Source organism: Cupriavidus sp. HY129 (assembly GCF_059492215.1).
The window spans coordinates 168,862-627,120 of the sequence record NZ_CP083254.1 but is presented as its reverse complement, the minus strand read 5'-3'; the positions used below and the strand labels follow the sequence as shown (position 1 = coordinate 627,120).

Annotated in this window: 419 protein-coding genes, 3 tRNA genes, 1 other RNA gene, 1 pseudogene and 1 riboswitch (1 of these 425 only partly in view); of the genes and pseudogenes, 190 read left to right on the top strand and 234 right to left on the bottom strand. The window is 64.9% G+C overall.

Going from position 1 to position 458,259, the window contains the following annotated elements; all coding sequences use genetic code 11:
- The 4 genes from K6G35_RS02935 to K6G35_RS02920 all read right to left on the bottom strand — a co-directional run.
- On the bottom strand, nt 1–2,206 hold the 5' portion of the coding sequence (locus K6G35_RS02935) for a xanthine dehydrogenase family protein molybdopterin-binding subunit (protein WP_008643559.1). It extends 47 nt beyond the left edge of the window; 2,206 of the gene's 2,253 nt are visible here — the first part of the coding sequence; it begins with the start codon at nt 2,204–2,206; the stop codon falls past the left edge of the window.
- 9 nt (nt 2,207–2,215) lie between these two features.
- A complete protein-coding gene (locus K6G35_RS02930) occupies nt 2,216–2,674 on the bottom strand; it encodes a (2Fe-2S)-binding protein (protein ID WP_008643561.1) in 459 nt (152 codons plus the stop codon).
- Nucleotides 2,675–2,836: 162 nt separating this feature from the next.
- Nucleotides 2,837–3,715 carry a c-type cytochrome gene (locus tag K6G35_RS02925; protein ID WP_008643562.1) on the bottom strand — a complete coding sequence of 293 codons (879 nt, stop codon included), beginning with the start codon at nt 3,713–3,715 and terminating at the stop codon, nt 2,837–2,839.
- Between the two features lie 207 nt (nt 3,716–3,922).
- Nucleotides 3,923–4,324, bottom strand: a complete 402-nt coding sequence (locus tag K6G35_RS02920) for a nuclear transport factor 2 family protein (RefSeq protein ID WP_035881446.1) — start codon at nt 4,322–4,324, stop codon at nt 3,923–3,925.
- A 277-nt stretch (nt 4,325–4,601) separates the two neighbouring features.
- Between K6G35_RS02920 and K6G35_RS02915 the strand changes: the two genes are divergently transcribed.
- The 5 genes from K6G35_RS02915 to K6G35_RS02895 all read left to right on the top strand — a co-directional run bounded on the left by K6G35_RS02915 (nt 4,602) and on the right by K6G35_RS02895 (nt 14,130).
- Nucleotides 4,602–7,967: a diguanylate cyclase gene (locus K6G35_RS02915; protein ID WP_035881445.1), complete on the top strand. Its 3,366-nt coding sequence runs from the start codon at nt 4,602–4,604 to the stop codon at nt 7,965–7,967.
- A 295-nt stretch (nt 7,968–8,262) separates the two neighbouring features.
- Nucleotides 8,263–9,570 (top strand): dicarboxylate/amino acid:cation symporter, encoded by a 1,308-nt coding sequence (locus tag K6G35_RS02910; protein WP_008643565.1) that lies wholly within the window; start codon nt 8,263–8,265, stop codon nt 9,568–9,570.
- A gap of 242 nt (nt 9,571–9,812) precedes the next feature.
- Complete coding sequence (locus K6G35_RS02905) at nt 9,813–11,681, top strand: sensor histidine kinase (RefSeq protein WP_495676330.1); 1,869 nt, start codon at nt 9,813–9,815, stop codon at nt 11,679–11,681.
- Nucleotides 11,671–13,047 carry a sigma-54-dependent transcriptional regulator gene (locus tag K6G35_RS02900; protein ID WP_008643567.1) on the top strand — a complete coding sequence of 459 codons (1,377 nt, stop codon included), beginning with the start codon at nt 11,671–11,673 and terminating at the stop codon, nt 13,045–13,047. The genes K6G35_RS02905 and K6G35_RS02900 overlap by 11 nt, the downstream gene beginning before the upstream one ends.
- 483 nt (nt 13,048–13,530) lie before the next feature.
- Nucleotides 13,531–14,130, top strand: a complete 600-nt coding sequence (locus K6G35_RS02895) for a helix-turn-helix domain-containing protein (RefSeq protein ID WP_035881507.1) — start codon at nt 13,531–13,533, stop codon at nt 14,128–14,130.
- 102 nt (nt 14,131–14,232) lie between these two features.
- Here K6G35_RS02895 and ocd read toward each other — a convergent pair whose 3' ends face one another.
- From ocd to K6G35_RS02880, 3 genes are all read right to left on the bottom strand, one after another.
- Nucleotides 14,233–15,306, bottom strand: coding sequence for an ornithine cyclodeaminase (ocd, locus tag K6G35_RS02890; RefSeq protein ID WP_234706938.1), 1,074 nt, complete (start codon nt 15,304–15,306; stop codon nt 14,233–14,235).
- Nucleotides 15,307–15,345: 39 nt separating this feature from the next.
- Nucleotides 15,346–16,224: a dimethylarginine dimethylaminohydrolase family protein gene (locus tag K6G35_RS02885; protein WP_008643573.1), complete on the bottom strand. Its 879-nt coding sequence runs from the start codon at nt 16,222–16,224 to the stop codon at nt 15,346–15,348.
- A gap of 156 nt (nt 16,225–16,380) precedes the next feature.
- Nucleotides 16,381–18,174, bottom strand: coding sequence for a chloride channel protein (locus K6G35_RS02880; protein WP_495676067.1), 1,794 nt, complete (start codon nt 18,172–18,174; stop codon nt 16,381–16,383).
- Between the two features lie 166 nt (nt 18,175–18,340).
- On the opposite strand from K6G35_RS02880, the gene K6G35_RS02875 reads away from it, so the two are divergent.
- The 6 genes from K6G35_RS02875 to K6G35_RS02850 all read left to right on the top strand — a co-directional run bounded on the left by K6G35_RS02875 (nt 18,341) and on the right by K6G35_RS02850 (nt 24,339).
- The gene (locus K6G35_RS02875) at nt 18,341–19,471 is read left to right on the top strand and encodes an HPP family protein (protein WP_035881444.1); all 1,131 of its coding nucleotides are present in this window, start codon (nt 18,341–18,343) and stop codon (nt 19,469–19,471) included.
- 86 nt (nt 19,472–19,557) lie between these two features.
- Complete coding sequence (locus tag K6G35_RS02870) at nt 19,558–20,661, top strand: AI-2E family transporter (protein WP_008643578.1); 1,104 nt, start codon at nt 19,558–19,560, stop codon at nt 20,659–20,661.
- The gene (locus tag K6G35_RS02865) at nt 20,654–21,343 is read left to right on the top strand and encodes a paraquat-inducible protein A (protein ID WP_286879648.1); all 690 of its coding nucleotides are present in this window, start codon (nt 20,654–20,656) and stop codon (nt 21,341–21,343) included. Before K6G35_RS02870 ends, K6G35_RS02865 begins: the two co-directional genes overlap by 8 nt.
- Complete coding sequence (locus K6G35_RS02860; protein ID WP_008640879.1) at nt 21,340–22,131, top strand: paraquat-inducible protein A; 792 nt, start codon at nt 21,340–21,342, stop codon at nt 22,129–22,131. The genes K6G35_RS02865 and K6G35_RS02860 overlap by 4 nt, the downstream gene beginning before the upstream one ends.
- Nucleotides 22,115–23,755: a PqiB family protein gene (locus K6G35_RS02855; RefSeq protein WP_495676066.1), complete on the top strand. Its 1,641-nt coding sequence runs from the start codon at nt 22,115–22,117 to the stop codon at nt 23,753–23,755. Before K6G35_RS02860 ends, K6G35_RS02855 begins: the two co-directional genes overlap by 17 nt.
- On the top strand, nt 23,752–24,339 hold the full coding sequence (locus tag K6G35_RS02850) for a PqiC family protein (RefSeq protein WP_495676065.1): 588 nt from the start codon (nt 23,752–23,754) through the stop codon (nt 24,337–24,339). The genes K6G35_RS02855 and K6G35_RS02850 overlap by 4 nt, the downstream gene beginning before the upstream one ends.
- Before the next feature lie 4 nt (nt 24,340–24,343).
- On the opposite strand, the gene K6G35_RS02845 is transcribed toward K6G35_RS02850, so the two are convergent.
- Nucleotides 24,344–24,865: a nucleoside 2-deoxyribosyltransferase gene (locus K6G35_RS02845; RefSeq protein ID WP_495676064.1), complete on the bottom strand. Its 522-nt coding sequence runs from the start codon at nt 24,863–24,865 to the stop codon at nt 24,344–24,346.
- A gap of 442 nt (nt 24,866–25,307) precedes the next feature.
- On the opposite strand from K6G35_RS02845, the gene K6G35_RS02840 reads away from it, so the two are divergent.
- From K6G35_RS02840 to K6G35_RS02830, 3 genes are read left to right on the top strand one after another with little or no spacing between them, the layout of a single operon-like run.
- Nucleotides 25,308–25,886 (top strand): fimbrial protein, encoded by a 579-nt coding sequence (locus K6G35_RS02840; protein WP_008640883.1) that lies wholly within the window; start codon nt 25,308–25,310, stop codon nt 25,884–25,886.
- Between the two features lie 31 nt (nt 25,887–25,917).
- Complete coding sequence (locus tag K6G35_RS02835; protein ID WP_495676063.1) at nt 25,918–26,748, top strand: fimbrial biogenesis chaperone; 831 nt, start codon at nt 25,918–25,920, stop codon at nt 26,746–26,748.
- On the top strand, nt 26,745–29,315 hold the full coding sequence (locus K6G35_RS02830) for a fimbria/pilus outer membrane usher protein (RefSeq protein ID WP_495676062.1): 2,571 nt from the start codon (nt 26,745–26,747) through the stop codon (nt 29,313–29,315). The genes K6G35_RS02835 and K6G35_RS02830 overlap by 4 nt, the downstream gene beginning before the upstream one ends.
- Before the next feature lie 203 nt (nt 29,316–29,518).
- Here K6G35_RS02830 and K6G35_RS02825 read toward each other — a convergent pair whose 3' ends face one another.
- Entirely contained in the window at nt 29,519–30,313 is a 795-nt protein-coding gene (locus K6G35_RS02825) for a tetratricopeptide repeat protein (RefSeq protein WP_234819054.1), read from the bottom strand.
- A 19-nt stretch (nt 30,314–30,332) separates the two neighbouring features.
- Nucleotides 30,333–32,441: a bifunctional 2',3'-cyclic-nucleotide 2'-phosphodiesterase/3'-nucleotidase gene (locus K6G35_RS02820; protein WP_035881435.1), complete on the bottom strand. Its 2,109-nt coding sequence runs from the start codon at nt 32,439–32,441 to the stop codon at nt 30,333–30,335.
- A gap of 269 nt (nt 32,442–32,710) precedes the next feature.
- Here K6G35_RS02820 and modA point away from each other — a divergent pair, with 269 nt between their 5' ends.
- From modA to K6G35_RS02805, 3 genes are read left to right on the top strand one after another with little or no spacing between them, the layout of a single operon-like run.
- Nucleotides 32,711–33,487, top strand: a complete 777-nt coding sequence (modA, locus tag K6G35_RS02815; protein ID WP_035881434.1) for a molybdate ABC transporter substrate-binding protein — start codon at nt 32,711–32,713, stop codon at nt 33,485–33,487.
- Between the two features lie 18 nt (nt 33,488–33,505).
- Nucleotides 33,506–34,222: a molybdate ABC transporter permease subunit gene (gene modB / locus K6G35_RS02810; protein ID WP_495676061.1), complete on the top strand. Its 717-nt coding sequence runs from the start codon at nt 33,506–33,508 to the stop codon at nt 34,220–34,222.
- Nucleotides 34,223–34,230: 8 nt separating this feature from the next.
- On the top strand, nt 34,231–34,953 hold the full coding sequence (locus tag K6G35_RS02805; RefSeq protein ID WP_495676060.1) for an ATP-binding cassette domain-containing protein: 723 nt from the start codon (nt 34,231–34,233) through the stop codon (nt 34,951–34,953).
- Here K6G35_RS02805 and K6G35_RS02800 read toward each other — a convergent pair.
- The 5 genes from K6G35_RS02800 to K6G35_RS02780 all read right to left on the bottom strand — a co-directional run bounded on the left by K6G35_RS02800 (nt 34,923) and on the right by K6G35_RS02780 (nt 39,868).
- Entirely contained in the window at nt 34,923–35,462 is a 540-nt protein-coding gene (locus tag K6G35_RS02800) for a class IV adenylate cyclase (protein ID WP_495676059.1), read from the bottom strand. The two genes, K6G35_RS02805 and K6G35_RS02800, sit on opposite strands and share 31 nt — an antisense overlap.
- 6 nt (nt 35,463–35,468) lie before the next feature.
- A complete protein-coding gene (locus K6G35_RS02795) occupies nt 35,469–36,275 on the bottom strand; it encodes a TOBE domain-containing protein (RefSeq protein ID WP_495676058.1) in 807 nt (268 codons plus the stop codon).
- A gap of 110 nt (nt 36,276–36,385) precedes the next feature.
- Nucleotides 36,386–36,628, bottom strand: a complete 243-nt coding sequence (locus K6G35_RS02790) for an RNA recognition motif domain-containing protein (protein WP_008640901.1) — start codon at nt 36,626–36,628, stop codon at nt 36,386–36,388.
- A gap of 105 nt (nt 36,629–36,733) precedes the next feature.
- Nucleotides 36,734–37,513: an enoyl-ACP reductase FabI gene (fabI, locus tag K6G35_RS02785; RefSeq protein WP_008640903.1), complete on the bottom strand. Its 780-nt coding sequence runs from the start codon at nt 37,511–37,513 to the stop codon at nt 36,734–36,736.
- A gap of 90 nt (nt 37,514–37,603) precedes the next feature.
- Nucleotides 37,604–39,868 (bottom strand): DUF3141 domain-containing protein, encoded by a 2,265-nt coding sequence (locus K6G35_RS02780; protein ID WP_008640921.1) that lies wholly within the window; start codon nt 39,866–39,868, stop codon nt 37,604–37,606.
- 306 nt (nt 39,869–40,174) lie between these two features.
- Between K6G35_RS02780 and K6G35_RS02775 the strand changes: the two genes are divergently transcribed.
- Together K6G35_RS02775 and K6G35_RS02770 are read left to right on the top strand one after the other, a co-directional pair.
- Nucleotides 40,175–41,125 (top strand): phosphate acetyltransferase, encoded by a 951-nt coding sequence (locus tag K6G35_RS02775; protein ID WP_008640930.1) that lies wholly within the window; start codon nt 40,175–40,177, stop codon nt 41,123–41,125.
- Nucleotides 41,126–41,148: 23 nt separating this feature from the next.
- Nucleotides 41,149–42,366 (top strand): acetate/propionate family kinase, encoded by a 1,218-nt coding sequence (locus K6G35_RS02770; RefSeq protein ID WP_495676057.1) that lies wholly within the window; start codon nt 41,149–41,151, stop codon nt 42,364–42,366.
- Here the strand turns inward: K6G35_RS02770 and K6G35_RS02765 are convergent.
- Nucleotides 42,363–43,127 (bottom strand): tyrosine-protein phosphatase, encoded by a 765-nt coding sequence (locus tag K6G35_RS02765; protein ID WP_495676056.1) that lies wholly within the window; start codon nt 43,125–43,127, stop codon nt 42,363–42,365. The genes K6G35_RS02770 and K6G35_RS02765 overlap by 4 nt on opposite strands.
- A gap of 335 nt (nt 43,128–43,462) precedes the next feature.
- Here K6G35_RS02765 and K6G35_RS02760 point away from each other — a divergent pair, with 335 nt between their 5' ends.
- From K6G35_RS02760 to K6G35_RS02750, 3 genes are all read left to right on the top strand, one after another.
- Nucleotides 43,463–44,986, top strand: a complete 1,524-nt coding sequence (locus tag K6G35_RS02760) for a DASS family sodium-coupled anion symporter (protein WP_035881506.1) — start codon at nt 43,463–43,465, stop codon at nt 44,984–44,986.
- 61 nt (nt 44,987–45,047) lie between these two features.
- The gene (locus K6G35_RS02755) at nt 45,048–46,097 is read left to right on the top strand and encodes an Ldh family oxidoreductase (RefSeq protein ID WP_186426000.1); all 1,050 of its coding nucleotides are present in this window, start codon (nt 45,048–45,050) and stop codon (nt 46,095–46,097) included.
- A gap of 89 nt (nt 46,098–46,186) precedes the next feature.
- Entirely contained in the window at nt 46,187–46,882 is a 696-nt protein-coding gene (locus K6G35_RS02750) for a transglycosylase domain-containing protein (RefSeq protein WP_017511621.1), read from the top strand.
- Nucleotides 46,883–46,891: 9 nt separating this feature from the next.
- Here the strand turns inward: K6G35_RS02750 and K6G35_RS02745 are convergent, their stop codons facing one another.
- The 5 genes from K6G35_RS02745 to K6G35_RS02725 form a co-directional block, all read right to left on the bottom strand.
- Entirely contained in the window at nt 46,892–47,134 is a 243-nt protein-coding gene (locus tag K6G35_RS02745) for a formate dehydrogenase subunit delta (RefSeq protein ID WP_008640936.1), read from the bottom strand.
- An 8-nt stretch (nt 47,135–47,142) separates the two neighbouring features.
- Complete coding sequence (gene fdhD / locus K6G35_RS02740) at nt 47,143–47,988, bottom strand: formate dehydrogenase accessory sulfurtransferase FdhD (protein ID WP_495676055.1); 846 nt, start codon at nt 47,986–47,988, stop codon at nt 47,143–47,145.
- Nucleotides 47,989–48,004: 16 nt separating this feature from the next.
- Nucleotides 48,005–50,878: a formate dehydrogenase subunit alpha gene (gene fdhF / locus K6G35_RS02735; RefSeq protein ID WP_035881429.1), complete on the bottom strand. Its 2,874-nt coding sequence runs from the start codon at nt 50,876–50,878 to the stop codon at nt 48,005–48,007.
- Nucleotides 50,879–50,966: 88 nt separating this feature from the next.
- Nucleotides 50,967–52,523, bottom strand: a complete 1,557-nt coding sequence (locus K6G35_RS02730; RefSeq protein WP_495676054.1) for a formate dehydrogenase beta subunit — start codon at nt 52,521–52,523, stop codon at nt 50,967–50,969.
- On the bottom strand, nt 52,520–53,029 hold the full coding sequence (locus K6G35_RS02725; protein ID WP_008640940.1) for a formate dehydrogenase subunit gamma: 510 nt from the start codon (nt 53,027–53,029) through the stop codon (nt 52,520–52,522). Before K6G35_RS02725 ends, K6G35_RS02730 begins: the two co-directional genes overlap by 4 nt.
- Before the next feature lie 143 nt (nt 53,030–53,172).
- On the opposite strand from K6G35_RS02725, the gene K6G35_RS02720 reads away from it, so the two are divergent.
- Nucleotides 53,173–54,264, top strand: coding sequence for a substrate-binding domain-containing protein (locus K6G35_RS02720; RefSeq protein ID WP_029308395.1), 1,092 nt, complete (start codon nt 53,173–53,175; stop codon nt 54,262–54,264).
- 51 nt (nt 54,265–54,315) lie between these two features.
- Here K6G35_RS02720 and K6G35_RS02715 read toward each other — a convergent pair whose 3' ends face one another.
- From K6G35_RS02715 to K6G35_RS02700, 4 genes are all read right to left on the bottom strand, one after another.
- Nucleotides 54,316–56,052: a M30 family zinc metallopeptidase gene (locus K6G35_RS02715; protein ID WP_495676053.1), complete on the bottom strand. Its 1,737-nt coding sequence runs from the start codon at nt 56,050–56,052 to the stop codon at nt 54,316–54,318.
- Nucleotides 56,053–56,259: 207 nt separating this feature from the next.
- Nucleotides 56,260–57,210: a polyphosphate kinase 2 gene (gene ppk2 / locus K6G35_RS02710; RefSeq protein WP_008640944.1), complete on the bottom strand. Its 951-nt coding sequence runs from the start codon at nt 57,208–57,210 to the stop codon at nt 56,260–56,262.
- Between the two features lie 94 nt (nt 57,211–57,304).
- Nucleotides 57,305–58,345 (bottom strand): transporter, encoded by a 1,041-nt coding sequence (locus tag K6G35_RS02705; RefSeq protein ID WP_495676052.1) that lies wholly within the window; start codon nt 58,343–58,345, stop codon nt 57,305–57,307.
- A gap of 68 nt (nt 58,346–58,413) precedes the next feature.
- Complete coding sequence (locus tag K6G35_RS02700) at nt 58,414–59,958, bottom strand: sigma-54 interaction domain-containing protein (RefSeq protein WP_186425993.1); 1,545 nt, start codon at nt 59,956–59,958, stop codon at nt 58,414–58,416.
- 234 nt (nt 59,959–60,192) lie between these two features.
- On the opposite strand from K6G35_RS02700, the gene K6G35_RS02695 reads away from it, so the two are divergent.
- Both K6G35_RS02695 and K6G35_RS02690 read left to right on the top strand, forming a co-directional pair.
- Nucleotides 60,193–61,584 (top strand): GntP family permease, encoded by a 1,392-nt coding sequence (locus K6G35_RS02695; protein ID WP_008640947.1) that lies wholly within the window; start codon nt 60,193–60,195, stop codon nt 61,582–61,584.
- 9 nt (nt 61,585–61,593) lie between these two features.
- Nucleotides 61,594–62,370: a 3-hydroxybutyrate dehydrogenase gene (locus tag K6G35_RS02690; protein WP_008640948.1), complete on the top strand. Its 777-nt coding sequence runs from the start codon at nt 61,594–61,596 to the stop codon at nt 62,368–62,370.
- A gap of 66 nt (nt 62,371–62,436) precedes the next feature.
- Here the strand turns inward: K6G35_RS02690 and K6G35_RS02685 are convergent, their stop codons facing one another.
- The 3 genes from K6G35_RS02685 to K6G35_RS02675 are packed head-to-tail and all read right to left on the bottom strand — an operon-like array spanning nt 62,437 to nt 65,251.
- The gene (locus tag K6G35_RS02685) at nt 62,437–63,534 is read right to left on the bottom strand and encodes a Zn-dependent alcohol dehydrogenase (protein WP_008640950.1); all 1,098 of its coding nucleotides are present in this window, start codon (nt 63,532–63,534) and stop codon (nt 62,437–62,439) included.
- 32 nt (nt 63,535–63,566) lie between these two features.
- On the bottom strand, nt 63,567–64,235 hold the full coding sequence (locus tag K6G35_RS02680) for a TetR/AcrR family transcriptional regulator (RefSeq protein WP_008640951.1): 669 nt from the start codon (nt 64,233–64,235) through the stop codon (nt 63,567–63,569).
- Nucleotides 64,232–65,251 (bottom strand): 2Fe-2S iron-sulfur cluster-binding protein, encoded by a 1,020-nt coding sequence (locus K6G35_RS02675; RefSeq protein ID WP_495676051.1) that lies wholly within the window; start codon nt 65,249–65,251, stop codon nt 64,232–64,234. Before K6G35_RS02675 ends, K6G35_RS02680 begins: the two co-directional genes overlap by 4 nt.
- 172 nt (nt 65,252–65,423) lie before the next feature.
- Here K6G35_RS02675 and K6G35_RS02670 point away from each other — a divergent pair, with 172 nt between their 5' ends.
- Nucleotides 65,424–66,506, top strand: a complete 1,083-nt coding sequence (locus K6G35_RS02670) for a ferritin-like domain-containing protein (protein WP_495676050.1) — start codon at nt 65,424–65,426, stop codon at nt 66,504–66,506.
- An 84-nt stretch (nt 66,507–66,590) separates the two neighbouring features.
- On the opposite strand, the gene K6G35_RS02665 is transcribed toward K6G35_RS02670, so the two are convergent.
- Nucleotides 66,591–67,925: an MFS transporter gene (locus K6G35_RS02665; protein ID WP_008640955.1), complete on the bottom strand. Its 1,335-nt coding sequence runs from the start codon at nt 67,923–67,925 to the stop codon at nt 66,591–66,593.
- Nucleotides 67,926–68,097: 172 nt separating this feature from the next.
- Entirely contained in the window at nt 68,098–68,841 is a 744-nt protein-coding gene (locus K6G35_RS02660) for a TetR/AcrR family transcriptional regulator (protein ID WP_495676049.1), read from the bottom strand.
- Between the two features lie 170 nt (nt 68,842–69,011).
- On the opposite strand from K6G35_RS02660, the gene K6G35_RS02655 reads away from it, so the two are divergent.
- Nucleotides 69,012–70,378 (top strand): IS3 family transposase gene (locus K6G35_RS02655; RefSeq protein WP_495676048.1). Its coding sequence is split into 2 segments (ribosomal slippage): nt 69,012–69,489 and nt 69,489–70,378, totalling 1,368 coding nucleotides; the frame shifts between segments, so codons are not numbered across the junction.
- 79 nt (nt 70,379–70,457) lie between these two features.
- Here K6G35_RS02655 and sodB read toward each other — a convergent pair.
- Both sodB and xseA read right to left on the bottom strand, forming a co-directional pair.
- Nucleotides 70,458–71,036 carry a superoxide dismutase [Fe] gene (gene sodB, locus K6G35_RS02650; protein WP_008640957.1) on the bottom strand — a complete coding sequence of 193 codons (579 nt, stop codon included), beginning with the start codon at nt 71,034–71,036 and terminating at the stop codon, nt 70,458–70,460.
- Nucleotides 71,037–71,165: 129 nt separating this feature from the next.
- A complete protein-coding gene (gene xseA / locus K6G35_RS02645) occupies nt 71,166–72,551 on the bottom strand; it encodes an exodeoxyribonuclease VII large subunit (protein WP_186425992.1) in 1,386 nt (461 codons plus the stop codon).
- A gap of 1,018 nt (nt 72,552–73,569) precedes the next feature.
- Here xseA and K6G35_RS02640 point away from each other — a divergent pair.
- The 7 genes from K6G35_RS02640 (at nt 73,570) to K6G35_RS02610 (ending at nt 78,820) form a co-directional block, all read left to right on the top strand.
- Nucleotides 73,570–74,190, top strand: a complete 621-nt coding sequence (locus tag K6G35_RS02640) for a MotA/TolQ/ExbB proton channel family protein (protein WP_008644986.1) — start codon at nt 73,570–73,572, stop codon at nt 74,188–74,190.
- Between the two features lie 17 nt (nt 74,191–74,207).
- Entirely contained in the window at nt 74,208–74,639 is a 432-nt protein-coding gene (locus K6G35_RS02635) for an ExbD/TolR family protein (RefSeq protein WP_008644996.1), read from the top strand.
- A 143-nt stretch (nt 74,640–74,782) separates the two neighbouring features.
- The gene (gene lpxK, locus K6G35_RS02630; protein ID WP_186425991.1) at nt 74,783–75,901 is read left to right on the top strand and encodes a tetraacyldisaccharide 4'-kinase; all 1,119 of its coding nucleotides are present in this window, start codon (nt 74,783–74,785) and stop codon (nt 75,899–75,901) included.
- The gene (locus K6G35_RS02625) at nt 75,882–76,091 is read left to right on the top strand and encodes a Trm112 family protein (RefSeq protein ID WP_286879626.1); all 210 of its coding nucleotides are present in this window, start codon (nt 75,882–75,884) and stop codon (nt 76,089–76,091) included. The genes lpxK and K6G35_RS02625 overlap by 20 nt, the downstream gene beginning before the upstream one ends.
- A 17-nt stretch (nt 76,092–76,108) precedes the next feature.
- Nucleotides 76,109–76,918, top strand: a complete 810-nt coding sequence (gene kdsB, locus K6G35_RS02620) for a 3-deoxy-manno-octulosonate cytidylyltransferase (RefSeq protein ID WP_008644999.1) — start codon at nt 76,109–76,111, stop codon at nt 76,916–76,918.
- Between the two features lie 334 nt (nt 76,919–77,252).
- Nucleotides 77,253–77,918 carry an adenylate kinase gene (gene adk / locus K6G35_RS02615; RefSeq protein WP_008645000.1) on the top strand — a complete coding sequence of 222 codons (666 nt, stop codon included), beginning with the start codon at nt 77,253–77,255 and terminating at the stop codon, nt 77,916–77,918.
- Between the two features lie 143 nt (nt 77,919–78,061).
- Entirely contained in the window at nt 78,062–78,820 is a 759-nt protein-coding gene (locus tag K6G35_RS02610; protein WP_011515393.1) for a 3-hydroxyacyl-CoA dehydrogenase, read from the top strand.
- Nucleotides 78,821–78,868: 48 nt separating this feature from the next.
- Here K6G35_RS02610 and K6G35_RS02605 read toward each other — a convergent pair whose 3' ends face one another.
- On the bottom strand, nt 78,869–79,663 hold the full coding sequence (locus tag K6G35_RS02605; RefSeq protein WP_051705302.1) for a helix-turn-helix transcriptional regulator: 795 nt from the start codon (nt 79,661–79,663) through the stop codon (nt 78,869–78,871).
- A gap of 124 nt (nt 79,664–79,787) precedes the next feature.
- Between K6G35_RS02605 and K6G35_RS02600 the strand changes: the two genes are divergently transcribed.
- On the top strand, nt 79,788–80,558 hold the full coding sequence (locus K6G35_RS02600; protein ID WP_008645007.1) for a class I SAM-dependent methyltransferase: 771 nt from the start codon (nt 79,788–79,790) through the stop codon (nt 80,556–80,558).
- Between the two features lie 36 nt (nt 80,559–80,594).
- Here the strand turns inward: K6G35_RS02600 and K6G35_RS02595 are convergent, their stop codons facing one another.
- Nucleotides 80,595–81,500, bottom strand: coding sequence for a LysR family transcriptional regulator (locus K6G35_RS02595; protein WP_008645008.1), 906 nt, complete (start codon nt 81,498–81,500; stop codon nt 80,595–80,597).
- A 97-nt stretch (nt 81,501–81,597) separates the two neighbouring features.
- Here K6G35_RS02595 and K6G35_RS02590 point away from each other — a divergent pair, with 97 nt between their 5' ends.
- Nucleotides 81,598–82,620: a bile acid:sodium symporter family protein gene (locus K6G35_RS02590; protein WP_008645010.1), complete on the top strand. Its 1,023-nt coding sequence runs from the start codon at nt 81,598–81,600 to the stop codon at nt 82,618–82,620.
- A gap of 96 nt (nt 82,621–82,716) precedes the next feature.
- On the opposite strand, the gene K6G35_RS02585 is transcribed toward K6G35_RS02590, so the two are convergent.
- Entirely contained in the window at nt 82,717–84,210 is a 1,494-nt protein-coding gene (locus K6G35_RS02585; RefSeq protein ID WP_008645014.1) for an N-acetylmuramoyl-L-alanine amidase, read from the bottom strand.
- A complete protein-coding gene (gene tsaE, locus K6G35_RS02580) occupies nt 84,204–84,737 on the bottom strand; it encodes a tRNA (adenosine(37)-N6)-threonylcarbamoyltransferase complex ATPase subunit type 1 TsaE (protein ID WP_008645015.1) in 534 nt (177 codons plus the stop codon). Before tsaE ends, K6G35_RS02585 begins: the two co-directional genes overlap by 7 nt.
- A gap of 16 nt (nt 84,738–84,753) precedes the next feature.
- On the opposite strand from tsaE, the gene queG reads away from it, so the two are divergent.
- Nucleotides 84,754–85,938 (top strand): tRNA epoxyqueuosine(34) reductase QueG, encoded by a 1,185-nt coding sequence (gene queG / locus K6G35_RS02575; RefSeq protein ID WP_495676047.1) that lies wholly within the window; start codon nt 84,754–84,756, stop codon nt 85,936–85,938.
- Nucleotides 85,939–85,956: 18 nt separating this feature from the next.
- Here queG and K6G35_RS02570 read toward each other — a convergent pair whose 3' ends face one another.
- Nucleotides 85,957–86,850 carry an AEC family transporter gene (locus K6G35_RS02570; protein ID WP_008645019.1) on the bottom strand — a complete coding sequence of 298 codons (894 nt, stop codon included), beginning with the start codon at nt 86,848–86,850 and terminating at the stop codon, nt 85,957–85,959.
- Nucleotides 86,851–87,010: 160 nt separating this feature from the next.
- Here K6G35_RS02570 and K6G35_RS02565 point away from each other — a divergent pair, with 160 nt between their 5' ends.
- The 6 genes from K6G35_RS02565 to plsY all read left to right on the top strand — a co-directional run bounded on the left by K6G35_RS02565 (nt 87,011) and on the right by plsY (nt 91,498).
- Entirely contained in the window at nt 87,011–87,628 is a 618-nt protein-coding gene (locus K6G35_RS02565; protein WP_152414966.1) for a chalcone isomerase family protein, read from the top strand.
- A gap of 104 nt (nt 87,629–87,732) precedes the next feature.
- Nucleotides 87,733–88,713 carry a tripartite tricarboxylate transporter substrate binding protein BugE gene (locus K6G35_RS02560; RefSeq protein WP_008645024.1) on the top strand — a complete coding sequence of 327 codons (981 nt, stop codon included), beginning with the start codon at nt 87,733–87,735 and terminating at the stop codon, nt 88,711–88,713.
- Nucleotides 88,714–88,898: 185 nt separating this feature from the next.
- Nucleotides 88,899–89,378 (top strand): methylated-DNA--[protein]-cysteine S-methyltransferase, encoded by a 480-nt coding sequence (locus tag K6G35_RS02555; protein ID WP_008645026.1) that lies wholly within the window; start codon nt 88,899–88,901, stop codon nt 89,376–89,378.
- Entirely contained in the window at nt 89,375–90,283 is a 909-nt protein-coding gene (xerD, locus tag K6G35_RS02550) for a site-specific tyrosine recombinase XerD (RefSeq protein ID WP_495676046.1), read from the top strand. The genes K6G35_RS02555 and xerD overlap by 4 nt, the downstream gene beginning before the upstream one ends.
- Nucleotides 90,284–90,305: 22 nt before the next feature.
- Nucleotides 90,306–90,797: a Cys-tRNA(Pro) deacylase gene (gene ybaK / locus K6G35_RS02545; protein ID WP_008645031.1), complete on the top strand. Its 492-nt coding sequence runs from the start codon at nt 90,306–90,308 to the stop codon at nt 90,795–90,797.
- A gap of 92 nt (nt 90,798–90,889) precedes the next feature.
- Nucleotides 90,890–91,498, top strand: coding sequence for a glycerol-3-phosphate 1-O-acyltransferase PlsY (plsY, locus tag K6G35_RS02540; protein WP_008645034.1), 609 nt, complete (start codon nt 90,890–90,892; stop codon nt 91,496–91,498).
- 75 nt (nt 91,499–91,573) lie between these two features.
- Here plsY and K6G35_RS02535 read toward each other — a convergent pair whose 3' ends face one another.
- Nucleotides 91,574–92,857: an ATP-binding protein gene (locus K6G35_RS02535; protein WP_008645036.1), complete on the bottom strand. Its 1,284-nt coding sequence runs from the start codon at nt 92,855–92,857 to the stop codon at nt 91,574–91,576.
- On the bottom strand, nt 92,854–93,588 hold the full coding sequence (locus K6G35_RS02530) for a response regulator (RefSeq protein ID WP_008645039.1): 735 nt from the start codon (nt 93,586–93,588) through the stop codon (nt 92,854–92,856). Before K6G35_RS02530 ends, K6G35_RS02535 begins: the two co-directional genes overlap by 4 nt.
- Nucleotides 93,589–93,871: 283 nt before the next feature.
- On the opposite strand from K6G35_RS02530, the gene K6G35_RS02525 reads away from it, so the two are divergent.
- Genes K6G35_RS02525 through K6G35_RS02510 form a run of 4 tightly spaced genes read left to right on the top strand, consistent with a single transcriptional unit; the run spans nt 93,872 to nt 103,274 of the window.
- Nucleotides 93,872–95,302, top strand: coding sequence for an MdtA/MuxA family multidrug efflux RND transporter periplasmic adaptor subunit (locus K6G35_RS02525; protein WP_286879622.1), 1,431 nt, complete (start codon nt 93,872–93,874; stop codon nt 95,300–95,302).
- 21 nt (nt 95,303–95,323) lie between these two features.
- The gene (locus K6G35_RS02520) at nt 95,324–98,479 is read left to right on the top strand and encodes an MdtB/MuxB family multidrug efflux RND transporter permease subunit (protein WP_186425986.1); all 3,156 of its coding nucleotides are present in this window, start codon (nt 95,324–95,326) and stop codon (nt 98,477–98,479) included.
- Nucleotides 98,479–101,781 (top strand): efflux RND transporter permease subunit, encoded by a 3,303-nt coding sequence (locus K6G35_RS02515; RefSeq protein ID WP_495676045.1) that lies wholly within the window; start codon nt 98,479–98,481, stop codon nt 101,779–101,781. Before K6G35_RS02520 ends, K6G35_RS02515 begins: the two co-directional genes overlap by 1 nt.
- Nucleotides 101,781–103,274: an efflux transporter outer membrane subunit gene (locus K6G35_RS02510; RefSeq protein WP_495676044.1), complete on the top strand. Its 1,494-nt coding sequence runs from the start codon at nt 101,781–101,783 to the stop codon at nt 103,272–103,274. Before K6G35_RS02515 ends, K6G35_RS02510 begins: the two co-directional genes overlap by 1 nt.
- A gap of 63 nt (nt 103,275–103,337) precedes the next feature.
- Here K6G35_RS02510 and K6G35_RS02505 read toward each other — a convergent pair whose 3' ends face one another.
- Nucleotides 103,338–104,237, bottom strand: a complete 900-nt coding sequence (locus K6G35_RS02505) for a LysR family transcriptional regulator (protein ID WP_017513146.1) — start codon at nt 104,235–104,237, stop codon at nt 103,338–103,340.
- 182 nt (nt 104,238–104,419) lie between these two features.
- Between K6G35_RS02505 and K6G35_RS02500 the strand changes: the two genes are divergently transcribed.
- Both K6G35_RS02500 and dacB read left to right on the top strand, forming a co-directional pair.
- The gene (locus K6G35_RS02500) at nt 104,420–104,881 is read left to right on the top strand and encodes a PACE efflux transporter (RefSeq protein WP_495676043.1); all 462 of its coding nucleotides are present in this window, start codon (nt 104,420–104,422) and stop codon (nt 104,879–104,881) included.
- Between the two features lie 116 nt (nt 104,882–104,997).
- Nucleotides 104,998–106,554, top strand: a complete 1,557-nt coding sequence (dacB, locus tag K6G35_RS02495; protein ID WP_495676042.1) for a D-alanyl-D-alanine carboxypeptidase/D-alanyl-D-alanine endopeptidase — start codon at nt 104,998–105,000, stop codon at nt 106,552–106,554.
- Between the two features lie 79 nt (nt 106,555–106,633).
- On the opposite strand, the gene K6G35_RS02490 is transcribed toward dacB, so the two are convergent.
- The 7 genes from K6G35_RS02490 to K6G35_RS02460 form a co-directional block, all read right to left on the bottom strand.
- Nucleotides 106,634–107,626 carry an L-threonylcarbamoyladenylate synthase gene (locus K6G35_RS02490; protein WP_495676041.1) on the bottom strand — a complete coding sequence of 331 codons (993 nt, stop codon included), beginning with the start codon at nt 107,624–107,626 and terminating at the stop codon, nt 106,634–106,636.
- A gap of 15 nt (nt 107,627–107,641) precedes the next feature.
- Nucleotides 107,642–108,886, bottom strand: coding sequence for a 5-(carboxyamino)imidazole ribonucleotide synthase (locus K6G35_RS02485; protein ID WP_008652145.1), 1,245 nt, complete (start codon nt 108,884–108,886; stop codon nt 107,642–107,644).
- Nucleotides 108,887–108,915: 29 nt separating this feature from the next.
- Nucleotides 108,916–109,413 (bottom strand): 5-(carboxyamino)imidazole ribonucleotide mutase, encoded by a 498-nt coding sequence (purE, locus tag K6G35_RS02480; RefSeq protein WP_035881410.1) that lies wholly within the window; start codon nt 109,411–109,413, stop codon nt 108,916–108,918.
- A gap of 21 nt (nt 109,414–109,434) precedes the next feature.
- Nucleotides 109,435–110,343: a phosphoribosylaminoimidazolesuccinocarboxamide synthase gene (locus K6G35_RS02475; RefSeq protein ID WP_008652147.1), complete on the bottom strand. Its 909-nt coding sequence runs from the start codon at nt 110,341–110,343 to the stop codon at nt 109,435–109,437.
- Between the two features lie 102 nt (nt 110,344–110,445).
- Nucleotides 110,446–111,510, bottom strand: coding sequence for a class II fructose-bisphosphate aldolase (gene fba, locus K6G35_RS02470; protein WP_008652148.1), 1,065 nt, complete (start codon nt 111,508–111,510; stop codon nt 110,446–110,448).
- A 119-nt stretch (nt 111,511–111,629) separates the two neighbouring features.
- A complete protein-coding gene (gene pyk / locus K6G35_RS02465) occupies nt 111,630–113,069 on the bottom strand; it encodes a pyruvate kinase (RefSeq protein ID WP_008652150.1) in 1,440 nt (479 codons plus the stop codon).
- A gap of 83 nt (nt 113,070–113,152) precedes the next feature.
- Entirely contained in the window at nt 113,153–114,349 is a 1,197-nt protein-coding gene (locus K6G35_RS02460; RefSeq protein ID WP_008652151.1) for a phosphoglycerate kinase, read from the bottom strand.
- Nucleotides 114,350–114,727: 378 nt separating this feature from the next.
- Between K6G35_RS02460 and K6G35_RS02455 the strand changes: the two genes are divergently transcribed.
- Nucleotides 114,728–115,834 (top strand): helix-turn-helix transcriptional regulator, encoded by a 1,107-nt coding sequence (locus K6G35_RS02455; RefSeq protein WP_495676040.1) that lies wholly within the window; start codon nt 114,728–114,730, stop codon nt 115,832–115,834.
- Nucleotides 115,835–115,856: 22 nt separating this feature from the next.
- Entirely contained in the window at nt 115,857–116,975 is a 1,119-nt protein-coding gene (locus tag K6G35_RS02450) for a helix-turn-helix transcriptional regulator (RefSeq protein ID WP_495676039.1), read from the top strand.
- 61 nt (nt 116,976–117,036) lie between these two features.
- Here the strand turns inward: K6G35_RS02450 and K6G35_RS02445 are convergent, their stop codons facing one another.
- The 5 genes from K6G35_RS02445 to K6G35_RS02425 form a co-directional block, all read right to left on the bottom strand.
- Entirely contained in the window at nt 117,037–117,360 is a 324-nt protein-coding gene (locus K6G35_RS02445; protein WP_008652154.1) for an AzlD domain-containing protein, read from the bottom strand.
- Entirely contained in the window at nt 117,357–118,157 is an 801-nt protein-coding gene (locus K6G35_RS02440) for an AzlC family ABC transporter permease (RefSeq protein WP_495676038.1), read from the bottom strand. The genes K6G35_RS02445 and K6G35_RS02440 overlap by 4 nt, the downstream gene beginning before the upstream one ends.
- 187 nt (nt 118,158–118,344) lie before the next feature.
- The gene (locus K6G35_RS02435) at nt 118,345–119,670 is read right to left on the bottom strand and encodes an MFS transporter (protein ID WP_017515450.1); all 1,326 of its coding nucleotides are present in this window, start codon (nt 119,668–119,670) and stop codon (nt 118,345–118,347) included.
- A gap of 36 nt (nt 119,671–119,706) precedes the next feature.
- Entirely contained in the window at nt 119,707–121,224 is a 1,518-nt protein-coding gene (locus tag K6G35_RS02430; RefSeq protein ID WP_495676037.1) for an amidase, read from the bottom strand.
- Between the two features lie 224 nt (nt 121,225–121,448).
- Nucleotides 121,449–124,388, bottom strand: a complete 2,940-nt coding sequence (locus K6G35_RS02425) for a DEAD/DEAH box helicase (protein ID WP_495676036.1) — start codon at nt 124,386–124,388, stop codon at nt 121,449–121,451.
- 136 nt (nt 124,389–124,524) lie between these two features.
- Here K6G35_RS02425 and K6G35_RS02420 point away from each other — a divergent pair, with 136 nt between their 5' ends.
- The 6 genes from K6G35_RS02420 to K6G35_RS02395 all read left to right on the top strand — a co-directional run bounded on the left by K6G35_RS02420 (nt 124,525) and on the right by K6G35_RS02395 (nt 128,979).
- Nucleotides 124,525–125,445: a branched-chain amino acid transaminase gene (locus K6G35_RS02420; RefSeq protein ID WP_008652626.1), complete on the top strand. Its 921-nt coding sequence runs from the start codon at nt 124,525–124,527 to the stop codon at nt 125,443–125,445.
- Nucleotides 125,446–125,504: 59 nt separating this feature from the next.
- Nucleotides 125,505–125,699: a zinc-finger domain-containing protein gene (locus tag K6G35_RS02415; RefSeq protein WP_008652632.1), complete on the top strand. Its 195-nt coding sequence runs from the start codon at nt 125,505–125,507 to the stop codon at nt 125,697–125,699.
- A 115-nt stretch (nt 125,700–125,814) separates the two neighbouring features.
- Nucleotides 125,815–126,837: a lipopolysaccharide heptosyltransferase II gene (gene waaF / locus K6G35_RS02410; RefSeq protein WP_008652635.1), complete on the top strand. Its 1,023-nt coding sequence runs from the start codon at nt 125,815–125,817 to the stop codon at nt 126,835–126,837.
- A gap of 10 nt (nt 126,838–126,847) precedes the next feature.
- Nucleotides 126,848–127,288 carry a YybH family protein gene (locus K6G35_RS02405; protein ID WP_008652636.1) on the top strand — a complete coding sequence of 147 codons (441 nt, stop codon included), beginning with the start codon at nt 126,848–126,850 and terminating at the stop codon, nt 127,286–127,288.
- Nucleotides 127,289–127,305: 17 nt separating this feature from the next.
- Nucleotides 127,306–128,343: a YheT family hydrolase gene (locus K6G35_RS02400; protein ID WP_035881403.1), complete on the top strand. Its 1,038-nt coding sequence runs from the start codon at nt 127,306–127,308 to the stop codon at nt 128,341–128,343.
- Between the two features lie 63 nt (nt 128,344–128,406).
- Nucleotides 128,407–128,979: a DUF2946 family protein gene (locus K6G35_RS02395; RefSeq protein WP_008652638.1), complete on the top strand. Its 573-nt coding sequence runs from the start codon at nt 128,407–128,409 to the stop codon at nt 128,977–128,979.
- Nucleotides 128,980–129,216: 237 nt separating this feature from the next.
- Here K6G35_RS02395 and K6G35_RS02390 read toward each other — a convergent pair whose 3' ends face one another.
- The gene (locus K6G35_RS02390) at nt 129,217–130,908 is read right to left on the bottom strand and encodes a beta-barrel assembly-enhancing protease (protein ID WP_035881401.1); all 1,692 of its coding nucleotides are present in this window, start codon (nt 130,906–130,908) and stop codon (nt 129,217–129,219) included.
- Nucleotides 130,909–131,071: 163 nt separating this feature from the next.
- Between K6G35_RS02390 and moaC the strand changes: the two genes are divergently transcribed.
- From moaC to K6G35_RS02370, 4 genes are all read left to right on the top strand, one after another.
- The gene (gene moaC, locus K6G35_RS02385; protein ID WP_008645047.1) at nt 131,072–131,554 is read left to right on the top strand and encodes a cyclic pyranopterin monophosphate synthase MoaC; all 483 of its coding nucleotides are present in this window, start codon (nt 131,072–131,074) and stop codon (nt 131,552–131,554) included.
- A gap of 178 nt (nt 131,555–131,732) precedes the next feature.
- Nucleotides 131,733–131,978: a hypothetical protein gene (locus K6G35_RS02380; RefSeq protein WP_317915001.1), complete on the top strand. Its 246-nt coding sequence runs from the start codon at nt 131,733–131,735 to the stop codon at nt 131,976–131,978.
- Nucleotides 131,979–132,337: 359 nt separating this feature from the next.
- Nucleotides 132,338–132,802, top strand: coding sequence for a hypothetical protein (locus K6G35_RS02375; RefSeq protein WP_080709653.1), 465 nt, complete (start codon nt 132,338–132,340; stop codon nt 132,800–132,802).
- A complete protein-coding gene (locus K6G35_RS02370; RefSeq protein ID WP_035881400.1) occupies nt 132,799–133,338 on the top strand; it encodes a glycine zipper family protein in 540 nt (179 codons plus the stop codon). Before K6G35_RS02375 ends, K6G35_RS02370 begins: the two co-directional genes overlap by 4 nt.
- 22 nt (nt 133,339–133,360) lie before the next feature.
- Here the strand turns inward: K6G35_RS02370 and K6G35_RS02365 are convergent, their stop codons facing one another.
- The 9 genes from K6G35_RS02365 to recA form a co-directional block, all read right to left on the bottom strand.
- A complete protein-coding gene (locus K6G35_RS02365) occupies nt 133,361–135,148 on the bottom strand; it encodes a PglL family O-oligosaccharyltransferase (RefSeq protein ID WP_040011071.1) in 1,788 nt (595 codons plus the stop codon).
- Between the two features lie 210 nt (nt 135,149–135,358).
- Entirely contained in the window at nt 135,359–135,943 is a 585-nt protein-coding gene (locus K6G35_RS02360; protein WP_272938070.1) for a pilin, read from the bottom strand.
- 174 nt (nt 135,944–136,117) lie between these two features.
- The gene (locus K6G35_RS02355; protein ID WP_080709651.1) at nt 136,118–136,672 is read right to left on the bottom strand and encodes a pilin; all 555 of its coding nucleotides are present in this window, start codon (nt 136,670–136,672) and stop codon (nt 136,118–136,120) included.
- Nucleotides 136,673–137,039: 367 nt separating this feature from the next.
- Nucleotides 137,040–137,735 (bottom strand): TerC family protein, encoded by a 696-nt coding sequence (locus tag K6G35_RS02350; RefSeq protein ID WP_008646504.1) that lies wholly within the window; start codon nt 137,733–137,735, stop codon nt 137,040–137,042.
- A gap of 313 nt (nt 137,736–138,048) precedes the next feature.
- A complete protein-coding gene (gene sucD, locus K6G35_RS02345) occupies nt 138,049–138,930 on the bottom strand; it encodes a succinate--CoA ligase subunit alpha (RefSeq protein WP_008646503.1) in 882 nt (293 codons plus the stop codon).
- 58 nt (nt 138,931–138,988) lie between these two features.
- Nucleotides 138,989–140,155 (bottom strand): ADP-forming succinate--CoA ligase subunit beta, encoded by a 1,167-nt coding sequence (gene sucC / locus K6G35_RS02340; RefSeq protein ID WP_008646502.1) that lies wholly within the window; start codon nt 140,153–140,155, stop codon nt 138,989–138,991.
- Nucleotides 140,156–140,244: 89 nt separating this feature from the next.
- Nucleotides 140,245–140,916, bottom strand: coding sequence for a DUF2889 domain-containing protein (locus K6G35_RS02335; RefSeq protein ID WP_008646501.1), 672 nt, complete (start codon nt 140,914–140,916; stop codon nt 140,245–140,247).
- Nucleotides 140,917–141,255: 339 nt separating this feature from the next.
- The gene (gene recX / locus K6G35_RS02330; protein WP_008646500.1) at nt 141,256–141,726 is read right to left on the bottom strand and encodes a recombination regulator RecX; all 471 of its coding nucleotides are present in this window, start codon (nt 141,724–141,726) and stop codon (nt 141,256–141,258) included.
- A gap of 139 nt (nt 141,727–141,865) precedes the next feature.
- Complete coding sequence (gene recA / locus K6G35_RS02325; protein WP_008646499.1) at nt 141,866–142,927, bottom strand: recombinase RecA; 1,062 nt, start codon at nt 142,925–142,927, stop codon at nt 141,866–141,868.
- Between the two features lie 239 nt (nt 142,928–143,166).
- On the opposite strand from recA, the gene K6G35_RS02320 reads away from it, so the two are divergent.
- The 5 genes from K6G35_RS02320 (at nt 143,167) to K6G35_RS02300 (ending at nt 148,069) form a co-directional block, all read left to right on the top strand.
- On the top strand, nt 143,167–143,856 hold the full coding sequence (locus K6G35_RS02320; protein ID WP_008646497.1) for a response regulator: 690 nt from the start codon (nt 143,167–143,169) through the stop codon (nt 143,854–143,856).
- Between the two features lie 21 nt (nt 143,857–143,877).
- Nucleotides 143,878–145,452: a sensor histidine kinase gene (locus K6G35_RS02315; RefSeq protein ID WP_035881398.1), complete on the top strand. Its 1,575-nt coding sequence runs from the start codon at nt 143,878–143,880 to the stop codon at nt 145,450–145,452.
- On the top strand, nt 145,449–145,769 hold the full coding sequence (locus tag K6G35_RS02310; protein WP_035881397.1) for a DUF4212 domain-containing protein: 321 nt from the start codon (nt 145,449–145,451) through the stop codon (nt 145,767–145,769). Before K6G35_RS02315 ends, K6G35_RS02310 begins: the two co-directional genes overlap by 4 nt.
- A 357-nt stretch (nt 145,770–146,126) precedes the next feature.
- Nucleotides 146,127–147,824, top strand: a complete 1,698-nt coding sequence (locus tag K6G35_RS02305; RefSeq protein WP_035881396.1) for an MFS transporter — start codon at nt 146,127–146,129, stop codon at nt 147,822–147,824.
- A 168-nt stretch (nt 147,825–147,992) separates the two neighbouring features.
- Nucleotides 147,993–148,069: transfer RNA gene (locus K6G35_RS02300), tRNA-Met, on the top strand.
- A 107-nt stretch (nt 148,070–148,176) separates the two neighbouring features.
- Here the strand turns inward: K6G35_RS02300 and K6G35_RS02295 are convergent.
- The 3 genes and pseudogenes from K6G35_RS02295 to K6G35_RS02285 all read right to left on the bottom strand — a co-directional run.
- Nucleotides 148,177–148,432: pseudogene (locus tag K6G35_RS02295) on the bottom strand (copper-transporting ATPase); the annotation flags it as partial.
- Between the two features lie 189 nt (nt 148,433–148,621).
- Nucleotides 148,622–150,280, bottom strand: coding sequence for a pyridoxal-dependent aspartate 1-decarboxylase PanP (panP, locus tag K6G35_RS02290; protein ID WP_035881395.1), 1,659 nt, complete (start codon nt 150,278–150,280; stop codon nt 148,622–148,624).
- Nucleotides 150,281–150,402: 122 nt separating this feature from the next.
- Nucleotides 150,403–151,026, bottom strand: a complete 624-nt coding sequence (locus K6G35_RS02285) for a response regulator transcription factor (RefSeq protein ID WP_008647919.1) — start codon at nt 151,024–151,026, stop codon at nt 150,403–150,405.
- Between the two features lie 326 nt (nt 151,027–151,352).
- Between K6G35_RS02285 and K6G35_RS02280 the strand changes: the two genes are divergently transcribed.
- Nucleotides 151,353–151,787, top strand: coding sequence for a universal stress protein (locus tag K6G35_RS02280; protein ID WP_035881393.1), 435 nt, complete (start codon nt 151,353–151,355; stop codon nt 151,785–151,787).
- 54 nt (nt 151,788–151,841) lie between these two features.
- Here K6G35_RS02280 and K6G35_RS02275 read toward each other — a convergent pair whose 3' ends face one another.
- Together K6G35_RS02275 and K6G35_RS02270 are read right to left on the bottom strand one after the other, a co-directional pair.
- Nucleotides 151,842–152,888 carry a serine/threonine protein kinase gene (locus K6G35_RS02275; protein ID WP_495676035.1) on the bottom strand — a complete coding sequence of 349 codons (1,047 nt, stop codon included), beginning with the start codon at nt 152,886–152,888 and terminating at the stop codon, nt 151,842–151,844.
- 11 nt (nt 152,889–152,899) lie between these two features.
- Nucleotides 152,900–154,486: a DEAD/DEAH box helicase gene (locus K6G35_RS02270; RefSeq protein ID WP_495676034.1), complete on the bottom strand. Its 1,587-nt coding sequence runs from the start codon at nt 154,484–154,486 to the stop codon at nt 152,900–152,902.
- Between the two features lie 240 nt (nt 154,487–154,726).
- Here K6G35_RS02270 and K6G35_RS02265 point away from each other — a divergent pair, with 240 nt between their 5' ends.
- The 15 genes from K6G35_RS02265 (at nt 154,727) to K6G35_RS02195 (ending at nt 170,850) form a co-directional block, all read left to right on the top strand.
- Complete coding sequence (locus K6G35_RS02265) at nt 154,727–156,409, top strand: ClcB-like voltage-gated chloride channel protein (RefSeq protein ID WP_495676033.1); 1,683 nt, start codon at nt 154,727–154,729, stop codon at nt 156,407–156,409.
- A gap of 166 nt (nt 156,410–156,575) precedes the next feature.
- Complete coding sequence (locus K6G35_RS02260; protein WP_011515328.1) at nt 156,576–156,953, top strand: hypothetical protein; 378 nt, start codon at nt 156,576–156,578, stop codon at nt 156,951–156,953.
- A 63-nt stretch (nt 156,954–157,016) separates the two neighbouring features.
- Complete coding sequence (gene miaB, locus K6G35_RS02255) at nt 157,017–158,369, top strand: tRNA (N6-isopentenyl adenosine(37)-C2)-methylthiotransferase MiaB (protein WP_035881389.1); 1,353 nt, start codon at nt 157,017–157,019, stop codon at nt 158,367–158,369.
- 20 nt (nt 158,370–158,389) lie between these two features.
- Nucleotides 158,390–159,385, top strand: a complete 996-nt coding sequence (locus K6G35_RS02250; protein WP_008648613.1) for a PhoH family protein — start codon at nt 158,390–158,392, stop codon at nt 159,383–159,385.
- Between the two features lie 2 nt (nt 159,386–159,387).
- Nucleotides 159,388–160,125 (top strand): rRNA maturation RNase YbeY, encoded by a 738-nt coding sequence (ybeY, locus tag K6G35_RS02245; RefSeq protein ID WP_035881388.1) that lies wholly within the window; start codon nt 159,388–159,390, stop codon nt 160,123–160,125.
- A 144-nt stretch (nt 160,126–160,269) separates the two neighbouring features.
- Entirely contained in the window at nt 160,270–161,157 is an 888-nt protein-coding gene (locus tag K6G35_RS02240) for a CorC family transporter (protein ID WP_011515324.1), read from the top strand.
- Nucleotides 161,158–161,249: 92 nt separating this feature from the next.
- Nucleotides 161,250–162,782, top strand: a complete 1,533-nt coding sequence (lnt, locus tag K6G35_RS02235) for an apolipoprotein N-acyltransferase (protein ID WP_152415039.1) — start codon at nt 161,250–161,252, stop codon at nt 162,780–162,782.
- A 483-nt stretch (nt 162,783–163,265) separates the two neighbouring features.
- The gene (glyQ, locus tag K6G35_RS02230; RefSeq protein ID WP_008648968.1) at nt 163,266–164,219 is read left to right on the top strand and encodes a glycine--tRNA ligase subunit alpha; all 954 of its coding nucleotides are present in this window, start codon (nt 163,266–163,268) and stop codon (nt 164,217–164,219) included.
- Nucleotides 164,216–164,836, top strand: a complete 621-nt coding sequence (locus tag K6G35_RS02225) for a hypothetical protein (RefSeq protein ID WP_008648966.1) — start codon at nt 164,216–164,218, stop codon at nt 164,834–164,836. The genes glyQ and K6G35_RS02225 overlap by 4 nt, the downstream gene beginning before the upstream one ends.
- A gap of 30 nt (nt 164,837–164,866) precedes the next feature.
- Nucleotides 164,867–166,990 (top strand): glycine--tRNA ligase subunit beta, encoded by a 2,124-nt coding sequence (gene glyS, locus K6G35_RS02220; RefSeq protein ID WP_035881387.1) that lies wholly within the window; start codon nt 164,867–164,869, stop codon nt 166,988–166,990.
- Between the two features lie 33 nt (nt 166,991–167,023).
- A complete protein-coding gene (gene gmhB, locus K6G35_RS02215) occupies nt 167,024–167,605 on the top strand; it encodes a D-glycero-beta-D-manno-heptose 1,7-bisphosphate 7-phosphatase (protein WP_008644041.1) in 582 nt (193 codons plus the stop codon).
- A gap of 29 nt (nt 167,606–167,634) precedes the next feature.
- Nucleotides 167,635–168,396, top strand: a complete 762-nt coding sequence (locus K6G35_RS02210; protein ID WP_008644043.1) for a lysophospholipid acyltransferase family protein — start codon at nt 167,635–167,637, stop codon at nt 168,394–168,396.
- On the top strand, nt 168,393–169,271 hold the full coding sequence (locus K6G35_RS02205; protein ID WP_008644044.1) for a M48 family metallopeptidase: 879 nt from the start codon (nt 168,393–168,395) through the stop codon (nt 169,269–169,271). The genes K6G35_RS02210 and K6G35_RS02205 overlap by 4 nt, the downstream gene beginning before the upstream one ends.
- 259 nt (nt 169,272–169,530) lie before the next feature.
- Nucleotides 169,531–169,938 (top strand): lactoylglutathione lyase, encoded by a 408-nt coding sequence (gloA, locus tag K6G35_RS02200; protein ID WP_008644047.1) that lies wholly within the window; start codon nt 169,531–169,533, stop codon nt 169,936–169,938.
- Between the two features lie 6 nt (nt 169,939–169,944).
- On the top strand, nt 169,945–170,850 hold the full coding sequence (locus K6G35_RS02195; protein ID WP_011515315.1) for a DMT family transporter: 906 nt from the start codon (nt 169,945–169,947) through the stop codon (nt 170,848–170,850).
- Between the two features lie 65 nt (nt 170,851–170,915).
- Here the strand turns inward: K6G35_RS02195 and trpS are convergent, their stop codons facing one another.
- The 5 genes from trpS to K6G35_RS02170 are packed head-to-tail and all read right to left on the bottom strand — an operon-like array spanning nt 170,916 to nt 177,901.
- Entirely contained in the window at nt 170,916–171,944 is a 1,029-nt protein-coding gene (trpS, locus tag K6G35_RS02190) for a tryptophan--tRNA ligase (protein ID WP_008644050.1), read from the bottom strand.
- 43 nt (nt 171,945–171,987) lie between these two features.
- Nucleotides 171,988–172,824, bottom strand: coding sequence for a 16S rRNA (adenine(1518)-N(6)/adenine(1519)-N(6))-dimethyltransferase RsmA (gene rsmA, locus K6G35_RS02185; protein ID WP_008644052.1), 837 nt, complete (start codon nt 172,822–172,824; stop codon nt 171,988–171,990).
- Between the two features lie 3 nt (nt 172,825–172,827).
- On the bottom strand, nt 172,828–173,913 hold the full coding sequence (gene pdxA, locus K6G35_RS02180; protein ID WP_495676329.1) for a 4-hydroxythreonine-4-phosphate dehydrogenase PdxA: 1,086 nt from the start codon (nt 173,911–173,913) through the stop codon (nt 172,828–172,830).
- 16 nt (nt 173,914–173,929) lie between these two features.
- Entirely contained in the window at nt 173,930–175,417 is a 1,488-nt protein-coding gene (locus K6G35_RS02175) for a peptidylprolyl isomerase (RefSeq protein WP_008644054.1), read from the bottom strand.
- Between the two features lie 9 nt (nt 175,418–175,426).
- Entirely contained in the window at nt 175,427–177,901 is a 2,475-nt protein-coding gene (locus tag K6G35_RS02170; protein ID WP_035881383.1) for an LPS-assembly protein LptD, read from the bottom strand.
- A 182-nt stretch (nt 177,902–178,083) separates the two neighbouring features.
- On the opposite strand from K6G35_RS02170, the gene K6G35_RS02165 reads away from it, so the two are divergent.
- From K6G35_RS02165 to K6G35_RS02090, 16 genes are all read left to right on the top strand, one after another.
- A complete protein-coding gene (locus tag K6G35_RS02165; protein WP_008648711.1) occupies nt 178,084–179,130 on the top strand; it encodes an aminoglycoside phosphotransferase family protein in 1,047 nt (348 codons plus the stop codon).
- A gap of 11 nt (nt 179,131–179,141) precedes the next feature.
- Nucleotides 179,142–179,939 (top strand): AzlC family ABC transporter permease, encoded by a 798-nt coding sequence (locus K6G35_RS02160; protein WP_008648709.1) that lies wholly within the window; start codon nt 179,142–179,144, stop codon nt 179,937–179,939.
- The gene (locus K6G35_RS02155) at nt 179,936–180,259 is read left to right on the top strand and encodes an AzlD domain-containing protein (protein WP_008648707.1); all 324 of its coding nucleotides are present in this window, start codon (nt 179,936–179,938) and stop codon (nt 180,257–180,259) included. The genes K6G35_RS02160 and K6G35_RS02155 overlap by 4 nt, the downstream gene beginning before the upstream one ends.
- Nucleotides 180,256–180,963, top strand: coding sequence for an N-acetylmuramate alpha-1-phosphate uridylyltransferase MurU (gene murU / locus K6G35_RS02150; protein WP_286882478.1), 708 nt, complete (start codon nt 180,256–180,258; stop codon nt 180,961–180,963). Before K6G35_RS02155 ends, murU begins: the two co-directional genes overlap by 4 nt.
- Nucleotides 180,964–181,091: 128 nt before the next feature.
- A complete protein-coding gene (locus tag K6G35_RS02145; protein ID WP_008648703.1) occupies nt 181,092–182,489 on the top strand; it encodes an aminopeptidase P N-terminal domain-containing protein in 1,398 nt (465 codons plus the stop codon).
- A complete protein-coding gene (locus K6G35_RS02140; protein ID WP_008648702.1) occupies nt 182,486–182,950 on the top strand; it encodes a hypothetical protein in 465 nt (154 codons plus the stop codon). Before K6G35_RS02145 ends, K6G35_RS02140 begins: the two co-directional genes overlap by 4 nt.
- On the top strand, nt 182,928–184,190 hold the full coding sequence (locus tag K6G35_RS02135) for a UbiH/UbiF/VisC/COQ6 family ubiquinone biosynthesis hydroxylase (RefSeq protein WP_286882479.1): 1,263 nt from the start codon (nt 182,928–182,930) through the stop codon (nt 184,188–184,190). Before K6G35_RS02140 ends, K6G35_RS02135 begins: the two co-directional genes overlap by 23 nt.
- A gap of 203 nt (nt 184,191–184,393) precedes the next feature.
- Nucleotides 184,394–185,458 (top strand): tRNA dihydrouridine synthase DusB, encoded by a 1,065-nt coding sequence (gene dusB / locus K6G35_RS02130; RefSeq protein ID WP_008646033.1) that lies wholly within the window; start codon nt 184,394–184,396, stop codon nt 185,456–185,458.
- The gene (locus K6G35_RS02125; RefSeq protein ID WP_008646031.1) at nt 185,455–185,688 is read left to right on the top strand and encodes a Fis family transcriptional regulator; all 234 of its coding nucleotides are present in this window, start codon (nt 185,455–185,457) and stop codon (nt 185,686–185,688) included. Before dusB ends, K6G35_RS02125 begins: the two co-directional genes overlap by 4 nt.
- Before the next feature lie 22 nt (nt 185,689–185,710).
- Nucleotides 185,711–187,285 (top strand): bifunctional phosphoribosylaminoimidazolecarboxamide formyltransferase/IMP cyclohydrolase, encoded by a 1,575-nt coding sequence (purH, locus tag K6G35_RS02120; protein ID WP_495676032.1) that lies wholly within the window; start codon nt 185,711–185,713, stop codon nt 187,283–187,285.
- Between the two features lie 125 nt (nt 187,286–187,410).
- Nucleotides 187,411–187,956: a crossover junction endodeoxyribonuclease RuvC gene (gene ruvC / locus K6G35_RS02115; RefSeq protein WP_017514768.1), complete on the top strand. Its 546-nt coding sequence runs from the start codon at nt 187,411–187,413 to the stop codon at nt 187,954–187,956.
- Nucleotides 187,957–188,070: 114 nt separating this feature from the next.
- Nucleotides 188,071–189,249, top strand: coding sequence for a glycerophosphodiester phosphodiesterase (locus K6G35_RS02110; protein ID WP_035881379.1), 1,179 nt, complete (start codon nt 188,071–188,073; stop codon nt 189,247–189,249).
- A gap of 54 nt (nt 189,250–189,303) precedes the next feature.
- Complete coding sequence (ruvA, locus tag K6G35_RS02105) at nt 189,304–189,885, top strand: Holliday junction branch migration protein RuvA (protein ID WP_008646023.1); 582 nt, start codon at nt 189,304–189,306, stop codon at nt 189,883–189,885.
- Nucleotides 189,886–189,952: 67 nt separating this feature from the next.
- Nucleotides 189,953–191,020 carry a Holliday junction branch migration DNA helicase RuvB gene (gene ruvB / locus K6G35_RS02100; protein ID WP_008646022.1) on the top strand — a complete coding sequence of 356 codons (1,068 nt, stop codon included), beginning with the start codon at nt 189,953–189,955 and terminating at the stop codon, nt 191,018–191,020.
- A gap of 202 nt (nt 191,021–191,222) precedes the next feature.
- Nucleotides 191,223–191,834, top strand: coding sequence for a hypothetical protein (locus K6G35_RS02095; RefSeq protein WP_008646021.1), 612 nt, complete (start codon nt 191,223–191,225; stop codon nt 191,832–191,834).
- A 46-nt stretch (nt 191,835–191,880) separates the two neighbouring features.
- Nucleotides 191,881–192,465 (top strand): BPSL1445 family SYLF domain-containing lipoprotein, encoded by a 585-nt coding sequence (locus K6G35_RS02090; protein WP_008646020.1) that lies wholly within the window; start codon nt 191,881–191,883, stop codon nt 192,463–192,465.
- A 125-nt stretch (nt 192,466–192,590) separates the two neighbouring features.
- On the opposite strand, the gene K6G35_RS02085 is transcribed toward K6G35_RS02090, so the two are convergent.
- The 4 genes from K6G35_RS02085 to tyrS form a co-directional block, all read right to left on the bottom strand.
- Nucleotides 192,591–193,265, bottom strand: a complete 675-nt coding sequence (locus K6G35_RS02085; RefSeq protein ID WP_008646019.1) for a histidine phosphatase family protein — start codon at nt 193,263–193,265, stop codon at nt 192,591–192,593.
- 61 nt (nt 193,266–193,326) lie between these two features.
- The gene (locus tag K6G35_RS02080; RefSeq protein ID WP_008646018.1) at nt 193,327–193,974 is read right to left on the bottom strand and encodes a YbhB/YbcL family Raf kinase inhibitor-like protein; all 648 of its coding nucleotides are present in this window, start codon (nt 193,972–193,974) and stop codon (nt 193,327–193,329) included.
- 33 nt (nt 193,975–194,007) lie between these two features.
- Complete coding sequence (dtd, locus tag K6G35_RS02075) at nt 194,008–194,478, bottom strand: D-aminoacyl-tRNA deacylase (protein ID WP_008646017.1); 471 nt, start codon at nt 194,476–194,478, stop codon at nt 194,008–194,010.
- Nucleotides 194,479–194,491: 13 nt separating this feature from the next.
- Complete coding sequence (gene tyrS / locus K6G35_RS02070; protein ID WP_008646015.1) at nt 194,492–195,733, bottom strand: tyrosine--tRNA ligase; 1,242 nt, start codon at nt 195,731–195,733, stop codon at nt 194,492–194,494.
- 218 nt (nt 195,734–195,951) lie between these two features.
- On the opposite strand from tyrS, the gene K6G35_RS02065 reads away from it, so the two are divergent.
- Nucleotides 195,952–197,346: a M23 family metallopeptidase gene (locus tag K6G35_RS02065; protein WP_008646013.1), complete on the top strand. Its 1,395-nt coding sequence runs from the start codon at nt 195,952–195,954 to the stop codon at nt 197,344–197,346.
- A gap of 2 nt (nt 197,347–197,348) precedes the next feature.
- Nucleotides 197,349–198,494, top strand: coding sequence for an anhydro-N-acetylmuramic acid kinase (locus K6G35_RS02060; protein WP_495676031.1), 1,146 nt, complete (start codon nt 197,349–197,351; stop codon nt 198,492–198,494).
- A gap of 89 nt (nt 198,495–198,583) precedes the next feature.
- On the opposite strand, the gene erpA is transcribed toward K6G35_RS02060, so the two are convergent.
- The 5 genes from erpA to rplM form a co-directional block, all read right to left on the bottom strand.
- On the bottom strand, nt 198,584–198,952 hold the full coding sequence (erpA, locus tag K6G35_RS02055; RefSeq protein ID WP_008646009.1) for an iron-sulfur cluster insertion protein ErpA: 369 nt from the start codon (nt 198,950–198,952) through the stop codon (nt 198,584–198,586).
- A 108-nt stretch (nt 198,953–199,060) separates the two neighbouring features.
- Nucleotides 199,061–199,555 (bottom strand): bactofilin family protein, encoded by a 495-nt coding sequence (locus K6G35_RS02050; RefSeq protein WP_008646006.1) that lies wholly within the window; start codon nt 199,553–199,555, stop codon nt 199,061–199,063.
- A gap of 23 nt (nt 199,556–199,578) precedes the next feature.
- Entirely contained in the window at nt 199,579–200,277 is a 699-nt protein-coding gene (locus K6G35_RS02045; protein WP_234706931.1) for a DUF6776 family protein, read from the bottom strand.
- 275 nt (nt 200,278–200,552) lie between these two features.
- Nucleotides 200,553–200,945, bottom strand: a complete 393-nt coding sequence (rpsI, locus tag K6G35_RS02040) for a 30S ribosomal protein S9 (RefSeq protein ID WP_008646004.1) — start codon at nt 200,943–200,945, stop codon at nt 200,553–200,555.
- A 14-nt stretch (nt 200,946–200,959) separates the two neighbouring features.
- Nucleotides 200,960–201,388, bottom strand: a complete 429-nt coding sequence (gene rplM / locus K6G35_RS02035) for a 50S ribosomal protein L13 (protein WP_008646003.1) — start codon at nt 201,386–201,388, stop codon at nt 200,960–200,962.
- Nucleotides 201,389–202,147: 759 nt separating this feature from the next.
- Here rplM and K6G35_RS02030 point away from each other — a divergent pair.
- A complete protein-coding gene (locus K6G35_RS02030) occupies nt 202,148–202,570 on the top strand; it encodes an OsmC family protein (RefSeq protein ID WP_008646002.1) in 423 nt (140 codons plus the stop codon).
- An 82-nt stretch (nt 202,571–202,652) separates the two neighbouring features.
- Here the strand turns inward: K6G35_RS02030 and rnpB are convergent.
- The 5 genes from rnpB to K6G35_RS02005 form a co-directional block, all read right to left on the bottom strand.
- An RNA gene (rnpB, locus tag K6G35_RS02025) (RNase P RNA component class A) lies at nt 202,653–202,993 on the bottom strand.
- Between the two features lie 36 nt (nt 202,994–203,029).
- Nucleotides 203,030–203,818: a DUF3025 domain-containing protein gene (locus K6G35_RS02020; RefSeq protein WP_495676030.1), complete on the bottom strand. Its 789-nt coding sequence runs from the start codon at nt 203,816–203,818 to the stop codon at nt 203,030–203,032.
- A gap of 5 nt (nt 203,819–203,823) precedes the next feature.
- Nucleotides 203,824–204,858: a dihydroorotase gene (gene pyrC / locus K6G35_RS02015; protein WP_008646000.1), complete on the bottom strand. Its 1,035-nt coding sequence runs from the start codon at nt 204,856–204,858 to the stop codon at nt 203,824–203,826.
- Nucleotides 204,859–204,890: 32 nt separating this feature from the next.
- Nucleotides 204,891–206,189, bottom strand: a complete 1,299-nt coding sequence (locus K6G35_RS02010; protein ID WP_008645998.1) for a glycerate kinase type-2 family protein — start codon at nt 206,187–206,189, stop codon at nt 204,891–204,893.
- A complete protein-coding gene (locus tag K6G35_RS02005; RefSeq protein WP_008645997.1) occupies nt 206,186–207,259 on the bottom strand; it encodes a tartrate dehydrogenase in 1,074 nt (357 codons plus the stop codon). The genes K6G35_RS02010 and K6G35_RS02005 overlap by 4 nt, the downstream gene beginning before the upstream one ends.
- A 131-nt stretch (nt 207,260–207,390) precedes the next feature.
- On the opposite strand from K6G35_RS02005, the gene K6G35_RS02000 reads away from it, so the two are divergent.
- The gene (locus K6G35_RS02000) at nt 207,391–208,221 is read left to right on the top strand and encodes a class II glutamine amidotransferase (protein WP_008645996.1); all 831 of its coding nucleotides are present in this window, start codon (nt 207,391–207,393) and stop codon (nt 208,219–208,221) included.
- 96 nt (nt 208,222–208,317) lie between these two features.
- On the opposite strand, the gene K6G35_RS01995 is transcribed toward K6G35_RS02000, so the two are convergent.
- The 6 genes from K6G35_RS01995 to K6G35_RS01970 form a co-directional block, all read right to left on the bottom strand.
- A complete protein-coding gene (locus K6G35_RS01995) occupies nt 208,318–209,052 on the bottom strand; it encodes an amino acid ABC transporter ATP-binding protein (protein WP_008645995.1) in 735 nt (244 codons plus the stop codon).
- The gene (gene gltK, locus K6G35_RS01990) at nt 209,049–209,732 is read right to left on the bottom strand and encodes a glutamate/aspartate ABC transporter permease GltK (RefSeq protein ID WP_008645994.1); all 684 of its coding nucleotides are present in this window, start codon (nt 209,730–209,732) and stop codon (nt 209,049–209,051) included. The genes K6G35_RS01995 and gltK overlap by 4 nt, the downstream gene beginning before the upstream one ends.
- A gap of 11 nt (nt 209,733–209,743) precedes the next feature.
- Nucleotides 209,744–210,472: an amino acid ABC transporter permease gene (locus K6G35_RS01985; RefSeq protein WP_008645993.1), complete on the bottom strand. Its 729-nt coding sequence runs from the start codon at nt 210,470–210,472 to the stop codon at nt 209,744–209,746.
- 65 nt (nt 210,473–210,537) lie between these two features.
- The gene (locus K6G35_RS01980; RefSeq protein ID WP_008645991.1) at nt 210,538–211,437 is read right to left on the bottom strand and encodes a glutamate/aspartate ABC transporter substrate-binding protein; all 900 of its coding nucleotides are present in this window, start codon (nt 211,435–211,437) and stop codon (nt 210,538–210,540) included.
- 303 nt (nt 211,438–211,740) lie between these two features.
- Nucleotides 211,741–213,048 carry a Glu/Leu/Phe/Val family dehydrogenase gene (locus tag K6G35_RS01975; protein ID WP_186425955.1) on the bottom strand — a complete coding sequence of 436 codons (1,308 nt, stop codon included), beginning with the start codon at nt 213,046–213,048 and terminating at the stop codon, nt 211,741–211,743.
- A 133-nt stretch (nt 213,049–213,181) separates the two neighbouring features.
- A complete protein-coding gene (locus tag K6G35_RS01970; protein ID WP_024569482.1) occupies nt 213,182–214,126 on the bottom strand; it encodes a LysR family transcriptional regulator in 945 nt (314 codons plus the stop codon).
- A gap of 177 nt (nt 214,127–214,303) precedes the next feature.
- On the opposite strand from K6G35_RS01970, the gene K6G35_RS01965 reads away from it, so the two are divergent.
- Entirely contained in the window at nt 214,304–214,858 is a 555-nt protein-coding gene (locus K6G35_RS01965) for a cysteine dioxygenase family protein (protein WP_008645985.1), read from the top strand.
- Nucleotides 214,859–214,920: 62 nt separating this feature from the next.
- The gene (locus K6G35_RS01960; protein ID WP_008645983.1) at nt 214,921–215,379 is read left to right on the top strand and encodes an Lrp/AsnC family transcriptional regulator; all 459 of its coding nucleotides are present in this window, start codon (nt 214,921–214,923) and stop codon (nt 215,377–215,379) included.
- Nucleotides 215,380–215,446: 67 nt separating this feature from the next.
- On the opposite strand, the gene K6G35_RS01955 is transcribed toward K6G35_RS01960, so the two are convergent.
- The 4 genes from K6G35_RS01955 to K6G35_RS01940 form a co-directional block, all read right to left on the bottom strand.
- Nucleotides 215,447–216,226: an ABC transporter permease gene (locus K6G35_RS01955; RefSeq protein WP_035881372.1), complete on the bottom strand. Its 780-nt coding sequence runs from the start codon at nt 216,224–216,226 to the stop codon at nt 215,447–215,449.
- The gene (locus K6G35_RS01950; RefSeq protein WP_035881371.1) at nt 216,223–217,068 is read right to left on the bottom strand and encodes an ABC transporter ATP-binding protein; all 846 of its coding nucleotides are present in this window, start codon (nt 217,066–217,068) and stop codon (nt 216,223–216,225) included. The genes K6G35_RS01955 and K6G35_RS01950 overlap by 4 nt, the downstream gene beginning before the upstream one ends.
- Nucleotides 217,065–218,123 carry an ABC transporter substrate-binding protein gene (locus K6G35_RS01945; protein ID WP_024569484.1) on the bottom strand — a complete coding sequence of 353 codons (1,059 nt, stop codon included), beginning with the start codon at nt 218,121–218,123 and terminating at the stop codon, nt 217,065–217,067. The genes K6G35_RS01950 and K6G35_RS01945 overlap by 4 nt, the downstream gene beginning before the upstream one ends.
- Before the next feature lie 182 nt (nt 218,124–218,305).
- Nucleotides 218,306–220,195 carry an ABCB family ABC transporter ATP-binding protein/permease gene (locus K6G35_RS01940; protein WP_495676029.1) on the bottom strand — a complete coding sequence of 630 codons (1,890 nt, stop codon included), beginning with the start codon at nt 220,193–220,195 and terminating at the stop codon, nt 218,306–218,308.
- Between the two features lie 87 nt (nt 220,196–220,282).
- Between K6G35_RS01940 and K6G35_RS01935 the strand changes: the two genes are divergently transcribed.
- Nucleotides 220,283–220,687: an acyl-CoA thioesterase gene (locus K6G35_RS01935; protein ID WP_008645967.1), complete on the top strand. Its 405-nt coding sequence runs from the start codon at nt 220,283–220,285 to the stop codon at nt 220,685–220,687.
- Nucleotides 220,688–220,768: 81 nt separating this feature from the next.
- Here K6G35_RS01935 and K6G35_RS01930 read toward each other — a convergent pair whose 3' ends face one another.
- The 7 genes from K6G35_RS01930 to clsB form a co-directional block, all read right to left on the bottom strand.
- Nucleotides 220,769–221,545, bottom strand: a complete 777-nt coding sequence (locus tag K6G35_RS01930; RefSeq protein ID WP_008645965.1) for an enoyl-CoA hydratase — start codon at nt 221,543–221,545, stop codon at nt 220,769–220,771.
- Between the two features lie 34 nt (nt 221,546–221,579).
- A complete protein-coding gene (locus K6G35_RS01925; RefSeq protein WP_017515246.1) occupies nt 221,580–222,536 on the bottom strand; it encodes a DegV family protein in 957 nt (318 codons plus the stop codon).
- Between the two features lie 113 nt (nt 222,537–222,649).
- The gene (locus K6G35_RS01920) at nt 222,650–223,849 is read right to left on the bottom strand and encodes an acetyl-CoA C-acyltransferase (RefSeq protein ID WP_040011042.1); all 1,200 of its coding nucleotides are present in this window, start codon (nt 223,847–223,849) and stop codon (nt 222,650–222,652) included.
- 21 nt (nt 223,850–223,870) lie between these two features.
- Nucleotides 223,871–226,297, bottom strand: coding sequence for a 3-hydroxyacyl-CoA dehydrogenase NAD-binding domain-containing protein (locus tag K6G35_RS01915; protein ID WP_495676028.1), 2,427 nt, complete (start codon nt 226,295–226,297; stop codon nt 223,871–223,873).
- A gap of 112 nt (nt 226,298–226,409) precedes the next feature.
- Nucleotides 226,410–228,197 carry an acyl-CoA dehydrogenase C-terminal domain-containing protein gene (locus K6G35_RS01910; protein WP_008645959.1) on the bottom strand — a complete coding sequence of 596 codons (1,788 nt, stop codon included), beginning with the start codon at nt 228,195–228,197 and terminating at the stop codon, nt 226,410–226,412.
- Nucleotides 228,198–228,287: 90 nt separating this feature from the next.
- Complete coding sequence (locus tag K6G35_RS01905) at nt 228,288–228,878, bottom strand: TetR/AcrR family transcriptional regulator (protein ID WP_008645958.1); 591 nt, start codon at nt 228,876–228,878, stop codon at nt 228,288–228,290.
- Between the two features lie 383 nt (nt 228,879–229,261).
- Nucleotides 229,262–230,611 (bottom strand): cardiolipin synthase ClsB, encoded by a 1,350-nt coding sequence (gene clsB / locus K6G35_RS01900; protein ID WP_035881365.1) that lies wholly within the window; start codon nt 230,609–230,611, stop codon nt 229,262–229,264.
- Nucleotides 230,612–230,705: 94 nt separating this feature from the next.
- Here clsB and mobB point away from each other — a divergent pair, with 94 nt between their 5' ends.
- Nucleotides 230,706–231,215, top strand: a complete 510-nt coding sequence (mobB, locus tag K6G35_RS01895; protein WP_495676027.1) for a molybdopterin-guanine dinucleotide biosynthesis protein B — start codon at nt 230,706–230,708, stop codon at nt 231,213–231,215.
- Between the two features lie 16 nt (nt 231,216–231,231).
- On the opposite strand, the gene K6G35_RS01890 is transcribed toward mobB, so the two are convergent.
- The 16 genes from K6G35_RS01890 to K6G35_RS01815 form a co-directional block, all read right to left on the bottom strand.
- Nucleotides 231,232–231,987: an endonuclease/exonuclease/phosphatase family protein gene (locus K6G35_RS01890; protein ID WP_008645955.1), complete on the bottom strand. Its 756-nt coding sequence runs from the start codon at nt 231,985–231,987 to the stop codon at nt 231,232–231,234.
- Complete coding sequence (gene nudB / locus K6G35_RS01885) at nt 231,984–232,475, bottom strand: dihydroneopterin triphosphate diphosphatase (protein ID WP_008645954.1); 492 nt, start codon at nt 232,473–232,475, stop codon at nt 231,984–231,986. Before nudB ends, K6G35_RS01890 begins: the two co-directional genes overlap by 4 nt.
- 79 nt (nt 232,476–232,554) lie before the next feature.
- Entirely contained in the window at nt 232,555–233,490 is a 936-nt protein-coding gene (locus K6G35_RS01880; protein WP_008645953.1) for a hypothetical protein, read from the bottom strand.
- A 178-nt stretch (nt 233,491–233,668) separates the two neighbouring features.
- Nucleotides 233,669–235,477, bottom strand: a complete 1,809-nt coding sequence (gene aspS / locus K6G35_RS01875) for an aspartate--tRNA ligase (protein ID WP_017512028.1) — start codon at nt 235,475–235,477, stop codon at nt 233,669–233,671.
- A 48-nt stretch (nt 235,478–235,525) separates the two neighbouring features.
- On the bottom strand, nt 235,526–236,233 hold the full coding sequence (locus tag K6G35_RS01870; protein ID WP_035881496.1) for a DUF502 domain-containing protein: 708 nt from the start codon (nt 236,231–236,233) through the stop codon (nt 235,526–235,528).
- Nucleotides 236,234–236,247: 14 nt separating this feature from the next.
- Nucleotides 236,248–236,577, bottom strand: a complete 330-nt coding sequence (locus K6G35_RS01865; protein ID WP_035881495.1) for an FmdB family zinc ribbon protein — start codon at nt 236,575–236,577, stop codon at nt 236,248–236,250.
- Nucleotides 236,578–236,800: 223 nt separating this feature from the next.
- On the bottom strand, nt 236,801–238,237 hold the full coding sequence (locus K6G35_RS01860) for a high affinity choline transporter 1 (protein WP_008645949.1): 1,437 nt from the start codon (nt 238,235–238,237) through the stop codon (nt 236,801–236,803).
- Nucleotides 238,238–238,570: 333 nt separating this feature from the next.
- The gene (gene ubiB, locus K6G35_RS01855; protein WP_008645948.1) at nt 238,571–240,148 is read right to left on the bottom strand and encodes a ubiquinone biosynthesis regulatory protein kinase UbiB; all 1,578 of its coding nucleotides are present in this window, start codon (nt 240,146–240,148) and stop codon (nt 238,571–238,573) included.
- Between the two features lie 41 nt (nt 240,149–240,189).
- A complete protein-coding gene (locus tag K6G35_RS01850) occupies nt 240,190–240,861 on the bottom strand; it encodes a ubiquinone biosynthesis accessory factor UbiJ (RefSeq protein WP_008645947.1) in 672 nt (223 codons plus the stop codon).
- 120 nt (nt 240,862–240,981) lie between these two features.
- A complete protein-coding gene (locus K6G35_RS01845; RefSeq protein ID WP_035881362.1) occupies nt 240,982–241,962 on the bottom strand; it encodes a Tim44 domain-containing protein in 981 nt (326 codons plus the stop codon).
- Between the two features lie 62 nt (nt 241,963–242,024).
- On the bottom strand, nt 242,025–242,756 hold the full coding sequence (gene ubiE / locus K6G35_RS01840; RefSeq protein ID WP_008644379.1) for a bifunctional demethylmenaquinone methyltransferase/2-methoxy-6-polyprenyl-1,4-benzoquinol methylase UbiE: 732 nt from the start codon (nt 242,754–242,756) through the stop codon (nt 242,025–242,027).
- Nucleotides 242,757–242,791: 35 nt separating this feature from the next.
- A complete protein-coding gene (locus K6G35_RS01835; protein ID WP_008644381.1) occupies nt 242,792–243,208 on the bottom strand; it encodes a gamma-butyrobetaine hydroxylase family protein in 417 nt (138 codons plus the stop codon).
- A gap of 70 nt (nt 243,209–243,278) precedes the next feature.
- Nucleotides 243,279–245,189 (bottom strand): ABC transporter ATP-binding protein/permease, encoded by a 1,911-nt coding sequence (locus K6G35_RS01830; RefSeq protein ID WP_035881360.1) that lies wholly within the window; start codon nt 245,187–245,189, stop codon nt 243,279–243,281.
- A 150-nt stretch (nt 245,190–245,339) separates the two neighbouring features.
- Entirely contained in the window at nt 245,340–245,774 is a 435-nt protein-coding gene (locus tag K6G35_RS01825; RefSeq protein ID WP_495676026.1) for an HIT family protein, read from the bottom strand.
- Between the two features lie 77 nt (nt 245,775–245,851).
- Nucleotides 245,852–249,826: a DUF3683 domain-containing protein gene (locus K6G35_RS01820; RefSeq protein ID WP_035881358.1), complete on the bottom strand. Its 3,975-nt coding sequence runs from the start codon at nt 249,824–249,826 to the stop codon at nt 245,852–245,854.
- 169 nt (nt 249,827–249,995) lie between these two features.
- Complete coding sequence (locus K6G35_RS01815; RefSeq protein WP_008644387.1) at nt 249,996–250,574, bottom strand: YqaA family protein; 579 nt, start codon at nt 250,572–250,574, stop codon at nt 249,996–249,998.
- 249 nt (nt 250,575–250,823) lie between these two features.
- On the opposite strand from K6G35_RS01815, the gene K6G35_RS01810 reads away from it, so the two are divergent.
- From K6G35_RS01810 to K6G35_RS01775, 8 genes are all read left to right on the top strand, one after another.
- Nucleotides 250,824–251,318, top strand: a complete 495-nt coding sequence (locus K6G35_RS01810; RefSeq protein ID WP_008644388.1) for a (2Fe-2S)-binding protein — start codon at nt 250,824–250,826, stop codon at nt 251,316–251,318.
- Between the two features lie 11 nt (nt 251,319–251,329).
- Nucleotides 251,330–253,708: a xanthine dehydrogenase family protein molybdopterin-binding subunit gene (locus tag K6G35_RS01805; RefSeq protein ID WP_008644389.1), complete on the top strand. Its 2,379-nt coding sequence runs from the start codon at nt 251,330–251,332 to the stop codon at nt 253,706–253,708.
- A 16-nt stretch (nt 253,709–253,724) separates the two neighbouring features.
- On the top strand, nt 253,725–254,525 hold the full coding sequence (locus tag K6G35_RS01800) for an FAD binding domain-containing protein (protein WP_495676025.1): 801 nt from the start codon (nt 253,725–253,727) through the stop codon (nt 254,523–254,525).
- 76 nt (nt 254,526–254,601) lie between these two features.
- On the top strand, nt 254,602–255,498 hold the full coding sequence (locus K6G35_RS01795) for an AAA family ATPase (protein ID WP_008644391.1): 897 nt from the start codon (nt 254,602–254,604) through the stop codon (nt 255,496–255,498).
- An 89-nt stretch (nt 255,499–255,587) separates the two neighbouring features.
- Nucleotides 255,588–256,787 carry a vWA domain-containing protein gene (locus K6G35_RS01790; RefSeq protein WP_495676328.1) on the top strand — a complete coding sequence of 400 codons (1,200 nt, stop codon included), beginning with the start codon at nt 255,588–255,590 and terminating at the stop codon, nt 256,785–256,787.
- Complete coding sequence (locus tag K6G35_RS01785; RefSeq protein ID WP_008644394.1) at nt 256,778–257,347, top strand: SRPBCC family protein; 570 nt, start codon at nt 256,778–256,780, stop codon at nt 257,345–257,347. Before K6G35_RS01790 ends, K6G35_RS01785 begins: the two co-directional genes overlap by 10 nt.
- Complete coding sequence (locus K6G35_RS01780; RefSeq protein WP_035881353.1) at nt 257,320–258,366, top strand: XdhC family protein; 1,047 nt, start codon at nt 257,320–257,322, stop codon at nt 258,364–258,366. Before K6G35_RS01785 ends, K6G35_RS01780 begins: the two co-directional genes overlap by 28 nt.
- A complete protein-coding gene (locus K6G35_RS01775) occupies nt 258,363–258,965 on the top strand; it encodes a nucleotidyltransferase family protein (protein WP_008644398.1) in 603 nt (200 codons plus the stop codon). The genes K6G35_RS01780 and K6G35_RS01775 overlap by 4 nt, the downstream gene beginning before the upstream one ends.
- Nucleotides 258,966–259,005: 40 nt before the next feature.
- On the opposite strand, the gene otsA is transcribed toward K6G35_RS01775, so the two are convergent.
- From otsA to otsB, 3 genes are all read right to left on the bottom strand, one after another.
- The gene (gene otsA, locus K6G35_RS01770) at nt 259,006–260,400 is read right to left on the bottom strand and encodes an alpha,alpha-trehalose-phosphate synthase (UDP-forming) (protein WP_008644400.1); all 1,395 of its coding nucleotides are present in this window, start codon (nt 260,398–260,400) and stop codon (nt 259,006–259,008) included.
- 31 nt (nt 260,401–260,431) lie between these two features.
- A complete protein-coding gene (locus K6G35_RS01765; RefSeq protein WP_495676327.1) occupies nt 260,432–262,189 on the bottom strand; it encodes a glycoside hydrolase family 15 protein in 1,758 nt (585 codons plus the stop codon).
- 101 nt (nt 262,190–262,290) lie between these two features.
- A complete protein-coding gene (gene otsB / locus K6G35_RS01760; protein ID WP_008644402.1) occupies nt 262,291–263,091 on the bottom strand; it encodes a trehalose-phosphatase in 801 nt (266 codons plus the stop codon).
- Between the two features lie 192 nt (nt 263,092–263,283).
- Between otsB and ilvA the strand changes: the two genes are divergently transcribed.
- Both ilvA and queF read left to right on the top strand, forming a co-directional pair.
- Nucleotides 263,284–264,819 carry a threonine ammonia-lyase, biosynthetic gene (gene ilvA / locus K6G35_RS01755; RefSeq protein WP_008644404.1) on the top strand — a complete coding sequence of 512 codons (1,536 nt, stop codon included), beginning with the start codon at nt 263,284–263,286 and terminating at the stop codon, nt 264,817–264,819.
- Between the two features lie 11 nt (nt 264,820–264,830).
- Nucleotides 264,831–265,664, top strand: coding sequence for an NADPH-dependent 7-cyano-7-deazaguanine reductase QueF (gene queF, locus K6G35_RS01750; protein WP_495676024.1), 834 nt, complete (start codon nt 264,831–264,833; stop codon nt 265,662–265,664).
- Between the two features lie 12 nt (nt 265,665–265,676).
- Here the strand turns inward: queF and K6G35_RS01745 are convergent, their stop codons facing one another.
- Nucleotides 265,677–267,083, bottom strand: coding sequence for a carbohydrate porin (locus K6G35_RS01745; RefSeq protein ID WP_495676023.1), 1,407 nt, complete (start codon nt 267,081–267,083; stop codon nt 265,677–265,679).
- Nucleotides 267,084–267,284: 201 nt separating this feature from the next.
- On the opposite strand from K6G35_RS01745, the gene K6G35_RS01740 reads away from it, so the two are divergent.
- Genes K6G35_RS01740 through K6G35_RS01720 form a run of 5 tightly spaced genes read left to right on the top strand, consistent with a single transcriptional unit; the run spans nt 267,285 to nt 272,582 of the window.
- The gene (locus K6G35_RS01740) at nt 267,285–267,977 is read left to right on the top strand and encodes a TetR/AcrR family transcriptional regulator (protein ID WP_008644410.1); all 693 of its coding nucleotides are present in this window, start codon (nt 267,285–267,287) and stop codon (nt 267,975–267,977) included.
- A gap of 17 nt (nt 267,978–267,994) precedes the next feature.
- Nucleotides 267,995–268,957 carry an HlyD family secretion protein gene (locus K6G35_RS01735; RefSeq protein WP_186425941.1) on the top strand — a complete coding sequence of 321 codons (963 nt, stop codon included), beginning with the start codon at nt 267,995–267,997 and terminating at the stop codon, nt 268,955–268,957.
- A complete protein-coding gene (locus tag K6G35_RS01730) occupies nt 268,954–269,952 on the top strand; it encodes an ABC transporter ATP-binding protein (RefSeq protein WP_495676022.1) in 999 nt (332 codons plus the stop codon). Before K6G35_RS01735 ends, K6G35_RS01730 begins: the two co-directional genes overlap by 4 nt.
- Nucleotides 269,949–271,103: an ABC transporter permease gene (locus K6G35_RS01725; RefSeq protein ID WP_186425939.1), complete on the top strand. Its 1,155-nt coding sequence runs from the start codon at nt 269,949–269,951 to the stop codon at nt 271,101–271,103. Before K6G35_RS01730 ends, K6G35_RS01725 begins: the two co-directional genes overlap by 4 nt.
- A 12-nt stretch (nt 271,104–271,115) precedes the next feature.
- Nucleotides 271,116–272,582 (top strand): efflux transporter outer membrane subunit, encoded by a 1,467-nt coding sequence (locus K6G35_RS01720; RefSeq protein WP_495676021.1) that lies wholly within the window; start codon nt 271,116–271,118, stop codon nt 272,580–272,582.
- Between the two features lie 60 nt (nt 272,583–272,642).
- On the opposite strand, the gene K6G35_RS01715 is transcribed toward K6G35_RS01720, so the two are convergent.
- From K6G35_RS01715 to K6G35_RS01705, 3 genes are all read right to left on the bottom strand, one after another.
- A complete protein-coding gene (locus K6G35_RS01715) occupies nt 272,643–273,842 on the bottom strand; it encodes a pyridoxal phosphate-dependent aminotransferase (protein ID WP_008644429.1) in 1,200 nt (399 codons plus the stop codon).
- Between the two features lie 80 nt (nt 273,843–273,922).
- Nucleotides 273,923–274,792 carry a beta-keto acid cleavage family enzyme gene (locus tag K6G35_RS01710; protein WP_008644430.1) on the bottom strand — a complete coding sequence of 290 codons (870 nt, stop codon included), beginning with the start codon at nt 274,790–274,792 and terminating at the stop codon, nt 273,923–273,925.
- 11 nt (nt 274,793–274,803) lie between these two features.
- Nucleotides 274,804–276,129 carry an aspartate aminotransferase family protein gene (locus tag K6G35_RS01705; protein WP_035881348.1) on the bottom strand — a complete coding sequence of 442 codons (1,326 nt, stop codon included), beginning with the start codon at nt 276,127–276,129 and terminating at the stop codon, nt 274,804–274,806.
- A gap of 203 nt (nt 276,130–276,332) precedes the next feature.
- Between K6G35_RS01705 and K6G35_RS01700 the strand changes: the two genes are divergently transcribed.
- Nucleotides 276,333–277,229: a MurR/RpiR family transcriptional regulator gene (locus K6G35_RS01700; protein WP_008644433.1), complete on the top strand. Its 897-nt coding sequence runs from the start codon at nt 276,333–276,335 to the stop codon at nt 277,227–277,229.
- Between the two features lie 12 nt (nt 277,230–277,241).
- Here the strand turns inward: K6G35_RS01700 and K6G35_RS01695 are convergent, their stop codons facing one another.
- The 5 genes from K6G35_RS01695 to K6G35_RS01675 form a co-directional block, all read right to left on the bottom strand.
- Nucleotides 277,242–278,150 (bottom strand): glutamate/aspartate ABC transporter substrate-binding protein, encoded by a 909-nt coding sequence (locus K6G35_RS01695; RefSeq protein ID WP_008644434.1) that lies wholly within the window; start codon nt 278,148–278,150, stop codon nt 277,242–277,244.
- A gap of 146 nt (nt 278,151–278,296) precedes the next feature.
- Nucleotides 278,297–279,658, bottom strand: a complete 1,362-nt coding sequence (locus K6G35_RS01690) for an MFS transporter (RefSeq protein ID WP_008644436.1) — start codon at nt 279,656–279,658, stop codon at nt 278,297–278,299.
- A gap of 83 nt (nt 279,659–279,741) precedes the next feature.
- Nucleotides 279,742–279,951, bottom strand: a complete 210-nt coding sequence (locus K6G35_RS01685; RefSeq protein ID WP_008644438.1) for a DUF2783 domain-containing protein — start codon at nt 279,949–279,951, stop codon at nt 279,742–279,744.
- Between the two features lie 25 nt (nt 279,952–279,976).
- Nucleotides 279,977–281,731 carry an FAD-dependent oxidoreductase gene (locus K6G35_RS01680; protein ID WP_035881347.1) on the bottom strand — a complete coding sequence of 585 codons (1,755 nt, stop codon included), beginning with the start codon at nt 281,729–281,731 and terminating at the stop codon, nt 279,977–279,979.
- A gap of 102 nt (nt 281,732–281,833) precedes the next feature.
- Nucleotides 281,834–282,793 carry an MBL fold metallo-hydrolase gene (locus tag K6G35_RS01675; RefSeq protein WP_495676020.1) on the bottom strand — a complete coding sequence of 320 codons (960 nt, stop codon included), beginning with the start codon at nt 282,791–282,793 and terminating at the stop codon, nt 281,834–281,836.
- Nucleotides 282,794–283,010: 217 nt separating this feature from the next.
- Here K6G35_RS01675 and K6G35_RS01670 point away from each other — a divergent pair, with 217 nt between their 5' ends.
- The 10 genes from K6G35_RS01670 (at nt 283,011) to K6G35_RS01625 (ending at nt 291,888) form a co-directional block, all read left to right on the top strand.
- Nucleotides 283,011–283,796 carry an IclR family transcriptional regulator gene (locus tag K6G35_RS01670; protein WP_008645260.1) on the top strand — a complete coding sequence of 262 codons (786 nt, stop codon included), beginning with the start codon at nt 283,011–283,013 and terminating at the stop codon, nt 283,794–283,796.
- Nucleotides 283,793–284,599, top strand: coding sequence for an IclR family transcriptional regulator (locus K6G35_RS01665; RefSeq protein WP_035881346.1), 807 nt, complete (start codon nt 283,793–283,795; stop codon nt 284,597–284,599). The genes K6G35_RS01670 and K6G35_RS01665 overlap by 4 nt, the downstream gene beginning before the upstream one ends.
- A gap of 182 nt (nt 284,600–284,781) precedes the next feature.
- Nucleotides 284,782–286,281 (top strand): MltF family protein, encoded by a 1,500-nt coding sequence (locus K6G35_RS01660; protein WP_008645258.1) that lies wholly within the window; start codon nt 284,782–284,784, stop codon nt 286,279–286,281.
- Nucleotides 286,282–286,510: 229 nt separating this feature from the next.
- Nucleotides 286,511–287,329 (top strand): class I SAM-dependent methyltransferase, encoded by an 819-nt coding sequence (locus K6G35_RS01655; protein WP_008645250.1) that lies wholly within the window; start codon nt 286,511–286,513, stop codon nt 287,327–287,329.
- A 193-nt stretch (nt 287,330–287,522) separates the two neighbouring features.
- Nucleotides 287,523–287,852 (top strand): ArsR/SmtB family transcription factor, encoded by a 330-nt coding sequence (locus K6G35_RS01650; RefSeq protein WP_008645248.1) that lies wholly within the window; start codon nt 287,523–287,525, stop codon nt 287,850–287,852.
- 3 nt (nt 287,853–287,855) lie between these two features.
- A complete protein-coding gene (locus K6G35_RS01645) occupies nt 287,856–288,344 on the top strand; it encodes an ArsI/CadI family heavy metal resistance metalloenzyme (RefSeq protein WP_008645246.1) in 489 nt (162 codons plus the stop codon).
- 68 nt (nt 288,345–288,412) lie between these two features.
- Nucleotides 288,413–289,483: an ACR3 family arsenite efflux transporter gene (arsB, locus tag K6G35_RS01640; protein WP_008645243.1), complete on the top strand. Its 1,071-nt coding sequence runs from the start codon at nt 288,413–288,415 to the stop codon at nt 289,481–289,483.
- Between the two features lie 9 nt (nt 289,484–289,492).
- Complete coding sequence (gene arsC / locus K6G35_RS01635; protein WP_035881343.1) at nt 289,493–289,915, top strand: arsenate reductase (glutaredoxin); 423 nt, start codon at nt 289,493–289,495, stop codon at nt 289,913–289,915.
- Nucleotides 289,912–290,676 carry an arsenical resistance protein ArsH gene (gene arsH / locus K6G35_RS01630; RefSeq protein WP_035881342.1) on the top strand — a complete coding sequence of 255 codons (765 nt, stop codon included), beginning with the start codon at nt 289,912–289,914 and terminating at the stop codon, nt 290,674–290,676. The genes arsC and arsH overlap by 4 nt, the downstream gene beginning before the upstream one ends.
- A gap of 18 nt (nt 290,677–290,694) precedes the next feature.
- Nucleotides 290,695–291,888: an MFS transporter gene (locus K6G35_RS01625; RefSeq protein WP_008648103.1), complete on the top strand. Its 1,194-nt coding sequence runs from the start codon at nt 290,695–290,697 to the stop codon at nt 291,886–291,888.
- A 232-nt stretch (nt 291,889–292,120) separates the two neighbouring features.
- On the opposite strand, the gene K6G35_RS01620 is transcribed toward K6G35_RS01625, so the two are convergent.
- Complete coding sequence (locus K6G35_RS01620; protein ID WP_008648114.1) at nt 292,121–292,669, bottom strand: single-stranded DNA-binding protein; 549 nt, start codon at nt 292,667–292,669, stop codon at nt 292,121–292,123.
- 297 nt (nt 292,670–292,966) lie between these two features.
- The gene (locus tag K6G35_RS01615) at nt 292,967–294,223 is read right to left on the bottom strand and encodes an MFS transporter (protein WP_040011123.1); all 1,257 of its coding nucleotides are present in this window, start codon (nt 294,221–294,223) and stop codon (nt 292,967–292,969) included.
- A gap of 274 nt (nt 294,224–294,497) precedes the next feature.
- Between K6G35_RS01615 and uvrA the strand changes: the two genes are divergently transcribed.
- Entirely contained in the window at nt 294,498–297,365 is a 2,868-nt protein-coding gene (uvrA, locus tag K6G35_RS01610; protein ID WP_495676019.1) for an excinuclease ABC subunit UvrA, read from the top strand.
- 53 nt (nt 297,366–297,418) lie between these two features.
- Here uvrA and K6G35_RS01605 read toward each other — a convergent pair whose 3' ends face one another.
- Together K6G35_RS01605 and K6G35_RS01600 are read right to left on the bottom strand one after the other, a co-directional pair.
- On the bottom strand, nt 297,419–299,095 hold the full coding sequence (locus tag K6G35_RS01605; protein ID WP_008648120.1) for a Na/Pi cotransporter family protein: 1,677 nt from the start codon (nt 299,093–299,095) through the stop codon (nt 297,419–297,421).
- A gap of 211 nt (nt 299,096–299,306) precedes the next feature.
- Nucleotides 299,307–299,879: an adenine phosphoribosyltransferase gene (locus K6G35_RS01600; protein WP_011515197.1), complete on the bottom strand. Its 573-nt coding sequence runs from the start codon at nt 299,877–299,879 to the stop codon at nt 299,307–299,309.
- Nucleotides 299,880–300,005: 126 nt separating this feature from the next.
- On the opposite strand from K6G35_RS01600, the gene K6G35_RS01595 reads away from it, so the two are divergent.
- Complete coding sequence (locus K6G35_RS01595) at nt 300,006–300,584, top strand: DJ-1/PfpI family protein (protein ID WP_008648124.1); 579 nt, start codon at nt 300,006–300,008, stop codon at nt 300,582–300,584.
- Nucleotides 300,585–300,642: 58 nt separating this feature from the next.
- Nucleotides 300,643–301,071 carry a ribbon-helix-helix domain-containing protein gene (locus K6G35_RS01590; protein WP_035881338.1) on the top strand — a complete coding sequence of 143 codons (429 nt, stop codon included), beginning with the start codon at nt 300,643–300,645 and terminating at the stop codon, nt 301,069–301,071.
- Here the strand turns inward: K6G35_RS01590 and K6G35_RS01585 are convergent.
- Complete coding sequence (locus K6G35_RS01585; RefSeq protein ID WP_035881337.1) at nt 301,061–303,040, bottom strand: monovalent cation:proton antiporter family protein; 1,980 nt, start codon at nt 303,038–303,040, stop codon at nt 301,061–301,063. The genes K6G35_RS01590 and K6G35_RS01585 overlap by 11 nt on opposite strands.
- Nucleotides 303,041–303,190: 150 nt before the next feature.
- Here K6G35_RS01585 and K6G35_RS01580 point away from each other — a divergent pair, with 150 nt between their 5' ends.
- The 11 genes from K6G35_RS01580 to K6G35_RS01530 all read left to right on the top strand — a co-directional run bounded on the left by K6G35_RS01580 (nt 303,191) and on the right by K6G35_RS01530 (nt 312,558).
- Nucleotides 303,191–304,174 (top strand): KpsF/GutQ family sugar-phosphate isomerase, encoded by a 984-nt coding sequence (locus K6G35_RS01580; protein ID WP_024569509.1) that lies wholly within the window; start codon nt 303,191–303,193, stop codon nt 304,172–304,174.
- A 3-nt stretch (nt 304,175–304,177) separates the two neighbouring features.
- On the top strand, nt 304,178–304,804 hold the full coding sequence (gene lptC, locus K6G35_RS01575) for an LPS export ABC transporter periplasmic protein LptC (protein WP_008640716.1): 627 nt from the start codon (nt 304,178–304,180) through the stop codon (nt 304,802–304,804).
- Between the two features lie 62 nt (nt 304,805–304,866).
- On the top strand, nt 304,867–305,511 hold the full coding sequence (gene lptA / locus K6G35_RS01570; protein WP_286881818.1) for a lipopolysaccharide transport periplasmic protein LptA: 645 nt from the start codon (nt 304,867–304,869) through the stop codon (nt 305,509–305,511).
- 25 nt (nt 305,512–305,536) lie between these two features.
- Nucleotides 305,537–306,328, top strand: coding sequence for an LPS export ABC transporter ATP-binding protein (lptB, locus tag K6G35_RS01565; protein WP_008650963.1), 792 nt, complete (start codon nt 305,537–305,539; stop codon nt 306,326–306,328).
- A 123-nt stretch (nt 306,329–306,451) separates the two neighbouring features.
- Nucleotides 306,452–307,930, top strand: coding sequence for an RNA polymerase factor sigma-54 (locus K6G35_RS01560; RefSeq protein WP_008650961.1), 1,479 nt, complete (start codon nt 306,452–306,454; stop codon nt 307,928–307,930).
- 50 nt (nt 307,931–307,980) lie between these two features.
- Nucleotides 307,981–308,334, top strand: a complete 354-nt coding sequence (gene hpf / locus K6G35_RS01555; protein WP_008650960.1) for a ribosome hibernation-promoting factor, HPF/YfiA family — start codon at nt 307,981–307,983, stop codon at nt 308,332–308,334.
- 475 nt (nt 308,335–308,809) lie between these two features.
- Complete coding sequence (locus K6G35_RS01550) at nt 308,810–309,265, top strand: PTS sugar transporter subunit IIA (RefSeq protein WP_008650957.1); 456 nt, start codon at nt 308,810–308,812, stop codon at nt 309,263–309,265.
- A gap of 68 nt (nt 309,266–309,333) precedes the next feature.
- Nucleotides 309,334–310,305, top strand: coding sequence for an HPr(Ser) kinase/phosphatase (gene hprK / locus K6G35_RS01545; protein WP_008650955.1), 972 nt, complete (start codon nt 309,334–309,336; stop codon nt 310,303–310,305).
- A 205-nt stretch (nt 310,306–310,510) separates the two neighbouring features.
- Complete coding sequence (locus tag K6G35_RS01540; protein WP_008650953.1) at nt 310,511–310,852, top strand: PsiF family protein; 342 nt, start codon at nt 310,511–310,513, stop codon at nt 310,850–310,852.
- A 115-nt stretch (nt 310,853–310,967) separates the two neighbouring features.
- A complete protein-coding gene (gene rapZ, locus K6G35_RS01535) occupies nt 310,968–311,858 on the top strand; it encodes an RNase adapter RapZ (protein WP_008650951.1) in 891 nt (296 codons plus the stop codon).
- 46 nt (nt 311,859–311,904) lie between these two features.
- Nucleotides 311,905–312,558 carry an LON peptidase substrate-binding domain-containing protein gene (locus K6G35_RS01530; protein ID WP_008650949.1) on the top strand — a complete coding sequence of 218 codons (654 nt, stop codon included), beginning with the start codon at nt 311,905–311,907 and terminating at the stop codon, nt 312,556–312,558.
- 33 nt (nt 312,559–312,591) lie between these two features.
- On the opposite strand, the gene mutY is transcribed toward K6G35_RS01530, so the two are convergent.
- The 3 genes from mutY to mutM all read right to left on the bottom strand — a co-directional run bounded on the left by mutY (nt 312,592) and on the right by mutM (nt 317,043).
- Nucleotides 312,592–313,743 carry an A/G-specific adenine glycosylase gene (mutY, locus tag K6G35_RS01525; protein WP_008650947.1) on the bottom strand — a complete coding sequence of 384 codons (1,152 nt, stop codon included), beginning with the start codon at nt 313,741–313,743 and terminating at the stop codon, nt 312,592–312,594.
- A 130-nt stretch (nt 313,744–313,873) separates the two neighbouring features.
- Nucleotides 313,874–315,817 (bottom strand): dynamin family protein, encoded by a 1,944-nt coding sequence (locus tag K6G35_RS01520; protein WP_495676018.1) that lies wholly within the window; start codon nt 315,815–315,817, stop codon nt 313,874–313,876.
- A gap of 332 nt (nt 315,818–316,149) precedes the next feature.
- Nucleotides 316,150–317,043, bottom strand: coding sequence for a bifunctional DNA-formamidopyrimidine glycosylase/DNA-(apurinic or apyrimidinic site) lyase (mutM, locus tag K6G35_RS01515; protein ID WP_495676017.1), 894 nt, complete (start codon nt 317,041–317,043; stop codon nt 316,150–316,152).
- Nucleotides 317,044–317,312: 269 nt separating this feature from the next.
- On the opposite strand from mutM, the gene K6G35_RS01510 reads away from it, so the two are divergent.
- The 7 genes from K6G35_RS01510 to pth all read left to right on the top strand — a co-directional run bounded on the left by K6G35_RS01510 (nt 317,313) and on the right by pth (nt 323,541).
- Entirely contained in the window at nt 317,313–319,220 is a 1,908-nt protein-coding gene (locus K6G35_RS01510; protein ID WP_008650941.1) for a tetratricopeptide repeat protein, read from the top strand.
- An 85-nt stretch (nt 319,221–319,305) separates the two neighbouring features.
- A complete protein-coding gene (locus K6G35_RS01505) occupies nt 319,306–319,920 on the top strand; it encodes an outer membrane lipoprotein LolB (RefSeq protein WP_035881335.1) in 615 nt (204 codons plus the stop codon).
- A complete protein-coding gene (gene ispE / locus K6G35_RS01500; protein ID WP_286881820.1) occupies nt 319,917–320,795 on the top strand; it encodes a 4-(cytidine 5'-diphospho)-2-C-methyl-D-erythritol kinase in 879 nt (292 codons plus the stop codon). Before K6G35_RS01505 ends, ispE begins: the two co-directional genes overlap by 4 nt.
- A gap of 67 nt (nt 320,796–320,862) precedes the next feature.
- Nucleotides 320,863–320,939, top strand: a tRNA-Gln gene (locus K6G35_RS01495).
- Nucleotides 320,940–321,034: 95 nt separating this feature from the next.
- Nucleotides 321,035–321,988: a ribose-phosphate pyrophosphokinase gene (locus tag K6G35_RS01490; RefSeq protein WP_008650936.1), complete on the top strand. Its 954-nt coding sequence runs from the start codon at nt 321,035–321,037 to the stop codon at nt 321,986–321,988.
- Between the two features lie 170 nt (nt 321,989–322,158).
- The gene (locus K6G35_RS01485) at nt 322,159–322,770 is read left to right on the top strand and encodes a 50S ribosomal protein L25/general stress protein Ctc (RefSeq protein WP_008650935.1); all 612 of its coding nucleotides are present in this window, start codon (nt 322,159–322,161) and stop codon (nt 322,768–322,770) included.
- A gap of 174 nt (nt 322,771–322,944) precedes the next feature.
- Nucleotides 322,945–323,541, top strand: coding sequence for an aminoacyl-tRNA hydrolase (pth, locus tag K6G35_RS01480; protein WP_008650934.1), 597 nt, complete (start codon nt 322,945–322,947; stop codon nt 323,539–323,541).
- Between the two features lie 121 nt (nt 323,542–323,662).
- On the opposite strand, the gene K6G35_RS01475 is transcribed toward pth, so the two are convergent.
- From K6G35_RS01475 to K6G35_RS01455, 5 genes are all read right to left on the bottom strand, one after another.
- On the bottom strand, nt 323,663–323,923 hold the full coding sequence (locus K6G35_RS01475) for a YfhL family 4Fe-4S dicluster ferredoxin (protein ID WP_008650933.1): 261 nt from the start codon (nt 323,921–323,923) through the stop codon (nt 323,663–323,665).
- Between the two features lie 66 nt (nt 323,924–323,989).
- The gene (coaD, locus tag K6G35_RS01470; RefSeq protein ID WP_008650930.1) at nt 323,990–324,475 is read right to left on the bottom strand and encodes a pantetheine-phosphate adenylyltransferase; all 486 of its coding nucleotides are present in this window, start codon (nt 324,473–324,475) and stop codon (nt 323,990–323,992) included.
- 211 nt (nt 324,476–324,686) lie between these two features.
- Nucleotides 324,687–325,319, bottom strand: coding sequence for a 16S rRNA (guanine(966)-N(2))-methyltransferase RsmD (gene rsmD, locus K6G35_RS01465; protein WP_187192295.1), 633 nt, complete (start codon nt 325,317–325,319; stop codon nt 324,687–324,689).
- Nucleotides 325,320–325,427: 108 nt separating this feature from the next.
- A complete protein-coding gene (locus tag K6G35_RS01460) occupies nt 325,428–326,792 on the bottom strand; it encodes a M16 family metallopeptidase (protein ID WP_495676016.1) in 1,365 nt (454 codons plus the stop codon).
- Nucleotides 326,793–326,800: 8 nt separating this feature from the next.
- Complete coding sequence (locus K6G35_RS01455; RefSeq protein WP_008650925.1) at nt 326,801–328,315, bottom strand: M16 family metallopeptidase; 1,515 nt, start codon at nt 328,313–328,315, stop codon at nt 326,801–326,803.
- A 60-nt stretch (nt 328,316–328,375) separates the two neighbouring features.
- Here K6G35_RS01455 and ftsY point away from each other — a divergent pair, with 60 nt between their 5' ends.
- A complete protein-coding gene (gene ftsY, locus K6G35_RS01450) occupies nt 328,376–329,638 on the top strand; it encodes a signal recognition particle-docking protein FtsY (protein WP_035881333.1) in 1,263 nt (420 codons plus the stop codon).
- 71 nt (nt 329,639–329,709) lie between these two features.
- Here ftsY and maiA read toward each other — a convergent pair whose 3' ends face one another.
- Both maiA and K6G35_RS01440 read right to left on the bottom strand, forming a co-directional pair.
- Entirely contained in the window at nt 329,710–330,357 is a 648-nt protein-coding gene (gene maiA / locus K6G35_RS01445; protein WP_008648898.1) for a maleylacetoacetate isomerase, read from the bottom strand.
- Between the two features lie 4 nt (nt 330,358–330,361).
- Complete coding sequence (locus K6G35_RS01440) at nt 330,362–331,063, bottom strand: fumarylacetoacetate hydrolase family protein (RefSeq protein ID WP_008648900.1); 702 nt, start codon at nt 331,061–331,063, stop codon at nt 330,362–330,364.
- Between the two features lie 173 nt (nt 331,064–331,236).
- Between K6G35_RS01440 and K6G35_RS01435 the strand changes: the two genes are divergently transcribed.
- The 5 genes from K6G35_RS01435 to ybiB all read left to right on the top strand — a co-directional run bounded on the left by K6G35_RS01435 (nt 331,237) and on the right by ybiB (nt 336,430).
- The gene (locus tag K6G35_RS01435; protein ID WP_008648901.1) at nt 331,237–331,872 is read left to right on the top strand and encodes an ANTAR domain-containing response regulator; all 636 of its coding nucleotides are present in this window, start codon (nt 331,237–331,239) and stop codon (nt 331,870–331,872) included.
- Between the two features lie 364 nt (nt 331,873–332,236).
- Nucleotides 332,237–333,541 carry a CmpA/NrtA family ABC transporter substrate-binding protein gene (locus K6G35_RS01430; RefSeq protein WP_060784249.1) on the top strand — a complete coding sequence of 435 codons (1,305 nt, stop codon included), beginning with the start codon at nt 332,237–332,239 and terminating at the stop codon, nt 333,539–333,541.
- Between the two features lie 111 nt (nt 333,542–333,652).
- Nucleotides 333,653–334,522: a nitrate ABC transporter permease gene (ntrB, locus tag K6G35_RS01425; protein ID WP_008642695.1), complete on the top strand. Its 870-nt coding sequence runs from the start codon at nt 333,653–333,655 to the stop codon at nt 334,520–334,522.
- A gap of 16 nt (nt 334,523–334,538) precedes the next feature.
- Entirely contained in the window at nt 334,539–335,342 is an 804-nt protein-coding gene (locus K6G35_RS01420; protein ID WP_008642694.1) for an ABC transporter ATP-binding protein, read from the top strand.
- Between the two features lie 98 nt (nt 335,343–335,440).
- A complete protein-coding gene (gene ybiB / locus K6G35_RS01415) occupies nt 335,441–336,430 on the top strand; it encodes a DNA-binding protein YbiB (RefSeq protein WP_035881329.1) in 990 nt (329 codons plus the stop codon).
- Nucleotides 336,431–336,470: 40 nt separating this feature from the next.
- Here the strand turns inward: ybiB and K6G35_RS01410 are convergent, their stop codons facing one another.
- Entirely contained in the window at nt 336,471–337,346 is an 876-nt protein-coding gene (locus K6G35_RS01410; protein ID WP_008642692.1) for a pirin family protein, read from the bottom strand.
- A gap of 330 nt (nt 337,347–337,676) precedes the next feature.
- Between K6G35_RS01410 and rpoH the strand changes: the two genes are divergently transcribed.
- Entirely contained in the window at nt 337,677–338,612 is a 936-nt protein-coding gene (gene rpoH, locus K6G35_RS01405; protein WP_495676015.1) for an RNA polymerase sigma factor RpoH, read from the top strand.
- A 53-nt stretch (nt 338,613–338,665) separates the two neighbouring features.
- On the opposite strand, the gene K6G35_RS01400 is transcribed toward rpoH, so the two are convergent.
- From K6G35_RS01400 to K6G35_RS01380, 5 genes are all read right to left on the bottom strand, one after another.
- Entirely contained in the window at nt 338,666–339,280 is a 615-nt protein-coding gene (locus tag K6G35_RS01400) for an SCO family protein (RefSeq protein ID WP_017511741.1), read from the bottom strand.
- Nucleotides 339,281–339,364: 84 nt separating this feature from the next.
- Nucleotides 339,365–340,291 (bottom strand): heme o synthase, encoded by a 927-nt coding sequence (cyoE, locus tag K6G35_RS01395; protein WP_080709663.1) that lies wholly within the window; start codon nt 340,289–340,291, stop codon nt 339,365–339,367.
- Between the two features lie 8 nt (nt 340,292–340,299).
- Nucleotides 340,300–341,403, bottom strand: a complete 1,104-nt coding sequence (locus K6G35_RS01390) for a COX15/CtaA family protein (RefSeq protein WP_035881327.1) — start codon at nt 341,401–341,403, stop codon at nt 340,300–340,302.
- A 6-nt stretch (nt 341,404–341,409) separates the two neighbouring features.
- Nucleotides 341,410–342,066, bottom strand: coding sequence for an SCO family protein (locus tag K6G35_RS01385; RefSeq protein ID WP_035881326.1), 657 nt, complete (start codon nt 342,064–342,066; stop codon nt 341,410–341,412).
- Nucleotides 342,067–342,073: 7 nt separating this feature from the next.
- Nucleotides 342,074–342,835 carry an SURF1 family protein gene (locus K6G35_RS01380; protein ID WP_495676014.1) on the bottom strand — a complete coding sequence of 254 codons (762 nt, stop codon included), beginning with the start codon at nt 342,833–342,835 and terminating at the stop codon, nt 342,074–342,076.
- A 57-nt stretch (nt 342,836–342,892) separates the two neighbouring features.
- Here K6G35_RS01380 and K6G35_RS01375 point away from each other — a divergent pair, with 57 nt between their 5' ends.
- Nucleotides 342,893–343,102, top strand: a complete 210-nt coding sequence (locus tag K6G35_RS01375) for a twin transmembrane helix small protein (RefSeq protein WP_008642681.1) — start codon at nt 342,893–342,895, stop codon at nt 343,100–343,102.
- Between the two features lie 100 nt (nt 343,103–343,202).
- Here K6G35_RS01375 and K6G35_RS01370 read toward each other — a convergent pair whose 3' ends face one another.
- The 8 genes from K6G35_RS01370 to K6G35_RS01335 all read right to left on the bottom strand — a co-directional run bounded on the left by K6G35_RS01370 (nt 343,203) and on the right by K6G35_RS01335 (nt 350,014).
- Nucleotides 343,203–344,063, bottom strand: coding sequence for a cytochrome c oxidase subunit 3 (locus K6G35_RS01370; RefSeq protein ID WP_008642679.1), 861 nt, complete (start codon nt 344,061–344,063; stop codon nt 343,203–343,205).
- A gap of 97 nt (nt 344,064–344,160) precedes the next feature.
- Nucleotides 344,161–344,388: a DUF2970 domain-containing protein gene (locus tag K6G35_RS01365; protein ID WP_008642678.1), complete on the bottom strand. Its 228-nt coding sequence runs from the start codon at nt 344,386–344,388 to the stop codon at nt 344,161–344,163.
- 2 nt (nt 344,389–344,390) lie between these two features.
- Entirely contained in the window at nt 344,391–344,942 is a 552-nt protein-coding gene (locus K6G35_RS01360; protein WP_234706935.1) for a cytochrome c oxidase assembly protein, read from the bottom strand.
- Between the two features lie 81 nt (nt 344,943–345,023).
- Entirely contained in the window at nt 345,024–345,170 is a 147-nt protein-coding gene (locus K6G35_RS01355; RefSeq protein ID WP_017511745.1) for a cytochrome oxidase small assembly protein, read from the bottom strand.
- A gap of 80 nt (nt 345,171–345,250) precedes the next feature.
- Complete coding sequence (gene ctaD / locus K6G35_RS01350; RefSeq protein ID WP_008642672.1) at nt 345,251–346,861, bottom strand: cytochrome c oxidase subunit I; 1,611 nt, start codon at nt 346,859–346,861, stop codon at nt 345,251–345,253.
- 42 nt (nt 346,862–346,903) lie between these two features.
- Nucleotides 346,904–348,172, bottom strand: a complete 1,269-nt coding sequence (gene coxB, locus K6G35_RS01345; protein ID WP_008642668.1) for a cytochrome c oxidase subunit II — start codon at nt 348,170–348,172, stop codon at nt 346,904–346,906.
- Nucleotides 348,173–348,233: 61 nt separating this feature from the next.
- Nucleotides 348,234–348,749 (bottom strand): DUF2244 domain-containing protein, encoded by a 516-nt coding sequence (locus K6G35_RS01340; protein ID WP_008642665.1) that lies wholly within the window; start codon nt 348,747–348,749, stop codon nt 348,234–348,236.
- A gap of 263 nt (nt 348,750–349,012) precedes the next feature.
- Nucleotides 349,013–350,014, bottom strand: a complete 1,002-nt coding sequence (locus tag K6G35_RS01335; protein ID WP_008642663.1) for a methyltransferase domain-containing protein — start codon at nt 350,012–350,014, stop codon at nt 349,013–349,015.
- Nucleotides 350,015–350,221: 207 nt separating this feature from the next.
- Between K6G35_RS01335 and K6G35_RS01330 the strand changes: the two genes are divergently transcribed.
- Both K6G35_RS01330 and trmL read left to right on the top strand, forming a co-directional pair.
- A complete protein-coding gene (locus tag K6G35_RS01330; protein ID WP_324608878.1) occupies nt 350,222–350,779 on the top strand; it encodes a ComF family protein in 558 nt (185 codons plus the stop codon).
- A 52-nt stretch (nt 350,780–350,831) separates the two neighbouring features.
- The gene (gene trmL / locus K6G35_RS01325; RefSeq protein WP_035881324.1) at nt 350,832–351,302 is read left to right on the top strand and encodes a tRNA (uridine(34)/cytosine(34)/5-carboxymethylaminomethyluridine(34)-2'-O)-methyltransferase TrmL; all 471 of its coding nucleotides are present in this window, start codon (nt 350,832–350,834) and stop codon (nt 351,300–351,302) included.
- Nucleotides 351,303–351,315: 13 nt separating this feature from the next.
- Here the strand turns inward: trmL and K6G35_RS01320 are convergent, their stop codons facing one another.
- From K6G35_RS01320 to K6G35_RS01300, 5 genes are all read right to left on the bottom strand, one after another.
- Nucleotides 351,316–352,299, bottom strand: coding sequence for a Bug family tripartite tricarboxylate transporter substrate binding protein (locus K6G35_RS01320; RefSeq protein ID WP_035881323.1), 984 nt, complete (start codon nt 352,297–352,299; stop codon nt 351,316–351,318).
- Nucleotides 352,300–352,305: 6 nt separating this feature from the next.
- Nucleotides 352,306–353,334: an NAD(P)H-dependent glycerol-3-phosphate dehydrogenase gene (locus tag K6G35_RS01315; RefSeq protein ID WP_035881322.1), complete on the bottom strand. Its 1,029-nt coding sequence runs from the start codon at nt 353,332–353,334 to the stop codon at nt 352,306–352,308.
- Nucleotides 353,335–353,452: 118 nt separating this feature from the next.
- Nucleotides 353,453–353,971 carry a protein-export chaperone SecB gene (secB, locus tag K6G35_RS01310; RefSeq protein ID WP_008642655.1) on the bottom strand — a complete coding sequence of 173 codons (519 nt, stop codon included), beginning with the start codon at nt 353,969–353,971 and terminating at the stop codon, nt 353,453–353,455.
- Nucleotides 353,972–354,148: 177 nt separating this feature from the next.
- Nucleotides 354,149–354,406: a glutaredoxin 3 gene (gene grxC / locus K6G35_RS01305; protein WP_008642652.1), complete on the bottom strand. Its 258-nt coding sequence runs from the start codon at nt 354,404–354,406 to the stop codon at nt 354,149–354,151.
- 78 nt (nt 354,407–354,484) lie between these two features.
- Nucleotides 354,485–354,898: a rhodanese-like domain-containing protein gene (locus K6G35_RS01300; protein WP_008642649.1), complete on the bottom strand. Its 414-nt coding sequence runs from the start codon at nt 354,896–354,898 to the stop codon at nt 354,485–354,487.
- A 144-nt stretch (nt 354,899–355,042) separates the two neighbouring features.
- Between K6G35_RS01300 and gpmA the strand changes: the two genes are divergently transcribed.
- The 3 genes from gpmA to K6G35_RS01285 all read left to right on the top strand — a co-directional run bounded on the left by gpmA (nt 355,043) and on the right by K6G35_RS01285 (nt 358,470).
- Entirely contained in the window at nt 355,043–355,789 is a 747-nt protein-coding gene (gpmA, locus tag K6G35_RS01295) for a 2,3-diphosphoglycerate-dependent phosphoglycerate mutase (RefSeq protein WP_008642647.1), read from the top strand.
- A gap of 197 nt (nt 355,790–355,986) precedes the next feature.
- Nucleotides 355,987–357,594 (top strand): S41 family peptidase, encoded by a 1,608-nt coding sequence (locus tag K6G35_RS01290; protein ID WP_008645852.1) that lies wholly within the window; start codon nt 355,987–355,989, stop codon nt 357,592–357,594.
- A gap of 123 nt (nt 357,595–357,717) precedes the next feature.
- Nucleotides 357,718–358,470 carry a HesA/MoeB/ThiF family protein gene (locus K6G35_RS01285; RefSeq protein WP_495676013.1) on the top strand — a complete coding sequence of 251 codons (753 nt, stop codon included), beginning with the start codon at nt 357,718–357,720 and terminating at the stop codon, nt 358,468–358,470.
- Nucleotides 358,471–358,686: 216 nt separating this feature from the next.
- Here K6G35_RS01285 and bfr (K6G35_RS01280) read toward each other — a convergent pair whose 3' ends face one another.
- The 10 genes from bfr (K6G35_RS01280) to K6G35_RS01235 all read right to left on the bottom strand — a co-directional run bounded on the left by bfr (K6G35_RS01280) (nt 358,687) and on the right by K6G35_RS01235 (nt 367,983).
- Nucleotides 358,687–359,166 (bottom strand): bacterioferritin, encoded by a 480-nt coding sequence (gene bfr, locus K6G35_RS01280; protein WP_008645854.1) that lies wholly within the window; start codon nt 359,164–359,166, stop codon nt 358,687–358,689.
- Between the two features lie 145 nt (nt 359,167–359,311).
- Nucleotides 359,312–359,554: a bacterioferritin-associated ferredoxin gene (locus tag K6G35_RS01275; protein WP_234706934.1), complete on the bottom strand. Its 243-nt coding sequence runs from the start codon at nt 359,552–359,554 to the stop codon at nt 359,312–359,314.
- Between the two features lie 299 nt (nt 359,555–359,853).
- Complete coding sequence (gene ptsP, locus K6G35_RS01270) at nt 359,854–361,611, bottom strand: phosphoenolpyruvate--protein phosphotransferase (RefSeq protein ID WP_186425567.1); 1,758 nt, start codon at nt 361,609–361,611, stop codon at nt 359,854–359,856.
- 50 nt (nt 361,612–361,661) lie between these two features.
- Complete coding sequence (locus K6G35_RS01265; protein WP_008645869.1) at nt 361,662–361,931, bottom strand: HPr family phosphocarrier protein; 270 nt, start codon at nt 361,929–361,931, stop codon at nt 361,662–361,664.
- Complete coding sequence (locus tag K6G35_RS01260) at nt 361,900–362,355, bottom strand: PTS sugar transporter subunit IIA (RefSeq protein WP_008645870.1); 456 nt, start codon at nt 362,353–362,355, stop codon at nt 361,900–361,902. Before K6G35_RS01260 ends, K6G35_RS01265 begins: the two co-directional genes overlap by 32 nt.
- 124 nt (nt 362,356–362,479) lie before the next feature.
- Nucleotides 362,480–363,433 (bottom strand): glutathione synthase, encoded by a 954-nt coding sequence (gene gshB, locus K6G35_RS01255; protein WP_008645871.1) that lies wholly within the window; start codon nt 363,431–363,433, stop codon nt 362,480–362,482.
- 24 nt (nt 363,434–363,457) lie between these two features.
- The gene (gene gshA / locus K6G35_RS01250) at nt 363,458–364,753 is read right to left on the bottom strand and encodes a glutamate--cysteine ligase (RefSeq protein WP_008645878.1); all 1,296 of its coding nucleotides are present in this window, start codon (nt 364,751–364,753) and stop codon (nt 363,458–363,460) included.
- Between the two features lie 462 nt (nt 364,754–365,215).
- A complete protein-coding gene (locus K6G35_RS01245) occupies nt 365,216–366,760 on the bottom strand; it encodes an ammonium transporter (RefSeq protein WP_186425565.1) in 1,545 nt (514 codons plus the stop codon).
- 31 nt (nt 366,761–366,791) lie between these two features.
- Nucleotides 366,792–367,130, bottom strand: a complete 339-nt coding sequence (locus tag K6G35_RS01240; protein WP_008652254.1) for a P-II family nitrogen regulator — start codon at nt 367,128–367,130, stop codon at nt 366,792–366,794.
- A gap of 52 nt (nt 367,131–367,182) precedes the next feature.
- Entirely contained in the window at nt 367,183–367,983 is an 801-nt protein-coding gene (locus K6G35_RS01235; protein WP_008652255.1) for a TorF family putative porin, read from the bottom strand.
- Nucleotides 367,984–368,535: 552 nt separating this feature from the next.
- Here K6G35_RS01235 and K6G35_RS01230 point away from each other — a divergent pair.
- Together K6G35_RS01230 and K6G35_RS01225 are read left to right on the top strand one after the other, a co-directional pair.
- Entirely contained in the window at nt 368,536–368,793 is a 258-nt protein-coding gene (locus tag K6G35_RS01230; RefSeq protein ID WP_008652257.1) for an accessory factor UbiK family protein, read from the top strand.
- A gap of 82 nt (nt 368,794–368,875) precedes the next feature.
- Complete coding sequence (locus tag K6G35_RS01225; RefSeq protein WP_495676012.1) at nt 368,876–370,414, top strand: YifB family Mg chelatase-like AAA ATPase; 1,539 nt, start codon at nt 368,876–368,878, stop codon at nt 370,412–370,414.
- 226 nt (nt 370,415–370,640) lie between these two features.
- Here K6G35_RS01225 and K6G35_RS01220 read toward each other — a convergent pair whose 3' ends face one another.
- From K6G35_RS01220 to K6G35_RS01210, 3 genes are all read right to left on the bottom strand, one after another.
- The gene (locus K6G35_RS01220; RefSeq protein ID WP_187192294.1) at nt 370,641–370,781 is read right to left on the bottom strand and encodes a hypothetical protein; all 141 of its coding nucleotides are present in this window, start codon (nt 370,779–370,781) and stop codon (nt 370,641–370,643) included.
- Nucleotides 370,782–370,862: 81 nt separating this feature from the next.
- Nucleotides 370,863–371,507: a LysE family transporter gene (locus K6G35_RS01215; protein WP_008652617.1), complete on the bottom strand. Its 645-nt coding sequence runs from the start codon at nt 371,505–371,507 to the stop codon at nt 370,863–370,865.
- Between the two features lie 42 nt (nt 371,508–371,549).
- Nucleotides 371,550–372,137, bottom strand: a complete 588-nt coding sequence (locus K6G35_RS01210; RefSeq protein WP_234819008.1) for a hypothetical protein — start codon at nt 372,135–372,137, stop codon at nt 371,550–371,552.
- 133 nt (nt 372,138–372,270) lie between these two features.
- Between K6G35_RS01210 and K6G35_RS01205 the strand changes: the two genes are divergently transcribed.
- The 3 genes from K6G35_RS01205 to K6G35_RS01195 all read left to right on the top strand — a co-directional run bounded on the left by K6G35_RS01205 (nt 372,271) and on the right by K6G35_RS01195 (nt 375,719).
- Nucleotides 372,271–372,768 carry a SoxW family protein gene (locus K6G35_RS01205; RefSeq protein WP_008652615.1) on the top strand — a complete coding sequence of 166 codons (498 nt, stop codon included), beginning with the start codon at nt 372,271–372,273 and terminating at the stop codon, nt 372,766–372,768.
- 152 nt (nt 372,769–372,920) lie between these two features.
- The gene (locus K6G35_RS01200; protein ID WP_008652614.1) at nt 372,921–373,460 is read left to right on the top strand and encodes a TlpA disulfide reductase family protein; all 540 of its coding nucleotides are present in this window, start codon (nt 372,921–372,923) and stop codon (nt 373,458–373,460) included.
- A gap of 153 nt (nt 373,461–373,613) precedes the next feature.
- Nucleotides 373,614–375,719 (top strand): ATP-dependent helicase, encoded by a 2,106-nt coding sequence (locus K6G35_RS01195; protein ID WP_186425561.1) that lies wholly within the window; start codon nt 373,614–373,616, stop codon nt 375,717–375,719.
- A gap of 37 nt (nt 375,720–375,756) precedes the next feature.
- Here the strand turns inward: K6G35_RS01195 and cmdF are convergent, their stop codons facing one another.
- The 4 genes from cmdF to K6G35_RS01175 form a co-directional block, all read right to left on the bottom strand.
- The gene (cmdF, locus tag K6G35_RS01190; RefSeq protein WP_008652610.1) at nt 375,757–377,358 is read right to left on the bottom strand and encodes a tyrosine 2,3-aminomutase; all 1,602 of its coding nucleotides are present in this window, start codon (nt 377,356–377,358) and stop codon (nt 375,757–375,759) included.
- 146 nt (nt 377,359–377,504) lie between these two features.
- A complete protein-coding gene (locus K6G35_RS01185; protein ID WP_008652608.1) occupies nt 377,505–378,830 on the bottom strand; it encodes a sigma-54-dependent transcriptional regulator in 1,326 nt (441 codons plus the stop codon).
- Between the two features lie 45 nt (nt 378,831–378,875).
- Nucleotides 378,876–380,882 carry a sensor histidine kinase gene (locus K6G35_RS01180; RefSeq protein WP_035881297.1) on the bottom strand — a complete coding sequence of 669 codons (2,007 nt, stop codon included), beginning with the start codon at nt 380,880–380,882 and terminating at the stop codon, nt 378,876–378,878.
- Between the two features lie 118 nt (nt 380,883–381,000).
- Nucleotides 381,001–382,290, bottom strand: a complete 1,290-nt coding sequence (locus tag K6G35_RS01175; protein ID WP_024569297.1) for a dicarboxylate/amino acid:cation symporter — start codon at nt 382,288–382,290, stop codon at nt 381,001–381,003.
- Nucleotides 382,291–382,739: 449 nt separating this feature from the next.
- On the opposite strand from K6G35_RS01175, the gene K6G35_RS01170 reads away from it, so the two are divergent.
- The 7 genes from K6G35_RS01170 (at nt 382,740) to K6G35_RS01140 (ending at nt 388,463) form a co-directional block, all read left to right on the top strand.
- Complete coding sequence (locus tag K6G35_RS01170) at nt 382,740–383,060, top strand: (2Fe-2S) ferredoxin domain-containing protein (protein ID WP_008641760.1); 321 nt, start codon at nt 382,740–382,742, stop codon at nt 383,058–383,060.
- Between the two features lie 123 nt (nt 383,061–383,183).
- Complete coding sequence (locus K6G35_RS01165) at nt 383,184–383,828, top strand: alpha/beta hydrolase (RefSeq protein WP_008641761.1); 645 nt, start codon at nt 383,184–383,186, stop codon at nt 383,826–383,828.
- A 43-nt stretch (nt 383,829–383,871) separates the two neighbouring features.
- Nucleotides 383,872–385,065, top strand: a complete 1,194-nt coding sequence (locus K6G35_RS01160) for a D-alanyl-D-alanine carboxypeptidase family protein (protein WP_008641765.1) — start codon at nt 383,872–383,874, stop codon at nt 385,063–385,065.
- 17 nt (nt 385,066–385,082) lie between these two features.
- Nucleotides 385,083–385,391, top strand: a complete 309-nt coding sequence (locus K6G35_RS01155) for a YbeD family protein (protein ID WP_008641766.1) — start codon at nt 385,083–385,085, stop codon at nt 385,389–385,391.
- Nucleotides 385,392–385,395: 4 nt separating this feature from the next.
- The gene (locus tag K6G35_RS01150; RefSeq protein ID WP_008641768.1) at nt 385,396–386,589 is read left to right on the top strand and encodes a class I SAM-dependent rRNA methyltransferase; all 1,194 of its coding nucleotides are present in this window, start codon (nt 385,396–385,398) and stop codon (nt 386,587–386,589) included.
- 403 nt (nt 386,590–386,992) lie between these two features.
- Nucleotides 386,993–387,970 carry an NAD(P)H-dependent flavin oxidoreductase gene (locus tag K6G35_RS01145; RefSeq protein ID WP_008641770.1) on the top strand — a complete coding sequence of 326 codons (978 nt, stop codon included), beginning with the start codon at nt 386,993–386,995 and terminating at the stop codon, nt 387,968–387,970.
- A 40-nt stretch (nt 387,971–388,010) separates the two neighbouring features.
- Nucleotides 388,011–388,463, top strand: a complete 453-nt coding sequence (locus K6G35_RS01140; RefSeq protein WP_008641772.1) for a YbaN family protein — start codon at nt 388,011–388,013, stop codon at nt 388,461–388,463.
- 50 nt (nt 388,464–388,513) lie between these two features.
- On the opposite strand, the gene K6G35_RS01135 is transcribed toward K6G35_RS01140, so the two are convergent.
- The 7 genes from K6G35_RS01135 to K6G35_RS01105 all read right to left on the bottom strand — a co-directional run bounded on the left by K6G35_RS01135 (nt 388,514) and on the right by K6G35_RS01105 (nt 397,038).
- Entirely contained in the window at nt 388,514–389,776 is a 1,263-nt protein-coding gene (locus K6G35_RS01135; protein WP_495676011.1) for a phenylacetate--CoA ligase family protein, read from the bottom strand.
- Nucleotides 389,777–389,790: 14 nt separating this feature from the next.
- Complete coding sequence (locus K6G35_RS01130) at nt 389,791–390,606, bottom strand: ABC transporter ATP-binding protein (RefSeq protein WP_017513968.1); 816 nt, start codon at nt 390,604–390,606, stop codon at nt 389,791–389,793.
- A 63-nt stretch (nt 390,607–390,669) separates the two neighbouring features.
- Nucleotides 390,670–392,007, bottom strand: a complete 1,338-nt coding sequence (locus tag K6G35_RS01125) for an ABC transporter substrate-binding protein (protein WP_495676010.1) — start codon at nt 392,005–392,007, stop codon at nt 390,670–390,672.
- Between the two features lie 64 nt (nt 392,008–392,071).
- Nucleotides 392,072–393,148 (bottom strand): branched-chain amino acid ABC transporter permease, encoded by a 1,077-nt coding sequence (locus tag K6G35_RS01120; RefSeq protein ID WP_495676009.1) that lies wholly within the window; start codon nt 393,146–393,148, stop codon nt 392,072–392,074.
- A gap of 12 nt (nt 393,149–393,160) precedes the next feature.
- Nucleotides 393,161–394,075 (bottom strand): branched-chain amino acid ABC transporter permease, encoded by a 915-nt coding sequence (locus tag K6G35_RS01115; RefSeq protein WP_008641781.1) that lies wholly within the window; start codon nt 394,073–394,075, stop codon nt 393,161–393,163.
- A gap of 40 nt (nt 394,076–394,115) precedes the next feature.
- Nucleotides 394,116–395,057: an ABC transporter ATP-binding protein gene (locus K6G35_RS01110; protein ID WP_008641783.1), complete on the bottom strand. Its 942-nt coding sequence runs from the start codon at nt 395,055–395,057 to the stop codon at nt 394,116–394,118.
- A 16-nt stretch (nt 395,058–395,073) separates the two neighbouring features.
- Nucleotides 395,074–397,038 (bottom strand): AMP-binding protein, encoded by a 1,965-nt coding sequence (locus tag K6G35_RS01105; RefSeq protein WP_495676008.1) that lies wholly within the window; start codon nt 397,036–397,038, stop codon nt 395,074–395,076.
- A 256-nt stretch (nt 397,039–397,294) separates the two neighbouring features.
- On the opposite strand from K6G35_RS01105, the gene K6G35_RS01100 reads away from it, so the two are divergent.
- Nucleotides 397,295–397,972, top strand: coding sequence for a Crp/Fnr family transcriptional regulator (locus tag K6G35_RS01100; RefSeq protein ID WP_008641787.1), 678 nt, complete (start codon nt 397,295–397,297; stop codon nt 397,970–397,972).
- A gap of 3 nt (nt 397,973–397,975) precedes the next feature.
- On the opposite strand, the gene K6G35_RS01095 is transcribed toward K6G35_RS01100, so the two are convergent.
- From K6G35_RS01095 to K6G35_RS01075, 5 genes are all read right to left on the bottom strand, one after another.
- The gene (locus K6G35_RS01095; protein WP_495676007.1) at nt 397,976–399,439 is read right to left on the bottom strand and encodes an insecticidal delta-endotoxin domain-containing protein; all 1,464 of its coding nucleotides are present in this window, start codon (nt 399,437–399,439) and stop codon (nt 397,976–397,978) included.
- A 183-nt stretch (nt 399,440–399,622) separates the two neighbouring features.
- Entirely contained in the window at nt 399,623–400,477 is an 855-nt protein-coding gene (locus K6G35_RS01090; protein ID WP_008641790.1) for a 3-hydroxybutyryl-CoA dehydrogenase, read from the bottom strand.
- A gap of 57 nt (nt 400,478–400,534) precedes the next feature.
- A complete protein-coding gene (locus K6G35_RS01085) occupies nt 400,535–400,972 on the bottom strand; it encodes an HIT family protein (RefSeq protein WP_008641792.1) in 438 nt (145 codons plus the stop codon).
- Between the two features lie 89 nt (nt 400,973–401,061).
- Nucleotides 401,062–404,343, bottom strand: a complete 3,282-nt coding sequence (gene icmF / locus K6G35_RS01080) for a fused isobutyryl-CoA mutase/GTPase IcmF (RefSeq protein ID WP_495676006.1) — start codon at nt 404,341–404,343, stop codon at nt 401,062–401,064.
- 248 nt (nt 404,344–404,591) lie between these two features.
- On the bottom strand, nt 404,592–404,930 hold the full coding sequence (locus K6G35_RS01075; protein WP_035881290.1) for a DUF2917 domain-containing protein: 339 nt from the start codon (nt 404,928–404,930) through the stop codon (nt 404,592–404,594).
- Between the two features lie 160 nt (nt 404,931–405,090).
- On the opposite strand from K6G35_RS01075, the gene K6G35_RS01070 reads away from it, so the two are divergent.
- On the top strand, nt 405,091–406,491 hold the full coding sequence (locus K6G35_RS01070; RefSeq protein WP_008641798.1) for an aminotransferase-like domain-containing protein: 1,401 nt from the start codon (nt 405,091–405,093) through the stop codon (nt 406,489–406,491).
- Here the strand turns inward: K6G35_RS01070 and bcaP are convergent, their stop codons facing one another.
- The 3 genes from bcaP to aptA all read right to left on the bottom strand — a co-directional run bounded on the left by bcaP (nt 406,492) and on the right by aptA (nt 410,988).
- Nucleotides 406,492–407,901: a branched-chain amino acid transporter BcaP gene (gene bcaP, locus K6G35_RS01065; protein ID WP_024569293.1), complete on the bottom strand. Its 1,410-nt coding sequence runs from the start codon at nt 407,899–407,901 to the stop codon at nt 406,492–406,494.
- Nucleotides 407,902–408,098: 197 nt separating this feature from the next.
- On the bottom strand, nt 408,099–409,616 hold the full coding sequence (locus tag K6G35_RS01060; protein ID WP_008641802.1) for a CoA-acylating methylmalonate-semialdehyde dehydrogenase: 1,518 nt from the start codon (nt 409,614–409,616) through the stop codon (nt 408,099–408,101).
- Between the two features lie 40 nt (nt 409,617–409,656).
- Nucleotides 409,657–410,988, bottom strand: a complete 1,332-nt coding sequence (gene aptA, locus K6G35_RS01055) for an omega-aminotransferase AptA (RefSeq protein WP_495676005.1) — start codon at nt 410,986–410,988, stop codon at nt 409,657–409,659.
- A 300-nt stretch (nt 410,989–411,288) separates the two neighbouring features.
- Here aptA and K6G35_RS01050 point away from each other — a divergent pair, with 300 nt between their 5' ends.
- Nucleotides 411,289–412,734 carry an aminotransferase-like domain-containing protein gene (locus K6G35_RS01050; protein ID WP_008641807.1) on the top strand — a complete coding sequence of 482 codons (1,446 nt, stop codon included), beginning with the start codon at nt 411,289–411,291 and terminating at the stop codon, nt 412,732–412,734.
- A gap of 17 nt (nt 412,735–412,751) precedes the next feature.
- Here K6G35_RS01050 and K6G35_RS01045 read toward each other — a convergent pair whose 3' ends face one another.
- From K6G35_RS01045 to leuC, 4 genes are all read right to left on the bottom strand, one after another.
- On the bottom strand, nt 412,752–413,339 hold the full coding sequence (locus tag K6G35_RS01045) for an acyloxyacyl hydrolase (protein WP_040010832.1): 588 nt from the start codon (nt 413,337–413,339) through the stop codon (nt 412,752–412,754).
- A gap of 554 nt (nt 413,340–413,893) precedes the next feature.
- Nucleotides 413,894–414,772 (bottom strand): alpha/beta fold hydrolase, encoded by an 879-nt coding sequence (locus tag K6G35_RS01040; RefSeq protein ID WP_495676004.1) that lies wholly within the window; start codon nt 414,770–414,772, stop codon nt 413,894–413,896.
- 13 nt (nt 414,773–414,785) lie between these two features.
- A complete protein-coding gene (gene leuD / locus K6G35_RS01035) occupies nt 414,786–415,439 on the bottom strand; it encodes a 3-isopropylmalate dehydratase small subunit (protein WP_008641813.1) in 654 nt (217 codons plus the stop codon).
- Nucleotides 415,432–416,850 (bottom strand): 3-isopropylmalate dehydratase large subunit, encoded by a 1,419-nt coding sequence (gene leuC / locus K6G35_RS01030; protein ID WP_495676003.1) that lies wholly within the window; start codon nt 416,848–416,850, stop codon nt 415,432–415,434. Before leuC ends, leuD begins: the two co-directional genes overlap by 8 nt.
- Nucleotides 416,851–416,984: 134 nt before the next feature.
- Here leuC and K6G35_RS01025 point away from each other — a divergent pair, with 134 nt between their 5' ends.
- Nucleotides 416,985–417,911, top strand: coding sequence for a LysR family transcriptional regulator (locus tag K6G35_RS01025; protein WP_286881836.1), 927 nt, complete (start codon nt 416,985–416,987; stop codon nt 417,909–417,911).
- A 131-nt stretch (nt 417,912–418,042) separates the two neighbouring features.
- On the top strand, nt 418,043–419,083 hold the full coding sequence (dmeF, locus tag K6G35_RS01020; protein ID WP_186425552.1) for a CDF family Co(II)/Ni(II) efflux transporter DmeF: 1,041 nt from the start codon (nt 418,043–418,045) through the stop codon (nt 419,081–419,083).
- A gap of 22 nt (nt 419,084–419,105) precedes the next feature.
- Here the strand turns inward: dmeF and K6G35_RS01015 are convergent, their stop codons facing one another.
- From K6G35_RS01015 to ribA, 6 genes are all read right to left on the bottom strand, one after another.
- Nucleotides 419,106–420,089 carry a quinone oxidoreductase family protein gene (locus tag K6G35_RS01015; RefSeq protein WP_008641820.1) on the bottom strand — a complete coding sequence of 328 codons (984 nt, stop codon included), beginning with the start codon at nt 420,087–420,089 and terminating at the stop codon, nt 419,106–419,108.
- Between the two features lie 80 nt (nt 420,090–420,169).
- Nucleotides 420,170–420,613: a GNAT family N-acetyltransferase gene (locus tag K6G35_RS01010; protein ID WP_008641821.1), complete on the bottom strand. Its 444-nt coding sequence runs from the start codon at nt 420,611–420,613 to the stop codon at nt 420,170–420,172.
- Between the two features lie 361 nt (nt 420,614–420,974).
- A tRNA-Cys gene (locus K6G35_RS01005) sits at nt 420,975–421,049 on the bottom strand.
- An 84-nt stretch (nt 421,050–421,133) separates the two neighbouring features.
- Nucleotides 421,134–421,610 (bottom strand): bacterioferritin, encoded by a 477-nt coding sequence (gene bfr / locus K6G35_RS01000; protein WP_008641822.1) that lies wholly within the window; start codon nt 421,608–421,610, stop codon nt 421,134–421,136.
- 60 nt (nt 421,611–421,670) lie between these two features.
- Nucleotides 421,671–421,799, bottom strand: coding sequence for a hypothetical protein (locus K6G35_RS00995; protein ID WP_267880398.1), 129 nt, complete (start codon nt 421,797–421,799; stop codon nt 421,671–421,673).
- A gap of 25 nt (nt 421,800–421,824) precedes the next feature.
- A complete protein-coding gene (gene ribA / locus K6G35_RS00990; RefSeq protein ID WP_008641823.1) occupies nt 421,825–422,421 on the bottom strand; it encodes a GTP cyclohydrolase II in 597 nt (198 codons plus the stop codon).
- Between the two features lie 319 nt (nt 422,422–422,740).
- Between ribA and K6G35_RS00985 the strand changes: the two genes are divergently transcribed.
- Nucleotides 422,741–423,973 (top strand): GGDEF domain-containing protein, encoded by a 1,233-nt coding sequence (locus K6G35_RS00985; protein WP_495676002.1) that lies wholly within the window; start codon nt 422,741–422,743, stop codon nt 423,971–423,973.
- A 37-nt stretch (nt 423,974–424,010) separates the two neighbouring features.
- Here K6G35_RS00985 and K6G35_RS00980 read toward each other — a convergent pair whose 3' ends face one another.
- The 9 genes from K6G35_RS00980 to glmU all read right to left on the bottom strand — a co-directional run bounded on the left by K6G35_RS00980 (nt 424,011) and on the right by glmU (nt 435,757).
- On the bottom strand, nt 424,011–424,403 hold the full coding sequence (locus K6G35_RS00980; protein WP_495676001.1) for a hypothetical protein: 393 nt from the start codon (nt 424,401–424,403) through the stop codon (nt 424,011–424,013).
- Between the two features lie 310 nt (nt 424,404–424,713).
- Nucleotides 424,714–428,562, bottom strand: a complete 3,849-nt coding sequence (locus K6G35_RS00975) for a pilus assembly protein (protein WP_008641826.1) — start codon at nt 428,560–428,562, stop codon at nt 424,714–424,716.
- Between the two features lie 15 nt (nt 428,563–428,577).
- On the bottom strand, nt 428,578–429,192 hold the full coding sequence (locus K6G35_RS00970; RefSeq protein WP_008641827.1) for a pilus assembly PilX family protein: 615 nt from the start codon (nt 429,190–429,192) through the stop codon (nt 428,578–428,580).
- 2 nt (nt 429,193–429,194) lie between these two features.
- Nucleotides 429,195–430,442, bottom strand: coding sequence for a PilW family protein (locus K6G35_RS00965; RefSeq protein ID WP_080709642.1), 1,248 nt, complete (start codon nt 430,440–430,442; stop codon nt 429,195–429,197).
- Nucleotides 430,439–430,864, bottom strand: coding sequence for a type IV pilus modification PilV family protein (locus K6G35_RS00960; protein WP_008641829.1), 426 nt, complete (start codon nt 430,862–430,864; stop codon nt 430,439–430,441). Before K6G35_RS00960 ends, K6G35_RS00965 begins: the two co-directional genes overlap by 4 nt.
- A 46-nt stretch (nt 430,865–430,910) precedes the next feature.
- Entirely contained in the window at nt 430,911–431,510 is a 600-nt protein-coding gene (locus K6G35_RS00955; protein ID WP_008641830.1) for a GspH/FimT family pseudopilin, read from the bottom strand.
- Entirely contained in the window at nt 431,510–432,031 is a 522-nt protein-coding gene (locus K6G35_RS00950) for a type IV pilin protein (RefSeq protein ID WP_081596762.1), read from the bottom strand. Before K6G35_RS00950 ends, K6G35_RS00955 begins: the two co-directional genes overlap by 1 nt.
- A gap of 508 nt (nt 432,032–432,539) precedes the next feature.
- Entirely contained in the window at nt 432,540–434,378 is a 1,839-nt protein-coding gene (gene glmS / locus K6G35_RS00945; RefSeq protein WP_035881281.1) for a glutamine--fructose-6-phosphate transaminase (isomerizing), read from the bottom strand.
- 14 nt (nt 434,379–434,392) lie between these two features.
- Nucleotides 434,393–435,757 carry a bifunctional UDP-N-acetylglucosamine diphosphorylase/glucosamine-1-phosphate N-acetyltransferase GlmU gene (gene glmU, locus K6G35_RS00940; RefSeq protein WP_035881280.1) on the bottom strand — a complete coding sequence of 455 codons (1,365 nt, stop codon included), beginning with the start codon at nt 435,755–435,757 and terminating at the stop codon, nt 434,393–434,395.
- A 236-nt stretch (nt 435,758–435,993) separates the two neighbouring features.
- Here glmU and K6G35_RS00935 point away from each other — a divergent pair, with 236 nt between their 5' ends.
- The gene (locus K6G35_RS00935; protein WP_286881839.1) at nt 435,994–436,851 is read left to right on the top strand and encodes a DUF6279 family lipoprotein; all 858 of its coding nucleotides are present in this window, start codon (nt 435,994–435,996) and stop codon (nt 436,849–436,851) included.
- Nucleotides 436,852–436,900: 49 nt separating this feature from the next.
- Here K6G35_RS00935 and ttcA read toward each other — a convergent pair whose 3' ends face one another.
- The 3 genes from ttcA to K6G35_RS00920 all read right to left on the bottom strand — a co-directional run bounded on the left by ttcA (nt 436,901) and on the right by K6G35_RS00920 (nt 439,199).
- Complete coding sequence (gene ttcA / locus K6G35_RS00930; RefSeq protein WP_008641835.1) at nt 436,901–437,845, bottom strand: tRNA 2-thiocytidine(32) synthetase TtcA; 945 nt, start codon at nt 437,843–437,845, stop codon at nt 436,901–436,903.
- 115 nt (nt 437,846–437,960) lie between these two features.
- Nucleotides 437,961–438,359, bottom strand: coding sequence for a dihydroneopterin aldolase (locus K6G35_RS00925; RefSeq protein ID WP_035881279.1), 399 nt, complete (start codon nt 438,357–438,359; stop codon nt 437,961–437,963).
- Nucleotides 438,360–438,380: 21 nt separating this feature from the next.
- Nucleotides 438,381–439,199, bottom strand: a complete 819-nt coding sequence (locus tag K6G35_RS00920) for an SDR family oxidoreductase (RefSeq protein WP_495676000.1) — start codon at nt 439,197–439,199, stop codon at nt 438,381–438,383.
- A gap of 16 nt (nt 439,200–439,215) precedes the next feature.
- Between K6G35_RS00920 and K6G35_RS00915 the strand changes: the two genes are divergently transcribed.
- Both K6G35_RS00915 and K6G35_RS00910 read left to right on the top strand, forming a co-directional pair.
- Complete coding sequence (locus K6G35_RS00915; RefSeq protein ID WP_008641840.1) at nt 439,216–440,412, top strand: class I SAM-dependent methyltransferase; 1,197 nt, start codon at nt 439,216–439,218, stop codon at nt 440,410–440,412.
- Between the two features lie 25 nt (nt 440,413–440,437).
- Nucleotides 440,438–440,632, top strand: coding sequence for a DUF2905 domain-containing protein (locus tag K6G35_RS00910; protein WP_008641842.1), 195 nt, complete (start codon nt 440,438–440,440; stop codon nt 440,630–440,632).
- Nucleotides 440,633–440,644: 12 nt separating this feature from the next.
- Here K6G35_RS00910 and K6G35_RS00905 read toward each other — a convergent pair whose 3' ends face one another.
- The 4 genes from K6G35_RS00905 to K6G35_RS00890 all read right to left on the bottom strand — a co-directional run bounded on the left by K6G35_RS00905 (nt 440,645) and on the right by K6G35_RS00890 (nt 445,840).
- Entirely contained in the window at nt 440,645–441,889 is a 1,245-nt protein-coding gene (locus K6G35_RS00905; protein WP_008641844.1) for a multifunctional CCA addition/repair protein, read from the bottom strand.
- A gap of 3 nt (nt 441,890–441,892) precedes the next feature.
- On the bottom strand, nt 441,893–442,582 hold the full coding sequence (locus K6G35_RS00900) for a glutathione S-transferase family protein (protein WP_008641846.1): 690 nt from the start codon (nt 442,580–442,582) through the stop codon (nt 441,893–441,895).
- 167 nt (nt 442,583–442,749) lie between these two features.
- Complete coding sequence (locus tag K6G35_RS00895) at nt 442,750–443,772, bottom strand: complex I NDUFA9 subunit family protein (protein ID WP_008641848.1); 1,023 nt, start codon at nt 443,770–443,772, stop codon at nt 442,750–442,752.
- 100 nt (nt 443,773–443,872) lie between these two features.
- Nucleotides 443,873–445,840, bottom strand: coding sequence for a lytic transglycosylase domain-containing protein (locus K6G35_RS00890; protein WP_008641850.1), 1,968 nt, complete (start codon nt 445,838–445,840; stop codon nt 443,873–443,875).
- Nucleotides 445,841–445,978: 138 nt separating this feature from the next.
- Between K6G35_RS00890 and K6G35_RS00885 the strand changes: the two genes are divergently transcribed.
- Nucleotides 445,979–446,587 carry a 5-formyltetrahydrofolate cyclo-ligase gene (locus tag K6G35_RS00885; RefSeq protein ID WP_495675999.1) on the top strand — a complete coding sequence of 203 codons (609 nt, stop codon included), beginning with the start codon at nt 445,979–445,981 and terminating at the stop codon, nt 446,585–446,587.
- Here K6G35_RS00885 and K6G35_RS00880 read toward each other — a convergent pair.
- From K6G35_RS00880 to ahcY, 5 genes are all read right to left on the bottom strand, one after another.
- Complete coding sequence (locus K6G35_RS00880; protein WP_495676326.1) at nt 446,584–447,375, bottom strand: Mut7-C RNAse domain-containing protein; 792 nt, start codon at nt 447,373–447,375, stop codon at nt 446,584–446,586. The genes K6G35_RS00885 and K6G35_RS00880 overlap by 4 nt on opposite strands.
- Before the next feature lie 59 nt (nt 447,376–447,434).
- A complete protein-coding gene (locus K6G35_RS00875; RefSeq protein WP_495675998.1) occupies nt 447,435–447,797 on the bottom strand; it encodes a TfoX/Sxy family protein in 363 nt (120 codons plus the stop codon).
- A gap of 6 nt (nt 447,798–447,803) precedes the next feature.
- A complete protein-coding gene (gene metF, locus K6G35_RS00870; RefSeq protein ID WP_008641858.1) occupies nt 447,804–448,634 on the bottom strand; it encodes a methylenetetrahydrofolate reductase [NAD(P)H] in 831 nt (276 codons plus the stop codon).
- A gap of 47 nt (nt 448,635–448,681) precedes the next feature.
- The gene (locus tag K6G35_RS00865) at nt 448,682–449,029 is read right to left on the bottom strand and encodes a phage holin family protein (protein WP_008641859.1); all 348 of its coding nucleotides are present in this window, start codon (nt 449,027–449,029) and stop codon (nt 448,682–448,684) included.
- A gap of 132 nt (nt 449,030–449,161) precedes the next feature.
- Nucleotides 449,162–450,580 (bottom strand): adenosylhomocysteinase, encoded by a 1,419-nt coding sequence (gene ahcY, locus K6G35_RS00860; protein WP_008641860.1) that lies wholly within the window; start codon nt 450,578–450,580, stop codon nt 449,162–449,164.
- Between the two features lie 138 nt (nt 450,581–450,718).
- Nucleotides 450,719–450,792: riboswitch (S-adenosyl-L-homocysteine riboswitch) on the bottom strand.
- Between the two features lie 85 nt (nt 450,793–450,877).
- Here ahcY and thiD point away from each other — a divergent pair.
- Together thiD and K6G35_RS00850 are read left to right on the top strand one after the other, a co-directional pair.
- Nucleotides 450,878–451,708 carry a bifunctional hydroxymethylpyrimidine kinase/phosphomethylpyrimidine kinase gene (thiD, locus tag K6G35_RS00855; RefSeq protein WP_186425541.1) on the top strand — a complete coding sequence of 277 codons (831 nt, stop codon included), beginning with the start codon at nt 450,878–450,880 and terminating at the stop codon, nt 451,706–451,708.
- A gap of 20 nt (nt 451,709–451,728) precedes the next feature.
- The gene (locus tag K6G35_RS00850) at nt 451,729–452,172 is read left to right on the top strand and encodes a PGDYG domain-containing protein (RefSeq protein ID WP_186425540.1); all 444 of its coding nucleotides are present in this window, start codon (nt 451,729–451,731) and stop codon (nt 452,170–452,172) included.
- Here K6G35_RS00850 and K6G35_RS00845 read toward each other — a convergent pair.
- From K6G35_RS00845 to thiC, 6 genes are all read right to left on the bottom strand, one after another.
- On the bottom strand, nt 452,169–452,603 hold the full coding sequence (locus tag K6G35_RS00845; RefSeq protein ID WP_008648494.1) for a PaaI family thioesterase: 435 nt from the start codon (nt 452,601–452,603) through the stop codon (nt 452,169–452,171). The two genes, K6G35_RS00850 and K6G35_RS00845, sit on opposite strands and share 4 nt — an antisense overlap.
- A 136-nt stretch (nt 452,604–452,739) precedes the next feature.
- On the bottom strand, nt 452,740–453,870 hold the full coding sequence (locus K6G35_RS00840) for a thiamine phosphate synthase (RefSeq protein ID WP_495675997.1): 1,131 nt from the start codon (nt 453,868–453,870) through the stop codon (nt 452,740–452,742).
- Nucleotides 453,867–454,715 carry a thiazole synthase gene (locus K6G35_RS00835; RefSeq protein ID WP_008648498.1) on the bottom strand — a complete coding sequence of 283 codons (849 nt, stop codon included), beginning with the start codon at nt 454,713–454,715 and terminating at the stop codon, nt 453,867–453,869. The genes K6G35_RS00840 and K6G35_RS00835 overlap by 4 nt, the downstream gene beginning before the upstream one ends.
- Nucleotides 454,716–454,722: 7 nt before the next feature.
- On the bottom strand, nt 454,723–454,920 hold the full coding sequence (gene thiS, locus K6G35_RS00830) for a sulfur carrier protein ThiS (protein ID WP_008648499.1): 198 nt from the start codon (nt 454,918–454,920) through the stop codon (nt 454,723–454,725).
- A gap of 13 nt (nt 454,921–454,933) precedes the next feature.
- A complete protein-coding gene (locus K6G35_RS00825; RefSeq protein WP_495675996.1) occupies nt 454,934–456,139 on the bottom strand; it encodes an FAD-dependent oxidoreductase in 1,206 nt (401 codons plus the stop codon).
- A 176-nt stretch (nt 456,140–456,315) separates the two neighbouring features.
- On the bottom strand, nt 456,316–458,199 hold the full coding sequence (thiC, locus tag K6G35_RS00820; RefSeq protein WP_175582377.1) for a phosphomethylpyrimidine synthase ThiC: 1,884 nt from the start codon (nt 458,197–458,199) through the stop codon (nt 456,316–456,318).
- Nucleotides 458,200–458,259 lie beyond the last annotated feature (60 nt).

Below are 458,259 nucleotides of genomic sequence, written 5' to 3'. Positions count from 1 at the left end.
GGAACAGCGCGTTGGCGATCGCCGGCGAGATCGCCGGAACGCCCGGCTCGCCGAGCCCGGTCGGGTTGTCGTTCGACGGCACGAAGAACACGTCCACCACCGGCGCATCGGTAATGCGGGGAGGCGGATAGTCGGGGAAGTTGCTGTTCTTCACCACGCCGTTCTCGATCTCGATCGCAAACCCGGGCTTGGTCATCGAAATGCCGAACACGCAGCCGCCCTGGACCTGGGCTTCCGCGGTCAGCGGGTTGACCACGCGGTTGGCATGCACACCCGCCGTGACGCGGTGCACCTTCGGCTGGCCCTTCTCGATCGACACGTCAACCACGTACGCCACCACCGAGCCGAACGATTCATGCACGGCCACGCCCCAGGCGTGTCCCTTGGGCAACTTCTTCTTGCCGTAGCCCGACTTGTCCACGGCAAGCTGGAGCGCCGCGCGATGACGAGCGTGCGCCTTCTCGTCGAGCCGCGCCATGCGCCATGCCACGGGGTCCTGCTTGGCGGCAGTGGCCATTTCGTCAGCCAGCGTTTCCTTGACGAACGCCGTGTGCGTGTTGCCCACGGAGCGCCACCAGAGTACGGGCACGTCGGTCTTCGGGTGATGCACGTTCAGCTGCAGCGGCAGGCCGTAGTCGTTCTCGATGATGCCCTCGACCATGGTCGCATCGACGCCGTTCTTGACCATCATCGGCTCGAACGGCGTGCCGGTGATGATCGACTGGCCGACGATCGTATGCTGCCAGCCCACCACCTTGCCTTGCGCGTCCACGCCAACGCGTGCGCGGTGCACGTGCAGCGGACGGTAGTAGCCACCCTTGATGTCGTCCTCACGGCTCCACATCACCTTGAGCGGTTCGGTGTGGCCAGCGGCGATCCAGCTACGCATCACGTTGGCCGACTCCACCAGATAGTCGGAAGTCGGTACGGCACGGCGTCCGAAGCCGCCACCTGCCATCATCGTATTGAGCGTGACCTTGTCCGGCGTGAGCCCCAGCGTGCGCGCGATCGCGGCCTGGTCGATGGTCTGGAACTGCGAGCCCACCCACACCTTGACGGCCGTGGCCTTGTTCGCGGCGATCTCGGCCTGCATCGTGCAGTTCAACGGTTCCATCGGCGCATGGGCCAGGTACGGCACACGGTACTCGGCCTCGATCACCTTCGCGGCACCGGACAGCGCCGTATCGATGTTGCCGCCTTCCAGCGCCCTGGCCACGGTGCCCGGCTGCGCGGCCAGCTTGCTGTACTCGTCGAACAGCGCCGCCGAACTGACCTTCGAGCCTGCGTCTTCCCAGACGATTTCCAGTGCCTCCCGCGCGGTCTTGGCGGGCCAGTAGCCGTCGGCTACCACCGCTACGCCGGTGCCACCACGATCGACGGGCACCAGGAAGACATCGGCCACGCCCTTGATCTTGCGCGCCTTGTCCGCATTGAACGACTTGACCTTGCCACCGAAGCGCGGCGGATGGGCCACCACGGCCACCTTCATATCCTTGAGCTTCACGTCCAGACCGAACACGCCATCGCCATGCAGCTTGGAAGCAGCATCCAGGCGCGGCGTCGGCTTGCCGACGATGCGGAACTGCGCCGGGTCCTTGAGCTTGACCTGCGCCGGCACCGGCTGCGCCATGGCGGCCTGCGCCAGTTCGCCATACGTGGCGCGGTTGGCGCCCGAAGTCACCACGCCGAGCGACGTGGCGCAGCTTGCCGGGTCCACCTTCCACTGCTGGGCCGCCGCGGCGATCAGCATCGCGCGCGCCCGCGCGCCCAGCTCGCGGTACTGTTCGAACGAATGATTGACCGCCGTGGAGCCGCCGGTCATCTGGATGCCGAACATCGGGTCCTTGTAAGGATCGCCTGCCGGCGCCAGCATGGCGCGCACGTTCTTCCAGTCGACGTCGAGTTCCTCGGCCAGCGCCATCGGCAGCGCGGTATGCACGCCCTGGCCAAATTCGAGCCGGTTCACGGCGACCGTCACCGTGTTGTCCGGCGCGATCTGCAGAAAGGCCTGCGGCGAGGAAGCCGGCTTGGCCGCACCCTGCGCATGGGCCGATTCCACGACGCTACCGATGCCGAGCGCCAGCCCGCCACCGGCCATGCCGGTCAGTTTGAGGAAGCCACGGCGCGTCAGCGGCGCCACGGCATCGCCAGTTTTCACTGCTTCGCCGCTGCCGCCGGCCAGTGCTTCAATCCCACGAATTCGCATGTTGGCTCCTCAGGCGATGGCGTGCGCTGCGTCCTTGATGGCCGCGCGAATCCGTTGATAGGTGCCACAGCGGCAGACGTTGCCGGCCATGGCCTGGTCGATGTCGGCGTCAGTCGGCCGTGGCTTGCTGCGCAGCAGACCCACCGCGCTCATGACCTGGCCGTTCTGGCAGTAGCCGCATTGCGCGACGTCGTGCTTGAGCCAGGCGGCCAGCACGGCGCGGCCGACTTTGTCGTCGCCCATCGCCTCGATCGTCGTGATCTTGCTGCCGGCGGTGCCGGAAATCGGCATCACACAGCTACGCGTGGCCGTGCCGTTGATATGGACCGTGCAGGCACCGCACGAGGCCATGCCGCAGCCGAACTTGGTGCCGGTCATGCCGAGGTTATCGCGCAGGGCCCACAGCAGCGGCGTGGACGGATCGGCGTCCACCTCCACGGTCTTGCCGTTGATGGTGAGGGAAGTCATCGGGGGAAACTCCTTGGGTGCATTGCCCAGTCGGTTGTTCGATCTACCGCCGGGCCTGGCGACGCGGGGGCTGGCCAGGCCGGCAGACCCGAGGAGCATAGTGCAAACGGAAAAAACTTGCGCAGCGCCGCTCACATCGGGCAGCGCGCACCGAAAGCGGGATTATTTCCCGGCGAGGAACAGATACAGCGCATTGAGATCGGTATCGTTCATCTTCGCGAACGCGCCGAACGGCATCACGCGGCTCACCTCGCTGCCATCGGGCCGTTTGCCGCTGCGCATCATGGCGACGAACTGTTCCGCCTGCGGATACGTCTTCATCGCGCCGGACGGGCGCAGGTCGGCGGCGGCCGGCCAGTCGGGCGGCGCCCCGGGAATGTTGCCGCCACGCAGCGTGGCGCCGTGGCATCCCTTGCAGGAATTGGCGACGTAGGCGCCGTACTGCGCATTCAAGGCAGCCGCGATCGGTGGCGACGGCGGCAGGCTGTGGTCGATCTTCTCGGCCGCATCCTTGACCACCCCTGCGCCGTACAGGCCCTGGATGAACCACGGCAGATGGATCTCGGCCGGCTGGCCGCCCCCGGCAGGAAGGCTGCGGACGTAGGCAACGAGCGCCCCGAAGTCGTTATCGGAAAGCCGGTTGTAGTCCTCGCTCGGCATGATCAGCAGCGGACGCCCGGAAGGCGCCACGCCATGACGGATCGCCAGATCCCAGTCACGTGGCTGATACTTCTCGATGTCGGGGTTGCCTCGCGTGATGTCGGGGGCACGCACGCGCAGGCCATTGGCTTCGTCAAACACCTGTTTGCCCGCGCCGTTGGCACCGTGGCAATCCATGCATCCGCGCGATTCGTAGAGATACTTGCCGTGGTCGACCGCCCCGGTATCCGTCGGGAAGGCCACCGGCTGCACGGACACGTCGATCTTGCGCACGAGCTTGCGCCCGCCCCACCAGTACGTGCTGCCCACCGCGATCACCACGAACACGATAAATGCGACCGCCGCTGAACTGGCAATCCGGTAGAAACGTTTGACGTCCATCGGTACCCCCCCTCTGAAGCCGCCGGGCTGATTGGAGCGGCTGCGTGCCGGATGTTCCGTGCGGGATGGTACAGACGAACCGGGATGGTGGCGAGTGGGGGGAAGTTGCTCCCCTCTTCCAATGATGGAAAAGATGGGAAAGGGGAGCGCGTCAGCGGGAAGGTCTGCTCACCCCGCCCGCTTACCCGGCCCGCTTACCCCGCCCGCTCACCCGGCCAGCCCGGCCGGCGCCCGGTCGATGAAGCCGGTCATGCCATTTAGCCGCCCATCGGCCGAAACCGTCGCGAAGTCGGTGCCGACCACCAGCGCGGCTTCGCCGGCTGGGCCCAGCTCCCAGGTGAAGCGCATGTGCTCGCCATGCGCATCCACGGGCGTGACGCGGCGGAACTGGAAGCCGGGGAAACGGGCTTGCACACCGGCGATCATCGCGTCGATGCCCGCGTGGCCCTCGCCACGCATCAGCGGGTCGACGTAGACCGCCGACTCGGTCCAGGCGCGGCCAATCAGGTCGCGGCGACGGGCTGCGTCGGTTTCGTTCCAGGCGGCGAGATAGCGGTCGGCCAGATCGGTCAGGGCGACGTTGGCGATGTTGGCGGCGATTTCGGTCATGTTGCGCTCCTTGATGTCTGCGGGTTGTGATGCGGTATGTCTGCATGATCGTCGCCCGCCCGAAGCGGCGCGATTACGCATGAGGTAATCGCCGCAATTCGCGCCCATACCAAACTTCTGCCGCGAACGCCACCCCTAACAAAGCCTCGGCAATCCCTCTTTATTGCCGCTTGGATTCCACCCGGCGGGAATAAAGTGCGCCATACGCTGGGCAGGGTCCGACCATCGCACCCACACCGGCAACGCCCGGCGCCTGCGCCCCCGGATAGCGAGAAAGATGACGCCTGAGACGGTCGCGACCCGTTCCACCCTCCCGATACCTGTGCCGGCTGCCCGCTGGGGCCTGCTGCTGGCCGCCGTGGGCTACTTCGCGCTGGCGACAGCGGGGATCTGGCTGGGCCGGCAGCCCGGCACCGGCGCCATGCTGTGGATGGGCAACGCCTTCGGGCTGGGCCTTCTGCTGCACCGCCCCCGACAGGAGGCGCCGGCACTGCTCGCGTCGATGCTGGCAGCAGACGTCGTCGCCAACCTGCTGGCCCACCACACTGCTGGCGTGGCGCTGCTGCTGGCCGGGGCGAACCTGCTCGAGATTGGCGGGATGGCCATGCTGCTGCGGCTGATGTCCAGCAGTGGCACCCTCGCACGCACCGGACCGCTGGCCACCTTCGCGCTCAAGCTCGGCGTGGCGGCCACGCTCGGGCCGGCCATCAGCGGCGTGCCCGGCGCCGCCGTGCTGGCCACCGCATACGGCACCCAGTTTCCGCGCGTGTGGTGGGCGTGGTGGAACGCCGGCGCCATCGGCATGGTGATGCTGCTGCCACTCATGGTGTCGATCTCGCGCGAGCGCGTGCAGGCCGCGCTGCGCCGCCCGATGCTGCTGCGCCTGATTGCACTGTTCGTGCTGTGCATGGCGATCGGCACGGGCGCGATCCTGGCCGGCCACGAGCCGTTCGTCGTGATGTCCCTGCCGTTGGTCATCGTGGCACTGGCCAGCAATCCGTTCGCCACGGCGCTGCTGACGCTGGTCTCGGCGCTGGCTCTGGAGAGCATCGCGCATCTGGGTGGCATGCAGTTCCTGGTCTCGCGTACCACGCCGCTTTCAGGCGCGCTGATCCTGGTCTTCCCGATCTGCATCGCGTTCATGACCGAGCAGAACCGCAATGGCCGGGCCGAGCTGCGCAGTAGCGAACGCCGCTTCCGGCAGGCGCTCGAACATTCGGCCATCGGCATGGCATTGGTCGGCCTCGATGGCAAGTGGCAACTGGTCAATCGGGCGATGGTGGATCTGCTCGGCTACAGCGCCGAGGAACTGCGCGACCTGCCGTTCCAGGTCATGACCCACCCCGAGGATCTCGCCGCCGACCTGAGCCAGCTCGACCGGCTGCTGGCGGGCGAGATCGACGCATACCGGCTCGAGAAACGTTACCGGCATAAGCAGGGCCACTACCTGTGGGCGCTGCTGGCGGTCTCCCTGGTGCGCGACGAGCACTCGGGCGAGCCCCGGCATTTCATCGCCCAGATCGAGGACATTCACACGCGCAAGCTGGCCCAGGAACAGCTCGAGGCACAGACCCGCCGCACACAGCTCGCCGTCGAGGCCGGTGGCGTAGGCATCTGGGAATGGGACTTCAACACGGCGGCCATCACGTGGGACGCACGCATGTATGCGCTGCACGGCACGGATATGGAACTCGGGCCGCCTTCGCTGGCCGAGTGGATCGCGAAGATCCATCCCGAGGATGTCAGCCGCGTCAGTTCGGAGATGCGCCAGGCCATCCGCGGCGCGCGCCGGTTCGATACCGAATACCGCATCGTTCGCCCTGCCGGCGAGACCCGGCATGTGCGCGCCATGGCCATGATCTCGCGCCACGAGGACGGCACCGCCCACTCGCTGGTCGGCACGAACTGGGACATCACTGAGCAACGCACGCTGACACGCGCGCTGTTCGAGGAAAAGGAACGGCTGCAGATCACGCTGCGCTCGATCGGCGACGCCGTGATCTGCACGGACCGCGTGATGCGCGTCACGTTCATGAACCCGATCGCCGAACAGCTTACGGGCTGGAGTCTGGATGCCGCGATGGGCCAGCCGCTCGATCAGGTGTTCCGCATCGTCGACGAGATCACCGGACTCACGATCCCGAGCCCGGTCGAGCAATGTCTGGAAACGCTGCGCCCAGCCTACCTGCAGGAAGGCGCGGTGCTGCAGAGCCTGACCGGCGAGCGGCACGACGTGCAGGACTCCGCCGCGCCGGTGCTGACCAACGATGGCGGCGTGCTTGGCGCGGTGCTCGTGTTCCAGGACATCACCTCGTCACGGGCGATGCAGCGCGAACTGGCCCACTCGGCCACCCACGACGCCCTGACCGGGCTGCCCAACCGGGCCTGGTTCGAAAAGCGCCTGCGCGAGGCGTGCGAGCAGGCGCGCTTGCATGGACACCGCACCGCGCTCTGCTTCATCGATCTGGACCGCTTCAAGATCGTCAACGACACAGCCGGCCACGGGGCCGGCGACGTGCTGCTGCGCGAGCTTGGCTACGTGATCCGCCACCATGTGCGCCCCGACGACCTGCTGGCGCGCCTGGGGGGCGACGAGTTCGCGTTGCTGCTCAAGGATTGCAGCATCGACCACGCCGAGCAGGTCTGCCAGAAGGTCATCAACGCGATCCGCGAGCGCCGCTTTCCGTGGGAAGGGCGCGTCTATGACGTGGGCGCCAGCATCGGCATTGCCGCGATCGACGCCGACGCGCCACCGGTCAGCGAACTGATGAGCCGTGCCGACGTGGCCTGCTACGCCGCCAAGGCAGCCGGCCGCAACCGCGTGTCGGTCTACCGCCGCGACGAAAGCGATGCCAGACGCCACCATCGCGAACTCGAGGTGGCGGCGGGCATTCACTCGGCGCTGGAGGCTAACCGCTTCCGCCTGTACGTGCAGGAAATCCAACCGCTGCAGCCCGAGATCGAGCACGCGCGCCACGTGGAGGTGCTGGTACGGATGGTCGACGAACAGGGCACCCTGATCATGCCCGGCGCGTTCATCCCCGCGGCAGAACGCTACGACCTGATGGGCCATGTCGACCGCTGGGTGATCCGCAACGTGCTCCACCAGTTCGGCGAACGGCTGGCGCGGGTGCCGGATCTGGTGGTGTCGATCAACCTGTCCGCCAACTCGCTCGGGGAACCCTTCCTGCTGCCATTCCTGCACAGCACGCTGGAAGATTCGATGCTGCCCGCAGCGCGCCTGGTGCTGGAGATCACCGAAACCGCGCTGATCCACAACATGACCGCCGCCAGCCGCCTGCTGAAGGAGATGCGCCACGCGGGCTGCACCGTGGCGCTGGACGACTTCGGCTCGGGGCTGTCGTCGTTCGCGTACCTGAAGCAGTTCCCGGTGGACTACCTGAAGATCGACGGCAGCTTCATCCGCAACCTGGCCGACAACGTGGTGGATCGCGAGATCGTCAGCTCGATCAACGACATCGGCCACCGGCTCGGCGTGCGCACGGTGGCCGAATGGGTCGAGGACGAAACCACGCTGCGCGTGCTGCGCGCGATTGGCGTCGACTACGCACAGGGCTACGCTATCGGTCGCCCCATGCCGATAGAGATTTTCCTGGAGATCTGCGAGAACGCGGACATCTGACGAGCCTGCGTCTCGCCCGGGTGCCCTCCACGGCACTCTCGGCACCTCCCCTCCCCTTACGCCGTTCGGAAATCCGAACGGCGTTTTTGCTTCCGCATCCGGATTTCCGAACGGCGCGTACGCATCACTCAGAAAATCCCTTTGTATTCATCCACTTACATCTGTATCCAGATGCAACCGGGCTGGCACGGCTCGTGCGATTTAGGCGCCGCCGTAGGGCACACAAGCGCGGCCGCGCCATCCCCAAGAGGAAACACGCGGGGGCCGCCACAGTACAAAGGAGGATGTACCCACGATGACAAAACGACTGCCAACCCTGATCTTCGTCGCGATGCTGCTAGGCGTGCTCGTCGGCGCTGCCGTGCACAACATGTCGCCGGACGCCGCAACCGCGAAGTCGATCGCCGATCACCTGTCGATCCTGACCGACGTGTTCCTGCGGATGATCAAGATGATCATCGGCCCGCTGGTGTTCGCCACACTGGTTTCCGGCATTGCCAGCATGGGCGACGGCAAGACCGTCGGCCGCATCGGCCTGAAGGCGATGGCCTGGTTCATGGCCGCGTCGATCACGTCGCTGCTGCTGGGCCTGCTGATGGCCAACCTGCTGGCCCCGGGCCACGGCATGAACCTGCCGCTGCCGGCCGCCGACGCCGCGTCGAACCTGAAGACCGGCGCGCTGAACCTGCGCGACTTCATCGCCCACATGTTCCCGAAGAGCTTCGTGGAAGCGATGGCCACCAACGAAGTGCTGCAGATCGTGGTGTTCTCGCTGTTCTTCGGCTTCGCGCTGGGTACCCTCAAGGACGGCGTGGGCAAGCCCGTGCTGGCCGGTATCGATGGCCTGGGCCACATCATGCTCAAGGTCACCAACTACGTGATGGCCTTCGCGCCACTGGGCGTGTTCGGCGCCGTCTCCGCCGTGATCTCGGCACAGGGCCTGGGCGTGCTGGTGGTCTACGCCAAGCTGCTGGGCAGCGTGTACGCGGCGCTGGCGCTGCTGTGGCTGGCACTGATCGCGGGTGGCTACTTCTTCCTGGGTCGTGACGTCTTCCGCCTGATGCGCACGCTGCGCGCGCCGCTGATGATCGGCTTCGCCACGGCCAGCAGCGAATCGGCCTACCCGAAGGTGATCGACCAGCTCACGCGCTTCGGCGTCAAGCCGCGCATCACGAACTTCGTGCTGCCGCTGGGCTACTCGTTCAACCTTGACGGCTCGATCATGTACACCTCCTTTGCCGCCCTGTTCGTGGCGCAGGTGTATGGGATCCAGCTTTCGCTGACCCAGCAGATCACCATGCTGCTGGTGCTGCTGGTCACCAGCAAGGGCATCGCCGGCGTGCCGCGCGCCTCGCTGGTGGTGGTAGCCGCCGTTCTGCCGATGTTCGGCCTGCCCGAAGCCGGCATCCTGCTCGTCCTCGGTATCGACCATATCCTCGATATGGGCCGGACCGTGACCAATGTGCTTGGCAATGCCATTGCCACGACCGTCGTCGCCAAAAGCGAAGGCGCGATCGGCGCGCCGGAACTCTCCGAGGAGGCAGACACCTCCGAGGACAGCAATGCCGGCCTGACACCCGCTCAGGTCCTGGCGAGCAAGTAGGTTATTGCTCCCAGGCGTGCCAGGGCCCGGTTGCCGATCAGGTAACCGGGCCTTTTTGCTTTTTGGCGGCTGTAACGCCGGGTGTGGTAAAACGTCGCCTTGCCGATGGCTCGCATCACCCGAATGCGTGAAAGCATTCGATAAATGCCTCATAGAGCACTCATTGGCGCCCGTATCACCGATTCCGCATGATTGCCCCCCTTGAATCCATCCCCGTTCCCGGCCAGTCCGAGGGCGGCGGTATGCCCTCGCCATGGCGTCGCGTCGCGCCGTTCGTCGCCCTGCTCGCGCTGGCCGCCCTGGTCACGCTGGCCGGGTGGCTCGGCTATCGCTATACGTACGACACCGCGCTGGCCCGCCAGGCCGAGCGCGGCCAGGTGCAGCTGCGGCTCTACGCCCAGGCGCTGGAAAGCGAACTGGCGCGCTACGACTACGTGCCGAGCCTGCTGTCGCTGGACGCGCGGATCGACGGGCTGCTGCGCGAGCCGGGCGATCCCGCGCGCGTGGCGCAGGCCAATGCCTATCTGGCATCGCTGAACATCCGCGCCGGCACGCGCGTGGTCTATGTGCTCGACGCCCGCGGCAAGGTGCTGGCAACGAGCAACTACCAGCGCCCCGACAGCTACCTGGGCGAAGACCTGAGCTTCCGCCCCTATTTCCGCACGGCCATCGACGGCCAGCTCGGGCGCTTCTACGGCGTGGGCACCACGCGCAGCGAATCCGGCTACTACCTGTCCGCGCCGCTCGGCGACCGTGACCGGCCTCAGGGCGTGGCCGTGGTCAAGATCGGCCTCGAACCGCTGGAGAACCGCTGGCAGGGCAACGACAGCCAGATGCTGCTGGCCGACGAGAATGGCGTGGTGATCCTGGCCTCCGACCCGTCATGGAAGCTGGCCGCCTTGCGGCCGCTCTCCGCCGACCAACGCGCGACGCTGGACCGCAGCCTGCAGTACAACCGCGCGCCGTTGCCGCAACTGGAACTGTCCAAAGTCCGCGCGCTCGGCAGCGGCCCGGCCGAGGGCGGCGACGCGCTGATGCGTCTGCGCCAGGGCCCGCCAATGCTGGCCCAGCATCTGGCGCTGGCGGGCACGGACTGGAATCTCACCCTGCTCACCAACACCTCCCAGGCACGCGTGGCCGCGCTCAACAGTGCCGCGCTGGCCGGCGTGCTGGCGGCCTTCGTGCTGCTGCTTGCCGCTGCATGGAACGTGCGGCGGCGCATCATCAGCGAGCGACTGGCCGCGCGCGCCGCGCTGGAAGCGGCCAACAGCGAACTCGAGCGCAAGGTGGCCGAGCGCACCGCCGATCTGTCCGCCAGCAACCAGCAGCTTCACGCCGAAGTGGCCGAACGGATCCGCACCGAGACGGTGTTGCGACAGGCCCAGGACGGCCTGATGCAGGCGGGCAAGCTCGCCGCTGTAGGCCAGATGTCGGCCGGCATCGCGCACGAACTGAACCAGCCTTTGACCGCGCTGCGCACACTGTCCGGCAACACGGGCAAGTTCCTGGAGCGCGGCGACTACGAGACAGTGCAGCACAACCTGGACAAGATCGTCGGACTGGTGGAGCGGATGGGTCGCATCACGGGCGCGCTCAAGTCGTTCGCCCGCAATCCGTCGGCAAGCCAGCGCAGCGTGGCGCATCTGGGCGACGCGGTCGAAAACGCGCTGTTCCTGCTGGAAACGCGTGTGACGGCCGTGGCGCCGCGCATCGAGCGCCAGATCGACCCGCACCTGGCCGTGGCCTGCGATCCGAACCGCCTCGAACAGGTGCTGGTCAACCTGATCGGCAATGCGCTCGACGCGCTGCGCGATCGCCCCGATCCCCTGCTGTCGTTGCACGCCTACGAGACCGGCGAAAACGGTGGCATGGTGCATCTGACGGTGCGGGACAACGGCCCGGGCCTCTCCGAAGCCGCGTTCGCGAAGCTGTTCGAACCGTTCTTCACCACCAAACCCGCGGGCGAAGGGCTCGGCCTTGGACTCACCCTGTCCGCCGGCATCCTCAACGAGAACGGCGGCAACCTGAGCGCGATCAATCACCCCGATGGCGGCGCCTGCTTCACGCTGGCACTGCCGCAGGCGCGCGAGACACTTCGCCATGTCCGCTAACCCGATCGAAGCGCCCCTGAACGCCGAGGCAACGAGCCCCGTGCTGACCGTGCTCATTGTCGAGGACGACGCCGACGTGCGGCTCGGCTGCGAACAGGCGCTGCGCCTCGAAGGCATTGCCACACGCGCGGTAGGCAGCGCCGAAGCCGCGCTGCGTGAGGTCGATACCGGCTACGCGGGCATTGTCGTCAGCGATATCAACCTGCCGGGATCGGACGGCATGGCGCTGCTGCGCGAACTCGCGTCGCGCGATGCCGCGCTGCCCGTCATCATGATCACCGGCCATGGCGATATCACGCTGGCCGTGCAGGCCATGAAACAGGGCGCCTACGATTTCATCGAGAAGCCGTTCTCGCCCGAACGGCTCGTGGCCACTTGCCGGCGCGCGCTGGAGAAGCGTCGCCTGGCACTCGAGGTGGCAGACCTGCGAGCCCGGCTGGCGGGGCAGGAATCGCTCTCCGCGCGCCTGATCGGTCATTCGCCCGCCATCGAGCGCCTGCGCCAGATGATCACCGGCCTCGGCAACACGACCGCGAGCGTGCTGATTCATGGTGAGACCGGCACCGGCAAGGAACTGGTGGCACGCTGCCTGCACGAAGCCAGCGCGCGGCGGGCGCGGCATTTCGTGCCGATCAATTGCGGCGGGCTGCCCGAGCAACTGTTCGAATCCGAGATCTTCGGCCATGAGGCCGGCGCGTTCACGGGTGCGGCCAAACGCCGCATCGGCAAGATCGAACACGCTGAAGGCGGCACGCTGTTTCTCGACGAAATCGAGAGCATGCCGATGCAGATGCAGATCAAGCTGCTGCGCGTGTTGCAGGAGCGTGTGGTGGAGCGGCTGGGCTCGAATCAGGCGGTGCAGGTCAACACGCGCGTGGTGGCGGCCACCAAGGCCGATCTACGCGCGGCGGCCGAATTGGGCCAGTTCCGCGCCGATCTCTATTACCGTCTCAATGTCGTCACGCTTGAGCTTCCGCCGTTGCGAGAGCGCCGGGAAGACATCCCGCTGCTGTTCGAGCACTTCGTCGCGCAGGCCGCGCTGCGATTCGAACGCGAGGCGATACCGCCCACGCCAGCCGAGATGGCCGGATTGATGGCCTACCCGTGGCCCGGCAACGTGCGCGAGTTGCGCAACCTGGCCGAGCGCCACGTGCTGGGGCTGGGATGCCGGCCAGGAGAAGGCGGACACGATATGGCGCCACCCGCGGCCTTGCCGCTGGCGCAGGCGGTAGAACAGTTCGAACGTGCACTGATAGCAGACGCGCTGCGCCGCCATGATGGAAATCTGACACGCGCCGGCGAGTCGCTCGGCATTGCCAAGACCACTCTTTTCGACAAGGTCCGCAAGTACGGACTTTCGTCATGAGAATGTGGCAACTTACAAAATGCCGTTTTGATGGGAACTGGCGACCACGCGGGGAGTCTCTGCAATCGTCATGTGAAGAACGTCTGATACATATCGCAACATGATCTTTGCACTCACCTGTCCACGCGATCCGCGCAGCGTACGTTAAACGACAAAAGTGTGACGTCAGTCATGACTCTGGCTGTGACGAGTGCGTATCAAGGGGCCATACTAGTGACGTTTTCGCAGAGATGCGATTTGATGGTGTAGACAGGTACCAGGCAGCACAAGACTGCAGGCACCGAAAACGTGCACGGCATCCTGTAGCCGTTGTCATGTCACGTAGCAAATGCAAAAGCAACAAAGACCAGCCGGGGAGCGGGTCGCACGCATCAGGGTCAGTAAAAATTCGACAGCCCGGTATTTAACCGGCGTGGCGTGTCCGAAGGCGCCACGGCGTGCGCGTTGCGCGCCGAGCTGCTGATCGATACTACGGGTGATTGGATGAAACTGGATCCAGAACTGGCTGAAAAGCCATACTACAGCACGCGCACCGCAGCAAAACTCCTGAACGTCTCGTTGGGCACCGTCCAGAAGATGGTCGAACGGGGTGAGCTTGGCGCCTGGAAAACCAACGGCGGCCACCGCCGTATCCACAAGGAAACGGTGCACCGCTTGCTCGCCAGCCGGTCCGTGCCCGACGCGGCAATGGAGCACGACCTCGATCTGCTGGTCTTCCATCCGAACCATGTGGAAGCGCAACGCATCAGCGCGCAGCTTGGCAAATGGTCGTTGCCGCTCAAAAGCCAGGTGCTCGAGGACGTGGTGGACACGGTGATCACATCGGTCGATTCACGTCCGCGCGTGGTGCTTTACTACGTTGAAGAACTCAATGACGCGCAATCGGCGACGATCGAGAAGCTGCAGAATTTCTTCTCGCGCCAGCACGTGGTCTTCGCGGTAATCACGAACCGCCAGGCCTACGACGGCGTGGCTGACGCGCTCCAGCAATGGGGCATCATGGTGTTCCTCAAGACACCGTCGCTGGAAGAGATCAAGGGATTTCTGCGCGCCCAACTGATGATGGGGCGCGTGGGCGCCTGACCCGCCTGATTCCCGATACGACAACGGCCCGGACGCAAGTCCGGGCCGTTGTGCCATTGGGCGCGCCAATTGTCACGGCATGCGCCTGGCGTTGGCGATGCCTCACGCCAGGGCGACGGCCTTCCCGGGAACATCGCTCATCGCACCGGGTATGGCAATATCCGGCTTCATCATCCATCCGTAGAGATCGCGCGGATCTGGCGGCAAGGCCACAAGCTCGATGAACTGGCCCGCGTGATGCGCGATGGCCGCCGCATGGAGCCAGCGAAGCGCCGAGTAGTCTTCCAGCGCGAAACCGACAGAATCGAAGATCGTCACGTCATCCGCACTGGCACGCCCCGGCACCGCGCCCGACAACACTTGCCACAGCTCACTGACCGGTGCCTCCGGCCACTGCTGGATCTCTCCTTCGATGCGCGACTGCGGCGCGTACTCCACCATGATCCGCGCGCGATGCAGGATGTCGACGTGCAGCTCGGTTTTGCCCGGGCAATCCCCCCCCACGGCGTTGAGATGCATCCCCGGCCGGATCATGTCCGGTGTCAGGATCGTTGCGCGGGTCTTGTCCGCCGTTACCGTGGTGACGATATCGGCACCGTCGAGCGCCTCTCGCACCGAACGTGTCGGCACGATGCTCAGCCCCGGCACAGCCGCGAGGTTGCGCATCAGCCGTGCGGTGGCATGCGAGTCGATGTCGAAGGCGCGTACCGTCTCGATACCGAGGCCTGCATGGAAGGCCAGCGACTGGAATTCGGCCTGGGCGCCGTTGCCGATCAACGCCATGGTCCGCACGCCGGGCCGCGCCATGGCGCGCGCGGCGAGCACCGATGTCGCCGCGGTGCGCAAGGCCGTGGCCAGCGTGAGATCGGCCAGCAGCAACGGGAATCCGGTCTCCACTTCGGCCAGCATGCCGCACGCCATCACCGTTGGCAGCGCGTGTCGCGCGTTGCGCGGATGTCCGTTGACGTACTTGAACGCGAACTGGACGCCATCGCTGACAGGCATCAGCTCTATCACGCCCACCGATGAATGGCTGGCCAGCCGTGCCGACTTCTCGAACGCATCCCAGCGCAGGAAATCCTGCCGCACACAGTCCGCCATCTGCATGATGGCCACCGGGACACCGATGCGCCGCACCAGCGCCGCAACGTCACCGGCATCCAGGAATCGCGTCATCCCGGTTTCTTTCAGTGCGTGCTTCATGCTCGACTCCTTTCATGCCGCGACCGCACGCCGCACGGACGTGCTGACGCGGTCCAGACGCAACGTCATGCAATACGCACCACCGCCCGACATCATGTACGGCGACAGATCCACCTCGAGCACCCGATAGCCGCGACTGCCCAGCTCGGTACGCAGATGCGGCGTGGTGCGCGTCATCACGACGGTGTCGCCGCGATTGACCGCGTTCACGCTGAAATGCCGCAGGTCGTCCTCGGTGGCCTCGATGCGCTGCGCGGCCGGAACGCGCGCGCGAATCTCGCGCAGCGCGGCAGGACTGAATGCGGGTGGGTAGTACAGGACTTCGCCACCGGCCAGGGGGCAGAAGCAGACGTCGAGGTGATAGCTCTGTTCGGTGGCAAGCTCCAGGGCCACGACTTCCTGACCGAAGTGACGCGCCATCGCATCGGCGGCTTCACGGGAGGAACGCGGTCCGAAGCCGGCCCAGAAGTGGCCACGCGACGCATCCCAGATGCAGTCGCCCGCGCCTTCCTGATAGCAACCCTCGGGCAGCGTCTCGACGCTGTCGATCAGGCCGCGCGCGCGCAGGTCTTCGAATATCGCGGCGAACGGCGCCTCCTCGCCACGCCGCTGCGGATAGCGAAAGCGCGCCAGCACGGCCTTGCCATCGAGCACGACAGCCGCGTTGGCCGGGAACACCATGTCGGGTTGACCCGGCGCGCCTTCCATGACTTCAACCTGAAATCCGGCCGTGCCGAGCGCTTCCCGCAGGGCGTCGAACGACGCCATCGCGTGCCGATGCATGCCACGCGGGTCGCGTGCCCACGCCCCGGGGTCCATCCAGGGATTGATGCTGTAGGAAACGTCGTAGAAGGTGGGGGCTACCAGGAGGATGGTCGGGCAGTCTGTCACGGTGGGGGCTCCTTGATTTCACTCTCGTGTTCGGTGAGTGAATTCTGGTGCCCTCGCACGTCAAAAAACAGCTAACAAACTGACCAGATTGCTATCCTTCGTAGCCGATATGCGAAGCAACTGTGCACAAAATGCCAGCGGAACAGCCGACCCCTGCTACACGGTGCGGCCAAGCGCCTTTATCGCCATCCCGCGCAACCGCTCACGCTGGGTTTCTTCGTGCAGCACGTGGCTGCTGGGCGCCATCAGGTCGCGCAGCGACACAATGCCCACCAGCCGCATCGTGGTCTCGTCCTCGACCACTGGCAGCCTGGCCACGCTGAGTTCGGCCATACGTCCGGCGGCGGCGCGACCGGTCTGTGCGGGCAACAGCACGGCCGGGCCGGCGTTCGGATTTGCGGCATCGGCAAGCAGATCGCCACAGGTCAGTCCGGCATCGTCGCCGGCATGTGCCGCGACAATTGCCGCGCGCTGGAGCATACCGATCACCCTGCCGTCCCGGAGCACCGGATAGGCGCGATGCGCAGCATGATCACCGAAGTATCGCGGCAGTGCCTCGGTGACCGGCAGGCTGGCGTCGATCGACACCACGTCCCGCGTCATCAGTTCGCCCACATGCGCGCGCTCCAGCGGATCGACGCCGTACTCGCGATAGATATGCAGCCCACGGCGCGCGATCTTCTCGGTCATGATCGAGCGCTTCATCGTCAGCACCGAGAAGCCGTAGGCCACGGCCGTCGTCAGCAGCAGCGGCAACAGCGCCTCGCTATCGTGCGTCAGGCCGAAGGCGAACACGATGGCCGTCAGCGGCGCGCCGAGCACGCTGCCAAGCACACCGGCCATGCAGACCAGTGCCCACAGGCCCGGCGATCCGCCCGGCAGCATCGGCGCCAGCACCACGCCAAGCCCCGCGCCAAGCATCAGCAACGGGGCCAGTACCCCGCCCGAGGTGCCCGAGCCGAGCGCGGCGATCCAGATCACCGCCTTGACGGCCAGCAGCGCCACCGCCGCTTCCACGAGCAGGCGGTTGTTGAGCAGGTCGCCGATCACGTCGTAGCCCACGCCGAGCGCGCGCGGCTCGAAATAGCCGCCGATCCCGACCACCAGGCCACCGATGGCCGGCCACCACATCCAGTGCAGGCGCAGATGGTCGAATGCATCCTCGGTGCGATACAGCGCGAGCGTGAGCCCAGCGCCAAGCACGCCGCACAGCAGCCCCGCCAGCACGCATGACCCGAGCGCCAGCGTGCTGGCCGGCGCGGTCTGCAGCGGAAACAGCGGCCCCGCTTCGAACACGAACGGCCGCAGGAACCCGGCCACGGCGCAGGCCAGCGCCACGGGCAGCAGGCTGCGCGGGCGCAGTTCGAACAGCAGCAGTTCGATGGCCAGCAGGACGGCCGCCACGGGCGTGCCGAAGATCGCCGTCATGCCTGCGCAGGCACCGGATACGAGCAGCGTCTTGCGCTCGGCCGCCGTCAGATGCAGGTATTGCGCCAGCAGCGAGGCGATCGAGCCGCCGGTCATGATGATCGGCCCTTCCGCCCCGAACGGGCCACCGCTGCCGATCACGATGCCCGACGACAGCGGCTTGAGCACCGCCACCTTCGGGGACATCTTGCTCTTGCCGAACAGCACCGCCTCGATCGCCTCTGGAATGCCGTGGCCGCGGATCTTGTCGCTGCCATAGCGCGCCATCAGGCCGACGATCAACCCGCCGATCGCAGGCACCACGATCACCCAGGGGCCCAGCATGTGTCCAGCCGGCGAGCGATCGGCAAACGACAGCGTCTGGAAGAAGAACAGGTTGGTGAAGAAGTGGATCAGATTGACCAGCACATAGGCGGCGCCGGTGCTGATGGCACCGATGCCTAGCGCGATGGCAGCCAGCATGGGCAGGCGGCCATTGACGGCGTAGTCGCGTTTTTCGACGGTGTGAACTTCCGTATGCATGAGCGGGGGCGGCTTCTTTTCCGGCAGGATTGCCGGCCGGCGGAATATATCACGCCATGATATATTGGCGGGCCTCGCTCCTGTAGCGTGGTACGCTGCGACGCGCCCCGCGCACAGCAAAAACGCCCCCGTTGCGCCCCCAACGCCCCAACCGCCCCCGCTTTCGATGCCAGCAGCATTCGACTTATCCACTTCCGTTGCCGGAACACGTGCGTGGTTACGCACTTTCGTCCCCATGCCCATCGCGGCGAGCCGCCGCGAGCGCATCAAGAGCTGCATCGGCGCGCTGATCGGCCTGTTCCTCACGGAATGGATCTGCCGCCACTTCCTGCAGGGCTTCAACCCGTGGTTCGTGGCGCCGATGGGCGCGTCGGCAGTGCTGCTGTTCGCCGTGCCGGCCAGTCCGCTGGCACAGCCGTGGTCGATCATCGGCGGCAACCTCGTGGCCGCCACGGTCGGCGTGGCCTGCGCGCGCTGGATTCCGGAGCCGGGGCTGGCCGCCGGCGTGGCCGTCGCGGTGGCCATCGCACTGATGTTCCAGCTTCGCTGCGTGCACCCGCCCAGCGGCGCAGTGGCGATCACCGCCGTGTTTGGCGGACCTGCCGTGCAGGCGCTCGGTTTCGGCTTCGTGGTGGCGCCGGTCGCGATCAACTCGGCGCTGCTGCTCCTGACGGCGCTGGCGTTCAATAACCTCATGCAGCGGCGCTATCCGCACCGGCCGCCCGAGCCGCCCTCGCAGCACCTGACCAAGGATGTGCCGCCCAGCCGGCGCGTGGGCTTCACACGCGCGGACCTGGATGCAGTGCTGGCTGCACGCGGTGAATTCCTGGACATCGAGGAAGACGATCTCGAGGCGATCCTGGTGGCCGCCGAACTGCGTGCCTACTCGCGCCGCTTCGGCGACGTGCGCTGCAGCGACATCATGTCGCGCGACGTGGTGGCCGTGCGCCCCGGCCAGCGCGCGGCCGATGCCGCCGCGCTGCTGGCGCGCCACCACATCAAGGCGCTACCTGTGGTGGACGGCAATCGCCGCCTGCTCGGTATCGTGACGCAGAGCGATTTCTTCCGCGCGCATCGTTCGAACTCGCGCCGTGCCAACGGCACCGTGCGCGATCTGATGACGCGCGTGGTGGTGACCGCGCATGTCGACCAGCCGATGGTGGAACTGGCGCACGCGTTCTCCGATGGCGGGCTGCACCATGTGCCCGTGGTCGATGGAGACCGGCACGTCGTGGGCATGGTGACCCAGTCGGATCTGGTAGCCGCCCTGCTGCGCCGGGACACCACCGCAAACTGAGTGATCGAGGGGAAACCCGGACGGCTCATCGAATTCCGCTATGCTATCGGCGTTCTTATAAAGTGGACGCCCCTGGCCCGCCAAAGATGAGTTCCGGACAACTGATTGAGAAGCTGGCTGCCGTATTCGCGCTGATCGTCCTGATCGGCGGCTCGCTGCTCGTACTCGCGCCATTCGCCACGGCCCTGCTGTGGGGCGCGATCCTCGCCTACAGCTCCTGGCACCCCTATACCGTGCTGACGCGCTGGCTCGGCAACCGCCGCGGCCTGGCCGCGCTGATTTGCGTGCTGATCGCCACCGTGATCGTGCTCGGGCCGTTCGTCTACGCTGGCGCCAGCTTCTCGGCGCACATCGACGAACTGACCGCGCTGGTCAATCGCTATACCGAACACGGTATCCCGCAACTGCCGGACTGGCTCAGCAGCCTACCGTTCGTTGGCCCGCAGATCGAATCGGCCTGGAACAAGGTCATCACTGCCGACTCCGAAACCGTGGCCAGCCTGCGCAAGCTGATTGCGCCGGTGGGACACGCGCTGCTCGGCGCTGGCCTGTCGATCGGAGCCGGTCTCGGCCAGCTCGCGCTGTCGATCGTACTGGCGTTTTTCTTCTATACCGGCGGCGAATTGGCCGTGGACTGGGTACGCGGCGGCATGCGCCGTGTGTCCGGCGACCGGGCCGACCACTTGCTGTCACTGGCCGGCAGTACGGTCAAGGGCGTGGTCTACGGCGTGCTCGGCACCGCTTTTGTGCAGGCCGTGCTGGCCGGCATCGGGTTCTGGATCGCTGGCGTGCCCGGCGCGGCGATTCTCGGCTTCATCACGTTCTTCCTTTCCGTCGTGCCGATGGGCCCGCCGCTGGCCTGGATTCCCGCCGCGTTGTGGCTCTATCACACCGGCGAGACGGGCTGGGCGATCTTCATGGTGGTCTGGGGCGCCGCAGTGGTCGGCATGGCCGACAACGTCATCAAGCCGCTGCTCATCAGCAAGGGCACCGGCCTGCCGCTCATCTGGATCATGATGGGCGTGCTGGGCGGCGCGCTGGCCTTCGGCTTCCTGGGCGTCTTCATCGGGCCAACCGTGCTGGCAGTGGCGTACGCGCTGCTGCGCGACTGGACCATCGGCAACCAGGAACGCGCGAGCGTGACCGCCGTCACGGCGCCGCCGCCGTCCCAACTGACCCCGGATGCCTGAGCACCACGGCCCTGCGGCGTCGGCGTCCGCGCCGGCGCCGGACCTGCGCCACCTTGTGGCCTGCGAGTACTGCGACGCGCTCTATGAGCGTGCGTCGCTCGCGCCCGGCGAACGCGCCAACTGCCTGCGTTGCGGCAGCGAGCTCTATCGCGAAAGCACCCGCGCCTATCGCCGCCTGCTGCCGCTCGTGTTCACCGCCCTGATCCTGTTCGTGATCTCGAACACGTATCCGATCGTCGAAATGGACCTGAAGGGCGTACGCACCGAGACCACGCTCTGGGGCGCGGTGCAGGCGCTCTACTCGGACCAGATGACGCTGGTGGCCATGCTGGTGTTCGCCACGACGATCCTGTTCCCTCTCTCCGAGATGCTGATGATGTGCTACCTGCTGGTGCCGATGGCGCAGCGGAAGATGCCGCGCGGGTTCGACGCCATCGTGCGTGGCATCCGCCAGACCCGGCCCTGGGGCATGATCGAGGTCTTCATGATCGGCGTGCTGGTCACGCTGGTGAAGCTGTCGACCATGGCGGAAGTGCTGCCCGGCGTGGCGCTGTGGTCGTTCGGCGCGCTGGTGGTGGTGCTGGCCGCGATGCTGTCGTTCGATCCCCGCGACCTGTGGCATTACCTGGAAACGCCGGATGGGGATGACACCCCGCCCGGCGCGCAGGAGCCCACGCCATGAGCCAGCCATCACGCCCATCGCGCCCATCACGCACAGCCATGGCACGCGACCAGATCGCGCGGTCACGGCGCGTGGCCGCCGATGTGATGGCGGAGCTGACCGACGACGACGAACGTACCCCGCTGGCGGAGGTACCCACCGCGTCCTCGCGCGGGTTGCTGTCGTGCCATGCATGCGACCTGGTGAGCCCCATCACGCTCGAAGGCGAACCGTGCCCACGCTGCGGCGCCACGCTGCACCGCCGCAAGCCTGCCAGCCTGGCGCGCACCTGGGCCTTCCTGCTGGCCGCGTACATCCTCTACATCCCGGCCAACCTGCTACCGGTGATGGTCACCGAGTCGATCCTGGGCGTGCAGCGCGACACCATCCTGTCCGGTGTGCTCTATCTGTGGCTATCCGGATCGCACATGCTGGCTGGCGTGGTGCTGATCGCGAGTATCGTCGTGCCGCTGCTGAAGATGATGATCCTGACGCTGCTGCTGATCTCGGTGCACATGAAATCGACATGGCGCATCCGCCAGCAGACCAAGCTGTACGGGCTGGTCGAAGTCATCGGCCGCTGGTCGATGCTTGATATCTTCGTGGTGGCGCTGCTGGCCTCGCTGGTGCGCGCGGGCGCGCTGGCCACGATCATCCCCGGCGCTGGCGCGCTGGCATTTGCCTCGGTGGTCGTGATGACCATGCTGGCATCGCTAAGCTTCGACCCGCGCCTGCTTTGGGACTCGCTCGAGACCCCGAACCCCTCTTCCATCGAATTGCCGGAATCCGACAATGCCCGATCACGATAGTCCCTCCCCGCCGCCGACCTCCGGTGGCGTGCCCCAGCCCGCGCGCAAGCGTCGCGCCCGCTGGCTGCCATCGCTGGTGTGGCTGATCCCGATTGTCGCCGCCGTGGTCGGCGTCTCGCTGCTGATCAACACGCTCGCCTCACGCGGGCCGGAGATCAACGTCACCTTCCGCTCCGCCGATGGGCTGACACCGGGCAAGACCGCCGTGCGCTACAAGGACGTCGACATCGGTCTGGTCAAGTCGGTGCGGCTCGCGTCCGATCGCTCGCACGTGATCGCATCGATCGAGCTGACAAAGGACGCCGAGAGCTTCGCCGTCAAGGACACGCGTTTCTGGGTGGTGCGCCCGCGCTTTGCGATCAGTGGCGTATCCGGCCTGGAAACGCTGCTCTCGGGCGCCTACATCGGCGTGGATGCCGGCAAGTCACGGGAAAGCACGCGCAACTTCATCGGTCTCGAAGTGCCACCCGTGGTCACCGCCGACGCGTCCGGTCGCCAGTTCGTGCTGCGCGCCCAGGACTTGGGCTCGCTCGATATCGGCTCGCCGGTCTACTATCGCCGCGTGCAGGTAGGCCAGGTGGTGGCGTACCAGCTCGACCCGAACGGGCGTGACATCTCGCTGCGCGTGTTCGTCAACAAGCCGTACGACAAGCTCGTCAATGGCGACACCCGCTTCTGGCACGCCAGCGGCGTCGACCTCAAGCTCGATGCGAACGGCCTGAAGCTCTCCACGCAATCGCTGGTCACGGTGCTACTGGGCGGCGTGGCCTTCCAGGCACCGGACAACTCCACCGCAACGCAGCCGGCGTCCGAGAATACGCAATTCCTGCTGGCATCGGACCAGTCGGAGGCGATGAAGGAGCCTGAAGAACTGGCGCCAGCGCTGGCGGTGCTGAACTTCGACCAGTCGGTGCGCGGCCTGTCGCCGGGCGCGCCGGTCGACTTCCGCGGTGTGATCGTGGGCCAGGTGCGCTCGATCGGCATCGAATACCAGCGCGACAAGAAGGCATTCCGTATGCCCGTGGTGGTGGAGTTCTATCCGTCGCGCATGGGATTCCGGGAGCGCGATGTGTCCGACGAGGCCAAGAAGCGCAGCATCGTGCAAGGCCTGGTCAAGCGCGGCATGCGCGCGCAACTTCGCACCGGCAACCTGCTGACCGGTCAGCTCTACGTGGCGCTCGACTTCTTCCCGAAGGCGCCACCGCCGAAGGACCTCGACCTCAACGCAGCAATGCCGGAACTGCCGACCACACCGGGCGCCTTCGATGAGTTGCAGGCCAAGCTTGGCGATATCGTCAACAAGATCGACAAGGTGCCGTTCGATCAGATCGGCCAGGATCTGCGTACCAGCGTGGTGTCGATGAACAAGATGCTCGACAACGCCGACAAGCTCGTGACGCAACTGCACGGCGATGTGGCGCCCCAGGTGCTCGCGGCGCTGCAGGATGCCCGACGCACGCTGAACGCCGCCAATGGCACGCTGGCATCGGACGCGCCGCTGCAGCAGGATACGCGCCGCATGATGCAGGAACTGACGCGCACGGCCGTGTCGCTGCGCGCGCTGACCGACTATCTCGAGCGCCATCCCGAGGCGCTGTTGCGTGGGAAGACGGAGAAGGAATGATGAAACGCTCGCTGATGCTTCTGGCGCTGACCGCCGCGCTGCTCAACGGCTGCGCATCGCCGGAGCCCCGCTACTACACGCTCGCATCCACAGCCGCCCCGGCCACCACGTCCCCGACACCCGGCACGCAGCCCATCTGGATCGAGGTGTCGCCGGTCCGGGTGCCGGAGCGCCTGAACCGCGCCCAGCTCGTGGTGGCCGACGGCAACGCTGGCGGCGTGAAGATGCTGGACCTGTCGCGCTGGTCCGCGCCGTTGCCGGACGAGTTGCGCGATGCGCTGTCACAGCAGCTTCAGGCGAAACTCGGTGCCGTGGATACTTATCAGCAAGGCCTGTCCGAAGTGGAGCCGGTCTATCGCGTGACCACGGAAGTGGTGCGGCTGGATGCGGACCCTGGCCAGCGCGCCAGCGCTTCGATCGCCTGGACCGTACGCCGCCTGCCCGATGGCAAGGTCCTGGGCGGCCGCACGGAAGCCGAGTTGCCCGCGCCCGGTCAGGTGGATGGCGTGGTGAACGCCTATCGCCAGATCGTCGCGACAACCGCCGCCGACATCGCCGCCGGCGTGCAATCGCTGCGCCGCTAAGGCGTCAATCCCTCCGGGCCGCCAGTTGGCGGTCCGCTTCGGCCATCGCGGCCAGGCACACTTCGGCATCCCCCGTCACCAGCCGCACGCTGCAAGCCAGTATCAGGTTCATCGACAAGCCGAAGTCCTCCACCACATAGCCGCGCGCATCGCGCGCGTTCCCGTCGGCATCGGTCCTGACACGCACGCGATCCAGCAACGTGCCAGCATCGGCCGCATAGCCCCAGACGGGCTTCTCCAGCGCCACGGCAAACCCAACCTCGAACGCAGTACCGCTGTCAGGCTCCCCCGGCCCGCGGAAATCGTCGAGATTCGCCATCACGACATCTGCGCGACGAATCAACGCGATGTTGGCCTCGTAGATCCATTGTGCCGTGGCTGACCCCGACAGCCCGGACGGCGCCGCCTTGTCCAGCGGGTACAAGCCTTCATAGCCATACCGCAGGCACAGCGCCTTCAGGTGTTCACCCCAGTCGCGCGCGTCCTCGCGGAACACATCAAAGCCAGCGAGATAGACCATCTTCATGGCACTTCCTCCATTTGGAACGAACGAAAGAATAGCGCAGAGGTGTGCGTCTTTCATTTTTGATCCGCGCGCGGAACAGATTTAGTGAAATTGCGGTTGACTTGTAATTCCCATATCGGCCGATCTTGAAGGCACAAGGAAGTTTCCTACCTTCCATTCATCGCATTTAGTCTGCACAGCAGCCATCGCCGACACAGTCAATCGGAACATTCCCAAGAAAATCGTAAATTCAAGATAAATACGATTAAAAGAATTCCTAAAAATCAATAGTCTTTGACCCTGTCAGGAAGACGCGACGTATAGCGATTTCACTCGCGAAATTCCGGGGATATCCGCGTGGAATGTGCGGCTTCTTATCCCGGATACAGCTGCCATCGCTCGCTATGCGGATCTCCGCGATTCGCCTTGACAGTCACTAATCACATCAATACATGAGGTCAAAGTGAAACATATTCGAACAAAGATCCTTGCCACATCCCTGCTGCTTGCCACGATGAGTCCGGCCGCGTTTGCCGTGGATGGCACGATCACCTTTACTGGCCGAGTCACAGGGCAGACCTGCACCATCTCTGGCAACGGTAGACCGGCTGGCGATTTCACCATTGTGCTGCCCACCGTTACTGCCTCGACGCTGAACACCGCCGGCAACATCGCGGGTCGCACGCCTTTCAATATTCGGCTCACAAACTGCAACCCAAACACCGGTAACGTGGCAGTTCACTTCGAACCCGGTGCGGCAGTGGATCTCGGCACCGGTCGCCTGAAAAACACGGTTGTCAACAGTCCCGCTTCTGGCAGCACCCCAGCAATTACTGGTGCATCGAACGTCCAGATCGGTCTGCTGAACAGCGATATGACCAACATCAACGTAGGGGCCGCGTTCGCCTCGCAGAACTCGCAACGTGTGGCCATTACAAGTGGTGCCGCAACACTGCAGTACTACGCCCAGTACGTGGCAACCGGCGCCGCCACACTCGGCACACTCCAGACTTCGGCGACGTATTCCATCGTGTACCCGTAAGTCAGGCCTATACCTGCCGGCATGCGCACACATGCCGGCACCTCCAGCCAGCCGGCTTCGAGCCGGCACCTCCTTCCCGTCGCCGTTCATCATGTTCAAGACTTCAAGTTGTCGCGCAGCCATTGCTGCCGTCCTCCTGGCAATGGTCACGCCGGAAACCCTTGCGTCCGTGGTTTTGACCGGGACCCGCGTCATCTATTCCGAGTCGGAGCGGGAAGTCAGCCTCAAACTCACAAATGAAGGAGATGCGCCCGCTCTAGTGCAGGCATGGATCGACGACGGCGACCCCAATGCGACGCCGGAGAACGCGAAGTCGCCATTCACGCTCACGCCGCCGCTGTTCAGACTGGATGCGAAGAAGGGCCAGACGCTACGCATCATTCAGATCCAGCAAGCGCTGCCCCGCGATCAGGAATCGCTGTTCTGGCTCAACGTTCTCGAAGTGCCACCCGTCGCATCCAGCAGCAAGGATCAGCAGAACTCGCTTCAGTTCGCCTTTCGGTCACGCATCAAGCTGTTCTTCCGTCCAACGGGATTACCCGGCGACGCGGACAGCGCGCCCACCAAGGTCACTTGGCGCTTCGCACGCAAGGATGACGGCCATCATGTACTGAGGGCAACGAATCCAACGCCGTACCACATCACCTACACAAAGGTCGAGGCAGCCGCTGGCGGGCATGTGTACAGCAATGATGCCGGAGCAATGGTGAATCCCGGCGGCACAGTCGAATTTGCCATGGATGACACGTCGCCAGTGTCCGGTGAACCAGCCCAGGTCAGTTACACGTTTATCTCGGACTATGGCGCCGGTGTATCTGGCATCCGCAATGCGAAGCCAATGCAGAAAGCGAAGGGACAATGACGATGCGGAGGCGGAAGCCACGCGCCTCGCGCGTTCTCGCTGTGCATTGGGTCCTGGCCGCCGCGCTGCCTACTGCGGTATTTGCTGATGAGCCGGGCAAGACAGCCACCGCCGCAGCCATCAAGTTCAATTCACAATTTCTGAAACGTTCCGATGGCACCAGCGTCGACGTCGACCGGTTTGCATTTGGCAACCCCATCTCACCTGGCGACTATCCGGTCGACATATACCTGAACGGATCTTGGGTTGGTCGAGAGACAGTGCGATTCCGGTCCCGGGACGAGGTCGTCGGCCCATGCATGGACCGATCGCTCATTACCCGGTTGAATCTCGACGAGCAGGCGCTGCCGCCCGCCAACCGCAATGCGATAGCGCATGCCGTCAGCGGGGAATGCACGCGTTCATCTGACATCTCGGAGGATCTCACCTGGTCGTTCCACCTCAATGACCTGCGTCTCGACATCGGCGTGGCGCAGGCTTTGCTGCGCCGCACGCCGCGTGGCAGTGTCAGCCCAGAACTCCTGGATGATGGCGTCCCGTCCGGGACGGTCGCCTACAATTTCAATACGTTCCACACCACTGGTAGTTCGCCTGGCACCTCTACCTACCTTGGCGTCGATTCCGGATTGAATATCGGTGCCTGGCACGTGCGGCAGCGCTCCTCGATGAGCTGGCAGCAGTCCATTGGCCAAAGCACCTACGACTACCAGAACATCGCGACCTACGTGCAACGGGACATATCACGTCTGCGTAGTCAACTTACCCTTGGCGATGCCTACACGGATGGGGCCGTCTTCGACAGTTTTTCCGTGCGCGGCGTGAATCTGGCCAGCGATGACCGGATGCTTCCCGACTCCGCGCGCGGCTATGCGCCACTGGTCCGAGGCGTCGCCCGCTCCAATGCGCGTGTCACGGTCACGCAGAATGGCAACAAGCTCTATGAAACGACCGTGGCCCCGGGACCGTTCGAGATCAAGGATCTCTACGCCACCGGTTATGGCGGCAATCTGCTCGTCACGGTGACAGAAGCCGACGGCAGCCAGAGCAGCTTTACCGTGCCCTATGCATCCGTGGCTCAGCTTCTGCGGCCCGGTATCACGCGGTACTCGGCCACGGTTGGGGAGTACCGCGGTGGCTCGCGCACGTCTTCCCGCCGCGAGAAACTGGTCCAGGGCACGGTGCAGCACGGGTTCAACAACTTCGTAACAGGCTATGCCGGGCTAGTCCTCTCGGAGGGTTATCAGGCGGGCATGGTCGGCGCGGCCTTGAATCTTCCCATTGGGGCATTCGCGCTGGATGCGACTCATGCCCGCGCCTCGATCGACCAGGTTGACAACACCAGCGGACAAAGCGTCCGCCTCAGCTACAGCAAGTTCGTGCCGTCAACAAGCACGAGTATGTCACTCGCCGCCTATCGCTATGCGACCCGCGGCTTCTGGACGATGAGCGACGCATTCACCGCCCGCGCCAGCGGTGGCAATGCCCGCGCCGTGGACCGCCAGCGCAGCCAGATCCAGCTCACGCTGAATCAGAGCCTCGGCGATCGCTGGGGCAACTTCTATCTCACGGGCACTTCCGCGGAGTACTGGAATCGGGGCGGTACAGCACTGATGTTTCAGGTGGGCTACAGCAACTCGCTGCGTGTGCTGGGGCTGCCGATGACCTACAACATCGCGGCCTCGCGCCAACGCGAAGCGATGACTGGCCGGTTCACCACCCAAGTCTTCGCCAGCCTCACCGTCCCGCTGGGCAAGAGCATCCACGCCCCAATGCTGTCCTTCGGCGCCACGCATAACAGTGACAGCCAATCCTCGCAACAGATGCGGCTGAGCGGCACCGCACTCGAGGACAACGCCATCACCTATGGCTTGAACGTCGACCGTTCGCCGAACACGACCACCGGCGGCGGCAACGTACAGTACCGGACGCCTTACACCACGGTTTCCGCTTCTGTCAGCGGTGGCGGCAGTTACACGCAATATTCGGGCGGCCTGCAAGGCGCCCTGGTCGCCCACTCAGGAGGCATCACACTCGCCAACTACCTTGGCGACACCATCGGCATCGTCGAAGCAAAGGGCGCCACCGGCGCGCGCGTCGCCAATGCGACGGGCGTCAGGATCGACGCATTCGGCTACGCCATCGTGCCGTACCTCCAGCCCTACAACATGAACACGATCGAGATAGATCCACGCGGGATGCCGCTGGATGTATCGCTGGACGCGACCAGCACCCAGGTAGCGCCACGCGCGAACGCAGCGGTGAAAATCAAGTTCGCCGCGCTCAGCGGACGCTCCGTCATCATCTCAGCCAGCCAGCCCGATGGGGCGCCATTGCCCTTCGGCGCATCAGTGCTGGATAAGGACAATGCCGAAATCGGCGTGGTTGGCCAAAGCGGCATCATCTTCGTGCGTGGCATCGAAGACACCGGACGCTTGCAGGTTTCCTGGGGCACACACTCCGCACAACGTTGCGCGATCGAATATCAGCTGCCGGAGAAGGTCCGCAACGCGACGTCGTTCACGCAGATCCGATCGGTATGCCAGCCCAACACGAAGGCGGAATCGTGAATGTCGATACTGCGATCAGGTCGTACCAAATGTTGCCAACCATCGCGGCGACTCTGCTTGGTCCGATCACTATCGGCACGCTGCAATCGTTTCGCACTCGAACTATCGCGCGCGGCAACCTCTCCGGCCCATTGTCATTACCACGCTGACGGACACCACCACGCCGGGCAATCGTTCACCCCGAGCTAACGATCGCGGCAGGCTTACGGATTGATCGCCGGATGCTTCAGCGCATGCGCAGCCTCGGCCAGATGCTGGCGGTAGTTGCCCTCGTCTCGCGAGAGGCCAAGTTCTCCGCTGCGATAGGCCATCGCCAGCGCCTGAATCGAGGCCGGATGCTCGCGCTCGGCGGCGGCCTCGTACCAGGACACCGCAGTCGCATCATCACGCGGCACGCCATCGCCCTCACGGTAGGCGTTGGCCAGCAAGAACATGGCCTGCGCAACACCGCCGTCAGCAGCCACTCTGAACCAGTGCGCAGCGGCAGCCGGATCCGCTGTATGGCCGTAGCCACCGCGATAGAGCAGCCCCAGGTAATACGCTGCACCAACATCGCCCACCCTTGCCGCCGCGCCGAGTTCGCGCCATGCGACAGGCAAGTCCGTACGACCGGATGCCAACTCTCCAAGCATCGCGGCCTTGCCGAGCAGGAACTGCGCGCGGGTGTGTCCGCTCGCTGCCGCCAGGCCAAGCCAGTGCTCCGCCTGCGCGCGGCTCTCGGTGTCTGTCCGGGACAGTAGTGTTTCACCGAGAGCCGCGCATGCCGCTACCTCGCCCGCCGCGGCCGCGCGCTGTAGTCGTGACAGTGCGGCGGCATCATTCGCCGAGGTCGCCATCAACTGCCATCGCGCGATCTCGCTTTGACGCACATCGGATTGCTGTCGCCACACGGCGGCGCCAGCTACCCCAGCCGCCGCAACGGTTACAGCCAGCGTGGCCGCCACAAACAGCGGGTGAATGCGAGGAAAGCGCCGCGGTACGGCCATAGTCGTTGGCATGGCGTGCATGGTCAGTCAATCACAAGCTGAGATCGAGCTTGTACTGCGACAGATTCTTGCCGGACCCATCGTCAGCCTTGTCGAGCGAGATATTGGTCAACCCAGCGTCGGTTGCCTGCTGCAGCATCCCGATACCCGAGCTGAACACCACCTTGCCCGTCGTGGTCACCTTGGTGAACTTCCAGCTACGCGCGCTGCCGTTGGCCACGCGTGTGACATTGGTCACCTTCTTGATGTAGCTGATCAGCACGTCGCGGTTGGCATCGGGCGAGGCATAGATCGTCTTGGTGCCATCGAGGCCCGGGAAGTTGCCGCCCCCGCTGGCACGATAGTTGTTGGTCGCCACGATGAAGTTCATCGCCGCGGTCACCGGCGTGCCCTTGTACGTCAGGTTCTTGATACGGCTGCCAACCGGCTGCGTCACGTCGATCTCATATTGCATGTCAGGATCGGTGAACATGTCGAAGTTGTAGCCCGGGAAGGTGCTGATCAACTGCTGGTCCGTCGTCTTGGCCGGGTCGATCTGGTTGAAGCGCTTGGCGGCGGTTTCCAACCACGCCTTCACCTCGTCGCCGTTGACCTTCACCGCATACACCGTGTTCGGGTACAGGTAGAGATCGGCCGCATTGTTGATGGCCAGGTTGCCGGACGCCACGTCGGTGTAGTCGCTGCCGCCGCCAAAGCCGCTCTTGAACGGGGCCGAAACCGACAGCACGGGCAGCGAGGCCAGCGCCGGCAGGTTCGCGGTCACGTAGTCCTTCACGTACGCAGCCTGCGCCATGTTGACGATCTGAATCGCGCCCGGATCACCCACGTCGGCGAAGTAGCTCGACATGCGGTAGTTGGTGCTGCCGATCGGCGTCTTCACGTACTGGATAGTTGCCTGGTGCTCGGTGTCGATCATCGGCGCCACGCTGGCGTCGGCCGTCACATAGGTCTTGTCGGCGTTCTGGGTCGAGCGCGCCTCCACGGTGGTCTTGGTGCGATCGACGCTCCAGCTCTTGCCGTCGTGGTTCAGCGACAGGTTGATCACACCCAGATGCTTGCCCCAGTAGTTGGCCATCACGGTCGGCACGCCGTTGACCGTGCCCTTGACCTTGTCCACGCCCGGCAGGTTGAACTGGCCGACCGTGCTGTTGGCATCCGGGAAGATCTGGTGCGAGTGGCCGATCAGCATCGCGTCCACGCCAGCCACCTTCGACAGGTGATAGCTGCCGTTCTCCATCGTCGGCGAGTAGGTCGAGTTATCGAGGCCACCATGCGAGATCACGACGACGAGGTCGGCGCCCTTGGCGCGCATCTCGGGAATGTACTTCTGGGCCGTTTCTACCAGACCTTCGGTGTAGACCTTGCCGTCGAGCCAGCGCTTGTCCCAGCTCAGGATGGCCGGCGGCGCGAAACCGATGATGCCAACCTTGATCGGCGCGGTGACCGTCTTGCCGTCCGGGCCGGTAGCCGTCAGCGTCTTGCTCAGAATCGCGTACGGCTGGAACAACGGCGCGCGCGTCTTGACGCTGTAGACGTTGGCCAGCACCTGCGGAAACTTCGGACCCGCGCATGTGGTCTGGGCGGTCGGATCGGGCAGACCGTCAACGTTGAACTTGCTGCCGGTGACCTGGCTCAGGTACTGCAGCCCGTAATTGAATTCGTGATTGCCGATGCCACCGCCGTCAAAGCCAGCGGCGTTCATCACCTTGTACATCGCCAGGGTCTCGGTGCACGAGACCGGCTTCACCAGTGCCTGATAGTCCGAGAGCGCGGTGCCCTGGATCGTGTCGCCGTTGTCGAGCAACAGGCTGTTCGGAAACTCCTGCCGCGCGGACTTGATCAGCGTCGAGACGCGCTCGAAGCCCAGCGACTTGTCTTCGGCCAGCTTGAAGTAGTCATAGCTCAGGACGTTGGTGTGGAGGTCGGTGGTCTCGAGCAGCGCCAGCGTGGACTTGGTACCCGCGACGATCGCCGCCGGGGTGTTGCCACCGTTGTTGCCGCCGTTGCCACTGTTTCCGCTATTGCCGCCGTTGTTGCCGGAGGTGGAGGACGAGGTGTCGTCTGAGCCGCAGGCGGCCAGCGCGGTCACCCCCACCAGCAAGGCCGCGAGCGTCGCGGCCTGGATGCGATGGAGTTGCATGTTTCGGGTTCCCTGATTGGATTTGTTTTGATTTTGGTTTTGGTGCAGCCACGGAATTGTCGGCAGCCGCGATGGCAGGAAAGTGGCGAAATCGCGTCATTCGTGTGACAGGCACCACGGATGTCAGCGTCATCAGGGAATGCACAAATCGCGCGCCGGACTATTCCAAATGGCTGAAGACCCTTATCCATCCGGGCAATTGACGGTGCGCTATATACCCGCTTATATTGCGCAAGGTAACAATCGCGCACACCGCACCCCTTCACGCCATGACCTTCCGCACCCTGCCCTTCCTGCGCCGCACCGCCTGCGTCGGCGCCGCCCTGGCCCTGACCGTCGCCGCACCGTCGGCCTTTGCCGCCGATCTCGTGGTCTCCGCCGCCGCCAGCCTGACCAACGCGTTCAAGACGCTGGCCGAGCAGTACGAGCACGCCCACCCGGATACCAAGGTGGTGCTGAATTTCGGCGCTTCGGACGTGCTGATGCAGCAGATCGTCAAGGGCGCGCCGGCCGATGTGTTCGCCTCCGCCGACCAGACCGCCATGGACAAGGCCGAGGCCGAGAAGGTCGTGCAACCGGCCAGCCGCAAGGACTTTGCCGCCAACCAGGTAGTGCTGATCGTGCCGCAGGACAGCAAGCTCGGCATCGGGTCGCTCAAGGACCTGACCCGCGCCGACGTCAAGCGCGTGGCGTACGGTAATCCGTCGTCGGTGCCGGTGGGCCGCTATACCAAGGGCGCGCTCGAAGCCGAGGGCCTTTGGGATGCCGTGGCGGCCAAGGGCGTGCCGGCCCAGAACGTTCGCCAGAGTCTCGACTACGTGGCACGCGGCGAGGTCGACGCCGGCTTCGTGTTCGCCACCGATGCCGCGATCATGCCGGAGAAGGTCAAGGTGGCGGTGCGCGTGCCGAATCGCACGCCGGTCACCTACCCCATCGCCGTCACCACGCAGACGAAGCAGGCCCAGCAGGCCAACAGCTTCGTCCAGTACGTGCTGTCGGCCGAAGGCCAGGCCGTGCTGGCCAAATTTGGATTCCAGAAACCGTAACAAGGTCTGATTGCTGTCATGGATGCCGTCTGGGTACCGCTGCTGCTGTCGCTCAAGGTAGCGGGCTGGGCCACGCTGCTGAACGCCATTCTTGGCGTGGCGGCCGCCTATGCGATATCGCGCTGGCGCTCGTCCGTGCGTGATGTGGTGGATGCCATCCTGACCCTGCCGCTGGTTCTCCCACCCACCGTGCTCGGCTACTACCTGCTTGTGCTGGTGGGCCGGCGCGGCGTGTTTGGCGCTTGGCTGGACCGGATCGGGATCGAACTTGTGTTCACATGGCAGGGCGCGGTGCTGGCGTCTACCGTGGTCGCATTCCCGCTCGTGCTGAAATCCGCGCGCGCTGCGTTCGAAGGCGTCGATCACCAGCTCGAGAATGCCGCCCGCGTGCTGGGTGTATCGGAGACCGGCATCTTCTTTCGCGTCACGCTGCCGATGGCGCTGCGCGGCATCTCCGCCGGCGTGGTGCTGGCGTTTGCGCGGGCACTGGGCGAATTCGGCGCCACGCTGATGGTGGCCGGCAACCTGCCGGGCCGCACCCAGACGCTCTCTGTGGCCATTTATGAAGCCGTGCAGGCTGGCGACGACAACACCGCCAACCTGCTGGTGCTGGTGACGTCGGTCACATGCATCGTGCTGTTGGTGGTGGCTGGCCGACTGGTGCCGCCCGCCGCGCGTGGCGTTGGCGAGGTCTACGAGCGACGCGCTTTCCGGCGCGAAGCCGTGGGCAAGTGAGGCCCGCCATGAGCATGCAGATCACCATCCGCAAGCGCCTGGTGTCGCGAGATCGCCAGTTCGCGCTCGACATCGGATTTGAGTCGGACAGTCACCGTATTGCGATGTTCGGACCCTCCGGCTCTGGCAAGACCCTGACACTGCGGGCCATCGCCGGGTTGCTGGTGCCGGACAGCGGGCGCATCGTACTCAACGGACGCACGCTGTTCGACAGCGAATCCGGCATCGACCTGCCCCCCCAGGAGCGCCGCGTGGCGTACCTGTTCCAGGACTACGCGCTATTTCCGCATCTGACCGTGGCGCAGAACATCGCGTTCGGCCTGAACCACGGCTGGCGTAATCCCCGGCGGCGCGAGTTGCCGCCAGAGGCCGCGCACTGGGTCGATGCCTTCGGCTTGCGCGAGATCGTGAATCAGTATCCGTCCGAGATCTCGGGCGGTCAGAAGCAGCGCGTGGCGCTGGCCCGCGCGCTGGCGCCCAAGCCGGATATTGTTTTGCTCGACGAACCGTTCTCGGCGCTGGACCCAGCGCTACGGACGCGTATGCGCGAAGAACTGCTGTCGCTGCAGGCGAACCTCGATGTGCCAATGGTGGTGATCTCGCACGATCCGCAAGACGTCGAGATCCTGGGCGACCACGTGCTCGAGATTCGCGAGGGCCGCATCTTCGGCAGCGGCACCGGCAAGCGGCATCCGCCGGTCTACGCGCCCCTGCCCGCGCACGTGGCCTGATCCGCTATCAGCAAATCGACATAGGCGCCTTCGATCAGGGCGTCATGGTTCACGCCCAGCCGCGCCATCAGTCCATGCGCCTCGGCCACGCCAGCTTCCGCTGGCTCGCCTTCGTGCAGCACCACTTCCAGTTCCAGAAAGTCGCCCAACCCTTCCACGCGATCGAGATGCACGCGCGTGCGACCGACGAGGAACAGTGTCCGCACCTTGCGCACGCGTCCACGCTCGCCGTGGGCCGAGACCAATGCGGCACGCAACGTGTCGGGCGAGGCCGTCGGGGACAGGATGTAGAAGCTCTCCTTCGGCCCCGTCTGGTCAGGTCGGGAATAGAAGATCAGTTGCCCTTGATCGGCACTGAACGCGCGCAGCTTGAGCCTGCCGTTCGGGCACGGGAAGAACGTGTCGTCCTGCTCGATCAGTTCCGGGCCATGATCCGCGACGGCGGCGGCGCGCGGTATCAACGCCTCGACGCTGGCGATGCGTGCCTTGATTTCGATATTGCGTGCCATGCTGCTTTAGCCCACTGTCCCGAGGATCACGCTCGAAGCCTTGAAAATGGCCACCGCACGCGTGCCCACCTTCAGATCGAGTTCGGTCACCGCTGTATTGGTGATGATGGCCGCGACCGTGCCGCCGCCATCGAGATCGAGCACCACCTCGGCATTGACCGCGCCCGGCTGCACGCGCGAGACCACGCCCGGCAACTGGTTACGCGCCGACAGCCGCACGTTGGGGTCGGGCAGACCGATCATCACCGACGATGCCTTGACGAGCGCGAACGCCTCGGCGCCGGCCGTCAGGCCCAGGGTCTCCACGCTCTCGTGCGTGATGGTGGAAACGACGCGCTGGCCACCCGGCAGCGCCAGCGTGACTTCATCGTTGACGGCCCCGCCGCGAATTGCTTCCACGCGGCCGAACAGCTTGTTGCGCGCACTGGTCTGGACCATGAATTTCCTCATCAGGTGAAGGTCGTCGGCATCCGCGTCGCTCAATGCGCTCCCGACCTTGTCAAGGTAGGCGACGAAGCGGGCGTGCTCGGCCTCCATCGCATGGTAGGTACGAATCAGGCGCTCGGCGCGTTCGGTCAGTCGGGTACCGCCCCCGCCCTTGCCGCCAGCCGCGCGCGAGACGAGCGGCTCGCCGGCGCTGTTGTTCATGGCGTCGATGGCATCCCAGGCGGCCTTGTAGCTGATGCCGACGGCGCGCGCCGCGGCCGTGATCGAACCATGTTCGCCAATGGCAGCCAGCAGCGCGATGCGGTCCTTGCCGCCCCAATCATGCGTGCCGGCGCGAAACCAGATCGCTCCCTGGAGTTCGAGCATGTGCTAACGGTGTGGGAAGTGAAAGATAGCGTATGGTACCGCCAGCCGACACCGCGCCGATACCGCACTGGTGTCAGTGCGGTATCGGCGCGGCATTCACGCGGCATCCACTAGTTCTGGTGCGCCGGGATATACCAGCGCATGATGCTGCCGGCGAAGTACTGTTTGTCGAGCTGCCGCAGCAGCCGCCAGGCCGTGAAGGCGTCGACGTCCAGATCCACCCATGCCCATGGATGATCGGCGTCACCCTCGCGCATGATGTCGATCGAGATGACGCGGGCGTAGATCTTGAGCTTTTCGCGCAGCATATCCGCCGTCACATCTCGATGCAGCCCGCGGATCAGTACCTGCATGGCGGCCTCTCCCTCGGTGCGTTGGCATTGTGTGTATTGTAGGCCGCGCTCCGCGTCACGTCGTGTGCCTCATGCGCTGATCGCACACGACGTTGCCCCATCCTGTCAGGCCATCACGTGCACGCCGCCATCGACGTACACGGTGTTGCCAGACAGCCGTCGCGCGTACGGCGTAGCCAGGTAGGCGGTGGCGAAGCCCACATCCATGATGTCGACCAGTTCGCCCAACGGCGCGCGCCCCGCCGCCTCGGCCAGCAGAGCGTCGAAGTCCTTGAGCCCCGACGCCGCGCGCGTCTTCAGCGGCCCGGGCGAGATCGCGTGCACGCGGATGCAGCGCGGACCGAGTTCATAGGCCAGATAGCGGCAACTGGCCTCCAGCGCAGCCTTTACCGGCCCCATCAGGTCATAGTTCGGCACCACGCGGTTGGCGCCGTCATAGCTCATCGCGAACATCGTGCCGCCGTGCGGCATCAGCGGCACCGCGCGGCGCGCCATGCGTATGAAGGAATGGCAGGAGACATCCATCGCCCGCGCGAACCCGGTGGCCGATGAATTGAGCAGTCCGCCCTGCAGGTCGGCCTTCGGCGCGAAAGCCACGGAATGGATCAGGGAATCCAGTTGCCCCCACTCCGCCGCGATGCGCGCGAACAGCGCGTCCATCTGCGCATCGTCCTCGACATCGAGCGGCATCAGGATCGGCGCCTCCACCTGGCGCGCCAGTGGTTCCACGTACGGCAGTGCCTTGTCGTTGAGATAGGTCAGCGCGATCTCGGCGCCCATTTCCCGGAACGCCCGGGCGCAGCCCCAGGCAATCGAGTCCTCGTTCGCCACGCCCACGACGAGCACGCGCGCCCCTGCAAGGGGTGGATTCGGTACTTGCACCATCGGATTCTCCGGCGAAGCTACGTGATGAGCGATGCGCGACGACCGCCCCGCCTCCGGCACGCGGTGGCGGGGCGAAATGGTTATCGGGAGTCAGGTCTGGGCGTCGGCGCCCGCCTCGCGCGTGGCCTTGCCGTGATCGGTACCCATCACGTCGGCGACCTTGCGGTAACGCTCCATCCACTCACCCTCGAGCGGGCCACCAACGGTCAGCACGCGATGTGCCAGCACCATCACCCGGCGACGCTCCTTCATGTCCGGCACGAGTTGCGGCAGCGTGCGCAGCGCGCCGTCGGGGTCAAGACTGACGACATAGCTCTGACGCCGTACCGCGTCCTTGAATTCGGCCAGTGTGAAACGCTCGTCGGGCGGGTTTTCCACCGCCAGCTTGCGTAGCAGGTTGAATGGACGTTCCTCGATGGCGGACTTGCCCCCGGTCACGTAGGCCAGGATGCGCAGGAACCCATCGACCAGCGTGCCCTCGTCGATCCGGGACAGCGCCTCGCGACGGCGGAGTTCCGCCACCTCCGTACGCAGCGCGGTAACGGCGGGCGACTCGGCGCGCTCGGTATCCACCTTCATGCCGAATAGGGCCGGCAGCCACGGCGTGGCGTAGATCGACCAGAACGCCTGTTCCTGCCAGGCATCGCGCATATCGCGGTACAGGTCGAGCGAGCGCACGATCTGATCGGAGATCGCGGTCTGCATGGCCAGGAACGGATTGTCGGGAGATACGGGCTGGCGCGCTTCGCGCACGGCCGGCGCCATCGCGCTCACCCATTGCATCCACGGATTGGTGTCGCCTTCCAGCGATCGTTCAAGCCGCGTCGGATGCACCGCCCGAATCACCTCCGCCATCGACTCGTTCGACATCGCGCGCAGGAACGGCGAGGCAAACGTATCGTAGAGATGCTGGTTGACCTCGGCCACGCGGCGCACCACCTGGAACGGCAGTTCGTCGTCCCGGCCGTCGTCGAGCGACAGGATGTCGTCGATCGTGCGTCGTTCGAAGCGCACCATGTAGCGGCCTTCGATCAGATCCTTGTGCGACGTGCCCGGCGCGATGTCCTCGATCTTCGCTTCGTACAGGCCCGGCGGCAGCACGTCGATCAGGTCCAGCGCGCAGAAGAGTTCCGAGTGTTCCTTGTTGGCCACGCTACCCGACACGAAGATGCCGAGGTGGCCGATCGAAGGATGCAGGCAATAGACGATGGTCTGGTCGTTGGCGACGATCTCGTCAACGTTCGCGTAGAGATCGGGAATCCAGTTCAGCGCCTGCTGCGGCGGCGTGATGTTGTCACCCCAGGAGGCGAACACAATCACCGGCGAGCGCACGTTCCGCAGGTCGATGACCGTCTTGCCGTCGTTGCTGCGCACTTCGCCCGCTGTGAGGTGGTTGCCGACGAACAGGTTCTGCACGATCCAGTCGATCTCTTCCCGGTTCATCAGGAAGTGGCCGCCCCACCAGCGCTCGAACTCCAGGAAACGCGGACCCTCGGTGTCGGCCTTGGCATAAACGTTGTAGAGCTTCGACCAGAACGTGTTCGCGGGATCGAGCTTCTCGAAGTTCTGTACGAGCCAGGCGCCGTCGAAGCGGCCATTGCCCAGATCCGCCGCCAGCGATGCCAGCCAGGTGCCACCAAGCAGGCCACCCGAGTACCGCATCGGATTCTTGCCACGCACCCCAGACCAGTACGCCACGGGCGCGCCAGCCAGCAGGATCGGGCCGGTGACTTCCGGCGCTGCAGCCGCCAGCATCAGCAGGGCCCAGCCTGCCTGACAGTTGCCGACGACGAATGGCTTCCCGGGTGCATCGGGGTGACGCTCGGCGACCGCCTGCAGAAACAGGCCTTCGGTACGCGCGACGTCCTCGATCGTCTGCCCCGGGCAAGGATCGCGAAAGAACGTGATGAAGTAACACGGATGCCCACCACGCAGCGCATTGCCAATTTCGCTGTCGGACTTGAACCCGCCGATGCCAGGACCATGCCCCGCGCGGGGGTCCATCACCACGAACGGCCGCTTGGCCGGGTCCGTCGGTTGTCCTTCAGGTGGCACGATGCGAACCAGCGCGTAGTTGACCGGCGTCGGCAAATCGCGGCCGTCGATCAGTACCTCGTAGTCGAACACCAGCACTGGCGGCATGCCACCGCGCTCGTGCTCCGCGGTTTCATTGCCGCGCTGCCGAAGGATGTCGAGGAACAGGATCGAGCGTTGCCAGGCATCGATGCCGTACTCCCATGCGGCATGCGCAATGGCGGTAGGCGGAACTGGTGGAAGAAACCCGGCGAGCGCGGTCGCGGCCGGTGAGGGTGCCTCCGCTGTCGATGTGACAGCGGTCGGTTGACGTGCGGTCATTCCGTTTCTCCCAGTCTGGATAGGCGGAGTCAGGGTGTCGCGGCAAGACGTGTCGTCCGGATGATCGATAGATCAGCGCCGGTGTGCTTGCTGCGATGCAACAGCGAAAATCTACCAGTGTCGCGGCGCCATGGCAATTGGCCGAAGCGCCACTCCGAACATATCGGCCACCCATGACATATGCGTGTCATCGTGGCGGTTGGAACATTGGCATATACTTTGCCGCAAGACGTTTGCGCAATGCAGCATCCGTGGCCCCCAGGATGCCTGCCCTCCAAAACCGTTTGGTTCCAGGGAACGCTGCCTATGCCGATTACATCGTCCACCGACAAGTACGCCCAGCTGCTCGCGCGTTGCGAGGGGCTGCCCCCCATCCCCACCGCCGTAGCGCATCCGTGCGACCAGTCATCGCTCGATGGCGCACTGGAAGCGGCAAGGCTTGGCCTGATTACTCCACTGCTGGTTGGCCCGGAGTGGCGCATCCGGCAAGTGGCGGAAGAGCACGGCCTGCCCCTCGGCGATACGCCGATCATCGATACAGCTCACAGCCATGCTTCGGCCGAAGCCGCCGTGGAAGCCGTGCGCTCGGGCCGCGCCGAACTGCTAATGAAGGGCAGCCTTCATACCGATGAGTTGCTGCACGCCGTGACGCGCAGCACCAGCGGTTTGCGCACGGAACGGCGCCTTTCGCATGTCTTCGCAATGGACGTGCCGACCTATCACAAGCCGCTGTTCATCACGGACGCCGCGGTCAACATCTTCCCCACGCTGAATGAGAAGGCCGACATCGTGCGCAACGCGATCGACCTCGTGCGCATTCTCGGCGTCGAGCGCCCCAAGGTGGCGATTCTCTCGGCCGTGGAAACGGTGACGGACAAGATCCCGTCGACGATCGACGCCGCCGCGCTGTGCATGATGAGCCTGCGCGGGCAGATCGAAGGCGGCCTGCTCGATGGCCCGCTGGCGTTCGACAACGCCATCAGCAAGGCCGCGGCCGAAACCAAGGGCATCCACTCCGAAGTGGCCGGCGACCCCGATATCCTGCTCGTGCCGGATCTCGAAGCCGGCAACATGCTCGCCAAGCAGCTCACGTTCCTGGCCGGTGCGGAAGCGGCTGGCATCGTACTTGGCGCGCGCGTGCCGATCATCCTGACCAGCCGCGCCGACAGCGTGCGCGCGCGCATTGGTAGTTGCGCGATCGCCGTGCTCATCGCCCATGCACGCCGTGTTGCCACCGAGGCAGCCGTCAAGGTCTGAAGCCACTTAAGGAGATTCGCCGCGTGGCCACTGCTCACCCTGTCATCCTCGTCGTCAACGCCGGCTCATCGAGCGTCAAGATTTCCATCTTCTCCGTGCCGGAGGCTGCCCACGAGGACGTCGAAGTCCTGCCCGCGCAGCTTGCGCACGGCCAGATCGAAGGGATCGGCGTGGCGCCGCATATCGAGGGGCGCCTGGCCGATGGAACCGTCGTCGCCGACGAGCGCTTTCCCGTGGAGCAGGTGCCCGATCACGATGCGGCGTTCCGCCTGATCCAGGCCAGGCTGCAGGAAGGCCTGCGCGACACGCCGCCGGTAGCGATCGGCCATCGCGTGGTGCATGGCGGGATGGACTTTGCCGACGCCGTGCGCATCGACGACAACGTGATCGCCAGGCTCGATGCGCTGGTACCACTTGCGCCGCTGCACCAGCCGCACAACCTGACGGCGATCCGCGCGGTGCGGGCCGCCGCGCCCGGCCTGTTGCAGGTAGCGTGCTTCGACACCGCGTTCCACGCCGGGCACGATCCGATGGCCCAGTTGATGGCGCTACCCTACGAGTACTACGAGCAGGGCATCCGGCGTTTCGGCTTTCATGGGCTGTCCTACGCGTATATCGCGCGCCGGCTCAAGCAGGTGGCGCCCGACCTGGCCGAGGGCCGCGTGATCGTTGCCCACTTCGGTAACGGCGCGAGCCTGTGCGCGATGCGCGGCGGCAAGAGCGTGGAATCGACCATGGGCCTCACGGCGCTGGACGGCATGCCGATGGGCACGCGCTGCGGCACGATCGACCCCGGTGCGGTGCTGTGGCTGGCGGCGCAAGGGATGACGCCCGACGCAATCCAGACGATGCTCTATGGGCAATCGGGCCTGAAGGGTATCTCCGGCGTCAGCAGCGACATGCGCGCGCTGCTGGCCAGCGATACGCCGCGCGCGAAGCTGGCCGTGGACTTCTACGCCTATCGCGCCGCACAGGAAATCGGCAAGCTCGCCGTCACGCTGGGTGGCCTGGATGGACTGGTCTTCACGGCTGGTATCGGCGCCAACTCGCCGGACGTGCGCGCACGCGTCTGCGCGCACCTCACCGATCTCTTCGGCATCTCGCTGGATGCCGCGGCCAATGGCGACAACTGCCAACGCATCAGCAGCGACACAAGCCGCGTGCCGGTGCTGGCGCTGCAGACGGACGAGGAAGGCATGATCGCTCTCTCGACCGCGAAGATCCTGCTAAACGGCGGCTAATCTTCGAGGTAGTGCCCGCGTAGTTGCCCCACATCGATGCCCAGGTCATCGGCAAGAAATTGCTCCACACTGCCGTAGGCCTGCGCAATCGCATCCATCGATGCTTCCAGGTACTCGGGCCGCACTTCGAGCAACGGCGTGATGACGTCCGCGTCGACCCCGATCGGGGCCACGCGCGCCAGCACATCTTCGTTGAGGCGACGATTCCAGTGATTGGATTCGAGGTAATTGGCGACGATCTCGTCCTGCGACACGCCAAGCGCCGATAGCAACAGCAACGACGCAAAGCCTGTGCGGTCCTTGCCTGCGGTGCAGTGATAGAACAGCGTGCGGCCGGCCTCGGCATGGCGCAGGAACGCGCCGAACGCCTCGCGGTAGCGCACCGGAAAATCGCGGTACACATCGAGCATGAAGTCGCGCATCTGCGTGGGCGTGCTTGCACGCAGGCGCGGCACCAGCACATCCATCGCCATGCTACCCTCCAGCACCGGCACCGCGAGCCAGTGAAAGCGCTCGCCGAAAGCGGCCTCGGCAGGCGACTTCTCGCCCGGAGACCGGAAATCGACGACGATATCCAGATCGAGCGAATGCAGGCGATCGAGATCGGCGGCCGAGGCCAGCGCGGGATTCGCGCTGCGATAGAGCTTGCCCGACCTGACGCGACGGCCGGACAAACCGGCCAGTCCGCCAAGGTCACGCGCATTGGGGATCGTTTCCAGCCCCAAGGAGGGACGTGCGTCGTGATTCATATTGTTGGTCATTTCACATCCGCGTGCCGTCATGCACGCCTTCCAAAAACGTTCAACATCGACTTCAATTATTTCAGATCGCCGCATCGAAGGACAGGTGCCACGTACGGCTTCATGCTTCCGTGCCGCTCATACGCCCATCCACGCGCAATCACACTCACTCGATCCGCACAAGGCCCCATTGCCGGCATCGAAGCCTGACATCGCAGTGAGTTGATATCCAGCAATTGCGCCGTCATCGGCACCTTGGCACATCGGCCTTGGCTTCACATAATGAGCCCATGTCGGCCGCGGCGATCCTGCGATACGACGCGACCGACAGGCTGATCCAACATGGGGATTCCACGATGCCTGAATCACAAGTACCTCCTGCCGCCCCCGGCGCCCCCACCGCCGCGACGGCCATCCCGGCCGCGCCCAAGCTCAACATCCACTGGGGTCTATATGCCGCCGTGATCGTGCTGATCGCGGTGCTCCTGATTCCGATGCCGGCCGACCTGCCTGTGGCCGGTCAGCGCATGCTGGCCATCCTGGCATTCGCGGTCGTGGTGTGGATTACCGAAGCGGTGACCTACGAGACCAGCGCCATCATGATCACGTCGCTGATGGCAGGCCTGATCGGCTTCTCGCCGATGGTCAATGACCCCAACACGCTATACGGCACGTCGCGCGCACTCGGCATGGCCCTGGCGGGCTTCTCGAACACCGCGCTGGCCCTCGTCGCCGCCGCGCTGTTCATCTCGGCGGCCATGACCGTGACCGGACTGGACCGGCGCATCGCGCTGGTCACCTTGTCGGCCATCGGCACCAGTACCCGGCGCATCCTGATCGGCACGATCGCCGTCACGATCCTGCTCAGCCTGGTGGTGCCGAGCGCCACCGCGCGCAGCGCATGTACCGTGCCGATCATGATGGGCGTGATCGCCGCATTCGGCGTCGACAAGAAGTCGAACATCGCAGCCGGCATCATGATCATGGTCGCCCAGGCCACCAGCGTCTGGAACGTCGGTATCCAGACCGCCGCCGCACAGAACCTGCTGACCGCGGGCTTCATGGACAAGCTGCTCGGCGAACGCGTGACCTGGCTGCAATGGCTGATTGCCGGCGCCCCCTGGGCCATCGCGATGTCGATCGTGCTGTACTTCCTCGTGCGCTGGCTGCTACCGCCTGAAACCGACGCGATTGCGGGCGGCAAGGAAGCCGTGCAGCGTGAGCTGGCCGCGCTGGGTCCGATGACCGGCCCACAGAAGCGCCTGGCTGCCGTCGCCATCGGCCTGCTGCTGTTCTGGGCCACCGAGGGCAAGCTGCACAAGTTCGATACGGCGTCGATCACGTTCGTCGGCCTGGTAATCCTGATGTTGCCGCGCATCGGCGTGATGGACTGGAAGACGATGCAGCAACGTACGCCCTGGGGCACGCTGATCGTGTTCGGCGTCGGTATCAGTCTGGGCACCGCGCTGTTGACAACGCAGGCCGGTCAATGGCTCGGCAAGTTCGTCGTCACGCATTCCGGCCTGGCCAATCACGGCACGCTGCTGGTCTTTGCCGTGCTGGCGGCATTCCTGATCCTGATCCACCTCGGCTTTGCCAGCGCCACGGCGCTGACCTCCGCGATGCTGCCGATCCTGATCTCGGTACTGCAAACCATACCCGGTGACATGAACAAGGTCGGCATGACGATGCTGCTCGGCTTCACGGTCAGCTTCGGCTTCATCCTTCCCATCAACGCGCCGCAGAACATGGTCTGCCTGGGGACCGATACCTTCAACGGGCGACAGTTCGCACGCATCGGCATCCCGACCACGATCATTGGGTATCTGCTAATGCTGCTGTTCGCGTCGACGTACTGGCGCTGGCTTGGCTGGATCTGACCGGAAAACATGCAATCTCGCCGCTGACATAAGCGCCCCCAAACCTTCGCCCCCAACGATGATGAAAATTACCCTAGACAGCGCGCGGCAGTTCGCGCGCAGTATCCTGGCGGCGCAGGGTGTGCCCGCCGATATCGCCGATGACGTGGCCGAGCACCTGGTGGAAGCCGACCGCAGCGGCTACGTCAGCCACGGCCTGTCGATCCTGCCGAACTACCGCCGAGCCATCGAGAGCGGCAACGTGAACCCCACCGGCCGCGCCGCGTGCGTGCTCGACCGCGACATGCTGATGGTGTTCGACGGTAACGGCGGCTTTGGCCAGCACGTCGGCAAGACCGTGATGGCGCGTGCCATCGAACGTGTGCGCCAGCACGGTCATTGCATCGTGACACTGCGCAAATCGCACCACCTTGGCCGTATGGGCCACTATGGCGAGATGGTGGCCAGCGCGGGCTTCGTGCTGTTGAGCTTCACCAACGTGATCAACCGGCCGCCCGTGGTCGCGCCCTTCGGCGGCCGCGTGCCACGGCTCACCACCAATCCGCTTTGCTTTGCCGGGCCGATGCCGAACGGGCGACCGCCGCTGGTCGTCGATATCGCCACCAGCGCCATCGCCATCAACAAGGCACGCGTGCTGGCGGAGAAAGGCGAGCCCGCGCCGGAGAACAGCATCATCGACGCCGAAGGCAACCCGACTACCGATGCGGGGGTCATGTTCGACGATCAACCGGGATCGCTGCTGCCGTTTGGCGCGCACAAGGGCTACGGCCTCGGCGTGGTGGCGGAACTGCTGGCCGGGGTGTTGTCCGGCGGCGGCACGATCCAGCCGGACAACCCGCGCGGTGGCGTGGCCACGAACAACCTGTTCGCGGTGCTGCTGAATCCCGAACTCGATCTCGGCATCAACTGGGAACGGGACGAGGTAGAGGCCTTCGTGCGCTACCTGCACGACACGCCGCCTGCACCGGGTTTCGACCAGGTGCAGTATCCGGGCGAGTACGAGGCCATGCATCGCGCCGCTGCGGCAACGCATCTGGAGATCAATCCGAAGATCTGGAGCCATCTGGCAGCGTTGGCGGGGGATCTCGGGGTGGATATGCCGGCGGCGTAGGCCGTTGAAGCACGCTTCGCACGGACCGGAGACAGGAGAGCATCAGAGATTTCCCAGACGCGATAGCCGCCAATGGCACAATACGCGCCATGCAACGTCTCTGGTCCGCCCTCGTCAAATTCGTTCTGCTCGCCACCATCGGTGGCGCCCTGCTGCTGGCCTTCGTCATCGTGATGGCGAATCGGCAATTGCCGTCCCTCGACGCGCTGACGGCATTTCGCGATTCGCCCGGCTACGTGAAGATCGCGGATTTCCCGCACAACTTGCCCGAGGCCGTGGTCGCCATCGAAGACGACCGCTTCTACCTGCATGACGGCGTGGACTATGTGGGCGCGATGCGCGCCGGCATCGCCAATCTCTCCGACGACCTCTCGCAAGGCGCGTCGACGATCACGATGCAGGTGGCGCGTAACTTCTATCTGTCGCGCCAGAAGACCTACACGCGCAAGCTCTACGAAATCCTGCTGGCGTACCGGATCGAAAACGCACTGAGCAAGGATGAAATCCTGGAGATCTACCTGAACAAGATCTACCTTGGCCAGGGCGCGTATGGCTTCGGTGAGGCTGCCGAGACCTACTTCGGCAAACCGGTCGACCGTCTCACGCTGGCCGAATGCGCGATGCTGGCCGGGCTGCCCAAGGCGCCGTCCGCCAACAACCCGGTGGTCAACCCGCGCCGCGCTCGCCAGCGCCAGGCCTACATCCTGCTGCGGATGCTGGAACTGGGCCGCATCACGCGCGCCCAGTACGATGCCGCACTGCTAGAACCACTGCGGCTGAAATAGGCTCGCGCGTCACGCGGCCGCCTGCGCCACCGCCACCTTGTCGCGATGACGCGCCACGGCGGCCTGCACGATTGGATCGAGCCCTTCCCCGCCCGTCGTGTCGATATGGGCCAGCAGCGCGCGCCGCATGCGTGGCTCCCAGAACCGCTTCAGATGGCTGGCGATATCACCCAGCGCTTCATCTCGATCTGGCATCGCTTCGAAGAACGTGCCGATCTGATTGGCCATCTTGACCAGATTGTCGATATGCATGAAAGACCCTACGCAAGCTTGAGTCGTTGGGGGTGAGAGTAGGCGACCAGGCTGCCGCCGCGCACGAAACCGGCCAGCGTGACACCCGCCGATTCGGCCAGACGCGCAGCCAGCCCCGTTGATCCGGACACCGCCGCCAGGATGCCCGCGCCAATCGAGGCCGTCTTGAGCACCATCTCGTAGCTGGCGCGGCTGGTGACGATCACGGCGCCACGACTCACGTCCTCGCCGCCCTGCGCCAGCGCGCCGGCGAGTTTGTCGAGCGCGTTGTGGCGGCCCACGTCCTCGCGCACCAGCGATACGTCGCCATCTGCCCGCAACCACGCTGCCGCGTGTGTGGCCCCGGTATCGCGCAGCAGCGCCTGCCGCTTGTGCAGCGCGGCGAAGGCATCATCGAACACCACGGGATCGAACACCGCGGCGCTTTGCACCTTCCGCGGCGCGCGCATGACCTCCTCGAGCGATTCCGTGCCGCAGAGACCGCAACCGGTACGTCCCGCCAGCGCCCTGCGCCGGCTCTTGAGCGCGACGAACGCGGCGCTGGCGATCTCCAGCTTCACCGTCACGCCATTCTCGGCGGCTTCCACCTCGATGCCGTAGATGTCGCGCGCGCTGTCGACCACGCCCTCGGTCAGGCTGAAGCCGATCGCGAAATCCTCCAGGTCCGCCGGCGTGGCCAGCATCACCGCGTGGGAGATGCCGTTGTACTCGAACGCCACCGGCACTTCCTCGGCCAGATGATCGATCTCGGCGGAGGCGGCGCCCTGCCGCCAGCGCGTGACCACACGCGTGTGCTGCACTGGCAATACTCCAGCTTCACCCAGGCCGTTCTCGTCAGGCATGTCTCGCTTCATCGCCGTGCTCCCTGGTTCATCGCGTCGGTGCGGGCTCGCCGGCCGCGCGCAGGTGTGCCAGCTGTTCCTCGTTGAAGGCATGGTAGTTGCGCTGCCACGTGGAGGGCTGCGCCACCGGCATCACCTGCACGGCCGTCACCTTGTACTCCGGGCAATTGGTGGCCCAGTCCGAGTTGTCGGTCGTGATCACGTTGGCGCCGGACTCGGGGAAGTGGAACGTCGTGTAGACCACGCCGGGCTGCATCCGCTCGCTGACGATCGCTCGCAGCACGGTTTCACCGGCACGGCTCTGAATCCCGACCCAGTCGCCATCCTTGATCCCGCGTTCCTCCGCATCGTGCGGATGGATCTCAAGCCGGTCCTCGTCGTGCCAATGCACGTTGTGCGTGCGCCGTGTCTGCGCGCCAACGTTGTATTGGGACAGGATGCGCCCCGTAGTCAGAATCAGCGGGTACTTCCGGTTGACCTTTTCGCTGGTCGGCACGTACTTTGTGATGATGAACTTGCCCTTGCCGCGCACGAAGGTGTCCACGTGCATGGTCGGTGTGCCCTCCGGGGCCTCGGCATTGCACGGCCACTGGATACTGCCAAGTTCCTCGAGCTTCTTGTAGCTGACACCCGCGAACGTGGGCGTGAGGCGCGCAATCTCGTCCATGATCTCGGACGGATGGTTGTAGTGCATCGGATAGCCGAGCGCGTTCGACAGCAGGATCGTTGCCTCCCAGTCCGAGTAACCGGCCTTCGGCGGCATCACCTTGCGCACGCGCGAGATCCGGCGCTCCGCGTTGGTGAACGTACCGTCCTTCTCCAGGAACGACGAACCCGGCAGGAACACGTGCGCGTACTTGGCGGTTTCGTTCAGGAAGATATCCTGCACGACGATGCACTCCATCGACGACAGCGCTTCGGCCACGTGCTGCGTATTCGGGTCGGACTGGACAATGTCCTCGCCCTGGCAGTACAGACCCCGGAACGATCCGGTGATTGCCGCTTCGAACATGTTCGGAATACGCAGACCGGGCTCGGGGTTGATCTCGACATTCCACGCGGCCTCGAAGCTGCCGCGCACCGTCGAGTCCGACACATGACGATAGCCCGGCAGTTCATGCGGGAACGAGCCGATATCGCACGACCCCTGCACGTTGTTCTGGCCGCGCAGCGGATTGACGCCCACGCCTTCGCGACCGATGTTGCCGGTGGCCATGGCCAGATTGGCGATGCCCATCACCGTGGTCGAGCCCTGCGCATGTTCGGTCACACCCAGGCCGTAATAGATCGCGGCGTTGCCGCCAGTGGCGTAGAGGCGGGCCGCGCCGCGCAGTTGTTCGGCCGGCACGCCGGTCTCCGCTTCGAGTGCCTCAGGCGAGTTCTCGGACAATGCGACGAAATCGCGCCATTGCTGGAACGCGCGGTCCTCGCAACGCTCGGCGATGAATTGCTCGGCCAGCAGCCCCTCCGTGACGATCACGTGCGCGATCGACGTCACCACCGCCACATTGGTACCGGGACGCAACTGCAGGTGATAGTCGGCGCGGATATGCGGCGATTCCACCAGGTCGATGCGGCGCGGGTCCACCACGATCAGCCTGGCCCCGGCGCGCAGGCGACGCTTCATGCGCGAGGCGAACACCGGGTGCCCATCGGTCGGATTGGCGCCGATAACCATGATCACGTCGGCCTTGGCCACCGAGCGAAACGTCTGCGTGCCAGCCGATTCGCCGATGGTCGTCTTCAGGCCGTAGCCGGTGGGCGAATGGCAGACGCGTGCGCAGGTGTCGACGTTGTTGTTGCCGAACGCGGCTCGCACGAGCTTCTGCACCAGATAGCCTTCCTCGTTGGTGCAGCGCGACGAAACGATACCGCCGATCGAATCCTTGCCGTGCTCCGCCTGGATGCGCCGGAACTGCGAGGCCGCGTATCCGATCGCCTCTTCCCACGACACTTCCCTCCACGGGTCGGTGATCCTGGCGCGAATCATCGGCTTCAGGATGCGGTCCTTGTGCGTGGCATAGCCCCACGCGAAACGGCCCTTCACGCAGGCATGGCCCTCGTTGGCGGCGCCGTCCTTGTAAGGCACCATCCGCACGACCTCGTTGCCCTTCATCTCGGCCTTGAACGAGCAGCCCACGCCGCAGTACGCGCACGTGGTGATCTTGCTGTGGGATGCCTGGCCCAGCTGGATCACCGACGTTTCCGTCAGGGTGGCGGTGGGGCACGCCTGAACGCAGGCGCCACACGACACGCAGTCCGACTCCATGAACGGCTGGCTGGTGCCGGCCGCCACACGCGAATCAAAGCCCCGGCCGCTGATCGTCAGCGCGAACGTGCCTTGCGTCTCCTCGCAGGCACGCACGCAGCGATTGCAGACGATGCACTTGGACGGGTCATACGTGAAGTACGGATTCGATTCGTCCTTGGCCAGATGCGTGTGCGTGGCGATCGGCGGGGCAGTGCCGGCGCCATCGTTGTATCGCACTTCGCGCAGGCCCACCACGCCGGCCATGTCCTGCAACTCGCAGTTGCCGTTGGTCGGGCAGGTCAGGCAGTCGAGCGGGTGATCGGAGATATAGAGTTCCATCACGCCCCGGCGCAGATCGCCGAGCTTCTCGCTTTGTGTGCGCACCTTCATTCCTGCTTCGACGGGCGTGGTGCACGAAGCCGGATAGCCGCGCCGGCCTTCGATCTCCACCAGGCACAGGCGGCACGATCCAAATGCCTTCAGCGAATCGGTGGCGCAGAGCTTCGGCACGCCCACGCCCGCCTCGGCGGCGGCGCGCATCACGGAGGTGCCAGCTGGCACGGTGACGGATACCCCGTCGATTTCCAGCGTAACCTGCGTTTCGGCGTCGCTGGCCGGGGTACCGTAGTCGAAATCGTCTCGAGCGTTCAAGGGATGTCTCCCGTCTTTCACTGCTGTGAGGTCGCGCGCTCCTGAGGAGCGCGTCGTGCTTTTTCTGATTGCCGCGCTCAGGCCGCGTTCAGGCTGCCTTCGCAGCCTTGCCCGACAGGCCGAAGTCTTCCGGAAACTCGTCCAATGCGGACAGTACCGGGTACGGCGTCATGCTGCCCATCGCGCAAAGCGATCCGTTGACCATCGTGTCGCAAAGATCGCGCACCAGCGCCACGTGCTTCACGGGCTGGTCGCCGGCGATGATGCGGTCCATCACCTCGACGCCGCGCGTGGACCCGATCCGGCATGGCGTGCACTTGCCGCACGACTCGATCGCGCAGAACTCCATTGCGTAGCGCGCCATCTTCGCCATGTCCACAGTCTCGTCGAACACCACGATGCCGCCGTGCCCCACTACCGCGCCGAACGCCGCGTACGCCTCGTAGTCGATCGGTGTATCGAAGCGTGAGTCGGGCAGGTAGGCGCCGAGCGGCCCGCCCACCTGCACCGCGCGGATTGCACGTCCGCTGCGCGTGCCGCCGCCATAGTCGAGCATCAGCTCGCGCAGCGTCACGCCGAACGCCTTCTCGACCAGACCACCCTGGCGGATGTTGCCGGCCAGCTGGAACGGCAGCGTGCCGCGCGACCGGCCCATGCCGAAGTCCTGATAGAACTTCGCGCCGCGCGCGAGAATCACCGGCACGGTGGCCAGGGAGATCACATTGTTGATGACGGTAGGCTTGCCGAACAGCCCCTCCAGCGCAGGCAGTGGAGGCTTGGCGCGCACCACGCCGCGCTTGCCTTCCAGGCTTTCGAGCAGCGCGGTTTCCTCCCCGCAGACGTAGGCGCCGGCACCCTTGCGCACTTCCAGCTGGAAGCGGCGGCCGCTGCCGCGAATGTCGTCGCCAAGCCAGCCGGCACGCGTGGCGATCTCGATCGCTGCCGCCGTCGCGGCAATCGCGTGCGGATACTCGGATCGCGTGTAGATGTAGCCCTGCTCTGCCCCGACGGCCAGACCCGCGATCACCATGCCCTCGATCAGCATGAACGGATCGTCCTCCATCACCATGCGGTCGGAGAATGTGCCCGAGTCGCCCTCGTCGGCATTGCACACCACGTACTTGACGTCGGACCTGGCGCCGAGCACGGTCTTCCATTTGATGCCGGTCGGGAACGCTGCGCCGCCACGGCCGCGCAGGCCAGAATCGATGACCTCCTGCACGATCTCCGCGGGCGTCATCGACAGCGCGCGGGTCAGCCCAACGAAGCCCTCGTGCGCGATGTAGTCGTCAAGCGACAAGGGGTCGGTAATGCCGACGCGCATGAACGTCAGCCGCTCCTGCTTCTTCAGGAACGGAATCTCGGCAGTCGCGCCGTGGCTCAGCGCATGGCTGCCGCCGTGGAGGAATCCCGCGTCGAACAGCACGGACACATCGTCCTCGGTGACCGGGCCATACGCCACCCGGCCCGCATCGGTCTGCACCTCGACGAGCGGTTCCAGCCAGAACAGCCCGCGCGAGCCGTTGCGCACGATGCGCACATCCACGCCGCGCTTTTCCGCCTCGCGCGCGATGGCCTGCGCCACTTCATCTGCGCCCAGCGCCAATGCGGTGGAGTCGCGGGGTACGAAGATCGTCGTGCTCATGCCTGGGCCTCCTCGCGCTCGCGGACTGCGTCGATCAGCTTGTCGAATCGCTGCGTGTCGACGCGCCCATGCAAACGATCGCCGATTGTCATCGCCGGGCCGCAGGCGCACTGGCCGAGGCAATAGACCGGCTCGAGCGTGAACTGGCCATCCGCGGTGGTCTCGTGGAAGTCGCACCCGAGTGCCTTGCGCGCATGGGCGGCAAGCGCATCGGCGCCGACGGACTGGCAAGCCTCGGCGCGGCAGATCTGCACCACGGTACGGCCGGCCGGCCGCTCGCGGAAGTGGTGATAGAACGTGATCACGCCATGGACCTCTGCGCGCGACAGGTTGAGCGCGCGCGCGATGACCGGTACCGCATCGGCCGGAATGAAACCCTGGCTGACCTGGATGTCGTGCAGGATCGGCAGCAGCGCGCCTGGCATGTCGCGCCGGGCGGCCACGATGCGTGCGACGGCGTCGGCAACGCCCGCGGCGTCACCGCCGGTGGGGATGGTATCTGGCATGAACTGTGTCTCCGTACCGTTTTGCGGCGCCCACCGATATCGGCTTTTTTCTACATATTTGGTGGCACCGAAGCTGGCTTTTTTGCCGCTTTGTGCGACTATAGGATCGTGGTTTGCCCCGTTCAATATGCTATTTTCCGCATATGCTCCGCATTTCGATCCACCCCCATCTGCAGATTCGCGACGACACGGCCCGGACACCGGCGCCAGCGCTCGACGTATCGCGGCTCGTGGCGTTGCTCGGCCATATCGAGGCCACCGGCAATATCGCCCAGTCGGCGGAAGCGGTGTCGTTGTCATATCGCTACGCCTGGGGAATCCTGCGCGATGCGGAAACCCTGTTCGGCGGCGCGCTGATCGCCAAGACACGCGGGCGCGGATCGGTGCTGACGCCGCTGGCGCAGCAACTCGTCTGGGCCAGCAAGCGCATTGCCGCGCGGCTGTCGCCCACGCTGGAAAGCCTGGCCTCGGAACTCGAGATCGAACTCAAGAAGCTGATGGCCGAGTCCGACCCGGCCGTGCGCATCCATGCCAGCCACGGATTCGCGGTGGCCGCGCTGCGCGATTTTCTCGATGAACAGAAGGTGCGGCACGACCTGAAGTACTGCGGCAGCCTGGAAGCCGCCGCCGCGCTGGCCGAAGGCGCCTGCGACATCGCCGGCTTCCACGTGCCGATCGGCGAGTTCGAGGAAGAGACACTGCGGCGATTCACGCGCCTGCTGCATCCGCAAACCCACTGCCTGATTCACCTGGCCACGCGCGCGCAGGGGTTGTTCGTGCGGCCGGGCAACCCGCTCAATGTGTTGACGCTGGAAGACCTGGTGCGACCCGACGTGCGGTTCGTCAATCGCCAGATGGGCTCCGGCACCCGGTTGCTGCTGGACCTGATGCTCGCAAGGCGCGGCATCGACAGCAGCCGCATCGAAGGCTTCAACAACGGCGAGTTCACCCACGCCGCGGTGGCCGCGTATATCGGCAGCGGCATGGCCGACGTGGGCTTCGGCGTGGAGACGGCCGCGCGCCGCTTCGGGCTGGAGTTCGTGCCGGTGCTCAAGGAGCGCTACTTCTTCGCCATCGAGACGAAGGCGCTGCAGAACCCGGCGCTGACGGGAGCGGTGAACGCGATGAAGAGCGGGAGTTTCCGGGAGCGCGTCAATGCGTTGCCCGGCTACGATGGCGAGATGACCGGACTGGTGCAGTCATTCGAGGAAGCGTTTCCGGGAATGCTGCCGTAGGCGCGTGGCGGGGAAATCCCATCCACGCGCCTGACGCGCCTGACTCCCGAATCAATACACCACGACCGACAGCGCCGCACCCGCCGGCACGCGCACCTTGTCGCTGTACACGCCGTTGCTGTCGCTACGCGCAGCCGCGTAAGTGCCATAGCCCTGCAGGAAAATTGGGGCGATGGCCGGCAGTTTTCGCAGCGCCGCATACGCCGGCAGCGACGGATCGATCTGTGGCAGCACATACGTGCCATCCGTCCGGCCCGGGTAGCCAAATCCGGTGGGCGCCGACGCTGCCGGCAACGCGGCGGTCGTGGTCACTTTCCAGTTCAGCAGGGCCTGCTCGAACGTCCAGCCCGGTCGTGCCGCGCGAATCGCCTGATCGAGCACGGTCTTCGAATCCGCCGTGGCGCGCGTCAGCAGATCCTTGTAGAACGCCAGGCCAAGCTGGCGATCGAGGAAGCCGCCAAGACTGCCGGACACCGAATAGCTTTCGCACGACGCGCCAAATCCCGTGAACTGCAGCACGTTGCAGTTATAGGCGCCATAGCGATAGAAGTCCGGCAGGCGCAGATCGCGGATGGGGTTGTACGTCGGGTCGATATCGTGACTCTGGAAGTCCTCCATCTGCATCGCCGTCATTTCCTCCAGCCACGTGTCGTAGGCATACGCAGCCCCCATGCTGACCTGACGGCGATAGAAGTTCTGCATGTGCGTGCCTTCGTGCGCCATGACCGTCTTGACCGATTGCAAGCCCGATGCACCGCCGAGAGACAGGGTCTCGCTGTCCAGGTAAAGCGAGATCGCCTCGTTGCTGTTCTGTGCGCTGCTCTTCAGGAAGTTGTGCATGCTCCAGAAGTAGCCGACCGTACCGAACGGCTGACCGTCGCGGTTGAAATTGAGAATGACGATGTCCAGCGGCTGGCCATCGGGCAACATCGTGCCGCCGTAGCTGTTTGGTCCCCAGACCGGGCCGCCGATATTGACGAGCTTGTCGTAGATGCCACCGCTGTTCGCAAATGCAGCGGCCAGACCGTCGACCATCGCCTGCGTGATGTTCCCCGCGGTGAACTCGGCGTCCTCGACCCAGAAGTTGACTCGCACATTGCCCGGGGCCGTCACCTGCGTGCGCAACGTGGCCGGACGCGTGGTCTTGTCGGTGTGATACCAGCTCTTCTGCGCACCCACTGCCAGACCGACCGTCGCGGACAGCGGCGCGGACACGCCCATCGTGCTCAGCCGTGGCGCCGGCCCGTTCTGGAGGGTGTCCACCCAGCCCGCGCGGTTGTACTCGCCGATGGCGCGCTGCGTGGCTTCGGCGTCCGAGACCACGCTCAATGCCTGGGGCGACAGCATATCCGCCGCCACACTCGACGAGACCGAGGCCGGCATGGCGACCAACATGCTTGACAGGTTGGTCAGCATCAGCGAGATCGACCGTCCGGCCACGCCGGAGATGGCGTACTGGACGTCCATGTCGCTGCTACCCGGAGCGCGACCCCAGATACCGGCACCGGCGCCCGCATAGCTGCTGGCGGAGGCCGCGCCGCAGCCGCTGCACGACTGGTCAAGGCCGGTGACCAGCAGCGGCGCAGGCGTAGCGGGGGGCGTCGTCGTGGTGGTAGTGGTAGTGGTGGTCGCGGTGGCAGAGGGCGTGGCGGTGGGGCCAGACCCACCATCGCCACCGCCGCCACAGGCTGCCAGTGCCAGCACACCCATCGCTGCCAGCCCCGCCCAGCCAGAAACACGCGGAAAGGGTCGTACGCACGCGGACGCGCGTGCCAGGTTTTGACGCATCAAGGGGACTCCCGAGGAAAAGTAGACGGTCCCCAGTGATGCCGACGCGCGCTTGCGCGTCGTCCCCGGGGTCACCCTTGGATATCGACGCGCCCATGGCTGCGCTTGAGACCCGAATCACCCCGGTGCAGCGCAAGATTTGCGTTAACGCAGGGTATCGATCATCTCGGGAGCGCCGCGACCGGGGTCCGGCCGCGGCGTCCGGTGTCAGTAGATTTCCGGCACGATCATGTTGCCCGGCACGGGATGCCGCACGTAATCGGCATGGCGCTCCCGCTCGGGCAGGAGGACGCTCTGCTGTTGCGGCTCCACGTACGGCATCTGCTGCAGCAAGTGATGGATGCAGTTCAGGCGCGCGCGCTTCTTGTCGACCGCCTGCACCACCCACCACGGCGCCTCGTCGATGTGCGTGCGCTCGAGCATCACTTCCTTGGCGCGCGTGTACTCTTCCCAGCGACGGCGTGACTCCAGATCCATCGGGCTCAGCTTCCACTGCTTGAGCGGATCGTGGATGCGGCTCAGGAAGCGCAGATGCTGCTCGTCGTCCGTGATCGAGAACCAGTACTTGATGACCTGGATACCAGAGCGCACGAGCATGCGTTCGAACTCAGGCACCGAGCGGAAGAACTCCTCATACTGCTCGTCGGTGCAGAAACCCATGACGCGCTCGACGCCCGCGCGGTTGTACCAGCTACGGTCGAACAGCACCATTTCGCCGGCAGCCGGCAGATGCGACACGTAACGCTGGAAGTACCACTGCGTGCGCTCGCGATCGTTCGGCGCCGGCAGCGCGGCCACGCGGCAGACACGCGGATTGAGGCGTTGCGTGATCCGCTTGATCACACCACCCTTGCCCGCTGCATCGCGCCCCTCGAAGAGGATAACGACCTTGTGGCCGGTTTCCACCACCCAGCTCTGCAGCTTGACCAGTTCGCCCTGCAGGCGGAACAGTTCACGGAAATAGCGATGGCGTTCGGCGCGCTCGATATCGTCGCCGTTGAGGTTGCTGTTGTCCCCCGGGCCACCAATATCGCCATCCAGCACACGCTGGACCAGTCCCGGGTCACGATCTTCGAGTTCGAGTTCGAGCTCTTCGTCATAGTAATCCGCCACTTCCTGGTGGATGCGGCGGATCAGCGCCTCGTCGTTGTAATCCATGGCTTTCCTCCATCACGTACGCCGGACTGACGTACGGCTGTGCGCCGGAAATCGTACGCTTTCAGTGTGGCACTTGCATGAATCGACTGCCAGCCTACTCGGCCTGCTTGCGGAACGCCCAGCGCCCGGCCAGCACCGTGAAGCTGGCCACCAGCACCACAAGCACCCAGAAGCCGTGCGGATGATCCGCTAGCGGAATGCCGCCCACGTTCATGCCGAAGAAGCCAGCCACGATGTTGATCGGCAGCGCCAGTACGGTGACCAGCGTCAGCGTGAACAGCGTGCGGTTGGTCTGTTCGTTGAGCTTGGCGGCGATCTCTTCCTGCAGCAGCTTGATCCGCTCCACCAGCGCGGCAAGGTCGTTCAGCACCAGCGAGAACTCTTCGGTCGACTCGCGCAGCTCGCGCAAGTCACCTTCGAGCAGCCACGCCGGCGGACGGTTCAGCAGGCGGAACAACGCGCCGGGCTCCGGCGCCAGCAGGCGCTGCAGTCGCACCAGACCACGACGCATCGCGCCCAGGTCCGCGCGGTTCGAGTGCAGCCGCTGGGACAACAACTGGTCCTCGATCTGGTCGACATTGATACCGGTCTCGCGCACGATCTGCACGAGCACGTCGGCCTGATCGCGCAGCAGGTGCACCACCAGATCCAGCGGCGAGCGGAATGGCTCGCCCCTGCGCACCGCGGCGCGCAGGCGGTCCACCGACCGCAGTGGCCGTGCGCGGGCCGTCACCAGCAGCCGGTGATCGGCATGGGCCCACAGCGTGGAAATGTCAGTGGAGACCACGCCGAAGTTGTAGATCACATCGTTGACCACGGCCAGCAGCGCATCGTCCTGGCGCTCGATACGTGTCGAATGCGAGCCCTGCCGCAGCGCTTCGAAGAAGTCTTCTGGCAGGCCGAGCTGGCCTTTCATCCAGCGCTCGCAGGCGCTGTGGGACAGGTTGAAGTGAAGCCAGAGAAACGACTGGTCGTGGCGTGCCGTGGTCGGCGCGGCATTGCCGTTCTGACGCAGCCAGGCCGCCGCGCCTGTCGAGTCGATCTCCCGCAAGGGCTGCCCCGGTTCGAACAAGAAACCGCTGACCAGACCGACCGGATCTGACCCGTAGCCCGACTCGACAATGCCCGATTGCATGAAGACTCCCGTGGATCGAAATAACTGTGTGACGCGCGACGTTAGCATGGCGCCGTGACGCCCCGGAACTACCTGGCCTTTCCGGCCGCCAGCTTCTTGTAGAACGCCGCGCGGCTGAGCCCGATGCGGGCGGCGGCCTCGGCTACGCGGCCTCCGCAGGCGTCCAGCGCCTGATGCAGGAAGGCCGCTTCGAACTGCGCCATGGCGTCGGCATAGGATTGCGCGGGCACCGCGGTCTGAACGCCGGGGACGTGGGCGATGGCCACGTCTGCTGCCACCTCCGGCGGCACGGGTGTCTCCGGAATCACTGTCGTCGGACGGCGTGCGGATTCCGGTGCCGATTGAGGGCCCGCATGGACGGCGGACGGCACGCGCCCCAGCCCAAGCAGCGGCGCCAGTGTCGCGGCGTCGATCGCATCCTCGTCGCACAGCATCACCACACGCTCCAGCACATTGCGCAGTTCGCGCACGTTGCCCGGCCAGTCGTACTCGCCGAGCAGCTTCAATGCGTCCGCGCCCAGCCCCATCGGCTGCCGGGCCGCCTTGATGCAGAGTTCCTCGATCATTGCGTAGGCCATCGGCACCAGATCGCCCAGTCGCTCCCGCAGCGGCGGCAGGTCGATGGTCAGCACGTTGAGCCGGTAGTAGAGGTCCGGGCGGAACCTGCCTGCCGCCACCAGCCCCGGCAGGTCGGCGGACGTGGCAGCGATGATGCGCACATCGGATCGCACGATCCGGTTGGAGCCAAGTGGTTCGAACTCTCGATCCTGGAGCGCGCGCAGCAACTTGCTCTGCAGCGCGAGCGGCATGTCGCCGATTTCATCGAGAAACAGCGTCCCGCCATCGGCCAGTTCGAACTTGCCGACGCGGCCTTTGCGGTCGACGCCGGTATAGGCACCCGGCGCGGCGCCAAAGAACTCCACTTCGAGCAACGTGTCGGGAATCGCCGAGACATTGACGGTCACGAGCGGCTTTTCGGCACGCGCCGAACCCGCGTGAATGCCGTGCGCCAGCAGCTCCTTACCGGTGCCGGTCTCGCCGAGCAGCAGCACTGGCGATTCCACCTGGGCCGCCCGGCGCGCCTGACGCTTGACCTCCTGCGCCGCCCGGCTGGTACCGACGAAGCTCGCGAAGGTGTACTTGGCGCGACGCGCCTGATCCAGCGATCGCCGCGCGGCAGCCAGTTCGGCCTGCACCCGCGCGTAATGGGCATAGATCGGCGTGAGGGCCTTGAGTTCGTCGAACAGTGCGAAGCCCACGCCGCCGATGGTCCGACCCTCGTCGTCCTTGATCGGCAGGCGGGTGACGATCATCGGCTCGCGCCCTGTCTCCAGGATGTCCAGCAGGATCGGCTTGCCGGTTGTTACGACCTCGCGCATCAGGCTGTGCGGGATCACCTGCTCGCAATCAAGCCCGATCGCGTCCTGCGGATTACTGAAGCCAAAACGCGCCGCGTAGCGCTTGTTGATCCACACCACGCGTGCCTGGTCGTCCACGACGAAAGTCCCCTCGCTGAAATTCTCGAAGGTGCGGAAAAGCGACTCCATGGCCCGCCGCGCGACATCGTCGTAGTCGAGCAGCAGCGCGCCGCCCGGTTCGGCGATCTTGTGCATGTTCTCGTTTTCGATTCTCGATTTGGAGACGCGCAGTGTCTCATATTGGAGACTTATAGGTCTCCCGGGAGAACCCGACATCTCCATCGGGAGACATTCTCCATCAAACCGTCATGAATATGCCGTATAGATAACTTATAGCGTGGGCATGGAACGTGCTGAACAAGCGGCCCCCAAAAGTTGCCCCTTGCGCCACATCCAGGGGGTATCCAATAACAAGTCTTCGGAGACCTCATGTCTTTCGTCATCGTGCTCGCCGCCCTGGCGTTCCTGATGTTCGCCGCCTATCGCGGCTACAGCGTCATCCTGTTCGCACCGATCGCCGCGCTAGGCGCAGTGCTGCTGACCGACCCGTCGGCCGTCGCGCCTGTGTTTTCCGGCATCTTCATGGAGAAGATGGTCGGCTTCGTGAAGCTCTACTTCCCGGTGTTCATGCTGGGTGCCGTGTTCGGCAAGGTCATCGAGCTTTCGGGCTTCTCCGAGTCGATCGTCGCCGCGGCGATCCGCTATATCGGCCGCTCGCGCGCCAATGCCGTGATCGTGGCGGTCTGCGCACTGCTGACCTACGGCGGCGTGTCGCTGTTCGTGGTGGTGTTCGCGGTCTACCCGTTCGCCGCCGAGCTCTATCGCCAGAGCAATATCCCGAAGCGCCTGATGCCGGGCGCCATCGCACTGGGCGCGTTCTCGTTCACGATGGATTCGCTGCCGGGCACGCCGCAGATCCAGAACATCATCCCGACCACGTTCTTCAAGACCACCTCGTGGGCCGCGCCCGTGCTGGGCGTGGCGGGCTCGCTGTTCATCATCATCGTTGGCCTGTCGTACCTGGAGTGGCGCCGCCGCGTGGCCGCCGCCAATGGCGAGGGCTACGGCACCAACCTGCTGAACGAACCGCAACGTGTGGAAGGCGGCAAGCTGCCGCCGCCGCTGCTGGCCATCCTGCCGCTGATCGTGGTGGGGGTGTCCAACTTCTGGCTCACGCGCATGATTCCGCTCTGGTATGGCGAGGCCAACAGCGTGTCGCTGCCCGGTCTGGCCAAGCCGGTGGAAACCAAGATCGCCAGCGTGACCGCGATCTGGGCCGTGGAAGCCGCGCTGCTGCTCGGCATCGTAGTGGTGCTCGTGACGGCATTCGGCGCGGTGCGCTCGCGCTTTGCCGAAGGTACCAGGAGCGCCGTGTCCGGTGCGCTGCTGGCCTCGATGAACACCGCATCGGAATACGGCTTCGGCGGCGTGATCGCCGCGCTGCCGGGCTTCCTGGTGGTGAGCGATGGGCTGCGCAGCATTCCCAATCCGCTGGTCAATGCGGCGGTGTCGGTCAGCACGCTGGCGGGTATCACGGGGTCGGCGTCGGGCGGCATGAGCATCGCGCTGGCCGCCATGTCGGACGTCTTCATCCAGGGCGCGCACGCCGCCCAGATTCCGCTGGAAGTCCTGCACCGCGTGGTGTCGATGGCCAGCGGCGGCATGGACACGCTGCCGCATAACGGCGCGGTAATCACGCTGCTGGCGGTCACCGGCCTGACGCATCGCCAGTCGTATCGCGACATCTTCGCAATCACGATGATCAAGACGATGGCGGTGTTCTTCGTCATCTTCGTGTTCTACGCTACCGGTCTGGTCTAAGGAGCGGCAATGGTCAATCTGCAAGGCAAGACCGCGCTGGTCACCGGCTCCACCAGCGGCATCGGACTGGGCATCGCCGAAGCGCTGGGCCGCGCTGGCGCGAACATCGTGCTGAACGGCTTCGGCGATGTCGACGCGGCGCACGCCACAATTGCGGCGACTGGCGCGCAATTGGCCCATCATCCGGCGGACATGCGCAAGCCCGATGAGATCGAAGCGATGATCGCCATGGCACGGGATCGCTTTGGCGCCGTGGACGTGCTGGTCAACAACGCCGGCATCCAGCATGTGGCGCAGGTAGAGGACTTCCCCGCGCAGAAGTGGGACGACATCCTTGCCATCAACCTGACGTCGAGCTTCCACACAACCCGGCACGTGGTTCCCGCGATGCGAGCCCGTAACTGGGGTCGTATCGTCAATATCGCGTCGGTGCACGGGCTCGTCGGCTCAGCCGGCAAGTCCGCCTACGTGGCGGCCAAGCATGGTCTCGTCGGGCTGACCAAGGTCACCGCGCTGGAAACGGCCGGTACCGGCATCACCTGCAACGCGATCTGTCCCGGCTTTGTGCTGACGCCGCTGGTAGCGGCGCAAATCGATGCGATCGCGAAGCGAGACGGCATTTCGTTGGAAGCGGCTCAGGCACGGCTGCTGTCGGACAAGCAACCCTCGGGGCAGTTCGTCACGCCGGAGCAGTTGGGCAATCTGGTGCTGATGCTCTGTTCGCCGTTCGGCGATCAGGTGCGCGGCGCAGCCTGGGCCATGGACGGCGGCTGGACCGCGCAATAGCTGTAGCAGTTAGGACACCGCGCGCCACGCCGCATCCGGCATGGCGCGCGGCAGATGGGCGGCCTCTTACAGCCCGCCTACGCCAGGGAACGTGATCACGCTTCGCGCCACACTTCCCGACTGCATCGCGATGAACCCCTCATTGATGTCCTCCAGCGAGATCCGCTGCGAAATCAGATCGTCGAGCAGCAGCTTGCCCTGCATGTACAACTCGACCAGTCGAGGGATATCCAGACTCAGGCGGTTCGAACCCATGAACGAGCCCTGGATGCGCTTCTCTTTCAGGAAGTCGAGTGCGGGCAGTTCGATCCTCGCATCAGGACGGAACAGGCCGATCACCGTCGCCGTGCCACCGGGGGCCAGCATCGCGTAGCACTGCTCGGCGGTCTGCTTCAGGCCGATGCATTCGAAGGCGAATTCGGCACCGCCGCCGGTCAGTTGCATCACCTGCGCTACCGGGTCTCCATCGCCCGCATTGACGACGTCGGTCGCCCCGAACTTGCGAGCCAGTTCCAGCTTGGCAGGCAGCATGTCCACGGCGATCACACGCGACGCGCCGGCAATCGCCGCGCCGTTGATCACGGAGAGCCCGACGCCGCCGCAACCGACCACCACCACGGTGCTGCCCGGCGGCACCTTCGCGCTGTGGAAAACCGCACCCGTGCCAGTAATGACCGCGCAGCCGAGCAACGCCGCGCGATCGAGCGGCATATCGTCACGAATCTTCACCAGCGCGTTCTCGTGCACGAGGATCTCTTCGGCGAAACCGGAAAGATTGAATACCTGGCTGAGCGGATTTCCCGCCAGGCGCAGACGGTTGGCCTTGCCCGGCGGAAGCTTCACCTCCGGGTTCTGGCACAGCACCTGGCGGCCCGCCGCGCATACCGAGCAGTGGCCGCAATAGACCGACAGGCAGCCCACCACATGATCGCCCGCCTTCAGTCCGGATACCTGCGAGCCAACGGCCTCCACCACACCCGACACCTCGTGCCCAAGCACGGCAGGCAGCGGTAGCGGATAGGTGCCCTGCATCATGTGAAGATCGCTATGGCACAACCCCACGGCCGCCGTTCGCACCCGCACCTCGCGCGGACCCGGTTCGGCAATGGCAACGTCATGGATCACGAGCGGCGCGCCTGCTTTTTCCATCACTGCGGCTTTCATCTTCTGTGTCTCCTTGGTTGAATCAACTTGCTTCACGGAGCCGGGACGTGCGGCGGCCCGGCCAGATAGCGTTGCAGCATCGCGGCAAGGCGAGGCTCGAGCGCCGCGTCCTCCATGCCGATGCCATGCGGCACTTCCAGCGCGATGCTCGTGAGGGTACTGACCACCAGCCGGATCGCCATCCGGATCTCGTCCTCGGCCCAGTCGCGCCCTTCCGCGCGCAGATGGCCGGACAGGCAGGGCACCATCACATCGAGAATGCGCTGGTTGGCATCGCGAATGGGCCCCCATAACGGTCCACCGCTGGCGGCATGTCGCAGGTAGGCCGCGAACACACCAGCATATGAGCGGAAGGTGGCAACGTAGAACGCGATGATGCGTGCGCAGATGGCATCAGCCGGTCCGTCATGCCAGACCGGGTCTTGCGCCATCTGCGCATCGAGCCCGGCCCGGAGTTCGGTCAGCATATCCTCGAGCACCAGCGCGCAAAAGGTCTCCTTGTCGCGAAAGCGTGTGTAGAACGCGCCAACCGACGTGGAGGCCGCCTGGGTCAGCTCGGCCAGCGAGAAGCCGGTCAGGCTGCCGGATGCGTTGATCAACCCTCGCCCCGCCGTAAGCATGGCCCGCAGGGAGGCCTCGCTGCGCTCCTGGCGCGGCGTGCGCAAACCTTCCACGGTCTGCATCGGAATGATCGGATTCATACGTCGTAGGTGATGATCAATGATCGATCGTGACGCGGACGCGCCTGGCACGCCAGTATCCAGCCGGCGGCAAGTTCGTCGGGACTGAACACGTCGTTGTGCGCGTGGGCGACTTCGCCATCGAGGCATTTTGCCGCGCACGATCCGCAGTAGCCTTCCTCGCACGCGTACGGCACATCGAGCCCGGCCTCCAGCATGGCCTGCAGGAGCGACTGGCCGCCCTCCACCCGCACCGTATGCTGTTCGCCCTTGATCGTCACGCGCGCATCGCATGAGGCCATCGCTGCCGTGGCGGTAACCGCGGCGCTGGCGACCACGGGCGCCGCATCGAAACGCTCCAGGTGCACACGCCCACCCGCCACGCCGGCTTCGCCCGCGGCCTGCTGAATCATGGCCATGAACGGCGCGGGACCGCAAAGATAAAGGTGGAAGTCCGCATTGCGCCGCAGCATTTGTCCGAGGGTCTGCGCGTCGGGGGTGCCGTGTTCGTCATCGTAGTGCCACCGGACCGCGAGCCGTTCCGGATGGTCCGCCACCAGCCTGGCGATGGCCTGCCCGAAGATAACGCTCGCGGCATCACGATTTGCATAGAAGAGTGTGATGTGGCGCGTGGTGGTGGCTAGCGCGGAGCGAATCATCGACAGGACGGGCGTGATGCCACTACCCGCCGCGCAGAACACCAGCGGCGCCGCGCCATCGTCACACACGAAGCGCCCGGTGGGCTCGCTCACTTCCAGCACGCTGCCGGGGCCGACGTGCGCGTGGAACCAGTTCGACACTCTGCCTCGCGCGACCCGCTTTACCGTCACTACCGGTAGCCCAAGGGACTCCGGAGCACTGGACAGCGAGTAGCTACGCATCAGGGTTTCCCCGCCGACGTCCACCCGGAAGGTCAAATGCTGCCCCGCACGATAACGAAACGCGCCGCGCAGCGGCTCGGGTATCGCAAGCGCGAACGAACGTGCGTCTTCGGTCTCCGCAACCACATCGGCAACGGTCAGGCGATGGAACTGCATCCGCGTCTCCTCGTTCTGCGGAACCTGTATCGGCTCCTTGCATTAATCAGAAACAGAATTATTCTTCTGTTTATAGTCGGAAGCCCCCGCAAGAACAAGGCCGATCTTCCCGGCTCCGGCGCAGCAGGTCACGATGATCGGCCAAACCCCAAGGCAAGCCAAAGGAGACGTCATGACATCGATGCACCGTTACACCCTGCCTGTGGACCAGACCGGCTGGTCCGTCGGCAGCCAGGTAGCGACAGAGTTCAACTGGGAATACGACAATGGGTCGTCCAAGCTGCTGCAGCTCTACGAGACGAGCAAGAAGCAGCAGTGGAATGCGAGCGACCGGATCGACTGGTCCCGGGAGCTGGACCCGGAGAACCCGCAGGAACTCGATGACCGCATGATCCCGATCTACGGCACCAAGCTGTGGGACAAGCTGGGCCACAACGACCGCATCGAGGTACGCCGCCACCAGCAGGCGCATTCGCTGTCGCAGTTCCTGCATGGTGAACAGGGCGCATTGATGGTCTCCGCGCGCATCGTGCAGATGGTGCCTGGCATGGATGCCAAGTTCTACGCAGCCACGCAGACGATGGACGAGGCCCGCCACGTCGAAGCCTATTCGCGTCTGCTGCATGAGAAGGTCGGCCTGCTCTATCCCATCACGCCCGGTCTGAAGTCGCTGCTGGAAACCACGCTGACCGATTCGCGCTGGGACTTCTGCTACCTCGGGATGCAGGTGCTGGTGGAAGGGCTGGCGCTCGCCGCCTTCCAGCGCATTCGCGACTTCGCGAAGAACCCGCTGGCTGCTTCGATCAATGCCTACGTGATGCAGGACGAGTCGCGCCATGTCGCCTTCGGCCGCACCGCGCTGCGCGGCTACTATCCGCAACTGACGGAGGCCGAACAACGCGAACGCGAGGACTTCGTGATCGAAGCCTGCCAGTTGATGCGCGAGCGCTTCGACCAGAAGGAAGTCTGGGGCCGGCTGGGCCTGCCCGAGGACGAATGCGCGCAGGCGGTACGCGATTCGGAAACCATGCGACTGTTCCGCCAGCGCCTGTTCAGCCGGATCGTGCCGACGGTCAAGGACATCGGTCTGTGGAGCCAGCGCGTGCAGGACGCGTTTGCCGCCATGGGCGCGATCGAGTTCGCCAACGTTGACGTCGAAGCCCAGTTCGCCAACGATCACAAGGTAGCCGAGGAATTCGACGCGCGCCGCCATGTGATGGACACCATCAAGCAGGCCACCGACAGCGCGCACTGAATCCGCGCAAGTGAAAAAACCCGGCAAATACTTGCCGGGTTTTTTTTCGTGCCAGAGATTCGCCGGCAAGCCGGCCTCTGTTCGTTAGCCTTGCAGCCGTCGCAGCGAACGCTCGGGATGCTGACCCAGCCAGCTCATTACGAATCCCGTCAGCATCACCGCGCCGCCCAGTGCAAAGCCAAGTTCGTATCCATGGGCAAGGTCGCCCGGATGCGCCTGCACGAACCATCCCATCGTGATCGGCGCGATGGCGCCCGCACAGGTGGATATCGCGACATTGAGCGCGACGATGGCGCTGCGTTGTGCGTCGGGCGTAATCTCGGCCAGGATCGCCGGGCCGAACGAGAACACCATGTTCGGCAGCGTGGCCGCAGCGGTGAGCAATACCAGCCGATAAGGCGTCGGCATCGGCACGAATGCAGGCACCAGCAGGCCCAGCCCGCCCACGCCGACGCAAACGGCGCCGAACAGCACGCGGGCCACACGCGTGGATGCGCCACGCTGCAACATGCGCTGCGAGAGCCAGCTCAGCGTCATGCTGATGGGGATACCCGCGGCAACCTGCACGGCGAACACCTTGCCCGCGCTGATGCGATCGAAGCCGAGCGCCTGCTCCAGATAGGAAGGAATCCAGGTCAGCACCAGCGCAAGACTCCAGTACGCCGTGAAGCCGACGAAACAGGCCGACAGAATCGTGGGGTCGGTCAGCAGCTTGCGGTAAGGCACACGTCGCGGCAAGGTATCAGCGCGCGCGGGCCCGTCATCGGCGGCGGCCGAACTCAGCGTGCCCTCGCGGCCGAAACAAAGCCAGCCCAGCCCCCACACCGCCGACGCAATCGCCAGCATGATGAAGTTGGTGCGCCATCCCCAGTTGTGCGAGACATAGGGCACGAGTAGGCCCGCCAGCAGCAGCCCGATGACCGCGCCCTGGTTGATCAGCGTCACCGGCAGATTGCGCTTGTCATGCGGGAACCACTTGAACAGGGCATGTGCCGAGACCGGAAAGCTCGGTCCCTCGCCCGCGCCCAGCGCTACCCGCGAGGCCAGCAGCACCCATGACTTCGACGCGAAGGCGACCGGAAGCTGGACCACCGACCAGATGAACGCCATGCACAGCAGGATCCATCGCGAGGCCACCCGATTACCGATGAAGCCGACCACGACCGCCGACAGCGAGAACAGCCAGAAGAAGCTGCCGGCGATCACGCCGAAGCTCGTGGGCGTCAGATGAAAATCCTCCATGATCGGCACGGCCAGCATGCCCAGCACGACCTTGTCGAGGAAGTTGATGGCGGAGAAGGCAGTCAGCCAGATGGCGATGGTCCATGCCTTGCGTGGCTGATAGACATTGGCCGGGCCGCTTTCCTCAGCCTCTTGCGGCAACACACTGCCTCGTGACGATGTCAACGCTTCTGCCATATTCGTAGTCTCCTTGCGTGCTCGCGCGCGCACCGGGGGCGTGCCGGAAGGCATGTGCCATCCGACCGGATTACGAACGGTAGTGCTATTTTTCGGTTCAGACAGCAGAGGGCAAATACTGATAGGGTTTCGCTCGGGAAACGCCTAACGCGAGACGCGCGATAACTGGAGGCTAGCGCTTGCTGCGGCGAGGCGCCGCGGATGCTACAGGCGCGACTGCCTCAGGCAATCCGAGGTAGCGGACCATCATGCGATTCAGGTGCAGCGCCAGAGCATCGTCATCGAGATGCAGCGGCCCCGGATCGTTGAGCAGGATGTTGGCGAGCGTGCCCACCATGAACTGCAGCGCGGCGCGGACTTCAAATTCCGCTGTGTCCTGGGGCCGATCGCCCAGCTGCGCTGCGAGCGACGGCACGACCAGCCCGTAGATCCGCCGGTTGGCATCGCGCATCGGGTTGTCGCGCGCGTCACGCGCCGAGTAGTGCCGCAGGAATCCCCTGAACAAGCCACGATTCAGCCGAAACTGGCCGACGTAGCCGCTGATGATGCGCTCGACGATCGCCTGCGCGGGACCCGCCTGCCAGACAGGCTCCTCGTCGATCGAGCGTTGCATGACGTCCTCCGCCTCGCGCAACGCCACTTCGAGCACATAGCCGAGAAAGGCCTCTTTGTCCTTGAAACGCCCATAGAACGCGCCAATCGACGTGCCCGCCCTGGCAACGGTCTCGTTCAGCGAAATGTCGTCGAGATTGCCGCGCTCCTCGGCCAGCGCGCGGCAGGCCGCCACCATCTTCTCCAGACTCTTTTCGCTACGCGACTGCAACGGCGGACGCACCACCTCTTCGGCGCCTCGCCTGGCCGACCGGGCGCGGGATGCGGTAACGGACCGGGTCGAGGGCTTGGTAGACGTGGGCATGACAGTGGGTGAAAGCCGTTCGGGAACAGTGTGGATTATGCGGCAATTCACCCTGTACTCAGCACGATGAATTGGCCTCTGTTCATCACCCGCGCCCCAAAAAAACAAGGCCCTCGCTATGAACTGCACCCCAAGAGTTGGACACCGATCCAACCCTTGGGGTGTTTTTCATGGTGAGACACGACGAGCAACTGAAGCTCAAGGTAGTGAAGCGATATTTAGCCGGAGGTATCGGTTATAGGGCGCTGGCGCAGGAGTATGGAGTGGCGCGTACGCTAGCCCGGCAGTGGGTTGCTCAGTATGAACTCCACGGTCAACGCGGCTTACGGCGCAAGGGGCACAGTAAGTACAGCGCAGAATTCAAGCTCGCGGCGCTTGAGCGCATGCGGCGAGACAACCTGTCGCAATCTCAGGTGGGAGCGATATTGGGGATTCGTGATCCGGGGGCCATCGGCCGCTGGGAACGCCAGTATCATGAGGGTGGTCTGTCTGCACTATTGCCCCGTCCCAAGGGACGCCCCCGGAAGATGCCGAAAACTCTGCCACCCGAACCCCTCCCACCGGAATCCGAGCCGGATCAGCGCACCCGTGAGCAGTTGCTCAAGGAGAACGAATACCTGCGCGCGGAGGTGGCGTACCTAAAAAAACTCGATGCCTTGATTCGAGTGGAGCAGCGTCAGGCACCGCGCGCAAAGCGCAAGTAGTACTCGAATTGAGGCAGCATCATCCATTGGCCATCCTGCTTAATGTGGCAGGACTGGCGCGCAGCACCTTTTACTACCAGCAGAAAGTCCTGCTGGCCGGGGATCGTTACGCTGAACTCAAGCAGCGCATCCGCTCGATCTACGAGCACCACCGGGGCCGATATGGCTATCGGCGCATTACCGCGGTGATCCGGCAGGCTGGCGAGATAGTCAATCACAAGTTGATCCGGCGCCTGATGCTGCAGTTGGGCTTGAAGTCGCTGGTACGACCGAAGAAATACCGCTCTTACCGGGGAATGCTGGGACGGGTGGCGCCGAACTTGCTCAACCGGCAGTTCGCTGCGCAACGGCCCAACGAGAAATGGGTGACGGACGTGACCGAGTTCAACGTGAAGGGGCAGAAGCTGTACCTATCGCCGGTCATGGATCTGTACAACGGCGAGATCATCGCCTGGCAAAGCTCCACACTGCCCACCTTCGATCTGGTCAGCGGCATGCTGAAGAAAGCGATCTCACACCTTAAACGTAGTGAGCGGCCCTTGCTGCATTCGGATCAGGGCTGGCAGTATCAGATGCCAGCCTATCGACGCCTGCTGGGCAAGAAGGTCCGACAGAGCATGTCACGCAAGGGCAATTGCCTTGATAATGCCGCGATGGAAAGCTTCTTTGGAACGCTCAAGTCGGAGTTTTTCTACCTGAACGAATTCGACAGCGTGCAGCAGTTGCAGGCTGGCATCCGGCAATACATCCACTACTACAACCACGAGCGTATCCGACTGAAACTAAAGGGGCTGAGTCCCGTGCAATACAGGACTCAGCCCTTGCAAGCCTAGTCTTCTTGAACCGTCCAACTTATGGGGTTCAGTTCACTAAGGAGGGCCTTGTTACTCAGCTTCGACTTGCCGAATTCGCTCAGGCGAAGTTCTTCGACGCGAAGTCCCAGCTCACGACGTTCCAGAATGCCTCGACGTACTTCGGACGGGCATTGCGGTAGTCGATGTAGTAGGCGTGTTCCCACACGTCGCAGGTCAGCAGCGGCTTGGCGTCGGTGGTCAGCGGGGTGGCGGCGTTGGAGGTCGACACCAGGTCCAGCGAGCCGTCGGCCTTCTTGACCAGCCAGGCCCAGCCCGAACCGAACGTGCCCACGGCCACCTTCGTGAATTCTTCCTTGAACTTGTCGAACGAACCCCACTTGGCGTTGATCGCGTCAGCCAGGGCGCCGGTCGGCTGGCCACCGCCGTTCGGCTTCATCGATTCCCAGTAGAACGTGTGGTTCCACACTTGGGCAGCGTTGTTGAAGATGCCGCCCGACGACTTCTTGACGATCTCTTCCAGCGATGCGCTCTCGAACTCGGTGCCCTTGATCAGGTTGTTCAGGTTCGTGACGTAGGTCTGGTGATGCTTGTCATGATGGAACTCCAGGGTCTCCTTGGAGATATGCGGAGCGAGGGCATCATGCGCGTACGGGAGAGAAGGGAGCTTGTGTTCCATTGTTCTGTCTCTGCGGTTTGTGGTGGGGAGAACTGCCGATTGTAGGTGACTTGCCAGACCCGCGCAAACGACGCCGGAAAGCCCCCTGCCCTCATGTTAGTTTCCCCGACACAGGGCCGGGGGCAGTTGTCAGAAGCTTGCCAGCTTGGCCTGCACACCGGCGATTTCGATGTCGGCAACCCCGTCCGCCAAATGGGCCTCCACAATGCTGCCCGCACGCAACTCGACCGGCGACCGCAGGGCTCGGCCACGATTGTCAAGCAACACCGCATAGCCGCGCTCGAGCGTGCGTTGGGGCGCCAGCAGCTCCAGCGCACCCGACGCACGCGCCAGGCGTGCCGTCTCGCGCTCATGCCGCCGCGCGGCGGCAGCTTCCATACGTGCCGCCAGGCGGCCCAACTCAGCCTGCGCCGCGCTAATGTCGGGCTTGCAGGCACGCCAGCGCATCGCCAGCACGTCCACGCGGTGGCGCTGTACGGCCACCGTATCGCGCAGTGCCGAGCGCATGTGCCGGGCCAGATTGTCGACCTGGGCGCGACGCTCCTGCAACTGCGCCTGCGGGCTGCGCAACCTGCGTCCGAGCCATTCCAGATGCTGCGCGCGGCGCTCGAGTTGCCGGTCCATTGCCTGCGCCAGCGCATCGCGTGCGCGGCGCGTGGCCTGGAGCAGATGCGCGCGGTCGGGGCTCACCAGTTCCGCCGCGCCGGTAGGCGTCGGCGCGCGCACGTCGGCCACGAAATCGGCGATCGTGAAATCGGTTTCGTGACCGACACCGGAGACCACGGGCACGGCACACCGCGCGATCGCATGGGCCACCACCTCTTCGTTGAACGACCAGAGGTCTTCGATACTGCCGCCGCCCCGACAGAGGATCAGCACGTCGCACTCGCGCCTCGCGCTGGCTGCGTCGAGCATCGCGGCGATTTTTTCCGCAGCGCCCGCCCCCTGGACTGGCACCGGATAGACGATCACCGGCACATGCGGGGCGCGGCGCTGCAACGTGGTCAGCACGTCGCGCATCGCGGCGGCCTGCAGCGAGGTCACCACGCCGATCACACGCGGATGATCCGGAATGGGGCGTTTCCGCTCAGTATCGAACAGACCTGCCTGCGCCAGTTTTTCCTTGAGCCGCAGGAACGCCTCGTAGAGATTCCCGAGCCCGGCACGACGCATGGCTTCGACGCCGAGCTGCAGCTCGCCACGCGCCTCATACATCGACACCAGCGCGCGCACCTCGACAGCCTCCCCTTCGCGTGGCGAGAAGTCGACATGCTGATTGCGTCCGCGAAACATCACGCAACGAATCTGCGCGCGTGCGTCCTTGAGCGAGAAATACCAATGCCCGCTGGCCGCCCGCGTGAAATTCGAGATCTCTCCCCGGACCCAGGCGAGTGGAAAGCTGCGTTCGAGCACTCCGGCGATGGCGTGATTCAGTTCACTGACCTGGATCACATCACGGGTGCGCGTGGGCGGCTGAGACGGCATCGCGCGCGGAAAGTTCTCGTTGTCTGGCATGGTTCGCAACCGCGCACGCGGCCTGGGATGGACATGTCCACAGCATACCGGCAATGTCAAGGGGCACCTCCCCCTTCACGCGCGCCTGGCCGCAATCCGCATGTTCTGGTGCAAGCCTTTGATTCTTATGATTTTTTGGACGGCGCAAAAAACAGGCAATGTAAGAGAAAACCTTACGCGTCAACGACTTACCGAAAGGCCACTTGGCTTGTTCACAAAGTTATCCACAGAAGCTTTGGATAAATGATTTGTCAAGCGTCAATGCTGTGGATAATCGCGGCGATGGCATCGCGACTCAAGCTGCAGCAATGTCGGTCCGGCGAAATGTCCTCACCACGTCACGAGGGGTTGTGGCACCGCAAATGCTCATTTTTTAGGCAGCCAGTTACAGGGCCAATCGAATCAACGGTTTACGTTGCTTCTCCCGTGCTTATCCACAATGCGTCCACAGTACTGTCCTGAACAGATGTGGAAAGTGACGGGCTTACCGGATTGACTGCCGGACCGGCGCCACACCCGAACTGCACGTTTTTTAGGCAGACCTCGCTTCCCCCTTGTCGATCAAGGACTTAGCACGCTTTTCCGATAACTTTCCACAACCGATCCACAATCCTGTCCCGCGTATGTGTGGAAAGTCGCCGCCACGCCCATCTAAAGCGGTCGGAAGCGGTCGGAACAGGTGCCGGCAGCCGTTGCGCCGAAGCCTGCCCAAAAAACAGGCAGGCCACGCGCCTTCCTTTGCGATCAATGGGTTAGCGTGCTTTTCCGCATGCTTTCCACAATCGGTCCACAGTCCTGTCCCGCACAAATGTGGAAAGCTGCCGGCGTGCGGCGATGCGCACGGCAGACACCGCGTATTTGCGCGGCTTGCCCCGCGCCAAGTCGCGGGGTAGAGTGGCGCCTGCAATTTTTCGAGCATTGCCGCTGCGCGGGGCGCGTCCCGGCGCATCAAAGGCTGCCACGCATCAATCGTTCTGATTTCGGGTCTGTCGTTCGTTTGTAGAATTCGGGGGTCCACGTGTTTTCCATCATTCAAGCGGCCGGCTGGCCGATCTGGCCGTTGCTGCTCGCGTCGGTCATCGCACTGGCGCTAATCGTCGAGCGGTTCATTTCCCTGAAGCGCAGCAAGATCCTGCCGCCCAAGCTGTACGAGGAGGCGCTCTCCGCCGCCCAGCAGCGCAGGGCGACGCCCGAGGTCGTGAACACCCTTGAGCAGAATTCGCCGCTTGGCCGCGTGCTGGCCGCCGGCCTGCGCCACGTGGTGCTGCAACCGCAGACGTCGCGCGACGCCGCCAAGGACGTGGTCGAGGAAGCCGGCCGCGTGGTCGCGCACGAACTCGAGCGCTACCTGAACGCATTGGGCACGATCGCCTCGGTGGCCCCGCTGATGGGCCTGCTCGGCACAGTCATCGGCATGATCGAAATCTTCGGCAACCAGGGCGGCACCGGTGCCAATCCGGAGCAACTCGCGCACGGGATCTCGGTGGCGCTCTACAACACCGCGTTCGGCCTGATCGTCGCCATCCCAGCGCTGATTTTCTGGCGCTATTTCCGCCGCCGCGTGGACGACTACGTGGCCGAGCTGGAATTCCGCGCGACCTCGTTCCTCGACGCCATCCTGCCCCAGCGGCGGGTGTAACGCCGCGGGAGCGCGCCATGCATTTCCGTTCCCGTCAGCGACGCGAGGAGCCGGAGATCAACCTGATCCCGCTCATCGACGTGTTGCTCGTGATCCTCATCTTCCTGATGATCACGACCACGTATTCGCGCTTCACCGAACTTCAGATTCAGTTGCCGACGGCCGATGCCGAGCGGGCGCAGCAGCGCCCGACCGAGATCGTTGTGTCCGTTTCGGCGCGCGGGGTCTATTCCGTCAACAAGCAGGTGCTGGAGCAGACGGATGTCACCAGCCTCGCCGACCAGTTGCGTAGCGCAGCCGGTCCGGCCAGCAACGGGCAACCGCCAGTGGTCATCGTCAACGCCGATGCCCAGGCCACGCACCAGGCCGTGATCAATGTGATGGAGGCCGCGCGCCTTGCAGGTCTGTCGCGGCTGACGTTCGCCACCCAGAGCAGTCAGAAGCGATAAGACGCTGGACGCCCCGCAGTCCCGGCGCGGCGAACGGCAGGCTTGCGGCAAGCGTCGGGCAATGCCCATAATGTCTGCATTCTGTCTGCATCCGCCCGGCGCCACCCTAGCGGTGGCGCCGCCCGTTCCCGTCCCCGATCTTCATGGCCGCTCCCCAACACACCCTCGCCGACTTCGTCACCGACCAGTGGCAGCGCCGTAGCTGGTTTGCCTGGCTGATGTGGCCGCTGTCGCTGCTGTTTGGCCTGATCGCGCGCATTCGCCGGTACGGCTATCAGCAGGGATGGTTCAAGTCGACCCGTCTGCCGATGCCTGTCATCGTGGTCGGCAACGTGACCGTGGGCGGCACCGGCAAGACCCCGGCCGTGATCGCGCTGGCCCATGCGCTGACGGAAGCCGGCCTGCGCCCGGGCGTGGTTTCGCGTGGCTACGGCGTGAAGCTGAACCACCCGCGCCGCGTCAAGCCGACCTCGAAGGCTGCCGACGTCGGCGACGAGCCGCTGCTGATCGCACGCGCCGCGGACGTCCCGGTGTGGGTCTTCCCGGACCGCGCCCTGTGCGCGCAGGCCATGCTCGTCTCGCATCCCGGCGTCAACGTACTACTGCTCGATGATGGCCTGCAGCACTACAAGCTCCAGCGGGACTTCGAGATCGTGATGTTCGACACGCGCATGGGCGGCAACGGCATGATGCTGCCGGCCGGCCCGCTACGCGAACCGCTGACCCGGCCACGCGACGCCACGCTGATCAACGATCCGAATTTCCGCGCCACGCCAGACAAACCCGACGTCTACGGCATGCGCCTGGAGCTCGACGAGGCCTGGCAGCTCAACGATCCGACGATGTCGCGCGACGTGTCCAAGTTCGCGGACAAGCGAGTGCTGGCGGCAGCCGGCATCGGCCACCCGGAACGCTTCTTCGCCAGTCTGCGTCAGGCGGGGCTCTCCCCCGCCACGATGCCGCTGCCGGACCATTACGATTTCGTGCAGGACCCGTTCGCGGACAATCCTGCCGCGCTCGAAGCCGACGTGATCCTGATCACCGAGAAGGATGCCGTAAAATGCGAGCGCTTCGACGACCCGCGTATCTGGGTCGTCCCCACCACGCCCGTGATCGACGCGGGCCTGATCGATAAAATCCGCCGCGTCGTGCAGGCGCGCAACCCGGCCATCGCCACACCCGTCACCGTGGGGCAATCCACCGCCACCGGGATGGCCGACGGTCTCGACAAGGAACACCAAGATGGACAACCGGCTGCTTGAAATCCTCGTTTGCCCGCTGTGCAAGGGCAAACTGGAATACGATCGCGCCGCCCAGGAACTGATCTGCCACGCCGACAAGCTGGCCTACCCGATCCGTGACGGCATTCCGGTCATGCTGGCGGACGAAGCGCGCCAGACCGTGCCGGGCCGTGTGGTACCGGTGGAACCCTCGGCGCCGACCGGCAATTGATGGGCAATGGTCGCACGATGAGCATCCCGACCTTTACCGTTGTCATCCCCGCCCGCCTCGCCTCCACGCGGCTGCCTAACAAGCCGCTGGCCGATATCGGCGGCCATCCGATGATCGTGCGCGTGGCTGAACGCGCCCACGCATCGTCGGCCCAGCGCACCGTGGTGGCAACAGACTCGCAGGAAGTTGCGCAGGCCTGCGCCGCGCATGGCGTCGAAGCCGTGCTCACGCGTGCCGACCATCAGTCCGGCACCGACCGGCTGTCGGAAGTAGCGGCACAGCTCGGGCTGGCCGATGACGCGATCGTCGTCAACGTACAGGGCGACGAGCCGCTGATCGAGCCGACGCTGATCGACGAAGTCGCGCTGCATCTGGCGGCGCACCCTGACTGCGCGATCGCCACGGCAGCGCATCCGCTGGACGACGTGGCCGAAGTATTCAACCCGAACGTGGTGAAAGTGGTCTGCGACAACGCGGGCCGCGCGCTCTATTTCTCGCGCGCGCCGATTCCGTGGGCACGCGACGCCTGGTCTGCCGTGCCGGCCCAGCCCGCTGCCACCGCGCAAGTCCCGCTGCCGGCCATGCCGGTGCTGCGTCACATCGGCATCTATGCCTATCGCGCGGGCTTCCTGCGCCGCTTCCCGACGCTGGCGGTCGCGCCGGTCGAACAGACCGAAGCGCTCGAGCAACTGCGCGCCATGTGGCATGGCGAGCGGATCGGCGTCATGGTGACGGCGGCTGCACCGGCGCCGGGCGTGGACACGCCGGCGGACCTGGAACGCGTGCGCGCGCTATGGGCGCAGGGCATGGCTCAGGAAGGGCCGTGACAACATTCGCCCGCTGAAGTTCACACTGCTGCAACTTCGGCGGGGGCCGAATCCATACGGCCCATGGCATAATGCTTGCCGAAACAGAGTCCGTGAGGCGCGTTCGCCGCACTTCGCAAAGACTCGGTGGGGAGATAGAGATCGAGCCCGACCGGATGCGCGCGTGCCCGCTGGCACCTGCTGCGCGCCCGGCGCGTCGAGCATGACCTGACTCCGGCACATGGCTCGACTCGTACAGTCTGGCCTGACCGCGTAAGTCCTGCGTCAAGTTGCGGCGGTACCCTCCTTCCATCCCTCCCGCCAGACCGAATTCAAATACCTTGAGGACCCGTAAATGCGTTTGATCCTGTTGGGCGCACCTGGCGCCGGCAAAGGCACGCAAGCCAAGTTCATCTGCGAGAAGTTCGGCATTCCGCAAATCTCCACGGGCGACATGCTGCGCGCCGCGGTGAAGGCGGGCACGCCGCTGGGCATCGAAGCCAAGAAGGTGATGGACGCGGGCGGACTGGTGTCGGATGACATCATTATCGGCCTGGTGAAAGACCGTCTTAAGCAGCCTGATTGCGAAAAGGGCTACCTGTTCGATGGTTTCCCGCGCACGATTCCGCAGGCCGAGGCAATGAAGGAAGCCGGCGTGGCGATCGACTACGTGCTGGAAATCGACGTGCCGTTCGACGCCATCATCGAGCGCATGAGCGGCCGCCGCGTGCACGTGGCGTCGGGCCGGACCTACCACGTCAAGTTCAACCCGCCGAAGGCCGACATGGTCGACGACGAAACGGGCGAAGCACTGATCCAGCGCGACGACGACAAGGAAGAGACGGTGCGCAAGCGCCTGGACGTGTACTCGCAGCAAACCCGTCCGCTGGTCGATTACTACTCGAACTGGGCCGCCAACGGCGATGCCTCGGCGAAGGTATCGCCGCCGAAGTACCGCAAGATCGCGGGTCTTGGAGAAGTCGACAAGATCACGACAAGCGTGTTCGACGCGTTGAAGTAAGTCGCGAAGCGCTTCCAGCATCAAGAAGAAGCGGCCCTGGGCAACCGGGCCGCTTTTTTATTTGCCGATCGGTTCGCGCGGTTCGTACAATAGCCTCCAATTGACGTTAACGTAAACGGCATCTACAACGAGGAGACAGACGCATGGACATTCAGGGCAACGTATTCATCGTCACGGGCGGCGCATCGGGGCTCGGCGCGGGCACGGCGCGCATGCTGGCGGCTGCCGGCGGCAAGGTCGTGATTGCCGACCTCAACGAAGCCGCGGGCACGGCGCTGGCCACGGAGCTTGGCGGGCAGTTCGTCAAATGCGACGTGGCGTCGGAAGCCGACGGTCAGGCGGCCGTGGATGCCGCGCGGAAGCTAGGCCGGCTCTCCGGGCTGGTCAACTGCGCGGGTATCGCCGTGGCCGCCAAGACGGTCGGCAAGAACGGACCGCATCCGCTCGATGCGTTCGAGAAGACCATCCGCGTCAACCTGATCGGCACTTTCAACATGATTCGCCTCGCCGCCGCGGAGATGGTGCAGAACACTCCCGATGCCGAAGGCGAACGCGGCGTGATCATCAATACGGCCTCGGTCGCTGCATTCGATGGCCAGATCGGCCAGGCTGCGTATGCGGCATCGAAGGGCGGCGTGGTAGGCATGACGCTGGCCATCGCGCGCGATCTTTCCCGCGACGGCGTGCGCTGCCTGACCATCGCCCCAGGGTTATTCGAAACACCGATGCTGCTTGGGATGCCGCCGGAGGTGCAGGAGGCGCTCGGCAAGATGGTGCCGTTCCCGCCGCGCCTGGGCCGCCCCGCGGAGTACGCGAAGCTGGTCCAGTCGATCATCGGCAATACGATGTTGAATGGCGAAGTGATCCGCCTGGATGGCGCGATCCGTATGCAGCCGAAGTAAGCCCGCGCGTCGCCCGATGCAGGACGACTCGCGGCGAATCGCGCCGAATCAGGCTGTTTCCGGCAGCAGCATCACCAGCATCATCCCCGGTGCAGCCGGGGGTACCAGCGTGAGCTGTTCGAAATAGACCAGGCCGCGCGTCGGGTGATGAAACCCGCGCCGGCCGCCTTGCCGCTCGTCGACGTCCTGCGAACGCCAGGCCGCCGCGAACGCGGGGCTGTCTTCCATGAGCCGCTCGATCAGTGCGCGTGTCGGCGGATCTTCGGCATGACGCAAGCTGTGAACGCGAAACTCGGCCACGAGCCGTGCGGCGCGGTGCGGCCAGTCTTCCACCAACGCCTGCAACGCCGTCGGCAGGAACATCGCTCGCAGCAGGTTCCGCTCCCCGGACGCCGCATCGAGCCAGCCGACGAACAGGTCGGCGGCCGCGTCATTCCATGCCCGGGCGGTCCATTGGCGATCCAGCAGATAGGCAGGCCCCGAGATCGCCTGCACGCTCGCAAGCAGTGCGGCGGGCACGGCGGGCTCGGCATCCTGGCGCGGTTCGGGCTTGCCGGCCAGCGCGAACAGATAGGCGCGTTCGGCGCGAGACAGTCGCAGGGCCTCGGCCAGACTGCCCAGCGCGCGCACGGACATCGCCACCGGTCTCCCCTGCTCCAACCACGTGATCCATGTAGCACTCAAACCCGAAAGTTGCGCGACTTCCTCGCGCCGCAATCCCGGCGTGCGCCGCCTGCGGCCAGGCGGCAGGCCGACGTCGCTTGGCGTCAGCCGCTCTCGGTGGGTGCGCAGAAATGCGCCGAGTTCAGCTTCGCGACTGACTTGAGTGGGTTCGATGGACATGACTGGTGGTGCTTATACCAGGATAAATCTGTGACTTGTACCGGGAAAAGAGCACATCTACAGTACGTGAACCCCCGGGCCCGGGCAATCCCCATCGCCAATCCGACAAGAATCGAGGCACCCCATGCAACAACAGGAACTCGTCGCCGCCCAGTTCGGCGCCACCGCCAATGCCTACCTGACCAGCGCCGTCCATGCCCAAGGCGCCGATCTCGAACAACTCAAGCAAGCGCTGGCTCACCTGAAGCCGGTGGCGCGTAGCCGTGTGCTTGACCTGGGCTGCGGCGCAGGCCACGCAAGCTTTGCTGCTGCAACGGTTGCCAACGAAGTGGTGGCTTACGACCTGTCGGCGGAAATGCTCGACGTCGTGGCAGGCGCGGCACGCGATCGCGGCCTTGGCAACGTCAAGACACAGCAGGGTGCTGCCGAGCAACTGCCGTTCGACGACGCCAGCTTTTGCGCCGTGGTCTCGCGCATGAGTGCCCACCACTGGCGCGACGTTCCCGCCGCGCTGCGTGAAATCCGCCGCGTGCTGAAGCCGAACGGCAAGGTAGCGCTGATCGACATCGTCGGCGCCGAAGACCCGCTTTGCGATACTTGGCTGCAATCCGTGGAATTGCTCCGCGACCCATCGCACATCCGCGACTACACGCCGACCGTGTGGACGCAGATGTTCGAGGCTGCCGGATTCCAGGTAGAGGTGTCGCCGGTCTGGCGCATCGACATCGAGTTCAGCAGCTGGGTGGCCCGGATGCGCACGCCAGAAGTTGCGGCGGCCGCGATCCGCCACCTGTGGGAAAAGGCGCCAGCCGAAGTTCGTGATCGCTATCGCGTGCAGCCCGACGGCAGCTTTGCGCTGGAAGCGGCAATGGTGACCGCCTCTCCCCGCGCGTAACAGCCCTCCCCTCAGTCCTCCCCTCGCCGGTCGCAGTCAGCCCGTCGCAGTTTCGGCCGGGATCGCCATGGTCTGGACCATGTTCCAGACCGCGGCCGCCGCCGGTGACAGCGACCGGTCCTCGCGACGGACCATGACGATGCTGCGTTCCTCGCGCGGCGTCAGCGGCTTCGAGACCAGCGGGGACGCCTCGGGCAACGGCAACGAGAAGGACGGCAGGACCGAGGCCCCGATCCCTGCCTCCACCATGCCGAATACGCTGGCGGAGTGCCCGAGTTCCTGCACCACCTGCGGCACCGCGCCATGACGGGCGAAGATCCGGTCGATCAACGGCCGGCTGCCGGAGGCAAAATCGAGCAGCACCAGGCGCTCGCCGTGCAACGCGGTCCAGGGCACCGAATCCGCCTCGGCCAGTGGATGGTCGCGCCGGCATACGAAACAGAACGGATCGGTGGCGAGCGGCGCGATGGTCAGCCCCTCACGTGCCATCGGATCGATCAACACCCCGAAATCGACCGCGCCGGCGCGGATCTGCTCGAGGCCGTCGGCCTGGACGTTGTCGCGCACGAACAACCGGATGTCGGGATACTGGCTCGCGCAGGCCGCCACATACATCGGCATCAGTCGTGCCGAGATCGTCGGGGCACTGGCTATCACAACCCGACCGCGATAGCGTTCACCGGACTGCCGCGTCTCTTCCAGGGTGTCGTCTAGCTGGCCCAGCAACCGCTCCAGCGCTGGTACCAGCGCCGTTCCAGCCTCGGTCAGCACGACTTCCCGCGTCGTGCGATCCAGCAGGCGTACGCCAAGTGCCTCTTCAAGCTCAGCAACACCCCGACTGACCGCCGGCTGCGTCAGCCCGACGGCATCCGCTGCCCGGCTGAAACTGCCATGCCCCGCCACCGCCAGAAAGACCCGCAACTGCCGCAGTGTGTAATTCATGCAACGTTGAAATGAATGGATGAAATAAATGAATTTGCATTCTAGACAGGACGAGGGTCCAATACCAAGCAGAAACCCTTACGCACTATCCCTATCAATGTCCGCCATTCTCGCCCCCTTCAAAAAGATCTACGACCTGATCGACGGGTTCGTGCTGATCATGTTGACCGCCATCGGCATCGCGCTGATTGCCCCTGAAATCGGAACCGGTGACGGCCCGCTGCGCCTTGGCGTGGTCACCAATCTCGGTGTCGCCCTGGTGTTTTTCCTGCACGGCGCCGCATTGTCGCGTGACAAGCTCGTGGCGGGTGCCAAGCATTGGCGTCTGCATGTGTTCGTGCAGTCTTTCACGTATATCGTGTTCCCGATCGTCGGCGTGCTGCTGATGCTGTCGCTGCGCAACACGCTGCCGCCCGAGTTGCTGCTGGGCGTGTTCTATCTGTGCGCACTGCCGTCCACGGTGTCGTCGTCGGTGGCGATGACGTCGATGGCACGTGGCAACGTGCCCGGCGCCATCTTCAACGCCACGATCTCGGGCCTGATCGGCATGGCGCTGACCCCGCTGCTGATGGGCCTGGTGATCAGCGCCAGCGGCGCGTCGATGCCGCTGGGTCGCGCGCTGATGGGCGTGGCGCTGCAACTGCTGCTGCCGTTCGCGCTGGGTCAGGCCGCGCGTCCGTTGATCGGCAACTGGCTGGCCAAGAAGAAGCAGATCACCAACAAGATCGACCGTGGCGTGATCGTGCTGATCGTCTACTCGTCGTTCTGCGACGCCACCGCCGCCGGCCTCTGGCATCAGTACCACTGGCAGACCATCGGCGCAGTGATGGGTATCGCAGCCGTCCTGCTGTTCGTGATTCTGGGCACCACCACGTTCACGGCACGTCGCCTGGGCTTTTCGGTGGAAGATGAAATCACGGCCGTGTTCTGCGGCTCGAAGAAGAGCCTTGCCAACGGTATCCCGATGGCCAAGATCCTGTTCGCCGGTCATCCGGCCCTGGGCCTGCTGGTGCTGCCGCTGATGGTCTATCACCAGCTCCAACTGATTGTCTGCTCGGTCATCGCCGCGCGGTACGCAAACCGCGATGACGTGGAAACGCGTGAGGCGGTGCGTGCCTGAGACAGGCTTGTCGATCAAAAGAAAACGGCGCCCCAGGCGCCGTTTTCTTTTGCATGGTGAAGGGTGGCCCGCTGTCGCATTGGCCACCGTCGACCATCACACCGATGGATTCTTCGACAGCGGCGGATTGCGCGCGAAGTACGCCTTGATGCCTCGCAGGATGGCGTTGGCCAGTTGCTCCTGATGGCTGTCGTCGTTGAGCTTGCGCTCTTCCTCGGGATTGCTGATGAACGCGGTCTCGATCAGGATCGACGGAATATCGGGCGCCTTGAGCACCGCGAATCCCGCCTGCTCCACGCTGCCCTTGTGCAGCTTGTTGATCCCACCGATCTCCTGCAGCACGGACCTGCCTACCTGCATGCTGTCGTTGATCTGCGCCGTTGTGGACAAGTCCAGCAGCACACGCGCCACCTGGGCATCCTTGTTGCCCATATTGGCACCACCGATCAGATCGGCATTGTTTTCCTTGTTGGCCAGCCAGCGCGCGGCGGAGCTTGACGCGCCGCGTTCAGACAACGCGAACACCGATGCCCCACGCGCCTCGGGCGACAGGAAAGCGTCGGCGTGGATCGACACGAACAGGTCTGCCTGCACGCGGCGGGCCTTTTGCACGCGCACGTTGAGTGGCACGAAGAAGTCCGAATCGCGCGTCATCATCGCGCGCATATTGGGCTGCGCGTCGATCTTCGCGCGCAGGCGCGTGGCGATCTGCAGCACCACATCCTTCTCGCGCGATCCCGCGGCACCGATCGCCCCCGGGTCTTCACCACCATGTCCGGGATCGATGGCCACGGTCAGCAGGCGGCGCATCTTGAATTCGCTTGGTGGCGGCAGATTGGTCCGCGCCGTCGGCGGCGGCGCCACGGGCGCGGGGGACGGCAGGGGGGGCCTGGGCTTCACGCCGGCCAACGCGGGAGGCGGAGCGGTAGTCGGCGACGGAAGCTGGTCCCGATCCTCGAACTTGCGCACGATCGCACCGATTGCATCTTCTTCCGCGCCAGCGGGCGCACCGGACACACCATCGGTACCGGCAGGCGGCGGCGCGGCGGCGAATCGCCGCTGCTTGTCCTCGGTATCACGCACGAGCTTCCAGAGCGGGTCGGGCGGATTGACCGGATACAGGTCGAATACGAGTCGATTGCGGTAGTCGCTGATCGGCGCAAGCGTGAACACCTGCGGCGAGACGTCTTCCTTGAGGTCGAACACCATCCGCACCACGCGCGGGCGGTTCTGTCCCACGCGCACGGACTGGATATACGGATCGTTCGGCGTGATCTTCGCCACGAGTTCGCGCAGCGTCGGCGACAGGTCGAGCCCGTCGATGTCGACCACGAGACGGTCCGGGTTGCGGATCATCTGGTGCACGGCCACCAGGCGCTCGTCGGACTCGATGGTCACCCGCGTGTAGTCCTCGGCCGGCCACACCCGCACCGCGACGATGCCGGCGCCAAAGGCAATCTGCGGCCCGGCAATGGTCAATACGACCGTACCGGCACTGGCTTTCAGCGCCTGCGCCATCCATTTGCGGCGGGCCTTCAGCAGTCCGTCGGGTCCATCGGGTCGGTCGGTAGCGAGTCGCTTGATCAGCATGCGTTCAGCAGGGTAAGTCCAGTGGGAGTATAGGCGCGCAGCGTTGCCATGCGGCGATCCGCGCCCGCATCGGCCCCGTTATCGGCCCAATGTGAGACACGATTGTCCGATTGGAGCAACACATGGAGGTCTGGTTCCCCCAGCAGGCGGCCCGCCTTTTCCGGCCACTCCACAAGATTGAGCGCCGGTTCGGCAAAACAGTCGCGAAATCCTGCGTCGATCCACTCCTCGGGGTCGGCGAAGCGATAGAGATCGAAGTGGTAGACCGTCAGCGGCGATCCATCGGCACGCAGCACTTCATAGGGTTCGCACAGCGTGTAGGTGGGACTACGCACCTTGCCGGCGTGTCCGAGCGCGCGCAGCACGGCGCGCGTCAGCGTGGTCTTGCCCGCGCCAAGGTCTCCGGACAGCTGCAGATGGATCGTGCGCGGCGGCATCGCGCGCGCAGCGGCGGCCAGCGCCGCGCCAAACCGTTCGGTGGCGGCTTCGTCCGGTAGCGGCAGAATGCGTTCTTCGAGCAGGGGCATTGCGTACAATTCAGGAATGATCGACCGAGTAGTTCCCGCCTCCTCCCCCGCGAAAGACCCCGTTCCGGTGCCGTCCACGTCGTCCCCGCAAGCTGCCAGGGACTCTCTGGCGTCGCTGGTGGCACAAATTCGTGCCTGGGGGGGTGAGCTCGGATTCGATGCGATCCGCATCGCCGATGTCGATCTTCGGCACGCCGAAGCGGGCCTGTTGGCGTGGTTGCAGGCGGGCTACCACGGCGACATGGATTATATGGCCAACCACGGCACAAAGCGCGCCCGCCCGGCCGAACTGGTGCCCGGCACCGTGCGCGCCATCGTCGCGCGCATGCCCTATCTGCCCATGCAGCGTGACGACGACTGGCGCCGGCACGAACTCGCCCGCCTCGACGACCCCGCGACCGCCGTGATCTCGCTCTATGCGCGTGGCCGCGACTATCACAAGGTACTCCGCAACCGGCTGCAGCAGCTGGCGGCCCGTATCGAGACCGCGATCGGCGCGTTCGGCTACCGCGTCTTCACCGATTCGGCCCCGGTCATGGAGGTGGCGCTGGCCAGCCAGGGTGGCCTGGGCTGGCGCGGCAAGCACACCCTGCTGCTCGACCGCGATGGCGGCTCGATGTTCTTTCTCGGCGAGATCCTCGTCGATATCCCGTTGCCCGCCGATTCGGCCGAGGCACCGCACTGTGGCAACTGCCGCCGCTGCATCGACATCTGTCCGACCCAGGCCATCGTGGAGCCCTATCTGGTGGATGCGCGGCGTTGCATTTCTTATCTGACGATCGAACACAAGGGCGCGATCCCCGAAGACCTGCGCGCGCCGATGGGCAATCGCGTCTACGGTTGCGACGATTGCCAACTGGCGTGCCCGTGGAACAAGTTCGCCCATCGCGCCACGTTACCGGACTTCGACGTGCGCAATGGCTTCGACGCGCCCGACATGGCAGCACTGTTCAGTTGGAGCGAAGCAGAGTTCAACCAGCGGCTCGAAGGCAGCCCGATCCGGCGGATCGGTCATGAACGCTGGCTGCGCAACCTGGCCGTAGGCCTCGGCAACAGCCTGCGCGCCGCGGCAGTGAACGATCCGGCGCTGGCCGACCGCATCCGCGCGTCACTCCACACACGGCTCGATGCGGCCACGCCACTGGTGCGCGAGCATATCGAATGGGCGCTCGCGCAGGACCGGGCCCCTGAGCGCGGCTAGGCGGCTACGCGTAGGCCGCTAGCTCACCAGCGACAGCCACACCGGCGTGGTCACGATCGCCACGACGGTCATCGCGGAAATCGTCGCAGCCACCATTGGGCCATTGCCGCCCATGCGCACGGCCAGGATGTACGAACTCGATGCTGTGGGCAGCGACGCGTAGACCACCACGATCTGGTACTGCAACGGAGTCAGCGGCAGATACTTCCCCACCAGCCACGCAAAACAGGGCATGGCCAGCAGCTTTACGCCGCTCCACCAAGCCATCGGGCCGGCCGTGCCGGTGGCCCCGCTCATCTGCAGCCCGGCGCCGACGGTCATCAGCCCGAGCGCGGTGGAAGCCGAACCCAGCCGATTCAGCGTCATCGCCACCACCTCGGGCGGATGCAGGCCCAGCAGGTTCGTGACCAGCCCAGTGGCCGTGGCCAGGATCAGCGGATTCCGGACCAGTTCGCGCAGCACACGCGCCTCGCCATGCTTCGCCAGCGCCCACACCGCCACGACGTTGCACAGCGGCACCGTCACCCCGACGACCAGCGCCATCAGCGCCAGGCCCTCGCCATTGCCAAGCCGCGCGGCCAGGGCCAGGCCAATGTAGGAATTGAAACGGAAGGCTGTCTGCAGGCCCGAGGCGAAATCCGCCGGTGCCGGCCGCAACACCCACTTGACCAGATATCCGGTGGCCATGCCGAAGACCATCGTGAGCAGGGCCAGGCCGAGCATGGCGGACGTCGACGAGAAGTCGAACTTGGCGCTGTTCGTCGATTGCAGCAGCAGTGCAGGGAACAGGACGAAGTAGACCAGGCGCTCCACTCCGGCCCAGAAACCGCGGTCGAATGGGGTGTATCGAACCAGCAGCCAGCCAATCAGAATCAGGCTGAAATCCGGGACCAGCAGGAGTGCGGAAGACATTGTCTCGTTTGTTTTGTCGTTTTCATCACATCTGCTCGTTTGCCTTGCATCATGAAATGTGCAGCCTAGGGCAGATACGGATGGGTATTTTTTCAGAATTCCGGCAGCATGGCACGCTGTATTTCGTCTCGCCCGCGGTTTACCCGCCGCCCGTCGCACCATGAAGTCCCTGAAGTCTCCCTCCCGTACGACCGCCCTTCCCCGCCGTTTCGCCGCCACGCTGTGCGCGACGCTGGCGCTTTGGATGCTGACGCCACCTGCATCGGCGATGGTCATCGAGGGGGTTCGCTTCGACGACGCGACGCGGCTCGGCGGCAAGGAACTGGCACTCAACGGCGCCGGCTTGCGCTCGGTATTCGTGATCAAGGGCTATGTAGCGGGCCTGTACCTGCCCGAACGCGCCCGCAATGCAACGGTGGCGCTGGCCACGCGCGGGCCCAAGCGGCTGCAACTGCGCGTGCTGCGGGAAGTGGAGGCGGAATCGTTCATCAAGGCGCTCAACGAAGGCTTGCGCGAGAACCATTCCGAGCTGCAGATGAAGATGCTGGCCGATCGCCTGGCGCAGCTCCAACAGACCATGACCGAGATGGGCGCCGCGCACCGTGGCGACATCATCAATTTCGACTTCACGCCCGAAGGCGGCACCGTAGTGGCGCTCAACGGCATCCCACGCGGCCAGGCCATTGCCGGCGAAGACTTCTACCAGGCCGTACTGCGCATTTTCCTGGGCGACCATCCGGTAGACCGCAACCTCAAGCGCGGCCTGCTGGGCGGCTGACCCATGCACGCCGCCGTGCCGCGCAAATCCGCGCAAAGGCACGCCGGCGATTCCAACCCCGGGTGTGATCCGCCCGGCTTTCACGTACGGGAGATCCTTTCCTCATGCAAGCTCGCAAAACCGCATTGATCGCTGCCGTCGCGGCGGCTGCCTCCGTGGCGTCGGTGGCTCACGCGCAGAGCAACTATCCGACCAAGCCGATCCGCCTGATCATTCCGTTCGCGCCGGGCGGCACCACCGACATCGTCGGCCGTGGCGTGGCGGATCAGATGAGCCGCATCCTGGGCCAGACGGTCGTGGTGGAAAACCGCGCGGGCGGGGGTGGCTCGATCGGCGCCGATTCGATCGCCAAGGCGGCGCCGGACGGCTACACGATCGGCATCTCCACCGTGTCGACGATGGCGGTGAACCCGGCCTGCAACCCGAAGCTCTCCTACGACCCGATCAAGGACTTCAAGCCCATCGCGAACGTGGCCAACGTGGCCAATGTGATCGCCGTGAACCCGAACTTCCCGGCCAAGGATTACAAGGAGTTCCTGGCGGTGCTGAAGGCCAACCCGGGCAAGTACTCGTACGCGTCGTCGGGCACCTGCGGCTTCGGCCACATGCTCGGCGAGCAGTTCAAGGTCTCGACCAAGACGTTCATGGTGCACATTCCGTACCGTGGCGCGGGCCCTGCCCTGAACGACGTACTGGCTGGCCAGGTGCCGATCATGGTGGACAACCTGCCGTCGTCGATGCCGTACATCAAGGCCGGCAAGCTGCGCCCGATCGTGGTGGCCTGGAACAAGCGCGTCGAGGGACTGCCTGACGTGCCGACCTTCGGCGAAATGGGCCTGAAGGAGCCGAACGACCCGGCCTGGTACGGTCTGGTGGCCCCGGCCGGCACGCCTGACGACGTCATCAACAAGCTCAACGCCGCGGTGGTGAAGGCGCTGCAGGACAAGGCCTTCGTCCAGCGCCTGCAGGCGGCTGGCGCCGAACCGTCGGGCAATACGCCGGCGCAGCACGCCGCCGAAATCAAGAAGGAATTCGACAAGATGAAGAACCTGGTGAAGGTTCAGAACATCAAGCTCGAGCAATAAGCGGGTATCCGCAGGTAGCGAGAAAGGACCTCCACGGAGGTCCTTTTTTGTTGCGCCTGACAGACGCGGCGCCAGCATTCTTCCCCTGTCCGCCCCCGCCGAGCGGGCGGGTCGTCCCATTGCATTCGATATGCATCTGGAATCGGCATAAAATCGCTCATCGCCACGTTATCCCGCCATCCACCATGCAACATCACTTCGATGCCGTCCTGCCCGCGCCATTTGGCAAGGTCGGCGTACGTGTCGATGGCACGCAGGTTCACGAAATCGTCTATCTGCCCGACAGCTTTGCCGAAGTCCCGCCAACCAGCGCGTTGACAAAGCGCGTGGCGGAGCAGCTCGACGCCTACTACGCCAATGCGGACACCGTGTTTGACCTGCCGCTGGCGCGGCGTGGCACGGACTTCCAGCGCAAAGTCTGGGCAGCCATCAGCGCCGTGCCGCGAGGCGGCCTGACGACCTACGGCACCATTGCGAAATCGCTGCAGAGCATGCCGCGCGCCGTGGGCCAGGCCTGCGGACAGAACTGGTTTCCGATCGTGGTGCCATGTCATCGCGTGGTGGCGGCCAACGGACTCGGCGGCTTCGCGCATCATGGCGAGGAAGGATTCCATCTGGGCGTGAAGCGCTGGCTGCTGCGCCATGAAGGCGCGATGCTGCTATGACGGCCGCACTCGATGGCGACCTGTCGCTGGTCGACCGGTTCTGCGATGCGTTGTGGCTCGAAGATGGCCTGGCACGCAACACGATCGACGCCTACCGGCGCGACCTGGCCATGCTGGCGCGCTGGCTGCACGAGTCTGGCGCCACGGCGCTGCTGGGCGTCGACGACACCGCGCTATCCGGATACTTCGCCGCGCGTCACCTGGAGACACGCGCTTCCTCGGCCAATCGCCGCCTGACTGTGTTCCGCCGCTTCTATCAGTGGGCCCTGCGCGAGCACATGATCGAGGCGGACCCCTGCCTGCTGCTGCGCCCCGCCAAGCAGCCGCCCCGGTTCCCGAAGACGCTGTCCGAGGCACAGGTGGTGGCGCTGCTGGAAGCCCCCGATATCGAAACGCCGCTGGGCCTGCGGGACCGCACCATGCTCGAGCTGATGTATGCGAGCGGGTTGCGCGTGTCCGAGCTCACGAACATGAAGACCATCGAAGTCGGCCTGAATGAAGGCGTGGCGCGCGTGGTTGGCGGCAAGGGCAACAAGGAGCGGCTGGTGCCATTCGGCGCGCAGGCCGGCGACTGGCTGCATCGCTACCTGTCCGATGCGCGCCCCACGTTGCTGGCGGGCCGCGCGTGCGACGAACTCTTCGTCACGCAGCGCGGCGAGGGCATGACACGCCAGACGTTCTGGCACCTGATCAAGAAACACGCGCGTGACGCGGGCATTCACGCCCCGCTTTCCCCGCATACGCTCCGGCACGCCTTTGCCACGCACCTGCTCAATCACGGCGCCGACCTGCGCGTGGTGCAGTTGCTGCTGGGGCACGCCGATATCTCCACCACGCAGATCTATACGCACGTCGCGCGCGAGCGCCTGCGCGAACTGCACCTGCATCACCATCCGCGCGGCTGACCCGCGCGACCGACCACCCGATATGAGCAAGAGCAAGCACGTCTCCGAAACCCCCGCCACGCAAATGCTGCGCAAGCACGGCGTCACGTTCGGCGAGCACACCTATGACTACGTCGACCACGGCGGCACGGGCGAATCGTCACGTCAGCTCGGCGTGCCCGAGCACGACGTGGTCAAGACACTGGTGATGGAAGACGAAGCGGCCAAGCCGCTGATCGTGCTGATGCATGGCGACTGCTCGGTCTCGACTAAGAATCTCGCACGGCAGATCGGCGCCAAGAGCGTGCAGGCATGCAAGCCCGAAGTGGCGCAGCGCCACAGCGGCTATATGGTTGGCGGCACGTCGCCCTTCGGCACGAAGAAGAAAATGCCGGTCTATGTCGAGGCGTCGATATTGACGCTGGACAAGATCTACATCAATGGCGGCCGCCGTGGATACCTGGTCAGCGTCGCGCCGTCGGTACTGGAAGCGCTGGTTGGCGCCAAGCCGGTGGAATGCGCGCTGCCGGACTGACACCGCGTATAGGGGAAAGTCACGGAGTTGGATGACCCGGCGCCGCGCTACAATCGCGCCAGCCTGAAATTCCTAGCCCTATTCCCACAGAAATGATCAACCTGCTCTTCGCCGTCATCGCTTACCTGATCGGATCGGTGTCATTCGCCGTCGTGGTCAGCAAAGTCATGGGCCTGCCCGATCCGCACAGCTATGGCTCCGGCAACCCCGGCGCCACGAACGTGCTGCGCACCGGCAACAAGAAGGCGGCCATTTTCACGCTGATCGGCGACGCACTGAAAGGCCTGGCAGCGGTGCTGCTGGCCAAACACTTCGGCCCGGCATACGGCGTGGACGAGACCGGCATCGCGCTGGTGGCGCTGGCCGTGTTCCTCGGCCATCTGTTCCCGCTCTACCATCGCTTCGCGGGCGGCAAGGGCGTGGCTACGGCCGCCGGCATCCTGTTCGCGATCGATCCGATCCTCGGCGCCGGCACGCTGGCCACGTGGCTGATCATCGCGTTCTTCTTCCGCTATTCGTCGCTGGCCGCGCTGATCTCGGCGATCTTCGCGCCGTTCTTCTATGTACTGATGAATGGCGTGGACATCATGGCCGGCGCGATTCTGGTGATCAGCGTGCTGCTGATCGCGCGCCACCGCGCCAACATCGCAAAGCTGCTGGCGGGCAAGGAAAGCCGGATCGGGGAGAAGAAGAAGGTTTGAACGTCTGAAGCACAAGCTGTGTGCTCCCCTCTCCCATTCATGGACGAGGGGGAAGCCTTCGGCAAAGTTACCGCATCAAGCCGCCTGCGCCATGGCTGCGAACGGAAACACCATTTCCACGCGCAGGCCGCCTTCCTCGCGGTTGGCAATGGACAGGCGTCCGCCTGCCTGCCGCACCAGGCGATCGACGATCGCCAGGCCCAATCCCGAATGCGCATTGCCGCCACGTGCCGGATCGAGCCGCACGAACGGCATCGTCACGCGTTCGATCGCGTCATCCGGAATCCCCGGCCCCTCATCCTCGACGATCAGCTTCCAGCCTTCCTGCGTGCGGCTCGTGGCCACGCACACCGGCGGCTGGCCGTAGGCGTAGGCGTTGTCGACAAGATTGCCGATGATCCGGTCAAGCTGAGTGGCGATCATGCGGAAGCCATCGCCCGCGTTCAGTTCCAGCACCACCTTCCTGTCCTGTTCCTGCAAGGACGCCGCCAGTTCGCCGATACGCTTGTCCACCGGCACGGGCCGCGCGGTAGGCTCGCTGCTTTGCGCGAAGGTCAGGAACTGCTCGACGATGGCCGACATCGACTCCACATCGCGCGTCACGCCGGCAGCGGCCTTCGGATCCGACAGCATCTCCGCACGCAACCGCAGGCGTGCGAGCGGGGTCTTCAGGTCGTGCGCGATGCCGGCCAGCATTGTGTTGCGTTCCTGATCGATGCGCACAAGGTCTGCGACCATGCGATTGAAACGCACGATCAGTTGCCGCAGCTCATGCGGTCCGCGCTCGCGCAGCGGCGACACCAGTTGCTGGCGCGACAGCTTCTCCGCCGCCTCGGCCATGTCCCGCACAGGGCGCTGGATCTGCCATGCGATCAGCAATGCGAAGATGATCGCTATCCCTACCACCAGCACCACGCCCGGCAGCAATCGATTGTCCGGCGGCGGGTTGTGCACGAACAGGATCGGCATGGCGATCCATCGATTGCGCTTGGGAAGCTTGATCCACAGCCGCGGCGTGGACAGTTCGTCCTCGAGCCGCACCTCGGTACCCGGCGGCAGGCGCCGCGTGAACTGCTCCACCAGCCGGCGCGCCCGGCCGGCTTGCGGAACGGAGGCGTGCTCGTCGGCGGTAGAGGCATCCGCCACTTCCACCAGGCTCGGCAGGGGCAACGGCGGCGTCGCATCGAGCGCCCGCTGGATACTGTCGAGCTGGAAGATCATCTGCTCGACCGAATAGTCGATCTGCTGCTGGCGCCGGTCCATGCGAAGGATGGCCAGCCACGAAAAGTGGCTGATTACCAACACGGCCGCGATTAGCAGCGCGATGCGGCCAAACAGGGTATCGATGCGAAGCTTCATTGCGGAATGCTGTCCTCGGCCTCGTCGGGCACAAAGGTGTAGCCGCGGCCACGTACGGTCTGGATATAGCGCGGGCGCTGGGCGTCCTCGTCGAGCAGGCGGCGCAGGCGCCAGATCTGCACGTCGATGCCCCGGTCGCTGATGCCGTTGGCGGTGCCGTACATCAGTTCGACAATGCGCTCGCGAGAGAGCACTTCAAGCGGATGCGACAGCAGCAGCTTGAGCAGCGCGAATTCGGTGTCGCTGATGGAAACGGACTGGCCGCTGCGTTCGAGCGAGCGCTGACGGAAGTTCACCCGGAACGGCCCGAACACCACGGATTCCCGATCTTCGGGGGCGGCGGCCGGGCGGGCCAGCTTGCGGCGCAGCACGGCATTGATCCGCGCCAGCAACTCGCGTGGCGAAAACGGCTTGCCGAGGTAGTCGTCCGCGCCGATCTCCAGCCCGACGATGCGGTCGATCTCGTCGCTGCGCGCGGTCAGCAGGATCACCGGAATATCGTCGTTCTTGGCGCGCAGGTTGCGCAGGGCGGTCAGGCCGTCGACCTTCGGCATCATCAGGTCGAGCACGATCAGCGCCGGGCGCTCGCGCTCGAGCCGCGCCTGCAGGCCGTCGCCATCATGGAGCACGGAAACCGCGAATCCCTGGGATGTCAGGTACTCGCGCAGCAGGTCGCGCAGTTCGGGATCGTCATCGACGACGAGAATCTGGGTGGGCTGGTTTGTACGCATAGGCACATGATAGTCAGGCCGGACATGCGGCTTTGCAAATGTCCCGGACCGTTTTGTTTCCGGAGGTTACACCCACGTCGCTGGTAATCCGCTGTAATAAAAGCAGGGCGCGGCGAAACAGGTGGGATGGGAGCCGCACATTATGCTTCAGGCCATCCCCCTGACGGCGAGGCACCCTGCCCGTGCGATGCGGCATACTGCTGCAACTTCGCCGTCACAATGCTTGTGCGAATACCGTTGGCACGCCCCACTTTTTCGTCGTGCCGCTCCCAGGATTCCGGTCATGTCCAACCCAGAACAAGGTCAACCCACTCCTCCCAATCCGCCCACACCGGGCGGTAATACCCGGTCCCGACGCCGCACGTGGATTGCCGGCGCAGTCATCGTCGTGCTGGCCGGTGCCGGCTGGTACTGGCATGGCCATCGCAAGGCCGCGCAGGAAGCCGGCGCCACGAGTGCCGGCGCGGCCAGTGGCGCCGCCGGGATGGGCGCGGGCAGGCGGGGCCCCGGAGGCGCTAGCGGCGCCGGTGGCCCTGGCGGGCCGGGCGCGCAGCAGCGCTCGCCAGTGGTGGTCAACCGCGTGACGCGCCGCAACATGGACGTGGTCCTGAACGGCCTGGGCAACGTGACGCCGGTGGCCAACGTCACGGTGCGCGCGCAGGTTTCCGGCCCGCTGCTCAAGGTGCTGTTCAAGGAAGGCCAGATGGTCAAGGCCGGCGACGTGCTGGCCGAGATCGACCCGCGCCCGTTCCAGGCCACGCTCGACCAGGCTGTCGGCCAGCTCGCCCGCGACCAGGCATTGCTCCAGAACGCCCGCCTGGACCAGAAGCGCTACAAGACGCTGCTGGCGCAGGACTCGATCTCGAGCCAGCAGGTGGATACGCAGGACGCGCTGGTGCGCCAGTACGAGGGGACGGTCAAGACCGACCAGGGTAACGTCGACAACGCGCGCATCCAGCTTGGGTACACGCGCATCGTCGCGCCGACGTCGGGCCGCATTGGCCTGCGTCAGGTCGATCCGGGCAATATCGTCAACCCGAGCGACACCAACGGCATCGCCCTGATCACCCAGATCCAGCCGATCGCGGTGCTGTACACGATCCCCGAGGACAACCTGCCCTCGGTGCTGAAGAAGCTCAACGCCGGCGAGAAGCTGCCGGTGCAAGCCTGGGACCGCCAGATGCGCAACCAGCTCGGTGAGGGTACGCTGCTGACCACGGACAACCAGATCGACACCACCACGGGCACCGTCAAGCTCAAGGCGATCTTCGCGAACACGGACGGCATGTTGTTCCCGAACCAGTTCGTCAACGTGCGCACACGCATCGACACGCTGGAAGACGCCACCGTGATCCCGATCGCGGCGATCCAGCGCGGCCAGCAGGGCACGTTCGTGTATGTCGTGGATGACCAGAGCACGGTCAAGGTGCAGGTCGTCACGCTTGGGCCGGGCGACGGCAGCCACAGCGCCGTGCTCAAGGGCCTGGAGCCCGGGCAGCGTGTGGTTGTGGATGGCGCGGACCGCCTGAAGGAAGGCATGACCGTCGAGGCGGTAGACCCGGCGGCACGTGCCGCGGCGCTCACTCCGGCGAGTTCGCCACGCGCCCGCGGCCGTCGCGGCGGCGGCGCGAGCGGCGCCCACGGTGCCAGCGGCGCGCGGGCAGCCAGCGGCGCCCATGGCTCGGGCGCGAGCCCGCAGCAGGCACAGCCGTAAGGCGAGGAGTCGAGGAGCGGCATGAATCCCTCACGCATCTTTATCGAGCGGCCAGTCGCCACGGCGCTGCTGATGGTGGCCATCCTGCTGTCGGGGCTGGTCGCATTCCGGCTGCTGCCGCTCTCGGCCCTGCCCGAGGTGGACTACCCGACCATCCAGGTCACCACGCTCTACCCAGGCGCCAGCCCCGATGTGATGACCTCGTCGGTCACCGCGCCGCTGGAACGCCAGTTCGGCCAGATGCCTGGCCTCAAGCAGATGTCGTCCTCGTCCTCCGGCGGCGCATCGGTGATCACGCTGCAGTTCGAGCTGACACTGTCGCTCGACGTGGCCGAACAGGAGGTGCAGGCCGCCATCAACGCGGGCAGCAACCTGCTCCCGGCAGACCTGCCAATGCCGCCGATCTACAGCAAGGTCAACCCGGCCGACGCGCCGATCATGACGCTGGCGATGACGTCCGACACACTGCCGCTGCCCAAGCTGCAGGACATGGTCGACACGCGCGTGGCCGCCAAGATCTCGCAGATCCAGGGCGTGGGTCTGGTCACGATCAGCGGGGGCCAGCGCCCCGCCGTGCGCATCCAGGCCAACCCGACGGCCCTGGCCAACCTCGGCATGTCGATCGACGACCTGCGCACCGCCATCGGCAATGCGAACGTGAACGGCGCCAAGGGCAGTTTCGACGGCCCCGCGCGCGCGTCGACGATCGACGCCAACGACCAGCTCAGGTCGGCCGACGAGTACAAGCAGATCATCATCGGCTACCAGAACGGCGCGCCGATCCGCATCACCGACGTGGCCGACATCGTCGATGCGGCCGAAAACAGCCGCCTGGCCGCATGGGCCAACGCCAAGCCGGCCATCGTGCTGAACATCCAGCGCCAGCCCGGCGCCAATGTGATCGAGGTGGTCGACCGCATCAAGACGCTGATGCCGCAGTTGCGGGCGTCGCTGCCGGCCTCCGTGCAGGTGCAGCAGCTGACCGACCGCACCACCACGATCCGCGCCTCGGTCAAGGACGTCGAGTTCGAACTGCTGCTGGCCGTCGCGCTGGTGGTGATGGTGATCTTCATCTTCCTGCGCAACCTGTCCGCCACAATCATCCCGGGCGTGGCGGTGCCGCTGTCGCTGGTGGGCACGTTCGGCGTGATGTACATGGCCGGCTTCTCGATCAACAACCTCACGCTGATGGCGCTGACCATCGCCACCGGCTTCGTGGTGGACGACGCCATCGTGATGATCGAGAACATCATGCGCTACATCGAGGAAGGCGATCCGCCGATGGAAGCGGCGCTGAAGGGCTCGAAACAGATCGGCTTCACCATCATCTCGCTGACGTTCTCGCTGGTGGCCGTGCTGATTCCGCTGCTGTTCATGGGCGACGTGGTCGGCCGCCTGTTCCGCGAGTTCGCCATCACGCTCGCCGTGTCGATCCTGATCTCCGCAGTGGTTTCCCTGACGCTGACGCCGATGATGTGCGCGCGCCTGCTGCGTCACGTGCCGGAGAGCGAAATGTCCCGCTTCCACGTGGTCACGGGCCGCTTCTTCGACAGCGTGATCGAACAATATGGCCGCGCGCTGAACTGGGTGCTCGGACGCCAGACGGCCACGCTGCTCGTCGCCGTGGGCACGCTGGTGCTGACCGGCCTGCTCTACGTGGTGGTGCCCAAGGGCTTCTTCCCGGTGCAGGACACGGGCATGATCCAGGCGATCACCGAAGCCTCGCAGACCAGTTCGTTCCAGTCGATGGGCCGCAAGCAGGAGGCGGTGCAGAAGGTGATTCTTGAAGATCCCGCCGTCGAAAGCGTGTCGTCGTTCATTGGTGTCGACGGCACCAACACGACGATCAACGCGGGCCGCATGATCATCAACCTGAAGCCGAAGGACGAACGCGACTCGATGGCAGTCGTGACCGACCGGCTGCAGGCCTCGGTGCAGAAACTTGGCGGCGTGGCGCTGTACATGCAGCCGGTGCAGGACCTGACAATCGAGGACCGCGTGGCTCGCACGCAATACCAGTTCACCGTCGAGGACCCGGATCCGGCCGTGCTGGCCGAATGGGTACCGAAGCTGATCGAGCGACTGAAGCAGGAGCCGGAACTGCGCGACGTGGCCAGCGACCAGCAGAACAACGGCCTGCGCGCCTACGTGGAGATCGACCGCGACGCCGCCGCGCGTTTCGGCATCACCACCGCGGTCATCGACAGCGCGCTCTACAGCGCGTTCGGCCAGCGGCTGGTCTCGACGATCTTCACCCAGTCGAGCCAGTATCGCGTGGTGCTGGAAACGATGCCGCAGTTCCGGGTGAGCCCGGAGTCGCTGTCCGCGCTGCGCCTGCCGTCGTCGTCTGGCGGCCAGGTGCCGCTCGGGTCGATCGCGCACATCTCGGAGCGCACCGGCCCGCTCGTGATCAATCACCAGGGCCAGTTCCCGTCCGCGACGATCTCGTTCAACCTCGCGCCGGGCGAATCGCTTGGCGCGGCGGTGGACAAGATCACCAAGGTCGAGAGCGAGATTGGCCTGCCAATCTCGATGGCCACCGAGTTCCAGGGCGCCGCCCTCGCCTTCCGCGCGTCGCTCTCCAACACGCTGTGGCTGATCCTGGCCGCTGTGGTCACGATGTACATCGTGCTCGGTGTGCTGTATGAAAGCACGATCCATCCGGTAACCATCCTCTCGACGCTGCCGTCGGCCGCCGTCGGCGCCCTGCTGGCGCTGCTGGTGTCGGGGCAGGATATCGGCATCATCGCGATCATCGGCATCATCCTGCTGATCGGTATCGTGAAGAAGAACGCAATCATGATGATCGACTTCGCGCTCGAGGCCGAACGCGAAGGCGGCATGAAGCCGCGCGATGCGATCTTCCAGGCCTGCCTGCTGCGCTTCCGCCCGATCCTGATGACGACCATGGCCGCACTGCTGGCTGCGTTGCCGATGATGCTCGGCACGGGCATCGGCTCGGAACTGCGCCGTCCGCTGGGTATCACGATGGTGGGTGGCCTGCTCGTCAGCCAGGTGCTGACGCTGTTCACCACGCCGGTGATCTACCTGGCGTTCGACCGCGTCGCGATCCGCCTGAAGGCCTGGCGCCGCAACCGCTTTGGCGACCCCGATGAAGGCGGCACCGGAGAGGATGGCGGCCAGCCGTCGCACCGTCCGCAGGAGCCGAACGTCTGATGAATCTGTCGGCCACCTTCATCCATCGCCCGGTTGCCACTGCGCTGCTGACCATCGGCATTCTGCTGGCGGGCATCGCGGCGTTCCGGCTGCTGCCAGTCTCGCCGCTGCCACAGGTGGACTTCCCCACCATCTCGGTGTCTGCGTCACTGCCCGGCGCCAGCCCCGAGACGATGGCCGCCACGGTGGCCACGCCGCTCGAACGCGCGCTGGGGACGATTGCCGGTGTCACGGAAATCACGTCGACCAGCTCGCTCGGCTCCACACGCGTGACGCTGCAGTTCGACCTGTCGCGCAACATCGACGGCGCGGCCCGCGACGTGCAGGCGGCGATCAATGCATCGCGCGCCACGCTGCCCACGAGCCTGCCGAACAACCCGACCTATCGCAAGGTCAACCCGGCCGACGCGCCGATCATGATCATCGGCCTGACATCGCAGACGATGTCACGCGGCCAGCTCTACGATGCGGCGTCGACGATCCTCGCGCAGAAGCTCTCGCAGGTGGAAGGTGTCGGGCAGGTGACCATCGGCGGCTCCTCGCTGCCGGCCGTGCGGGTGGAGCTGAATCCCACGTCACTGAACAAGTACGGCATCTCGCTGGAAGACGTCCGCAACACCATCAGCGCCACCAACGCCAACCGGCCGCTCGGCGTGCTGGAGAACAGCAACAACGCGTGGCAGGTCTATGCCAACGATCAGGCGATGGCGGCCAAGGACTATATGCCGCTGATCATCCGCTACGCGACACCGGGCACGTACTCGTCCGCGTCGGCCGGCGCACTGATCGCCAGCACCGCCAACGCCGCCGCCGGCGGCAACGTCAGCACGAAGACCGTCAACGGCGTCACCACGACCACCATCACCACCAGCAGCGGCACCACGACGATCACCACGGGCGCCACCGGCGGCAGCAACGGCGCGAAGGGGCCAAACGGCTTCGCGGTGCCAATCCGCCTGCAGGACGTGGCCAATGTGGTCGACTCGGTACAGGACATCCGCAATGCCGGCTCTGCCAACGGCAAGCCATCGGTGCTACTGGTGCTGAACCGTTCGCCCGGCGCCAACATCATCGAGACCGTGGACCGCGTCAACGACATCCTGCCGCAGTTGGGCAAGATGATCCCGGCCGCGATCTCGATGGACGTGATGATGGACCGCACACCCACCATCCGCGCCTCGCTGCGCGAGGTGGAACAGACGCTGATCATCTCGGTGGCTCTGGTGGTCATGGTCGTGTTCCTGTTCCTGCGCAACGTGCGGGCCACGCTGATTCCGAGTGTGGCGGTGCCGGTATCGCTGGTCGGCACGTTCTCGGTGATGTACCTGGCCGGGTTCTCGCTGAACAATCTTTCGCTGATGGCGCTGACCATCGCCACGGGCTTTGTGGTCGACGATGCGATCGTGGTGCTGGAAAACATCTCGCGCCATATCGAGGAAGGCATGAAGCCGCTGGCCGCCGCCTTGCGCGGCGCGCGCGAGGTCGGCTTCACGGTGCTGTCGATGAGTCTCTCGCTGATCGCCGTGTTCATCCCGCTGCTGCTGATGGGTGGCATCGTCGGCCGGCTGTTCCAGGAGTTCGCGATCACGCTGTCGGTCGCCATCCTGGTGTCGCTGGTCGTGTCGCTGACCACCACGCCGATGATGTGCGCACGGCTGCTGCGCCCGGTGCGTGAAGAATCCCAGGGCCGTTTTCATCGCGCAACCGAGCACGTCTTCACATGGATGCAGCAGGCCTACGCACGCACGCTGGGCGCGGCGTTGCGCCATAGCACGTTGGTCTGGATCGTTCTGCTGGCCACGGTGGCACTGAACGTCTGGCTCTACGTGATCGTGCCAAAGGGCTTCTTCCCGCAGCAGGACACGGGCCGCCTGATCGGCTTCATCCGCGCGGACCAGGCCACATCGTTCCAGGCGATGCGCACCAAGCTCGACAACTTTATCCAGATCGTCCAGACCGACCCGGCCGTGGTCAACGTGGTCGGCTTCACGGGCGGCTCGCAGCGCAATACGGGACAGATGTTCGTCACGCTGAAGCCGCTGTCCGAGCGCAAGGAATCCGCCGATGCAATCATCGCGCGGCTGCGTGGCAAGCTGGCGAAGGAGCCAGGCGCCAGCCTGTTCCTGCAGTCGGTGCAGGATATCCGCGTCGGTGGGCGACAGAGCAGTTCGCAATACCAGTTCACGCTGCAGTCCGATGACCTGGACGTGCTGCGCGAGTGGGAGCCAAAGGTTCGCGCGGCAATTTCGAACATCAAGGGCATCGAGGACGTCGACACCGATACCAATGACAAAGGCCTGCAGACGTCAGTGATCATCGACCGCGACACCGCGTCGAAGCTCGGCGTCAGCGCGCAGCAGATCGACGCGATCCTCAACGATGCCTTTGGGCAGCGCCTGGTCTCGACGATCTACCACCCGCTCAACCAGTACCGCGTGGTGATGGAGCTCAGTTCCGAGTATCTGCAGGGGCCGCACGCGCTGCAGGATGTCTATGTCGTCACCGGCGGTGGCAAGCGCGTGCCGCTCGCGGCCTTCACGCGTGTGATGCCGACCAGCACGCCGCTCGGCGTGAACCACCAGGGCCAGTTCGCGGCGTCGACGATCTCGTTCAACCTGGCCGAAGGCTATTCGCTGTCGCAGGCTACCGACGCGATCAAGGATGCGCTCGCGCGGATCGGCGCGCCGGAGACGTTACAGGCCAATTTCGCGGGTGGCGCCAAGGCGTTCCAGGATTCGCTCAAGAGCCAGCCGATCCTGATTCTGGCGGCGATCATCACGATCTACATCGTGCTGGGCATCCTGTACGAGAGCTACGTTCATCCGCTGACGATCCTGTCGACGCTGCCGTCGGCGGGCGTGGGCGCGCTGCTGGCCCTGCTGCTGTTCAAGACCGAGTTCAGCATCATCGCGCTGATCGGCGTGATCCTGCTGATCGGCATCGTGAAGAAGAACGCGATCATGATGATCGACTTCGCGATCGACGCCGAGCGGCGTGACGGCCTGAGCCCGCGCGACGCGATCTACCGCGCCTGCCTGCTCCGTTTCCGCCCGATCATGATGACCACGATGGCAGCGATGCTGGGCGCGATTCCGCTGGCACTGGGCCGCGGCGATGGCGCCGAACTGCGCGCGCCGCTCGGTATCTCGATCGTCGGCGGCCTGCTCGTCAGCCAGTTGCTGACGCTGTACACCACGCCTGTGGTTTACCTCACGCTGGATCGCTGGCGCCTCAAGGTCAAGGCCTGGCGCGAGCGTCGTCGCACCCAGGCAAGCGGCACCACGCCGCGCCTCGAACACTGATGAAGGCAATTGCCATGTCTCGAAGCCAATTCTCGTTCACCGTCGTTGCGCTGGCTTGTGCCCTGCTGACCGGTTGTGCGGTCGGCCCTGATTACCAGCGGCCCGATGCGCCCGTGCCCAAGGCTTTCAAGGAAGCCAGCGAGGACATGCCCGCATGGACCGGCGACTGGAAAACCGCCGAGCCGCAGGACATCATGGCGCGCCCCGACTGGTGGCGCGTGTTCGACGATCCCGTGCTCGACGCGCTGATGTCTCAGGTCAAAATATCGAACCAGAACATCAAGGCGGCGGAAGCACAGTATCGCCAGGCCACGGCATCGCTATCCGCGGCACGCGCGGGCTACTTCCCGACGGTCGGCGCCAATGCCGGCGTCTCGCGCGGCGCGACAGGCGGCAATGGCCAGATCATCAACGGCCAGAACCTGACGCTGTCCGCCAACTGGGAAATCGACGTGTGGGGCCGTGTGCGCAGGCAGGTGGAAAGCGCCCAGGCCGGCGCGCAGGCCAGCGAGGCCGACCTGGCTTCGATCCTGCTCTCCACGCAGGCAACGCTGGCGCAGAGCTACTTCCTGCTGCGCGTGGCGGACGCCCAGCACGCGCTGCTGGACCGCACCGTGGCCGACTACGCGAAGTCGCTGCAGCTCGTGCAGAACCAGTACAAGGCGGGCACCGCGCAACGCTCGGACGTGCTGCAGTCGGAAACCCAGCTCAAGTCCGCGCAAGCACAGCAACTCGATATTCAGATCACTCGGCAGCAGCTCGAACATGCCATCGCGGTACTGGTCGGCAAACCCCCGGCGGACCTGACCGTGGCGACCGTCGACAACCGCGACACGATTCCGCGCGTACCGGTGGCCGTGCCATCGCAGTTGCTGGAACGCCGCCCCGATATCTCGGCGGCAGAACGGCGCATGGCATCTGCGAACGCCAATATTGGCGTGGCCGAGGCGGCCTACTACCCGACGCTCTCCCTATCCGCCACAGGCGGGTTGACGGCCAGTACCCTGGCGCGCTGGCTCTCCCTGCCCGACCGTGTCTGGTCAATCGGTGCCGGTCTGGCCGGCACCGTGTTCGACGGCGGCCTGCGCCGTGCCAATACAGCGATTGCGGTGGCTCAGTACGACCAGACCGTGGCGAACTATCGGCAAACTGTGCTGGGCGCGTTCCAGGAGGTCGAGGACAACCTCGCCTCGGCCCGCGTGCTCGAACAGGAGTCGATCGTCCAGAACGACGCGCTGCGCTCGGCACGCGAAGCGCTTTCGCTGGTCAACAACCGCTACAAGGCCGGCACTGCAGCGTTGCTGGATGTGCTGACGGCCCAGACCGCGGCCTATACGGCGGAGAACACCACATTGACGATCATGGGGCGGCAGTACACCGCGGCCGTCACGCTGATCAAGGCACTTGGCGGCGGATGGCATGGGCCGGATATGGAGGTGGGGAAGGCCGATAGCGCCCCGCCGGCTACCGCGCCCGCTTCGACAGCGCAATAACAGACTCGGTGGCGGACTCAATAGCGGACTCAATAGCGGACTCGGTAGCGGCGCTGCAGCGCGCTACCGCCCCTCCGGCATCGGCAACGGCTGCTGACTGACCCGCTCCCGCAACCATGTGGCCGCCTTGCCCAGCGGCCGCTGCTTGTGCCACACGATTTCCATCGCCACGGGCCAGTCCTGATCCTGGAAGGTCAGCTGCGGCGATACCAGCCCGGCAGCGGCGGGCGAGTTGGCCGCCACGTGCCAGGGCACAAACGCCCAGCCGAGCTTGCGCTTGACCAGTTCGACGATCACCCACTGGCTTTCCACCCACCAGACTTCGGCCGCCACACGCAGCCGTTTCTTTTCCTCGCTGTCGCTGCGCGTGGCCACCATCAACTGCCGGTAGCGTTTCAACTCTTCGAAGTCCACGCGCGGCTGGGCGGCAAGGGGATGGTCGGGCGCGCAGATGATCGGCATCGGCACCCAGCCCAGCGCATGGAAGCCGAGTTCGGGCGGCAGGATCTCCTGGCGCCACATGATGCCGAGGTCCGCGCACTGGCTCAGCACCAGCCGGCTCACGTCCTCCATCAGCGGGAACAGCAGTTCGAGTTCGACCGACGGGAAGCGTTGCGAGAACTCGTCGAGCAGCACGCCAAGGGTCTCTTCCGGATATAGCTCGTCGACGGCCAGCGTGAGGCGGGACTCGACACCTTCGCCCAGGCTCTTGGCAACGCCCCGAAAGTGCTCGCAACGCTCCAAAATCACACGCGCCTCGACCAGCAGCCGCTCGCCGGCCGGCGTCAGGACCGGGTAACGGGCGGTGCGGTCGAACAGCGCATTGCCGAGGTCGATCTCCAGATTGGCGACGGCGGCGCTGACGACGGACTGTGCCTTGCCAAGTTGGCGGGCCGCCGCGGAGAAGGATCCGGTCTCGGCTGCGGCGGCAAAGGCTTGCAACTGTTCGAGGGACAGGCTCATGGTGTGCGTTCTCGTTGGCTTTCTCCCCTCTCGCACAAGCAGGAGGGGGCGACGGGGGCAGACGGTGGCGAAAGCCGGTCGCAGGGGGAATCCCCTTCTATCGGAATAACCGATACTACCCAACTTGCGATTAGCTGTCCTGCCGATAGAATGCGCTCCATCGTTTCACAAAGGAGAGCTTCATGCGCACCACCGCAGACCGGATCCGTCACACCGTCGGTTTCGAGCTGATCGGGTTGCTGATCTTCGCCCCGCTTGCCAGCCTGGTATTTGGCTACGCGCTGCACAAGATGGGTCTGGTGGGCGCGGTCGCGTCACTGATCGCTGCCGTCTGGAATTACGTCTACAACATCCTCTTCGACCGCGGGATGCTGCGCTTCACCGGCCAACTCCGGAAGACGCCGGCGATTCGCGTGCTGCACGCAATCCTGTTCGAGGGTGGCCTGCTGCTCGTGTTCCTGCCATCGGTGGCGTGGTACCTCGACATGACCCTGCTCGACGCGTTCATCATGGACATCGCCGTGGCCGGCTTCTACATGGTCTACGCGCTGGTCTACAACTGGGTCTATGACGCGGTCTTCCCGATCCCTGGCCTCAAGGCGAAGGAGGATAGCCAGCCTGCCGATTGCCCGTCGGCCAACTAGGAACCGCGGAAATCCGACCGTGCGACGTGCGGTCGACCTCAGCAACAAAATGCGGCCGGAAGCGGTCGAAAATGGCCGCATTCACGTCATCCATCGGGCATGGGCCATGCGTTAACATGAGCGCCATGCCAATCCGCCCCTCCCTGCTCCGCCGCAGCCTGTCTCCCGTTATCGCAACGGTCGCGCTGCTCGCCTTCGGCCTGACTGGAGCCCAGGCCAAACCCGTCAAATCCGTCAAAGCCACCAAACCGTCGGTCCAGCGCGTCAGTGCAGAAGCCGCGGACCCGGCCGCCGCGCGCACCGGCCTGCCCGCCACTGTCACCACGGCGCTGCGCCGCGCGCATGTGCCACTGTCGGCAGCAAGCTTCTACGTGATCAAGGTCGGCGCGCCGCGCCCGCGTGTGAGCTGGAACGCCGAGGCGCCGATGAACCCGGCGTCGACGATGAAGCTGGTCACCACGTTCGCCGGACTGCAGTTGCTCGGGCCCGACTATCGCTGGCTCACTTCGCTCTACGCCGATGGCCAGCCGGGCCCGGACGGGGTGATCAACGGCAACGTCTATCTGCGCGGCCGGGGAGACCCGAAGCTGGTGCCCGAGGAAATGGCCAAGCTGGTCAACACGGCGCGATCGACTGGCGCGACGGCCATCAACGGCGATCTCGTGCTCGACCGCAGCTTCTTCGCGGATACCCAGGACAACAGCTACACGATCGATGGCGAGACGCAACGCGCCTACAACGTCAATCCTGATGCGCTGCTTTATGCCTTCAAGACGCTCACCTTCACGATCACGCCCGACGCCGCCGGCCGCGCCGTCGACGTGGCCGTCACGCCGGCGCTGGCGCAATTGCGTGTGGATAACCGCCTGACGCTGGTCAACGGCCGTTGCGGTGACTGGCGCGCACGTGCCAACCCAAGCATCACGCCGCAGTCAGACGGCACCATCGTCGCCGCGTTCGACGGCAACTACTCCGCCGATTGTGGCGAACACGTGGTCAACCTGGCCACACTCTCGCACAGCGATTTCATCTGGGGCGGCTTCGTGGCCGAATGGCAGGCGGCGGGTGGCCGCTTCGTGCGTCCGCCCGGACTGCGCGGCGGCACCGTGCCGCGCAGCGCGTTCCTGCTGGCGCGGCACTACGGCCAGCCGCTCGGCGAGATCGTGCGCGACATCAACAAGTTCTCGAACAACGTGATGGCACGTCAGCTCTTCCTGACGATTGGCGCGGAGATCGACCGGAGCGGCCCGGCCAGCACCGAGAAGTCGACACGCGTGATCAAGCGCTGGCTATCGCGCCAGGGGCTGGACATGCCGGATCTGGTACTGGAGAACGGCTCGGGATTGTCGCGCGAGGAACGGATCAGCGCTTATGACATGGCGCGCCTGCTGCAACAGGCACTGGCCAGCAATGTTGGGCCGGTGCTGATGGACTCCCTGCCGATCCTCGGCGTGGATGGCACGCTGCGCAATCGCCTGACCCGCGCCAATGCGGCCGGCAATGCCTACCTGAAGACGGGCACGCTACAGGATGTACGCGCGCTGGCGGGCTACGTCGACGCGCTCGACGGGCAGCGTTATGTGGTGGTGGCGTATATCAATCACCCGAACGCATCGGGAGCGCAGGAGGCGCACGATGCGTTGATGCAGTGGGTGTATAAGGGCACGCCTTGAGGTGAGGGTTTTGTGACAGGCATGGTGGGGGATGGAGCGCCTGGCCCTCTCCCCGCCTTCCTCCGCCTTCCCCCTAACCTCAGCAATCCTCGAACGCAGCCGCGGCGCGACCCAACCGGTCTCGCACCCCGTCCCACTCGGGACTCTCCGGCAAGGGTTCGAACACCAGCCGCTGGAATCCTTCCTTGTCGAGCCGGCGCAACAGCCGGTACAGCTCCTGCGCATAAGCGTCCGGCGTGGCCGGTGCTTCAACGAACGTGCAGCGCGGATCGCTGGTTGCCGGCGCGCGACCCACCCAGGCCAGCCTGCCATCGGCGGACAGCCCATGCAGGTACTGCGGCAAGGCATCGGCCTGGGCCAGCGTCAGCGTGGTGCGGGGCGCGTAGTGGGCCTTGAGCGTGCCCGATGCGCGCGGCGCGGCGGCATCCGGCGGTAGCGGCATGGTGCCGAGCACGTCGGCCATCATCGCCGCCGTGATCGCGCCCGGGCGCAGCAGCACCGGGCCAGCCGTATCCAGGCGGGACAGATCGACGATCGACGATTCGATGCCAACGTCCACGCCATCGCCTTCGAGCACATAGACCGATCCACCGAACTCGTCGCGCACATGCTCGGCCGTGGTCGGGCTGACCTGGCCGAACTTGTTGGCCGATGGCGCAGCAATGCCACCACGGCCACGGCGGAAGCGCGACAGCAGCGCCTGCGCCACCGGATGCGACGGGCAGCGCAAACCGATGCTGTCCTGCCCACCGGCAACCGCTGCCGGGATGTGGGCGGCGCGTGTCAGGATGATCGTCAGCGGACCGGGCCAGAACGCATCGATCAGCTTCTGCGCGGCGTCGGGTACGTCGTCGCTCCAGTAGCCGACATCGGCGCCATCGACCACGTGAACGATCACCGGATGGTTCGACGGACGACCCTTGGCGGCGAAGATACGCGCCACGGCTTCAGGATTCTCGGCATCGGCACCGAGACCGTAGACGGTCTCGGTCGGGAAGGCCACGAGCTCGCCGGCTTCGAGCAGGCGAACAGCTTCTTCCAGCTCCGCGGCGGTGGGCATGCGTGAAGACATCGCGAACTACCGGTTTCAGCTGGGGATGTGCAGCGCCTTGGCGGCGGCATCGAACGTGCGGTCAGCCGCTTCGGCGTGGTCGCCAACGCAGTTCACGTGTCCCATCTTGCGCGACGGGCGCGCATCGTTCTTGCCATAGAGGTGCAGCTTGGCGCCGGGCTGTGCCAGCACCTCATCCCACGCGGGCGTACGCTCCAGGCCGAACTCGAACCAGCAGTCGCCAAGCAGGTTCAGCATCTTGCCGGCCGAATGCTGGCGGGTGCTGCCCAGCGGCAGGCGAGCCATCGCGCGGACCTGCTGCTCGAACTGGCTGGTCTCGCAAGCATCCATCGTGATGTGCCCCGAGTTATGCGGGCGCGGCGCCATTTCATTGGCCACCAGCGTGCCATCGGTCAGCACGAAGAATTCAATGCAAAGCACGCCGACGTAGCCCATTTCCGAAGCAATCGTCGCCGCGGCGTTGCGGGCGCGTTGGGAAATATCGTCCGACACGCTTGTCGAAGGCATCGTCGTCGAAAACAGGATGCCATCGCGGTGCACGTTCTCGGCCAGCGGCCACGTGGCGGTGGAGCCATCGGCGGCACGCGCGGCCAGCACCGACACCTCGTACGCCAGCGGCAGCATCCGCTCGAGCACGCACGGCACATGCTGCATGGCCTTCCATGCGACGCGCACGTCCTCGCGCGACTTCACGCGCGCCTGGCCCTTGCCGTCGTAGCCCATCCGCGCGGTCTTCAGGATGCCCGGCAGCACTTCATCAGGCAGCCGGTCCACGTCGGCATCGTGCTGGATCACCCAGTGCGGGGCCGGCGGCACGCCGGTACGGTCTGCACAGGAGGCGAAGAACTTCTTTTCGCCGATGCGGTTCTGCGCGATCGACACGCAGTAGCCGCGCGGCGCGACGAACACGCCGGCTTCCTCCAGACGCTCAAGCGAGATCGACGGCACGTTCTCGAACTCGGTGCTCACCGCCTCGCACAGGCTGGACAGTTCAGCCAGCGCCGCATCGTCGGTGTATGCCGCGCAGATGTGCCGGTCAGCCACGGAGCCGGCCGGGCTGTCCTGGTCCGGATCGAGCACGCAAACGCGGTACCCCATCGACTGCGCCGCGTGCGTGAACATGCGGCCGAGCTGGCCGCCGCCGAGCATGCCGAGCCAGGCACCTGGCAGGATCGGCGAGTTCGGACTGTCCACGCCGAACTCGGCGCGCGACTCGGGGGTATGCGCTTCGGACAGGTGGGGATGGATATCGGTCGGCATGGCTCAGGCTACGGTGAGACTTCAGAAAGTTATACGGGCAGCGTCATCGCGCGCGCGGCTTCGGTCTGCTTGGCGCGGAACACTTCCAGCGCGCTGGCCAGCGCGTCGTCGGTGGTGGCCAGCGTGGCGATCGCGTGCAGCGCCGCGTTGGCGGCGCCGGCCTCGCCGATGGCGAAGGTGGCCACGGGCACACCCTTCGGCATCTGCACGATCGACAACAGCGAGTCCTCGCCGCGCAGGTACTTTGACGGCACCGGCACGCCGAACACCGGCACGATGGTCTTGGCGGCGATCATGCCCGGCAGGTGCGCGGCACCGCCGGCGCCGGCGATGATCGCGCGGATGCCGCGGCCACGCGCCGCTTCGGCATAGCGGAACATGTCATCGGCCATCCGGTGCGCCGATACCACCTGCGCTTCGAACGGCACGTTGAAATCCTTGAGCATGGCCACGGCGTGCTGCATCACGTCCCAATCGGAACTGCTGCCCATTACCACGCCAACCACAGGCTTCGATTCGTTGCTCATCTTCAATTACCCTTCCTGCCTTTACTGCAGCGCTTCGCCGGTCAGGCGGGTCAGCGCTTCCTTGTACTTGTCGGCGGTCTTCTGCACCACGTCTTCCGGCAGCTTCGGCGCCGGCGCGGTCTTCGGCCAAGGCTTGCCGTCGATGCGCACGGCTTCGAGCCAGTCACGCACGAACTGCTTGTCGAACGACGGCGGGTTGGTGCCCACCTGATACGAATCGGCCGGCCAGAAGCGCGACGAGTCGGCCGTCAGCACTTCGTCCATCAGCGTCAGCGTGCCGTTCTCGTCCAGACCGAACTCGAACTTCGTGTCGGCGATGATGATGCCGCGCGTGGCGGCGTAGTCGGCGGCTTCCTTGTACAGGCGGATCGAGATGTCACGCATCTTCGCGGCCAGTTCCTTGCCGATGCGGGCCTCGACTTCATCGAACGAGATGTTCTCGTCGTGCTCGCCCATCTCGGCCTTGGCCGCCGGCGTGAAGATCGGCTCGGGCAGCTTCTGCGCGTTCTGCAGGCCGGCCGGCAGGGCGATACCGCACACCTTGCCCGTGGCCTGGTAGTCCTTCCAGCCGCTGCCGGCCAGATAGCCGCGCACCACCGCTTCCACCAGGATCGGCTTCAGGCGCTTGACCACCACGGCGCGGCCCTTCACCTGCTCCACCTCGTTCGGCGCCACCACGGACTCAGCGGTCACGTCGGTCTCATGGTTCGGCACGATGTGCGCGAGCTTCTTGAACCAGAAGTTGGCCATCTGGTTCAGCACGCGGCCCTTGGCCGGAATCGGCTCGCCCAGGATCACGTCGAAGGCCGACAGACGGTCGGTGGTCACGATCAGCAGCTTGTCGTCGCCGACAGCGTAGTTATCGCGGACCTTGCCTTTGCCGAGCAGCGGCAGGGACTGGATGGAGGATTCGTAGAGGGCGTCGGACATGGTGTGAAAACGGCTGCGGCTGAAAAACAAGCGGGGCTTCGAGCGCGATGCGAAGCCCCATGAAGTAGCAAAGCCCCGCACCAGGCGGGGCAACGACACAATTTACTGCACGACCTGGGCGAGCTTGCCGGCCTTGTACTGCTGGGCAACGTCGGTCAGCGACACGGCCTTGATCTTGCTGGCCTGGCCTTCGCAACCGAAGGCGATGTAGCGGGCCTTGCACACGAGCTTGGCGGCTTCGCGGGCCGGCTTCAGGTACTCGCGCGGGTCGAACTTGCTCGGGTTCTCCACGAAGAAGCGGCGGATCGCGCCGGTCATCGCCAGACGGATGTCGGTGTCGATGTTGATCTTGCGCACGCCGTACTTGATCGCTTCCTGGATTTCCTCCACGGGCACGCCGTACGTTTCCTTCATGTCGCCACCGAACTGGCGGATTTCAGCCAGCAGTTCCTGCGGCACCGACGACGAACCGTGCATCACCAGGTGAGTGTTCGGAATGCGGGCGTGGATTTCCTTGATGCGCCCGATGGCCAGGATGTCGCCCGTGGGCTTGCGCGTGAACTTGTACGCGCCGTGCGAGGTGCCGATGGCGATGGCCAGCGCGTCGAGCTGGGTGGCCTTGACGAAGTCGGCGGCCTGCTCCGGATCGGTCAGCAGCATCGAGTGATCGAGCTTGCCTTCGGCGCCAATGCCGTCTTCCTCGCCGGCTTCACCGGTTTCCAGCGAGCCCAGGCAACCCAGTTCGCCTTCCACGGTCACGCCCAGCGCGTGGGCCATCTGCACAACCTTGCGGGTCACGTCGACGTTGTACTCGTAGTCCGACGGGGTCTTGCCGTCTTCCTTCAGCGAGCCGTCCATCATCACCGACGAGAAGTTCAGGTCGATGGCGGCCTTGCAGATCGCCGGCGACTGGCCGTGATCCTGGTGCATCACCACCGGGATGTGCGGGTAGGCTTCCACAGCGGCTTCGATCAGGTGGCGCAGGAAGTGCTCGCCAGCGTATTTGCGCGCGCCAGCCGATGCCTGCATGATCACCGGGGCGTTGACCTCGTCGGCGGCCTGCATGATGGCCTGAACCTGTTCGAGGTTGTTCACGTTGAAAGCCGGCAGACCGTAGTTGTTCTCGGCGGCATGGTCCAGCAACTGGCGCATGGATACGAGTGGCATGTCTAACTCCTGAATGTAAATAGCTTGGGGTATTTCTGAATTCTTGTCGTTGCTGCGCCAGACAGGCTCGCGCATCGGGCGCGGTCATGTCTGTCTGGCACGCCACATGGGCGCGCGTCCTACCGGGTGCCCACCCTCACGATCTTGAGCGTATTTGTGCCGCCGGGCTGGCCCATCGGCTCGCCGATCGTCAGCACGATGAAATCGCCGCGCTGCACCACGCCCTGGGACAGCAGCAGTTCCTCGGCCTGCTCAAGCGCCACGTCGCGGTCCGCGCTCGACTGCAGCGGCAGCGGCACCACATTGCGATAGAGCTGCATCTTGCGTTGCGACGCCAGGTTCGGCGTCATCGCATAGATCGGCACGTGGATGCGGTGACGGCTCATCCACAGCGCCGTGGCGCCGGAATCGGTCAGCGCCGCGATCGCCTTGACACCTAGATGATAGGCGGTGAACAGCGCACCCATCGCGATCGACTGGTCGATCCGCGCGAAGGTCTGGTTCAGGAAGTCGGTGTCGAGCTGCACCACCTCCGACTTCTCGGCTTCCAGACAGATCGCGGCCATGGCTTCGACCGTTTCCACCGGATAGCGGCCGGCAGCGGTCTCGGCCGACGTCATCACGGCGTCGGTGCCGTCGAGCACGGCGTTGGCCACGTCGGACACTTCGGCCCGCGTCGGCACCGGGTTGACGATCATGCTCTCCATCATCTGGGTGGCGGTGATCGTCAGCTTGTTGGCCTCGCGCGCCAGCTTGATCATGCGCTTTTGCAGCGCGGGCACGGCGGCGTTGCCAACTTCGACGGCCAGGTCGCCACGCGCCACCATGATGCCGTCTGACGCCAGCAGGATTTCCTCGAGCACGCCAGGACGAATCGCCTCGGCCCGCTCGATCTTCGCGATCATGCGCGCCTTGTGGTTGTGCGGCTGGCCTGCCACGTTGGTGAGCTGGCGGGCCATTTCCATGTCGGTGGCGTTCTTCGGGAAGCTCACGGCCACGTAGTCCGCGCCCAGCGCCATGGCGGTCTTGATGTCCTCCATGTCCTTGGCGGTCAGCGCCGGCGCCGACAGGCCGCCACCCTGACGATTGATGCCCTTGTTATTGGACAGCTCGCCACCGATACGCACCGTGGTGAAGATCTCGTTGCCGAGCACGCGGTCCACCACCAGCACGATCAGACCGTCGTTGAGCAGGAGCAGGTCGCCCGGGCCCACATCGCGCGGCAGATCCTTGTAGTCCAGGCCCACGCGCTCCTGATTGCCCATCTGGCAGGCCGAATCGAGGATGAACGCATCGCCCGGCTTGAGCGTGATCTTGCCGTTCTCGAACTTGCCCACGCGGATCTTGGGGCCCTGCAGGTCGGCCATGATGGCCACCTCGCGCCCGCAGGCCGCCGCTGCCTCACGCACCAGGGCGGCGCGATCGATATGGTCCTGCGCGGTGCCATGCGAGAAGTTCAGGCGCACCACATCGACCCCTGCTCCGATCATGCGGGTCAACACTTCCAGCGTGCTGGATGCGGGGCCAATCGTGGCGACGATCTTGGTGGAACGTGTCATGCGGGCAGCTTCCTTGGTGGGGGGCGCTTGGTTTTTCTGGAAACTGGCCGGACGGGGGTGTCCCGCGCCGGCCTGTCGGGTCATCAGCCTGCGGCGCGCTGCTCCAGCACTTCGAATGCGGGCAGCTTCTTGCCTTCCAGGAATTCCAGGAAGGCGCCGCCACCGGTCGAGATATACCCGACGCGATCGGCGATGCCGTACTTGGCGATGGCGGCCAGCGTGTCGCCGCCACCTGCGATCGAGAATGCCTTCGACGTGGCAATGGCTTCGGCCAGCACCTTGGTGCCATTGCCGAACTGATCGAATTCGAACACGCCGACCGGACCGTTCCAGACGATCGTGCCGGCAGCCTTGAGCTGGTCGGCCAGCATCGCGGCGGTCTTCGGGCCGATGTCGAGAATCATGTCGTCGTCGGTAACGTCCTTGACGTCCTTGACCGTCGCCGCAGCCGTGGCGCTGAACTCCTTGGCGCAGACCACGTCGACGGGAATCGGCACCGATGCGCCGCGCGCGGCCATGATGTCGATGATCGTCTTGGCGTCACCCACGAGGTCGGCCTCGGCCAGCGACTTGCCGATCTTCAGGCCAGCGGCCAGCATGAACGTGTTGGCGATGCCGCCGCCGACGATCAGGTTGTCCACCTTGTCGGCCAGGGCCTTCAGGATGGTGAGCTTGGTCGAAACCTTCGAGCCGGCCACGATGGCCACCAGCGGACGCGCCGGCTGGCCCAGCGCGCGGCCCAGCGCGTCGATCTCGGCGGCCAGCAGCGGGCCGGCGCAGGCGATCGGGGCGAACTTGGCGATACCGTGGGTGGTGGCCTCGGCGCGGTGGGCGGTGCCGAACGCGTCGTTCACGTAGACGTCACAGAGCTTGGCCATCTTCTGGGCCAGCTCGTCGCTGTTCTTCTTCTCGCCCTTGTTCACGCGGCAGTTTTCCAGCAGCACGATCTGGCCAGGCGCCACCTCGACACCGTCGACCCAGTTCTGGACCAGTTTCACCGGCTTGCCGAGCAGTTCGGACAGGCGCGTGGCAATCGGGGCCAGCGAATCCTCGGGCTTGAACTCGCCCTCGGTCGGACGGCCCAGGTGCGACGTCACCATGACGGCCGCGCCGGCGTCCAGGCAGGCCTGAATGGCCGGCACCGACGCGCGGATGCGGGTGTCTTCGGTGATATTGCCTGCGTCGTCTTGCGGCACGTTCAGGTCGGCACGGATGAACACACGTTTGCCGGAGATTTTGCCTTGGGAAATGAGATCGGTAAGACGCAGGACAGAGGTCATGGCGATAAGAGCGGGACGTGGGCGACATGCGCCGCCCGTGGAAATCGGGAAAACCGGCATTTTACCTGATCGTTACTACCGTACGACGCGATCTGCCCGTTTCGCGGCATATCCGTCACATGCCATGCCCAGCCCGGAACATCCCCTACCGAAGGGGGGGCACCCGATTGCACGCTCAACAACCGGGTTGGAGTAATGTACGCCTTAATGTACTAAACGTATGCATGGCCAGACACTCACGTCAATTCTGGTGGTTTTAGTACATCACTGCAGGTCCGGCGCGACCGGACCATAAGAAATATGACCCGCGGACCCGGGACACCCCCGGTTACCAAGAGGCCAAGAATAAGCGTGGCGAATGCAAGGGGGTAGTCTGAAATGGATCAAGCGACCATGCATGGCGCGATCCGGGGGCTTTACGAGGGCATCCTGGACCCGGCAGCCTGGCAGCAAAGTCTGCGTGCGTTAACGGCAATCGCCGGCACGACGCACGCCTCCATGATGGTATGGGACACGGTCCGCGACCAGGTGACCGTCAACGAGGTGGTCAACCCGGTCGAGGAATTGTTTCTCGCCTATGAAAACGATTTCCAGGCCATGGACCCGGCCAAGGCGTTCGCACCCAGGCTGGTGCCCGGCGCCTGGTATGTCGATGCGCGCGACCTGGGCCATCAGGCCATGGCGCGTCATCCGTTCTATGGCGAGTTCTTCCACAAGTTCGAATTGGGTTCGTACATGGCCTGCCTGGTAGAGCGCCAGCCGCACTACGAGGTTTACTTCTCGATGCAGCGCTCGCTGGCGCAGGGCAACTTCAGCGGCGATGACGCGCAGCGGCTTGACTGGGTGGTACCGCACATGCGCAGCGCGATCGCGATCCGCGACCGCACGCTGGCGCTGTCGACGATGACCACGCTGGCAACGCGGCTGATCGAACGACTGGCATTCGCCGTGGCCATCTATTCACCCGACCGACGGCTGCTGCTGGCCAATACGGCCGGTGAACGCTGGGCACGCCGGCTCGACCCGTTGGGCAAGACCACCGAGTGGCAGCTTTCGCGCAGCTTCATGGAGATGCTGCACTGCGCCTGCGATCCCGCAAAACCGCAGGCCGCCATGGCCGCCCGCGCCACCGGCCCGAATGGCAGCCAGGCCGAAGTGCTGGTGCTGCCCCTGCCAGCCAGCCACGCCTTTGCCTCGACATGGCAGACCCCCGCGGCGCTGGTCGTCGTGCATGAGGCGGGCGCCCCGTCGGTGCTGCTCGACTCGGTCATGCGCAACCTGTACGGCCTGACACCCGCCGAGACCCGGTTGGTCGCGCGGCTGGCCACGGGTGAAGGGTTGCCGGAAGCCAGCCGGCAGATGCGCATCCGGCACGAGACCGCGCGCACCCAGCTCAAGGCGATCTTCCTCAAGACCGGCTGCACCAGCCAGGCACAGCTGACGCACTTGCTGACGCGACTCGCCGCCACGCTCGACGGAGGTTGATCGAGTGATGGTGACAGAGGACATGCACGAGACCATTCGTGGTCTCTATCAAGGCGTTCTGGAACCGCAGGCCTGGCAGCGCAGTCTGTCCGCGCTATGCGACCTCAGCCAGAGCGAGCGCGCCTCGCTCCTGGTTTTCGACCCCGCGAGCGGCAGTGTGCGCGTGCGGCAGACGGCAGCGCTTGCTGCCCTTGCCTCGCAGGCAACGCCCCACGATTCGCCGCAAACGCTTTCCTTCAACGAACGGCTGAACGTGGGCGGTTGGTTCATTCATCGACGCGACACGGGATTCGCTGCAACCCTCGGCGCCTTTCCGCAGGAGGACATCGCCGGCGTCGCACCCGCTTCCATGATGACCTGCCTGATTGACCGGCAGCCCGGCCACGAGATCTACCTGTCGCTGCAGCGTCCGGCCGGCGCCGATAGTTTTCTGGAAGCCGATGCCCGCGCCCTGGACTGGATCATTCCGCACCTGCGCGAAGCAGTGGCCATGCGCGACCGCGCGCAGGCCGCCAGCACGCATGGCCGCGTGTCAGCCAATCTGCTGAACCAGTTGCCATTCGGCGTGATCGTCTTCACGGCTGCTGGCGAGCCACTGCTGGCCAATGCGGCAGGCGAGCCGTGGATAGGCCGGCTGATGCCGATACGCGCGGACGGCGCCGCCGACGGCACGCTGGCACCGGCTGGACAAGGCTGGCGGCTCTCGAAGCCGTTCCACGAAGTCATGCGCGGGCTCACCGATGCGGGCGCGCCGCTGGAGGCTGGCGCCATTCACGCCGTGAGCACGGACGGCCACGAGGCCCAGATCGTTGCGATGCGACTGACGCCGGGCACACCGCTGTCCTCGGCATGCCTCGGGCAGCCGCTGCTGGTGGCGATTCACGAAAGCCACGGCACGCCGCGGGCGGTGCCCACCGTGCTGCGCGACCTCTACGGCCTGACGCCAGCGGAAACGCGGCTCGCCGCGCTGCTGACCACCGGCATCGGCCTGCCGGAGGCGAGCATCCAGCTCGGCATCAAGCGCGAGACGGGCCGGTCCCAGCTCAAGTCGATCTTCACCAAGACCAACACGAGCACGCAGGCGCAGCTTGCTCATCTGCTCACGCGACTGGGCAGCGTGCTGGCCGAACCCGCCCGATAGCAGGCCAGTAGCAGGCCGGTGGCAGCCCAGTAGCCGTTCGGGGCCGGCGCTGCCGGCCTGGTCAGCCGAGCAGGCGCAGCGCGGTGTAGACCCCCATGCCGACGACGATCATGCCAACCATGCGCTTCGTGAGCAGATAGCAGGCGGTGGCCGCAATGCCGGCCATCAGCTTGTCGTTGGTCGGCGAGAACGAGAAATGCCCTTCGAAGCTCAGGAACTCGGGCAGGATGATCGCTGCCAGCGCGGCGGCTGGCGCGTAGCGCAGCGCGCGCTGGATACGATCAGGAACGGTCACGTGCTCGCCCGCCATCAGGAACAGCGCGCGCGTCACTATCGTGACCAGCGTCATGCCGATGATCGAGATCCAGATTTCGAGGTGGCTCATGTCTGGTCTCCGGCCTGGGGTTGCGCGGACTTGCGCGCGCGAATGCCACGCAGCGTGGCGCGAGCGGCCATCTCATCGCTGGCCATGCCCGCCGCGATTGCCCCGATAACCGCCACCACCAGCCCCAGCCGGTACGGCAGGTCGAAACACAGCAGCGCCAGGACCGAGGACACCGCCACGGCCAGCATCGTCGAACGCGAATTGATCGTGGAAACCATCACCGGGATCAGCGCCATCATGCCGGCCAGCGCCAGCCCCCAGCTATCGGGGAACAGGCTCGCCAGCAGGATGCCGATGATCGACGATACCTGCCACGTGACGCAGTTGAAGAGCGCCATGCCCCAGAAATACCCTTCCTTGCCCGGCGCGTAGCCCGGCTCGGTGTAGCGCTGCATGAAGTAGACGAAATGCAGGTCGCCATTGAAGAAGCCGAGCACGGTCCGGCGCCATAGCGGCAGGTAGCTGAAATGCGGCTGTAGCGCCGCGCTGAAGATCACGAAACGCAGGTTGACCACGGCGCTGGTCAGCAGCACGGTCCAGATCGGCATGCCGGCGGCGAACAGCGGCAGTACGGCCAGTTGCGCGGACCCCGCATAGACCAGCAGCGACATGCCGATCGCCTCCGGCACGGTCAGCGCCGACTTGCTCATCGCCACCCCTGTGACCAGCCCCCAGGAAAAAATCGCGGGCTGGAAACGGGCGAAGAAGCGCGCGCCTTCGAGAAAGGCATCGCGCTCCACCTCGGTAAAGCGGTGCCAAAGGCGCTGCCACACCGGGGACAATGGTCGGGGTGTCATGACTTGGATGTGAAGAGGAGACGCAACGGCAGCCCGTCTGTCGTGGCTTGGCCGTCTTGAAGGACCATCGGCCACGCAGTGCGTGGCCGACAGCGAAAGAGCCATTATAGGCGTGTGACAGCCGCTGGTAAGTGGCGGCTTAAAAGTGTTGTTTCGGGGTCAATCCGCGGGCGTCGGCATCCCGGTTTCAGGCGGGACGTCCGGCGGTCGGCGCCACCGTCACGGGCTCGGCCGCGGCCTGCTGTTTCGCCTCGCCGTCATCGCCGCCACCAGCCTGGCCCAGATCGATACCGGACGTTTCCGGCAACATCGCGGCGGACACCATCACCAGCGCATAGCCAACGCCCGCCACCATCGCGATCGCCAGCGCCAGCGTCGTGCGGCCGCTGTTGAGCCAACCTACCGCCAGCGGGAAGAACGAGCCGATCACGCGGCCGAGGTTGTACGACACACCATAGCCCGTGGCACGGATGCTGCTCGGATACGACTCGGAGATCGTCGCGCCGATGCCCGAGAACACGCCCTGCATCAGCACGCCGAGCGGGAAGCCGAGGAACAGCATCGACGTGTTCGACACCGGGATGACCATGTAGATCATCGCCATCACGAACGCGCCCGCCGCGAATGCCATGTAGGTCAGGCGTCGGCCCCAGCGGTCCGTTGCGTACGCGCCGGCCACGTAGCCCACCAGCGAGCCAAGGATCGTCACCGCCAGGTAGGAACTCGTGCCGAACACCGACAGGCCGCGCTCGGTCTTCAGGAACGTCGGCAGCCATGTTGCGATGGCGTAGTACGCGCCCAGCATCCCGCCAGAAAGCAGGCTGCACAGCACGGTCTTGCGCAGCAGCGGGCCCCGGAACACGCGCGCGAGATCGGCGGCCGCCGATACGTTGCCGCGTTCCGCGCGGCTCTTGAGAAAGACCTCAGGTTCCTGCAGGTTACGACGCAGGTACACCACCACCAGCGCCGGCAGGATGCCCAGGAAGAAACAGACGCGCCACGCCACTTCCGGCTCGAACAGGTTGAACGTGATCGCGTAGGCAATGGCCGCGCCACCCCAGCCGAACGAATAGCTGCTGGCCGTGAAGCCCGAGTACTTGCCGCGGTGCGCGGGATTCCGGATCAGCTCGGTCACCAGCACCATGCACAGCGACGACTCGCCGCCGAAACCCAGCCCCTGCAGCATACGGAACATCATGAGCTGTTCGGGCGAGGTGGAGATACCACACAGGAAGCACGACACCGCGAACACCAGAATCGTCCAGCGAAGCACACGCACGCGGCCGAAGCGGTCCGCCAGCAGTCCCGCGCCGATCGCGCCGATCAGTGATGACACCAGCGTCCACGTGACGATGGCGCCCGCCATCGACTTGCTCATGCCCCACTGGGCCAGCAGCGTGGAAATCAGGAACGAATAGATCATGAAGTCGAACACGTCGACCGCATGACCCAGGAAGGCGCCGTAGAACCCCTTGCGCTCGGCGCGCGACAACTCTCTGAACCAGTCCAGCATGGTCTTTCTCCCCTTTTACCGTTGTGAACTTGCGTGTCAGGCGCGCGGCTGGCGGAACACGTGGCCGGCTGCCTCAAGCTGCTGCGCGAACCGCAGCGATGTCAGGTCGCCAAACCGGCGCGCCACGATCTGCACGCCAACCGGCAACCCATCGCTGGCCGGACCGATCGGCGCCACCGTGGACGGCAATCCACATAGCCCCGAATGGCCGGCCCAGAACAACTGCGACGTCAGCGGCCACGCCGTGCCGTTCACGTCGATCCTCCGCTGCCACGGTTCGCCGGCCTCGTCGAGCGGGAACGCCGTAGTCGAGGCCGCCGGGCACAGCAGCACGTCGTAGTCGGCGAAGAATCGCTCCCACGCGTCCGCGAACCGGGCGCGCGCGTGTTGCAGCAATAGCCAGTCGCGATGACTCAGCGTGGCGCCAGAGAACTGCAGCGTGGCGTAGTCATCGTCGTTGCCGGCATCGCCTGCCTTGGCGAGCGCGTCGGCAAATGCCGCGTCGTCCATGTAGAGCGAAGTGGTGGCACGCAGTAGCAGCACATAGGTACGCCAAAGCGCCGCCGCATCGAAGTCCGGTCGTACGTTCCAGTCCACGCGCGCGCCCTGCCCGGCCAGCCAGCGACCAAGGCCCTCGATCGCGCCGCTCACCGTGGCATCGACCTCTGCCAACGGATGCGTGGGCAGCACGGCCACGCGGAAATCGGCCAGCCGGGCGTGATCGCACGCCGGCAGATCAAGTTTCCAGGCGGGAAATTCGGCCGCGTCGGGACCGGAGATGGCTCGCAGGATCAGTTCGAGGTCATACGCGCTTCGGGCCACGGGGCCGGCCACGTTGATGTCCTGCCCGGCAAACCCTGCCGCTGCGTTGCCGTGGCCGCGCAGCGGCACGATGCCGTGGCTGCTCTTGTGCGAGAACACCCCGCAGTAGTGCGCCGGATTCCGCAGCGACGAACCGATATCCGAGCCAATATCGAAATAGCTCATGCCCGCGCAGACCGCCGCCGCGCTGCCGCCGGAAGACCCGCCCGGCGTGCGCGACAGGTCGTGCGGATTGCGCGTGGTGCCATAGATCGCGTTGTAGCTCTGCCAGTCGCGCAGCCCGAGCGGCACATTGGTCTTGCCGAGCAACACGGCGCCCTGGGCACGCAACCGTTCGACCACCACCGCATCGCTGCCGGCCTGATGCGCGCGCCGCGCGGGGCTGCCGCAGGTAGTCGGCCAGCCAGCCACGTCGAAGGACTCCTTGATCGAGAACGGAATGCCGTCGAGCGGCCCGAGCGCCTGTCCGGCCCGACGGCGCGCATCACTCTGCCTGGCGGCGTGACGGGCGGCCTCGAAATCCGCCAGCACCATTGCATTGATTTCGCCATTGCGGGCGGCCCAGGCCGCGTGACAGGCATCGACCAGCGCCTGCGCGGAGGTCTCGCCGCGCGCGAGTTGCGCGGCCGCCTGGTGAACCGGATGAAAGCTCGCCTCGGGCTGAACGGCGTCAGCCGGAGACAGGTCTGGCAGGGTCACGGTAGCTCCGTTGTCATCTTGGACCGAGCCCATCAGGCTTGGGGCGGTGGGTCGGTCTGTGGGGGCGATTGGAGAAGCAATCGGTATACTATATTCACGACACCACAGACCACAAGGCAGTATTTGTGCCAGGGTGGATGCACCGCAACAAGGCAGAAAAAGGGAAATGAGGGGAAATCAGGTGGCGGATTGATGGTGCGATGCACCATGCATGGGAGCCGTTTTGTATACCGTTTGGTGCCTGAGCGGCGTATCGCTCATCGCCGCAGCAGCCCCACCAGTTCATCGACGTCGGGCAACGGCACATCGCGTCCGATCGCCTCGCCATCCATCGCGTCGAGCACGCCGTCCGCCAGCGCCCGCTTGCCCTGGTGGAGATCGACGATGCGCTCCTCGATCGTGCCGGCCGCGATCAGCCGGTAGACCGTGACCGGCCGCTGCTGGCCGATGCGGTGCGCGCGGCCCATCGCCTGATCCTCGGCAGCCGGGTTCCACCAGGGATCGGCAATCACGATGTAGTCGGCAGCAGTCAGGTTCAGGCCAAACCCGCCTGCCTTCAGGCTGATCAGGAAAACATCGCCCTCGCCCGCCTGGAATGCCGCCACGCGTCGCGTGCGCTCGCCGGCCGGTGTCGCGCCGTCGAGGTACTGCCACGCCAGACCCGCGTCAACGAGCGCCTGCCGCAGCATCTGCAGGAAATCGACGAACTGGCTGAAGACCAGCGTCTTGTGCCCGTTGGCGGCCAGCGTGGCCGCCAGTTCGGCGAATGCCCGCACCTTGGCGCCGGGCTGCCCGACATCGGGCGTGACCAGTCGCGGATCGCACGCGGCACGGCGCATCCGCATCAACTGGGCAAGCACATGGATGCGCGCCTCGGGCTCGGTCATGGCCGCGGGCGCCTTCTTGTCCTTGCGCGGACGCAGCAGCGCCCGTTCCGCCTCGGAAAGCGCCTGCCGGCGCAACGCCTCGTAGTGGGCGGCCTCCGTGGGCTCGGGCGTGACGCGAATCACCAGCTCCGTGCGCGGCGGCAATTCATCGAGGACCTGCGCCTTGGTCCGGCGCAACACGAACGGGGCAATCATGCGCCGGAGCCGCTGACGCGGATCGCGTGCGCCGCTGCGCTCGATCGGATTCGCGAAATGCTCGTTGAAGCGTGCCAGCGAGCCAAGCAATCCCGGCACACAGAAGCGCATCACGGCCCAGAGCTCGGCAAGACGGTTCTCCACCGGCGTGCCGGAAAGCGCGATGCGGCATTGGGCCGGCAGCGCGAACATCGCCTGTGCGCGGCGCGAGGACGGATTCTTGAACGACTGCGCCTCGTCAGCCACGACCGTATGCCAGTGACGGTCGCAGAAAGCCCTGCGGGCCTGTTGCAGCAGGTTGTACGAGACGATCACCAGATCGTGCGCGGCGGCCTGCCCGACGATCGCCTCGCGGTCGCCCTCGGCATAGACGTGAACCCGCAACGCCGGGGCGAAGCGACGCGCCTCTGCGGCCCAGTTGCCGCAGACCGAGGTTGGCGCGACAACCAGGGCGGGGCCACCCGCCGCCCGCGCCAGCAGCACGGCCAGCGACTGCAACGTCTTGCCCAGTCCCATGTCATCGGCCAGGCATGCGCCAAAGCCGGCTTCTGCCAGCGACATCATCCAGCGGAAGCCTTCGATCTGATACGGCCGCAACTCCGCCGCCAGCGTCGGCGGCACCGGCGCATCGTGACCGCGCGCGGCACGCAGTTGCTTCACGCGGGTGCGGAAGTGCGCGTCGGGGTCGATACCGGCGCCAGCCAGCACGTCGTCGAGCCAGGGCGCGGCCACCAGCGGCACACGGATGCCGTCGCGGACGCCATCACCCACGCCGGCCAGATCGCGCAGCCGGTCGCGCAACTGGCGGGTCAGCGCCACGTAGACGCCGTGCGCCATCGGCATGAAGCGGCCCGCATGACCATGCGCCCACGCGACCAGCTTTTCGAGCGAGATCACCAGCCCCTCGGCCACGCGCAGTTCGCCCACGAGCTTGAACCATTCGCTGCCGCTCTCCACGCTGACGGCAAGCTGCGCGATATCAGCCGGCAAGACGCGCAACTCGCGGCCACGCGGCCATTCGAGATCGATCACGCCGGCCAGTCCGGGCAACACCTCGATGGCGGTCAGCGCATCCTCGGGATCGTCCAGCGTCCAGGTGTGCTCGCCGCCTGCGGGGGCCTGCTGCACGAGGAACGGCAACGCCTCGAACACCTCGGCCACGTGTGCGTGCTCGACATCGAGATCGCGGTACGTCACGTGCGTCTCGCCGCCGATCGTCGCCATCAGTTGCGCGCGACCATGGCCCGGCGCGAGCCTGGGCCCGAGCACGCCGAGCGGCGTCACCACCAGCCGCAGGCTGATGCCGCGCCCGACCGGCGCCACCTCGGCACGCAGCCGCGACTCCGGATCGCGCTCGCGTGCCTCGCCCGAGCTGTCGGCGTGAATCTGGAAGTGGCCCGCCAGCGCGCGCAACGTGCTGTCGAGCCGCGCCTGGGCATCGGCCGGCACGGAGAGTCCGCCTGCGATGAGCTTGGCCGCGCCCTGCTGCGCCGGCGTGAAGCGGACCACGCGCAGCCGGCGCGGACCATCCTGCAGCACAGTGATCTGGCGCAGCGATTCGGCCTCCTGACGCGCGGCGGCGGGCAGGAAGTCCTCCATGGCCAGCGCCTCGCGCAGCGGCGGCACGATCCGCAGCACGTAGCGGTCGCCCTCGCGCACCGCCTCGAGCGAAGGCGCGGACTCGACCACTTCCATCGGCACCGTCGGCGCGTGGGACAGCACCACGGCCGGATGCCCCACCAGCGCCACCACGGCGGCGGCGCGGTCCAGCACGTGACGCCGGTTGCGCGATGCGTCGCGGCGAATGGCACGGGCAACGCGGACATCCCACGGTGGCAGGGTATCGTCCTCGGCCACACGGGCCAGCGGCACCGGCCTGGGCTTGCTCCAGCCACGCGCCCCGTGGGTCTGCTCCAGCGGCTCGATCGTCCCGACCACACCGTCGGCGTCGAGGGTCAGCGCCCAGAGCAGGCGGCGTCCGTCGCCGGTGCCGGCGGCCTCATCCACGCCCCCCGCCAACGCTTCAAGTGCACCAAGCGTGGCCTGCCAGCCGCTATCCGCGACGGAATCGGCATCATGATCGGCACGCTCGACGGGAAGTTCGGGTTGGGACACGCGGTTGCGGAACGATAGAAGGTCGGAAGGTGCGATTGTAGAACGCTCTATCCGCCGCCCTTCGTTGGCACGCAAGGACGCGCGGCTTACAATGGTGCCTTTGCGACATTTACCTGGGCTGCAGAGGGAGACGACCATGTCGATGGCAGATCGCGACGGCAAGATCTGGATGGATGGCAAGCTGATTGAGTGGCGTGACGCAAAGATTCACGTACTCACGCACACGCTGCATTACGGCATGGGCGTATTCGAAGGCGTGCGCGCCTACAAGACGCCGGAAGGCACCGCGATTTTCCGCCTCAAGGAGCACACGCGCCGCCTGTTCAACTCCGCCAAGATCTTCCAGATGGCCATGCCGTTCGACGAGGCCACGCTCGAAGCCGCCCAGCGCGAAGTCGTGCGCGCCAACAATCTGGAGTCGTGCTACATCCGTCCGCTGGTGTGGATCGGCTCCGAGAAGCTCGGCGTGTCGGCCAAGGGCAACACGATCCATGTGGCCATCGCCGCCTGGCCCTGGGGCGCGTATCTGGGCGAGGAAGGCATGGAGCGCGGCATCCGCGTGAAGACCTCGTCGTTCACGCGCCATCACGTGAATGTGTCGCTGGTGCGCGCCAAGGCATCGGGCTACTACATCAACTCGATCCTGGCCAACCAGGAAGCCACCGGCCTGGGCTACGACGAAGCCCTGCTGCTGGATACCGAAGGCTATGTGAGCGAAGGCTCCGGCGAGAACGTGTTCATCGTGCGCAACGGCGTGATCTACACGCCGGACCTAGCCTCGTGCCTGGACGGCATCACGCGCGACGCCACGCTGACGATCGCCCGTGACCTCGGCATCGAGGTGCGCGAGAAGCGCATCACGCGTGACGAGATGTACTGCGCTGACGAAGCGTTCTTCACCGGCACCGCCGCCGAAGTGACGCCGATCCGCGAGCTGGACGACCGCGTCATCGGCGAAGGCCGCCGCGGCCCCGTTACCAAGCGCATCCAGGACGCGTTCTTCGCGGCCGTGGGTGGCACCGACGAAAAGTACAAGAAGTGGCTGACGCTGGTCTGATCGACCGCGCCAACCCTGCATTTCCAATCGACATCCCTGCAAGACAGAAAAGCAACACCATGACTCAAACCGCATCCGTCGTAGAAATCGGCGCAGAAGACATGCCGCTGCATTGCCCCACGGCCAACACCCCGGCATGGAACTACCATCCCCGCGTCTTCCTGGACGTGGCAGACACTGGCGAGGTCAGGTGCCCGTACTGCGGCACCGTGTACAAGCTCAAGCCGGGCACCGTGCTGAAGGGTCATCACTGACCCGCCCGGCCCTCGCCAATTCCTGTCGTTTCGACCTGACGCCCCGGGCCGCCCAGCGCCCCGGGGCGTTGACATGCCCGGGCACCGCATCACAGGGCCACGCAATACCCACAATATGAGAAAAGCCCTCGTCATTGCCCCGAACTGGATCGGCGACGCGCTGATGGCGCAACCGCTGTTCGCGTTGCTCAAGGCCCGTCACCCGCAACTGGTGATCGACGCGCTCGCCCCCAAATGGGTCGCGCCCGTGCTGGCGCGCATGCCGGAGATCGGCAAGGTCTTCCCGACCGATCTGGCACACGGCAAGCTGCAATTGAGCGCGCGCCTGTTGTTCGCGCAACAGCTCAAGCACGAAGGCTACGACATGGCCTACGTGCTGCCGAATTCGCTGAAGTCAGCGCTGATTCCGTTTCTGGCCGGCATTCCGCTGCGCATCGGCTATCGCGGTGAAGCACGCTTCGGCATGCTCAACGTGCGCCACGCCAATCCGCCGCGTGACAAGCGGCCGCCGATGGTGGAGCACTACGCGCGTCTGGCGCTCAAACCCGGCGCCCGCCTGCCCGAGTCGATTCCCGACCCGAAGCTCAAGAGCGATCCCAGGCGCATGGCCGCCACGGCCGAGCGCTTCGGCATCGCGCCGGGCACGCGTCTGATCTCGTTCTGCCCGGGCGCGGAGTTCGGCCCGGCCAAGCGCTGGCCGGCCGCGCACTTCGCCGCGCTGGCGCAGATGCTGCGCCGCTCGTTCCCGTACGCGCAGATCATCGCGCTCGGCTCGGCCAAGGATGCCGAGATCGCCGACGAGATCGTCAAAGGCGCGCCGTTCGTCAGGAATCTGTGCGGTCAGACATCGCTCGACGATGCCGTGGACCTGTTGGCGCTCTCGGAGGCCGCGGTCTGCAACGACTCGGGCCTGATGCACGTCACCGCCGCCCTGAACCGGCCGCAGGTAGCCGTTTTCGGCTCCAGCGATCCGCGCCACACCCCCCCGCTGTCACAGGCAGCGAGTATCATGTGGCTTCAACTCGAGTGCAGTCCCTGCTTCAAGCGCGAGTGCCCGCTCGGCCACCTGCGCTGCCTGAAGGAGATCGAGCCCGAAATGGTATTTGTCGAGCTGCGCAAGCTCCTGCACCGCCCCTGACTCATCCAACATGCCTCGTTTCGCCCGCCTGTTCGATTCCGCCGAAGACATCGTCGATGCCTTCCGTGAAGCCATGAAATTGCGCGACGCCGATGGCGCGTTGCGACTGTGGCTGGATGAAGACTCTGTCACGTGCGTGATGCCCGATGGCCAGCGCCTGATCGGCCACGACCAACTGCGCCAGGCATTCGCGCATTTGCTCGAGGAGCAGCCCGTGCTGATCGATGCGATCGAGACCAGCAGCCATGCGTCGCTGGCCGTGTCGATCTTCGACGTGACGGAAGCGCTGCGATTCGGCACCGACCGCGTGGAGGCCGACCTCTACGTGCACACCACCTACGTGCTGATGCAGAACCACGAGGGCTGGCGCCTTGCCCACATCCACTGCAGCCCGGCGAATGCCGTGCAGATAGCGGCCGTGGCGGCGGCTCCGGGGCAGGCACTGCACTGATCCCCGCGCAAGACGCCATGCTGTTCGGCGAAGCCTTTCAAACGCCATGGTGGCTGCGCGGTGGCCACGCGCAGACGATCCTGCCGGCACGCTTCACGCGTCATCGGCGCATCGTGTTCCGGCGCGAACGCTGGGATACCCCCGACGGCGACTTCATCGACCTGGACTGGACCACCCACCCGACCACCCCGGGCGCGCCGCTGGTGGTGATGTTCCACGGTCTCGAGGGCGATTCGCGCAGCCACTATGCGCAAACGCTGATGGCCGCGCTGCGCGAACGTGGCTGGCAAGGCGTGATCCCGCATTTCCGGGGCTGCTCGGGTGAACTGAACATCGCGCCGCGCTTCTACCATTCGGGCGACTCGGCCGAGATCCGCTGGGTGCTGGAACGCGTGCGGAATCAGGTCCACACGGTGCAACCGGGACGACAGCTGCTCGCCGTGGGCATCTCGCTGGGCGGCAATGCGCTGCTGCGCTATCTGGGCGAGGAAGGCCGCGGAGCGAACTTCCTTTCCGCCGCCGCGGCCGTCTCGGCGCCGCTGGATCTGGCCGCTGGCGGCGCGGCGCTGTCCAGTGGCTTCAATATGCTCTACACGCGCATGTTCCTGCAGACGCTCAAGCGCAAGTCGCTGGCGAAGCTGGAACAGTTTCCGGGTCTGTACGATCGGGAAACGATGCTCGGCAGCCGCGATCTCTATGCGTTCGACAACGTCGTGACCGCGCCTCTGCACGGCTTTCGCGACACCGACGATTACTGGGCGCGCGCATCGAGCAAGCCGATCCTCGGCGAGATCCGCATCCCGACGCTGGTCCTCAACGCCCGCAACGATCCGTTCCTGCCCAGCCAGCATCTGCCGGGCCCACGCGAGGTCAGCGACGACGTGCTGCTGGAACAGCCCGAGCACGGCGGCCATGTCGGCTTCATGACGCCACGCGAGGGTCTGCTGGGCCAGTTGCCGCTGCTACCCTTCGCGGGCCATATCGAATGGCTGCCCACACGCATCCTTGATTATTTCGACAGCGTGCGCGCGGCCCGAGGAACACCAGCCACCTGAGGCGGCGCATCTCCGGCCCAACGCCGGAACCGCCACACTGGCAGAGACAAGAAGGAGACAGACATGGATGAGATGGTCAAGCAGGCCATGGCGCGCTGGCCCAATGTGCCGTACTGCTACGGCTGGCTAGCACTGGACCGGCGCGGACAATGGCGGATGCGCAACGAGTTCGCGCAGCAGCATGGACTCTCGGGCGATCCGATCCGGCACGAGGCGCTGATCGGTTTCATCGAGCGCAACTACACGCACGACGAACGCGGCGCGTGGTACTTCCAGAATGGTCCGCAGCGCGTGTTCGTCTCACTGATGTACACGCCGTGGGTGGCGAGGCTGCACAACGGCCGCCTGACCACGACGTCGGACCGTCCATTCACGCCAACCGCCTGCTTTACCGACGAGCAAGGCAACGTGGTATTCGCGGGCACAGTGCAGGGTGTCGACAATGCCGTGCAGGTCGCGCTGCTGCACGACCATGATCTCGAGGCATTCAGCGAGGCGTGCGACTGGCATGGCGAAGCGTGCGGCGCCACGTTGGGGGTGTTCCATCACGACGGGGTCGACATCGACATCGAACCGGTGACGGAAGCGGAGTTGCCCAAGCGCTATGGCTATGTGCGAACGCCGGTAGCCGAGTAAGAGCCGCTATCAAAATGATTCTGGCGTCGTTGCGCGGCCTTGCCGTACCACTTGTACTGTCTGCGGCCGCGCCCTTGCAGGGCGCGCATGTGCTCGCAGGCACATGCCGTTCCGCAGGCGGCTCGCATACGAGCCGAAACCCCTGCTTCACCCTAGCCAGAACCGCTTCGCTTCATTTTGATAGCGGCTCCTAGGCTTTTCTCCTCTCCCCACGCCTGGGCCAATCACCCAGGCCGATCAGTTCGGCATCCCCTTGTTGTCCTGCTTCTCTTCCTTGAACTGAAGCTGGAGCTGATGCAGACGCGCATCGACTTCGGACAGCGTGTAGAAGTCGCCATCACCAGCCTTGCGCGCGATCTGGAGTTGTTCGATAGCGGCCTGGTACGAGCCATCCATCGCATACTTCTCGGCCATCGCCTGATGCTGCTGCAGGCGCTTGCCTTGCGCCGCGTAGGCGCGCGCGAGCAGTTCCCACCATTCGGATCGGCTGGTTTCCTCGCGCGTGCGGGACCGCAGGAACGTTACGGCGTCGTCTAGCTTGTTCGCTGCGACAAGCGTGTCCGCATAGGCCAGCGCCGCCGCATGAGACAGCGGAAACGCGCGCATCGTGGCCAACGCCTGCGTCAGCGCATCCTGCGTCCTCCCCTCGGCACGCGCCAGCTCCACCGCCATCACATCCAGCATCGGACTGCCCGACGTCGCACCCGGGATATTGCCGTAGAGGCGACGCGCCTCCGCAAGCGCCTTCTCGGCATCGGCAAAACGGCCCAGCCGCTGATTGGCGAAGGCGATGCCGTAGTAGACCGCCGGCAGTCGCACCGCCGACGTGTTGCTGTTCACCTGGGCCTGGAAGACGGCCAGCACGTTGCGCACATCGTTCGGTGTGGGCTCCTGGATCACGCGTGCCCGCGCGCGCGCGAACTCGTACTCGGGCGTGTTCGGTACCTTGTGCGGCGGCACGTGACTTACGCGGTCCTGCATGTCGGCGATACGCTCGGACGTCAGCGGGTGGGTACGCACATAGGCCGGGACGGAATTGTCCGAGATGCCCATCACGCGTTGCAGGCGCTGGAAGAAATCGGGCATCCCCTGGGGATCGAATCCCGCCGCCGTCATGATCTGGAAGCCGACGCGGTCGGCCTCGCGCTCGGCGCCGCGAGAAAACGAAAGCTGGTTCGCGACGGCCGCGCCCTGCCCGCCCATCGCCAGCGCCGCCGCGGCATCGCCGCTCTTGGTGGCGGCCAGGCCGGCCAGCACCATCGAGGCCAGCGCGATCCACATCGACTGGTTCTGATTGGTGATGCCGCGCGCGATGTGCCGTTGCATCACGTGGCCGATTTCGTGTCCCAGCACCGACGCCAGTTCGGATTCGGTCTCCGACTGCACCAGCAGCCCGGTATGCACGCCGATGTAGCCACCCGGCATGGCAAAGGCATTGATCGAGCGATCCCGCACGCCAAACAGCTCGAAACCGGTGGCAAAGGTGCCCGAACCGTTCGAGCCCGAGATGTTTTGCCGACGGGCCGCCTGGACGAGCCTGTAACCAAGCGCATTCAGGTAGTCGTTCATTAGCGGGTCGGAGACATAGTCGGGATCCCGGCGGATGTCGCGCATGATCCGGTCGCCGAGGCGCTTCTCCATGTCCGGCGACAGCGAGGCCGTCGACGGATCACCAAGATCGGGCAACTGATTGCCTGAACTCTCCACCACCGTGTTGGCGCTGCGCAGCCCGAATTCGGATTTCTGGCCGGCCCGCACGCTCCGGTTAAGGTTGTCGTAGACCTGATCGCTGGCGTCGCTTGGAGGGGGGGGCGCGGCCGGGGCGCTGCTCGTCGTGCCCGGCGGCTTTGCGGACGTCCCCTGCACGCCCTGAGGCCACGCCGGAGCAGCCATTGTCAGCACCAGCGCGGCGGCAAGCGCACGCGTCATATGTGATGCGCGCGAGGCTGGCGCTGCGGCTGCGAGTGGGTGAGCACTCAGCCGGGCTGGCAGGCGGAAAGGCCGGAGGGTCTTGGGCATGTTGCTATGATAGCGGCCTGCGATTGACGTTCCCATCGGGCAAGCCCCAGCACACATTTCCTCCTGTTTCGCCATGAGCCAGCTCACACATTTCGACAACGCCGGACAAGCCCATATGGTCGACGTCGGCAACAAGGCCAACACCCATCGCGTCGCCGTGGCAACCGGCACGATCACGATGCTGCCCGCGACCTTCGCGCTGGTGCGCGACGGCAACGCCAAGAAAGGCGACGTGCTCGGCATCGCCCGCGTGGCGGCGATCATGGCCACCAAGCGAACCGCCGACCTGATCCCGCTCTGCCATCCAATTGGCCTGACCAAGGTGGCGGTCGACTTCGCACTCGACGAACCGAGTTCGACAATCGCCTGCATCGTCCGCACCGAGACCCACGGCCAGACCGGCGTGGAGATGGAAGCGCTGACCGGCGTGCAGGTCGCCCTGCTGACCATCTACGACATGTGCAAGGCGGTGGACCGGGGGATGGTGATGGGGAATGTGAAGCTGCTGGAAAAGCATGGCGGCAAGTCGGGCGACTGGGTGGCGGGCACCGCATAACGACACCGCTGCATAGCCGGGCTTTGCCTTCCCGATCACCGACGCCGCTTATGCCGCACTGAAATATCGCATATGACATTAATGTCGTAACTGCATTCGACCACCGCTACCGTCGCGCCTATATTGGAACGAACGTTTTTACGCCGGGGACAACAGCCACCTGAGGGGAGGTGGAAAAGTGAAGACATTCTTTATGCTAGCGGCCGCTTGTGCCGCGCTAAGCGCCGGCATGGCCCACGCCGGTAATGGTCCGAGAGATATGTACCTGGATGGCGCGAGGACGCCAGATCCGTACACCGATGGCGCCAAGGCCACCCGCTTCGACGTCTATACCGATGGGGCAAGTGTGCTTGGCAAACGTGACGTGTTCAGCGATGGCGCGAGCACCATTGACAAGCGAGACACATTCACCGACGGCGCCTGAAAGGCGTCTTCACGGGTGGCGAGATGGGCGCCGGAATACCAGGCCAGGGCAACGTCCCTGGCTTTTTCTTGTGCTCATCAGCCGGCACCCGTGACAGCGTGGGATGAACCCAGCCAGTCAATGTCACCCATGACGTACCGTGGACGTATCGTGATTCACGACACCGGACCGCCGCGTATCTGTCACCGCATATCCCGCCCGTAATAAAGGTAACGCCACATTTCGGAATGATCCAGGCTACCCCTGCCTGAGGCAAATTGCTATTCAATGTAATTGGATTGACGCGCGCCGCCGGCCTCGGTACGCGGGATCAGGACAAGACGCGTTAACAGCAAGATAGGCCAGGCAGGGGGTACATCATGAACGGGCGCAAGCTTTGCCAGATAGCGCTGGTGGCAGCGGCGGCATTGGCAATCGTCAGCACGTCCTCGCAGGCTCACGGCGGTGGACACGGTGGCGGAGGCGGACACGCGCATGTTGGTGTCGGCGTCGTCGTCGGACCGGGTTGGGGCTGGGGCTGGGGTCCCGGATGGGGCTGGGGCCCCGGCTGGTATGCGCCCTATGGTCCTTACTACTATCCCGGCTACTACCCGCCTTACTATCCGCCCGCCGCAGCGGTCGCCCCTTCCGAGCCTCCGCAATACGTCGAACAGGGCAACGTGAGCAACCACGGCGCGCCCGGCGACGCCAATGCGTGGTGGTACCACTGCAGCCGGCCGGAGGGCTATTACCCCTACGTCAAGGATTGCCCTGGAGGATGGCAACGCGTGCCGCCACAGCAGCCGTCGTCTTCAAATCCCTCTAACCCCGGAGTGTCTTCATGAATTTGCGTACCCTGAGCTTGCTGACCCTGGCCGCGACAGCCTCGCTGGGCCTGGGAGCCTGCGCGGTGATGCCATCCGGGCCTACGGTGATGGCGTTGCCAGGCTCCAACAAGACGTTCGACCAGTTCCGCGGTGACGACTACAACTGCCGCCAATTCGCCTTCCAACAGATCGGCGGAACCACCGCCCAGCAAAACGCCAACGCAGCAGCTGTGGGTAGCACGGTGGTCGGGACTGCGCTCGGCGCCGCGGCCGGCGCGGCATTCGGTGGCGGCAGCGGCGCAGCCGTGGGTGCGGGCGCCGGCATGTTGACGGGCGCGGCCGTTGGCACTGGTGCCGCCTATAACTCCGCCTACGGCACGCAGCGCCAGTACGACGCCGCATACGTCCAGTGCATGTACGCAACCGGCAATCGCGTACCGGTGTACGGGCAGATGGTGTCCGCACCGCCGCCCGGGCCCGCGCACGAGTCGATGCCTCCGGCCAACTACCAGCCTTACTATCCGCCGCCTCCGCCGCCTGGCTACGTTCGCTGAATACTGCCGGCGCGAACGTGCCTCAACCGCGCCGGGCGCGCAGACGCGCCCAGGCGCAGAACTCGCGCGGCCTGCGGTCGGCGCCTAACGCGTCGCAGTCGCGTGAGAGCATCTCGAAAACCGTCGCCTCGTCGCCCTGAAAGTAGTACTGCAAGCGCTCTACCCACTGGCGTGCTTTCGCTTGATCGCCAGTCAACGCGAGCAACCAGGCCGTGCGCCCGATGAGGTTCGGCGTTGGCAGCAGATGCAATGCGGCCATGTGCGCCGGCAGCAGGCTGGCAGCATTGTCCGGCGTGATCCTGGCGTGCTCGACGCTGTCCGAAGCCGCGTGCTGGCGGAACCAGAGCTTGGGCATCGGCAGGCTATCCCGCTTCTCTTCATGCGCGTACTCGCGTGCCTCGACACGCTTGTAGTCCTGCCAGAGCGTCACAAGCAGAAAGGCGGACACGACAATGAACACCACGCACGCCATCGCCGGAACGGCACGCGGCAAGCGCTTGCCAAAGCCGGATGGTTCGAGCCACGCCAGCAGGAAACAGAACGGCAGGAAGAAGTACAGGTAGTGCAGCGGATACTCGAGCATCGAGTGCGCCCCATACATCGCAAGCCAGAACAGCATCGGCACGGCCATGGCGCGCTCGCCCGACGACGCTGTCCAGATCCGATCGCGCACCACGCGCCAGAGCCACCCTACCAGCACCAGCGCCACGCCGACGGTGCCGACCAGACCTGTCTTTGCCAGCAGATCGAGTACTGCGTTATGCGCATGGAGCGACATCTCGGCCGTTTTGCCAACCTCGGCCATCTGCTGGAACTGGGCCCAGCCAAACTCGCCATAGCCAACCCCGAGCAGTGGATGCGTGCGGAACATCGCCCAGGCATGTGCCCACAAGGCGCCGCGGCCGGAAACCTGATCGCCGGACTGGAGTTGCGCGACGGTGTCAAACAGCCGCCAGTCGAACAACTGACCAGCGTGCTTGATGGCTGGCTGGAGCACCACGATGCCGACGACCATCAGCACTGCGGCGACAATCAGCCCCGGCGCGCGATGCATCGGATCCGTGCCACGAGGCGTGCCCCGTGCCAGATGCGCGGCGATCAGCGCGTACAGCGCGGCCAATCCGATATGCAGCACGCCCGTGCGCGACCCGCTCAACACGATGCCGCTTTCCAGCAGCAGCACCGCGACGAGCCAGCCCGGAAACCGCAGCCACCCACGCGTGGCGAGCCACACCGAAGCCACCAGCGCCAGGCCCTGAATCGTGGCCTGATGATTCGGCTGGTTCAGATTGCCCCAGAGGCGGCGGTTGTTGTCGTAGAAGTATTCAGATACGAGATTGAATGCCTGATCTTCCAGATGGAAGACCTGCACCCATTGCGCCAGCGTGCCGAGGAGCCCCGCAATCATGAAGGCGATCGCGAGCGAATCGACAATACTCGCGCGCTCGTCGGTCGACATCGACTGGCTGGCACGCCATGCGGCCAACATCAGCGCCGCGCCCAGCGCCAGCACGATTTGCGTGAGCTGACGGCTGCCGGTGACATCGACCATACCCATGGCGGCTTGCGCGACGGTCGTGACGATCAACCAGATCGGCAACAGCACGATCCACGGGAACGCTCCGGACGCTCGCGAGCCCGACTGGTTTGACCTCAGCGCCAGGGCGATGACCAGGAATACGCCAAGCAATCCGGCCGTCCACTCGCCATAGAACGTGGCAAGCGGCAGCGTGTGCTTCGAAACCAGCAGGGGCAAGGTAAATGCGACGACGATCGCCGTCGCGGGAAGCGTAGCTCGAGGTGCCGGCATTCGCGCGCAATCAGGGGCAAAGGCGACATGATAGCGCGGCACAGTGGGGGTGCCGAAAGATCGGTGACGTAGATCGGCGATGACTTGGAGGTATGAGCTCCCGCGCAGCGGTGGGACCAGGCGCCTGCACCAAGGTGTTCTTCGGCCCAGCGGATGGGCCACGCGCTCGCGTACTACAGGCCAACACTACGTTCGTCCCAGGCGGTCGCCCTAGACCGCCTCGGGACTATTCGTACAGGATCGAGGAATGTATCGAGCCTCGGCATTGGACGTACAGGTCCACGCGATGGAGCCGGTATTGGCGCCAAGCATCGTCAGTGTCAGCGTTTTTCCGTTGAGCCCCTGCGAGACGTCCTTAGTCCGGAAGGTTGCCGTAATCGTGCAACCACCCCCGCTCGCCGCAGATCCGCCTACAGTTACAGACTGAACATATGAGCCGGATATGTTCCCAGACACGGGAATACCGTCGTATTCCCCATAAGAATTGCTCGGGCAGGTACCACGCTGCGAAAACGATTCGACGACCGCCGTCTTCTGCGCCGAAGCTAGCGTGAGGCCCTCGGCAAACTGCGCCCTGGCCACGTAGTCCTGATACTGCGGAACCGCGATCACCGCAAGAATGCCGACGATCGCGACGACGATCATCAGTTCGATCAGTGTGAAGCCTGCCTGGCGCAGTGAACGCGCTTGCGAACGTTGGCATGAGACCCGGTATTGCATATGACCCCCTAGGAAGTTGTTGTTGGCATCTGGCCAGGACGGCTTGAGTGCCGCCCGGCCCGAGGCATCTTCCAAGGAGTCGGTTGCGTAGAAATTGACGTTGCACAAGTGGCGGAGGAACGTCGCAATCGCAGGTATGTGCGACGAAAATGCACAATCGCGCGATGCCCCAGCCCTTGCCGATACGCGGATCAGATGCCTCCGATCCATGCCATCGGCAGCCCAGCGCGCGAAGCAATGCTAGTTACCTCAGCCCGTCGTCGTGGTCGTCGTAGTCGTCTTGCCAGACTGGCTCGCTTTCGCGCAGGCCTGCGGCACGTATCGCTTGTCCGCCGAAGACTCGCACTGCCAGGTCACCGACCCGCCGTCTGCATTACCCATGGTCAACGTCACCTGCTTGCCGAGCAGGCCCCTGGTAATGCCTTCGTCCTTGAACTTGGCGATGATCGTGCAGCCGCCAGCATCGGAGGCCGTGCCACCCGTTGTGACGCTCTGCACATAGCTCCCCTTGATCGCCGAGGCCACGGGCACGCCGCCGACCGCCGCGCTCGCATTGTTTGGGCAGGTACCAGCCGCCGCGAACGAATCGATCACGCCGGCTTTCTGCCCGGAGGCCAGGCTCATGCCTTCGGCAAACTGGGACCGCGCGATGTAGTCCTGGTACTGCGGGATGGCGATGCCGGCAAGAATGCCGATGATCGCGACAACGATCATCAGCTCAATCAGCGTGAAGCCTCGACGATTCTTTCGCTCCAATGCGCGACGTTGTCCGCGCAGGAAAACGACTTTGGTTTGACGCGTCATGTTGACCCCTTTCATTAGTGTTGTGCGATTGGAAAAGTGCGGGTGCGCCCGCAATCCGCGATGCGCACGGGGCCATGATCGCGAGCGAAACCGCGAGGTCCCAATGACCTCGGACAAATCTGACAGCGCTGTGGGAATTGTTTGGAAAACCACAGGAGTGTGTGGTGTGGATGCTGCAAGACGGGTGTTGCGTCGAAACCACTGGGTACGCCTGCGTCGCCCCTTGTCCAACCGGCCCGACCGCTCCAACCGCTCTTTCACAGGCAAAAGCGCGAGACAGGCCTGCTGGAGGCAATTCGCTCCCTGCAAAACAAAACGGGCGACCCCGTGAGGGTCGCCCGTTTCAGGCTCGCGATATGACTTGCGATCAGGCCGTCTGTGCGGAACGGCGACGCAGCAACTTGCCGAGCATGACAACCAGCACCGCGCCCACGACGCCGAACACCAGATGCGCATGCGGCACGTGTACCTGGAACCACTCGGCATCCACCGGGTCGCTAACGAGCATTTCGCCAGCCAGATAGCCCAGCAGCGCGGCGCCCAGCACGATGATGATCGGGAAGCGCTCCATCACCTTGAGCAGGATCGTGCTGCCGAAGACGATCAGCGGAATCGACAGGCCCAGACCCAGCACCAGCAGCATCAGCTGGCTGCCTTCGGGACCCTTCTGCGCGGCTGCGGCCACGGCCACCACGTTGTCCAGCGACATCACCAGGTCGGCGATCAGGATGGTGCGGATGGCAGCCCAGATATTGTCCTTGGCGTCATGGCCATCTTCATCGTCGTCGCCGGTCAGCAGTTGCACGCCGATATAGACCAGCAGCAAGGCACCCACGATCTTCAGATACGGCAGGCTCAGCAGCTTGACTGCGGCCACGGTCAGAACCACCCGCATGATGATGGCGGCGGCACTACCCCAGAAAATGGCCTTCTTTTGCTGGGCAGGGGGCAGATTGCGGGATGCGAGCGCGATCACGACTGCGTTGTCGCCCGACAGGACGATGTTGGTCAGGATGATCGATCCCAGCGCAATCCAGAATGCGCTGCTGGACAACAATTCCACGGCAAGACTCCTTCCTCGATTTCTAAGTTATTCCAGGTCCGCAGGGGCTCCCACTGCGGACTTTTGGATGTCTGAGTTACCAGACATGGAGATTTATCGTACGAACCTTTCGATTCGGTTTCAATCCGCGCTGCAACAGCCTCGGGATATACCCTAGGATTTTGCGTCGCCAGAATGACATTGCCCCCGCTTCTGAGGCGGGGGCAACGAATGCGGCGAAGCGCTCCGGCAGGAGCCGGCATACGCCGCAGGTACGGCAATCGCGTTGCACGTGCTATTAAGAGCACACACAAGCGACATCGGTGGGAATGCCTTACAGCATTGCCTTCAGCAGGCGGCCCATTTCCGACGGGTTCTTGGTGACCTTGATACCGCAGGCTTCCATGATTTCCAGCTTGGCCTGGGCGGTGTCGGCACCGCCCGAGATCAGCGCGCCGGCGTGGCCCATGCGCTTGCCCGGAGGCGCGGTCACGCCAGCGATGAAGCCAACCACCGGCTTCTTCATGTTTTCCTTGATCCAGTAAGCCGCGTTGGCTTCGTCCGGACCACCGATCTCACCGATCATGACCACGGCGTCCGTTTCCGGATCGTCGTTGAACATCTTCATCACGTCGATGTGCTTCAGACCGTTGATCGGGTCGCCACCGATACCGACGGCCGACGACTGGCCCAGGCCCAGCGCGGTCAGTTGGCCCACGGCTTCATACGTCAGCGTGCCCGAGCGCGACACCACGCCGATGCGGCCCTTGCGGTGGATGTGACCCGGCATGATGCCGATCTTGATCTCGTCCGGCGTGATCAGGCCCGGGCAGTTCGGTCCGAGCAGCAGCGTCTTCTTGTTCTGGCGACGCATCTTGTCCTTGACTTCCATCATGTCGCGGACGGGGATGCCTTCGGTGATGCAGACCACCAGGTCCAGATCGGCGTCAACGGCTTCCCAGATGGCGGCTGCGGCGCCTGCGGGCGGCACATAGATCACCGACACGGTCGCGCCGGTTTGTTCCTTGGCATCCTTGACGCTTGCGTAGATGGGAATGCCTTCGAAATCTTCACCGGCCTTCTTCGGGTTCACGCCTGCCACGAAGCAGTTCTTGCCATTGGCATAGTCACGGCAGCCGCGGGTGTGGAACTGGCCCGTCTTGCCGGTGATGCCCTGGGTGATGACCTTGGTGTCCTTGTTGATCAGAATGCTCATTTGCTAGTCCTTTTAGTCGCCCCGCCCGGCTGCGGCCAGGCGGCAACGAAAGTTGTCCTTACTTGCCAGCGACGGCGGCCACGACCTTCTGGGCGGCTTCTTCCATCGTGTCGGCCGAGATGATCGGCAGACCGGAATCAGCCAGCATCTTGCGGCCCAGCTCTTCGTTCGTGCCCTTCATGCGGACGACCAGCGGCACGCCAAGCTGCACGGCCTTCGAAGCGGTGATCACGCCTTCGGCGATCACGTCGCAACGCATGATGCCGCCGAAGATGTTGACCAGGATGGCCTGCACGTTCGGGTTCTTCAGCATCAGCTTGAAGGCTTCGGTCACCTTCTCGGTGGTGGCGCCGCCACCCACGTCGAGGAAGTTGGCCGGCTCGCCACCGAACAGCTTGATGGTGTCCATCGTGGCCATGGCCAGGCCAGCGCCGTTCACCAGGCAGCCGATGTTGCCGTCCAGCGAGATGTAGGCCAGATCGAACTTCGAGGCCTCGATTTCGTTGGCGTCTTCTTCGTCCAGGTCACGGTACGCGACGATTTCCGGGTGACGGAACAGCGCGTTCGAGTCGAAGTTGAACTTGGCGTCCAGGGCAACGACCTTGCCGTCGCCGGTCAGGATCAGCGGGTTGATTTCGGCCAGCGAGGCGTCGGTGTCCCAGAATGCCTTGTACAGGCCTTGCAGGGCCTGGCGAGCCTGGGGAACGCTGGCGTCGGGCACGCCGATCTTGCGGGCGATGTCGTCAGCGTCCGAATCCTTCAGGCCTTCCGACGGCTCGATGATCAGCGTGTGGATCTTTTCCGGGGTGTGGGCAGCGACTTCCTCGATGTCCATACCGCCTTCGCTCGATGCCATCAGGGCCACCTTCTGCGACACGCGGTCCACCACCAGCGAAACGTACAGTTCCTTCTTGATGTCGGCGCCTTCTTCGATCAGCAGGCGATTGACCTTCTTGCCTTCCGGGCCGGTCTGGTGCGTCACCAGCGTCATGCCGAGAATGTTGGTGGCGTAGGTCTTGACCTCGTCGATGCTCTTGGCCACCTTCACGCCGCCGCCCTTGCCGCGGCCGCCTGCGTGGATCTGCGCCTTGACGACCCACACCGGGCCGCCGAGCTGTTCAGCCGCCTTCAGGGCTTCTTCAACCGAGAAAGCAGGGATGCCGCGCGGAACCGGCACATTGTATTTGCGCAGGATTTCCTTGCCTTGATACTCATGGATATTCATGCGTGTTTCCTTTCGGGTAGGCGTAAAGGGATGGGAAAAATGATAGGAGACGAAGGGCTCTCGCCTTTTCCTGGGGCCGACCGTGACAGTCAGCCTGACGTACCGTTGGGCCGGTGGGCCAGGGTGTCTTCGCCACCTGATGCGGGGGCATCGGCGCGTGACGCGGTCTGGGGGGACGACGCCGCAGCGCCGGCTTTCGGTTTCGGCTGGTGACCATACCAGCGCGGGTAAAACTGACGAACCACCTCGCCCTCGAAATGGAGCGCGTGGCATCCATGGAGCTGCATGGGGGGTTCGGGATCGATGTCTTGCGCGCCATCGCGGATATTGAACACATCGCCCGCGAAGGCTTGAATGGCCGCAGTCGGCAGCACGCCGGCCAGTTCGGTCAGATGGGTGCAACCGGCAACGCTGCCCAGGCGCTCACGAACTGCCTTGCGGAACCCCTTCGACAGGTTCAGACCGATCAGCTTGCGGTAGGCAGGGCCGATGAGGTCGCAATGCGTCGGATAAGGCACCCAATCAGAGCATGCCTCCGCATCGACGACGTTCATGCGCAGATCAATCGTGACGCGCAGCCACAGATCGTGCAGCGGCTGGCCTTCAGGGCGAATCCGGCCGCCCGCCAGTTCGATGTCGCGGGGCTTGGTGTCAGTCAGGCGCGCTTCGATGTCCCATAGGCCATCGTCCCGCAAATAGGCCTCGGCCGTGATGGCACGACGGTGACGCAGGACTCGATTGGCTGGCGGGGAAAGCGGCATGACACCAGGGGCTGACGCGGCAGGCTGAAAGTGGCGGATCGGGGGCAATTCATCACGGCAAATGGCTTGGTCCATGGGTAAGACCACCATGGACGGCCATTTGGGCCGCTGAACTCGTGGAGTTTAACATGCCGCGCTGGTTTGACCGGATACATCCTGCGCAACGAACTGTCCGCACGCAATTGTTGCAGCGACGATCCCGGCAAACCCAGCCTGCGCAACGGCTGGCCGGCGTCCACGTGACGCCTCGCTGCGATGCATCAGTGGTACGACGACTACGCCGACTTCACACGAATACCCCTCATGCGTACACAGGTATGCGGCTGCCCGCATAGCCCGTCATTTCCCCAAGTCGTCCAGGCCTTCGTCCTCGGCCCCGCGGATGATCTTGCCCACAACCGATCGGGAAAATCCGCGCGCCATCATGAACCGGACTTGCTTGGCGTGGGCCTCCGGCGAGTCCGGCGGAGCACCGAAACGCTTGCGCCAAACCTCGCGTGCGCGATCCAGCTCGGAATCGCGCAGGCGGTCCTGCAGATCACGTAGCTGCTCATTGCCGAGTTGGTGCGTCTTGGCTTCCTGCAATACACGCGCCGCGCCGTAGCGACTGGCCCGGCGGTGAACGAGGCTATCGACGAACCGCTCATTGGACAGCCAGTTGTCGCGTTCGAGCACATCGAGCAGAGCCTCCACCTCCTCTGCCGATTCGGCATGAGGCGCCAGCTTGCGCGCGAGTTCGGCCCGGCTGTGCTCCCGACGGGAAAGGTAGCCGACGGCACGGGCTTTCAGGGAGAGGGGGGGACGGGGCATTCGGCTGATATTCGGCTGATATTCGGCTGATAACGAGGAAGCCGGCAGTCGGCGCTGCGGGATACGGGAAAATCGGGGTGAAAACAAAAAAGCCGCCGCACAAGTATGCGACGGCTTTCGTCAGACAGCGACGTCAGGGTCAGCCTTCGACCTCTGCCGGCGCGCCCGCCACGGTATTCAGCGGCGCCACGCCCAGCGCCAGACGCACCTTGTTCTCGATCTCGTCGGCGATGTCCGGGTTCTCGCGCAGGTACTCGCGTGCGTTGTCCTTGCCCTGGCCGATCTTTTCGCCGTTGTAGCTGTACCAGGCACCGGCCTTCTCAACGATCTTGGCGTCCACGCCCAGGTCAATGATTTCACCCTGGCGCGAGATACCCTGGCCATAGAGGATGTCGAAGAACGCCTCGCGGAACGGAGGTGACACCTTGTTCTTGACCACCTTGACCTTGGTCTCGTTGCCGACGACTTCGTCGCCCTTCTTGATCGAGCCGATACGGCGGATGTCCAGGCGCACCGAAGCGTAGAACTTCAGCGCGTTACCGCCGGTGGTGGTTTCAGGCGAACCAAACATCACACCGATCTTCATACGGATCTGGTTGATGAAGATCACCAGGCAGTTCGTGCGCTTGATCGTGCCGGTCAGCTTGCGCAGCGCCTGGCTCATCAGACGAGCCTGCAGGCCGGGCAGCGAATCGCCCATCTCGCCCTCGATTTCCGCCTTCGGCACCAGAGCGGCCACCGAGTCGATCACGATCAGGTCGATCGAGCCCGAGCGCACCAGCGCGTCGGTGATTTCCAGGGCCTGCTCGCCGGTATCGGGCTGGGAGATCAGCAGGTTGCCGACGTCCACGCCAAGCTTGCCGGCATATTGGACGTCCAGGGCGTGCTCGGCGTCGATGAACGCGCAGGTGCCGCCCAGCTTCTGCATCTCGGCCACCACCTGCAGCGTCAGCGTGGTCTTGCCGGACGATTCCGGACCGTAGATCTCGACCACGCGGCCGCGCGGCAGGCCACCCACGCCCAGCGCAATGTCCAGCCCCAGCGAGCCGGTGGACACTACCTGGATGTCCTGTTCGATTTCGCCATCGCCCAGGCGCATGATCGAGCCCTTGCCGAACTGCTTCTCAATCTGGGAGAGCGCGGCGGCAAGCGCCTTCTGCTTCTCAGCGCTCACGCCGGCGCCGGCCTTCTTGTCGTCCATGGTCGTCCTTCAATCAATGGTGTATAAATAGGCCGCATACGGCGCGGCGCCCGGAACCCAAAGCCCTTTTTCGGGATGGAATTTCCAGGCCACGACGCCCAACCCGGCATGGTGCGATCACCTTTCATGGTAGCTCGCCCGGAATGTCGGGTACTGTATAAAAAAACAGTATGCTTGGCAAGCCCCACCGGCACCGCGGCCGGCGGCCGGCTGTGGCCGGCCACGAGGTGGAGACAATCATGCGGATTCTTATCGCCGAAGATGACGATGTGCTGGCAGACGGGCTGACGCGCTCGTTGCGCCAGTCCGGCTATGCCGTCGATCACGTTGCGAATGGCGTGGAAGCCGATTCGGCCCTTTCCACGCAGTCGTTCGACCTGCTGATCCTCGATCTCGGCCTGCCCCGCATGTCCGGGCTCGAGGTGCTCAAGCGGCTGCGCGCGCGCAGCGCCATGGTGCCCGTGCTGATTCTGACTGCGGCCGACAGCGTCGACGAACGCGTGAAGGGGCTGGACCTCGGCGCCGACGACTACATGGCCAAGCCGTTCGCGCTGTCCGAACTCGAGGCCCGGGTGCGCGCGCTGGTGCGCCGTGGCGCAGGCGGTGGCGCCACGCTGATGCGCCACGGGCCGCTCGCGTTCGATCAGGTCGGCCGCATCGCCTATCTCAATGAACAGATGCTGGATCTCTCCGCGCGAGAGGTCGGTCTGCTCGAAATCCTGCTCACGCGCAGCGGGCGGCTCGTATCGAAGGAGCAGCTCGTCGATCACCTGTGCGAATGGGGCGAGGAAGTCAGCAATAACGCGATCGAGGTGTATGTGCACCGCCTGCGCAAGAAGATCGAGGTTGGCGGCATCCGCATCGCCACGGTGCGCGGGCTGGGCTACTGCCTCGAGAAATTCCAGCCGGCCGTGGCCGCGCATGGCTGACACCACGGGGGCTGATCGCGCATGAGCCTGCTGCGACTGCCGTGGCGACGCCGTTCCGCCGCGGGCCCCGCACGCGCGACGGACCCCACCCGGCCCACGCTGGCCGATGCCGCGGCCGAAGACCAGGCGCTGGCCGACGCCCTGCCGCACCTCGAAGAAACCTCGGCGCACCCAGCGCCCCGCTCGCTGTTTGGCGAGATTCTCGACTGGATGCTGGCGCCGCTTCTGCTGCTCTGGCCGATGAGCATCGCCGTCACATACCTCGTCGCCAAGTCGATTGCCAACGGGCCGTTCGACCGCGCGCTAGAAGCAAGCGCCATCGTGCTGTCGCAGCAGGTGCGCGAGGTCAACGGCCGCGTCACGCTGCAGCTTCCACTGTCCGCGCGGGAGATCCTGCGCGCCGACGAGACCGACAACATCTACTACCTGGTGGTAGGCAAGCACGGCGAGTACGTGGCGGGTGATCACGACCTGCCGCTTCCGTCCGAGGACGAAGAGGGACATGCCGGGCTGGTATCGCTGCGCGACGATCGCGTGGCCGGCAACGATGTGCGCGTCGCCTATACCTACGTCGACCTGAAGAACGTCAACGGCGCCCAGCCCGTGCTGGTGCAGGTGGCCGAGACGCTGGACAAGCGCGCGCGGCTGGCCAATGAAATCATCAAGGGCGTCATCCTGCCGCAGTTCGTGATCCTGCCGCTCGCGGTGGTGCTGGTGTGGTTTGGCCTCACGCGCGGGCTGGCACCGCTGACCGCGATCCAGCAGCGCATCCGCGCGCGCAATCCCGGCGACACGAGCCCGATCGACGAGCGCGCCGCGCCGCAGGAAATCACGCCACTGGTAGCATCGTTCAACGACCTGTTGTCGCAACTCGAGCAGTCGGTGCAGACACAGAAGCGTTTCATCGCCGATGCCGCACACCAGATGAAGACACCGCTCGCGGGTCTGCGCATGCAGGCGGAACTGGCCCAGCGCGAGCAATCACCGGAGGAACTGCATCGATCGCTGGCGCAGATCGCCGGCAGCTCCAAACGCACCGCGCATCTGGTTACCCAGTTGCTGTCGCTGGCACGCATGGAAAATCTGGCAGGGGTAGGCGGCATGACGCCGGTAAACCTGACCGCGCTGGCGCGCGACGTGGTCAAGGACCTGTTGCCCCAGGCATGGGCGCGGCAGATCGACCTTGGCCTGGAAGGCGACGAGCACCCCGTGATGGTCACGGGCAATCGCGTGATGCTGACGGAGATGCTCAACAACCTCGTCGACAACGCCATTCGCTACACGCCACCCGGCGGACATGCCACGGTGCGCGTCATCGCCGATGCATTCGAGCCGTTCGCATATCTCGATGTGGAAGACACCGGGCCGGGCATCCCCCCGAGCGAGCGCGGACGCGTGATGGAGCGTTTCTATCGTGTGCTCGGCACCAACACCGAAGGCAGCGGCCTGGGGCTGGCCATCGTGCGCGAGATCGTGCAGCAGCACGGCGGCGAAGTATCCATCGACGACAACGTGTACCAGACCGAGCCTCGTCTGGCCGGTGCCCGGTTCCACGTGACGCTGCGCCGCGCGCCGCCGGAAGAGACCAACACATGAGGAAAGCCCCGCCCGACCGCATGACGCCGCGCGAGCGGCTTGCCTGGCGCCACAACCTGCGCTGGATCGCCGTGCTGCTGGTGATCTGGTTCGTCGTGACGTTCGTCGTCGCCTGGTTCGCACGCGAACTGCGTTTCGACTTCTTCGGCTGGCCCTTCTCGTTCTGGGCGGCCGCGCAGGGCGCGCTGATCGTATATGTAGCAATGGCCGCGCTCTACGCCTGGCACATGAATCGGGTGGATCGCGAACTCGACAGCGAGACGCCAGACGCCGAGACCCATCCCGCACCACCCACCAATCCCACCGGCCGATCCTGACGCAGCCGGCCGATCCTGACGCAAACACGCGGCACCCCTCGTAAGGGGCAATTCGATGACCATGCCGCGTCACGTGCGCCAATGCTGCAAAGCAAGATTCCCGCGCACCCTACAAGCCATGCGGTTTGCGGTTTCGGACCGACGCAACGCAGCAAATACTCCGCTGAAAGCAGCCTCGAAACGTCTAGCGTATACCCCGACGAATCCGGCACGTTTTGCGGGAACTCTGTCAGAACTCAGTAAGTTTCGCCTCCCACAATCCTTTGCAGCTTCGGTGCAGAGGCCGGCACGCGCGGATACCTCAAGCGCAAGACACGGCCAGACCGGGGACCCTTTCGACAGACGGAGGAGACAACAATGGCAAACGCGCAAAACGTGGCAATGCCTGGCGGCAAAGCCCACAATGCGCCGATGACGCGCGAGGAGAAGAAGGTCATTTTCGCCTCGTCGCTCGGCACGGTGTTCGAGTGGTACGACTTTTATCTGTATGGTTCGCTGGCGGCGGTGATCGCCAAGCAGTTCTTCGCGGGCCTCGACCCCACTTCCGCATTCATCTTCGCTCTGCTGGCGTTCGCAGCAGGCTTCATCGTGCGCCCGTTCGGCGCACTGGTGTTCGGCCGTCTCGGCGACATGATCGGCCGCAAGTACACCTTCCTGGTGACAATCCTGATCATGGGCTTGTCGACATTCATCGTCGGCCTGTTGCCCGGCTACGCCACGATCGGCTGGGCCGCACCGATCATCCTGATTGCACTGCGCATGTTGCAGGGCCTGGCGCTCGGCGGCGAGTACGGCGGCGCAGCCACCTACGTGGCTGAACACGCTCCGCACGGCAAGCGCGGCGCCTACACCGCCTGGATCCAGACCACCGCCACACTGGGCCTGTTCCTGTCCCTGATCGTCATTCTGCTGTGCCGTGAACTCACGGGCCCGCAGTTCGACACGTGGGGCTGGCGCATCCCGTTCCTGGTCTCGATCCTGCTGCTGGGCATGTCCGTGTATATCCGCCTGTCGATGAGCGAATCGCCGGCCTTCCAGAAGATGAAGGCCGAGGGCAAGACCTCGAAGGCCCCGCTGACCGAGGCATTCGGTCAATGGCGCAACCTGAAGATCGTGATCCTGGCGCTGGTAGGCCTGACCGCCGGCCAGGCCGTGGTCTGGTACACCGGCCAGTTCTACTCGCTGTTCTTCCTGACGCAGGTGCTGAAGGTGGACGCCAAGACGGCCAACCTGCTGATCGCCGGCGCACTGGTGATTGGCACGCCGTTCTTCATCTTCTTCGGCTCGCTGTCGGACAAGATCGGCCGCAAATGGATCATCATGCTGGGCTGCGCGCTGGCCGTGCTGACCTACTTCCCGCTGTTCAAGGCGATGACCCACTACGCCAACCCGGCGCTGGAACGTGCGCAGCAGACCGCGCAGATCGTGGTCACGGCCGATCCGAAGACCTGCTCGTTCCAGGGCAGCCCGATCGCTCGCGAAATCGACTTCCGCAGCTCGTGCGATATCGTCAAGCGCACGCTGGCCCAGGCATCGGCCAGCTATGAAGTGGTGCAGGCCCCGGCCGGCACGATGGCTTCGGTAAAGATCGGCGACAAGGAAATCAAGGCCTTCGACGCCACGGTGACCGGCGGCCACAGCTTCGACGACGCCAGCAAGAAGCAGATCGCGGCGTTCAAGAAGGAAGTGAGCGACTCCATGAGCGCGGCCGGCTATCCGACCAAGGCAGACCCGGCGCAGATGAACACGATCATGGTGCTGGTGGTCCTGGTTATCCTGGTGATCTACGTGACCATGGTCTACGGCCCGATCGCCGCGATGCTGGTGGAGATGTTCCCGACCCGCATCCGGTATTCGTCGATGTCGCTGCCGTATCACATCGGCAATGGCTGGTTCGGTGGCCTGCTGCCAACGATCTCCTTCGCCCTGGTGGCGCAGAACGGCAACATCTACTACGGCCTCTGGTACCCGATCATCATTGCGGCCATGACCTTCGTGCTGGGCGCGCTGTTCGTCCGCGAGACCAAGGACGTGGATATCTACGCGAACGACTGATCGCCAGTCGGTGAACCTTCGCTCAGGGTGGCCAGCCGGCAGGCTGGTCTCCGCTTCCCAGGCAGGCCTCGCGCCTGCCGTTTTTTTAGGCAGCCACCGAGGCTTGCAGAAAGTTGTCACAAAGGTGTTGACAGCCTAAAAGGCACAGGTATAATTGCGGTCTTCGTTGGCGAATTAGCTCAGTCGGTTAGAGCGACGGAATCATAATCCGCAGGTCCGGGGTTCGAGTCCCTGATTCGCCACCATCTATTTAAAAAGCCGCAGTCCTTCACGGGATTGCGGCTTTTTTCTTTGGGGCGCTGGAACACGCCGACGGTCTCTGCTACCACCAGCACCCTGGAACCCGCCCCTCCTACATCCTCGCCCTACCCAGCCGCAATGCGTTGGTCACTACCGGCGCAGAGTTGAGGCTCACTGCCAGCGCGGCGATCACCAGGAACGGCAGGCAGCAGTCCGGTCAATGCCTACAGGACGCCCGCAGCCAAGGGAATGCCCAGGGCGTTGTGGACGCAAGCGAAGCCGAGGTTCTGCTTCATGTTCCGGATCGTGGCCTCGGACAACTTGCGGGCACGGGCAGCGCCACGCAGGTCGCCCTTGAAGAGAGTCAGTCATGCCGAGCAGAAGGCCACGAGTTACCTGCAAGGAGGCTGTCCAGCCGCCATAGGTTGCAGCCGAACTCCCTTAGAGGCGTTATCAAAATGAAGCGAAGCGGTTCTGGCTAGGCGCGCGGCCGCAGACAGTACAAGTAGACTGGCCAAGGCCGCGCAACGACGCCAGAATCATTTTGATAGCGCCTCTTAGCCGCCAACCAACGCCATCAACTCCGGCAGTATCGGACTCTGCATCGCCAGCCCACGTTGCTCTTCCAGGAGGCTCTGCAGGATCTCGTGCGTCGTATCTGGATTCGCCAGCACCACACGGAACACCGCGATCGGACGCCCACCCCACTGGGACGACGTCAACTGCGTCCGCGACACGAACGAGCGGCCTGCGTCGCGCTGCATTTCCTGGATATTGATGGTCAGCGCGTCGAGCGCCCCGAGCAGTTGTTCGCGCTTTTCGGGCGAGGCCGAAAGCAACGCCGCCCGCACCGGCGCCGGCACATAGCGATAGGTGAGGATGCAAAGTTGCGGCCGGCTGTCCAGTTCGAAGTCGGGCTGCTGTTCGATCAGCGACGCGAAGTACTTTGCGTTGTCGATGCCCGTATCGATCAGCTTCGCCAGCCCCTTGCGGCCAAGCAGGTGCAGGTTCGCATAGAGCATGACGGCTGCCGACCCGCGGGACCCTTCGAGCGTATGGCGCCCCAGGTCCACCGAGCCCTTCCGCACGATGTAGTTTGCGTGCTGAATGATGTCCTGCGTCCACGCCGGATCGCGGAACAGCACCATGCCGGCGCCCATCGGCACATAGAACTGCTTGTGCGCGTCGATGACGACAGAATCCGCGCGCTCGATCCCGGCAAAGCGCGCGCGCTCGCGTTCGGAGAGCAGCGTGGCACCGCCCCACGCGGCGTCCACGTGGAAGTGGCAGCCGACCTCCTGCGCCACGTCGGCAATGGCATCGAGCGGGTCCACCGCGCCGGTCTCGGTGGTGCCGGCGATACCGACAATCGCCACCGTCCGGATGTTGCGTTGTTGAAGTTCGCGCAAGGTCTCGCGCAACAGGTCGACGCGCATCCGCCCGTCTTCATCGACGCCTACCGGCACCAGATTCTCGCGGCCAATGCCGAGGATATCCGCCGCCTTGCGCAGCGAATAATGGCCGCGCTCCGATACGATGATCGCCAGCCCGGCGTAACCGTAGTGCCGCAGCGCCGCTACCAGCCCCGCCTGGTTGATGCCCGCAAAGCCGTCGCGCGCGCGCAGCGTGTTGTTGCGGCTGGCCCAGAGCGCGGTGAGGTTGGCCGTGGTGCCGCCCGAGCAGAATGCTCCGAGAGAATGCTCGGCATTGTGCAGCCATTGCGCGTAGAACGCGTCGTCCCGCGCAAAGACCAGGTGATGCAGCATCCCGATCACCTGACGCTCCAGTCCCGTCAATGCACCCGACGTTTCAAGCTTGACCACGTTCTGGTTCAGCGCCGCCACGATCTTGGCCAGCGACGGCATGAACGATGGCAGCGACGACGTCATGTGACCGACGAACGTTGGCGACGCCACGGGCATCACATGCCGGAACACATCGTTGAGCAGATGATCCGCGTGTTGCTGCGGCGCGGTCGGATCTTCCGGTATCTGGACCGAGGCGAAGGACGCCTCGCGCGTCGCGCAGGCACCAACCGGATCGAAGTCCTGCCCGGCAAAGAAGTCCGCGGGATGCTCGGCAACGCGCCGTTCCAGGTCGTCGAACGCGCCGAGGTCCGCATCGAACCAGTGCAGCGGACAGCCTTCGCCCATTTCCGCGTCGTTGCCGGTTGCCTCGCGAGCGTTGTCTGACCTCCCCGCCTTGCGCGCCTTCATGTGCCTCTTCCAGTCCCAGTCCAGTGTGGTGCCGCCACTGCAGCGGCGGCGAATCGCTGGGATTATGCCGGATAAGCCGAGGCCGGCGCTGCACGCCCGATCGCACGATCGCCCAAGCCCTGTCAGCAGGCCAGATGATGCCGCCGCGCAAACTCGGCCAGATCGATCAGGGAACGGAACCCCAGCTTGGTCATGATGCTAGCCTTGTGCGAACTCACGGTCTTGTTGCTGATACCGAGCACCACGGAGATCGCCTTGTTGGAATGCCCGGCCGCAAGGAAACGCATGACGGTCAGCTCGCGTCGGCTCAAGACATAGATTGGATCGACCGGCGCGTTGGCCGCGCGGCGAATCGTCGTAAGCAGGGCCAGCGGAAATGCGGCATAGCCACTCATGACCGCGCGCACGGCATGCTCGATGCCGTCGATGCCGTTGCCCTTGTCGACATATCCGTGCGCGCCGCTGAGCAACGCACGTTCGGCAGCGCCGGCTGCGGCTGACAGCACCAGCACGCGCGTTGTCGGGTGATGGGACACCACCTCCTCCACCACGGCATCGCCCGGCAGGTCACCGAGATCGAGGTCTACCATGACCAGGTCGGGGCGCTGTCTTGTGCGCAGTTCCTCCAAGGCTTCAATGGCAGTTGTGGCCAGGCGGACCTCCTCGAAGCCCATGCCTTCCATCAACGCGGCGGAAGCCGCCGCGCGTACACCAGGATGATTGTCGATTACGAGCGCATTGGACATACGATTTCTCCGATGAAACGAATGTGCGGAGAGCATAGGTCGTCAGGTCATGGGCCGGATGTGGAAGGCGCCAGCGATGCGCTTCGAAATTTCCAGACCATCATGCGGACATTTCGGATGTTGCAGACTTGTTTCCGCTGGATTGCACCAGCTCCGAGCGACACCAGACACCGGAGATCTGTGGCCGCAGAGTCTCCCAGCACAGATGACAATCATGAAATCTTTAAAAAATTCAACGGGAATTGACCTAAGTTAGAGGTGTAGCATCAGGCACGTGCCATGATGGAAACTTGCAGTTGCAGACCTTTCTATTAGGAGATCCAAACATGCCCCAAATCGTACTTGCCACCGACGGCTCCGCTTTCAGCGACGAGGCAGCGCGCTTTCTTGCCGACGGCAAACTGCTGCAGACCGGCTTCACCGTTCACGTCATCCACGTCACGCCCGACGTAACCGGGCAGGTACGCGCATTTGTCAGCAAGGAAACCATCGACGCCTGGCACCAGGAAGAGAGCGGCAAGGCGATGGCATCGGTCTGCGAAATCCTGTCGGCAGCCAAGGTGCCGTTCGAGCAGCACGCGCTGCACGGCTTCCCGCCGGAGAAGATCGTGGCCTATGCGAAGTCGGTCGACGCGGGCGCCATCGTCATGGGTACCCACGGACGTGGCTCGTTCCTTGATGCGGTGATTGGTTCGGTCGCGGGCCGCGTGCTGGCGCACGCCGGATGCCCGGTAATCATGGTCAAGCCGGAAAAAAGCTGAAGACCGGCCCGTTCGGGCCAAGCCGTTCCATGACGGCGCGGCTTTGGGCTGATTTCAGGCCCAGAGCGGCGCCTCGTCCATGAGCGCGATCTGTTCGCGCAACTCCAGAATGCGATCCTGCCAGTAGCGCGCCGTGCCGAACCATGGAAACGCGGCCGGAAAGGCGGGATCGCGCCATCGGCTGGCCAGCCACGCGCTGTAGTGCAACAGGCGCAGCGTGCGAAGCGCCTCGACTAGCCAGAGCTCCCTCGCATCGAATTCCGCGAAGTCCTCGTAACCCGCCACGATGTCGGCCAACTGGTCCTGCATCGCCGCACGGTCTCCCTCCAGCAGCATCCACAGATCCTGCACGGCCGGTCCCATGCGGCTGTCATCGAAATCAACGAAGTGCGGCCCGGGCGTGCCCCGGCCGCGTGCATCCTCTTCGTCGATCCACAACACGTTGCCGCGATGGCAATCCCCATGCAGACGCAACAGGCGAACGTCTCCGGCACGCTCATAGCTGCGGCGCACACCGTCCAGCGCGAGGTCCGCCGCTGCACGCCAGGGCGCCAGCAGGTCGGCGGGAATGCAGTCGTGCGCGAGCAGATAGTCGCGCGATGCAATGCCGAAGGTGTCGATATCCAGCGCGGGCCGCGCCTGGTATGGCGCGGTGGCGCCGATGGCGTGAATACGGCCGATGAAGCGCCCGAGCCAGGTGCGGGTTTCGGCCTTGTCGAGCGCCGGTTCGCGGCCCCCGCAGCGTGGGAACACCGCGAAGCGGAAGCCCTCGTGCGTGAACAGCGTGGTGCCGGGCTGGTCGCCGCTGTTGGCCGCCAGGGCCGGCACAGCAGGCACTTCCGCACCGGCCAGCTGCTGCACGAATGCATGTTCCTCAAGGATCGCTGCATCGGTCCAGCGGCCCGGCCGATAGAACTTGGCGACGACCGGCGCGGCATCCTCGATGCCCACCTGCCAGACACGGTTCTCGTAGCTGTTGAGCGCCAGCAGGCGCCCATCCGGATAGAACCCCGCCGCCTCGAGCGCATCGAGGATGCACTCGGGTGTCAGTCCCGCGTAGGGGACGTCATCGGTCGACGAGGGACGATCCGGCTCGCTCATGATGGGTGCGATCAGTGGGCGGGCTTGCGGCCACCGCCAAGCAGGGCCGCCTGCGGGGCCGGCCGACGATTGCGAGCGGGCGGTGCGGCAGTGTTGTCCTGAGCCGGACGCGCTTGCTGCGGACGCGGGTTCGCACCCCTGGCGTTCGCATTGCCCTGCGCATTGCCCTTGGCGGAGCTATTGGCGTGACCGTTACCGCGCCCACCTCCCTGCCCGGTGCGCGGCGCATTGCCACTGCCTCCGGCGTTGCCGTTGCGGGCCTCGCCACGCGCCGGTTGCGCCGGACGCGGTTGGCGTGGCGCTTCCTGACGCTCACCTTGCGCGGCGCGCGGCTGGCGGCGCTCGCCACCGTTGCCGGCACTCCCCTGGCCGTTGCCGCGCGGCTGACCGCCACGCTGCTGTTGCCGGCCCTTCTGGATCGGCTCGGCCTTGATGCTCGGATCGACTTCGAAACCGGGCAGCAGCACCTGTTCGATCTGGCGCTTGATCAGGCGCTCGATATCGCGCAGCAGACCGTGCTCGTCCACGCAGACCAGCGAGATCGCCTCGCCTTCGGCGCCGGCACGACCAGTACGGCCGATACGGTGCACGTAGTCCTCGGGCACGTTAGGCAGATCGAAGTTGACCACGTGCGGGAGCTGGTCGATGTCGATGCCGCGTGCGGCGATGTCGGTGGCCACCAACAGGCGCAGCGTGCCGGCCTTGAACTCGGTCAGCGCGCGCGTACGGGCCGACTGGCTCTTGTTGCCGTGGATCGCCAGCGCGGAGAGGCCGTCCTTGGTCAGCTGTTCGGCCAGCCGGTTGGCGCCATGCTTGGTACGCGTGAACACCAGCACCTGATGCCAGTCGTGCTGACGCACCAGATGGGCCAGCAGTTCGCGCTTGCGCTCCCGGTCGACCGGGAACACGCGCTGCGCCACGGTTTCCGCCGTGGTATTGCGGCGTGCCACCTCGATCGACGCCGGGTTGTCCAGCAGGCGATCGGCCAGCGCGCGGATTTCGTCCGAGAACGTGGCCGAGAACAGCAGGTTCTGCCGCTTGGGCGGCAGAACGTTCAGGACCTTGCGGATATCGTGGATGAAGCCCATGTCGAGCATGCGGTCGGCTTCATCGAGCACCAGCAGTTCCACGTGCGAGAGGTCGATCGTGCGCTGCGCCACATGGTCCAGCAGACGGCCAGGCGTGGCCACCACGATGTCGACACCGCGCCTGAGCGCTTCGATCTGCGGATTGATGCCGACACCGCCGAACATCACCATCGAACGCAGCTTCAGATACTTGCCATAGTTGCGCACGCTCTCTTCGACCTGCGCGGCCAGTTCACGCGTGGGCGTCAGCACCAGCGCGCGCACGTTCGGGCGCGCGCCGCGGGGCGCATTGCCGCCATTGGCACGCGCGGCGGATTCGGAGAGCAACTGCAGCATCGGCAGCGTGAAACCTGCCGTCTTGCCGGTGCCGGTTTGCGCACCGGCAAGAAGATCGCCACCTTTGAGAATTGCGGGAATGGCTTGCGCCTGAATCGGGGTCGGCGTGGTGTAGCCCTGTTCGGCCACGGCACGCACCAGCTTGTCGGACAAGCCGAGTTCGGAAAAAGACATGAAATGACGCTTCGGCCGCCCGTCGCGCAAGAAAGTGCGCCAATCGTGGGGCAGCTCGGGTAGAAAACCGTTACCTGAGGGTCAGGTTCGGCGGGACAGGTCGATTGCCCCCGTCTCCGATCAGGAAAGGGCCGTAGTGTACCAGTCCGGCGAGAGACCCGGAGCGATACGATATCGAGGTGGCGCTGCGCTATCATTGCGGCCACCCGGCCCGCCCCCCCACCGTCACCGCTCATCGCCATGCGGCTCCGTTTTCTCGAAGATCAGGAAGTCACGCTTTTCGCGGCCATCCCCGTGGGGATCCTGGCCGGCATCGTCACGACGCTGTTCAAGGCCGCGCTCGAATCGAGCGGGCTGGTCATGTTCGGCACCGAGGCGGACATCGTCATGGTGTTCGCAGGGCTCGCCGTGGCCTGGCGCGTGGTGATCCCCGCACTTGGCGGCGCGCTGGCCGGCGCGTTGCTCGTGCTGGCCAATCGCCTGGCTGCCGCCGAGCCCGGCCCGGCCGACTACATGGACGCGGTATCTCGCGGCACGGGGCAGCTGCCGCTGAAGATCACGCTGCTGCGCTCGTTGTCGTCGTTCTGCTCGATCATCTCGGGCAGTTCGGTCGGCAAGGAAGGCGCGATGATCCAGCTTGCGGCGCTATGCGGCTCGCTGTTCCCGTCGGCGCGCGCCGACCACACCTCGGGCGACACCAATATGCGCCGGATGCTGACCGCCTGCGGCGCGGCAGCCGGCCTGGCCTCGGTCTATCACACGCCGCTTTCGGCCGCCGTCTTCGTCGCCGAAGTCGTGTTCGGCGCACTGGCCGTGCAGCGACTGATGCCGCTGTTCCTGGCTTCGGTGGCGGGCGCGATGGTCAGCCAGTGGCATGGCGGCCTGCAACCGCTCTATCCCGGCCTCCATATCGAACCCGACCTGCGCCCGCAGATGCTGATGGCAGCGGTCTTGCTCGGCGTGCTGGCCGGCGCGGCCGGTGCCCTGTTCATGCGCGCCACCACGATCGCACGCAACGGCTTCCGTCACGTGCCCGGTGGCCCGGTCGCCCGTCTGGCGCTCGGCGGCGCACTGGTCGGGCTGCTGGCAATCGTGGTGCCGGAGGTGGTCGGCAACGGCTACTTCACGATCCAGACGATCCTCCAGGGCCATCCGCTGTCGGTGCCGGTCTGGGGTGTGCTGGTGGCGAAGCTCGTGGCCACCGTGGCCAGCATCGGTTCGGGCGCGGTGGGCGGTGTCTTCACGCCGTCGCTGTTCGTCGGCGCGGCGCTTGGCCAGTTGCTGGCGATGCTGGTGCCCGGTGGCGGCATGACCCCGGTGCTGCCGCTGGTCGGCATGACCGCGTTCCTGGCGGCTACCAGCCAGGCGCCGCTGATGTCGGTGCTGATGGTGTTCGAGATGACGCTGGCCCCGGCGCTGCTGCTGCCGTCGATGATCGGCGCCGTGGCGGCCTACTACACGGCGTCACGCTGCCAGACCCTGTCGCTCTACAGCGTGGTGGTGGAGCGCGAGCAGGCCTCCGCGGCCGCCGAGCGCGCCCGCAGGCTCCAGCTGGCGGGCCTGTGCGACCCGACCGACACCGTCATCGACCCCGGCGCCAGCGTGGCCCAGGCCGCCGACAAGTTTGCCGAGACCGGCACGCGCTACCTCTATCTGGTCAATGCCGACGGCGCGCTGATCGGGGCAATCTCGATCCATGCCGTCCAGCGCGCCCAACGCGATGCACCCTCGGCAAATCTGCTGGACCTCGGCGACCTCGGCTTTCCGTCGCTGACGCCGGATTCGCGCCTGCGCGACGCGCTGGAGATTTTCTCGGTCCATGGCATCAACCGGATTCCGCTGGTCCGCGACACCACCGGCCGCGAACTGATGGGCACGGTGTCCAAGCAGCGGGTGCTGCAGGAAGCCTCCTCCTTGTTCTGAATACGCCACACCGGGCCCGGCCACCGTCCCCCGCTCCGGGGACAAAAGGGTAGAATCGCGGGTTATCCTGCCAGCGCGACGCCGGCCGTTTTCGGGACCGCGGTGACCGCGTCCGGCGCCCGTGGCGTTGTAGTTCCACTCACTCGCCACTTTTGCCGGAGCCTTCATGCCCATGCTGTTTTCGCGTCTGTCGCTGGTCGCGTGCGCCGCGACGCTGCTGATGTCCGTGGCCCCCGCCATGGCGCAGGAAACCCAGCCGATTCCCGGCGCGCCGGTGCGCGTGATCCCTGCGGATGCCATGATGGCTCGCATGGAAATCGTGCGATCGACCGATACGGATCCGATGCGCGCCAAGCTCGACGGCAAGGCCTTTGGCCTGGCGCCAGGCCTGCGCATCTTCAGCACGGAAACGCTGCTGATGAATCCGGTCACCGTGGCCGGCAAGAAATTCCCGGTGCGCTACAAGCTCGACCTGTACGGTCAGCTGCTGACCGCCTGGGTCATGACCGACGCCGAAGTGAAGGCCTGGAAGGCCGCGCACTGACGCATTTTCGATTCAACCTGTTGTGCCCTTGATGCCCCCAGGTAAACCACTGAGACCGGCACCATGAAGAAGGTATTTGTCAAAACGTACGGCTGCCAGATGAACGAGTACGACTCGGACAAGATGGTGGACGTGCTGAACGCCACGCAGGGCATGGAGCCCACGGACAACGTCGAAGACGCCGACGTGATCCTGTTCAACACCTGCTCGATCCGCGAAAAGGCCCAAGAGAAAGTCTTCTCCGAACTGGGTCGCATGAAGGCGCTGAAGGCCGCCAAACCCGATCTGGTGATCGGCGTGGGTGGCTGCGTGGCCAGCCAGGAAGGCGCCTCGATCGTATCGCGCGCGCCGTATGTCGACGTCGTGTTCGGCCCGCAGACACTGCACCGCCTGCCCGACCTGATCAACCGCCGCCAGCAGACCGGCCTGTCGCAGGTCGACATCTCGTTCCCGGAGATCGAGAAGTTCGACCACCTGCCGCCGGCGCGCGTGGACGGCCCGAGCGCGTTCGTGTCGATCATGGAAGGCTGCTCGAAGTACTGCAGCTATTGCGTGGTGCCGTACACCCGCGGCGAGGAAGTATCCCGCCCGTTCGAGGATGTGCTGGCCGAAGTGGCCGGGCTGGCCGAACAGGGCGTGCGTGAAGTGACGCTGCTGGGCCAGAACGTCAACGCCTATCGCGGCGCGATGGGCGGCACGAGCGAGATCGCCGACTTCGCGCTGCTGATCGAGTACGTGGCCGAAATCCCCGGCATCGAACGCATCCGCTACACCACCAGCCACCCGAAGGAATTCACGTCGCGCCTGATCGAACTCTACGGCCGTTGCGACAAGCTGGTGAACCATCTGCACCTGCCCGTGCAGCACGCGTCCGATCGCGTGCTGGCAGGCATGAAGCGCGGTTACAGCGTGCTGGAGTACAAGAGCATCATCCGCCGGCTGCGCGCGTTGCGTCCGGACATGTCGATGTCGTCGGACTTCATCGTCGGCTTCCCCGGCGAGACCGATGCCGACTTCGACAAGCTGATGGCCATGGTTCACGAGATCGGCTACGACACCTCGTTCTCGTTCATCTTCAGCCCGCGCCCCGGCACGCCAGCGGCGAACCTGCACGATGAGACGCCGCACGAGGTCAAGCTGCGCCGCCTGCAACTGCTGCAGGCCACGATCGAGGAGAACGTGCAGCGCATCAGCCAGGGTATGGTCGGCACGGTTCAACGCATCCTGGTGGAAGGCCCGGCACGCAAGGACCCGACCGAACTGCACGGCCGCACCGAAAACAACCGCGTGGTCAACTTCGCGCTGCCGGGCGTGCCGCAGGCCCAGCGCGACCGCATGATCGGCCAAATGGTCGACGTGAACGTCACGCAGGCATTCCCGCATTCGCTGCGCGGCGAGTTCGTCGTGCGCCAGTAAGCGCCGTTCAACAAGGCCCCATGAAGATTCCAACCGCCGAATTCGTCGCTCCCAGGGACGACAACACGCGCCTGCAGAACCTGTGCGGGCCGCTCGACGAGAACCTGCGCCAGATCGAACAGGCGCTCGACGTGACGATCCAGCGCCGCGGCCACCGCATGACGGTGCGCGGCGAACGCGCCCAGGACGCGACGCTGGCGCTGGAGCGCTTCTACAACAATGCCCGCGTGTCGCTATCGATCGACGACGTGCAGCTTGGGCTCGTGGAATCGCGTCAGGTGGCCGCGCATGGCGCCTACCTGCCGAGCACGGAAGGCGACGACGGTTCCAGCATCGAAGACGAATCGCCGGTGCTGCATACGCGCCGCACCGGGCTGCAGGGCCGCACGGCCATGCAGCGCGACTATCTGCGCAACATCCTGTCGCACGATCTGACGCTCGGCGTCGGCCCGGCGGGTACCGGCAAGACCTACCTCGCCGTGGCCTGCGCCGTCGACGCGCTCGAGCGTGACGTGGTCAAGCGCATCGTGCTGACGCGCCCGGCCGTGGAAGCAGGCGAACGGCTCGGCTTCCTGCCCGGCGACCTGGCGCAGAAGGTCGACCCGTACCTGCGCCCGCTCTACGACGCCCTCTACGACCTGCTCGGCTTTGACCGCACGCAGAAGATGTTCGAACGCCAGATGATCGAGATCGCGCCGCTCGCGTACATGCGCGGCCGCACGCTCAATCACGCGTTCATCATCCTAGACGAAGCACAGAACACCACGCCGGAACAGATGAAGATGTTCCTGACGCGGATCGGCTTCGGCTCCAAGGCCGTGATCACCGGCGACACCACCCAGATCGACCTGCCGCGCGGCCAGAAGAGCGGCCTCGTGGAGGCGCAGCACGTGCTGCGCGACGTGCGTGGGGTGTCGCTCACACGCTTTACCAGCGTCGACGTCGTTCGCCACCCGCTCGTGGCGCGCATCGTCGAGGCTTATGACGAATATCACGCCCAGCACAAGGACGCCTGATCTTGACCAAGAAGTCTCCCAATGCCACCAGCCTCGTGCTGTTCGATGCCGATGGCCGCGCCCGCAAGGCAAACGCGCACGCGCTGCGTATCCAGCTGGCCGACGGCCGCAGCCTGACGCTGGACCTGTCCCAGGCCGGCGACGGCGTGGTGGCGCTGCTTGCCGAGCACACCGATACCCGCCAGCAGGCTGGCCTGCTGGTGCGCCCGGACAACAGCGACGCGCTGTCCGTGGCCGTGACCGCCACGCCGATCGTCACCACCACGGGCACGCCGGCGACCCCGCCCGCGCTCGAGCTTGACGTCCAGCATGGCGATGGCGTGTCGAAGCGCAACGGCCTGCCGAGCCGCAAGCAAATCGAGAAATGGGTGAAATCCGCGCTCTATGCCGACGCCGCGCTGACAGTGCGTTTCGTCGACGAGGCGGAAGGCCGCACACTGAACCGCAGCTACCGCGGCAAGGACTACGCCACCAACGTGCTCACGTTCGCCTATGCCGAGAACGACGACGATCCGGTAGCCGGCGACATCGTGCTGTGCTGCCCGGTGGTGGAGTCCGAAGCCAAGGCGCAGAAGAAGTCGCTCGAAGCCCACTACGCCCATCTGATCGTGCACGGGGTGCTCCATGCCCAGGGCTACGAGCACGATGACGACACCGAGGCCGAGGAAATGGAAGCCATCGAGACCGAAACGCTGCAGGCCCTGGGTTACGAGGATCCGTACAAGCCGATCCGCGAGTAACAGCCAGTCTGGCTCCCCACTCCCGCAAGCGTGAGCGGGGAGCACGAAAAGCCACCTGATCAGCCGCCCCACCCGGCCCTGTCACGGGCCCGGAAGGCTTTTAGTGTATGCTTCAGACGATCTCCACCACGCGCTAGCCGCGACATGAACGACCCCTATCCCAGTTCGAAACCTGCCAATCATAAGCAGACGGATCGACCACGATCCCTACTCGAACGCCTTTCGGACTTCATCTCTCCCGAGCCCGATACCCGCGCCGAATTACTGGAAGTGCTGCAGGACGCGCACGAGCGTAACCTGATCGACGCCGACTCGCTGTCGATGATCGAAGGCGTGTTCCAGGTGTCTGAACTCACCGCGCGCGACATCATGGTGCCCCGGGCGCAGATGGACACGGTCAACATCGCGGACGCGCCGGAGACCTTCATCCCGTACATGCAGCAGACCGCGCACTCGCGCTTTCCCGTCTACGAAGGCAACCGTGACAACATCATCGGTATCCTGCTGGCCAAGGACCTGCTGCGCTATTACACGGACCCGAACTTCGACCTGCGCGAAACGCTGCGCCCGGCCGTGTTCATCCCCGAGTCGAAGCGGCTGAACATTCTGCTGCGCGAGTTCCGTATCAATCGAAATCACATCGCGATCGTCGTCGACGAATACGGCGGCGTGGCCGGTCTGGTCACGATCGAGGATGTGCTCGAGCAGATCGTCGGTGACATCGAGGACGAGTTCGACCTCGACGAGGACCATGACAACATCCTGCCTACCGCCGACGGCGCCTGGCGCGTGCATGGTCTGACCGAGATCGAGCAGTTCAACGAGACCTTCGGCACGGCATTTCCCGATGACGACGTCGATACGGTCGGCGGGCTGCTCACAAACCATGTGGGCCATGTACCGCATCGTGGCGAGATCATCACGCTGCCGCCGATGCAGTTCGAAGTCCTGCGCGCGGACGCCCGCCAGGTGCACCTGCTGCTGGTGCGCCGCGAGGCGCCCGCCGAACCGGCTCTCGTCGCCGAAGCATGACGCGTGTCGGCACGCCCGGCGCCGTGGGCACCCCTCGGGCCGGTTCGGCCGACTCACCAATGGGCGGCACGCCGCCCTCCCCTTTTCAGACCATGCAAGTCACGTCCCGCTCCGGCACCGTGTTCCGGCTGCTGATCGCGGCCGTCCTGGGCGTGGCCCATACCCAAGCCTTCGCACCGCACAACTGGTGGTGGCTGCAGATCCTGTCGCTGGCCGGACTCGTCGCGCTGATCGCCGGCGCCCCACGCCCGCGCGCCGCAGCGGCCACGGCCTATGCCTTCGGGCTGGGCTGGTTCCTGTCCGGCATCTGGTGGCTGTTCATCAGCATGCACGTCTACGGCGAGATGCCGTCGTGGATGGCTGGGCTGGCCGTAGTGCTGTTTGCCGGCTACCTGTCGATCTGGCCGGCCCTGGCCGGCGCGGCCTGGCACTGGTTGACACAACGCGGCCGTGATGGCGTGCTCCCCGCGCTGGCGTTCGGCGCCACGTGGGCGCTCTCCGAGTGGCTGCGCGGCGTGGTGTTCACGGGGTTTCCGTGGCTCGGCAGTGGCTATCCCCACACTGACGGCCCGCTGGCGGGCTTCGCGCCGCTGATCGGCGTCTATGGCATTTCCGCGCTGGCCGGGTTCATCGCGGCCTTGCTGGTGGCAGTCGTCGGCGCCATCGGTCGCCAGCGAAAAGCCCGAACCGCGGTGCTCGCCGGCGGACTCGCGGTAGGCGTGCTGGCCTGCGGCGCGGCGCTTGCGCCGATCCAGTACACCTCGCCCTTCGGACAACCGATCCATGTCCGGCTGCTGCAAGGCAATGTGGCCCAGGACATCAAGTTCGAACCCGAGGGCATCGAGCGATCGCTGGAGCTTTACCGCGACCTGATCACCGAGGCGCCGGCCGATCTGGTGGTCACGCCGGAGACCGCATTCCCGGTAATCCTGCAGGAACTGCCCGTCGAGATCGCCCGTGCGGTGCGTACCTTCATGGAAAAGACCGGCACCACGATCATCTTCGGCGCTGCCGGCGCCGATTCGCCGGTGGATTTCACCAACAGCGTGTTCGCGATCGGCCCGGAACAGGATCAGCTCTACCGCTACAACAAGCACCATCTGGTGCCATTCGGCGAGTTCATCCCGTTCGGCTTCCGCTGGTTCGTGGACATGATGAAAATGCCGCTAGGCGATTTCCGGCGCGGTACGCTGGACCAGCCAGCGGTTCCGGTGCGCGGCATTCATGTGGCACCGAATATCTGCTACGAGGATTTGTTCGGGGAGGAGATCGCGGCCACGCTGCGCCAGCAGGCAACACCGGCCAACGTGCTGGCCAATGTCACGAACCTGGCCTGGTTTGGCGACACGATCGCACTGGACCAGCACCTTCAAATCTCGCGGATGCGCGCGCTGGAAATGCGCAGGCCCATGCTGCGTGCCACGAATACGGGCATGACCGCCGTGGTGGCACCGGATGGCACGGTGCAGGCAAAGCTGCCGACGTTTCACGTGGGGACGCTGACCGCGACCGTGCAGGGCATGCAGGGCCTGACGCCTTACATCCGCTGGGGCAACGTGCCGGTGCTGATCGGCAGCCTGCTGGTGCTGTTGGTGGCCGCCCGCGCGCGACGCGCGCGCGGGTAGGCGAAACGACGGTGCGAAGCCTCGGGGCTTAGCCGATCACCGAAGTGGCGATCGAGACGGCCGCAGCGGCGGCCATCACAGCGATGGCGACGAGGTACGGTTTGCGAGACAGCAGCGACATGACCAATCCCAAGAAGTAAAGATGATGTTTCCCGGAGCGCCTTCCGGCCTGTGCATCGACCCACGCGGATAAGGGAGGCGGTTCCAGCCGCAGCCTGTTCGTTTTGTGTTCAGCCGCGTGCTTCAACTGTATACAAAAACGTTATCGGCACCTATAAGACGGTTCTGAAACCCCGGTCAGGATTTACCCGACCCGTTGCAAAAGCCCGACAGTGTCGCCAAGCATGATTCATGCCCCGCCCCCCCTGTTTCGACGTCGCTTGCGCGGGGGGCGACCCAAAAACCCGATAGAATTCAAGGTTTGGCAAACCCCGCGCGAGACGGCTCGCGCACTTGCCCGCCAGATTTCCTTTTCGTCTTCCTATGCTGACCTTCCAACAAATGATTCTGACCCTGCAGGCCTACTGGGACCGGCAGGGTTGCGCGCTGTTGCAACCGATCGATCTGGAGGTCGGCGCCGGGACGTCGCACGTGCACACCTTCCTGCGCGCCATCGGCCCGGAGCCGTGGCGTGCCGCATACGTGCAGCCGTCGCGCCGTCCCAAGGACGGCCGCTACGGCGAGAACCCCAACCGCCTGCAGCACTACTACCAGTACCAGGTGGTGCTCAAGCCGGCGCCCGAGAACATTCTCGAGCTGTACCTCGGCTCGCTCGAGGCGCTGGGCCTTGACCTGAAGCAGAACGACATCCGCTTCGTCGAGGACGACTGGGAAAATCCAACGCTCGGCGCATGGGGCCTGGGCTGGGAAGTCTGGCTCAACGGCATGGAAGTGACGCAGTTCACCTACTTCCAGCAGGTTGGCGGCATCGACTGCAAGCCGATCACCGGCGAAATCACCTACGGCATCGAGCGTCTGGCGATGTACCTGCAGAAGGTCGAGAACATCTACGACCTGGTCTGGACCGAATGGCAGGAGAACGGCGAGACGCGCCGCCTGACCTACGGTGACGTGTACCACCAGAACGAAGTGGAACAGTCCACCTATAACTTCGAGCACAGCAACACGGAAATCCTGTTCCGCCACTTTGCCGAGCACGAGAGCGAAGCCAAACGCCTGATGGGCGATACCGGCGAAAAGGCCGAAGGCGAGCAGGAGAAGGCCGCTGGCACACGCCTGGCGCTGCCGGCCTATGAGCAAGTGCTCAAGGCCGCCCACACCTTCAACCTGCTGGACGCGCGCGGCGCGATCTCCGTGACCGAGCGTGCCGCGTATATCGGGCGAATCCGCAATCTGTCGCGCCAGGTGGCGCAGGCCTACTACGACTCGCGGGAAGCGCTTGGCTTCCCGATGTGCAAGACCGAGGCCCGCGCATGACACCCCATCTGCGCGGCGTCTGTGCGATCGTCGCGTTGGCCGTGTCCGCCGTGGCGGTGTTCGGTGGCAGCGCCGACGCCCTGGCACGCACCGCATCGCCGCCAAGTCCGCAGGCGCTCTACCTGCCCGAGGACCTGAGCAATGTTTGCGAAGCCGACCAGCAGGCCCTGCAACTGGCCATCACGCGGCACTGGCGTCCGGCGCTCAAGTCAATCGACCAGTGGACGCAGCTCGTGCGGTCGTTCTCGTGCGACCTGTCGGGCTCGCGCGATCTCGGCTGGCACCGGGTGCCGCTGCGCGCCTATGAAAGCGCGATCCGCTACCCGCTGCAGTGGGCCGAGTGGGAAGACCACAACGGCCGGCCGCGCCGCACCGTGCGCACTTACTATTCGGCCGCGCAGCTTCCCGCCAAGATCGAGTTCTGGATCGGCGGACGCATCGACGAGATCCGTTATGACCGTCGTACGCAGCGGATCGACGCACGCTTTCCAGCCGCGGGTACCCGCGGCGCTTCCGGCGTGGCGGCGCAATGCGCCTACACCACGCTGCAATTCCGCCAGCAGAATGGCCTGTGGCTGCTGTCTGGCGTGGAACCCAATCTCTCGCCGCGCTGCTAAGCGCGCGCCCATACCTGTTGGATACGATTCATGTCGCAACCCATGACCGATTCGCTGCTGATCGAACTGTTCACTGAAGAACTGCCGCCGAAGGCGCTGGCACGCCTGGGCGAGGCCTTTGCCCAGGGCCTGTTCGACGGCCTCGGCGCGCGCGATCTGCTCGAAGCAGGCGCCACCGTTACGCCTTTCGCCACGCCGCGCCGCCTGGGCGCGCTGGTCTCCGGCGTGCGCCGCACCGCGCCGGACCGTGAGCAGCGCGAGAAGGTACTGCCGCTGACCGTGGCGCTCGATGCCAACGGCGCCCCGACGGCTCCGCTGGGCAAGAAGCTGGCGGCACTGGCCAAGTCGGTCGGCGTAGCCGAGATCGACTGGCAGACGCTCGAGCGCGCCTCCGATGGCAAGGCCGATGCGTTCTTCTACCGCTATACCGCGCGCGGCGCGACGCTGGCCGATGGCCTGCAGGCAACGCTCGACGAGACGCTGACCAAGCTGCCGATCCCGAAGGTGATGAGCTACCAGCGTCCGGACGGCACCACCGTGCATTTCGTGCGTCCGGCACACAGCCTGATCGCCCTGTATGGCGCGGAGATCGTGCCGGTTTCGGCACTCGGCCTGCAAGCCAGCAATCTCACGCAAGGTCACCGCTTCCTGTCGCAGGGCACGATCGAGATTCCCCACGCGGCCGAGTACGCCGGCCTGCTGGAATCGCGCGGCCGCGTCGTCGCCGGCTACGCCGACCGGCGCGAGCGCATCCGCACGGCGCTGCTCAAGGAAGCCGGCGCCGACAAGGTCATCATGCCGGACTCGCTGCTCGACGAGGTGAACTCGCTGGTCGAATGGCCGGTGATCTACCCGTGCCACTTCGAGGAAGCCTTCCTAGCCGTGCCGCAGGAGTGCCTGATCCTGACGATGCAGACCAACCAGAAGTACTTTGCGCTGACCGATGCCGAAGGGCACCTGCGCAACCGCTTCCTGATCGTCTCGAACCTGGCCACCGACACGCCGCAATCGATCATCACGGGCAACGAGCGTGTGGTGCGCCCACGCCTGGCCGATGCGAAGTTCTTCTTCGACCAGGACCGCAAGAAGACGCTGGCCTCGCGCGTGCCGCAACTCGCCAACGTGGTCTACCACAACAAGATCGGCAACCAGCTCGACCGCGTGCAGCGCCTGCAGCAGATCGCCGGCCATCTTGCCGACGCGATGAACGCCGCCGGCGCCCCGGTCGACAAGGCCGCCGCGATGCGCGGCGCCGAACTGGCCAAGGCCGATCTGCTGACCGACATGGTCGGCGAGTTCCCCGAGCTGCAAGGCACGATGGGCACGTACTACGCCCGCCACGACGACGAAGCCGAGGACGTCGCCCTGGCCTGCTCCGAGCACTATCGCCCGCGCTTTGCCGGCGACGCGCTGCCAGCAGGCAACGTGAGCACCGCCGTGGCGCTGGCCGACAAGCTTGAGACGCTGATTGGCATCTGGGGCATCGGCCTGCAGCCGACCGGCGAAAAGGACCCGTTCGCACTGCGCCGCCACGCGCTGGGCATCCTGCGGATGCTGATCGAAAAACCGCTGGCGCTGTCCCTGAACGACGTGCTGGGTCTGACCGAACAAGCCTTCGCCGGCATCGCGGCGGTCAAGCCTTCGCGCGAAGCGATCACCGACTTCCTCTTCGACCGCGTACGTGGCTACCTGAAGGACAAGGGCTACACGACCAACGAGGTGGAAGCCGTGGTCAGCCTGCGCCCGCAGCAACTGCACGACATCCTGGCGCGCATGGAAGCCGTCCGCACGTTCGCGGCGTTGCCTGAAGCCGAAGCCCTGGCCGCAGCGAACAAACGCATTACGAACATCCTGAAGAAGACGGACGAGGCAATCGGCAGCGTCGATGTATCGCTGTTCCAGGAGGCCGCCGAAGGCGCGCTGCACGAGGCGATCGAGCGCGTGCGCCCGGGCGTGGAAGCCGCGTTCGCGGGTGGTGATTTCACCGCCGCGCTGCGCGACCTGGCCCAGCTTCGCGATGCCGTGGACCGCTTCTTCAACGACGTGATGGTCATGGCCGAGGACGCAAAGCTGCGCGCCAACCGCCTGGCGCTGTTGGCCACGCTGCACAGCCTGGCGAATCGCGTCGCGGACATTTCGAAGCTGGCGGCCTAAGCTGTCTCATACGCTGCATCACCGGAGCGCGCCATGCCACAGTCCCAGTTGAAGTTCGTCATCCTGGATCGCGACGGGGTCATCAACCGCGACAGCGACCAGTTCATCAAGACACCCGACGAATGGATACCGATCGAGGGTAGCCTTGAAGCCATCGCCATGCTGAACCAGGCCGGCTACCGCGTGGTGGTGGCCAGCAACCAGTCGGGCATCGGCCGTGGCCTGTTCGAGATGAGCGCGCTCAACGCGATGCACGAGAAGATGTACAAGGCGCTGGCCAACCTCGGTGGCCGCGTCGAAGCCATCTTCTTCTGCCCGCACACGGCCGCCGACAACTGCGACTGCCGCAAACCCAAATCCGGCCTGTACGAGCAGATTGGGGAGCGGTTCGGCATCGAATTGCGCACCGCGCCCACGGTGGGAGATTCGCTGCGCGACCTTCAGGCGGGCGTGGCGGTTGGCTGCATCCCGCATCTGGTTCGCACGGGCAAGGGCATGAAAACGCTGGAAAAAGGCGGCCTGCCCGATGGCACGCGCGTGCATGACGACCTGGCAGCGTTTGCGCGCTGGCTGATCGACGATGCGGCGCCCAAGCCGCAACCAACCGCGCCCTGATATCCGTCCCCGATTACCGCCCCCGATCGATGACTTTCCTCCGTTCCCTGCTGTTCTCGCTGTACCTCCTGGCACTCACGCCCCCCTATGCGTGCCTTTGCTTCATCGTGTTTCCGTTCATGAACGCGGAGAACCGCTTCCGCTTCGTGCGCGGCTGGACAAGGCTCGTGATCTGGGCGGGCCGCCTGATCTGCGGCATCCACTATCGCATCGAGGGCATGGAGCAGGCGCAGTCGATGCTCGACAAGCACGTGGTACTGCTGTCCAAGCACCAGTCCGCCTGGGAAACCGTGGCCTATGTGGCCCTGATGCCCAAGCCGCTGTGTTTCGTCTTCAAGCGCGAGCTGCTGCTGGTACCGTTCTTCGGCTGGGCCCTGGGCATGCTGAAGATGGTCCATATCAATCGCAAAGATGGCCCGCGCGCGTTCGCGTCGGCCGCCCGCCAGGGCCGCGACCGCCTGGCAGAAGGCGCCTGGATCATCATGTTCCCGGAGGGCACGCGCACCGCCTCGGGCCTGGAGAAGCCGCGCTACAAGAGCGGCGGCGCCCGTCTGGCAGTGGAAACCGGTGCATGGGTGATCCCGATGGCTGTCAATTCGGGACGACTCTGGCCCCGCAACTCCTTCCTGAAATATCCGGGCATGATTACGATTTCAATCGGCGCCCCGATTGCGTCGGCCAACAAGACCGCAGACATGCTGAATCAGGAAGTCGAAACGTGGATTGAGGCAGAGATGCGCCGTATCGATCCGGACAGCTATCGCCGCGCAGGTAACCAGGCCACCGCATGAAGCTGCTGCGTCCTGCTCCCGAGACACCCGGCGCGCAGCTCGAGCTGCCGCTGGCGGAGGCATTGCCGCCCGTCACGCCGGAGCAGCAGGACCTGTCGCCGACATCCGCGCCGCACACACCCGAGACCGCGTCGCCCTGGCCCCCGGCCCTGCCTAACGGCCGGCGACTGCAGGTGGGCGAACGCACGGTGCACTACGCCCTCAAGCGCTCGTCGCGGCGCACCATTGGCTTCACCGTGGATGATCGCGGCCTGTCGATCACCGCGCCCCGCTGGGTCACCCTGGCCGACGTCGAGGCAGCCATCCTCGAGAAGCAACGCTGGATCTTCAACAAGCTGGGCGAATGGCGCCATCGCGAAGCACGCCGCATCCTGCCGACGGTGCAATGGCGCGACGGCGCGTCGTTACCGTTCCTGGGCCAGCCGATCACCCTGCAACTCGAATCGCCGGCCGGCGTGCTGATGTTCAATGCGGAATTGCGCATGCTGCATCTGGCCCTGCCCGCGCACGCCGATGAGCAGCAGATCAAGGACCGTGTGCAGGGCTGGATGCAGAACCAGGCGCGCCGCCTGCTGGCGGAGCGGCTGGACATCTATGCCGCGAAACTGGGCGTGCGTCATACCGGCTTCGCCCTGACCTCGGCAGCCACGCGCTGGGGAAGCTGCACGGCCGACGGCAAGATCCGGCTGAACTGGCGCCTCATGCATTTCCCGCTGTCGATGATCGACTACGTGGCCGCCCACGAGCTGGCGCATCTCAAGGAGATGAACCACGGACCGCGTTTCTGGGAAACAGTGGAATCGATCTTCCCCGAGTTCCGCGACGCCCGCGCCCAGCTTCGCGCGCATCCACCGGAACTGTTGCCGACGTTCTGACGTTCTGACGTTCCGGCGCTCCGGCGCCCTCGTCGCTCACCGTGCATACCGTGCGTCCAGGCGCCATCGACGGATATGTTCCACACCTGGCTGTAATCACCGGCCTCCGGCGACTGGTCGCCCCGCACGCTGTTGTCGAACCACGCATACCGAAACCGGGTATCGGCATAGGGACCGACATCGACGGCGGCCGGCGCGTTCCGCGGCATGGGAATAGAATGGCGGACTCTGTCTTTACAGTTTTGCCAAAGAGACCCCCATGCGACTTCTCCACACCATGCTGCGCGTTGGCGACTACCAGCGCTCGATCGATTTCTACACGCGCGTGCTCGGCATGACGCTGCTGCGCGAGAGCGACAATCCCGAATACAAGTACCGCCTCGCCTTCGTCGGATACGGCCCCGAGACCGAGACCGCCGTCATCGAACTGACCTACAACTACGGCGTCGACAAGTACGACCTCGGCACCGCCTATGGCCATATCGCCCTGGAAGTACCCAGCGCGGCCGAAGCCTGTGAGCGCATCCGGTCGGCCGGCGGCAAGGTCACCCGCGAAGCCGGTCCGGTCAAGGGCGGCACCACGGTGATCGCGTTCGTAGAGGACCCGGACGGCTACAAGATCGAACTGATCGAGCGTCACTCGACGCGCGACGCTGCCCGCCCGTAACGCGCAATGAGCGCGCAAGCAATGACGCGGCGCCCGCTGGACGGCACGGCCATCGGGTTGATGGTGCTGCTGTGCGCCGCCTGGGGGCTCCAGCAGGTGATCATCAAGGTCACCGCCCCGCTGATGGGCGCCGTGCTGCAGGCGGGTGTGCGCTCGGCCATCGCGGCGCTGCTGGTGTTCGGCTTCGCGGCCTGGCGCGGCACGCCGCTCTGGGAACGCGATGGCACATTGCGCGCGGGACTGGTAGCCGGACTACTGTTCGGGGCCGAGTTCTTCTGCATCTTCGTCGGACTCGGCCACACCACCGCATCCCGCATGGCGGTGTTTCTCTATACAGCCCCGATCTTCACCGCACTCGGCCTGCACCTGTTTGTGCCGGGCGAGCATCTGCACCGGGGCCAGTGGCTCGGCGTGGTTCTGGCGTTCTGCGGCATTGCGCTGGCCTTCGCCGACGGTATTGCCTCGCCTTCCACGCAAGGCAGCACGGTGATTGGCGATGTCCTGGGCATGGTGGCCGGCGCCCTGTGGGCGGCGACAACCGTCGTCGTGCGCGGCAGCAAGCTGTCTGGTGCCCCTGCCAGCAAGACGCTGCTCTACCAGCTGGGTGTGTCGGCGGTGATGCTGCTGTTGATGGCGCTGGCGGCAGGCCAGGCGCATACGGTGGAAATCACGGGCTTCGTCGTGGCCAGCCTGTTCTACCAGTCGGTGCTGATCGCGTTCGCGAGTTACCTGATCTGGTTCTGGCTCTTGCGCCAGTATCTGGCATCACGACTGTCAGTGTTCTCGTTCCTGACGCCGCTGTTCGGCGTGGCATTCGGCGTGCTGCTCATGCACGACCACGTCGGCGTGCGGTTCGCCCTGGCGGCGGTAATGGTGCTGGGGGGGATTGTGCTGGTGAATCGACGGGCGTAATGAACGCCGTCGGTTTGTCGCCCTCTCCCGCGTAGCGGGCAAGGGCGACAACGATCAGTGCCGAATCACTGCGGGAACGAGAACATCCCCAGCGCGCCGCGCACTTCGTCCAGCGTCTGCTGGGTGATTTCGCGGGCTTCGGCGGTGCCCTTCTTCAGGATGTCGAACACATAGCCCGGGTCCTGGGCAAGCTGCTCGCGGCGTTCGCGGATCGGGCGCAGCATTTCCTGCAGGACGCTTTCCACGCGGCGCTTCAGCACCATGTCGCCCAGGCCGCCGCGGCGGTAGTGCTCCTTGAGCGCTTCCACTTCGGCCGGATTCGGATCGAATGCGTCGAGGTACGTGAACACGACATTGCCTTCCACCTGGCCCGGATCGGACACCTTGAGGTGGTTCGGATCGGTGTACATCTTGTGCACGGCTTCGCGGATCTGGTCCGGCGACGCGCCGAGCGGAATCGCGTTGCCCTGCGACTTGCTCATCTTCGCCTTGCCATCCACGCCCGGCAGACGGCCATGCTTCGGGATCAGCGCAGCGGCTTCGGGCAGCACCTCGCGGCCGACCTGGTTGTTGACCCGGCGCACGATCTCGTTGGTCTGCTCGATCAGCGGTGCCTGGTCTTCACCCACGGGCACCAGCACGGCCTTGAAGCCGGTGATATCGGCGGCCTGCGAAGCCGGGTAGCAGAGGAAACCAGCCGGGATGTCGCGGCCGAAGCCACGCGCCTGGATTTCCTCCTTGATCGTCGGGTTGCGCTCCAGGCGCGATACCGTGACGAAGTTCAGGTACATCAGCGTCAGTTCCGCCAGCGCCGGCAGGTGCGACTGCACCGAGATCGTGGTCTTGGTCGGATCGATGCCCACGGCGAGGTAGTCGAGCGCGACTTCGAGCACGTTGCGGCGTACCTTGTCGGGGTCATGGGCGTTGTCGGTCATCGCCTGGGTATCGGCCAGCAGCACGTACTGCTTGTGCGTCTCCTGCAGGGCGACGCGGCTCTTCAGGGAGCCGACGAAATGGCCAAGGTGCAGCGGGCCGGTAGGACGGTCGCCAGTCAGGATGACGGGACGCTTATCAGGGTTGGTCTGGTCAGTCATGGGCGTCGCAAGGACTTCAGGGTATTCAGGATAAAAAGGGGGCTCAGGCCACGCGGGCGGGCGGCTCCGCGCCGCCGACGATGCGCGCGAGCTCGACATACTCGGCAACAGGCACTTCCTCGGCGCGGCGGGTCAGATCGAAGCCCAGCGCGTCGAAATCAACCTGGTCGCGCAGGAACGACAGCGTATTGCGCAGCACCTTGCGGCGCTGCGAGAACGCGGCGGTCACCACGTCGCCCAGCACGCCCGCATCGCACGCGGCGTACGGCGACCGCAGCGTGCCATCCTCGGCGCGTGGCCACGGAATCATGCGCACCACGGCGGAATCGACCTTCGGCGGCGGATTGAACGACGCGGGCGGCACATCGAGCACGTGCTCCATGTGATAGCGGACCTGCAGCATGATCGACAGGCGGCCATACGATTTGTTGCCGGGGTCGGCCACCATGCGCTCGACCACTTCCTTCTGCAGCATGAAATGCTGGTCGCGCACGTCATCGGCGAAATCCACCAGATGGAACAGCAGCGGGCTGGAAATGTTGTACGGCAGGTTGCCGACGATGCGCAGCGCGCGGCCGGGCTCGCGCAGCTTGCCAAAGTCGAACGCCAGCGCGTCGCCGGCGTGGACCACAAGGCGGTCGCCGTAGCGCCGGCGCAACCGCTCCACGAGATCTCGGTCGAGTTCGACCACCTGCATGCCTGGCAGCCGCTCCAGCAGCGGATCGGTCAGCGCGCCGAGGCCCGGACCGATCTCGACCACGATGTCGTTTGGCTGCGGGTCGATCGCGCTGACGATGCCATGAATAATGCCGTCATCGACGAGGAAGTTCTGTCCGAACCGTTTGCGGGCCACATGGCCCTGATGCACGTTTGAACGCATAAGTCAGTGCTGGCCGTTGGCGATGCCATTGTCCGCGCGCCCATTGCTGTGGCGCCCGCTGGCATGTCCGGCCATGGTAATGGCACAGCGGATGGCTTCGATCATGCTGCCGTGCTCGGCGCGGCCAGTGCCGGCCAGGTCGAGCGCGGTGCCATGGTCCACCGATGTGCGGATGAAGGGCAGCCCCAGCGTGATATTCACGCCGTGACCAAAGGTACCGTACTTGAGGGGCGCCAGGCCCTGGTCATGGTACATCGCCAGCACGCAGTCGGCATCACGCAGATGGCGCGGCTGGAACAGCGTGTCGGCGGGATACGGGCCGCGCGCGTCGATATCGGCATCGCGGGCCTGCTCGAGCGCGGGAGAAATCACGTCGATTTCCTCGCGCCCCATATGACCGGACTCCCCCGCGTGCGGGTTCAGCCCGGTTACCAGGATACGTGGGCGCGCGATGCCGAAATTCCGGCGCAGATCGGCATCGACAATCGTCAGCGTCTCGACCAGCATCGGAACGTTCAGCGCATCAGGCACCGCGCGCAGCGGCAGATGCGTGGTGGCCAGCGCCACGCGCAGCATGGCGTTGTCATGCGCCGGCTGCGGGCCGGCCAGCATCATTACCACACGCGGCACGCCGGCGCATTCGGCCAGATATTCGGTATGCCCTGAAAAAGGCACGCCAGCATCATTGATCGTGCTCTTCTGCACCGGCGCGGTAATCATGGCCGCATAGCGGCCCGTCCGCAGGCCATCGACGGCGGCATCCAGCAGCGCCAGCACGTAGTGGCCATTGCGGGCATCGAGCCGCCCCGGCTCGCAGTGCACGCCCAGCGCGATGTCTTCCACGATCACGTCGCCGTCGGCAATCCGACGTGCCCACGCATGGGCCACGCCAAGCGCCTCGGCACGCTGATCGAGCAGACGCGCATCTCCGATCACATGGAAGCGGACCGTCCCCCCATGGCCGACGTTGCCGCCGTTGGCGCCGTGATTGGCGGCGAACTGCAGCAGGGCACCGATCGTGATGTCGGGGCCGATGCCGGCCGGTTCTCCGGTCGTGATTGCTAGGTCGAGTGGCGCGGGGTCGGGCATGGTTCGGGCCAGCGCATCAGCGCTGGCGGTTGATCCGGTATTCGACATACGCCGCGCTGCGGAGCTGGCGCACCCAGTCATCATAGGCGGCGCGCAGCTTCTGCTCGCGAACTTCGGCTCGTGCGAAGTCACGCTGCTTCTCGGGCGACACTTCGGTCTCGCGGCGGTTTTCCACCTGGATCAGGTGCACACCGAACTGCGTGACGACCGGGTCGGAGATCTCGCCCGGGCGCAGGCGGTTCATGGCCTGCTCGAACTCGGGCACCAGTTCGCCCGGCGACACCCAGCCGAGTTCGCCACCTTGCGACGCCGAACCGTCCTGCGAGTAGCGACGGGCGGCATCGGCGAAATCGACACCGTGCGTGATCCGGTCGCGGATCGTCGCCATCTGACGCTTCGCTTCGGCCTCGGGCATGTTCGGGCCGGTGCGGATCAGGATATGGCGCACCTGCGTCTGCGCGATGCGGTCGCTCGCCGCCGGCTGCGCGGCGGCCGTGCGCTTGGACACGAGCTTGATCACGTGGAAACCGTTGGCCGATTCCAGAACCTCGGGCACCACCGCGCCCGGCTGCAGGTCGACCACGGCATTGGCAAACACGGCAGGCAACCGGCCAATCTCGCGGAAACCCAGCGAGCCGCCTTGCGAGGCTTCCGGCGCCTCGGAGTTGGCCTTGGCCAGTTCGGCAAAGTCCGCCCCGCCTTGCGCCTGCTTCAGCAGGCCTTCCGCCTTCGTCTTGAGCTGGGCCTTCTGTGCATCGGACGCATCTTCGGGCACGCGCACGAGGATCTGCGCCACATTGAACTCAGTCGGGCCCGAGGCGGCCGCCTGGCCACCGTTACGCGCGGCCAGATAGTTGTCGATCTCGCCGTCGTAGACCTGCACCTTCGAGTCCACCTCGCGTTCGCGCAGGCGGATCACCTGGACCTGCTTGCGCAGTTCGTCGCGGTACTTGGTCCACGACATGCCGCTGGCTTCCACGCGGCTGCGCAGCTCCGTCGCAGACATCTTGTTCTGTTGCGCCACCGATTCGATCGCCCGATCGACTTCCTGATCGGTCACCTTGATCCCGGCTTCCTGCGCGGCCTGCGTCTGCACGCGCTCCATCACGAGGCGTTCCAGCACTTCGCCGAGCAAGTCGGGCCGCGGCGGCACCTCGCGCTTGGCGGCGCGAAGCTGGTTTTCGATCTCGTCAGCGCGGTCAAGCAGTTCCCGGCGCGTGATCACGCTGTTGTTGACGACAGCCACCACCTCGTCCACCAACTGCGAGCGCGGCTGGGACGAAGGCTGCGGCACGCCCATCATCGGCTGGCTCGGCGCCACGGTGCTGCCGCTGCCCTGGCTGGCCGATTGGCTGCCCTGCTGCGTGAAGATACCCTGCGTACGCGTGCCGGGCGCGCGCAATTGCGCAGCCGCCGGCGCGGCCAGCGTCACGAGCACGGCCGACAGCAGCAGCTGCTGCCAGGGGTTCAGGCGGGACAACAGGGAGAAGGCTTGACGTTTCATCTTGGTCCGTCATTCATAGTGATCGTACGGGGTTGTCGGCACCGGCCGTGCCGTCACGGGCTCGTAGCCCGGCACGTTCAGGCGCAACATGTCCAGCGGGTTGGAGCCAATCTTCGACAGCCCACGGAACTCCACCTGGAAGAAAACCCGCCCGGTGTAACCGTTCGAGGTATTGCGGAAACGCTGGTACACGAATCGGCCGACCCAGCAGTCGGCGGCGTACTCGAAACCGGCCAGCGCATCCACGAGCTGGTTGGCCGACTTGTCGAATGCCACGCGGCCAATACCGTAAGTGCGTTGCGTGATCGGCCACTGCCCCGACACTTCGATCTGGTCGATCGCGGTATTGTCCGTCACCGAGGTCGGGCGACGGTAGCGATAGCCGAAATTGATGAGCTTGCGCGATTCCGGCCGGTACGCGAATGCCACGTTCGAGTAGTTGACCTTGTCCTGGTCCGGATTCCACTGGATGCCGGCATCAAGATAGTAGCCGCGGAACAGCTGGATCGTGGTGGCTGCCAGCAGGTCTGAGTAGCTCGGCTTGGCATCCGGCAGCGTGCCATTGAGCTGCACACGCTGGCCCGTAAAGTCGACACGCTGCGCAATCGTGCCACGGAAACGCTCGACACCAGTCTCAGATTCGATCAGGCGCGTGGTCAGGCCCAGCGTCAGCTTGTTATTGTCAGCGATGCGGTCGTTACCGGTAAACGGGTTCTCGGTAAAGATCTGACCGTAGCCAAAGTCCGACTGCACCGTATCGAACAGCGGGAACTGACTCTGGTCGTAGAACGGCGTATAGACGTAGAACAGGCGCGGCTCGAGTGTCTGCGTGTACTTCACGCCAAACAGCTTGCTGACGCCCGGCGCGTCACGCTCGAACGTCATGCCCGAATCCAGGCTTACGGTCGGAATAGTGCGATTGAGCGTATTCGACGCGCCAACCGTGTTGGTGCCGGTATCCATGTTGTACTGCGCCGCGTTGAAGATGAACTTCGGCGTCACGTACCAGCCCGGGCGGATGATCGGGTAGCTGATTGTCGGCTGGATGAATGCGCGATTGCCTTCGGGCTGCTGGATGCCGGTACTGGTCAGCGGGATACGGAATCGCGTGTAGTCCGTCTCGAGCGAAATATCGAAGCCGTGGAAGTCATAGCGGTTGTACTTCGCGTTCAACTGCGGCTCGCGCTCGTAGGACGGCTCGCTGGGCAACAACGTCTGGAACTTCTGCACCCGTGCCATGAACACCCAGTCCTGCCACGCATAAATCACGCCGCCTTCCTGCGTGTACTGACGCAGGGTCGACTGCGATACGGAACGCGTCAGGTCGTCGGGATACTTGTCATCCGAAACCTTGCTGACGTTCACGTACGCCGTCATGCCGGGGATGACGGTCTGATAATGCTGGATCGAGTAGGCCCAGCGATTGCGGCCCGCCTTCTTGTCGTCGGGCAGGAACTCGCCGCGGATGCGGCCGCTGTAGCCGTCCCCCATGTACCGGAAATCCTCGCCAAGCTGCACGCCGCGGGACGACAGAATTCGCGGGTAGAGCGTCAGATCACGGTTCGGTGCCAGGTTGAAATAGTACGGAACAGTGAGATCGAACCCGGAGTTCGAGCCGTATCCGAACAACGGCGGCAGCACGCCGCTACGACGCTCGCTATTGAGCGGAAAGCTGAACGCCGGCGCGCCCGCGATCGGCACGCCAAAGAAATTGAGCACACCGCCATAGGCCGTGCCCACCTGACGATCGCTATCCAGATCGAGCTTTCTGGCGCTGAAGTACCAGTCCGCGTTATCGGGCGAACAGGTCGTGTAGGTCGCCTTCTTCAGCGTGCTGCGGTCCGGATCCAGGAAATCTACGCGCTCGGCGCTGCCGGAGCCGCCGGTCTGCTGGAAGTAGTAGTCCGGGGACAGCATGTAGCCTTCATTGGCCTGCACGCGCATCCGCGCTTCCGGGCCTACGGCCAGCGTGCCGCTCTTCGAAAGTCGCACGTTGCCAGTGGCATGTGCTTCGTCGGTGTCCTGGTCGTAGGTGACCTTGTCGCCCTTGATCACACCACCGTCGCGGCGCAGTTCGGCGTGCCCTTCCATCTCCACGCCCTTCTCGCTGTAGCCCGTTACGCGGTCGCCGGACGCGTAGGCTGGGGCGTTCGGATTCGAGGGCGTAGATGACGGCGATAGGTTGAGCGTGTTGCCGCTGGGAGCGGTCCGCATGGCGGGCTCGGTCAGGCGCGGAACGAGATCGCCGCCTTCAGCCGGCGGCGGCGGTGCCTCCGGGGTCTGCGTGACCACTGGCTCGACGAGGTCGATGTTCGGAATGGCGGACGTCGCGCCGTACTGCGCATGGGCGCTCACCGTCAGCCCGGCCATGGCGAGCACGAGCGGCCGCAGCGCGCTGGCGGGCAGGCGGACGCGCCGGGACGTGCCCGGGGGCGCTGGCGGTCGGGTGGCCGGATGATGCGGTGATCGTCGTTGTTCGGTCATGCAAACGGTGGTCGGTCAGCTCGGCGGGCCGGCGCTTCGAAGGGGCTGCAAAGTTTGCCCCTGCTTCGACGCCAACCCATTGCCAGAGCGGGCTGCGGGGCGACAAAGGCCCCTCCCGGAGGCCACCCGGCGCCCGGGTCTGGTCGGGTATTATACGGGGCATCGTATTCTCCCTTTCAGGCATGTCTGCACTTCTTCACGCCACGGGCCAAGACCCGCGCATCGAACAACTCAAAACGTGGGTAGCCAGACTCGGTGCGGCATGGTCGATCGACCCGGATTCCTGCGCCCCCGCGTCGGCCGACGCAAGCTTTCGCCGCTACTTCCGCGTGCGGACCGGCCACCCTGCGCACCCCACCGCGATCGTGATGGACGCGCCACCCTCGCACGAGGATTGCCGACCGTTCATCCATGTGGCAAAGCTGTTCGGCGATGCCGGCGTGACGGTGCCGACGGTGCTGGCCCAGGATCTCGAGCAGGGTTTCCTGCTGCTGGCCGATCTGGGCAGCCAGACGTACCTGTCGCGCCTGGACGACACCTCGGCGCACAATCTCTATACCGATGCGGCCGCCGCGCTGGTCAAGATCCAGGCCGCCACCCGCCCGGGCGAACTGCCGGCGTACGACCGCGCGCTGCTGCAGCGCGAACTGGACCTGTTCCCGCAGTGGTACATCGCCAAGCACCTCGGCGTGACGCTCGACGACCGTCAGCAGGCCGACCTGCGTGAGGTGTTCGAGACCATCATGGCCAACAACCTGGCGCAGCCGCAGGTCTACGTGCATCGCGACTACCATTCGCGCAACCTGATGGTGCTGCCCGAAGCCAGCAACCCCGGTGTCCTGGACTTCCAGGATGCGGTGATCGGCCCGATCACCTACGACGCCGTGTCGCTCTGGCGCGACGCCTATATCGAATGGGAAGAAGAGCAACAGCTCGACTGGCTGATCCGCTACTGGGAACGCGCCCGCAAGACCGGGCTGCCCGTGGCGGCCGATTTCGGCGAGTTCTACCGCGACTTTGAATGGATGGGCCTGCAACGCCACCTCAAGGTGCTTGGTATCTTCGCGCGTCTGTATCACCGTGACGGCAAGGACGGCTATCTGGCCAACCTGCCGCTCGTGCTCCGATACACCCGCAACGTGGCAGGCCGGTATAGCGAGATGCGCAAGCTCGTGCGCCTGCTCGATGCGATCGAAGGCACCGAGCGGCCCACCGGCTTCACGTTCTAGGCGGGTGCAACGTGGAGGTCCCATCCGACACCCCTGACACCCCCGAGGCCGCCGAGGCTATCACCCGCAGCGGCGAATGGTGGGCCGGCGCCCGCGCGCTGGCGCCGATGCTGCTCGGCGTGATGCCGTTCGGCCTGATTTACGGCGTGCTGGCAGTCAATGCCGGAATGCCGGCCTGGCTGGCCTGCGCGATGAGCGCGATCGTCTTCGGCGGGGCATCGCAGATGATCCTGACGCAACTCTGGGCAGCCGGCACGCCGGCGCTGGTGGTCGCGTTCACGGTGGCGATGGTCAATCTGCGACACGCGCTCTATTCCGCGACGATTGCCGCATCCCTGGCACCGCTGCCACGCCGCTGGAAGGCGCTGATTGCCTATCTGCTGACCGACGAGGCGTTCGCGGCCATGACCCGCCGTCTGGGAGACACTGGCCCGCGCGCGCGCTACCGGCACTGGTTCTACTTTGGCGCGGGCTTTTCGCTCTGGGCGAGCTGGCAGGTCTCCACGCTGGCCGGTGTGCTGGTTGGCGCGCAGGTGCCGCGTGACTGGCCGCTCGATTTCTTCCTGCCGCTGACCTTCATCGGGATCATCGTGCCGAATTTGAAGCACCGCTCGCAGACCGCCGCCGCGCTGGTGGCCTCGGTACTGGCCGTGGCGTGCTTCGCCATGCCGCACAAGCTCGGCATCATGGTGGCGGCGCTGGGCGGCATTGCCGCAGGCATGTTGCTGCGCGGGCGGGACCGGGACGGTACCGGGCGGCGCTCGTCGGACGCATCGGGCCAAACCGATCGCAAGGAGCACGCAGCATGAGCCAGATGACCCTGCTGTGGGTATTCATCGGCGCGGGACTGGCCACTTTCCTGATCCGGCTGTCATTCATCGCCGTCGAGGGCCGCGTGCGCCTTCCGGCATGGTTTCGCACGGCGCTGCAGTTCGTGCCGGCGGCCATGCTGTCGGCCCTGATCGCGCCGGACCTGCTGATGCGCGACGGCGCCGTGTTCGTCAGCCTGCACAATGCACGCCTGATCGCCGGCGTGGTGGCCATCGTCATCGCCGCGCGCACGCGCAGCGTTGGCTGGACCATCGCCGGAGGCATGGCCGCCCTGGTTGCCCTGGAGGCTCTGATTTGAAAGCGATGATCTTCGCCGCCGGCCGCGGCGATCGTATGCGACCGTTGACAGATGCCTGCCCGAAGCCGTTGCTGGCCGTGGGAGGCAAGCCGCTGATCGTGTGGCAGGTCGAGGCGCTGGTGCGGGCCGGCCTCACCGATATCGTCATCAATCACGCCTGGCTCGGCGAGCAGCTCGAGTCGGCACTGGGCGATGGTTCGCAATTCGGCGCGCGCATCCATTGGTCGGCCGAAGGCACGGCGCTGGAAACGGCCGGCGGCATCGCCCACGCGCTGCCCCTGCTGACCGGCAAGGCCGACGCCGACGACGTGTTCCTGGCCGTATCGGGCGACATCTTCTGCGACTTCGACTACCGCACCCTGTTGCCGCGCGCCCGCGCCATGGCCACGGCCCCGCGCCCGCACATGCATCTGGTGATGGTGCCGAATCCGCCCTTCCATCCGCGCGGCGATTTCGTGCTGGATGCGGGCGGACTGCTGCGGATGCCCAGCGCCGACGGCCACGCGCTGACGTTCGGCAATATCGGCCTGTACGACACCCGCCTGTTCCGCGAAATCGAACGCGGGGCGAAGGTGGCGATGTCGCCCTACTATCGGGAAGCCATCGCGGCAAGCCTGGCCACGGGCGAGCGCTTCGACGGACGCTGGGAAAACGTTGGCACTCCTGCGCAACTGTCGGCGCTTGATCGCTCGCTGCGGGCATAGCGGCGCGCTCCCAAACGTTACCAAAGCCCCGTACGCGCCCGCTTTTGCGCCGCATCGTGCGCACGCGCGGCCCGCTTTACCCGCCGACGGGTTTAGAATCGGGGCATTCCCCTCACCGTCTTTCATCCATGTCCGCACCCGACTCCGCCCTCCTCGGCGCGTGCAGCGATCGCCGCGCCCGTGTGCTGAAACATCTGCGCGCCAACGGCGGCGGCGTGGCCATCGTGCCAACCGCGCCGGAAGCCATGCGCAATCGCGACAGCGACTATCCGTACCGGCACGACAGCTATTTCTATTACCTTACCGGATTCACCGAGCCAGACGCAGTGCTCGTGCTGGTGGCGGGCGGCCCGGGCGACGACACCAACAGCAGCATCCTGTTCTGCCGGCCCAAGCACGAAGAACGCGAGATCTGGGATGGCTTCCGCTATGGGCCAGAAGGCGCGCGCGCGATGTTCGGCTTCGACGAGGCGCACTCGGTCGAAGACATCGACAAGCTGCTGCCGCCGATGCTGGCCAACCGCGCCACGCTGGCCTATCCGCTGGCCGCCACCGCAGACTTCGACGCACGCGTGCGTGGCTGGCTGGATGCGGTACGGATGCAGGGCCGCGCCGGGGTGTCCTCCCCGTCGGCCGCGCTAGACGTCCGCACACTGCTCGACGAGATGCGCCTGTTCAAGGATGCGGGCGAACTGGTCACGATGCGCCGTGCCGCCGAGATCTCGGCCCAGGCGCATGTTCGTGCGATGCGCACGTCGCGCCAAGGCTTGCGCGAGTACCACCTCGAAGCCGAACTGCTCTACGAATTCCGCCGCCACGGCGCCCAGAGCGTGGCCTACAACTCGATCGTCGCCACGGGCCCCAACGCTTGCGTGCTGCACTACCGGGCGGGTCCGGCCGAACTGCGCGACGGCGACCTGTGCCTGATCGACGCGGGTTGCGAACTCGACGGCTACGCGTCGGACATCACGCGCACGTTCCCGGTCAACGGCCGATTCACGCCGGCGCAGCGCGAGCTCTATGACCTCGTGCAGGCCGCGCAGGACGCCGCCATCGCCGAGACACGCGCGGGCGTGCCATACAACGTCCCGCACGACGCGGCGGTGCGTGTGCTGGCGCAAGGCATGCTGGACACCGGCCTGCTCGACCGCAACAAGGAAGGCACGCTCGACGATGTGCTGGCCAGCGGCAGCTATCGCCGCTTCTACATGCACCGCACGGGCCACTGGCTCGGCATGGACGTGCACGACGTGGGTGAATACCGCGTGCCCGGCCCGCTGCCGGCAGGCCACGAGGGCGAACGACCATGGCGTCCGCTCGAGGCGGGCATGGTGGTAACCATCGAGCCGGGCATCTACGTGCGCCCGGCCGAAGACGTACCCGAACGCTACTGGCACATCGGCATCCGCATCGAGGACGACGCCGTGGTGACTTCGGGAGATTGCGAACTGATCACGCGCGGCGTGCCTGTGAAGGCCGACGAGATCGAGGCACTGATGCGCGACAACGGAGGCATGTCGCGATGAAGGCATTGTTGAGCAAACTGTTCGGAACCGGCGTCACGAAGACCCACACGACGCGAGCAGTCGATCCGAACGAACCATTCGTGATCAATATTTATGACGACCGCGTCGTGGTGCACCGCCCCGACGGCCAGCGCGAAGAGCTGGCCTGGGACGCGCTGGAGAAAGTCGTGGTGCGCGTGTCCGACCGCGCGCCGTGGGCAGGCACCGCATGGCTGATCCTGGCCGGCGACGCCGCAAGTCAGCAAGGCTGCGTGGTGCCGATGACCGCGGCCAACCACGAGGCGCTGGTGCGGCGCCTGCAGGAGCTGCCCGGCTTCCATCAGCAGAAACTCGATAACGCGATGCGCGACGCCACCTCTGGCAAGTCACGCACCGACGCGAATCTGTGGAAGCGATCCGAAGCCGAAGCCCAAGCGCGCAAGGACGAGGAAACCAGCCATGACGCTGCCAACCAGCACTGACGCACTCGCGGTTGAGCCGCGCGACATCGTCATTGTCGGCGGCGGGCCGGTCGGCTTGGCGCTGGCGGCGCAGTTGCTACGCACCACATCGTGGCGCATCACGCTGATCGACGCGGCCACGCCGGCGCGCGCCGCACGTGATCCGCGCGCCATTGCCTTGTCGCACGGCAGCCGCCAGTTGCTCGAGCAGATCGGCGCATGGCCGGTGCCGGCGCAGGCGATCGAGCATATCCATGTCTCGCAGCGCGGCCGCTTCGGTCATGTGAAGCTCCATGGCGACGACTACGGCGTGCCCGCGCTGGGCTATGTGGTCAGGTACGGCGACCTTTGCCAGACCCTCGAACGCGCGCTCGCCCGCGCCGCCGACGCCGCTCCGGGCCGGCTTGAACGCGCCTTCGAGACGCGTATCGACAACATCGATCAAGGCGACCGCAGCGACGGCAGCAACCGGAGCGACGCCGCCCTGGTCCGGCTGACCGGCACCTCGCACGCAGAGCAGGAAGGATTGCCGGTAGCGTTTGCGGCCCGCATCGCTGTGCAGGCCGAAGGCGGACTGTTCCACCAGCAAATCCAGCGGCTGTCGCGTGGCACCGAGGCCGCGCGGCGACGCGACTATCAACAGACCGCGATCATCGGCCATGTGACGTGTACGCAACCACAACCCGGCTGGGCGTGGGAACGTTTTACCGAGGAAGGGCCGCTGGCGCTGCTGCCACACGAGGAACATGGCGTGCAGGGCTACGCGCTGGTCTGGTGCTGCCCGCCCGAGCAGGCCATGCGCCGGCTCGCGCTCCCAGAGGACGAGTTCGCATATGAACTGGGCCAGGCGTTCGGTACGCGAATGGGCCGGTTCACGCTGGTTGGCAAGCGCCACGCGTTCCCGCTCGGGCTCAATGCCGCGCCGGTCACGGTCGACGGGCGCGTTGCCGCGGTCGGGAATGCCGCGCAGACGCTACATCCGGTGGCCGGACAGGGGCTGAACCTGGGCCTTCGCGATGCATTCGCGCTGGCCGATTCGCTGCGCGCCGGCTGCACACCACAGGCACTGGAGGCGTTCGCGAGCCGGCACCGGGTCGACCGCGCGATGACAATCGGCATCACCGACCTGCTGCCGCGCGTGTTCGCCGTGGGCGGCCCGATGGCGGCCCACGCCCGTGGCGCGTCGCTCGCAGCACTGGCCTGCGTGGCGCCGCTCAAGCACGCGCTGGCGCGGCAGATGATGTACGGCGCACGCGGCTAGTCGATATTTGCCAGGCGGCTCCCCGACGGCCCCTTTGCGGGGCCGTCTTCATGATATTTGCTCATTTCTTGAGCAACCGTACCGGATTGGCGGTAAAATCCCGCCCTCGCACATGACCCGACTTGCGCCGGCCCCAAGGCTTGGCAGGGGCATGTTTTTGCATATCGCCAGCTTCGCCTGAACGCACCCAACACCGTTCCATCGTGCAGATCGGTCCGCACCAACTTCGCAACAACCTGTTCGTCGCCCCCATGGCCGGGGTGACCGACCGGCCCTTCCGCCAGCTTTGCAAGCAGCTTGGCGCGGGCTACGCGGTGTCCGAGATGGTCGCGTCGAACGCCCAGCTCTGGAAAAGCGAAAAGACCATGCGCCGCGCCAACCATGCCGGCGAGGTGGAACCGATTTCGGTGCAGATCGCAGGCGCGGAGCCGTCGATGATGGCCGAGGCGGCCCGCTACAACGTGGACCGCGGCGCCCAGATCATCGACATCAACATGGGCTGCCCGGCCAAGAAGGTCTGCAACGTGGCCGCCGGTTCGGCGCTGCTGCAGAACGAGCCGCTGGTCGTGCGCATCGTCGAGGCCGTGGTGGCCGCCGTGGGCGACCGCGTGCCCGTCACGCTGAAGATCCGCACCGGCTGGGATCGCGAGCACAAGAATGCGCTGCGCGTGGCGCGCATGGTGGAAGACGCCGGCATCAGCATGCTGACGATCCACGGCCGCACGCGCGCCGATCTCTATCATGGCGAAGCCGAGTACGAGACGATCGCCGCCGTCAAGTCGTCGATCCGCATCCCCGTGGTCGCCAACGGCGACATCACCACGCCGCAGAAGGCGCGACATGTGCTGGCCGTGACCGGCGCCGACGCGATCATGATCGGCCGGGCCGCGCAGGGCCGCCCCTGGCTGTTCCGCGAGATCGAGCACTACCTGAAGACGGGCGAACTGCTGCCCTCGCCAGAAGTGGCCGAGATCCGCGCGATCATGAACCATCACCTTGCGGACCACTACGCGTTCTACGGCGAGTTCACCGGAGTGCGCACCGCCCGCAAGCATATTGCCTGGTACACGCGCGGCCTCAAGGGCGCGAACCTGTTCCGGCATCGCATGAACACACTGGAATCCACCGACGCGCAACTCGCGGCCGTCAACGCATTCTTCGACGAACAGGCTGCAATCTCCGACCGCCTGGTCTATGTCGACGAGAATGCCGCAGCGGACGACGACGCGCTCGACAACAACAAGAAACGGGAATTGCTTGCCGCATGAGCCGCAACGCCATCGACCAATGCATCCGGGATAGCCTGGATACCTACTTTCGCGATCTGGACGGCGAAGTGCCGTCCAACATGTACAACATGGTGCTGGAGGCCGTGGAGCGGCCCCTGCTGGAAGCCGTGATGACGCGCGCCGAGCGCAACCAGTCACTGGCAGCCGCGTATCTCGGCATCAACCGCAACACCCTTCGCAAGAAGCTGCAGCAACACGGTTTACTTTGAATTTGACGCGTTCCCCACAGCCATGATCAAGCAAGCTCTTCTCTCCGTTTCAGACAAAACCGGCATCGTCGACTTCGCGCGCGAACTCAATGCGCTTGGCGTCACGCTGCTTTCCACCGGCGGTACCGCCAAGTTGCTGGCCGAGGCCGGCCTGCCTGTCACGGAGGTGGCCGATTACACGGGCTTCCCCGAGATGCTCGACGGCCGCGTGAAGACGCTGCACCCGAAGGTTCACGGCGGCATCCTGGCCCGTCGCGATCTGCCGGAACACATGGCAGCCCTGGCCGAGCACAACATTCCGACGATCGACCTGCTGGTGGTGAACCTGTACCCGTTCCAGCAGACCGTGGCCAAGGATGACTGCACGCTGCCGGACGCCATCGAGAACATCGACATCGGCGGCCCGACCATGCTGCGCTCGGCGGCCAAGAATCACCGCGACGTGACCGTGATCGTCGATCCGGCCGATTACGCGGTGGTACTCGGCGAGATGCGCGCCAATGTCAACAGCGTCGGCTACGACACGAACTTCCGCCTGGCTACCAAGGTGTTCGCCCACACCGCCCAGTACGACGGCGCGATCACTAACTACCTGACCAGCCTCGGCGCCGACAAGTCGCACCAGGCCCGCAGCGCCTATCCGCAGACGCTGAACCTGGCCTTCGAGAAGGTCCAGGAAATGCGCTACGGCGAGAACCCGCACCAGTCAGCCGCGTTCTACCGCGACCTCAAGGCCTTCGACGGCGCGCTGGCCAACTACGTGCAGTTGCAGGGCAAGGAACTGTCCTACAACAACATCGCCGATGCCGACGCCGCGTGGGAATGCGTCAAGTCGTTCGACGCCGCCAACAACGCCGCATGCGTGATCGTCAAGCACGCCAATCCGTGCGGCGTGGCGGTTGGCGCGAACGCGCTAGAAGCCTACGACAAGGCCTTCAAGACCGACTCGACCTCGGCCTTCGGCGGCATCATCGCCTTCAACGTCGAACTGGACGAAGCTGCCGCACAAGCCGTGGCCAAACAGTTCGTGGAAGTGCTGATCGCCCCGTCGTTCAGCGCGGCCGCGCGCAACGTGTTTGCCGCCAAGCAGAACGTGCGTCTGCTGGAGATCCCGCTGGGCAAGGGCGTGAATCAGTACGACCTGAAGCGCGTGGGCGGCGGCCTGCTGGTGCAGGGCCCGGATGCGCGCAACGTGCAGCCGTCCGAACTGCGCGTGGTGACGCGCCGCCATCCGACGCCGAAGGAAATGGACGATCTGATGTTCGCCTGGCGCGTGGCCAAGTTCGTCAAGTCGAACGCCATCGTGTTCTGCGGCAACGGCATGACGCTGGGCGTGGGCGCGGGCCAGATGAGCCGCGTGGACTCGGCACGCATCGCCAGCATCAAGGCCCAGAACGCCGGCCTCACGCTGGCGGGTTCGGCCGTGGCATCGGACGCGTTCTTCCCGTTCCGCGACGGTCTGGACGTGGTGGTCGACGCTGGCGCGACTTGCGTGATCCAGCCGGGCGGCTCGATGCGCGACGATGAAGTGATCGCCGCCGCCGACGAGCGCGGCATCGCCATGGTGCTGACCGGCACGCGCCACTTCCGCCACTAAAACGGTAGCGAGGGCACACCGCTGCCCTCGCCCCGGCGCCTCTCCCGCGCTACGGGAGAGGCGCGCAACCCCTCCCCTGCGGCGTAATCCTCTACACTACGCCCATCTCCCCCTGCCCTTGCTTCATGCGTATTCTCGGCATTGACCCCGGTTTGCGAACCACTGGCTTTGGCGTGCTCGAAAAGCACGGCAACAAGCTCGCCTACGTCGCGTCGGGCACGATCCGCAGCAATGGCGAGACCAGCCTGCCCGAACGCCTGAAGACGCTTTACGACGGCATCTCCGAAGTCGCGCGGACCTACGCGCCAGACTGCGCGGCGATTGAAAAGGTCTTCGTCAACGTCAATCCTCAATCGACCCTGCTGCTCGGCCAGGCACGCGGCGCGGCGATCTGCGGGCTGGTCGTGCAAGGGCTGCCGGTGTTCGAATACACCGCGCTGCAGCTCAAGGTAGCCGTGGTCGGATACGGCCGGGCCAACAAGGAGCAGGTTCAGGAGATGGTGATGCGGCTGCTGTCGCTGTCCGGCCGTCCGAGCTCCGATGCGGCTGATGCGCTTGGCGTGGCGATCTGCCATGCCAATGGCGGCGACACGCTCGGCACGCTGGCCGGGCTGGCGCCTGAGCTGGCGCGCAAGGGAATGCGCGTGCGGCGCGGCCGGCTGGTCGGCTGATTTGTCGCCAGCGGATCGACGCCGATCGATTGCCATTTTCAGAGCAACGCCTAGGGATGACCGCTACGGCCGGCGCTTACAATCGTCGTTCGTGACACCGTCAGGAATGCTCCGATGCACCATCCGTTCATCACCCGATTCTCGCTTGCCGCGCTGACCGCTGGCCTCATTGCCGGCTGCGCGGCGCCGCCTCGTGCGCCCACGTCCACGGCTGCACCGGAGGTGCCATCCACGGCATCCGTTCCCACCAGCGCCGCGCGGAAGCCCGTGCTGATCATCGGCCATCGCGGCGCCAGCGCGCTGCGGCCGGAACACACGCTGGCGTCCTATCAGAAGGCGATCGACGACGGCGCCGACATCATCGAGCCCGATCTCGTGGCAACGAAGGATGGCGTGCTGGTGGCGCGGCACGAGAACGACATCACGGGCACCACCAATGTGGCCGAGGTGCCGGAGTTCGCAGACCGCAAGCGTGTGAAGGTCATCGACGGCGAGCGTCTGACCGGCTGGTTTACCGAGGACTTCACGCTGGCCGAACTGAAGACGCTGCGCGCCCGTGAGCGGATTCCGAAGCTGCGTCCCGCCAATGCGAAGCTCAATGACCAGTTCGAGATCCCGACATTCGACGAAATCCTGAAGCTCGCCGAGCTGGCCGCCATGAAGCGTGGACGGTCGGTTGGGATCTATCCCGAACTCAAGCATCCCACTTACTATCGCGGTATCGGCCTGCCGCTGGAGGAGCGACTCGTAACCGCGCTGCAGGGCAGCGCCTACGCGAAGACCGTGCCGGTCTATGTGCAGTCGTTCGAAGCCACGCCGCTGCGCACCGTCAAGCGATTGCTGGGTAATTCGATGCCCAACGTGATGATCGTCCAGCTTATCGGCAATCCGCGCAGCCGTCCCGCGGACTGGCGTCTGGCAGGTGATACGCGCACGTACGCCGACATGATGAAGCCGATCGGCCTGCGCGAAGTGGCCACCTACGCCAACGGCATCGGCCCCGAGAAGAACAGCGTGATCCCGCGCGATGCCAACGGCAATCTCGCCTCGCCGACCGCGCTGCTCGCCAACGCTCACGCGGCGGGCCTGGTAGTGCATCCTTACACATTCCGGCCCGAGAATGCGTTCCTGCCGAAATCGCTGCGCGCGCCCGGTGACGATGCCACGCGCAACCCGGCCGGCATGATCAGCGAGATCCAGACTTTCGCAGCCGCGGGTGTCGACGGCGTATTCACCGACGACCCGGCGCTGGGTCGTCGCGCCGTGGATCCACCCGCCAACGGCGGCCATTAAGCACGCTCGCCGCGCTACACTTGCGGCCAATTTCGCTTCTTCATCGCACCCACCATGATCGGACGTATCGCCGGCACCCTGCTCGAAAAGAATCCCCCGCATCTGCTGGTCGACTGCCACGGCGTCGGCTACGAGATCGATGTGCCGATGAGCACGTTCTACAACCTGCCGGCGATCGGCCATCCCGTAACGCTGCTGACCCAGCAGATCGTGCGGGAGGACGCGCACCTGCTCTTCGGCTTTGCCACGGCCACCGAACGCAATACATTCCGGGAACTCATCAAGATCACCGGCGTCGGCGCGCGCATGGCGCTGGCCGTGCTGTCTGGGCTTTCGGTACCGGAACTGGCACAGGCCGTGACGATGCAGGAAGCGGGCCGGCTGACCAAGATCCCGGGCATCGGCAAAAAGACAGCAGAGCGGCTGCTACTGGAGCTCAAGGGCAAGCTTGGCGCGGATCTGGGCCATGCTCCCGGCGCCACCCCGGTGGCCGATAGCGCCATCGACATCCTCAACGCGCTGCTCGCGCTCGGCTACTCGGAGAAGGAGGCCGCGCAGGCCATCAAGCAGGTGCCGGCCGGCACCGGCGTGTCCGACGGTATCAAGCTCGCGCTGAAGGCGCTGTCGAAAGGCTAAGGACGCACCGCGAACGGCTCGGGGCGGGGGCGCAGCGTAGAATGGCGGCAAATTGCTTCTGACTGCCATGATTGAAACCGACAAGCTGACCGGCGCCGACCGCCTGCCCGACCGCGTGATCTCGGCCACGCCCGCTTCCACGCAGGAAGAAGCGTTCGAGCGGGCGCTACGGCCCAAGCTGCTCGACGAATACGTCGGCCAGGAGAAGGTGCGCGGCCAGCTCGACATCTTCATGCACGCGGCCCGCAAGCGCCGCGAAGCACTGGACCACGTGCTGCTGTTCGGGCCTCCCGGCCTGGGCAAGACCACGCTGGCCCACATCATCGCGCGCGAGATGGGCGTCAATCTGCGCCAGACATCGGGGCCGGTGCTCGAACGCCCGGGCGATCTGGCCGCCCTGCTGACCAATCTCGAAGCCCACGACGTCCTCTTCATCGACGAAATTCACCGGTTGTCGCCGGTGGTCGAGGAAATCCTGTACCCGGCGCTGGAGGACTACCAGATCGACATCATGATCGGCGAAGGCCCGGCGGCCCGCTCGGTCAAGCTCGACCTGCAACCCTTCACGCTGGTGGGCGCCACCACGCGCGCCGGGATGCTGACCAATCCGCTGCGCGACCGTTTCGGCATCGTGGCGCGGCTCGAGTTCTATACCCCGGACGAGCTCGCGCGCATCGTCGCGCGCTCGGCACAATTGCTGAATGCCGCCATCGACCCGGCCGGCGCATTGGAAATTGCCCGCCGCGCGCGTGGCACGCCCCGGATCGCCAACCGGCTGCTACGTCGCGTGCGCGACTTTGCCGAGGTGAAAAGCGACGGAACAATCACTAGAGAGCTGGCCGACGCCGCACTGGAGATGCTCGACGTGGATAGCGTTGGCTTCGACCTGATGGACCGCAAGCTGCTGGAAGCCGTGTTGCATAAATTCGACGGTGGCCCGGTCGGCGTGGACAATCTGGCCGCAGCGATCGGCGAAGCCCGCGACACGATCGAGGACGTGCTGGAGCCCTACATGATCCAGCAGGGCTACCTGCAGCGGACGCCGCGAGGACGTATGGCGACAGCCGCCGCCTACCGCCATTTCGGGCTGGCATCGCCCCGCGACGGTGGTGCCGAGCCCGCCGAAGGGCTCTGATTTTCCGCATCCCGCCCAAGGCCGTTCCACGGCCTTTTTTTTGCGCCTCCAGATGCCCCGGCGACCGCCGGGCGCGCCATTTAAACGTTTTAGCACCCCGTCGCAAATTTTTTCGAAGTGGATTGCTGGCCTCTGGCCGCTTGTCCACAATGGCTGCATCCCCTTTAATTACAGGTGCGCGTTTGCGCCATAAGGATCAGAAATGAATTTGCGAGCCAAACCAACTTCCCTGATCTCCGTACTTGCCGCGGCGGCCGCCCTGGCGATCGGCGCGACGGGCGTGGCGCACGCGCAAAAGCCGCAGGCAAAGACACCTGCGCCGATCGGCGTGGCCGAGGAAGCCGTGGTCAGCGGCAAGGTGGTCGATGTCGATCCGCAGTCGAAGGCCGTACTCGTCCAGGGACCGCGCGGCAATCTGGTCGAGCTCGTGGCTGGCGATGAAGCCAAGAACATCGGCAACGTGCGCAAGGGCGATATCGTGACGCTCACGCGCGGCGCGGCGGTGGTGGCGGCGCTCCAGCCGGTGGACAGCAAGGACACCCCGCTGCTGGAGCAGGTGGAACGCGTTTCCCACGCCGCCGAGGGCGGCAAGCCTGGCGTCATGCGTGAAATCACGACCACGATCACCGCTCAGATCACCAAGGTGGACGTGGCAAAGCGTATGGTGACCTTCCGCGGCCCGCGTGAAACCCTGCGTACCGTGAAGGTGCAGGACCCGAATATCGACCTGGCGAGCATTAAGCAGGGCCAAATGGCCAAGATTGTTGTGCGCGAAGTGGTGGCCATCACCGTCAAGTCGCCGAATGCCGGCTGATTTTCAGCCGGAGAATCCACCTGCCATCCCAATCAGGAGAACAACAATGAATCGACGCAACTTTGTCACCCGTATGGCAGGTTCCGGCCTGCTCGTCGCTACCGCCATGGCTGCAGGTTGCACGACCACGGGCTCCAGCGATTCGAAAGACGCGGCTGCTCGGCGTCAGGAAATCGATGCTGGCGCCGAGGGCGCGCTGAACCGGCTGTTCACGTCGGTCGATGGTTCGCGCGAACTGGCCAATAAGGCGCAGGGCATTCTGGTGTTCCCGCGCGTGCTGGCCGGTGGCCTGGTGATCGGCGGCGAGTACGGCGACGGCGTGCTGCGCAGCAAGGGCGCGAATGTGGGTTACTACCGCACGATCGCCGCGTCGTTCGGCCTGACGGCTGGCGGCCAGTCGCGCTCGGTGATCATCATGTTCATGACGCCGGAAGCCTACAACAAGTTCTTGCAGGCCAAGGGCTGGACGGCTGGCGTCGATGCCAGCGTGGCACTGGCCAAGGTCGGCGCGAACGGCAAGGTGGATACGGTTACGGGCCAGCAGCCGGTGATCGGCTTCGTCCAGACCAATGCCGGCCTGATGTTCGACGTTTCACTGGACGGGTCCAAGATCAGCAAGCTGGACCTGTAATTCGCAGGGTCTCTCCTCCTCTGCGATTGGACAACTCCCGGCCGTGGCCGGGAGTTTTTTATTGCACCGACGCTCGCGGCTGGACGCCCGGGCGTAGTCCGGAGAATCGGATCAGGTAGATAGGATCAGGGGACGCGTCGATCGACTTCGTCCAGCGCCAGCGCCTCTAGGTGGCTGACGTCGGCCCATTGCAGCAGGGTAAGGTGGGCGGTGTCGCACCGCAGGCGGTTGACGCTGGCATTGAGCAGTTCGTGCTCGCGCGGCGCTTCGAGGGTCATGCCCGCCGCCTCGCGGTAGAGGCAGTCGAGCACGCCGCCGTGCGCCACCAGCGCGATGCGCTCGCCAGGATGGCGCCGCGACAGATACAGCGCCACCTCGACCGCCCGGTCGTGGAACTCGCGCAGCGATTCGCCCTCGGGCGGCGCGTAGTCGGGCACGCGCGCCTGCCAGCGCGCGAAATCCTCAGGGCGCTTCTCCGCCACTTCAGCGTAGGTCATCCCCTCCAGATCGCCATAGCAACGCTCCCGCAGTCGACGCTCGGGCCGCACCTGCAAACCCAGCGTCTCGGCCAGCGGCGCCGCCGTCTGCATGGCACGACCCAGGTCACTCGAATAGACCGCGTCGATCGGCTCGCCGGCCAGCGCCTCGGCCAGCGCGCTCGCCTGGGCGCGGCCAGTGTCGTTCAGTGGGATGTCGAGCTGGCCCTGCAGCCGCCGCTCGCGGTTCCAGGCCGTCTCGCCATGGCGAATCACGATCAGGTGGGTGTAGGCCAGCGATTGCGGGCCAGTGCTTTGCGACATTGCCGATTCCTCGGGAGGCGACGGTTCGGGCCGGGTCTGACGCCCGGCGGGGCGAACGAGGTTACTTCACGAGCCTCGGGTTAAGGGTGTATGTACCGGTCAGGCTGGCCTCGGCCAGGACATGGCCCTGGATCGCGCGGCGCACGTCGGCACCGGTGAACTTGCCTTCGACCGGAACGCGGTCGATATCGAGCGCGTACACGGTGAATACGTAGTGGTGAATGATCGAATCGTTCCACGGAGGGCACGGGCCGTCATAGCCGAAGTAGTCGCCCTTCATATCCGCGTCACCGGCGAACCAGCCCGTGTAGTCGTTCAGGCCGTGGCGCAGGCCGCCAGCCGTGGCGGTACCCACCAGCGCCTCGGGGCCCGGCTTGCCTCGCGCGATCACGCCGTCGCTGTGCGAGCCTGCCGAGATCGTGTGTAGACCGGGCGGAACGTCGATCAGCACCCAGTGGAAAAAGTCCACGCGCGGCAGCGATTCCGGAACCTCGCGGCCTTCCTGGTTGACGTCGTCGCCCTTGCTCGGCACATCGCGGTCATGGCAGATCAGCACGAACGAACGGGTGGCGGCGGGCACGTCATCCCAATGCAGATCCGGGTTGCGGTTGCTCGACAGCGCGACATGACTGGCCGCGTCGGGCACGCAAAACGCAAACTCGCCGGGAATCGGCGCATTGTCGGCAAAGGCCTTGCTCCAGAGTTTCATGGGGATCTCCTTGGGTGTCGATCTCGGGCGACGTCAGGCATTCGCTGCCGGTGGCACGCGCAGCCAGAACGTCACGGGACCATCGTTGGTCAGGCTGACCTGCATCATCGCGCCGAACTCGCCGGTCTGCACCGACGGATGCGCGGCGCGGGCGCGGGTCACGAAATGATCGTAAAGGCGGCGGCCGTCCTCGGGCGCGGCGGCCGGGGTGAAGCTCGGCCGGGTGCCGCTGTTGGTATCGGCAGCCAGCGTGAACTGGGACACCACGAGTAGCCCGCCTGCGGTGCCCTGGCCGTCCATGTTCTGCACCGGCAGGTTCATCCGCCCTTCCGCGTCGGAAAACACACGGTACGACAACAGCTTGGCCAGCAATCGCTCGGCCTGCGCCTCGGTGTCGCCGCGCTCGGCACAGACCAGCGCCAGCAGGCCCGCGCCGATCTCGCCGGTGGTGCGACCATCCACAGTCACGCGCGCCTGCGAAACGCGCTGGATCAGGGCGATCATCGAGGGCCCGGGCTCAGGAAAGCGTCACGCGCGCGAAGCGGCGCTTGCCCACCTGCACCACGTACGTGCCGGCGGCCACCTTGGTCGCCTTGTCGCTGACCACGGCACCATCGATCTTCACGCCGCCCTGCTCGATATTGCGGTTGGCCTCGGAGGTCGACGGCACGAGATTGGCCTGCTTGAGCAGTTGCGCGATGCCCAGCGGCGCGCCTTCGAGGCTCACGGCCGGGATGTCGTCGGGCACGCCGCCACGGGCGCGATGATTGAAGTCCTCGAGCGCCTTCTCGGCATCAGCCTGGCTGTGGAAACGCGTGACGATCTCCTGGGCCAGAGCCACCTTGCAGTCGCGCGGGTTGCGGCCCAGCGCCACTTCGTTCTTCATCAGGTCAATCTCGCTCATCGGGCGGGACGACAGCAGCGTGTAGTACTGCCACATCAGTTCGTCCGAGATGCTCATCAGCTTGCCGAACATGTCGTTCGGGGCCTCGGTCACGCCGATGTAGTTGTTCTTGGACTTCGACATCTTCTCAACGCCGTCCAGCCCCACCAGCAGCGGCATCGTCAGGATGCACTGCGATTCCTGGCCGTACTCCTTCTGCAGCTCGCGACCCACCAGCAGATTGAACTTCTGGTCGGTGCCGCCCAGCTCCAGATCCGACTTCAGCGCCACGGAATCGTAGCCCTGCATGAGCGGATAAAGGAACTCATGGACCGAAATCGGAATCCCAGACCGGAACCGTTTGGTGAAGTCGTCGCGCTCCATCATCCGGGCCACGGTGTACTTGGCCGCGAGCTGGATCATGCCGCGGGCGCCCAGTGGGTCGCACCACTCGCTGTTGTAGCGGATTTCGGTACGTGCCGGATCGAGCACCAGGCTGGCCTGGCGGTAGTAGGTCTGGGCGTTGGCCTCGATCTGCTCCCGGGTCAGCGGCGGGCGGGTGGAATTGCGGCCCGAGGGATCGCCGATCGTCGACGTGAAATCGCCGATCAGAAAGATCACCTGGTGGCCCAGATCCTGGAGCTGGCGCAGCTTGTTCAGGACCACGGTGTGGCCCAGATGGATGTCGGGCGCGGTCGGATCCAGGCCAAGCTTGATCCGCAGCGGCACGCCGGTGGCCTCGCTGCGGGCCAGCTTCTGCAACCATTCGGATTCAACAAGGAGCTCGTCGCAGCCGCGCTTGGTGATCTCCAGTGCGCGCATCACCGACGGCGTAAGTGGATAGTTGGCCGCGGCGGCCGGGGACACTTCACTCATGACGTAAGTCTTTGAAATCTATAAAGAATTTGCGACGGACAATCAGATTCGTTCTGGTATAATCCGCGCTTTGCGCCAGACGGGATAAACCGTCGGCCAACCGTCATTCTAGGCGGCATACAAACAACGCCCGCACCGCACCTCGGGGGAGGAAGGCAGACGACACATATCGTCGCGGCAGCGGCCCTAGGTAATACGGAAAGCTTGAATTCTACGTGATGTGGTCTAGTCTCCGCGAAGTTTTCGCGCGCGAGCTGGTGGTACTCGTCGACCCTACCAATCCCCAGCACACGCGTCGCCGCAAACAATTGACCGTCGCCGTTGGCACGGTATTCACCCTTGGCATGGCTGCAGCCATGGGCGTCGCCCCGCGCAATGCCTTCGATGATCCGCTGGCCCCGCGCGTCGAGCAGGCCCTGCGGATGCCGGATGTGCGCCAGCAACTCGAACTGCTCACCGAGACGGATGAGCAGAGTGTCTACGTGCGTCAGGAACGAATGCAGCGCGGCGACACCATCTCCACGCTGTTGCGCCGGCTCGGCGTCGACGATCCCGACGCGCAATCGTTCATCCTCAAGAACCCGACCGCCCGTGGCCTGTTCGGCCTGAATCCCGGCCAGACGGTGCAGGCCGAGATCGACGACAGCAATCTGCTGGTCGCGCTGCAGGCCAACCTGGGCGGCGACGCCGCGAGTTCCCGTGAACTCGTGGTCGAGCGCGTGGCCCCGCAGAAGGACGGCGGCGACTACACGTACAGGGCGCGTATCGCTTCAGTGGACAACGACGTGCACTACGAGATGGCCTCTGGCGCCATCGAGAACAACGGCTTCTTCAAGTCGATGGACGCGGCGAACGTGCCGGACGAGATCGTCAGCCAGATGATCTCGATCTTCTCGGGGGTCATCGACTTCCACCATGACATTGCCCGTGGCGACCGTTTCCGCATCGTCTATGAAGCCGGCTTCCGCGACGGCGCCTTCGTGCGCAACGGCCGCGTGGTGGCGATCGAACTGATCAACCGGAACACGCTGTACCAGGCGCTCTGGTATTCGCCCACGGACGGCGAACCCGGGGCCTATTACACGTTCGACGGCCGCAGCATGAAGCGCCCGTTCCTGCGTTCGCCGGTGGAGTTCTCGCGCGTCTCGTCGGGCTTCGGCGGCCGCGACCATCCGCTGCATCACAAGTGGGCGCAGCACAAGGGCGTCGACTTCGCCGCCCCCACGGGCACCAAGGTGTTCGCCTCGGGCGAAGGCACGGTAGAGTTCGTGGGCCAGCAGAACGGCTACGGCAACTTGATCATCCTGCGACATGCCGGCGGCTATTCGACTTACTACGCCCACCTGTCCGGCTTTGCCGGCCTGCGTGACGGCCAGCACGTCGGCCAGGGCGAGGTGATCGGCTACGTCGGGTCCACCGGCTGGGCTACCGGGCCGCACCTGCATTACGAATTCCGCTACAACGACGTGCCCCAGAATCCGCTGACGACAACACTGATGGAAGCGCCCACGCTGACCGGCAAGTCGCGCTCGGAATTCCTGAACTACACGAGCGCCATGCTGAGCCGGATCAACATGCTGCGCACCTACAACGTCCTGACGGCCAGCAACTGACCATGCCCGCCTCCCCGCAGTCCAGCGAGATGTTTATCGGCCTGATGTCCGGCACCTCCATGGACGGCGCGGACGGCGTGCTCGTCGACTTCTCCGGCGCGCAGCCGGCAGTGCTGGCTGCCGCCCATACACCGTTCCCCGCACCGCTGCGCGACGCGTTTGGCGCCCTGCAGCAGCCCGGCGACGACGAAATCCATCGCGAAGCACTGGCATCGAACGGCCTGGCCCGGGTCTACGCCGATTGCGTGGCAACGCTGCTCCGGATGGCCAATGTGACTGCCGGCAGCGTGGCGGCCATCGGCGCGCACGGCCAGACGATCCGTCACCGGCCGGGCCAGTACGATGGCATTGGATATACCCGACAGAGCCAGCACCCGGCGCTGCTGGCCGAGCTAACGGGCATCGACGTGGTGGCCGACTTCCGCAGCCGCGATGTCGCGGCCGGCGGGCAAGGCGCGCCGCTGGTGCCGGCGGTACACGCCGCGCTGTTCGGCGCTGTCGACGAAACGCGTGTGGTCTGCAACATCGGCGGGATCTCGAACATCAGCATCCTGCCTGCGGCTGGCACCGGGCGCCCGGTGACGGGGTTCGACTGCGGCCCGGGCAATGCGCTGCTCGACGACTGGGTTCATCGCCACCGTGGCACGCCCTACGACGATGGTGGCGTGTGGGCAGCCAGTGGCAAGGTCGACGAAGACCTGCTGGGCCAGATGCTCGCCGAACCCTACTTTCGCGCGTTGCCACCCAAGAGCACCGGGCGCGACCTGTTTCATCCGGGGTGGCTGCAGTCGCTGCTTGACGCATATGGCAATGCTGCCCAGCCGCAGCCGGTGGACATCCAGGCCACACTGGCCACGCTGACGGCCACGGCGATCGGCCAGGACGTGCAACGGTATGCGCCCGAGGCGCGGCGGTTGATCGTATGTGGAGGCGGTGCGCACAACGACTTCGTCATGACGACGATGGCGAGGCAGTTACCGGGTGTGCTGGTGCAGACAACGGCCGATTTCGGGGTGCCAGTGTCGCAAGTGGAAGCCATCGCGTTCGCATGGCTGGCACGGCAGTGCACGCGCCGCGCACCAGGCAACGTGGCCACCGTCACCGGTGCGATGGGGCCGCGCGTGCTTGGCGCCATCTATCCGCGATAGGCTGTGCGCTGATCCGGTCGGGTTGTCGACGGCCCGAAAACAAAAAAGCGCACCGACTGGTGCGCTTTTTTTGGGGGGACGAACCCGGCTCAGACCGAGAACGACGAACCGCAACCGCAGGTGGTCGACGCGTTCGGGTTCTTGATCACGAACTGCGCGCCGTTGATGTCTTCCTTGTAGTCGATCTCGGCGCCCACCAGATACTGGTAGCTCATCGAGTCAATCAACAGCGTGACGCCGTTCTTGACCATCGTGGTGTCGTCTTCGTTCACATCTTCATCGAAGGTGAAGCCGTACTGGAAGCCCGAGCAGCCGCCACCCTGCACAAACACGCGCAGCTTCAGTTCGGCATTGCCCTCTTCCTCGATCAACTGCTTGACCTTGTCGGCTGCGCTGTCGGTAAAGACGAACGGTGCCGGCACGTCCTCGGTTGCGGGTGCCTCTGCGACTGCGTTCATGGGAATCTCCTGGTTAGATACGCCCGTATTCTAAGCGTTACTGACAAATCGTGCCGAAACCCCTTGTTTTCAAGGGGCTCTGGGCCCTCTGGGTACCGCTTGCTTCACTCAGGCCGGCACGCCCGCGCCTTCCGGCGCCTTGTCGTTATCGGCTGCCTGATCCGACGCCGTCGCCTCGCCATTATTGGCCGGCGCATCAGTCTTGGCTTCCGCGGAGGGAACGAGGTTCGGCAGCGCCCTCACCTCGGTTTGCGTCAGTGGCACAAGTCGACCTTCGACGATTGCGCCCTGGTGCATTTCGAGCGCTGCATAGCGCACCTCTCCATACACCCTCGCGTGCGGCTGCAGTTCGAGCAACTCCACGGCATGCACCGGACCGGTCACGGTGCCGTTCAGGATCAGGTGGTCCACACGGATCTCGCCCTCGACAATCCCTTTCTCGCTGATCACGAGCATGCTCGACTTGCCTTCGGCAGCGATCACGTTGCCACGCACCCGACCATCGAGACGAAGCCCCCCGGAAAACGTCACATCGCCTTCGATCGTGGCACCCAGCCCGATCAGGGTGTCGATGGACAGGCCTTTCTTCTTCGAAAACAGCATGCTTTCTCTCCTTTTCGCGCAGACTAGGGCGTAGCCGACTGCGTTGCACGGACTTGGCCGTTCTGGACGATGCGGACCATGACGGCACGTACTTCGACGCCCTGCGGAACCATCAGATCGCCTTCAATACGCTGGTAATGTGTAAGCCTCACTTTTGGCAACGGCGGATCCCCCGGTTGTGGCAAGGTCAATGCCAACGGCTTGCCGTCGCGAACCGCCGAGATAGTGAACTGTAGCTCACCCATGAAATCCGGCTGCTCGACGAAGGCCTTGGACCCACCCTGCATCGCAAGCAGCCGGTAGTGCACGGCACGCGGCTGGGCCTCGTCCAACGCGACCCGGAAACTCCGCACGTGGATGCCCGAGGTGTCCCCGCTGGCCGGGAGCAGCGATTCGAAGAATCCAAGATCCTCCTTGAGCTGCCCGACATCGGCTTCGGCTGTCTTGAGCTGCTGGGCCAGCCGCTCCTGCGCCGCGCGCGCCATCTGCAACTCCGCGCCGGCGGTATTCGCGGTGGCCCGCAGTCGATCGCGCTCTCCAGTGATATCGACCAGTTGCTGCTGCAACCGCGCGATCTCTTCGGAGCGATTCGTGACCGATTTGGCAGCCGGCTTGCCGGCGCGGCGGCCCATTTCATACATCCCCGCCGCCAACGCACCCCCGACCAGAAGCAGCGCGACCACAAGTACCCAGACGCGCCAAGGCCGTTGCTGGCGGATCACCGCCGTATGCGAGCGCAAGCCGCGGCGCGGCCGTAGCGGCCGGTACGTCAAGCCCATCGTGCCATCCCTCGACCCATTGTTCGCCCCCTCATTCCGCAGGCCGGTGATTGTATCGCTGGCTGGTCAGCGCGCGGATGAAAATTGTAGCAATCGGCATACATGGGCCGTGCCAACGTTTGACCTAGGCTTGTTTTGGACGAAAAAAAACCGCACGCCAGGGCGTGCGGTTTTTCTGGATTTGCCGGCTCCGCTTGGCAGAACCTGGCAAATGCGCATTAGCGCTTCGAGAACTGCTTGCGGCGACGTGCCTTGTGCAGACCGACCTTCTTACGCTCGACTTCACGGGCGTCACGCGTAACGTAGCCTGCCTTCGACAGGGTCGGCTTCAGCGTGGCATCGTAGTCGATCAGGGCGCGGGTGATGCCGTGACGGACAGCACCGGCCTGGCCGGTTTCGCCACCACCGGTCACATTGACCTTGATGTCGAACGTTTCGGCGTGAGCGGTCAGCTCCAGCGGCTGGCGCACGATCATCAGCGAGGTTTCGCGAGCGAAGTACTCTTTGATGGGCTTGCCGTTGACGATGATATCGCCCTTGCCCGACTTGATGAAGACACGAGCCACGGCGCTCTTGCGGCGGCCAGTACCGTAATTCCAGTTACCGATCATGGATATTGGCCCCTTTAGATTTCCAGCACCTTGGGCTGCTGTGCGCTATGCGGATGTTCGGCTTCGGCATAAACCTTCAGCTTCTTGATCATCGCGTAGCCCAGCGGACCCTTAGGCAGCATGCCCTTAACAGCCTTTTCCAGGGCGCGACCCGGGAAACGCTGCTGCATCTTGCCGAACGTGGTTTCGTAGATACCGCCCGGGTAACCCGAGTGACGGTAGTACTTCTTGTCCTGTTCCTTGGTACCCGTCACGCGCAGCTTGGCCGCATTGACGATGATGATGAAATCACCAGTATCGACGTGAGGAGTGAATTCCGGCTTGTGCTTGCCGCGCAGTCGGCGTGCCACTTCGCTGGCAACACGGCCGAGGACTTTGTCCGTCGCGTCAATCACGTACCAGTCGCGCTTTACCTCTGCAGGCTTGGCGGAAAAGGTCTTCATGATTTTTCCTGAATTTTGAAAACTGCCCGAGGTGACGGTCGCCGTTTTAGCGTCCTGTCAATCGGCCGGTCCTTTGGACCTGACCTTCCTGCTTGTATCTGCAGGCTCTCCCTGACTTCTTTCCGGGGGCAATGACCGGAAAAGTCGGCCATTATACGGGCTGTCGAGTCGATCGCACAAGCAAAATTGTGGCTTTTCGTCAAGATGGCCAGTGGCCAGCAAAGGGCCATAGAACTGGATGGGCAGCCTGCGTCACGATTTCGCCGGGCCGCCCTTGCAAAAGACGAAAAAAAACCCAAGTCGGTTGGACTTGGGTTCGAATCCACCAAAGGAGGAGGGTGGAGGAGACACCGGGCGATCGACGGGGCCGGTCCTGGCGGGCGGTGCGACGAGCGATTTGGGTACGTTACCGACTTTCGCTTTCGCACTCTGGCGCGCTCTCATGCGCCGTCGTTCGATGGATTGAATTATACATATCGGCACAGCCGTTGCAAGAAAATTTGCAGTGCGAAATGCGATACCGCAATATGAAATTGCGGATAGATCATATCGAATGCCTCACATTCCTTATTAAACAAGGAGTTGAGTGTGAATCCACAAGGTCTCGCAGGCATCGCATTAGAGGAAACCCTCAGAATTTCGCGGGAAATGGCATGGTCGGAGGCCAATTCCCGCATGTCATATACTCACGAAATGCAAGATGCGTGATCGCGCGGTGATGCGCGAAAACACACAAACCAGAACCGAGGAACGAAAAAAATGGAATGCAAAGTGACATGGATGGGGCCGGAGGGCATGAGCTTCGTAGCCCAGACCGGCAGCGGTCACATCGTGGCGATGGATGGCGCACCTGACGGCGGCGGCAACAACCTGGCGCCCCGGCCCATGGAAATGGTGTTGCTGGGCACCGGCGGCTGCACGGCATATGACGTGGTGCTGATCCTCAAGCGTGGCCGCCAGGACGTGCGCGGTTGCAGCGTCAAGCTGGAAGCCGAGCGCGCCGAGACCGACCCGAAGGTGTTCACGAAGATCAACTTCCACTTCACCGTGACCGGCCGCAACCTGGATCCGGGCAAGGTCGAACGCGCGATCGAGCTGTCGCACGAGAAGTACTGCTCGGCCTCGATCATGCTGGCCAAGACGGCCGAGATCACGCACACGATGGAAATCGTCGAAGGCTGACCGTCTTCGTGCAAGCCGGGCGAAAGCATCCGTCCCGGCCAAATAAAAACGCCCGGCGCAATGCCGGGCGTTCGCGTATCTGAAGCAAAGCAGGCCGATAAGCCGGATTCTGTGCGCCCCGCACGCCTTGCGGCGCCCGGAACGTGACAACCATTCCTCTAGGCCGACCGTTACCGGCCGGCTCCAGCTCCCTACCCGCAGACTCGGCGGGCCGCTTCATCGTCTGCCTATTTGGGATTGCTCCAGGTGGAGGTTACCGCGTTTCACCCTTCCCGCCAGCCGAAGCCGGCGGCAAGACTCGTCTCTGTGGCCCTATTCCGCACGTTACCGTGGATGGCTGTTAGCCAACACCCTGCCCTGTGGAGTCCGGACTTTCCTCCCCTTGCACCTTGCGATGCAAGCAGCGATTGTCTGGCCTGCTTTGCGGCCCGCAGTCTAACACCGATGCGCGGTTGCCGGTCAGCCCGCCTCGGCATTGGTGGCCGCACCGCGGCGTCCGGGCCGGAACACGCTGAGATCGTCGTAGAAACCAGGGGCAGCGCTCTCGTCACACCAACCTGGAATGCCCATCACCGGTAGCGGCGCGAAACTGCGGCCACCCTTGAGACGCCCCTGCTCCGCAGCTTCGGCCAGTGACGCCGCCAGCAAGCCGTCGAGCCTGGCGATCGGCGTCATCGGCGACGCCGGAATCCACCATGCATGGGCGGTCACGGACTTGTAGGGCTGCACCAGTTTTTCCAGCAGCGCATGGCCGAACGGCACTACCGCGCAGGTATCGCGCCAGGCATCACGACGTGAGACAAACAGTTTGCGCCAGGCAAAACCGCGCAGCGCATCGGCAAGCGTTGCATCTTCACTGACCAGAATCACGGCGTTCTCGTCGAACAGCGTCGCCGCGTCACGCAGGCCCCCGCGCACGGCTTGCACGCCGTCCCGCTCGATGGCCTCGGCTTGCAGCCGGTTGAGCAGTCGCTTGGTCTCGGGGAAATGCAGCCAGATCAGCGCGTTGAATGCGTCGTGCAGGTTATCGCGCGTTGGCACCTGCCCGGTGGCGAAGATGTGGGACTCGTAGGCCACACCCTCGGGCAGGCTGTCCTGGCGCACGAAGCGCAGCCGCAAACCCTGGGCGTTGAGGCTGCCCGATGCCGCCGCGTTGAAAGCCTCGCGCAGGTCACTGCCACGGAGGCGGGATACGGACGCGGCGAACGGCAAGAACCACGGCCGCGTCCAGTCGATCTTCGACAGCAACCGACTTAGCTCGCCTTCCAGCGCAGCGTTTCGCCGGCGCGCAGCGGCACCAGCGTGGTATCACCGTACGGCAGCTCGGCCGGCAATTCCCAGTCTTCGCGCGTCAGCGTCAGCGTGCCGCTGTTGCGCGGCAGACCATAGAAGGCCGGGCCGTTGAAGCTGGAGAATGCCTCGAGCTTGTCCAGCGCGCCGGCAGCGTCGAACGCTTCGGCATAGAGCTCCATGGCATGGAGCGCCGTGTAGCAGCCGGCGCAGCCGCATGCGTGCTCCTTGAGGCCGCGTGCGTGGGGTGCGCTGTCGGTCCCAAGGAAGAAACGCGGGCTGCCCGACGTCGCGGCCTTGACCAGCGCCTCGCGGTGGATCTCGCGCTTGAGCACCGGCAGGCAGTAGTAGTGCGGACGAATCCCGCCCGTAAAGATTGCATTACGGTTGTACAGCAGGTGATGCGCGGTGATCGTCGCGCCGACCGGGCCTTCGGCCTCGGCCACGTACTGGGCCGCATCGCGGGTGGTGATGTGTTCGAACACCACCTTGAGCTCCGGGAAGTCGCGGCGCAGCGGCTTCATCACGCGGTCGATGAACACGGCCTCGCGATCGAAGATGTCGATGTCGCCATCAGTGACCTCGCCGTGGACGAGCAGCGGCACACCTTCACGCTGCATCGCCTCAAGCGTGGCGGCGCAGCGGCGGATATCGGTCACGCCGGCATCGCTGTTGGTGGTGGCGCCGGCCGGATACAGCTTGACGCCGTGGACGAAACCGCTCGCACGGGCCGCGACGATTTCCTCCGGCGGCGTGTTGTCGGTCAGGTACAGCGTCATCAGCGGTTCGAACGCCATGCCCGCCGGCAGCGCGGCCAGGATGCGCGCGCGGTAGGCACTGGCCTGCTCCACCGTGGTCACGGGCGGCTTCAGGTTCGGCATGATGATGGCACGTGCGAACTGGCGTGCCGTGTCGGGCAGTACGGCCGCCAGCGCCGCGCCATCGCGCAGGTGCAGGTGCCAGTCGTCCGGGCGGGTGATTGTGAGTTTCTGGGTCATGGGGACGAGCGAAACGAGTAAGACGGGGAAATCTAGAGAATCAGAATGGCGCGGTAGTCATTCACATTGGTACGCGTCGGGCCGGTCACGACCAGGTCGCCGATCGCATCGAAAAAGCCCCACGCGTCGTGTGCGTCGAGCTTCTGCCGGGCCGAAGTGCCGCTGCCTTCCGCCCGGGCCAGCGAATCGGGCGCCAGCAACGCGCCGGCATTGTCTTCGGACCCGTCGATACCGTCGGTATCGGCCGCGATCGCGTGGACATTCGGCGTGCCTGCCAATTCGATCGCCAGAGACAGCAGGAATTCGGAGCACCGCCCGCCGCGCGCCGATTCGGACGCGCCGCTTGGCAATGTGACCGTGCATTCACCGCCAGAAATCAGCGCAACCGGCGCGGCGAACGGCGCATTGTACGCCCGAATCTCGCGCACCAGCGCCGCGTAGACGCGGGCCACCTCCTGCGCCTCGCCAGTCACGGTATCGCCGAGCACCACCGCATTGACGCCCTGCCGACGGAACTCGGCCGCCGCGGCTTCCAGGCTGTCGTGTGCCGTGGCGATCATGCGATTGTCCACGTTCATGAACAGCGGATCGCCCGGCTTCGGCGTTTCCTCGATCTCGCCACGCGCGCCGCGCTCCAGATGCGCCTGCACGGTTGCCGGCACCGCCGCGCCATAGCGCTTGAGGATCGCCAGCGCATCGGCGTACGTGCTCGCGTCCGGCACGGTCGGGCCCGATGCAATCGCGCTCGGGTCGTCCCCGGCCACGTCCGAGACGATCAACGTGGTCACCGGCGCGCGGCTGGCCTGCGCCAGGCGGCCGCCCTGGATGCGCGAGGTGTGCTTGCGCACGATATTCATGTCCGTGATCGGCGCCCCGCAGCGCAGCAACTCGCGCGTGGTGGCCTTGAGGTCGGCCATGGGAATGCCCTCGGCCGGCAACGACAGCAGGCTCGACCCGCCGCCGGAGACCAGCACGATCAACCGGTCATCCGGGCCCAGCGCCTGCACACGGGCAAGGATGTCGGCGGCCGCCTGCTCGCCGGCCTCGTCCGGCACGGGATGGCCGGCTTCGATCACGCGGATATGTTCGGTCGGCAGGCCGTGCGCATAGCGCGTGACGACGATGCCTTCCAGGCTGGCCTTGCCCTGGTACGCGCGTTCGACGGCCAGCGCCATCGACGCCGCGGCCTTGCCTGCCCCCACGACCAGCGTGCGGCCGCCCGCGTGCGGTGGTGGCAGGTGCGCGGCCACGATTTCGAGCGGATCGGCTGCAGCCACGGCGGCGCGGAAGCTCTCCAGCAGCAATGTACGGGGATCGACCTGTGCGTTCACAGCGCCTCCGCGATGGCCTGGCCGAGATCGACCGTGGAGGCGGTACCGCCAATATCACGCGTCAGCGGCGCATGACCCGGTCCCGCGGCCAGCACCTGCTCGATGGCCGCCAGCACGGCCGCGCCAGCCTCGGCGTGGCCCAGGTGTTCGAGCATCATCGCACCGCACCAGATCTGGCCGATCGGATTGGCGATGCCCTGGCCAGCGATGTCGGGCGCCGAGCCGTGCACGGGCTCGAACAGGCTGGGATAAACCTTGTCAGGATTGATGTTGCCCGACGGCGCCACGCCGATCGTGCCGGTACAGGCCGGGCCGAGATCGGACAGGATGTCGCCAAACAGGTTGCTGGCCACCACTACGTCGAACCAGTCCGGGTGCTGTACGAAGTGGGCGGTCAGGATGTCGATGTGGTACTTGTCGACCTTCATGCCGGGATAGTTGGCGGCCATCGCCTCCACCCGTTCGTCCCAGTACGGCATCGTGATCGAGATCCCGTTGGACTTGGTGGCCGACGTCAGGTGCTTCTTCGGACGTTTCTGCGCCAGTTCGAACGCGAATTTCAGGATGCGGTCGACGCCGTGCCGGCTCATCACCGTCTCCTGCATCACGATCTCGCGCTCGGTGCCCGGGAACATGCGCCCACCGATACTCGAATACTCGCCCTCGGTGTTCTCGCGCACCACGTAGAAATCAATGTCGCCCGGCTTTCGGTCGGCTAGCGGGCTCTTGATGCCGGGCATCAGCCGGACCGGGCGCAGGTTCACGTACTGGTCGAACGAGCGCCGGAACTGCAGCAGGGAGCCCCACAGCGACACGTGATCGGCAATCTTCGCCGGCCAGCCAACCGCGCCAAAGTAGATGGCGTCGTACTTGACCAGGGTGTCAAACCAGTCGTCCGGCAGCATCTTGCCGTGGCGCTCGTAGTACGCGTAACTGGAAAAATCGAAGTGGTCCCACTGAAAATCGATGCCGAAACGGCGTGCGGCGGCATCCATGACGCGGATGCCTTCGGGCATCACTTCCGTTCCGATTCCGTCTCCGGGAATGACAGCGATCTTGTATTGACTCATGGCTGGGAAGGAGGGGGTGACTGCGGGGGGAGGCGCGTACCGCCGCCGTGCTTGGCAGCGCCGGGCACGCGCAGGATAATGCCTGCATTCTATTGCAAAGCGGCAGCCCCCTGCCGCACGGTGCCTTCGCCATGTGCCAGCTTCTAGGCATGAATTGCGCCACGCCCACGGACGTGACGTTCTCCTTTACCGGCTTCGCCGCCCGCGGCGGTGTGACCGACCATCATTCCGATGGATTCGGCGTCGCATTCTTCGAGGACAAGGCCTGCCGGCTGTTCATCGACAACCAGTCGGCGGGTACCTCGCCGGTGGCCGACCTGATCAAGCGCTACCCGATCAAGTCAAAGAACGTGATCTCGCATATCCGCAAGGCCACTCAGGGCACTGTCTTGCTCGAGAACTGCCATCCGTTCATGCGAGAACTCTGGGGACGGCACTGGATCTTTGCCCACAACGGTGACTTGCACGGCTTTGCGCCGTTCCTGTCCGGCGTCTACCAGCCGGTGGGAGACACCGACAGCGAGCTGGCGTTCTGCGCGCTGATGCAGGGCCTGCGCAAGCGCTTCCCCGGATCTCAGCCGCCGCTCAACGAACTCGGCCATGCGCTGGCCGACATCACGCGCGACATCACGCTGCACGGGGTGTTCAACTACCTGCTCTGCAACGGGCAGGCGCTGTTCGCGCACTGCTCCACGCGCCTGTACTACATCGTGCGCCAGTGGCCGTTCTCGAAGGCGCACCTGATTGATGCCGACCTGTCGATCGACTTCGCGCAGGTGACCACACCCGACGACCGCGTGGCCGTGATCGCCACCGCGCCGCTGACGGACAACGAGACCTGGACCCAGTTCGCGCCGGGAGACTTGATCATGTTCGAGGACGGTAGGCCCACCATGACGTGGAGCGTGCCCATCCCGCCGGAAGTCCAGGCGAAGAACGCGGCGAATACGGCCTGCACCTGAGTCCGACCCTGAGTCCGACCCTGACCAAATGAAAATGCCCCTCCCCGCGTGGCGGGAAGGGGCACTTGGCGCCTGCGTCCGTCTGGTTGCCTGCGCTCAGTGGTGCAGGATCTTCGACAGGAACTGCTTGGCTCGGTCCGAGCGGGCGTCAATGTTGCCGAAGAACTCTTCCTTCGCGCAGTCTTCCACGATCTTGCCGGCGTCCATGAAGATCACACGGTTGGCCACCTTGCGCGCGAAACCCATTTCGTGGGTCACGCACATCATGGTCATACCTTCCTGTGCGAGCTGCACCATCACGTCCAGCACCTCGTTGACCATTTCCGGGTCGAGCGCCGAGGTCGGTTCGTCGAACAGCATGCAGATCGGGTCCATCGACAGCGCGCGGGCAATCGCCACGCGCTGCTGCTGACCGCCGGAAAGCTGGCCCGGGTACTTTTCCGCCTGGCTCTTCAGGCCCACGCGCTCCAGATACTTCAGGCCCTTTGCCATCGCCTCGTCCTTCGAGCGGCCCAGCACCTTCATCTGTGCGATGGTCAGGTTCTCGGTGATCGACAGGTGCGGGAACAGTTCAAAGTTCTGGAACACCATGCCCACGCGCGAACGCAGTTTGGGCAGGTTGGTCTTCGGATTGCCCACCGACGTGCCGTCGACGAGGATGTCGCCCTTCTGGAACGGCTCCAGCGCATTGACGGTCTTGATCAGCGTGGACTTGCCCGAACCGGACGGACCGCACACCACCACCACTTCACCCTTGGCAACCTTGGTGGTGCAGTCGGTCAGCACCTGGAAGGCGCCGTACCACTTGGAAACGTTATTGATTTCGATCATACAGCCACCTTTTTCTGGTAACGCTTGACCAGCAGCGAAGCGGAGAAACAAATGATGAAGTAGATGAGGCCGGCGAAAAGCAGCATCTCGACGATGCGGCCATCACGTTCGCCAATGCCGTACGCCTGACCGAAGAAGTCCGCCAGCGCGCTCACGTAGACCAGCGACGTATCCTGGAACAGGATGATGCCCTGCGTCAGCAGCAGCGGCACCATGTTGCGGAACGCCTGCGGCAGGATCACCAGCCGCATGCTCTGGCCATAGGTCATGCCCATCGCCTGCGCGGCGAACATCTGTCCGCGCGACACGCTCTGGATACCGGCGCGGATGATCTCCGAGTAATACGCGGCCTCGAACAGCGAGAACGCGATCAGCGCCGAAGTCATGCGCAGGTCCGATGCCGCCGACAGGTTGAACGTCTTCTGCAGCAACTGCGGAATGATCAGGAAGAACCACAACAGCACCATCACCAGCGGGATGGAGCGGAAGAGGGTCACATACCCCTGCGCGAACCAGTTCAGCAGCTTGTTCGACGACAGGCGCATCATCGCCAGGATCGTGCCCCAGACGATGCCGACGATCACCGCGGTCACGGTGATCTTGGCCGACACGAGCATCCCTTCGCCCAGCACATGCAGCGTGGAGGGGTTGATCGAGCTGAAATCAAATTCGTATGCCATGTTCCAGCTCCTTACTTGCCACCGATGAAGCCGGGCACGCGGGTGCGACGTTCCACCCAGCGCATTAACAGCATCACGGTGAAGTTGATGAGCGCGTACAGCACCGTGACGGCGATGAACGACTCATACGGGCGCGCGGTGTAGTCCACCAGCTGGCGTCCCTGCGCAGCCAGTTCCAGCAGACCGATCGTCGACGCCACGGCCGAGTTCTTGAAGATGTTCAGGAACTCGGAAGTCAGCGGCGGCACGATAACGCGGAATGCCATCGGCAGCAGCACGTAGCGATACGTCTGCGGCAGCGTGAAACCCATCGCCAGACCCGCGTTCTTCTGGCCGCGCGGCAGCGAGTTGATACCCGAGCGCACCTGTTCGCAAACCCGGGCGGCCGTGAAGGTCCCCAGACAGAGCATGGCGGCCAGGAACTGCTGGGTGAACGGATTCATCTGCTTGATCGTCTCGCCGCCGGGCAGCAGTTCGGGGCCGACGAAGTACCAGATGAAAAGCTGCACCAGCAGCGGAATGTTCCGGAAGATCTCGACGTAGGTAGCGGCGATCCCCGACAGCCACTTGTTCGGCACGGTGCGCAGCACACCCAGCACCGACCCGATGGCGAGAGCGATGATCCACGAGGACAGGCCAAGCGCGATCGTCACCTTGAGACCGGAAATCATCCAGTCCAGGTAGGTCTCGTTCGCCGCCGCCTGCTCGAGGAAGACTCCCCAATGAAAAGCGTAATCCATGATGCGTCCTCAAAAAGAAACGGAAGGACTGCTCCTTCCGTTTCGCACTGCTCCAATCGTGGGGATCAGTCGAGTGCCTTGTCGTTCGGGTTCTTGAAGAGCGCCTTCATGTCATCGGACAGCGGGAAGTCCAGGTTCAGGCCCTTCGGCGGTACCGGTTGCATGAACCACTTGGTGTACATCGTGTTGATCGTGCCATCCTTCATCAGGCCGGCGATCACGTGATCAGACACCTTCTTGAACGGCGCATCATCCTTGCGGATCATGCAACCATAGGCTTCGCGCGATTGCGGCTTGCCCACCACGATCCAGTCGTTCGGGTTCTTGGCCTTGGCGCGCTCGCCGTAGAGCAGTGCGTCGTCCATCATGAATGCCACGGCACGGCCCGATTCCAGCGTCAGGAACGACTGGCCATGATCCTTGGTGCTGATGATGCTCATGCCCAGCTTCTGGTCATCGTTCATCTTGCGCAGCAGGCGCTCGGACGTCGTGCCGGCAGTGGTCACCACGTTCTTGCCCTTCAAGTCGGCCCAATCCTTGATGCCGCCGTCCTTCTTCACCATGATGCGCGTGCCGATGATGAAGATCGTGTCGGTGAAGGAGACCTGCTTCTGGCGTTCCAGATTATTGGTCGTGGAGCCGCACTCGATGTCGATCGTGCCGTTCTGCAACAGCGTGATGCGGTTCTGCGACGTGATCGGGATTTCCTTGACCTGCAGGTTCGGCAGCTTGAGCTGGTCCTTGATGGCTTCCACGATCTTCATATTGATATCGTAGGAATAGCCCACCTGACGCACGCCGCCCAGGTTGTAGTTGAAAGGAATCGACGAATCGCGCACGCCCAGCGTGATGACACCCGTATCCTTGATCTTCTGCAGCGTGCCCGTGAGCTGCTCTGCGGCCTGCGCGTTACCGCACAGGACGCCTGCGGCGATCATCAGGCCAGCCAGCTTGGCTACATTCATAACATCTCCTTGACCATGAAGAGAAAGGCGGGACTTTATCAAATGTCCCACCGACGAAACAGTATTGCTTAGCTCGCCACCCAGCACAACGGGTATTCCCCTAATTGGGGCAAGTTAGAGCACAGATTCGCGGCGATGCGCCAAATCGTGACACAACTGCCCACATGGCCTCGTTCCCCCGCAAGCCCCGGAAATAAAAAAGCGGCGACTGGAACCAACCAGTCGCCGCGTTTCGGTGTCATCCAGGCAATGGGCAACCTTGCTGCGTCGCAGCACCGGCCGCCCACCGGGAACCCTGCCTCATCAGGGATACAGGCCGCGCATTTCGCGCGCCTGCAGAATACGCGTACAGGCAACGATAAACGCAGCCGTCCGCAACGTGACCTTGTTGTCCTGGGCAACCTGCCAGATTGCCCGGAAGGCCTCTTGCATGATCCGTACCAGGCGCTCGTTGATCTCCTCTTCGGTCCAGAAGAAGCTCGAGAAATCCTGCACCCACTCAAAGTAGGACACGGTCACGCCGCCGGCGTTGGCGATCACGTCCGGGCAAACCAGGATATTGCGCTCGCGCAGGATATCGTCGGCCTCGGGCGTGGTCGGACCGTTGGCGCCCTCGATCACCAGCTTCGCCTTGATCTTCGGCGCATTGCTGGCGGTCAGTTGCCCTTCCAGCGCGGCCGGGATCAGGATGTCGCAATCAACTTCCCAGAACTGCTCGGTGGAGATGACCTCGGCGCGGTAGCCTTCGATCGTGCCGCTGTGCGACGCGTATTCCATCATCTTCGGCACGTCCAGGCCAGCCGGATCGAACAGCGTGGTGCGATGGTCCTGCACCGCCACCACCGTCGCGCCCGCCTCATGGAACAGCTTGGCTGCCACGGCACCAACGTTGCCGAAGCCCTGCACCGCCACGCGCGCGCCCTTGATGTCCATGCCCAGATTGCGGGCCGCCTCGGAACCAACGACGAACACGCCGCGGCCCGTGGCTTCGTGACGACCCAGCGAGCCGCCCAGCGAGATCGGCTTGCCGGTCACCACGCCGGTAGCCGTGCTGCCCGAGTTCATCGAGTAGGTATCCATCATCCAGGCCATGACCTGGGCGTTGGTGTTCACGTCCGGGGCGGGAATGTCCTTGCTCGGTCCGATGATGATGTTGATTTCGCTCGTGTACCGGCGGGTCAGGCGTTCCAGTTCGCCGTGCGACAGGCTGCGCGGATCAACGCGGATACCGCCCTTGGCGCCGCCGTACGGCACGTTCACGGCCGCGTTCTTGACCGACATCCAGGCCGACAGCGCCATTACCTCGGACAGCGTCACGTCCTGGTGGAAGCGGACGCCGCCCTTGCCCGGGCCGCGCGACAGGTTGTGCTGCACGCGATAGCCCTCGAAGTGGGCGATCGTGCCGTTGTCGAGTTCGATGGGTACGTCGACGATCAGCGCGCGCTTCGGGCGCTTCAGGGTTTCCACCCAGCGTGCCAGCGAGCCCAGGTAGGGCGTGACACGGTCGACTTGCTGCAGGTAGATCCCCCACGGGCCGAGGTTGTCGGCGTTCAGGTACGAAGGCAGGGTATGAGCATTGGAGACGTTTTGCGTCGGTGCTGCGGAAGACATCGTTGGGTCCCGAGTAAAGGTGACACGGAGCATATCGGCGGCCCCATCCCTGAATCCAATGCCGTTTGATCATCCCCATATGCATGGTTATGCAAGACTCGCATAACCATTACCCCACCCCAAATTGGGTTTTTTACGAGGTCAGCGCCGCCCAGATCTTGTCCACAAGCTGGCGCTTGCGGCGCTGCTGGCTGCCGCGCCGCTCGTTGGCGTGTTCCGGCGGCCGTTCGCGATAGAGCCGGATTTCCATGTCGATCGACTGGGGCAAGCCCTTCGCGGCATCGGCGCGTACCAGCCGGCCGGCGGCCACGTCCTCGCGTACCGCGCTCTCGGGCAGGAAGGCCATGCCATGCCCGGCCAGCGCCATGACCTTGAGCGCCTCGGCCATATCGGTCTCATAGCATTTGTCGAGCTTGAGCGTTTCCGGCGATTCGGCCAGCAGCATGTCCACCATGCGGCCAAGGAAGGCATTGGGCGTGTAGCTCAGGTACGGCACCGGCTTCTTGTCGGTGCCGGGCATCCGGAACAACGGGCGGCCGGACGCATCGGGGACGCTATAGGGCGACAGGCGCTCGGTGCCGAGCACCAGCATGTCGTAGTGCGCCGGGTCAAGCTGGATGGCCTGGCGCGAGTGGTGATAGACCATGACGAGATCGCACCCGCCTTCGACGAGCATCAGCACCGCGTCGTGCACGTTCAGCGCCCGCAGCCGGCATGGCAGCGTGCCGACCTTGCGCTCGACGCCCTTGAGCCACTCCGGGAAAAACGTCAGCGACAGCGTGTGCGGTACCGCGAATTCCAGCACTTGCGCGTTAGCCGAGCGCTGGCCGCGCATTAGCGCTCGCGTCTCGCTGACCTGCGCCAGCATCGCCAGCGCCTGTTCGTAGAACACCTTGCCGGCGGCAGTCAGGCTGGTGGGATAACTCGAACGGTCGATCAGTTCGGTGCCGACCCACGCCTCGAGCGACTGAATCCGGCGCGAGAATGCCGGCTGCGTGACATGCCGCAGCTCTGCCGAGCGCGAGAAGCTGTGCGTCTCTGCCAGGCTGACGAAGTCTTCAAGCCATTTGATTTCCATGGCGCGGATTATCACCCGGCGCCCGCCCGGACGCACGATGCGCAAGCTCATTCCCCAAAATGCGCATCCAGTAGAACAGGATTACAATTCCAATCGATTCCAGACTGAAATTTGCATCATTGTGCTCGGAGGGTCCTCCTATGATGGAAGCCATAACACCACCAAGACGAGCTCGCCATGCAAACCTCCGCCCCTTGCGCCCGCTCCGGCGCCCCGGAACCGTCGCCACTGACGCCGTTCACCAGCGGAATCGAAGCCACCCTGGCCAAGAACGCCCGCATGGTCGCCGAACAGGTCGCCGCGAGCCTGCCCGACGCCGAAACGCTGCTGGCCAGCCTGCCGCCGGGCGCGCTGGAAGGCAGCCCGGATACCTACACCCGCCATCTGGTCCACGCCGACCCGTTCGAACGCTTTTCCGTGATGCTGCTGGTCTGGCGTCCCGGCCAGTTCAGCCCGGTGCACGGCCATCGCACGTGGTGCGCGTATCGCGTGCTGCGCGGCACCATGTACGAGCGGCACTACCGCTGGGATCCGGAAAGCCGCACGGCGTCGCAGGTCGGCGCCGTGACGCGCGAAGCCGGCGACACGTTCAGTGTGCCGGCCGGCCTGCAACACATCCACGCCCTCGGCAATGCCAGCGACGACGTCACCGTCTCGCTGCACATCTACGGCGTGGAACAGAGCCGTATCTCCACCGGCGTCAACCTGCTGGTGGACACCGTCGTCAGCTGACACTCGCACCGCAAGGGCGGCGGGTGCCCGGCACCCCTTCCGCCCCTTGATTGCGAGACCCCATGGACCGTTATGACCGTCAGATCCTCGGCATTCTGCAGGAGGACGCCACCGTGCCCGTCGCCGAGATCGGCGAACAGGTCGGCCTGACATCGACGCCCTGCTGGCGCCGAGTACAAAAGCTGGAAGAGTCCGGCATCATCCGCAAGCGCGTGGCGCTGCTCGACCCCGCCAAGCTGAACGTCGGCGTGACCGTCTTCGTCTCGGTCCGCACCAACCAGCACAGCGAGAAATGGCTCAAGACCTTCCACGGGCTGGTGGCGTCGATCCCGGAAGTCACCGAGTTCTATCGCATGGCGGGCGATACCGACTACCTGCTGCGCGTGGTGGTGCCCGATATCGCCGCCTATGACGCCGTGTACAAGAAGCTGATCCAGGGCTCCGAGCTTGCTGACGTCAGCTCCAGCTTCGCGATGGAACAGATCAAGTACACGACGGCGCTGCCGCTGGACTACGCGTAGCGGGTCAGGCGTCCGAGAGGCTACTCCCCGCTCCCTCCGAGCGGGAGCGGGGAGAAACGCAGAAACCTCACCCCCGATGCGCCCAGCCCGTCATCCGTTTCTCCAGCACCGAGAACAGCTCATACATGCCCATCGCCATGATGGCGATGACGACGAGACCGGCGAACGCGAGTGGCATCTTCATGGCCGATCCTGCCGATACGAGCAGATAGCCGATGCCTTCGTTGGCGGCGCTCATCTCCGACACCGTGGTGCCGACGAACGCAAGCGTGATCGCCACCTTCAGCGAGGCGAAGAAGAACGGCATCGCGCGGGGCAGGCCCACCTTCAGCAGCACGTCGCGGCGCTTGGCGCCGAGCACGCGCAGTACGTCCTCGAGTTCGGGTTCGAGCGTCGCCAGCCCCGTCGCGATATTGACCATGATCGGGAAGAACGAGATCAGGAACGCGGTCAGGATCGCCGGCCCGGCGCCAAGCCCGAACCACACCACCAGGATCGGCACGAACGCCGCCTTCGGCAGCGCGTTGAAGGCCGTCATCAGCGGATAGGTTGCCGCGTACGCCAGCTTCGACGATCCCATCAGCATGCCGAGCACCACGCCCACCACAATGGCCAGGCCGAAGCCGACCATCGTGGTCCAGAAGGTGCGCCACGCGTGTGCGGCGATCACATCGCCATACTCGGTCATCGAGGAGACGATCGAAGATGGGCTCGGCAGGATGAAGTCCGACACGTTGAACGCGAGGCACGCCACCTGCCACAGCAACAGGAACGCACCGAGCAACAGCCACGGCGCCACACGCTGCACGCGCTTTGCCTGAATCGAAGACATCGTGTTCATGATCATTGCTGCCTGACATGGCCGATCTTCTCGCGCAACTCGTGCACGCGTTCGGCGAAGGGTTCGGAATAGGTGACATCGAGCGGACGCGGGCGCGGCAAGTCGATCTCCCGGCGCAGCAGGATGCGTCCCGGCCGCGCGCTCATGACGTACACGGTATCGGCCAGGAACACGGCCTCGCGCAGATCGTGCGTGACGAGGATCACGTTGAAGCGCTGCGCCTGCCAGAGGTCCCGCAGCACGCACCAGAGTTCCTCGCGCGTGAACGCATCGAGCGCGCCGAACGGCTCATCCAGCAGCAGCATTCGCGGCTGATGGATCAGCGCCCGGCAAATCGACGCCCGCTGCTGCATGCCGCCCGAAAGCTGCCACGGATACTTGTCCTCGTAGCCAGCAAGCCCGACCGTCTTCAGCAGATCGCGGGCGCGCGCCACATACTCGTCGCGCTTCGCGCGCATCGTCGAGCGGTACGGCTCGACGATCTCGAGCGGCAGCATCACGTTGTCGAGCGTGGTGCGCCATGGCAGCAGCGTCGGCGCCTGGAAAGCCATGCCCACCTGCTTGAGCGGCCCGCTGACCTTCTCGCCGTTGATGCTGACCGCACCACGCGTGGCTTGCCGCAGGCCGGTAGCCAGCTTCATGAACGTCGACTTGCCGCATCCGGATGGGCCGACGATGGCGATGAACTCGCCTTCGGCTGCCTGCAGCGAGATGTCCTCGACCGCGAACTCCCCGCGCCGCGCCAGCTCGTCGTCATAGGCCAGCCAGACGCGATTGAAATCGACGAACGGCCGGGTTGCGTTGGAGGCTCCGCCAGTGGCGGGGTGAAGCGCTTGCCGGGCCATCATCGCAGGACATCCAGTTCGGCTGCCGACGGCAGATAGGCATCGGTCCACAGCGCATCGGGATTGATACGCCCCTTGGTGGCGAAGGCGTCGGCCACCTGGGATGCCATCAGCGACAGGCGCGGCTTGTTGACGCGCCCGAAACCTTCCGCCTTGGCATCGGGCGACTTGACCACCGCGTCGAGCGCCATCTTCAGCCGGCGAACTTCGAGCTTCTCGTCGATGATCCCGTCGCGCGCCTTCACGGCCTTGATCCCCTCCTCCGGGTTCGCGATCACGTCCTTCGCCGATTTCGCGAACGCCCGCAGGAAGGCCTTGACCGCTTCAGGGTGGGCCTTCAGAAACTGCTCCGACGCAATGATCGCGTTGCCATACAGCTTCACGCCGTACTGCGGATACGGGAGCACGACGATGTCCTCATCCTTCACGCCGCGCGCATTGAGATTCAGGATCGACGTGAACGAGAAGCCGGTGATCGCATCGAGATCGCCACGCGTCAGCATGGTCTCGCGCAGCGTCGGATCCATCGCCTGCCAGTTGAACGACGCCGCCTGCAGGCCGTTGGCCTTGGCGAAGATCGGGAACGCGCGGCGGCCGGCATCGAATACCGGGGCGCCGAGCTTCTTGCCGGTCAGGTCCTTCGGCGCGCGAATGCCGGACTTCTTCAGCGCCAGCACCGCGGCTGGCGTGTTGTTGTAGACCATCATCACGGCCACCGGCTTGTTCTTCGCGTCCGGGTTGTTGCCGTAGAACTCCATCACCGATGCCAGATCGGCAAAACCCATGTCATACGTGCCGGAGGCCACGCGATTGACCACGTTGCCCGATCCGTTGCCGGCGTCGATCGACACGTCGAGCTTCTCGGCCTTGTAGTAGCCCTTCTGCTCGCCAAGCAGGAACAGCGCGGATGGCCCTTCAAAGCGCCAGTCGAGCTGAAAGCGGATCTTCGTCGCGGTCTGCGCCTGCGCGGTGCCCGCGCAGAGTGTCGACAGCACCATGGTGGTGCCCATGACGGTGCACAGCTTCAGCAGATGACGGCGCAGAGGGGATTGCGGCATGGACCTTCTCCAGTAGTTGATCTCTCTGGAGAGGGCTTTTCGCAAGTGGCGTGCCAGCTTTTCAGGCGTCGCTCATGCACCGGGGCAAGGCGTGCCGGTGGCGCAATGACGAACCAGGATTGTGCGCGGACAGTTTTCAGCCGCGGTTGCCGGCATCAATTGTCGACAATCGATGCCTTGCGTTATGCGTCCTGCGTGGCGTCGCCCACATCGATCGCCAGCGCGTCGGTATCGGGCGAGCCCTCCGCCGCGTTGCGCGCCTGGATCTGCCACATCTCGGCGTAGTGGCCATTGGCCCGCATCAGCTCGGCATGGGTGCCGCGTTCGATGATGCGTCCACGGTCCATCACAAGGATCTGGTCGGCGTGCACCACGGTCGATAGCCGGTGCGCGATCAGCAGCGTCGTGCGATTCTGCGCCAGCCGCATCAGCTCCGACTGGATCGCCTGTTCGGTGCGGGAGTCGAGCGCCGACGTGGCTTCGTCGAATACCAGAATCGGTGGGTTCTTCAGCAGCGTGCGCGCGATGGCCACCCGCTGCTTTTCACCGCCGGACAGCTTCAGGCCCCGCTCGCCCACCGGTGTGTCGTAGCCCTGCGGCAATTCGCTGATAAAGGTGTCGATCTGCGCGGCGCGCGCTGCCTCGATGACTTCCTCGCGCGTGGCCTCCGGGCGGCCATAGGCGATGTTGTAGTAGATGCTGTCATTAAACAGCACGGTGTCCTGGGGCACGATGCCGATCGACGCGCGCAGGCTGACCTGCCGCACCTTGCGGATGTCCTGCCCATCGACCTCGATGCTGCCCCGCGTGACGTCGTAGAAGCGGAACAGCAGCCGCGCGAGCGTGGACTTGCCCGAGCCGCTGTGGCCAACCACGGCCGTTGTCGTCCCCGCCGCGATCGTGAAATCGACGTCGTCGAGAATCACGCGGTTCTTCTCGTAGCCAAAGCCGACATGGCGGAAGCGCACCTCGGCGCCGTTGACGGCGAGCACCGGCGCGCCGGGCGTGTCGGCCACCTCCTGTTGCGTGCCGAGCAGCACGAACATGCGGTCCATATCGGTGGTGGCCTGCTTGATCTCGCGATAGATCACGCCCAGGAAGTTGAGCGGGATATAGAGCTGGATCATCAGCGTATTGACCAGCACGAGGTCACCAAGCGTGAGCTTGCCGGCGGCAACGCCCACCGTGGCACGCCACAGGATCAGGATCAGGCCCAGGGCGATGATCGCCTGCTGGCCGAAATTCAGGAACGACAGCGAGTTCTGCGAACGGATTGCCGCCGTGCGATAGGTACGCAGGTTCTCGTCGTAGCGGCGTGCCTCGTACTCCTCGTTCCCGAAATACTTCACGGTCTCGAAGTTCAGCAGCGAGTCGATCGCCTTCTGGTTGGCGCGCGAGTCGAGCTCGTTCATCTTGCGCCGGAAATGCGTGCGCCATTCGGTCACGACGATCGTGAACACGATATAGCCAGCCAGCGCGCAGATCGTGATCGCGGCGAACCAGATGTCGTAGCGCACAACGAAGAAGCCGATCACGAGCGACATCTCGACCAGCGTGGGCAGGATGCTGTACAGCGAGTACGAGATCAGGGACTGGATGCCCCGCGTCCCGCGCTCGATGTCCCGGCTCATCCCCCCGGTCTGCCGATCCAGATGGAAGCGCAGCGACAGCGCGTGCAAATGGCGGAACACCTGCAGCGCGATCTCTCGCACCGCGCTCTGCGTGACCTTCGAGAAGAGGATTTCACGCAACTCGGTGAACAGCGTGCTCGAGAGCCGCAACAGGCCGTAGCCAACAATCAATCCCACTGGCACGGCCAGCAACGCCGCCGGATCGCCAGGCGCGATGTTCATGCTGTCGACCAGCTTCTTCATCAGCACCGGCACGCCCAGGTTGGCCACCTTGGCGGCGACCAGGCAGGTCAGCGCCAGCATCACGCGCCACTTGTAGTGCCAGACGTAGGGGAGCAGGTTGCGAACGGTCTGCCAGTCACTGCGGCGCGCGCCGCCCTGGAACAGCGAATTTGCCGGCTCGGCGGGGGCGGGCTCGGCGGTCGTGGAATAGCGGCGCATACGTTAGAATTCGGGCCAATGCCGCGATTGTCGCAGAGATCCGACAACCCGGCTGGCCTCCGCTTCATCCGCCCCGAAAGACCCGCCATGACCACTTCCAGCTTTGTTCCCGAACTCCCTTCCGGCAAGAATCCCGCGCTGCGCGTGGTGCCGATGCCGGCCGACGCCAACGTTCACGGCGATGTGTTCGGCGGGTGGATCATGTCGCAGGTGGACATGGCCGGATCGATCCCCGCCGTGGAGCGCGCGCAAGGCCGCGTGGCCACCGTGGCGGTGAATTCGTTCCTGTTCAAGAATCCGGTGTTCGTCGGCGATCTGGTCAGCTTCTATGCCGACATCGTCAAGACGGGCCGCACGTCGATCACAGTCTCCGTGGAGGTCTACGCGCAACGAATGCGCCACGCCAACGAGATCGTGAAAGTGACGGAGGCCACGCTGACTTACGTGGCCACCGACGAGAGCCGGCAACCGAGGGTGTTGCCGGCGGCTTGATCGCAGAGCGTTCTCTCCTCTCCGCAGCCTCTCTCCCATCGCATGGGAGAGGGACGCAAACAAGCTACACCTTGCTTCGCCTTAGCTGAATTTCGAGAAATCCGGCTTGCGCTTCTCGAAGAATGCCGTAAAGGCCTCCTTCGCTTCCGGCGCCACCAGCATGCGGCGGAACACCTCGCCCTCCTCAAGCATCTTCTTTTCCACGGCAGCCGCGTCATCGCCCTTCATCAGGCGCTTGGTTTCGCGCAGCGACGACGCGGGCAACACCGCCAGCTTGGCCGCCTGCTGACGCACATAACCCTGCAGTTCCGCCACCGGCAGCACCTTCGTCACCAGACCGATCTCAAAGGCTTCCTGTGCGCTGAATGCCTCGCCAAGCAGCAGCTTTTCGGCGGCGCGCTGATAGCCGACCATGCGCGGCAACAGCAGGCTCGATGCCGCCTCCGGGCAGAGGCCGAGTTGGGCAAACGGCAACGCCAGCTTTGCCGTCTCGGATGCGTAGACGAGATCGCAATGCAGCAGCAGCGTGGTGCCGATGCCAACGGCTGCGCCGCTGACCGATGCCACGATGGGCTTGGTCGCCCGGCTGATCGCCTGGAGGAACTGGAACACCGGAGCCGGCGCGCCATCGGCGCCGTTGGTCGGCGGGCGCTTCAGGAAGTCTTCGATATCGTTGCCCGCCGTGAAGACCTCGGGCTTGCCTTCGATCACGATGACGCGTACCGCGGCGTCGGTCTCGGCGGCGCGCAGCGCGTCGGCCATGGTCTGGTACATCGCCGCGGTGATCGCGTTCTTCTTGTCGATGCGATCGAAGCCAATGGTCAGTACGCCCTGGTCGATGCTGGTTGCAATGCTCATTTCTACCTCGTCTCCGTTTTGAGAAGGAAGCCGATCACACGAACGGTGGCGGCGCTTCGGAAAGATAACTCAAGCCGAACGCGCCCGCTCCCACGTTCAGCGCGACGGTCAGGCTCATCGGCGCCAGCATCAGCTCCACGTTGCGCGATGCGGCGATGTGCTTCAAGGATTGCCAGGCCGGCAGCGCTTCCACCTCGTCGATATCGCCCGCATAGCACGCGGCCACGGCCGGCGTCAGCAGGCTGTCGGCGCGAATGCAGGCTTCGACGTGGGAGAGCAGCCGCCGAACGCCCTCTTCGTTGCCACGCGCCTTGGCAATGGCCTGGGTGACGCCCCGGTGCATATGGATCACGGGGCGGATGTTGAACGCGCTGCCAAGCATGTAGCGGCTCCACGTGATGCTGTTCTCGCCCTTGAGCTTGGCACGCGTGTACATGTAGAGCAGTTCGTCGGGAATCAGGAACATGTGGGCCGCATCGCGCAGGCGGTTCTCGACCGCGTCGACCACGGATGCCGCACTGGCGCCGTCGGCGAGCATTCGCGCAGCCTCGCGCACGATCAGCGCCTGGCCCGGGCCAATGGCGCCGGTGTCGATCACGGTCAGGTCGAACAGCCCGCTGCGGCCGGCATCCTTGCGCAGCTTGAAACTGCGCGCGACAGTACCGACCACCGCGCCGGTGGCATTCGAATACAGCTTGCTGCGGCTGCTGGCGATGGTCAGCAGAATGGCCCGGTCACAACCGGCCACCACGTTTTTGAGCAAATGGTCTTCCAGCTCGCGCTCGAGCAGCGGGATCGATTCCGCGTAGTGGTCCTGCTTGCCGACCAGATACTTCTGGTACAGGTTTGGAAGCTCGGCTTCGTCGCGGGTGTCGACTACGAAGCGGTCGCCGGCCCGGATGCGGAATGGAATCGTGCGGACGCCTAGCGCGTCCATCATCGCGCGCGGCATGTCACACGCCGCGTCGGCCAGAATGGCGGTCTCCTGCATATTATTGTTCTCCCCTCGGTTTCAGTGTGTTGGCATCTCCGTGTCCATGCATTTCCTCACCTGATCGAAGGTCGGGACAGCCCACCCGTCGGGCTGTCCCTGGCACGTTTTATTTATACGCGCTCGAAAATCCCGGCGGCGCCCATGCCCGTGCCCACGCACATGGTCACCATGCCGTACTTCATGTTGTGGCGACGCAGCGCGTGCACCACGGTGGCCGAACGGATCGCTCCGGTCGCGCCGAGCGGATGGCCCAGCGCGATAGCGCCGCCCATCCGGTTTACCTTGGCCGGATCAAGTTCCAGATCACGCATCACCGCCAGCGATTGCGCGGCAAACGCTTCGTTCAGTTCGATCCAGTCGATCTGGTCCTGCGTCAGGCCAGCGGCCTTCAGCGCAGCCGGAATCGCTGCCTTCGGACCGATCCCCATGATCTCCGGCGGCACGCCACGCACCGCGAACGATACGAAACGGGCCAGCGGCACCAGGTTGAACTGCTTGAGGATCTTCTCCGAAACCAGGATCAGCGCGCCGGCGCCATCGGACGTCTGCGAGCTATTGCCGGCCGTCACGCTGCCCTTGTTGGCGAACACCGCGCGCAGCTTGCCAAGCCCTTCCACCGACGTATCGGGACGCGGTCCCTCGTCCAGCGAGATAGTACGCGTCTTGACGTTGATCTGACCAGACGCGAGATCCGGGAACCGTTCAACTACCTCAATCGGGGTAATTTCGTCCTTGAACTCGCCAGCCTGCTGCGCGGCGATGGCCTTCTGGTGCGATGCCAGCGAGAACGCATCCTGGTCCTCGCGGCTGACCTTCCACTGCGTGGCCACCTTCTCGGCCGTCAGGCCCATGCCGTAGGCAATGCCGATATTCTCGTCGCGCTCGAAGATCGACGGCGACATCGACGGCGAGTTGCCCATCATCGGCACCATGCTCATCGACTCCACGCCGGCGGCGATCATCACATCCGACTCGCCCACGCGGATACGGTCCGCAGCCATTGCCACGGCCGACAGGCCCGACGCGCAGAAGCGGTTCACGGTGATGCCGCCCACGGTATTGGGCAGGCCGGCCAGCAACGCGCCGATACGCGCCACGTTCAGGCCCTGCTGCGCTTCGGGAATCGCGCAGCCGACGATGGCGTCCTCGATCAGCGCGGGGTCCAGGCTCGGCACCTGGGCCACGGCCGCTTGCAGGATCGTGGCCAGCAGGTCATCGGGACGGGTGTTCTTGAAAGCGCCCTTCGGGGCCTTGCCGATCGGCGAACGGGTAGCCGCGACAATGTATGCGTCTTGCAGTTGTTTCATGATGTCGGTTCCTCGTTGGCCTGATTAGTTGCGCACCGGCTTGCCCGTCTGCAGCATTCCCATGATCCGCTCCTGGGTCTTGCCGTTGCCCAGCAGGTCGATGAATGCGCGGCGCTCCAGCGCCAGCAGCCAGTCTTCGCTGACCAGCGAGCCAGCCTCCACGTCGCCGCCGCAAACCACTTCCGCGATGCGCGAGGCAATCAGGAAGTCGTGCGCCGAGATGAAGTTGCCGTCGCGCATGTTGACCAGCGATGCCTTGATCGTGGCGATGCCCGAGCGGCCAGCCACCGGAATCAGCTGGCCGGGCAGCGGCGCGCGATAGCCGGCGTTGGCCAGCGCGCGCACTTCGTTCTGCGCCACGTACAGCAGTTCATGGACGTTGTAGACGATCGTGTCGGTCAGCTGGACGTAGCCGATCTTCTGCGCGTCGAGCGCCGACGACGACACCTTGGCCATCGCCGCTGCCTGGAAGCGATTGGTGATGAAGTTCAGGTAGTTCGTGCTGCCCGCTGCCTGCGCGGCCTTGGCTGCTGCGATCGCAGCTTCCTTGAGGCCACCGCCGGCCGGCACCAGCCCCACGCCCACCTCGACGAGGCCAACATAGCTTTCCAGCGCCACCACCCGCTTCGCGGAATGCAGCATCAGTTCGCAGCCACCGCCGAGCGCGATGCCCGACACGGCCGGCACCACCGGCACCGCCGCGTACTTCACGCGCATCATCGTGTCCTGGAACTTCTTGACGAACGGCTCGATGCCCTTGGCACCGCTCATCATGAAGGCCGGCATCGCGGCTTCCAGATTGGCACCCGCCGAGAACGGACCACCCGGCGCGCCCAGTTGCAGCGACGTCGGCTGCCAGACCACCAGACCCTTGTAGCTGGCTTCGGCCAGTTCCACGGCGCGCACGATGGTATCGAGCACATCCGGGCCAACCGTGTTCATCTTGCTCTTGAACGAGATCACGAGCACATCGTCGGCGCCATCAGTGGTCCAGATGCGCGCGCCATCGTTCTCCTCGATCGTTTTGCCGGCACGGCGCGGATCGGGCGAATCGGTACCCTTCAGCGCGGCACGGAACACCTGGCGCTGGTACACCGGCAATTCGGCACGCTTGACGAATGCACTGGCCGCCGGCGACCACGAACCCTGCGCGCCATGCACGCCACCGTTCTCGGCCACGGCGCCGTTCAGCACCCATGCCGGCAGCGGTGCGTTCGACAGCGCCTTGCCTGCCTCGACATCTTCCTTGACCCACTCGGCCACCTGCTTCCAGCCAGCGGCCTGCCAGTCTTCGAACGGACCCGAGTTCCAGCCGAAGCCCCAGCGAATGGCCAGGTCGATATCGGCGGCCGAACCGGCGATCTGCTCGAGATAGACGGCGATGTAGTGGAACACGTCACGGAACACGCCCCACAGGAACTGGGCCTGCGGATTGGTCGATTCACGCAGCAGCTTGATACGTTCGGCCGGCTCCTTCTTCAGGATGCGCACGACGATCTCGTCGGCCTTCTTGCCGGACTCGACATACTGGCCAGACACGGCGTCCAGCACCTTGATTGCCTTGCCTTCCTTCTTGTAGAAACCGGCGCCGGTCTTCTGGCCCAGCGCGCCGGCATCCACCAGCCCCTTCAGCACGGCCGGCGTCTTGTACACCGGTGCGAACGGGTCATCGGTCAGGTTGTCCTGCATCGTCTTGATGACGTGCGCCATCGTGTCCAGGCCGACCACATCGGCGGTGCGGAACGTGGCCGACTTGGCGCGGCCCAGCTTGGTGCCGGTCAGGTCGTCGACGATATCGAACGGAATGCCGAACTTCTCGGCCTCGGCGAACACGGCCAGGATCGAGAAGATGCCGACACGGTTGGCGATGAAGTTCGGCGTGTCCTTGGCGCGCACGACGCCCTTGCCCAGCGACGTGGTCAGGAACGATTCCAGACGGTCGAGAATCTCCGGCTTGGTCGTCGCGGTCGGGATCAGCTCCACCAGGTGCATGTAGCGCGGCGGATTGAAGAAGTGCACACCGCAGAAGCGCGACTTCAGGTCGGCATCGAAACCCTCGGACAGCGCCGTGATCGACAGGCCCGACGTGTTCGTGGCGAAGATCGCGTTCGGCGCGAGATGCGGCGACACCTTCTTGTAGAGGTCATGCTTCCAGTCCATGCGCTCGGCGATCGCCTCGATCACCACGTCGCACTCCTTGAGCAGGGCGATGTCGTCCTCGTAGTTGGCGGCGCGAATCAGGCTGGCCTCTTCCTTGATGCCGAGCGGCGCGGGCGAGAGCTTCTTCAGGTTCTCGATCGCGCGATCGGCGATACCGTTCTTCGGGCCTTCCTTGGCCGGGAGGTCGAACAGGATCACGGGAACGCGGGCGTTGATCAGATGGGCGGCAATCTGCGCCCCCATGACGCCTGCACCGAGCACAGCGACTTTCTTGACGATGAAATTGGACATGCGCGCTCCTTGGCTAGTGAGCGTTTGAGGAGAGATGAATATGCTGCGGGTGGATTCTCCCCTTCTCCCGTGTCAGGGGAGAAGGGAGGCAACCCTCAGTAGAGCAACTCGATCAGAACAGATCTGCGTCCAGCGCCATCAGCGTGGATGCGCCAGCGCGAGCCTTGCGAATCTCGCCCGCGGTTTCCGGCAGCAGCTTGGCGAAGTAGAAGCGCGCCGTAGCCAGTTTGGTCGTGTAGAACTTGTCGCCGCTGTCCTGCTTGTCCAGGGCGATCTTGGCCATGCGGGCCCAGAAGTACGAGAACACGAGGTGTCCCACCACGCGCAGGTACGGCACGGCGGCAGCACCCACTTCGTCGGCATTGCCCATCGCCTTCATGCCGATTTCCATCGTCAGCTTCTGCACCTTGTCGCCGATGTCGGCCAGCGGGTTGATGAACTCCTGCATCGCCTCGCTCGTGCCTTCTTCCTCGACAAACGTCTGCACGATCTTGCCGAAGGCCTTCAGCTTGGCGCCCATGTCGCCCAGAACCTTGCGGCCCAGCAGGTCAAGCGACTGAACCGTGTTGGTGCCTTCGTAGATCATGTTGATACGCGCGTCGCGCACGTATTGCTCCATGCCCCACTCGGAGATGTAGCCGTGGCCGCCGAACACCTGCATGCCCTCGTTGGTCGAGGTGAAGGCGTTGTCGGTCAGGAAGGCCTTGATGACCGGGGTCAGCAGCGCCACGAGGTCGCCGGCTTCCTTGCGCACGCTTTCGTCGGGGTGCGACAGCTCACGGTCGATCTGCAGCGCGGTCCAGTAGGCGAACGCGCGGCCACCTTCGGCGTAGGCTTTTTGCGTCAGCAACATGCGACGCACGTCCGGGTGCACGATGATCGGGTCGGCCGGCTTGTCCGGTGCCTTCGGGCCGGTCAGCGAGCGCATCTGCAGACGGTCCTTCGCGTAGGCCAGCGAGTTCTGATAGGCCACCTCGGTCAGGCCCAGACCCTGGGCGCCAACACCGAGGCGCGCGGCGTTCATCATCACGAACATCGCGTTCAGGCCCTTGTTGGGCTCGCCCACCATCCAGCCGCGCGCGCCGTCGAGGTTCATCACGCAGGTGGCGTTGCCGTGGATGCCCATCTTGTGTTCGATCGAACCGCACTTGATGCCGTTGCGCTCGCCCGGGTTGCCGTTGGCGTCGGGGATGAACTTCGGCACGACGAACAGCGAAATGCCCTTGGTGCCGCCAGGTGCGTCCGGCAGGCGTGCCAGCACGAGGTGGATGATGTTCTCGGCCATGTCATGCTCGCCGGCCGAGATGAAGATCTTGGTGCCGGTGATCGAGTACGAGCCATCGGCCTGCGGTTCGGCCTTGCTGCGCAGGATGCCGAGATCGGTGCCGCAGTGCGGCTCGGTCAGGCACATCGTGCCCGTCCAGACACCCGACACCAGCTTCGGCAGATACGTCTGCTTCAGTTCCGGCGTGCCGTGCGCGTGCAGCGCTTCATAGGCACCGTGCGACAGGCCCGGATACATCGTCCATGCCTGGCCGGCCGAGTTCAGCATCTCGTACAGCGCGTTGTTGATGATGATCGGCAAACCCTGGCCGCCAAACTCCGGATCGCACGCCAGTGCGGGCCAGCCGGCTTCCACGAACTGCTGATAGGCCTCCTTGAAGCCCTTGGGCGCGCGCACCACGCCGTCGCCGACGTAGGTGCAGCCTTCACGGTCACCAGGCTGGTTCAGCGGGAAGACCACGTCGGAGCAGAATTTGCCGGCTTCCTCGAGCACCTGGTTGATGGTGTCCACGTCGATGTCCGCGTGCTGCGGCATCGCCTTGAGTTCGGCTTCGGCGCCGAGCAGTTCATGGAGCACGAACTGCATGTCGCGCAACGGTGCGGTGTACTGGCCCATCAAAGACTCCTTGGAGGTTTGCTAGTGCCACCACACGCGCGAGCCGCACACCCTGAAGCGGGATTGCGCGAGCGCTGCCCGTGGGGCGGCTCAGGTTCGGTAAGACTGAATCAGTTTGTTGAGCGCAACCATGGCAAGCTCGGCGCTGTCCGGCAGGCGCAGGAAACGGGCGTCGTGATGCAAGCCTAGTTCAAGACTGTACATTTCGAACAGCATCAGGCGCGGATCGCAATCCGCGCGCAGGTGCCCCTCTTCCTTGGCCTGATCGATCGCACGCATCAGCGCGGCACGCCAGATCGTGACGCTCTTGACGAGCTCGTCACGCACCGGGCTTTCCGCGCGATCGTCGTACTCGACCGCACCGCTGATGTAGATGCACCCCGTGGTCACCTCCTGGATACGCTTTTCCATCCAGCGTCGCACCATCGACCACAGGCGAGGCAACCCGCGCGGCTCTTGCAGCGAGGGGTAGAACACCTCCTGCTCGAACCGCCGGTGATACTCGCGCACCACTTCAACCTGCAGGTCCTCGCGCGAACCGAAATGCGCGAAGACACCGCTCTTGCTCATCTGCATACGTTCCGCGAGCAGGCCGATGGTCAGCCCTTCGAGCCCGTCGCGAGACGACAGTTCCAGTGCCGCATCGAGAATCGCCACGCGCGTCATCTCGCCCTTGCGCAAGGGCGCGGGCGCGGCGGCGGATTCAAGGCGAACTGACTGGTGGCGCATGTTTTTTCTCCGTTCTTTGCAGTGCTCTCAGGAGCACTGTTCTTGACCTGACGTTGCGGTCGGCAGGCACTTCGGTCGCTGATTTTCAATAGGGGGCGGCCGCGAATGCACGAAGTCTAAGCCAAAAAAGAACGGTCGTTCAGATTATTCTGGCGAGGCCGATTGGCATCAAGCTTTTAATTAGACCCGTGTTTCTAAACGGACGGCATCGCGCTGGTATCTTGCGGCGCAATGCAGCATCGGCTTAAAACCGGCTTGAAATGGCCGGGGCACGTTTGCGCGGAAGGCGCGGCTTGCGGCAGGGCAGCATGTTACCGTGCCCGGCTTGCGCGGCGTCAGTAACGGCCTGTGACACCCGCGATCACGACGCCGAGACGCAACACGTAGTACGCCGCCCAATTGGCAAACCGGCGCAGTCGCGGCAGGCGTGCGTGAACCTCGGGCACCACGCGCGCGCTACGCTGCGCCATGGCCCGCTCCAGACGCGCGCGCAGCACACCGGCAAAGCCCGGGTCATACACCGCGACGTTGGCTTCTCGTGCCAGCAGCAGGCTGAACGGATCCAGGTTGCTCGAGCCAACCGTCGCCCACGAGTTATCAATGACCGCGACCTTCGCGTGCAGGAAACTCGCTTCGTATTCGTAGATTTCGATGCCGGCCTCGAGCAGCCGCGCATACAGCGCGTGCGTCGCGAAATGTTGCAGCCGGTACTCGACCATCCCCTGCAGCAGCAGTCGCACGCGCACCCCGCGCTCGCGGCACGCCAGCAACGCGCGCCGCATCTTCGTGCCAGGCAGGAAATAGGCGTTGGCGATAATCACGTCATGACGCGCGGCGCCCAGCGCGTAGAGATATTCGCGCTCGATCGTGCGGCGATTGCGCAGATTGTCGCGCAGCAGCAAGGCCGCAGCCACGCCGCCCTCATGATGCTCGCGCCGGGCCTGCCGCGCGGCGGTGGTCAGGGTTTCCACTTCGGCGAAAGCCGCTGCGGTTTCGCGCAGCCCACGTTGCTGTGCCATCCGGAACCACAGCCGCGCCGAAGCCAGCGCGATCTGCGCCACCAGCGGGCCGCGCACGCGCACGGCGAAGTCGTAGCGTGGGCCGACTTCGGGCAATTCCAGCGGGCCGTAGTTGTGGTCGTCGATGATATTGATACCGCCGACGAACGCCACGTTGTCGTCGATCACCGCCATCTTGCGATGCAACCGCCGCAGATGCCTGCGCGCCAGTCTGAATCCGCGCACCGGACGAAAGACCTCGAGGCGCACGCCTCCATCGCGCAGCCGGCTGGCGAGCGTGGCAGGCATATCCCCCGCGCCGAATCCGTCGACGACCAGCCGGACATCCACACCGCGTTGCGCCGCCCGGATCAGCGCATCGGTGACGCGGGCGCCGACAGCATCGTCGGCATAGATATAGGTCTCAAGCACGACGTGCACGCGCGCGGCATCAATCGCCTCGATCAGGGCAGGAAAATACTCCTGGCCGTTGCTCAGCAGATCGACCAGGTTGCCCTGGACCGGGCTGCCGCGCCGGCGCACCCAGCGGATCAATGGCGCAGTGGCGGTGGCAACGGTGGTGGCAGTGGGATCGCCATCCTCGTGATGCAATGCGCTCGATGGCGATTCCGGTGTGCCTGGGGCACTCGACGTTGGGGACGATGCCCGATCGTAGATCCGTGACATGGACTCGATTATCGGCGAACGGGCGGCTCCTGCACATGGCCCTGGCGAAGTCTGATATTGTCGGAGCATTGTGACGCCCAACAGGGAAAGCATTGTGAAGGTATTCGGCATCGCCGGCTCGTCGGGCAGCGGCAAGAGCACGCTACTGGACCAGTTGATCCCCCGTTTCGTAGCCGATGGCTTATGCGTCGCGGGCATCAAGCACACGCACCACGGGTTCGACCCTGACACCCCGGGCAAGGATTCATGGCGGATGCGCGAGGGCGGATGTCAGAACGTGGTGCTTGTGGGCGCCCGTCACCTGACGCTGATGCGGCACTACCCCGAGGAAAAGCCGTCGCCCGAGATCAGCGAGGCATTGTCGGTACTGCCGCCCGAAACCGATCTGGTGATGGTGGAAGGCTACAAGTGGAGCGATTTCCCGAAGCTGGAAATCTATCGCCCCGCCAACGGCAAGGCGCCGCTGTGGACGGATGTGCCGGGTGTGGTCGCAGTGGCGACCGATGTCCCTGAAGAGGTCTCCCGGCAGACGACCCTGCCCGTTCTGAAGCTGTCGGATGTCGACGCGATCTACGCGTGGATCCGCGCTTACCTCGATCGCTGAATCCGATCCCCAGGCGTCAGACTTCCGGAATTGCCACCCGCCGGGCCAGTTCCGCCATCAGCGGGACATGGTCCGAGCGCTGCGCCCATTCGCGGCCGGTCAGCGCTTGCGTGCGCTCGAATTCGAATCCCCGTGCGTAGATGCGGTCGAGCTGCCACCATGGCATATGGCTCGGGAACGTATGGATGCGTCCGTTCTTCGCGTCCGCCGACTCGACGGCATTGAGCGTGTTGCAGATCTTCGAGTCGAGCTTGTGGTTCCAGTCGTTGAAGTCGCCCGCGATCACCAGCGGCGCATCGGCCGGCACCACGCTGCGCACGCGCTCCACCAACGCGCTGGTCTGACGCACGCGGCTTCCCGCGAACAGGCCGAAGTGCACACAGATCAGGTGTGCCTCGACGCCGTTGATATCGGCCACCGCGTGCAACAGCCCGCGCTGCTCGAAGCGGTGATCGGAGATATCGAGGTTCTCCGACATCAGGATCGGATGGCGCGACAGGATGGCATTGCCATGATGGCCGTGGTCATACACCGCGTTGCGGCCATAGACCGAATGCGGATAGGCATCCGTCGCCAGGTAGTTGAGCTGGGTGTGATCGGGGTCAAACAACTCGGCCGCGACCAGGCGATCGTTGCGGTCCTGCACTTCCTGCAGGAACACGATGTCCGCGTCCATCGACTGCAGGCCGGTTCGCACGCTCTGGATGCGTGGCTTGCCGGTGAACCCCTTTACGCCCTTGTGAATGTTGTAGGTGACAACGCGCAACTTCATGGTGCGGCGGCTCCGTTCGTGACGTCGAGCCCGGCGCCCTGGCCGCCAGCCACGCGCCAGGCAAGCTGGCGCACCGCTTCGGCATTGCTGCTGGAGAAGCAACGCGCCGCGGCCGCCTGCCAGGGCAGCCATTCGAAGCGCAGGTGCTCACGCGGCGCCAGCGTCACCGGCATCGGCGCGGGTACGCACAATCCGAACCAGTGTTCGGTATTGCGAGTGATGCCCGGCGCATAGCGGTGGCGCCATTGCGGATAGATCTCGTAGTCGATGGTGTGTTGCCAGTCGGTCAGCGAATAGCGGCTGGCGATAAGTCCGGTTTCCTCGGCCACCTCGCGCGCGGCGGTCATGGGTAGCGGCTCGTCCTCGGCATCAAGGCTGCCGGTCACCGACTGCCAATAGCCGGGCCGGTCGGCGCGCTCGATCAGGAGGACTTGCAGGTCTGGTGTGTGGATGACGACCAGTACCGATTCGGGAATCTTGTAGCGCATGGGAAGGGTGGCAGGGACAAACCAAAGCATAGCGCAGCCGGACGCCAATGGCGCGCTCCGGCCGCTGCCTCCCCCCTACTCAGGCCAATGTATGTTCGCCGGGGCGGATCGTCGCCTGACGGTCACCCGGCTGCTCGGCCGGCGCGGCTCGGAGCCAGGTATCGAACACCTCAGGCGAATCGCCATGCCCCCATGCTGAGCGAAGCTGCTGCATCAGTGGCGCCAGCGCCTGCGTATAGCGCTGCGAGGCTGTATGCGCAAGGCTGGCCAGCGCATCGGCGGCCTCGCGTGCCTGTGCTGCCATCGACGCGCGTTCCTGCCCGATTTCCTTCTCGCGCACGCCGAGTTGGTTGTATTTCTGGATCAGGAACCGCTGGTAGTCGCCTGCTTCCACGCCTTGGGCGACTTGGGCATTGACCTGTTCGAAGCGCATCACAATGCTTGCCGTTTCCTGCTCGACATGAGCCGCCTCGGCATTAAGTGCCTGCAACGCCTCTTGAAGCCGAAGCGCCTCGCGCCGATGGTTCTGCAGTGTGGTCGCTTCATCGTCAAAGGTGCGCTGGGCGTTCAGGTACGCCTGCACCACCGGTTGCGGCGCCACCACGAGCAGCGGATCCGCGCCACCGGCACGCCGGCCGGACAACAGCGCATCCTCGCCCAGGCGCAGGTTGCCAACGTCTTCAAGCCAGCGGCCACGCGTCATGACGGTAGCCACGGTGTCGAGCGCGAGCTTGCGCAGTGCGTCCGCGCGCTGGGTGGCCATCGGTTCGGCGCCGGTAGCAGCCAGTTCGCCCGGCACCGTATGTCCTTGCTGCGCCGCGTGCGCGATATCAGGTACACAAGCGGCCACCGTGGCGGCCACCGATTGGGACATCGCCTGCGCCGACTTGCGTACCGCGCGGCGCAGTTCGAAGCGGGCCAGCAGCATCATGAGCAACCCGGCCGCCAGCCAGGTCAGGATCGTTTCCGCATGAACTTGCAGGAACGCACGGATCAGTTCGGTATCTAGATTCACGCCTTGGTCCTCCCACGTCGTGGCGGCCTTCGAGGCGGGCCTGCATCACGCGTATCAACGCAGAAAGACATTCTCCCCGCCGGCTTCGTTCCGGGTAGTAACAAATGGAAACGCATCATTGCGCCAAGAACAAAAAAGCCGCGCATCGGCGCGGCTTTTTTGCAGGTCTGAACAACGATCAGGCCGTGGTCTTCGGCTCCTGGGCACGCAGACGAATGTGCAGTTCTCGCAACTGCTTCTCGTCGACCGTGCTCGGAGCTTGCGTCAGCAGATCCTGCGCGCGTTGCGTCTTCGGGAACGCGATCACGTCACGGATCGAGTCGGCGCCGGCCATCATCGTCACGATACGGTCCAGGCCGAAAGCCAGGCCACCGTGCGGCGGTGCGCCGTACTGCAGCGCGTCGAGCAGGTAACCGAACTTGGCGCGAGCTTCCTCGGCGTTGATCTTCAGGGCGCGGAACACCTTGCTCTGCACGTCCTCACGGTAGATACGCACCGAGCCGCCGCCCATTTCCCAGCCGTTCAGCACCATGTCGTAGGCCTTGGCGATGCACTTGCCCGGATCGGTTTCCAGGTACTGCATGTGCTCGTCCTTCGGGCTCGTGAACGGGTGGTGCATGGCCACCCAGCGGGCGTCTTCCTCGTCGTACTCGAACATCGGGAAGTCGATCACCCACAGCGGCTTCCAGGTGTCTTCGAACAGGCCCGTGCTCTTGCCAAACTCCGAATGGCCGACCTTCAGGCGCAGCGCGCCGATCGCGTCGTTGACGATCTTGGCCTTGTCAGCGCCGAAGAAGATGATGTCGCCGTCCTGGGCGCCGGTGCGCTTCAGGATCTCGGCAATCGCGGCGTCGTGCAGGTTCTTCACGATCGGCGATTGCAGGCCGTCACGACCCTTGGCCACTTCATTGACCTTGATCCACGCCAGGCCCTTGGCGCCATAGATCGCCACGAACTGCGTGTAGGCATCGATTTCGCCACGCGAGATCGCGCCGCCACCCGGCACGCGCAGGCCGACCACGCGACCGTTGTCGCTGTTGGCCGGGCCCGAGAACACCTTGAAGTCGACGTCCTTCATCACTTCGGTCAGCTCGGTGAATTCGAGCTTGACGCGCAGGTCCGGCTTGTCCGAGCCGAAGCGGGCCATCGCCTCGCGGAACTCCATCACCGGGAACTTGGCGTCCAGGTCCACGTCGATCGCGTTCTTGAACACGGTGCGCATCATGTCCTCGAACAAGTCACGGATTTCCTGTTCGGTCAGGAACGACGTTTCGCAGTCGATCTGCGTGAATTCGGGCTGGCGGTCGGCGCGCAGGTCCTCGTCACGGAAGCACTTGGTGATCTGGTAGTAACGGTCGAAGCCCGAGACCATCAGCATCTGCTTGAAGATCTGCGGCGACTGCGGCAGCGCGAAGAAGTGACCCGGGTTCACGCGCGACGGCACGAGATAGTCGCGGGCGCCTTCGGGCGTGCTCTTGCCGAGCATCGGCGTCTCGATGTCGATGAAGCCCTGTGCGTCCAGGTACTTGCGCACTTCCATCGCCACCTTGTAGCGCAGGCGCAGGTTGTATTGCATCTGCGGACGGCGCAGATCCAGCACGCGGTGCGTCAGGCGGGTGGTTTCCGACAGGTTGTCATCGTCGAGCTGGAACGGCGGCGTGACCGACGGGTTCAGCACGGTCAGCTCATGGCACAGCACCTCGATCTTGCCCGAGGTCAGGTTGGCGTTCTCGGTGCCGGCCGGACGCGGGCGCACCTTGCCGGTGATGCGGATGCAGAACTCGTTGCGGATTTCTTCCGCGGCCTTGAACATCTCCGGACGATCCGGGTCGCACACCACCTGAACCAGGCCCTCGCGATCGCGCAGGTCGATGAAGATCACGCCACCGTGATCGCGGCGGCGCTGCACCCAGCCGGTCAGGGCCACTTCCTGGCCGATCAGTTGTTCGGTCACCAGACCGCAGTAGTGAGTACGCATGGAGGACATAGGAGAGATTCCCTGTAATGCACGGCCGCGATGAACGGCCGCGCGCAATCAGTTGGTATGAGTGTCGGCTACGACGTCGTCGGCATCGGCATCGGCCACTGCGCCATGCGCCGGGCGCGTGTCGGCGCCGGACTTGCGCGGCAGGTCCGCCGGGGCCACGACGCCCATCGACACGATGTACTTCAGCGCGGCGTCGACGGTCATGTCGAGTTCAATCGTATCGGCCCTGGGCATCATCAGGAAGAAGCCCGAGGTCGGGTTCGGCGTGGTCGGCACGTAGACGCTGACGTAATCGCCCTGCAGGTGATTCTGCACGTCACCGCCGGGCCGGCCGGTCAGGAATGCGATGGTCCACGATCCCTCGCGCGGGTACTGCACCAGCAGCGCCTTGCGGAACGCGTTGCCCGACGACGACAGCAGTGTGTCCGAGACCTGCTTGACGCTGGTATAGATCGGACCGACCACGGGGATATGACGAAGCAGCGCTTCCCACCACTTCACCAGCCGCTGGCCGATGAAGTTATGGGCCAGCACGCCCACCACCAGGATGAACAGCAGCGTCAGGATGGCGCCCAGGCCCGGAATGCGGAGCCCGAACAGATTTTCGGGCTGCCATGCCAGCGGCAGCAGCGCCATGCTCTGATCCATCGTGCTGATGACGGCGTTGAGCACCCACAGGGTGATGCCCAGCGGCACCAGCACGAGCAGCCCGGTCAGGAACCAGGTCTTCAAGGCGGAGGTTTTCTTGGTGACCACGGCTTGCCTGTGCGTCAGTGGCAGGCGCACGAACCGCCGCATCCACCGGCGGCCGGAGCCGCGGAAGTGGTCGATGCGGTAGACGACTCGGCGGATGCTGCCGGGGCGGCAGGCGCGGCGGCGTTGCCCGAGGTGGCCGGGGCACTGGTGCCGCCGCTGCCACCGCGGAAGTCCGTGACGTACCAGCCCGATCCCTTGAGCTGGAAGCCGGCGGCAGTCAGCTGCTTCTTATAGGTTCCGGCGGCGCCGCAGGATGGGCAGTCCGTGAGCGGGGCATCGCTCATCTTCTGCAGCACATCGCGCCCGTATCCGCAGGCGTCGCAACGGTAGGCATAGATCGGCATGGTGGTTCTTTCGCGGAAAACTGAAACGTAAAACTGATAGATGGCAGCGCCACGCCAAATGACAAGGGCGTCGATCAAGGCGAATTGCGCGAGATCGGGGGCGCGCGGCGATGCAAAGCCGTTGATTATAAACCGTTGCCGGACCGGCTACCGACCGGAAAAGGGGACATTCGGGGCCGCAAACGTCCGCAAGCAGGCCAGATAAGGCCTCGAAGGCATAAAGTTATGCAATATGCACTTCACGAACGGGCGGCCGATCGCTGATCCATTGAGGCAGCAGCGACCCGAATACCATCCCGCTGATCGAGAACAGCAACCCTACCATTTGCGGTGGCACCGTGGCATCGGCAAAGGCGACCTCGCAGGTCAGCCACGAGGCCAGGCCAAGCAGGATCGCGGCCAGACCGCCCTGGCGGGTGGCCGGCTTCCAGAACATGCCGAAGGCCAGCGGCACGAACGACGACACCAGCGTCACCTTGTAGGCGTTCTCGACCATGTGGAAGATCGACAGGTGCGAGTTCAGCGCGAACAGCGTGACCAGCGACGTGAAGACGAGCACCACCACCTGCATCACGCGCAGGAACTGCTTGTCCGCGAGATGGCGGAAGTACGGGCGCAGGATGTTCTCGGCGAACGTTACCGACGGCGCCAGCAGCGTGGCCGAGGCGCAGCTCTTGATGGCGGAAAGCAGCGCGCCGAAGAACATCACCTGGGCGAACATCGGCGCGTGCGTCAGGATCAGCTGCGGAAGAATCAGTTGCGAATCCGAGTTGATGTACTTCTCGACCATCGCCGGGTCGATCAGTGTGGCCGAATAGGCCAGGAACATCGGAATGAACGCGAAGAAGAAGTACAGCACGCCACCCAGCACCGACGCACGACCGGCGATCTGCTCGGTGCGCGAGGAAGTGACCCGCTGGAACACGTCTTGCTGGGGAATCGAGCCGAGCATCATCGTGAACAGCGCCGCGGCAAACCCGATGATCTGCACCAGGTCCAGCGACGGCAGGAACTCGAACTTGCCGGCCGCCGCCGCGTGCGACACCACGGCTGTCACGCCACCCGCCTGGCCGCTGACTTCGTAACCGATATAGAGCATGCCGATCACGATGATGATCATCTGGATGAAGTCGGTCACGGCCACCGACCACATGCCGCCGAACAGCGTATAGACCAGCACGCTGGCCGCGCCGATCATCATCCCGGCATCCTGGGACAGCGCGCCGTCCGACACCGTATAGAACACCAGCCCCAGCGCCTTGATCTGCGCAGCCACCCAGCCCAGATACGAGACCACGATACATAGCGTGGTCAGCACTTCGGCCAGCCGGCCATAGCGGTTGTGATAGTAGTCGCCGATCGTCAGCAGGTTCATCCGGTACAGCGGCCGGGCGAAGAACAGGCCAACCAGGATCAGGCAGAGCGAGGAACCGAAGGGATCCGATACCACCCCGGACAGGCCTTCCTTGAGGAACACGGCCGGGATGCCGAGCACAGTTTCAGAGCCAAACCAGGTGGCAAAAACCGTGGCGGTGACGATATAGAACGGCAGGCTGCGGCCAGCCACGGCGAAGTCGGCGGTTCCCTTGACGCGAAGCGCCGCCCACAGGCCGATACCGACCGAGATGATCCAATAGATGATGACGAACCAGATCAGCATACCGCTGCCCTTATCCCAGAATGGCCAGAATTGATGTGCCCTGGCGGCGAAAAACCGAATGCCGGCGGGGCACCTGACGCCCTTGACCGGGTCAAGGGTTGGGGCCAGCCGGAGTCCAATTCATCGGTCGGGGCCGCGGGCGCCCGGGCGGGCATTTGGCGGTCGTAGCCGAATCAAAACGCGGATTATAGCGACGCGCCCCCATCCGGGGGGCAAAAATTCCCCCGAGGGCGGGCAAATCCCCATCTTGGTTCACTTGGGTGTTGTATGGTGGTTCTCCCCTCCCACCGACTGCGGGGGAAAGGGGAACCAGGGACGCTTCAGGCGCAGTGACTACCAGTATCCCGCCCAGGCCAGTGCCTGGACGATCACGATGCCGGCCAGGAATCCGCCCATCAGCAGCAGGGCCGTGGACAGCCGGCGGTTCGTGCGGCGCTGCTCGGCCACCAGTTGGGAAAGCAGTCGCTCCTGCCCTTCGCTGTTCTGCAGCGCGCGGCGCTCCAGGAACTGGTGGGCCAGCCGTGGAAAGTCGGGCAACATCTTCGCCCATTGCGGCGCTTCGATCTTGATCCGCTCCCAGGCGCCCTGCCAGCCCACCTGCTCGTACATCCAGCGTTCCAGGAAGGGCTTGGCGGTCTTCCAGAGGTCGAGGTCCGGGTCAAGCTGCCGGCCCAGGCCTTCGATATTGAGCAGCGTCTTCTGCAGCAGCACGAGTTGCGGCTGGATCTCGACGTTGAAGCGGCGCGAGGTCTGGAACAACCGCATCAGCACCATGCCGAGCGAAATCTCGCGCAGCGGTTTGTCGAAGTACGGTTCGCAGCAGGCACGCACGGCGGATTCGAGTTCCTCGACCCGGGTCTCCGGCGGCACCCAGCCCGACTCCACGTGCAAGAGCGCCACGCGGTGGTAGTCGCGGCGGAAAAACGCGATGAAGTTCTGCGCCAGGTAGTTCTTGTCGAACTCGGACAACGCGCCAACGATGCCGAAGTCCAGCGCGATATACCGGCCGAACGTCTCGGGCCTGACCGATACCAGGATGTTGCCGGGGTGCATGTCCGCGTGGAAGAACCCGTCGCGGAACACCTGCGTGAAGAAGATTTCGACCCCCTCTTCGGCCAGCTTGTGCATGTCGACGCCCGCGGCCTTCAGCGATTCGGTGCGGGAGATCGGAATGCCATGCATCCGCTCCATCGTGAAGACGCTGCTCGTGCACCAGTCCCAGAACACCTCGGGCACGCAAAGCAAATCGCTTTCGGCAAAGTTGCGGCGCAACTGGCTGGCGTTGGCGGCCTCGATCATCAGGTCGAGTTCGTCGTGCAGGTACTTGTCGAACTCCGCCACCACCTCGCGGGGCTTGAGCCGACGACCGTCCACCCAGACGCGCTCGAGCCACGTGGCCATGTCGCGCATCAGCGCCAGATCGCTATCGATTACCGGCAACATGCCCGGACGCAGCACCTTCACGGCCACCTCGCGGCCATGGCTCGGGCCGCCGCGCAGCGTGGCGAAGTGAACCTGGGCGATCGACGCGCTGGCCACGGGCTCGTGCTCGAATGTCTCGAACAGCTCCGTCAGTCGGCGGCCCAGCGATTTCTCGATGATCTTCACCGCCACCGCTGACTCGAATGGCGGCACCTGGTCCTGCAGCTTGGCCAGTTCGTCGGCGATATCGGGCGGCATCAGGTCACGGCGCGTGGACAGCACCTGGCCGAACTTGACGAAAATCGGGCCCAGCGTCGTCAGCGCCATACGCAGGCGTTCGCCGCGCGGCTGATCGAGCTTGCGGCCGATGGTGATGACTCGGACGAGGAACTTGATGCGCCGGTTCTTGAAGCCGGACAGCACGAGTTCATCGAGCCCGTAGTACAGGATGACAAACAGTATCTTGCAGAGACGCAGCAGGCGGGTCATGCGAAATCTTCAGGAAACGACACGTGGCGGGTCAGGGCAGGTCAGCGATGGGCCGAGGGCAAGGCATCCGGGGAGCCCGCGCCCGGAGCACGCTCCAGCCGTTCGAGCCGTTTTTCCAGGCGGGCCAGATCGTCGCGCAGCCGCGCCAGGTCGTCGCCGAAGCCATCCAGCGCAGCGTGTCGTACCAGCGTCGGCTGTTCATCCAGCAGGTATTCGGTGACGTTGTCGAGCAAGGCGCGGCCGGCTCGCGTCGCGCTTTCGTGCACCTGACGCGCGCCGTCGACCACGCGCTGCGCAACGCTGTCACTGACTGGCCCGCCCATCACGCCACGCAGCGCGCGGGACAAGTCCTCGGCCGCATCCCAGCGCAGGTTGCGTGCGAGCGTCGACACCGCATTGGCCAGTTCCGCGTCGCCGTCGATGCGCACGTGACGCATCGCGGCCGCCTGGCCGCCTTCGGCAACATCGGCCACGACCAGCGGCCACTGCTGCAATGGCACGATCAGCGTGACTGCGGCCGCTTCGGCCTCAGGTGCCTGGTCGATACCGCCCTGCTCCGTGACCTTGAGCGACAGCGCGAACGCTGCCGCGTCGAACCGGATCACACGTCCGGCAAACGGCGTGAGCAGGCTGCAAGCCCACGGCTCCTGTTCGATCAGGTGATTCAGCGCGGCGACGATCGGTGCGGCCAGCGGGGTCGGCAATGCGTTCATGGCATCCGGTGCTCGGGCAGACAGCCCAAATAAAAAGGCCCACGCAATGCGCGGGCCTCCATTCTAAGCTACTCGCCCGCCGCATCATGTCACCGATGCGGCGGAGGATTCATGCGGCGCTCAGGATTCCTGCTGGATGCCGGCGAGCAGCCAGCCACCGTTGCCCGACGTCGCCTTTGCCAGGTTCCAGACCTCGCCGAACGGCTGGGCCGGCTCGCCTGCCTTCTCGCGGATCATGCCCGAGAAACGCACGCTGGCGATGTGCTGGGTCGGGGCCGACTCGATACCGAGCAACTGGGCGTCCAGCGTCACGACGTCGGTCTTGTTGACCTCGCTGCCGCGCTCGGACAGGTCCATCTTGATCTCGGCAAACATTTCCGGCGTGGTGAATTCGCGGATGTCGTCCTGATTGCCCGCATCCCAAGCAGCCTGCAGACGCACATAGTGAACCTTGGCGTTACGCAGGAAGGACTCGGTGTCGAAATCCGCCGGCACGCCCCACGGCTGCTGGACGGCCGCCGCGGTTGCGGCCGCTGCCGCGCCACCCATCACCGGATTGCTCGCGGCGCCGCCATTGCGAACAGGCTCGGCCGTGCGCAGCGTCGGTTCGGCGTGCGACGGACCGCCGTAATTCGACCCATTGCCGCCCATGCCGGCGTACGAAGGCTGCTGCGTGCGAGCCGAACCACCGCGGAACTTGCGGATCAGCCACATTGCGACCAGCGCGATCACGCCGAACAGGATCACGTTGGACAGGATGCTGGCGGCCGCACCGCCCAGGCCGAAGTGCGAAAGCAGGTAGCCGATGCCAAGGCCGGCTGCCAGACCACCCAACATCCCGCCCCAGTTACGCTTGGGCGCCGCCGCGGCGGCTGCGCCACCTGCCGCACCCGCCGTAGCCGGTGCTGCCTGCGCCGGTTGCTGGGCCGGCGGCGTGTTTTGCTGCGCCGGCGCCTGCTGGCGCTGCTGCGTCACGCCCGACGACTGCTTGCCGATACTGCGCGATCCACCCAGACGCTTGGCATTGGCGTCGAGCGCTGCCCCGAGAGCCAGTGTCGCGATGAGCGACATGGCCAGGAATTTTCCGCGAAAAGATGACATATTCTTCTATCCCCTGTCATTCTCGATCAACATGCCTTGCATTGCCGACCGAACATGGCGAATTAATACTTTCTCCCGACGTGGAGCGCCACTACTCCGGCCGTCAGATTGAAGTATTCGACCTGTTCGAGCCCAACTTGTTCCATCATGCGTACAAGTGAACCCTGGTCCGGATGCATTCTGATCGATTCGGCCAGATAACGATAGCTAGGGGCATCCCCCGCCACGCGCTCGCCAAGCCACGGCAGAACCTTGAAGGAATAGACGTCGTAGAACTTCTCGAGCGGTTTCCAGACCTTCGAGAATTCGAGCACCATGACCTTGCCGCCCGGCTTGATCACCCGGCGCATCTCGGCCAGCGCGGCGTCCTTGTGGGTCATGTTCCGCAAGCCGAACGCCACCGTGACGAGGTCGAAGTAGTTGTCCGGAAACGGGATCCTCTCGGCATCGCACAGCGCCACCGGCGTCACGATACCCTTGTTGAGCAGGCGGTCACGGCCGACGCGCAGCATCGACTCGTTGATGTCGGTCAGCCAGACTTCGCCTGTGGGGCCGGCCTGCTTCGCGAAGGCCTTGGCCAGATCTCCGGTGCCGCCGGCAATGTCGAGCACTTTCTGGCCCGGGCGCACATTGGCCTGGGCGATGGTGAACACCTTCCAGAGCCGGTGCATCCCACCGGACATCAGGTCGTTCATCACGTCGTACTTGCTTGCCACCGAATGGAAAACGCCAGCAACCTTGTCGGCTTTTTCAGATTCGTCGACCTTCTCGAAACCGAAGTGGGTTTCGCTCATCTCTCGGACTCCAGGATTCTTTCAATCAATAGTGGTCAATGGTGATGACCACATGCATGGCCGCCGCCGGGCGCCATGGGCGCATCGCGATCCAGCCCCGCGTCTGCCAGACGCTTCAGGTAGTCGGCCCAGAGGGCTTCCTGCTGGTCGCCCAGCCGGTACAGCAACTCCCACGAATAGATGCCGGTGTCGTGGCCATCGTCGAACCGGATCTGGATGGCGTAGTTGCCCACCGGCTCCACGGCGGCAATGCCGACGTCGCGCTTGCCGGTCTGCAGCGTTTCCTGTCCCGGGCCATGACCCTGAACCTCGGCGGACGGCGAGTATACGCGGAGTAACTCGAACGGCAGCCGCCAGGTGTTGCCATTGTCGAAGCCGATTTCGAGCACGCGCGACTGCGTATGCACGGTCAGCGCGGTGGGATGAGGGGTGTCTTTTTCGAGGCCAGCCATAGATGAAGGGCACGATGCCGCGACCCGACCACCCTCCGCCACTGCTGCGAGGCCGGCCGCGACGGCGCCGTCACGCGTCTTGTACGACCCGATAGCTTACTCCACCGCCCTCCAATTGCCCATCCCGCGGCCCGCCGCCGCTCTCATCCGAGGCATCGCCGACCGGCAGGTAATGCAGGCGGCGGTCGTGGAACGCGGCCACGGTGCTACGGTGGGCGATGCTGATGATCGCGGCATCCGGCAGGGTCTCGACCATGAGCCGGTACATCGCGCCTTCGGTTTCCTCGTCGAGCGCGCTCGTGGCCTCATCGAGGAACAGGTAGTCGGGCTTTTGCACCAATGCACGCGCGAATGCCAGCCGCTGCTGTTCTCCCGGCGACAGCCGCAGCGACCAGTTGTCGAACACATCCAGATGCTTGATCAGCATACCGAGGCGAGCCTGGCGCAGCACGTTGGCCAGCGCTTCGCGCGAATGCGCGTTGCCGGCATCGGGGTACGACAGCGCATCGGCCAGCGTGCCGATCGGCAGGTAACTGCGTTGTGGCAGGAACAGCATGCGCTTGTGCGGCACCGTGATCTGGCCATGACCGTACGGCCAGATGCCCGCCAGCGCGCGGAACAACACGCTCTTGCCGCAACCGGAAGGGCCATTGACGAGCCAGCGCTCGCCTGGCCCGATCGACAGCGAGAACGGCGCCACCAGTGGACGTTGTCCCGGGCGCTTCAGCGGATCGACGCCTTCGTCGTCCGGGCCGGGGCCGCCGCGCACCGGCAGGGCCAGACCAAGTCCGGTAATCGTGATGCTGTTGTCGGCCTTGTCGGTGGACTCGACCACCTCGATATCGCCCGGACCCTCGTGGGTCAGATCCTCGCGCTCAGCCACGCGAATCGCTTGCTGGAAGTCGATCAGACGGTTGGCGGCCGCCTTCCAGCCGACCAGCGTGGCGTAACTATCGACGAACCATGACAGGGCACCCTGTACCTGCCCGAACGCCGAGTTGATCTGCATAAGGCCGCCCAGCGTCAGCTTGCCGGAGAAGTAGCGCGGCGCCGCCACCAGCAGCGGGAAGATGATCGCGAACTGGCCGTAGCCCGAGTTCACGAACGTCAGCCGTCGCGTATAGCGCATCAACTGGTTCCAGTTTTCCCGGATGCGTTCGAAACGCGCGCGCAGGCCGGCCTGCTCGGTCGCCTCGCCACGGTACAGCGCCACCGGCTCGCTGTTCTCGCGCAGGCGAACCAGCATGAAACGGAAGTTTGCTTCGTACTGTTCCTGCTGGAACGACAGGCCGATCAACGGACGGCCGACGAAGTGGGTAATCAGCGAACCGACCACGGCGTAGCCGATCGCGAACCACACCATATAACCCGGGATGGTCAGTTCAGACCCGCCGAGCGCCAGACTGATCGGCCCGGACACCACCCAAAGGATGCCGATGAACGACACCAGCGTGACCACCGAGTTGAGCAGCCCCATCGACAGCGAGAGCGCGCCATCCGTGAACTGGCGCAGGTCGTCGGCCAGACGCTGGTCGGGGTTATCGGTCGAATGGGTCTGCTCGATGCGGTAGTAGGCCTGGTGGCCAAGCCAGCGCTGCATGAACCGGCCGGTCATCCATGTACGCCAGCGCATCTGCAGCATCATCTGGTAGTACTGGCGCGAGATCGCCAGCACGATGAAACAGGCCGCGATCCAGGAGAATCGCAGCAGCAATGCCTTGAAGGAGACGAAGTCGCGCTGCTCGATGGCGTTGTAGAACACGCGGTTCCACTCGTTGAGCAGCACGTTGATATAGACGATACCGAGGTTCAGCGCTACGACCAGGGTCAGCAGGCCAAGCCCCGCCTTGCGGTCTTCAGACTTCCAGTAGGGCATGATCAGCGCCCAGGTGGCAGCCAGGCGCAGGCGGCTCTGGTCCTTGAGCGCCTTGGCCGGTACGGCCGGGCCGGGGACGATGACAGACGACGGTGTGGTGGACATGGAAGACGCCCGGAATGGCCCGCGGCCTGGGGACGCCGGCAGGCATGTTGTTGTTTGACTGGTGTCAGACGCACCGCCACGGCGGTGGGTTCCTTACCAGACTGCAACGGCACTTTACCAAGGTGGCACGGCGTCGTGCCGAGGGATGCTTCAGTCGGCCAAATCCAGCGCCGAAAGTGCTGCACGCAGCGCCGGCAGCCGGTCGGCCAGTTCGGCGACGCGCGCCGCGTCGGCCGTCCGTTGCGGCGCGGCCCAGATCGCTTCCGGAAAATGCGAATCCCAGCGATAGCGCGGAATGATGTGCCAGTGCAGGTGCGGCACCATGTTGCCGAACGCGGCCAGATTGACCTTGTCCGGCGTCATCACCTCGCGGACGATCCGCTCCACACGCGCCACCAGCCGCATCAGCCAGGCCATGTCGTGCTCGTCCAGATCGGTCAGCTCGGCCACATGGTCGTTCCAGACCACGCGGCAGAAGCCGGGAAAGCGATCATGCTCGACCAGGATGACGCGCGCGCGGTCGCCCATCCAGACGAGTTCTCCACCATCGGCTTCACAGAGGGGGCAGTTGGGGGCTCGGGTCATGTGGATTGACTGGAGAGTGTTGTTTTGCTCCTCTCCCCATACATGGGAGAGAGGAGCTCATGACTACGGCCGGCGGTTTAAACCAGCACCCGCTCGATACCACCCGCGTTGGCCTTTGCCACGTACTCCGGCAGCCAGTTCTCTCCCAGCAGGTGCTTGGCCATCTCCACGACGATATAGTCCGCCGTCACCGACGCATCCTCGTTGTAGCGCGACAAACCCTGCAGGCACGACGGGCAGCTCGTCAGGATCTTCACGTCGCCATTGAAGTCGCCGTCACGCAGCTTGTCGGCGCCCTTGCGCATTTCCTCTTCCTTGCGGAAGCGGATCTGCGTCGAGATATCCGGACGCGTAACGGCCAGCGTGCCCGATTCCCCGCAGCAGCGCTCGTTCTTCTCGATCTTGCCGCCACCCTGGTTACCGCCCATCAGGTCATTGACGAGCTTGGTCGGGTCCATCGTCTTGATCGGCGTATGGCAGGGGTCGTGGTACATGTACCGCGTGCCGGTGACGCCTTCGAGCTTCACGCCCTTCTCGAGCAGATACTCGTGGATGTCGATGATGCGGCAGCCCGGGAAGATCTTGTCGAATTCATATCCGGCGAGCTGGTCGTAGCACGTGCCGCAGCTCACCACCACGGTCTTGATGTCGAGGTAGTTAAGCGTGTTGGCTACGCGATGGAACAGCACGCGGTTGTCGCTGACCATCTTCTCGGCCTTGTCGAACTGGCCGGCGCCACGCTGCGGGTAGCCGCAGCACAGGTAGCCCGGCGGCAGCACGGTCTGCACGCCGACGTGCCAGAGCATGGCCTGGGTGGCCAGACCCACCTGCGAGAACAGCCGCTCCGAGCCACAGCCCGGGAAATAGAACACGGCTTCCGTTTCGGCCGTGGTCTGTTTCGGGTTGCGGATGATCGGCACGATCTCGTTGTCTTCGATATCGAGCAACGCGCGCGCGGTCTTCTTCGGCAGGTTGCCCGGCATCTTCTTGTTGATGAAGTGAATCACCTGCTCCTGCACGGGCGGCTTGCCGACCGTGGCGGGAGGATGCTGGGTCTGCTTGCGGGCGAACTTCTTCAGCAGTTCGTTGCCCAGGCGTTGCGCCTTGTAACCCCAGCCGATCATGGCCGCACGGGTCATGTTGATCGTCTGCGGATTGGTCGCGTTCAGGAAGAACATCGACGCGGCGGTACCCGGGTTGAACTTCTTCTGGCCCATCTTGCGCAGCAGGTTGCGCATATTCATCGACACGTCGCCGAAGTCGATCTTGACCGGGCAAGGCGTCACGCACTTGTGGCAGACCGTGCAGTGATCGGCCACGTCAGAGAACTCGTCCCAGTGCTTGATCGACACGCCACGGCGCGTCTGTTCCTCGTACAGGAAAGCCTCGATCAGCAGCGACGTGGCCAGGATCTTGTTGCGCGGGCTGTACAGCAGGTTGGCGCGCGGCACGTGCGTGGCGCACACCGGCTTGCACTTGCCGCAGCGCAGGCAGTCCTTGACGCTCTCGGCGATCGCGCCGATGTCGCTCTGCTGCATGATGATCGACTCATGCCCCATCAGGCCAAACGACGGCGTATAGGCATTGCGCAGGTCGGCGCCCGGCAGCAGCTTGCCCTTGTTGAAGCGGCCCTGCGGATCGACGCGCTGCTTGTAGTCGCGGAATTCGGAGATCTCGTCTTCGGTCAGGAACTCGAGCTTGGTAATGCCGATGCCATGCTCGCCCGAGATCACGCCGTCCAGCGAACGCGCCAGCGTCATGATGCGGGCCACCGCGCGGTGCGCGTCCTGCAGCATGTCGTAGTCGTCCGAGTTCACGGGGATATTCGTGTGGACGTTGCCGTCGCCGGCGTGCATGTGCAGCGCCACGAAAACGCGGCCGCGCAGCACCTGCTTGTGGATCTTCTGCGCCTCGTCGAGGATCGGCTTGAACTCGCCGCCGGAGAAGATCTTGCGCAGCTCGGCGCGGATCTCGTTCTTCCAGCTCACGCGGATCGTGCGGTCCTGCATCAGGTGGAACACGGTCGCGTCCGGCTGCGTTTGCAGACGCTGCTCGAACGCCGGGCCGAGCAGGCCCAGGCCATGCCCGATCAGCGCGGCGCGCGCGGCGGCCAACGGCGTGTCGAGGTGGTCCTGCAGGTAGCGCCAGCGCGCGCGGATTTCACGCAGCAGCGTCAGCGCGTGTTGCACGCGGTCTTCCAGCAGTTCGGCGCTGGGAATCTCGTTGGCGTCGTCGCTGCGGCCAAGCGGCAGGTTGCCGCGCGCGAAGAACGCCTCAAGCTCGTCGGTCAGCTTGAGCTTGTTCTTGATCGACAGCTCGATGTTGATGCGCTCGATGCCGTCGGTGTACTCGCCCATGCGTGGCAGCGGGATCACCACGTCTTCATTGATCTTGAAGGCGTTGGTATGGCGCGCGATGGCGGCAGTGCGCGAGCGGTCGAGCCAGAACTTCTTGCGGGCCTCGGGGCTCACGGCGATGAAGCCCTCGCCGCTCTTGCCGTTGGCCATGCGAATCACTTCCGAGGTGGCGCGGGCCACGGCGTCCTCGTCGTCACCGACGATATCGCCGATCAGCACCATCTTCGGGAACGCGTTGCGCTTGCTCTTGGTGGCGTAGCCCACCGCGCGCAGATAGCGTTCGTCCAGATGCTCCAGACCGGCCAGAATGGCGCCGCCCTCGCGCTTCGACTCGGCGTCGAGGAAGTCCTTGATTTCGACGATGCTCGGAATCGCGTCGCGCGGCTGGCCGAAGAACTCCAGGCAGACCGTGCGCATATGCTTCGGCATCCGGTGCAGGACCCAGCGCGCGCTGGTGATGATGCCGTCGCAACCTTCCTTCTGCACGCCGGGCAGGCCGGCCAGGAACTTGTCGGTGACGTCCTTGCCCAGACCTTCCTTGCGGAACTTGCGGCCTTCGATCGCCAGCGTCTCGGTGCGCAGCACCTTCTCGCCCGGCTTGCGGTTGCCGTCCGACCACTTCAGCTCGAAGGTGGCCACCGGCACGTCGTGGATCTTGCCGAGGTTGTGGTCCATCCGGGTGATCTCGAGCCAGTTGCCCTCGGGATCGACCATGCGCCACCACGCCAGATTGTCCAGCGCGGTACCCCACAGCACGGCCTTCTTGCCGCCTGCGTTCATCGCCACGTTGCCGCCGATGCACGATGCGTCGATCGAGGTCGGGTCGACCGCGAACACCAGCCCGGCCTTGTCGGCGGCATCGGCCACGCGGCGCGTGACCACGCCGGCGCCGGAGAAGATCGTCGCCACCTTGCGCGACACGCCGGGCAGATCGGTCTGCTCGACTTCGCCAAGCTGCTCCAGCTTTTCCGTATTGATGACGGCAGAAAACGGCGTCAGCGGCACGGCGCCGCCGGTGTACCCGGTGCCGCCTCCGCGCGGGATGATGGTGAGACCCAGTTCGAAACAGCCCTTCACCAGGCCCGCGATCTCTTCCTCGGTATCCGGGGTCAGCACCACGAACGGGTACTCGACGCGCCAGTCGGTGGCGTCGGTCACGTGCGAGACGCGCGAGAGTCCATCGAACTTGATGTTGTCGTGCTGCGTCACCTTGCCCAGCACGCGCTGGGCGCGCTTGCGCAGCGCGTACGCGTCGGAGAATTCCTGCTTGAAGGCCTCGATCGCCTGCTTGGCGAACGCGACCAGCTGCTCCACACGGTGCGAGCGATCTTCCGCGGCGGGCTCGGCGTGCTCGGCACGGTCGGCGGCGCGGCGCTTTTCGATTTCACCCAGGCGGTGGTGCAGCGCGCTCACCAGCATCTGGCGGCGCTTGGGATTTTCGAGCAGGTCGTCCTGCAGGTACGGGTTGCGGCGCACGACCCAGATATCGCCGAGCACCTCGTAGAGCATCCGCGCCGAGCGGCCGGTGCGGCGTTCCCCGCGCAGTTCGTCCAGGATGCGCCAGGCTTCCTCGCCGAGCAGGCGGATGACGATCTCGCGATCCGAAAATGACGTGTAGTTATAGGGGATCTCGCGCAGACGCGGGGGTGCGTCCTTGGCGGCGAGCTTGGCATCGAGCACGAGTGGGGCGTTCATGGCGGGACCGCTTCCTGCTGCGCACGGGGACGGTGCGCGATTTCGTCTTTAAAGCGCGATTGTACTTCAACGCCCATGTTTGCCGCACCGCAACAACCCCGAAAACCCCCTATAACCCTTGGTTTCGTCAGGGATCTCGCCGTTTTCTGCCCGTCCGGCGCATTCCCGCTCAGAACAACCGGTGGAAGATCTGGCCCACGCCGTGCCAGAAGGAGTCCGGAATCCACAACAGGCTGCCCGTCATCGCCAGATAACGCAGGAACTTGCCGATGGCCATATAACCGACGCTGGGCCAGAACGGCATCCGCAGCCAACCCGCCAAAGTGCACAATGGATCACCAATACCGGGGAGCCAGGACACCAGCATCGTCGGGGGCCCCCAGCGGCGCATCCAGCGGAAATACTTGGCATCGAGCGCCGGCTTGCTGGCCTTCTTCGGGTGTTCCAGGTGCTGCGCGTGTTCGCGCTCATGCTGCCGATTCTGGCGCCGCAGCCGGTAGCGCACCACGGCTAGCTTGGCCGCGTAGCCCATCCACCAGTCGATGGCCCCGCCAATCGTGTTACCGAGCGTGGCCACCAGCACGGCCGGCCAGAACATATCGGGGTTGAGCTTGACGTAGCCGAACACGGCCGGCTCGGAGCCGAGCGGCAGTAGCGTGGCCGACACCAGGCTGACCACGAAAATGGCGGGCAACCCCACCGTCGGGAGGGCAAGGGTGTCAAACAGCCAGTGGATGAAGGCGTCCATGCGCTAGGAAACATAGGGCCGCGAATCGCAAGAGAACCCGCATGGCAGCACCGGTGGTTTTGTGTTTAACTGGGAGAGCCTTTTGCGTCCAATCGTTCACAACGCTTTCGCAAACCGGGCAAACCCGGCAGCACCAATATCACGAAATAGCCGTCTCAACCAAACGGCAGTACCGCGTCGTGGCCAGTCCCGCGCAGTGAATCGGGATGGATGGAGCTGGCCATGCGTGGACCCACACAGGAGACAAGCATGGCGATTCCGATCCGCCTGACGGTCAATGGCAAGCCCGTTGACGCCCAGGTCGAACCTCACACACTACTCGTCCAGTTCCTGCGCGAACACCTGCGCCTCACCGGCACGCACGTGGGCTGCGATACCGCCCAGTGCGGCGCCTGCACCGTCCACCTGGATGGCCGCGCGGTGAAGTCGTGCAACGTGCTCGTGGTGCAGGCAGACGGCGCCAGCGTGACGACGATCGAGGGCCTGGCCGTCAACGGCGAAATGCACCCCGTGCAGCAGGCGTTCCGCGAATGCCACGGCCTGCAATGCGGCTTCTGCACGCCGGGCATGGTGATGGCGGCCACGGCCCTGCTCAAGGACCGCCCCAATGCCGATGCGCAGGCGATTCGCGACCAGCTCGAAGGCAACCTGTGCCGCTGTACCGGCTATCACAACATCGTGCGTGCGGTGCAGCAAGGTCAGGCGGCCATGCAGGGCTCGGCGGCCGTGGCCAGCGCGGAATAAGGAGACCGGCCATGAACGCACCCGAAAAGCTGATCGGTTCGCCGGTCCGCCGCAAGGAAGACTATCGCTTCCTGACCGGCAACGGCCAGTACACCGACGATGTCGTCCTGCCGCACCAGAGCTACGGTTATTTCCTGCGCTCGCCGCATGCTCACGCGCGCATCAAGTCGATCGACACGTCCGAGGCGGCGGCCTCGCCCGGCGTGATCGCCGTGCTGACCGGCGATGACATGGCAGCCGACAAGGTCGGCGGCCTGCCCTGCGGCTGGCTGATCCACAGCATCGACGGCTCGCCGATGAAAGAACCGCCCCACCCCTCGCTGGCGCACGGCAAGGTGCGCCACGTGGGCGACCAGGTGGCGCTGGTCGTCGCCGAATCGCTCCAGCAGGCACGCGACGCCTCCGAGAAGATCGTTGTCGACTACGAGGAACTGCCGGCCGTGATCGGCCTGACCGATGCCTCGTCGGCAGCTTCGCTCGTCCACGACGATGTCCCCGCCAACACCTGCTACACGTGGGGCCACGGCGACAAGGCAGCCACGGACGCGGCATTCGCCAAGGCCGCTCACGTGACCACGCTGCAGATCGTCAACAACCGGCTGATCCCGAACGCGATCGAACCGCGCGCGGTCAATGCCAGCTATACGCGCCAGGATGACGGCTACACGGTCTACGTGGCCAACCAGAACCCGCACGTGGAGCGGCTGTTGATGGGGGCGTTCGTGCTGGGCCTGCCCGAGTCGCGCCTGCGCATCATCGCGCCGGACGTGGGCGGCGGCTTCGGCTCGAAGATCTTCCTCTACCCCGAGGACGTGGCACTGACCTGGGCATCGAAAAAGGTGGGACGTCCGATCAAGTGGACTGCGGAACGCTCCGAGTCCTTCCTGACCGACGCCCATGGTCGCGATCATGTGACCAAGGCTGAACTTGCGCTCGACGCCGACGGCAACTTCCTGGCGATGCGCGTGCACACCATCGCCAACATGGGCGCGTACCTGTCGACGTTCGCCAGCAGCGTGCCGACGATCCTCTACGCGACACTCCTGGCCGGCCAGTACGCCACGCCGGCGATCTATGCCGAAGTCCACGCGGTGTTCACCAACACGTCCCCCGTCGATGCCTATCGCGGCGCGGGACGCCCCGAGGCCACCTACGTCGTCGAACGGCTGGTGGAAGCGGCCGCGCGCGAGACCAACGTCGACCCGGCCACGCTGCGCCGCAAGAACTTCATCCGCACCTTCCCGTATGCCACCCCGGTGGGCCTGACCTACGACACCGGCGACTACGAGCCCTGCCTTGCTCGCGCGGAAGAACTGGCCGACGTGGCGGGATTCCCGGCCCGGCGCGCGGAAGCGAAGCAACGCGGCAAGCTGCGCGGGCTCGGCTACTCGTGCTACATCGAGGCCTGCGGGCTGGCGCCGTCGAATATCGCCGGAGCGCTGGGCGCGCGTGCCGGGCTGTTCGAGGTGGGCGAGATCCGCGTGCATCCGACGGGCACCGTGACGGTCTTCACCGGATCGCACAGCCACGGTCAGGGCCACGAAACCACGTTCGCGCAGATCGTGGCGGACCGCCTGGGCATCGCACTGGATGCCGTCGAGATCGTGCATGGCGATACGGGCCGCGTGCCGTTCGGCATGGGGACCTATGGCTCCCGCTCGCTGGCAGTGGGCGGCTCGGCGATCATGAAAGCGCTCGACAAGATCGAGGCCAAGGCCAAGAAGATCGCCGCGCACCTGCTTGAGGCATCCGACGCCGACATCGAGTTCAAGGACGGCGTGTTCCGCGTGGCCGGCACCGACCGCACCAAGACGTTCGGCGAGGTGGCGCTGACGGCATACGTGCCGCACAACTACCCGCTCGACAAGCTCGAGCCAGGCCTGAACGAGAACGCGTTCTACGATCCGACGAACTTCACGTATCCGTCCGGCGCGTACCTCTGCGAAGTCGAGGTCGATCCCGATACCGGCGAGTCGCACGTGGTCAAGTTCACCGCTGTGGATGACTTCGGCAACGTGATCAACCCGATGATCGTGGAAGGCCAGGTGCATGGCGGCATTGGCCAGGGTCTGGGTCAGGCGATGCTCGAACAGTGCGTCTACGACCCCGAGAGCGGCCAGCTCCTGACCGGCTCGTACATGGACTACGCGATGCCACGCGCCGGAGACCTGCCCGACTTCACCGTGGAGACGTCCGCCGGCACACCGTGCACGCACAATCCGCTCGGCGTGAAAGGCTGCGGCGAAGCCGGCGCGATCGGCTCGCCACCGGCCTTCATCAACGCCATGGTCGACGCCTTGTCGCCGCTCGGCGTGCATGATCTGCAGATGCCCGCCACGCCGCATCGCGTGTGGCAAGCCATCCAGTCCGCGCAATCTGGCACCGCGTAACCGGGGAGAGCACAACATGTATGCATTCCAGTATGAACGTGCCGCCGACGCCAATGCCGCGGTGGCCAAGCTGAAGGCCGATGGCGACGCCAAGTTCCTGGCTGGCGGTCAAAGCCTGCTGGCGGCGATGAAGCTGCGCCTGGCTTCGCCGTCGACGCTGGTCGATGTGTCGCGCATTCCGGGCATGAACGGGATTCGCGTCGAGGGTGACGCGCTGGTGATCGGCGCCGCCACGCGCCATGCCGATGTGGCGGCCAATGCCGACGTGATGCGCCGTATTCCGGCGCTGGCAGCGCTGGCCAACGGCATCGGCGACCGGCAGGTACGCGCGATGGGAACGATCGGTGGCTCGCTCGCCAATGACGACCCGGCAGCGGACTATCCCGCCGCCGTGCTCGCGCTGAACGCGACGGTCGTCACCGATCGTCGCAGCATCGCGGCGGACGACTTCTTCAAGGGGCTCTATGAAACAGCGCTCGAGCCCGACGAGTTGATCACCGCGGTGCGCTTCCCGTCGCCGGATCAGGCTGCCTACATCAAGTTCCGCAACCCCGCATCGCGCTTCGCGCTGGTTGGCGTGATGGTCGCGCGCACCGGCAAGAGCGTGCGCGTGGCGGTGACCGGCGCGGCAGACAGCGTGTTCCGGGCGCCGGCGCTCGAGCAGGCATTGGCGGCCAGCTTCACGCCAGCGGCCGCCCGAGCCGTGAAGATGGATCCGTCCGGCCTTAACGTGGACCTGCATGCGTCTGCCGAGTACCGCGCGCATCTGATCCCGGTGCTGGCGGCGCGAGCCGTGGAGCAGGCGCTGAAGGGCTAAGGCTGCGTCGTGTTTGTACCTCTCTCCCGCGCGGCGGGAGAGAGGTGCGCATAGCGACGGAACCCGCATTCTCACCATGCTCCCCACCTCGATCGACCAAACCCTCTCGCTGCTCGAAAAGCAGCAATATTTCGCCGACCGCGAGACGGCCACCGTGCTGTATCTCGCGCTTCGGATGCAACGCCCGCTTTTTCTCGAAGGCGAGCCCGGTGTCGGCAAGACAGCGCTGGCGCAAGCCATGGCGCGCGCGCTCGGCACGCGGCTGCTGCGCCTGCAATGCTATGAAGGTCTCGACGCCGCCAGCGCGCTCTACGAATGGGACTACCCGCGCCAGATCATGGCGCTGCGGCTAGCCGAAGCGCGTGGCGAACGGCCGGAGCAGCAATCGCTCTATCACGACGACTACCTGCTCAAGCGACCGCTGCTCGAGGCGCTGTTGCCGGACCCTGCCGCGCCGAACGTGCCGCGCGTGCTGCTGATCGACGAAATCGACCGCGCCGACGAACCGTTCGAGGCGTTCCTGCTCGAAGTCCTGTCGGAATACCAGGTGTCGATCCCCGAAATCGGCGTGGTCCAGGCCGAACGTCCGCCACTGATCGTGATCACATCGAACCGCACGCGCGAGGTGCATGACGCGCTCAAACGTCGCTGCCTTTACCAGTGGATGGGTTACCCGGGCCGCGACCGCGAGCTGCAGATCGTCGCGGCGCGCGCGCCCGAAGCGGCGATGGCCCTGCAACGGCAGGCCGTCGATTTCATCCACCGGCTGCGTGGCATCGACCTGTTCAAGGCTCCCGGCATCGCCGAGGCCATCGACTGGTGCCGCGCGCTGGCCGCGCTGGGCGTGACCGAACTCGATCCGCAATCGGTGCGCGACACGCTCGGCGTCCTGCTCAAGTATCAGGACGACCTGGCACGCGCGGACGGACCGACCATCGCCGAACTGCTCGCCGGGGCAGCACCGGCAGGCTGACCATGCCACGCGCCGCACCGTCCGCCCCCTCTGCCCCCTTTGCCCCCTCTGCCCGACCAGACACATCGGGCACGCCACCCCCGCTGCCGATGCTGGCCCGCAACGTCACGCATTTCATGCGGCTGCTGCGTGACACCGGGTTCGGGCTGTCGCCGGCTCATGCCGTCGATGCATTGGAAGCCCTGCGGCATATCGATATCGGCGCGCGCGACGAAGTGCGGGCCGCGCTGGCGGCACTGGTGCTATCGGGCCCCGATCAGCGCCCGCTGTTCGATGCCGCCTTCGACCTGTTCTGGCGCGACCCCGACTGGGAAAGCAAGCTGCGGGCGATGCTGCTGCCGCGCGTCGATGCGGGGATTCCGCCGCCACGACGCAGCAACCGCCTGGCCGACGCCCTGGCCGCCCGGCAACCGCCATCGCCAAAGCCGGACCAGCCGCCCCGTGAGGAACGCTTCACCGCCCCGCTTACGTTCTCCGATCAGGAGCGTCTGGCGGGGCGCGACTTCGAAACCCTGAACGCCGAAGAGTGGCGCGCGCTCCAGCATCTGGTGCGCACACGGCGCGCGCGTCTGGCCCTGCAGAAGACACGGCGTCTGCGCCCATCCACCTGCGGGAGCCACGCTGACCTGCGCGCGAGCGCGCGACTGGCGGTGCGCCAGCATGGCGAATGGCTGCGCTGGAAGTACCGCAAGCGTGCCGAACGCAAGCCGCCCGTGGTCCTGCTGCTCGATATCTCTGGCTCGATGAGCCAGTACTCGCGCGCCGTCCTCTACTTCTGCCATGCGCTGACGCAGTCCCGCGAGCGACTGCACGTCTTCCTGTTCGGCACGCGGCTGACCAACGTGACGCGCGCGCTACGCGAACGCGATCCGGACGACGCGGTGAACCTGATCACCGAACAGGTCCGCGACTGGGCTGGCGGCACCCGCATCGGTGCCGCGCTGGCAACGTTCAACCGGCAATGGGCGCGTCGCACGCTATCCGGCCGCGCCACGGTGCTGCTGGTCAGCGACGGTATCGATCTGGAGCACATCGATCTACTCGAACAGGAGATGGCCCGCCTGCGCCGCTTTGCGCATCGCATCATCTGGCTCAATCCGCTGCTGCGCTATGAAGGCTTCACGCCGCAGGCGCGCGGCATTCAGGCGATCCTGCCCCACGTCGACGCGCTGCGTGCGGCGCACAACCTGGACAGCCTGTTCGCGCTGGAATCGCTGCTGGCCGATCCCGCGCGCGTCCCGCCTGTCAAAGCATTACGCCCCCAACCAGGATATTCATCATGGAAATGACCCAGACCCAGCGACTGCCCGTGCCCCAACAGGTCGCCTGGGATGCACTGAACGACACAGCGCTGCTCAAGCAATGTATTCCGGGATGTGAGAGCATCGAGCCCGACGGCGACAACGCCTACCAACTGGCGCTGACCGCCGCCGTCGGACCGGTCAAGGCGCGCTTCAAGGGGCGCATGGCGCTGCAGAACATCCAGGCGCCGGAGAGCTACACGATCCAGTTCGACGGACAGGGCGGCGCGGCCGGATTCGGCAAGGGGACGGCGCAGGTCAAGCTCACGCCCGAAGGCGACGAGACGCTGCTCACCTACGCGGTTCACGCGCAGGTCGGCGGCAAGATCGCGCAGATCGGCTCGCGGCTGGTGGATGCCGCCGCGCGCAAGATGGCCGATACCTTCTTCACCCGCTTCACCGAGGCCGTCGGTGGCGGTGGCGCGAACGAAGACGACAACAGTACGGAAACGGAACAATCAGCCGACGCGGGGAAAACGACCGACGGCGGCGATGACACAGGAACAAAGCGGAAACGATCATGGACAGCGTGGATCTCGAAGTCCTGAAATGCAGCGTGCGCTGGCAGCAGGAAGGGCATGGCGTATTGCTGGTGACAGTCGTCAGAACCTGGGGGTCGTCGCCCCGCCCCGAAGGCGCGATGCTGGCCGTGCGTGACGACGGCCTCGTGGTGGGCTCGGTGTCCGGCGGCTGCATCGAGGACGACATCATCGACCGCGTGCGGCACGAGGGCATCCATTCGGGCCTCCCCGAAGCGATCAAGTACGGCATCAGCGCGGAGGAAGCGCACCGCTTTGGCCTGCCTTGCGGTGGCACGATCGAGCTGGTGACCGAGCCGCTGTCTGCGGCCAGCGGCATCGTCGATCTGCTCGACGCGGTGGAGAACGGCAGGCTCATCGCCCGCACGCTCGACATGGCAACCGGCGCGGCAACGCTCGGGCCAGCCGAGGCCACCGACGGCCTGGCGTTCGACGGCAAGACCCTGCTGACGATCCACGGCCCGCGCTACCGGATGCTGGTGATCGGCGCCGGCCAGCTGTCGAAGTACCTGTGCCAGATCGCCGTGGGGCTTGGCTTCCAGGTCACTGTCTGCGATCCGCGCGAGGAATACACCGAGACCTGGGACATCGCCGGAGTGACGATGGTCCGCACCATGCCGGACGACACGGTCATGGACATGAAGCTCGACGAGCGCTGCGCGGTGATCGCGCTGACGCACGACCCCAAGCTCGACGACCTGGCCCTGATGGAAGCGCTGCGCACGCCGGCGTTCTATGTCGGAGCGCTAGGCTCGCGACGCAACAACCACGCGCGCCGCGAGCGGCTCAAGGAATTCGACCTGACAGAGCTGCAGCTCGCGCGATTGCATGGGCCGGTGGGTATCTACATCGGCAGCCGCACGCCGCCCGAGATCGCGATCTCGATCCTGGCCGAAGTGATCGCGGCCAAGAACCACGTCTCGCTCCCTGACATCCTTCAAGTCGAAGGCGCGAAAGCGGCGCGGGAAATCGCCGCTGGCGAGGCGGCCTGTCCAATCCTGCCCACCGCTTCGGCGGCACAGCCATGAAGAAGCCCGTGCTCTCTCAATCCGACCTGCCCATCGGCATCCTGCTGGCGGCCGGCTTTGGCCGACGCTTCGACCCGGCTGGCGCACGCAACAAACTGCTAGAGAAACTGCCCGACGGGCGCACCGTGGCATGGCGTAGCGCGCGAACGCTTGCGGCGGCGCTGCCGGGTTCGATCGCCGTGGTGCGCCCCGGCAATCCCGAGCTATCGGAAGAGCTGCGCCGCGGCGGCTGCAAGGTAGTCGAATCCGCAGACGCCGAGGCCGGCATGGGCGCGGCGCTACGCGCCGGCGTGACGGCCTGCGCCGACGCGCGCGGCTGGGTCGTGGCACTGGCGGACATGCCGTGGCTGTCGATGGAACTGGTGCGTGCCGTGGCACTGACGATCACGTCGCGCGACACCATCGCCGCGCCGTGGCGCGATGGCCAGCGTGGGCACCCGGTAGGCTTTGGCGCCGCATGGCGCGAGGAACTGCTGAAGCTCGACGGCGACGAAGGCGCCCGCGCACTGCTCAAGTCGCAGCCGGTGACGCGCATCCTGACCGACGACGATGGTCCGTTCCGAGACGTGGATGTGCCGGGGGACCTGAAACAGGCGTAGTCGCCGCGGAATTTGCGGCGCCTGCCTGCGGCCTCAACCATCACCCCCCTTCCGTCTCCATAAGCGCCCGCAGATATTCTCCGCTCCACCAGTGCACATCCTGCTGGCGAATCCGCTCCAGCAGTTTCTGGTGACGCGCCTGGCGCTCTGACAGCGACATATGCAAGGCCTGCTGGATCGCCTGCGCGGTGGCGCGCGTGTCATACGGATTGACCAGCAGCGCTTCCTTCATCTGTTCCGCCGCGCCCGCGAAGCGGGACAGCACCAGCACGCCGGGATCCTCCGGGTCCTGAGCCGCGATGTATTCCTTGGCGACGAGGTTCATGCCGTCGCGCAATGGCGTCACCAGCGCCACGTTGCACGCACGGCACAGGCCCGGCAGGCGGCGGCGCGCGGTGGAGCGGTGGATGTAGCGCACCGGCATCCAGTCCAGCTCGCCATACTCGCCGTTGATCGCGCCGGTGATGCCTTCCATGTCGCGCCGCAGGTCCGCATAGGCGTCGACCGATTCCCGTGACGGCGCGGCGATCTGGATCAGCGTGGCGCTTGAACGGTTCTCGGGGTACTCGGCCAGCAGCGTCTGGAAAGCCTTGAGCCGTTGGGGCAGGCCCTTCGAGTAATCGAGGCGGTCGATGCCGAGCAGCAGCCTGCGTCGCGCGTACTGGCCGCGCATCATCTCGTAGGTCTCGCGCGCTTCGTCGGCGCGGCCCAGTTCGATGAACTCGTCGACATCGATGCCGATCGGAAACGCCTGCGCGCGCACGGTGCGATGGAATGCACGGAAGCGGTATTCGCCCATCGGCTCGGCGCCGGCCTCGCCCTGCACGTAGCGGGAGAAGTGCTCGACATCGTCGTGGCTCTGGAAGCCGAGCAGGTCATAGGCAAACAGCGCGCGCATCAGCCACTCGTGCTGCGGAATGGTGGCCAGGATCAGCCGTGGCGGCAGCGGGATATGCAGGAAGAAGCCAATGCGCTGGCCGCAACCGATCGCCCGTAACTCCGCGGCCAGCGGAATCAGGTGATAGTCGTGGATCCAGATCACGTCGTCGGGCTTGAGCAGCGGCGCCAGCTTGCGCGCGAAAAGCTGGTTCACGCGGCGGTAGGCATTCAGGTTGCCGCCTGAATCGAAGTCGGCCAGATCCACCCGATAGTGGAATACCGGCCACAGCACGCCATTGCTGTAGCCCAGGTAGTAGGACTCGAAGTCCTCCCGGCTCAGATCCACCGTGGCCAGCGTGACGTTGCCGGCCTGGATCTGGTGCAGCTCGCCCTCTCCGGGCGTGCCGCCGCGGCTGGCGTCCACCACCTTGCCGCTCCAGCCGAACCACAATCCACCGGTCTTGTTCAACGTGTCGGACAACGCGACGGCAAGTCCGCCCGCCGCATGATTCCGCGGGTCGGCAACCCGGTTCGATACTGCTACTAGTCTTCCCATATCTCGCTTCTGGTTGAGATCCACTCCTCGTTCAAATCACGCTGTCCCAGGGGGCCGACAGCCGTACGGCGCCATTGATCAGGCCGACCATCGAATAGGTCTGGGGGAAGTTGCCCCACATCTCGCCCGTGACCGGGTGCGTGTCCTCCGACAACAACCCTAGCGGATTGCGCGCCGCCAGCATGGCCTCGAAGATTTCGCGCGCTTCCTCGCGACGGCCGATGCGCGCCAGCGCGTCGATGCGCCAGAACGTGCAGATATTGAAGGCCGTCTCGGGCTTGCCAAAGTCGTCCGGCGCCTCATAGCGCCGCATGTACGGTCCGTCGCAGAGCGTGTCCTCGAGCGCCTTCAGCGTCGAAACGAAACGCGGGTCCTTTGGATCGATGAAATTCACTTCCGCCATCAGCAACACGCTGGCGTCGAGCACGTTGCCGCCGAAACTCTCCGCGAAAGCCTGTCGCGACTCGCTCCACGATTCGGTCAGGATGCGTTGCTTCATGCGGTCGGCATGTTCCGTCCAGTACGCCGCACGCTGCGGGTGCTCGAGCTTGGTGGCGATCTTGGCCAGCCGGTCGCAGGCTGCCCAGCTCATCAGCGCAGAAGACGTATGGACCCGCGCGCGCGTGCGCAACTCCCACATGCCCGCGTCCGGCGTGCCGAACACGCGCACCGCCTGCTCGCCGACGTCCTCGAGCCGGTGAAATTCAGTCAGGCCGCCACGATGCAGCAGCCGGTGGTCGTGAAACGCCTGCGCGGCGCCGAGCACCACGTTGCCGTAGACATCGTGCTGGAAGTGCTCCTGCGCCTGGTTGCCCACGCGCACCGGGCCCATATTGCGATATCCGCCCAGATGATCGAGAACGCTTTCAGGCAACTCGCGTTCGAGCCCGATGCCGTAGAGCGGCTGGATATGGCCATCCTGCGCCTGCACGACGACATTCGTCAGCCAGCGCATGTAGTCCTCCATCGTGCCAACCTCGGACAGGCTGTTGAGCGCGCGCACCACGAAGAACGCGTCCCGCAACCAGCAGTAGCGGTAGTCCCAGTTCCGGCCGCTGCCGGGCGCCTCGGGAATGCTCGTTGTCATCGCCGCGACGATCGCGCCGGTCTCCTCGTAGAGCGACATCTTCAGCGTGATCGCCGCGCGGATTACGGCGTCCTGCCATTCGCGCGGCACGGCCAGCCGGCGGCTCCAGATGCGCCAGTAGGACGTGGTCTCCTGCTCGAAGTCGCGCGCGGTCTCCTCCACGCCATGCGCCAGCGTTTCATCTGGCCCGAGAATGAAGTTGTAGTTGCGCGTGACCAGGAACGGCGTGTTCGACAGCACATAGGCCAGCGGCGCGTCAGTGGTCATCCGCAGCGTCAGGTCCTCGCCGATATAGCGCACATGGCTGCTGCCGCGCGTCATCTGCGGCTTGATCCGGCCCCAGTTGAAGCGCGGCGCCACCGTGACCCGCACCCGTGGCGCGCCACGGACCGGCCGGATCCGCCGCACCAGCGTCAGCGGGCGGAAATAGCGCCCGAGCCGGAAGAACCGAGGGCAAAAATCGGTGATCTCCAGGCAGTGACCATGCTTGTCGTACAGGCGCGTGCGCAGGATGGCCGTATTCGGCTCGTACCACTGCGTGGACTTCACCAGGTCTTCCACCTCGATGGAAAAGTGGCCGCCATTCTCGCTCGAGTCGAGCAGCGCATTGAAAACGGGGTCGGCATCGTAGCGCGGCAGGCAACACCAGACGATGCGGCCGCGTCCGTCGACCAATGCCGAGAATGCGCAGTTGCCAATCATCCCGAGCGATAGCGACGGATCGGCGTGACGGCCAGTGCAGTTGGTATCGGTATTGAAAGCGGGCGCTTCAGGATGATGCGCGGTAGGGGTGGGGGAGGCGTTCACAGCGAGTCCTCCGTTTCGGACGAAGTGGATGAGACGGACTGCGGCTTGCCGCCGCGTTGCGCCCTGAGCGCCAGAAGAGCATGGGCGGATCGATGAAGCCAGCAACGCAACGCAGCGGGCCCGGTCACGCTGACCGTGGCGGCCGTGGCGCGCTCGCCAACCAGCACGCCCACCCCGCCGAGTTCACGCGCCACGACAAAACCGGCTTCGTCGGTGACATCGTCACCCGCGAACAGCGGCTTGCGTCCTTCAAAGGGGGCCATGCGCATGAACGTGGCAATCGCGCCCCCCTTGTCGACGCCGGCAGGCTTGATCTCCACGACCATTTTTCCGGGCAAGCCTTCCAGCCCATCCACGTCGTGCAGGGTGTCGGCCACCATCGCGCGCACCTGCGCCTCGAGTTCCGGGGCCTGTCGATAGTGAATGGCGACTGCCACGGATTTCCGCTCGATGCGTAGGCCGGGATGGCGCGCGACGAAGGCTTCGAGCCTCGGCATCAATGCCGTGATGCCGGGCGCCGGTGGCATAAACAGCGCTTCGCCGTCATGGCGCAGCTCGGCGCCGTGCACGCCTGCCGCGGGGAGCCTCAGCGGCTGCAGGAATCCATCGAGCTCGGCAACAGGCCGGCCCGAGATGATGGCCAGGGCGCCGTCCAGGCAGGTGTGCAGCGCGCGCAGCGTGCCAACCAGTTCCGGCTCGACCTGCACCAGCTCGGGGCGCGGCGCGAGGTCGGCCAGCGTGCCGTCGAAATCCAGAAACAGCGCGGTATCGGGTTCGATGAGAGGTAGCGAAGACATCACGCAAGACCGTAACACGTCGATTTGGAAGGTGTCAGCCGGACGCTGTCCTACAACTGTGGCTGTCACTGCACCCGTCGCACGGCAACTGCCAACCTGGCACTGCCAAGTGCGCCATCCATTATCATTGGCGGTTTCCGCCGATTTTTCCGGTTTTTTTGCCGCTGCCCCCGGCGCCGCACCCCGCTGACCATGACCCGCACGCCCGCCAAGCCCGACTATCTGAAAAAAATCCTGACTGCCAAGGTCTATGACGTGGCCCAGGAAACCGAATTGACCTATGCGCCCGCGCTGTCGGCGCGCACCGGCAATGCGGTCTGGTTCAAGCGCGAGGACACCCAGCCGGTGTTCTCGTTCAAGTTGCGGGGGGCGTACAACAAGATGGCGTCCCTCACGCCCGAGGAACTCAAGCGCGGCGTGATCGCCGCTTCGGCAGGCAACCACGCGCAGGGCGTGGCGCTGGCGGCGGCCCGCATGCAATGCAAGGCGATCATCGCCATGCCGACCACCACGCCGCAGGTGAAGATCGACGCCGTGCGCGAGCGCGGCGGCGAGTGGGTGCAGATCGTTCTGCACGGTGAGTCGTACAGCGATGCCTACCTGCACGCGGCCGAACTCGAGAAGAAGCACAAGCTCGCGTTCATCCACCCGTTCGACGACCCCGAGGTCATCGCTGGTCAGGGCACCATCGCGATGGAGATCCTGCGCCAGCACCCTGGCCCGATTCACGCGATCTTCGTCGCCATCGGCGGCGGTGGCCTGATCTCCGGCATCGCCGCCTACGTCAAGGCGGTGCGCCCCGAGATCAAGGTGATCGGTGTGCAGACCTTCGATTCCGATGCCATGAAGCGCTCGGTGGACGCCGGCAAGCGCGTGGAACTGAAGGATGTGGGCCTGTTCTCGGACGGTACCGCCGTCAAGCTGGTGGGCAAGGAGACGTTCCGCATCACGCGTGAACTGGTCGACGACATTATCCTGGTCGATACCGATGCGATCTGCGCGGGCCTGAAGGATGTGTTCCAGGACACCCGCAGCATCCTCGAGCCGGCCGGCGCGCTGGCCGTGGCCGGCCTCAAGGCGTACGCCGAGCGCGAGAAGCTCAAGCACCAGCACCTGGTGGCGATCGCCTGCGGCGCCAATATGAACTTCGACCGCCTGCGCTTCGTGGCCGAGCGCGCCGAAGTGGGTGAAGCGCGCGAAGCGGTCTTCGCCGTGACGATCCCCGAGGAACGCGGCAGCTTCAAGCGCTTCTGCGAACAGGTCGGCACGCGCAGCGTGACCGAGTTCAACTACCGCATCGCCGACAAGGGCGTGGCGCATATCTTCGTCGGCGTGCAGATCGCCAGCCGCGCGGAGAGCGACAAGATCGCCGCCAACTTCCGCCGCCATGGCTTCGATACGCTCGACCTGTCGAACGACGAACTGGCCAAGCAGCACATCCGCTACATGGTCGGCGGCCATTCGCCGCTGGCGCATGACGAACTGCTGTATCGCTTCGAATTCCCGGAGCGCCCGGGCGCGCTGATGAAGTTCCTGTCCAGCATGAGCCCGAACTGGAACATCAGCCTGTTCCACTACCGGAACCAGGGCGCGGACACGTCCAACATCCTGGTCGGCATCCAGGTGCCGAAGAACGAGAAGCGCGCGTTCCGCAGCTTCCTTTCGACGCTCGGTTACGTACACTGGGATGAGACCGACAACCCCGTCTACAAGCTGTTCCTTTCCTGACGCCCCCGATCATGACGCTTCCTGAGCACTCGCCGCTGGGCAAGCCCTCGGCGTACAAGACCGAATACGACGCATCATTGCTGTTCCCGATCCCGCGCCAGCCGAAACGCGCGGAGATCGGCCTGCCGGAAGGGCGCGCGCTGCCCTTCTTCGGCGTGGATATCTGGAATGCCTACGAGGTATCGTGGCTGAACCTGAAGGGCAAGCCGCAGGTGGCGCTGGCCACGTTCATCATTCCTGCCGATACGCCGAACATCGTCGAGTCGAAGTCGTTCAAGCTGTACCTGAACTCGTTCAACCAGACCAGGATTGCTTCGCCCGAGGCGCTGCAGCAGTTGCTGCATCACGACCTCTCCGAGGCCACGGGCGGCACGGTGCAGGTCCGGCTGGTGACCGAGGCCGACCTCGGCACGCAGAAGATGGGCGAACTGGACGGGCTGCTGCTGGACCGGCTCGACATCGAGACCGATATCTACGAACCCGACCCGACGCTGCTGTCGGCCGAGCAGGAAGAGTCGCCGGTGGAGGAAACGCTGGTGTCGCACCTGCTCAAGTCGAACTGCCTGGTCACGGGCCAGCCAGACTGGGGCAGCGTGCAGATCCGCTACGTGGGCGCGCCGATCGACCAGGAAGGCCTGCTCAAGTACCTGATTTCGTTCCGGAATCACAACGAGTTCCACGAGCAGTGCGTCGAGCGGATCTTCACGGACGTCATGCGCATGTGCAAGCCGGTGAAGCTCGCGGTCTACGCACGCTACACGCGCCGCGGCGGGCTGGACATCAATCCATTCCGCACCAACTACAACACGCCGTGGCCGGACAACCGGCGCAATGCGCGGCAGTAGGACCGCACTGACTCAAAACTCCGCGTGGGCCCGGATGCCGATGAACTTGGCGGGCCCGCGATCCCGGTTGTAGCCCGGGTTCCGCATGTACTGGAAGTCCGGGCTCAGGCTCAGCGTCTTCCAGACCGCGAAGCTGTAGTAGATCTCGAATACCTGCTCGGGGCCGTAGTTGAGCGCCCCATCCCCCAGGAACGCGCCCAGGCCACCCGCCGCCAGATAGTTGCGATGGTTGGCCCCCAGCATGTTGATCGCCATCCCCAGCCCCACCTCGTCATTGGGGCGACCCCACGCCGTTCCCCTGAGCGTGCCGCCCCACGACACCTGCCGGCCAATTTCCGTGAACGCGTAGGTTTCGGTCTTGTCGTCGGACCAGTTGGCCCGCAGGAACAGGCCCAGCGAATCGTTGACCTCCTGCAGGAACGCAAGCCCCACGCCCACCTTCGCGTGTTCGCGGCGCACGTCGGCCACGTCCGGTGTCACGTTGTTGGCCAGTCCGAAAGCGATGGCATCGTTGAACGCCCCCATCTTCGCCTTGTTACGCCACAGCAGCAGCCGGGCCTGGCCCGGGCGGCCACCGATCTGGTAGCGCTTTTCGAGTTCCAGCACGTCGCCGTAGTGCTCGAACATGCGCGTGTCGAGCTCCTGGCCATTGGATTCGAGCGGCTGCAGGAAACGGCCGAAACGCGCCGACCAGCCATCGCCGATGTACTCGACTGAAGCCCCCCAGTTGTAGCCCCGCGCATCAGCCGCGTAGTCGAACGAACCGTGCGTCAGGAACGACCAGTTCATGAACTGCGTGCGTGGATCGGACCCGTAGGGGTTCTGATCGAAGACATCGAGCACGCTGAAGTTGCCGGCGGTCAGCACCACGCGTTGCTTGTCGACGGTGCGGGCGAACTGGTTGAAATCGGCCTCGAGCTTTTCATCGCCCCCCCCCAGCCCCCACGTCTGACGAATGAAGGCCCGCGCGCGGTAGAACTTCGGGTTGGTGCTGGCCGTCTTGGCCAGTTCGCCATTGGAGGGGCCACCCACGCCATGCAGTTCGGAGAATGGCACGCCCTGGGCCACCTCCGGATTGAAATGGAACTCGGCGCCCTGCCAGAGCCGCAATCCCAGGTCGAGCGTGGCCGTGAACGAATAGCTCTTGGCGCGATCGGGCGTCAGGCTGTTCTCGCCGGAGTACCCCGCGCCGAAAGACGGCTTGCGCTGCCAGATGTACGTGGTCTGCCCATGGATGGCGAACGGGCTTTCCACATCGGACGCGGCTTCCTGCCCGGGCCCGGGGGCTTCCTGCGCGTGCGCCACCCAGGGCAATGCAAGCCCGCCCGCCACCAGCAAGGCGGCAAACGGGACGGCAAAGCGGCGGGCAAAGCTCGGGCGCAACCGCTGCGGAGCGGCTGGCGGGCAAGAACGCGACATAGGAATTGGGGGCAGTGGATGCGCGCATGCAAGCATCCAGTGGATTGGCGGGCAGCTTAGCCAAAGCCCCATGACATGTCTACCGTGCATTGTTGCAGCGCAGCATATCCAGCGCGCTGCGCTCTCACTCGATTTTGTAACCGATCTTGAATTAATTAATTCGAAAATTAATATCTACTCGATACCGTCTGGAGTTGACTGATGCCAGCCAAGTCCTCGCCCGATACGTCCCCGGCACCGCGACAGCGCCGGCCGGGACGCCCTACGGCCAACGCCAATGATGCCGATCAGCGCAACCGCCTGATCGACGCCGCTGTCACTCTGTTCGCGCGCCACGGCGTGGCCGCCACCTCCACCAAAGCGATCGCCGCCGAAGCTGGCGTCACGCCAGCACTGGTCCACTACTACTTCCACGATCGGGAGCTACTGCTCGATGCCGTCTTCGACGAACGGCTGGAGCCGCTGTTCGAGCAGGTGTTCGACACCCTGGCCGGGCACGCCGGTGACATCGTGACGGTGATCCCGGCGCTGGCGGGCCAACTGATCCGCACGGCGTCTGCCACGCCGTGGTTTCCGGGCCTGTGGATCCGGGAGATCGTCGGTACCGATGGCCATCTGCGCGAGCGGATGGTCGAGCGCGTAGCCCTGCGGCGTGCCTCGCTGATCATGGGACCACTGGCAGCCGCCCACGCGCAAGGCAAGCTGACCCCGGGGCTCGAACCGGCCCTCGTCATGGTGTCGCTGATCGGGCTGGCGCTGCTGCCGCCCGCCACCACGCACATCTGGCGCGGCCTTCCCGGCGCGGCCGATATCGATACCGAAACGCTCGTGCGCCACGTCACCGCCCTGCTCACCCACGGGCTGTCCGCCGGCACCCCGTCCCAAGACAAATAAGCCCATCCGGAGCCCGTATGTTCAATCCTGTCCCCCGTCATGCGTGGTCCCTGCTGATCATGGCAACGGCACTGGCCGCGTGCAGCAATGACAAGCCCGTCAGTTGGCAAGGCTACGTGGAGGGCGAGTTCGTCTCTGTGGCGTCGCCATTCGCGGGCCGCCTGGAAAAGCTGTCGGTCGACCGTGGCCAGCAGGTGGCCGATGGTGCGCCGCTATTCGTGCTGGAATCCGACGACGAGCGCGCCGCGCGGCAACAGGCCGCCGAGCAGCTACGCGCGGCCGAGGCGCAGCTTGCCGATATCCAGATCGGCAAGCGCCCCGTGGAAGTGGCCGTGACCCAGGCGCAACTGTCGCAGGCGCAGGCGCAGGCCCAACGCAGCGCGGCGCAACGCCGGCGCGACGAAGCCCAGTTCGAGATCGGCGGCGTCTCCAGACAGCAGCTTGACGACAGCCGCGCCACGGCGGATGCGGACGCGGCACGCGTGCGCGAGTTGCAGCGCGATATCGACGTCGCGCGCCTGCCGGGTCGCAAGGACCAGCTTGCCGCGCAAAGCGCGCAGGTGGATGCCGCGCGCGCCGCGCTGGCGCAGGCCGAGTGGAAGCTATCGCGCAAGTTCGTCAATGCCACGGTGCCGGGCCTGGTCTACGACGTGCCGTTCCGCCCCGGCGAGTGGGTGCCCGCGGGGAGCACCGTGGTCCGCATGTTGCCCGCCGCCAACGTCAAGGTGCGCTTCTACGTACCTGAGACCGTGGTCGGCGCGCTCAAGAACGGGCAGGCCGTCCATATCCGCTGCGACGGTTGCGCGGCCCCGGTGGCGGCAAAGATCACCTATATCTCGAACGAAGCCGAGTTCACGCCACCGGTCATCTACAGCAACGAGACACGCCGCAAGCTCGTATTCCTGATCGAGGCACGTCCGGACCCTGCCGAAGCACCGAAGCTGCGCCCGGGCCAGCCTGTCGAGGTCACGCAATCATGAGCGACGAACTGGCTATCGACGTGCACGGCCTTAACAAGCACTTCGGCGACAAGCACGTGGTCAACGACCTGACGATGCAGGTCGCCCGTGGCGAGATCTTCGGCTTCCTGGGCCCGAACGGCAGCGGCAAGACCACCTCGATCCGCATGATGTGCGGACTGCTGACGCCGGACTCCGGCGCGGGCACCTGCCTGGGCTTCGACATCATCAAGGAGTCCGCCGAGATCAAGCGCAATGTGGGCTACATGACGCAGCGCTTCTCTTACTGGGAAGACCTGTCGATCCGCGAGAACCTGGACTTCGTCGCACGCGTGTATGCCATGCCGAACCGGCGCGAGGTCGTGGACCGCGCGCTCGAGGACCTCGGGCTGGCGTCGCGTGCCGAACAACTGGCCGGTTCGCTTTCCGGCGGGTGGAAGCAGCGCCTGGCGCTGGCCGCGTGCCTGCTGCACGAACCGCAGTTGCTGCTGCTCGACGAACCCACGGCCGGCGTGGACCCCAAAGCCCGCCGCGACTTCTGGGAGCAGTTGCACCAGTTGGCCGCCCGTGGCATCTCGGTGCTGGTCAGCACGCACTACATGGACGAGGCAGAGCGCTGCCACAAGCTCGCCTATATTGCCTACGGCAAGCTGCTGGCGCAAGGCACTTCGGCCGAAGTCGTCGCCAGCCAGAACCTGACCACGTGGAGCGTATCGGGCGACGAACTGGCCGAACTGTCGACCCAGTTGCAGGGCAAGCCCGGCGTGGACCAGACCGTCGCGTTCGGCACGGCGCTGCATGTCACGGGCAAGGACGGCACCGCGCTCGAACAGACGCTCAGGCAGTACGCCGGCCGGGATCACCGCATCGAGCCGGTGGAGACGAGCCTGGAGGACGTCTTCATCCACATGATGGGTGATGCGCAGGACAACATGGCCGTTCCCGCCAAAGAAGCCACCAAGGAAACCGCCGAGGAAGCCACCAAGAGGGCCACCGGGCCGAAGGGGGACGCGTGAAAGCCGTGCGCCGTCAGATCTCCCGCTTCTCGGCGCAACGCTGGTGGAGCATCGTCCTGAAGGAATTCCTGCAACTGCGGCGCGATCGCGTCACGTTCGGGATGATGATCGGGATACCGATCATCCAGCTACTGCTGTTCGGCTTTGCGATCAACAGCGATCCACGCCATATGCCCACCGCGGTCATCGTGGCCGAGCACAGCGACTTCTCCCGCACCTTCATTGCCGCGCTGGACAACACCACGTACTTCAAGGTGGTGCGCACGATGCCGGACGAGGCCTCCGGTCGCGAGGCGCTGATGCGCGGCGATGTGCAGTTCGTGGTCAGCATTCCGGCCGATTTCTCGCGACGCCTGCTGCATGGCGATCGCCCTTCGATCCTGGTCGAGGCCGATGCCACCGATCCTTCCGCGACGGGCCAGGCCATTGCCGCGCTGGCGCAACTCCCGGCCACCGTTGCCCGGATCGACCTGAAGGGCGCGCTGGCGCCACTGGCCGGCGGGCAGCCCGCCTTCGACGTCAACGTGCAGCGGCTCTACAACCCGGAGGGCATCACGCAGTACAACATCGTGCCGGGGCTGATGGGCACGATCCTGACGATGACGATGGTCATGATGACCGGCCTGGCCATGACGCGCGAACGCGAGCGCGGCACGATGGAAAACCTGCTGGCCACGCCGGTGCAGCCGCTCGAGGTGATCTCGGGCAAGATCATCCCGTACATCTTCATCGGACTGATTCAGGCGACGATCATCCTGCTGGCTGCGCACTTCGTGTTCGGCGTGCCGTTTGTCGGATCTCCCGTGGCCGTGTATCTGGCCGCCTTGCTGTTCATCGCGGCCAACCTGACCGTGGGCATCACGCTGTCCTCACTGGCGGCCAACCAGTTGCAGGCGCTGCAGCTCACGTTCTTCTACTTCCTGCCCAATATCCTGCTGTCCGGCTTCATGTTCCCGTTCGCGGGCATGCCAACGTGGGCGCAGTGGATCGGCAACGTGCTGCCGATGACCTACTTCAACCGGATGATCCGCAGCATCATGCTCAAGGGCAGCGGCTGGACCGAACTCTGGCCGAACGTGTGGCCCGTGGCACTGTTCACGATGATCGTCCTCACCATTGCCGTGCGCTTCTACAAGCGCACGCTCGACTGAAAGGAGACCGCCATGCGCGCGATCCCCATGCTGTTGATGTGCGCCGCCGCGATGTCGATGGCCGGCTGCGCGGTCGGCCCGGATTTCCGCACGCCCGATGCGCCGGCTGACGCTCGCTACACATCGGGCCCGCAGCCTGAACGCCTTGACGCGAAGGACTATCCATCGCAATCGCTGGTGGAAGGCGACGTCCCCGCGCAATGGTGGACGCTGTTCCGCAATCCGCAGCTCGATGAAACCATCCGCGTGGCCCTGGCTAACAGCCCAACGCTGACGCAAGCGCAGGCCAAGCTGCGCGAGGCGCAGGAAAATCTCGCGGCCCGTACCGGCGCCACGCGCTTCCCGCAGGTAGACGCGAATTTCAACGCAACGCGGCAGCAGGTCAACCTGCAGTCAGTCGGCATCACGCAGTTCCCGAGCCCTGGACCGTTCACGCTCTACAACGCGAGTGTGCAGGTGTCCTATGCGCTGGATCTGTTCGGTGGTCAGCGTCGAGAACTGGAAGGCTTGCAGGCCGCAGTCGACTACCAGCGCTACGAGTTCGAGGCGGCCCGGCTTTCGCTCGCGGCCAACGTCGCCACGGCGGCGATTCGCGAGGCCGGGCTGCGCGCGCAACTGGCCGATACCGTGGCCATGGCCGACGCGCAGAAGCGCCAGCTAGCCATCATGCAGCAGCGCCTCGGTCGGGGTGGCGTCGCGCGCGTCGACGTGCAGCGCCAGCAGGCCGAACTGGCGCAGACACAGGCGCTGATCCCGGGACTGTCGCAGCAGATCGATGCCACGCGTCACCAACTCGCCGTCTACACCGGCCAGACCCCTGCCGCCGCTCAGCTTCCCGAATTCCGGCTCGAAGACATGCAGTTGCCCGAGACGCTGCCGGTAAGCCTGCCCTCCGAACTGGCGCGGCGCCGCCCCGATATCCGGGCGGCAGAAGCACTGCTCCATCAGGCCTCGGCGGATATCGGCGTGGCCACGGCCAACCTCTATCCGCAGATCACGCTGACCGCCAGCGGCGGCACGCAGGCCATGCGCATGAGCGACCTGTTCAACAGCTTCAATGTGTGGAGCCTGGCCGCCGGCGTCGTGCAGCCGGTGTTCCACGGCGGCGAGTTACGCGCGCAGAAACGCGCCAAGGAAGCTGCTTACGAAGCGTCGTTGGGCGCCTATCGGCAGGCGGTGCTCCAGGGGCTGCAGAACGTTGCCGACACCCTGCGTGCGCTGGACGCCGACGCTGGCACGCTGCAGGCGCGCGCGGACAACGCAAAGCAAACGCGCGACACACTGGCGATTGTCAACGAGCAGTATCGGCTTGGCGGCGTAAGCCAGTTCACGGTGCTTGACGCCGAGCGGCAGGCACGACAGGCGGCGCTGGATCTGGCGCAGGCCCGCGCCACGCGGCTGGCGGATTCGGCCGCGCTGATGCAGGCGCTGGGCGGTGGATGGTGGGGGGAGTCGGAGACGGTGGGAAGTTTGAAATAGAGGTGGGTAGAGATAGTTTGAGCGGGAGGGGCCGGGCCAGAGGGTCAGGCCCATCAACCGCTACCGCCCCAGATACCCCCGCAACCGCTTCACCCCCTCATCTAGCCGCGCCTCGTCGCACGCATAGCACCACCGCACAAAGCCCTCGCCCTCGTCGCCGAACGCGCTCCCCGGTGCCAGCCCGAGATGCGCATCGCGCACGAGCCGCTTGCACAGATCGAGGCTGTCGGTCGTGCCTTTCAGGCGGAAGAACACATACATCGCCCCGTCCGGCGCGTGCGCGTCGATACCGGGCAATGCCGATAGCGCGCTCACCAGATGATCACGCGCCGAGCGCAGCCGTTTTACCAGGTCCTGAGTGAATGCCTCGCCCTCACGCACGGCCACCACGCCGGCCTCCTGCACGAACGACGGTGCGCAGGACGTGTTGTATTCGATGAGCTTGCCCAGGTCGTCCATCATCGAAGATGGCACCACCATCCAGCCGAGCCGCCAGCCGGTCATCAGCCATGCCTTCGAGAACGAGTTGACCGCGATGACGCGCTCGTCGCGGCCGGCGATATCAAGGAACGATGGCGCGACCGCTCCCTCGTCGCCGTAGTAAAGCCGCTCGTAGACTTCGTCGGCGATGATCCAGATGCCGTGGCGGCGGCAGTGGTCGAGCACGGCCTGCTGCGCGGCGCGGGGCATGACCCAGCCGGTCGGGTTGTTCGGCGAATTGATCATCACGGCGCGCGTGCCCGGCGTCAGCGCGGCCAGCAGTTTGTCGACATCGAGTGTCCAGCCATCCGCGCCGTAGTCCAGCGTCACCGTTTCTACGGTCGCGCCAAGGATGCGCGGAATCTCGACCAGATTGGGCCACAGCGGGGTCACCGCCACCACACGGTCGCCGGGGCCGGTGACGAGTTGCGCGGCGAGCATCAGCGCATTGACGCCCGCGCTGGTCACGGCGATATGGTCGACTGGCGTGGCCCCGTGCAATCGGGTCACGTACTCGGACAACGCCGCCCGCAGCGGCGCGATGCCAAGATTGTGGTTGTAGAAGGTGGCGCCGTTGGCGAGCGCGCGGCTCGCAGCATCGCGGATGAATGACGGCGTGACCTGGTCCGATTCGCCGAACCAGAACGGCAGCACGTCAGGCAGGCCGATCCCTGCATTGGCCACTTCACGGATGCGCGACGCGCGCAGCGCGTGCACGACGTCACGCGCCCGTGGCGGCGCTTCGGTCAGGGAAGACTGGCGGGACGGGCTGGTCGACATCGGCACTCCTTCTGGGGAACGATGAAACGCCTAGCGTACCGGAATCCGCCCTGCCCTGCTGTCGTCGCCAGACGGCTTTCTCAGCCCGCGAAACGCTCGCGCAGCGCATCAGCCGTCATCGCGGCATAGCCAAGCGCGACGAGCGGCGTGCGCACCGCTTGCAGCAGCGCGGCATTGTCCGGCGCCATCGCGCCATCGGGCAAAGTCATGTTGTTCTCGAAGCCGATACGTGCGTGGCCGCCCAGCATCACGGCCGTGGCCGCGCAATCGGCCTCCTGCTTGCCGAATGCGCAGACCGCCCATTCGACGCCAGACTGATCGAGTCCGGTCTCGCGCCACGCGGCCAGGAACGGCAGCAGGTCCGCCGGCGACGACTTCTGTCCGGCCGAATACCGTCCCAGCACGAACAGCACCCAGTGCCGCCCGGCCGGAATCGCGCCGCTTTCGCGCAGGGCCGCATAGCGGCGCACGTCGTCGGCATCGTAGAGGATGTATTGCGCCACTACGTGCTCGCGGTGCATCCACTGGAAGAACTCTGCGGCGGCAGGCAACGCGGCGGCATTGGGCACGAGTTCGCGAATGGCTACCGATGCGGCCTCGGGGCGCAGCGCACGCACGGTCGCGATCTGCTGCGCCGGCTGATAGATACCGACCGCCTCGGTGGTCAGTTGCAGCACCAGCGCATTGCCCACGGCCTTGCGCACCGCGGCGATGGCCGGCTCGTAGTCGGCCACTTCGAGGCTGTGCGTGGCGTCGGCCTTGCGCACGTGCAGATGGATCATCGCAGCGCCGGCATCCACGCATTCGCGCGCGCACTGCGCCAGCTCGTCGGGCGTGACCGGCAGGCACGCGTGGTCCGCGTGCGTCTTGCGCGCGCCATTCGGGGCCACCGCCAGGGCGAACGGGCGGCGCAAGGTGTCAGCGGTAGCGACAGGATTCTGGTTCGGCATCGTCGCGCTCCTCAGGCCGGCAGTACCGTTTTCACGGCCTGCGTGAAGCGGTCTACGATGTTGTCGATGTCGGTGGGCGTGCAGATAAACGGCGGCGCAAACAGCACGTGGTCACCGTGGATGCCATCGACCGTGCCGCCCATCGGATAAACCAGCACGCCATGCTCCATGCAGGTGCGCTTGAGCACGGCGTGCGTCTTCTTCGCCGGGTCGAGCGTGGCCTTGGTGGCGCGATCGGCCACGAACTCCACGCCGACGAACAACCCACGGCCCCGCACGTCGCCAAGGTTCGGATGGTCGCCGAGCGATTCGCGCAGGCGCGCGCGCAGCTGTTCGCCACGCGCCAGCACGTTGTCCAGCAACTTGTCCTCGACAATCGTGCGCTGCACGGCCAGCGCTGCCGCGCAGGCCGTCGCATGACCGATATAGGTGTGGCCGTGCTGGAAGAAGCCGCTGCCACCGATGATCGCGTCATAGATGCGCGACGTCGACAACATCGCGCCGATCGGCTGGTAGCCGGCGCCGAGGCCCTTCGCGATCGTCACGATATCGGGCACCACGCCGTCCTCTTCGCACGCGAACAGGTAACCCGTCCGGCCCATGCCCGACATCACTTCGTCAAGGATCAGCAGCACGCCGTACTTGTCGCACACGGCGCGGATACGCTTCAGGTAATCGGCCACCGGCGGCACCGCCCCTGCAGTAGCGCCGACCACAGTCTCGGCGACGAAGCCGGCCACCGAGTCGGGGCCGAGTTCGAGGATCTTTGCTTCCAGTTCGTCGGCCAGACGCTGCGCGTACTGCGTGTCGGTTTCGCCGGCCGCCTGATCTCGGTAGGCATAGCACGGCGACACATGGTGCGCCGGCACCAGCAGCGGCAGGAACGGCTCGCGACGCCACGCATTGCCGCCGATCGCCAGCGCGCCAAGCGTATTGCCGTGATAGCTCTGGCGCCGCGCGATGAAGTGGCGGCGTTGCGTCTGGCCGATCTCCACGAAGTACTGGCGCGCCAGCTTCAATGCGGCTTCCACCGCCTCGGAGCCACCGGACACGAAGTACACATGATCGAGATCTCCGGGGGCCGCATCGGCCAGCGTCTGGGCCAGCGTCTCGGACACCTCGGTGGTAAAGAACGACGTATGCGCGTAGGCAATGGTGTCCACCTGCGCCTTGATCGCCTCGATCACGCGCGGGTGGCCATGACCGAGACAGGAAACCGCCGCGCCGCCCGAAGCGTCGAGGTAGCGCCTGCCATTGCTGTCGATCAGTTCGATACCCTGGCCGCCAACGGCGACCGGCAAGGTTTGCTTCGGATTGCGGTGGAATACGTGCGTCATGGTGAGGTGCGGGATGCGGGGGTCTGCCCGGAAACAGGTGTGAGTATAGGAACAACGTCCCGGCAACGCAACAAGTGTTTCATTGAAGCATCGGCACGAAACATACGATGCCTCACTGGCGCCACCCGTTCACAACACAAGGGCGCCCTGCGGCGGGCCAAGCTGTGCAACAATCGTTGCATCACAAGAATCCTGAACCAGAGATGCCCGCCTCCACGCCCAAGCCGCCGCAGTCGCTCGATGCGCTGCTGGCGCAACTCCGCGCCGATTTCCCGAATCTGAGCGCGCAGTTCCAGAGTGGCGCCAGATACCTGCTCGATCACCCGCGCGACATCGCCATCCAGTCGATGCGCAAGGTGGCCGGCAACGCCGGGGTGCAGCCCGCCACGCTGGTGCGACTGTCGCAGGCGCTCGGGTTCGAAGGCTGGCAGGGATTGCGCGAACTGTTCGTCGAGGCGGTGCGCGACGGCGACAGCCAGCCTTACGCCAGGCGCGCCCGCAAGGTGGTGCGGGAAAGTGGCTCGAGCCGCATGTTCGCGGAAATGATCGAAGTGCAGCATCACAACCTCGACGCGCTGCTGGCCAGCAACGCCGACGCGCTGCCACGCGCGGCCGAACTGCTGGCGGCGGCGCCCATGGTCCACGTCGCGGGCTTCCGCTCGTGCTTTCCGATCGCGTTCTCGTTTCACTACATTTACGGGCTGTTCCGCAGCTCGGTGCGCCTGATCCGTGGCGACGCAGGTACGCTGGAGATGGAACTGCGCGCATTGAGCCCCAAGGATGCGGTGCTGGTAGCCGGCTTCGCGCCCTACTCGCAGGAAAGCATGCGCGTGGCCACCGCCGCGCGCGAGGCGGGCTGCACGGTGATTGCCTTGACCGACAGCACGGTGGCGCCGATCGCACTGGAAGCCGATTGCACACTGCTCTTCGCCATCGACAGCCCATCGTTCTTCCCGTCGATCACAAGCGGCGTGGCGATGGTGGAGGCGCTGGTCGAGCATCTGCTGGCGAAGAAGGGCAAGGGGGCGATCCGGGCGCTGGAACAGACGGAGGGGCAGTTGCACCGGACGGGGGCCTACCTCCCGTCGCGGCGCGGCTGAAACGCCAGTGCGTTACTCGAACGCCTCGTCATTCGGATTGGCGTAGGCCTTCTTGATCTGCTCACTCTGCGGCAAGTCGAAGCTGAGGTTCTTCGGCGGCACCGGCTTCAGGAACCACTTGGTGTAGAGCGTGTTGATCTCGCCACTGCGCATCAGACCCGTCATGGTGGCATCCACGACTTGTTTGAAGCCGGGGTCATCCTTGCGCATCATGAAGCCGTACGCCTCGAACGACTGCGGCGTGCCCACCACCACCCAGTCATTCGGGTTCGGCGCCAGCGTGCGCGAGCCGGACAGCAGCACGTCGTCCATCATGAACGCGGCCACGCGACCCGACTGCAGGATCAGGAACGATTCGCCATAGTCCTTGGCGCTCTGGATCGTGATGTTGGCGCCCTTCTCGTCGTTGAGCTTGCGCAGGATGCGTTCCGACGTGGTGCCGGCGTTCGTCACCACGGCCTTGCCCGACAGATCGCCGAAGTCATGGACCGGGCTGCCCTTCTTCACCAGCAGTCGCGTGCCGGCCACGAAGAACGTGGTGGAGAACGCCACCTGCTGCTGGCGCGACTTCAGGTTGGTGGTCACGCCACACTCGAGGTCCACCGTGCCATTCTGGACCAGCGACTGCCGGTTCTGCGACGTCACGGGCACCATGCGCACCTGCAGATTCGGCGTGCCGGTTTCCTTCTTGACCGCATCGATCACGCGATCGCAGATGTCCTGCGAGAAGCCGATCACCTTCTGGTTCGCGTCGTAGTACGAGAACGGGATCGACGATGTGCGGTGACCGATCGAAATCGTGCCGGACGACTTGATCTTGCTGAGCGTCGGGCTGGCGGCCACGTCGACCGCAAGCGCCGAACCGGCGCCGAGCGACACCGCCATCAGCACGGCGGCACGGGTCATGAAGGACTGGTTCATGGGAACACTCCTGTTGATGGAAAGCGTCAGGTGTTGCAATGCTAGGCATATGGCAACAAGTGTTCCATCATGGATAACCATGAAACAAATGATTTTTCCCCGATATCGGGCATGAAGCGCCCGGTATCGGGGAACACCCCCCCGGGCTAGTGCGCGGTCGGTGTGCGCGGCACGCCCTTCCACAGCGCCAGCCCGCTGGCCAGCAGCAGCCCGGCCAACAGGTACAGCGCGTTGTCCATGCTGCCCGTGTGCGCCTTGATCTGGCCGATGACCCAGGGGCTGACGATGCCGCTGGTGATGCCGATGCTGGAGATGAAAGCAATGCCGGTGGCGGCGGTCTGGGCCGGCAGATGGCTTGGCGGCAGCGCCCAGAAGATCGGCAGCGCGGCGAAGATCAGCACGGCGGCAACGGAGAGGATCGCCAACGACACCCCGAGGCTCGGCACATGTAGCGTCAACGCGGCCAGCGCCAGCGCGCCTCCTGCAGTGCAGCAGAGAAAATGCCCGTGACGTTCGCCGAGGCGGTCGGAGCGCCGCGCAATGAGGATCAAGCCCACCGCGCCGATGGCGTTCGGGATGACCGAGTAGAGGCTGACGGCCACCACGTCCTGGATGCCGAAATCGCGAATCATAAGCGGCATCCAGAATGACAGCGTCAGTGAGCCGCACGTCAGCGCGAAGTAGATGAACGCGAACAGATAGACCCGTGGGTTGGCCAGGGCCTGACGCAGGGCCTGCATCGAATGGGCGTGGCCACCCGCGCCGCGCGACTCCGCCTCATGTTGGGCCACCAGGTAGTCCTGCTCGGCCGGCGTCAGCCAGCGCGCCTGGCGTGGGCCATCGACGAGGCACACGGCGGCGATCAGGCCCAGCAGCACTGCCGGCGCGCCTTCGATCGCGAACATCCATTGCCAGCCGCGCATCCCAAGCACACCCGCCATGTCGCGCATGATCCAGCCCGAGATCAGTCCGCCGAGCACGCCGGCCACGGCCACGCCGGCAAAGAAGATCGCCATCACCGCCGCGCGACGACGCGCCGGGAACCAGTAGGTCAGGTACAGCACGATGCCCGGGAAGAAGCCCGCTTCGAACACGCCGAGCAGGAAGCGCAGCAGATAGAAGTGCGACGGCTGCGACACCAGCATCATGCCCACCGATGCGACACCCCACAGCAGCATGATCCGCGTGAATGTGCGGCGCGCGCCAAAGCGTGCCAACAGCATGTTGCTGGGGACTTCGCACAGCACGTAGCCAACGTAGAACACTGCGGCGCCCAGCCCGTACATCGCGTCGCTGAACCCAAGGTCATGCTTCATCTGCAATTGCGCGAAGCCGATGTTGATCCGGTCCAGGAACGACACGACGTAGCAGATGAACAGGAACGGGATGATGCGCAGCCAGACCTTGCGGTACAGCGCGTCCTCCTGCTGCGCGGGAAGGACTTGCGGTAGTGCGTGTGACGGGATTTCAGGCAAGACGGGGGCGGCGCCCAGGCTCTGGGTATGCATGGTTGTCTCCGGAATAGGGTCGAGTTGGCCCCGGGGCGTCTGTCGCGCCCCTGTCGGGTCACTGGCGGGCAGGAAGGAAGTGGCTAGCTTGCGGCGGGCTCGAGCGCGACATCGCGCGCCAGGCGCATCGCTTCGCGCAGCGTGTCGAGATCGCCGATGTGGTTGGCCAGCAGCAGGATCAGTCTCGCGTTGACCGCCTGGCTTTCGGCGTCATCGAGGTCGTGATGCATCGCGATGAGCGCCTCGTAGAACTCGTCGGGATGGGCAAGATTGGGAGCGGTGTTGAGCGGCATGGGCCTGTCTCCTGGTGGCTGTCTATCAGGCCAGTGCCGGCGCGCGTGCCGCGGCTGGCGATTGCGCCGCGGCGCTTGCTGCGACATTGCATGTGGCGCGAGCGATCGCCCCGGCGATCTGGTTCGCATCGACCGCGCGCCACCGCGCGCAGACGTGCTGGTCGGGGCGAATCAGGTAGCAGGTGCCCGCGCGGGCGTCATAGCGCCTGGCCGCCACGCCGCCCGCGTCGCGCAGCACGATCGCGCCGGGCCAGGCTTCGGCCGACGCCGAAATGGCCGCATCGGTCACGAACACCACGCGCAGCGGAATGTCTCCCTGCTGCAATTGCGTCAGCGCTTCGCGGCAGGCGACGTCGATGCCAGCCGGCGCGCCAAAGATCAGCGCTACGAAGTCATCGCCCAGATGCGGCAGCAGCCACGGCTTGCCTTGCGCGCCGGCCACGGGGGCATCGACGCATGCTGCGCCCGGCACCATCTGGCCGGAGAACGATTCCGCATCGGCAGTGTTCAGCGGCGAGTCGCGCAGCACCGCCGGCACCGACAGCCGGCCACTGTTGACCAGTTGCCGCGCAAACGCGTGGTCGCGCGCCAGTGTCAGCACCGCGTCGCGGAAGATGCGGCTGACCGCGCTCTTCGGCGTAATGAAATCGGTCGAGCGCGTCGAGTTGAGGATGTTCTCGTCGGCCGCGAACTCGCGCTCGCTGGCGTAGGTATCCAGCAGGCTTTCCGGCGCCTTGCCCTGCAGCACGTAGGCCAGTTTCCAGGCAAGGTTCTCGGCATCCTGCACGCCGCTGTTCGCGCCGCGCGCGCCGAACGGCGAGACGCAGTGGGCCGAATCGCCCGCGAACAACACGCGGCCGTGGCGGAAGCTGTCCATCCGCACGCACGAGAACGTATAGACGCTGACCCATTCGAGCTCGAATTTCGCATCGGGGCCAAGCAGCGCCTGCACACGCGGCAGCACGCGCTCTGGCGTCTTCTCGAATGCAGGATCGGCATCCCACCCGAGCTGGAAGTCGATGCGCCAGACGTTGTCGGGCTGCCGGTGCAGCAGCACCGACTGGTTCGGATGGAACGGCGGGTCGAACCAGAACCAGCGCTCGGCCGGGAACGGCGCTTCCATTTTCACGTCGGCAATCAGGAAGCGGTCTCGGAACGTATGACCGTGGCTCTCCAGGCCCAGCATCTTGCGCAGCGGGCTGCGCGAGCCATCGGCGGCCACCACGTAGGCACCGCGCAGCGCGTAGCAGCCATCGGGCGTTTCGATCGTCAGCGCCACGTGGTCCGCATGCTGCTCGATGGCAACTGCCTTGCTCTTCCAGCGGATCTCGATGTTGGGCATCGTCTGCGCGCATTCGAGCAGATAGCCCTCGAGGTAGTACTGCTGCAGGTTGATGAACGCCGGCCGCTGGTGGTCGGATTCGGGCAACAGGTCGAACGCAAAGACCTGGCTGTCCCGCAGGAAGACCTTGCCCAGGTTCCAGCGCACGCCCTTGTCGACCATGCGGTCGCCACAGCCGAGCCGATCGAAGATGTCCAGCGTGCGCTTGGCGAAGCAGATTGCACGCGATCCGACCGAGAGCATGCAGTCGTCATCGACCACCACCACCGGCACGCCGTGGCGGGCCAGGTCGATGGCGGTGGCCAGGCCAATCGGCCCGGCCCCGACCACGATCACGGGATGCGGGGCGGCATTGGTCGATGCCCCCCGCTGCTCGGCGCATGGTACGTAGTCGTACTGGATGCGCTGGTAGTCGATGTCGACCTTGGTACTGCTCATGGTGTCTCCATCCACGCACTTGCGGCGCTTGATACTGCTTTCTGTTTGCTCCCCTCTCCACTTCATGGGAGATGGGGACCACAATCAACAACCTAACAACGCTCAGTCCTGCAGCGCCGCCCACATCTCCTGGTCACGCTGCGCCGTCCAGATACGGGGATGCGTGACGCCGGCCGCCTCGTCGAAGGCGCGCGACACGTCGAACGGCAGGCAGTGTTCGTAGATGAACACCTGGCCGAACTTCGGGTCCATCGACTTGCGCGTATGCGCCATCGCCGCCTTCAGGTCCATCTTTCCGGCCACGGCTTCCTTGCCAGTCTGGAACAGCGTGGAGACGAAATCCTTGGTGTAGGCCAGGCCCTTGGCCACGTCCTCGCGCGTAGTCAATGCAGGGCCACGGCCCGGCACCAGCTTCTCGGGCTGCAACGCGGCCAGCGCGTCGAGCGTGGCGGGCCATTGCTCGAGCTGGGCATCGCCGCAATAGCAGGCCGCGTCGTATTCGACCAGGTCGCCCGAGAACAGCACCTTCTGCTGCGGCAGCCACACCACGGTGTCGCCCTTCGTATGGCCCGCGCCCAGATGGGCGATGCGGACTTCGAGCTTGCCCAGGAACAGCGTGATTTCGCGTTCGAACACGAGCGTCGGCCAGGTCAGACCCGGCACGGTTTCCACGCCGGCGAACAGACGCGGAAAGCGCTCGATCTCGGACTTCATGTCGGCTTCGCCGCGCTCGACGATCATTTCGTAGGTGCCACGGCTGGCGATGATCTGCTGCGCGCCTTCGGCGAAGTACGCCGACGCGCCGAGCACACGCACCGCGTGGTAGTGCGACAGCACCACGTACTTGATCGGCTTGTCCGTGATCGCGCGGATCTTGGCGATCAGGTCCTGCGCCATGGCGGGCGTGGCGGTGGTGTCGATGATCATCACGCCGTCATCGCCGATGATCACGCCGGAATTGGGGTCGCCCTCGGCCGTGTAGGCGTAGGCGTTTTCGGAAAGCTGGGTGAAGGTGATCTGCTTGGCTTCCAGGTCGGCCTGGGATGCGAATGCTTTTGCCATGTCTGTCTCTTTATGGGAATCGTGGGGAGCGGTATGGGAATCTTAGGAATTCGGCTATTTTTAGTCAATGGCAAATTCAATTGCTATTCGCTAAATACCCCGCAAACCCTTGTATTGACGTGACCCGCCCCGGGAAAACCCTCATCCAGCATGGCAACAGGGGGCGCCTTGCGAGGCGCATGGATTACCATTTGGACTTTTCAGGCAAGGCACAGGCATGGCACGCACGCCGGGCGAGGGTTCGGGCAAGACGCAACGCGGCATCCAGAGCGTGGAGGTCGGCGGCCGCCTGTTGCAGGCGCTCGCCGATGCGCGACGTCCACTGCCGCTGGCCGAACTGGCGGCTGCCGCGCAACTGGCCCCGGCGCAGGCGCACACCTATCTGGTGAGCCTGATGCGGCTGGGACTGATCAAGCGCGAGCACGTGGACGGCTACTACGAACCGGGCCCGCTGGCGCTGCGGCTTGGCATGATGCGGCTCGACAATGAGCCGGCCTACCGTGCCGCTGTGCAGCGCGTGCGGACGCTGGCCACCGATATCGGCTTCAACGTCGCCATCAGCCTGCCCACGCCGCAAGGGCCGACCATCGTCGACTACGCACCGGCCGGCACCTCGCTGCATCTGAACCTGCACGTCGGCACGGTGATGGCGCTGGCCACCACCGCGACGGGACGCGCCTACTGCGCGTTCCAGCCCGAATCGCACTGGCAGCCGATCTGGGCGCAGCAGCAGACACCGGCCACGGCCTCCACCCTGCCCGCCTTTCTCGAAACACTTGCCGCCGTCCGCGCACGCGGCACGGAGCGCAGCATCGATTCGCCGAGCCCGGCCGTGAGCAGTCTGGCGATGCCATTGCTCGACGACGACGGCACGCTGCGACTGGTGCTGACCGCCATCGGCTCCACCGGGGCGATCGACGTCGCGTGGGATGGCCCGGTGGCTGGCGCGCTACGTGCCGCGATCGGCGATATTGCCCGCGCGATGAAGGAAGGTGACGCATGAGCGACGAGATGCTGGCGGACGCCGCCAAACCCCAACGCGGCATCCAGTCGCTCGACAACACAGGCCAGTTGCTCGGCGCGCTGGTCGATGCGGGGCAGCCACTCTCGCTTGGGGAACTGGCGCGCGCGGCGGGCATGGTGCCGGCCAAGGCATTTCCGCATCTGGTCAGCCTGCAGAAGATCGGACTGATTTCCCGCAACGCCGATGGCGACTTCCAGGCTGGTACGCTGGGTCTGGAACTCGGCCTGATTGCGCTGCAGCGGCTCTCCCCGACGCGCGAGGCGGAGCCGGAGGTCATCGCTCTGGCCCATGCCACGGGGTTGTCGGTGGCGATGGCCGTCCAGGGGCCGCTAGGTCCCACCGTGATCCGGCTCGAGGAATCGGCCCGTCCGCAGCACGTGAGCCTGCGCGTGGGTACCGTGCTATCGATGGTCAATACGGCGATTGGCCGCGTGGTGGCGGCGCATCTCCCCGACGACCTGCTGGCCGACGCGCTCGCGCAGGATGCTATCCGCATGGCGGGCACTGCCTTCGACGGCCCGTTGCCATCCGGATACCTCGAACGGCTGCGCGGCATCCGCGCCGGCGGCATCGACCACGCCGTGAGCCGGCCCGTGCCCGGCATCGACACGCTGGCCGCACCGGTGTTCGACCACACCGGCGCCCTCGCCCTGGTGATCGCGGTGATGGGCAGTAGCGGCAGCTTCGACAGCCGGCTCGACAGCGATACCGCCCAAGTGGTGCGGCAGGCCGCGCGGCGGCTGTCATGGCGATTCGGCGCGAGCGGCACGGCGCCCGCCTGACCTGGCGCACCGGCCACCGCCGGCTTCGCGGCCTGCCCTCATCGGAACCTCTACGGAACCTCTACGATCGCCAATTGCCCGTCTATGCTTAGTCAACGGACGGCGATTGCCTGCGCATCCGGGCCCGCTCCCGGTGGCCGGCATCCGCGTGCCAGCAGGACCTGACTGTCGCGAGGTGTGCAATGGTCAACGATCGAAGGCGGTTCCTTGTCATCGGCGCCCGCGCACTGGCCGGCGCTTCCATCACGTGGTCAGGACTGGCGGCGGCAGCGACGCCCGCCATTCCAGCCCCCAAGGAAAAGCGGCTCACCCCTCCGCGCCAGCTCAACCTGACGAACAAGCCCTGGACCGGTGACTTCGATGGCATGTTCAAGCACCGCACCATTCGCGTGCTGGTGCCCTACAGCCGCACCCTGTACTTCAACGACCGGGGACGCGAGCGGGGCGTCACGGCGGACACCGTGCGGGATTTCGAGCGCTATATCAACAAGACCATGGCCGATCAGCTTGCCAAGCGGCCGCTCACGGTCTACATGATTCCGGTCACGCGCGACCGTTTGCTGCCCGATCTCAATGCCGGTCTTGGCGACATCGCAGCCGGCAATCTCACGGTCACCGACTCCCGGCTCAAGCAAGCGGACTTTGTTGTCGGGCAGACCAGCAAGCCGATCCGGGAGCTGGTCATCACGGGCCCGAAATCCCCCACGCTTGCCACGCTCGACGACCTGGCTGGCAAGGCCGTGCACGTGCGCCCCAGCAGCAGCTACTACGAAAGCCTGACCGCGTTGAACGACCGCTTCCGTAAGGCCGGCAAACCGCAGATGCGCCTGGTGCTGCTACCCGACGCGCTGGAGGACGAAGACGCACTGGAAATGCTCAACGCCGGCACGCTGCAGATCCTGGTGGTCGACGACTGGAAGGCGCGCATCTGGGCCCAGATCCTGAAGCGCATCAAGGTTCGCGATGACCTCGCGGTACGTGAAGGCAGCAAGATCGGCTGGGCAATCCGCAAAGGCAGTCCAAAGCTGAACGCGGTCCTCTCGGACTACAACGACAACTTCATCAAGAAGCAGGGCATCGCCGACTACCGGCTGAAGCAATACATGAAGGTCATCAAGCAGATCTCGGACAACACCAACGGCGCGGAGATCAAGCGGTTCCAGGACACCCTGGCGTTCTTCGAGAAGTACGGCAAGCTCTACCATTTCGATCCGCTGATGCTGGCGGCGCAGGGCTTCCAGGAGTCCCAGCTCAATCAGAACGCGCGTAGCCATGTGGGAGCGATCGGTGTCATGCAGATCATGCCGGCCACTGGGAAGGAACTGAACGTCGGCAGCATCAGGATCACCGAATCCAATATCCACGCGGGTACCAAATACCTTGACCAACTGATGACGAGGTACTTCTCCGATGCGAATTTCTCGGAATCGGACCGGCCACTGTTTGCATTCGCCAGCTACAACGCCGGGCCGGGAAATATCTCCAAGATGCGCACCGAAGCCAAGGCTCGGGGCCTGAACCCGGACAAGTGGTTCAACAACGTCGAGATCGTGACCTCCGAGCGGATCGGCATCGAGACCACCACCTACGTGCGCAACATCTACAAGTACTACGCCGCCTACAAGCTGATCGAGGATGCGCAGGAAGAACGAAGCCGCGCCATGGAGAAGGTGACCGGGTAAAGCCTGGCCACGGCACCGGGTCTGGTGCCCGGCTCATACCGACGGCGTATCTGGGATCACCGATGCCATCGCCTTGCCCGTCGCCCTCATGCATATGGATGGGGTCAATGGATTGAGCCCGCTCTGTGTATAAAACGGATGTGGGGTTTCGCACCGAACGTCGTGCACGGCCGGAACACTCTCTCTGCCATCGCCATCAGGGCGATGCACCGATCGTCGGGAGACAACCATGAGCACGGCCGTCGCGCAGGACACCATCAATCGCAAGGCATGGCGCAGCTGGGGAGCCAGGAGGTGGTTCAAGATCCTTTCGGACTGGACAGACCCCGGAGAAGCCGCGGCGATAGCCTTCGTGGCCGATGCCGTGCGCGACACACCCATCCTCGACGTCGGCGTAGGTGGCGGCAGAACGGTACCGATGCTGCGCAAGCTGAGCCAGCATTACGAGGCCATCGACTACATGCCGGAGATGGTGGAGATCTGCCAGCACAATCATCCTGATATACGCGTCAGTCAAATGGATGCGCGTGACCTGTCAGCATTTGAAGACAATACCTTCGGCCTGGTGGTGTTCAGCTTCAATGGCATCGATGCCGTGGACTACGCCGGACGCCGCGCCGTGCTTGCCGAGTTCGCCCGCGTGCTGCGCCCGGGCGGTATGCTGGTGTTCTCCACGCATAACCTGCACGGCCCCACCTATCGCGAGAACCTGACACAGTTCCTGCGCTTGCCCGCATGGTCCAACAACCCGGTACGACTCGGCTTCAACGTCGCGCGCGCAGTCGTCAACCTGCCGCTGGCCACCATCAACTTCCTGCGTAACTCACAACTGAACCGCGAGTTCGATGGCTACGCGGTGCGGGTGTGCGCTGCCCACAAGTTCGGCATCGTCATCGTCTATACGGACGTGCCCACCCAGTTGCGCGAGTTGAAGGCCTGCGGCCTGCAGACCGAAGCGGTGTTCGGCAACTTGAACGACAAGGCGTTTCAGCCCGGCGACCCCCTCGACGACGTCAACTGGTTCCACTTCGTGGCGCGAAAGTTGTAGACGCTGCGGCAGCGGTGTTTCGAGCACAAGGACCCTCGCCTCGCGCGGGGATCCTTGCTGCGGCTGTCGCGGCCTTCGCTGAGGCCGAACTGGTGACGATCAACACGCTTGTGCCCATTCGCCACGCGTTGGCGGTCACCGACACTTCCAATCTTCCATTGCACGGTTTCCATGTTTCGACTATATTCGAAACATGGAAACCGATAACGCTCTCGAAGCCCTCGCCGCGCTGGCCCACGGCATCCGCCTGGCCGTTTTCCGCCTGCTTGTGCAGGCCGGGCCCGAAGGCCTGCCGGCTGGCCGCATTGCCGAGCTGATGGAGATGCCAGCGTCGTCGCTGTCGTTCCACCTCAAGGAACTGCACCGCGCCGGACTGCTGGCGAGCCGCCAGGAGGGCCGCTCGATCATCTACATGGCTCGATTCGAGACCATGAACGCCTTGCTGGGCTATCTCACCGAGAACTGTTGCGGCGGCGCGCCGTGTTCGCCGGTGTCCTCCTGTTCAGTCGCCACGGAGTCCTGAACCATGAAGCGCTTCCACGTCCACGTCAGCGTGGCCGACCTGCCGGCCAGCATCCGCTATTACTCGGCCCTCTTCGATGCAGAACCGACTGTCGTCCGGGACGACTATGCCAAGTGGGCGCTGGACGATCCACGCGTGAACTTCGCCATATCCAATCGCACCGAGAAGCTGGGCGTGGATCATCTCGGGATCCAGGTGGAGACGGACGCCGAGCTTGCCGAGATGCAGGGGCGGCTGGCCAACGCCGACCTGCCCATGCAGTCCCAGTCCGAGACAAACTGCTGCTACGCGACCTCGAACAAGCATTGGTCAGTGGACCCAACGGGTATCGCCTGGGAATCGTTCCACACGCTGGGCAACGCGCCGACCTATGGCGAATCGCGCGATCGCAATGCCGAGGCCTCCGCTTGCTGCGTGCCGGTTCAATTGAACGCCACGCCGAAGCCATCAACCAAGACCGCCTGCTGTACGCCGGAATCCGGCTGCTGCTGAGTTTTTTCCCTGACACGCCGATACCCATCCTTGGATGGGGGCGCGCGTGCTTGTCTCAATCCCGCACCATGTCCGAACAACTCGACTACGCCCCCGCCGATATAGCACGTCACTCCGCGATGAGTGTCTTCGAGCGCTATCTGACGGTCTGGGTGGCGCTTTGCATCGTGGCCGGCATCCTGCTCGGCCAATGGCTGCCAGCGGCGTTCCACGCCATCGGCGCGATGGAAGTCGCTCAGGTGAACCTGCCGGTCGGCATACTGATCTGGGTCATGATCATTCCGATGCTGATCAAGATCGATTTCGGTGCGATGGGCCAAGTGGCAGGCCACTGGCGTGGCATCGGTGTGACGCTCTTTGTGAACTGGCTCGTCAAGCCGTTCTCGATGGCATTGCTGGGCTGGATCTTCGTGCGCCATCTGTTTGCGGGCTGGCTGCCGGCCGATCAGCTCGACAGCTACATCGCCGGCCTGATCCTGCTGGCGGCGGCGCCTTGCACGGCGATGGTGTTTGTCTGGTCCCAGCTCTGCAAGGGCGATCCGTACTTCACGCTTTCGCAGGTGGCACTCAATGACGCGATCATGGTCGTGGCCTTCGCGCCTGTCGTCGCGCTGCTGCTGGGCCTGTCGTCGATTACCGTGCCGTGGGACACGCTCATTACCTCGGTTGCGCTCTACATTGTCGTGCCGGTGCTGATCGCGCAGGTCATCCGGAAGGTGTTGCTGGCCCGAGGCGACGCTACGTACAAGCGCGTGGTCGGCGCACTCGGGCCCTACTCGATCACCGCACTGCTCGCAACGCTGGTGCTGCTGTTCGGCTTCCAGGGGAATGCCATCGTCGAACAGCCGCTGATCATCCTGCTGCTGGCCGTACCGATCCTGATCCAGGTCTTGTTGAACTCCGGCCTGGCCTACCTGCTCAACCGCAAGCTCGGCGTAGCGCACTGCGTGGCCGGCCCGTCGGCGCTGATCGGCGCAAGCAACTTCTTCGAACTGGCCGTGGCGACCGCGATCAGCCTGTTCGGCTTCCAATCCGGCGCGGCGCTGGCCACCGTCGTCGGCGTGCTGATCGAAGTGCCAGTGATGCTCTTCGTGGTGGGCGTCGTGAACCGCTCACAGCACTGGTACGAATCGCACTGAGGTATCCCCATGACCGTCACCATCTATCACAACCCAGCGTGCGGTACGTCACGCAATACGCTAGCCATGATCCGCAATGCGGGCATCGAGCCGATTGTCGTCGAATACCTGAACATGCCGCCGGACCGACAGACCTTGCAGTCGCTGATCCGCGCCGCCGGTCTTTCCGTGCGCGAAGCAATCCGCGAGAAAGGCACGCCCTACGCCGAGCTTGGCCTCGGCGATCCCGCGCTGACCGACGACCAGTTGCTTGATGCGATGCTGGCCCATCCGATCCTGATCAATCGGCCCTTTGTGGTCACCGAGCTTGGCGTGCGGTTATGCAGGCCGTCGGAAGTCGTGCTGGATATCCTGCCGGCGCCGCAACAAGGTGCGTTCACCAAGGAGGACGGCGAGTCCGTGATCGACACACAAGGCCGGAGGATCCGATGACCACGGATATGCCCAATATCGTCCCTGCGGTGCTCGATACGCCTGACCTCCGCAAGCTGGAGCCCGCACGCATCAGCACCCACCCGCCGCGCATCCTGCTGCTCTACGGATCGCTGCGAGAGACGTCTTATAGCCGCCTGCTGGTGCAGGAAGCCGAACGAATTCTTCAGCATTTCGGCGCGGAGACCCGCGTGTTTGATCCAAGCGAGTTGCCAATGGCCGACAGCGTGCCTGCCGATCACCCGAAGGTGGTTGAGTTGCGCAAGCTCTCTGAGTGGTCGGAGGGCCAGGTGTGGTGCAGCCCCGAGCGCCACGGCACGCTGACGGCCGTCTTCAAGAATCAGATCGACTGGTTGCCGCTGGAGATGGGTGGCATCCGCCCAACGCAGGGCCGCACGCTGGCCGTGATGCAGGTGTGCGGCGGCTCGCAGTCCTTCAACGCCGTCAACGCGCTGCGCGTGCTGGGACGCTGGATGCGCATGGTGACGATTCCGAACCAGTCGTCGGTTGCCAAGGCCTACCAGGAGTTCGACGCAAGCGGGCGAATGAAGCCATCGTCCTACTACGACCGCGTGGTCGATGTCATGGAAGAACTCTACAAGTTCACGCTACTGGTGCGCGATCGCAGCGACTACCTGACCGATCGCTACAGCGAGCGCAAGGAAGCCGCTCCGGTCAACGCGACGACGCTCGCGGCAGCAGCCATGAGTCACGAGATCGAAGCCCAGATCAGCGACACCGATCGCGGCGAAGTGGAATAACAAGACACGGGACGGGCCATGGAGCCGAGCAGTAGCGTGATTGCCAGGCTGGGAGTCGCCCAGACGCTGGCCTGGGGTTCGACGTACTACCTGCCGGCCATGCTGGCAACGCCGATGGCGCAGGATCTCGGCGTCTCGACGCCGACGATCTTTGCGGCGTTCAGCGTCGCGCTGGTGGTATCGGCACTGCTCGGACCTACAGCCGGACGGATGATCGATCGTACCGGTGGGCGATCTGTCCTCGTGGCAACGAGTCTTGTTTTCGCCATCGGGCTTGCCGGGCTAGGCGTGGCGCAGGGCGTCGTCGGACTCTTTGCCGCATGGGTAATTCTTGGCATCGGCATGGGTGCCGGCCTCTACGAAGCCGCATTCGCAACACTGGTCGCGCTCTATGGCAACCGCTCACGCGGTGCCATCACCGGGATCACGCTGATCGCTGGCTTTGCCAGCACGGTCGGCTGGCCGCTTTCCACCTTTATGGAGGCGCACATCGGATGGCGGGGGGCCTGCTTGTCCTGGGCGGCGTTGCATCTCACGCTAGGACTTGCGCTGAACCTGAGCATGCCGCGCGTAGTCGCCACGGCAACTGCACCGAGCAGGCCTGCGTCGCCAACGGTCAGCGAGCTGACGCAACCTGCTGACGAGCGTTCGCAACGAGCGGACTCCTATGCGTTGGCTTTCGTTTTCGCGGCGACCTGGTTTATCAGCACTGCGATGGCGGCACATTTGCCGCGGCTGCTTCAAGCGGGTGGCGCGTCTCTGGCCACGGCCGTTATGGTGGGCGCGCTGATCGGCCCGGCGCAGGTTGGTGCCCGGATTCTGGAGTTCGGCCTACTGCGCAAGGTCCATCCCTTGCTGTCCGCCCGGATCGCGGCAGCACTTCATCCCCTTGGCGCACTTGCATTCGGCCTGGTCGGAGCGCCTGCCGCGGCCTTGTTCGGCGTGTTGCACGGAGCCGGCAACGGCATCCTCACCATTGCCAAGGGCACGCTGCCGTTGGTCATTTTCGGACCGGGCGGCTATGGTCATCGCCAGGGAGTATTGATGGTCCCGGCCCGCGTCGCACAAGCGTTAGCACCCTGGATTTTCGGGATGTGTCTGGACCAGTTCGGAGCGAAGTCGCTGTGGTTGTCTTCCGCGCTTGGCATGGTGGCGATCTTGGCGCTCATGGCGGTCAGGCAATCGGCTCCGCTCAAGACCAGCGCAACATAGTCCTGCTGCAATCGCTACGCACCATGGTCCATGAACTAGCGTTTCCCGTCCGCCATCTTCAATCGCTCGGAATTCTCCGGCCAGTCAGTGAGCGCCTCCAGGACCACCACACCCATGTTTTCATCGATGGGGCCCAAGGCACCACCACCCAAAAAGTACTGATAAAAAAGAAAACCCCCGCTCAAAGGCGGGGGTTTTCTTTCTAGCTTTCCGTTACGAGGTCCTAGAACGGTTAGAACGGAATATCGTCGTCCATATCCTCGAAGCCGTTCGACGGTGCCTGTTGCTGGCGACGCTGGCCGCCTTGCTGACCGCCGCCCTGGGCACCACCGCCCTGGCTGCGGCCACCACCACCTTGCGATTCGCGGCTGTAGCCACCGCCACCGCCCGCACCACCGGTCGCACCGCCGCCGTAGCCACCTTCCTCACCGCCGCCGCCGCCCTGGCCACGGCCACCCAGCATCTGCATCTGGTCCGCGACGATTTCGGTGCTGTACTTTTCCTGACCTGACTGGTCCTGCCACTTGCGCGTGCGGATGCGGCCCTCGATATAGACCGACGAACCCTTGCGCAGGTACTGGCCGGCGATCTCGGCCAGCTTGCCGAAGAACGCGATGCGGTGCCACTCGGTGGCTTCCTTGAATTCGCCGGACTGCTTGTCCTTGTAGCGGTCGGTCGTCGCCAGCCGGATGTTGGTCACGGCATCGCCGCTGGGCATGTAGCGGGTTTCGGGGTCGGCGCCCAGGTTGCCGACGAGAATGACTTTGTTGACCGATGCCATGTAGATGATCTCCAGGGACCGCGCCCTTTCAGCGCGGTACTAAACGTAAGGAACGTGCAAAAAAAGCTGGGACGTAAACGACATCACGCGCCCTACGGATGAACCGTCAAGCGCGTGTTCATGCTAACGCCAATACAGCAGGAAAACGTAGCGGACTAATACCGATACGAAAAAAACTGTGTCTAAAAAACCGCTTCAGGATGAAGCGAAGCGGTTCTGGCCAGGCGCGCGGCCGCAGACAGTACACCAGGTACGACAAGGCCACGCAACGACGCCAGAATCATTCTGAGGTGGCTTCTAAGCCGCCACCGCAGAAGTACTTGCTTGCCCACGGGCCGGGGGCGCCTTCATGCTCCACGCGATTATAAGCCAGAGCACCAGAACCACCGCGCACCCTATGAACACTGCGCTGCGTCCTTCGTGCTGGAGCAGCCAGCCACCGGCCACGCCACCGAGGAACAGGCCCAGCGACTGGGTCGTGTTGTAGACGCCAAGCGCCGCGCCACGGCTGACCGCAGCGTAACGCGACACCAGCGACGGCTGCATCGCCTCCAGCACGTTGAACGCGACGAAGAACAGCAGCAGCACGCCGACGATCGGCCAAAGGCCGTGGACCGACGCGAACAGGATCTGGACGACCGTCATCAGGGCCACCGAGGCCAGCAGCACCGGACGCACCTTGCCGTAGCGCTCGGCGGCCATCATCGGCGCCAGCATCAGCAGGAACGACACCAGCACGACCGGCAGGTAGACCTTCCAGTGCTGGTCCAGCGGCATCCCCGCGTCGCTCAGCATGGCCGGCACCACCATGAACATGGCCACCTGGCTCGCATGGAGCGCCAGCACGCCGACATTCAGACGAATCAGGTCGGCATTCATCAGCACCTGGCGGAACGGCAGCCGCACCGGATGCGGCGGCGGCGGCGCAGGCACCAGGAACAGCGTCACGCCGATCGCCACCACGCCGAATACGGCCATCAGGCTGAAGATGCCCGACATACCGATCGAATGCAGAAGTGGCGAAGCAATCACCAGCGAGAGCGCGAACGTCAGGCCGATACTGCCGCCGACCATTGCCATGGCCTTGGTGCGATGGCGTTCACGCGTCAGATCCGCGATACAGGCCGTGATGGCCGCGGAGATCGCGCCCATGCCCTGCAACGCGCGGCCGATGATGATGCCGGTCAGGGTATCGGAGAACGCTGCAACCAGCGCGCCGGCCACGAAGAGCAGCAGCCCCGCGACCATGACCGGCTTGCGCCCGACCCGGTCGGACAGCCAGCCCAATGGAATGTGCAGGAAAGCCTGCATCAGCCCGTAGATCCCCATGGCGATGCCAACCCGCTGGGCGTCGTGCCCGTCGGGCAGCGTGCGCGCGTACTCGGCAAAGACCGGCAGGATCAGGAACAGGCCCAGCATGCGCAGGGCAAAGATGCTGGCGAGTGTGAGGCTGGCGCGCAACTCGCCTTTGGTCATGCGGTCACGCACGGGCTCGGTCCGGGTGGACTCGTCGGCAAGGGATGCGGGCTGGGAAGAAGGCGGGATCGACGGCATTGCGGTCGTATAAGGAATCTGGTCCGGTCGGCGACAGCTTCGATCGTCCGAACGCCGGGAAGTTGCTGACGCGGGGCTGTCTCCACCCCGTTGTCATTCGCCAGTCTGGCGCCGGGCAACCCCGGAAACCGAAGTTCGGTATATTAGCAGGTTTGCTTCCCGCGCTTTCCGCATCACGCTCCGCTTTCGGCGGGCCCGGAAATCGCGTGTCGCGGCAGGCTGGCGCCCCTGTTTCGGGCGCCCCAGGCGTTGCGCAAGGCACATTGACGGGGATATGGAAGAAATCAAGATCCGTGGGGCGCGTACCCACAACCTGAAGAACATCAATCTCGACCTGCCGCGTAACAAGCTTGTGGTGATCACGGGGCTGTCGGGGTCAGGCAAGTCGTCGCTCGCATTCGACACCCTCTACGCCGAGGGGCAGCGCCGGTATGTCGAATCGCTGTCCGCCTACGCCCGCCAGTTCCTGCAACTGATGGAAAAGCCGGACGTCGACCTGATCGAGGGGCTGTCCCCGGCGATCTCGATCGAGCAGAAGGCCACGAGCCACAATCCGCGCTCGACCGTCGGCACCGTCACAGAGATTCACGACTACCTGCGCCTGCTCTTCGCCCGCGCCGGCACGCCCTACTGCCCCGACCACGGCATCGCCCTGCAGGCGCAGAACGTGTCGCAAATGGTTGATGCGGCGCTGGCGCTGCCAGAAGACACCAGGCTGATGATCCTGGCGCCGGTGGTCTCGGACCGTAAGGGCGAGCACACCGACCTGTTCGATACGATGCAGGCGCAGGGTTTCGTGCGCTTCCGCATCCGCTCCGGCGGCGGCACCGCGCATGAGGCCGAGGCCAAGGTCTACGATGTCGACGCGCTGCCCAAGCTCAAGAAGACCGAAAAGCACACGATCGAGGTGGTGGTCGACCGCGTCAAGGTCCGCGCCGACATCAAGCAGCGCCTGGCCGAATCGTTCGAAACGGCACTGCGACTGGCCGATGGCCGCGCGATCGCGATGGAGATGGACACCGGCCGCGAGCATGTGTTCAGCTCGCGCTTTGCCTGCCCTATCTGCTCCTACTCCTTGCAGGAGCTGGAACCGCGCCTGTTCTCGTTCAACAACCCGATGGGCGCCTGCCCTAGCTGCGACGGCCTGGGCCAGATCACGTTCTTCGATCCGAAGCGGGTGGTGGCCTTTCCGAACCTCTCGCTGGCCTCGGGCGCGATCAAGGGCTGGGATCGCCGCAATCAGTTCTACTTCCAGATGCTGCAGAGCCTGGCGGCGTTCTACGAATTCGACACGGAAACCCCGTTCGAGGAACTATCGCCCGAAGTGCAGCAGGTAATCCTGCATGGTTCCGGCGAGACCGAGATCCCGTTCACGTATATCAACGAACGCGGCCGCACCACGCTGCGCGCGCACGCGTTCGAAGGGATCATCCCGAACCTCGAACGCCGCTATCGTGAAACCGATTCGGTGGCCGTGCGCGAGGAACTGGCCAAGTACCAGAACAACCAGGCGTGCCCGGTCTGCCAGGGCACCCGCCTGCGCACCGAGGCGCGCCATGTGAAAGTGGGCGAGGCCGATCAGGCCCGCGCGATCTTCGAGATCAACGGCTGGCCGCTGCGCGACGCGCTGACGTACTTCCTGACGCTGGACTTGCACGGTGCCAAGCGCGAGATCGCCGACAAGATCGTCAAGGAAATTACCGCCCGGCTGAACTTCCTGAACAACGTCGGGCTCGACTACCTGTCGCTCGAGCGCAGCGCGGACACGCTGTCCGGCGGCGAGGCGCAGCGCATCCGCCTGGCCTCGCAGATCGGCTCCGGCCTGACCGGCGTGATGTACGTGCTCGACGAGCCGTCGATCGGCCTGCACCAGCGCGACAACGACCGACTGATCGGCACGCTCAAGCATCTGCGCGACATCGGTAACTCGGTGCTGGTGGTGGAGCACGACGAGGACATGATCCGCGCGTGTGACTACGTCGTCGACATTGGCCCGGGCGCGGGCGTGCATGGCGGCATGATCGTGGCGGAAGGCACGCCGGACCAGATCGAGGGCTCGCCGGCATCGCTGACGGGGCAGTACCTGTCCGGCCAGCGCCGCATCGAGGTGCCGAAGACGCGCGCGCTGCCCGACGACGAGCGGCTGCTCCGCATCGTCAACGCCACTGGCAACAACCTGCGCAACGTCACGGCCGAAATCCCGGTGGGCCTGCTCACCTGCGTCACTGGCGTTTCTGGCTCAGGCAAGTCGACGCTGATCAACGACACGCTCTACCACGCGGTGGCACGCCATCTGTATGGCTCGACTGCGGAGCCCGCACCGCATGACCGCATCGAAGGCCTCGAGCACTTCGACAAAGTCATCAACGTCGACCAGAGCCCGATCGGCCGCACGCCGCGCTCGAATCCGGCCACTTACACCGGCCTCTTCACGCCGATCCGCGAACTGTTCGCGGGCGTGCCCTCCGCCAAGGAACGGGGCTACGACCCGGGCCGCTTCTCGTTCAACGTGAAGGGCGGCCGATGCGAGTCATGCCAGGGCGACGGTGTGATCAAGGTGGAAATGCATTTCCTGCCCGACGTCTACGTGCCGTGCGATGTCTGCCACGGCCAGCGCTACAACCGCGAGACGCTAGAGGTGCTGTACAAGGGCAAGGCCATCTCCGAGGTGCTCGACCTGACCGTCGAGCAGGCGCACGAGTTCTTCAACGCCGTGCCGGTGGTGCGCCGCAAGCTGCAGACGCTGCTCGACGTGGGCCTGGGTTACATCCGGCTGGGGCAGTCAGCCACCACACTCTCCGGCGGCGAGGCGCAGCGCGTGAAGCTGTCGCTGGAACTGTCCAAGCGCGACACCGGCCGCACGCTGTACATCCTCGACGAGCCCACCACGGGCCTGCATTTCCACGATATCGAACTGCTGCTCAAGGTCATCCACAAGCTGCGCGACCAGGGCAACACGGTCGTGATCATCGAGCACAACCTCGACGTCATCAAGACGGCGGACTGGCTGATCGACATGGGCCCGGAGGGCGGTGCGGGTGGTGGCCAGGTGATCGCGAAGGGATCCCCGGAAGTCGTGGCCGCCAGCAAGGCGAGCTTCACGGGCAAGTATCTGGCGCCTCTGTTGAAGAAGCAGGGGTAGGTCTCCGGGGCGTGGTCGGAAATCGACGCGCCCTGCCCTCTCCCCCAGCCCCGCTAGCGAGCGCCCGCCACCGCAGCGACCTTCTCCTCCGAATCCTCTTTCATCCGGCTGCGGTTCATCATCCCCGCCCGCTCCAGCACCGGATATGCGGTGGAGCAGAACAGCGAATTGAGGCGCTTCAGTTCCGCGATCAGATCCAGATGGAGCGAGCTGGTCTCGATGCTCTCCACGGTCTGCACGGCCACACGCTGCAGGTGCGAGCGCGACAGATCGCGCTCCAGATCGCGGAAGGCCGCCTTCTCCGCCATCAGTTGCTGAGCGCTGCGAAGGTCACCGGTCAGGAACACCGACAGCCCCAGACGCAGGTTCGCCACCACGCGGGCGTGCATCTCGGCGATCTCCTGCATGCCGGCCTCGGAGAACGACAGGTTGTGCGCGATCTTCTTTTCCTTGGTGTCTACGATCACGCGTTCGATCAGGTCCCCCGCGTGCTCCAGGTTGATCGTCAACGAGATGATTTCCGTCCAGCGCTCGCCATCGTGCTCGTCCAGCGCCTCGGTGCTGATCTGCGTCAGGTAGAGCTTGATCGCGGTGTAGAGATCGTCGACTTCGTTGTCGATACGACAGGTGGCATTGGCCAGCTTCAGATCGTTGGTCCGCAGCACGCGCAGCAGGTTGTCGAGCATTTGTTCAACGCGATCGCCGATGCGCAGCACCTCGCGCGCGGCGTTGGACAACGCGAGCGTCGGCGTGGACAGCGCGGCCGGATCGAGATGGCGCGGCGTGACCTGGCTGTCGCCGGTGTTCCGGCCCGGCAGAATGGCCTCGCACAGGCGCGCCAGCGGCGCGGTAGCGCCCAGCAGCAACAGCGCCAGCGCCACGTTGAACAGCAGATGGAAGTTCACGATCATCCGCTGCGGCTCGCTGCCAACCAGCGCCAGCAGTTCCTCGGCCTTCGTCAGCAGCGGCAACGCGATCACGCAACCGAGCAGGCGCGACAGCAGGTTGCCCAGCGTCACGCGCTTACCGGGCTGGTTGTTGCCCGACGTCGACATCAGCGCCGAGATGCCCGAACCGAGATTGGCGCCGAGCACCAGCGCCATGGCCACGTGGATCGACACCACCCCGGCCGATGCCAGCGCGCCGCAGAACAGCACCATGGCCAGGCTCGAATAGCAGAGGATCGTCAGCACCGCGCCGATCAGCATGTCCAGCGCGGCATCGCCGGTCAGCGTGCTGAACAGCACCTTGACGCCGGCCGCCTGCACCACGGGCCGCGTGGCGATCGAAATCAGTTCCAGCGCCAGCGTGATCAGACCCAGCCCGATCAGCACACGGCCCACGTGGCCGGCCTTGCTGCCCTTCCATGACAGATGCAGGATCACGCCAATAAAGATCAGCAGCGGCGACAGCCAGGACAGATCGAGCGAGAACACCTGCACCATCAGCGCGGTACCCACGTTCGCGCCCAGCATGATCGCCAGCGCAGGGGCCACCGCGATCAGTCCCTGTCCGACGAACGAACTGACGATCACGGCCGTGGCATTACTGCTCTGGACGAGACCGGTCACGCCGACGCCCGCGAGGAACGCAGCAAACCGGTTGGACACGCTGACGGAAAGCACGTGGCGCAGATTGGCGCCGTACACGCGCAGGATACCGACCTTGACTATGTTGGTGCCCCAAATCAGGAGCGCCACGCCGGAGAGAAGATGAAGCAATACGCCCATAGTGCAGCCTTCTTCGTGACCGGTGCCGCGAGGGGCAGAAGCGAGGCGCGCAGCCCGGTCATCGCCTTGTTATTTCAAGGAGGCATTATGCGCCCCCCTGTCGAAGGGAGCAAACCCGGGCGGGGGCGCAGGCAGTACAGGCGGCACGGCAAGGCCCCGCATCGACGCCAGAATCCTTTTGAAAAGGCTTCCCAGGGCTTCCCAGGGCTTCCTAGTGGCCGTCGAAATTGCAGACCGTGAACAGCGACAGGCCGCTGGCTTGCAAAAGCTTGGAGCCGCCGAGCTCAGGCAGGTCGACGATCGCCCCGCCTTCCACCACCGTTGCGCCAAGACGCTCCAGCAGCTTGCGGCCCGCCATCATCGTGCCGCCCGTGGCGATCAGGTCGTCGATCAGCAGCACGCGGTCTCCCGGCTTGCAGGCGTCGGCATGGATCTCCACGGTGGCGCTGCCGTACTCGAGCTCGTATTCCTCGGCCACCGTCTGAAACGGCAACTTGCCCTTCTTGCGAATCGGCACGAAGCCCAGGTTCAGTTCGTACGCGATGATCGATCCGAGGATGAAGCCGCGCGCGTCGATGCCAGCCACGAGGTCCAGGTTCTGGTCCATGTAGCGGTGCACGAAGACGTCGATCAGCACGCGCAGCGTCTTGGGGTTCTGCAGCAGCGGCGTGATGTCGCGGAACATCACGCCCGGCTGCGGCCAGTCCGGCACGGTGCGGATGCGGTCACGCAGGTAACCGGTGACATCGCCAAGATCGGGGGACTGGATGATGGAGTTCGACATGAAGGAAACTGGAAAGTGAAATTACGCGCGATGCGGTAACGGGCTACCACCCGTGTCCAAAACCATCGCCGCACAATGGCCCGGCTGATTGAACATCCGCAACCCGCAAAGATACAGGAGACAACCGTGGCCAAGAAGATCTTGATGCTGGCCGGCGACTTCGCCGAAGACTACGAAACCATGGTGCCGTTCCAGGCACTGCAGATGGTGGGCCACACGGTTCACGCGGTCTGCCCGGACAAGAAGGCTGGCGACCACTGCGCCACCGCCATCCATGACTTCGAAGGCGACCAGACCTACACGGAGAAGCGCGGCCACAACTTTACGCTGAATGCCACGTTCGCGGACATCGATCCGGCGCAGTATGACGCCCTCGTCATTCCGGGCGGCCGCGCCCCCGAATACCTGCGACTGAATGCCCGCGTGCTCGAGATCGTGCGCCACTTTGCCCAGGCCAACAAGCCGATCGCCGCGGTCTGCCACGGCGCGCAACTGCTGGCGGCAGCCGGCGTGCTCGAAGGTCGCACCTGTTCCGCCTACCCCGCCTGCGCGCCCGAGGTGCGGCTGGCCGGCGGCAAATATGCCGATATCCCGGTCGACCAGGCCCATACCGACGGCAACCTGGTGACGGCGCCAGCCTGGCCTGCCCATCCGGCCTGGCTGGCGCAGTTCCTTGCAGTGCTTGGGACGCGGATCGTAGAGTAGAAGCTTCCGAACGTGGCGCGGGCCATCGGGCCCGCGGCCGCGCCGCACGGAGGTATCCATGTGTGAGATCTTCATCCGGGCCAATCCGGATTCGTACCAGACCCAGTCCCGATCGCTACGCCTGCACGGCATGGCCACCAGCATCCGGCTGGAAAACCTGTTCTGGGAGGTCCTGGAAGAACTGGCGCAACGCGACGGCATGACCGTCAACCAGTTGCTGACGCGGCTACACGACGAACTTGCCGAACATCGCGGCGAGACGTCGCTATCGGCCAACTTTGCCTCGTTTTTGCGTGTGTGCTGTATGCGCTACTTACTTCTGCAAAACGAAGGGCGCATCCCGGCCGATACCAATGTGCCGATCCGGTCGCTCGATGCGCGAGCTGTGCTGGATAGTCTACCCGCGTCGTGGGTGGAAGCTGGCAGTTCGCCGTTGCCAAGGGCAGCCAGAGGCGAGCGCGCCTCTGCGTCTAGTTCTAGTCCTTGATCAGCCGTTCCTCGGCAGACTCCAGCGCCTCGGGCGTGCCACGCAGCACCACGATGTCGCCCGGCTCCAGCACGGTGTCAGGCTCGGGGTCGAAGGCGCGGATGCCGCGCCGGCGCACCGCCGTGACTTCCACGCCGATCCGCTCCAGCCCCAGCGCCCCCAGGCGACGCCCCACGGCGGTGTGTTCCGGCCCGAGGGACACCGCGTGCAACCGCACCGTGTCCCGCTCCACCATGTCTTCCTCGTCGTCACGGCCGTGGAAATAGCCGCGCAGCAGGCTGTAGCGTGCGTCGCGCGCCTGCTGCACGCCCCGAACCACGCGGCGCATCGGCACGCCCAACAGCACCAGCGCGTGTGAAGCCAGCATCAGGCTGCCTTCGATGATTTCCGGCACCACCTCGGTCGCACCCGCCTTCTGCAAGATGTCCAGCTCGGAATCGTCGACGGTCCGCACCAGCACCGGCAGCGCCGGCGCCAGCTCCTGAACGTGGTGCAGCACTTTCACCGCCGACGGCGTATTGGCATAGGTCACCACCACCAGCGCCGCGCGGTGGATACCGGCCGCGATCAGCGCCTCGCGCCGGCCGGCATCGCCATAAACCACCGTATCGCCCGCCGCCGCCGCGTCGCGCACGCGATCCGGGTCGAGGTCGAGCGCCACGTAGGTGATGCCCTCGCGTTCCAGCATATGAGCCAGGTTCTGGCCACTACGACCGTAGCCGCAGATGATCGCGTGCTTCTCGGTCTGCAGACTCTGCGCCGCGATCCGGGTCATGTTCAGCGACTGCAACAGCCATTCGTTCGCGGCAAACCGCAGCACGATCGCGTCGCTGTACTGGATCAGGAACGGCGCGGCCAGCATCGACAGCAGCATCGACGCCAGGATCACCTGGATCAGCACCGGGTCCACCAGCCCCATGCCATCTATCTGGTTCAGCAGCACGAAACCGAATTCGCCCGCCTGCGCCAGCCCAAGGCCGGTGCGGATCGCCACCCCCTGGCGCGAGCCGAACAGCCGCGCCAGCACTGCGATCAGCACCAGCTTGAACAGGATCGGCACGATGAGCAGCGCGAGCACGAGCCAGACGTGGTCGAACACCACCCGGACGTTCAGCAACATGCCGATCGTGACGAAGAACAGCCCGAGCAGCACGTCCCGGAACGGCTTGATGTCCTCTTCCACCTGATGGCGGTAGGGCGTTTCCGAAATCAACATACCCGCCATAAACGCGCCGAGCGCCATCGACAGGCCCAGCCGCTCTGTCAGCGCGGCCATGCCCAGCGTGACCAGCAGCAGGTTCAGCATGAAGAGTTCCTGCGACCGGCGTGCCGCCACGACGTGGAACCAGCGGCTCATCAGGCGCTGGCCCAGGAAGAAGATCGCGCCCAGGGCCACGGCAATCTTGACCGTGGCCAGCCCCAGCGCGAACGCCAGGTCTCCCGGATCGCGCGACAGCGCGGGGATCACAATCAGCAGCGGCACCACGGCCAGATCCTGGAACAGCAGGATGCTGATGATGTTGCGCCCGTGCTCGCTTTCCAGCTCCATGCGCTCGGAAAGCATCTTGGAAACGATGGCCGTGGACGACATGGCCAGCGCGCCGCCCAGGGCCACGGATGCCTGCCAGGACAGCGGAAAAAGCCAGTTGAACATCCAGCTCGCCGGCACCACGGCCAGCATCGACAGGATGACCTGTGATCCGCCCAGCCCGAACACCAGCCGCTTCATCGCGCGCAGCTTGGCCAGGCTGAACTCAAGCCCGATCGAGAACATCAGGAAGACCACGCCGAATTCGGCCAGGTATTTGGTCTGGCCCGAATCGCTGGCCAGGCCAAGGGCGTGCGGGCCGATCAGGATGCCCACCGCCAGATACCCGAGCATCGGTGGCAGTTGCAACATGCGGAACGCCACCACGCCAAACACGGCAGCGGCCAGCAGCACCAGGGTCAGTTCCAGCGGAGAATGCATCGGCGATTGAAAAGTACCAGCCGGGCACGCGCGCCGTCCCGGCATTTGCGCCCTGCCGGCGAAACACGGCAAGCGCGGCGGTCGTCACAGCGGCAAAAGGCTCGAAAGCCGGGCCAGACGCCATCGCATTCGTTGGTATACTCCGACGCCATGATAGCCAATTTCGATGCGGATCGAGCACTCCGGCTCGCCCGCCAGACCCTTGAAATCGAAGCCGAGGCCGTTTCCGCGCTGGCCGGACGGCTCACGCCCGCGTTCACCAAGGCGGTGGAGATGATTCTCGGCTGCACCGGGCGCGTCGTCGTGTCCGGCATCGGCAAGTCGGGCCATATCGGCCGCAAAGTGGCCGCCACGCTGGCATCCACCGGCACGCCGTCCTTCTTCGTGCACCCCGCCGAGGCCAGCCATGGCGACCTCGGCATGATCACGCGCGACGATGTCCTGATCGCCTTCTCCAATTCCGGTGAAACGGCCGAACTGCTGGCGATCATTCCGATCGTCAAGCGCATCGGCGCCGGGTTGATCTCCATCACCGGGAACGCCGAATCGAACCTGGCCAAACTGTCCAACGCCCACCTCGACGGCGCTGTGGCTCAGGAGGCCTGCCCGCTGAACCTCGCCCCGACCGCCAGCACCACCGCGGCGCTGGCGCTGGGTGACGCGCTGGCCGTGGCGGTGCTCGACGCGCGCGGCTTTGGCGAAGACGACTTCGCGCGCTCGCACCCAGGCGGCGCGCTGGGCCGCAAGCTGCTCACCCACGTGCGCGACGTGATGCGCACTGGCAATGCGGTGCCCGCGGTACGTGAAAGCACGCCGCTGGCCCAGGCCCTGATGGAAATCACCCGCAAGGGCATGGCCATGACCGCCGTGGTGGACCCCGACGGCCGCGCCGTGGGCGTGTTCACCGACGGCGACCTGCGCCGCCTGCTGGAAACGCCGCGCGACTGGAAGACCGTGCCGATCGGCGAGGTCATGCACCGCAACCCCCACACCGTGCATCTCGACAAGCTCGCCGTGGAAGCCGTGCAGATCATGGAAACGAACCGCATCAACCAGTTGCTCGTCGTCGATGACGACGGCCACCTGGCGGGCGCGCTCCACATCCATGATCTGACCCGGGCCAAGGTCATCTGATCAATGCCAGAGTTCCTGTCCAGAATCACCGGCCTGATCATGCGGCTGCTGCCGCTGCTGTTGATGGCGATCGTTGCCGGCAGCACGTTCTGGCTCGTGCAGATCAACTCGCCGCACGAAGCCACGGCGCAGGCACAGGTCAAGCGACACGTCCCTGACTACTATATGGACCGCTTCTCGGCCACGGAACTGGCCGAGGATGGCAACACCAAGATCCGCTTCACCGGCGTGAAGATGGTCCATTTCGAGGACGACCAGACCTACGAGGTGACCACGCCGGCCATGCGCAACTACGAGCCGGATCGCCCGCCGGTTACCGCCAACGCGAATCGCGGCGTGATGAATGCCGAGGGCTCGATCATCGACCTGTACGGCAATGCGTTCATCGTGCGCCAGGCGGGTACCGATGTGTCGAAGGACCCGCGCATGACGGCGGCGTCGCAGTACTTTCAGTTGCTGATCAACGACGACATCGTCAAGACAGACAAGCCCGTGGAACTGACGCGCGGACCGTCGGTAATGAACGCCAACGGCCTGATCTTCAACAACGTCACCCGCGAAGTACAATTGCTGGGTAACGTTCGCGGCACCATCATCATGAATTCGCCGGGGCAGGCCAGTGCCCAGTGACATCGGGATTTGCGCCCCGCCGTCCGCCTGACTGCTGCCTTTCCCTTTCAGCAAAGCCAAAAATGACTGCTTCCCTGACGACATCGTCCTGTCGCCGCACCGCGCCCGCCCTGATGGCGGCCATCGCCGCCATCGGCCTGTTCCTGGCCCAGCCTGCTTTCGCCGAGCGCGCGGACCAGACCAAGCCGCTGGTGCTGGAAGCCGACAACGCCAGCTATGATGACGTCAAGCAGATCTACACGCTGACCGGCAACGTGGTGCTGACCAAGGGCACGATGGTGCTGAAGTCTGATGCCGCCGAACTGCGCACCGACCCCGAGGGTTATCAGTACGCCATCGCCACCTCCAAGCCGGGCCACCAGGCCTATATCCGCCAGAAACGCGACGGCGTGGATGAGTACATCGACGGCTGGGGCGACCGCATCGAATATGACGGCAAGTCGGAGATCAACAAGCTGATCGGCAATGCACGCGCGGCGCGTGTTTCCGGTGTCGGCGCGAAAATCCTGGACGAAATCCGCGGCGCGGTGATCACGTACGACAGCCGCAACGAGTTCTATACCGCCACCGGCGGCGATAACAATGCGTCCGCCGGGAACCCTTCTGGCCGCGTGCGCGCCGTGCTGTCGCCGCGCGCGAACCCGGCCAGCGCGCCGGCCGGCGCGCCGCTCGACCTGAAGCCGTCCTCGCAGCCGGCCAAGCCCTGACCGTTTCAAGCTCCATCCGTACCCGATGAACGATACCGCCACGCTCGCCGCCCAGGCTTCTTCCGCCCCATCCACGGATAGCAGCACGCTGGTCGTGCGCCATCTGAAGAAACGCTATGGCTCGCGCACCGTGGTCAAGGACGTCTCGCTCGACGTCAAAAGCGGCGAGGTCGTCGGCCTGCTCGGCCCGAACGGCGCGGGCAAGACCACGTCGTTCTACATGATCGTCGGACTGGTCGCGCTGGACGAAGGCGATATCGTGCTCGATGGCCAGCACATCAGCGGCCTGGCCATCCACGAACGCGCGCGCATGGGACTGTCCTATCTCCCGCAGGAAGCTTCGGTCTTCCGCAAGCTCAACGTCGAGGAGAACATCCGCGCGGTGCTGGAACTGCAGGTGGTCAACGGCAAGTCGCTGCCCAAGCAGGAAATCGATCGCCGGCTCGACTCGCTGCTCGATGACCTGCAGATCGCCCACCTGCGCAACAACCCGGCGCTGTCGCTGTCGGGCGGCGAGCGCCGCCGCGTGGAAATCGCGCGCGCGCTGGCGTCAGCGCCGCGCTTCATCCTGCTCGACGAACCATTCGCGGGCGTGGACCCGATCGCCGTGGGCGAGATCCAGCGCATCGTCAGCTTCCTCAAGGCACGCAACATCGGCGTGCTGATTACCGACCACAACGTGCGGGAAACGCTGGGCATCTGCGACCACGCATACATCATCAGCGAAGGCACCGTGCTGGCCGAAGGACAGCCCGAGGAAATCATCGCCAACGAGTCCGTGCGACGCGTCTATCTGGGCGAAAACTTCCGCATGTGATCAAGCGGCCGCGACGCCGCCTTGCAGCATTCGTCAACTAGCCGTTGGCGATCACGAAGTGCCAGCGATAGGTGATAGCAATTTCCGTTCCAACAACGGGAAGATGCGCATAGAATAGGTCGCATGAAACCATCGCTTCAGCTTCGACTTTCCCAGCATCTGGCTCTGACTCCACAACTGCAGCAGTCCATCCGGCTGCTGCAGTTATCCACACTGGAGCTGCAACAGGAAGTCGAGCAGGCGCTGACCGAGAATCCACTGCTCGAACGCGAGAACGACTGGATCGAAAGCCCGCTGCGCGTGGCCGCGGACGGGTCGGTCAACGTGCAAAGCGCCCCGGCTCCGGCATCTTCCGAACCGCAAGGTAATGGCGACGATCGCGCGAACGGCGCCAACGGCGAAGACGACAGCTACGGCGACAGCTCGGGTGACGATTACGGCAGCGACTGGAGCCTGGACGATTTCGCTCGCCGGCCTCAGGGCGACGAGGACGAGAAGACGCCGATGCAGCTTCGCGAAGCGGAACCCACGCTGCGCGAGTACCTGATGGAACAGCTCACGCCGCTGAAGATCTCCACGCGCGACAAGGGCCTGGCCATCTTCCTGATCGAGTCGCTGGACGACGACGGCTACCTGGGCGCAACGCTCGACGAGATCTGCTCGGAACTACCCAAGGAACTCGAATTCGAAGTCGATGAAGTGCAGGCGATACTGACCCTGCTGCAGAGCTTCGACCCTCCTGGCGTAGGTGCGCGCAACGCCGCAGAATGCCTCACCTTGCAACTGCGCCGTCTGCAGCATCCACAGCGGGACCTTGCATTATCGATCGTCAACCACCACCTGGAGTTATTGGCCGTGCGTGACTACACGCGGCTCAAGAAAGCCCTGCAGGTTGACGAAATTGCACTTAAGGCCGCGCACGATCTGATCCGCTCGCTCGCACCGTATCCCGGACATGCCTACAGCCGTCCGGAAGCGGACTTCGTGGTACCGGATGTGTTCGTGCGCAAGAGTGGCAGTAGCTGGATCGCGCAGCTCAATCCCGACGTGATGCCGCGTCTGCGCATCAACGACATGTATGCGCAGATTTTGCGCGGTGCAAAAGGGGAAGCGGGCGCGGCCGGGCTGCAGCAGAAGCTCCAGGAGGCGCGGTGGCTCATCAAGAACATTCAGCAGCGTTTCGACACGATCCTGCGTGTTGCGCAGGCAATTGTGGAACGTCAAAAGAACTTTTTCTCGCACGGGGAAATCGCGATGCGCCCCTTGGTTTTGCGGGAGATTGCCGATACACTGGGTCTACACGAGTCGACCATTTCCCGGGTGACTACGAATAAATACATGGCCACGCCGATGGGTACTTTCGAGTTGAAGTACTTCTTTGGTAGCCACGTCTCCACGGAGACTGGCGGCGCGGCCTCATCCACGGCGATCCGCGCGCTGATCAAGCAACTGATAGGAGCCGAAGAACCCAGGAATCCCCTTTCCGACAGCCGCATCGCCGAGTTGCTGGGCGAACAGGGCTTTGTGGTCGCACGCCGCACGGTGGCCAAGTACCGCGAAGCGCTGAAGATCCCCGCAGTCAATCTCCGCAAGACTTTGTAGCCGAGCCGCAACCGCCTGCCTGGTGCGGCTCTTTCAGAAGGAGAAGCGCTATGAACTTCAAGATCAGTGGACACCACCTCGACATCACGCCGCCGCTGCGTGAGTATGTGGAAACGAAACTGGAGCGAATTGTCAGACATTTCGATCAGGTCATTGGCGTAAGCGTGCTGCTATCCGTAGACAACCACAAGGAAAAGGACAAGCGTCAGTACGCGGAAATCAACCTGCACCTCAAGGGCAAGGACATCTTCGTCGAAGCGCATCATGAAGACCTTTATGCTGCAATCGACTGTCTGGTCGACAAGCTCGACCGCCAGGTGATCCGCTACAAGGACCGCGTGCAAGGGCATGACCGGGAAGCGGTCAAGTACCAGATGGCTGCCGAACAACTACAACAACAATAAGTCGGCGGCGACACTAGGTCGCCCCTGAGAGGATAGATAGGAAGAGCAAAGCCGCGCATCTGCGCGGCTTTTTTGATGGGCGCGATGCGGATGCGCCGCTGGCGCACCCGTTACCTGAGTACCAGCCCTGCAACATTTGGTCAGCCGGGGGTGTTCGCAACTGACGCCGCTCGGTGTATGCTGCGCCATACAACAACTACAGACAGGACGGCCCCGGACAACCGGCCCGGCATTCCGCGTGGCGAAAGATCGCGCGACGGCGGGTGCAGTTTTCTGGGTGGGCAATCCGACCGGCAAGCTCGCGGCACCACTCGCGGCGCCGGCGCCGCAGCGCACAAGTGCGCAGTGGCCCTGCTCTATAATGGCCGGACGCTCCAATGCGGGCGTCCTTTTGCGCTCAATAGCCTGAATTGCCCAACGCAGCGGGACGACTCATGTGCGTCGGCTCGCCTTTCTGACTCCTCGTGCATCGCCCATGAATCGTTTGGCCAAATTGCTGCCACCCGGCAACATTAATCTCGACGTCACCGTCACCAGCAAGAAGCGGGTCTTCGAGCAAGCCGGGCTCCTGTTCGAGAACAACCATGGCGTGGCCCGGGCCACCGTGACCGACAACCTGTTCGCGCGCGAATCGCTCGGGTCCACCGGTCTTGGCGCCGGCGTCGCCATTCCGCATGGTCGCATCAAGGGACTCAAACAGCCCCTGGCTGCCTTCATGCGCCTGGCCGAGCCGATCCCGTTCGAATCGCCCGACGGCAAACCGGTGGCGCTGCTGATCTTCCTGCTTGTGCCCGAGCAGGCCACCCAGCAGCATCTGGAAATTCTTTCGGAAATCGCCCAGTTGTTGTCGGACCGGGAAATGCGCGAAGGACTGGCCACGTTACCCACGCCCGAAGCGGTCCACGAATTACTGACCCAGTGGCACCCCTGACACGACGGCAGGCCAGCGCAGCCTGACGCGATACCCGCGATACAGCCCCTCCCGAAAAGTCATCCCGCATGGAACTCACCGGCGTCACCTCCCAGTCGATCTTCGACGACAACGCAGCCGACATCAAACTCTCCTGGGTCGCCGGTCTGGAAGGGGCCGATCGAGCCTTCGACGTGGAATTCGCGCGTGAGGCGACATCGGCAGCCGATCTGGTCGGCCACCTGAACCTCATCCACCCGAACCGGATTCAGGTGCTCGGCAAACCCGAGATCCTTTACTACCAGCGCCTCGACGACGAACCCCGCAAACGTCAGATGGGCGAGCTGATCCTGCTCGAGCCGCCATTCCTGGTGGTGGCGGATGGCATGGAGCCGCCGCCCGATCTGGAACTGCGCTGCACGCGCTCGTCGACTCCGCTGTTCACGACGCCGGTATCCTCGGCGGCCGTCATCGACCACCTCCGCCTGTACCTGTCGCGCATCTCCGCGCCGCGCGTCACCATGCACGGCGTGTTCCTCGACATTCTCGGCATGGGCGTGCTGATCATGGGTGAGTCGGGCCTTGGCAAGAGCGAACTGGGCCTGGAACTGATCTCGCGCGGACATGGCCTGGTGGCCGACGACGCCGTCGATTTCGTGCGGCTTGGCCCGGATTTCATTGAGGGCCGCTGCCCGCCGCTGCTGCAGAACCTGCTTGAAGTCCGCGGCCTGGGCCTGCTCGACATCAAGACGATCTTCGGTGAGACCGCCGTGCGGCGGAAGATGAAGCTCAAGCTCGTGGTGCAATTGGTGCGCCGCAACGACGGCGAATTCGAGCGCCTGCCGCTTGATTCCCAGTACCTCGACGTTCTTGGCCTCCCGATCCACATGGTGAAGATCCAGGTGGCAGCTGGCCGAAACCTTGCCGTGCTGGTGGAAGCCGCCGTCCGCAATACGATACTGCGCCTGCGTGGCATCGATACCCTGCGCGACTTCATGGACCGTCAGCGGGCAGCGATGCAGGCCGACGTGGTTTCCCGCGGCCAGGGTCGGCTGCTCTGATCAGACAATTCCGGCGGTTTTGTGAAACGCCGGCGTCGCTTTCAATTGCTTACAAGCGGCCGGCCTCCCCTCGTCAACGCGCTTTGGGCGCGCGCCGTTTTGTGCTTCAATGGGCATCGAGCCCAGTCCGGTACCGCCAGCCGCCGTGCTGCATCCTGAAGGTCGGCGTCCGGCCATGATGTGTTTCCACAGCCAGGAGAGAAGCATGAAGAAACTGATCGCGATGTGCGTGCTGGTTACCCCTCTGTTCGCCACGGGCGCGTTCGCCCAGGGCGCCTCGGCCCCGGCCGCTGAAAAATCTGGCAAGGCCCCGACCGCGCAGCAGGAAAAGATGTCGGCCTGCTCGAAGCAGAACAAGGGCAAGAAGGGCGACGACTACAAGAAGTCCATGAGCGATTGCCTGTCGGGCAGCGCACCAGCCGCCGCACCGGCCGCACCGAAGACCCAGCAGGAAAAGATGTCGGCCTGCTCGAAGGAAAACAAGGGCAAGAAGGGCGATGACTACAAGAAGTCCATGAGCGATTGCCTGTCGAAGCCGGCGGCCTGATCCGCCAGATCTGACAGATCCCGTGGCAATGATGGCGAATCGGCGACGATTCGCCATTTTGCTTTAGGGCAGGTGTCATGACGCCGCCATCACGCGATGCTATGCTTGCATCGCTATGCGGATCATCCTTATCACCGGAATTTCCGGCTCGGGCAAGTCAGTCGCGCTGAACGTACTGGAAGACGCGGGGTACTACTGCGTCGACAACCTGCCGGCCCAGTTCATCCCCGATCTCGCCTGCTACCTGGCGGAACAGGGCTACTCACAGCTTGGTGTTGCCACCGACATCCGCAGCCGCGAATCGCTCGCGCGACTGCCCGATACGGTGCGAGAGCTGGCCGCGAACCATCAGGTACAGGTGCTGTACCTGACCGCCAGCACCGATGCGCTGGTTCAGCGCTACTCGGAAACGCGCCGGCGCCACCCGCTTTCGGCACAAGTCGAAGTTGGCACGGCCGCTGGCACGCCCAACGATACCTCGCTGATCGAGGCCATCGAGAAGGAGCGGGAGCTGCTAAGCCCGCTGGCGGAATCGGCCCACCGCATCGACACCAGCAACGTGCGCACCAATACGCTGCGCAGCTGGATCAAGGAACTGATTCAAGACGAGAACGAGAACAAGAACAGCCAGCAGCTCACGCTGCTGTTTGAATCGTTCGGGTTCAAGCACGGCGTGCCCAGCGACGCCGATCTCGTCTTCGACGTGCGCTCCCTGCCGAACCCCTATTACGATCTCGCGCTGCGCCCGCTCACTGGGCGCGATGCGCCAGTCATCGACTTCCTGCAAAGCCAGCCGATGGTGCTGGCCATGGCCGAGGATATCCGCGCCTATGTGGAGAAGTGGCTGCCGAGTTTCATTGCGGACAACCGCAGCTACCTGACCGTCGCCATCGGCTGCACCGGAGGCCAGCACCGTTCCGTGTTCATCGCGGAAAGACTTGCCAACTACTTCCGGGCACATGGTAATGTGCTGGTCAGACACCGCGAGTTGGCCCCCGCTGGCTGACGCGCGGCGCCCCGCCGTTTTCCCATGACTGGAGCCGGCCAACCGCATGTCGACCTTTCTTTCCGGCACCGCATCCGATTCCGCTACCCTGGATGCGCTGCCGCTGTTCCCTCTTCACACGGTCCTGTTTCCGGACGGCCGTCTGCCTCTCCGTGTATTCGAGAAACGCTACGTCGACATGGTGCGCAACTGTATGCGCGACCATCTGCCGTTCGGCGTTTGTCTGATTGCCACCGGAGAGGAAGTCGCGCAGCCGGGCCAAACCACCGAACCCGAGTCCATCGGCTGTCTTGCGGAAATCGTCGATTGCAATGTGGAGCAACTCGGCGTCCTGCTGATTGAAACGCGCGGACGCCAACGCTTCCGGGTGCTGTCCCACGCCACGCGTGATGACGGCTTGCTCGTGGCGAGCGTGGAACTGCTGCCTCCGGATGTCATCGACTGCAAGCTGGAATTGCTGGGCGAGTGCCTGGCCGCGTTGCGTCGAATCGTGACCTCGCTCCACACGGACCAGCCCGACAAGCCGAAACTGCCCTTCGGAGAGCCCTATCTCTGGGACGATCCGAGCTGGGTGGTCAACCGGCTGTGCGAGTTGTTGCCGGTGCCACTCAAGGCCAAGCAGATGCTGATGGAGCTACCTGATGCCGGCGTGCGCATCGAGATCGTGCATCGCTACATGCGACAGCACCACATCGTCTGAGCCGCCTTCTGAGCCGCCTTCCGAGCGGGCAACTCAGAAAAGTCCGAGTCTCGCCTGATCTTCCAGCAGCTTGCGCACCGGGGCCGGGGTGCCCAGCATATCGAGATCGTCAAGAGACAGCCACCGGCTCGCGGCATTACCTTCGAGCGCGACGGCGTCCAGATCGACGCGAATAGCGCGAATCAGCAGGCGAAAATGGGTGAACACATGCGTCAGTTCGCCAGCCAGATACGCGCGCGCAGGCGAGCCATACGCGCGGGCTAACTGCAGCGCCGACTCCTCGGCGACCTCCGAATCGAACGGTACCGCGTCGACCGGCATTTCAGGCAGACTCCACAAGCCGCCCCAGATGCCGCTGCTGGGACGCAACTGCACGAGCACATCGCGTCCATGCCGGACGATCAGCATCACAGCGCTGCGCTCCGGAATCGCCGCGCGTGGCTTCGGCGTGGGCAGCACGGCGGTGAGGTTGTCCTTGCGGGCCACGCAATCGGCCACGAGCGGGCACGCCTCTGCGTCGGCCAGACAGGCTGGCTTGCCGCGCGAGCAGATCGTGGCGCCGAGGTCCATCAATCCCTGCGTGTAGGCCACCATGTGATCTGCCTGATGACGTCCGGCAGGCGGCAGCGCCTGTTCGGCCAGCGCCCACATCCGATTCTCGATCGCGCGCTCGCCGGGATAACCGTGAATGCCGAACACACGCGCGAAGACGCGCTTGACGTTGCCGTCCAGGATCGGAGAACGAACGCCGGCACTGAACGCCGCGATCGCCGCAGCCGTGGAGCGACCGATGCCGGGCAGCGTTACGAGCACCTCTGGGGCGGTCGGAAACACGCCAGCGTGCTCATCCACCACGGTCTTGGCGCAGCGATGAAGATTGCGCGCGCGCGAGTAGTAGCCCAGCCCGGCCCACAAGGCCATGACCTCGTCGGCAGACGCTGCCGCCAGAGCGGCAACCGTGGGCAGCGCCGTCACGAAGCGCTGGAAATACTCGATCACCGCTGCCACCTGCGTCTGCTGCAGCATGATCTCGGACAGCCAGATGCGGTACGGATCGCGAGTGTTCTGCCAGGGCAGGTCGTGTCGGCCGTGCTGGCGCTGCCACGTCACCACGCGCATACCGAAATCGGATGGCACGGCGATGGTCTCGGGCATGGTGGGGGCGGCGGCAGGCTTGCGGGGCATTGCGGGATCTTGAAAAGAAAAAGCGCCGCTCACAGGCGGCGCCACATGATACATCGGCGGTTGCAATACCCTTCCCAGATCGCCGGGTCTGCCCCCTCTCCCACAAGTGGACGAGGGGGGGACGCTCCGACTACGCCGCGCGCGCCGCTGCTTCCGGGGGCACGTCCACCAGCCTGCGCGCGAAGCTCTCGATCTTCGTGCTCCGCTCATCGAGGCCGTTCAGCACTTCCTCAAGTTCGGCAATGCGCGATTCCAGCGTGTCCGTGGCCTCGTGGATGCGCTCGATCGAATCGACGCGTCGGCGCAATTGCTTCTGGTGCTCGCGTACCTGCGCCTCGAGCGGCGTCATCACCGACTTCAGCCAGATCTCGATATCGCGATTTAGATCGCGGAAGTTCTCTAGCACGCGGCTGGCCATCGTCGCGAATGCGTTCTGCACCAGTTGCGGACGCGAGCGCGTCAGCATGTGCACGGCGCCGAAATGCGTGTTCACCAATTGCAGCGTTTCCTGCAGTTCGTTGGTATAGCGCGACGTCACGAACTGCATCGGCGAAGGCAGCGTGAAACCATGTTCGGCATTGAAGCGCCGATACATGCTTTCAACGAGCTGGTGCAGGCCAACGATCTTCTGATCGGCGTCGGTAATCAACCCGGTAAGCTGGCCGAACAGCGCTTCCATGTCCTCGCGCAGGCCGCGCGAGAAGAAGCGCTCCTTCATCTGCTCGCGCGCATCGCGCATCGTGCGGCGAACGTCGCGCAGTTGCAGGCTCTTGATGATGTCCGCGCTATGCCGCCCGAATACCAGCCGCAGCGCCTGGAATTTCGCGATGCTCTGCTCGAACTCCTCCTTCTCGCTCTGCACGCGCATCAGCATGTGCTTGACCATCGCATGGTTCTTGCCACGCAGGCCGCGTAACTCGAACAACTGCTCGACGATATCGCGCCGGCGGCTCTGCAGCAGTTGCTGGGCGCCGCGCGACATCTCCTGTACCAGGCGCTGTACCTGGTCGGCCACGATCTCGCGCCGCTGCGGAATGAGCTGGTCCGACAGCACGTGCTCGAACTGCATCAAGTTGCTGCGCACGAGCATCGGCTCGTCGTTGGTGACCTTGGCCACCAGCCCCTTCTGTGCCGATACCGGGTAGACCCGGCGTTCCTCGATGCCGAGCGTCTGCGCGGTCGTACGGACCTGGCGCGAAATCTCCGACGCGATCTCGGATGATGACTTGAGCGGGTCCCAAAGACCATCGATCTTGTTCAGCACGGCCAGGCAGCCGCGGCGATGGCCGGCGCCCACATGGCTGCGCCAGAGATCGAGGTCGCTCTTGGTCACGCCGGCATCGGCGGCCAGCACGAATACCACCACGTGCGCATCGGGAATCAGGCGCAGCGTCAGTTCGGGCTCGGTACCAATCGCGTTCAGGCCCGGCGTGTCCAGGATCACCAGACCCTGGCGCAGCAACGGATGCGGGAAGTTGATCACCGCATGGCGCCAGCGCGAGATCTCCACCATGCCATCGGCATCCACTGCCCAGGCGGCATCCGGATCGTTCTCGTTGTACAGCCCCAGCGCCTCGGCCTCGGCCGGGCTCACGCGCGTGGTCTCCACGACATGCTGGAACGCGGCCAGCATGCCCTCGGGCGACGACGGGTCGAGCGGTACCGTGGTCCAGTGAGAATTAGCCGAACCGGGCTCCATGAAGTCCGCCGTGGACGCGTCCTGCAGGCGCGTCTCGATCGGCAGCAGCCGGATGCACGGCACCTCGTTCTCGTCGTAGCGCAACTCCGTCGGGCACATCGTGGTGCGGCCGGCCGATGACGGCAGGATGCGTCGACCGTAGTCGGCAAAGAAGATGGCGTTGATCAGTTCGCTCTTGCCGCGCGAGAACTCGGCGATGAAAGCGACCTTGAGCCGGTCGCTCCTGAGCACGTTCTGGATGCGCTGCACGCGGTCTTCCGCGGTGGCGTCATAGAGATCGTATTGCTGCAGCCAGGACTGGAAGTCGGCGAGAGAATGAAGAACCCCGGTTCTCCAGGCGCCATATTGTTCGAATTGCTGTGCGAGGCTCGTCATGGAGTGGTTCGCTTTTCGGCTCGGATTTATTGGTTTCGGGCTCGTATTGCACAACTGGCCCCGGGATGGTTCCACTGACCCTGCGGTCCCTTGGCAAGTCGACGGCCAGGTCCATGCCCCATCGGCAGGGTGGCTTGGCGCATTTTGTAACTTTTTATGTCTGCGCACACGATACAGGTTTCTTGCACGATTTTGTGGAATTCACGCCCCTTACGGCATTCCACCTGCGCGAGTGTTGCGCCGACCCATCGGCAGGCGATTTCAACAAGAAATCCAGACCGGTTCGGCGTGTGCCAGACCGTCCCGGACAGGCTTTGCGCCCCGGCGACGGGTCAGTGCTGGCAGTGCGGGCAATAGAACGTCGATCGCTGGCCCTGCAGGATCTGACGGATCGGAGTGCCGCAAATGCGACATGGCTCGCCGGCACGATCGTAGACAAAACAGTCGAGCTGGAAATAGCCACTGCTGCCGTCGCTGCCGACGAAGTCGCGCAATGTGCTGCCGCCGCGTGCAATGGCCTCCGCCAGCGTCTCGCGCACGGCAACGGCCAGCTTCTCGCAGCGCGCCAGGCTCAGCCGCCCGGCCTGCGTGGTCGGCCGAATGCCGGCGCGAAACAAGCTCTCGGAGCAGTAGATGTTGCCAACGCCGACGACGACGTCGCCCGCCAGCAGAGCCTGCTTGATCGCCATGGAACGCCCGCGCATGCCTCGATGAAGCCATGCGCCATCGAAGCGCGGGTCGAAGGGCTCGATGCCGAGCCTGCTCAGCAGCGGATGCCCGGGCAGGTCCGATTCGGCAAGCGGCGTCCAGAGAATGGCGCCGAAGCGGCGCGGGTCGCGGAAACGCAGGACAACCGGCTCGGCCTTCGCGGTATCCGGGCCGGCAGCCAGCAACAGGTCGAGATGATCATGCGCGCCCGGCGCGGGCGGATCCGGATAGACGCGCAGCGTGCCCGTCATGCCCAGGTGCACCAGCAGCCAGCCGGGCGCGGCGTCCTCGCCTGTCCCCGCCCGGGTGGCGTCGACCGGCGGCAGGCATTCCAGCAGCAGATACTTGCCGCGTCGCTCGATACGGCCGATGGTGCGGCCCGTCAGTCGCGCCTCCAGTTCCGGCTCGACCGGCCAGCGCAAGCCCCGGTGGCGCACGGTCACATCGGCAATGCGGCGGCCCACTACGTGCGGCAGCAATCCACGCCGCGTGACCTCGACTTCCGGCAGTTCTGGCATCGCCCCCCCTTATTCCATCCGCCGGCCGGCAGCGGGCTTCCGGACCCTTATCAGCCCTTATCCAATCAATTCCCAAGAACCTCTTGCCTGTTTTCCCGATCCAACGAGGCAGGATTTGCCCTGCCATGTGACCGGAAGCGGCGCACATTGTGCGGGCTGCCGTACGTAGCCAACCCAAGGGCGCCGGGCAAGGCAAGCAGCGCATTGTAGCGGCAGGCTACAATGCCTCCATTGACTGCAACGCCCCCGCGCGCCGGAGCATCGATTTCATGCCGGACCATCTTTCGTCCTTTCAGGCCATGCGCCCGGAATCTTCGCAAATGAAAGCTTTCACTGCCACCGGTCCGACGATTTCCCCCGCCGGACGTTTCCGTCGCCATGCGCGCGCCCTGGGCGTGGCTGCGTGCCTGGCGCTGGTTTCGCTCGCTTCCCATGCCGCACCGGCCAAGGTTGCCCAGAACGATGACGAGGTCATCGACGTTCCAGCGCCGTCGTCGGCAGCACGCGCGCAGCGGACGCCACTACCCAATGTTTCGCTGTCGCCAGACATCCTCTACCGAGTGCTGGCGGCGGAAATCTCGCTGCAACGCGGGATGGCCGGCGCGGCATACCGGACCTATCTTGATCTTGCTCGCGAAACGCGTGACCCGAGACTGGCCCAGCGCGCCACCGAAATCGCATTCAACGCGCGCAGTTCGCAGCAGGCGCTGGATGGCGCCCGGCTCTGGTCCGACCTGGCGCCGAAATCGCCGGCAGCAAGCCAGGTCCTGGCAACACTGCTCGTGCTCAACGGACGCTGGGAGGAAGCCGAGCCCCTGCTGAGCCGCCAGCTGGCGACGGCGCCAGCCGCGCATCGCGGGGACGCCATCCTGCAATTGCAGCAGCAGATGTCGCGCACGAGTGACCCCGCAGGCGCAGTCGCCGTGCTCCAGCGCCTGACCGCCAACGATTCGAAGCTGCCGGAAACTCACCTGGCCCTGGCGCGTGCGCAAGAGATGGCCGGAGACAGCCAGGGCGCGCTGACCGAGCTTGATGAGGCGCTTCGGCTCAAGCCGAACCTCGAAGCTGCCGCGCTCATGTCTGCCGAAATGCAAGCCGAATCGGCCCCCGACAAGTCGATCGCGGTGATGAAGCGCTTCCTGGCCAAGTCGCCCTCGTCAGTCAACGGCCACATCACGCTGGCAAGGCTGTATCTGCAGCAGAACGACATGGATTCGGCCCGTGCCGAGTTCGAGGTCCTGCGCAAGGTTGCGCCGACCGATCCGCGTGTGCCGCTGGCTCTGGGGCTGACCAGCCTGCAGGCGCGCAGTTATGACGATGCCGAACGCTATCTGAAGGAGTACCTGCAGATGGCGGAGAAGTCGCCAGCGGCCAACCCCGACATCGCGTACCAGTACCTCGCGCAGATCGCCGAGGAAAAGAAAGACTATCCCGCGGCAATCGACTGGCTCGACCGAATCGAGGACCCGCGCCTGACCCTGGCCGCGCAGGCCAAGCGTGGCCAGTTGCTGGCACGCATGGGCAAGCTCGACGATGCGCAGGCCGTATTTGGCGACATGCTGGCCGACGCCGAAGACATCCCCGATCCCGCGCAGCGCGCCCTGCGCATGGCCGCTATCCGTCAGGCCGAGGTGGCCGCGCTGATGGACAGCAAGGCGTACGACCGCGCGCGCAAGGTGCTGGACGAACGCGTCAAGGCCGAGCCCGACAATGCGGACTGGATCTACGAACTGGCGATGCTCGACGAACGCGAGAAGCGCTACGACAGCATGGAGCGTGGCCTGCTCAAGGTGATCGCGCTGCAGCCCGACCAGAAGCAGGGCTACAACGCGCTCGGCTACTCACTGGCCGACCGTAACGAGCGTCTGCCGGAAGCGCGCAAGCTGCTCGAACGCGCATCCGAGCTCGGACCGGATGATCCCTACATCATGGACAGCCTGGCGTGGGTCAAGTACCGTCAGGGCGAACTGCAGCCCGCGGCGGATCTGCTCAAGAACGCGTTCGCCAAGGCCCCTGAGGCCGAAATCGGCGCGCATCTGGGCGAGGTGCTCTGGCAACTCGGCCAGCACGACGAGGCACGCAAGACGTGGAACGAGGCGGCGAAGGTCGAGCCAGACAATCAGACGCTGATCGACACCCTGCGCCGTTACAACCAGAACGTCCTGCTGTCGAAGTAGTTCACATCAGGCAAGCACGTCGCACGCCCGGGCCAGCGCCCGGGCGGTTCGTTCTGGCGTGCGCCAATTATCCCAACACTTGAACATGCTCCGATCCCGTCGATTGGCCCTGCTCTGCCTGGCCACACCGCTCTGGCTCGCCGCGTGCGCCAGCGTCGCACCAACGCGCGGCTTCGATGCCGGCGAAACCGCCGCCAGCCAGCTTTACACCGGCCGGTTCTCCGCCAACTACGTCCGCTACGGCCGCAACGAAGGCGTGCAGGGCAGCTTCCGCTGGCAGGAACAAGGCCGCAACGTGCGGCTCGATCTCGTTTCGCCGCTGGGCCAGACGCTGGCCATCGTCACGGCGACCCCATCCGGGGCCACGCTCGACCTGCCTAACGAGGCGCCGCGCAATGCGCCCGAGGTCGACAGCCTGATGGAGCAGGCGCTCGGATTCTCGCTGCCGGTATCTGGCATGCGCGACTGGCTGCATGGCCGCGCCGCGCCGGGCATACCATCGAACATCACGCGCGACGCGAACGGCCGCCCCGACACCCTGCGGCAGAGTGGCTGGACCGTGCGCTACCTAGCCTGGCAGGACACGCCCGAGAACGCCACGCCCACGACCACGCTGCCCCGCCGTATCGACATGGCACGCGATGGCAATGAATCGCCGCTGTCGGTGCGGCTCGTAATCGACCCGGAGAACAAAGAATGACCGTCGGCACGGCCCTGCCGCCACCGGAGCTGCGCAACTGCCCGGCCCCAGCCAAGCTCAACCTGTTCCTGCACGTGACCGGCCGCCGCCCCGACGGCTACCACACGTTGCAGACCGTGTTCCAGCTCATCGACTGGTCTGACACGCTGCACTTTCATCGCCGTGACGATGGCGTGATCACGCGTGTTACCGACATCCCCGGGGTGCCGGCCGATACCGACCTCGTCGTGCGCGCGGCCCGCGCATTGCAGGCGGCCGGCGGCACGCGTTTCGGCGTGGACATCGCCATCGACAAGATCCTGCCCATGGGTGGCGGCATCGGCGGCGGGTCGTCCGACGCCGCGACCACGCTGCTGGCGCTGAACCACCTGTGGGGCGTGAACCTGCCGCGCACAGAACTGATGCGCATCGGCCTTTCGCTCGGCGCGGACGTGCCCGTGTTCGTGTTCGGCCAGAACGCGTTCGCCGAAGGCGTGGGCGAGGAGTTGACGCCAGTGACGCTGCCCGACAGCTGGTTCGTGGTCATCCATCCGCGGCAACATGTGCCGACCGCAGCAATATTTTCGGACGAACGCTTGACAAGGAATTCTCCAATCTCTATAGTTGCGGACTTCGCTGCTTGCACAAACAAATTCGCTTTCGGTCGCAACGATCTGGAAACGATAGCAACAGCGAAGTTCGGCGAAGTTGCCCGAGCCCTTGAGTGGCTGAAAAATTACAGTCCACAAGCAAGGATGACCGGTTCCGGAGCCTGCGTATTTGCCCGCTTTGAAGACGAGCAGACTGCGCAGAGAGTGATGGAAAGGTTGCCATCTGAATGGGATGGCAGGTGTGTGAAAAATTTGTCACATCACCCGCTCGCAACGTTCGCGTAGCAGGTTTTCGCCTGGCGATGTACTGACGGTTTAAAGTCAGCGCAACGACAGACGTTAAAGGTTGTGTAGGGGAGTCGCCAAGTTGGTCAAGGCACCGGATTTTGATTCCGGCATTCGAAGGTTCGAATCCTTCTTCCCCTGCCATTACTTCCTATAGTGTCCAGAGCGGACATGCAGAAATTCGCTGCCGGCATTGCCGGTGGCGCAAAGCCCCCCCAGTAGCAAGACAGGTGCCCCGAATGAGCGTCGAAGGCTTGATGGTATTTACCGGCAATGCCAACCCTAAACTCGCGGAGGCTGTCGTACAGCACCTCGGCATTCCGCTCGGCAAGGCTCTGGTCGGCCGTTTCTCCGACGGTGAAGTCCAGGTAGAAATCCAGGAAAACGTTCGCGGCAAGCACGTCATCGTGCTGCAGTCGACCTGCGCGCCGACCAACGACAACCTGATGGAACTGATGGTGATGGTCGACGCGCTCAAGCGCGCTTCGGCACGCAGCATCACCGCCGCCATGCCCTACTTCGGCTATGCCCGCCAGGATCGCCGCCCGCGTTCGGCGCGCGTGGCCATCTCGGCCAAGATCGTGGCCAACATGCTGGAAGTGGCCGGCGTGGAACGCGTGCTGACGATGGACCTGCACGCTGACCAGATCCAGGGCTTCTTCGATATCCCCGTCGACAACATCTACGCATCCCCGGTCCTGCTTGGCGATCTGCGCGAGAAGAACTACGGCAATCTGCTGGTAGTGTCTCCGGACGTTGGCGGCGTGGTGCGCGCCCGTGCGCTGGCCAAGCAGCTCGACTGCGACCTGGCCATCATCGACAAGCGTCGCCCGAAGGCCAACGTGTCCGAGGTGATGAACATCATCGGTGAAGTCGCCGGCCGCAACTGCGTGATCATGGACGACATGATCGACACCGGCGGCACGCTGTGCAAGGCCGCGCAGGTGCTGAAGGAACGTGGCGCCCAGAAGGTATTCGCGTACTGCACGCACCCGGTGCTGTCGGGTGGCGCGGTTGCCCGCATCGCCGCGTCCGCGCTGGACGAAGTGGTGGTGTGCGACACGATCCCGCTGTCCGACGAAGCCCGTCAGACCGGCAAGATCCGTCAGGTCACGACCGCCCCGCTGCTGGCCGAGACCTTCACCCGGATCGTCCGGGGCGACTCGATCATGTCGCTGTTCGCCGACGCCTGATCGACACTGGTTGGGACGGTACTGGCAGATACCTGCTAGAATATTTGGCTTTACTGCGTTGGCCGCCTGAAAGGGCGGCCAACGTGATTCAGGCGGCGCAATCACTTGATGCGCGCCGCTAGTCGAGGCTGTCTGGTCGCGGACAGCCTTCTTCACATTTGGAGTTAAAAATGAAAGTTATCGCTTTCGAGCGTAGCGTACAGGGAACGGGTGCGAGCCGCCGCCTGCGCAATTCGGGCAAGACCCCCGGCATCATCTACGGCGGCGCCGCCGAACCGAAGATGATCGAACTGGATCACAACGCGCTGTGGCACGCCCTGAAGAAGGAAGCCTTCCACTCGTCGATCCTGGATCTGGAAGTGGCTGGCAAGTCCGAGAAGGCTCTGCTGCGTGCGTTCCAGATGCACCCGTTCAAGCCGCTGGTGCTGCACGTTGACTTCCAGCGCGTGTCGGCCTCCGAGAAGATCCACGTGAAGGTGCCGCTGCACTTCATGAACCAGGAAACCGCTCCTGGCGTGAAGCTGGGCCACGGTATCGTCAGCCACATCCTGAACGATCTGGAAGTGTCGTGCCTGCCGGCCGACCTGCCCGAGTTCATCGAAGTGGATCTGGCCGCAGCCGAGCTGAACCAGACCATCCACCTGTCGGACCTGAAGCTGCCGAAGGGCGTGACCGCCATCACCCACGGCGACGAAAACCCGGCCATCGCCAGCATCACGCTGCCGGCTGGCGCTCAGTCGTCGGAAGCTGCCGAAGGCGGCGAAGAAACGCCCGCTGCCTAAGCGTCTTCGCGCCAGATGCCATAGCGGTCTCGCAACCGCTGGCGCATCAAGAAAGACCGCCGGTTCGCCGGCGGTTTTTTTTCGCGCGGCTTTTTCGTGCGCTTTTTCGCGTATCCTGTGTCGCGTTCCACGGTGCCCTCAGGCGTCCGATTTACCGCATTCCGTTCTCAACGCATGATCAAGCTCATCGTCGGCCTCGGCAATCCCGGGGCGGAGTACGAAGCCACCCGGCACAACGCCGGCTTCTGGCTTGTCGACCAACTCGCCCGCATGGGTGGCACAACCCTGCGCGTGGAAAGCCGCTTTCACGGCCTGGCTGGCCGCGCCCGTTTGTGGGATCAGGATGTCTGGCTGCTCAAGCCTTCCACGTTCATGAACCGCTCTGGCCTTTCCGTGGTGTCGCTGGCGCGCTTTTACAAGATCCTGCCCGACGAGATCGTGGTCGCCCATGACGAAATGGATCTGCCCGCCGGCTCGGCCAAGCTCAAGCGCGGCGGTGGCTCGGGTGGCCATAATGGCCTCAAGGACATTTCAGCGCACCTGACTACCCAGGACTACTGGCGTCTGCGCATCGGCGTCGGCCATCCGCGCAATGCGCCGGGCGGCACGGCCGGCGGCCGCGAGGATGTGGTCAATTTTGTGCTCAAGCCACCACGCAAGGAAGAACAGCAAGCGATCGACGAAGCGATCGACCGCTGCATCGGCCCGCTGGGCACGCTTGCGCGCGGCGAGAGCGAGCGCGCGATGATGGAACTGCACACGGGCCGCTAGCACGCGCCCCGACAGCCGGCTCCAAAGAAAAAACCCCGCAAACCTGACGGTTTCGCGGGGTTTCTCTTTTCTGCTCTTGCCTGTGGGGGCCGGAACGATAGCAGCCGGACAAAAGATCCGGTCAGGCCACGTGCTTGGCTGCCGTGAGCAGCCGATAGCGTTGCATCAGCACCTCGTGCGTTTCGACGTGGTTCGGGTCTTTCGGAATACACGCCACAGGGCATACCTGCTGGCACTGCGGTTCGTCGAAATGGCCGACACACTCGGTGCACTTGCCGGGGTCGATCTCATAGATCTCGGGCCCCATCGAGATGGCTTCGTTCGGGCACTCAGGCTCACAAACGTCGCAATTAATGCAGTCGTCGGTGATCATCAGCGCCATGATATTTCCTTCCTGCGATCCGCCCGCGCCCGACTGGCCACGGAGACGGCATCGAAGGCCTCTATTCTATTCGGCTTTGCCGATCTTCTCCTGAAGCCAGCGCTCCACGGAGGGGAAGACGAACTTGCTGACGTCGCCACCCAGCACCGCGATTTCACGCACGAACGTGCCCGAAATGAACTGATACTGGTCCGAAGGGGTCAGGAACATCGTCTCGACGTCCGGCAGCAGGTAACGGTTCATGCCCGCCATCTGGAACTCGTACTCGAAGTCGGAGACGGCTCGCAGGCCGCGCACGATCACGCGCGCGTTGTTCTTTCGGACAAAGTCCTTGAGAAGTCCCGAGAATCCCTCTACACGCACATTCGGGTAGTGGCCAAGCACCTCGCGCGCGATACCGATACGCTCCTCGAGCGAGAAGAACGGCCGCTTGTTGGGGCTTTGCGCCACGCCAACCACGAGTTCGTCAAAGATATTCGACGCACGGCGGACGAGATCCTCGTGTCCCCGGGTCATGGGATCGAATGTACCGGGATAGACGGCGACGACCATGTTTCCTCCTTTGGGCTGCCCGTTGCCGGCCCACAAATCAGCGAGGCCGAGTCAATGTGATTCTTGCTGCGTGACGGGCGTTGAACAAACAACAGCGGCGTAGTGTAACCCCAAACGGGGCAATTGGAAGTCCATCAGACCGCATTTCTGCCGCGCCGCAGCAGGCCCGCAAACCCTTGTCTGGCATACCAAAGAGGTCGTACGACCCAGGTCAGCCAGCGCCGTTGGCGAGGCGATGCTGCAGCAGGTGGAAATGCACCGCCCCCGCGCGCGCCTGGCGAATGATCTCCAGGGACGCCGGTATCGGCGCATCGGGGCCGATCAGCGCACGATCCGTTTCGACGTAGATGGCTCCCCCCGGACGTGACAGACGCGCCGCGTGTTCGAGCGCCGGCCCGAGCCAATCTTCGGCGAAGGGCGGGTCCAGGAATACCACGTCGAAGCTGGCCGCCGGCATCTGCGCGGCTGCGGCGAAGGCGTCGCTGTGGATGATCTTCACCTGCGAGGCATCGAGCCGGTACTGGTTGTCACGGAGTTGGCGCACCACGTGCGGGTTGGCTTCGACCAGCGTCACGGCACTGGCCCCCCGCGACGCTGCCTCGAAGCCGAGCGCGCCCGAACCGGCGAACAGGTCGAGGCAGGTCAGGCCGGACAGGTCCTGGCCAAGCCAGTTGAACAACGTTTCGCGCACACGGTCAGGCGTCGGACGAAGCCCTTCGGTTTCGAGCACCGGCAGCAGCGATCGCTTCCAGCGCCCGCCGATGATGCGCACCTGGGTGGGGGACTTGCGGGGAACAGAAGTTCGCCCGCGCGGTGCGGGCGAAGGTCGGGATTGCGAATTCATCCCGTGATTGTAGAGCCTGCCACGCGCCTGCACAGCAAGGTCGGCCGCCGCAGCGGGTGGCCCGGCCCACACATGGGCGCCAGACCACCCGAAATCACGTGCGACGCATCACTTTTCCGGGCCGCCGACGATCACCGTCGCCATGGCGTCCGGATGCACATGTCGCTGGAATGCGGCGCGCACCTGTTCACGCGTGACCTTGTTGATCTGGCTCGTCCACGTGTCCAGATAATTCAGCGGGAGGCCATACCAGCCGATATTGGCCACGTTGGTCAGTAGCTTGCGGTTGCTGTCGATGCGCAGCGGGAAACCATTGACCAGGTTGTCCTTGGCCGCGCGCAGTTCGACATCCGTGGGGCCCTCCGCCACATACTTCGCGACGATCTCGCGCACCAGCGCCAGCGCCTCGTTGGTGTTTTCCTTCTTGGTCTGCAGCGAGACACTGAACGGCCCCGGCTGCTTGGACGGCGCGAAATAGCTGTCCACGCCGTAGGTGAGTCCGCGCTTCTCGCGAACCTGATCGGTCAGGCGCGAGCTAAAGCCGCCGCCACCGAGCACGTAGTTGCCGACCAGCAACGGGAAGTAATCCGGATCGCCGCGCGCGATGGCGGGCTGCCCGAGCGCCACGCTGGCCTGCTGGGCCGGATGGGGAATCCGCTGCTCGCTGGCCGGGATCGTCATCTGCACGTCTGGCATCGTCGGCGGCGCCGCGCCGGCAGGCAAGCCACGCGTCAGCTCCTCGGCGATCTGTTCGGCCTGTTTGCGGTCGATCGCGCCGATCAACGTCACCACGGCGCGCTTCGCCGTGTAGTTGTCCTGCCAGAATTTGACCAGGTCGTCATGCGTGATCGACCCGACAGTTTCGGCCGTGGCCGATACGCCATATGGATGATTCGGGTAGATCGCCTTCGACAGCTTCTTGTCCGCGATCACGCCCGGCCGTGTGTCGCCCTCGCGGATTGCCGTGATCAGGCGCTGCTTTTCGCGTGCCACCACGGCGTCCGGATAGGTCGGCGCCTTGATTAACTGAGCTGCCAGACGCAGTGACTGCTCACGTTCCGGCGAAGCCGTCAGTGTGCGCAAACCGATGCCGCCACGGTCGCCGCCCGCCGCGCCACCGAAATCGGCGCCGGTATCGGCAAAGGCATCGGCGATCTGCGCCTCGTTGCGTGCAGGCTGGCCATCCTGCGCGCCGGCGCCCTTGTCGAGCAGCGCCGCGGTCAGCGTGGCAAGGCCGGCCTTGCCGGGCGGGTCATACCGGCTGCCTGCGTCGAAGTCGATATTGACGTCGAGCATCGGGATCGACGGGCTCGGCACGAAGAACACCTTCGCGCCCGTGGAGGCCGTCCAGCTTTCGATTGGGATGGCTGCGTGAGCAACAGCGCTGGCCAGCAGCGCCGCTGTCCCGAAGGCCGCGCCGGCAAGCCGGCGCAACAGGCGCGGAGACGCAATCGTCATAACAGACAAGGACATTGTTGCTCCTAGTGACGCAGGCCTTCGGGGACCGGGGTCTTGGGCTTGTTGGGGTCGATCGGCTGCGGCAGAAGCGTGGCCACGGTCAGGTTGTCGTCGCTGAAATACTTGGCGGCGACGGCCTGCACCTGGGCCGGCGTGACTTCCTTGATCTTGTCGAGCATGCGGTCGATCTGGCGCCAGGAGATGTCAGAGATTTCCGCCACGCCGATTTCCATGCCCTGCCCGAACACCGAGTCACGCTTGTAGATCTGGCCTGCCACGACCTGGGCCTTGACGCGCTTGAGCTCTTCCTCGGACACGCCGCTCTTGGCGATGCGCTGGATCTCCTCGCGCAGCGCGGCCTCGATCTCTTCCGTGGTGTGGCCGTTGGCGGGCGTGCCGTCGAGCACGAACAGCGAGTCCGCGCGGTTGATGCTGTCGTAGCCGACGTTCACGTCGTCGGCCAGTCGCCGCTCGCGCACGAGTTCACGTGTCAGACGCGCATTGTCGTAGCCGTTCAGCACGGCGGACAGGACTTCCAGCGCGTACGGATCGACATCCTTTTCCACGTCGCGCAGGCGCGGCACCTTGTAGGCCATCACCATGTAGGGATTCTCGGCGGGCGCCTTGACCCAGATGCGCTTGATGCCCTTCTGCGGCGCCTCGATCTGCGTCTTGCGCAGCGGCAGCGGATGCGATTTCAGCTTGCCGTAGTAGCGTTCGGCCAGCGCGCGAACCTCATCCGGCTTGACGTCGCCCGTCACGATCACCATGGCGTTGTTGGGCACGTACCAGGTCTTGTACCAGTCGTGCACGTCCTCGACCCGCATGTTGACGAGGTCGTCCATCCAGCCGATGACCGGGTGCCGGTACGGCATCGCCGTGTAGACCGTGGCCAGCAACTGCTCGTAGACGGTGCCGCGGGGGGAATCATCGGTGCGCAGGCGACGCTCTTCCATCACCACCTTCATCTCTCGCTCGAACTCTTCCTTCTTGAAGATGAGGTTGGCCATGCGGTCGGCCTCGAGCTCCATCATCTTCGGCAGGTATTGCTTGGAGATCTGCTGGTAGTAGAGCGTGAAGTCGCGGTTGGTCAGGGCGTTCTCGCGGCCGCCCAGCAGGGCGATCTGGCGCGAGAACTCACCCACCGGTACCTTCGGCGTGCCCTTGAACATCATGTGTTCGAGCATGTGGGCTACGCCGGTGGTGCCGCTGACCTCGTCGAATCCGCCCACGCGGTAGAAGATCATATGGGCCACCGTGGGCGCCCGATGGTCTTCCTTGACGATCACGCGCAAGCCATTGGACAGGCGGAATTCGGTCGTGCCGGCCTGGGCCTGGCCGACTGTCGCCGTGGGCTGGGCTGGTGGTGGCCCCTGTCGTGGCGAGGCAGACGTGGCGGCACTGGGCGCTTCGCCTGGGGTCTGGGACCACGCAGTGCCGGCTAGGGGGCCGATCAGGGAAGCAAGGATGAGAGAAGAAAGAATACGCCGCGGAAATTTCGCGACACCCGCTCCGGACACGTCAGCGCAATGGTTCATGCGACCCCGTCTGCTAGAATTTTGCCGATTGATTCTACCGGGGTATTGACCCCTTTCCCAATGTTTAGTTTCTGGAAGAAGCGCAAGGCCGAGCCGGCTCCCGAACCGGTCGAGCCGCCCGCGGCCGCCCCCACACCGGCGCCTGCTCCCGCGCCGGCCCCGCTTCCCGCCCCCACCCCGGCTGCGGCACCTGCGGTAACCCCTGTCGCCCCCCCTGTAGCGGTACCCGTTGCAACTCCGGTTTCAGCCCCGGTTTCAACACCGGCGCCGGCTCCAACGCCCGCCCCGGCGCCCGTCCATGTGGCGCCACCCGTGGCACCACCGGTCGTGCCGCCCGTGGCGTCGGCTCCGCCTCCGGCCAGCTATACGCCGCCGGTCATCGAGGAACTGGAGCTAACCCCGCCGCCCGCGCAAACCGCGGAAGCCAAGCGCGGCTGGATGTCGCGACTGCGTGCCGGCCTGTCGAAGACCAGCCGCAACATCGGCGTGCTGTTCGTCGGCGTCAAGGTCGACGAGGCGCTGTTCGAGGAACTGGAAACGGCGCTGCTGATGGCCGATGCCGGCGTGGAGGCCACCGAGTATCTGCTGGGCGAACTGCGCCGCCGCATCAAGAATGATCGTATTGAAACGGCCGAAGGTGTGAAAGCCGCGCTCAAGGACCTGCTGACGCAGCTCCTCAAGCCGCTCGAGAAGACGATGGAACTGGGCCGCGAGCAGCCGCTGGTGATGATGATTGCCGGCGTCAACGGCGCGGGCAAGACCACCAGCATCGGTAAGCTCTGCAAGCATTTCCAGTCCTATCACCAGTCCGTGCTGCTGGCCGCCGGCGACACGTTCCGCGCCGCCGCGCGCGAACAGCTCACGATCTGGGGCGAGCGCAACAACGTGACCGTGGTGGCCCAGGAAAGTGGCGACCCAGCCGCCGTGATCTTCGATGCCGTCAACGCGGCGCGCGCGCGCAAGATCGATATCGTGATGGCGGATACCGCTGGCCGCCTGCCCACGCAGCTTCACCTGATGGAGGAACTCAAGAAGGTCAAGCGCGTGATCGGCAAGTCAATGCCGACCGCACCGCATGAGGTGCTGCTCGTGATCGACGCCAATACCGGTCAGAACGCACTGGCCCAGACACGCGCGTTCGATGACGCGCTCGGCCTGACCGGCCTGATCGTGACCAAGCTCGACGGCACGGCCAAGGGCGGCATCCTGGCCGCGATCGCGCGCCAGCGTCCGGTACCGGTGTACTTCATCGGCGTGGGCGAGAAGGTCGAGGACCTGCAGCCGTTCAAGGCGGACGAGTTCGCCGAGGCGCTGCTGGGCTGAGTCCTGCTGGCACGCAAAAACAAAAACCCCGGTGATGACACCGGGGTTTTTGTTTCTGGCAACGCTACCGATTACTCGCTGTCCGGCTGCGCCCCTGGCGCGGCCTTCTGGAACGCGTCTACCTCCATGCAAGTGGCATGGATCTTCGCGATCGTCGGGAAGCGGCTCACATCGACATTGAAGCGCTGCGCGTTGAATACCTGCGGCACCAGGCAGCAGTCGATCAATGTCGGCGTATCGCCGAACGCAAAGCGACCCACACGCCCCAGTTGCGACAGATTGACTTCGAGCGAGGCAAACCCCTGTTCGATCCAGTGGCGGTACCACGCATCCTTGGCCTCCTCCGACACCTTGAGCTCGTGCTTGAGGTACTTGAGCACGCGCAGGTTGTTGAGCGGATGGATCTCGCAGGCGATTTCCTGAGCCAGGCCGCGCACGACCGCACGCTCGAACGGGTCCTTCGGCAGCAGCGCCGGCTCCGGATGGGTTTCGTCGAGATACTCGATGATCGCCATCGACTGGATCAGGGGCCTGCCATCGACCACGAGCGTCGGCACCACGCCATCGGCATTCAGCGCGCGATACTCGGGCTTCAGCTGCATGCCGCCTTCCCTCAGCAGATGCACACCCTTGTAGTCATAGGGCAAGCCCTTCAGGTTCAGCGCGATACGCACCCTGAACGACGCCGAGCTACGGAAGTAACTATGGAGCTCGAGCATTGCCTCACACCACCTTGACGGTCAGATCGCCCACACCTTCGATGTGGCATTGCATGACGTCGCCCTTCACTACCGGGCCCACGCCTTCAGGCGTGCCGCTGTAGATCAGGTCGCCCGGCTGCAGTTCGAACAGCTTCGACAGGTACGACACCATTTCAGGCACCGACCAGATCAGATCCGACAGGTCGCCACGCTGCTTCTCCACGCCATTGACGGCCAGCGTCACGGCGCCCTTTTCCGGGTGGCCGATAGCCGAGACCGGCACGATCGGGCCGATCGGTGCGGACTTGTCGAATGCCTTGCCGGTTTCCCAAGGGCGGCCGGTTTTCTTCGATTCGTTCTGCAGGTCGCGGCGCGTCATGTCGAGGCCGATGGCATAGCCGAAGACATGGCTGGCGGCCTGCTCGACCGGGATGTCGCGGCCGCCCTTGCCGATGGCGACAACCAGCTCCACCTCGTAGTGGCAATTGCCCGTGCCCGGCGGGTACGGGAAGGCGCCCTCGACGTTGTCGGCCACGTAGCTGACCGCGTCGGACGGCTTGCAGAAGAAGAACGGCGGTTCACGGTCGGGGTCCGAACCCATTTCACGGGCATGGGCGGCATAGTTCCGGCCCACGCAGTAGACCCGGCGCACAGGGAAACTTGCGCTGCCACCACGCACGGGAACACCGACGGGGGCTTGCGGCGCGAAGACGAATTCGGTCATCCAACTCTCCAGCTTTCTCTTTTTGATGGAACGCCGCACCCGGTGTCGTGTCCGGTCGTGCCCAGTCGGGTGGGCCGCGGCAGGGGCAAAGGATACACCTTGAATACGGTGGCATACAGTGGAAGCAGACCCGGCGCGAATCTTGCATATTGCACCGCAACCAAGCGCCCTCCATGACCCGTCGCCATCCGCCCCCTTCCGCCGTAGCACCGCCAGCCACCACGAGCCGGAGCCTGCGCATCCTGCTGGTTCGTGATCCGCACGAGGCCGATCCGCTCAACGTGGAGACGATCCGCGCCGGTCTGGCGCAGGCAGGCTTCACCGAGGTGCAGACGGTCGATGCGGACCTGCGCCTGCCGGACACCATTGCGGCCAGCCAGCCGGACCTGGTCATCATTGCCTCCGAATCGGCCGCGCGCGACACCATCGAGCATGTCTGCGTCTCCACCCAGCATGCGCCGCGCCCGATCGTGCTGTTCACGGATAACGACGACGCTCAGCGCATCAAGGCCGCCCTGTCGGCCGGTATCACCGCCTACATCGTCGACGGCCTGCGTGCGGAACGGGTGAAGACGGTGCTCGATGTGGCCTACGCCCGCTTCCAGCTGGACCAGCAGCTACGCGCCGAACTCGACGCCACCAAGCTCAAGCTGGCCGAGCGCAAGACGGTGGAGCGCGCCAAGGGCCTGCTGATGCAGGCACGCGGCATCAGCGAGGACGAAGCCTTCAAGCGACTGCGCTCGATGGCTATGGAGCGCGGTATCCGGCTCGTGGATGCCGCACAGCGCGTGATCGATGTGATGGCCTGATCGCTCGGCGCTTGCGGGCGCGGCACACGGAAGCGTTGCACGGCACGTCGTTGGTGCGTTGCACAAGACTGGCGCGGCGCCATTCCCCGGCGGCGCATCCCGACAGTGAAACGGGCACCACCGGCCCCGCCATTTCCCTTCCGGCACCCCAAAAAGCGCTGGCATAGCGCTTGCGTTACCCAAGACACGGCCAACGACGGCCGCGCATCACCCGGAAGCACCTCACAACATGTGTGCCCGCGATCAACGTCGACCGCGAGGCATCGGACAACGGCGTCCTGAACCCCGCCCCGAACGCTGGCCTTCCTGGCCAGGTGTCCGGGCCGGGGATCGGGACGCCTTTTCTCTTTCTGGAGCGTATCGCATGCCCTCTCGCCTCAAAGTCCTGAAGCCCCAGCGCGCCAACGACACCGCTGCCGCGGATGCCGCCCCCGCCTGCCATGGTCGCCGCCGCGCGCTGGCCACCATCGCCGGCGCCAGCGTGATGACGCTGGTCGATCCGCTGGTGCGCAGCGGCGCGTGGGCCGCCGGCTCCGATGCGCCGGAAAAGCCCGAGGTCAGGATCGGCTTCATTCCGCTGACCGATTGCGCGTCGGTGGTGATGGCGTCGACGCTGGGCCTGGACAAGAAGTACGGCATCAAGATCACGCCGAGCAAGGAGGCTTCGTGGGCTGGCGTGCGCGACAAGCTGGTCAATGGCGAGCTGGACGCCGCGCACGTGCTGTACGGCCTGATCTACGGCGTGCAGCTCGGCATCGGCGGGCCGAAGAAAGACATGGCCGTGCTGATGAACCTGAACCACAACGGCCAGGCCATCACGCTGTCCTCGAAACTGGCGGAAAAGGGCGTCAAGGATGGCGCGAGCCTGAAGGCGCTGATGTCCAGGGAAAAGCGCGATTACGTGTTCGCGCAGACCTTCCCGACCGGCACCCATGCGATGTGGCTCTACTACTGGCTGGCCGCCAACGGTATCGATCCGATGCGGGATGCCAAGGCCATCACAGTGCCGCCGCCGCAGATGGTGGCCAACATGCGCGTGGGCAACATGGATGGCTTTTGCGTCGGTGAGCCTTGGGGCGCGCGCGCGATCGCCGACAAGATTGGCTTCACCGCCGAAACCACGCAGGCGATCTGGAAGGACCACCCGGAGAAGACGCTGGGCACCACGGCCGAGTTCGTGCAGAAGTACCCGAACACGGCGCGCGCGATGGTGGCCGCCGTGCTGGATGCATCGAAGTTCATCGACGCTTCCGCATCCAACCGCCGCAAGACCGCCGAGACAATCGCCGCCAAGTCCTACGTGAACACGGATATGGACATCATCCTGGACCGGATGCTGGGCCGCTACAGCAACGGTCTGGGCAAGACCTGGGACGACCCCGATTCGATGAAGTTCTACCAGGACGGCCTGGCGAACTATCCGTTCCTTTCGGACGGCATGTGGTTCCTGACCCAGCACAAGCGCTGGGGGCTGCTGAAAGAGCATCCGGACTATCTGGCCGTGGCCAAGCAGGTAAATCGCATCGACATCTACAAACAGGCCGCTGCCGCCGCGCAGGTGCCGTTACCGAAGAGCGACTTCCGCACCGCCAGGCTGATCGACGGCGTGACGTGGGATGCCACCAAGGACCCGAAGGCCTACGCCGACGGATTCAAGATCAAGGCCTGACGCGCCGCACGGACCGGCCCGGTCGGTCCTGCCCCATCCAGCCCCCATCCACACGAACAGGAGCTTGCCGTGAATGCTCTCGCCCAGTCATCGCCGGAAGGCGCCACGCCCATGAATCCGGAGGCCGCCGATCCGGACGCCAAGGAACAGTCGCGCCGCCGCGCGCAGGAGATCGCCGCACTGGAGCAACGCGCCGCGCGCCGCGACGCGTTTGCCGCGTTCGTACTCAAGTGCGTGCCGCCACTGATCGGCTTCGCGTTGTTGGTGCTGGTGTGGCACGGCATCGCCACGCTGATCCCGTCGATCCCGACACCTGGCGCCACGTGGAACGCCGCGGTGCCGCTGTTCGCCGATCCGTTCTATCGCAATGGGCCGAACGACCAGGGCATCGGCTGGAACGTGCTGGCGTCGCTGGCGCGCGTGGCGGCGGGCTTTGGCCTGGCCGCGGTCGTCGGCATTCCAGCCGGCTTCCTGTTGGGGCGCTTCGCGTTCCTGAACGCGATGGCGTCGCCCGTCATCAGCCTGCTGCGTCCGGTATCCCCGCTGGCCTGGCTGCCGATCGGCCTGCTGCTGTTCAAGGCCGCCAATCCCGCCGCGATCTGGGCAATCTTCATCTGCTCGATCTGGCCCATGGTCATCAATACCGCCGTGGGCGTGACCCGCGTGCCGCAGGACTACCTGAACGTGGCACGCGTGCTCGACCTGTCCGAGTGGAAGATCTTCCGGCACGTGCTGTTTCCTGCCGTACTGCCGTACATGCTGACCGGCGTGCGGCTGTCGATCGGCACAGCGTGGCTCGTGATCGTCGCCGCGGAAATGCTCACGGGCGGCACCGGCATCGGCTTCTGGCTCTGGGACGAGTGGAACAACCTCAAGGTCGAGCACATCGTGATCGCGATCTTCATCATCGGCGTGGTGGGCCTGGTGCTCGAGCACCTGCTGCTGGCCCTCGCCCGCCGCTTCAGCTACGGCAACACCTGATCCGGAGACGACCACCATGGAAAAGTTCGTCAGCATCGAAAATGTCGGGCAGACCTTCAAGACGCGCAAGGGGCCGTTCGTGGCGCTGCGCGATATCGACCTGTCGATCGCGGAAGGCGAGTTCGTGACACTGATCGGGCATTCGGGCTGCGGCAAGTCCACGCTGCTGAACCTGATCGCCGGGCTGACCGCGCCGACGACCGGCGCGCTGATCTGCGCGGGACGCGAGATCGCCGGCCCCGGCCCGGAGCGGGCCGTGGTGTTCCAGAACCACTCGCTGCTGCCCTGGATGACGTGCTTCGAGAACGTCCATCTGGGTGTGGAGCGCGTGTTCGGCCGAAGCGAGACACCGGCGCAACTCAAGGCGCGCACGCACGACACGCTGGCCCTGGTGGGCCTGACCCACGCAGAAAGCAAATATCCGCACGAGATCTCGGGGGGCATGAAGCAGCGAGTGGGCATCGCCCGGGCGCTGGCGATGCAGCCGAAGGTGCTGCTGATGGACGAGCCATTCGGCGCGCTCGACGCGCTCACGCGTGCCCATCTGCAGGACGCGTTGCTGAAGATCGTTGCGCGCACCAGGAGCACCGTGGTCATGGTCACGCACGACGTGGACGAGGCCGTGCTGCTGGCGGATCGTATCGTCATGATGACCAACGGGCCGGCGGCGACCATCGGCGAGATCCTGCGCGTCGACATCCCGCGCCCGCGCGACCGTGTGACGCTGGCCGACGACAAGACCTTCCACGCGTGCCGCACCGCCGTGCTCGACTTCCTGTATCGCAAGCAGCGCAATCCGGCGTTGGAGGAAGCCGCCTGATGCGTACCCGGCGCGGGGATCATGATTGACTCACGGCATTGGGAGAAGCGGCGAGCCTCCGCTATCATGAACCCCAACCCCACGATCCCCGCTGCATCATGACCTCTGCATCCCGCGCGCCATTTCCGGCGGCCAAGTACATCAAGGAAATCGGACGAGGCGTCAATGGCGCCCGCGCGCTGCCGCGTGAAGACGCCCAGGCACTGTTCGATGCCATGCTCGCCGGTCGTGTGTCCGATCTAGAGTTGGGCGCCGTGTTGCTGGCCTATCGCATCAAGGGCGAAGCACCACACGAACTGGCCGGCATGCTGGACGCCGCGCACGATCACTGCGCGCCGCTGGCCGCGCCGGCCGACAAACCCGTGGTGGTGATTCCAAGCTACAACGGCGCACGCAAGCAACCGAACCTGGTGCCGCTGCTGGCGATGCTGCTGGCGCGCGATGGCGTGCCGACGCTGGTCCACGGCATTCGCGAATTTCCGGGCCGCGTCACCAGCATGGCGCTGTTCGAGGCACTGGGCGTGCCGCTATGCGCCACCGCGCAGTCCGCGGAGACGCAGCTTGGCGCGGCATCGAATCCGCTGGCCGCGCTGCCGATCGACGTGCTGTCGCCCGCGCTGTCGCAACTGCTCGACAAGCGCGCGATCATCGGCCTGCGCAATTCGGCGCACACGGTCGTCAAGATGCTGCAACCGGTGGGCGGACACTCCCCTGCCGAGGCTTTGCGGCTCTACAGCTACACCCACCCCGAGTATCGGGAAACGCTGACCGAGTATTTCTCGCACGAACCCGCCAACGTGATGCTGGCCCGGGGTACCGAGGGGGAAGTCGTGGCCGACGCGCGCCGCAGCGGCCGTATCGACTGGCTGCACGACGGCCATCAGCGCACGATGGTCGATCCAGTCGGCGGTTCGATCGCGGATGTGCCCGAACTGCCGCAGGGCACGGACATCGCCGAGACGGCCGCGTGGATTCGCAAGGTGCTGGATGGCGCGGAACCGGTGCCCGCGCCGGTTGCCACCCAGGTGGCGGCGATCAAGGCGTGCCTGACGCAGGCCACGCGGGTGACCTGGGCCAGCCCGCTGTAACACCTCCCGCTACAGGATGCAGGATGGCCCGCCAGCGCGATCAGGGCCGGCGCGGCGGCAGCGGAATGCGCTCCGTCTCGCCCGGGACGTGCGGGAACTGGTCGTCCTGCCAGCGCTGGGCGGCCTCTTCGATCGCTTCCTTGCTGCTTGCCACGAAATTCCAGTAGATGAAACGCCGTCCGTCCGTCGGATCGCCGCCAAGCAGCATCACGCGCGAGGGCATCGTCGCCTTGATCGTCACGGGCTCGCCTGGTACCAGCACCACCAGATGCTCGGCCGGCAGCGTCTCGCCATCGACCTCCAGATTGCCATCGACCGGATAAATGCCACGCTGGACGTGTTCGGCGGGGATCACAAGGCTTGCGCCGGCATCCATCTCGATCGCCACATAGAGCGTGCGGCTGTAGACCTTGACCGGCGACTCGGCGCCGAAGGCATCGCCCGCGATAACGGTCATCCGCACGCCGGGCAGTTCGAGCTTGGGCAGCGTAGCGCCCGGATGGTGGTGGAACGAAGGCGGATCATTCTCATGCGCCTTAGGCAGGGCTACCCAGGTCTGGATGCCGTGCAGGTGCGGTCCGGCCGAGCGCGCGCCGTCCGGCGAGCGCTCCGAGTGCGTGATGCCACGCCCGGCAGTCATCCAGTTCACGTCGCCGGGCCGAATCACCTGCTCGCTGCCGAGGCTGTCGCGATGCATGATCTCGCCTTCGAACAGATACGTGACTGTCGCCAGTCCGATATGAGGATGTGGGCGCACATCCATGCCCGCGCCGGGCTCCATCTCCACCGGCCCCATGTGATCAAAGAAGATGAATGGCCCGACCGCTTGCGTCGTAGCGGCGGGCAGCAATCGGCGGACGGTGAACTCGCCGATGTCTCGCACATGAGGCTTCAGCAAGTGTTCGATAGCAGACATGTGGGGCTCCTGGGGATGCGTCTGAAAAACGACTTCAGTGTAGCGAATCCTGCAATACACCATCCCGAAATCGCTGCGAAACCGAATCGGGGCTGCCCCCTCTAACAACAGTGCTCCGAGAGCGCTGCCCGCCAGGCCTTGTCAGGCTTGGGCTGGGCCACTATAAGGCGACACCAGGCTATCCAGAAGATTTTTCCGATTGCCTGGAACTATCAACCCTATAGACCTTCTAACTTAGCACTCGTCCGGTTCGAGTGCTAATATGCGTTGCAATGCGGTGTCCCTTCGGGACACACCGGCAACCCACCGCCGGATGCGAAAGGAGTCATAGTGAACGCAGTCCTGTCTGCCGATCAAACCCAAGTTACCCACCGTCTGCCCACGGCGCCCCAGAATGCCGCCGCGAATGCCTTCGCACTGACCTTCCCCGGCACACTGGGCAATCTGGACAGCTACATCCAGGCTGTCCACCGCATCCCGATGCTCACCCCCGAGGAAGAGCTCAGCCTGGCTCGCGACCTGCGCGACAACGACTCAGTCGATGCCGCCCGCCGCATGGTGATGTCGCACCTGCGTCTGGTGGTCTCCATTGCCCGGCAGTACCTGGGATACGGCTTGCCTCACGCCGACCTGATCCAGGAAGGCAACATCGGGCTGATGAAGGCCGTCAAGCGCTTCGACCCCGAACAGGGCGTGCGCCTGGTGTCGTACGCGATGCACTGGATCAAGGCCGAGATCCACGAATACGTGTTGAAGAACTGGCGCATGGTCAAGGTGGCCACCACCAAGGCCCAGCGCAAGCTGTTCTTCAACCTGCGCAGCCACAAGCAGGGCTCGCATACCTTCACGCCCGAGCAGATCGAAGCCGTTGCGCGCGAGCTCAACGTCAAGCCCGAGGAAGTGATGGAGATGGAAACCCGCATGTCGGGCGGCGATATGGCGCTGGAAGGCCAAATCGAGGACGGCGAGGAAGAGTTCGCGCCGATCGCCTACCTTGCGGATAACCACAACGAGCCGACGCAGGTGCTGGAAGCCAAGCGCCACGACCGTCTGCAGGTCGAAGGCCTGGAAGAGGCGCTGACGAAGCTGGACCCGCGCAGCCGCCGCATCATCGAGGCCCGCTGGCTCGACGTCAACGACGATGGGTCGGGCGGCGCCACGCTGCACGAACTGGCCGACGAGTTCGGTGTATCCGCCGAGCGGATTCGCCAGATCGAATCGGCGGCAATGAAGAAGATGAAGGGTGCGCTGGCGGCATTCGCCTGAGACCACGCTCCCCGCATTGAAAAAGGCCGGTCATTCGACCGGCCTTTTCTTATTTACGACATCAGCTGCTTGAGGTCATGCGCGATCGGCTCCGGCCCCTGGCCGTGGCGAATGAACAGCCGCAACTGGCCGTTCTGGTCAAACACGTAGCTGCCGGCCGAGTGATCCATCGTGTAGTTGTCCGGCGACGAACCCGGCACCTTGGCGTAGTAGACCTTGAAGTCCTTGGTCACCTTCTTGAGCGCGGCCTCGTCGGCCGGGCGCAGGCCCAGGAAGCGCGAGTCGAAGGCCGGCACATACTGGGCCATCAGCGCCGCCGTATCGCGTTCCGGATCGACGGTGACGAACAACACCTGCACCTTGTCCGCATCGGGCCCCATCTGCTCCATCACCTGCTTGAGCTCCACCATCGTGGTCGGGCACACGTCCGGGCAATGGGTGTAGCCGAAGAACATCAGCACCACCTTGCCCTTGAAATCGGCCAGCGTGCGGGTCTTGCCGGTGGGGTCCAGCAGCGCGAAGTCCTTGCCGAACTCGGTGGCGCCCGAGATATCGACGTTGCGGAAGGACGGCTTTGGTTGCCCACAGGCGGCCAGCAGGGCCGTGCAGAGCGCGAGCAGACAAAAGCGGCGGAATGCGGCCCAAAGGCCTTGGGAAGAGGTCGACATGCGCAAGAATCGGGAGGAGTTGCCCGAAAGTATCGCCGATTGGGCCGGCGATGACTTCCGGGCGCGGCAAGATGCCGCAGGTTGTCAGACCTGCGGCACGAACTTGAAGTAGTGATCCACTAGCAGCGCCGCGAACAGCAGCGACAGGTACAGGATCGAATAACGGAAGGTGCGCTGCGCGAGGCCATCCGAGTAGTTGCGGTACAGCTTCCAGGCATAGCCCAGGAACACCAGGCCCAGCGCCAGCGCCGCCGCAAGGTAGATGTAGCCGCTCATGCCGTACACGAACGGCAGCAGCGTGGCCGCGATCATGATCAGCGTGTACAGCAGGATATGCAGCAGCGTGTAGCGCTCGCCGTGCGTGATCGGCAGCATCGGCAGGCCGGACTTGGCGTAGTCGGCGCGGCGGTACAGAGCCAGCGCCCAGAAGTGCGGCGGCGTCCAGGTGAAGATGATCAGCACCAGGAACCAGGCCTCGGCAGGCACCGTTCCCGATACCGCGGACCATCCTAGCGCCGGGGGCATGGCGCCCGACAGGCCACCGATCACGATGTTCTGCGGCGTCGCCGGCTTCAGCAGGATCGTGTAGACGACGGCGTAGCCAAGGAACGTGGCGAAGGTGAGCCACATTGTCAGGTCGTTGGCGAAGACGTGCAGCAGCCACATGCCGGCACCGCCCAGCACGGCCGAGAAGATCAGCGTCTGGGTGGTGGTGATCTCGCCTGTGGCCGACGGGCGCCACGCGGTGCGGCGCATCAGCGCGTCGATCTTCTGTTCCACCAGGCAGTTGATGGCGAAAGCCGCGCCGGCCAGCAGCCAGATACCAGCCGCGCCACCGATCAGCACCGACCACGGCACCATGCCCGGGGTGGCCAGGAACATGCCGATGATGGCGCAGAACACGGCGAGTTGGGTCACCCGCGGCTTCGTCAGCGCGGCGTATTGGCGGGCCAGATGGCGTAATCGGCCCACGGAGGATTGGGAGTGGGTAGCAGTTACCACGGGGGGCATCTTGTCCTTCATGTGGCGCGCGCGGCAATCGAGGGTTGCGTGGCGGCGCCGGCGGAGCGAGTGGCGAGGCCGATATTGTAGTTGAGACGGAGCAACAACATCAGCAGCAGGGCTGCTCCGCCGTTATGGGCCACCGCCGCGACCAGCGGCCAGTCGAAAACGATGTTCGACATGCCGGTGCACAACTGCAGCGCCAGCACGACCAGCAACCACCGCGCATGCCGCGCCAGCCCTTCCATCCGGCGCGCGCGCAGCGCGAACCAGAGCAGGAAACCGAGCACGACGAAGGCGAAGCCACGGTGGACCCAGTGGATAGCCACCAGCGCCGCGTGCGGAATGTAGTCGCCGTCGGCCGTCATGCCGAGCTGGCGCCACAGCGTGAAGCCATGGCGGAAGTCCATCTCTGGCACGAGTTGGCCGTTGCAGAGCGGAAAATCGGTACAGGCCAGCACCGCGTAGTTGGTGCTGACCCAGCCGCCCAGGAAGATCTGAACGACCAGCAGCACCAGGGCCAGCAGGCCGGCCCAGCGCAGCGAAGCCGCCTGTGGCGCCACGACATGCGGCGGTTCGTTACGCGACCCGAGCAGGATCAGCGACGCCAGCAGCGCCATCGCCAGCAGCAGATGGGTGACGACGATGATCGGTTGCAGCTTCATCGTCACGGTCCACATACCGAACGCGCCCTGCAGGCAGACCAGCAGGAACACGCCGGTGGCGAACCACGGCGACTGCTTCAGTTCGCGGCGCTTGACCCATGCCAGCACCATCAGCGAGATGATCAGCACACCGACCGCCATGGCGAAATAGCGATGGATCATCTCGATCCACGCTTTCATCAGCGTGACCGGGCCGCTCGGGAGCGCCGTTTGCGCCGCGCGAATCGGCTCCATCGCCGCATGCGGGTTCGAGTGGCCGTAGCAGCCGGGCCAGTCGGGGCAGCCGAGGCCAGAGTCGGTCAGCCGGGTGAAGCTGCCGAACATGATCAGGTCCAGCGTCAGGAACGCCGTGATCCAGACGAGCTTGCGATATTTGTCGCGATTGCCGCGCACCATCACGTAGGACAGGGGCAGCAGCGCAATCAGGATGCCAATGATGGCCAACTGAAGCAGCATGGGAATTCAGCCAATACGGGAATACTTCAGCAGCTTCTTCAGGTCGCTGCTGATCTTCTTGGGGTCGGGGTCCTTCGGCCAGCGCATCATCAGGTTGCCGAGCGGATCGACCAGATAAATTGCATCCTCCGCGCGCGCGCCGTCCTCGGCCGGCAGCCATTGGGCAATCGTGGCCCGGTCCATGCGCAGGAAACGCACGCCCGCATAAGGTTCGTTGTAGGCGGCGGCGAGCCGGTCGTCCACATCGCCCCGGTCCTGGATCAGCCAGACAGGCACGATCCGCTCGCGGTCCTCGCCCTGTCCGACGCGGATCTGGCGCACCGTGAACAGTTTCTTCGCGCATATCTCGTCGCAGGCGGACGGGTCGGTCATCACCATCAGCCACTTGCCGCGCATGGACGCGAGCGGCACCGACTCGTTGCGCTCATTAGTCACCTGCACGGGCGGCATGGGCCGTTGCGGGTCGATCAGCACGCCGTAGTTGGTGCTGCCGCCGGTCGGTTTGATCACGTAGTACGTGAAGTACGAAAAGAGTACGGGCGATGCGCAGACCAGCAGCAGCATCAGCATCTGCAGGCGGCCGCGGCGCGTGCGCGCGTCGATGCGGGGGTCCGGCGAAGCCGTGGGATCTGGCTGCGGCATGGCGTTCGTCTGTGCGTTCATCGTTCGTTTATAGGTTTCCATTGCCGTCTGCCCGGTCCAGCCGGGCGCGCCGCCAGCCGAGCACGGCCACCAGTACCAGCGTCGACACAGCCAGCCCGAACCACTGGGCGGCGTACCCGTAGTGTCGGTCCGCGCCGAAATCGGCCGGGGCCCAATCGCGGGCCAGTCCGTCTCCGGCATCGCCCGATTGTTCTACCACCACCGGCAGGAGTGACGCCTCGATCTCATGAGAAAAAGCGGCAAGGTCGATATTCTGACGGATCTTGCGTCCGGCCTCCGCGGAAGCATCCTGCCCGAGGCTGTAGACGCGCGGCACAGCGGCCAGCGCCGTGCCTTCGACTGTGACTTCCCCCGTGGGCGTCGGGAACGGCGCGATGCGCGTGCGGTCCTGCGCATCGCGTGGCAGCCAGCCTCGCAGCACCAGCACGCTGCCACCGTCCGCCAGGCGCAACGGCGTGAGCACGAGGAACCCCGCACGGCTGTCAGTACCGTTGCCGTGCGGACGATTGTCGAGCAGCACGGTCTTGTCCGCGTCGAACGTACCGCGCGCGCGCACGCGGCGCTCGACCAGTTGTGCGGCATCGGTCTGGCCCGCGCGCAGTTCGACAGGCGCCTGCTTCGCCAGCGTAGCCAGCCGCTCCGCACGGTCGATCTTTTCATGCGCGCGGCGCAGTTGCCAGTTGCCGAGCGCGCAGGTGACGACGATCACCACGAGCGCGGCCACCATCGGCACCGTGCCCGGCGAACGCCAGAGCGTGCGGGTCGTCACGGGTTCCCTCCGGGCATCGCAGTGCGATAATGGGCGCTTCGCAGAACGGGCCCCCACATGCGCTTCGTCATCCTTGTCGCCTTCATCCTGATCATTGGCAGCCTGGCCTCCGCGCTGTTCTTCATGATGCGCGACCGTGGCCGCACGCCCAACATGATGCGTTCGCTGATGTTCCGCGTCGGCTTCTCGGTGGCGCTGTTCCTGTTCATCCTGTTCTCGCACTGGATGGGCTGGATCCAGAGCACGGGCATCCATACGTCGCCCTGACAGGCATCCTCGCGAAAAAAAGCGCCGCCGAGATTTCTCTCCCGCGGCGCTTCGCTTTCTTCGATACCGCACGCCGCCCGCAGGCGGCGCGGCGAAATCCTTACAGCCAGTAGACCACCACGTACAGGCCCAGCCAGACCACGTCCACGAAGTGCCAGTACCAGGCTGCGCCTTCGAACGCGAAGTGATGCTCCGGCGTGAAATGGCCCTTCAACACGCGGATCAGCACCACCGTCAGCATGATCGCACCCATCGTCACGTGGAAGCCGTGGAAGCCAGTGAGCAGGAAGAACGTCGAACCATAGACACCCGAAGTCAGCTTCAGGTTCAGTTCGCTGTAGGCGTGCATGTACTCATAGGCCTGCAGGCACATGAAGATCGCGCCCAGCAGGATCGTCAGGACCAGGCCCTGAATCAGCTGGCTGCGCTTGCCGGCCAGCAGCGCGTGGTGCGCCCAGGTCAGCGTGACGCCCGAGGTCAGCAGCAGCGCCGTGTTGATGGTCGGGATCGGCCACGGGCCCATCGTCTGGAAGTCTTCCACGGTGCCGGCAGGGCCCATGTTCGGCCACACGGCCGCGAAGTCCGGCCAGATGATCTTGTTGTTCAGGTCGCCCAGCCACGGCATGGCGATGGTGCGCGCGTAGAACAGGGCGCCGAAGAACGCCGCGAAGAACATCACTTCGGAGAAGATGAACCAGCCCATCGACCAGCGGAACGAAGTGTCGATGTTCTTGCCGTACATGCCGCCTTCGGATTCGCGGATGGCGTCGCCGAACCAGCTCTTGAGCACGAAGAGGAACCACAACAGGCCGAAGCCGCACAGGTACGGCGCCCACGGTTGCCCGTTGACCCAACCCGCGGCTCCCGCGCCGGTCATCAGCAGGCCGAATGCCGCCGTGATCGGATGGCGCGACGGGCCCGGCACGAAGTAGTACGGGGCGTTTGCGCGATTCGCACTCATTCTTCTATCTCCAGCTCAGAGTCTCTAATGGTTATTCGCCAGATCCGCTTCGCTTCGGTTGCCAGCGGCTCTGTCCTTTTTCCCTGCTAGTTTCCTGCTACGACTGACTCACCACGGCGCGCACCACCAGGATCAGCACCGTCACGAACACTGCCGCCGCGATCAGCCCGGCGATGATCACGTGCACCGGGTTCAGCCGCGCCATGTCGGACTCATGCTCCGACCCCTTGCGCAGCCCGATGAACGACCACAGCACCGCGCGCACCGTCTGCGCGAAGGACGCCTTGCGATGCACCGGATCCACCGAATCGTCGCGGTTGGTCATCGTCAGCTCCCCTTCTGCACCGGGGCCTGCTCATCCTGCGGCGCCTGCGCCACCGGCGTGCCCACCTCGAAGAACGTGTACGACAGCGTGATGGTCTTCACGTCCTTAGGCAGCTTCGGGTCGATCACGAACACCACCGGCATCTCGCGCGCCTCCTTCGACTTGAGCGTCTGCTGCTTGAAGCAGAAGCACTCGATCTTCTTGAAGTACTCGGTGGCCTGCTTCGGCGCGTAGCTCGGAATCGCCTGCGCCGAGATGTCCCGCGATTGCCCGTTGGCCACCTCGTACACGATCGTCGTCAGCTCGCCCGGATGCACTTCCATCGAATGCTTCACCGGCCGGAATGCAAACGGCCCGCGCGCGTTGGAATCGAACTCGACCGTGATCGTGCGGCTCGTGTCCACCTGCGAGTTCTTCAACGCCGACCCGCCATACAGATCGCGCGTGGTCAGCACATTGATACCGGTAACCTCGCAGATCGCCTTGTACAGCGGCACCAGCGCGTAGCCAAAGCCGAACATCAGCGTCACCACTACCAGCAGGCGCAACATCATGCCGCGGTTGAAACGCTTCTCGATTGCCTTGTCCTGCCCGTCCACGCGTCTGCCTCCTACTTCATCGTTCTCATCGGGACATCAGCCGCCAAGGAACACCATCTTGGCAAAGAATCCCAGAAAGAAGACCACCACGATCGAGAGCAATATCCAGCCAAGACGGCGGTTGGCGGCCCGCTGGGCGGCCTTGCGATCCTGCGGCGATGGGCTTGTTTCCGAGGGCTGCATGAGCATCTGGTTAGCGGGCCGGACACCTGCCCCGGGGGGCTGGCATCCGGCCGGTGTTACTGGATTACTGGATTACTGGATTACTTGACGACCGGCGGTTCTTCGAACGTGTGGAACGGTGCCGGCGACGGCACGGTCCACTCGAGGCCTTCCGCGCCATCCCACGGCTTGTCGCCGGCGGCCTGGCCACCGCGGTAAGACGGCAGGACCACGAAGAAGAAGAAGTACACCTGCATCAGGCCGAAGCCCAGCGCGCCGATCGAGGCGATCGCGTTGAAGTCCGTGAACTGGGTCGGGTAGTCCGCATAGCGGCGCGGCATGCCAGCCAGGCCCAGGAAGTGCATCGGGAAGAAGGTCACGTTGAAGAAGATCAGCGAGCCCCAGAAATGGATCTTGCCGCGCATCTCGTCATACATGAACCCGCTCCACTTCGGACCCCAGTAGTAGAAGCCCGCGAACAGCGCGAACAGCGAGCCCGCCACCAGCACGTAGTGGAAGTGCGCCACGATGAAGTAGGTGTCCTGCAGCTGGATGTCGATCGGAGCGACAGCCGGCATCAGGCCCGTGAAGCCGCCGATCGTGAACACGAAGATAAAGCCGATCGCGAACAGCATCGGGGTCTCGAACGTCATCGAGCCGCGCCACATCGTGGCGATCCAGTTGAAGATCTTCACGGCCGTCGGCACCGCGATCAGCATCGTCGCGTACATGAAGAACAGCTGGCCCGTCACCGGCATGCCGGTGGTGAACATGTGGTGCGCCCACACGATGAACGACAGGATCGCGATCGAGGCCGTGGCGTACACCATCGAGCTGTAGCCGAACAGGCGCTTGCGCGCGAAGGCCGGCACGACGTGCGAGATGATGCCGAACGCCGGCAAGATCATGATGTAGACCTCGGGGTGACCGAAGAACCAGAAGATATGCTGGTACATCACCGGGTCACCGCCGCCGGCGGCCGAGAAGAAGCTCGTGCCGAAGTGGCGGTCGGTCAGCACCATCGTGATCGCGCCAGCCAGCACCGGCATCACGGCGATCAGCAGGTAGGCGGTGATCAGCCACGTCCAGCAGAACATCGGCATCTTCATCAGCGTCATGCCAGGCGCGCGCATGTTGAGGATGGTGACGATGATGTTGATCGAGCCCATGATCGACGACGCGCCCATGATGTGCATGGCGAAAATCGCCATGTCCATGCCCGGGCCCATCTGCACCGACAGCGGCGCGTAGAGCGTCCAGCCCGCGGCGGTGGCGCCGCCCGGCGCGAAGAACGAGCCGACCAGCAGCAGCGCGGCCGGCGGCATCAGCCAGAAGCTGAAGTTGTTCATGCGCGCGAACGCCATGTCAGAGGCGCCGATCTGCAGCGGGATCATCCAGTTCGCGAAGCCGACAAACGCCGGCATGATCGCGCCGAACACCATGATCAGTCCGTGCATCGTGGTGAACTGGTTGAACAGTTCGGGGCGGAAGAACTGCAGGCCCGGCTCGAACAGCTCCAGGCGGATCAGCAGCGCCAGCACGCCGCCGGACAGCAGCATGGTGAACGAGAACAGCAGGTACAGCGTGCCGATATCCTTGTGGTTGGTGGCGAACAGCCAGCGGCGCCAGCCATGCGGGTGATCGTGCGCATGATCGTGATCGTGCGCGTGGTCGTGCGGATGGCCCAGTGTCTCCGGGGTAGCGGTACTCATCGCAATGACTCCATCAATTCCTGAATGCGGGGCTACCGCGGGTCAGCCTGCGACGCGGTTGCCCGCGAGGCTGGCCTGCTTGTCGGGGGTGCTGGACGGCGCGGCAGCCTTCGGGGCTGCATCGCCTGCGCCGGCCTGTGCGCCGCCGCCTTCCGGGAACTTGCCCGTGCGGGCGCCCGTGAAGTCCGCCGGCTGAATCACTTCGCCGGTCTTGTTGCCCCAGCTATTCCGCGTGTACGTCATGACAGCGGCCAGCTCGGTGTCGGAAAGCTGCTTCCACGACGGCATGGCGTTACGGCCTTCCAGCAGCACGTGCATCTGGCCAGCCTTCGGACCGTTGACGACCTTGGAGCCATCCAGCGCCGGGAACGGACCACCGCCCTTGCCGGTCGGCTGGTGGCAGACCGCGCAGTTGGTCGCGTAGACCTTTTCGCCGCGCGCCTTGATTTCGTCGAGGGTCCAGACCTTGTTGGGATCATCCGCCGCAGCGGCCATCGCCTTCTTCTTGTCGTCGACCCACTTCGTGTACTCGGCATCGGACACGACGCGCACCACGATCGGCATGAACGCGTGTTCCTTGCCACAGAGTTCGGCGCACTGGCCACGATAGACGCCGGTCTTCTCGGCACGGAACCAGGTGTCGCGCACGAAGCCCGGGATCGCATCCTGCTTGACGCCGAACGCCGGAATCATCCAGGCGTGGATCACGTCATTGGCAGTGGTGACGATACGGATCTTCTTGTTGACGGGCACCACCAGCTCGTTGTCCACCTCCATCAGGTAGGTGTTCGACTTTTCCTGCTGGTTGTTGATCTGCTCGCGCGGCGTGGTCAGCGTGGACACGAACGAGATGCCCTCGCCCTGGCCCTTGAGGTAGTCATAGCCCCACTTCCACTGATAGCCGGTGGCCTTGATCGTGATATCCGAGTTCGTGGTGTCCTTCATCGCCACCACGGTCTTCGTCGCCGGCAGCGCCATGGCGATCACGATCAGGAACGGCACGATCGTCCAGACCACTTCCACCGTGATGCTTTCGTGGAACGAGGCCGGGCGGGCGCCCTTGCTCTTCCGGTGCTTGAAGATGGAATAGAACATCACGCCGAACACGGCGACGAAGATCACCGTGCAGATGATCAGCATCATCCAGTTCAGCCAGTGAATCTGTTCGGCGATTTTTGTAACGGGTTCGGCCAGGTTGAGCTGTCGGACGGCGGGGCCGCCTGGCATGTCACTGACCGCGGAGGCCGCCTGGCTGACAAGCAGGGACGCGCCTGCCAGACATGCTGCGGATGCCTTCTTCCACATTTTCATTGTTTATCTACCCAATTTACAGATTCAAATCTGTCCCCGCCCTGCCCCGCAACCTGTCCTTTCAGACACGCCGCAAGGCCACCGCGAGTTCCTGCGCGAACTTGCGCCGCCGATACGGGTCCAGATACAACCCCACCTGCACGGAGCGCTTGTCCGACCGCAGTACCACCGGCGCCCGGAACGATTCACCCAGTTCAACCCGCACCCAGCGTGGGTTGAATACTTCCCGCGTGATCCGGCTGGCGCTGGCTGTCTCCACGACCAGCATTCCGTCGGTCACACTCACGCGTTCATAATCCGCCGCATGGCGCGCATACGCCAGCAGGGCAATCCCCAGCCCGAGCAATTCCAGGCCAGCAAACGGCAATACGAGCCAGGCCCCCAGCCACACGGCGAAGAACACCGCGATGGCTGTCGAGAAACATACGATGGAGAAGTAGAACCAGCCGGCCTGGCGCGGAGTGAGCGAGCAATTCCGCTTCATCAGCCAGTCGTTGCTCGGCAAGGGGGTGCGTCCGTCGAGATTTCCGCCGGAGTCACCAACTGCCGTCTGGAATGCGATACCCAAGTCTTGCATCGCCAACCACTCCGCATCGGATGCACACCCGGGACGAAACACGTCGGAGGTTTGCACATGCGAAGTGCATTCCAGGGACGTTCTTGTGCCAGGGGACCACTGCGACAAACTGGCGCATTATATGGCGCTTCGCATACCTGAACAAGGTAGGATTTGACCGAAGTGCTTGCGCTCATCTAGTTTTTGTGCATGGCCGCATCGCCCCCGATAGTCAACACAATCGGCGCGCGCGCATTGTCGCGCAACCATGCACGACACCGCTTTCATGGCCGCGGCCGGGCGCGTCCGATGCTGTCGACCGGCACAACTGCGCGACCCTGATCGTCGGTTGCCTGCCTGCCACGCGGCGCCAGCTTCCATGCATGGCCGTAGACAATTTCGAACGTCAATGGGATCACGCCATCGGCGTTACGTTGACGATCGAGCGCGGCCAGCACGGCCCGATACCACCGCCTGCCACGCAGCCCGACCGACCCCGGACGACGGAAGCCGCCGAACGATCGCACTTCACGCAACAGATTCTCCGGCGACTCGTAGGTGACCGTCAGCGTTTCCATATCCATCACGGGGGTGGACCAGCCGCTGTGCACGAGCATGTCGCCGATATCGTGCATGTCGACGAAGCGCAGCGTGTGCGCGTCGAGATCGACATCGGCGAACGCCGCGCGCAGTTCCTTCAGCGTGTCGGGGCCGAACAGCGAGAACATCACGAGCCCTTCGTCGCGGGTCACGCGATGCCATTCCGGAAAGACGCGATGCGGCTCCGGATGCCAGTGCAGGGCGAGGTTCGACCACAACAGATCGAAGCTGGCCGCGTCGAATGGCAGTGTGGCAAGATCGCCCTGCACCAGATCGAACATCGGCCGCTTGCCGAGCAGGCGTCCAATCCAGCCTGGGCGCCGCTGCGGATCGCGTTGTCCGGCCTGCTGCAGCATGGCGCCGGAAATATCGAGACCGGCAATCTGCGCATCGGGAAAGCGCGCGCGCAATCCCGCCAGGCCCTGCCCGTGGCCGCAGCCGATATCGATGGCCCGGCGCGGCGTCAGCTTGACCACGTCCATGCGCTCCTGCATCCGCTGGCCGATTTCGCCCAGCAGAAAATCGAGCTGGCCGAAGCTGTGACTGCGGCGGTCAAAGGCAAGCCGGGTCAGGCGCGCGGGCGGCAACCAGGCATCGGGGGAATCAGCAGCATGCAGGGACACGGAGAGACGGAACGGAATCAGTGGAATCGGCGGGCGGCGCAACAGCGTGTCGCGCCTCGGCATGGGCCGGACCCAGATGGCCGGCCAACAGGGACTGGAGTATACGCGCCCTCTTCGCGGCTCGCCGGGCGTGCCGGCGGGATCACCGGGCTCTGGTCGGCGCTGCTGCCGTCGGTTTGCCTGATCTGCGCGAAGGTCCAGCGCGACGTGGTCTGCGCGGGTTGCGCCGACGCGCTGTTGAGAATCGTTCCGCGCTGCCCGCGTTGTGCGATGCCCGGCACCCTACCCAGTGTGAAAGCGGGCCGATGTGACGCCTGTGCCGACGACGACCCCATCGACACCACATTGACGCTGGGCGACTACATCACGCCAGCCGATCGGCTGGTCTTGCGCCTGAAGTTTGCCGCGCGCCTCCCCGCTGCCGCATGGATCGCCCGGCAAATGGCGGCCCGGATGCAAGCTGCGGGTGTCGCGCCCGATGTTCTGGCACCGATTCCTCTTGCACCACAACGGCTGGCGGGCCGCGGCTTCAACCAGGCGTGGGAAATCGCGCGGCCGCTGGGCAGGCAGCTTGGCATCGCGGTCTCGGCAACATTGCTGGCCCGCCGGCGCGACACGGTCAGCCAGCGTGCGCTCGACCAGTCGGCACGGCAGGCGAATCTGCGGGATGCGTTCGTGCTGGACCCGCCCCGCCGGCTAGACGGACTGCATATCGGACTGGTCGACGATGTGATGACCACGGGCGCCACGCTACGTGAGGCGGCACGGGTGCTCAAGGCGCATGGCGCCGCGCGGGTGACGGCGCTGCCTGCGCTGCGCACGCCGTGACACCGGCTGCGACTAGCGGTAAGCTGCGCTCCGGTTTTTCGCCTATCCCATCATGTTCAACGTCGTTCTTGTCGAACCCGAAATCCCGCCGAACACCGGCAATGTGATCCGCCTGTGCGCCAATACCGGCGCGCAACTCCATTTGGTCAAGCCGTTGGGATTTCCGCTCGAAGACGCCCGGATGCGCCGCGCGGGGCTCGACTATCACGAGTACGCGACGATGCGTGTGCATGAAAGCTGGGATGCGTTGATGGCTGCCGAGCAGCCGGACCCCACGCGCATGTTCGCGCTGACCACGCACGGCTCCACGCCGTTCGGCCAGGTCAGCTTCGCGCCGGGCGACTGGTTCGTATTTGGTTCGGAGACCCGCGGGCTCGCACCGGAGCGCCGCGAGTGGTTCCCGTCCTCGCAGCGCATCCGCCTGCCGATGCGCCCCGACAACCGCAGCCTCAATCTGTCGAACACGGTGGCCGTGGTCGTCTTCGAGGCGTGGCGTCAGAACGGATTCGCGGGCGGCAGTTGAATCGACGACGTGGTCAGCCCTCGGGCTGCACGCCGGCCGCACGAATCACCTTGTCCCAGCGTGCCTTCTCGCTGACCATCGTTTCGCGCAACGATGCCGGCGCGGTACCGGCCGGGACGAAATACTGCGTGCGCATCTTTTCGCGGATGTCATCGCTGCCGATGATCCGGACGAGTTCGCGGTAGAGCCGGTCGACGACCGGCGCTGGCGTGCCGGCCGGCGCCAGAATCGCCTGCCATGAAATCGCCTCGAATCCGGGGTAGCCCGATTCGGCCACGGTCGGCAAGGATGGCAGCAGGGACGTCCGGCCCGTGGTGGTCACGGCCAGAATGCGCAGCTTGCCGGCATTGACCATCGGCATGGCAATCGCCGGCACCATGAAGCCGGCCTGCACCTGCCCGCCGACGATCGCCGTGGTGATCTGCGGAAAGCCCGGATAAGGCACGTGCTGCAGATCGATGCCAGCCATCGCTTTCAACTGCTCCATCGCCAGATGCGCCGCGCTGCCGTTACCGACCGAGCCATAGTTCAGCGCGCCCGGCTTCGACTTGGCCAGCGCGACGAACTCGCGCAACGTATGCACCGGCAGGCGGGCGTCGATGACCAGCACGTTCGGCGACGTCGCCACCAGCGTGACCGGCGCGAGCTGCTTCATCGGGTCGTAGCTCAGGTGGCGATACAGCGACGGCGCGGTGACAAGCGGACCGTTGATCGTGAACAGCAGCGTGTAGCCATCGGGTGCGGCCTTGGCAACCATGCCGGTGCCAATATTGCCGCCGGCGCCCGGCCGGTTTTCGACAACCACGGGCTGACCGAGCACTGTGGCGAGCTTCTCGGTCACGATACGCGCGATCAAGTCCGGCGAAGAGCCCGGCGGGAACGGCACGATCATGCGGATCGGCTTGGCGGGCCAGGTATCGGCATGGGCAACGGCAGGAACCGCGCCGACTGCGAAGGTGGCGATCAGGGCCTTGAGAGTGTCGCGTCGACTCGGCATCAAGTGTTACTCGTCGCGCGCGTCACGCTGCAGCAACTGCGAGACCGCATCGGCAACAGGCAACCCCTCGAACAGCACCGCGCAGACCGCGCGCGTGATCGGCATTTCCACACCGACGCGCGCTGCCAGCGCGGCAACGGCCTGCGCGCAACGCACGCCTTCGGCCACATGGCCAAGGTCTGCCAGGATCTGGTCGAGCGTCTTCCCGCCCGCCAGTTGCTGGCCGACCTTGCGGTTACGAGACAAATCGCCGGTGGCGGTCAGGATCAGGTCACCCATGCCGGCCAGACCCATGAAGGTCTCGACACGACCGCCGAGCGCAAGGCCCAGGCGCGTCATCTCGGCCAGCCCGCGCGTGATCAGCGCCGCGCGCGCATTGAGCCCAAGCCCCAGGCCATCGCTGGCACCGGTGGCGATCGCCAGCACGTTCTTCACCGCGCCGCCGACTTCGACGCCGATCAGGTCGTCGCTGCCGTAGATACGCATGGCATGGTGATGGAATGCAGCCTGCGCGCGATCGATCAGCACGTGCGCGGTGCCGGCCACGGTCAGCGCGCACGGCAAACCCTGCGCCACTTCCTTGGCAAAGCTCGGCCCCGTCAGCACGCCATATTCGATCTCGCCCGGCGCCACGCCGGGCGCGTTCAATTCATCGTGCACCATCTGGTGCGGCATCGCATGGGTCTCGGCTTCGAAGCCCTTGCAGAGCCAGAGCATTGCCAGCGGCCCCTTGCGACGCGCGGCCAGCCGGCGCGTCATTTCGCGCAGGCCGGATACCGGCGTGCCGATGATCAGCAGCCCCTCCGGATCGGTCAGGGCGTGATCGACGGCGCGATCGAAATCGGGCTCGCAGACAAGCCGGGGCGACAGGCTCACGCCCGGCAGATAGGTGGCGTTGACGCCAGTTGCGGCGATGCCGGCAAGCTGAGCCGGATCGCGCCCCCAGAGCACCACGTCATGATCGGCGGCGGCCGTGGCCGCGTGGCTTGCAAGCGCGGTACCCCATGCGCCGGCGCCGAGAATGGTCAGTTTCATGGCAGGCCTGTGAAGTCAGCGAAAAGCGCTGTCGTCGCGACAGTATGAACGTTGACGCCTCGCAGAAACACCAAACGGGGCCGCAGCCCCGTTCTGGTGTCCGACAGGCAGTCGCCGATCAGTGGCGGGCCTGGCTGCCGTCAGGCATCACGATGCCCGAGTCGCCGCCCTGGCCTTGCGCTTCTTCCATCGCGGCCTGCAGGCGTTGCTCGTACAGCGCCTGGAAGTTGATTTCCGACAGGTGGATCGCCTGGAAGCCGGCACGCGTGATCACGTCGGCGATGTTGCCGCGCAGGTACGGGTACAGGATGGTCGGGCAGGCGATACCCAGCAGCGGGTCCAGTTGCTCCACCGGCACATTGCGGATGTCGAAGATGCCGGCCTGGTGCGCTTCCACCAGGAAGGCCACCTTGTCTTGCACCTTGGTCGTCACGGTACCAGTCACGACCACTTCGAAGATGCCTTCCTGCAGTTGCGAGGCGCCCACGTTGACCTGGACTTCCACCGAGGGGGCTTCCGATTCGAGGAAGATGCCCGGCGAATTCGGCTGCTCCAGCGACATGTCCTTCAGGTACACGCGCTGAATGTTGAAGAAGGGCTGGTCGTCCTGCTGGTTGGCTTGTTGCTGGTCGCTCATGAAAGGCTTCCGGATGGATCGGTTTGGGCGCGCTGCGCCATGCGGCGCCGGTGGTGTCGATCACCGGCGGCCAGTTGGAAAGCGCATATGGTACATGACGCCGTGGGCGAATTCACCCGGGGCCGGCGTCAATCGGATAGGTCGTTGATCTCGCTGGGAAACCGCGGGCCCTGGGGCTCAGGCCGCCAGCAGCGGCACCAGGCCGCCCTGACGGTCCAGCGCGGACAAGTCGTCGAATCCACCCACGTGTGTCTCGTCGATATAGATCTGCGGCACGGTCCGACGGCCGGTGCGCGTCATCATTTCCTCGCGCTTGCCGGGTTCGCGGTCGATCAGGATTTTCTCGATCGACTCGACGCCCCTCTGCTTGAGCAGACGCTCTGCCATCTGGCAGTAGGGGCACACCACCGTGCTGTACATGACGACGCGGGCCATGCGAAATCTCCTTGAATTCAAAACAACGGCGCGGACCGCCCGGGGCGGTACGCGCCGCGAATACTTCGATGAATGGGCTTACTTGATGACCGGAAGTCCGGCCTGCTGCCAGGCGGTCATGCCGCCTTCGAGCGCATAGACCTCACTGTACCCGGCTTCCTTCAGGGCTGCCTGAGCCTTGCTCGAGCGCTGGCCGTTCTGGCATACCACGATGATGGGGATGGCCTTATCCTTTGCAAGACCACCCGCCCGGTTGGGCAGATCGTCGAGTGGCGCGCTCTTCGCTTGCGGCATGTGGCCCTTGGCGAACTCGGCGGCGTCGCGGATATCCACCACCACCGCATTGCGCTTGTTGATCAGCTGCGTGGCGGCGGCCGCGTTGACGCGTTTTCCGCCCGTGCCGCTCTTGATCGTCGGCCAGGCCAGCAGGCCGCCAGACACCACGGCGATGGCGATCAGGGCCAGGTTATTGTAATCGGCGAAGAAATTCACGTTGGCATTCCGTTGGGTTGGGTCGGCGGCATTATAAAATACGCGGTTTCGTGCCCACGCCGATATTTGTCCGTCGCCTCCCGGCCGCCGCCGGCCTTGCGACGGATCGTGCGCACTGCAGGTCATTTACTCCCTGGAAGCAGCATGTACAAGCTCGTTCTCATCCGCCACGGCGAATCCACGTGGAACCTCGAAAACCGCTTCACCGGCTGGGTCGACGTCGACCTGACCGATACGGGCGCCGCGCAGGCCAGGCAGGCCGGCACGCTGCTCAAGGAAGCCGGCTTCGCCTTTGATGTGGCCTACACCTCCGTGCTCAAGCGCGCCATCCGCACGCTCTGGCACGTGCAGGACGAAATGGACCAGATGTGGATTCCGGTGCGCAACGAATGGCGCCTGAACGAACGTCACTACGGCGCACTGGCCGGCCTGAACAAGGCGGAAACGGCCAAGAAGTACGGCGACGAGCAGGTGCTGGTGTGGCGCCGCAGCTACGACACGCCGCCGCCCGCGCTGGAGCCGACCGACGAACGTGCCTCTTTCGGCGACCCGCGCTACGCCAACGTGCCGCGCGCGGAGATCCCGCTGACCGAGTGCCTGAAGGATACGGTGGCCCGCGTGATGCCGCTGTGGAACGAATCCATCGCTCCCGACATCAAATCCGGCAAGCGCGTGGTGATCGCCGCCCACGGCAACAGCATTCGCGCCCTCGTGAAGTATCTGGACCAGATTTCGGATGACGATATCGTCGGCCTCAACATTCCCAACGGCACCCCGCTCGTCTACGAGCTGGATGCCGACCTGCGCCCCCTGCGCCACTACTACCTGGGCGACCAGGAAGCCATCGCGGCATCCCTGGCCGCCGTGGCCAGCCAGGGCAAGGCCCGCTGACAGCCGGCGCGCGGATGCGCCGGCCCGGGTCGCACCCGGGTAGGCGCGCCGCGTTGTGTGGCCGCCCCCACCATGGAATGGCGGCCCTCAGGTCTTTTTCTCCGCACCCTCTTATACTGTCGGTCAAATCCGCCCCCCGGGTCATCCCGGCACGGACCTGACCCTTGCACAAATCCTCACACGTTCAGGCTGCCCTCATGCGTAAGACGCTCAAGAACATTAGCCTCGTCTCAATAGGCGTCGTTGCCGGCGTGCTCGCCACGCTGCAGATTTCGGCGACCGCCCAGAATACGACCGGGCCGCTGCCGCTGGACCAGTTACGGCTGATGGCCGATATCTTCGGGCAGATCAAGCGCGAATACGTGGAGCCGGTCGATGACAAGAAGCTGCTGACCGAAGCCATCAAGGGCATGGTCGCCAGCCTCGACCCCCACTCGGCCTACCTGGACGAAAAGGATTTCAAGGAACTGCAGGAAGGCACGCGCGGACGCTTCGCCGGCCTGGGCATCGAGATTTCCCAGGAAGAGGGCCTGGTCAAGGTCATCAACCCGATCGAGGACACGCCCGCGTTCCGCGCCGGCATCCAGCCGGGTGACCTGATCACGCGAATCGACGACAAGCCCGTGCGCGGCCTGCCGCTGGAACAGGCGGTCAAGCGCATGCGCGGCGAGCCGGGCACCAAGGTCACGCTGACGATCTACCGCAAGAGCGAGGAACGCACGTTCCCGGTGTCGATCACGCGCGCGGAAATCCGCGTGCAGTCGGTCAAGACCAAGATGCTCGACAACAACACCATCGGCTGGGTGCGCCTGACGAGCTTCCAGGAGCGCACCGTGACCGATCTGGGCCGTCGCCTCAAGGAGATGGCCGATAAGAATCCGAACCTGCGCGGCATCGTGCTGGACCTCCGCAACAACGGTGGCGGCGTGCTGCAAGGCGCGGTAGGCGTGGCCGCGGCCTTCCTGCCCGAGGATTCGGTCGTGGTATCGACCAACGGCCAGGTGCCGGATGCCAAGCGCGTCTACAAGGCGTCGTTCAGCAACTACCGCCTGTCGTCGCTCGAGGACGATCCGCTCAAGGATCTGCCGGCAGAGTTCAAGAAACTGCCGATGGTCGTGCTGACCAACGCCTACTCGGCGTCAGCATCGGAAATCGTGGCCGGCGCGCTGCAGGACCACAAGCGCGCGACGCTCATGGGCAAGACGACGTTCGGCAAGGGCTCGGTCCAGACCGTTCGCCCGCTGACCAACGACACCGGCATCAAGCTCACGATCGCGTATTACTACACGCCGTCGGGCAAGTCGATCCAGGCCAAGGGCATCCGCCCGGATATCCCGGTCGACCAGAACCCCGAAGGCGATCCGGACGACGCGCTGATCACGCGTGAAATCGACACCGAACGCCACCTGCACAACAAGCAGGAGTCGGAAGAGCCGGAAATGGCCGAACGCGAGCAGCGCCGTGTGGAAGAACTGCGCCGCCTGGAAGAAGAGAACGCCAAGAAGACGCCGGAAGAGCGCGAGAAGGAACGCAAGAAGAAGCCGGTGGAATTCGGTTCGCCCGAGGACTTCATGCTGCAGCAGGCCATCGCACAGCTCGACGGCAAGCCGGTGCAACGTTCGAAGTCGCGCCTGGAAGCCACCGGCACGGCTGGCAAGCCGGACAGCTCCGACAGCCCGAAGCCGGCCAGCAAGGCGCCCGCCAAACCGGCTGCCAAGCCGGCGGCCCCGGCCAAGCCTTCCAGCCCGCCGCCCGCAAGTGCCCCGATCGGCGATCCGCTGGGTACGCCGACCGGCAAGAAGTAACGGCAGGACGCGAGAAGCCCGCCGCGCGACTCTGGCGCGTGGCGCTTTCCGCCTTCAGCCCTGCGGCCCGCGGTATTGCACCGGCGGGCCGTTTTTGTTTGATCTCCTGATTCCACGTGGACCATGACCGACGATCAGCTTCTGCGCTATTCGCGCCATATCCTGCTTGACGAGCTCGGCATCGAAGGCCAGGAGCGCCTGCTGGCCGGCCATGCGCTGGTGATCGGCGCAGGCGGGCTCGGCGCGGCGGCGTTGCCCTACCTGGCCTCGGCCGGCGTGGGCACGATCACGATCGTCGACGACGATGACGTTGACCTGACCAACCTGCAGCGCCAGATCCTGCACACCACCGCCAACGTGGGCCGCCCCAAGGTCGAATCGGCCAGGGAGGGAATGCTGCGCATCAACCCCGGCATCGACATCCGCATGGTGCCGATGCGGGTGGGCGACGCCGAACTGGATGGTCTCGTCGCGCAGGCTGATGTCGTGCTCGATTGCTGCGACAACTTCGCCACGCGCCACGCCGTGAATCGCGCCTGCCTGCGGCACCGCAAGCCGCTGGTATCCGGCGCCGCGCTACGCTTCGATGGCCAGGTCACCGTGTTCGACCTGCGCAATCCCGATGCGCCTTGCTACGCCTGCCTGTTCCCGCCATCCGAACCGGCGCCTGAGGCCGCCTGCGCCACGATGGGCGTGTTCGCGCCGCTGGTCGGCATGATCGGCACGGTGCAGGCCGCTGAGGCCCTGAAATTGCTGACTGGTGTAGGAGAGACGCTGGCGGGACGCTTGCTGATGGTCAACGCCATGTCGATGGAGTGGACCACGATGCGCCTCTTGCGCACGCCGGGCTGCGAGGTCTGCGGCGGGGACCACTGAGTCCGCCGAGCTGCGGGGCGATGGACGATCCGGCGCTGGAGCCCTCCGGCGCGGACCGTCCATGCTGATACAGCTGGATGAGTACAAGAATCCGAATGAGAACGGTTACTAACCGATTGCGCATTCGGGCGCGGCGTCTCGAAACGCCGCGCGTCTGACCAGCCGTCGCCGCGCGTCATCGCGACGCGCGCGGCGGCCAATCCTTTGCCTGCGCGCTTACTGCTCGCCCGGCTCCATCTGAGACTGCAGGTAGTTCGGCAGGCCGACCTTGTCGATCAGGTCAAGCTGCGTCTCCAGGTACTCGATGTGCTCCTCGGTGTCCGTGAGGATATCGACCAGGATTTCGCGGCTGACATAGTCACCAACCGATTCGCAGTACGCAATGCCTTCCTTGACGGTGGCGTGAGCACCCTGCTCCAGCTTCAGGTCGCACTTGAGCATTTCGGGCGTGTCTTCGCCGAGGAGCAGCTTGTGCAGGTCCTGCAGGTTGGGCAGGCCGTCGAGCATCAGAATGCGCTCGATCAGGCGATCGGCGTGCTTCATTTCGCCGATGGATTCCTTGTACTCCACGTCGCCGAGCTTCTTCAGCCCCCAGTGGCGATACATACGGGCGTGCAGGAAATATTGGTTGATCGCGGTGAGTTCGTTCTTCAGCTGCGCGTTCAAATGCTGGATGACCTTCTTGTCACCTTTCATACAGGGCTCCTGTTGCAAACGACAACGGACCCAGGCAGCGGCACGAATGACAAGGAGCGCAAATACAAGAAAGCGCGCCTCGGACTTTCGTCCGTGGGCGCGCTCTCAATGCACGCGTTCTTTGGGTAATTCTGCGGTATTCGAATCAGGCAACCAGCGCTGTGCGCCGGTCGTTCGCGACTGCCGGGTCCCGAGCGTCCATTATGGCATGTGACGTAGTCGTCGAACAGGACGAAATTTCGACAACTTTGATCGTAGCCATAGTTGAGGCCCTCACGGTCTTCACCGCGGCAACGCCTTCACACAGCACTTGCTGCGCGCATTCGCGGCAACGGCCGCAGCAGGTCCCAACGCCAAGCGTTTCCGCCAGCTCATCCATTGTCGACACGCCGAGGTGGGCGGCGCCATGGATTTCATGATCAGTGACCTGGTTGCAAATGCAGACGTACACAAAAGCCTCCTTGGGGGCGGCGTCGGCACCGGCATGCCGCACGCGATGAGAGGCAGAATATCAGAGATTAGAAATGATAACAATTCCCATTAATGCACTTGCAACGGACTGTCCGTATGCATCACAAACCGAGGAATTGAGGCGATTGACTGGCCACTTTTCGGCGGCATAAGTGCCGCAAACGACACTGTAATCGCGCCCTAAAACCCTGAAATCCTCAGGGTTTCAGGGTGGTGTCACGCCGTCAGCTGCTTCAACGCGGCCGTAAGCTCGTCCGGTTCGTAGCAGTTCAGGATCTGGTCGACCGCCTTGTTCAGGCGCTCGCAGTCCGCATGGATGACCTCCTGCTTCACCCGCAGCAATTGCGCCGGGTGCATCGAGAACTCGCGTAGTCCCATGCCCAGCAGCAACCGGGTCATTGCCGGATCCCCCGCCATCTCGCCACACACGGCGACGGGCACGCCCGCGTGGTTGGCTTCGCGGATCGTCCGGGCAATCAGCTGTAGCACGGCCGGGTGAAGCGGGTCGTAGAGGTGCGCCACGGCATTGTCGGCGCGGTCGATCGCCAGCGTGTACTGGATCAGGTCATTGGTGCCGATGGACAGGAAGTCCATGCGCTTGAGGAACAGCGGCAGCAGCAGCACAGCAGCCGGGATCTCAATCATCGCCCCGACCTTGATACCCGGGTCGTACGGCAGGCCGCGTTCGTCGAGCTGGCGCTTGGCTTGCTCGATCAGGTCCAGCGTCTGGTCGATCTCACCGGCGTGAGCCAGCATCGGGATCAGAATCCGGACCGGGCCGAACGCGGAAGCGCGCAGTAACGCCCGCAACTGGGTCAGGAACATCCCCGGCTCTGACAACGACCAACGGATCGCGCGCAAACCCAGTGCGGGGTTCAGCGCGGTCTCGAAGTCGTCGCCACGGCCGTCGAGCGGCTTGTCGGCACCGATGTCGATGGTCCGAATCGTGACCGGCAGCCCGTGCATCGCTTCCACGGCGTTGCGATACGCGTGGAATTGCTCGTCTTCATCCGGCAACTCGCCACGCCGGTTCATGAACAGGAATTCGGACCGGAACAGCCCCACCCCGACGGCGCCGGCGGACAGCGCCGCACCGGCATCCTCCGCCATCTCGATATTGGCCAGCAGCTCGATCTCGAGCCCGTCCAGCGTCACCGCCGGCATGTGGCGCAGCCGCTGCAGGCGCTTCTTCTCAAGCGCGCGCTCGCTCTGGCGGTGCCGATACTCTTCAAGAATGATGGCCGACGGATCGACGATCACCAGGCCGGCATCGCCATCGATGATGATCCAGTCGTCCTGTCGGATCAGTTCACTCGCGTTCTTGACGCCCACCGCGGCGGGGATGTCGAGACTGCGCGCGACGATAGCCGTGTGCGATGTACGGCCGCCCAGGTCCGTCACGAAACCGTGGAACACGGTGTGCTTGAACTGGAGCATATCGGCCGGGCCGATGTCGTGGGCCACCACGATCACGCCCGGCGTGGCCTCGCCATCCGGCGCGAGCGTCGGCACGGGCGCCGGCGCCAGCACGGGCGCCCCGGCCAGCACCTTCAGGATCCGCTCCACCACCTGCTCGATGTCGGCCTTGCGCTCGCGCAGATACTCGTCCTCGATCTCGTCGAACTGACGCATCAGTTCTTCGAGTCGCGTGGTCAGGGCCCACTCGGCGTTATAGCGGCGTTGGAGAATCAGCGTCTCGGGTTCGCGCGACAGGGCCTCATCGTCGAGGATCATCGCGTGGACATCGAGAAATGCCCCCATTTCCTCCGGCGCGTCGCGCGGCAGGTCACGCTTGAGCGTGATCAGCTCGGCCCGCACCGCGGCGCGTGCCGAGCGCAATCGCTCCACCTCGGCTTCGAGCCGGTCTTCGTCGACCAGGTAGTGCGACACATCCAGCGCAGCCGGCGCAAGAATATGGGCTCGCCCGATGGCGACCCCACGAGAAACCGGAATGCCGTGCAAGGCAAAGGGCATGAACCGCTCCGTCAGGAACGTTTAGAAAAAGCCTGGATTACCGTCGAACTTCACTCGCCTTCGCCGAAGCGGTTGGCGATCAGCGCCAGCAGCGCATCCATCGCCTCCTGCTCGTCAGGGCCGTCAGTCTCGATCGAGACTGTCGATCCAATCCCGGCGGCCAGCATCATCACGCCCATGATGCTCTTGGCGTCGACCTGGCGGCCGTTACGGGACATCTTGACCTGGCTGTTGAAGCTACCCGCCAACTGCGTGAGCTTGGCGGATGCGCGGGCATGAAGCCCGAGCTTATTGATGATGGTGGTGTCCCTCTGCAGCATATTTGTCGGGATGATTTGCGGTTTGGTTCTGGACGGCGGTCGTGCCTATTTGCAGCACGCCCTGGGCGCCTCCGGCCAAGGCCTTGGTGGCAAGCTGGTCGAGCTTCTCCGTCCGATAGCAGATAGCGCGCACGAGCATCGGCAGGTTGACACCGGCCAGCACCTTGACCCGACCCGGCTCGGCAAGCCGCGCGGCGATATTGGCAGGCGTGGCGCCGAAGATATCGGTCAGCACCAGGGCGCCGTTCTCTTCGCAAACGTCTGCGAGGCGCTTCCGCGCCTCGGCCAGCACCGCCGCAGGGTCGGCATCGGCGATAACGTCGATCGCCTCCACCCGCTGCGGCTGGCCGCAGTAGACGTGGCCAGCGCAATCGCGCAGCGCCGAAGCCAGTGGCGCATGAGCGATGATCAGAATTCCTGCCATGATGGTGAATCCGTTGGACTGCCCGAATTGTAGCAGGCAGCCTGACCGCCCAATCCGCGGCCCCGCCCGCCGCGCCAACTGTGGCGCCTGAACATCGGCGGAGACCAGCGGCGGTTGGAGACCGTCAGCGACGGTCGGCGGCTACGGCCTGCTCCAGCGCGTCGATGAACATGCCCGCGACATTGAAGCCGGTCTGCTGGGCGATCTCCTGAAAACAGGTCGGACTCGTCACATTTACTTCGGTCAGGTAGTCGCCGATCACGTCCAGCCCTACCAGCAGCAAGCCCTGTTTCCATAGTCCGGGCGCCAGGGTTTCGGCGATCTCGCGATCGCGCGCGCTCAACTCCTGCGCCCGCCCCACCCCGCCAGCGGCCAGATTGCCGCGAATCTCGGTGCCCTGCGGAATCCGCGCCAGCGAATACGGCACCGGCTTGCCGCCGATCAGCAGGATGCGCTTGTCGCCATCCTTGATGGCCGGGATGTAGCGCTGGACCATCAGCGTGCGCGCGCCGTTGTCGCCAAGCGTCTCGACGATCGCACCCAGGTTCATGGCGTCGGCGCCTACCCGGAACACACCCATGCCGCCCATGCCGTCCAGCGGCTTGACGATGATGTCCTTATGCTCGGCATGGAATTCACGAATGCGGCCGGCATCGCGCGTCACCAGCGTCGGCGTGATGAACTGCGGATGCTGGCCGATCGCCAGTTTCTCCGAGTGGTCCCGAATCGCGCGCGGCTTGTTGAAGACGCGCGCGCCCTGCGCTTCGGCCAGTTCCAGCAACCAGGTGCTGGTCACGTACTCCATGTCGAACGGCGGATCCTTGCGCATCAGCACCGCATCGAACGCGGACAGCGGCATCATCGCGGCATCGCCCAGCCGATACCAGGCCTGGGCGTCGTCGGTCAGCTCCAGCGGCCGCACCATGGCCTCCACGACGTTGGCCGACAGCGAAAGCTGCGATTGCAGGCAGAAGAACAGCTCGTGCCCGCGCGCCGCCGCCTCGGTCATCATGGCGAAGGTGGAGTCCTTGTAGGTCTTGAAGGTCTCCAGCGGGTCGGTAATGAACAGAATGCGCATGGTGGATTGCAGGGGCGTTACGAATCAGATGATCGGATTCGGGTCGGTCTTCTCGAGTTCCAGCGACGCGGCCAGCAGGGCCAGGCGCGCCACCACGCCATACATGTAGAAGCGGTTCGGCACGGCCGCGCCCGGCTTGGCGTGGCTGTCCGGCATACCGTTCGGCGCGAAGGCCAGCGGCACGAAGTGCATGCCCGGCGCGTTCAGGTTCTCGTCGATGCCACGGCCCGTGTGCACGCGGTAGAAGCCGCCCACCACGTAGCGGTCGATCATGTAGACCACCGGCTCCGCCACCGCGTCGTTGACCTTTTCGAAGGTGTGCACGCCTTCCTGGATGATGACGTCGGAGACCTCGAGGCCCTCCTTCACGACACTCATCTTGTTGCGCTCCTTGCGATTCAGGCCCTTCACCTCGGACGGGTCGCGCACGGTCATGATGCCCATGCCGTAGGTGCCGGCGTCGGCCTTGACCACCACGTAGGGCGTTTCCTTGATGCCGTACTCGCGGTACTTTTTCGCGATCTTCTTGAGCACGCCTTCCACCGCGTCAGCCAGTTCTTCCTCGCCGATGCGCTCATGGAAGTTCACGCCAGTCTGCCGCGCGAAATACGGATTCACCATCCACGGGTCGATGTCGATCAGCTTGGCGAACTTCTTGGCCACCTCGTCATAGGCGGCGAAGTGGCTGCTCTTGCGGCGGGTGGACCAGCCGGCGTGCAACGGCGGCAGCAGGTACTGCTCGTTGATGTTCTCCAGGATCGGCGGAATCCCGGCCGACAGGTCGTTGTTCAGCAGGATCGAGCAGGGATCGAAATCCTTCAGGCCCAGCCGGCGGCCCTTGGCGCCAAGGCGCGCGAGCGGCTCCACCACCAGCGTCTGGCCGTCGGGCAGCTCGATCGGGGTGGGTTCGGTGATTTCCTCGGACAGCGAGCCCAGGCGCACATTGAGGCCCGCCTGGCGCATGATCAGCGACAGCCGCGCCACGTTCTGCAGATAGAACATGTTGCGGGTGTGGCGCTCGGGAATCAGCAGCAGGTTCTTGGCGTCCGGGCAGATCTTCTCGATCGCAGCCATGGCGGCCTGGACCGCCAGCGGCAGCATTTCGGGCGCGAGGTTGTTGAAACCGCCCGGGAACAGGTTGGTGTCGACCGGCGCCAGCTTGAAGCCAGCGTTGCGCAGGTCCACGGAACAATAGAACGGCGGAGTATGCTCCTGCCATTCCAGCCTGAACCAGCGCTCGATGGACGGTGTGGCGTCCAGGATCTTCTTCTCGAGTTCGAGTAGCGGACCGTTCAGCGCGGTGATGAGATGCGGGACCATATCCATCCTAATGAATCAGCTTTATTGTCCGCCCCGATTGTAGTGGAACGGCCACGAGGCTGCAGGCCCGCCCTGAATAAGCATATGCGGAGCCCAGCATAAGGGATCTGGATATGGGGATGTTTGACGCATTTCAAAGGTCCGGAGACCATGCGCCGCCCCATGGGTGCTACATGCGTGCTCCATGGGCAAAAAAAAGCGCGACATGGCGTCGCGCTTTCAAATGGCCTGACAGATACGGGGAGCGTTCTGCAGGTGGAGGAAACTGCCTCACTGGCACTCTATGCCCCGCAGGCATTAAAGACAATTGAGACTTTTTAAGATCCGATTTAAGCACCCTGCGAATACTGACACCCGTTTGAGGGGCGAGCCCGAAAATAAAAAAGCCCCGGCACATGGCCGGGGCGAAACTCCTGAGAGAAGATTCCCAATCAGCTCTCCAGCACAACACCTTGGCGGATATCAGACCTCATACGCGGTTTCACCGTGCGAGGTGATATCCAGACCTTCGCGCTCTTCCTCTTCCGGCACGCGCAGGCCAATCAGCATATCGACCAGCTTGTAGGCCACCAGTGCTACCACGCCGGACCAGACGATCGTGGTCAGCACACCTTCAAACTGGATCCAGACCTGACCGGCGATCGAGTAGTCGTCGGCCACCTTGTTGGCAACGTAGTCATAGATACCCGTGCCGCCCAGGCTCGGCGCGGCGAACACACCAGTCAGCAGCGCGCCGAGAATACCGCCTACGCCGTGCACACCGAACACGTCCAGCGAATCGTCCATGCCCAGCAGGCGCTTCAGACCGGTCACGCCCCACAGGCACAGCAGGCCGGCGATCAGGCCCATCGCGATCGAGCCCATCGGGCCGACGAAGCCGGCGGCCGGGGTGATCGCCACCAGGCCGGCGACAGCACCCGAGGCGCCACCGAGCATCGACGGCTTGCCCTTGCCGATCCACTCACCGAAGGTCCAGGAAACCACCGCGGCGGCCGTGGCCAGCAGCGTGTTGACGAAGGCCAGCGCGGCGCTGCCGTTGGCTTCCAGGGCCGAACCGGCGTTGAAGCCGAACCAGCCGAACCACAGCAGCGAGGCGCCCACCATCGTGAAGGTCAGGCTGTGCGGGCGGATCGCTTCACGACCGAAGCCGATGCGCTTGCCGAACATGAACGCGCCCACCAGACCGGCCACAGCGGCGTTGATGTGCACCACCGTGCCGCCCGCGAAATCGAGCGCGCCCTTCTGGAACAGCCAGCCGGCCTTGGCGGTGGCGGCGGTGCCTGCGGCGGCGTCGGTGTACGCATCCGGGCCGGGCCAGAACCAGACCATGTGGGCCATCGGGATGTAGGCGAACGTGAACCAGAGGACCACGAAGACCAGCACCGCCGAGAACTTGGCGCGCTCGGCGAAGGCGCCGATGATCAGGCTGCAAGTGATCGCCGCGAACGCGCACTGGAACGCGAAGTAGCCCAGTTCCGGCACCACAACGCCCTTGCTGAACGTGGCGGCCACGGCATCGACCGTCAGGCCCTTCATGAACAGACGGTCCGTGCCACCGAAGAAGGCGTTGCCCTCCGTGAACGCGAAGCTATAGCCGTAGATGGCCCACAGGATCGAGATCACCGAGAAGATCATCAGGCACTGCATCAGCACCGACAGCATGTTCTTCGAGCGGACCAGGCCACCGTAGAACAGCGCCAGGCCCGGCAGCGTCATCAGGATCACGAATGCGGTGGAGACCAGCAGCCAGGCCGTGTCGCCCTTGTTGGGCACCGGGGCAGCCGGCGCGGCGGCAGCTTCGGCGGGCGCCGCGGCAGGCGTGGCCGCCGAAGCTGCCGCAGCCGGTGCTGCCACGGCGGCTGCGGGGGTTGCGGACGCCGTCGCGGCCGATGCTTCCGCGGCGGGCTTGTCCTGCGCCACGGCGTGGGTGGAGAGGCCGAGACCGGCCGTGCCGAGCGCCAGCGTCATCGCGCCGGCCGTCAGGATTCGCTTGAACCAGGTTTTCATTTGCTTAACCTCTTTCCGGGGGTGTCTCGTGTCACAGGGCATCGCCACCGGTCTCGCCGGTGCGGATGCGAATGACTTGTTCTATGGGTGCGACGAAGATCTTGCCGTCGCCGATCTTGCCGGTGCGGGCCGACTTCTCCACGGCCTCGATGGCTCGCTCCACCACTTCGTCGGGCACCGCCACCTCGATCTTCACCTTGGGCAGGAAGTCGACGATGTACTCGGCGCCGCGATACAGCTCCGTGTGGCCCTTCTGCCGGCCGAAGCCCTTGACCTCGGTCACGGTGATCCCGGACACGCCCACATCGGAGAGCGCCTCGCGCACCTCGTCGAGCTTGAACGGCTTGATGACTGCAATGATGAGTTTCATCGGTTATCTCCTCTGGGCGGGCCAGCTTCGGCCCCCCCTGGCTGACGCGCAATTAGAAAGTCTTGGAAAGCGAGACCCACGCGGTGTTGTTGCCCACGTTGTGGTTATAGCTGTTCGTGTAGAACGACTCCTTCGCATTGGTGCCGATGTAGGCCACCGCCAGCGCGAAGCCCTTGCCCAGGTCCTTCGTCAGGCCGACCTTCCAGTCCAGATAGGAAGCGGCGCTGTTGTGCTGGACGTTCTGGTAGCCAAGGTGCGCGTTCAGCGTCAGGTCCCACACGTTCAGCGGATAGTTGAAGGCGAGGTCGATGTAGCTGCTGTACTGGCTGTTGGCGATCCCGAACAGGTTTGTCACGGCCTGCGAGTACTTCAGGAACACCGGGCCATAGCCGATGCCCGCGTACAGCTCAGTGGTGTACGGGCGCGGGTTGGAGTAGCCGCCCGGGTAGAAGTACTGCAGCACGCCGACGTCATAGTTGAACTCCAGATCGCTCATCTTGAACGTGTTCTTGAAACCACCATAGAAGTCCATCTCGACCGGCGCCGACACGCTCTTGTCGGCGTCCGAGATCCAGCTGATGCTGGAGTTCCAGTTGCCGATGTAGAAGCCGCTCTCATGGGCATAGTCGAACCCGCCCTGGATGGCCGGACGGCGGTTGGTCTGGCTGAGACCGCGATAGCGGTAGTCAGAGACCAGCGACACGTTGGCCGTGATCGTGTGGGGCGATGCCGGCTCGGCGGCGGGTGCGGCTGCCGGCGCTGCCGCGTCCGGCGCGCTCTGTGCGAACGCAACGGAGGTGGCAAGGCTGAACAGGGCCGCAGCGGCGCTGACTGCGAGGCTCGACTTCTTCATCGGTTTTTCTCCTTTTCCTTTAGGTTCTTCGCTGGCTCGAGGGTGAGAGGCTGCTGTTTGTGCACAGCGTTATGGTGTTGACGCTCCCGGTTGCTGTACTGCAACACCCGTGCCAGCTCATGGCCATCGCCCTGCGACACCGTTGGCCGCCCAGTCAGAAATCGTCGACAAGCGGTGTCCGAACCACTTTGACGACAATGCCGGGCGACAGGTATCTGCCGCCCGAAGCATCGAAAAACCGCCAAAAAATGTGCGCTGGCGTTGCCGGAGCTTTCATGGCGGCCGCCGAAGCGCCATAATCCGCGTCATGCAAGGTCAAGTGCCGCGTGCTTGGCGTACGAGCACCCGACGGCTGGCATGGCACGGCGCGTCAGACACCCGCCGAGGCGCCACGCCCCAGAGCAGTGCATCTGCGCGGCAGGGATGCCCGCCGAGCGCCGCGATGCGACGCCCCACCACGGTGCAGACATGGTGAATGGGGCGCAGCCGCCCGCCATGCGCACGCTGGCCTGACCCGAATCATTCGAAATTGGTCACCACAGGAGTTCCACCATGAAACCGACCGATCTCTTCAACGACCTGCAAAGCAAGGTCAGCGAAGCGCTGCGCAACTCGCCGGCCAAGGACATCGAAAAAAACGTGCGCAGCATGATGACGCAGGGCTTCGCGCGCCTTGACCTGGTCACGCGCGAGGAATTCGACGTCCAGTCGCAGGTGCTGGCCCGCACCCGCGCCCGACTGGAGGAACTTGAGGCCCGCGTAGCAGAACTCGAGCGCCGCGTTGGCGGCACGCCAACCGGCGGAGCATGACGCCGCGCCCACGGCACCCCGTTCAATGCCAGAAAGGCCACCGGATCCCGGTGGCCTTTTTCGTTAACACTTCCGCAAAGATATGAGCCTGGCCGTCCTGCGCAGCCGCGCACTGACTGGAATCGAGGCGCCGCCCGTCTCCGTCGAAATCCACCTCGCCAACGGGTTGCCCGCCTTCAATATCGTCGGGCTGGCCGATACTGAAGTCCGCGAGAGCCGCGAGCGCGTGCGCGCGGCTCTGCTCAACAGCGAGTTCGAATTTCCCAACCGGCGCATCACGGTCAACCTGGCGCCCGCCGATCTGCCCAAGGAGTCCGGCCGTTTCGACCTGGCGATCGCATTGGGCATCCTGGCGGCCAGCGGGCAGTTGCAGGCCGACACGCTTGACGCCTTCGAATTCGCCGGCGAGCTTTCGCTGGCAGGAGACCTGCGCCCGGTACGCGGCGCGCTCGCGATGGCAATGGGACTGGCCCGCGATAACGCCCGACGCGTGGCGGAGGATCGCCCGCCGCGCGCCTTCGTCGTCGCCAGCGAGAATGGCGCAGAAGCGGCCCTGGTCGAAGCCGTGATCGTCCATGCCGGCGCGACACTGCGCGACGTCTGCCATCACATCGGCCTGCTTCCCGAGCGGCGGCTGTCGCGCGCCCGGCCGCCAGCCCGGGTTGAGGCATCCGCCGATGGCCCCGATATGCGCGACGTTCGCGGCCAGGCACAAGCCCGACGCGCCATGGAGATCGCCGCCGCGGGCCAGCACTCCGTACTGCTGGTCGGCCCGCCCGGCACTGGCAAATCGATGCTGGCCCAGCGCTTCCCTGCCCTGCTGCCGCCGATGACCGAGGCCGAAGCGCTCGAGGCAGCGGCCGTGCAGAGTCTGACCTCGGGCGGCTTCCACCCGTCCCGCTGGGGCCATCGCCCGTTCCGCAGTCCGCACCATACGGCCAGCGCGCCTGCCCTGGTCGGCGGGGGCGCTTCGCCACGCCCTGGGGAAATATCGCTGGCGCATCACGGCGTGCTCTTTCTCGATGAACTGCCCGAGTTTGAACGGCGCGTGCTCGAAGTCCTGCGCGAGCCGCTCGAAACCGGCCGCATCACGATCTCGCGTGCCGCCGGGCAGGCCGATTTCCCGGCGCGCTTCCAGTTCGTGGCGGCGATGAATCCCTGCCCTTGCGGCTACCTCGGGCATCCCACCCGCATGTGCCGCTGCACGCCGGATCAGGTGCAGCGCTACCAGTCACGCCTGTCAGGCCCGTTGCTCGACCGCGTGGACCTGCAGATCGAAGTGCCCGCCCAGAGCCAGCAGGAAATGTTCGATGGACAGCCGGGCGAACCGAGCCAGACCGTGCGCGCCCGCGCCGTCGCCGCACGCGAACGTCAATTGACACGACAGGGCACGCCGAACAGCGAACTAGCCGGTCGCGCGATCGAGACACACTGCCCGCTCGACAACGAGGCCCGAGCGCTGCTGCGCGACGCGATGCAGAAGCTGGGATGGTCGGCGCGCGCGTACTTCCGGGTGCTCAAGGTAGCCAGAACGATCGCGGACCTGGATGGCGCGGAGGTTCTGACAGCCGGCCACGTGGCCGAGGCGATCCAGTACCGGCGCGTGCTGCGAACCGCCTAGAGGCACTATCAAAATGATTCTGGCGTCGTTGCGCGGCCTTGCCGTACCGCTTGTACTGTCTGCGGCCGCGCCCTTGCAGGGCGCGCATGTGCTCGCAGGCACATGCCGTTCCGCAGGCGGCTCGCATACGAGCCGAAACCCCTGCTTCACCCTAGCCAGAACCGCTTCGCTTCATTTTGATAGCGCCTCTTAGGAAAACGCGGACCTTGTCATTTTCAGCTTCCACTCAAACCGGTGGCTCCACCGGTGGCGGTGGCGGTTCCTCGATCGGCGGCTGGTCGGCTGGGAAGCCGGGCGGCGTCGGCTCACCCGGTGGAGGCTCCCGATGGGCGCGATACGTGGCTTGCAGGTGGGCGACGGCAGGCATCGGGGTTCTCCATAGATTCCTGATCACTCCCTATTGAAGCAAACCTGTCGACTGTGCGCCACCCGCCCTCACCATCAACGCTCAGGCGTGATGACGCCGGACAAAGAACAGCGCGGTGCCCACGGCCACCAGCACGCTGCCGAAGAAGCGGTTTTGCCAGCGCACGGCACGCGCGTTGCGGAACAGGCCCTGCATGCGCGACGCCAGTAGCGCATAGCCGTGCATCACGATCAGGTCCACAAAGCACATCGTCGCCGCCAGGATAGCCAGTTGCAGCCCGAGCGCATGCGTCGGGTCGATGAATTGCGGCAGCACGGCCACCATAAAGATGATGCCCTTGGGGTTGGTGACGTTCGTCAGCAGCCCCGTGGCGAAGCGCCGGCGCCGGCTCATGGTGGCCACACGCACCGTCTTGTCCTCGCTGTTCTGCGGGTTCGTCTCAACCTTGGCACGCCACTGCTGGATACCCAGGTAGATCAGGTACATCGCGCCAATCGTCTTGACCACCAGGAATGCTTCCTCGGACGCCAGCAGCAGCGCGCCAAGTCCGCCGCCCGCAATTAGCAGGATGATCACCAGGCCGGTCTGCAGGCCCAGAATCGTCGTCGACGTCTTCTTCAGGCCGTATGACAGACCGTGGCTCATCGACAGCACGGCGCCCGAACCGGGCGAGACAGCGATCACCCAGCACGCGGCAAAATAGGCCAGCCAGACTTCCCAACGCATGACGAACTCCTTGATTGACTACCTGAAAGACTTGGAACGGATTTAGAACGGGTGAAAACCGGTGAGGAACTGCTCGACCTGCTCGGCCTGGCGCGCATCCTTCGCCGCATCGCCGGCCTCGAGCACCACTGCCTGATAGACACGCGAGCCGGACGCCACCAGCCGCGCGGTCAGTCGGCGCGGTGATTTGTCCTGGGGCGATATGCCAGCGACAGTCACCTCCACGCCGTCCAGCGCAACGGGTGGCTGCCCCGCCGACATGACCGTGACCGGACGCGAGTGTGCGGGGCTGTCGGGATGCGCACCGAGGTTGCCTATCAGGCCGGCCTGCATCGACGCCAGCGCCTCGCGGCGTAGCCCCGCATCATCGGCGGGAAGGGAAACCACGCCGACGGCGAACAACGTGTTGTCGATCCGGGCGGCCTCCATGCGCATCGGCAACTGGCGCCCGGCGATCGCCACATCGCGCGCGGCGCTGGTCGGCTTGTCCGGATATAGCGCCGCATACTGCCCTTCGCTCGAGACGATGGTGCGCCAGTCATAGCGCGGCGAGCAGCCGGCCAGAGCCAGCAGCACGATGGCAATCAGCAGGGGAACGCGAGGGGCAGGTCGGGGGCTGGGGCGGCGCATGGGGGATGTCGGCGCAATCTGGCGCAAGCCGGTATTATCCGGGAAGCCGCGCACGTTCGCACCAGATGCGCACGAAATCAAATGCGGCGACGTCTTCACCAGGTTCTCACGGAATACCCACCGACGCCCCAGCATGACGCCCCGCTCGCCCCTGCTTCGCTCCGTTCTGCATGGTCTCGCCGCGCTGTTGCTGCTGGTGGGCCCGGCTGTGTCGATGGCGGCAAGCCATCTGCCGCCCGTCACCGATATTGCCGCCCAGTCCGCTGACGCCGCGAAACAGGGCGGGCCGCTGGTCGTGCTGGTCAGCTTGCCCGGCTGCACGTATTGCGAGACCGCCCGCCGCAACTATCTGGCGCCACAGGCGGCCGCTGGCGAGATCACCGCGCGCGAGCTCGACATGACGGCCGACACGCCGCTGCGCGACGCCGACGGCACCATGACCACCGCGAAGCAATGGGCACGCGCCCACAACATCACGGTGGCCCCGACCGTCCTGTTCCTGGATCGCAACGGCCGCAACCTGGCCAGCCCGCTGCGCGGCCTGCAGCCGGACTTCTACGGCGCTTACCTCGAACAAGCCGTGGATACGGCACGTGCCAGGCTCGCCGAAGGGCTGGCGGCGTCCAAGTAGTCAATCACCAGGAAATGCGGCGGAATGCCGCAGAGGAAATGCGGCGGAATGCCGCAGATAGTGCGCATTTGATCCGGCTTGCCACTGCCGGCTAACAGCGGCAGTAGAATAGCCGCTGTCTGTAGATGGCCTCACCTCGGGACCGTAACCCCATGTCGAATTCCGCCACCCCTGCCACACCTTCGAGCAAGAAGCGCTGGCCGATCGCTGTAGCCGTTGTCATCGTCGCGCTGCTGGGCTTCTTCGGCTACCGCGCCATGACGCCCGCGAATACGGTCCCCGACGCCACATTCACGCTGCTTTCGGGCGAAAAGCTCAGCACTGGCGACCTGAAGGGCAAGGTCTACCTGATCAACTTCTGGGCCACGAGCTGCGCCACGTGCGTCAAGGAAATGCCTCAGATGGTCAGCACCTACAAGCAGTTCAAGGACAAGGGGCTGGACTTCGTGGCGGTGGCGATGAACTACGACCCGCCGATGTACGTGATGAACTACGCCAAGACCCGTGAACTGCCATTCAAGGTGGCGATGGACGCCGACGGCGCGGCGGCCAAGGCCTTCGGCAACGTCCAGCTCACGCCGACGACCTTCGTGGTGGACAAGAACGGCAAGATTCTCAAGCGCTACGTGGGCGAGCCCGAGTGGGACGCGCTGCACAAGCTGCTCGACGGCGCACTGGCCAACGCGGCCTGAACAACGCCAAGTCCAACGAAAAGGTGCCCATGCGGCACCTTTTTTGTTGCCCGGCTCACATCGTCGGGCATCCGGCTTGCCTGTCGGGGCTGTATGGATATACAGTGAGCGCCAGATTTTTCTTATCGCATCCATCCGACTGCCTGCCCTGACGTGTTACCGGAACTTGCCCCTGAAGCCGCTGCCGAGTCGCCCGACACCGAGGTCGCCGACGCCCCCGCCTATCTTTCCCGGCTGAATCCGGAACAGCGCGCGGCGGTGGAGTACGACGGTGACGCGCCGCTGCTGATCATTGCCGGCGCGGGCTCTGGCAAGACCAACACGCTCGCGCATCGGGTGGCGCATCTGGTCGTGAACGGCGCCGATCCGCGCCGCATCCTGCTACTGACGTTCTCGCGCCGCGCCGCCTCCGAAATGGGGCGCCGTGTCGAGCGCATCGTCGACCAGGCACTCGGCATCCAGACCGGCGCGGGGCGCGCCGCGCTGCAGTGGTCAGGCACGTTCCACGCCATCGGCGCCCGCCTGCTGCGCGAGTACGCCGAAACGCTCGGGCTTGCTCCGACCTTCACCATCAGCGACCGCGGCGATGCGGCCGACCTGATGCACGTGGTCCGCCATGACCTCGGGCTATCCGAGCAGACCTCGCGCTTCCCGCGCAAGGAAACCTGCCTCGCAATCTATTCGCGCGTGGTCAACACGCAGTTGCCGCTCGAGGTTGTGCTGAAGACGCAGTTCCCGCGCTACGCGATGTGGGCAGACGCGCTCAAGGGCCTGTTCGCCGCCTACGTGGAAGCCAAGCAGAAGCAGCAGGTGCTCGACTACGACGACCTGTTGCTCTACTGGGCGCAGGCGATGACCGAGCCCGCACTGGCGCAGGACATGGGCGCACGCTTCGACCATGTGCTGGTCGACGAGTACCAGGACACCAACGCGTTGCAGGCGTCGATCCTGCTGGCGCTCAAGCCGCAAGGGCGCGGCCTGACCGTGGTGGGCGACGACGCGCAGTCGATCTACGCATTCCGCGGCGCCACCGTGCGCAATATCCTCGATTTCCCGACACGGTTCTCGCCGCCGGCCGAGCAGGTCACGCTGTCGCAGAACTATCGCTCGACGCAGCCGATCCTCGGCGCCGCCAATGCCGTGATTGGCCTTGCGGCCGAACGCTTCACCAAGGATCTCTGGTCCCTGCGCGAATCGGCGGAGAAGCCCGGCGTGGTGGTGGTCAACGACGAGGCCGAGCAGGCGCGCTTCGTCGTCGAGCAGGTACTGGCGCGGCGCGAGGCTGGCTTGTCGCTGATGCAGCAGGCGGTGCTGTTCCGCGCGGCCGACCACAGCGCCCAGGTCGAGATCGAGTTGGCCCGGCGCAATATCCCGTTCGTGAAGTTCGGCGGACTGAAGTTTCTGGAGTCGACGCACGTCAAGGACGTGATGGCTGTGGTGCGCTGGCTGGAAAATCCACGCGACCGCATGGCCGGATTCCGCACGCTGCAGTTGCTGCCCGGCATCGGCCCGAAAACGGCCGCGCGCGTGCTTGAAGGACTGGAAGCCGCCACCGAACCGTTGATCGCGCTCGAAGCCTTCGAGCCGCCCCCCGCCGCCGCGCCCGCCTGGGATGAACTGGTGACGCTGGCGCGTGCGCTGATGGCGCCGACCTCGCCCTGGCCATCGGAATTCGAACAGGTGATCGCCTGGTACATGCCGCACCTCGAACGGATGCACGACGATGCCGCCGCGCGGCAGGCGGATCTGCAGCAGATCGAGCGCATCGCGGCCACCTATGCGTCTCGGGAACGCTTTCTCACCGAACTCACGCTCGACCCGCCCAGCGCATCGAGCGACGAATCGGGCGTGCCCTCGCGCGACGAGGACTACCTGATCCTGTCGACGATCCATTCGGCCAAGGGGCAGGAGTGGAAGGCCGTGTACGTGCTCAATGCGGTAGATGGCTGCATGCCATCCGATCTTGCCACCGGCACCACCGAGGAAATCGAGGAAGAGCGCCGCCTGCTGTACGTGGCGATGACGCGCGCGCGCGACCACCTCGACATCGTCGTGCCACAGCGTTTCTACGTGCACAACCAGGTCGGCTTTGGCGATCGCCACGTCTACGCATCGCGCACGCGCTTCCTGCCGAACCGCGTGATGCCGAATTTCTACAGCCGCTCGTGGCCGCCCGCGCCAATGCCGGGGGAAGGCCAGGCGAAGGCCACGCTACCGCAGGTAGACCTCGCCAGCCGAATGCGCGGCATGTGGAAGTAGGAAACCGCTCATTACCGAAAGCTACCGCCAGAGTTCGTCAGGCCAGTTCGATGCCTGCGCCGCGCACGACCTCAACCAGCGCGCCCTGACGGAGCAGCGCCGCCATGGCCTCGATATCGTCGGTCATATAGCGATCGATCGACAGGAACGGCACGCGCTCCCGCACGAACGCGAACACGGCGCGGCCTGCCGGCGCCAGTTGCTCGACCGCACCCGCGAGTTCGGCAGCCTGGCATGACGCCAGCAACTCCAGCGCGAGGATGTACTGGTTATTGTCGAGAATGCGGCGGGCGTTGCGAGCGGCGATCAGCCCCATGCTGACCACATCCTGGTTGTCGCCGTTCGACGGCACACTCTGGATGCTCGCCGGGCTGCAGATTGTGCGGTTCTCGGCGATCAGCGCCGTGGCCGGATACTGTGCCCCGGCAAACCCGCACGACAACCCCTCGTTCGCCGCCGCCAGGAACGCCGGCAGATTGTTGTTCAGATGCGGGCTCAGCAGGCGGTTCAGGCGGCGCTCCGACACCACGCCCAGCTGCGTGGCGGCAATGGCCAGGAAGTCCATTGCGAATGCCACCTGCTGGCCGTGGAAGTTGCCGCCATGGAACAGCTCGCCGTCTTCGAAGAACAGCGGATTGTCGTTCGATGAATTGAGTTCGCGCTCGACCACTGTGGCGCAATGATCGAGCGTATCGCGCACCGCGCCAAGCACCTGCGGAATACAGCGCAGCGTGTAGGCCTTCTGGATGAACACGCCGGTGCCGGTGTTCTTGGCCTCGCCCGCGCGCGTCTTCATCTCGGCGGACAGTTCGCCATGCCCGGAAAGCCGCGCCGAATCGGCCAGCAGCGCGCGCATGTTCGCCGCCGAGCGGATCTGTCCCGGATGCGGTTTGGCGATGTCGTGCCCATGGGCCATGAAGGCATCGGCCGAGGCGGACAGTCCTTCGAGCGCCAGCGCCGCGATGATCTCGGCCTGCTGGACCTGCGCGCGCAGCGTCTCCAGCAACAGGCACGACACCCCGGTCATGGCCGATGTCCCGTTGATCAGCGCCAGCCCTTCCTTGTACGCCAGCGCGAGCGGCGCGATGCCACGCTCGCGCAGGACGTCGGCCGTGGGTGCCGTACCACCATCGTCGGTCAGCACCTTGCCTTCGCCGATCAGCGTGATGGCGACGTGCGACAGCGGCGCCAGATCACCGCTGGCGCCGAGCGAACCCACCTGCGGCACGGCCGGCGTGATGCCGGCTTCCAAATACTTCAGCAGTTGCTCGATAACGGCCGGCCGCACCGCCGAATATCCGCGTGCCAATGCATTGGCACGCGCGACCATCATCGCGCGGACCTCGTCGCGCGAAAACAGCGGACCCACACCCGCGCAATGGCTGCGCAGCAGGTTCTCCTGCAGCGCACGGCCATGTTCGATGTCGACCCAGTTGTGCACCAGTTCGCCAAAGCCCGTGGAAACGCCGTAGATCGGCACATTGGCCGCAGCCACCTGCTCGAAGCGGGCGCGGGCATCGGCAACCTTGCCAAGGACGGGCTCCGGGACGATGGCGGCGCGCTGGCCGCGTGCGATGGCGGCGACGGTGTCGGGGGTCAGGTGGTGGCCGTCGATGTCGGCGGGATGGGCGTGGGGCATGGGTCGGGGCGTTAGCAATGGAGGCGCTTGCCGTCTGCCCTACCGTTATTCCGCTCGCGGGGTATCGCGGGATATCGCGGGATAAGAAACCAGGGAAGAGAGCCGGGCCAGAGTGTACCGACCCCCGCCTTCCCCGAGTACGGCCGTTACAGTCCGTAGCGTTTGATCTTGTCGTAAAGCGTCGCCTTGCCCACTTGCAGCAGGTCCGCCGCCTGGCTGACGGCACCGCCCGTGCGGGCCAGCGTATCGGCGATCACGGCGCGCTCGTAGCGCTCCATCCGCTCGCGTAGCGGCGTCGATTCGTCAACGGGATCAGCCTTGCCGCCGGCGTGTCCGCCTTCCGGCACGCCCAGCACCAGTCGATCTGCCGCGTTGCGCAGTTCCCGCACATTGCCGGGCCAGGGCCGTTGCATCAGTTGCTGGCGCTGCATCTCGGACAGGATCGGCGCCGGCCGCTGATAGCGCACGGCGGCAACGAGCATGAAGTGCTCGAACAGCGGCACGATGTCCTCGCGTCGCTCGCGCAGCGGCGGTAGCGGAATCGTCACCACGTTGAGCCGGTACAGCAGATCCTGCCGGAACGTGCCCTGCGCCACCAGTGCCTCCATGTCGCCCTTCGAAGCCGCGATGATGCGCACGTCGATCGGTATCGACGTATTCGAGCCGAGCCGCTCCAGCGTGCCCTCCTGCAGCACGCGCAGCAGCTTCACCTGCAAGGCCAGCGGCATGCTCTCGATCTCGTCGAGGAACAGCGTGCCACCCGACGCATGTTCGAGCTTGCCCACACGCCGCTTGCCCGCGCCGGTAAATGCGCCGGCCTCGTGGCCGAACATCTCGCTCTCGAAAATCGACTCTGGCACGGCACCGCAGTTCAGCGCGATGAAGGGCTGGTCACGCCGCGTGGAGAGCGCGTGCAGGCTCCGCGCCACGAGTTCCTTGCCCGTACCGGTCTCGCCGTTGATCATCACCGGCACATCGGTGGCCGCCACATTGGCGATCAGGTCGCGCACCTGCGCGATCGCCGGCGACCGGCCGATGATCCGCGTGCCGGCAGCCGGGCCAGCCAGCTCGCGGCGCAGCGCGTGGTTCTCCAGTTCGAGCGCGCGGCGCTCCAGCGCGCGGCGCACCGTTTCGGTCAGGCGATCCGCTCCGAACGGCTTCTCGATGAAGTCATAGGCGCCCTCGCGCATCGCCTGCACCGCCATCGTGATATCGCCGTGCCCCGTGACCAGGATCACCGGCACGCCCGGCGCGGCATTGCGGCAGTGCTGCAGCAGATCCAGCCCGCTCGCGCCGGACAGGCGCACATCGGTAACCAGCACCCCGGGAAAATCCGCGCCAAGATGCGGCATCGCCGCTTCGGCCGAAGGCAGCGCCAGCACCGAAAAGCCAGCCAGTTCCAGGCTCTGCGCCGTCGCCTGGCGCACCAGTGGTTCGTCCTCGACGAACAGCACACGCAATCCGTCCTGCATCGCAATCATGTCTTTACCTGTCATCCTTGACGCCGTTCAGGCACCTCACGCCGTGGCCGTCTGGCGCGAGCGCCGCAGTGTCACGACGAATTCCGCGCCGCCGCCCTCGACATTGCCGGCCGTCAGTTGCCCGCCAAACTCGCGCACGATCGACGACGAAATCGCCAGCCCCAGGCCGAGCCCCTGCCCGATCTCCTTGGTCGTGAAGAACGGCTCGAACAGCCGTGGCAGCGCATCCGGCGCGATGCCGGGCCCATTGTCGCGCACGACCAGCGTCACGGTCTCGTCCGTCGCACTGACGGCGATATCGACGCGGCCATCTTCGGCACCGGCCGCAGCAATGGCATCGAGCGCGTTGCCGACGAGATTCAGCAGCACCTGTTCGAGCTTGAGTTCGTCGGCCCATACGGCCAGGTCCGCCGTGTCGCCGTCGAGCCCCCGCACTCGTAGCATCACCCGACCCAGTCGTGGCGCGATCAGTTGCAGCACATGGTCGATGGCAGCGCGCACGCGCACGGCATTGCGGCGCTGACGCGCCTTGCCCGCGAACAGCTTGAGCTGGCCCGTGATCTTGCCCATCCGCTCGGTCAGATCGGCGATGGCGGAGAGATTGCCGGTGGCTGCATCGAGCTGACCGCGCTCCAGCAACACGCGCGTGTTGTCCGAGAACGTGCGCAGGGCCGCCAGCGGCTGGTTCAGTTCATGGGTGATACCGGCGGCCATCTGCCCCAGTGCCGCCAGCTTGCTGGCCTGCACCAGTTCATCCTGCGTCGCGCGCAGTTCGCCTTCAGTCCGCGCGCGCTCGGCCACTTCGGCTTCGAGTTGCTCGTTGATCGCCATCAGGTCGGCCGTGCGGGCCTCCACGCGCCGTTCCAGTTGATCGTAGGCCGCTTCCAGCAGCCGGCGGCTGTATTGCATGTCACGCGCGCGCTGGCGGCGCTGGCGCAGGTTCACCAGCAGCAGGCAGATGCACGCATAGGCCAGCGCCGCGCCAATCGTCGCGGTGCGCGCGCTGGCCAGCACCGGGTCCAGTTGCGCCATCACCTGCATGTTCCAGCCGGCGGGCCCGACGGCGCGATTGATTTCCAGGTAGCGGTCCGCGCCATCGCTGGACAACCCGAAGTGCGCGCCCTGACCGTCATCGCCATCTCGTGCCGTGGCCCCCGTGCTGCCCGCGGCGCCAACCCTCACCAGCCGTTCGCCATCGTTGAGCGTGGTGCTGGCCAGCCAGCGCGAGACCGGGGAATCCAGCGGCTGGATCGGCAGCGGCGTGACGTCGACGTCGTGATACTGGCGCGTGTTGTGCAGTTCGGCCTGAAGCGTGGGCGGCAGGGGCCGAAGCGTGCGGTACTGCCAGCCCGGCACCGACGACAGGAAGATCACGCCGTGGTCGTCGGACACCATCAGGGGCTCGGTGCTACCGGAGCCCGCGCGCTGGAACCATTCGAGGTTCAGCTTCACCACCGTCACGCCGATGACCTTGCCGCCCGACTCGATCGGCTGGGCGATGTAGTAGCCGGGCTCGTCGCTGGTGATGCCGATCGCGTAGAAGCGGCCAATCTGGCCGCGCGAAGCCATCTGGAAGTACGGGCGGAAGCGGTAGTCGGTACCGACGAAGCTGCCCGGCTCGCCATGATTGCTGGCGGCCAGTGCCAGCCCGCTGGCCGCGATGACGTAGGTGGCCGACGCGCGGGCCCGGGTATTGACCTCGGCCAGGTAGTTGTTGGCCACGGCAATACGGGCCGGGTCTTCAGGATTGGCCAGCAGCGCGCGCACCGAAGGGTGCAGCGATACCAGCGCGGGAAGGAATTCGTAGCGGTCCAGCGTCGATTCAAGCGTGGCCGCATAACGGTCGGCACGCATGGCCGTGGACTGCTGCAATGCGGCGATGCCGCGCTGGACCGAAAACAGCCAGGTCAGCGAGCACAGCGCCAGAAGCCCCACCATCAGCGCGGCGGCAAACCCCCACCAGCGCGTGCTCGACTCCGGCGCGTGCACCGGGCCGGGCGCGGCAGGGTCATGCACGGCAAGGAAGTCGTCGGAATGGGGCATCGGCGCGCGCGGAAGCTCTCGCGCCGATGATACCCGCTGGCGGGGATGGCCGGCAGGTTCATCCGGGACAGCGCCGGCGCCCCCTTCCTGCGGGGCGCCGGTCGCTGCCCGGGTCACGTCAGCGGGCGCTGGCGTCGGCGAGGCTGCTCGCCTCATCTTCGCCCCGCAGCACGCGGGTCAGGCGGGCGCGGTCGAGCTCGTGCTCCCACGCCGAGACCACCACCGTGGCCACGCCGTTGCCGACGATGTTCGTCAGCGCGCGGCATTCGCTCATGAAGCGGTCGATACCGAGGATCAGCACCATGCCGGCCACCGGAATCGTCGGCACCACGGCCAGCGTGGCTGCCAGCGTGATGAAGCCCGAGCCGGTCACGCCGCTGGCGCCCTTCGAGGTCACCATCGCCACGGCCAGGATCGTGAGCTGCTGCATCAGCGTCAGCTCGATGTTGGTGGCCTGCGCGATAAAGATCACCGCCATCGTCATGTAGATGTTGGTGCCGTCCAGGTTGAACGAGTAACCGGTCGGCACAACAAGGCCCACCACCGACTTCGAGCAGCCGAGCTTCTCCATCTTCTCCATCAGGTGCGGCAGCGCGGCCTCGGAGGAGCTGGTGCCGAGCACGATCAGCAGTTCTTCCTTGATATACGCGACAAAGCGGATGATCGAGAAACCGGTCAGGCGCGCCACGGTACCCAGCACCACCAGCACGAACACGATCGCCGTGAGGTAGAACGTGCCGATCAGCTTGAGCAGCGGAATCAGCGAGCCCAGGCCGTACTTGCCGATGGTGAAGGCCATCGCGCCGAACGCGCCGATCGGGGCCACCTTCGTGATCACGTGCACGATGTGGAAGAACACCTTCGACACCTGGTCCACCATGTCGTGGATGATGCGCGCGCGCTCACCCACCACGGCCAGCGCCGATCCGAAGAACATCGAGACCATCAGGATCTGCAGGATGTCGCCGTTGGCGAACGCGCTGAAGATCGTGTCCGGGATGATGTGCATGAAGAATTCGACGGTGCTCTGACCGTGTGCCTTCGACACGTACTGCGCGATCGACTTCGTGTCCAGCGTGGCCGGATCGATGTTGAAGCCCACGCCCGGTTTGAGTACGTGCGTGGCGATCAGGCCGAGCAGCAGCGCGAACGTTGACACGATCTCGAAGTAAAGCAGCGCCTTGCCACCCACGCGGCCCACCTTCTTCATGTCGCGCATGCCGGCAATGCCGGACACCACGGTACAGAAGATGATCGGACCAATGATCATCTTGATCAGCTTGATGAAGGCATCACCGAGCGGCTTCATGGCCACGCCGGTGTCGGGCCAGTAGTGGCCCAGCAGGATGCCCACGAATATCGCGAACAGGACCTGCACGTACAGGATCTTGTAGAAGGGTTTCCTCATGATGTCGTCCTCGGTGTTTGACCGGTGCCCCGGCGCTCGATGGCGTGGCGCGTTGCGCGCCTCGACCTGAACGGCGGCGCGTCTGGAAGTAACTATTTGCAACAGGCGTGCCATCTGGGCGCCCAGCCGCAAGTCATTGATTTAAAAGAAAAGATGAGAAATCCGGCGGCACCGGGTTCCGGAATTCCGGAAATCCGGAATGCGCAGCTCCGGAGATTCGGAAGGCCAGATGGCCCTAAACCTCGATATTTGTGGAGCCTCGGTCGCATTCGGGCGCCGATCACGGCGCGAGAGCGTCCCGACGGCCCCGGCCGGGGCCCGGATTCCGGAATTCCGTGCACCACGTGTTACGCGGGTTGGTGGCCGTGAACACGTATAATTCCGAGCTTCCAATCACGGGCGATGGCAGGCCACGACGCCTCGCCACACCGCGCCCCAAGTCAGCCGTCATGAGCAGCTACTACCAACACCACGTCTTCTTCTGCCTGAACCAGCGCGACGATGGCTCCGCCTGCTGCGCCGACCACAATGCGAAGGCCATGCAGGAATACGCCAAGAAACGCTGCAAGGAGCTTGGCATCGCCGGTGGCGAAGGCCGCGTGCGCATCAACAAGGCCGGCTGCCTGAACCGCTGTGAACTTGGACCGGTGCTCGTGGTCTACCCCGAGGCCGTCTGGTACACCTTCGTCGACGAGCAGGACATCGACGAAATCATCGAAAGCCATCTGATCAACGGAAAGCCCGTGCAGCGCCTGATGGTCGATCGCTGAAACGCGTTACCCGCCGAGCCATGCCGGGTCCAGCCCGGTTTTTTGTTGTGCCGCTGTTGTAGTTCCGTAGCTGCGCTGTAGTTACCCAGTAGTTGCCCCGTTGTGCGAGAGCCGCCTGCCACCATGAACGCGCATACCCAGGTCACCACCGTCGCCGGCCCCGTCGGCGCCATCGACATCTCCATCGATCTGCCGCAGAACGCGCCCGTGCGCGGTCTGGCTCTCGTCGCGCATCCGCACCCGCTGTTCGCGGGCACCAAGGACAACAAGGTGGCGCAGACGCTGGCGCGTACCTTCGTTGCGCTGGGGTACGCCACGGTGCGCCCCAACTTCCGTGGCGTTGGCGGCACGGCCGGCGAGCACGACAAGGGCATTGGCGAGCAGGACGATCTGCTGGCCGTGATCGACTGGATGCGCACGCAGACCGCGTGGTCGCCCGACGTGGCCACGCTGCCGCTGGCGCTGGGCGGTTTCTCGTTCGGCAGCTTCGTGCAGACGCACGTGGCACGCCGTCTGGCCGAAGCTGGCACGCCCGCGCAACGCCTGGTGGTGGTGGGTACCGCCACGAGCCGCTGGGACGTGGCCAACGTGCCGGCTGACACAATCGTGATCCACGGCGAGCAGGACGACACCGTGCCGCTCGCCAGCGTGTTCGACTGGGCACGCCCGCAGGACCTGCCGGTCATCGTCATTCCTGGCGCCGACCATTTCTTTCATCGCAAGCTGCACCTGATCAAGCAGCTCGTCGTCAACGCGTGGGACCGGTGAATCGCCCCGCCCGCGCCAATCCTTTCTTGTTGGAAACCTACACATGCTGAACAGAGTCACGCCGTACGTCGCATCCGCCATTGCTCCCGTAATCGTTGCGGCAACACTCGCCGCCGCGCCCGCAGCCGTGATGGCGCAAGGCGTGCCGGTGCCACAGGTCGCCGCCAAGTCCTGGATGCTGTACGACGTGACGAGCGGCCAGGCGCTGGCGTCACAGAATGCAGATATGCGCATCGAGCCGGCGTCGCTGACCAAGCTGATGACGGCCTACCTGGCGTTCGAGGCGCTCAAGGAAAAGCGCCTGACGCTGGATCAGACCGTCACGCCGACCGACATCGTGCGCAAGGTGAAAAGCGATGAATCGCGCATGTTCATCGAAGCCGGCAAGCCGGTCAGCGTGCAGGACCTGCTGCTGGGCCTGATCGTCCAGTCGGGCAACGACGCCTCGCTGGCGCTGGCCGAAGCCGTGGGCGGCTCGGAAGAAGGCTTCGTCGTGATGATGAACCGTGAAGCCCAGCGCATGGGCATGAAGAACACGCACTTCACGAACACCGACGGTGTGCCCGATCCGAACCACTACACCACGGCGGTGGACCTGGCGATCCTGACCACGCGCCTGATCAAGGACTTTCCCGAGTACTACTCGATGTACTCGCAGAAGGAGTTCACCTATAACAAGATCAGGCAGCCGAACCGCAACCGTCTGCTGTACATCGACCCGACCGTGGACGGCGTGAAGACCGGCCACACGAAGTCCGCGGGCTACTGCCTGATTTCGTCGGCAAAGCGTCCGCTGGCCAATGTGCCCAACGGCTCGCGCCGACTGGTGTCGATCGTGATCGGCACGGCCACCGAGCAGATCCGCACACAGGAAAGCCTGAAGATCCTGAACTACGGCTTCCAGTTCTTCGACACCCTGCGCCTGTACGACAAGGGCCAGGTGCTGGCCACGCCCGACATCTACAAGGGCAAGACCGGCACGATCAAGATCGGCGTGGCCAACGAGACGTTCGTCACGGTGCCCAAGGGCACGGGCTCGCGCCTCAAGCCGGTGCTGGAGCGCCAGGAACTGCTGATCGCGCCGATCACGGCCGGCCAGCAGGTGGGCACCGTCAAGCTGATGGACGGCGCCAACAAGGTGGCGGAATTCCCGGTGGTGGCGCTCGAGGAAGTGCCGGAGGCCGGCTTCTTCGGCCGCCTGTGGGATACGATCCGCCTCTGGTTCAAGCGCAAGTAAGAGTTCAAGGATTCGAGATGTCTACAGATTCGAACAACGGTCCGCTGATTCCGGGGGAGATTCCGCCGGAACAGTCGCTGATCGAGTACCCGAGCGATTTCCCGATCAAGGTCATGGGCGCGATGCAGGATGGCTTCGCCGAAGCGATCGTGACCCTGATCCAGGACTTCGACCCGAACTTCCACGCCGGCAAGATGGAGATGCGTCCGTCCCGCAACGGCAACTATCTGGGGCTGACGGTGACCGTGTGGGTCACGAGCCGCGAGCAGCTCGACGAGCTGTATCGCGCGCTGACCGGGCATCCGATGGTCAAGGTGGTGCTGTAACCGCATGAACGTCATCACCCTCAAGCCGGGCAAGGAAAAGTCCCTGCTCCGGCGCCATCCGTGGGTCTACGCCACGGGCATCGCCGCTACCGAAGGCCGTTGCGAACCGGGATCGACCGTGGTCATCCGCAGCGCGGACGGCCGCTTCCTGGCGCGCGGCGCGTACAGCCCCGAATCACAGATCCGCGCGCGTGTCTGGACGTTCGACGAGAACGAGCCGGTCGATCACGCGATGTTCAAGCGCCGCGTGTCGGCGGCCCTGGCACACCGCAAGCAATGGGTGCGCGACACCAACGCCGTGCGCCTGATCTTCGGCGAATCCGACCGCCTGCCAGGTCTGATCGTCGACTACTACGGCCAGGGCGAACGCGGCCAGCTCGTCTGCCAGTTCAACGCCGCGGGCGTGGAGCAATGGAAGGACGCGCTGGTGCAGGCGCTGATCAAGGAAACCGGCTGCCCGAACGTCTACGAACGTTCTGACGCGGCGGTGCGCCAGCGCGAAGGACTGCCGCTGGTGACCGGCGTGCTGGCAGGCGCCGAGCCCGACCCGGAACTGTCGGTGACCGAGCACGGCGTGCGCTACCACGTCGACGTGCGCAACGGCCACAAGACCGGCTTCTACGTGGACCAGCGCGACAACCGCAAGCTCGTCGGCGACCTCGCCGAGGGCCGCGAGGTGCTGAACTGCTTCTGCTACACCGGCGGCTTCTCGCTGGCGGCGCTGCGTGGCGGCGCCACGTCGGTGACGTCGATCGATTCGTCGGGCGAGGCGCTCAAGATCGCGGCCAGCAACGTGACGCTGAACGGTTTCGATCCGGCGCGCGCCACGTGGCTCGACGCGGATGTCTTCAAGACGCTGCGCGAGTTCCGCGCCGAGGGCCGTCAGTTCGACCTGATCGTGCTGGACCCGCCCAAGTTCGCGCCGTCGGCACAGCATATCGACCGTGCAGCCCGCGCTTACAAGGAAATCAACCTGGTCGGGATGCAGTTGCTGCGTCCGGGCGGCCTGCTGTTCACGTACTCGTGCTCGGGTGCGATCAGCATGGAGCTGTTCCAGAAGATCGTGGCGGGCGCGGCCACCGATGCGCGCTCGGATGCGCGGATCCTGCGCCGCCTGTCGGCCGGCACGGACCATCCGATGTCGGCGGCCTTCCCGGAAGGCGAATATCTGAAGGGTCTGCTGCTCGAAAAGATCTGACCGGAATCAGGGGACGGGCCGAAAATCGCCCGGAAAGGCCAAACTCAGGGTTTTCCGGAATTGTCCTTGGCCTGACTTCTTGCGGTCACAAACAGCTACTAAGATTCGTCTCACGGTAAGGCATTGGCAGGTGTCTGACCGTCTCTTCTTATCAGTCTTCGTGGTAATCGCCCCGCTAACCCAGCGGGGCCTTTTTTTTGGCTCTGCGCTAACTCACGACTCGTCGTGGCTTTCAGCAAGCAGGCAAGGTCTCGCGCGCCAACCGCGCAGGGGACGATTGGCAGGATTCCCATTCCAGACCCCAAGGCAAGCGCATAGACTGCGCCCTCTAGCCCGGCGCCACGCTACCCGAAACTCCCTATAATCGAACGATCGTTCCATAACACGGATGTGAGGAGACTTCATGCCTGCCGCCAAGCTTATTCCGCCAGTGCTGCAAAACCTGGCCCTGCCCGTTATCGCGTCGCCAATGTTCATCGTCAGCTATCCGGAACTGGTGCTGGCGCAGTGCAAGGCCGGCATCGTCGGCTCGTTCCCCGCGCTAAACGCGCGCCCCGCCGAACTGCTCGATGAATGGCTGACCCAGATCCAGGCGGAACTGGCCAACTTCAAGGCGGCGAATCCCGGCAAGCCGGTGGGCCCGATCGCGGTCAACCAGATCGTGCACGCCTCGAACGCGCGCCTCGAGCATGACGTGAAGGTCTGCGTCGAACACAAGGTGCCGATCTTCATCACGTCGCTGCGCGCCCCGCCCAAGGAAATGATCGACGCCGTGCACAGCTACGGCGGCATCGTGCTGCACGACGTCATCAACATTCGCCACGCCGAAAAAGCGATCGAGGCCGGCGTTGACGGCCTGATCCTGGTGGCGGCCGGCGCGGGCGGCCATGCCGGCACGCTATCGCCGTTCGCGCTGGTGGGCGAAGTGCGCAAGTTCTTCGACGGCCCGATCGCGCTGTCCGGCTCCATCGCCACCGGTGAAGCCGTGCTGGCCGCGCAGGCCATGGGCGCGGATTTCGCCTACGTGGGCACACGCTTCATCGCATCGCAAGAGGCGCACGCAGCGCTCGAGTACAAGCAGTCGATCACCAGTTCGGCCGCGTCGGACATCATCTACACGAACCTGTTCACGGGCGTGCACGGCAACTACATCCGCGAGAGCATCGTCAATTCGGGGCTCGATCCGGAGAACCTGCCCGTGGCCGACAAGAGCAAGATGGACTTCTCCAGCGGCAGCTCGAAGGCCAAGGCATGGAAGGACATCTGGGGCGCCGGTCAGGGCGTGGGCCAGATCGAAGACATCCCCACCGCCGGTGAGATCGTGGCACGCATGAAGAGCGAGTACGACGCCGCGCGCGCCCGCCTGGGGCTGGTAGCATAAGGGCGTTTCCGCCCTTGGCGCGCTAGCCGCATTTCTCCAGTTGCAACCAGACGACCCCGAACGCCAGACCACGCTAACGCACCGCGAACGCGCCATTCGCGCGTTCTGGGTCACTTGCGGCACCCTGAGCCTCGCGCTCGGGGTCATCGGCATCTTCCTGCCAGTCCTTCCCACCACGCCGTTCGTCCTGCTGGCAGCCGCGTGCTTTGCGCGTGGCTCGGAGCGCTTTCATCGCTGGCTGCTCGCACATCACCGCTTCGGCCCGCTCGTGCACGACTGGCAGACCCACCGCAGCATCCCGTTTCGGGCCAAATGCCTGGCGTTATCGATGATGTGGCCTTCGATGACCATCACGGCATGGATGATGCGCGAACGGCCGGTGGCGTCGATCACGCTGATCGCGATCGCGCTGGGAACCACCGTGTGGATGGTGCGCCTGCCCACGCGGCCTCGCGGTGGCCATGCGCGGAGCAGCAACGCGCAGCCGGAATGATCCGGCGTGCGGATCAGGCGGCCGCGCGGGTCGGCACACGTCAATCGTAGTCAGTCGTAACTACGCGCATCCTCGATCACCTTGCCATCCTGCGGCAGCGATCCTGCCGGCACGAAGCGGACTTCGCCACGCAGCCGCAGGACTTCGCGCATGGATTCACGGATGGCCCCCGCCAGCGCCTCGTCTTCGCGCGTGACGTCGCAATGCAGCGTCATCACATCGGCGCCAACCGTGCCTGTCACGATCAGCCGCGCCGCGCGAATCTCCGCATGACGCCGAACGACATCGCCCACCTGCCCCGGGTGTACGAACATCCCCTTGACCTTGGTGGCCTGGTCCGCGCGCCCGAGCCATCCCTTGAGCCGGATATTGGTCCGGCCGCACGGGCTTGCCCGATGCGATGAATCGGCTACGATCGCCGACAGGTCACCCGTGCCAAAGCGGATCAACGGGTAGTCGCCATTGCCGAGCACCGTCACCACGACCTCGCCGACTTCGCCTTCCGGCATCGGCTCCGTGCCGCCCGGCTCGACGATCTCGACCAACACGCCCTCGTCGACCACCCAGCCATCACCGCCTTCGGTCTCATAGGCGATCAGGCCGAGATCGGCGGTGCCGTACATCTGCCGCGCGGTGATGCCGTGGTCCTGCAGCCAGGCACGCAGCGCGGGCGGACAGGCCTCGCCACTGACCAGCGCCTTGGAAATGCTGGAGCACGCCATACCCATTTCCTCGCCCCGCTCGATCAGCAGCTTCAGGAACGACGGCGTGCCCGCGTAGGCGGAAGGCTGCAGGCTGGCCATCGCCTGCACCTGGGACTCGGTCTGCCCGACGCCGGCCGGAAACACGCAGCACCCAAGCCGATGCGCACCCGACTCCATCATCATGCCGGCCGGCGTGAAGTGGTATGAGAACGTGTTGTAGACCAGATCGCCCTCACGGAAGCCGGCGGCGAACATGGCGCGCGCCGTGCGCCACCAGTCTGGTCCATGACCGTCGGGCTCGTGGATCGGGCCCGGCGACTGGAACACATGCCGCAGATCGCGCAGCGGGGTCGCGTTCAGGCCGCCTAACGGCGGCGCGATACGCTGCTGCATGGTCATTTCGGACTTGCGTGTGACCGGCAGCGTCGCCAGCGCGGCTCGCGACGTGATGTCGCGCGCGTCGATGTCGCAGAGTATCTCCGCGAAGTAAGCCGCGCGCGACTGCGCATGGGCAATCTGCCGCACCAGGGCGGCAAACAGCGCCACCTCGCGTTCGGCCGGGTTGCGTGTCTCGAGTGCATCGAAGTATTCAACAGGATCAGCAGCCATGGTCTGTCTTGTGTTCACGCCAGCCAGCGCTTGCGGCGGCGGTAGCTCTTCACATCGCGGAACGACTTGCGCGCGGCACCATCCGCATCGTTGGCGGCCACGCCCAGGTAGAACTCCTTGACGTCCTCATTGGTGCGCAGCGATTCCGCATCGCCATCCATCACCACGCGGCCGTTTTCGAGGATGTAACCGTAGTCGGCATGGCGCAGCGCCACCATCGTGTTCTGCTCGGCCAGCAGGAAGCTGACGCGCTCGCGGGTATTCAGGTCACGCACGATCTCGAAGATCTCCTCGACGATCTGCGGCGCCAGGCCCATCGACGGCTCGTCGAGCAGGATCATCGCCGGCTTGGCCATCATGGCCCGCCCGATCGCGCACATCTGCTGCTCGCCGCCGGACGTATAGCCCGCCTGCGATTTGCGGCGCGTCTTCAGGCGCGGAAAGTACGCGTAGATCTTCTCGAGTTCATCGCGCGTCTGGCCGCGCGACAGCCCACGGGTATAGGCGCCCGTCAGCAGGTTTTCCTCGACCGTCAGGTGCGCGAAGCAGTGGCGCCCCTCCATGACCTGGATCACGCCGCGTTTGACCAGATCGTTTGGCGTGAGCTGGTCCACGCGCTGCCCGCGATATTCGATCGAGCCCTTGGTGACATCGCCACGCTCCGCATGCAGCAGATTCGAGATCGCCTTGAGCGTGGTGGTCTTGCCCGCGCCATTGGCGCCCAGCAACGCCACGATGCGACCCTCAGGCACTTCGAGCGACACGCCCTTGAGCACGAGGATTACGTGGTCGTAGATGACTTCGATGTTGTTGACGGATAGAAGGGTCATGTCCGCATCCCAGATCGTTTTGCTCCCCGCCCCCAACGAGTAGGAGCGGGGGAAAGACAACGCCTATGACTTCATGCAAGCCGGCGTGATGCCCTTCTCCTTCGCGTACTGCGCCGCCGTGGCCTTGAACAACGGGTGAATCAGGCTCTTGTTGCCTTCGATCCAGTCGGACACCACCACCCACTTGGCGCCGTCCCACTGCTGGATCTTCACCTTGCCCGAGCCCTCGTGGTTGTCGCAACTCGTCTTGATCTCCGGCAGCAGCCCGGTGGCGCCAACCTGCTGCAACCGCGCGCTGGTCAGGTTCAGGTTCTCAAAGGCCCAGCGCATTTCGTCGCCGTTCATCACCTTGCCCTTGCCGAACTTCGCCTGCGCCCCGCGGATGGCTTCGACGGTCACCACGGCCGCCGACACGCCGCGGTTATAGAGCACCGAGCCAACCTTGTTGCGATCCTGCATGTTGCCCTTGCCAGCGCCGTAGACCACCTTCTCGATATCGGCGATCAGCGGCACGTTCTTGCCAGCCACGTTCCAAGTGGCGCTCATATAGCCTTTGGCAGCCTCGCCAGCCGGTACCGTGTCCTCCTCGGACCCGGCCCACCACGACCCGATCATCTTGTCGCGCGAGTAGCCGACCTTCTGCGCGGCCTTCAGCGCGGTCTGGTTCATCACGCCCCAGCCCCAGAAGATCACGTAGTCAGGATTCTCCTGGCGGATCTTGAGCCACTGCGCGCCCTGCTCGTTGCCCGGGTGCGCCACGGGAATCTCGACCAGGTTGAACTTGCCGAGCTTGGCTTCGGCCTCGAGCGCGACGATCGGCTCCTTGCCGTAGGCCGAATCGTGATACAGGTAGACGATCTTCTTGCCGGCCAGCGATCCGCCGTTCTTCGACGTCAGGAACTTGACGATGGCCGATACCTGCATCTGGTACGTCGTCACCAGCGGAAACGCATATGGGAAGACCGAGCCATCCACGGCATCGGTACGTCCGTAGCCCATCATCACCAGCGGCACCTTGTCGGCGGCGGTCTTGTCGACCAGCGCGTACGAGATACCCGTGGACATCGTGTGATAGGCGGTGCCCTTGCTCGCACTGCTCTTGGCCTTCAGGCGCTCGTAGCACTCCACGCCCTTGGCGTTGTTGTACTCGGTCTCGCACTCTTCCCAGCTCAGCTTGACGCCGTTGACGCCACCCTCCTTGAGATTGACGTAGTTCAGGTAGTCAACGAAGCCGCCATAGAACGACTGGCCGTTGGCGCCGTACGGGCCAACACGGTAGCTTGGCAGCGCGACGAACTGATCATTGGTTTGCGCCAGCGCCGGCAATGCCGGTGCCAGCATGGCAGCCGCGACGCTGACCACAAGGGCGGCGCGCTGCACGTTGCGAAACACGGTTGTCATCACAGTCTCCTTCACCTCGATCGGGCGTTGTTATGGGAACGACATGAAATACGGGGGCACGGGACTAGTGCGGGAACGGCCACAGGCGCAGCTTCTCCTTGGCGATCTGCCAGAGGCGAGCCAGGCCATGCGGCTCGACGATCAGGAAGAAGATGATCAACCCGCCGAACACCATAAGCTGGATATGCGACACCGTGGCGTTCGTGAACGGCAGGTGCAGCGACGACGCCAGCGCGGGCAGCACGTTGTCGAGAAAGATCGGCAGCAGCAGGATGAATGCGGCGCCCAGGAACGAGCCCAGGATGCTGCCTACGCCGCCGATGATGATCATGAACAGGATGCGGAACGACAGATCGAGCGAGAAGCCGTCTGGCTCCACCGAGCCGAGATAGCAGAACGCATACAGCGCGCCGGCCACGCCGCAATAGAAGGAACTGACTGCGAACGCCAACAGCTTGGTGCGCATCAGCGGGATGCCGATCACCTCGGCCGCCACGTCCATGTCGCGCACCGCCATCCACGCGCGGCCCGTGGCCGAGCGCACCAGGTTCTTGGCGATCAGCGCCAGCACGGTGACGAGGCCCAGCACAAACAGATACTTCTTCACCGGGGTGTCGATCGCCACGCCAAACAGGTCGAGCCGCTGCGCCGTGATCACGCCCGAGGAACTGTTGTTCGACAACCAGGGAAACTTGGTCAGCGCCCACACCACGAAGAACTGCGCGGCCAGCGTGGCCACCGCCAGGTAGAAGCCCTTGATGCGCAGCGACGGCAGCCCGAACGCCACACCCACCACCGCCGCCGACGCGCCGGCCAGGATGAACGTCAGCAGCACCGGAATGCCTTCGATCCGAAGCTGGAAGTTGTAGGCCGCGTACGCGCCCACCGCCATGAATGCAGCCGTGCCGAGCGAGAGCTGGCCAGCGTAGCCGGTGAGAATGTTGAGCCCAAGCGCCGCCAGCGAGAAGATCAGGAACGGCGTCAGGATGGCGCTGAGCCAGTATTCGGTGCCGACGAACGGAATCGCCACAAACGCCACCGACATCAGCAGGGCAAAGAAGATGCGGTCCTGCCGGATCGGGAAAATCTGGCTGTCGGCAACGTAGCTGGTCTTGAACTGTCCGGATTCGCGATAAAGCATGTCGGCTCTCCGTCAGACGCGGTCGATGTGCTTCTCGCCGAACAGCCCCTCTGGCCGTACGAGCAGAAACAGCAACGCGAACACATACGGGAACCAGCCTTCGATCCCCCCGAAATTGCCGCCGAACACCGACTGGAACACCGGCGGGATGTAGATCTCGGCCAGCTTCTCCGATGCGCCGATGATCAGCCCGCCCACGATCGCGCCGGGCACCGACGTGAAACCCCCGAGAATCAGCACCGGCAGCGCCTTGAGCGCGGTCAGCGTCAGCGCGAACTGCACACCATTGCGCGAGCCCCACAACATGCCGGCCACCAGCGCCACGAATCCGGCCACGCCCCAGACGATGGCCCAGATGTTCTGCAGCGGAATCCCGAGCGAAAGCGCGGCCTGATGGTCGTCCGCCACCGCGCGCAGCGCGCGGCCGACCTTGGTGTACTGGAAGAACAGCGCCAGCCCCCCCACCAGCACCGCCGCAATCAGCGCGGCGGCCAGATCGAACTTCGACACGACGATGTTGAAGCGCGTCAGGATCGATTCGATCGGCTCGTCGACGATGCCGAGCTGGATCGGGCGCACCTCGTTGCCGAATAGCAGCGGCCCCAGCCCCTCCAGGAAGAACGACAGCCCGATCGTGGCCATGAACAGCGTGATTGGCGGCTGGTTGACCAGCTTGCGCAGCACGAAGCGCTCGGTGCTCATGCCGACGATGATCATGACGATGAACGCGCCGATCACGGCGGCCCACATCGGCAAACCCTTGTCCATCAACCCGACCACGGCAAGCGCGGCGAAGTAGACCATCGCGCCCTGCGCGAAGTTGAACACGCCGGACGCCTTGTAGATCAGCACGAAGCCCAGTGCCACGAGCGAGTACATCAGTCCTGACAGCAAGCCGCCGATCAGGATTTCGAAGAAGAAACTCATCGCCGCTATCCTCTCAATGCTCTCTATGACCCCGGGGCGCTCAGTGCGCCGTGCCGAGATATGCGCGAATCACGTCCGGGTTCGACTTGACCTCATCGGGCGTGCCATCGCCGATCTTCTTGCCGTAGTCGAGCACCACCACGCGGTCGGAGATATCCATCACCACGCCCATGTCGTGCTCGATCAGCACAATGGTGGTGCCGAACTGATGGTTCACGTCCAGGATGAAACGGCACATGTCCTGCTTCTCTTCCACGTTCATGCCCGCCATCGGTTCATCGAGCAGCAGCATCGACGGTTCCGCGGCCAGCGCGCGCGCCAGCTCCACGCGCTTCTGCAGGCCGTAAGGCAGCCTGCCGACCGGTGTCTTGCGGATCGCCTGGATTTCGAGAAAGTCGATCACCTCTTCGACCTTGCGGCGATGACGCATCTCCTCGGCGCGTGCCGGCCCCCACCACAGCGCGTGCGCGAACACGCCCGTGCGGAACTGCGTGTTGCGGCCGGTCATGATGTTGTCCAGCACGGTCATGCCCTTGAACAGCGCGATGTTCTGGAACGTCCGGGCGATGCCCTGCCGCGCCGCTGCCGTGGGATGCATCTGGCGACGCTCCTGCCCACGAAACACGATGCGGCCCTGCTGCGGGTGATAGACGCCGTTGATCACGTTCAGCATCGAGCTCTTGCCCGCGCCGTTCGGGCCGATGATTGCGCGGATCTCGTGCTCGCAGACGTCGAACGAGATATCGGTCAGCGCCTTCACGCCGCCGAACGACAGCGAAATGTTCTGCAGATCGAGAATCACGTCGCCGCGCGTGCGGACGTGGGACGTCGATTCTGGCTCGCGCGCACTGTCGGGCCGCGGGCTGTCGCCGTGCGTGCCCTCCACGTGCCCGGCCGGAGCAATCGCGCCCGGCGGCACCAACGTGCCTGTGGCGTCCACGCGGGCCATGCCGCCTTGCCACGCTGTCTGGGTGACCGTCATGCCATACCCTCCGTGCTCACGCCGCGCGCGCGCCGCCTACGGGCGGGAAGCGCTTCACATCCACCAGCTTCAGCGTGGACGACACGCTGCCCTCGCGCCCATCCTCGAACTTCACGCGCGTCTCGATGAACTGCTCGGGCTTGCCCGCATAGAGCGCGTCGACCAGCACGCCGTACTTCTCCGCGATGAAGCCGCGCCGCACCTTGCGCGTGCGCGTGAGTTCGTCGTCGTCCGGATCGAGTTCCTTATGCAGGATCAGGAAGCGTGCGATCTGCGACCCAGCCAGCATCGCATCGGCGGCCAGATCGGCGTTCACCTGCTCGACGCATTCGGCGATCATCGCGATCACGTCGGGCTGGGCAGCCAGGTCGACGTAGCCCGCATAGGGCAGATGGCGGCGCTCGGCCCAGTTGCCCACGGCGTCGAAGTCGATATTGATAAACGCGCAGACCCGGTCGCGGTCGGTACCGAAGGCCACCGCTTCCTTGATGTACGGGAAGAACTTGAGCTTGTTTTCGATGTACTTGGGCGCGAACATCGAGCCATCGGCCAGCTTGCCCACGTCCTTGGCCCGGTCGATGATCTTGAGGTGCCCGTCGGCATCGATCACGCCGGCGTCGCCAGTCAGGAAGTAGCCCTCGTCATTGATCGCCTCGCGTGTGGCGTCGTCGCGCTTGTAGTAGTTCTTGAGCAGCCCCACGCCGCGCACCAGCACTTCGCCGTTCTCGGCGATGCGGATCTCCATGCCTGGGGCGGCCGGTCCCACCGTATCGAACTTGACCTGTCCGTCCGGCTGCAGGCAGACGTACGCGCAGGTTTCGGTCTGGCCGTAGAACTGCTTCAGATTGATGCCGATCGAGCGATAGAAGCGGAACAGGTCCGGACCAATCGCCTCGCCTGCCGTGTAGCCCACGCGGATGCGGCTCATGCCAAGCACGTTGCGAAGCGGGCCGTAGATCAGCGCTTCACCCAGCGCGTAGCGCAGACGATCCAGCGTCGCTACCGGCCGCTTGTCGAGGATGTCCGCGCCGCAACGGCGCGCCACGTTCATCGCCCATTGAAAGAGGCGGCGCTTGACCCAGCCCGCGTCCTCCATGCGAATCATGACCTGCGTCAGCAGCCCTTCATAGATGCGCGGCGGTGCGAAGTAGTAAGTCGGGCCGATCTCGCGCAGATCTGTCATCACGGTCTCGCGAGACTCCGGGCAGTTCACTGTGAAGCCTGCCACCAGCGCCTGCGCGTACGAGAACAGGTTGTCGCCTACCCAGGCCATCGGCAGGTACGACAGCACGTCGTCATCGGCACCAAGGCCATCGAACTGGCAGCCGTTACGGGCCGAGCCAATCAGGCCCGCATGCGAGTGGCATACGCCCTTCGGTTTGCCAGTGGTGCCGGATGTATAGAGGATGATGGCCGTGTCTTCCGGCGCGCCGGCCTGCACTGCCGCGTCAAAGAATCCGGGGTTCGCGCGGTCGAACTCGCGGCCGATCTCCTGCACGCGTTCGTACGAAAGCAGCGACGGGTGATCGTAATCGCGCAGTCCGCGTGGGTCTTCGTAGATCAGGTGGCGTACCGCGCGGCCTCGCGCGGCGAGCTGCGATTCCACTTCGAGCAGCTTGTCGACCTGTTCCTGGTCCTCGACGATCGCGAACTCGATCTCCGCATCGTCGAGCACATAGATCATCTCGTTGGCGATCGCGTCCTGGTACAGCGGCACCGGAATGCCTCCCAGCGCCTGGGCGGCGGTCATGGCCCAGTACAGACGCGGACGGTTATCACCGACCACGGCCAGGTTCATGCCGCGCCGGAAGCCCAGCGCCGCGAGCCCACAGGCGAGTGCCCTTACCTCGTTCGCGGTCTGCGCCCAGCCATATGTCTGCCAGATACCGAGATCCTTCTCGCGATAGGCCGGATGATCGGGCCGCTGCGTGGCGTGCGCCAGCAGGCATCGCGGGAAGGTCGTTGCCGACGATTCCTGCATCGCTGTCTCCTCTCCACCATCGGACGCAGGGTTGGTTCCCTACGGGCCACGCCGGGTATCAAGCCCCTAGACCGGTCGTTATACTGGGCACGTCACATGCGGCGCTGCCGCACTGCATCATGCCTGCCTTGCCTGTTAGTGCGATCGCATCTGAATGTGCTGGCAAAGGCCGGTTCCGCGTGATCGTAAGATAGCCGATGCCATCCCCCGGGGTTGTCACGCCGATGACAATTCCGGGTTAATCCCTACGATTGAGATGACCGCCACCAACAACGACTTCATCGACCGATGCGCCTGGGCCATCAACCTGAGCCCCGAACAGCGCGCGCGTGTCAAACGTGTGACTGCGGTGCGCGAGTACAGCCAGGGCGAGTATGTCTGCCACAAGGGCGAGATGGCCGAGCACTGGCTCGGCGTCGTGGAGGGCGTGGTCAAGATCACAACTGTCTCGCCGTCGGGCAAGTCGGTCACGTTCACGGGCGTGCCCACGGGCGGATGGTTTGGCGAAGGCGCGGTGCTCAAGCACGAGATCCGCAAGTACGACGTCATGGCGCTGCGCCGGTCACGCATCGCCTTCATTCCCATCGAGACTTTTCAGTGGTTGCTGGATACCAGCCTGCCGTTCACGCGATTTCTGCTGATGCAACTCAATGACCGGCTTGGCCAGTTCATCGCGGCGGTCGAATACGAACGGCTGCTCGACATCGATTCGCGCGTGGCGCGCGCCGTGTCGTCGCTGTTCAATGAGAGCCTCTATCCCGGCATTGGCACCACGCTCGAAATCTCGCAGGAAGAGATCGGACTGCTCGCCGGCATCTCGCGTCAGCGCGCGAACCAGGCCCTCAAGGTGCTGGAACAGCAGGGGCTGGTACGCGTGGATTATGGTGTGATCGAAGCACTCGATCTGGAGGGACTGCGGCAGTATGGGGAATGACGATCAGCGTGCGCTGCGCAGCCAATTCCAGTACGCGTCGCGCTGCTCCTGCAGCCTCCGCGAGATGCCGCTACTGCGCAGCAGCCGTGTGTTGAGGTCCTCGCCGGTCGACGTGATATAGAGCAGATCGCGTGTGCGTTGCGGCACATCGTCGGGATCGCGGCTGAAGCCAATCACCAGACAACCGAGATCGTTTTGGTAGAACCGGCTGCGCGTCCACATCGTCAGCGTCGTGAGCTTGCGCCCGGACGGTACCGGCACATCCTCCATCGGCGCACGCAGGTCCGTGCGATTCCACAATGTCAACGACGTGCCGTCGTCTAGCTTGAGCACCAGCGTCAGCGGGATACTGCCGCTGCGTATCGATGCGCCAACGATGTTGAAGCGCGCTCCGCCCACCGGGGCGGGAATGGTCACGGTACGCGTCTCCACGCCGGGAGCGCGATTGGCAATGATGCCAACGACGTCGGTGCGCCTGCCGCCGAACACCATCGGCCCCATCGCCGACGGGTAACGCACATCCACGACACGCGGCGTGCCGTTGAAGTATTCAATGTAGATGCTCGAAGGATTGGCGAGTGGCCGCGCGAACGGCGTGGTCACGCCATCGGCCCAACCCCGAGCGGTATTGTCCCAATTGTCGGCCGTACCATACGCTTTGCTGTACACATCTTCGTACGGCAGGTCATGCACGGGGCCTGGATGCGTCACCGGGTCCATCGCCGCCACGAGTACGCGGAAGTCCGACAACAGCGTGATGCGTTGCCACGCGAACGGTTGCCAGTAATTGTGGATGTTCGTGCGATGCTGGCCGGGACTCGTCGGCGCTTGCTCGGCTAGTCGTTTGCGCTCGGCCTGCGCCACATCGTCGAGATACTGACCATAGTCCTGCGCTGTGTCGGTGGCCAGCTTGACATAGCTCTCATAGACCTTCGCGTTCCAGCTCCAGTCCTTGCCGTTCAGGGCGACGTCACGCAACAGCACCATATGTAATTGCGCGAATACCGCGAAAAGCGGCGCGATTTTCCACTGGAAATCGGGATTACGGAATTCCCGCGAAGCGGCGACCATCGACGTATTGGTCGCGACGAATTGCATCATCATGTTCTGCGTGTCGCCCGTCGAGGCGGCCGATACGTAGAGCTTGAGCGTATCGGCGATACCGTTGAGCTTCTGCTTGAGAAGACTGAAGACGGCCTCCTCGATCTTCTGGTTGATCAACGCTTCCACGCGCCCGCGGATATCGTCCCAGACATCTCGATTCCAGGGCCAGAGCAAACCCAGCAATGCCGAGGCGGACGAACCGACAACCGGAATCTCGCCAAGCAGCACCTGAAGCACCGCCTTGAGATCCTCCAGCGGATCCGTGATATCGGGGTCCTTGAAGTCGGAACGCAGCGAGTCCCCCGGTTCCGTTGCATGGCAGCCGGTGGCTGCCGCCACACCCATTGCGGGAATGGCTATCAAAATCTCGCGCCTCGTTACCATCATCACCACCACATCGAGTACATGTGCAGCGATGCTACTTCCCAGTGCGACCCAACATTCGCGAACAATTGACGTGTGGCAAACTATTGGCTCATCGTTATTCGCGGCCCCTTCTCGCCGTGGCGGAAGGGGCCGGATCAGCGCGCAACGCGCGCCTGAGACTTACTTGCTGTACACGTACACGCCACGGCCGGTCTTGCGGCCCAGATAGCCTGCGGCCACCATTTCGCGCATCAGCATGGCCGGACGGTACTTCGGATCGGCGAACTCGGTGTAGAGCACTTCCATAACGGCAAGCATCGTGTCCAGGCCGATCATGTCGGCCAGCGCCAGCGGGCCGATCGGATGATTGCAGCCGAGCTTCATGCCTTCGTCGATTTCCTCGGGCGAGGCCAGGCCTTCACCAAGCACGCAGAACGCTTCGTTGATCATCGGGCAGAGAATGCGGTTGACCACGAAGCCCGGGCTGTTCTTGACCGTGATCGGGTACTTGCCCAGACGCTTGGCGAGGTCCTCGACGTCGGCGTGCGCGGCATCGCTGGTCTGCAGGCCACGAATCAGTTCGACCAGCGCCATCATCGGCACCGGGTTGAAAAAGTGCATGCCGATGAAGCGGTCCGCGCGCGACGTCACGGCGGCCAGCTTGGTGATCGAGATCGACGAGGTGTTCGACGCGACGATCACGTCGGGGCCGACGATGCCGTCGATCTGCTTCAGGATCTTGACCTTCAGGTCGAAGTTTTCGGTGGCCGCCTCGATCACGATGTCGGCGCGCTTCAGATCCTCGTACGACGTGCTGCCGTGGATACGTGCCAGCGCCGCGGCCTTGTCCGCCTCGGTGGCCTTTTCCTTCTTGATCAGGCGGTCGAGGCTGCCCGCCACGGTGGCGATGCCCTTCTGGACGGCGGCGTCGCTGATGTCGATCATCACCACGTCGATGCCGACCACCGCGCAGGCCTGCGCAATGCCGTTACCCATCGTGCCGGCACCAACGATGCCCACTGTCTTGATTGCCATGTCTGTCTTCCTTCCTTCAGTTTCCAGTTGTTTGGAGATTCGTATTTCCAGGCGCGCTCAGCCCTTGAGCTTCGCCAGCGCGGCAATGACGCGCTCGGCATGCTGCTTGAGCACGGCCATGTCCTGTTGCTGGCGTGCATGGCCGCGCAGCGGCTGGTCCACGTAGCGCGGCACGATATGGAAGTGGATGTGCGGCACGGTCTGGCCGGCCGCTGCGCCATTGAACTGGCTGATCACCACGCCATCGGGCTGAAAGGCCTCGCGCACGCCACGCGCGACGATCTGCGTCGCGCGGATCGCCGCGGCCGCGCCGGCCTCGGACAGGCCGAACACGTCGACGGCCTGCTCCTTCGGCACAACGAGTGTGTGACCGTCTGATTGCGGCATGATGTCCATGAACGCAATCGTGTCCGCGTCTTCATAAACCTTGAAGCACGGGAGTTCGCCGCGCAGGATGCGCGCGAAGATGTTGTTGCTGTCGTACTCGGCCTGCATGGGTGTCTCGTTTTTTCAAGCGGAACGCTGAGTGTAGCCCCAGCGTCCGCCGCCGTGAACCGCCCCACCCATTATTTCCATCGACGCAATTACATATTGCGCCGGTACTGCCCACCGACCTCGAACAGCGCGTGCGTGATCTGCCCCAGCGAGCACACGCGCACCGCGTCCATCAGCACGGCAAAGACGTTCCGATTGTCGATCACGGCCTGACGCAGCCTTGCCAACATCGCCTCCGCATCGGCCTGGTGCGCCCCATGGAATTCCGTCAGGCGGTGCAACTGGCTCTGCTTCTCGTCCTCGCTGGAGCGGGCCAGTTCCAGCGTTTGTGGCGTCGGGTCCCCGTTCGGATTGCGGAACGTGTTCACGCCGATGATCGGCAAGGTGCCGTCGTGCTTGAGCTGTTCGTAGTACAGCGATTCCTCCTGAATCTTGCCGCGCTGGTAGCCGGTTTCCATCGCGCCCAGCACCCCGCCGCGCTCGGCGATGCGCTCGAACTCCTGCAGCACGGCCTCCTCGACGAGATCGGTCAGTTCCTCGATCAGGAAACTGCCCTGATTCGGGTTCTCGCACTTGGCCACGCCCCATTCGCGATTGATGATCAGCTGGATCGCCAGCGCCCGGCGCACCGATTCGGCCGTCGGGGTGGTGATGGCTTCGTCATAGGCGTTGGTGTGCAGCGAATTGCAGTTGTCGTAGATCGCGATCAGGGCCTGCAGCGTGGTGCGGATGTCGTTGAAATCGATCTCCTGCGCGTGCAGTGACCGGCCCGATGTCTGGATGTGGTACTTGAGCTTCTGGCTGCGGTCGTTGGCGCCGTACTTGTCGCGCATCGTCACCGCCCAGATGCGGCGTGCCACGCGGCCCAGCACGCTGTACTCCGGGTCCATGCCGTTCGAGAAGAAGAACGACAGGTTGGGCGCGAAGTCGTCGATATGCATGCCGCGCGCCAGATAGGCCTCGACATACGTGAAGCCGTTGGCCAGCGTGAAGGCCAGTTGCGAAATCGGATTCGCGCCGGCTTCGGCGATGTGATACCCCGAGATCGACACGGAGTAGAAGTTGCGCACCTGATGGTGGACGAAGTACTCCTGGATGTCCCCCATCACCTTGAGCGAGAACTCGGTCGAGAAGATGCACGTGTTCTGGCCCTGGTCTTCCTTCAGGATGTCAGCCTGTACCGTGCCACGGACGTTCTGCAGCACCCACGCGCGGATCTTCGCTTCCTCGTCGGCCGTCGGATCGCGGCCGTTATCGGCACGAAAACGGTCGATCTGCTGGTCGATGGCCGTGTTCATGAACATCGCCAGGATCGTGGGCGCCGGGCCGTTGATCGTCATCGAGACCGACGTGGACGGGTTGGTCAGGTCGAAGCCATCGTAGAGAACCTTCATGTCCTCGAGCGTGGCGATCGACACGCCGGAGTTGCCCACCTTGCCGTAGATGTCCGGCCGCTCGTGCGGGTCTTCACCGTAGAGCGTGACCGAGTCGAACGCCGTGGACAGCCGCTTGGCGTCCATGCCTTCGGAAACGAGCTTGAAGCGGCGATTGGTGCGGAATGCATCGCCCTCGCCCGCGAACATGCGCGTGGGGTCCTCACCCTCGCGCTTGAACGCGAACACGCCGGCCGTGTATGGGAAGCTGCCGGGCACGTTCTCGCGCATCAGCCACTTCAGGATCTCGCCTTCGTCCTCGAAGCGCGGCAGCACCACCTTGCGGATCTTGGTGCCCGACAGCGTGGTGCTGATCAGGCCGGTGCGGATTTCCTTGTCGCGAATCTTCACGACGTATTCGTCGCCGCTGTAGGCCTGCTGCATCTGCGGCCACATCGCCAGCAGCTTGCGCTCCACGGCGCCAAGCGAGGCGTCGCGTTCGCTGGCCAGCGTCTCGAGCGCGGCACTTTCGTGCCCGGCGCCCTGCAGCATGTCATGCGCCGCACGCAGTTGCTGGCGCTCCCGCGCCAGTTTGCTCTGGGCGGCCACGCGGCGATGGTAGGCCCGCACCGTATCGGCCAGTTCCGCCAGATACCGGCTGCGCGCAGGCGGCACGATCACATTCTGGCCGGTCGAGATCCGGCCTTCCAGATTCGGCAGTGTGCCCGGCTTCAGACTCATGCCACGCGCGCCCAGCGCCCCCACCAGTCCCTGGTAGAGCATGGTCACGCCATCGTCATTGAAGCGCGATGCCTGCGTGCCATAGACCGGCATGTCCTCGGCCCGGCTGTGCCATTGCTCGCGGTTGCGCTGCACCTGCTTGGCCACGTCGCGCCAGGCGTCCTGCGCGCCCTTGCGGTCGAACTTGTTGATGGCCACGAAGTCGGCGAAGTCGAGCATGTCGATCTTCTCGAGCTGGCTGGCCGCGCCGAATTCCGGCGTCATCACGTAGAGCGACAGGTCGACGTGCGGCACGATGGCTGCGTCGCCCTGGCCGATGCCTGATGTCTCCACGATCACGAGATCGAAACGCGCCGCCTTGCACGCGGCGATGACGTCGGGCAGCGCCTGAGAGATCTCGGAGCCAGCCTCGCGGGTGGCCAGCGAACGCATGAAGATGTTCGGGTGGTTGATCGCATTCATGCGAATGCGGTCGCCCAGCAGCGCGCCACCCGATTTGCGGCGCGACGGGTCGATCGAGATCACGGCGATCGAAAGCGCGTCGTCCTGATCAAGCCGGAAGCGTCGAATCAGTTCATCGGTCAGCGATGACTTGCCCGCGCCGCCCGTGCCGGTGATGCCCAGCACCGGCACGGCCGCGGCCTTCGCCTGGGCATGCAGTGCGCTGACCAGTGCCGGGTCCGCCTTGCCGTTCTCGAGCGCGGTGATCAGTTGTGCCAGCGCGCGGCGGTCGCCGGCGGCCACGGCGTCGAGCGTGGTGGGTGCGTAGCGCGTCAGGTCGATATCGCAACGCTGCGCCATGTCGGTGATCATGCCGGCCAGACCCATGCGCTGGCCGTCCTCGGGACTGTAGATGCGGGCCACGCCGTAGGCCTGCAGCTCGCGGATCTCGTCCGGCACGATCACGCCGCCGCCGCCGCCGAACACCTGGATGTGCTCGCCGCCGTGCTCGCGCAGCAGATCGATCATGTATTTGAAGTATTCGACGTGCCCGCCCTGATAGCTGGAGATGGCGATGCCCTGCACGTCTTCCTGCAGCGCGGCCGTGACGACCTCTTGCACGGAGCGGTTGTGGCCGAGGTGGATGACTTCACACCCCTGCGACTGAAGGATGCGCCGCATGATGTTGATCGAGGCGTCGTGGCCGTCGAACAGCGACGCCGCGGTGACAAAGCGCACCTTGTTGGCCGGTCCCCGGCCAGGCGCTGCCTGCGGCTTGGCGGCCGCGGTCCTGCTCACATCAGAAAGATCAGTCATTGTCTCCACCGCTCTGTTTTGTGGCTGGCTGCCGCACGCCGGTGGTTCTGACGACCACGTTGACGAGGGCCGGACGATTATATGACGTTTACGTTAACGTAAGGCAAGGCGCGCGCGTAAGCTCGGTCGCCATGGCGGCATCGTCGCGCAGAGGAGGGACTGGGTGAAGCGGCCTGATGGCCACGAACGCCCGTCAGGCGGGCGTCCGGGTCTCGACAGTGAAGCCGTGGCGGCGAATCAGGGGCGAATCAGGCGCTGATCCGCGGGCAGTCGCCGAAGGCGGCGGTCTTGTGCTCGCCCCAGCGGCGGGCAAGCTGGCGGGTGATGAAGACTGCGCGCCGCAACGACCACGGGGCCGGGGATTCAGTCAGCAGGAACCGCGACCCGGGTACGTCGCCCGACAGCCAGACGCGCGCGCCTTCCGGCAACGTCATGACATCGCCGGGCCGCAGCCAGATATCGGCCAGATGCCCTTCCACAGTCAGCCACAGCCGGCCTTCCAGCGCGGTGACGCTGTGACCGTGCCGGGCACGCCACGTCACGGGTTGGTCGGGTTCTTCAAGCTCAAATGTCCTGAGTTCGCGCATGGGTGTCTCCTGATCTTGCCGGCGCGACGGTGAGGATTCCGGTGACGCCGCGCCACGCTTCCATTATTCACGGCGCGGACTACAATCCCATGCACAGTTCCGAACAGTTTTCATTGAACTGTTCAGTAGTTTTTGCTGACAGTTGCCGCTGCCGCCTCCTATGAGACTCATACTAGACCCCTCCACCGGCGTACCGCTGACCGAACAGATCGTGCTGGGCGTGAAGGCCTGGATCAGCTCGCGGGAAGCGCTGCCCGGGGCACGTCTGCCGTCGATCCGGCAAATGGCCGCCGAGCACGGCATCAGCCGTTTCCCGGTTATCGAGGCATACGACCGACTGGTCTCGCAGGGGTTGGTCGATTCGCGGCAAGGCTCGGGCTTCTACGTCGCGGATAGCACGCTGGCCGGGCGCAGCGGACGCGGCTGGTCCGACCCGAGTCTGGCGGAGGACCTGTCGCTCCATATCATCGACCAGTTCCACCACCCCAGTGGCACGCTGAAGCTGGCTGGCGGCTTCGTGCCCGAGGAATGGCGCGATGTGGAGGGCCTGACGCAGGCCATTCGTCACATCACGCGCCACGACATCGACAGCGTGATCCACTACGCCACGCCGCTGGGTCATCCGGAACTGCGCAAGCAGGTGCTGACGCGCGTGCGGCAGGTCGGCATCCAGGCCGAGTTGTCTCAGATCCTGATCACGACGGGCGCAAGCCAGGCGCTCGACCTCGTGGCGCGCCACCTGCTCAAGCCCGGCGATACCGTGTTCGTGGAAGACCCCGGCTACTACAACCTGTTTGGCTTGCTGCGCATGCAGGGCGTGCAGCTCGTGGGCGTGCCGCACACGCCGAACGGGCCTGACCCCGAGGCCTGCGAGCGCCTGCTGCGTGATCACAAGCCGAAGCTGTTCTTCACGAACAGTGTGCTGCAGAACCCAACCGGCTCCACGCTGGCGCCACCGGTGGCATTCCGGCTGCTCGAACTGGCACGCAAGCACAACTTCCGTTTCGTGGAAGACGACATCTTCTCGGACTTCCAGCTCAACTTCACCGACCGGCTGGCCACGCTCGACCAGCTCGAGCACGTGATCTACGTTGGCGGGTTCTCGAAGACGGTGTCGGCGGCGCTGCGCGTGGGCTACATCGTTGCAGACAAGGCGCTGGTCAAGGACCTGATCGACGTGAAGGTGCTGACGAGCGTGGCGGGCTCCCATTTCGCCGAAGCCGTCACCGCGACGATGCTGGAGCGCGGCAACTACCGCAAGTACGTGGAGCGGCTGCGCGTACGCACGCGCGAAGTCACGGCCGATGTGGTCAAGCTTCTGGGCCAGTACAACTGGGACGTGTTCTGCGAGCCGGCAGGCGGCAATTTCCTGTGGGCGCGTCCGCGCGGCATCGAGGACTCGCGCGAACTCGTCACGCTGGCCGAAAACCACGGCGTGGCGCTGGCGCCGGGACACTTCTTTCGCCCCGGCGGCGAGACCACGGCGTGGGTGCGCATCAACTCGGCCTACGCGGGCGATCCCCGCGCACGCGCGTTCCTCGAAGACGCCGGCAGCCGCTGATCAGCCCTCGGCGTCGCCGCCGTGGTTGTGCAGCACCGCGTTGCGGCGCGAGTAAGCGAAGTAGATGATCAAGCCCAACCCGATCCAGCACAGGAATGCGATCCAGGTCAGCGCCTGCAGATGGGCCATCAGGAACAGGCAGAAGCCAACGGCCAGCAGCGGCACCACGGGCACGCCCGGGCAGCGGAAGCCGCGCCGCAAATCTGGGCGCGTGCGGCGCAACACAAGGATCGCGATCGAGATCAGCGTGAACGCGGCCAGCGTGCCGATGTTGATCAGTTCGGCCAGTACGTTCAGCGGCACGAAGGCGGCGATCGCCGCGAACACGATGCCGACGGTCCACGTGGCCGTGTACGGCGTGGCATGAACCGGGTGCACCGTCGATAACGCCTCCGGCAGTAGCCCGTCGCGCGACATGGCGAAGATGATCCGCGTCTGGCCGTAGGTCATCACCAGAATCACGGTGGTCATGCCGAGGATGGCGCCCAGATCAACAAACCCGGCCACCCAGTTCTGCCCCGCGTACTGCAGCGCCAGCGACACCGGATGGTCGACGCCCTCGAACTTCATGTACGGCACGATGCCGGTCATGATGGCCGCCACGGTCACGTAAAGGATGGTGCATACCGCCAGCGAGCCGATAATGCCGATCGGCAGGTCACGGCGCGGGTTGCGCACCTCCTCGGCGGCCGACGTCACCGCATCGAACCCGATAAACGCGAAGAAGACGAGCGCGGCGGCGTTGAAGACGCCGGTCATGCCGAACGGCGCGAACGGCTGCCAGTTGGCGGGCTTCACGTGCCAGACGCCGACGGCGATGAACAGCAGCACGACGCTGATCTTGATTGCCACCATCACGTTGTTGAGTCGCGCCGACTCCTTGACGCCGTATGAAACGATCCAGGTGATCGCCAGCATGATCAGGCAGGCGGGCAGGTTGAACAGCGTGTGTTCACCGGGCACCGCGCCCGGCGCGGCAGTCAGCGCGGTCGGCAGATGGATGCCGAACCCGGCGATCAGTGACTGGAAGTAGCCGGACCACCCCACTGACACCGCCGATGTGGCCAGCCCGTATTCGAGCAGCAGGTCCCAGCCGATCATCCACGCCACGATCTCGCCGAGCGTGGCATAGCTATAGGTGTAGATCGAACCCGATACCGGGATCGCGGAAGCGAACTCCGCATAGCACAGCGCCGCGAAGCCGCAGGCCATGGCCGCGATCACGAACGACACCGTCAGCGCGGGGCCCGCGGTCAGCGCGCCAGTACCAGTCAGCACGAAAATCCCCGTGCCGATGATGGCCCCGATACCCATCAGCACCAGATCCACCGCCCCCAGCACCTTTCGCAATCCGTCGTGCTCGCTGACTTCCAGCATGGCGTCGATGTTTTTGGTGCGAAAGAGACTCATGGCGTGGCTCCGGCAAAAAGTCCGTGTAAGGACTATAGGTTGTGCGGAATCCGCCAGCGGTCTGGGCTGCGCATCTTTTGAACGGCAGCGGCACCGGCGGAAGGGCGGCATGATACTCGCAAAAGAAACTCGCAAAAGAAAAGGGCGCCCCCGAAGGGACGCCCGATCCAGCCGACAATCGCCGTGCGCTGACGCCGTTACTTCGCCACCGGCATCGTGAACTCCGCACCCTTGGCGATGCTGTCCGGCCAGCGTTGCATCACGCTCTTGTAGCGTGTGTAGAAGCGCACACCTTCCTCGCCGTAGGCATGGTGATCGCCGAACAGCGAGCGCTTCCAGCCACCGAACGAATGCCACGCCATCGGCACCGGAATCGGCACGTTGATGCCGACCATGCCCACCTGGATCTGACGCGCGAAAGCGCGTGCGATGCCGCCGTCGCTGGTGTAGCACGACACGCCATTGCCAAACTCGTGGCGATTGATCAGATCCACCGCCTCGGCAAAGTCGTGCACGCGCACCACCGACAGCACCGGACCGAAGATCTCTTCCTTGTAGATCGTCATGTCCGGCTTGACGTTGTCGAACAGCGTGCCACCGACGAAGAAGCCGTTCTCGTGACCGTCCACCTTGTGGCCGCGGCCATCGGTCACCAGCTTCGCGCCTTCGGCCACGCCCTTGGCGATATAGCCCTCGACCTTCGCCTTGTGCGCGGCGGTCACCAGCGGACCCATTTCGGCGTCATCCTCCATGCCGTTGCGGATCTTCAGCGTGGCCGCGCGCTCGGCCAGACGCGGCACCAGACGGTCGGCCACGTCGCCAACGGCCACGGCCACCGAGATCGCCATGCAGCGCTCACCGGCTGAGCCGTACGCCGCGCCAACCAGCGCGTCCACGGCCTGATCGAGATCGGCGTCGGGCATCACCACCAGGTGGTTCTTCGCGCCGCCCAGCGCCTGCACGCGCTTGCCGTGCTTCGTGCCTTCCGTGTAGATGTACTCGGCGATCGGCGTGGAGCCGACGAACGACAGCGCCTGCACGTCCGGGTGCGCCAGCAGCGCGTCGACGGCGACCTTGTCACCCTGCACCACGTTGAACACGCCATCGGGCAGACCGGCCTGCTTGAGCAGGTCGGCGATCAGCAGGCTCGGCGACGGATCGCGCTCGGACGGCTTCAGCACAAACGTGTTGCCGCACGCCAGGGCCACCGGGAACATCCACATCGGCACCATGACCGGGAAGTTGAACGGCGTGATGCCGGCCACCACGCCCAGCGGCTGGCGCAGGTTCCAGTTGTCGATGCCACCGCCGATGTTGTCGGTGAAGTCGGTCTTGAGCAGGTTGGGGATGCCGCAGGCGAATTCCACCACCTCGATACCGCGCGTCACCTCACCCTTGGCATCGGAAAACACCTTGCCGTGCTCACGCGTGATCAGCGCGGCCAGGTCGTCGTGATGGCGGTCGAGTAGTTCCTTGAACTTGAACAGGATGCGGGCGCGGCGCAGCGGCGGCATCTCCGCCCATGCTGGGGCCGCGGCCTTGGCGGCGGCGACTGCTGCCGCCACGTCATCGGCTGAGCCCATGGCCACGCGCGCGGCCACTTCGCCCGTGGCAGGGTTGAACACATCGGCAAAGCGGTCCGTGCCCGCACGGCGCACGGTCCCGCCAACGTAGTGATGGATTTCGGCGATCTGCCGGTTTTCTGCAATGTTCACTGCGGTCTTCCTCGTTGTCTCTGGCGCTCTGGGGCGGGTCTTACTTGATGCTATGCAAGGCCTGGCGCACGGTGTCGAACATCTGGTCGATCTCGGCCTCCGAAATAATCAGCGGCGGCGAGAACGCCAGGATATCGCCCGTGTAGCGTACCAGCAGACCCAGCTCCAGGCATTTCAGGAATGCCTCGTAGGCGCGTGCGCCCGGCGCGCCGGGTCGCGATTCCAGTTCCACGCCCGCCACCAGGCCAAGGTTGCGGATGTCCTTCACATACGGCGCACCACGCAAGCCGTGGACGGCCGACTCGAACTTCGGCGACATCTCGGCCGCGCGTTCGAACAGCTTGTCGCGCTTGTAGAGGTCGAGCGTGGCGATACAGGCCGCCATCGCCAGCGGATGGCCCGAGTACGTGTAACCGTGCGGCAGCTCGATGCCGCCTTGCGGCGTGGCGTTGATCACCGCGTCATGCACTTCGCGGCGCACAGCCACGGCGCCCATCGGCACGGCGGCGTTGTTGATGGCCTTGGCCATGGTGATCAGGTCCGGCGTCACCTTCAGACGCTCGGCGCCGGTTGCGGCGCCCAGGCGGCCGAATGCGGTGATCACTTCGTCGAAGATCAGCAGGATGCCGTGCTTGCTGGTGATCTCGCGCAGTTTTTCCAGATAGCCGATCGGCGGAATCAGCACGCCGGCCGAACCGGCCATCGGCTCCACGATCACAGCGGCGATGTTCGAGGCATCGTGCAGCGCGACCAGCCGCTCGAGTTCTTCGGCCAGATGGGCACCCCATTGCGGCTGGCCCTTCGAGTACGCGGCCTCTGCGATGTTCAGCGTGGCCGGCAGGTGATCGGTGCCGGGCATCACATTGGCCGACCACATCTTGCGGTTCGGCCCGATACCGCCAACGCCCATGCCGCCGAAGCCCACGCCGTGGTAGCCGCGCTCGCGGCCGATGATGCGCGTGCGCTGGCCTTCGCCACGGGCACGGTGATAGGCCAGCGCGATCTTCAGCGCGGTATCGACCGATTCGGAACCGGAGTTCGTGAAGAAGATGCGGTCCAGCCCCTGCGGCATCAGCGACGCCACCTTGGTCGCCGCTTCGAATTCGAGCGGGTGGCCCATCTGGAACGGCGGCGCGTAGTCGAGCGTGGCGGCCTGTTGCGCGATCGCCTCGACGATTTCCTTGCGGGCGTGGCCCGCGGCCACGCACCAGAGGCCGGCGCAACCGTCCAGGATCTGGCGACCGTCATGGGTCGTGTAGTACATGCCGCTGGCCGATACCAGCAGGCGCGGCGCGGACTTGTACTGGCGATTGGCCGTAAAGGGCATCCACAGGGATTCGAGATCGGGGATCACGGTCTTGGCGGCGTCCATACATTCTCCTGATGGCGGTGTGAGGCGTTGTGGGGCGGTGTGGGGCGAAGCCGGGCTCATTTCGGGAGTTCGGCCACGGTTTCGGGCAACTCTACCGGCGGGGTCTGGCATCAAGAATATACGGTCGCGAGATCGACGCCTTACCGTACAGTTTAGGAAGCTCAAACCGTACAGGTACACCACATCACACGACGCGAGCGGAAGGCCCCGTGTTGGCACTGGAATAAGGGTTCACGCTGCAACGCATCAATCCGCCGTACCCGCTACACTGTACAGGTTTCGTTCTCTTGCGGGCGTCGAATGCTCAACCTGAACCTTGTTCGCAGCCGCCGGGGCGGCGAGACGCTGACCGAACAGATCGTCGCCGGCATCGCCGCGCTCGTGGACAGCCGGGCCCTGCGGGCCGGCGCGTTGCTACCGTCGGTGCGTCGCTTCGCCCAGCAGCACGATGTCAGCACCTTCACCGTCGCCGAGGCCTATGGCCGGCTGACAGCGCTCGGGTATCTCGCGGCCCGCCCCGGCTCCGGCTACACGGTGGCACACCGGCACGCCCCAGCCGGCCATGCGCGCGCGCCACACTGGGAGGCCCCGGGACTCAACGCGGCCTGGCTGCTTTCCGATGTATTCGCCGACCACTCCGTGCCGATCAAGGCGGGGGCTGGCTGGCTGCCCGGCGACTGGCTCAACGAGGAAGGCTTGCATCAGGCCATGCGCAGCGCGGCGCGCGTGCCGGCCGCGCAGGTGTCTGGATACGGCCATCCCTACGGCTTCGGCGCGCTGCGCGAGCATATCGCCGCGCACCTGAGCCAGTACGGCATTCCGGCGCGATCGCAACAGGTGGTGCTGACCCAGGGCGCCACGCAGGCGCTGGATCTGGTCGTGCGCACACTGCTGCGCCCCGGCGACACGGTACTGGTGGAGTCGCCGTGCTACTGCAATCTGCTGCAGATCCTTCGGCTGGCGGGCCTGCGCGCGATCGGCGTGCCGCGCACGGCTGCGGGCCTCGACACGGACGCGCTCGAAGACGCCATTCGCCAGCACTCGCCGCGTGCGCTGTTCATCAACACGGTGCTGCAGAACCCCACCGGCGCGAGCCTGACCAGCATGAACGCGTTCCGCGTGTTGCAGATCGCGGAGCAGCACCGGCTACTGGTGGTGGAAGACGACATCTATCGCGAACTGGCGCCGGCCGGGTCGCCGATGCTCGCGGCAATGGACGGGCTCTCGCAGGTGGTCTATGTGAACGGTTTCTCGAAGACGATCGCGCCGTCGCTGCGCGTCGGCTATCTGGCCGCAAGCCCGGATCTGGCCAAGGCCTTCGCACGCACGAAGATGGCCGTGGGACTGACGTCCTCGGAAGTGACCGAGCGGCTCGTGTATTCGGTCCTGACCAGCGGGCACTATGGCCGGCACGTGGCGGCGCTCGCCGAGCGGCTACGCGCCCAGCAGGATCTGGTGACCGAGAAGATGGACGCGCACGGCCTGGAGGTCCTGCTGCGCCCCGAAGGCGGGATGTTCGCGTGGGCACGCATGCGAGATGCCGACGGGCCCGCGCCGTCGGGCAACAGGCTGGCCACGCTTGCGCTGGAGCACGGTATCTGGCTGGCGCCCGGCGCCTACTTCGAGCCCGGCGAAGCCGATTCGCCCTGGATTCGCTTCAATGTGGCGACCAGCGACGCACCGCAGTTGTGGGACTTCTTCGATGCGGTACGCACCGATCAGGGCGCGTTGGCGCGCGCCGCCTGATCAGCCGGCCGTCCGAATCAGAAGCGATAGCGCACGTACCCGGTGTACAGATTGGTGCCCGGGTTCGGTTCCTTGATGCCGGCGTTCGAGATGTGCTGGAAGCGCATGCCCACTTCGGTCGCGGCATTCTTGCCGAACCCCACACCCAGGCCGACCATGTCGCCAAACTGGAAGGCTGTGCTGAAATTGTGCTGGTCTGACGTCGACGTGTGCGTCAGCAGGCGCAAGCCCACGCCGGCTTCCAGGAACGGCACGAAGTAGCCGCCGCGCTTTTCCACACGCAGGATCGGCGTCAGGCCGAACTCCATCAGGTTCTGGCGATTGGTGCCGCTGCGCGCGTCCCAGTAGCCCATGTTGGCTTCCGCCTGCAGCCTGAACAGCCATCCATCGGGATTGCCGTACTGGATTGGCGTGTTGAAGTTGACCGCGATTTCGTACTTGTTGATGCCATGGTCGGTATCGCGCGCGAACGCGGCCTGCACGGCCGGGTGCGCCCAACCGACCAGTTCCTCGGCGCTGGCCGCCGAACTGGCGCCCGCCACCAGTGCGGCGACAGCCAGAAGGCGTACGGAGGGTAGCTTGCGGAACAGGGAAACTGGGGGCATGTGATGTTCTTGTTGTTCTGTCTTCTTGTTCATGGACATGGAAGAGAGATTGGCTCGGCAACGGACATCGAAGGGAACTGCATAGGCAGCCATGCCGGCTGAAGCACTCTACCGCTCAGATGGCGGTCAAGCCCAGAGTCGCTCCACCAACCAGCTCGCGGCGACACAGATTCCGAGCCAGACGGCAAGACAGCTTGCAATAAATCGGTACGTCATTGTGAAAACTAACAGCAGTAAAGGGGTCTTGGAATGAATTTTTGCTGCACATTATACATCCATCCATGAATGTATGTTTGCGCAGGTTGTCGCGCATGTTGACACGACAACATCCGACTCATCAAAGAACCATCTGGCCGCCATCATGCCAGCGTAGGACATATGCTGCACAACGGCGGTTAAACATGAAGATCAAAAAAATTGGAGATAGTGCGAGGCGGGATATGGTGGGCCTACGCGAGCGCGATCGGCGCGAATCACACGCCGATGCCGACAATCCCTCTCCCGGCTGACTGCGGGAGAGGGATAAACATCGTGGAATCAACAGGTTGCCTTGCTCAGGCGCGCAGGAACGGGAGCACTTCCGCCAGCAGTTGCTCCGGGACTTCCTCGGCGATGTAGTGCCCGCATGGCAGTGCATGACCGGTCACACGGCGCGCGACCTTGCGCCATTCTTCAAGTGGCTGAAAACACTTTCCGACAGCCCCGTCGGCTCCCCACAACGCCAGCATCTCGCATTCGATCATGCGGCCAGCCGCGATATCGGCGCGGTCGTGATCGAGATCGATGCCCGCGCTGGCGCGATAGTCCTCGCACAGTCCATGCGCCGCGCCCGGCTGGCGCAGCCCGCGCAGGTATTCGGCCAGCGCCTCGTCGGTGAACGGCGCCAGGCCGGCGCTGCGGCTACCCATGGTCTGGCGCAGGTAAAGCTCGGGGTCGGCCTCGATCAGGGTCTCCGGGAACGGCGCGGGACGGATCAGGAAAAACCAGTGATAGTAGGCCCGGGCAAACGCCTCGTTGGTCTGCGCGTACATCGCCAGCGTCGGGGCGATATCGAGCGTCACGAGCTTCTCCACAGCCTGCTGATGATCGACGGCCAGCCGGTGCGCCACGCGCGCGCCGCGGTCGTGAGCGAGCACGCGGAAACGCTCGAAGCCGAGTGCCCGCATCACCGCCATCTGATCGGCCGCCATCGTCCGCTTGCTGTAGTTGCTGTGGTCGGGCAGACCCGCCGGCTTGTCGCTATCGCCGTAGCCACGCAGGTCGGTGGCCACCACCGTGAAATGCCGGGCCAGTTCACCGGCCACCTTGTGCCAGATCACATGCGTCTGCGGATGGCCGTGCAACAGCAGCAGCGGCGGACCGTCTCCGCCGACCACCGCGTGGATCGCCACGCCGTTGTGATCGATGCGGTGGGTCGTGAATCCTTCGAACATCGTGTCTCCTCCATCAGCCAGCCATACGGCCGAGCCGTGCCATGGTAGTCGCGGCCACGTCGCGTAGCCAGGGGTTGTCCGCGTGGTGCCGGCTTGCGAATGCCGCAATCGCATCGGCGTGCGTCAACGACATGCCGATGACATCGAGGCCGAGCCGGAACATGTCGAGGTGGCGCGGCGAGAGCGAGAACGCCTTGGTGAATTCGCCGGCACGGACCGTCATGGTCGACAGGTCGATACGGATCGACGCCGGCGCCACGGGGTCACTCACGGCCGCCATGATCTGGTCGACATCCGCCTGCGGCAGCGCCACCAGCAACAACCGGTTGTTCATCGCGTTCGAGTAGAAGATCTCGCCGAAGCTCGGCGCGATGACCGCGCGGATGCCATATTGCTGCAGCCCCCAGACCGCATGCTCGCGGCTCGAACCGCAGCCGAAGTTCGGCCCGGCGACCAGCACGCGCGTGTCGCGCCACGCCGGCTGGTTCAGTACAAAGTCCGCGCGCGGGGCGCCGTTCGCGTCGAAACGCATGTCGTGAAGCAGTCCGCGGTCGAGCCCCGCCTTGTCGATGCCACGCAGGAATTGCTTCGGCATGATCTGGTCGGTATCCAGGTTCGGCAGCGGTAGCGGCGCGCCGACACCTTCGATCGTCGTGATGTCATCCATGTTGGATCTCCAGTTCCCGCACGTCGGTGATGCAGCCGGTAACAGCCGCGGCGGCTGCCATGGCCGGGCTCATCAGGTGCGTGCGTCCGGCACGGCCCTGGCGGCCCTCGAAGTTTCGGTTGGTGGTCGACGCGCAGCGCTCGCCCGGCGCCAGCACGTCGTCGTTCATCGCGAGGCACATCGAACAGCCGGGCTTGCGCCATTCGAATCCAGCATCGATCAGCAAGGCCGCGATGCCCTCGGCTTCAGCCTGATCGCGCACGGCGCCGGAGCCCGGCACCACCATTGCACGCACGCCCGGCGCCACCCTGCGGCCGCGTACCACGGCGGCCACCTGGCGCAAGTCCTCGATGCGGCCGTTCGTGCAGGAGCCGATAAACACCCGCTGCACGGGCAGCCCCTGCAGCGACACTCCGGGCGTCACGCCGATGTATTCAAGCGCGCGCTCGGCGGAGACGCGGGCGATGCTGTCTCCGGCGTCGGCCGGCTGCGGCACCGGGGCGCTCACGGGAATCGCCTGATCCGGGCTCGTGCCCCAGGTGACAAACGGCTCGACCGCAGCGGCATCGAATGCCAGTTCGAGATCGAAGCCGGCATCGGCATCCGACCGCAGCCCGGCCCATGCCCGGCGCGCGGTTTCGGCCATGTCGGCGTCGATGTCTGGCGCCCGGCGCAGGACATAGTCGATCGACGTGGCATCGGGCGCGATCAGTGCCCCGCGCGCGCCCGCCTCCACGGTCATGTTGCACAGGGTCATGCGCGCTTCCATCGACAACGCGCGGATCGTGCTGCCGGTGAACTCCACCACGTAGCCACGCGCGCCCTGCGCGCTGATGCGCGAGATGATGTGGAGAATCAGGTCTTTCGATGTCGTGCCCGATGGCAGCGGGCCATCCACGCGGATACGCATGTCGCGCGCCAGCCGGTAGACCAGCGTCTGCGTGGCCAGCACGTGCTCCACCTCGGAGGTGCCGATGCCGAAGCCCAGCGCGCCGAATGCGCCGTAGGTGGTGGTATGGCTGTCGCCGCAAAGCACGACCATGCCGGGCCGGATCATGCCGTGCTCGGGCGCGATCACATGCTCGATACCCTGCAGCGGATCGTTGGTATCGAACAGCGGAATACCGTGCAGGTCGCAATTACGTTTCAGGTTGCGGGCCTGCAGCGCCGAGGCGGGATCCTGGATCACGCGCGGGGATTCCGCGTGAGTCGGGATGATGTGATCGACCACGGCCAGGTTCTGGCCCGGCGCCGCCAGCTTGCGGCCCTGCTCGGCGAGCCCGGCGAACGCCTGCGGACTCGTGTACTCGTTCATGATGTGGAGATCCGCGTACAGCAGCACGTTGTCCGCATCGAGCGTGACGACCGTGTGCGAGTCCACGAGCTTCTGATATAGCGTGCGACCGGTCATGGCATTGGCTGGGTGAATGCAATTCGAATGAATGAATGCACGCAGTCTAATCGCGGAATCCATCGCTATAATTTCGCCAAATTACTTACATTCGTTCCTTTAGTTCACGAATGCATCACCAATAACCGGCCGCCATGGATGCCTTCTCCGATCTCGCGTTCTTCGTGTTGCTGGTCAAGCGCGGCAGTCTTGCCGGCGCGGCGCAGCAGCTTGGCGTCACGCCGTCGGCGGCCAGCAAGCGGCTGGCGGCGCTCGAGGCACGCCTTGGGGTGCGGCTGCTGAATCGCACCACGCGGCGACTGTCGGTCACGCCGGAGGGCGAGGCATATCTGGCCCACGGTGGAAGAATCCTGGCCGAGCTCGACGAGCTGGAGCAGGGCTTGCGGGGCAGCCGCGTGGCGCCGCGCGGCCTGCTGCGGGTCAATGGCACGCTCGGGTTCGGACGCCGCCATCTGGCGCCCGCCATCAGTGATTTTCTCGTGGCCTGTCCCGATATCGAAGTGCAGCTTCAGTTGACTGACCGCGCGCTGAATCTGGCCGAGGAAGGCTACGACGTCGGCATCCTGGTGGGCGACCTGCCCGACGCCCGCCTCAACGCCCGACGGCTCGCGCTCAATAGCCGGCTCCTGTGCGCATCCCCCGCCTACCTCGCTCGCCACGGCGAGCCCGCGTCGCCACGCGCGCTGACGCAGCATCGCTGCATCGTGATCCGCGAGAGCGAGGCCGCATACGGCACCTGGCACCTCCAGCACCAGCAATCCGCCGCACGGCAGGAGACGGTCAAGGTGCGCGGCATGGCGGCGACCAACGATGGCGAGGTGGCCGTCAACTGGGCGCTGCAGGGCCACGGCATCGTGCTGAGATCCGAATGGGAGGTCGCGCCGCTGCTGCGCTCGGGACGGCTGCGGCAAGTGTTGCCGGAATGGTCCGCACCGGCCGCCGACATCCATGCGGTGTATCTGTCTCGTGACAAGCTCTCGGCACGCGTACGCGCATTCGTCGACTTCCTCGCGGAGCGCTTCGGCCACTACGACCCGGCTGCGCCATATCACGGCTGGTAACTCATCGCTGGTAGCCGACTGCAGCCGGGCAGCCATGTCGACGGCAGGGGTGAAGACCCTGTCGATCACCCATGCTGCTACCCTTCGCGCATACTTCAAATCCTGATCCAACCCATCCGGACTGCACCGCCATGCACACACAGAATCTCTCCGCGTGGACCCACTCCCACGTGTTCGACGCAGGCAACCAGGCGGCCGAACGCGGCACCCGGCTGGTCATGTGGATCACGCTGGCGATGATGATCGTCGAAATCGCCGCGGGTCTCGTCTTCAACTCGATGGCACTGCTGGCCGATGGCTGGCATATGAGTTCACACGCGCTGGCCATCGGCCTGTCCGCGTTCGCCTATGCGGCGGCCCGGCGACTGTCGCAGGACGGCCGATTCTCTTTCGGGACCTGGAAGATCGAAGTTCTTGCCGCATTCGCCAGCGCCATCTTCCTGCTTGGCGTCGCTGGCCTGATGGTGTTTGGCTCGGTCGAGCGGCTGTTCACCCCCCAGCCGATTCACTATCAGGAGGCGATGGCGATCACCGTGATCGGCCTGATCGTCAACCTGGCCTGTGCGTTGATCCTCGGCGGCGCGCACCACGGCCATGATCACGGGCACGGGCACGACCATCAGGCGCACGGGCATGACCACCACGATCATGGCCATGGACATGACAATCACGGCCACCGCCATCACGACATCAACCTGCGTTCGGCCTATCTACACGTGGTGGCCGATGCCGCCACCTCGGTATTGGCGATCGTTGCATTGGCGGGTGGCTGGTGGCTGGGATGGAGCTGGCTCGACCCGGTGATGGGTCTGGTCGGCGCGGTATTGGTAGGCCGCTGGGCCGTCGGCCTGATGCGCCAGAGCGGGACGGTGCTGCTCGATCGCGAGATGGATCACCCGGTGGTCGAGGAAGTGCGCGAAGTGCTGGCGCAGTTCTCGCACGGTGAGGACGGCACGCGCGTGGCCGACCTGCACGTCTGGCGCGTGGGCCGTGAGAAATTCGCGTGCATCGCCAGCCTGGTCACCCACGACGCCAGCCTGACGCCGCAGCGCGTGCGGCACGCGCTATCGGTACACGATGAACTCGTGCACGTGAGCGTCGAAATCAATCAATGCGACGGTGGCCGAGATGGCCACGACGGCCACGCGGCGCATCGCGGCCATCGTCACTAGGCGGCAAACCCGCTCATGTCACTCAGGGCAGCAGCAGGATCGCGCCGGTAGTCGCCCGGCCTTCGGCGGCCTCGTGCGCGCGCGCCACATCCTCCAGCGGAAAGCGCGCGCCAATCTGGACCTTCACGTGACCGGCGGCGATGGCATCGAACAGGTCCTTCGCATTGGCGCGGAAACGTGTCGCATCGGCGTTGTGCGGGAACACCGAGGGCCGCGTCAGGTACAGGCAGCCCTTCTTGTTGAGCAACTCGGGCTCGATGGCAGGTGCCGGGCCGGACGCGCCGCCGTAGAGCACCACCATGCCGAAGGTCTGCGCGCAATCGAGCGAGCCGAGGAAGGTGTCCTTGCCCACGGCGTCATAGACTACGTTCACGCCGCGCCCATCGGTGGCATCACGCACCTGCTTGACCCAATCGCCATGGCTGTAGTCGATAGCGACGTCGCATCCCACGGCGCGGGCAATCTCGCATTTCGCCGCTGACCCGGCCGTGCCGATCACGCGCGCGCCCAGCGCCTTCGCCCAGCCGCTCAGGATCTGCCCGACGCCCCCTGCCGCCGCGTGCACAAGTACGGTGTCGCCCGGTTTCACCGCATAGGTGTGGCGGACCAGGTACTGCGCGGTCATGCCCTTGAAGATCACGGCCGCGGCCTGCTCGTCGCTGATCGCATCGGGCAGCTTCACAAGCTTGTCCACGGGGATATTGCGCCCTTCGGCGTAGGCGCCGAGTCCGGCGTTCATGTAGGCCACGCGATCACCGACCGCGACATCGGTCACACCAGCACCAATCGCCTCGACCACGCCGGCGGCCTCATGGCCCAGACCCGTGCCGACCGGCAGCGGATAGGTGCCGCGCCGCTGGTAGACGTCGATGAAATTGAAACCGATCGCGGTATGTCGCACCCGCGCCTCGCCTGCCGCTGGTGGCGGCAATTCGACGGACTCGAGCCGCATCACTTGCGGCAAACCAAATTCGTGAAGACGGACGGCGCGGACGGTGGTTCGCATGGGGGCTCCTCGATGCTCGTGCGAATTGCGGAGACCCGATTATTGACGCTTTTGCGGAATCCTGCCGACGCTCAAGTCTCTCAGGCCAGCTCGCAGCACATGCAAAGCGCGCTGGTATTGCGCATCCGCTGGAACTCCTTGCTTTCGAGAATTTCCGGCGGCAGCTTCGATGCGTGAATCAGCGTGAAGCCATAACGCGCGAAGTAGCTCGGACAAGTCGACGTCAGCAGCACGGCGCGGCGGCTGCCGTTGGCACGGGCGCGCATCATCACGGCGTTGACGAGATGGCTCGCAATCCCCTGGTCGCGCCATTCTCGCAGTACCGCCACCGATCGCACGATGGCGGAGTCGCCGAACAGTTCGGCACACGCGCAACCGACGATCTGCGATTCGAGTACCGCCACATGGAACTCGCCGACGAGTCGCGCCAGGTCGTCCACGGGAAGACCGCATCGCTCGAGCACCGCTCCGATTGCGGCGGCATCCGCCGGCTGCGCCGCGCGGATTCGCAAGTCCCTAATCATCTGGAGCCTCTGTATGTCTCATCACGTTGGACGGATACGCCATGGAAGCCCTGCATGGTCAGATAATGCTGCCGGCGGCTGGTACGAGAGCCGGACTTGTCGTACGACGAACGTGCGCCCTTGGCGAGCGGCGAGATGCTGACGTTTGGTGCACGCCCGGTTCGACAGTATCGCAATCGGGGCGGACTTACCAGAGGGAGATGGCCCGATGCGACGCACGCCACGCCTGACCACGCATGACGGTGCAAACCACCCGCCATGCTGCATGAAACGCGCCAGCTTTTACTCACGAACCGGAAGACACCGCAATGACGAAAATGCGTCCGGAGAATGAAAAGGGATTTCGGGGAGATTGGGGAATTGGAGGCGGGGATACGGAATCGAACCGTCGTAAACGGCTTTGCAGGCCGTCGCATAACCACTCTGCCACCCCGCCGTGGGATGCCGGTCCGCGTGTGGGACCGCTCCGAGGTGCGGGGCGCAGTGTATCCGATGTTGGAAAAACCTGCTGGCGACGGGCTTATTCGACGCCGCCCATCGCACTTTGCTGGTAGTTCTGCAGACCGATCTTGCCGATCAGCTCGAGCTGCGTCTGCAGCCAGTCGATGTGATCCTCGGTATCGGAGAGGATCTCGCTCAGGATCTCGCGCGAGACATAGTCGCCCACCGACTCGCAGTACTTGATCGCATCCTTGCTGGTGACCTGAGACCCGAGTTCGAGCTTGAGGTCACAGGCAAGCATCTCTTCGGTGTTCTCGCCCAGCAGCAGCTTGTCCAGGTCCTGCAGATTGGGCAGACCGTCGAGCATCAGGATGCGTTCGATCAGCTTGTCCGCATGTTTCATCTCCTCGATCGACTCCTCGTACTCGTGCTTGCCGAGTTCCTTGAGCCCCCAGTGACGATACATGCGCGCGTGCAGGAAATACTGATTGATGGCGGTCAGTTCGTGCTTGAGCTGGCCATTCAGTAACTGGATGACCTTTTTGTCTGCCTTCATGACAAATCCTCCGAAAGGTTTTTCGGCGTGATTTTCATGGTAATTCCCGACAGCGGAAGATCAAGCTCCAGTGCGATTTTCCGCGAAAATCAAGGCAGTATCGACGATTATGCGACTGATTTTGATTTCGATTCCGATGCACAAAAGAAAAGGCGCTTCGTCATACGAAGCGCCTTCGATGTCAGCCATCGGCCGCTTGCCTCAACCCAGTCGATCAGTCCAGCAGGTGCCCCATGCGCGACCGCTTGGTGGCCAGATACTTCTCGTTCTCGGCGTTCGCCGGCACCACATGGCGGACCTGCTCGGTCACCTTGATGCCTGCATCCTCGAGCGCCTTGATCTTGATCGGGTTGTTGCTCATCAGACGGACCGAACTCACACCCCACTGACGCAGAAAATCGGCCGCGAACGCATAGGTGCGCGAATCGATCGCCTGGCCCAGCGCCAGATTGGCATCAACCGTATCCAGTCCGCCATCCTGCAACGCATACGCGCGGATCTTGTTCGACAGGCCAATGCCGCGTCCCTCGTGACCACGCAGGTACAGCAGGATGCCGCGGCCCTCTTCGGCGATCCGCTTCATCGCGAGGTCGAGTTGCTCGCCGCAGTCGCAGCGGCAGGAACCGAAGACGTCACCGGTCAGGCATTCCGAATGCAAGCGCACGAGCAGGTTTTCGCCCGAAATTTCGCCCATCGACAGCGCGAGATGTTCAGTACCGGTATCAACGCCCTGGAAGGCGTGTGCGGTAAATTCTCCGTAGCGGGTCGGCAGCCGGGCAGAGCCGATCAGCTCACTTTCTAGATCTTTCATAGGGTATGCAAAATGCTTGATGCGCCGTGGGGCCCGAGCGGCATGATACCGGGCCGGGGCAGGCGCGCCGGGCGGCGCCGGGCAGGCGGCGCGGACGTGGCACGCCGGCAAGGATACCGCGAAACGCAATTTCCTACCCTGCGCGGGGTTACCGGGGACGGGGCGGCACCACCCCTCGGCGGTTGGCAACCCGACTGAAGACTGTGACGGCGACAGCATGAAACGCTCGTAGAATCGCCCCCGGGCGACCAGCCGTCGCCATCACTTCGCCGGCCCGAACACCCTCGGGCGGCCTGGCTCAAAGCGCACCCCACCCCGCATGCCCGCCGATTTGATGCACACCCTGGATATCAGGACCAGCTATGTCTTTGCGTTCATGGCCCATGGACTGCTGGCCGGAGTACTGGCTAGCTTCTGGCGCGCCGGACGCGCCGAACGCGGCCTGGGTTGGTGGATTCTCGACGGGCTGCAACTCTCGATGGCCACGCTGCTGCTGTTGGCCGCCGGCAAGCTCCCGCCGTGGATGATCCTGGCCGGGTCGAACTTGCTGATCTTCTCGAATGTCGCCACGATCGAAACCGCCCTGCGCGTGTTCCTGCGCGACGCGGTCTGGCCCGGACTGGCGTTGCGCTGGCTTGTTGCGGCGCTGGTCTTTGGCGCATGGTGCCTGACCTGGCAAGGCGGATGGACCTACGCGCAGCGCGCGATCGTCTTCTCCAGCGCGTTCCTGATCCAGCTGGCACTGCTGCTGACGTACGTCGTCAGCCTGCACGGCCATGGGCTGCGCTTCGTGCAACGGCTTCTGCTGCTCGCAATCCTGCTGGTGGCCGCTGCGCTCTTCGCGCGCATGATCCACGTGCTGCGTCATATGGATACGATCATGTCCTGGCAGCAGGACACGATGCTGCCGCTGCTAACGTTCGCCGCCGCATTCTCGGCGTTCCTGCGCGCCTGCTGCGCGCTGTATCTGGTCCAGAGCCGTACCGAGCAACGGTTGCGCGCGGCAAACCAGGACATCGAGCGGCGCGCAAATTTCGATCAGCAGACCGGCGTCATGTCCCGCTCGTTCTTCGAGATGCAGGCACCGGAGGTCATTTCCGCGGCGGGACGGAATGAAACGCCGATGGCATTCGTGCTGATCGACGTCGACCACTTCAAGTCGATCAACGATACGTTCGGCCACCTGCAAGGCGATGGCGTGCTGGCCAGCGTCGGCCAGGTCTTGCGTCACAACACGCGCGGCAGTGACCTCGTTGGACGTCTTGGTGGCGACGAATTCGCCATCGTGCTACGCGATGTGACGGGCGTTGAAGCCATGACACTGGCCGAACGGATTCGCGTGGAGGCGGGCGCGATCCTGATGCCGGACGGCAGCGCCGTTTCACTGAGCATCGGCCTGTGCTGCCTGCCGCCGGCACAGGGCTTCGAGGCAGCCTACCGCTGCGCCGACGCCGCGCTCTATGTGGCCAAGCAGGAGGGCCGTGGACGCGTGGTGGCGCACGACCCGCTAGGTGTCTCGCCCGCGCGGCCGATGCTGCCGACCGGCGCCTGAATGGGCGACCAGCAGCAGGGGGACGTGGTGCCGTTCGTCATCCCGGTGTTGGTTTGGCTGCCGGCCCGGCATCCGGACGCCAAGCGTCCCGAGTGACATCGCCGGAAGGTTCAATCTGGAATTCCAGATCCCTGACTGCCGCAACATCCATGCCGGAACGCTTCGCCGGGACGAAGCGCGTCTCCATGAGTATCAACGCCAATCGCGCTGCCGCGGCATGATTTCCTTCGCTGACTCGGATAACTTCGGCGCGCACAACGGTGCCGTCACGGTCGACAAAAATACGCAGCATCATCGATGAAGAGTCTGCCACGAGTGCCGCGATGTCCGGGAGTTCGAGCGAGCTGGCGGGCAATGCTGGGCGATCGACTTCGGACGTGGTGTAGAACCGGACCCTTGGGAGATCGGCGGAAGATTGCGCTTGATGCATCAGCGCCGCATCCTGTCGCGTCGCGCCGGCCGGCGCACCGATGCCATATGAATCGCTACGCGGCCGACTCGGGACGGGGACGGATGGCATCGCCGCCCCACCTTGCGCTGCTGCCGACGTTGCCTCTTCCCCTGGCGCCGCCAACAAATGGACGGACAGCACCTGGCGATCGTCCTGGCGGCCGCCCTGTCCAGCTTGCGGCAGCCACAAGCCAGCGCCATACAGGATGGCCAGATGGCCCGCAGCGACCACTGCACATGCAATCCAGGTGCGCCGCATTCCGTCTGCTTCCCAACTAGTCTGCGTCGCGTCAGTCCGCCGTCGGCACTTCACGCCAGTTGATCTGGCGGATCGCCTGTACCAGCGTCGGGATCAATGGGACGGAATTGATTGCGCTGTTGTCCATGCCTGCCTCGAGCCGGACAGATCCGTTCACGTTGAGGTATGACAACTCCACCACCAGGCCGCCGCTGGTGTAGTAGGGTTGCGGCGTCCCTGTAATGCTGACCACGCGGCTGGCCCCGGTGCCGATATCCAGCGAGAACACGCGGCTGGTCCCCGAGGGATTGCAGGCATCGCCGTTGGGCAGGTTGGCGGCGAAGGAAACCGTGCCGTAGTTTGATACTGGCGACACATTCACCCGCTCTGCAACATTGTTGGTCGATTGGCCAAGGTCGATGTAGTACCCCATCAGTGATTTTGGCGCGCTGCCAATGCCGTTCACCAGGTTGGTGTCCGCGTTGAGATTCGCACGCGTGATCGGGAACGACACCCCGGTGGGCAGATCGGTGCTGCTGTTGAAACGCTGGACTACGCCGTCGTAGATAACGTAGAAGCTCTGCGTCTGACTGCTGTTGACATCAGTGCTGCCGAGGAGCCGGCCGGTGCCGACCATGACGTAACGCTTGAGCGAGTTCGGTTGGATCTCAATCAACGGCGGAGTCGTGATGGGCTGCGCAGCGCCGTTCGGGTCGGTGAGCGTCGCAATCTTGGTGGCCACCGGATAAGCCGTCGTTCCAGTCTGCGTCAGATCGAAACGCCAGACATTGCCAAGCAGGTCGCCAGCGTAGATCGAGTCTGCGGTGTTGTCCGTATAGTCGGCAACGTATGCCGACGCATAGGCAAGACCTGCGGGATTGCTTACCGAGCCGGCCCCGGTCGGGATCGACTCCAGCAAGGCGCCGTTGACCGGATTCACGATGAAGAGCCACCCTTGACCATCGCTATTGTTATAGCCCGATGGAAATGCAACGATCCAGCCGTACTTCTTGGTCTTGACCACAATCGGGTCGCCGTAGCTGAAACCCAGGCTTCCTGCCTGCGAACCAGACGGGCCACCGAACTCCCACATCACCGCTGCCGACAAGGCCTGTTCTGTCGTCAGCGCCGCGGGATTGGTGATATCCAGGGCATAGTAGCCTTTGCCGCCTTTGCCCAGGCCTCCGATCAACATCGTGTGCCAGTTCGACGTGCTCGCCGAAGCAGGCTTCGCGCCGCCCGCGCGAGACAAATCGATATCGAACGCCTGCGGTGTGGCATCCACCATTGCATGATGGACAAAGCTGTTGCCAGGCAATCCCAACGAAGCCAGGCCATCCACCGTCGGTGTGCAACCCGAGTTGCAAGGCCCCTGGTAGAGAAAGCTCGGCACATAGGCAAACAACTCGTTGCCACCCGTGGTGGCCAGCGTGCCGTCGAAGGCGTGCATCATGCCGTCGTTGGCGCCGACGTAGACCACCGGATTGCGCGTGGCGTTATTGCTCTTGAATGCCGCATAGCCCGGGTTGGTTGCGCTGGACAGCACCGAGATCGGTGGGCCGACGGCGCTTACCTTCGAGCCAACGATATCGCCAAGCAGACTCGTGCGCTGACGATATACGGCCTTGCCATTCGAACCTTCGTTGCTGCGGTCGCCGCGCAGGTAGTTCAGAAAGTCCTGGTTGTTCCAGTTCTTCAGCGTCGAATTGTTCAACGCGGTCTGATTGGTCGCACTCAGGCTCGCCAGCCTGAACGGCGCGCCCTTCGCGGCCCCCACTGCGGTACTGGTGGCGATAATGCGTTTCTTGTCCCAGCCTGTATTGCTTCCCAAGGCAACCTGGCTCGCCAGTTGCGCCTGCGCGGACCACGCCTGTTGCTGGATGGGCGTCCCTTTTGTGGGATCGAAACTGAGCGAACTGCCAATGACATCGCCGCTCCAGCTTGCCGAATTGTATGAAGCCGAATACCCGATGTTACCGGTCAGGCTCACATTGGCCGACGACACCGCCAGCGCCGTGGTGGCGGCCTGAATGTCATTGGATATGTTAAGGAACGCTGAATTCAAACCCTTCACCATCAGGTCAGCCTGGCCGGCCAGATAGTAGTTGTCTGGCATCGGCTTGCCATTGGGGTCGGTATTGGTGCTCGCATTCCATAACGACTGCGCCAGCGCAGTCGTGTTGGTCGGGCTATAGCCGTTGGGGACGTTGAAGCCACCGTACTTCGCGGCCAGCCAGAACTGATTCTGGTAGTAGTAGCTCTGGTATTCCTGGACATCCAGCCAGTAGGTGGAGATGGTCTGGATCTTGGACTTGTTTCCGAGGCTGTCTTTGAAATCGTTCGGGCGAATATCCCGCACGTGCGAATCGTAGGCAAGCCCGGCCATCAGAAACGTGTTGTTGTCTCCACAGCACCACGAGGGCCCGGCCGTGTTGAGATTGCTGATCCCTTCCATCTTGCCCACGAGCTTGGTCGCGGAATCAACGTTGACCGTGGAATCGCTCGAGACCTCCGCAGGCAGCGAAGGCTCATAGCTGCTATTGATGATGGTGCTGCCCGGCAAATTGGCATCGGCATGCGTATTGACGTCACCAATGCCGAGGATGTAGTTCTTCTGGCAAGAGTACTGGATGGGGTCATCCCACTTCTGTACCACCGGGAACCCATCAATGTAGGTAGCCGTAGTGCTGGCGCTGACGTTTTTGCCGTTCGCGTCCTGCGTCACGTTGGAGTACGCGGCCACGTTACCCAGATTCTTGAAGTAGCGGATGCCTGCGTAGTAGAGCTCGCCAACAGGATCGTACGTCTTGTAGGTCTGGGAAAGCGATCCGAACTTGTTGAGGTAGTTCATTACCCCGCTGTTGCTGACACCACTGGCAGTGGCATCAGCAGTGTCCGGGTTGACCAGCATGGTTCCGTCCGTTGCACTCCACTCCGCTTGCGTATTGCTCTTGGCACTTTGACCGGGAACCGGCTGGGTGGGGCCAATGAATTTCATCTTGGCGCGTAACACCCCCCCATCGCGCATGATGCTCGAGTCGTTGATGTAGCCGAAGGCACCGAACCGGATGCGTTGCGCATACTGCTGCATCAGGCCTTCCGGCTTGTAATTGGTCCCGTACTTGATGCAGTTGCTCTCCGGTTGCGCCGGGTCGCACACCTTGGCTCGCACGATGACTGACCACACGCTTGAGGAGCTCACAGACGACGATCCGGGATTGTAGACACTGACCGAGTCCTTATCCAGATTGCCACTGTTGGTGAAGTAGAGCTTGTTGCCGGCGCCCCAGATCCGCACACTGATGTTCTTCCAGTTGAACGGTGTGACTGCCGCCACAGTGGTGCTACCGCTGATAGTACGATTCGGGGTTTCGCCGGAACCGCCCTGGCCAGACGCCCAGGCTTTCTCGAGAACGGTCAGGGACGCCGTATCGGTGAAACGATAGCCGCCCGTCAGTGCCCATCGAAACGGATCGATGGTCTGCATCGTCGCCCAGTTCAGGAACGAGCCGCTCCAGTATTTGTTGCCACTGGCGCATTGGTAACTGCTGTTGGCAGCCGTTGCCGGGACAAAATAGTTATTGCTGTCGACCTTGCTGTCGTAGTTGTACGTATAGCACTTGAGCGGATCGAAGTAGCCCAGGTATTTGACCCCCGCCTGATAGTCGCCGACGTACGCAATGCTGTTGGCGGTCGGATACTCCACCGATAACGAGAGCAGCAGGTTGCCAGGAACAGATACGGAGCTGAAGAGCGGCTGGTCCGCGAGGTCGGTTTGCGCCGCCGACCCCAGCAACGCAATCAGCGATAGCGTGCTGGCAAGCAGGTAGCGCAGGAAAGTCGCGAGGGAAGGCTTCCGTGAAACGCTGGCCTTCCAACCTTGAGCGTGATTGGCGTGCATGGCAATTCGGGCAACTCAGAGAGAAACGGTTGTCTGCAGGAAGGTCTGGGTGCTGCGTGGTCCGTCCACACGCACACTGATGCGGTAGACAGGCACGGAAGGCGGTTGCGCCTGACCGCGATATGGCAAGGCCGTCCCACCCTTTGCGGAACCAATCGAACTGACCACGCAGCCATTGGCTGGATCGGTCGATCCCGCTGTGGTACACAGGCGGTCGATCATGTAGTAGATCGTGATGCCGTCACCACCATTGATCTTCGTATTCGCTACCGCCGTGGCCAGGCTGACCAGATTGTTCGGCACGCCGTGCTTGTCCGTCGCTTGCATCGTGGCGTAGTAGCCGCTGGCCGGCTGATCGCTCTGTCGCGTCGGCTCGGCGCTGAGCGCGCCACTGGTTAGCGCCGTCTTGGCCGCGGCAATCGCCATCTCGCCCCGATTGGTCAAATCCCTTTTGAATGCCAGGTTCCCAGCATTGAACAGGGCGGCATCGGAAGAGCGAAGAAGCGCAACCGTGCCGATAGCCAGGATGACCATGGCGATCAACGTGACCAGCAGGACAATGCCTGACTGGCGCTGGCGCAATGGACCGCGAGAGCCACGAACCGGACGAACGTTTGGCTTGATCGGCATCGTCAGCGTTGCAACAACGTGTTGCGCAAGGGAATGGTGGTTTCGAAAACGCGGTAGCGATAGTTCTGTTCCGCGCCCTGCAGCGTGCGGGTATAGGACAGACCCGGCACATCGGCAAAGAGCACCAGCGGACCCGGGCTGACGACGCCGGTCGCGGTGGCCGTACTGGGACTCCCAATCAACTGCTGCGCCCGCTCGGGCAGAGATGTCCGCAGTATCAGTCCAATACGTACGGCCTTGATCGCATAGAGATTCGCCGCAGCGGTCTGGCTGCCGTTCGACAACTGAGCGGCATCGAATGCCCCCGTCGGGGCCTGCCAGCTGATGGTGCCGTTGTTGTTCGGATCGATGCCATATAGCGCATGCATTTCCAGCACCCCATCTGCAAGCGGCACCGTGCCATAACCGTTGCCCCCCGACTGCAACAGGTCGTAGAACATCAGTGTCTGGTTTGCGCCAACCCCGTAGACAGCAAATCCCGGCAGGTTACCCGCGCCGACATTTCCCAAGTTCATGGCGATGCCCGTGGCGGAGATGCTGGTGGCGTCGCCATCCTTGCCAGCCGAAGCGTTGTAGGCCCCCGCAAGCGGAAGTTGTACCGCCACGCTGCCTGTGAAGCCGGTTTGCACCTGGCCGACATAGCAAGGCTGTACGTTGCCTTGTGCATCGTTGCGGTCCGCCACCAGCACCAGATTGCCGTCGTTGAACGTCATGGTGTTGACCAGGCTGAGGTTCACCACATTCCCTGCGAGCGCCGGCGCCGTGCCCGAGAACTCTGCAGGAATCTCGCCAAAGCCGGCATTACCCGCCATCGTGATAAGAACGTCGGAGCTTCCGGTCGCCAAGGGCGTGCCGTTCTGCACGATCAACACAGGTGCCAGCCGCAACCCGCCCAGCTGTGCCGGCAAGCCGGTGAATGGCGCAGCGATGGTCGCCGGCAACGGCAGAATCTGGTCCCCGTTGAGGTTGACGTTGAGTCGGCAGCCATAGGTGAGCGGCCAGTTCTGGGAGAATCCCGACCCGGCACTGCGTACCGCCTTGTCAAGCTGGTACAGCGCGAACATGCCACCCTGGTTGATGTCGTTGACGGACATGGTGGTGCGCTTCCGCCCCTCGGAGACACTCATCATGCCGAACACCGCGCCCACGATGATCATGCTGATCACCAATACCACCATGAGCTCGATCAGGCTGAGACCAGTCTGGCGAGCGGTACGCGATAACCTCGTCCGAGATCTTGGGATGGTCATGGCAGCACCACCTGCGTGACGTACTGACTTGTGCCGCTCATGCCAACCGCCGCGTTGATGCCACGTGACGGCGCCTGCCAGGTTATCGTGATCGTGGCCGTATTCGTCGCGGCATTGACGGAGACCGTGCCAGTACCATTGGGCAAGCCGCCCAGGCCACTGCCCACCGCGCTCGATGTCGTGGCACTCCTGTAGCTGACATTGGTGGCCACCATCGTTTGCCACGTGGAGACGACCGAGGCTGGCAGGCTGACGGTACGGTTCTGCCACATCATCGTCGCCAACTCGTTAGCCAGCATGGCGGCGCGGTTGCGGTCCTCGGCATCGGACGACATCTGCGACACGCGGGCCTGCGCGATCACCATCGACAACAAGGCAACGGTCAGCAGAATCATCGACACCAGCACCTCGATGAGCGTCATCCCGGACTGCCGGCACCGGGCGCGATGGATGCGGTATGCCTCGCGTCTACGAACACGCATCAGGCGCCCCCTGGGATAGCGACTTGGCGGGGTCGCACATGCGAATCGAGCCGCCCAGGCTCACTGTCACATTGAGATTGCGAGCCGCGGTGGACTGGCTGCTGGTCACGCTATACGTCACCACGCCGGTTGCCGGGATGGTGCAGTTATAGGTGCCGTCGTTCAGCGTGGTGAGCCGACCCAGCGAATTGAAGCAAATTGCGGCTGGTCCGGTGATCTGCGCTGTCGGCGACACCGAGCCAAGCGCACCGCTTTGCACCAGCATTGCATCGCTGCTGTCGGAGCCATCCCCGGCGAGCGTATTGGCAATGACGTTGACGATCCAGTTCTTGCCATTGGCCTGTGCAGCAGCTCCTGCCGCTGTCGCGCCATTGGTCAGTACCAGTGCCACCTGGCGATGGCGCCGCGCGGCCTCGGCCTGCGCAACGCGCAGGCCGTTCTGCAAGGCTTCCGCCGCGGTACGTACCTGCGCGTCGCGGATCCAGCTCATGAAATTCGGCGCGGCCATGGCCAGCAGAATGCCGAACACGGAGACCGTGGTAATCAGTTCGATCAGCGTGAAGCCGCGCCGCGTGCCGGCGTACATCAGCACACCTGGCCTCGTTTGGTGACCCAGCAGGTATTGGAAGTGTTCCAGCCTGCTCGCGCCGCGGTGGTCTGCTGCACGTTTGCTTCGTTCACCGTATAGGTGAAGCCGGCCGTGGGCCCCGAGCCCGTGGCGGTCATGAGATAGCTGTTGCCGTTATTCGAAATCGTGCAGGACAACGTGAACTGGGCAACCGCGGTAATCGACAGGCACGGGGGAGAGAACGTCCCGGAAACCGCGTAAGTGCGGTTGTCCTGATAGTACTGCTCCATCTGCGCCCGAATGCCCCCGAGTATGTTGGTAGCATTGGCGAGCTGGCCACGCAGAACGTAGTCGCTGTAGTTTGGGATTGCAATCGCAGCCAGGATGGCGATGATGGCCACCGTCACCATGACTTCGATGAGCGTAAATCCAGAAGCACGCACAATTACCGAACGAAGCCCCCCCCTCCTGATTGAGCGGGAAGCTGCTAAGTTGGAACGGCGCGGCGCGCTTGCGTTGTTGCAGAGCGGCGCGTGCATGCTAGTGTCGCCAGAGAATGATCGACTGCGGACACTGGACGAGTGTTGCCTTGACCCTGTTCATCTTGACCCCCGGTTTCTTCTGACAACAGGCCCCACTCTCTGGTGAGGCGCTGCTCCCAATAACCCGATTATGTTCTTTTGATTCTGTTGTCCGCGACTTCCGGCAAGTGCAATGCCGGGATTGGACGGCACGATAGTGGCCGATGTGACCTACGAGTGTCAATAGCCCCGGATCAACGCGCAACGCTCTTCTGTTGGGTCGATGCAACCATGCGAATGGCGAGGACTCCGGCCGGGCACACCGTTGTCTGAATGGGAAATTCGCGGAAGAAAAGAGACGTATAAGAAACTTCTCATGACTGCCGCAAGGCAGCCGCAGACGGGCCGCAGACGCCGTCCAGCATCTGCGGCTACCGCCCCGCCGTATGAGCGGCACTCATTTGCCCGCACAAAGCGAGACACGTCCGAGATCAAGTAATGATACGGACGGCGGTCAAAACCGGATTTACTCCACCGTCACCGACTTGGCCAGGTTCCGCGGCTTGTCGACGTCGGTACCGCGTGCGCAGGCGGTGTGATACGCCAGCAGTTGCAGCGGCACCACATGCAGGATCGGAGACAGCGCACCATAGTGCTCGGGCATCCGGATCACCTGGATGCCATCCGACGACTGGATATGCGTGTCCGAGTCGGCGAACACATAGAGACGGCCACCGCGGGCGCGCACTTCCTGGATGTTTGACTTCAGCTTCTCCAGCAGCGCGTCGTTCGGCGCCACGGTCACCACCGGCATCGCCTCGGTCACGAGCGCCAGCGGGCCGTGCTTGAGTTCGCCAGCCGGATAGGCTTCAGCATGGATGTACGAGATTTCCTTGAGCTTGAGCGCGCCTTCCAGGGCGATCGGGTAATGCAGGCCACGCCCCAGGAACAGCGCGTTCTCGCGGCGCGCGAAGTCTTCCGACCACGCGATGATCTGCGGCTCCAGCGCCAGCACACCATGCAGCGCTGCCGGCAGGTGGCGGAGGTTGGTCAGGGCTTCGGCTTCCTGCGCATCGGTCAGGTAGCCGCGCACCTTGGCCAGCGCCAGCGTCAGCATGTACAGCGCAGCCAGTTGTGTCGTGAAGGCCTTGGTCGACGCCACGCCGATCTCGGTACCAGCGCGTGTCAGGAAGCGCAGCTCGGTCTCACGCACCATGGCGCTCGTCGCCACGTTGCAGACGGCCAGCGTGTGCGTGTGACCCAGCGAGCGGGCATGACGCAGCGCGGCCATCGTGTCGGCCGTCTCGCCCGACTGCGAAATCACCACCACCAGCGCGCGCGGGTTCGGCACGGTGTCGCGGTAGCGGTATTCGCTGGCCACTTCCACCTGGGTCGGGATCTTCGCGATCGATTCGAGCCAGTACTTGGCCGTGCAGCCCGAGTAGTAGCTCGTGCCGCAGGCCAGGATCAGCACACTGTCGATTTCCGAGAACACCTGCGCGGCGTTCTCACCGAACAGCTCGGGCGTGATCGCGGAGATGCCTTCCAGCGTGTCGCCCAGTGCGCGCGGCTGCTCGAAGATTTCCTTCTGCATGAAGTGCCGGTACGGGCCCAGTTCCACCGCGGCGGCGTGGGCTTCCACCACGCGCGCTTCGCGCTCGACCTCGTGGTCGTGCACGTCGCGAATCCGCGCGCCACCGCGCGAGATCTCGACCACATCGCCCTCTTCCAGATAGACGATGCGGTTGGCGGTGCCGGCCACGGCCAGCGCGTCAGAAGCCAGGAACGATTCGCCCTCGCCCAGTGCCACCACCAGCGGCGAGCCGGCGCGCGCGCCGACCACCACGTCCGGCTGGTCCTTGGCCACCACGGCAATCGCGTAGGCGCCGTGCAGGCGCTTGGTGACCGCGCGCACCGCGCCGAACAGGTCGCCTCGCGTGGCGCTGCTCGGGTACGTGTAAGCCTGGTGGATCAGGTGCGCCACCACTTCGGTATCAGTCTGCGACTCGAAACCGTACCCGACCGCGCGCAGTTCGTCGCGCAGCGGCTCGTAGTTCTCGATGATGCCGTTGTGAACGAGCGCGATGGTCTCGTCCGAGAAGTGCGGGTGGGCGTTGACGGTGTCCGGCTTGCCGTGCGTGGCCCAGCGCGTGTGCGCGATGCCGATGTGGCCGGCCAGGCCAGACGACTGCGTCTGCGCGTCCAGTTCGGCCACGCGCGATACGGTACGGGCGCGCTCGAGAATACCGTCACGCACCACGGCCACGCCGCAGGAATCGTAGCCACGGTACTCGAGACGGCGCAGGCCCTCGATCAGGACAGGAACGATATTGCGGTGAGAGACCGCCCCAACGATGCCACACATGTTTTGAACCCCTCTTATTTCTTCGGTTGCTTGACCGGACGCTGCCACGCATCCAGGGTCATCTGCTTGGCGCGCGACAAAGTCAGCTTGTCAGCCGGCGCTTCCTTGGTCAGCGTGGTCCCCGCGCCAATCGTGGCGCCGCGGCGCACTGTCACCGGCGCCACCAGTTGGGTGTCGGAGCCGATGAACACATCGTCCTCGATCACCGTGCGGTGCTTGTTCACGCCATCGTAATTGCAGGTAATGGTACCCGCGCCAATATTGACGCGCTGCCCCACCGTCGCGTCGCCCACGTAGGCCAGGTGATTGGCCTTGCTGTGGTCGGCGATCTGGCTGTTCTTGATCTCGACGAAATTGCCGATATGCACGTCCTGGCCGAGCTCCGTGCCCGGGCGCAGCCGCGCGTACGGTCCGATGCGTCCGTCCGGCCCGACCTTGGCGTCCTCGAAGTGGCAGAACGGCTGGATACGCGCGCCGGCGCCGATCGTCGTGTTGCGAACGACGCAGTGCGCGCCGACGGACACGCCGTCTTCCAGGTGCACACGACCCTCGAACACGCAGCCCACGTCGATGGTGACGTCGCGCCCGCAGGTTAGCTCGCCGCGCACGTCGATGCGTGCCGGATCGAGCAGCGTGACGCCCGCCTCCAGCAGCCGCTGGGCAATGTTGCGCTGGTGAATACGTTCGATCTCGGCAAGCTGGACCTTGCTGTTGACGCCGAGCGTCTCCCACAACGCGGCCGGCTGGGCCGACACGACCTCCACGCCATCATTGACGGCGCGCTCGATCGTATCGGTCAGGTAGTACTCGCCCTGCGAGTTGTCGTTGCGCAGCGTGGCCAGCCACTGGCGCAGATGCGCCGTCGGGCAGACGATAATGCCGGTGTTGATCTCGCGAATCGCGCGAACGTCCTCGCTGGCATCCTTCTGCTCGACGATGCGCACGATATTGCCGGCGGCGTCACGAACGATCCGTCCATATCCGGTAGGATCGGGCATCTCGACAGTCAGCACGCCCAGGCGCTCGGCGCCGGCGGCCTGCACGAGGCCCTTCAGGGTGTCGACCGAGGTCAGCGGCACGTCGCCGTACAGCACCAGCGTGGGCTGGCTGTCGTCGAGCAGCGGCAGGGCCTGCATCACGGCGTGGCCGGTGCCCAGTTGCTGAGCCTGCTCGGCAAAGGCAACATCGTCCGCGCCAACGGCTTTGCGCACCAGCTCGGCACCATGACCCACCACCACCACGAGCCGCGACGGCGACAGCGTGCGCGCGGTATCGAGGACGTGGGATAGCATTGGCTGGCCGGCCACCGGGTGCAGCACCTTGGGCAGCGCGGAGTTCATCCGCTTGCCCATGCCCGCGGCAAGAATGACGATATTCACAAGGAGGTCCCTAAGTGAGTGTGTCTGAGAATAAGCTGGAAAATCCGTGCCTGGGAGCGTCGCGTCCGGCCGTGCGCCGAACTGGCTGGCCGCGCCCAAACCGTTGCCACGCTTGGGCTGGCGGGCGATCCGCCGCCCCTGGAAACATGCGCGCAGATTCTAGCACGCCCCCCCTGACCGATCTGGCCAGATCACGCCGAGTTACCGTTGTTCACAATTGGTCACGTCGCGTGTATGTGGCGATCACAACACTCACGTTCGTCGCGGTACTTGGCGGCTGCAACGCCATGAAACTGGGCTACGAGCAGGGAGACCGGCTCGCCTATTGGTGGGTGGACCGCTACGTGGATGTCTCGGATGCCCAGGAGGTGCCGACACGCGACGCCATCGCCCGATTCTTTGCGTGGCACCGGCGCTCGCAGCTTCCGGAAGTCGCCAAGGTCCTTGCCCGGGTCAAGGGCGAGGTGGCCGGACCCGTCGATATCGCGATGATCCGCCAGGCCCAGCAGGACAGCCAGCGGCTGGGACGTCAGGCGTACGAGAACACGATTCCTGACCTTGCAGAATTGATGCTCACGCTATCGCCCGACCAGATCAAGCGGATGGAGGCGAAGTTCGCCGAGAGCAATACGAAATATCGCAAGCAGTTCCTCGGCTCCGATGCCAACGCGCGCACCGATGCCCGCTACGACAAGATCATGGACTATGCCAAGCTGGTCTATGGCAGCTTCTCGCGCGACCAGGAAAAGGCCATCCGCGACGCGATGGGGCCCTATATGCTGAACGCCGACGCCCGTTACAGCGAGCGCGTGCGCCGCCAGCAGGAATGGGTGGCGCTGGCGCGCGAGATCTCGACCACGCGCCCGCCCAAGGCGCAGGCCGAAGAGATGCTGCGTCACTATGCCGACGACTGGCAGCGCCCGGCCACGGGCCAGCAGCGGAGTACCGATGCGGGGATCAACCTGACGGTGACGATCGCCAACCTGACCACGCCGGAACAGAAGGCCCACGCGGTCAAGCGCTTCCAGGGATGGATCGAGGATGTGCAGGCGTTGATGCGCGAGCCCGGGCGCTCCGCGCAGGCGTCACAGTAGCCAACCTTGGGGGAAGGCGGGGGAAGGCGGGGGGAGGCGGGGGGAGGCGTCAGGCCGACGGTTCCGAAGCCTGTTCCGACGCCTCCTGGGCCTTCTGGATCTTGTCGAAGCGCACGAACTCCATCCGGTTCGCCTCGACATTGCCCGTGAAGGTCAGCGCCTGCTGCGTGAACGTGGTCTCGCCGAACAGCGATGCCTCGTCGATCTTGCCCAACCCGGTAGCCAGCCCCGTGAACGGGAACAGGTCCGTATCGGCCAGGTGCGACGGCACCACGTTGCGTAGCGCCGAGAAGATGTTGTCGATCCGGCCCGGGTTCTCGCGCTCCCATGCCTGCAGCATTTCGCTCACCTTCTTGCGCTGCAGGTTTTCCTGCGAGCCACACAGGTTGCACGGGATGATCGGGAACGCCATGGCACGCGCATACGACGCGATGTCCTTCTCCGCGCAGTACGCCAGCGGCCGGATCACGATGTGCTGGCCGTCGTCGGTGGCCAGCTTCGGCGGCATCGCCTTCATCTTGCCGCCGAAGAACATGTTCAGGAAGAACGTATTGACGATGTCGTCGCGGTGATGGCCCAGCGCGATCTTGTTGGCGCCCAGCTCCTTGGCCGTGCGATAGATCACGCCGCGGCGCAGGCGCGAGCACAACGAGCAGGTGGTCTTGCCCTCGGGCACCTTCTCCTTGACGATCGAGTAGGTGTCCGCCTCGACGATCACATACTCCACGCCGAGAGACTTCAGGTATGCCGGCAGCACATGCTCGGGAAAGCCCGGCTGCTTCTGGTCCAGGTTCATCGCGATCAGCTTGAACTGGATCGGCGCCCGTTTCTGAAGCGCCGTCAGCACCGACAGCATCGTGTAAGAGTCCTTGCCGCCACTCATGCAGACCAGCACTGTGTCGCCGTCCTCGATCATGCCGAAGTCGCCGATGGCCTTGCCGGTCAGCGACTGCAGACGGGTTTCGAGACGATAGAAGTTAGCGGAGTGACTCATATGACATACCTGGATCAGTACGGGCGCGGAACAATGGCCCGGTTTCAACGGGCCAACATTCTACTGGAGCCCACCGCCCGGCGCTGCGCGGCCCCGCTCGGGCAGAGCGGCCAGATCAGGCGGGCTTGACGTGGAACACTTCCACGCCGACGGCATCGCAATCCGGGTAGACGTCCGGCTTTTCCGTCGACACGCGCACGGCGCGCACCTTCGGGTGCTGCAGCATCGCGCGCGCCACGTCGTCGCACAGCGTTTCCTGCAGGTGGATATGGCCACGCGCCATGCGCTCGGCCACGGTGTTGCGCATGAAGTCGTAGTCGACTACTTCCTCGAGCCTGTCGGCCTGCGGCGTGGTCTCGGCCAGCGACACGAACAGGTCGATATTGACGAGCACGCGCTGTTCGCCCTTCTTCTCGAATTCGTGCACGCCAATGTTGATCTGCACTTCATAGTTGCGCAGGAACATGCGACGGCAGTTTTGCAGGCTGGGATGGGAGAGGGCGGCAAAGGTCATGGCTGGCAAATCAGAAACAGCTTATTCAGTAAGGAACATCACGTCGCGGGCCAGCGGCATCAGGTGCTGGCCTCCGTCGACGTACAACGTGGTGCCGGTAACGGCGCGCGCCACGGCCAGGTAGGCCACGGCCTGCGCGATGTCTTCCGGCGTGGACGACTGGCCCAGCGGCGTCATCCCATGGGCGCGGACAAAGCCCGGGTCGGACTGGTCGCCGGACACCAGCGTGATGCCGGGCGCGACGCCCACCACCCGCAGACGCGGCGCCAGTGCCTGCGCAAGCTGCACCGTGGCAGTCTGCAGCGCGGCCTTCGACAGCGTGTACGACAGGAAATCGGGATTCAGGTTGTTCAGCTTCTGGTCGAGCAGGTTGATCACAACGCCGAGCTGCCCGGTTTCGTTGCCGCCGGCGCCAAGCGCCTTGTGCATCTCACGCGCCAGCAGCAGCGGGGCCGCCACGTTGGTGCGCATGTGCGTGTCGAGCGACCCATAGGAGAAGCTCGTCGCCACGTCGTACTGGAACAGCGACGCGTTGTTGACCAGGCAGGCCGGCACGCCAAGGGCGTCGATGCAAGCGGGGATCAACCGGGCCGTGGCGGCTTCATTCGACAGATCGGCCTGCAGCACGGCGGCGCGGCGACCAAGGCCGCGGATCTGGGTGGCCAGCGCGTCCGCTTCGTCGCGCGAGCGGTTGCAGTGAACGGCAACGTCCCAGCCTTGTGCGGCAAGTTCGAGGGCGATGGCACGGCCCAGGCGGCGCGCGCCGCCGGTGACCAGCGCCACGCCACGAGATTTGACGCCCGAAGCCTGTGAAGTGCCCGTAGTCTGAGAATCTGGCATTGCTACAATTCGCGGTATGCAGAAAGTCGCTAGTCTACCCCTTCCCTCCGCAGATGCGCTGGACGCCTCTGCGGCCCTTTCCATCTGTATTGCCGGCGCCATCGACGCAGCGGGCGGCTGGATCGGCTTCGATCGATTCATGTCGCTGGCGCTCTACGCCCCCCGGCTGGGCTACTACAGTGGCGGTGCGGCCAAGTTCGGCCGCGACGTCAGCGACGGCAGCGATTTCATCACCGCCCCGGAACTGACGCCATTCTTCGCCCGCACGCTGGCGCGCCAGTTCGTGCCCCTGATCAGGATGAACCTGCCGCGCGTCATGGAATTCGGCGCGGGCACCGGCCGGCTGGCCGCCGACCTGCTGCTCGCGCTCGAAACCGAGGATGCGCTGCCAGACACCTACCAGATCGTCGAACTGTCCGGTGAATTGCGCGCGCGCCAGCAGGCCACACTGGACCAGCGGGCCCCACATCTGGCCGGGCGCGTCACCTGGCTGGACGCCCTGCCGGACCGCTTCGAGGGTGTGGTGGTGGGCAACGAAGTGCTCGATGCAATGCCGGTGCGGCTGTACGCGCGTATTGGCGGCCGCTGGCACGAACGTGGCGTGGTCTGCGCGAAGGATGGAAAGGCGGGCGCCGAGGCCTTCGCCTTCGAAGACCGGCCATTGGAGGACGGCGCGATCCCTGAGGTACTGCTCGGGATTCCGGGCGACCACGACATCGTCACCGAGACCCATGCCGAAGCGGAAGGATTCACCCGCGCCGTGGGCGCGCTGCTGGCGCGCGGCGCGGCGTTCTTTATCGACTATGGTTTCCCGGCGTCCGAGTACTACCATCCGCACCGTACCGGCGGCACGCTGATGTGCCACTACCGTCATCACGCACACCCCGACCCGTTCCTCTACCCCGGACTGCAGGACATCACCGCGCACGTGAACTTCAGTGGCATCGCCCAGGCGGCCGTGGAGGCTGGTCTGCAAGTATCCGGTTACGCCTCGCAGGCGCGCTTCCTGATGAATGCCGGCATCACGGATCTGATGATGTCGCTCGATCCGAGCGACGCCCGCGCATTCCTGCCGCAGGCCAATGCTGTGCAGAAGCTGTTGTCTGAAGCGGAGATGGGCGAGCTGTTCAAGGTCATCGCCCTCACCCGCGGCATCGACGACGCCATGCCGCTAGACGGCTTCGCGCGCGGCGACCGCAGCTTCGCACTCTAAGTCTACTAAGGGAGCCCGGGTCGCCATGTTGCGCTGGACGTTCACCATCTTTCTCTGCGTGATCGTGCTGTCAGCCTCGCTGCCGTGGCTGCAGAAGATCGGGCTGGGACGCCTGCCGGGCGATGTCCGGTTCCGCTTGTTCGGCCGCGAGTACGTGCTGCCATTCGCGTCGACGATCCTGCTGTCGCTGGCGGCGCTGGTGATCGGGAAGCTGCTGTAGGGGGCCCGCCCCCTACTCCTCCGCCATCCCCAGCCGCTGCGCCACCGCCACCACCCTGGCCTTGTGCACCCGGTCCTTGATCTGATCGACCCTGTCCCCGCAAGCCTTGGCAATCGCGCCGGCGTCCACGGAAGCCGCCGCATCGCGCGCAGCCAGCAGGCGAGCCACCTGCGGGTAGTCCTTATCCGCAAAACCCAGGCGTCCACGCGCATCGGCCTCGCAGGCCAGCAGCGCCTCGGCGAACCGCTCCGGCTTGCGCAGCGCGTCGCAACGCTCGACCAGCCGCGTCACCGCCGCCGCGCCGAACTCCATGCTGCGATGGATATTGCCGTGCTCGCGCGCCACCACCAGGGCCAGCTCGCGGCAATCGTTCGGCACGCGCAGGCGCTGGCAGATGGCTTCGAGCAACTTGACACCACGTTGCTCGTGTCCGATATGCCGGGGCAGCATGTCCTCGGGCGTGGTGCCCTTGCCAAGGTCGTGCGCCATCGCGGCGAAGCGCACCGGCAGCGATGCGCCGACGCTCGCCGCGTAGTCGATCACCATCATCACGTGCACGCCGGTATCGACTTCGGGATGATATTCCGGGCGCTGGGGCACGCCCCATAGGCGATCGAGTTCCGGCAACAGGTGGGCCAGCGCGCCGCACTCGCGCAGCACGTCGAACATGCGTGACGGCTTCGCCTCCATCAACCCGCGAGACAGTTCCTGCCAGACGCGCTCGGGCACCAGCGCATCCACCTCGCCCGCGTCGACGATCTTGCGCATCAGCGCGACGGTCTCCGGCGCCACCGTGAAATCGTGGAAGCGCGCCGCGAAACGCGCCACGCGCAGGATACGCACCGGATCCTCGGCGAAGGCGTCGGACACGTGGCGGAATTTGCGCGCGGCCAGGTCCTTCTGGCCGCCATAGGGGTCGATCACCGGGCCGACGAGGTTGTCGTGCTCGTCCACCGCCTGGGCCATCGCGTTGATGGTCAGGTCACGCCGGACGAGATCCTCCTCCAGCGTCACGTCGGCGCCGGTATAGAAGGCAAAGCCCTTGTAGCCGACCGCAGTCTTGCGCTCGGTCCGCGCCAGCGCGTACTCGGCCTTGGTCTGCGGATGGAGGAAGACCGGGAAATCCTTGCCCACCGGCTTGAAGCCGGCGGCCTCCATGTCCGCGGGCGTGGCGCCCACCACCACGTAGTCACGGTCCTGGCTCGGCTTTCCGAGCAACTGGTCGCGGACGGCGCCGCCCACTGCGTACACCTGCATGAATCAACCCGAAACGATGATCGCGTCCGGACGATCCGGCTCGGTGCGATACGGTTCATCGGCCGGGACGAAGTCCCGTTCCTCGCGCGCCGCCGCCGCCCATTCCTGCATCGCGGGCAGCGCCAGCACGAAGTCCGCGTACGCCTTGGCGGCTTCGGGCAGATGCACGCCGTAGGTGGCAAAGCGGCTGACTATCGGCGCGTAGAACGCGTCGGCAATCGTAAAGCCGCCGAACAGGAACGGACCCTCGGACGCGTAGCGCGTGCGCAGATCGGTCCAGATCGACGCGATGCGGTCGATGTCACGCTGCACGGCGACGTTCCAGCCCAGCCCCGGCAGCATTGCCGTCACGTTCATCGGCATCTGGCTGCGCAGGTTGCCAAACCCGGAATGCATCTCGGCGCAGATCGAACGCGCCAGCGCGCGCGCGGCGGCGTCCTTCGGCCACAGGGCCTTCTCCGGAAAGCGTTCGGCGACATATTCGCTGATCGACAGCGAATCCCATACGGTCACGTCGCCATCGATCAGCGCCGGCACCTTGCCAGCCGGCGAATAGCGCGCGATCTCGGTCGCGAACTCCTTCGTGAACAGACGTACCGCGATTTCCTCGAAGGCAATGCCGGCGTGGCGCAGCAACAGCCACGGGCGCAGCGACCAGGAAGAGTAGTTCTTGTTGCCGATGACGAGCTTCATCGCAGATCCTTGGGGCGAGGGTCAAAAGGTTTTCGGGCGGTGAACGTACGGAAAGCAACGCGCGCGCCCCGAACCGGTCATTCTATCGACCTCGCCGGGCGCATTCCAAGCGAATTACGCTCGCAAGCGTGTGAGCCGCAATCACATCGATCGGGCGCTAGCCCCGGTCATCGATGCACGCTGCCCCGCATGAACCGCAGCGCGCTGTCGCGATTGCGGCCGGACAGCACGTCGGTCATCACGACTTCCAGGCTGACCGGGCGCACGCCAAGCTCGGCCGCCATCGGGTGCGCCAGCACGTTGTCCAGCCGCATCGAGTCGAGATTGTCGCGCGACAGCACCGTGCCACCGGGCACGTGTTCGAGCACCGCCGCCTGCATCCGCGCGAGCGCGTCGGGTAGCGCGATGACCGGACGGGGATGCCCCGACGCGCGGCCGGCAAAGCGGACGAGTTCCTCGAGCGTGTAGACCTGCGGACCGCCAAGCTCGTAGACCTGCCCGATCGTTTCGGGATGGACCATCGCATTGACGAAGGCCTGCACCACGTCCAGCACAAACACCGGCTGGAATCGCGCGTGGGCGCACGCCAGCGGCACCACCGGCGCCATCTGCTGCAACTGGGCGAACAGGTTCAGGAAATGATCGTCGGGACCGAATACGACCGATGGACGGAAGATCGTCCAGTCGAGCCCGCTTTCGCGCACGATCCTCCCACCATCGCCCTTGCTGCGCAGATACATCGACGGTCCTTGTGGATCGGCGCCGAGCGCGCTCATGTGAAGCAGCCTGCGAACGCCAGTGCGCTTGCAGGATTCGACGACCTGGCGCGGCAGATCGACATGCGCGGCGGCGAACTGCGGCCCATACGGGTCGCCACGCTCGCCATGCAGGACGCCAACCAGATTGACGACGATACCGTCGACGCCAAGCGAGCCGATGGCGTCGTCGAGCACCGCGTCGTCGGCCAGGCCAAGTTCGATCACTTCGACACGCGGCAGCAGCAGCAGGTGCTGGGCATGCTCGACATTGCGCGTGCCGACGATGATGCGATCGGGCGCGATGGGACTATCGGGACTGGAGGCCGGATCGAGCGGCGCACCGGAGGCGGTGGCTGCGCCGGCAAGGCGGGAAATCAGGTGGCTGCCGATAAAACCGGCGCCCCCGATGACAAGAACATTGCTGGTCTGCATGGTGGGCTCCGTGACGAACACGTTACGCGGGCATCGATGCGCGCGTCCGTGGCCACGGGGCCCACCGTCTCCGTCTGAGTGCGAGAGTGCCTCGTCAGGCTCAGGGGAGGCTGGTCGTCGTGACCGAAGACGGCGCGACCATTCCCAGACGGTCTTTCAGGGACTGGGGCCGGCCACTCATTAATGCAGCATAGTACGTGGCGTTCGAAAGCACATTCTTCACGTAGTTCCGCGTCTCGGTGAACGGGATCGTCTCTGCAAAGATCGCGCCTTCCACCGGTCGCGACAGGCTGGTACGCCACGCCTTGGGCCGTCCCGGACCAGCGTTGTAGCCGGCGGACGCCAGCGTCCAGGAGCTGTCCAGATCGGTCAGCACCATGCTCATGTAGTTGGTGCCGAGCATGATGTTGATGTTGGGGTCTCCCATCATCGACGGCGAGAAGTCGGTCATGCCGATCTTGCGCGCGACGTACTTGGCCGTGGCCGGCATCACCTGCATCAGGCCATGCGCGCCCGCCGACGAACGCGCATTCATGATGAAGCGCGATTCCTGACGAATCAGGCCGTAGGCCCACGCCATGTCGAGGCCGACCTCGTCCGTGGCACGCTGCATGATGTCCCGGTACGGCATCGGGAAGCGCTGCGTGAAATCGTGCTCGGCCTTGGTGCGGTCGGACGTGTTGACGGTACGGTCGAGCAGCTCGATCTTGCGCGCGTACTCGGCCGCGGCCAGCAGGTCACGATCGTTCATGCCGCGCAGTTCCCAGTTCCACTCGCGGTTGCCTTCGAAGCGCAGGTTCAGGTCATAGAACTTCTTGGCGCGCGTGAAGCCGGCGCGCGAGCGCATCGCCATCGCCTCGGCATCGGTGACTGTGGTCCGCGTCGGAATCGTGATGCGATTGCCCAGTTCCTCGCTGGCTAGCTGGCCATAGAAATTGAACTGGCCGGCGATCGACTGGAACTGCTGCTGGGCGTCGCTGCCACGGCCATCGGCCTTGAGCGCGCGCGCGTACCAGTACGTCCATGCCGGATCCTTGGCACGCAGCTCGGGACGCATCGATTCGATGGACTGGCGCACCTGCTTCCAGTCGCCCTGACGCAGCGCTGCCCGCACGCGCCACTCCTGCGACTCATCGGACAGCCACTGGTTACCGCCCAGGTCCATCTGGCGACGGTAGTAGCCGGCAGCCTCCGGCATCAGCTTCTTGGCCGCGAACTGGCCGATCACGCCCCAGGCCGCGCCCTGCTCGTCACGCGACAGGTTGCCCGAGATCGTGCCCAGGTAGGCGGCGGCCTGCGAGGGATCGTTACGTGCCATCTTGACCACGGTGGCCAGCGAATCGCCATCCACGCGCGCATCGGGCACCGCGGCGGCGATCTTGCCGGCCAGCGTGGTGTAGTTCTGCTCCAGCGCCTGACGCGCCTGGAAAGCCACGTCGCTGCGCTGGATCTGCTGGCTCTGCGCCATGTAGCTGATCAGGTCAACACAGCCGTCGCCGTAGTAGCGCGGGTCGACCAGCACCGCACGCGCATCGGCGGCCACGTTCTGGCCCTTGAGCGCGCGCGACAGCAGCGCGTAGCACTCCACCTGCGTATCGTCCTTCAGCACGAACTGCGGATACTGGACGTCGAAGTTTGCCCAGTCGCGCTTCTTGCCAAGCACCAGCAGCCAGTCATTGCGCATCCGGTCGGCAATCGCCTCGCCCTGGTAGCGTTGCAGGAACGCGCTGATCTCGGCATCCGGCGTGTCGATCAGCGGCTGGCCGCTCGAGTCGAACATCTGCGACTTGATGCGGAAGTATTCGACGTACGACGGAATCGGATAGTCGACCAGCGTGGCCGAGATGGCCGCGGCGCGGTCCGCGTCGTTCTTGCGGGCGGCCTCGCGCAGCGCGACAAAGGCATCGTCCGGGTCCGACGGAATCGTCAGGGCGGCCGGTTGCTGCTGCACCGCTTTCTGGGGCGTCGCCGTACGTTTCTGCGCGTAGACTGGGGTAGCCAGCAGCGCACCTGCGAACGCAAGCCAGGCGAAGCGTCCGGCACGGCGCAGATATACTCCCTTCGGCATTCTTGGTATTCCTTGTTGGGTGCGTGCCTGTCACGCGACAGGCACGCAGGATTCGTGATTCGTACCACCGGCGCGCATCTTCATTTGCGCGTCCAGCATTGTTTTCAAATGTCTGTTCGATGGCCATTATTGCACGCCATGCCACCAAACCAAGCACCGGACAACGGGCCGGACAGCCTTTATTTCTCGGCCCCTGAGGACCGTCGCGCCCTGCGCCGCCGGCTGCTCGCGCTGCGCGCCGCGCTACCCGATCGAGAGACGGCGGATGCACAGATCGCGGCAGCGCTCGCGACACTGCTCGAACGTCTCGGCGTGCAACGACTGGGGTTCTACTGGCCGATCCAGCAGGAGTTCGACGCACGCGACACCGTGGCCCGATGGCTGACCGCGATGCCCGGCCGCGTGGCCGCCCTGCCCGTCGTGAGCCGGCCCGCCGCACCGCTCGATTTCCATGTGTGGACACCGGACACGACAATGCGCGCCGGCCAGTACGGCATTCCGGTGCCCGATGGCACCGGAGCCGTGACGCCCGACGCGCTGCTCATTCCATGTGTCGGATTCAGCGCCGATAAGTTCCGCCTGGGATACGGCGGCGGGTTCTACGACCGCACGCTGGCGGACATGGCTGCCGCAAACGCCACGCCGATAGCGATCGGAATCGGCTTTGCCGCGTGCGAGGTGCCGCTGCAGGCAGCGTCGCATGACCTGCCGATGGACTGGCTGGTCACGGAACGAGGGGTGATCTAGCTATTTCCACCCGGGCCACCCGGACCACCAGAGGCAACCTGGTCGGCCTGGGCGCTCATCAGTTCCTCCACCAGCGTCCGCATCTTGCGCCAGTGCGATCCTTCCCAGAACACGCGCTGGCAATGCGGGCAGGTGACGAAATGCTCGTGACGCTCGAACACCCCTTCCGGCACGCGCCCATCCACATCGGTCTTGCCAATACGACGCAGGGGCACGTTGCAATCGAGGCAGAGCGAGAATGGCCTGGCGCTGCGAGCCAGGTCCAGTCTGGAAAAGATCTCCCTGACCTGCAATGACGACCGGATCGCCCGCACGTAACAGCCGTGGGTGATGCCGCGGCGCTTGAGCAGTTCGCGGTCGCGGGTCAGTACGATGCGCTTCTCGTCCGAGGCGATGCGGGCGATCTCGCTGTCTTCGAAGTGGTTGTCGTAGAGCGTATCGAAGCCAGTCATGCGCAGCAGATGCGCCAGGCCGCCGAGATGGGCGTCCGCCACGAAGCGGATTTCGCGCAGCGGATGTTCGCGGACACGTAGCAGCGGTGCGATATCGAACGATTCGAATTTTGGGTAGACCGCGATGCGGTCGCCGTCGCACACGATGCGCTCGAACGGCGACGACTCGCCGTTGACGAGAATCAGCTCCACCTCGGTATGCGGCACGCCCAGCGCTTCGATCATGTGCTTGACCGTGGCGGCGCGCGCGCAGGGGCACGACAGATCCCGGCGACGTTGTGCTGGCGCCAGGAAGTCGTTCAGTTCCTCGTAGAAACGGAATGTGGCGGTGACCATGCCGCCGAGTATGACACCAACGGCCACGCCAGTGGCCAGGCGGTCAGGTGGTCATGTGGTCAGCGCGCGTTACCCAGACGTAACGCGGCTTCCACGGCCATGCGCGCCCACGGTGTCATCGCTGCGGGCGATTCCAGACACGCGGGTGGCAGGCCCAGGTAGTGACGCATCGTCACTTCGCGGCGCGCGGACTGGTACCGGAACGGCTCGCTGCCCTCGGCCTCGAAGCGCGCCAGCGTGACGTCGTCGGCCTTCAGGAAGCACTGGCCGCCACTGATGAGCGCGAACATCAGGCCATCGTAGAACAGGCCATGCCCGCCGAACATCCGCTTGGCCGTGATGGCCCCGATGTTGGCCGCCAGCGGCGCCATCAGTTCGAGCAGGTGCTCGACGAATGGGTCCGGGCGGCGCGCGGCGGGCATCGGGAATTACAGCTTCAGGCGCTGCCAGACCGCCTTGGTCGCGCCGGCGGCGTTGAGCGTGTAGAAGTGCAGGCCCGGCACGCCCGCATCGAGCAGGCGCGCGCACAGGTCGGTCACCACGTCCAGGCCGAAGGCGCGGATCGCTTCCTTGTCATCGCCGAACGACTCGAGCCGCTTGGCTACCCAGCGCGGCACTTCGGCGCCGCACATCTCGGAAAAGCGCATCAGCTGAGAGTAGTTCGTGATCGGCATGATGCCGGGCACGATCGGCACTTCCACGCCCATCGCGCGCACGTCGTCGACGAAGCGAAAGTACGCATCGGCGTTGAAGAAGTACTGCGTGATCGCCGAGTCCGCGCCGGCCTTGACCTTGCGCACGAAATTTTCCAGGTCGTGACGCGGCGAACGGGCCTGCGGGTGGTACTCGGGATAGGCGGCCACTTCGATGTTGAACCAGTCACCGGTTTCCGCGCGGATGAACTCGACGAGTTCGTTGGCATAGCGGAACTCGCCGATCTCGCCCATGCCCGACGGCATGTCGCCGCGCAGCGCCACGATGTGGCGGATGCCGCCATCGCGATAGGTCTGGAGAATCGTCCGGATGCTGTCGCGCGTGGAGCCCACGCACGACAAGTGCGGCGCAGCCTCGATACCTTCGCGCTGGATCTCCAGCACGGCATCGAGCGTGCCCTGCTGCGTGGTACCGCCGGCGCCGAACGTCACCGAGATGTACTTGGGCTGCAGCGGCGCAAGCTGCGCGCGCGTATTGCGCAGTTTCTCCGCGCCCTCCGCCGTCTTGGGCGGGAAGAATTCGAAGCTGAAGTAACGATCAGTCATGGTTGGCACGCCGCCGTGGCGGCGCCCAGAAAAAGAGTCTCAACGCGTCAGTTGCGCTCGCCCAGCAGCACGCTGGCCAGGATCCACGCAATCACGCTGTACAAGATCGAGCCGAGCAGCGCCGAACCGAAGCCGTCCACGACGAATCCTTGCAGCAGGTTGCCCACGAACAGGAACAGCAGCGCGTTGATGACGAAGATGAACAGGCCCAGCGTCAGCAGCGTGACCGGCAGCGTCAGGATGACGAGGATCGGCCGAATCAGCGCATTGACGAGGCCCAGCACCAGCGCGGCAATCATGGCGGAGCCGAAGCTGCCAAGATGGACCCCGCTGATCAGGTAACCCACCAGGAACAACGCTGCGGCATTGATGATCCATACGGCCAACAGTCTCATTGCAACTCCTTTGTTTTTGGTTGGATGACACTAATTGTGCACGGTCTTGATGACGCCGTGTCGCGCGGCCGGCGCGGCGCCCGCTCCCGCGCGGGAGCGGGGAGCCGCGCCGGGGGCGAGAGCCGTGGCCGATCAGTAGCGGTAGTGGTCGGCCTTGTACGGGCCTTCCTTCTTCACGCCGATGTAGGCCGCCTGCTGCTCGGTCAGTTCGGTCAGTTGCGCGTTCAGCTTCCGGAGCTGCAGGCGCGCGACCTTTTCGTCCAGGTGCTTCGGCAGCACGTACACGCCAACCGGGTACTTGCCGCTGTCACGTTCGGCCCACAATTCGATCTGGGCGATCGTCTGGTTGGCGAACGAGCTGCTCATCACGTACGACGGGTGACCCGTGGCGCAGCCCAGGTTCACCAGGCGGCCCTTGGCCAGGATGATGATCTTCTTGCCGTCCGGGAACTTGACGTGGTCAACCTGCGGCTTGATCTCGTCCCATTCGTACTTCTCGACCGATGCGATGTCGATCTCGTTGTCGAAGTGGCCGATGTTGCAGACGATGGCCTGGTCCTTCATCTTGGCCATGTGGTCGTGCGTGATCACGTGGTAGTTGCCGGTGCAGGTCACGAAGATGTCGCCGTGCTCGGCGGCGTAGTCCATCGTCACCACGCGGTAGCCTTCCATGGCGGCCTGCAGCGCGCAGATCGGATCGATCTCGGTCACCCACACTTGCGCGGACAGCGCGCGCAGGGCCTGGGCGCTGCCCTTGCCCACGTCGCCGTAACCGGCAACCACGGCGATCTTGCCGGCGATCATCACGTCGGTGGCGCGCTTGATGCCGTCCACCAGCGATTCGCGGCAGCCGTAGAGGTTGTCGAACTTGCTCTTGGTCACCGAGTCGTTGACGTTGATGGCCGGGAACTTCAGTTCACCCTTTTGCGCCATCTGGTACAGGCGGTGCACGCCGGTGGTCGTTTCCTCGGTCACGCCACGGATGGCGGCCAGGTTGCGGCTGTACCAGGTCGAATCCTTGGCCAGCTTTTCCTTGATGGCGGCGAACAGGAAGGTTTCTTCCTCGCTGGTCGGCTTGGCGATCAGCGACGCATCCTTTTCGGCGCGGGCACCCAGGTGCAGCAGCAGCGTGGCGTCGCCGCCATCGTCCAGGATCATGTTCGGCGTGCCACCGTCGGCCCAGTCGAAGATGCGGTGCGTGAAGTCCCAGTATTCCTTCAGCGATTCGCCCTTGAAGGCGAACACGGGCGTGCCCGATGCGGCGATGGCGGCGGCGGCGTGATCCTGCGTCGAGAAGATGTTGCACGAGGCCCAGCGCACGTCGGCGCCCAGTGCCTTGAGGGTTTCGATCAGCACGGCGGTCTGGATCGTCATGTGCAGCGAACCGGCGATGCGCGCGCCCTTGAGCGGCTGCGCGGCGGCGAATTCGTCGCGAATGGCCATCAGGCCGGGCATTTCGGTCTCGGCGATGGCGATTTCCTTGCGGCCCCAGCCGGCCAGGCCGATATCGGCCACGATGTAGTCTTGCTTCAGGTCGGTCACTGCGTTCATACGTCACTCCGTAGTTGAAGTGGTCACGCAAGAAACGGGAGGGCGACAAGATGACGGCAGCCCCGAAGGGGTGCCGATGGCCGCGCCAGCACTTGGCATGGCGGGCGGACAGGTCGACTCGCGTCCGTGCGAACCACGGAACTGCGAGCGCCGTTGAAACATTCCGAGCCTGGCGGAAGGCGGGGCCATCCGTTGCAACGCTCCTCGGAGTGGCGGTATTGTAGCGTGCCTGTCCGCGCCTTGCGGCGCAAGCAGGCACATTTTTCCGGTCTTTCTCCGTCTCTCCTCACCTTGCACATGCTCCCCACGCCACCCCGCACCCTGACCATCGCCGGATCCGACTCCGGAGGCGGGGCCGGTATCCAGGCCGATCTGAAGACGTTCGCGGCACTGGGATGTTTCGGCATGAGCGCGATCACCGCGATCACGGCTCAGAACACGCTCGGCGTGACCGGCGTCCACGCCATACCGGCCGACATGGTGGCCGCGCAGATCGACGCCGTGGCCAGCGACATCGGCGTGGACGCGGCCAAGACCGGCATGCTGGGAACGGCGGCCATCGTTGAGGCCGTAGCCGGGGCGGTGGATCGGCATGGCATCCGCAAGCTCGTGGTGGACCCGGTGATGATTTCGACCTCGGGCGCCACGCTGTCCGACGACGCGACCAGCCAGGCGATGGTGAAACTGCTGTTTCCGCGCGCGATGCTGGTCACGCCGAACCTGCCTGAGGCGTCATACCTGCTGGGCCGCCGCATCACGCGCCGCGCCGAAATGGAGGCGGCCGCAGCGGACCTGCTTGCGCTCGGTTGCAAGGCGGTGCTGCTCAAGGGCGGCCATCTGGAAGACGACGGCCCCGGCAGCCTGGGCCTGGATGACCTGCTGATGCTGGCCGACGGCACCGTGCGCGTCTACACCCATCCGCGCGTCGATACGCCGAACCTGCACGGCACCGGCTGCACGCTGGCCGCCGCCATCGCGGCGCAGCTCGCCCGGGGCGACGCGCTGCCCGATGCGGTCGCCGCGGCGCTCGACTTCGTCGCGCAAGCCATTCGCTCGGGCGCCCGGCTGCGCCTTGGCGGCGGCAACGGCCCCCTCAATCACAGCTTCGCGCCGCGCGCGCTGGGCTAATCGCGAGCATCGCGAAAACCATGCAGACACTGACCAACATCGACCTGCGCGAAGACCGCGCCGCCCACTGGTACGTCAAGGATGAAACGGTGCAGGTGGCCTTTGCCACCGAGCCGGGAGAACTGATCAGCCGCGAGGGCCCGAACCGCTATCAGCCAGGCGACGCGATCGTGACCGGCGCCACCGGCGACCGCTGGGTGGTTTCGCGCGGACGCTTCGACCCACGGTATGTGGCGGTGGGACCGAACGCCCATGGTGAGTCCGGCCCGTATCGCAACAAGCCGGTGCCGGTGCTGGCCCGGGAGATGCCGCACGCATTCGCGATTGCGCGCTCGACCGGCGGCGACGTGCTGACCGGCAAGCCGGGCGACTGGCTGATGCAATACGCGCCCGGCGACTATGGCATCACCGAGCGCGCGCGATTTGAAGCGGTGTACCGTCCCGCGGACGGTCCGAAAGATTAATCGCCGCCGACCAGCTTCACGAGCTTGAACGACGCGCGGGCCACGCAGCAGAGCGTGCCCGTCGCGTCGCGGGCCTCGCCCTCGCAGAAGGCGATCTTGGCGCCACGGCGCATGATGCGCGCCTCGAACGTCAGTTCGCCGCGTGCGGCGGACAGGAAATGCGTGGACATGTCGATCGTGATGACGCCGGTCTCCAGCGGGGCATGAGACCGCGCCGCACCGCTCAGCGTGAAGTCCAGCACCGCCATCAGGGTGCCGCCATGCACGTCGCCACGGCTGTTCACCACGTTGGGATTGGCCGGCAGACGCGTGCGGCACAGACCCTCTTCCATATGCACGGGCTGCAGACCCAGCAGGCGCATCAACGGAATGTCAATGCCGAAGTAAGGCTTGTCGGGGGTGCCCGGTGCGGCGGGGATGATCTCGTTCACTGCTGTTTCCTCTCTGCAGGGTTCCGTTCCGTAGTGCGGAACCTCAGTCCTTTAATGGTGAGCCAAAGAGGATATGCGCAATTGCCGGGCGCCACCAGCCGGGCTGGCCGGTCAGCGCCCAAAGTCTACGTCCAGATCAGGCAAACAAGGCGTTGAGCCCCGCCACCGCCGCCGGCACATCGCTGGCTTCCGTGATCGCCCGCACCACGGCGGCGCTGCCGACGCCCACCGCCAGCACTTCCCCCATGTTGCCTGCGTTCACCCCGCCGATGCCAACCAGCGACGGGATCACGGGCTGCATCAACGCCACGTAGGACTGGAAGCGGCCCATGCCCTGCGGCTGGGTCGGCATGACCTTGGTGGTGGTCGGGAAGATCGCGCCAAGCGCGAGGTAGCTCGGCGAGATCGCGGCCACGCGCAGCATTTCCGCGTAGCCGTGCGTGGACACCCCGAGGCGCAGGCCCGACGCGCGGATCGCGTCAAGGTCGGCGTCGTCCAGATCCTCCTGCCCAAGATGAATCCCGTAGATGCCGCTGTCGCCACCGCAGGCTGCGTGGTGATCGATCGCCACACGCCAGTGATCGTTGATGAACAGGCGCGACTGCGAACCTTTGACCGCCTTCGCGGCGCGCGCCACCTCATGCTTCACCGCGTCGGCATCGTCTGACTTGAAGCGCAGCTGCACGGTCGGCACAGCCAGCGGCACAAGCGTCTCGATCCATGCCGCGCTGGGCATCACGGCATAGAGACCGAGATCGGGCGGACAAGGCGCGAAGGGCTGCGCCGTCTGGCCCGGCGGCACCAGCGCAGCATGTCGCACCTGCGGAAAGCGCCCGAAATCGTTCGGCCAGGCCGTGGCGCCCGGCTGCCAGGCGCGGGCGATGCAAAGGGCGTCGTGCGCCGGAAAGTGCAGCGACAACGCGGCACGCAGCACGGCCACGAACGCGGGCGAATGCGGCGTGTCGTCATCGGCCCGCACGTCAAGCACCCAGGTACCCATCGGCGAGCGCACGGTGTCGATCCAGCGGCCGCCTTCGCGCTCCGATTCGATCAGCACCGCATCCGCGACCACCACCCGATCGATCAGATCCCCGGTGGCCTCGCCATCGGACAGCACCACGTCATGGCGATCGAGCGCGGCGGGAGCATTCGCCGCCGACCAGATGCGCCATGGCGTTTCGTCACGGCCGAACATCGCGGCGTAACGCGCCATCAAGTCATCGAACAGCGCGGCGTCGATGGCCGCTGCAACACCCTGACGTGTCATGCGCGGTCCTCCGCGCCTTCGGCGTGCCAGAACGGCATCCCCACCACGGGCGTGCTGGCCTGGGCCACCTCGCGCTCTGGCATCGGGCCGGCCAGGTAGGCGGTGCGCCCGGCTTCCACGGCCAGCGCGAACGCGCGCGCCATGTTCACCGGATACGCGGACTGGGCCACGGCCGTATTGAGCAGCACGCCGTCGTAGCCCCACTCCAGCACCTGCGCCGCGTGCGACGGCAGGCCGAGGCCGGCATCGACGATCAGCGGGGTGTCGGGCAGACGGTCACGCAGCGTGCGCATCGCGTGCGGGTTCACCGCGCCACGGCCTGTGCCGATCGGGGCAGCCCACGGCATCAGCGCCTGGCAACCGACGTCGAGCAGGCGGCGACACAGCACGAGGTCCTCGGTGCAGTACGGCAGCACCTTGAAGCCTTCCTTGACCAGCGTTTCGGCCACGGCAGGCATGTTGAGCGTGTCGGGCTGCAGCGTGTAGTCGTCGCCGATCAGTTCCAGCTTGATCCAGTCGGTCTCGAATACCTCGCGGGCCATCATCGCCGTGGTGATCACTTCCTGCGCCGTGAAACAGCCGGCGGTATTGGGCAGCACCGGCACGCCCAGCGTGCGCAGCATCTGCCAGAAGGTCTCGCCGCCGAGCGTCTGGCCATCACCGCTGCCCACGGCGGTCTGACGGCGCAGCGCCACCGTGATCATGGCCGGACGCGAGGCTTCCACGGCCGCCTGCAGCGTGGCGGGGGACGGGTAACGTGCCGTGCCGAGCAGCAGGCGCGACGCAAACGATTCCCCGTACAGCACGAACGGGTCGCGCAGGGTTTCAGTTGGTTCGAATGTCATAAGGGACTTAGCCTCCCGTCACGGGTTGCACGAGATCGATCTGGTCGCCCGCGGCCAGCGGCGTGGCCGCATGGCGGGTGCGCGGGACGAACTGGCCGTTCACCGCGGCGGCGAACGGCGGCGCGATGGCCGCCGCCGTCACCGCGTCCGCCAGCGTGGCGGCTTCGGGCAACTCGATCGGTCGGCCATTGAGCAGGATTTCCATGGTGTCTGTCTGATTAGTGCAGCAGGCCGCTGCCGGCCCCGGCCGATAGCATCGCGCTGCCACGCTCCTGCACGGCTTCGATCATGCCGGGCCAGCGCAACGCGGCGGGCACCGCGTGCGCGGCGGGGTCACCACCGAGCATCGCGCGCACGACGGCACACGCGGCCTCCGTCACGGCCGGCGCGATCAGCCAGCCATGCCGATAGAGACCGTTGACGCGCACGACGCGTGCCTGCTGGTCGACGCGAATCGCCGGCAGATGGTCGGGGCGGGTTGGCCGGCGCTGGACATTGAGTTCGAGCACGCGCGCCTCGCCGAACGCCGGATGCAGCGAATGCGCGGCCGAGAGCAGTTCGAGCGCGGAACGCACGCTCATTGGCGATTCGTCCTCGCTTTCGAGTTCCGTCGCGCCGATCACGTAGAGATCGTTCGGCTTCGGCGCGATATAGATCGGGTAGCGCGGATGCAGCAGTCGCACCGGGCGATGCAGCTTTACATCCGGCGCGTGGACGCGCACCACTTCGCCACGCAGGCCGCGCAGGCCCGGCAGCGCGGTCTCGCCGCCCACGGACGCATTGGTCCACGCAGCGCGCGCGCCCAGGCCACGACAGTCGAGCACCACGCCGGCGCGAATACCCAGCGCGGGCAAGGCGTCGGCATCGATGTCACCGGCCTCCCAGACGCAGTGCAAGCCCTCCGTCACGGCGCAGCTCAGCAGCGCGTGCAGCGCGCCTCGGTTGTCGAGCTGCCCTTCGCCCTGCAGCAGCAGGCCTTGCGGAAAGCGCCCTGCCAGGGCCGGCTCGATCTGGCCCACGCCTTCGCCGTCGAGCGCGCGCAGGCGTTGCTGCACCAGATCGGGCGGCGCCACGGCACGCATACGCCCCGTGAACAGCGACACCTCGCTGCGGTCACGCGCATGCCAGACCACCAGCGTGCCGTCCTCCTGGAAGAACACGGGCTCTGGCAACTCGCCAATCCAGGTACGCCAGAGATCGACGCTGGCCATGCCGAGATCGACGATGCGGCGCTCGGCAATCGCCGATTCGGCCAGCGGCGCCAGCATGGCCGCCGCCACATGCGCGGCCGAGCCGCTGCCATCGGGTCCGCCACGCTCGATCAGCGCCACGCGGGCGCCGGCGCGCACGAGCTGCCAGGCGGATAACCGCCCGGCCAGGCCGGCACCGAGGATGGCGACATCGAAGGACTGTACTGCTGTCATGAGATTGTTTGCCGGCGGCATGAGAAAGGTATGTGCCGTCCGGCCTCCGGTTGGGTGAATACCGCCGCGCCGCGTGGGGGCGCCGCGCGCGGGACTCAGATGCTACGGGTACTGCGGATACTGCCGGGCGCGGCCACAAGGGCCGCACCCGTCTGCACGTCGGCGCAGATAGCGGCTTACGAGTAGATCTTCGAGCCCGTCTTCACGAACTCGATCGACTTCTCCTGCATTCCGCGTTCGGCTTCCGGCAACGATGCCGCGTAGTCGCGCACTTCCTGCGTGATCTTCATCGAGCAGAACTTCGGGCCGCACATCGAGCAGAAGTGGGCAATCTTGGCGCCTTCGGCCGGCAGCGTGGCGTCGTGGAACGAACGCGCGCGCTCGGGATCGAGACCGAGGTTGAACTGGTCTTCCCAGCGGAACTCGAAGCGCGCCTTGGACAGCGCGTTGTCGCGGAGCTGCGCGCCGGGCCAGCCCTTGGCCAGATCGGCGGCGTGCGCGGCAATCTTGTACGTGATGATGCCCTCGCGCACGTCTTCCTTGTCCGGCAGGCCCAGATGCTCCTTCGGCGTGACGTAGCACAGCATCGCGGTGCCCATCCAGCCGATGTTGGCGGCGCCAATGCCGCTGGTGATGTGGTCATAGCCCGGCGCGATGTCGGTGACCAGCGGTCCCAGCGTGTAGAACGGCGCTTCGTAGCAGTGCTTGAGCTCTTCGTCCATGTTGGCCTGGATGCGCTGCAGCGGCACGTGGCCCGGGCCTTCGATCATCACCTGCACGTCGTGCTCCCACGCCTTGGCGGTCAGTTCGCCAAGCGTGCGCAGTTCGCCGAACTGGGCGTCATCGTTCGAATCGGCGATACAGCCCGGACGCAGACCATCACCCAGGCTGAACGACACGTCGTACGCCTTCATGATTTCGCAGATCTCGTCGAAGTGCGTGTACAGGAAGTTTTCCTTGTGGTGCGCCAGACACCACTTGGCCATGATCGAACCACCGCGCGAGACGATGCCGGTCACGCGGTCGGCCGTCATCGGCACGTAGCGCAGCAGCACGCCGGCGTGGATCGTGAAGTAGTCCACGCCCTGCTCCGCCTGCTCGATCAGCGTGTCGCGGAACATTTCCCAGGTCAGGTCCTCGGCGATACCGCCGGTCTTGTCCAGCGCCTGGTAGATGGGCACCGTGCCGATAGGCACCGGCGAGTTGCGCAGGATCCACTCGCGCGTTTCGTGGATGTGCTTGCCGGTGGACAGATCCATGATGGTGTCGGCGCCCCAGCGGATCGACCACACCATCTTTTCCACTTCCTCGGCCAGCGACGACGTCACCGCCGAATTGCCCAGGTTGCCGTTGATCTTGACGCGGAAGTTGCGGCCGATCGCCATCGGCTCCAGTTCCGTGTGGTTGATGTTGGCCGGGATGATGGCGCGGCCGGCAGCCACTTCGCGGCGTACGAACTCCGGCGTCATATCTTCCGGACGCAGCGGCAGAGCGGCGCCCAGGGCGTTGCCCGGATGCTGTCGCAGCAGCGCCTTGTACTCGGGCTTGTCGTAGAGCGCCTGCAGGTTCAGCGATTCGCGCAGCGCCACGTATTCCATTTCGGGCGTGATGATGCCCTTGCGTGCGTAGTGCATCTGCGACACGTTCGCGCCGGCCTTGGCGCGGCGCGGGTTCGTCAGTTGCGCGAAGCGCAGGTGTGCCGTGGCAGGGTCATTGGCGCGTGCCAGGCCATACTCCGACGACAGGCCAGTCAGCACCTCGGTGTCGTTGCGCTCTTCGATCCACTTGGCGCGGACGGGCGGCAGGCCGGCCTTCAGGTCGATATGCACGTCCGGATCGCTGTACGGGCCCGAGGTGTCGTAGACGGGAATCGGCGGGTTCGCCATCTCGCCCTTCTCGGTGCGCGTGGCGGTCTGCAGGATCGTGCGCAGCGGCACGCGGATGTCCGGCCGGCTGCCGGTGATATAGGTCTTGCTGGAAGCCGGATAGGCGAATTTCTGGTCGAGATCGCTTTCGAGCGATTCAAACGAAGCAGCGGGGGCAGTACGGGCCATGGGTATCGTCCTCTCTCATGCGGGGATGGACGAAACCAGGAGCCCTGTGAGGTCCGTCGCGCGGCA

Excerpts from the sequence above, each read along its gene's own strand:
- K6G35_RS02860 (WP_008640879.1), top strand. The coding sequence starts at position 21,340 with ATGAGCCAGCCATCACGCCCATCGCGCCCATCACGCACAGCCATGGCA.
- modB (WP_495676061.1), top strand. The coding sequence starts at position 33,506 with ATGGATGCCGTCTGGGTACCGCTGCTGCTGTCGCTCAAGGTAGCGGGC.
- K6G35_RS01850 (WP_008645947.1), bottom strand. The coding sequence starts at position 240,861 with ATGAACGCATTGCCGACCCCGCTGGCCGCACCGATCGTCGCCGCGCTG.
- lnt (WP_152415039.1), top strand. The coding sequence starts at position 161,250 with ATGCAAGTCACGTCCCGCTCCGGCACCGTGTTCCGGCTGCTGATCGCG.
- K6G35_RS01115 (WP_008641781.1), bottom strand. The coding sequence starts at position 394,075 with ATGAGTTTCTTCTTCGAAATCCTGATCGGCGGCTTGCTGTCAGGACTG.
- K6G35_RS02275 (WP_495676035.1), bottom strand. The coding sequence starts at position 152,888 with ATGAGCGAGCCGGATCGTCCCTCGTCGACCGATGACGTCCCCTACGCG.
- lptC (WP_008640716.1), top strand. The coding sequence starts at position 304,178 with ATGCCAGAGTTCCTGTCCAGAATCACCGGCCTGATCATGCGGCTGCTG.
- K6G35_RS02390 (WP_035881401.1), bottom strand. The coding sequence starts at position 130,908 with ATGACGCGTGCGCTTGCCGCCGCGCTGGTGCTGACAATGGCTGCTCCG.
- K6G35_RS02005 (WP_008645997.1), bottom strand. The coding sequence starts at position 207,259 with ATGAGTCAATACAAGATCGCTGTCATTCCCGGAGACGGAATCGGAACG.
- K6G35_RS02420 (WP_008652626.1), top strand. The coding sequence starts at position 124,525 with ATGTCGATGGCAGATCGCGACGGCAAGATCTGGATGGATGGCAAGCTG.
- K6G35_RS02155 (WP_008648707.1), top strand. The coding sequence starts at position 179,936 with ATGAGCCAGATGACCCTGCTGTGGGTATTCATCGGCGCGGGACTGGCC.
- K6G35_RS01200 (WP_008652614.1), top strand. The coding sequence starts at position 372,921 with ATGTCGAATTCCGCCACCCCTGCCACACCTTCGAGCAAGAAGCGCTGG.
- K6G35_RS02305 (WP_035881396.1), top strand. The coding sequence starts at position 146,127 with ATGGCAAACGCGCAAAACGTGGCAATGCCTGGCGGCAAAGCCCACAAT.
- K6G35_RS02790 (WP_008640901.1), bottom strand. The coding sequence starts at position 36,628 with ATGCAGGTACTGATCCGCGGGCTGCATCGAGATGTGACGGCGGATATG.
- K6G35_RS02475 (WP_008652147.1), bottom strand. The coding sequence starts at position 110,343 with ATGTCCGACGCCCTCTACGAATCCTCCATCCAGTCCCTGCCGCTGCTC.
- leuD (WP_008641813.1), bottom strand. The coding sequence starts at position 415,439 with ATGGATGACATCACGACGATCGAAGGTGTCGGCGCGCCGCTACCGCTG.
- K6G35_RS01505 (WP_035881335.1), top strand. The coding sequence starts at position 319,306 with ATGCTCCGATCCCGTCGATTGGCCCTGCTCTGCCTGGCCACACCGCTC.
- K6G35_RS01340 (WP_008642665.1), bottom strand. The coding sequence starts at position 348,749 with ATGCAAGACTTGGGTATCGCATTCCAGACGGCAGTTGGTGACTCCGGC.
- K6G35_RS02405 (WP_008652636.1), top strand. The coding sequence starts at position 126,848 with ATGCCTCGTTTCGCCCGCCTGTTCGATTCCGCCGAAGACATCGTCGAT.
- K6G35_RS01805 (WP_008644389.1), top strand. The coding sequence starts at position 251,330 with ATGAACGCACCCGAAAAGCTGATCGGTTCGCCGGTCCGCCGCAAGGAA.
- K6G35_RS00960 (WP_008641829.1), bottom strand. The coding sequence starts at position 430,864 with ATGACGCTCATCGAGGTGCTGGTGTCGATGATTCTGCTGACCGTTGCC.
- K6G35_RS02870 (WP_008643578.1), top strand. The coding sequence starts at position 19,558 with ATGAGTTCCGGACAACTGATTGAGAAGCTGGCTGCCGTATTCGCGCTG.
- K6G35_RS02280 (WP_035881393.1), top strand. The coding sequence starts at position 151,353 with ATGCCCCAAATCGTACTTGCCACCGACGGCTCCGCTTTCAGCGACGAG.
- K6G35_RS02910 (WP_008643565.1), top strand. The coding sequence starts at position 8,263 with ATGACAAAACGACTGCCAACCCTGATCTTCGTCGCGATGCTGCTAGGC.
- K6G35_RS01335 (WP_008642663.1), bottom strand. The coding sequence starts at position 350,014 with ATGCCGAGGCGCGACACGCTGTTGCGCCGCCCGCCGATTCCACTGATT.
- ilvA (WP_008644404.1), top strand. The coding sequence starts at position 263,284 with ATGACCCGCACGCCCGCCAAGCCCGACTATCTGAAAAAAATCCTGACT.
- K6G35_RS01365 (WP_008642678.1), bottom strand. The coding sequence starts at position 344,388 with ATGACCAACCGCGACGATTCGGTGGATCCGGTGCATCGCAAGGCGTCC.
- K6G35_RS02695 (WP_008640947.1), top strand. The coding sequence starts at position 60,193 with ATGTCTTTCGTCATCGTGCTCGCCGCCCTGGCGTTCCTGATGTTCGCC.
- arsH (WP_035881342.1), top strand. The coding sequence starts at position 289,912 with ATGACCACGGATATGCCCAATATCGTCCCTGCGGTGCTCGATACGCCT.
- arsB (WP_008645243.1), top strand. The coding sequence starts at position 288,413 with ATGTCCGAACAACTCGACTACGCCCCCGCCGATATAGCACGTCACTCC.
- lptA (WP_286881818.1), top strand. The coding sequence starts at position 304,867 with ATGACTGCTTCCCTGACGACATCGTCCTGTCGCCGCACCGCGCCCGCC.
- coxB (WP_008642668.1), bottom strand. The coding sequence starts at position 348,172 with ATGAAAATGTGGAAGAAGGCATCCGCAGCATGTCTGGCAGGCGCGTCC.
- K6G35_RS01285 (WP_495676013.1), top strand. The coding sequence starts at position 357,718 with ATGACCGACGATCAGCTTCTGCGCTATTCGCGCCATATCCTGCTTGAC.
- K6G35_RS02750 (WP_017511621.1), top strand. The coding sequence starts at position 46,187 with ATGCAACGTCTCTGGTCCGCCCTCGTCAAATTCGTTCTGCTCGCCACC.
- nudB (WP_008645954.1), bottom strand. The coding sequence starts at position 232,475 with ATGCGCTACAAGATTCCCGAATCGGTACTGGTCGTCATCCACACACCA.
- K6G35_RS02520 (WP_186425986.1), top strand. The coding sequence starts at position 95,324 with ATGAATCCCTCACGCATCTTTATCGAGCGGCCAGTCGCCACGGCGCTG.
- K6G35_RS02310 (WP_035881397.1), top strand. The coding sequence starts at position 145,449 with ATGAGGAAAGCCCCGCCCGACCGCATGACGCCGCGCGAGCGGCTTGCC.
- K6G35_RS01825 (WP_495676026.1), bottom strand. The coding sequence starts at position 245,774 with ATGACCCGAGCCCCCAACTGCCCCCTCTGTGAAGCCGATGGTGGAGAA.
- recX (WP_008646500.1), bottom strand. The coding sequence starts at position 141,726 with ATGCCCCGTCCCCCCCTCTCCCTGAAAGCCCGTGCCGTCGGCTACCTT.
- K6G35_RS01980 (WP_008645991.1), bottom strand. The coding sequence starts at position 211,437 with ATGAATGTAGCCAAGCTGGCTGGCCTGATGATCGCCGCAGGCGTCCTG.
- gshB (WP_008645871.1), bottom strand. The coding sequence starts at position 363,433 with ATGCGCATTCTGTTCATTACCGACCCGCTGGAGACCTTCAAGACCTAC.
- K6G35_RS01175 (WP_024569297.1), bottom strand. The coding sequence starts at position 382,290 with ATGAGGAAACCCTTCTACAAGATCCTGTACGTGCAGGTCCTGTTCGCG.
- K6G35_RS01940 (WP_495676029.1), bottom strand. The coding sequence starts at position 220,195 with ATGCGCCGCTATTCCACGACCGCCGAGCCCGCCCCCGCCGAGCCGGCA.
- ruvB (WP_008646022.1), top strand. The coding sequence starts at position 189,953 with ATGATTGAAACCGACAAGCTGACCGGCGCCGACCGCCTGCCCGACCGC.
- clsB (WP_035881365.1), bottom strand. The coding sequence starts at position 230,611 with ATGTCACGGATCTACGATCGGGCATCGTCCCCAACGTCGAGTGCCCCA.
- tyrS (WP_008646015.1), bottom strand. The coding sequence starts at position 195,733 with ATGAGTGAAGTGTCCCCGGCCGCCGCGGCCAACTATCCACTTACGCCG.
- K6G35_RS02795 (WP_495676058.1), bottom strand. The coding sequence starts at position 36,275 with ATGCTCGAACTCCAGGGAGCGATCTGGTTTCGCGCCGGCACGCATGAT.
- K6G35_RS02065 (WP_008646013.1), top strand. The coding sequence starts at position 195,952 with ATGTGGTCTAGTCTCCGCGAAGTTTTCGCGCGCGAGCTGGTGGTACTC.
- K6G35_RS02760 (WP_035881506.1), top strand. The coding sequence starts at position 43,463 with ATGCCTGAATCACAAGTACCTCCTGCCGCCCCCGGCGCCCCCACCGCC.
- K6G35_RS02440 (WP_495676038.1), bottom strand. The coding sequence starts at position 118,157 with ATGACACCCCGACCATTGTCCCCGGTGTGGCAGCGCCTTTGGCACCGC.
- K6G35_RS01915 (WP_495676028.1), bottom strand. The coding sequence starts at position 226,297 with ATGTCCAATTTCATCGTCAAGAAAGTCGCTGTGCTCGGTGCAGGCGTC.
- K6G35_RS01585 (WP_035881337.1), bottom strand. The coding sequence starts at position 303,040 with ATGCATTCTCCGCTGGAACTGACCCTGGTGCTGCTGGCCGCTGCCGTG.
- pdxA (WP_495676329.1), bottom strand. The coding sequence starts at position 173,913 with ATGCCCGACCCCGCGCCACTCGACCTAGCAATCACGACCGGAGAACCG.
- K6G35_RS01650 (WP_008645248.1), top strand. The coding sequence starts at position 287,523 with ATGGAAACCGATAACGCTCTCGAAGCCCTCGCCGCGCTGGCCCACGGC.
- K6G35_RS01420 (WP_008642694.1), top strand. The coding sequence starts at position 334,539 with ATGGAAAAGTTCGTCAGCATCGAAAATGTCGGGCAGACCTTCAAGACG.
- purE (WP_035881410.1), bottom strand. The coding sequence starts at position 109,413 with ATGAGCAACGAATCGAAGCCTGTGGTTGGCGTGGTAATGGGCAGCAGT.
- K6G35_RS01680 (WP_035881347.1), bottom strand. The coding sequence starts at position 281,731 with ATGAGCAGTACCAAGGTCGACATCGACTACCAGCGCATCCAGTACGAC.
- gshA (WP_008645878.1), bottom strand. The coding sequence starts at position 364,753 with ATGGTCCCGCATCTCATCACCGCGCTGAACGGTCCGCTACTCGAACTC.
- K6G35_RS01070 (WP_008641798.1), top strand. The coding sequence starts at position 405,091 with ATGAGACTCATACTAGACCCCTCCACCGGCGTACCGCTGACCGAACAG.
- K6G35_RS01910 (WP_008645959.1), bottom strand. The coding sequence starts at position 228,197 with ATGGGCCAGTACACCGCACCGTTGCGCGACATGCAGTTCGTGCTCCAT.
- K6G35_RS01510 (WP_008650941.1), top strand. The coding sequence starts at position 317,313 with ATGCCGGACCATCTTTCGTCCTTTCAGGCCATGCGCCCGGAATCTTCG.
- K6G35_RS02455 (WP_495676040.1), top strand. The coding sequence starts at position 114,728 with ATGGATCAAGCGACCATGCATGGCGCGATCCGGGGGCTTTACGAGGGC.
- K6G35_RS01815 (WP_008644387.1), bottom strand. The coding sequence starts at position 250,574 with ATGGACGCCTTCATCCACTGGCTGTTTGACACCCTTGCCCTCCCGACG.
- K6G35_RS02515 (WP_495676045.1), top strand. The coding sequence starts at position 98,479 with ATGAATCTGTCGGCCACCTTCATCCATCGCCCGGTTGCCACTGCGCTG.
- ribA (WP_008641823.1), bottom strand. The coding sequence starts at position 422,421 with ATGAAAGATCTAGAAAGTGAGCTGATCGGCTCTGCCCGGCTGCCGACC.
- fabI (WP_008640903.1), bottom strand. The coding sequence starts at position 37,513 with ATGGTGCAAGTACCGAATCCACCCCTTGCAGGGGCGCGCGTGCTCGTC.
- K6G35_RS02660 (WP_495676049.1), bottom strand. The coding sequence starts at position 68,841 with ATGCCCACGTCTACCAAGCCCTCGACCCGGTCCGTTACCGCATCCCGC.
- K6G35_RS01410 (WP_008642692.1), bottom strand. The coding sequence starts at position 337,346 with ATGTCTGCTATCGAACACTTGCTGAAGCCTCATGTGCGAGACATCGGC.
- K6G35_RS01780 (WP_035881353.1), top strand. The coding sequence starts at position 257,320 with ATGGACAGCGTGGATCTCGAAGTCCTGAAATGCAGCGTGCGCTGGCAG.
- K6G35_RS01160 (WP_008641765.1), top strand. The coding sequence starts at position 383,872 with ATGCTGAACAGAGTCACGCCGTACGTCGCATCCGCCATTGCTCCCGTA.
- dtd (WP_008646017.1), bottom strand. The coding sequence starts at position 194,478 with ATGATCGCCCTGATCCAGCGCGTTTCGCAGGCGCGCGTGACTGTGGAT.
- K6G35_RS01730 (WP_495676022.1), top strand. The coding sequence starts at position 268,954 with ATGAGCGACGAACTGGCTATCGACGTGCACGGCCTTAACAAGCACTTC.
- K6G35_RS02730 (WP_495676054.1), bottom strand. The coding sequence starts at position 52,523 with ATGAGCACGACGATCTTCGTACCCCGCGACTCCACCGCATTGGCGCTG.
- K6G35_RS02510 (WP_495676044.1), top strand. The coding sequence starts at position 101,781 with ATGAAGGCAATTGCCATGTCTCGAAGCCAATTCTCGTTCACCGTCGTT.
- K6G35_RS01600 (WP_011515197.1), bottom strand. The coding sequence starts at position 299,879 with ATGTCGAACTCCATCATCCAGTCCCCCGATCTTGGCGATGTCACCGGT.
- K6G35_RS02090 (WP_008646020.1), top strand. The coding sequence starts at position 191,881 with ATGAATCGACGCAACTTTGTCACCCGTATGGCAGGTTCCGGCCTGCTC.
- K6G35_RS02225 (WP_008648966.1), top strand. The coding sequence starts at position 164,216 with ATGACACCCCATCTGCGCGGCGTCTGTGCGATCGTCGCGTTGGCCGTG.
- ahcY (WP_008641860.1), bottom strand. The coding sequence starts at position 450,580 with ATGAACGCAGTGACCGACCTGAAGCAAGACTACATCGTGGCCGATATC.
- K6G35_RS01205 (WP_008652615.1), top strand. The coding sequence starts at position 372,271 with ATGACGCCCCGCTCGCCCCTGCTTCGCTCCGTTCTGCATGGTCTCGCC.
- K6G35_RS02625 (WP_286879626.1), top strand. The coding sequence starts at position 75,882 with ATGGACAACCGGCTGCTTGAAATCCTCGTTTGCCCGCTGTGCAAGGGC.
- K6G35_RS02570 (WP_008645019.1), bottom strand. The coding sequence starts at position 86,850 with ATGTCTTCCGCACTCCTGCTGGTCCCGGATTTCAGCCTGATTCTGATT.
- K6G35_RS02460 (WP_008652151.1), bottom strand. The coding sequence starts at position 114,349 with ATGACCTCTGTCCTGCGTCTTACCGATCTCATTTCCCAAGGCAAAATC.
- recA (WP_008646499.1), bottom strand. The coding sequence starts at position 142,927 with ATGGACGACAAGAAGGCCGGCGCCGGCGTGAGCGCTGAGAAGCAGAAG.
- K6G35_RS00980 (WP_495676001.1), bottom strand. The coding sequence starts at position 424,403 with ATGCATCAAGCGCAATCTTCCGCCGATCTCCCAAGGGTCCGGTTCTAC.
- K6G35_RS01355 (WP_017511745.1), bottom strand. The coding sequence starts at position 345,170 with ATGCAGCCCTCGGAAACAAGCCCATCGCCGCAGGATCGCAAGGCCGCC.
- K6G35_RS02875 (WP_035881444.1), top strand. The coding sequence starts at position 18,341 with ATGCCAGCAGCATTCGACTTATCCACTTCCGTTGCCGGAACACGTGCG.
- K6G35_RS01320 (WP_035881323.1), bottom strand. The coding sequence starts at position 352,299 with ATGCCGAGTCGACGCGACACTCTCAAGGCCCTGATCGCCACCTTCGCA.
- K6G35_RS01290 (WP_008645852.1), top strand. The coding sequence starts at position 355,987 with ATGCGTAAGACGCTCAAGAACATTAGCCTCGTCTCAATAGGCGTCGTT.
- K6G35_RS02355 (WP_080709651.1), bottom strand. The coding sequence starts at position 136,672 with ATGACGCGTCAAACCAAAGTCGTTTTCCTGCGCGGACAACGTCGCGCA.
- K6G35_RS02060 (WP_495676031.1), top strand. The coding sequence starts at position 197,349 with ATGCCCGCCTCCCCGCAGTCCAGCGAGATGTTTATCGGCCTGATGTCC.
- K6G35_RS01985 (WP_008645993.1), bottom strand. The coding sequence starts at position 210,472 with ATGGATTACGCTTTTCATTGGGGAGTCTTCCTCGAGCAGGCGGCGGCG.
- K6G35_RS02250 (WP_008648613.1), top strand. The coding sequence starts at position 158,390 with ATGAAGATTCCAACCGCCGAATTCGTCGCTCCCAGGGACGACAACACG.
- K6G35_RS01435 (WP_008648901.1), top strand. The coding sequence starts at position 331,237 with ATGACCCGTCGCCATCCGCCCCCTTCCGCCGTAGCACCGCCAGCCACC.
- K6G35_RS02400 (WP_035881403.1), top strand. The coding sequence starts at position 127,306 with ATGCTGTTCGGCGAAGCCTTTCAAACGCCATGGTGGCTGCGCGGTGGC.
- K6G35_RS02920 (WP_035881446.1), bottom strand. The coding sequence starts at position 4,324 with ATGACCGAAATCGCCGCCAACATCGCCAACGTCGCCCTGACCGATCTG.
- K6G35_RS01330 (WP_324608878.1), top strand. The coding sequence starts at position 350,222 with ATGCCCGGCACCCTACCCAGTGTGAAAGCGGGCCGATGTGACGCCTGT.
- purH (WP_495676032.1), top strand. The coding sequence starts at position 185,711 with ATGATCAAGCAAGCTCTTCTCTCCGTTTCAGACAAAACCGGCATCGTC.
- ruvC (WP_017514768.1), top strand. The coding sequence starts at position 187,411 with ATGCGTATTCTCGGCATTGACCCCGGTTTGCGAACCACTGGCTTTGGC.
- ttcA (WP_008641835.1), bottom strand. The coding sequence starts at position 437,845 with ATGAGTCACTCCGCTAACTTCTATCGTCTCGAAACCCGTCTGCAGTCG.
- kdsB (WP_008644999.1), top strand. The coding sequence starts at position 76,109 with ATGAGCATCCCGACCTTTACCGTTGTCATCCCCGCCCGCCTCGCCTCC.
- leuC (WP_495676003.1), bottom strand. The coding sequence starts at position 416,850 with ATGACCGGTCGCACGCTATATCAGAAGCTCGTGGACTCGCACACGGTC.
- K6G35_RS00910 (WP_008641842.1), top strand. The coding sequence starts at position 440,438 with ATGTTGCGCTGGACGTTCACCATCTTTCTCTGCGTGATCGTGCTGTCA.
- glmS (WP_035881281.1), bottom strand. The coding sequence starts at position 434,378 with ATGTGTGGCATCGTTGGGGCGGTCTCTCACCGCAATATCGTTCCTGTC.
- K6G35_RS02680 (WP_008640951.1), bottom strand. The coding sequence starts at position 64,235 with ATGAATCCGATCATTCCGATGCAGACCGTGGAAGGTTTGCGCACGCCG.
- K6G35_RS01385 (WP_035881326.1), bottom strand. The coding sequence starts at position 342,066 with ATGAACGCACAGACGAACGCCATGCCGCAGCCAGATCCCACGGCTTCG.
- pyrC (WP_008646000.1), bottom strand. The coding sequence starts at position 204,858 with ATGACCCAGAAACTCACAATCACCCGCCCGGACGACTGGCACCTGCAC.
- K6G35_RS02605 (WP_051705302.1), bottom strand. The coding sequence starts at position 79,663 with ATGTCCATCGAACCCACTCAAGTCAGTCGCGAAGCTGAACTCGGCGCA.
- K6G35_RS00825 (WP_495675996.1), bottom strand. The coding sequence starts at position 456,139 with ATGACAGCAGTACAGTCCTTCGATGTCGCCATCCTCGGTGCCGGCCTG.
- K6G35_RS01245 (WP_186425565.1), bottom strand. The coding sequence starts at position 366,760 with ATGAAAACCTGGTTCAAGCGAATCCTGACGGCCGGCGCGATGACGCTG.
- K6G35_RS00880 (WP_495676326.1), bottom strand. The coding sequence starts at position 447,375 with ATGGTCACCGCCACATTCCGTTTCTACGAGGAACTGAACGACTTCCTG.
- rpsI (WP_008646004.1), bottom strand. The coding sequence starts at position 200,945 with ATGATCGGTAACTGGAATTACGGTACTGGCCGCCGCAAGAGCGCCGTG.
- K6G35_RS02800 (WP_495676059.1), bottom strand. The coding sequence starts at position 35,462 with ATGGCACGCAATATCGAAATCAAGGCACGCATCGCCAGCGTCGAGGCG.
- K6G35_RS02080 (WP_008646018.1), bottom strand. The coding sequence starts at position 193,974 with ATGAAACTCTGGAGCAAGGCCTTTGCCGACAATGCGCCGATTCCCGGC.
- K6G35_RS02395 (WP_008652638.1), top strand. The coding sequence starts at position 128,407 with ATGGATGAGATGGTCAAGCAGGCCATGGCGCGCTGGCCCAATGTGCCG.
- K6G35_RS02725 (WP_008640940.1), bottom strand. The coding sequence starts at position 53,029 with ATGCCAGATACCATCCCCACCGGCGGTGACGCCGCGGGCGTTGCCGAC.
- cyoE (WP_080709663.1), bottom strand. The coding sequence starts at position 340,291 with ATGCCCCCCGTGGTAACTGCTACCCACTCCCAATCCTCCGTGGGCCGA.
- K6G35_RS02765 (WP_495676056.1), bottom strand. The coding sequence starts at position 43,127 with ATGACCAACAATATGAATCACGACGCACGTCCCTCCTTGGGGCTGGAA.
- K6G35_RS01865 (WP_035881495.1), bottom strand. The coding sequence starts at position 236,577 with ATGCCGATCTATGCCTACCGTTGCGACGCCTGCGGATACGGGCGCGAT.
- K6G35_RS00875 (WP_495675998.1), bottom strand. The coding sequence starts at position 447,797 with ATGCCCGCCGCGCGCCGCCCGGACCCATTCGTCGAGCACCTGCTCGAA.
- ruvA (WP_008646023.1), top strand. The coding sequence starts at position 189,304 with ATGATCGGACGTATCGCCGGCACCCTGCTCGAAAAGAATCCCCCGCAT.
- K6G35_RS02125 (WP_008646031.1), top strand. The coding sequence starts at position 185,455 with ATGAGCCGCAACGCCATCGACCAATGCATCCGGGATAGCCTGGATACC.
- K6G35_RS02505 (WP_017513146.1), bottom strand. The coding sequence starts at position 104,237 with ATGAGCCTGTCCCTCGAACAGTTGCAAGCCTTTGCCGCCGCAGCCGAG.
- erpA (WP_008646009.1), bottom strand. The coding sequence starts at position 198,952 with ATGAACGCAGTCGCAGAGGCACCCGCAACCGAGGACGTGCCGGCACCG.
- K6G35_RS01165 (WP_008641761.1), top strand. The coding sequence starts at position 383,184 with ATGAACGCGCATACCCAGGTCACCACCGTCGCCGGCCCCGTCGGCGCC.
- adk (WP_008645000.1), top strand. The coding sequence starts at position 77,253 with ATGCGTTTGATCCTGTTGGGCGCACCTGGCGCCGGCAAAGGCACGCAA.
- otsA (WP_008644400.1), bottom strand. The coding sequence starts at position 260,400 with ATGGGAAGACTAGTAGCAGTATCGAACCGGGTTGCCGACCCGCGGAAT.
- K6G35_RS01010 (WP_008641821.1), bottom strand. The coding sequence starts at position 420,613 with ATGATTAGGGACTTGCGAATCCGCGCGGCGCAGCCGGCGGATGCCGCC.
- K6G35_RS01235 (WP_008652255.1), bottom strand. The coding sequence starts at position 367,983 with ATGAAGAAGTCGAGCCTCGCAGTCAGCGCCGCTGCGGCCCTGTTCAGC.
- K6G35_RS02820 (WP_035881435.1), bottom strand. The coding sequence starts at position 32,441 with ATGCAACTCCATCGCATCCAGGCCGCGACGCTCGCGGCCTTGCTGGTG.
- sodB (WP_008640957.1), bottom strand. The coding sequence starts at position 71,036 with ATGGAACACAAGCTCCCTTCTCTCCCGTACGCGCATGATGCCCTCGCT.
- K6G35_RS01375 (WP_008642681.1), top strand. The coding sequence starts at position 342,893 with ATGCGCTTCGTCATCCTTGTCGCCTTCATCCTGATCATTGGCAGCCTG.
- K6G35_RS02270 (WP_495676034.1), bottom strand. The coding sequence starts at position 154,486 with ATGTCTTTTTCCGAACTCGGCTTGTCCGACAAGCTGGTGCGTGCCGTG.
- dmeF (WP_186425552.1), top strand. The coding sequence starts at position 418,043 with ATGCACACACAGAATCTCTCCGCGTGGACCCACTCCCACGTGTTCGAC.
- K6G35_RS01460 (WP_495676016.1), bottom strand. The coding sequence starts at position 326,792 with ATGTCCTTGTCTGTTATGACGATTGCGTCTCCGCGCCTGTTGCGCCGG.
- K6G35_RS02825 (WP_234819054.1), bottom strand. The coding sequence starts at position 30,313 with ATGCCAACGACTATGGCCGTACCGCGGCGCTTTCCTCGCATTCACCCG.
- K6G35_RS01665 (WP_035881346.1), top strand. The coding sequence starts at position 283,793 with ATGAGCGACGAGATGCTGGCGGACGCCGCCAAACCCCAACGCGGCATC.
- glyQ (WP_008648968.1), top strand. The coding sequence starts at position 163,266 with ATGCTGACCTTCCAACAAATGATTCTGACCCTGCAGGCCTACTGGGAC.
- metF (WP_008641858.1), bottom strand. The coding sequence starts at position 448,634 with ATGACTGATCGTTACTTCAGCTTCGAATTCTTCCCGCCCAAGACGGCG.
- ubiE (WP_008644379.1), bottom strand. The coding sequence starts at position 242,756 with ATGAGCGAAACCCACTTCGGTTTCGAGAAGGTCGACGAATCTGAAAAA.
- xseA (WP_186425992.1), bottom strand. The coding sequence starts at position 72,551 with ATGCCAGACAACGAGAACTTTCCGCGCGCGATGCCGTCTCAGCCGCCC.
- K6G35_RS02490 (WP_495676041.1), bottom strand. The coding sequence starts at position 107,626 with ATGTCTTCACGCATGCCCACCGCCGCGGAGCTGGAAGAAGCTGTTCGC.
- thiD (WP_186425541.1), top strand. The coding sequence starts at position 450,878 with ATGCTCCCCACGCCACCCCGCACCCTGACCATCGCCGGATCCGACTCC.
- K6G35_RS02320 (WP_008646497.1), top strand. The coding sequence starts at position 143,167 with ATGCGGATTCTTATCGCCGAAGATGACGATGTGCTGGCAGACGGGCTG.
- K6G35_RS01835 (WP_008644381.1), bottom strand. The coding sequence starts at position 243,208 with ATGGCTGGCCTCGAAAAAGACACCCCTCATCCCACCGCGCTGACCGTG.
- K6G35_RS02415 (WP_008652632.1), top strand. The coding sequence starts at position 125,505 with ATGACTCAAACCGCATCCGTCGTAGAAATCGGCGCAGAAGACATGCCG.
- grxC (WP_008642652.1), bottom strand. The coding sequence starts at position 354,406 with ATGGCCCGCGTCGTCATGTACAGCACGGTGGTGTGCCCCTACTGCCAG.
- K6G35_RS00865 (WP_008641859.1), bottom strand. The coding sequence starts at position 449,029 with ATGAGACTGTTGGCCGTATGGATCATCAATGCCGCAGCGTTGTTCCTG.
- K6G35_RS00905 (WP_008641844.1), bottom strand. The coding sequence starts at position 441,889 with ATGCAGGTGTACGCAGTGGGCGGCGCCGTCCGCGACCAGTTGCTCGGA.
- K6G35_RS01735 (WP_186425941.1), top strand. The coding sequence starts at position 267,995 with ATGTTCAATCCTGTCCCCCGTCATGCGTGGTCCCTGCTGATCATGGCA.
- fdhD (WP_495676055.1), bottom strand. The coding sequence starts at position 47,988 with ATGAAGCGAGACATGCCTGACGAGAACGGCCTGGGTGAAGCTGGAGTA.
- K6G35_RS01180 (WP_035881297.1), bottom strand. The coding sequence starts at position 380,882 with ATGCCCCATTCCGACGACTTCCTTGCCGTGCATGACCCTGCCGCGCCC.
- trmL (WP_035881324.1), top strand. The coding sequence starts at position 350,832 with ATGTTCAACGTCGTTCTTGTCGAACCCGAAATCCCGCCGAACACCGGC.
- K6G35_RS01790 (WP_495676328.1), top strand. The coding sequence starts at position 255,588 with ATGCTGGCCCGCAACGTCACGCATTTCATGCGGCTGCTGCGTGACACC.
- ctaD (WP_008642672.1), bottom strand. The coding sequence starts at position 346,861 with ATGAGTACCGCTACCCCGGAGACACTGGGCCATCCGCACGACCACGCG.
- K6G35_RS01045 (WP_040010832.1), bottom strand. The coding sequence starts at position 413,339 with ATGCCCCCAGTTTCCCTGTTCCGCAAGCTACCCTCCGTACGCCTTCTG.
- K6G35_RS01090 (WP_008641790.1), bottom strand. The coding sequence starts at position 400,477 with ATGGCAATCAAGACAGTGGGCATCGTTGGTGCCGGCACGATGGGTAAC.
- K6G35_RS01550 (WP_008650957.1), top strand. The coding sequence starts at position 308,810 with ATGAATCGTTTGGCCAAATTGCTGCCACCCGGCAACATTAATCTCGAC.
- K6G35_RS02670 (WP_495676050.1), top strand. The coding sequence starts at position 65,424 with ATGACATCGATGCACCGTTACACCCTGCCTGTGGACCAGACCGGCTGG.
- K6G35_RS01050 (WP_008641807.1), top strand. The coding sequence starts at position 411,289 with ATGCTCAACCTGAACCTTGTTCGCAGCCGCCGGGGCGGCGAGACGCTG.
- K6G35_RS01215 (WP_008652617.1), bottom strand. The coding sequence starts at position 371,507 with ATGCGTTGGGAAGTCTGGCTGGCCTATTTTGCCGCGTGCTGGGTGATC.
- K6G35_RS01360 (WP_234706935.1), bottom strand. The coding sequence starts at position 344,942 with ATGATGTTGCGCCTGCTGGTAGTGGTGACGCTGATGTTCGGCTTTGGC.
- K6G35_RS02595 (WP_008645008.1), bottom strand. The coding sequence starts at position 81,500 with ATGAATTACACACTGCGGCAGTTGCGGGTCTTTCTGGCGGTGGCGGGG.
- K6G35_RS01440 (WP_008648900.1), bottom strand. The coding sequence starts at position 331,063 with ATGACCGAATTCGTCTTCGCGCCGCAAGCCCCCGTCGGTGTTCCCGTG.
- glyS (WP_035881387.1), top strand. The coding sequence starts at position 164,867 with ATGTCGCAACCCATGACCGATTCGCTGCTGATCGAACTGTTCACTGAA.
- K6G35_RS01705 (WP_035881348.1), bottom strand. The coding sequence starts at position 276,129 with ATGACGCACGTATTCCACCGCAATCCGAAGCAAACCTTGCCGGTCGCC.
- tsaE (WP_008645015.1), bottom strand. The coding sequence starts at position 84,737 with ATGCCCCTGCTCGAAGAACGCATTCTGCCGCTACCGGACGAAGCCGCC.
- K6G35_RS02925 (WP_008643562.1), bottom strand. The coding sequence starts at position 3,715 with ATGGACGTCAAACGTTTCTACCGGATTGCCAGTTCAGCGGCGGTCGCA.
- K6G35_RS00985 (WP_495676002.1), top strand. The coding sequence starts at position 422,741 with ATGCCCGCCGATTTGATGCACACCCTGGATATCAGGACCAGCTATGTC.
- K6G35_RS01700 (WP_008644433.1), top strand. The coding sequence starts at position 276,333 with ATGCCCGCCTCCACGCCCAAGCCGCCGCAGTCGCTCGATGCGCTGCTG.
- coaD (WP_008650930.1), bottom strand. The coding sequence starts at position 324,475 with ATGGTCGTCGCCGTCTATCCCGGTACATTCGATCCCATGACCCGGGGA.
- K6G35_RS01765 (WP_495676327.1), bottom strand. The coding sequence starts at position 262,189 with ATGATTGGCAACTGCGCATTCTCGGCATTGGTCGACGGACGCGGCCGC.
- ptsP (WP_186425567.1), bottom strand. The coding sequence starts at position 361,611 with ATGCCCTTTGCCTTGCACGGCATTCCGGTTTCTCGTGGGGTCGCCATC.
- bfr (WP_008645854.1), bottom strand. The coding sequence starts at position 359,166 with ATGAAAGGTGACAAGAAGGTCATCCAGCATTTGAACGCGCAGCTGAAG.
- ocd (WP_234706938.1), bottom strand. The coding sequence starts at position 15,306 with ATGACGCGATTCCTGGATGCCGGTGACGTTGCGGCGCTGGTGCGGCGC.
- K6G35_RS02435 (WP_017515450.1), bottom strand. The coding sequence starts at position 119,670 with ATGCTGGACTGGTTCAGAGAGTTGTCGCGCGCCGAGCGCAAGGGGTTC.
- lpxK (WP_186425991.1), top strand. The coding sequence starts at position 74,783 with ATGGCCGCTCCCCAACACACCCTCGCCGACTTCGTCACCGACCAGTGG.
- K6G35_RS02745 (WP_008640936.1), bottom strand. The coding sequence starts at position 47,134 with ATGCATATCGACAATCTGGTCAAGATGGCCAATCAGATCGGCACGTTC.
- K6G35_RS02555 (WP_008645026.1), top strand. The coding sequence starts at position 88,899 with ATGCAACATCACTTCGATGCCGTCCTGCCCGCGCCATTTGGCAAGGTC.
- K6G35_RS02560 (WP_008645024.1), top strand. The coding sequence starts at position 87,733 with ATGCAAGCTCGCAAAACCGCATTGATCGCTGCCGTCGCGGCGGCTGCC.
- pyk (WP_008652150.1), bottom strand. The coding sequence starts at position 113,069 with ATGACACGTTCCACCAAGATCGTCGCCACGATTGGCCCCGCATCCAGC.
- gloA (WP_008644047.1), top strand. The coding sequence starts at position 169,531 with ATGCGACTTCTCCACACCATGCTGCGCGTTGGCGACTACCAGCGCTCG.
- K6G35_RS01530 (WP_008650949.1), top strand. The coding sequence starts at position 311,905 with ATGTCGACCTTTCTTTCCGGCACCGCATCCGATTCCGCTACCCTGGAT.
- ubiB (WP_008645948.1), bottom strand. The coding sequence starts at position 240,148 with ATGACCCGCCTGCTGCGTCTCTGCAAGATACTGTTTGTCATCCTGTAC.
- K6G35_RS02240 (WP_011515324.1), top strand. The coding sequence starts at position 160,270 with ATGAACGACCCCTATCCCAGTTCGAAACCTGCCAATCATAAGCAGACG.
- K6G35_RS01315 (WP_035881322.1), bottom strand. The coding sequence starts at position 353,334 with ATGAAACTGACCATTCTCGGCGCCGGCGCATGGGGTACCGCGCTTGCA.
- K6G35_RS02030 (WP_008646002.1), top strand. The coding sequence starts at position 202,148 with ATGGAATGCAAAGTGACATGGATGGGGCCGGAGGGCATGAGCTTCGTA.
- K6G35_RS00840 (WP_495675997.1), bottom strand. The coding sequence starts at position 453,870 with ATGACACGTCAGGGTGTTGCAGCGGCCATCGACGCCGCGCTGTTCGAT.
- sucC (WP_008646502.1), bottom strand. The coding sequence starts at position 140,155 with ATGAATATCCATGAGTATCAAGGCAAGGAAATCCTGCGCAAATACAAT.
- queG (WP_495676047.1), top strand. The coding sequence starts at position 84,754 with ATGATCGACCGAGTAGTTCCCGCCTCCTCCCCCGCGAAAGACCCCGTT.
- K6G35_RS02895 (WP_035881507.1), top strand. The coding sequence starts at position 13,531 with ATGAAACTGGATCCAGAACTGGCTGAAAAGCCATACTACAGCACGCGC.
- K6G35_RS02170 (WP_035881383.1), bottom strand. The coding sequence starts at position 177,901 with ATGACCGAACAACGACGATCACCGCATCATCCGGCCACCCGACCGCCA.
- K6G35_RS01110 (WP_008641783.1), bottom strand. The coding sequence starts at position 395,057 with ATGACGGTCACCCAGACAGCGTGGCAAGGCGGCATGGCCCGCGTGGAC.
- K6G35_RS02285 (WP_008647919.1), bottom strand. The coding sequence starts at position 151,026 with ATGTCCAATGCGCTCGTAATCGACAATCATCCTGGTGTACGCGCGGCG.
- rapZ (WP_008650951.1), top strand. The coding sequence starts at position 310,968 with ATGCGGATCATCCTTATCACCGGAATTTCCGGCTCGGGCAAGTCAGTC.
- K6G35_RS01540 (WP_008650953.1), top strand. The coding sequence starts at position 310,511 with ATGAAGAAACTGATCGCGATGTGCGTGCTGGTTACCCCTCTGTTCGCC.
- K6G35_RS01120 (WP_495676009.1), bottom strand. The coding sequence starts at position 393,148 with ATGCTTTATCGCGAATCCGGACAGTTCAAGACCAGCTACGTTGCCGAC.
- K6G35_RS01430 (WP_060784249.1), top strand. The coding sequence starts at position 332,237 with ATGCCCTCTCGCCTCAAAGTCCTGAAGCCCCAGCGCGCCAACGACACC.
- K6G35_RS01240 (WP_008652254.1), bottom strand. The coding sequence starts at position 367,130 with ATGAAACTCATCATTGCAGTCATCAAGCCGTTCAAGCTCGACGAGGTG.
- K6G35_RS01135 (WP_495676011.1), bottom strand. The coding sequence starts at position 389,776 with ATGGCTGCTGATCCTGTTGAATACTTCGATGCACTCGAGACACGCAAC.
- K6G35_RS01125 (WP_495676010.1), bottom strand. The coding sequence starts at position 392,007 with ATGACAACCGTGTTTCGCAACGTGCAGCGCGCCGCCCTTGTGGTCAGC.
- hprK (WP_008650955.1), top strand. The coding sequence starts at position 309,334 with ATGGAACTCACCGGCGTCACCTCCCAGTCGATCTTCGACGACAACGCA.
- K6G35_RS01580 (WP_024569509.1), top strand. The coding sequence starts at position 303,191 with ATGATAGCCAATTTCGATGCGGATCGAGCACTCCGGCTCGCCCGCCAG.
- K6G35_RS02135 (WP_286882479.1), top strand. The coding sequence starts at position 182,928 with ATGACGCTGCCAACCAGCACTGACGCACTCGCGGTTGAGCCGCGCGAC.
- dacB (WP_495676042.1), top strand. The coding sequence starts at position 104,998 with ATGAGCGCCATGCCAATCCGCCCCTCCCTGCTCCGCCGCAGCCTGTCT.
- K6G35_RS01230 (WP_008652257.1), top strand. The coding sequence starts at position 368,536 with ATGAAACCGACCGATCTCTTCAACGACCTGCAAAGCAAGGTCAGCGAA.
- K6G35_RS02610 (WP_011515393.1), top strand. The coding sequence starts at position 78,062 with ATGGACATTCAGGGCAACGTATTCATCGTCACGGGCGGCGCATCGGGG.
- K6G35_RS02715 (WP_495676053.1), bottom strand. The coding sequence starts at position 56,052 with ATGCGTCAAAACCTGGCACGCGCGTCCGCGTGCGTACGACCCTTTCCG.
- K6G35_RS01950 (WP_035881371.1), bottom strand. The coding sequence starts at position 217,068 with ATGATGGCCCGGCAAGCGCTTCACCCCGCCACTGGCGGAGCCTCCAAC.
- K6G35_RS00895 (WP_008641848.1), bottom strand. The coding sequence starts at position 443,772 with ATGCAGACCAGCAATGTTCTTGTCATCGGGGGCGCCGGTTTTATCGGC.
- rsmD (WP_187192295.1), bottom strand. The coding sequence starts at position 325,319 with ATGAATTCGCAATCCCGACCTTCGCCCGCACCGCGCGGGCGAACTTCT.
- K6G35_RS02430 (WP_495676037.1), bottom strand. The coding sequence starts at position 121,224 with ATGGGCTCGGTCCAAGATGACAACGGAGCTACCGTGACCCTGCCAGAC.
- K6G35_RS01810 (WP_008644388.1), top strand. The coding sequence starts at position 250,824 with ATGGCGATTCCGATCCGCCTGACGGTCAATGGCAAGCCCGTTGACGCC.
- K6G35_RS02865 (WP_286879648.1), top strand. The coding sequence starts at position 20,654 with ATGCCTGAGCACCACGGCCCTGCGGCGTCGGCGTCCGCGCCGGCGCCG.
- moaC (WP_008645047.1), top strand. The coding sequence starts at position 131,072 with ATGAGCCAGCTCACACATTTCGACAACGCCGGACAAGCCCATATGGTC.
- K6G35_RS02930 (WP_008643561.1), bottom strand. The coding sequence starts at position 2,674 with ATGACTTCCCTCACCATCAACGGCAAGACCGTGGAGGTGGACGCCGAT.
- K6G35_RS01970 (WP_024569482.1), bottom strand. The coding sequence starts at position 214,126 with ATGGAAATCAAATGGCTTGAAGACTTCGTCAGCCTGGCAGAGACGCAC.
- waaF (WP_008652635.1), top strand. The coding sequence starts at position 125,815 with ATGAGAAAAGCCCTCGTCATTGCCCCGAACTGGATCGGCGACGCGCTG.
- K6G35_RS00950 (WP_081596762.1), bottom strand. The coding sequence starts at position 432,031 with ATGCACGCGCCGCTCTGCAACAACGCAAGCGCGCCGCGCCGTTCCAAC.
- K6G35_RS01830 (WP_035881360.1), bottom strand. The coding sequence starts at position 245,189 with ATGTCCACCACACCGTCGTCTGTCATCGTCCCCGGCCCGGCCGTACCG.
- K6G35_RS02855 (WP_495676066.1), top strand. The coding sequence starts at position 22,115 with ATGCCCGATCACGATAGTCCCTCCCCGCCGCCGACCTCCGGTGGCGTG.
- K6G35_RS01935 (WP_008645967.1), top strand. The coding sequence starts at position 220,283 with ATGACCACTTCCAGCTTTGTTCCCGAACTCCCTTCCGGCAAGAATCCC.
- K6G35_RS00975 (WP_008641826.1), bottom strand. The coding sequence starts at position 428,562 with ATGCACGCCAATCACGCTCAAGGTTGGAAGGCCAGCGTTTCACGGAAG.
- K6G35_RS00835 (WP_008648498.1), bottom strand. The coding sequence starts at position 454,715 with ATGACATTCGAACCAACTGAAACCCTGCGCGACCCGTTCGTGCTGTAC.
- K6G35_RS02335 (WP_008646501.1), bottom strand. The coding sequence starts at position 140,916 with ATGCCGCTTTCCCCGCCAGCCAATCGAGTCCTGCGTCACCGTCGTGCC.
- K6G35_RS02140 (WP_008648702.1), top strand. The coding sequence starts at position 182,486 with ATGAAGGCATTGTTGAGCAAACTGTTCGGAACCGGCGTCACGAAGACC.
- queF (WP_495676024.1), top strand. The coding sequence starts at position 264,831 with ATGACGCTTCCTGAGCACTCGCCGCTGGGCAAGCCCTCGGCGTACAAG.
- secB (WP_008642655.1), bottom strand. The coding sequence starts at position 353,971 with ATGAGCGACCAGCAACAAGCCAACCAGCAGGACGACCAGCCCTTCTTC.
- ispE (WP_286881820.1), top strand. The coding sequence starts at position 319,917 with ATGACCGTCGGCACGGCCCTGCCGCCACCGGAGCTGCGCAACTGCCCG.
- K6G35_RS01675 (WP_495676020.1), bottom strand. The coding sequence starts at position 282,793 with ATGGCAAAAGCATTCGCATCCCAGGCCGACCTGGAAGCCAAGCAGATC.
- K6G35_RS01975 (WP_186425955.1), bottom strand. The coding sequence starts at position 213,048 with ATGTCTTCCGCAGCACCGACGCAAAACGTCTCCAATGCTCATACCCTG.
- rplM (WP_008646003.1), bottom strand. The coding sequence starts at position 201,388 with ATGAAGACCTTTTCCGCCAAGCCTGCAGAGGTAAAGCGCGACTGGTAC.
- K6G35_RS02165 (WP_008648711.1), top strand. The coding sequence starts at position 178,084 with ATGTCTGCACTTCTTCACGCCACGGGCCAAGACCCGCGCATCGAACAA.
- K6G35_RS01185 (WP_008652608.1), bottom strand. The coding sequence starts at position 378,830 with ATGCAGGACGGATTGCGTGTGCTGTTCGTCGAGGACGAACCACTGGTG.
- K6G35_RS01715 (WP_008644429.1), bottom strand. The coding sequence starts at position 273,842 with ATGTCGACCAGCCCGTCCCGCCAGTCTTCCCTGACCGAAGCGCCGCCA.
- K6G35_RS01265 (WP_008645869.1), bottom strand. The coding sequence starts at position 361,931 with ATGCTGCAGAGGGACACCACCATCATCAATAAGCTCGGGCTTCATGCC.
- ybiB (WP_035881329.1), top strand. The coding sequence starts at position 335,441 with ATGACCTCTGCATCCCGCGCGCCATTTCCGGCGGCCAAGTACATCAAG.
- K6G35_RS01490 (WP_008650936.1), top strand. The coding sequence starts at position 321,035 with ATGAGCGTCGAAGGCTTGATGGTATTTACCGGCAATGCCAACCCTAAA.
- K6G35_RS02700 (WP_186425993.1), bottom strand. The coding sequence starts at position 59,958 with ATGCACAAGATCGCCGAACCGGGCGGCGCGCTGCTGCTCGACTACGAC.
- K6G35_RS01520 (WP_495676018.1), bottom strand. The coding sequence starts at position 315,817 with ATGACGAGCCTCGCACAGCAATTCGAACAATATGGCGCCTGGAGAACC.
- K6G35_RS02265 (WP_495676033.1), top strand. The coding sequence starts at position 154,727 with ATGCGGCTCCGTTTTCTCGAAGATCAGGAAGTCACGCTTTTCGCGGCC.
- K6G35_RS01845 (WP_035881362.1), bottom strand. The coding sequence starts at position 241,962 with ATGTCATCTTTTCGCGGAAAATTCCTGGCCATGTCGCTCATCGCGACA.
- K6G35_RS01210 (WP_234819008.1), bottom strand. The coding sequence starts at position 372,137 with ATGCGCCGCCCCAGCCCCCGACCTGCCCCTCGCGTTCCCCTGCTGATT.
- K6G35_RS02780 (WP_008640921.1), bottom strand. The coding sequence starts at position 39,868 with ATGACCGCACGTCAACCGACCGCTGTCACATCGACAGCGGAGGCACCC.
- K6G35_RS02050 (WP_008646006.1), bottom strand. The coding sequence starts at position 199,555 with ATGCTGTTTTCGAAGAAGAAAGGCCTGTCCATCGACACCCTGATCGGG.
- K6G35_RS01800 (WP_495676025.1), top strand. The coding sequence starts at position 253,725 with ATGTATGCATTCCAGTATGAACGTGCCGCCGACGCCAATGCCGCGGTG.
- K6G35_RS00925 (WP_035881279.1), bottom strand. The coding sequence starts at position 438,359 with ATGACCTTTGCCGCCCTCTCCCATCCCAGCCTGCAAAACTGCCGTCGC.
- K6G35_RS01400 (WP_017511741.1), bottom strand. The coding sequence starts at position 339,280 with ATGTCGACCTCTTCCCAAGGCCTTTGGGCCGCATTCCGCCGCTTTTGT.
- icmF (WP_495676006.1), bottom strand. The coding sequence starts at position 404,343 with ATGACTGATCTTTCTGATGTGAGCAGGACCGCGGCCGCCAAGCCGCAG.
- modA (WP_035881434.1), top strand. The coding sequence starts at position 32,711 with ATGACCTTCCGCACCCTGCCCTTCCTGCGCCGCACCGCCTGCGTCGGC.
- K6G35_RS01890 (WP_008645955.1), bottom strand. The coding sequence starts at position 231,987 with ATGAAGTTGCGCGTTGTCACCTACAACATTCACAAGGGCGTAAAGGGG.
- K6G35_RS01455 (WP_008650925.1), bottom strand. The coding sequence starts at position 328,315 with ATGAACCATTGCGCTGACGTGTCCGGAGCGGGTGTCGCGAAATTTCCG.
- K6G35_RS02145 (WP_008648703.1), top strand. The coding sequence starts at position 181,092 with ATGTCCGCACCCGACTCCGCCCTCCTCGGCGCGTGCAGCGATCGCCGC.
- K6G35_RS01560 (WP_008650961.1), top strand. The coding sequence starts at position 306,452 with ATGAAACCATCGCTTCAGCTTCGACTTTCCCAGCATCTGGCTCTGACT.
- trpS (WP_008644050.1), bottom strand. The coding sequence starts at position 171,944 with ATGACTGACCAGACCAACCCTGATAAGCGTCCCGTCATCCTGACTGGC.
- K6G35_RS02720 (WP_029308395.1), top strand. The coding sequence starts at position 53,173 with ATGCTCCGCATTTCGATCCACCCCCATCTGCAGATTCGCGACGACACG.
- K6G35_RS02000 (WP_008645996.1), top strand. The coding sequence starts at position 207,391 with ATGTGCCAGCTTCTAGGCATGAATTGCGCCACGCCCACGGACGTGACG.
- K6G35_RS01740 (WP_008644410.1), top strand. The coding sequence starts at position 267,285 with ATGCCAGCCAAGTCCTCGCCCGATACGTCCCCGGCACCGCGACAGCGC.
- K6G35_RS01260 (WP_008645870.1), bottom strand. The coding sequence starts at position 362,355 with ATGGCAGGAATTCTGATCATCGCTCATGCGCCACTGGCTTCGGCGCTG.
- aspS (WP_017512028.1), bottom strand. The coding sequence starts at position 235,477 with ATGTCCTCCATGCGTACTCACTACTGCGGTCTGGTGACCGAACAACTG.
- K6G35_RS01220 (WP_187192294.1), bottom strand. The coding sequence starts at position 370,781 with ATGCCTGCCGTCGCCCACCTGCAAGCCACGTATCGCGCCCATCGGGAG.
- K6G35_RS01745 (WP_495676023.1), bottom strand. The coding sequence starts at position 267,083 with ATGTCGCGTTCTTGCCCGCCAGCCGCTCCGCAGCGGTTGCGCCCGAGC.
- bcaP (WP_024569293.1), bottom strand. The coding sequence starts at position 407,901 with ATGAGTCTCTTTCGCACCAAAAACATCGACGCCATGCTGGAAGTCAGC.
- K6G35_RS01145 (WP_008641770.1), top strand. The coding sequence starts at position 386,993 with ATGCCTGCCGCCAAGCTTATTCCGCCAGTGCTGCAAAACCTGGCCCTG.
- bfr (WP_008641822.1), bottom strand. The coding sequence starts at position 421,610 with ATGAAGGCAGACAAAAAGGTCATCCAGTTACTGAATGGCCAGCTCAAG.
- K6G35_RS00920 (WP_495676000.1), bottom strand. The coding sequence starts at position 439,199 with ATGCCAGATTCTCAGACTACGGGCACTTCACAGGCTTCGGGCGTCAAA.
- cmdF (WP_008652610.1), bottom strand. The coding sequence starts at position 377,358 with ATGCCCCACGCCCATCCCGCCGACATCGACGGCCACCACCTGACCCCC.
- arsC (WP_035881343.1), top strand. The coding sequence starts at position 289,493 with ATGACCGTCACCATCTATCACAACCCAGCGTGCGGTACGTCACGCAAT.
- K6G35_RS02690 (WP_008640948.1), top strand. The coding sequence starts at position 61,594 with ATGGTCAATCTGCAAGGCAAGACCGCGCTGGTCACCGGCTCCACCAGC.
- K6G35_RS00900 (WP_008641846.1), bottom strand. The coding sequence starts at position 442,582 with ATGAAGCTCGTCATCGGCAACAAGAACTACTCTTCCTGGTCGCTGCGC.
- maiA (WP_008648898.1), bottom strand. The coding sequence starts at position 330,357 with ATGCTCGAGCTCCATAGTTACTTCCGTAGCTCGGCGTCGTTCAGGGTG.
- K6G35_RS01820 (WP_035881358.1), bottom strand. The coding sequence starts at position 249,826 with ATGAACGCCCCACTCGTGCTCGATGCCAAGCTCGCCGCCAAGGACGCA.
- K6G35_RS02485 (WP_008652145.1), bottom strand. The coding sequence starts at position 108,886 with ATGCCGACCGATATCCATCCCCACCTGTCCGAAGCGCATACCCCCGAG.
- K6G35_RS01655 (WP_008645250.1), top strand. The coding sequence starts at position 286,511 with ATGAGCACGGCCGTCGCGCAGGACACCATCAATCGCAAGGCATGGCGC.
- aptA (WP_495676005.1), bottom strand. The coding sequence starts at position 410,988 with ATGGACGCCGCCAAGACCGTGATCCCCGATCTCGAATCCCTGTGGATG.
- K6G35_RS02205 (WP_008644044.1), top strand. The coding sequence starts at position 168,393 with ATGAAGCTGCTGCGTCCTGCTCCCGAGACACCCGGCGCGCAGCTCGAG.
- ppk2 (WP_008640944.1), bottom strand. The coding sequence starts at position 57,210 with ATGGATTACAACGACGAGGCGCTGATCCGCCGCATCCACCAGGAAGTG.
- K6G35_RS02590 (WP_008645010.1), top strand. The coding sequence starts at position 81,598 with ATGTCCGCCATTCTCGCCCCCTTCAAAAAGATCTACGACCTGATCGAC.
- K6G35_RS00850 (WP_186425540.1), top strand. The coding sequence starts at position 451,729 with ATGCAGACACTGACCAACATCGACCTGCGCGAAGACCGCGCCGCCCAC.
- K6G35_RS01085 (WP_008641792.1), bottom strand. The coding sequence starts at position 400,972 with ATGCAGGCCGAGTACGACAGCAACAACATCTTCGCGCGCATCCTGCGC.
- K6G35_RS02260 (WP_011515328.1), top strand. The coding sequence starts at position 156,576 with ATGCCCATGCTGTTTTCGCGTCTGTCGCTGGTCGCGTGCGCCGCGACG.
- K6G35_RS00955 (WP_008641830.1), bottom strand. The coding sequence starts at position 431,510 with ATGTACGCCGGCACGCGGCGCGGCTTCACGCTGATCGAACTGATTACC.
- K6G35_RS01860 (WP_008645949.1), bottom strand. The coding sequence starts at position 238,237 with ATGCTGATCTGGTTCGTCATCATCTATTGGATCATCTCGGTCGGTATC.
- K6G35_RS01605 (WP_008648120.1), bottom strand. The coding sequence starts at position 299,095 with ATGGGCGTATTGCTTCATCTTCTCTCCGGCGTGGCGCTCCTGATTTGG.
- K6G35_RS02880 (WP_495676067.1), bottom strand. The coding sequence starts at position 18,174 with ATGCATACGGAAGTTCACACCGTCGAAAAACGCGACTACGCCGTCAAT.
- K6G35_RS01170 (WP_008641760.1), top strand. The coding sequence starts at position 382,740 with ATGAGCAGCTACTACCAACACCACGTCTTCTTCTGCCTGAACCAGCGC.
- lptB (WP_008650963.1), top strand. The coding sequence starts at position 305,537 with ATGAACGATACCGCCACGCTCGCCGCCCAGGCTTCTTCCGCCCCATCC.
- K6G35_RS02195 (WP_011515315.1), top strand. The coding sequence starts at position 169,945 with ATGAGCGCGCAAGCAATGACGCGGCGCCCGCTGGACGGCACGGCCATC.
- K6G35_RS02370 (WP_035881400.1), top strand. The coding sequence starts at position 132,799 with ATGAATTTGCGTACCCTGAGCTTGCTGACCCTGGCCGCGACAGCCTCG.
- K6G35_RS00970 (WP_008641827.1), bottom strand. The coding sequence starts at position 429,192 with ATGCCGATCAAGCCAAACGTTCGTCCGGTTCGTGGCTCTCGCGGTCCA.
- K6G35_RS01040 (WP_495676004.1), bottom strand. The coding sequence starts at position 414,772 with ATGTTCGAAGGATTCACGACCCACCGCATCGATCACAACGGCGTGGCG.
- K6G35_RS01155 (WP_008641766.1), top strand. The coding sequence starts at position 385,083 with ATGTCTACAGATTCGAACAACGGTCCGCTGATTCCGGGGGAGATTCCG.
- gmhB (WP_008644041.1), top strand. The coding sequence starts at position 167,024 with ATGCCACAGTCCCAGTTGAAGTTCGTCATCCTGGATCGCGACGGGGTC.
- K6G35_RS00885 (WP_495675999.1), top strand. The coding sequence starts at position 445,979 with ATGCCACCAAACCAAGCACCGGACAACGGGCCGGACAGCCTTTATTTC.
- K6G35_RS02315 (WP_035881398.1), top strand. The coding sequence starts at position 143,878 with ATGAGCCTGCTGCGACTGCCGTGGCGACGCCGTTCCGCCGCGGGCCCC.
- K6G35_RS00915 (WP_008641840.1), top strand. The coding sequence starts at position 439,216 with ATGCAGAAAGTCGCTAGTCTACCCCTTCCCTCCGCAGATGCGCTGGAC.
- K6G35_RS01620 (WP_008648114.1), bottom strand. The coding sequence starts at position 292,669 with ATGGCATCGGTCAACAAAGTCATTCTCGTCGGCAACCTGGGCGCCGAC.
- K6G35_RS02525 (WP_286879622.1), top strand. The coding sequence starts at position 93,872 with ATGTCCAACCCAGAACAAGGTCAACCCACTCCTCCCAATCCGCCCACA.
- K6G35_RS00995 (WP_267880398.1), bottom strand. The coding sequence starts at position 421,799 with ATGGCTGACATCGAAGGCGCTTCGTATGACGAAGCGCCTTTTCTTTTG.
- K6G35_RS01130 (WP_017513968.1), bottom strand. The coding sequence starts at position 390,606 with ATGACCCTTCTATCCGTCAACAACATCGAAGTCATCTACGACCACGTA.
- fba (WP_008652148.1), bottom strand. The coding sequence starts at position 111,510 with ATGCCACTCGTATCCATGCGCCAGTTGCTGGACCATGCCGCCGAGAAC.
- plsY (WP_008645034.1), top strand. The coding sequence starts at position 90,890 with ATGATCAACCTGCTCTTCGCCGTCATCGCTTACCTGATCGGATCGGTG.
- ntrB (WP_008642695.1), top strand. The coding sequence starts at position 333,653 with ATGAATCCGGAGGCCGCCGATCCGGACGCCAAGGAACAGTCGCGCCGC.
- mutY (WP_008650947.1), bottom strand. The coding sequence starts at position 313,743 with ATGCCCCGCAAGCCTGCCGCCGCCCCCACCATGCCCGAGACCATCGCC.
- K6G35_RS02530 (WP_008645039.1), bottom strand. The coding sequence starts at position 93,588 with ATGCGTACAAACCAGCCCACCCAGATTCTCGTCGTCGATGACGATCCC.
- K6G35_RS02450 (WP_495676039.1), top strand. The coding sequence starts at position 115,857 with ATGCACGAGACCATTCGTGGTCTCTATCAAGGCGTTCTGGAACCGCAG.
- uvrA (WP_495676019.1), top strand. The coding sequence starts at position 294,498 with ATGGAAGAAATCAAGATCCGTGGGGCGCGTACCCACAACCTGAAGAAC.
- K6G35_RS01390 (WP_035881327.1), bottom strand. The coding sequence starts at position 341,403 with ATGCTGCTTCAGTTGGCCATCATTGGCATCCTGATTGCGCTGCTGCCC.
- K6G35_RS01625 (WP_008648103.1), top strand. The coding sequence starts at position 290,695 with ATGGAGCCGAGCAGTAGCGTGATTGCCAGGCTGGGAGTCGCCCAGACG.
- K6G35_RS02635 (WP_008644996.1), top strand. The coding sequence starts at position 74,208 with ATGCATTTCCGTTCCCGTCAGCGACGCGAGGAGCCGGAGATCAACCTG.
- K6G35_RS01685 (WP_008644438.1), bottom strand. The coding sequence starts at position 279,951 with ATGCCGCTCAACACCGCTCCCAATCTTGCCCATCCCGACGAGTTCTAC.
- ybaK (WP_008645031.1), top strand. The coding sequence starts at position 90,306 with ATGAGCAAGAGCAAGCACGTCTCCGAAACCCCCGCCACGCAAATGCTG.
- K6G35_RS02085 (WP_008646019.1), bottom strand. The coding sequence starts at position 193,265 with ATGTCGCAAAGCACTGGCCCGCAATCGCTGGCCTACACCCACCTGATC.
- K6G35_RS01025 (WP_286881836.1), top strand. The coding sequence starts at position 416,985 with ATGGATGCCTTCTCCGATCTCGCGTTCTTCGTGTTGCTGGTCAAGCGC.
- K6G35_RS01615 (WP_040011123.1), bottom strand. The coding sequence starts at position 294,223 with ATGCCGTCGATCCCGCCTTCTTCCCAGCCCGCATCCCTTGCCGACGAG.
- K6G35_RS02805 (WP_495676060.1), top strand. The coding sequence starts at position 34,231 with ATGAGCATGCAGATCACCATCCGCAAGCGCCTGGTGTCGCGAGATCGC.
- sucD (WP_008646503.1), bottom strand. The coding sequence starts at position 138,930 with ATGAGCATTCTGATCAACAAGGACACCAAGGTCATCACCCAGGGCATC.
- K6G35_RS02110 (WP_035881379.1), top strand. The coding sequence starts at position 188,071 with ATGCACCATCCGTTCATCACCCGATTCTCGCTTGCCGCGCTGACCGCT.
- K6G35_RS02705 (WP_495676052.1), bottom strand. The coding sequence starts at position 58,345 with ATGCAATCGGGCATTGTCGAGTCGGGCTACGGGTCAGATCCGGTCGGT.
- K6G35_RS02850 (WP_495676065.1), top strand. The coding sequence starts at position 23,752 with ATGATGAAACGCTCGCTGATGCTTCTGGCGCTGACCGCCGCGCTGCTC.
- K6G35_RS01590 (WP_035881338.1), top strand. The coding sequence starts at position 300,643 with ATGTGTGAGATCTTCATCCGGGCCAATCCGGATTCGTACCAGACCCAG.
- K6G35_RS00890 (WP_008641850.1), bottom strand. The coding sequence starts at position 445,840 with ATGCCGAAGGGAGTATATCTGCGCCGTGCCGGACGCTTCGCCTGGCTT.
- K6G35_RS02675 (WP_495676051.1), bottom strand. The coding sequence starts at position 65,251 with ATGCAGTTCCATCGCCTGACCGTTGCCGATGTGGTTGCGGAGACCGAA.
- panP (WP_035881395.1), bottom strand. The coding sequence starts at position 150,280 with ATGAAGGCGCGCAAGGCGGGGAGGTCAGACAACGCTCGCGAGGCAACC.
- K6G35_RS01930 (WP_008645965.1), bottom strand. The coding sequence starts at position 221,545 with ATGAGCATTGCAACCAGCATCGACCAGGGCGTACTGACCATTGGCTTC.
- ftsY (WP_035881333.1), top strand. The coding sequence starts at position 328,376 with ATGTTTAGTTTCTGGAAGAAGCGCAAGGCCGAGCCGGCTCCCGAACCG.
- K6G35_RS01475 (WP_008650933.1), bottom strand. The coding sequence starts at position 323,923 with ATGGCGCTGATGATCACCGACGACTGCATTAATTGCGACGTTTGTGAG.
- mutM (WP_495676017.1), bottom strand. The coding sequence starts at position 317,043 with ATGCCAGAACTGCCGGAAGTCGAGGTCACGCGGCGTGGATTGCTGCCG.
- K6G35_RS02845 (WP_495676064.1), bottom strand. The coding sequence starts at position 24,865 with ATGAAGATGGTCTATCTCGCTGGCTTTGATGTGTTCCGCGAGGACGCG.
- K6G35_RS01795 (WP_008644391.1), top strand. The coding sequence starts at position 254,602 with ATGCTCCCCACCTCGATCGACCAAACCCTCTCGCTGCTCGAAAAGCAG.
- K6G35_RS02535 (WP_008645036.1), bottom strand. The coding sequence starts at position 92,857 with ATGAAGCTTCGCATCGATACCCTGTTTGGCCGCATCGCGCTGCTAATC.
- K6G35_RS02500 (WP_495676043.1), top strand. The coding sequence starts at position 104,420 with ATGCGCACCACCGCAGACCGGATCCGTCACACCGTCGGTTTCGAGCTG.
- K6G35_RS02445 (WP_008652154.1), bottom strand. The coding sequence starts at position 117,360 with ATGAGCCACCTCGAAATCTGGATCTCGATCATCGGCATGACGCTGGTC.
- K6G35_RS01690 (WP_008644436.1), bottom strand. The coding sequence starts at position 279,658 with ATGCATACCCAGAGCCTGGGCGCCGCCCCCGTCTTGCCTGAAATCCCG.
- K6G35_RS02210 (WP_008644043.1), top strand. The coding sequence starts at position 167,635 with ATGACTTTCCTCCGTTCCCTGCTGTTCTCGCTGTACCTCCTGGCACTC.
- K6G35_RS02095 (WP_008646021.1), top strand. The coding sequence starts at position 191,223 with ATGAATTTGCGAGCCAAACCAACTTCCCTGATCTCCGTACTTGCCGCG.
- K6G35_RS02375 (WP_080709653.1), top strand. The coding sequence starts at position 132,338 with ATGAACGGGCGCAAGCTTTGCCAGATAGCGCTGGTGGCAGCGGCGGCA.
- K6G35_RS01670 (WP_008645260.1), top strand. The coding sequence starts at position 283,011 with ATGGCACGCACGCCGGGCGAGGGTTCGGGCAAGACGCAACGCGGCATC.
- K6G35_RS02585 (WP_008645014.1), bottom strand. The coding sequence starts at position 84,210 with ATGCTGATCAAGCGACTCGCTACCGACCGACCCGATGGACCCGACGGA.
- K6G35_RS01695 (WP_008644434.1), bottom strand. The coding sequence starts at position 278,150 with ATGAACCAGTCCTTCATGACCCGTGCCGCCGTGCTGATGGCGGTGTCG.
- K6G35_RS01660 (WP_008645258.1), top strand. The coding sequence starts at position 284,782 with ATGGTCAACGATCGAAGGCGGTTCCTTGTCATCGGCGCCCGCGCACTG.
- miaB (WP_035881389.1), top strand. The coding sequence starts at position 157,017 with ATGAAGAAGGTATTTGTCAAAACGTACGGCTGCCAGATGAACGAGTAC.
- K6G35_RS02830 (WP_495676062.1), top strand. The coding sequence starts at position 26,745 with ATGACGATGCGGAGGCGGAAGCCACGCGCCTCGCGCGTTCTCGCTGTG.
- K6G35_RS01710 (WP_008644430.1), bottom strand. The coding sequence starts at position 274,792 with ATGCCGAACCAGAATCCTGTCGCTACCGCTGACACCTTGCGCCGCCCG.
- pth (WP_008650934.1), top strand. The coding sequence starts at position 322,945 with ATGATCAAGCTCATCGTCGGCCTCGGCAATCCCGGGGCGGAGTACGAA.
- K6G35_RS01965 (WP_008645985.1), top strand. The coding sequence starts at position 214,304 with ATGCAAACCTCCGCCCCTTGCGCCCGCTCCGGCGCCCCGGAACCGTCG.
- K6G35_RS01015 (WP_008641820.1), bottom strand. The coding sequence starts at position 420,089 with ATGCGAACCACCGTCCGCGCCGTCCGTCTTCACGAATTTGGTTTGCCG.
- K6G35_RS01225 (WP_495676012.1), top strand. The coding sequence starts at position 368,876 with ATGAGCCTGGCCGTCCTGCGCAGCCGCGCACTGACTGGAATCGAGGCG.
- K6G35_RS02900 (WP_008643567.1), top strand. The coding sequence starts at position 11,671 with ATGTCCGCTAACCCGATCGAAGCGCCCCTGAACGCCGAGGCAACGAGC.
- K6G35_RS01775 (WP_008644398.1), top strand. The coding sequence starts at position 258,363 with ATGAAGAAGCCCGTGCTCTCTCAATCCGACCTGCCCATCGGCATCCTG.
- K6G35_RS02755 (WP_186426000.1), top strand. The coding sequence starts at position 45,048 with ATGAAAATTACCCTAGACAGCGCGCGGCAGTTCGCGCGCAGTATCCTG.
- K6G35_RS01925 (WP_017515246.1), bottom strand. The coding sequence starts at position 222,536 with ATGCAGGAGACCGCCATTCTGGCCGACGCGGCGTGTGACATGCCGCGC.
- K6G35_RS01645 (WP_008645246.1), top strand. The coding sequence starts at position 287,856 with ATGAAGCGCTTCCACGTCCACGTCAGCGTGGCCGACCTGCCGGCCAGC.
- K6G35_RS01150 (WP_008641768.1), top strand. The coding sequence starts at position 385,396 with ATGAACGTCATCACCCTCAAGCCGGGCAAGGAAAAGTCCCTGCTCCGG.
- gpmA (WP_008642647.1), top strand. The coding sequence starts at position 355,043 with ATGTACAAGCTCGTTCTCATCCGCCACGGCGAATCCACGTGGAACCTC.
- K6G35_RS01995 (WP_008645995.1), bottom strand. The coding sequence starts at position 209,052 with ATGATCGAAATCAATAACGTTTCCAAGTGGTACGGCGCCTTCCAGGTG.
- gltK (WP_008645994.1), bottom strand. The coding sequence starts at position 209,732 with ATGGCATACGAATTTGATTTCAGCTCGATCAACCCCTCCACGCTGCAT.
- rsmA (WP_008644052.1), bottom strand. The coding sequence starts at position 172,824 with ATGCGTTCAAACGTGCATCAGGGCCATGTGGCCCGCAAACGGTTCGGA.
- K6G35_RS02905 (WP_495676330.1), top strand. The coding sequence starts at position 9,813 with ATGCCCTCGCCATGGCGTCGCGTCGCGCCGTTCGTCGCCCTGCTCGCG.
- thiS (WP_008648499.1), bottom strand. The coding sequence starts at position 454,920 with ATGGAAATCCTGCTCAATGGCCGACCGATCGAGTTGCCCGAAGCCGCC.
- K6G35_RS00965 (WP_080709642.1), bottom strand. The coding sequence starts at position 430,442 with ATGACCATCCCAAGATCTCGGACGAGGTTATCGCGTACCGCTCGCCAG.
- hpf (WP_008650960.1), top strand. The coding sequence starts at position 307,981 with ATGAACTTCAAGATCAGTGGACACCACCTCGACATCACGCCGCCGCTG.
- xerD (WP_495676046.1), top strand. The coding sequence starts at position 89,375 with ATGACGGCCGCACTCGATGGCGACCTGTCGCTGGTCGACCGGTTCTGC.
- K6G35_RS02685 (WP_008640950.1), bottom strand. The coding sequence starts at position 63,534 with ATGAAAGCCGCAGTGATGGAAAAAGCAGGCGCGCCGCTCGTGATCCAT.
- K6G35_RS02915 (WP_035881445.1), top strand. The coding sequence starts at position 4,602 with ATGACGCCTGAGACGGTCGCGACCCGTTCCACCCTCCCGATACCTGTG.
- K6G35_RS02775 (WP_008640930.1), top strand. The coding sequence starts at position 40,175 with ATGCCGATTACATCGTCCACCGACAAGTACGCCCAGCTGCTCGCGCGT.
- K6G35_RS01955 (WP_035881372.1), bottom strand. The coding sequence starts at position 216,226 with ATGATCATGAACACGATGTCTTCGATTCAGGCAAAGCGCGTGCAGCGT.
- K6G35_RS01785 (WP_008644394.1), top strand. The coding sequence starts at position 256,778 with ATGGAAATGACCCAGACCCAGCGACTGCCCGTGCCCCAACAGGTCGCC.
- otsB (WP_008644402.1), bottom strand. The coding sequence starts at position 263,091 with ATGTCTTCGCTACCTCTCATCGAACCCGATACCGCGCTGTTTCTGGAT.
- K6G35_RS01720 (WP_495676021.1), top strand. The coding sequence starts at position 271,116 with ATGCGCGCGATCCCCATGCTGTTGATGTGCGCCGCCGCGATGTCGATG.
- K6G35_RS01370 (WP_008642679.1), bottom strand. The coding sequence starts at position 344,063 with ATGAGTGCGAATCGCGCAAACGCCCCGTACTACTTCGTGCCGGGCCCG.
- K6G35_RS02175 (WP_008644054.1), bottom strand. The coding sequence starts at position 175,417 with ATGAAACGTCAAGCCTTCTCCCTGTTGTCCCGCCTGAACCCCTGGCAG.
- K6G35_RS01945 (WP_024569484.1), bottom strand. The coding sequence starts at position 218,123 with ATGCCGCAATCCCCTCTGCGCCGTCATCTGCTGAAGCTGTGCACCGTC.
- K6G35_RS01100 (WP_008641787.1), top strand. The coding sequence starts at position 397,295 with ATGACCGCCACCAACAACGACTTCATCGACCGATGCGCCTGGGCCATC.
- K6G35_RS01485 (WP_008650935.1), top strand. The coding sequence starts at position 322,159 with ATGAAAGTTATCGCTTTCGAGCGTAGCGTACAGGGAACGGGTGCGAGC.
- K6G35_RS02665 (WP_008640955.1), bottom strand. The coding sequence starts at position 67,925 with ATGGCAGAAGCGTTGACATCGTCACGAGGCAGTGTGTTGCCGCAAGAG.
- K6G35_RS02365 (WP_040011071.1), bottom strand. The coding sequence starts at position 135,148 with ATGCCGGCACCTCGAGCTACGCTTCCCGCGACGGCGATCGTCGTCGCA.
- K6G35_RS02600 (WP_008645007.1), top strand. The coding sequence starts at position 79,788 with ATGCAACAACAGGAACTCGTCGCCGCCCAGTTCGGCGCCACCGCCAAT.
- K6G35_RS01960 (WP_008645983.1), top strand. The coding sequence starts at position 214,921 with ATGGACCGTTATGACCGTCAGATCCTCGGCATTCTGCAGGAGGACGCC.
- K6G35_RS01075 (WP_035881290.1), bottom strand. The coding sequence starts at position 404,930 with ATGCGCGAACTCAGGACATTTGAGCTTGAAGAACCCGACCAACCCGTG.
- K6G35_RS02835 (WP_495676063.1), top strand. The coding sequence starts at position 25,918 with ATGCCGGCACCTCCAGCCAGCCGGCTTCGAGCCGGCACCTCCTTCCCG.
- K6G35_RS02565 (WP_152414966.1), top strand. The coding sequence starts at position 87,011 with ATGAAGTCCCTGAAGTCTCCCTCCCGTACGACCGCCCTTCCCCGCCGT.
- K6G35_RS01105 (WP_495676008.1), bottom strand. The coding sequence starts at position 397,038 with ATGCAGGAATCGTCGGCAACGACCTTCCCGCGATGCCTGCTGGCGCAC.